This is a genomic window from Alteromonas sp. BL110, from assembly GCF_003443615.1.
Lineage (GTDB): Bacteria > Pseudomonadota > Gammaproteobacteria > Enterobacterales > Alteromonadaceae > Alteromonas.
In genome coordinates this window covers 2,364,260-2,825,632 of the sequence record NZ_CP031967.1, presented here as the reverse complement: position 1 = coordinate 2,825,632, position 461,373 = coordinate 2,364,260, and the positions used below count along the sequence as shown (strand labels likewise).

Genomic DNA, 461,373 nt, shown 5'->3' with positions numbered 1-461,373 from the left:
ATACCATTTTCAAATTTATAATTTGTCGCTATTTCCCACGTAAGTTCGTCCCAGTCATCACTTGAATAAACCGTACCTATTGCTTCTGAGACACTGGCTGATGCATCTTTCTTATCTTCAGTATATCGAAGTCCACCTGATAAACTTAGTTCATCGGTTAGATCTCGACGTACATTTACATACACTGCTTTTGACGTAGTTTCCTGGTCCAGTTCCAATAAATTAGACCATGTATTGTAGCTAGAATCATCGCCCTGTCGGTTGCTACCTTCTTCGTTAAAGTAATAAAGACCAGCTACGAAATCAGTGTACTCATTGATATAGCCGTTAAGCTGAAGTTCTATAGAGGTTTGGTCTGCCTCACCACGCTCAGGATAGTGATCCAGGCCATAAATAGTGCCATCATCATCTAAGCCCGCTTTATATTTTGAAGAACGGGTACTTGCAACTAATTTCAGCGTATAGTCATCGTTCATGTCCCATTCTGTAGTGACAGCAAAGCCGCGAGCTTCGTTAGACACATCGGTAACAGCTTCTTCACCCGTTGCGTTGTCGTAAATGTCGTAACCTTCTGGCGTCACATCGGTATTTCGCAGCGCAACTCCTAGCGGGTTATTCCCGCCGTAATAACGATCGGATTGCAATTCATCAATAAGCACAGTGTACGGACGAAGACCGCCGTCGCCATTGTTAGCATCTGCAGTTAACACCATACGGAAGTCGTTCGAAGGCTCCCACTTAAGTGAAACACGCCCTGAAATATCTTCGGTCTCACCTACATCGTATTCAGCATTTGGCACGTTAATGAATTCGCCAAGACCGTCGCGCTTGTTGAATGCCAAATTCATATTGAACGCAACCGTTTCTGATAAGGCATGATTAACAAAAAGGTCTGCTTTAACGCGACCACGAGTACCAAACTCAGTATTGATCTTAGTTACATCGCCTTGATCAGGCTCTTTAGTGATGATGTTAATCGCACCACCAATAGAGTTACGGCCGTATAGGGTACCTTGAGGACCACGAAGTACCTCGATACGCTCAATGTTGTTCAAGCTCCAGTTCTGACCAACCTGACGACCTAGGTATACGCCATCAACATAAACGCTTACACCTGGATCGGTGGTGATAAGGTGGTCTTGAAGACCGATACCACGAATAAACGGATTAACCGACGATGTGTGACCAGCAGAGAAACCCGTTACGTTTAGGTTTGGTACGAACTTACCAACGTCTGTTAGGTCAGTAATACCTTGGTCAGCTAGCTTATCGCCGTCAAAAGCACTGATAGCAATTGGCACTTCATAGATAACCTGAGGGCGTTTTGTCGCGGTAACGGTAATGGCTTCAAACTGCTGTTCTTCAGTTGCTTCTGCTTCTTGAGCAACGGCAATGTTTGAAAGTGCTGGAACGGTCATCGCTACTGCAAGTGCGACAGGTGAAAGCTTACTGGCGAGTGTCTTAGACACGTCAGTGTTGGTTTTCATGGTGTAACCCCTTTTGCGTGAGTGTTAGGTGTAAATTTTTTGTTATAGGCTGCTTCAAGTTCTTCTTCGGAACTTTGAAAGACTAAATTCACTGACTCAAGAGGCACACATAACCTTGTGCTAATACTGGATTACAGGCAATAAAAAAGTAAGTCGCAATAAAACATTACAAACTTACTTTCAATAAAACTCTGCTTTAAAAGTAGGAATTACTTTTCCAGTCCTCTGAAACTCAGTAAAGGAATTTAGGCTTGAAGACTGGAACGATATGTTACCCTTAGATTGCGATCTTGCAAAGTGAAATATTACACTTTCACTTAAATAAGACTTCAAAATCAGACTAATTGGTTAGATAAAACATCGGAAATCAGGTTCTCTAAATTTCTATAAAAGAAAATAAATATCAGATAGATAGCCAACCCACTCAGACAATGAGGTTCGCAAATAGAATTCATTTAACACCTAGACCAAGTGGACAAACTTTAAACAACCAACTAGCCGTCGATATTGCTTCTGTACGATAACGTTCGACTTGGTAACTCGGTCAATAAGATATCCCGGTATTTTGCTAAGCGCCTATAAAGCTAATCATGCTTTGTTCAAGTGATGGGGTTCATTCAGTGTTTACTCGTTCATACATACCTAGCTCGCTAATGGTCCGTCGAACTAAGCCTTAAATTGCCACTATAAGACCAAAATCTTATCCATGTTGTCGACAATTCAAGGGAGAGGCTGTTGAAAAACATCCTAAACAAGCATATATTGTCGACATTAGTTAAATAAAGACTCATTATTGTGTTAGTAAAAAGCGAACAAGCTATAACCAATGCCGACCGCACTTTCTTTCAGTTAAGGAAGGATATTGTTGAAGGCGTCATTCCCGCAGGCAGTAAGCTGAGCGAAATGGAATTGTCGACAAAGTATGAAGTTAGCCGCGCTGTTATTCGAGAAGCTATAAACCGCCTTGCCACCTGCCACCTGGTGGAACGTAAAGCTAACGTAGGCGCGCGTGTGGTAGCACTGTCACCTGAAGGCCTTATTCAGCTTTATCAAGTGCGCGAAGCGTTAGAAGGCATGGCAGCGCGCTTGGCGGCGCGTTATATGAGCGATGAAGAAATCAGCGACATGCAAGCTTTACTAGACAGTCACTTCGATAAAGTAAAAGACGGCCAAAACTATTATCAAGAAGCTGGCGATGTAGACTTTCACTACAGAATTGTAACTGGCAGTAAGAACGACCATCTTATTAGCGTGCTTATTGACGGGCTTTACCATTTAGTGCGCATGTATCGCGTGCAGTTAGGTATGGCTGGCCCTCGTGTAAGCACTGCGTTTGATGAGCACAGACACATAGTTAACGCCATTGCTAATCGCGACGAAGAATTAGCGGAAATGCTTATGCGTCGCCACATTCTTTATTCAAAAAATAATATTGAGAAGAAGCTTAACCATGACTAACTATCTAAAGTCTTCTTCAACCCTAATTTACCTCTACCCTACCTTCAAATAAGCGAGTGATTATCATGAGTGCAGGAAAGAAATTCAGAACCGCATTAGAAAACAACAAACCGCTACAAATTGTGGGCACCATTAACGCCTATACCGCCATGATGGCCAAGGCCATTGGCCATCAAGCTATTTATTTATCGGGTGGCGGCGTTGCTAATGCATCTTATGGTCTACCCGATTTAGGTATGACCTCGCTTAACGATGTGATTGCAGACGTACAGCGCATAACCAGCGCTTGTGATCTTCCGCTTATGGTAGACATCGACACGGGTTGGGGCGGCGCATTTAATATTGCAAAAACCATTCGCGATATGGAAAAAGCTGGTGCGGCAGCAGTGCATATGGAAGATCAGGTTGCACAAAAACGCTGTGGTCACCGCCCTAACAAAGAAATCGTGAGTACTGAAGAAATGGTCGACCGCATCAAAGCCGCGGTAGATGCCAGAACTGACCCAAATTTTTTTATAATGGCACGCACCGACGCGTTTGCTCAAGAAGGGCTAGAGAAAGCTATTGAGCGTGCAAAAGCCTACGCTGCAGCAGGTGCTGACGGCATATTTGCAGAAGCCATACAAACTGAAGAGCACTATCGTGCATTCTCAGAAGCACTAGACGTTCCGATTCTTGCCAATATCACTGAGTTCGGCAAAACCGAACTGTGGAACAAAGAAGAGCTTGGCGAATGGGGCGCCGACATGGTGCTTTACCCACTAAGTGCCTTCCGCGCGATGAATAAAGCAGCAGAAATGGTGTACAAATCTATACTTGAAAACGGCGATCAAAAAGCCGTTGTCGACAGCATGCAAACACGTATGGAACTGTACGATTATCTTGGCTACCACGAATACGAGCAAAAGCTAGATGCGCTATTCGCAGAAGGTAAGAACTAACACGAATACGAAACAGCAGGAAGCGAGTGAGGTGCGAGGCACCATTGAAGCTGGAACGGTGCCTCGCACCCCACTCGCCTGATGAGTTCAACGTAATTTTTATTTCTAAATTTTTAAAAAAGTACCTTACAAATTATACAAGACCGGAGACAACAAGATGGCTAAACAGTTAAGTGGCGCGGGTTTACGCGGCCAAGTTGCAGGTAAAACAGCATTATCGACCGTAGGTAAATCAGGTTCTGGTTTAACGTATCGTGGTTACGACGTAAAAGACTTAGCGCAAAAATGTCAATTTGAAGAAGTAGCGTACCTTATTCTTAAGGGCAAGCTACCCAATCAATCTGAGCTAGACGCTTATAAAACTAAGCTTCGCGGTATGCGCGGCCTTCCTACCGCACTAAAAGAAGTGCTAGAGCGCATTCCAAAAAATGCTCACCCCATGGACGTACTTCGCACAGGATGCTCGATGCTAGGTAACCTTGAAATGGAAACCAGCTTCGACCAGCAGCAAGACGTGACAGACCGTATGTTGGCATGTTTCCCAAGTATCATTTGTTACTGGTACCGCTTCTCGCACGACGGTGTACGCGTAGATGTTGAAACCGATGACGATTCAATTGGTGGTCACTTCCTACACATGCTTCACGGCGAAAAACCACGGGAACTGCATGAGCAAGTTATGCATGTATCACTCATTCTTTATGCAGAGCATGAATTCAACGCTTCTACCTTTACGGCTCGTGTTTGTGCATCAACCTTATCTGATATGCATTCTTGTGTAACAGGTGCTATTGGCTCACTCCGCGGCCCGCTTCATGGTGGTGCTAACGAAGCAGCCATGGAAATGATTGAGGGCTTTACGTCTGCCGATGATGCTGAAGAAAAAATGATGGGCATGCTTGAGCGCAAAGAGAAAATCATGGGCTTTGGTCATGCAATTTACTCGGACTCTGACCCTCGTAACGAGATTATCAAGCAGTGGTCCGAAAAACTGGCTGCCGATGTAGGCGACGACGTACTTTACCCTGTGTCTGTTCGCTGTGAAGAGGTCATGTGGCGCGAGAAGAAGCTTTTCTGTAATGCAGACTTTTTCCATGCTTCTGCGTACAACTTTATGGGCATACCTACGCCGTTGTTCACGCCAATCTTCGTGATGTCTCGTCTTACAGGTTGGGCTGCACACGTAATGGAACAGCGCGCTGACAATCGCATTATTCGCCCATCGGCAGAATACACAGGCGAAGAACTTCGTCCAGTGCCTGCTATCAGCGAACGCGCTTAAAGCAAAGGTTGAGTTTTATGAATATTGATTACCGTAAACCGCTGCCTAACGCAGGTATCGACTTTTTCGATACCCGTGAAGCGGTAGATGCGATTGAACCAGGTGCCTACGCCAAACTGCCTTATACATCGCGTGTACTGGCGGAAAACTTAGTGCGTAAATGTGCCCCTGACATGCTGACTAATTCACTTAAACAGCTTATTTACCGTAAGCGCGACTTGGATTTTCCGTGGTTTCCTGCTCGCGTGGTCTGTCACGACATTTTGGGACAAACGGCACTTGTAGACTTAGCAGGCCTTCGCGATGCTATCGCAGCGAAAGGCGGCGACCCGGCGAAGGTGAACCCTGTGGTGCCGACGCAGCTAATTGTGGATCACTCACTCGCCGTTGAACACGCTGGTTTTGAAAAGGACGCGTTTGAGAAAAATCGTGCCATTGAAGACAGACGTAATGACGACCGTTTCCACTTTATTAACTGGACTAAAACCGCGTTTAAAAACGTTGATGTTATCCCGCCGGGTAACGGCATTATGCACCAAATTAATTTGGAGCGTATGTCACCAGTTATTCAGGCGCGAGACGGCGTAGCCTTCCCTGATACCCTAGTGGGCACTGACAGCCACACGCCGCACGTTGATGCACTTGGCGTAATTGCGGTAGGCGTTGGCGGACTTGAAGCGGAAAGCGTAATGTTGGGCCGCGCATCTTATATGCGTTTGCCTGACATTGTAGGTGTTGAACTAACTGGCAAACCACAGCCTGGTATTACGGCCACCGACATCGTTTTAGCACTTACTGAGTTCTTGCGTAAAGAGCGCGTGGTTTCTGCTTTCCTTGAATTCTACGGTGAAGGTGCATCACACTTAACCTTGGGCGACCGCGCCACCATTTCGAACATGACACCTGAATACGGCGCCACTGCGGCCATGTTCTATATTGACCAGCAAACCATTGACTATTTACGCCTAACAGGGCGTGAAGAAAAACAAATTGCGCTAGTTGAGCAATACGCTAAGCATACCGGTTTGTGGGCAGATGATTTAGAAACTGCCGAGTACGAACGGGTGCTTACGTTTGACCTTTCTGCTGTTGGCCGAAACATGGCTGGCCCGTCTAATCCTCATGCTCGCCTACCTACCAGCGACTTAGAAAATCGCGGTATTGCGGCGAAGTGGACCGAGGAGGAAGGCAAAATGCCTGATGGCGCGGTTATTATCGCGGCTATCACTAGCTGTACTAATACGTCAAACCCTCGCAATGTTATTGCAGCAGGCCTACTTGCACGCAATGCTAACGAGCGCGGCTTAACCCGCAAACCATGGGTAAAAAGCTCACTGGCACCAGGCTCTAAAGCCGTTAAGTTGTATCTTGAAGAAGCCAACTTAATGAGCGAGCTGGAAGATTTAGGGTTTGGGGTTGTGGCATTTGCGTGCACTACCTGTAACGGTATGAGCGGCGCTCTAGACCCTAAAATTCAGCAAGAGATCATCGACCGCGATCTTTACTCTACAGCAGTATTGTCGGGTAACCGTAACTTTGACGGCCGTATTCACCCTCACGCAAAGCAAGCGTTCTTAGCGTCGCCTCCGCTAGTTGTAGCATATGCTATTGCCGGTACGATTCGCTTTGACATTGAAAAAGACGTACTGGGCACAGACAAAGACGGCAACCCGGTAACGCTTAAAGACATTTGGCCAAGCGATGAAGAGATTGATGCTATTGTGGCCGAATCTGTGAAGCCAGAACACTTCAGAAAAGTGTACGAACCAATGTTTGATTTAAACGTGGACTACGGTAAAGACATTAACCCGCTTTACGACTGGCGAGAAATGAGCACCTATATTCGCCGCCCACCCTATTGGGAAGGTGCGATGGATGCCGAGCGCACCATGAAAGGTATGCGTCCGCTAGCTATTTTGGGAGATAACATCACCACCGATCACCTATCTCCTTCTAATGCTATTCTAGCAAGCAGTGCCGCCGGTGAATATCTTCACAAAATGGGTTTACCCGAAGAAGACTTTAACTCATATGCAACTCACCGAGGCGATCACTTAACCGCGCAGCGCGCTACCCTTGCGAACCCGAAAGTGTTCAACGAAATGGTGACGGAAAACGGTGAAGTCAAGCAAGGTTCACTGGCCCGCATTGAGCCCGAGGGCAAAGTAGTACGCATGTGGGAAGCTATAGAAGCTTACATGAACCGTAAACAGCCGCTGATCATTGTTGCTGGCGCTGATTATGGCCAAGGTTCCTCACGCGACTGGGCAGCTAAAGGCGTACGTCTTGCCGGTGTAGAGGTAATTGTGGCAGAGGGCTTTGAGCGTATTCACCGTACTAACCTGATTGGTATGGGCGTATTACCGCTTGAGTTTAAACCAGGTACAACCCGTAAAACACTAGAGCTAGATGGCACAGAAACTTACGACGTAAGCGGCGAACCTTCACCCGGCGCAACCCTAACACTGGTAGTAACCCGTGAAAACGGTGAGCAACTAGAAGTGCCCGTTACTTGTCGTTTAGATACAGGTGAAGAAGTCTCTATTTACAGCGCAGGCGGCGTATTACAACGCTTCGCCAAAGACTTCTTGGAAGCTGAAGCTAGCTGAGGGGAAAAAACATGACAAAGTATGCGCCACAACTTCGAGTACCGGCTACCTACATGCGTGGCGGTACCAGTAAAGGTGTGTTTTTCAATTTAACCGATTTGCCAGAAGCCGCGCAAAAGCCGGGACCGGCGCGCGATGCCCTGCTTCTTCGTGTTATTGGAAGCCCAGATCCATACGGAAAACAAACCGACGGTATGGGCGGTGCTACCTCGAGTACTAGCAAAACAGTGATCTTAAGCAAGAGTGATCGTGAAGGTTTTGACGTCGACTACCTGTTTGGACAAGTCGCTATCGACAAACCTTTTGTAGACTGGAGCGGAAACTGCGGAAATCTAACTGCAGCGGTTGGCGCGTTTGCTATTAGCAATGGTCTAGTTAATGAAAGTAAGATTCCGGAAAACGGTATTGCCACCGTCAACATTTGGCAGGCGAATATCAATAAAGCCATTATCGCCAAGGTGCCAATGACCAATGGTGAAGTGCAGGAAACTGGCGATTTTGAACTTGATGGCGTCACCTTTCCCGCAGCAGAAGTGGAAGTGACTTTTGTTGACCCAGCCGACGGTGAAGGCGCAATTTTCCCCACAGGGCCGCTTAGTCGACACACTCGAAGTTCCGTGTGTAGGGTCACTTCAAGCGACTATGATCAATGCGGGTATTCCAACTATTTTCATTAATGCGGAAGATATTGGTTACACGGGTACTGAGCTGCAAGACGATATTAACAGTGATGCAGAGGCGCTTTCTAAATTCGAAGCCATTCGCGCATACGGCGCAGTTCAAATGGGGTTGATTAATGATGTAAGTGAAGCTGAAAACAGGCAGCATACACCTAAAGTCGCTTTTGTTGCCCCGCCGAGAGGTTATAAAACGTCAAGCGGCAAAGATGTTTTAGGTTCTGATATAGACGTGCTAGTGCGCGCGCTATCCATGGGGAAACTTCACCATGCGATGATGGGTACGGCAGCAGTAGCTATTGCCGCCGCTGCCGCCATCCCAGGAACATTGGTGAATCTTGCCGCAGGAGGCGAAGACAGAGAATCGGTGACTTTTGGCCACCCATCCGGAACACTTCGAGTAGGCGCTAAAGCCACCTTTGAAAACGACAAGTGGAAAATTGAGCAAGCGGTGATGAGCAGAAGTGCCCGCGTTTTAATGGAAGGAAATGTTCGTGTTCCGCCTGAACAAAGCTAATCAAACACATGGAATATAAGACATACCTTATTTAGACATAAGTCTAAAAAGCCCTCCAACAGAGGGCTTTTTCTTTTACAGTTAGTTATTATCGAGAATCAAGTGCCCAGAGTAGTTCACATGTATAAAGTTCTTGTAGTAGAAGACAGCTTAACTGTCCGTAAGATCGTTAATAAACTTATCGAGGATAATCCTCATTTTACCTGTGACTTATGTGAGGACTTAGCCGAAGCGCAAAGTGCTCTTGATAGTGGCAACGAATACTTAGCCGCCATTGTTGACTTAAACCTCCCTGATGCACCAAACGGAGAAAGTGTAGAACTTGCGCTTTCATACAACGTTCCGACTATTGTCCTAACCGGTAACTTTGATGAGTTCACTCGTGCTCAATTATTAGATCAAGGCGTTCTGGACTACATTACAAAAGAATCTCGTTACTCCTACTTGCAAGTTTCTAAATTAGTCGACCGTTTAAGAAAAAACCTAACCACAAAAGTATTGGTTGTAGAAGATTCAAAAACCAGCCGAAATCATATCTGTTCATTACTTCGCAAATTTCAGTTTCAAGTACACGAAGCCTCTGACGGCTTAGAAGCCCTAGATGTGCTTGAGAATCATCGCGATATCAAAATGGTAATTGCAGATCATAGAATGCCCAATATGGATGGCTATGAGCTTGTCAAAACTATTCGCCACGAAAGACGGATGCAAGATTTAGTCTTTATAGGGCTTTCTGCAACCGGCGACAGCGTGCTCACTTCTAAATTTATTAAAAGCGGCGCTAATGACTTTTTGTCTAAGCCGTTTTATCACGAAGAATTTTACTGCCGCGTAATGCAAAACCTTGAATCCCAAGAAATGATTCAAACCATCCGTGACTCTGCTAATTTAGATGCACTAACAAAGGTTTATAACCGACGTTTTTTGCACGAAAAAGCAGAAGAGTTGTTTGCCAACAAAACGTCTAGGAAAGACGTAATCGTATCTATGATTGACGCCGACAACTTCAAAAGCGTGAATGATACGTACGGTCACAAAACCGGGGATATGTTGTTACAGGAATTCGCTGCGCTACTGAAAGATTACTTCCCTGACGACCTAATTGTGCGCTATGGCGGCGAAGAATTTACGGTGGTATCGGTGAGGCCGCCGAAAGTGTATCTATCGGCGCTTTCTGCCTTTATGGATGCAGTTCGCACTACGCTGTTTACTACTCACAAATTTAACATTACGTGCAGTATCGGCGTAAGTACTGAAGAGCACAAATGTTTAGAGTCGCAGCTGGAAAAAGCCGACTCGCGCTTATATGAAGCTAAACATGCCGGCAAAGATCAGATTATTTTGAGGGATTCAGTTGCGTCAACAGCAGAAGCTTAAATCTCCGTTGCTATTGCAGCCAACCTGGTAACAAATAGCAAAATACCACTAGCAAGCAAAAGTAACTTACTAACAGCACGGCAATGGTCTTGTCTTTAAGTACGTTGCTTTTAAATACATTGCCTTTGTACTCTTGATTAGTGTTAATAGCGTTAACTTCGCTATTAGGAACAAGCTTGGAAAAAATAACCGCAGATAACACTGTTCCTAAAAACCCTGTTACGTTCCACCAAAACCAGAATACATCCTCTACAAAAAATGCGAACGTTAGATTGGTTGCTACACCACACAAAAGGGCAAAGTTAACGTGCTTGCTATCTACTTTTCTCGTTAAAATACCAAGTAAAAAAACTGCCAAAACCGGACCAAAAAAGACAGAGCCCACCTTATTCACAGCTTCTATTACGGTAGGCGCTATGTCACCAGCATTGAGCGAAAGCAACAAAATAATCACGCCCCATATCAAACCCGCGAATTTAGCACTACGAAGATAGCCTTCAGATTTATCTTGTTTTCCCGTCAACTTGAAATAATCTTCAAGTGAAACCGCTGCAAGGGAGTTGATAGCAGAACTTAACGATGACATGGCTGCAGCGAGAATAGCAACAACAAGCAACCCTATGAGACCGTGAGGCAGGTAGTTAAGAATAAACACCGGCATTAACCAGTCTGGATTATCTTTAGGGATTTGAGATAGCAAGTCGGCATCGTTAAACGCCAAGGTTCCAATCACTAAGCCGGCCAAGCAGTAAAGCAGCGTAATCGGAAACCTGAATATTCCGTTGGCCAGCATCATCTTTTTTAAATCGCCTTCAGTCTTAGCTGACAAGGCACGCTGTGCTTCAGATTGATCGCAACCATAGTAAGAGGCATAAAGGATTACGCCTCCTAACACCATAGGGAAAAAACCAAAACCATCGCCATCAAGACCCAGTGATGAGAAATTAATAGTTGATACGCGTTCACCAGGAAGAAGTTGCATAAAGACATCCCAGCCACCCAGTGCATTAAGACCAAACGCAATACAAATTGCTGTGCCCACGACAATAACTACCATTTGCACAGCGTCGCCGTATACGACAGCTTTCATGCCGCCCTGCAAGGAATACAAAACAGTAATAACACCTATCAGCAATATCGCCTGCGTAGCGGAAACTTGCATAGTTCCCTGCAGAATAATAGACAAGGCGTACACCATTATTCCTGTGGCGAATGCTCTACTAAATTGAAATACAATACTGATAAAAATACGCGTAGAGGTGGAGAAGCGTCGTTCAAGATAGTCATATATACTCACTACGCCACTTCGGTACAGGGTGGGTAATACGATGGTAGCGAGTAACAGCATAGCTAAAGGCACGGCAAGTTCATAAGAAAGCCAAATTAAGCCCCCACCTTCGCGAAACCCAACAAAGGCGGGTGCTGAGATAAAACTGACCGCTGAAAGTTGAGTCGCCATAATGGACAGCAACAGCGGCTTCCAACTTAAGCTTCTGCCAGCTAAAAAATAGTCTTTCTTGGACTGCTGTCCTCGAAGGCTAAAGCCAATGGCAAGTAAAGTAATGAGGTAAATCGCGATAACACTGTAATCAAGAATATCCATATAAACTCAAAATTGTGTAACTTAGTCACTACCTTTACACAAACTCGCCCTGTTTGCATAAGAAAACGGCGCATAAAAAACAGCACATGAAAGACTGAGCGTACAACAGCGAACAAAAAATAGCGCTTTAAACTGCCTTTTGTTACATCCAAGACCTTCTGGTTGACTCCACTTCAAACAAAACACTATCTGCTAGTTTATTGACGTATTCCTCTGGTAAAAACGGCACCGTCACCGCGCCTGAAGCCAGCACGAATTTTATCGTGGCAAGCTTATTACGCTTCATAAACACGCTTTGCTTAATAATTACTTGCTGTACTTTATAAGGTTCGAAACACTGATAGTCGACACCTATTCGACCTCGTCTTATGTAAACGTACTTATTATCGTAGGCTATACCCCATCGCCACCATCTGAGTGTAAGTATAAGTGCTATTGCACTGTAGGCAGCAAGTGCACCAAGCATAATATCTAGATGGGACGACACAGCGCCAATGGTGAAAAAGATGGCAAAAGGTATTGCCCATGCCGTAAGTAACCAGAAACTAATAAAGCGTTTGCTGATGATGTGATAAGGCTGACTACGCAAATCGCAACCAGGCATAACCTCTTGGCTAAGTTCAAAGGCTTCATTTTCAGTTACCGATGGCACAATTAGTTTATTCGGCGACATCAATTCTTGCATTTGCTGCCCGGCGGTGGAGTTTTGCTCAAAATACAAATTGACCCGCTTTAGTATTTTATCTAGCCAATCTTGCTTCGCTGTTATCATTTGAATGCGCGATGCACGCATGCTTACTTCCAGCTTGTTCAGTAAGCCGCTTCGACGGATATACCGGTCTCCCGATCTTGAAAGCGTATAGCCATAGAAGGTGAAAAGCGCGCCACCTACGCTAAATAGCGCCACTAACGCCATTAGCATCATTAGTATAACGAAGGCATACAGTCCTAATTGCCACCAGGCGACTGTTTGCTCACCTACTATTTGATTAAGCTGTAAACCTTTGTCAGCCAGCCACTCTGAAACCAGACCAAACACATCATCATAAAAAGGCGCAGCGGCACCCAGTATGATCCAAACGCGATTATTGGTAATACCGTGAATAATAATGTCTTTTACGGAACGACGGTTTAACACTTCTTCACTCGTATTGACGTTATCCGCTGCTTTAGCACTCATACTTTGTGTGCGCGAAGACGAACTTCCGTCGGCTAATCCCCTACCAGAAAGCTCTTCACCAACTAGCCCGTCTAAGTCATCCACATCGTGCTGTGCCTTTTCATACAGCACCTGCTTTTTCAGAGCTTCGGCGTAGGCTTCTGGCACCGCTACTATTTTGGCCTCTTCTTTACCACTTCCTGCCGTATCGAGTACCACTAACGCGTATCCAAAAGGACGATAATAAAAAGGGCGCTCTATCTTAACGTTTTGAATACGCCACAAAGGTAAGTTGGTATAGCGGCGCTGAAACACGCCATGATGAATCTCTACATGCTGGTTATGTACCCGAAACTTATACATTAGGTAGCTTACTAAGCCACTAGTGCTCGTAAACAAAAATAAAATGCCAGCGCCTATTAGTACTTCAGGGGAAAACAAGTTGTCCCAAATGTTAAAGGAAATAGCGAGTGCAGGGACAGCATAGATGAGCCCTTGCGCCATATTCGTGAAATTGCGAATGGTAAAGTACAAAATAGAAATAAGAGAAAGACGTTGCCACTCTGTGCCGGTTTCTACTTCTAGTTGAGGCTCTGTAATACCCTTTTCGTAGATTTGAGACTGCGGCGACACGTCAACGTCTACATTAGCCTCGTAGTCATCTGACCTAGCAACATCAGGCGTTTGATGTGAAAACGATTTGGGCGCGGTCATTAGCGAGCACCAATATCTTTGTGCGCTAGTATAAACTCACGTAACTGCTCAGCCCTCTCAATACTTAAGCCAGGTATCTCGAAGGTATGCATTTCACCGCCCGCCGAAAATACCTGAAGGGAAGCAAGGCCCGCCCATCTGTCTAACGGCCCTCGGTTAACCTCAACGTGCTGAACACGCAATATCGGTTGGCAAGAGAGTTTTCTGAAAATGAGCCCTGACTGTTTGCTAATGTCTTGCTCGCGTATTGCATAGAATATACGGACATCTGCGAAAAAATGGTATAAAGCCCAAACGCTGCCTAAAGCGACGATACCTGCAACCACATATGGGTAAGCTTGCAGCAGTCCTTCAGGCAGTGACCAGAAGCTTTGTAATCGGAGTGCGGTGGCAATGCCTATTAGCACTAAAGCTATCAACCCAATTGAGAAAATATTCAGTGCTCGGTACTTTTTAGAAATAGGAAGTAATGCTAGCGTTTGAAGTGAGGGAATTTCGTCAACACTCCGCTGATTATTTGAAAATACGGTTTCTTGCTCTGCGCTTATTGTCATCACATTAATTCCTTTTACCACTGTATAAATAAGAACTGTCCGGCGTTTTTTAGTATGGTTTGGCTGTTTGGCATCAGCACTTCCAACGTTTACTCTACCGCAGTTTTTATAACAAAAAAGAGGGCAAGCCCTCTTTTTAACATTACAAATTAAAGAGCGCGTTGCGCTGACTAGTCGTCAACCTGCTGTTCGTTTAACCAATCATGCAGCGCCTTCATATCGTGCTGAACCGCCATTTGCAGCTCTTCAACCCAATCGTGCACGTTCTCCCACCAAGTTGGATGATCACCTTGTTGGATTTGATTGGCGATACGCTGTACGCGAGCTAAACCAACAGAGCCCGCGGCGCCTTTAATTTTATGAGCCTGTGAGCATACTTCGGACTTTTCATCGGCACTTAAGCTAAGCTGCAGTATTTCCATGTATTCAGGCATTTTTTCTTGGAACACTTTAACGCTAGCACGCACCATTTCATCCCCTATGGTATCCACTAACATCTGCAACAAGTCCATATCTAAAATGTTACTTAATATTTTGCTGGGCTCAGGGCGTTCTACTTCACCGTCTACTTCCAACGGGGCTGGAGGAGCGTGGAACAGTTCGTTAAACACTTCAATAACCCGAGACTTCTTGATAGGTTTGGCGATTACATCGTCCATACCGTTTTCTAGGTATTCATCGCGCTTTTTAATTACGTTTGCCGTTAGCGCCACAATAGGCGTCTGCATGACCAAGTCTTCTTCAATAATAGTGCTCGCCACATCGAACCCGGTCATATCAGGTAGCTGAATGTCGAGCAAGATAAGGTCGTATTGGTTTTCCCTGACTTTATCTATGGCTTCTTGCCCCGTCATGGCCACATCAACTTTCTGTCCAAGCTTCTCGAGTAAGGCCTTGGCAACCATTACGTTCAGTTCAATATCTTCTACAAGCAAGATATTCAGCCCAGTCACTTGAAGCTGCGCGACTTTCATCGGGCTATTAGAAATTTGAACCGGCAGTACGATTTCAAAGCGGGTGCCTTTACCGACGTTACTAGAAACGTGAATTTCACCGTTCATTAAGTCGACCATTTGCTTACAAATCGCCAAACCGATACCTGTGCCTGTGGCCGACTGGTGATCGGGGTGATCGACCTGATAATACATTGCAAAAATCTTATCGACTTCACTTTCAGGAATACCCACGCCGGTATCTTCAATAATAAAGGTAACGTAAGCTTTATCACCATCAGGCTTAGTTGATGATACTGATAAACTCACGTGCCCCTTTTGTGTAAACTTCACTGCGTTAAACAAGATATTCCACAAAATTTGGCGAAGACGGGTACCGTCAATTTCTACTAAACGAGGTAACGGCTCGTTTATCGTCGTTTTTAGTTCAAGCTGTTTATCTGCCGCTAGTAGTCGAATAATACTGCTCAACTCTTCGGTAAAATCTTTCAGCGAAATAGTTTTAAGGCTTAGCTCTAGTTTATCTCTGTCTAATTTATCGAGATCAATTATATCGTTAAAGATATTACCTAGCGTAATGGCGCTTGCGTAAATCGTACTTACCCAACTAAATTGCTCGTCGCTTAACTCGGTATCACGCAGCATGCGACTTAAGCCAACAATACCGTTTAATGGCGTGCGAAGTTCATGACTGATAGTCGCTATAAAACGTGTCTTATCAGTACTTGCTTTCGCCGCAGCATTTTCCGCTTGTTTACGTTCAGTCATATCACGACCGAATGATAGTAATCCCAAGCGGTTACCTTCTTTATCGAAGAAAGGTACACGCTTCATTTCGAAGTAACGACGACGTCCGTCGGCGAAGCGAAGCCACAGCTCTTCTGTAATACTCGCATTGGTTTCTAATACTTCGTGATCACTCGCTACAATTTGACGAGCTAATTCTTCTTCGTAAACGTCTTTTGGCGTTAGGCCAAGCAACTCTTGCTCGGTTTTGCCAGTCATTAACTCGGCAATGCGGTTACAACCTGCAAACCTACCCTCTTCATTGCGGTAGTAAATAAGATCAGGCGACGCATCAATGATAGAGCGCAATAGCGTGGACAAACGTCGTGCCTGAGCTTCTTGTTCAGATTTATCCTGAATTTCTTTCTCTAGATCTTTGAAAAGCGCTTCACGCTCTTCTTGTGCCTGCTTACGCTGCTCTATTTCATGATTAAGTTGGCGAATATTGCTCTGCAGTTCTCGGTTAAGAAAAACATCTTCTTCACGTAAACTTTCTAATTGGCTAACGACTTCTTTTAAGTTGGTACGCGAATTCTCTAACTGCTTTATTAATTCACTGAAGAAATACAGTACCCAAGGTGCAGATAGCATAGTAAGAATAACAGCGCTTATAAAATCGTCTGGCTGAACTTGACTTCCCATACTAACGCGTATGACGTAGGAACCGCCTAACGTGAACACAAGTGAAAGAACAACAAACAAAATGCTGAGCTTTAGAGTGCCAAAACGTTGAACAAATTGAGCAAAGCGAATTGCCCAAGAATCGTTTGGTGAATCTGAATGCATGTACGTCTAATCTAAACTTATTTTTGCCTGTATCCTATCAGGCTTTATCCACTTCGGGAATGCGGTTTATTGAAGCAAAGGGATGACACCAGGTAACAGTCACGATTTAAACGGCGACTTTTCCGTTACTTCGTGAATAAACGCAGTGTTAACCCAACCAACTTTAGTAAAAGATACTTTCGCCCAATCCCCTTGTTTCTCTAGTACTTTTAATATTTCGCCTTTATTTAACCCATTATCAATAGTGGGAAATGAAGCACCAGGTCCTTTTCTAACATTAAGCGTGCTTGCACTGACATTCGCAATTTTCATTATAGGGCTAGTTAAATCACGCTGGAATTGGTCATGGGCTTCTCGCTGTGTGCTCGTTTCTTTTAATTCGGCTTCCCACCCATTACGCTCGGGATGCGATGCGAGTTCTTTGAACTTCTGTAGGGGAAAGGCAGGACCTGGATCTACCTTACGCGTAGGCGCTATCTCTTCATGCCCAACAATAGTAGAAATCTTATAGTGCTCGCACAGTGCTTTACATAAAGCGAGTGTTCGGGCGACTTGTATATCCGAATACTTGTGCCAATAGCCAATCGCATACTGGTTGTTGTTTCTAACTTCGAATACTTCGCTTTTCTCATACACTTTACCGAACCAACTCTCATAAGTGCCATCACTTCTTTCTTTGAGCTGGCCTGCATTGTCTAACTCAATACCTATCGAATATTGATTTAATCCACTGCGCCCTTCAAAGTGGCTTTCCCCTGCATGCCATGCAATTTGATTAGTTGGTAGCATTTGTACGATATTGCCGTTGCGTCCCACAGCGAAGTGAGCAGACACGCCGCTATCAGGGTGGGTCAATACATTAACCGAAGACGCTAAATTACTGCCTGCAGTAAAATGAATGACGATAGTATCGGGATAGCCCTTCTCAAACATCCCTGAAGAATTAGGAGAAGGCGTAAAACTCACGTCGTCGCCGGTTAACTTATGGTCATTAATATTAAAGGCGTAGCTGGGAGCTGCTTGTAAAGCTGTCATAAAATGATCCTCGCTAGCTTGATAGCATGTGCTTTCAGTGAATTTTTATTCTCTTGCTAACGCTTATGCGCTCGTGAAAATTACACGAATGTCCTATCAAGTATCACAGCCTTAAGCTCTAACCTTACATGCGGATAATTTTTAAACAATATAGCAAACTACTTATATGAGTGGAACCGTAGCTTTACGAATTCATAAAAATACAAATAAACCGCCATTGACAACATAAAACAACACACTTAAAGCATAATTATTCATTAACAAAAGGCAAATGAGAACCAATATCATTTAAAGTTTGAAAACTATTCATTTTTATCAGCTGATAACATTTTTATTACAAACACAAAAGATAAACAGTAAGCCGTTGAATTATATGAATTTAATTAAGTTTATACTAATTCTGTATAAACCTTATATTTTTAGCGTTTGATTTTATTTTTCAATGTGGGTATTTTGTACGGCCCGCACAGCAATAATGCATAAAAATGCGGAAACGACTGGAATCCTCTAATAATAAATAACGACAAGAAAGGCGCATGCCGCGAGCAATACCGCTCGCAGGTTTAAAAGACGTCTAATAATGTTGTGATACGCAAACCTAGGCGCATCTACACGCAACGCATACCTTGCCCAGTCAAAAGGTTGAAGGAGTTAAGAGATGAGTTTATATAATCCCAATGATTCCCGGGACAACTGTGGGTTTGGCTTAATTGCTCACACTCATGGGGAAGCCAGTCACGAATTGGTAACCACTGCTATACACGGTCTTGACCGTATGCAGCATCGTGGCGGTATCGCCGCCGACGGGAAAACCGGTGACGGCTGTGGTTTATTACTGCAGAAACCGGATGCGTTCTTCCATGCAATCGCCGAAGAAAATGGCTGGAAACTCAGCAAAAAATACGGCGTGGGCATGATTTTCTTAAGTCAGGACCCGGTACTTGCGCAAACTGCGCGTGAAGTGCTTAATGAAGAACTTGAAAAGGAAACACTTTCAGTAGTGGGTTGGCGCGAAGTGCCTGTCGACCGCTCAGTACTGGGTGAATTAGCGCTTACGGGCGTTCCACAAATCGAACAGGTTTTTGTGAACGCTCCAGCGGGCTGGAGAAAACGTGACCTAGAGCGTCGCCTATATATGATCCGCCGCCGAGCTGAAAAGCGACTAGAAGCAGATCCAGATTTTTACGTAGCATGTTTATCAGGCTTAGTAACAATTTATAAAGGCTTGGTAATGCCAAAAGATTTACCCGCCTTTTATCACGATCTTGCCGATGAGCGTATGCAAAGCGCAATCTGCGTTTTCCACCAACGCTTTTCAACGAATACTTTACCACGTTGGCCGCTAGCTCAACCCTTCCGCTTCCTTGCGCATAATGGTGAAATTAACACTATTAAAGGTAACCGCGACTGGGCGATGGCACGTGCCGCTAAGTTTTCAACGCCGCTTATCCCCGACCTTAAAGATGCTGCGCCTTTTGTAAATACTGAAGGTTCAGACTCATCGTCACTGGATAATATGCTGGAGCTATTCCTAGCCGGTGGTATGGATTTATTCCGTGCCATGCGCTTGCTTGTTCCACCTGCCTATCAAAATAACAAAACCATGGATGATGACCTGCGTGCATTCTACGAGTTTAACTCGATGCACATGGAACCGTGGGATGGCCCTGCCGGCATCGTATTAACGAATGGCCGTCATGTTGCCTGTAACCTAGATAGAAATGGCCTACGCCCGGCTCGCTATGTCATCACCAAAAACGGGTTTATTACTCTTGCCTCAGAAGTGGGTATTTGGGACTACGAGCAAGCTGACGTTATTGAGAAAGGCCGTGTAGGTCCAGGTGAAATGCTTGCTGTAGATACTTACACGGGCAAAATCTGGCGTTCTACGGAAATTGATGACGACTTAAAAGCGCGTCATCCATACAAAGAATGGCTAGAAAAACACATCCGTCGTTTGACCCCTATCGAGCAGCTCGATGCCTCGCTAATTGGCAAGCGCGTGTTTGACGACGATGCCATGGCGGTATATCACAAGCTACACGCCTACAGTTATGAAGAAATTCAACAAGTTGTAAAAGTACTCGCGAAAGACGGTCAAGAAGCCGTTGGCTCTATGGGTGACGATACGCCAATGGCGGTTATGTCATCGCGTCAGCGTACGGTTTACGATTACTTCCGTCAGCAGTTTGCGCAGGTTACTAACCCGCCTATCGACCCGCTCCGTGAAAACCACGTTATGTCGTTGGCAACCTGTATTGGCCGAGAGCAAAACGTCTTTAGCGAAACGTCTGGTTACGCTGACCGCGTGCTGTTCGACTCGCCAGTGTTGATGTATACCGACCTAAAACAGCTGCGTGAATTTAACCCAGATAACTACTACTCAGAAGTGGTAGAACTTCAATACGCTCCGCAAGAAGGTTTAAAGAAAGCCATTGAACGCGTCTGTAACGAAGTGGAAATGCTGGTTAAGAATAAACGAGCTGCGTTCGTTATTCTGTCTGACAGAAACATTAAACAAAACCGTTTGGTTATCCCAGCGGCCATGGCGGTTGGTGCAGTCCAGCGCCGTCTCGTTGAAAAGTCATTGCGCTGTGACGCGAACGTTGTTGTTGAAACAGCGAGCGCCCGAGACCCGCATCACTTTGCCGTACTTATCGGCTTAGGTGCCACTGCGGTTTACCCATTCCTTGCCTACGAAACTATCGAACAGCTTTGTGAAAAAGGTGAGCTAGATATTTCTCCTATGCAGGCCACGTTGAACTACCGTAAAGGTATCAACAAAGGCTTGTATAAGATCATGTCTAAGATGGGAATTAGCACAGTTGCAAGCTACCGTAGCTCTAAGCTGTTTGAAGCGGTGGGTATCAACAACGAAGTAATGAACCTTTGCTTTAAAGGGGTAACTTCGCGCATTCAGGGTGCGGGCTTTGATGACTTCCATCAAGACCTTGTGAACCTTAACCGAATTGCATGGCTTAAACGCAAGTCTGTAGACCATGGCGGTTTGCTTAAATACGTGCACGGTGGCGAATATCACGCCTACAACCCTGACGTAGTAAGTACGCTTCAAAAGGCGGTTGTGTCAGGTAACTACGACGATTACCAGCAATACGCCAAGCTTGTTAACGAACGTGCGCCTGCGCACATTCGCGACTTGCTAGCTATAAACCCAGATTGCGATCCTATTGATATTAGCGAAGTAGAAGCACCGGAGAACTTATTCCCGCGCTTTGATACTGCGGCTATGTCAATTGGTGCATTGAGCCCAGAAGCGCACGAAGCACTAGCGATTGCAATGAACCGCTTGGGCGGTCAGTCTAACTCAGGGGAAGGTGGCGAGCACCCTTCTCGTTTTGGTACTGAAAAGAACTCTAAAATTAAGCAGGTGGCGTCAGGCCGCTTCGGTGTAACACCTCACTATTTAGTTAACGCAAACGTTATTCAAATTAAAGTGGCACAGGGTGCAAAACCGGGAGAAGGTGGTCAGCTTCCAGGCGATAAGGTCAATAAGTACATCGCACAACTTCGTTTCTCTGTGCCGGGTGTAACCCTTATTTCACCGCCGCCGCACCACGATATCTATTCAATTGAAGATTTGGCTCAACTAATTTTTGATTTGAAGCAGGTTAATCCAACGGCGCTTATATCGGTTAAGCTGGTATCTGAGCCGGGTGTTGGCACCATTGCAACGGGTGTAGCGAAAGCCTATGCCGACCTTATCACCGTTTCAGGTTACGACGGCGGTACAGGTGCAAGCCCACTAACGTCTGTTAAATATGCAGGTAGTCCGTTTGAACTAGGCTTGTCTGAAACACAGCAAGCTCTAATTGAGAACGGTCTACGTCACAAAGTACGCGTTCAAACTGACGGTGGTTTGAAAACAGGCTTGGACGTAGTAAAAGCCGGTATTTTAGGCGCTGAGAGCTTTGGTTTTGGTACAGGCCCAATGGTTGCTTTAGGCTGTAAATATCTGCGTATTTGCCACCTAAACAACTGTGCAACTGGTGTTGCAACGCAGGATCAAAAGCTGCGTGATGATCACTTTATTGGCTTACCTGACATGGTGATGAACTACTTCAAGTTTATCGCTCAGGAAGTACGTGAAATCATGGCGTCTATGGGTGTCGCTAAGTTCGACGACTTAGTTGGTCGTACAGAGCTACTTAAAGTACTCGACGGCATTACTGCTAAACAAAATCGCTTGGACCTGTCGCCACTACTTGCACAGCCTAAAGCAGGTGATCACACTCGCCTATTCTGTTCGCAAACCACTAACGCGCCTATCGATAAAGGCGAGTTAAATGCTCAGATGCTTAAAGATGGTCAGCAAGCTGTGGTAGATGGAGAGTCAATAACTCTTAAATACCCTGTACGCAATACCGACCGTTCTGTAGGCGCTTTGCTATCAGGTGAAATTGCTAAACACCACGGTAACCACGACTTTGAAGATACACCTATCAAGGTTGAACTTACCGGTACAGCAGGTCAGAGCTTCGGCGTGTGGAACGCTGGCGGTCTGCATATGCACCTTGAAGGCGACGCCAACGATTACGTAGGTAAAGGCATGACCGGCGGTAAGCTTGTTATTCACCCACCTCGCGACATCTCGTACGACGCCCACGACAGCGCCATCATGGGTAACACCTGCCTTTACGGCGCAACAGGCGGCAAACTGCTTGCTGCTGGCCGCGCTGGTGAGCGTTTTGGTGTGCGTAACTCTGGTGCTATCGCGGTAGTGGAAGGTATTGGCGATAACGGCTGTGAATACATGACAGGCGGTATTATTGCTGTACTTGGTCCGGTTGGCGTGAACTTCGGCGCAGGTATGACAGGTGGTTTTGCTTATCTAATGGATGACGGCGATGACCTTGATAACCGCGTTAACGCCGAGCTCGTTGATGTGATGCCTATTGAAGACAAAGCGATTCTTGCTGAGCACTTACGCGGCTTAATTAATCAGCATTACGAAGAAACAGGAAGCGAGCACTCGTTGTCACTGCTTACTGATTTCGCCGCAACGCTGAAACGCTTTAAGCTTATTAAGCCAAAAACCAGTGATGTGAAAAACTTGCTTGGTCACATCAGTCGTTCAAGTGCTGAATTACGCATTCAGGCTCAGTAGGAGGATTTAGTTTATGGCAAAGAACGTATATCAATTTGTCGATGTTGAACGTATCGATCCGCCTAAAAAGCCGATCATGGTACGTAAACAAGAGTTCGCGGAAATTTATCAACCGCTAAGCCAATCTCAAACCGAAGGCCAAGCAGACCGCTGCTTGGACTGCGGTAACCCGTATTGCGAATGGAAGTGCCCTGTGCACAACTATATTCCACAATGGCTAAGCTTAGCGAACGAAGGCCGTATTTTAGAAGCTGCTGAACTTTCTCATAAAACCAACAGCTTGCCGGAAGTTTGCGGTCGCGTTTGTCCGCAGGACAGACTATGCGAAGGCGCATGTACACTGAACGACGACTTTGGTGCAGTAACTATTGGTAGTATTGAAAAATATATCACCGATACGGCATTCAAAATGGGCTGGCGCCCAGATATGTCTGACGTGGTATGGACCGACAAAAAAGTGGCAATCGTAGGTGCAGGTCCTGCGGGTCTCGCATGTGCTGATATTCTAGTTCGTAACGGCGTTAAACCTGTTGTTTACGATAAATACGAAGAAATTGGTGGTCTGCTCACGTTTGGTATCCCGTCTTTCAAATTAGAGAAAGATGTTATCAAGCTACGCCGCCAAATCTTTACCGAAATGGGTGTTGAATTTGTCCTTAACACTGAAATTGGTAAAGACATTCAGTTTCAGGATTTAATCGATAAATACGATGCCGTTTTCCTAGGAATGGGTACGTACAAGTCGATGCAAGGTGGCTTTGACAACGAACACGTTGAAGGCGTTTATGATGCCCTTCCTTTCCTTATCGCTAATACCAATCGCGTAATGGGGCTTGAAAAAGACCCCGCTGATTTTGTAGATATGAAAGGCAAGCGTGTTGTAGTGCTAGGTGGTGGTGATACCACCATGGACTGTGTACGCACCTCAATCCGTCAAGAAGCTGCGCAAGTAACTTGTGCGTATCGTCGTGACGAAGAAAGTATGCCGGGCTCGCGCCGTGAAGTGGTTAACGCTAAAGAAGAGGGTGTTGAATTTAAATTTAACCTTCAGCCTCTTGATATAGCCGTTGATGAAAACGGAAAAGCCTGCGGCGTTAAGTTCGTTAAAACCGAAATGGGACCGCCTGATGTCAATGGTCGTCGTCGCCCTGTTGAAATAGAAGGTTCTGAACACGTACTTGAAGCAGATGCTGTTATCATTGCGTTTGGTTTCCAACCTAGTCCTGCGCCATGGTTTGCTGATTTCGGCATTATGCTTGATGAAAAAGGCCGCGTGCGCGCGCCTTCTGCGGGTAAGTTTGCTTTCCAAACTTCACACCCACAAGTATTTGCTGGCGGTGATATGGTGCGTGGTAGTGACCTAGTTGTTACCGCTATCGACGAAGGCCGCAAGGCTGCCGAAGGTATCATGGATTATATTGGCGTTTAACCTTCGCGAATATTCCCTGTTATTAAAAGCTCGATAGCTCTGCTATCGAGCTTTTTTGTTTTATACGTCCTAGAAGATACGAAAAGCACTACTTATATACCTTAATAGACCAAGGTTTAGTTGAAGCGAAAGAGTAACCTTACTAGTATCGTAAAAAACAAATTAAGAACATCGCCCACTGGATAAAGAACTTACCTATGAAGCACGTAAACACTTGGACAATTTTACTTTGTTTAGCATTAGCCTCAGCCGCGGGAAATGCTTGTTTTGCAGAAACCCTTCCAGTAGATTCTTCGTTAAGCGTCCAAGTGAATGAGCAGAAAAATAAAAAGGATTCGGCGCCGTCTCTAAGACGACCTGCTATTGTGTCTTGCCCTGCAAAATTTCAAAAGGTGAAAATTTCTGACGATGCAAGACAATGTCAAGCCTTCGAAAATGACATGTCGGCAGTGATGGTTTATCACTCACCACGCACGCCCAACGAAATGCTCAACGTTTATGAAACAGCCCACCCATCGCTAACCCCCCATCCTCCAGTTAGTGGCCGTACCCTACTCTCGTCTGAAGATAAGACAGTAAAAGTCATAATAAGCCCTGATAACGCGGGCTCTCAAGTCGATATTCTGGTCACCTCACAAGCTAACTAGAGGCGAAGTAAATTTGTAAGCAAGATAGTCTATGTTGGCACCCGCTTTGCAATTTCAGCAATAACTACTTCATGACAGTAACAAGCGTCATTTTTATGACGCCTATGTCGTAAACGAAGCGCATGCTGCTAAGCCATACACTCTAGGCTCGGCTAGCGTTAAGTTTCTTCTGTCATGACTTTTTCTATTGATATTTGCGAGGGTTACGATGGAATTGGCAATTATTTTAATGATGTTACTTATTGTCGTTGCACTAGGTGCCATAAAGTTGTCAGACGGTGGGGTCGCATTTCCATTTAGGCGGAAAGCACAACTGTTTACTCCGGTAGAACATTCCTTTTTGAATCTTATCGAACAGGCTATGGGGCGAGAGTTTAGAATTGTATGCCGTGTACGTCTTAATGATCTGGTATCAGTACGTCAAACAGCCAACAAGAAGACAGCAAGCCAAGCGCTTAGCAGAGCGTCGAGCAGACAGCTAGATTTTGTACTGGTTGATAAACAAGATATGAGCCCTGTAATGGCTATCGATTTAGTTCACAACCAGGGCAAAGAAGGCTATAAAACACAGAAAGATTGGTTTGTAACCGGCGCCTTAGATGCAGCAGGCCTTCCACACGCAAGAATTAAAGTTAAATCTGGCTACACTGTTGACGATATTCGCGAGTGCTTAGAGAACAAACTTATTCCTTATCGCCGTTTGCAAAATAAAATGGCACAACTACCTACGCACAACCCAGAACCACCCAAGCGCCCTACCCGTCCAGTGCGTTCAAGCAGAGCAGCTGCCGCCTGATTCGGTTAATTCAAGCTTCCCCTAGCCTTTGTTACTTTACTGTTTTCTTACTCTCAAATAGCGGTAACAAAGGCATTTTTCTGTCAGTTTCTCAATTTTCCTTATACAATTAACCCGTTAAATTCCCTCAACACCGTCGGTAGAGTTATGAAAAAAATTGGTATTTTAGGTGCAATGGATGAAGAAGTTGCGCTACTTAAAGCATCACTTTGGAATGTAAAAGAAACAAAGTGGAAACACCTTACATTTTATGAAGGCACACTTAATGATATGGAAGTGGTGTTGGTTAAGTGCGGTATTGGTAAAGTGGCAGCTGCTATCGCTACCACGGTATTGATTGAGCAATACGCTCCTGATGCTGTCGTCAATACGGGTTCTGCCGGTGGTTTTGACAAAAACCTGAATATTGGCGACTTAGTGATAGCAAGTCACGTTATACACCACGACGCCGATTTAACCCATTTTGGTTACAAGCTTGGTCAATGTGCAGGTATGCCTGAAGATTTCCGTTGTGATACCGCATTAATGGAAACAGCACGTAGTGCAGCTGCAGAGATTACCTCATTGCAATCTACAACGGGCTTGATTTGCACCGGCGATGCTTTTATCGGGAGCGATGAAGCGGTGGCGGATTTGCGTGAAAACTTCCCTGATATGAAAGCGGTAGAAATGGAAGGCGCAGCTATCGGACAAACCTGTCATATGCTCGAGACCCCGTTTCTTGTGATTCGCTCATTATCAGATATTGCTGGAAAAACTTCGTCAGTAAGCTTTAAAGAATACCTAGACACTGCTGCTAAGCATTCTGCACAGCTAGTAATGGCGATGATTAAGGCTCTCGCAAAGTAATATGACAGAGGTGATTAGCGACCCGCAATATCAGTCGCTATTAGTACTTTGGCTGGCTATCGCCGTAGATGCCTTATGGCGATGGCCCCAAAGTACGCATCCCCTAACACTTATGCGCTACCTCGTTTTGCAAATGGGGCGTAAGGTAGTGCCATCTCGAGACTTCGGTCCATCTCAGCACTACATTTCGGGTTCGTTAGCAGCACTAGTATTACTTGCGCCGTTAGTAGTTTGTATCGCCATTTTAGTATATATGGCTCAGTACCCCGTTTTCTTTGAAGCTATTATTCTTGTCTCGCTGCTCGATTTTGGCTACCAACGTCAGCAGTATAAAAAAGTGCTGGCAAGTGTTGGCAGAAACAAAAAGTCTCTCGCTCGGGAAATGGTTCAGACCATTACCGCACGACAATGTAACTCACTGACAGATATTGGCATTGCTAAAGCCGCGATTGAGTCGCTTTGGCTTAAATTTCTTTACCTGTATTGCGGGGTTATTTTTTACTTTGTGGTTGCAGGGCCAATAGGTGCATTGATCTATCGGTTACTTTTGCTTACATCGTGGCAATGGCACTACCGCACTCCTTCAATGGCATTTTTTGCAAAACCAGTTCGCAAGCTGGTTTATTGGCTTACTCTTCCACCAGCAGCCATTGGCGGCTTGATAACCCTGCTAATTAGCCACCCCGTAAAAGGCATTAGTGCTATAAAACGCGCATCAGTAAAAGATAAAACGTCACTACTTCTGGCACTTATGGGTGGTGTACTAGGTGTAAAATTGGGTGGCCCGGCGATTTACGCCAATAAGAAAATTCGATATGCCCGCGTAGGAGGCGTAAATGAAGTCAAGTATTCTCACATGTTAAAAGCTAAAAGCACGATTACCTTGGCTATGATAGCAACGAGTGCATTTGCATCATTAACCCTATTAGCCATGGCCGTTGCTCTATGAAAACACTACGCGTAATAAGCACTTTTTCTTTTATACTACTTTGGACACCCTCTCTTTTTGCCCATGCAAACATAGTGGCAGAACCTACCGTTGAGCCCAAACTCATTGCCGATGAAAAGCAACTTCCGTCTATCGGTTCAACAACTCATTTAAAGGCGAACACTACCAACTTAAAAATAGTTAGCCTAGCACCACACCTTACAGAGTGGGTATTTAGTTTAGGTTTAGGTTCATACCTTGTAGGTGTAAGCGACTACAGTGACTATCCAGAAGCAGCGAAAAATATCCAACGGGTAGCCGATTTTCAAGGTGCTGACATTGCGGCAATAGTGGCGTTAGAACCAGATTTAATACTTGCTTGGGATGGCGGCAACAAACCTCAGGATATACATAAACTTTCTTCAATGGGGCTTAATGTATTTACCAGCAAGGTTGGAAATATCACAGATATTGCTAGTGAAATAAAAAGGCTAGGAGCACTTACAAACACGCAAAAAAAAGCCACTCAGCTCACCAACGATTTTCTCAGCGGGTTAAAAAACCTAAGGCAAAAATACGATACTGAGCCACGTATACCGGTGTTTTACTATTCATGGACGGCGCCCCTTATGACTATTGGCCCTAACGCATGGGGGAATAAACTGTTAAATGTTTGTGGCGCACAAACGCTATTTCACGATAGCCCGATAGATTACCCTCAAGTAGCTGTTAAAGACGTGCTAGTTCGTCAACCCCATGCACTCATAGCCGCCTCCAAAAGTTCACACGAAGAGTTAGAAGTATTCTGGCGCGCTCATCGCGGGTTTCTTGATGCACCACTTATTGTGGTCGACCCGGATGTTACTAGCCGCTTTTCACTACGATTAATAAATGAACTAAAATCATTATGTGAAGGTATTAAATAAAACGCATAAGCGTTATACTTAAGTCTAAAATATCAGTAAGAAGGTAAGAGCATCTTTTCATGCGGATTGTTGTTGCGGGTTTTCTAGTTGTTGTTAGTGTTGCATTATTTGTTTCGCTTCAGTGCACAGCGAAAGCGACGGCACAAGCTTCTGTTGCCGCTTCTCCTTATCTTATTGAACGAGTCGCTAACAACGACTGGCTGCTTATTGATGTTCGCTCACCTGAAGAATTTGCCGATGGTCACATTCCTGGCGCGGTGAATATGCCCCATGAAAACATTAATGAATATCTTAGCGAGTTAGAAGATCATAAAAACAAGCCTATCATTATTTATTGCCGTTCTGGCAGAAGAGCTAAACTCGCCATGAAAGTGTTGGAAGAACTCGACTTCTCTGAAGTCATGCATTTAGAAGGCGACATGTTAGGCTGGAGCGCTGCAGGCATGACAGTAGATAGGATGTAGTCTAGTTGCTCAGCTCTAAGAACCACACAATGTTTTTATAAACCAACCTCTTAGCCGATAACTGTGTGTAACTTATCCCCTGTGATACACTCTTTGTATTCCACGATTGCATGAAACCCCTATGAAAATAGATATTGCTACTCCGGCTATGTTATTTCCGGCAATTTCTTTATTGCTTCTAGCCTATACCAATCGCTTTTTAACGCTGGCGACTATCATCCGAAACTTTTCAAAAGAAGAAAAAGATGACAATACCCAAGCGCAGATAAAAAACCTTCGATTGCGCATTCAGCTTATAAAACGTATGCAAATAGCGGGTGTGGGCAGTTTTTTTCTTTGTGTGGTATCCATGTTGGCCATTTATCTCACCTATCAACAAGTGGGAAACTGGGTTTTCGCGGCAAGTTTAGTGTCATTGTTGTATTCATTGTGGATGTCGGTAAGAGAAATTCTGATTTCTGTAGAAGCATTAGATGTTCACCTTGACGGTATGAAAAACGCCCCCCATAAAGAAAAAACATGACGCCAACCACTAACATGAACCACTTAGTTCAAAGCAATATAACGTACGAACAGTTAGCGCCTGAGTTTTTTGCAGGCGTGATTTCTCTTGGTAACGATGTACATGGTGACAACTACTTAAGTAACGAATTGCTCGCTGACTACTATGCTAAAAGCTTTGTTGGTGACATTAACGCAAGCTGGGTAGCGCTATACAGAAATAAGGTAGTAGGTTTCAGGCTAACCTTTGCACATACCCAATGGAAAGTAGATGAATGGTGCAGCCCTTCGCTATGGCCGGTCGATTCAAATACGGTGTGCTATTTCAAATGCAATACTGTGGAGCCCGCTATGCAGGGCTATGGAATTGGCAGTACGCTATTAAGCAAGTCTATAGAATGTGCAAGAATCCAAGGTGCTGAAGCGGGTTTAGCGCATATTTGGTTGGCAAGCCCAGGCAATAGTGCATTTAAATACTTCACCAAAAACGGTGGCCAATTGATAAAGAAACACGCCAACAAGTGGCGCTACGCTTCTATTCACGAGGGCTATGATTGTCCCGTTTGCGAGGGCTACTGTGAATGTGAAGGCGCGGAAATGCTACTACAATTTTAATGCCTAACATGACGTAAACGTTCACAGCCATCTTATTCTATGATCTACGACCCTCTTATTTCACCCGGCGTTTCGTCAATGCTGCCCGCGCCAAAAAGCTACTGGCATGCTACGCATAAAATACCAACGCTGCCGCCCTTAAACAAAAAGTTAAATACCGAATATCTCGTAGTCGGCGGAGGCTATACCGGTCTGTCTGCTGCCATCACACTTGCTCAAGCTAAACAGGAGGTTACGCTACTTGATGCAAATTCACTCGGTTTCGGCTGTGCAGGCCGCAATGGCGGTTTTATCCTTTCTGGTAGCGGCAGACTGTCATTAAACGCTATAGAAGATAAGTGGGGTCATACTGTAGCAACGGGTATGCAGGGCGAGTTTGATAGTGCCGTAGATTTGCTTAAAAAGCGTATTGTAGACTTCGATATGCAAGTCGATTTAGTAAAAGGGCCTTATTTAAAATTGGCCCATAATACTAAGCAAGCCAAGCAGCTCTATGCCACTGCTAAGCATCTTGCGTCAAACTTCAATGTACCAAGTGCGACCTTAACCACTGAAGTCCTCTCCGCGCGCTTTGGTATTGAAGGCGCTTACGGCGGCGTTGAGCTTGAAGGCGCATGTTTACACCCTTTAAAACTGGCGAGTGAATATGCAAAAGTAGCTAAAAAACTTGGCGCCACACTTTTTTACGACTCGCCAGCCATTCACATTGAAAAGCAGAAAGCTGGGTTCCTTGTCACCACGCCAAGCGGTTCAGTATCAGCAAAGCATATACTCATTGCTACTAACGCCTATACCCCTAAACACTTTCAGGAGAGCGTAGATAATAAGCAGTTTCCTGTACAGTCGAGTATCTTCGTTACCGCTCCTTTAAACAATGAACAACGCGCTTTGACCGGATTAACCGCACCCATGAGTTTTATGGATACGCGGATAATGAAATACTACTATCGGGTATTGCCAGATGGTCGATTGTTATTTGGCGGTCGCGGGGCAGTAAAAGGCAAAGATGCGGATAACGCTAAAGAGAAGCAGCGACTTTATAACGCTATGGTAAAAAGCTTTCCAGCACTTAAAGGTATCGCCATGGACTATTTCTGGAGCGGTTGGGTGAGCGTGTCGCTAGATAGCATGCCACGTATTTTTGTCGACAATGCACACAGTACTGATTCTGCTATAGGCTATGCCATGGGTTACTGTGGCTCGGGCGTTTCTTTTGCCGCTTTTGCCGGGCAGCGCCTCGCGCAGCGAATAATGGGTACGGGCGACGTAGATTTATCTCTTCCCCTTTATCAATCACCACTCAAAACATACCCATTTTCAAGAGCGAGAAGAATAGCACTGCACGGTTTATATCAGTGGGCTAAAATCGCAGAGCGTTAGTCTTAGTGAATTTTTTCGGTAAATCTGCCGTTTTCACCATTGTACACTGTTCATTATTTGAGCTATGTTAGTATTCTAATCACTGACGGAGCCACCTCATGTCATATATCGATGCCTTTGCAGTAGCCGTTCCCACAGAAAATAAAGCGTTATACATTGAACATGCCAAACTCACCGGCGATATTTTTAAAGAGTATGGCGCCACTAAAATTCTTGAAGCTTGGGGAGACGACGTCCCCGATGGCGAAGTAACGTCTTTTCCCTTGGCTGTAAAAGCTAAAGACAATGAAACCGTGGTCTTTTCCATTGCGTTTTGGCCATCAAAAGAAGTACGTGATACCGCATGGCAAAAAGTGATGGAAGACCCCAGAATGCAGGAAAGCGAAAACCCCATGCCATTTGACGGTAAGCGCCTTATTTATGGGGGCTTCGTTCCTATGTTAGAGCTATAAGACTGAAACCAAAGACTTTGCCTACTTTAAATCGTCTATTTTCGCCAGCGCCGACGGCAAGTCGGCGGCTAGCTTTTTGTATCGACGGAACACAATAAAAACAACGATGCTGTTTATGAGTAACTGTGTACCCCATAGCGCATAGGCGTTGAACTTCAGTACGTTGAAAATAGCGAGTGCCAGCAATCCACACCAGAGTATCGCGCATCCATAAAGACTGACTTTCCAATAGTGTAATTGCTGCTTTAATTGAGTTTGTTTAAAAGACAGCATCGACTGCACATCTAAAGCTTGGGTTCGCCACTGCTTTTGTCTTACCCAATAACCCCATGTTCCAAAAGCACAAGGAATAGGCGTAAGTACTGAAAAAAGCAACAGTTGATACATAGTCAGTGGCTCGAACAAGACCAAGGTTAAACACCACACCGAAACCGCTAGTCCGAGAACCAAGTCGAAAGCGCCTTTGGCTTTAAGTTTAAATCTAGCCTTTTTGGTTTCTTTTATCAGTGCATCTGTATCCACTGACGGCGTTGCGTCTTTATAAGCACTTTGCCACTGTGCAAATTGCTTATCGAATTCATTCATATTTAAATTATTGTTGCTCATGTTTACATTACCTTCGCTCACGGCTGCTGCTCCATTATCAGCGTTAGCTGCTGGCGGGCCCGACTGATGCGTTTAGCGACAGCATTCTCTCTGATACCTAACATATCGGCTATTTCAAGCTGGCTGAAACCTTCAAGAAGCAAAGCCAGTACCTGTCTATACTTTATTTCAAGCTGCCGTAATCCTGTCATAAGATCTATAGCACTCTCTTGTAACGTCGAATCTTGCGATGAGTGAGTATTTAATGGGTTAGAGAGATCATATTCTCCGCTATCGTTAAACTCTTGACGCCGCTGCTCTTTAATAACGTGGTCAACCGCTTTGTTGTGCGCTACTTTTGCCACAAAGGTCTTAATGCTCGCCTCGCCGCGAAAGCCACTATTACGATGACTAGAGACATTTAAATTACCTTCAAAAGCACGCCATACGGCCAGAGACATTTCCTGAATAAGCTCATCTTGAAGTGATTTATTGGCTTCAAACGTTGCAGCAATACGCGCCATAAGCGGCGCGTATTCTTTAAGCAGTTTTTCTATTTGAAAAGTTTCTTTCACTGCATTTCCATTTTTATTATTTTTAATTCCACGCTTTAAGCGAGCAGTTAAGATTAGCTAAATAGACGATTATCGGAACAAACGCTGATAAGCAGCAAAGCAAGCGCATGAAACAATAGGACCAAACACTAAGCCCGATAACGCCAATGTGTAGGGTGCAAGGAATACCGTAAGAAAAATAACGGCGCCAATAACTAGCAAAGGCTTGTAGGCGCTAACTAACGCTGTCGCGCTATTTTTAAGCGCTTCCACTATAGAACTTTGCTTTAAAATAAGCAGCAAGGGTACAAATAAAAACAAAAGGCTTATTGGTGTTACTGAGCCCAACATTAACCCAACTTTCCATGCTGGTACATCTACCATGGTACCATTCACCAATGCAGTCACTGACTCTGACCCCATTAACATAGCGCCAATCTGAAACTGAATCCATGCGATTATCGGCCCAGATAAACTCCATAGCGCAACATTTGCCCACGAACGCATCGTGCCACCAGAAAAGCTTACTTTGCCTTTCACTGCTAAATTAGCAATGGCCAACCACATTAAAGTAGTAAGAAGCGGGCTCATCCATTTAGATACGCCTATTCCAATAGGTGCAGCCAATGCTTGAATAAGGCCAGCAGTAAGTAGCATTAAAAATGAAAGCCCTAAGAGTTTGAAAGGCGCTTTTTTAAATAGCTGCCACCCTTCTTTGAGCCACGTGAAAGCTTCATTTGCCGGAAGAGTTTTATTAGCTTGTTGGTATGTTGCACGAGTTGAAGTTACCGTTGTCATCACATTATCCTTTTTCATTGCGTAAGCGTTATTATTGAGTACCACTGGTGTTCCCCCCAGGCTGCAACGCGTTCACTGCTCATCGTACAGTTGGGTTTATTGTTTATCTTTCCCCTATAGACGATGACAGCGACCAAAAACTGACAATTTTTTTCAAAAAAATATTAAAAACAATAAATTACCAATAAAATCAGCAGCTTAAGATAGTAAAAAACGTAATCCAATTTTCACCTAGTAGGTTATTACTCAATTTTGTATTAGTGGTGGACGATGGCTACGCGACTGAATAGACAACGCGTTCAAGCTTCAACACTGGCTTTTTAGACAAAAAAAAGCCCGCTTAAATAAGCGGGCTTTCAAATACTAGTTTTAGTGATGCATTAAGCTAGCGTGATACGGGCAAACTTGCGTTTACCTACCTGGTACACGTTTTCACCTTTTTCAGTCATCACTAAACGGGTGTCTTCTACTTTATCGCCGTTTATTTTAACAGCGCCTTGTTTGATCATGCGCATGGCATCTGACGTTGAGCCAACAAGTTTCGCTTCTTTTAATAAATTACCGATAGCGATGCCTTCTTCGCCTAGCGCTATTTCAAGCTCTGGCATATCGTCAGGAATAGCGTTTTTCTGGAAGCGTTGAATAAAGTCTTGGTGGGCACCTTCAGCGGCAGCATCGTCGTGGAAACGAGCAATGATTTCTTTCGCCAACATAATTTTAATATCACGTGGGTTTTCGCCACCTTCAACGCGCGCTTTAAGCTCTGCTATCTCTTCTAACGGACGGAAGCTGATAAGATCATAGTAACGCCACATCAAATCGTCAGAAATAGACATTACTTTACCAAACATATCGTTTGGCGCGTCTGTGATACCAATGTAGTTGTTCAAAGACTTCGACATCTTCTGAACGCCGTCTAAGCCTTCAAGTAGTGGAACCATCACAATTGACTGTTGCTTTTGTCCCTGCTCTTTTTGAAGCTCACGGCCCATTAGCAAGTTGAAGCGCTGATCAGTCCCGCCTAATTCAACGTCCGACTCAAGGGCTACAGAGTCCCAACCCTGCACAAGCGGGTATAAGAACTCATGAATTGCGATAGGCTGGTTGTTGTTATAGCGTTTTTTAAAGTCATCACGCTCTAGCATACGAGCTACAGTTTGACTTGCCGCTAGTTTGATCATGCCCGCCGCACCAAGCTCGTCCATCCATTCTGAATTGAAACGTATTTCTGTTTTCTCTTCATCAAGGATCTTGAACACTTGTTCTTGATACGTTTTAGCGTTTTCTAATACCTGATCTTTACTTAAAGGCTTGCGTGTGACATTTTTACCTGTAGGATCGCCAATTAGGCCAGTAAAATCACCAATAAGAAAAACAACTTTGTGGCCTAGTTGCTGGAATGTACGCAACTTGTTGATCAACACAGTGTGACCAAGATGTAGATCAGGCGCAGTTGGATCAAAACCCGCTTTAATGGTTAGGGTTTTGCCGGATTTTAGTTTTTCAATTAAATCCTCTTCGGGAAGTATTTCATCTACACCCCGTTTAATCTCAGCTAGCGCTGTTTGCCAATCTTTCATTTGTTAATCACACTCTACATAACTGTACATTCAATATTGGCGGGCATTTTACGCGTACAACGGAACCATTAAAAGGTTTGCGCGTCAAAAAACGAATTACAAACAGTCATGTTGTTAAACCCAACAGCTTTGAACGCAAAATTAGCGTATTGAATATAGCTGATCTGAATGAGAGGGGGAGGGTTTTCGCAAACACGCGATAAACCCATCGATGGGCGCTCCGCCACCGCTTCCCTGCGGTGGCGGGTTTGCTCCAGCCCTCCCCCTACATTCACTGAGATTTAGATAGCGCATTATGTAATTGCGAGTTTAAGAGCTATTGGGTGTAACAATTTGCGCTAACAAAATAATGAGAAAAGTTGCATTTTTAAGCAACGTATGTGAAATAGTGCTGTGCACATAACATTTCTCAGGTGGGCTGTAGTATGAGAAAGAAATTAGACGCTTCTAAAGCGCTACATTTATATAAAAATTTACCTAAGCAACATAGAACCGGCATTGCTATCGCAAGCTTGTTTCTTGGTGGGCTTATCCTCTTGCCGTCGGAGTCTGTAGAAGCTAGCCGCCATCAAGAGGCACATATTTTAGACGCAGGTGTCCGCTACCCTGTAGATCTTAACATAACACCGTCAACCGACGTTTTTTCGAATGAAGAAGAGTCTACTTGGCAAACGTACAAGGTGCGAAGCGGCGATACCCTGGCAAAGCTATTTAAGCGTGCAGGCTTTACATCGCGCGATGTTTACAACGTAACTCAGGCTGGTGAACTAACAAAAACCCTTGTTACTTTATTACCTGGTGACGAATTATCGTTTAAAGCGAACAAAGACGGTAGCTTTGGTGAGTTGAAGTACAAGTTATCTTCAACGGAAACCCTGTTTGTACGTCCGGACTTAACGACTGAGAGCAACAGTCTTGTCGCTGAATTAGAAAAACGCGATGTAGATATTCGCTACAACTTTGCTCAGGGTGAAATTCACTCCAGCTTTTGGAATGCCGCAAGAGATGCTGGGCTTACCAGCAACCAAATCATGAATTTGGCAGGTATTTTCGGCTGGGACATAGATTTCGCAATGGAAATTCGCTCAGGCGATACGTTCAACGTTGTTTTTGAAGAGCAATACATTGATGGCGAATTCGTTGGCTACGGCAATATCGTAGCAGCAGAGTTTACGAACCAAGGCGAGCAGTTTAGTGCGATCCTTCACGAAGACGGTAGCTACTACACCCCGGAAGGTCGCAGCATGCGCAAGAGCTTTTTGCGTGCGCCAGTTAATTTTAGATACGTCAGCTCTAATTTCACTAAGGCACGCTTTCACCCAGTACAAAAACGCTGGAAAGCACACCGAGGTACCGACTACGTAGCAGCCGTTGGTACACCTATTATGGCAGCAGGTGATGGAAAAGTTATCAAAGCAGGCTATGATAAATATAACGGTCATCATGTATTTATTCAGCACGGCGAAAAGTACACCACTAAATACCTTCACTTCAAAAAGCGTGCGGTTAAAGTGGGTGACATCGTTAAACAGGGTCAAACAGTAGGTTACCTTGGAAGTTCTGGTATGGTGACAGGAGCCCACCTTCACTATGAATTTTTAGTAGACGGTGTGCATAGAAATCCACGCACCGTAGAGCTGCCAAAAGCTTTACCGATAGCAAAGGAAGAGCGAGAAAGGTTTATGGAAATAGCAAAACTTCGTCAACAGCAACTCAATAATAACAAACGTATTATGCTCGCGATGAAATAGTTGCGCTATGGCGAAATATATTGGCTTGATGTCAGGCACTAGCATGGACGGCGTTGACGCCGTCCTATGCGACATCACTGAAACGTCGTGTACAACGCTTTCAGCGCACACCATCCCCTACTCTAGCGAACTACTTCACGCGCTCAATGATTTGTGTTCTGAAGGTCCTGATGAGCTCAATACACTTAGCATTGCAGACAGGCTCGTAGCAGAAACCTTTTCAGAAGTTACCTTAGCATTACTTGATAAAAACAACCTTAAAGCGTCAGATATCACGGCCATTGGCTCTCATGGGCAAACGGTGCGTCACTATCCCAATTCTGATGTGATGTCAGCCCATTTCTCTAGCCCTTCTATCCGGGGCTTCACGTGTCAGATAGGCGATCCTAACACTATCGCTGTGCTCACCGGCATTGATGTTGTCGCCGATTTTAGGCGCAAAGATATTGCGTTGGGCGGTCAAGGTGCGCCATTAGTACCTGCTTTTCACAATGCGGCATTTGCCAGTAAAAATAAATACCGTGCGCTGGTAAATATTGGCGGCATTGCAAACATTTCATTACTTGCGCCAAAGCGAAATAGCACACCGCCGAAAGGATTTGATACCGGGCCAGGTAACACTTTGATGGACCAATGGATAAGCCTTCATTTAAATGAGAGTTTTGATAAAGACGGGGCCTGGGCTGCATCAGGGCAATGCCATTCCGGCTTATTGGGTAGGCTTTTGCTAGATAACTACTTCGCTTTACCCCCGCCTAAAAGCACAGGTAGAGAACATTTTAATATCGATTGGTTAAGCAACGCCCTTGCCGATTACTTTCCCTCTAGTGCAGACCTGCAAAGCGATGAGGAAAACAACAATTTAGCCCCAGAAGATGTTCAAGCTACTTTGCTTACACTTACCGGCAGCACTATCGCTCAAGAAATAAAGAACCACCTACCTAAAGCGAGTGATGCGAAATTACAAAGCGAAGTGATTGTGTGCGGCGGTGGCGCGTTTAATAAAGCGTTAATGGCCTATTTGAACAACGCTTTGAGCGATTATGCCGTAGCTGATAGTTATGCACTTGGTATTCATCCACAGCAGGTAGAAGGCTCTGCGTTTGCATGGTTAGCGCATGCATTTATAAACGATATTCCAAGTAATGTGCCAAAGGTTACGGGTGCATCAAGATCTACAGTACTCGGGGCGCTATTTAAAAAAGCATAAAAAAGGGCCACTGATGTAATCAACGGCCCCTTTTATATCATTTCCTCAGAAATATTACTTGGCGTTTTCCATTTCCATATCTTTTAATGCGCTCGCATCAATATCGTCCTGACGTTTAACACTGCGCTTTTTTGCGCGCATGTCGAAATAACCGTATCCACCCACAAGCAGGAAGCAAATGGCTGGTACAACATAAGATACAACCACCCCTGCGCTATCAATAATTGCAGCCTGGAAAAGTGGCATAATGGCTCCCCCAAGGATAGCCATTACAAGGCCAGCTGCGCCTAGCTTGGTGTCTTCCCCCAACCCTTCTAACGCAATACCATAAATAGTCGGGAACATTAGCGACAAACAAGCAGAAATTGATACCAGTGCGATTACACCTGCTAAATTAGGAGACTGTGTCATGAAGATACATAGTGCCATGGCAGCCAACGACATAACCATTAACAGTCTAGCTGGATAGAGATACTGCATTGCCCACGTCATTACAAAGCGTGAAATTAAGAATACGATCATGCTGTATTGTAATATTTCACCACCACTCACTTCGTTGCCACCCGTCGCTTTCATTGCATATTGGATAGTAAAGGTCCACACACAAGTTTGTGCGCCAACATTGAAGAACTGGGCCAATACACCAAATCGGTAATGCCTGTTGGCAACTAAGCGCTTCAGCGATGCGCCCAATTTCACGTCTTCCACACTAGACTCAACCGATTCTTGAATTGGCGCTTTAATTAAGAAAATAGCGACCCAAACCAAAACTAGTACGCATGCCATACCTACATAAGGAAGCATTACCGCGTCAAGTTCTACCCCTATCACGTTTCTAAGCTCGCTTACCGACATGGCAGCACGCTCTTGCGCAGATGCTTGATTCAAGTTTGGCAATATAAGCGTTGCAGCCAAAAACACACCTAAATTAGTACCAACAGGATTAAATGCTTGAGCCAAATTTAAACGGCGCGTCGCACTCTTTTGATTTCCCATCGCCATGACGTAAGGATTCGCCGACGTTTCAAGAATGGATAAGCCACCTGCTAGTACAAAAAGTGCGGCTAAGAAAAAGCCGTAAGTCATGGTTTGACTGGCTGGGTAAAACAAAAATGCTCCAGCAGCGGCACAACCCAAACCAGTCAATACACCTGTTTTATAAGAGAAGCGCTTGTTAATAAAAGCAGCAGGAATAGCTAAGCAAAAATACGCGCCATAATAGGCAAATTGAACCAATGCCGATTGTAAAGACGACATAGTAAATATCTTACTAAATACCTTTACCAAAGGGTCTGTCATGTTCGCAGCTACACCCCATGCAGCAAAGCAAATCGTTAACAATATAAAGGGAATCAATGTGTCTTTGGAAACCAAAGGGGCGTTGTTTTTCATAAGAACGGCCTTTCGCTTGTAAAAAATTAGTTAACCAATTTAAGCATCACCCTAGAACCCTGTCAATAAATCAATTTAATTTATTTATTTTAACTTGCGTTAAAAATTAGACTTTGTGTGTAAAGAGGCGGAAGCAGAAAAGTATATGCTCATCTTCCAAGTCATGACCATAAATAGATAACCACCTATATTTTCAATAGCATGCAAATATAAAGAAACTCAGCAAAGAGCTCTCTATGTGGCCAAAAATGCTGACGCCGCATGTCACTTTTGTTAATAAAAAATACACAATTTCGCAAAATCAATTAAATAAACAAGGTTGATTTAATTTAAAAGGTTAGTTAGATTTCGTTCAAAACAAACTTATGTTAATGCGTTGTAACGTTAGCTACATGCTGATTTATTCAGTTTCAGCAAGAAGTTAGCAACAAATGCGTAGATGTCATCAGTCACACGCTCGTAACAAGCTGCGGTTGATAAGCATTTTTAATTGAGAGAATAATGATGAAAACACCTACAGTTACCCGTCGCCTTTCTGGATGTAAGACAGGCTTGCAAACAGCGCTCCTCGCGAGCACCGCCATTGTTGCCGCCACTGCGTCGGCATCACAAAGTAAGCTTGAAGACGCGTTTGAATTTCAAGCAAGTTATACGGGTGAGTCAGCTACCAATATTGACGGTGGTGAACGCAGAGGCAGTGCCTATGCTGGTCAGCTCTTTGTAGGTGGCGAATTAGATTTAAATACGTTAGCGAGCTGGGAAGACACTAAAATACATATTGCCATGACAAACCGACACGGCAAAAACTTGGCCGAGCACTACATTGGAAACAGCACGTCGGTACAAGAGATCTTTGGCGGTCAAAATACCCGTCTTGCAAAGTTTACTATTTCTTCCACATTCTTAGATGGCGATTTAGAACTAGAAGGTGGCCGTACAGTAGCGAATATTAGCTTTTTAGGATCTGAACTTTGTCAGTACTTTCAAACCAATGCAGCTTGTGGGAACCCAACCTTTGTATTTAGAACCAGTAACTTTACTTGGTGGCCCGTCTCGAGTTGGGGTGGCCATGCGAAATACTGGCTTTCGCCAAAAACATACTTTCATACTGGCGTTTATGAAGATAACACCAGTCATCAAGACTTAGGCGATCACGGCTTCGATTGGGCGACTAATGAGGCTACTGGTGTTGTTGTCCCCTTCACTCTGGGATATCAAACCACGTGGGACAATGATGAACTACCAAGGCGCTATGAAATTGGCGGTTGGTACGATGGCGCAGACTACACCGACCCTGTCTTTGATGAGGAGGGCAACTATGCGGCGCAATCAGGCAATGACTACGCTGTTAGAAACGGTCGCTCGGGTATATTCGCACGATTTGAACAAACCGTTACTCGTCCTAACCTACTAACGAAAGAAGGGTTAACACTATTTGGTGCAGTGCTAACCGGTACATCGGGCGAGCTGATTGAAGACTACTTTATAAAAGCGGGCTTTGTATTACGAGGCACACTTGCCTCACGTCCTGAAGATACCATTGGCTTCGTATTTACCCGCCAACAGTACAGTGACGAAGCGCTAGAGGATCAGCGTATATTAAGAAGCATAAATGGCGGGGTTGGTACGCCAGCAAGCAGCCAAACCATGTTAGAGCTTAGCTATGGTTATCAACTCAACGATCACATAAGAATTCAGCCGAACGTTCACTACATCATCAACCCCGACCAATTCGCAGAGCGCGACAGAGTTATGGCACTTGATGATGCGATTGTCTTGGGCTTAAGGTTCGACGTAAACCTAGCAGCTTTGATACTTAACTAAAGATTTTCTCTTGTTATACACTTCACAGCGCCTTCGGGCGCTTTTTTTCAAATCGATGTCATTCCCTGCTATTGCGCTTAATTAGTTTCAAGGGCAACTTTCTACCAATCCAACTTCTCATTATTCCTGTACTCACTACTATCTTAAGGCGTTAATGGCGCTAACAAGCGTAACGCTTCATCAACAAACTCTTTTTCGTTGAATAAGGAATACGAATGACAGACTCAGTACTTTTCAGCTCGTTCGAGTGGGCAGGTAATACATTGCAAAATCGCATGGTACTAGCGCCAATGACAAGAGGTCGATCGGGCGCCGATCGCATACCGAATAAAATTATGGGCGATCACTACGTACAGCGTGCCGATGCAGGACTCATTATTACTGAAGCTACCGCCATTTCAGAAGAAGGCATTGGTTGGGTTGATACTCCTGGAATTTATACTGATGACATGGTTGAAGGCTGGCGTTCTATTGTAAACCGCGTTCATGAAGCAGGTGGAAAGATAGTACTTCAACTTTGGCACACTGGGCGCGCATCTCACAGCGACTTTCATAACGGCAATTTACCTCTTTCTGCATCCGCTATTAAAATTGAAGGCGATGAGATTCACACGCCTAAGGGCAAAAAGGCCTATGAAGTACCGAAAGCAATGACGTTTGACGATATTAAGCGCACCGTAGATGACTACAAGAAAGCCGCTATAAACGCTAAGGCGGCAGGGTTTGACGGTGTGGAAGTTCATGCGGCAAATGGCTATCTTATCAACCAATTCTTAGATAGCCGTAGCAACCAGCGTGACGATAATTATGGTGGTAGTGTAGACAACCGTTACCGCTTCTTAAGCGAGGTGATGGACGCTGTATTGAGCGTATGGGAAAAAGAGCATGTCGGTGTGAGGCTATCGCCGAACGGCGCATTTAACGACATGGGTGCAGATGATTTTCGCGAAACCTTTACCTATGTGGCCCAACAGCTAAATAAACTAGAAATTGGCTATTTACATGTAATGGATGGCTTAGCATTTGGCTTTCATGAGCGCGGCGAAGCCATGACACTAGCTGAATTTAGAGCCCTTTTTGACGGTATGTTAATAGGGAACTGTGGCTATTCGAAAGAAGAAGCCGAAAAGCGTTTAGCTGATGGTGATGGAGACATGATTGCTTTTGGAAGGCCTTGGATCACCAATCCTGACCTTCCTACTCGCTTTAAGCACGGTTACCCGTTAGCGTCGTTTGATGATCCGTCTGCATGGTATGGAGGAGGTGAAGAAGGCTATAACGACTTTGACACTTACCGAGAAAAAAGCGGAAAAGACGCGATGACATCGCTCACCTAAATTGGCTGGGCAGAGTGAATTGCTCTGCCCTCGTCTGACGCCCAGTGAGTTCTTATCAAACACTGTGTATCAGACCCTATGCCCCATGTATACGCGTCGCTCTAGGTACTATGCTTAAAATATGCCTAAACTATGCCTAATTTGCAAAAAGCTGGTGAATGCGGAGGTATGGTTAATTAAACGATTTCGTTCTAGCTGCTAAGACGGCAAGCTTTTCCAAACACGACATCCACGCGAAGTTGTGCTGATCACACTCTTGTTTGTTCAAAAAACCCTGTTGAATAAGTACCAGCCTAACATTGTCTTCTTCAGTTTTTTCGAAGTGAATGTCCACCGATGTCATCACCGACTCTTCCATGTCATCTTCCCACGCCCAGGAGAACGATAACTGTTCGTTGGCTAAAATCTTCACGTATTCACCGGTTAATGACATTTCTATGCCACTTGGATCCATCATTATTATGCGATAACGCCCGCCTTCTTTGAAGTCACTCATGATCTGTGTCACTGAACAATCGCCCGGTGCAAACCACTCACTAAGATACTCGGGCTCATGAAATGCTGCAAAAATAAAGGGCAGTGATGCATCTAGCGTTACATCAATTTTTAACTCGTGCATAAAGCCGCCTTAGTCATTTTGTGAAGGTATGGGTCTTAGTGTTTTTTTACTTTAAAACAAAGAAAATCGCTCATCATCGCTAATAAGCTATGCCATAAATAAAAAATCCCGAGCCCGCGTAAGGAAAGGCCCGGGAGAAGGAGAACATCCTCAATATGTTTATCGACAGTTCAAGGCAATTTCTTGAACTAAAAATGCACCTAGGTCCCTTTCATCAATGAATCCATGCTGGCCTTGCTGCCAAAATGCTGAGAGCTTACTCTCTCACTTACTGATAAATACAGCTCATCTATGTCGGCGTTTGCCATAAACTTCTCACAAAAACCCGGCGCATAAGGCTCAATAAAATGTTTGGAGGCCAGCATAAAGTGAGCGATAAGCTGCTTAACGTTGTCTGTCCCCATTGCAATACGCATGGTCGTCAATTCTATTCCGGCTTTTTTCTGTTCATCGCTACTGAGTTCTGAATGAGAGGTCAACGCAGGGCACAAAATTATCGTATTGTTTTGACCAATGCTCACTTGGTGGCTAAACGCAGGCTCTAAAGCATCGAAAAAGCGCACAAATACGTCACGAGGTAAATTCGCGGGTGCCATGTCAACAGTGAATAAAGTGCAAGGCCAGCCGTGTGTATGTTGTTTCTCGCGCAAACCGGCATTACTGTGTTCAGGCAACGCATGGCAGTTAACACGAATTTGAGCGTGAGCATTAAGAAACGAGGTAAAAACTTGAGTATTAATCACCTTGGTCATCATGCGCTGTTCCAAGGTCTTCATACCGTTTAATACATCAAACGCCTTTTCAGAATCTAGGAATGCACCTTTGATGTAGTACACATCCCAGAACATGGTTTCGGACCAATCTACGCCGTTGGCTGCACTGCCTTTTGGCTGGAACATGCGATGCCCCTCGCCTATCACAACGCCCGCTGTGGTTGCGCCACTACCACACAAATCTTTGGTGTAGCTGTGGATGACATAATCGGGTCGTGCGGCTTTGTTTTTATGCTGCAGCGGTTGGTGCAACACAGGCGTAGCAAGCGTGGAATCCAACATCACCAGCGCATTTTGAGCATGAGCTAACTCACAGATCCCAGGTACATCCAAGACATAGCCATGCGGATTACAAGGCGACTCTAGATACACATGCATTTTGGCACCATTGCTTAGGCGCGACGCATGTTCCGCCCTGGTTTGCTGCATAAATGTAGCAAAGCTTTGTGCATCGTAACCATCAAACCACGCAATTTGAATATCCATACGGTTACTGCGGGCGAAATAGTCATGAAGCAACTGGTACACCCCACCATATACGTTTCTAGAAACAATAAGCACATCGCCATGACTCAGTACATTCGATAAACAGGCATCAATGGCCGCCATGCCCGAGTTGAAGTTCCAGGCTAAATATTCGGCAGCATAAGGGCCGGCTTCCATATCCACAATAGCGTTAGCAAGAGAGATATTGGTGGGGTTTAACAATCGAGAATAGATTTGGTGGGTAAACTCTTTTCCCTGAAAAGCATCGTCTACCCATTCAGTACAGGCATACACATAGGTTGCTGTTCTTACGACCACGGGGGTTGCTGAAAAAAGCGCGGTTACATTGTCAAAAAGCGGATAGTGCCCTTGTGAACCATTACCACTGGACAAGCTTTGGTAGGTGGCACGAAACGGGTTTTGCAGCGTATCTAATATTTTGGCAATTTGAAAAGACAAAAACTTTTTAGCATTGAAATAAGCAAGTCTGTCTTCTTTATCAAGTCCTTGCAACGTGCTGCTGGTAATATCCCAAAGCTGCATAACGCTTGCCTGAGCGCCATACAGATGATGAGCCGTATTAGCGAGCGCCTTACCATAGTCGCTTTCGGCACTTATACCGAAGTGCGAAAGCTGCTCTTCAACCAAAGCCTGCGTAGTTTCAGCTTGGGTTGTGTTACGCTTAGGTGATAGCACTTTTGCGTGCGTTACATCAATACCTATTGAATTTAAGGACTTGTTTTGTGACTGCATAGCGATTCCGTTGCAAGTTGACTTCTGGTGCAAATACATAACACCTACACCGTTTACAAAAATGTAAAACTTAAATCACATTTTTAGAACAATATGCTTGACGATAATGCAGTCAGACAAAGGAAAGAAAAGTTTACTCTAGGAGTGTTAGGCCAATGGCGGTAAGAGATTTGAAAGAAATTGAACTTACAATTTTAAGCGATGAAGCCAATGATATTGCACGTGCACTTCGAGCAAAAATAGCTGGCAACGATAGCTTTATAGGGACTGATGGCCGTCCACTTATAACGCTTAACAAAATAACAAGGACGCCAGAAGATGTAGATACCAAAGCCGTTAGGGTGATGCTCGCAGACCCAGACCTCGCTTCTCGTATCATCAACGACTGCGCTGCGCTTACCTGGTGTCAATCAACGTGGGCAGGCAACGCCCCACTCTTAAACGCGAATAAAACAGCCTACACGCTTACTGGCTTAAAAGGTATTTTCGGTAAGTTAATGCGGGAATATGTTTTTGCCTACTTACTCGGGCATGCCAGAAATACAAAAGCATTTGAACAAAACCAGCGAGCCGCTCCGCCTAAGTGGGAAGCATCAAAACGGATACCGTTAAATGACCAAACGCTGGGTATAGTCGGACTTGGCAGTATCGGGCAGGCCCTTATTCCGGTTGCTCACGCGTTAGGTATGCATGTTGTGGGTTTAACGAGAAGCGGAAAAGAGGTGGAAGGTGCTAAAGCAGTTTATACCCCCGACAATATCGAAGGGTTTGCCGGTGCCTGTGACCACGTAGTGAATCTAATGCCAGATACCCCCACAACACAAAACTTACTGTCTCACGGCTTTTTCAATGCACTTAAACCGCATAGTGTGTTTATTAACGCTGGACGAGGTAGTGCCGTTGACGATGATGCTCTTATACAAGCTTTAAACAACGGTGCATTGGCTCATGCGGTTTTAGACGTGTTTCGCAACGAGCCCCTCGACCCCGCTCACCCGTTCTGGCAGCATCCCAATATTTCAGTGACAGCTCACACAGCCGCAGAATCTCAACCAAGCGATGTGGCAGACGTGTTTTTAGACAATGCGCTGCGCTATATCAAGGGCGAACCACTCAAATACCAGTTTGATTTTGATAAGGGCTATTAATTGTTTAACAGCCCTTTATTTGCCGCGTTCTAAAACTGGGTTGACCCTAATCAAAAAGTGTTAATCCTTAGTAGGGCATCATCATCTATCTATGCCAGATATATCTGACTATATTAACTGGCTATATTGACTAACTATATCTAACCACGCGGGTCAGTTGCGGTTACTTCGATTCTGTCATGGTGCTTTTCATGGAACGCTAGCAATTGAGGGTAGTCTTTCATGCTGTGTAATTCGCGGAAAAGCACCCAATCGATCATGCTATACAAACAGATCTCAGGGTAAGTCCATCCACTAAAGCCACCTGCATCAAGTTGTTCTGATAACGCACTCAATACTGCTTCAATACGCTCATTTTGAAGTCGGTAATACATTTTATCTTCGCTGATATCAAAATCTGAACGTTTTAGGAGCATAAGCTGAACGAATGAATCATTAGCTGCGTCAATTAGCGTTAGCTGATTCTCTTCTTCCCAGCTTAAGCCATCATGATCAAGCTTATCGGCAAGATAATTATAGATAATACGAGAATCGAAAATCATTTGCCCATCATCTTCAAGGCAAGGTACTTTTAAGGTTGGGTTGCGAGAAGCAAGCAGTTCGCGATCTTCACCTGAGAAGATTTGAAGATTTAAAAATTCGTGCTCTGTAGACGCTAATACAATGCGAATACGGCGTACATAGGGAGAAGTGGTAGAGCCATATAATTTCATAAACGCGATCCTAAACTATGTTCGTTCGATGAAATCAGTGTAGCCAGAATTTGAAAATAAAAGGAAGTATTGTAAGCAGAACAACCGACAGGCATACAAAATGATGCGATGTATGCCTATCGCTTTAACTGCAGATAGTTATAAATGCAGGCTTTCGCGTTTAAAGAGCACAGCGTTTAGCTTGTCTTTAAACGAAGTTACTTAAACGCTAAAACTTGCGCCACAGCCACAGGTAGTCGTGGCATTTGGGTTTTGAACCAAAAAGCGCGATCCTTCCAGACCATCAACGTAATCAACAATGCCACCCACTAAATATTGCAGGCTCATTGGGTCGACAACCATGGTTACCGTGTCTTTCTCAATAGTCATATCGCCTTCGTTCACCTTCTCATCGAATGTGAAGCCGTATTGAAAGCCCGAACAACCACCACCTGTTACGTATACACGTAATTTCAAATCAGGATTTTCTTCTTCTGAAACAAGGGCTTTCACTTTCGCTGCTGCAGCGTCTGAAAACTCAATTGGCAACGCCGTTTCTACAGACATACCCACCTCTACAATAATCTCGTGCTAACGCACTTTCTGCTTGATCGCAATTATCTAATACTTGCGGATAGTTAGCAATTATTGGGGCAAAACTTAACGAATCAACCTCAGCCATGAGCTAACAATCAAGCCATGAGATAACAACCGAACCATGGGATAGTACTTTAATCACCTAGTAGGCACTGAACTATTAAATAACGACTGTGGCTAGCCAGAGTTAAAGCGTAAATTTACTGATAGTTTTATCCAGCGCTTTCGCCTCATCATCCAGCTCGTTTACCAAGCTATAGCTTCTTTCCATACTGCGAGATGTTTCTTCTGCCGTTTGCGAAATGACAGAGATGTTTTCGCTGATCTCACCGGTAGCCGCAGATTGCTCCCGTGTTGCTGAAGCCACATGGGTATTAGCTTCGGTTAGCTTACTAACCTCTGCCGATATGTTAGACAGAGCCTGTACGCAGGTTGATAAGAACTCAGATGTGGCTTGCGTACTTTCGTTGCCCCGCATGATATCCGCTACAGTGTCTGACGTGCGCTTGTTAAGTTCATCCATAAGCTGGCTAATTTCTGTCGTAGACTCGTTTGTTCTACTCGCAAGATTTCTAACCTCGTCAGCTACTACAGCAAAGCCTCGTCCCTGCTCCCCTGCTCTAGCAGCTTCAATAGCGGCATTTAACGCAAGTAGGTTAGTCTGCTCAGAAATCCCTCTGATTTCATCTAAAATAGACGAGATAGAATTAATACTACTAGAGAGCTCGTTTACTGAATTGACTGACTTTGTCATAACACCGCTAAGCTCACTCATGTTTTGCATAGCCTTGTTTATTGTATTAGCGCTAGCGCTGACGTTTTCCTCGGTAGTATTTGCCACTTCAGATGCGCCTTGCGCACTGTTTGATATTTCACGTACGGTCAAGTCCATTTCTTCTATTGCTGCGGCTACCGAGTTTGTGCTGTCGGTTTGTCTTGAAGAGTAGCTTTGAGAAAGCTCTATTTGTTCATAAACTTGTGCAGCTATGCCCTTTACGTGTTGTGCGCTTTCCGAGACTTGGATGAACATGGCATGAAGCTTTTCTAAAAACAAATCTATTTGAGCAGATAAAGCGCCAATCTCATTATCTTCATTGATATTCAAGCGCGCAGTAAGGTCGCCATCTCGTTCGTTCAACGACGTAACAGCGCCGGTAATAGTATCGATGGGCGCGAATATTTTGTTCGACAGGAATCTCATTCCCACCAGACCTAGCGCTATGATAACAAGTGCAATTAGTATGTTAGTTAAAACGGCCGTATTGATAGCGCCGTAAAGCTCACTGGTTGGAACTTCTGTAACCAAATACCAATCCAGGGAATCCAGCTTCACCGCAAGGCGAGTTACGTCACTACTAGACACTTCTAATTCACGGGGCTTGTCAACAAATGCACTCGCATTCAACTTTTCACCGCGCTTCGACATGTCTGGATGCAAAGCAATATTACCGGCGTCGTCAACTAGATAAACAATGCCACTCTCGGCAACTTTATAAGAGGCAATCAGCTTAGACATAGCCTCTAACGACAATCCCACGCCTGCCAGCGCTACGCGCTCACCTTCAATTTTTATCGCATAATTAATAAACGCCGAAGCTACACCGTTCGATTTGTCGATATCAATAGCTATTTCAAATGGCTGACTACTATTAATAAAGGTTTGAAACCAAGTGTCCCCTTGGGGTGTGATCTGGCGATCTATACCATCATGGGTATAGTAATTATTAGAGTTTCCGGACACAACATAAGCACTAATAGCATTACTTTCTCGCTTTATTTCCGCAAGGTGGCTGGTGAGTACGTCAACGCCTTGTGAAGGCTCACCATTTTGCATCCAACGCTTTATGTACATATTGTTAGCCAATGAACGGCTTGGGAGTATTGTACCCTGCAAATCTAATTCAACAGCATTCTTCACCTCTTCAAGGGCTGTAGGTAGGTCTGATGTCTCTACCTTATTAGTAAGAAAGCTTAAAATAGACGTTGCAAATACCGCCGTGGTAATAACCACAGGTACTATAAGCGCGGAAATTAACGCAATGAAAAGCAGACGCTTTAATTGCATATTTATTTACTCCAAATTAATTAAATAACTATCAACACTAAGTGTGGCTTAAAAACGCCATACTGCCAGCGCTTGAACGACGCTGTCTTCTTCTTGCGTGCCTAGCTTGTTGTTCCAATACTGATACTCTACCCCAAGGAAAAACCTGTCTTTCACATTGAAAAACGCCTGTCCAGCGTCCCATCGCGCTTGGATTTGCGCCAACACCCACGACTCGACTACATCACCAGGTATTTCAGACGTTCTTTCATCGATGTACTCCGCATGTCCTTCTATATAAAATTGCTGCGAAGAAAGACGTAGCGGGTATCGCCAAGCAATATCAACCATCCAGCTGTTGTCTTCTTTAGGCGCTCCACCAGCACTGAGACCCTCGCTATCGTCCAAGTACGCGGTAACAAGTACATTGAGAAACTGGAAGCCTTCAACGTCTAGATGAAGCTGAATGCCTGGCAAATATTTTAAAACGTCTGACTCTGGCGCCATATTTACGCCCATGACAAAACTGATATCGCTCAGAACGCCGCTGTAATTAGCATTAAATAGAGCTTTAGAGCTGAAAGTGGGGTACCACTCTGCGTATAGTTCATCACCGGCAGAAGTGCTTGAATAGTCAGCAAAAAAGAAGTTTCCGCCATACTCCCAACCGCTGGCGTGCTGGAATGTAAAAATGGTTGTAGCGAGTTCAGTACCCGAGGCCTCGGCAAAGGGCTGATTGAGCTTCCCGTGCTGGATATGAAGCTCGTTTTCACTCCAAGTTGCACTACGGGTATAAAAAGAAGAAAGAAAAATTGCCGTCAAAAGAACCAACGAATAAACGTTGAACTGCATAGTTATATCCTGTTAGCGTAATTTGACAGATAAGTGTAGACGCTCTTTTCAATTCTGCATGTGATTTCTTAAAAATTAATATTTCGCGATGAAAATTCTAATATCTATTTGAAATATAGGTTATTTATATGAGTTCTCCCCAACAGAAAACTATAGTTACCTTGTTTAACGATTTTGGTCGTTCTCGATTTAAAGACAAGGAAGAATACAAAGCTCAGTTAAGCGCGTGTCAAGAATCACTTTTTCATGTCCAGCAATCTTACTATCACCAGCAGAAAAGAGCGCTTATCATTTTTGAAGGTTGGGATGCATCGGGCAAAGGTGGAGCCATACGACGTATCACAGAAAAATTAGATCCCCGTTCCGTGAATGTATTTCCGGTAGCTGCACCAACAAAAGAAGAGCGTGAAAAACATTTCCTTTATCGCTTTTGGAAGCAGATACCTTCGCCAGGTAAACTTACCATTTTTGATCGTTCCCACTATGGGCGAGTATTGGTAGAACGTGTTGATGAACTTATTCCAACCGCTCATTGGCAGCGCAGTTATAGCGAGATAAACGAATTTGAAAAAACGCTGAGCGATAATGGCGTTCGTATCATAAAGCTGTTTATGCATATCTCCGCCGATGAACAGCGCGAACGGTTTGAAGAGCGTTTACACAACCCGTTTAAGCGTTGGAAGCTTACCGAAGAAGATTTACACAATCGTCGCATGCGCGAACATTACGTTGAAGCTATCAACGATATGTTCGAGAAGACAAATACGGATTACGCTCCATGGCATATTATAAATGGAGAGTATAAATGGCAGGCGAGAGTTGACGTACTCGCCACTCTCGTCCAAGCATTAAGTGAAGGGGTAGATATTACCCCTCCCCCTTTAGATGAGAAGCTCATTGCTATGGCTTCAAAACAACTAGACGTTAATGAGAAAAAACTAAGAAGCACTGATAAAGAGTAATGTGTCATTATTCTTTATCAGCATCACCAACTAGTTTTCCGGAAGCGTTACGTTTAGCTCCAGTACGCTGCATTCGTCATTATTATCGAGCTGAACTGACACCTGATCATCCGCGATAGAAACATATTTTCTAATCACTTGGATAATTTCTTGCTGCATCATGGGCAAGTAATCAGGTTCGGTACGCTTTTTACGTTCATGTGCAACGATAATTTGTAACCGCTCCTTAGCTACAGCGGCAGTGCTCGGCTTTTGCTTCTTTTTGAGCAGGTCGAAAATTCCCATTACTTCCCTCCTAGAAGACGCTTAAAGAACCCTTTCTTTTCTGCTTCAAGGAAACGATGTGGAACAGTTTCGCCTAGCAGACGTTTAACGGCGTCACCATAAGCTTGTCCCGCATTAGCTTCTTCGTCAAGAATAACCGGCTGCCCTTGGTTTGACGCTTTAAGCACTGATTCTGATTCTGGAATTACCCCCAAAAGTGGGATTGCCAAAATTTCTTCCACATCGGCAACACTCAACATTTCCGCACTTTCTACACGCATTGGGTTGTAGCGAGTAAGAAGCAGATGCTCTTTAACCGGTTCGCCTTTTTCTGCGCGCATCGATTTACTTTGTAAAATACCTAAAATACGATCTGAATCACGTACCGACGATACTTCTGGGTTGGTTACTACAATGGCTTCGTCAGCAAAATACAGCGCCATTTGAGCACCTTGTTCGATACCTGCTGGTGAATCACAAATGATGTACTCAAAGTCTTTCTTAAGCTCGTCTAATACCGCTTGCACACCCTCTACAGTGAGTGCATCCTTGTCGCGGGTTTGAGAAGCGGGAAGAATGAAAAGATTTTCCGTTCTCTTATCTTTAATTAGCGCTTGTTTAAGTGACGCTTCCTTGTTGATCACGTTAACAAAATCGTAAACAACGCGGCGCTCACAGCCCATTATAAGATCAAGGTTTCGCAAGCCAACATCGAAATCTATTACTACCGTTTTATGACCTGCTAACGCAAGCCCCGTACTTATTGCTGCACTCGATGTAGTTTTGCCTACACCACCTTTTCCTGAGGTTACTACGATAATCTTTGCCATCTATTCTTTCCTATTAGTGCGTACAAAGCATTAAGCTAACGGCTCTATACGTAATGTTTCTTCTTCTAAATACACTTGTGCAGGCTTCTTCCAGCACTCACCCTTTACGGTGTCGTGCATAATGAATTGCCCAGCAATTGAAATGAGTTCTGCGTCTAATGACTGACAAAATACACGAGCCCCCGTGTTGCCTTTAACGCCAGCTAACGCGCGTCCGCGCAACGTACCGTAAACATGAATGTTACCATCGGCCAATAGCTCAGCACCTTCACTTACCGACGCGGTTACCACCAAATCACTACCTTCAGCATAAACTTGCTGGCCAGAACGTACAGGTCGATTGATGACTTTAGCTGGCTTAAGTGCCGGGGCTGCTATGGGAGCTGGCTCACTTTTAGGAGGCTCTGCAGCCGCATGCTGCTGTGCCTGAGACGCGCGCTCGTTGCTATGGGCTTTGTTGCTGCCGCTTTCCGTGCCGTTATTAGCGCTTTCTTTTTGTGAACGAAGAGCGCTATCTGTAAATTTACTTTGGCTTACATCAGCTAATCCCAAATCATTAATGGTCGGTTTAAGTTCTGCCACTTCACCTTTCACCGCCATAGGCTGCAATTGCAACCGACGGCAAAGTGCCACTAGCAGTTCAAACTCGGTAGCAGACAAAGGCTTTATCAAATGCAAAATCAGTGAGGAACGGGTAAAGAACTGCGGCGCGCTCGCAACTTTCTTAGATAACTGAGCCTCGAAGTTATCTGGCTCAAAATCTATTACTTCTAACACAATACTGGTGAGCGTAGTGCCCTTCATGCGAAAGCAAGTTTCTGTCATTTTTTCATCCCGAAAAGGCGTTACTTTTTTCCTAGCAATTCGCCATCAAAATAAGCAAAACCTATTAGCGCTAATGTCTATCGCTGTCTTACGCAGCTATACAAATAATTTATTGCATCACTGTACCAAAATTCCTGATCACATACAGCAACTGTATACCGGTTAAAACAGGTTTTACTCAAGTTATTAGCTATGAGCTAGCTAAGAACGTGCCAACCATCGAATAGTTTTTAGGCAAGCAGGTGCTCTGCGATTTTTTTACCGAACTTCCTTACAACTAACTATCACTTCCAGCACAAAAAAAGTGCGATGGTAAGTCGCACTTTTTTCAATACAAGTCTGTTTCTAACACTTGGTTTAGGCCTTTACAGCTAAGTGAGATTTCTAGGATCTAGTAAGGCCTCCAGCTCGTCTCTAGAAATATCTGTCATTGCTTCAGCCACATCAATAACAGGTTTATTCTCTTTATAAGCTGCTTTGGCAATTTCCGCGGCTTTTGCATAGCCAATGACAGGGTTAAGCGCGGTAACGAGGACAGGGTTTCTGTAAAGAGGCGCTTCAATGTTGTCTTGGTTGACCGTGAATCCTTCAATTGCCTGTTCTCCGATAAGCGTTGCACTGTTGGTCATTAGCGACAAGCTTGATAACAAATTACTGGCAATCATGGGCAGCATGACATTGAGCTCAAAGTTTCCAGATTGCCCGCCTACAGTAATTGCCGCGTCGTTGCCTATTACCTGTGCTGACGCCATTGCCACCGCTTCAGGAATAACTGGGTTAACCTTGCCCGGCATTATCGATGAGCCGGGCTGTAATGCTGGCAAAGCTATTTCGCCCAAACCAGCTAGCGGGCCGGAATTCATCCAGCGCAGGTCATTGGCAATTTTCATTAAGGTAACTGCCAAGCTTTTCGTCGCACCTGAAAGCGTTACTGCGGTGTCTTGAGAGCCAATAAGCGCAAAGGAATTATCTGCTGGTTTAAACGCGATATCGGTCAGCTCTCCTAGTGTATCTGAAAATGTTGTTGCAAAGTCAGCATGGGCGTTTACCCCCGTGCCCACTGCCGTTCCTCCCTGAGCAAGGGTTTGGATAGCAGGTTGCACAGCACGAAGATTTTTCAACTGCTGCTTAAGCTGAGATGCCCAAGCAAGTAGGCTTTGGTCCATCCTTACAGGCATCGCATCCATTAAGTGAGTGCGGCCCGTTTTACAATATTGCGCAACCGACTTTGCTTTCGTTTCAATAATGTGAACCAGACCTTCAACAGCAGGCACTAGCTCATTTGACAAGGCAATAGCTGCGCTTACGTGAATGGTTGTTGGTATTACATCATTTGAACTTTGCCCGTAATTTACATGATCGTTCGGGTGAACCTCTTCACTTGAATAACGAGACGCCAAACGCGCTATCACCTCGTTGGCATTCATGTTTGTACTAGTACCTGACCCTGTCTGAAAGACATCTACCGGAAAGTGTTGCATAACATCATCAAGGGCCAACAGTTCATCGCAGGCCTTAACTATCGCCTGACCGCAGTCACTATCCAGCGCTTTCAGCTTCATATTTGATTGAGCTGCGGCTTTTTTCACAGTGAGCAACGCGCGTATAAAAGCTTCAGGCATGCGCTGCCCACTGACCGGAAAGTTTTGAATAGCACGTTGAGTTTGTGCGCCGTAAAGTGCATCTTCAGGCACTTGTAACTCACCCATGCTGTCGCGTTCTGTGCGTGTTGCTGTCATAACTCGTATCCTTGTGTTGATGTAACGGAATTTTTGGCGTGTTTATCACGCTGCCATCAAAGGTCTACTCGGGGTTTTAAGTACAAACTAATAGTAGTTATTAGATATCACCCTCGTTGGCTGCTCATAAAAAATGTGGGACTAGCACATGCATATCTATTTTTAACCTTGCAAGCGTAATTCGATCACTCTCGGTACAAACGTAGCGCTCAGCGTTAAGTAAAGGCTTGTATAAGTGGTCTAAACAGGCATAGCGCCATTGTTTACAAACTAGCGGGTCACAAATGACTTCATACAGCAATTCAACAGCATTTTTATAAATCGCAAACTTGTCGCTTTTTTGCGGTAGTAAATTAGCAATGCAGGTCACACTTTCTAAATAGTTAACCAATACATCTAGTTCAACACCGTTGTGTCCAAAACGAATTTGTTTACGTGTATTTCGTATCGATGACATTAGCTTTTTTCGTTTATCAAGTGTGCATCAAAAAAATAACGCAGTGGATAGGTAAGAACTATTGATAGCAAACCCACCACAAAAACACAAATGATAATTATTAGCATTTAAATTGATCCAGTGTTATGCTTTTTCGTATTGAAAATGGAACCTTCTAATTCCACCGAACGGTGCGATTAATCTATATTTAAAGGATATTATTCATGATCAAGAAACTACTTGGCGGCACAGCCCTTTTCCTTTTAGCTTCAAGCGCGTTTGCTAGCGAATGTGAGGCTACTGTGGAATCAAACGACGCTATGCAGTTCAACACGAAAAACGTAACGATTCCTGCAAGCTGCACCGAATTTACCGTTACGCTTAAGCATACAGGTCAACTACCGAAGCAATCCATGGGTCATAACTGGGTAATGACCACCAAAGAGAACGGGCAGCCGGTAGCAACAGACGGCATGAGCGCTGGACTCGATAATGACTACATTAAGCCTGGTGATGATCGTGTAATTGGCGCTACAGATATAATTGGTGGCGGCGAACAAACCTCTACTACTTTCTCTGTTGAAGGTCTAAGCAAAGACGAAGAGTACATGTTCTTCTGCTCATTTCCCGGTCATATCGGCGTTATGAAAGGCACGGTTACGCTTTCTAGCTAAGCGTATGCAATTTGCCGATAGACAAAAGGTAGGCGCATTTTCAATTTTGCGCCTCCAAATAAGTGTTCAGTAATTTGAGAGTGAAGTTGTAATGAATACAGCGTCCCATACATCGAAAAGTGCAAAAGCGTTGGAACGCGATAAGTATCGACCACGGCTTCTTGGTGGCTCTACTCAAGGTTTCATTCAAAGCACTCTTTACCCGCTGTTGGCTAACAAGCGGCTGCTGATGCCGCTTTTAGTTGTAACCCTACTCGCTTATAGCAGCACCCGCTCTGTGACGCTTTCCGTTTTATCAGACGCATACTTCCAAGTAGCGGCGTTTGTTTATGCATCACTTGCACTTTATTACCTAGCCACATTGCGGGTCTCAGCCGACGCCATTGGCAATTATATGAAAACGCACCCCGTCCACGAAGTAGGCCTTTCGGCAATGCTTGGTGCTCTGCCCGGCTGTGGCGGTGCAATTATTGTAGTGACCCAGTACACGCGAGGTGTTACCAGTTTTGGGGCAGTAGTTGCAGTACTAACTAGCACCATGGGCGATGCAGCCTTTTTGTTGCTAGCTCAGGCACCATTAGATGCGTTAACCGTTATGGCGGTCAGTGTCACTGTAGGCGCCGCGACGGGATTAGTGGTTAATAAATTCCACAATTATCGAGCACCTGAAACTGTTGATTCGAATGAAGAGCCCCAGAACACCGATAAACCGCAAACACTAAGCCATAAAGCCGTATCACTATCCAAAGTATTCTGGATGGTTGTGAGCTTACCGTCGCTAGCAATTGCCTTAGCTCTGGCATTTCAACTCCCCGTTCACAGTTACTTGGCCATTAGTGAGAGTACACTAACACTAATTGGCGCCTCTTTGTGTATAGCAAGTTTGGTGCTTTGGTCACTGTGTGGTTCGGGAAGCGGATACGCCTCAGTCACCAAAGAAGACGTTATCCCGCCCCCTCCTAAGTGGCAGGAAAAAGCCGCGTTAGATACGCAATTTGTATTGGCATGGGTGATACTCGCATTTTTGATTTTCGAGCTTTCTGTTGTCTGGTTTGGGCTAGACATAGCTGGAATGCTTGAAGCTATGGGACCTGGCTTGGTCGGCTTGGCTATTGTTATAGGTTTTTTACCCGGCTGCGGCCCTCAAATATTGGTCACCAGTTTGTATTTAAATGGCGCAGTTCCTTTTTCAGCTCAATTAGGCAACGCGATTAGTAACGATGGCGATGCCTTGTTTCCCGCTATCGCGCTTTCACCAAAGGCAGCCCTTATCGCTACGGTGTACTCTGCCATTCCAGCTTTTCTTGTAGGCTATGGCTACTGGTATTTCTTTGAATGAATCAGCAAAACTATGCCCTAGGTAATAACTGAGGTGCGATATGGTTTAATCATGGACTTAGCTAAACCATGACATTCAGGGGCTTACTCTACGTCCACTGAGAGCGCTTCGCTCCATGGCACGCTAACCTCATAGTTACCTTTGCGGGTTTTATATTCATAAACCCGTGTAGTAAAAACAATAGTCTCCACGTCTATATCTTCTTCGATGTTAAGCGTTACGTTAACCGCTTGGAAAAAACGAAAACGATACTTAACGTCTTCAGCAAGTAAGCTTGAGTTGCCAGATTCTAGCCTAACAGGCTTTCCATCTTTTTTTCCCACAATAGCAATGTCTAAGTTGCCATTTATCACTGCTTTTCTCTGTTTAGATTGTAGTAAAACTAACCTGAGTTGATATGACGCATCGCTTAATTTAAAGACCTCTACCCCTTCAATAGCAAAGCCGTCATCGGTTTTCTCCGGCGCCATAACACGTTCATAAAAGCTTAACAGCTCTTGTTGTGCTTCTAGCTCTTTCTTCTGATCGCTTAACGTTTTCGCGATATTTTCAGACTCAAGTGTGGCAAGTTCCACGGCTACTTCAAGCTGATTTACTTTCGTCGTTAGCGCATTATTCTCTTCAGACAAAATAGCAATAGTTTCTTTTTGAGCCTGCACTTTCTTGCTGTCGCCTTCATCAATAATTCGCGCGAGCTTGTATCCAAACCCAATCATGACGAACATGATGAAGGCCACCATCAAGGTCCATTTATAGTTGCCTAATAATTCTTTTAATTGGTCTGTTGTCATAATTTCTTCATTAAAAAACTACAAAACGCTAACGCGTTCTAAATATTATGAATTTTAAGTGTTTATGGTAAGCTGCTAGCTACGTTAATCTACTGTACCACAACATGCGCTTGCAGGCTTTAAGAGAGGAGTTAGCTCATCCACGCACTACTATTCAGTTGTGCATGCTGGGCATTGTAGGGGGAACCTGCGCGGCGCTTATTATTATACTGTTTCGACTATGTGTTGAATGGCTTCAAGAAACAGGGGTATCGTCGCTAAAGTCAGTTCTTGCTTACGACTGGTTAGTGTGGCTGGTTATGCCGCTTATTAGTGTAGGCTTAATACTGTTCATTGCTTTTCTCACCGGCTTCAAGCATTACCGCTTGGGTATTCCTTTTGTCATTCACCGGGTAAAATACTATTACGGTTATGTGCCTTTCAGAACAACCATAAACCAGTTTTTTGGCGGTATGCTGGCGTTAGCTGGTGGCTTTGTCGTAGGTCGTGAAGGCCCCTCTGTGCATATGGGGGCTTCGGGCAGTAGCTTTCTTGGGCAATGGCTCCGTTTGCCCTACAACAGCATTCGAATTCTTGCCGGCTGTGGCATTGCTGCGGGTATTTCTGCATCGTTTAATACCCCCTTCGCTGCCGTCATCTTTGTAATGGAAGTGGTGCTTCGAGAATACAAAATCCACATATTTGTACCTATCATGCTGGCCGCTGCCTGTGGCTCAGTGCTTACCCGTATCGTATTCGGTGAGGTTAATGAGCTTTCCTTCTTATCGTTTAATGCCTTTAGCCAATGGATGTATTTCTATTTAGTACTGTTAGGCATTTTGTTGGGTATGTTGGCGGTGCTTTTTAATAGCCAACTTATGCGTGTTATGACTTGGTTCCGACCGGTTTCAATGGTGTGGCGCTTGATACTTGCTGCACTGATTACCGGGTCTATTGGCATGTTTATACCAGAAGCGCTTGGGGCAAATTTTATCGACGTGGAGCACTTATTCGATAGTTCCCCTGGCGCTCTATTGTTAGTATCTACCCTTGTGTTTAAGGTTATCTTGGCGGTATTTGCTATCGGTCTTGGTATCCCTGGAGGGATCATAGGGCCGGTTATGGTCATAGGTATGCTTGCTGGCGCCGTGCTTTTATTGCCGTTGTCGTACTTTATCAACGTGCCTGAATTTACTAACAGCTTTGCATTGCTGGGGATTGCGGGTATGTTAACAGCGGTCTTACACGCGCCTCTAGCTGCACTATCTGCGGTTATGGAGCTCTCCTATAGCCCTCAAATAATTTTGCCAGCTATGCTGGTAATAGTGCCTGCATACGTAACGTCTACGCAGTTTTTCGGCAACCGCTCTATCTTTATACGACAGCTCGACTATCAGAACCTTCCATATGCTATTTCGTCTATCAGAGAAGCCCTTGAAAAGACCGGTGTACTAGCGGCAATGAACACAGATTATAAGCTTTTTCACGATGCCCCAGAACAAGCATTAATCAACTATTTGGAAGGGGACCCAACAAAAATTGTCATTCAGAAGTCAAAATTTGAAATAGATGTGCAGTATAAGCTGGTCCAATATAATGTAAGTCTGGAACACGACGCTACAGCGTTAAACTATTATGAAATGGAAGGCATCAGCGCGCAGTCTACGCTGCACGAAGTATACGAACATCTTAAAAACTCGCGCTCTGGCGCAGTTTATATTTACGATCAGGAGCTTAACGATATCATTGGCGTAGTAACCTGGAATATCTTGCAAAGCTTCTTACAAAAGGCACATTATTAATATGTACATTTTATGGTTTAAAGCACTGCACATCTTTTTCATGCTGGCGTGGATGGCAGGACTTTTCTATTTACCGCGACTGTTCGTTTATCATGCCACGACTCAGTCTCAAATAGTTAAAGATGAATTTAAGGTCATGGAACGTCGATTATGGCTCTTCGTTACCCCATTCGCCTTATTAACTCTGGCATTCGGCGTTGCGCTCATTGTCAGCTATGGCGGTACCTGGTTTAAAATGTCAGGATGGCTACATATAAAATTACTGCTACTGCTTGCTATTTACGGCTACCACTTCTATTTGTTTAAATTGATGAAGCAGTTCGCACGAGATGAAAATAGGCACACTCCGCGCTTCTATCGCTTTTTGAATGAAGCCCCGGTGTTAATTATTCTTGCCATCGTATGTCTGGCTGTAGTTAAGCCATTTTAGGTTTAGCTACACGCAGGCATTCATAGGCATTAAGGAAGTCAGTACTTAAGGACCAGTACTACTGTGTGATGTAAGAAGTTTGTAAAACTTAAAGTAGAGCGTGTTGTAGACATCACACATAGCTGCCCGAACTCACCATATATCGGGTTTATTGAATTGTTTTTATCGGAATGTTTACCATGGATGATAGTAATCAACACCTCAAACACTTGCTCAAACAGACAGATATTGCGTTCAAGGCGCTTATGAGAGAGCCAGCCTCAATACTGTTAAACGAGCAATATGAAAAGGCGAAGCTTGAGCTAGATAGCTACACAGCCTCGCTCAAACACACTTTAAATCAACGTCACCAACAGCAAAGGCAACGCTAATCAGATGCGTTGCAGCCAATTAGATAAAGGTCTAAGTAATCTTGTTAAAGGTTTCGAATTGATTAGGTAAAGCTTGCGCCAACTCGCCTGATAAATTCGTGTAATCTGCGAGTACCGATGGCAACTGTTTAACAAGCATGTGTATACTACTTTCAAGCTGGGTCACTTGTTTTTCGTTTCTGTAGGACAAGGCCAACTCGATATTCGCAAGCGTTGAAAAAAGTTTTAAACAGCGGGACAACCTCGCCTCTGCAGGCTCAGCTAGCTTATCTTCGCCGTCTCTCTTATTCTTTCCCGAATGCTTCTCAAGATGGTTCCATGCATTTTGCCAGACTGGCTCTAATTGTTTATGTACTTGTAATAAGCCGTTCAGCCAGCTTTCCAACTCCTTTGAAGGCCTCATCGCTCCTTCCACCTCTATCGCTTCGGTGAGCTCAATGGGTAAGGGCGATTTACTCTGGCGCATAAAGTCTAAATGGGCGCGCAAGCCGCTCATTAAGGTATCTGCCAGCGTATCGACATCTTTGTCTACTAGTTTGCTGTCTCCAGATTGAATAAGCCAAGGCATCCATTGCTCGGGCATGGGGATTTCTGGTGCGGCGGCCACCGCAAAGATCATACCATCAACGTGATAGGCATTCGGAAGTACATTTTTGAAATGGGGATGCGAAACAATATCGCTGATGATGTGTACTGGAAACCCGTCTTTCACCATTACCTTCCTTTTTTAATTTGCGTTCTCTTTCTCGAAACGGTAGTCTGCGCGGCCAATTTGCAAAGGGCATGTTTTCTAGCCTCATACCTCTCCCACATAGTTGGGATTGGACACGAAGAAAAACGAAGTCTTTGCACTGGGTACGCGACAATAGGTTTAAAACCAATCTGTTACTGTATTGGTTTAGCGGTACTGTTGCGTGCTCGCCCACCTATTGTCATGATAGCAAAACTTAACTAAGAGTCGTTGCAATGGCAAAAGATAAATCAGGATATATCATCGCGGCCGCCTTCATTGGCCCTGGAACAGTAACTACAGCAAGCTTGGCGGGTGCAAACTTTGGTTTTCACTTGGTATGGGCGCTACTTTTTTCCATATTTGCAACCATTGTATTGCAAGACATGGCGGCACGTCTTGGTGTAGCAAGTGGCCAAGGCCTAGCTAGCGCAATGAAAAACATGGCATACAAACCGTGGCTTAAGAACGCCTTTATTGTGCTTATAGTAAGCGCTATTGGCATTGGTAACGCTGCCTATGAATCGGGTAACTTAACGGGCGCTGCAATCGGCTTAGACGCTTTTATCGATATAGGTATAGGCCCGTGGGCCAGTATATTAGGTACTATTGCCATTGTGTTGCTATGGTCAGGCAGCTATAAGTGGATAGAGACAGTACTGGTGTACCTTGTCTTCATTATGGCGGGTGTATTTTTAGTGACGCTGCTAGTAGCAAAACCTGATATTACCGCAATGTTTAGCCAACTAATGTCACCGCGGTTAGACGCAGATGCTATTACCACCGTGCTAGCCCTCATCGGCACAACCATAGTGCCCTACAACTTATTCCTTCATGCCAGTCTAGTTGCGAAATCATCACAAGGGCAGGATAAACAAGATGCAGTAGCAGCCTGTCGAAACCAGTCGGCTAAAGCAATCAGTATGGGTGGACTTATTACGCTTATTGTAATGGCAACAGCAATGATGGCGTTCTTCAACCAAGCTGCCACTATGGACGCATCGAACATGGGCGAGCAGCTAAAACCGGTATTAGGTGACAAAGCACAGTGGTTCTTTGCATTAGGGTTGTTCGCAGCCGGTTTAACCAGTGCCATTACCGCGCCTTTAGCCGCCGCTTATGCGGTAACCGGCGCGCTCGGGCTCTCTGACGATATGCAAAGTAAAAGCTTTAAAGCGGTATGGTTTATTATCATTGTGGTTGGTGTAAGTGTTGCAGCACTTGGCTTTAAGCCCCTACCTGCTATTTTGTTTGCCCAGGCAACAAATGCCTTACTGCTACCTATTATCGCAATATTTTTGCTGGTCGTTATGAATAAAAGCACAGCGCTGGGTGAGTTTAGAAACACGTGGAAAAGTAACCTAGCTGGCTTTGTGGTAGTAGGCACAGTGATTGGTTTGGGTCTATATAAGCTAATCGGTGTTTTCAGCTAACACCTTTGAGGTGTGGGGTCAGAGTCCTGACTCTGACCCCACAGTTTTTTTTAGCTGGCGAGGCGTTGCAGAATGTCTTGGAGCATTGCTTTGCTGCAGCCAAAGTTGATTCTGAAATGATCCGCCTTGTGAAAATCAATACCCGGAGATGGGCCAACACCCTTCTCTTCCGCCCATTCCTGTACGTTTTCTACACCCAATCCGCTGGCATCTACCCATGCAAGAAAAGTGGCGTCGGCTTTTAGCATTCTAAGCCCGTCAATACCGTTAATGGTGTTAAACACCATGTCTCTGTTTTCACGTAAGTAGGTAAGCTGTTGCTGATGCCAATCGTCGCATTGAGTAAATGCCGCTTCAGTTGCCGCCAACCCCAGTACGGTTACCCAGGGCACTATACCCGCTGCGGCATTGGTAAATGCCTGACGCAGTTGACGATTAGGGATAATGGCAAAAGACGTACCTAAACCAGCAATATTGAATGTTTTGCTGGCAGCCATAAGCGTTACGCTATTTTCAGCAAGGTTGGACTCGCGGCCTGCCGGAATGTGCTGCTTCCCGTCTTCTAAAATAAGGTCACAGTGAATTTCATCAGAGCAAAGCTTAACATTGTTCGCATTACAGATTTCAGCAATGCGGTCTAGCTCAGCTTTAGAAAGTACCGAGCCTACTGGGTTCATGGGGTTACAAAGAATAAAGAGCTTGCACTTAGGGTCTGCAGCTTCTTTCTCTAATGCGTCAAAATCTAGTGTATAGCGCGCTCCTTCGACATCACTGATACTATCTGACCGTTCACCGTTAGCGCTTTCTACAACCGTACCTATATCTACTCGCTCTAGGCCGTTAAGCTTTGGCGCTGCCAGCAGTGGCGGGTAATTAGGCGTTTGAATAAGCACTTTATCGCCGGGTTCACAATAGGCTTTGCACGCTACGTTGAACGCAGGTACCACACCTGGAGTCCACACTAGCCACTCGGGCTGGATTTCCCAGTTATGCTTATCTTTTAGCCATCTTACCACAGCCTGTATAGCGCCTTCGTGATGGGCAGGCAGTATATACCCCATATTCCCATGTTCAACTTGACCAGAGATGGCGTCTAAGATTGGCTGAGCACAACGAAACTCGGTATCAGCCACCCAAGCTGGGATGATGTCTTTTCCTTTGTACTTTTGCCATTTGAACGAAAACGTATCTTTTCTAGAAGGGGTATTATCGAATAAGGCGCTCACATTACATCCTGTTGCTCAAAAACTTATAGCACCAGTGTAGAATTTTAGCGTTCCATAAACTAGGGGCGTAAGATGAATTAACTCAAATTTGCTATATCGAAATGTACTTTGATAGAGGGAAATTTAAAGCGTTAAGCGAGCAATGGCTAAGTAGCCTTTTGCCATTACTCCCTTTGCAATGATGAAATCACGCTCACTTGCAATGCTAATTGTCGTATTGAGTGAAACTTCGCGGCGTGAGACAGCTTTTGACGTCTAGTTCGCTTGTGTGACGGCTTCTTTCGACTTTTGAACCAGCTCTTCCATATTCAAGGGTTTAGCTAAAAAGCCTGATACTTGGAGCTTACGCGCTTCAATAACGAGCTCTTTGTTAGGGTCGGCAGTAATTAGCAAAAAAGGGACGTTCAAACCAGATGACTGACAAGTTTTTAAAAGGCTAAGCCCGTCATAATCCGGCATTACTTGGTCACTTATAATCAAGCTTATGGTGTCAGAAGTTTGTTGTAGCAAGAAATCTCTCGCAAATTTACTACGCGTAAATGGAAAAACAGTAGCGTCTAACTGCGTCTCTAACGCATCAGTAATAAGGTCTAACGTAATAGGATCATCTTCAACAACGGCTACAGAAAACACTACCCTTCCCCTTTTGTTAGGTCATTAGACGTTGATATTACAACGACTTAGCTTACGAGTTAATGCGTAAACATTTATTTTCTAAAGCATAGAAGCTATAAGCACGTTTGACCACTAACCTTTGGTCGATGTTTAAGCTTTTGGATGTTTAACTAATACCGTTAACTAACTTAATGGGTGAACTCAAAGGGATAACTTTAAGCAAATGTAAAATAGACAAGACTAGCCGCAAATTTCTGCTGAACTAAATTCAATTGCTAAATAAAAAAATGCCAGCAAAAGCTGGCATTTTTGAAATCAATGTAGTCTTAAAGGATATTAAGACTTAGGTGCGCGAGATGCACGCTTACGCTCGTTTTCTGTAAGAAGCTTCTTACGAATACGAATAGACTCCGGCGTTACTTCTACTAGCTCGTCATCATCGATAAACTCAAGCGCTTGCTCAAGTGACATCTTGATTGGTGGAACTAGAGTTTGCGCTTCGTCAGTACCAGAGGCACGAACGTTTGTAAGCTGTTTACCTTTAAGTGCATTTACTGTTAGGTCATTGTCACGGCTGTGAATACCAATAACCATACCTTCGTACACTTCTACACCGTGACCGATAAATAGGCGACCACGCTCTTGCAGGTTAAACAGGGCGTTAGTCAGGGCTTTACCGTTTGCATTGGCGATAAGTACACCATTTTTACGCTTACCGATAATACCGCCCTTGTACGGACCGTAGTGGTCGAACGTGTGGTATAGCAAACCAGAACCTGATGTCATCGTCATAAAGTCTGTTTGGAAACCAATTAGGCCACGACTTGGAATAACGAAATCGATACGTACGCGACCTTTGCCATCTGGAGACATATCGGTCATTTCAGCTTTACGAAGACCAAGCTGCTCCATGATAGAACCCTGGTGCTGCTCTTCACAGTCAATCGTCAGTGTTTCGTAAGGTTCTTGAGTTTCGCCATCAACTTCTTTCAGAATTACTTCTGGACGAGATACAGCAAGCTCGTAACCCTCACGACGCATGTTTTCAATAAGAATACCTAGGTGTAGTTCACCACGACCTGATACGCGGAACTTATCAGGGTCTTGAGTTTCTTCAACGCGAAGCGCCACATTGTGTACTAGTTCGTCGTTAAGGCGCTCTAGAATGTTACGCGATGTAACGTACTTACCTTCTTTACCCGCAAACGGAGACGTGTTTACTTGGAAGGTCATAGTTACAGTAGGCTCATCAACCGTAAGTGGAGGAAGCGCTTCAACCGTATTTTGGTCACAGATAGTGTCAGAGATTTTAAGTTCGCCAAGACCTGTAATAGCAATGATGTCGCCAGCATGCGCAGATTCAACTTCATGACGAGCAAGACCAAGATAACCGTAAACTAAGCCAACTTTACCATTGCGTTTTTCACCATCAGCAGTAACGACAGTAACTTGTTGGTTTGGCTTAACTGAACCGCGCTTAACACGACCTACACCAATTACACCCACATAAGAGTTGTAATCAAGCTGAGAAATTTGCATTTGGAAAGGACCGTCTACGTCTGCATCAGGTGCAGAAACTTGCTCAACGATAGTTTCAAATAGCGCATTCATGTCTTCTTGAGGCTCGTCTGCATCGTGTGATGCCCAGCCATTTAGTGCAGAAGCATAAACAACTTGGAAATCCAACTGCTCGTCAGTTGCGCCTAGGTTGTCGAAAAGGTCGAACACTTGGTCCATAACCCAATCAGGGCGTGCGCCAGGCTTGTCGATTTTATTGATAACAACAATTGGCTTAAGGCCTTGGGCAAATGCTTTTTGCGTTACGAAACGCGTTTGTGGCATTGGGCCTTCCTGTGCATCTACAAGTAGAAGTACAGAGTCAGCCATTGACATTACACGTTCTACTTCACCACCGAAGTCAGCGTGTCCTGGGGTATCTACGATATTGATTCGGTAGTCATTCCAGTTAATCGCTGTGTTTTTAGCTAGGATGGTAATGCCACGTTCTTTCTCGATGTCGTTCGAGTCCATTACGCGTTCTTCTTGCTCGCCTCGAGATTCAAGGGTGCCAGACTGCTGTAACAGTTTGTCTACCAGGGTGGTTTTACCGTGGTCAACGTGGGCGATGATTGCGATGTTACGCAATTTACTAATATCAGTGGTATTCATGCTTATATAGAGCCTGTGTAAATCGATGCCAACTTAATTCGGGAATCGAATAAGTCTGCATTAGATTTGTTGCAAAAAAATGCAGATAGAGAAATTTGCGCGGATTGTACAGAAAAACCACGACGTTTGCGCACCTTTTTTTGATAAGAAGTTACTTTTATTGTAATTACCTCTTCAGTTCAAAAAATAATCAGACCAATTGCACCGAATTGATCATATACGGTGGTGGTGAGGTAGAAAGTGATCTAGGCTAGATGACATAAAAGTAACAATTAAGCACCGCAATGGGGCAACCATGCACATTAATAGTGCACAACAATTCAAATGGAAGTGATATATGCCTGTCCATGCCGCAAAATTCGGCTTGCTTGTAAATGGCATGATAATCGCTTTCACTTTTGCCACTGTTGGAGTGAAGCTGATCATTCCGCATTTTTACATTAAACCTGGAGGACACGATGTCAGTAGATAAGGCATTAGAACTGATTAAAGAAAGTGAAGCGAAGTTTGTAGATTTACGTTTTACCGACACTAAGGGTAAAGAACAACACGTATCAATTCCTGCAAGTGTTGTTGATGAAGAATTCTTCGAAGAAGGTAAAATGTTCGACGGTTCTTCAATTGCTGGTTGGAAAGGCATCAACGAATCAGACATGGTTCTTCTTCCAGACGCAGACAGCTGCGTTGTAGACCCTTTCGCAGAAGAAACACAAGTAAATATCCGTTGTGACATTGTTGAGCCTTCTACAATGGAAGGTTACGAGCGTGACCCACGTTCTGTTGCTCGCCGTGCAGAAGAGTACTTGAAATCTACAGGTATCGGCGACACATGCTTCTTCGGTCCAGAGCCAGAGTTCTTCCTTTTCGACGACGTGCGTTTCCACACAGATATGGCAGGCTCGTTCTACAAGATTGACTCTTCAGAAGCAAAGTGGAACTCAGGTGAAGAATTTGAAGGCGGCAACATGGCTCACCGCCCTGGCGTTAAAGGCGGCTACTTCCCAGTACCTCCGGTAGATTCTGCTCATGACATTCGTGCTGCTATGTGTATGGTTATGGAAGAAATGGGCCTTGTAATTGAAGCTCACCACCACGAAGTAGCGACAGCGGGTCAAAACGAAATCGCTTGTGAATTCAATACGCTAGTTAAGAAAGCGGATGAAATCCAGGTGTATAAGTATGTTGTACATAATGTTGCACATGCATATGGCCAAACTGCTACTTTTATGCCTAAGCCACTTGTGGGTGACAATGGTTCTGGTATGCACTGTCACCAGTCTATCTCTAAAGACGGCGTTAACATCTTCGCAGGTGACAAATACGCAGGTCTTTCTGAAGAAGCACTTTACTACATCGGTGGTATTATTAAGCACGCGCGTGCAATCAACGCCTTCGCTAACGCTTCTACTAACTCTTACAAGCGTTTAGTACCTGGATTCGAAGCGCCGGTAATGCTTGCATACTCTGCGCGTAACCGTTCTGCATCAATTCGTATTCCTCACGTAACTAGCGATAAAGCGCGTCGTATTGAAGTACGTTTCCCTGACCCAACAGCTAACCCTTACCTTGCATTCTCTGCAATGCTAATGGCTGGCCTTGACGGTATCAAAAACAAGATCCACCCTGGCGACTCGATGGATAAAGACTTGTACGATCTACCACCAGAAGAAGCGGCTGAAATTCCTACTGTTGCAAGCTCTCTTGAAATGGCGCTTGAAGCACTTGATAACGACCGTGACTTCCTTAAAGCAGGTGGCGTTATGACTGACGACATGATTGATGCATACATCGACCTTAAGTCTGAAGAAGTAACTACACTTAACATGACAACTCACCCAGTTGAGTTTGACATGTACTACAGCGTGTAATAACACTCTGTATAGCGATAAATACTAAAGCCCGCTTTGCGGGCTTTTTTTATGCTTTCCAATTAACTACTATGTCTTTAGGTCTACGCTAAAAAGCATCACCTAGGATAGCCTATTTAGACCTGTGAGCGAGGGGCTACCCCTTATTTAGGTATCGCTTAAATGATGTAGCAACAGCCCGAAAGTAAAAAAGTACTAGGTTGGCAATTTCAAAATAGATTGATTAGGAAACCATACGTGCAAAACATGATGCGATACATCTGCTTAGCTTCACTACTATTAGGTGGCAGTAATGGAATGTTCCCCCTTCAAGCCGCTTCGCTAATTCAAGATCAAAACAATGGGCAGCATCAAGCACAAGCAACCGAGGAACCACGCGCCCCAGTATCAACTTCCTCGTCTTCTTCGACTAAAACAATCTATAAAGTGGTAGGAAAAGACGGCTCTATTACTTTCACCGATAAGCCACAAAAAAATGCTGAGCCACTAGCATTCGATGATAAAACGCAAAACGTAGTCACAGCAGCCAAAGTACCTCCCCCGCAGCCGCTTAAGCCTGATGCGCCCAAACCTAATTATCGCGTGACTATTAAATATCCAGCACCAGAAGCAACAATCCGAAATAACTTAGGTGAGCTAACCATTTCTGCAGCACAAACTGGTGCACCTAAAGCGCCTACTTACCGATTGATTTTCGACAACGCCCCATTTGCAAGCAATAATTCGGGCGTATTTAAACTCTCAGGTATCCATCGTGGAGCACATACTTTTAAAGTTGAGCTAACTAACAATACGGGCAAGACTCTTGCATCGTCTCCAGAACAAACCCTTTACCTACATCAGGCATCGGCGTTAATTAATAACTAATAGCGTGCAACCATTGTCATACAAGCGCACCAACGAGGTTCAGTAAGCTATGTTTGCTTAGTCTCTATTCGCGCATTGCATCATTGCACGCTACAATGCACAATTATGGTGCAAAGGAGACGAGCTCGGATGCATTCCACCGAGTTAGAAACACAACAGCTTATAAATAGCCTAAACACTGCGTTGGTAATGGTAGATAACAAACTTACCATTGTTTACGCCAACCACGCGGGCGAAGCTTTGTTCGAGACGGGGCTTAAACAACTTATCGGGCACCCGCTTCAAGACTTTTTCTTACCAGGGACAATAGAAACCACACGACTAAAAGCGGCTATTAGGAAAGGTGAAGATTTTACCGAAAACGAAATTAAGTTGGCATTTAGAGATAACCGCTATGTATCTGCCGATTTGACCGTTACCAACTTACACTTTGAAGATGGCCCGCGGCTATTGTTCGAAGTAAAAAAGATTGATCAACAAAAACGTATTTCTCGTGAGAATTTACAAAATGCACAGCATTATGCAGCGCGAGAACTAGTGCGTGGTCTAGCGCATGAGATAAAAAATCCGCTGGGCGGAATTCGTGGCGCGGCGCAGCTTTTAGAAAAAGAGCTGTCGGAAGAACATAAAGAGTTCACGCGCATGATTATTGAGCAATCTGATCGCCTGCGAAACCTTGTGGACCGTTTGTTAGGCCCAAATTCACTGCCTCGGTTCGAAGAGAGCAATGTGCATCAAGCGCTTGAGAAAATACGTAGCTTAATGCGCTTTGATTCAGACAACCCTATAACCATAGTCCGTGACTATGACCCGAGCATACCGCCGCTTTTATTAGACCCAGACATGATTCAGCAAGCGGTACTTAATATAGTTAGAAATAGTATTCAGGCTCTAACCGAGAGCCAAACCCCTAACCCTGAAATTAGGCTAGTGACGAGAATAGAGCGCCAAATGACTATTCAAACGAAACGTCATGCGCTGGTAGCAAAAGTAAAAATTATAGATAACGGCCCAGGCATTCCTGCTGAAGTTAAAGACACCCTTTTCTACCCCATGGTCACAAGTAAACAAAATGGTTCTGGGTTAGGTTTGTCTATTTCACAAACCCTCATTAACCACCACGGCGGCAAAATAGATGTAGACAGCTACCCTGGTCACACTGAGTTCGTAATTTACATACCAATAGATCGTAAGGAGACAGACGATGACGAATGAGTCTGTGTGGATTGTCGATGATGACAGTTCTATTCGTTGGGTGCTGCAAAAGGCCTTACAAGCCGCTGATATCAGCTGTTTGAGTTTTGAAAACCCTGAAGATTTATTGCTTCAACTTCAAAGCGGTCAAGCCCCCGAAGTCATCATTTCAGACATAAGAATGCCACAAATGGACGGCATGACATTACTGAACGAAGTACACGCTTCCCATCCGTTGCTTCCCGTAATTATTATGACGGCGCATTCGGATTTAGACAGTGCGGTAAACGCTTATCAAAAAGGGGCATTTGAATACTTGCCAAAACCTTTTGATATTGACGAAGCGGTAACCTTAACCCAGCGCGCCCTTGCTCACGCAAGAGAGCAGTCGACGGTATCCAAATCACAAGTTGAAGACGTTGTAACCGAGATAATTGGTGAAGCGCCTGCTATGCAGGAAGTTTTCCGTGCTATAGGTCGACTTTCACGCTCTTCAATTAGCGTACTTATCAACGGTCAATCGGGAACAGGTAAAGAACTGGTAGCCCACGCACTCCACAGGCACAGCCCCAGAGCGAGTAAGCCTTTCATTGCGCTTAACATGGCGGCAATCCCGGCTGACTTGGTCGAGTCTGAGCTGTTTGGTCATGAAAAAGGTGCTTTTACCGGTGCACAAGCAGCACGCCAAGGGCGTTTTGAGCAAGCTGACGGCGGCACACTTTTCTTAGATGAAATAGGCGATATGCCGTTAGATGTGCAAACCCGCCTTTTGCGAGTACTCGCGGATGGCCAGTTTTATCGCGTAGGCGGCCATCAGTCGGTAAGCGTTGATGTACGCATTATCGCAGCCACTCACCAAAACTTAGAGCAGCGTGTTGCTGAAGGAAAGTTCAGGGAAGATTTATTTCACCGCCTGAACGTTATTCGTGTGCACCTTCCATCACTCAACGAACGTCGTGAAGATATTCCGTTGTTAACACGCCATTTCCTTCGCCGAGCGGCCAAAGAACTTGATGTGGAAGCGAAAAGCATTTCTAAAGAAGCTGAGCGTGTTATGTCTCAGTTACCATGGCCTGGTAACGTAAGACAGTTAGAAAATGTATGCCGCTGGCTAACGGTGATGGCAAGTGGGCAAGAGGTCTTACCGAGCGATCTGCCGCCAGAAATTCACAGCGATAGCAGCATTGAAAAGCCAAGCGCAGAGTCTGGCGATTGGCCAGATTTACTTGCGAGCTGGACCGACAAACAACTACGCGATGGCCATCATAATATCCTTAACGACGCTATGCTGACTTTCGAGCGCGTTATGCTTGAGCGAGCACTTCAGCACACCCATGGCCACAAGCAAGATGCGGCTAAACGTTTGGGTTGGGGAAGAAACACGCTTACCCGTAAGCTCAAGGAATTAGGTGTGAGTTAAACCTGTTTCGCTTTGTGAGATAGCTGGGAAGCCTTTAGCTGAATTAAGCTCTCAGCCAACAAGTCAATTGGCACCTAATTCAAATAATAGCTAATTTAAAAAACAAACAAAGGGCAGCGTTTACTGCCCTTTAGTTAAAAGCGCTGTCATAGCCTGATTAAACAGTCTCACCCACTTCATACTGAACTGGCCTTTGGCACTGCGATTGATCTCGATCACTGCTTCTTTTTTGGAAAGCACATTGTCTTCGTTGTGCGCCCTTGGGTGTGTCATTGCGTCGTAAGTATCAACAATTGCAAGCAGCTTAGCGCCTTCACAGATATCGTCTTCTTTTATGCCTAGCGGATATCCAGTTCCATCTGTACGTTCGTGATGCTGCATCACTATTTTACGGGCCATATCCCATTGGTCCAGGTGCTCTAACAAACGAGCGCTTTTGTAAACGTGAGACCGCATCAGATTAAACTCAATATCACTTAATTCATCGCCTTTATGCAACAGCTTTAACGGCATGAACGCCATACCAAAATCATGAACGTAACTGGCTACCGCCAGCTGGTCTTCATCAATTGGATTTTCGGCCACATCATTGATATACATGGCCAATTTGGCAATACGGTCACCTCTTCCAACCCAATAGTTAGAACGGCGCTCAATAGTTTGCATAAGATCGCGGAAAAACAAGATATCTTGTTTTTTCTCAGTGCTAATGTCTTTCGGTATACCTGTAGCGGCTAATGTGGGCGGCTTAATTTGCACGTTTTCGGGGTCGTCGCCGTCAGCAACAATGTCTAACGCTGGGTTTAGTAACAACACAGCTTCAGTAAGACGTTTTTCATGTTCAGAAGAATTGTCAGGCGTAACACGACCGATAGCAAGCACTAGCTGGTTGTGAAGGTTGTCATCGTATTCAGCCTTACCATCGGCCATTACCGCCTCTACGAAGGCTTTAACCCTGTCCATGGTAAGAAGCACCAAGTCACTCATAGTACTTGTATATGCCACCTGCCCTTTGCGTAAGTAATCGAGTAAATCTTCAACATGCTGCAAAAGGGGGATCATAGGAGAGAAATTTACTAAACCTAAATCGCCTTTAATGGTGTGGATTGAACGAAACAGAGCCCGTTGCAACTCGTTATCTTCCGGCCGAAGCTCTAATTCAATCAAAGTTTGCTCACTTGATTCATAGAGTTCGTTAATTTCCTCCATAAGGTCAGCAAGAATATCTTCTTCTAGGTCGTCTGGAGTAAATGTCTGCATGTAATGAATACCGAGTTAGATTCTATTGAGCTTTCTATTATTGTAATTCGGTATCGGCAAAATTTCCTCATACTAAAGGTGATAAAGAAGGAACTTTCACAAGAGGTGACCCGATAAGGTTTAAACACTGTAAAAACTCATCGGACAAGTGTACGCTGAAACTTCATCTATACTGCGCGCGTCAATTGTATCTAGGAGTTGTTTTGATCGCTTTATTTCGCATCCCGGCACTTTTTATCGCCTTTTTATTAATCAACATTATTTTGCTGATCATTTGTATTGTGCGCCCTTTTCACAAGGATAACGTGCATGCTGCCGGTAGTTTGTATTCTCTTATGGCTAAAATAGTGGGCCTTAAAATTGTTATACAAAGAGACCCCGCGGTAAAAACGAACGAGCCCTATGTTTTTATCGCTAATCACCAAAACAGCTTTGACGTAATTACAATTTGTAAGGCTGCACTTCCCGGCGTAGTCACAATCGGCAAGAAGAGTTTGAAGTGGATCCCTATTTTTGGCCAAATCTATTGGCTGTCGGGGAATATCATGATCGATAGAAAAAATTCAGGGAAAGCGCGAAACACCTTGGATATCGCTGCAAACCGTATAGCCAAGAAAAAGACCTCCGTATGGCTATTTCCTGAAGGTACCAGAAGTTACGGCAGAGGTATTCTCCCCTTCAAACAAGGTGCGTTTCGTCTAGCCAAGGCCACCAATGAACCTGTTGTTATGGTTACAGCAAGCAACCTGCATAAAAAGGTTAAATGGAACCGCTGGAACAACGGGATTGTGTTGATTGATATCGCTGCGCCTCAACCTCTGACCGAAGAGCGCACAATTAAAGAGTGGATGGTGCACTTTAATGATGAAATGAAGCAAAAGTTTGATGCGCTTAATACACAGGTCGATGAACTGGAAAAAAGCAGGTAAACTTGCGCTTAAATTGCTAACGAGTGTTTATTATGACCCAGTTCGATGAAAGAGAAGAGTGGTACGAGTTCAACCAAGAAACTATTGATGCCCTTCTAGAAGATGGCAGTCAAGCCGATGCCGACTATACCATTGAGCACCATTTCGCCAGTACCGACTTCGATGTATTAGAAAAGGCCGCTGTCGATGCATTTAAAGCTGGTTTTGAAGTGACTGATGCGGAAGAACTTATTCTTGATGACGGCGAAACCATTTTTTGCTTCGACGCCGTGGTAGAAAGAAAGCTTAACATTGAAAAGCTTAATGCAGATTCAGACGCACTGCTTAAGATTGCCGACAAACATGATGTCACCTACGATGGATGGGGCACGTATTTCGAACCACGTGAAGAAGGTGAGTACGAAGAAGAAGATCATCACTTCGACGACTAACGCTTAACTTTCCCTATAAGCTGAAGGGGCATTAAGTTACTCTTCAGCTTTTGTTCATCTTTTTTCGTCAACAATGACCCTGTCATTATCGATTGGAAAAGGATGGACAGATGAAAAACTTAGTATCAGCACTTGCTGCATATTCAGCTATCGCCACGCTACAACTTGCGTTTTTGTCACCTGTACATGCAAATACCGATAGTAGTTCAGAAGAAAAACAGGTTACCTCAACCGAATTCCGTTACGACAAACCATTTTTAGCTGCTGAATCACTACAGCCGAAAACCACGAGTGAACTGGCCAATGACAGTATTGTTGAACAGTCTACCGATAAGGTTAACGCACAACAAACTACACTTAATCTAACCAATAAGCATCAACAATTCCTTGGTGTAAATAAGTCATCAAGCGATATTGTGGTTAGCAGCGTTAATGAATTCTGGATTTATGAAAGCTGGGTAACGCTACATCAAGACATTGACTACGACGGGTATCACTCTGCATTTTCAATTGAGTTTGACGCCGACACGATTTACACGCGAGCGCCTGTATACGCTGTATTATATTTAGGTAAAGACGGTATTTACGACGCTATACACGTTTCTTCGGAGTTCTATATTTATTCAGAAGATTCAACAGATACGTTCACCATTGAAAGCTCATTAATATCGGGTTTCCCTCCTGGCGAATACGACATACTGCTAGAGCTATACGATGCAGATACTGAAGCGTTAGTGGCATTTACCGATGCCTATGACGACAGCGCACTTGCCTACCTTCCACTTGAAAGTGAAAACAATGAGTACGTTGTAGAAGATACGGTGGTAATAGTAGAAGAGCACGGCGGTGCTTGGTCGCTACTACCATTATTCCTACTAGGAGGCATTGTGCTTACAAGACGCTTGCGCAAACTCTCTCACCACTAATTCACCCTTCCACATTTGTTCTCGCTAAAAGCTGTTTAAAATACAGCTTTTGGCTATTTTTTAAACTAAAGTCTAATATATAGATTGAACCCTCTCTTTAATTAACGTTGATTCGGCAATGTACAAAAAAACAGTACATACAGACGCTTTCAAATGGTGTAGTGCAATGAGCTTCAACAATGTTAACTTGTTCAATTTATTAGAAAACACGCAAATTGGTGTGGTCATTCACAACGAAACTGGCGCAGTGGAGTATGCCAACCCCGCCGCGACGTCTTTGCTTAATTTAAGCGTTGAAGAACTTAAAGACAAAAGCACGGATGTAGAGACGTGGACGTTCATCGATCGGCAAAACCGACGAATTCCTTATGACGAATTACCTGTCGCTCGGGTGCTTTCGACGGGCAAACCTGTAGATAATCAAATATTAGGTACTATTGACAAAACCACAGAAAAAACCGCTTGGTTTAGTGTTAATGCCTACCCGGAGAGATATAACGCAGACGGCAGTACCCCTCCCTTCGTTGTGGTTTACTTTTCGAACATCACCGCAAAAATAAGCGACTTTTCTTATAAAGATATTGTGCAAAATTCACAAGACATGATCTTGGTTACAGAAGCGGAAAACATCAATGCCCCGCTTTCGCCTAAGATAATTTATGCTAATGAGGCTCTCTGTAAACATACTGAGTATGCCTTCGAAGAGTTAATAGGCGAAACACCAAGGATTTTTCAGGGAACCCTAACAGATAAAGCATCGACCGATCGCATTCGTCAAGCCCTTATTGAACAGCGTCCATGTACCGAGACACTGTTGAACTATACTAAAACCGGCACACCGTTCTGGGTGCAAATGAATATATTCCCGCTCACCAACGATTTTGGCGAAGTTACGCACTTTGCTGCGGTTCAGCGCAATATAAGCGAGATAAAATTTCAATCTGAACAGCTGGACAATAGAAATTCAGAGCTAAAAAGGATAAAGAAAGATTTAGAAAACTTAGTTCACGAACGTACAAGTGAGCTACGAGATGCAAACTTAAAATTAGAGAAGCTGGCATATTTTGACGCCTTAACCAATATCCCCAACAGACGAGCGTTTATTGATGCGTTCTCTAAGTCTCTAATGTTTGCCAAGCGCAACAACCATGAAGTACTTGTAGGTATTGCAGATGTTGATCACTTTAAATCAATAAACGATAACCTCGGCCATGGATTTGGTGATGAAGTCCTAACTATCGTTGCGCAAACAATGCAGAGATTTTTTCGCGCCGAAGACGCAATAGGCAGAATTGGAGGAGAAGAATTCGCTTTTTGTATTGTACTTCTAAGTCAGGTTTCACCGTACCAAATACTGGATAGACTAAGGCAGAAAGTGAGCAAATTACACCACACCCAGCCACGTTTAAAAGGACATAAAATTACGGTAAGCATTGGCGCTGTGCAAACGAAGGAGTTACAGCACAAAAGTCCTAAACAGCTTCTCACCTATGCCGATAAAGCGCTTTATAAAGCCAAAAACAATGGCCGAAACACGGTGGAATGCATTCAGGAATGTGCGAAACTTTCCAAAGTTTCAGCTTCAGAGCCTTTAGACGATGAATCTCGGCAAGCGCTCTAACCGACACTCAAAAAAGAGCGCCTACCGCGCACTTTGGAAGTTCTCGCGATGCTTAATACGAGGCCTTCTTTATGGCCCTCATAAACCATCATTCTTCGACGGTTGAATTTCTTCAGCTTCCACCACCGCCTTTCAACACGTTTGACCATGCTTTGTTTCACAAGGGCTTGCCTTAGTACATATTCAATTTGCACATTAACGCTGCGTACATCGTCAGCCGCCCACTTATCCATGGCTGCGAGTACATTTCATTTATTCGAAGTGGATATGCTTTTTTCTCTTACATATTGCTCACTTTTGATATCACTTTCATATCTCGATAAGCGAAATAGTGAAACAAAGCTAACGGTGAAATGTTACCGAATATATCGAAAGTGCTTTACGTTCAAATATCTTTCAACATATCTTGGTAACTTCTTGAACTAGGTGCCAGAATGTAACGAGGACATCCCTTTATACGGAATTACACAATGTCTACTAAGCCTTGTAAAAACAAACGCTCTTTTGCCTCACGCCGCACGTTATTAAAAGGCGGGCTAGCGTTTGGATTAACAGCCGGTGTTACTCCCTTTGCTATAGGTAAAGCGAAGCCAACGTTACGGGTTATGGGTACCCATGTTACTTTGCAGGAGGCTATTCGTCAGCGAGCTATTGAAGACTTAGGTATCAATATAGCGTTTGAGCCCGGCGGTAGCGCAACTGTGCTACAAAAAGCTTCTATGAACCCCCATTCCTTTGATTTATACGAACAATGGTCAAATAGCATTAACGTTCTTTGGCGAGCAAAAGCTATCCAACCTATACAGAAAACGCGCCTTCAATTTTGGGATGAAATAAACAATTTAAGTAAAACCGGTAAACTCACAGAAAACGCGCGTATGGGCGCGGGGGATGCGCCCCATAAGATCCTTAATGTGCAAAGCGATGGGTCTTTAGGCGAAAAGCATACCGACGCTATTAGCTTTTTACCCTATGTACACAACGTAGACTCATTTGGTTACAACACCTCAAAGCTCCCCGCAGAACTACAAGCACAAGAAGAAAGTTGGGGATGGCTGCTAGATCGTCACTTTTCTGGAAAAGTGGGCATTGTGAACGACCCCACTATCGGGCTATTCGATTTAGCGTTAGCAGCACAAGCGAAAGGATTCATTACGTTCAAAGATATCGGTGCCATCACTGAATACGAACTGGACGACCTTTTCAACCTGCTTATAGAATTAACCCAGTTAAATCACTTTAGTGGTTTTTGGACATCGGTTCCTGAATCTGTCGAATTTATGAAGAGCGGACGGGTTTCCATAGAAAGTATGTTCTCCCCTGCGGTCTCGGCACTAAATGGCCAAAATATCCCCGTCACATTCGCAGCCCCAAAAGAGGGCTATAGAGGATGGCACGGTGTAATATGCCTTTCTTCAGCTACCCAAGGAAGAATGAAAGATGTAGCTTATGAATATATGAACTGGTGGCTTTCAGGGTGGCCTGGTGCATTTATAGCGAGGCAGGGCTATTACATTTCAAACCCTCAGCGTTCTGCCGATTATTTATCACAAGCTGAGTGGGACTATTGGTATAGGGGGAAAGTTGCCTCCACAGCACTGAAAGGTCCAGATGGCAACGTGAGTGTACAAAAAGGGGCACAGCGAACCGGCGGCAGTTATGAAGAGCGCTTTAGCAACGTTGCAGTTTGGAATACGGTTATGCCAAGCTATGAATATAGCTTACAAAAGTGGTACGAATTTATAACCGCTTAAAACAATGTAATACCACATCTTAAATGGAAAAAGGTTCTTTAGGCTTATATGTTATCGTCAATACGGGTACAGCTTATAACAGTGTTAGTTGCTTTAATTGCACTAATACTTGCTCAAGGTTTTGTAGCGCGAAAAAACCAAGAGGTTTTAAACGAAGGGGTTACGTCTGCTGCGAAAGCCGTCATTGATGTGGGTATAGTTAAAGAGCTTGAACGGGACGTTGTCGACCTTCAGCGTAATGTTTTAATCTTTAAGGAAAATGCAAGCAAGTCGGCCATTACCCGGTTTAGTCGTCTGATGGTTACTATTAACAGTAAACTCGATAAGCTTGCGGTAGTGAACGAAAACGTCGAACAAAAAGATGACAGCAATCAAATTCTCAATAGGATGAGAGAGCATTTGAGCGCTTATCAAGAAAACTTCTCTCAAGTTGTTGAAGCTCGCTCAGAAAGAGACAACCTTATCGATCAAGGCACTATGTCCGACATTACCTTGCTAGAAAGTGAGCTTGATAAGGCATTAGCACAAGGAAAGATTACTGCGGCTTTTGTAGACGATGCCAAGGTCATTCTAATACGCACAGAAAATGCGATGCTAAAATACTTAATGAAACCTGACATGAAATTCATTAAGTATTTTAATGACGCCATAGACGCTTTAAAACGCTTACCACCCACGGCCCCCCCTGAACTGCAACAGCGTATTGAGCGCATTATAGATAGGATTAAAAACGACTTTTTTAAGCTAACGCAGATAACACAGGGCAACCTTTTTCTGGTTAATGTGGTTATGGCAGGCTCTGCTAACGAATTCCTCTATTTAAGTGGAGAACTGGCGAAAAAGGTAAGTACCGATTCTGAAGTTATAACCCAGCGCACCTACCAAATAGCAGAGAGTACACAACGCAATGGCGAGCTCTTTTCTCTGTTTGCCATTTTACTTGCTCTGTCGGCCGCGCTGTTCTCTACTCTTCGTATCCTTGGCCCTATCCGGTCCATCACTGAAGTTTTCAATAAGCTCGCTGAAGGTGTACAAATCTCTAATATTCCTGGCAGCAGCCGAAAAGATGAAATTGGCAAGCTAGCGAAAGCCGCGCTTGTGTTTAGCGATAAAAACCGTGAGACAGAAAAGCTGCTCAATGAAGCGCGAACCATGAACTCTCAGTTGGAAGACTTAAATAAAGTTATCACTGAATCTAAAGTTAAAGCCGAACAAGCTACCGCATCGAAAAGTATGTTTTTGGCCAATATGAGCCACGAAATACGCACCCCTATGAATGGCATTATTGGGTTAATAGAACTGGCGCAGCAGCAAGAGCTTTCTCCCGCTGTTAAAGGCTACTTAGACAAAGCGGCGTACTCTGGACAGATTCTGCTAAGCGTAATTAATGATATTCTCGACTTCTCTAAAATTGAAGCAGGTAAACTTAAAATAGAAGAAGTGAGCTTTTCATTACACTCGCTATTTGACAACTTGATTGCTGTAATTGCGTTACGTGCAAAAGAAAAGAACCTATCGGTTCATTTTACGGTTAACCCCAAGATACCGCCTCAACTAATAGGTGATCCGCTGCGTATAGCTCAAATCATCATGAACATTGGTAATAACGCTGTGAAATTCACCGAGCAAGGGCGCATTGATATTGAGTTTGATGGTAGATTAAATGAAAAAGGCAACCAGCTTAATCTTTCCATGCGAATAACCGATTCTGGCATTGGAATGAGTTCGGCCCAGCTTGATAAAATATTTAAACCGTTTACTCAAGCTGACGGTTCAACGAACAGAAAATACGGCGGAACAGGGTTAGGGCTAGCTATCGTTAGCCAACTTACCGAGCTTATGAATGGACGACTTGATGCAACGTCTACCATGGGTAAAGGCAGCACGTTTGAAGTTGAACTTCCTCTAAGAGCATTTAAAAACCAGCCTGGGGTATTACAAAATTCGCCTCAGCTACCGCGTAATAGCCTTTACATTACTGACTCTCCCTTACTTCCAGACGCTTATTGCACCCAAATTCAGCTTTCGACAACATCATGTATGCCTATAGGTGAAGCTAAAAATGCCCCATCGCTTCCTGAGCACATTGTTGTCGATGTTCATGAGTTTAGCTTTTTTAGACAGAATATTAGCTGGCTGAATAGTTTATTAGAAAGCGGAAAATCTGTTGGTTTGGTCATGGAAAGCGCGGGAAGCGCGCTGCAATCTAAATACGATTCGCTATGGAAAGGCCCGTTAATCATGCACCCCTTTACCCCGGCCCAATTCGAACGCTTTGTTAATCAGATTATCTCGAAAGACGCCGGCTTTGAGGGCCAACATTTTAAAGATGAGTCAGTAATTACTCTGCTTGAAGGGCATGTGCTGCTAGTTGAAGACAATAATATTAATCAACTCGTTACCGGAGAGATGCTTACTAACCTAGGGCTGACATTCGATATAGCAGAAGATGGCAAGCAGGCCGTACAAAAAATAGAAAACTCGCCTCAATACGACCTCGTACTAATGGACGTACAGATGCCGGTAATGGACGGATATGAAGCTACTGCGAAGCTACGTGAGAAAGGATTCACCGCCATACCAATAATTGGTCTTTCTGCCAATGCGATGAAAGAAGACAAGCAAAGCGCTATAGAATCTGGCATGAATGACTATTTAACCAAGCCTATAAAACAAAAATCCTTGATAAGCATGTTAAAGCAATATTTGGGTAAGCAAGACTAGCTTCCATTGCGCGAAATCTGTTGAGGTAAAATGTTTAGCTTAACAAGGTAGGGGTTATGGTAGAAGGCAACAGCGCAAAGCCCTAATATCAGTCAGTATTTATTTAAATTAATTTCTGATGTGAGTTAGCGCTTTAAACAATTGGCACGAATGTAAATTATTACGGTCCCCATTTTATCGCCAATAAAAAAGGGCCACCTTTCGGTAACCCTTCTAATTTGTATCGATAAACCCCGCTTAAGGGGCCGCAATCAAAGCGCTTTTATTGTTTCAAACTGCTCTTTAAGTTTGGCCAGGGCTTTTTCACCTTCTTCCAACTTACCGCGTTCTTTTTCAATTACCGCTTCTGGCGCATTACTTACGAACTTTTCGTTACCTAACTTGCCACGAGTACGAGAAACATCTTTCTCGATTTTATCCATGGCTTTAGTAATACGAGCAAGCTCTGCATCTTTGTCGATAAGCCCTGCCATTGGGATAAGAATTTCCATCTCGCCCACAAGCGCTGTAGCGCTGGCCGGAGCTTCATCACCGTCTTTCAAAATAGTGACAGTTTCAAGCTTAGATAACTTATCAAGGAACGCTTTAGCAGCATCAAGACGGCGAGCGTCTTCATCGCTTACATTTTTAAGTAGCGCATTAAGTGGTTTGTTGGGTGAAATATCCATTTCACCACGGATATTACGAATACCCACGATAAACTTCTTCACCCACTCAATATCAGCAAGCACTTTATCGTCTTGTTTAGCTGCATCTACTTCAGGGAATGCCTGAACCATAATGCTTGCGCCTTCTTCCACCTTAAGTTCACTTAGTGGCACGACGCGCTGCCAGATAGTGTCGGTGATAAATGGCATTAGCGGGTGTAATAAGCGAAGCAGGCTTTCAAGCACATTGATAAGCGTATGACGTGTACCGCGCTTTTCAGCTTCAGTGCTGGCGTCATTACTAAGTACAGGCTTAGTCAGCTCTAGATACCAGTCGCAGAACTGGTTCCAAGTAAACTCGTAAACCGTTTGCGCAGCAATATCAAAACGATAGTCTTCAAGGGCCTTTTCAAACTCAGCCAGGGTTTGTTGGAACTTAGCCCAAATCCAGCGATCGGCCATGCTAAGCACCATTTCGCCGCCTTCACGTCCTGTATCGTGCTCTTCTGTGTTCATCAATACGAAACGCGATGCGTTCCAAATTTTGTTACAGAAGTTGCGGTAGCCTTCAACACGGGCCATATCAAAGTTGATATCGCGGCTGGTTGAAGCCATAGCTGCAAAAGTAAAGCGCAGTGCATCTGTACCGTAAGCCTGAATACCATCAGGGAATTGCTTGCGAGTACGCTTAGCGATCTTTTCAGCCAACTGTGGCTGCATCATGCCCGCGGTACGTTTAGTCACTAGCGACTCAATATCGATACCGTCAATCAAATCAATAGGGTCAAGTACGTTACCCTTTGACTTTGACATTTTATCGCCGTTCTCATCACGGATAAGGCCTGTAATATAGATGTCTTTAAACGGAATTTTACCGGTAAACTTCTTGGTCATCATGATCATTCTGGCAACCCAGAAGAAGATGATGTCAAAGCCAGTTACAAGTACCGAAGACGGTACGAAGGTTTCAAGATCTGGCGTTTCTTCTGGCCAGCCCATTGTCGCGAACGGCCATAGTGCGCTCGAGAACCAGGTATCTAGTACATCGTCGTCTTGTGAAAGCGCTACATCACTGCCAAGGCCGTGCTTTTCGCGTACTTCTTCTTCGGTGCGGCCAACAAAAACCTTACCGTTTTCGTCATACCAGGCCGGAATGCGGTGTCCCCACCACAGCTGACGCGAAATACACCAGTCTTGAATGTTGTGCATCCACTGGTAGTAGGTCTTGTTCCAGTTCTCCGGCACAAAGCGAATTTCGCCGCTTTCAACCGCTTCAATTGCAGGCTTAGCAAGAGACTCAACCGCTACATACCACTGGTCAGTTAGGTATGGCTCGATAACCGCGTTGGTTCTATCGCCACGTGGAACTTTAAGCTTGTGCGGCTCAATCTTAACCAAAGAGCCTTGGGCTTCTAGGTCAGCAACAATTTGCTTACGGGCGTCGAAGCGATCTAAACCACGGTACGCTTCTGGCGCATCATCGTTAATTTTCGCATCGTCGGTAAGAATGTTGATCATAGGTAGGTTGTGACGCTTACCCATGTCGTAGTCGTTAAAGTCGTGAGCAGGCGTAATTTTAACGCAGCCAGTACCAAACTCTTGATCGACATAGTCATCGGCAATAACGGGTATCAAACGACCAGTAATAGGCAGCTTAATCTCTTTGCCGATGAAGTTTTGATAGCGCTCGTCATCTGGATGAACCGCAACCGCGGTATCACCTAGCATGGTTTCAGGACGCGTTGTCGCTACCACTAGCTCCCCGCTACCATCAGCTAACGGATAGCGCATGTGCCACATATGGCCGTCTTCTTCTTCGTTCAGTACTTCTAAGTCTGATACTGCAGTGTGAAGCACTGGGTCCCAGTTAACCAAACGCTTACCACGGTAAATAAGGCCCTCTTCGTGTAGTTTCACGAATACTTCAGTGACGGCTTTAGACAGGTCTTCGTCCATGGTGAATACTTCACGAGACCAGTCAGGAGAAGTACCTAATCGGCGCATTTGGCCAGTAATAGTACCGCCGCTGTGCTCTTTCCACTCCCACACTTTTTTGATGAAGTCTTCGCGACCTAAGTCGTGTCGAGTTTTACCTTCTGCGTTAAGTTGGCGTTCTACCACCATTTGCGTAGCAATACCGGCGTGGTCAGTACCCACTTGCCAAAGGGTGTTGTCGCCCTTCATGCGGTGATAGCGAGTTAGGGCATCCATAATGGTTTGCTGGAAGCCGTGGCCCATATGAAGGCTACCGGTAACGTTCGGCGGCGGAAGCAGAATACAATATGGGTCGCCGCTGCCTGAAGCTTTAAATAAACCCGCTTCTTCCCATGACTTATAGCATTGCTGCTCGATGGACTGCGGTTCGAAGGTTTTATCCATTACACACTCTCAAATTGAAGCTAAACGCGAATGACTTATGCAGACTTAAACTGCATGTTGCATCCAGCTTGCTGATAGTTTTTGTATCTAACCCGCGCGGCCTGTTTGGCATTCTCGTCCACGGGTACAAAATCGATAATTTGACGATGCTGATTGGGTGAAGGCACCATACCGGAACCTACATTCACCACCATTTGTCGTCTGGCTACCTGCTCAGGCTGCCAACAAATTTCCACCGGCGTTCCCGACTGAGGGCCTTCACCATAAAGGTTATGGGGCACAAAGCGGTCAGCCGGTAGCTGCCACAACAGTTCATCAACCTCTTCAGCTTGCGCCTGTGTATCGCACAGCACGCTAATTTTTTGCTTATTAGCAAATGCTGAGGCAATGACCTCGCTGGCGCGGCCAGCCACGCCATTATCACTGCTGGTAAGTTGATAAAAAATCACTTGTGGCATAAATGATTAGTCCTCTAGCTTGATATCAGCGCGGTTCATTAAGAACTGAGACAGCATAGGCACTGGACGGCCTGTTGCACCTTTGTTCTTACCACTGCGCCATGCCGTACCGGCAATATCAAGGTGGGCCCAATTGTACTTCTTAGTGAAGCGTGACAAGAAACAACCCGCCGTGATTGACCCTGCCGGGCGACCACCAAGGTTTGTCATGTCGGCAAACGGGCTTTCAAGCTGCTCTTGATAATCATCCCATAGTGGTAAACGCCATGCGCGATCTGAACTTTGTTCTGACGCATTGAGCAGCTCATGGGCAAGTGGATTGTGCGTACTCATCACTGCCGTAGCGTGGTGACCTAGCGCGATGATAGCCGCACCAGTTAGTGTGGCAACGTCGATAACGAGTTCTGGCTCGTAACGCTCAACGTAAGTTAGAGCGTCGCACAATACCAAACGACCTTCCGCATCAGTATTTAGTACTTCAACAGTTTGGCCCGACATGGTCGTTAGAATGTCACCCGGACGATATGCTTTGCCGTCTGGCATATTTTCACAGCCTGCTAGTATGCCAATTACGTTAATTGGCAGGTTAAGCGCCGCTATAGTATGCATAGTACCGAGAACGCCTGCAGCTCCACCCATGTCGTACTTCATTTCGTCCATGCCTTCGCCTGGCTTAATTGAAATACCGCCTGAGTCGAACGTAAGGCCTTTACCTACAAGCACAATTGGCGCTTGATCAGCAGGACCGCCACGGTGATGCATAATACTCATCATGCTTTCATTCGCAGAACCACGACCAACGGCAAGGTAAGACTGCATGCCCAGCTCTGCCATTTGTGTTTCATCTACCACTTCAGCGGTTACGCTGTCATATTGGCTAGCTAATTCTTGCGCTTGCTGCCATAAGTACGCAGGGTTACAAATGTTTGGCGGCATGTTAGCTACGTCTTTGGTTACTTTTGAACCACGAGCTACGGCTAAACCGTGCTCAACCGCGCGCTCACCAACAGTAAGCTCACGACGAGTAGGTACATTGAATACAATTTTACGCAGCGGACGGCGAGGCTCGCCCTTTTTGGTTTTAAGCTGCATAAAGGTGTACAGCGTATCTTCAGTCGCTTCTACTGCCTGACGCACTTTCCAGTAGGTATCGCGACCTTTAACGTGCAGCTCGGTTAGGAAACAGACCGCTTCCATTGAGCCGGTTTCATTCAAAGTTTGAATGGTTTTGGCAATAATGTTTTTGTACTGACGTTCATCTAGCTCGCGCTCTTTACCACAACCGACAAGAAGCACGCGCTCGCTTAATACGTTTGGCACGTTGTGTAGCAACAACATTTGGCCCGCTTTACCTTCAAGGTCGCCACGGCGCAACAAGTTACTGATATAACCTTCACTGATTTCGTCTAGTTGTTCAGCCACTGCCGTTAGGCGGCGCGGCTCGAAAACACCCACAACAATACATGCGCTGCGTTGTTTTTCAGGGCTGCCACTTTTTACACTAAACTCCACGATATCACCTCGCTTTTCGTCGTTTATGGTTTGCACGATGACTAAAATCACGTAACGTTTCGCGCTGCTTTATGTTTTAATACGCAGCATAACTTTTAAGTTCGCTGCAATTCACGCTTACAGACCTATTGAATATAGGTTAAATTTGCGTCAAAACACCATGCAAACGGTTTATGATTGCAGGCAAAACTTGTAAAAACGGTAAGTTTAAACAAAATTGTGCTTTCTTTCACTAAAATTCCTAATTTTCCGGAAGGGCTGAGATGCTGATATTCCGCTATTTACTTAAGGAAACGCTGAAATCTCAGTTAGCGATTTTCTTTATCCTAATGGCAATTTTTGTCACCTTAAGGTTTGTGCGCGTTTTAGGCGACGCATCAGACGGTGATATCCCCGCTGGGCTAGTGCTTGGCTTCTTAGGTTTATATGCCCCTATTCTCTCATCTTTGGTGCTGCCAATAAGCGCTTATTTGGGCATTATGCTGGCACACGGCAGGCTATACGTAGACAGTGAAATGACCGTAATGAGGGCTTGTGGTATCAGCGAATGGTACGTCACACGAGTGATGCTGTTTTTATCTGTAATCATCATGATTGTTACAGGGGCAATTACCCTTTATTTCGCGCCTCTAGCTGCAGAGAATGAATACCAGCTGCGGGAAAAAGCCCGAAATGAAGCTGGGCTTTCTGCCCTTATGCCAGGTAGATTCCAGCAAACGGGTAACGAAAAAGCAGTTATATTTGTGCACGATGTAGATAGCAACGATAAGCTGCAACGTGTGTTTTTATCCCAGAATCAAACGGATGACAGCGAAGGCGACGTACGCGTTGTATATGCGCAAACCGGTGAAGTCGCGAATAACCCAGATGGCACCCGAAATCTTGTTCTAAAAGAAGGTGTGCAGTACGAAGGCAAGCAATCTGCAAAGGCTTACCGCAAAGTAGAGTTTGACGAATACCAAATTCAGATTGCCGATAAACCCGCCGACGAGACGCGTCGCAAGGTAAGCGTATTGCCCACCAGCGAGCTTTGGGAAGACGACAGTATTGAGGCCAGAGCCGAGCTACAGTGGCGTATTGCCATACCGCTATCGATACCCTTTTTAGTGTTGATCGCAGTACCGCTAAGTGCCGTCGATCCGCGTCAGGGTCGCTTTGGTAAAATGTTTCCGGCCATTCTGCTTTACTTAGGCTACTTCTTGCTACTACTCGCAAGTAGACGCGTACTAGAAGACGGAAAAATGCCGCCACAATTAGGCTTATGGTGGGTACATACCATCATGCTGATCATTGGTGTTATGCTGATTGTACGGGACAGAAAAACCGGCACAGAGCTTCGTGCTTGGATATTGGGGAAAAAGTAGATGTTTAAGATCCTCGATTTATACATTGCTCGTACGCTGCTAGGTACTATCACGGTCACACTAAGTGTACTTATTGGCTTAAGCGCACTCATTAAGTTTGTGGAACAGCTACGTAAAATTGGCGAAGGTGACTATGACATGCTTGTCGCCTTTATCTATGTTTTACTTAGCTTGCCTCGCGACCTAGAACAGTTCTTCCCTATGGCCACACTACTTGGGGGCCTTATTGGTATGGGCGTACTGGCCAGTAATAGCGAACTGGTAGTAATGCAGGCCGCGGGCATGAGCCGTTGGAACATTATAAACTCAGCCATGAAATCCACCCTTGTGATGATTTTATTGGTGATGGCGGTTGGTGAGTGGGTTACCCCATACAGCGAAACCAAGGCCAAACAAATAAGAACCGAAGCCATTTCAGGCGGTAGTTTATTTTCTTCAGATAAGCTGGTGTGGGCTAAAGATGGCGACCGATTTGTGAGTATTGGTCAAGTACTTAGCCAAGACTCGCTTAAAGACGTAAGCATTTTTAGCTTTAACCCTGACCTGTCTCTTGAAAGTATTACCTACGCAAAAAATAGTGCTTTCGATGGCGATGGCTGGTGGCTAAGCGATGTCGAAGTGACTGAGTTTTCAGAAACTAAAGTGTCGGTACAAGAAAGCGAGCGCATGCGATGGAATTCAACACTAACCCCCGATAAGCTGGGCATAGTTGCTGTTAAGCCAGAGGCTTTATCCATCACTGGATTGCTAGATTACGTAAATTATTTAGAAAACAACGGCCAAGATCCCTCGCGCTACGAACTTGCGCTATGGCGAAAAATCTTTCAGCCTATTTCAGTGGGCGTAATGCTATTAATGGCACTGTCGTTTATCTTTGGTCCGCTACGTAGCGTAACGATGGGCGCAAGAGTGATTATGGGCGTACTCACAGGCTTTGGTTTCTTTATTCTTAACGAAGTGTTTGGGCCAGTCAGTTTGGTATATCAGCTGCCGCCGTTCTTAGGCGCTTTGCTACCAAGCTTGCTGTTTGCGGCTATCGCAGGTGTAATGCTTAAACGTTGATAAAACTATAAATGCTCGAATAGTTTCACGGTCAAGTTGTATAAAAAAGAGGCGTTTTGAAGCCTCTTTTTTTGACTTTTTTGGCGCCCTTCAAGGCCTAGAATGCGTCATCACCAACTTTTGTGGTCGTTCGCTTCTTTAGTCAGTTTCAACACTTCTGTTTGTGCCAAGCGGTCCTGTAGCGATTGCTTATTTTTAAAATCAAACAAAACAAGCAAGGTTCCTAAACCTCCCAATGAAGCAACAAGACGAATCAACAAGCGCGGCCATGTCATAGGCTCGTCAACTGTGCTGTAAATACGCAAACGCCATGCACGCATACCAAGTGTTTGTCCGCCTCTACGCCAGAACCATAAGAAAAAGCCCGCTATCCACAAACCTACCCACGTTTGAATAAGCAATTTATAACCAAAAGAAGCCTGAATCAGGTCGGCAGGTTCAGCATAGTCTTGCAGGTCAAGGGCGCCGTTTTTCAGCATAACCACCAAGGTTACTATCATCACCATAGCGGCACACATACCGACAGCGGTAGCCACGAGCGTATCGTAAATCATTGCCAACAAGCGTCTAACGAATCCTGCTCGCTGTAGGGCCAAGCTATCAGATTCTGCGTTATCTGTGCTTAACTCATCCTTGCTATTTGGGCGGTTAGGTGATGAGGATGTCTTCTTAGCTTTTTTATCGTGACGCGCCACAGGTTTCTCTTTGCTTCAATAAATAACAGTGCGTATTTTGACACAAGCCGCAGGTAGCTTAAACAACATAAATGACACTTACTGTCTTTTAATGAAGCTGTAACCTCCCGATTTGCCTTCGATAAAATTTACGGTTTTTTGCATCTAACCGTAATAGTTAACCGTTATTACACTTACAAACGGATGATGGAAGTAAATTACGGTGACAAAAATAACTTTAGTAAAAACACTTATAGCAAGCTCACTTGCATTTACTATTGCACCCGCTTTGGCACTAGATGACCCAGAAAGTGATATTGAGCACATTCGGGTACGTGGTGATTCGACGGTAAAAGACGGAGAGTTTATCTCTGCTTCGCAGGGCTGGGTGTCTGGTGACACATTGATTGAGCGCCCTATGCTTCGCGCCGGTGAAATACTGGAATTTATCCCAGGCATGATGGTGACCCAGCATAGCGGTTCGGGCAAAGCTAATCAGTACTTCCTGCGTGGATTTAACCTTGACCATGGTACTGACTTCACGGTGAGCGTAGATGGGATGCCGGTAAATATGCGAAGCCATGGTCACGGTCAAGGCTACAGTGACCTTAACTTTATTATTCCTGAATTTATCGACAACCTTAGCTATTTTAAAGGTACGTATTACGCCAACATCGGCGATTTTTCTAGCGCTGGTGGCGCGTTCTTTAACTTGCGCGACTCTCTTGAACACAACCAGTTGTTCTTAGGCTTAGGAGAATATGGGTTTAAGCGCGCCGTTGCATTAAACCATTTTGAAGCTGGAGAAAGCCGCGTTATTTCGGCGCTCGAATATCAAACCTATGATGGCCCCTGGACTGACGTTAACGAAGACGTAAAAAAGAAAAACGCACACATCCGTTATATAACACCCTTGCTTGACGGCCAACTCTCTGTAACAGGGATGGCTTACGACAATAGCTGGAATGGCGCTGACCAAGTTCCAGAACGCGCTATCCAAGGCGGCTTAATAGACCGACTTGGCTCTATCGACACCCAAATTGGCGGTGAATCTGCTCGGTATAGTTTATCTGCAAACTACACCAGTGATTCATGGAATGCTTCGCTTTATGCCATAGACACTGAGCTTAGTTTGTTTTCAAATTTCACCTATTTCCTTGATAACCCTGAGCGAGGTGATCGGTTTGAACAAGCTGATGACAGAAAAATCTATGGCGGCGAAATATTCACTACCCTGCCCTTAGCCATTACAAACGGGAGCAGTATTACCCTTGGCGGTCAGTGGCGTTTTGACGATATCGATAATGTAGGCTTATATCGCACCCAAAACTTAACCCGCTTTGGTACTGTCCGAGAAGACGAAATAGACAGCAATAGCTATGCGCTTTTTGCTCAGTCAAACATTGTATTAAGTGACGCATTGAGCCTGTCACTAGGTGGTCGATACGATTATTTAGATATTGATGTAACAAGTGACCTTGAAGCTAATTCAGGTAGTGAAAGCGATGGCTTGTTCACACTCAAGGCAGGCTTGAAATATAGCGTTTCTGACGAACTTACCGCGTTTGCCAATATTGGTCAGGGCTTTCATTCTAACGATGCTCGAGGGGCGACCATTAGTATAGACCCGGTAAGCGGTGACGCTACCGAACCAGCGCCTTTACTGGTAAAAAGTCTTGGCTATGAAGCGGGTGTTAATTATACCGACAACAAAACTTACAACCTATCTGCGGCGCTGTGGCGCTTAGAGCTTGATAGCGAACTGGTATATGTGGGCGACGCCGGTTTTACCGAGGCTAGCCGCCCGTCTGAAAGGCACGGTATCGAAGTAAGTGCCTACTACTGGATAAGCCACCACCTGACGACCGACATTGAAGCTGCTTGGACGAAAGCACGATTTAGTGACAGTGTTGAGGGCGAAGGTCGTCATATAGACGGTACAGTGCCGGGAGTAATCAGTGCAGGGCTAACCTACTATCAAAAAAGTAACAAACTAGGCTTAAGCTATACCTTAAGAGGCCGCTACTTAAGCTCTCGCACGGTAGAAAGCTTCGATGAAATTTCACCGCCATCAACGTTTTTAATCAATGCTCAAGTTGCGTATCGTCAGCCCTCATGGGACGTAACATTAGAAGTGCTCAACGTTTTGGATAGCGACGATCATGACATTGATTATTTTTACACATCTAGGCTGCCCGATGAGCCAGAAGAGGGAATTGAAGATTTGCATTATCACCCTGTCGAGCCAAGAAATGTTCGTCTTACGGTTTCGTTGAAATACTAGAACAGCAAGGTTTTGTTTACTGGCTGCTAAGGAACCGTCGGACCCAACTGAGCAACATTCAGGCAGTTGTGCATAAAGCATGCTACTTTAAAAAGTAGCCACCTAATATTTAAAAGCAACACACAAATGGTCGCGCCATAATGATAATAATAGGAGCATCTATGGAACACGAAACCTTGTTTCCTTTGCTGTGTGAAACAGCAGAGGGAAATAAAGAAGCTTTCGCAAAGCTTTATGAACTAACAAGTGGTCAGCTTTATGCTGTTGCTTTAAGGCTTTTAAAACGGCCCGAACTAGCTGACGAAGCCACACAAGATGCCTACATAAAAATTTGGCATAACGCCGGCAACTATCAACGAGGGAAAGGCACTGTCCTTACTTGGATGATCAGTATTGCTCGCTACCGAGCGCTAGATTTGATTCGCTATCACAATGTGCGAAATGAAGTTGAGCTAAACGATGACGCGCCAGCAGATGTCGAGAGTACACAAACAATAAAACTTGGTGCGGAGCAGGCTAAGCTAGCCTCATGTTTAGATGAGTTGGACGGCCCGCAGCGTCAGGCTATTCATCTTGCCTATGTCAACGGTATGTCGCATCAAGAGGTTGTTACTCATTTGGCATCACCACTTGGAACCATTAAAAGCTGGATAAGACGGGGTTTGCAAAGCTTGCAGAGGTGCCTATCACTATGAATTATTTAAAAGAAGAGCGATTAAACGCCCTCGCCGCAGAGTATGTGGTTGGAACGCTTCGCGGTAAAGCGCGCACCCGCTATCAAAAGTTAATGATGCAGTATCAGGCTGTGAGCGATGCTACGTCGCAGTGGGAGCAATACTTAACGGGGTTTGCAGAAACCTTGCCTCCGGTGACACCGCCCGACGCTGTGTGGGAAAATATCCAAACAAAACTGGGCCATAAAGCGGCAAACGACACAGCGTTTGCGAATAATGTCGCCGATACTACGCCATATAGCGGAAACATTGTTGATTTTGAACATCAGAAGCAGAAACGCTGGAAAAGCTTATCGTTCATATCTACAGCAGCTGCAATGGTATTGGCTGTATTGCTTTTCGTTATGCAACCTGTGCCTGCACCAGACATCTCTCGTATCGCCGTCGTTAACAATGCGGACAATGCCCCTTTGTGGGTAATAGAGGTTTCTGACACAACCATGAGTGTTAAGGTTACCGATGCTTTCGTGGCGTTGGCCGACAAAGACTATGAGCTTTGGATGGTACCCGCTAACGGCGAAGCGCCAATTTCACTTGGCCTGATGCCTGAAGCGAATGGAGATACAAGGGCAACACCAGATATATTGCTAGACCAGAGTATCATGGCATTGGCAGTGAGCTTAGAAGCGCCTGGTGGCTCGGTAACGGGTGCACCGACCGAAGTACTTTACATAGCACCCATTGTGTCTGTGTAATTTTAGGAACTAAACTTTTTATCAAAAGGCCACCATTCGTGGCCTTTTTCTTATCTCTGAGCTCTTCATTAGCTCTTTCTGAGTTTTCTCGGTGATCTCTAAATGCTCCCGCTCCCGCTCCTTCTACTTCTACCACTTTTTCACTATTCGTTTTCCATCTCGCCCCATTTTTAACACTTAGCAAAAACTTTATTTCAATTCTTTAAACATTTTTGCATCCAAGCTGAAACCTCAGTCGTTTGGTCTTTTGAACTCATAAAAACAGAGAGACCCAACATGATCCAATTCAAACGCAAAACTTTATCTGTAGCCGTTGCGCTGACATGCGCCGCCGTCACAGCGGGCGCAATTGCATCAAGTCACCGAGAAGCACCTAATATTACTCGTCACCCAGCGTTAGATAGCACCGACTTTTATGCTTTTAACAGCTATGAACAGGGCCGTGAAGACTATGTGACTTTCATCGCAAACTACATTCCACTGCAGGATGCGTACGGCGGTCCTAATTATTTTGCGATGGATCCGAACGCGCACTACGCCATTCATATCGACAGCGATGGCGACGCGGTTGAAGACTTAAGCTTTGTTTTCCAATTTAACAATATGCTTGCTGCCGATAACGAAGGCATTGCTTTGCCAATTGGCCCTGAAGGCGAGCAAAAAATGGTGAAAGTGCCGCTTAAAAATATAGGCGGAATCAGCGCAGATGATTCAAGCGCAGCAAACTTCTCAGAAATGTATAGTCTCACCATGGTAAGCGGCGACATGCAAACGGGCACGCGCACCGCGCTTACCCCGGCAATGGGCGACATGTTCAAAAAGCCCCTTGATTACATTGGTAATAAAACTTTTACCAGTGAAACTGAATACGCGCGCTATGCTGAAAGCTTCATTTACTCATTCAGCATCCCTGGCTGCGATGATATGGCTAAAGTGTTTGTTGGCCAGCGAAAAGACCCCTTCGTCGTTAACCTAGGCAAAACATTTGACCTAGTAAACTATGTACCTGTTGAAGGCGACAGCGCACCGGGTGCAGGCGATGGCGAAGGCTTCCCTGGCGGCATTACGCAAAGCGCGATGAATGATGATTTAGTTGATAAAAACGTCACAGCGTTATCCATTGAAGTACCAAAGACATGTGTTACCGGAGAAGGCAATGGCGTAATTGGTAGCTGGACCACGGCAAGTTTGCCCCAGGCACGCATTCTTAACCCAGATGCCACTTTCGCGAAACCTGAAACCAACGGCGGTGCAATGACACAAGTGTCTCGATTAGGTAGCCCGCTAGTTAACGAGCTTGTTATTGGTATCGGGGATAAAGATAAATTTTCTAGCTCTCATCCAAGTGCAGACGGTCAATTCGCTGATTATGTAACCCACCCTTCTTTGCCAGAACTACTAAACATTCTGTTTAAAGATGCAGTGAATACTACACTGGGTACTGATATTGAGACACTTGCGCCAACTAACTTCCCGCGTATGGACTTAGTCACAGCCTTCCTTACTGGCTTCCCAGGTGTTAACCAGCAAGCAACGGTTACAGCGTCTGAAATGCTGCGCTTAAACACGGGAATTCCGGCGACACCTGCCGAATCCCAGTCTACATTCGGTGTGGCAGGCGATGACTTAGCGGGCTTCCCGAATGGCCGCCGCCCCGGTGATGACGTGGTTGATATTGCCCTTCGCGTAGTGATGGGCCGCTTGTGCTACCCCATCCCGGTTGCTGGCGAAGACACGGACCTTGGCCTTTGTGCACCAGAGGACGCGAGTGTAGGTAATGTACCATTCACTGATGGCGCGCCTGTAGATGCAAGTATGATTAATACGTCATTTCCATACCTAAAAACACCACTTGCTGGCTCTGAATAAGGAGACCCATCATGTCAACGAAAATTAGGTTATTAAACAAGCAAAGTGATAATACTGCGCCTAACAAGCAAACGTCAGTAAAGCGTCAACAACACCGTATGTGGATTGCTTCAGGATTGGTGTTAGCACTTTCAGGTTGTTTCGACAGTGACGACGACAACGACTATCAAGCTCCTAAAGAAAATGTAGCGCCCGTCGCCGTTGATGAAATGCTGACGACGCAAGCGGATATTGCGTTTGATGGCACTTTGACAGCAACCGATGAAGATGGTGACGCGCTAACTTTTGGCCTTGGCGAAAACGGTAGCTTAGGGAATGCTGAAGTTAATGCAGATGGCAGCTTCACTTACACGCCAAATGCTCAGGTAACAGGAAGCGATAGCTTTACGTTTACTGTTTCTGACGGCGTAAACCCAGAAGTTACCGCTACCGTTAGCGTAACCATAGAAGCTCAGCAGGTATCGTTCTCTAGCTATACCCGTGATGCCTTTAATCAAGCGCCAACGGACGAACCATTACCAATAAATGGACGAGAGTTCACCCAAGATGCTGACGACTCTACATTTGATGACTTATTGATAGACCAATGACACATATCAGATGATAGGAATTTGTTAGCACATAACCAGTGTCAACCGTAAAGCCAGGGACGGCTTTTTTAGGAAGTAAGAATAGAGCTGAAAAATCGCTAACTTTAATTGACACCGCTATAGCAATAAAACAAACAGCCTAACCTGAGTAGAAGAACCTAGTTACTAATGAGAAAAATAGATTCGCCCCCTCTTTTGGACAATCTTTCGGCACTTAACCATAAAAAGCACAAAAAACTGTTGTATAGGCGCGATGCATCGCTATAATGCCAAGCATCAACACCACGTTGATATCTATACACAATGCCAGTGTGATGGAATTGGTAGACATGGCGGATTCAAAATCCGCTGCTAGCGATAGCGTGGCGGTTCAAGTCCGCCCACTGGTACCATCTCTTCTTTTTGAAGCAGATACTGAAACCGACCCTTGAGTCGGTTTTTTTGTGTCTGAAGTTCAGCGAATCGACACGCGAGCGTGTCGGTAGAGTGTCGGTCCATCGCGTGGCGACCAATCGAAGTCCGCCCACTGGTACCAAACATTAAACCAACTTTCCAGTTGGTTTTTCTGTGTCTGCAAAAAAGTTCTTGCTACAGATAGTATTATTGCGCTGTAAGTTGACCAGGCTTTTCTAAACATTTTAATCATTATGCTAGTTTTATAATGGGATTCTGCTTGTTCCCAAGTCAGTTGCTCAAGGGTAATTATTTATAGTGAAAGTTTAACAACAGCTTTGTCCAAACGCGCCGCCAAGACCGTGCTAGTTATTAAAGCCAGTGCTTTTCCAAGTCTGTTTATGTCTTCTGAAAGGTGTGAAGTTTTTATGAGAGCTTGTTTTTTTAAGCAGAACGAAAGTTCTTCATAGAAGTTATGGGGTAAAGCTAAACGGGCAAAACTTCCCGCATTTCTTGCTCTGTAGAAGTCTATAATAAGCGTTGTCGCATTAAATTCACTACTATAATCTGTACTCTTGAAACTTGAAGCGCAATGGCAGAGATCAACGATCTCTTTTACCGTATTTGACGAGAGTTGCTCTACTATGTCTGAAGGCCACTCATCTAAATATCTACCGTTGACCACTTGCTGTAAATGCTGGTCGGTGAAATCCAAATAATTTTCTGACGACAAAATACTGTTGTCCCAAGTGGCTTGCTGACTTCTATGAAGAAAGCCCCACTCCTTTTCGTAAATCGAAAACCATTTTGAAAAATTCTTAACCTCACGAACGATGACTGTTTCTACGAGTGATTTTCCTTCTACATTAACCGTCACTATTGAATAGCCAGGCTGGTAAGCAGCCAAAGATGGCAGCTGAACATTTATTAAACCGTGCTTTGATGATTGGCTTACATCAAAAAGATGCATGTGACCGCCAAGATGCAGTTTCAAACCTGTTGCCGCTAGCACAGCTGTAGTATCTTCACTTGGTTGACGTGAAATTTGCAGTGAATTTTCGCCAAGTAGTTCCGCAATACTTTGTGTTTGTTGGTCTGAGAATTCAGCCATGGGAAAATGGCTATAACTGACTAATTTTTTGTTCTGCTTTTTAGCGCGCACAACAACATCTTTAATCCAATCCAACAGTTTTGGCTTGTACTTTACTAGCGCGTTGTAGCCAGCATTGCTAGACCCATAAAACTGCATGTCCTTCAAACTGCCTTTCGGCCTGTAAACATTGGCATCTATCGCCAAGAGCCAAAGGCCTTCCACTGGCTCTACCAAATAGCTCATATCGGGCATGTCCACACAATATTTTTCTGTATCGCACCATTGCCAGTGGCGCTCATCTAAATCCACTGTATTAAATGGCGTTTCGAACAACTTGTCTGCAGGCGAAGGTAAGAAACCATGTTCAGATAGTGATTGTGCAATCTCTTTATACCCCCACTCTTTAAGTAGTTCTGAGCAAAAATCACTTTTCTCAGACATACACTCTTGATGTAATGGGCTCATAACACTGATTTCTGCACCTTCACGATTTATAAAGTCGCGTTTACCACCTGGTTGCGTGAAAGGCCTGACTGGGTCGTGGTTTCCGTTGATAGCGAAAAACCGTAGTCCGTACTTATGTCGGTATTCGTCTAGTATTTCCTTTAATGCAAGGATATTTACTGGCTGACCGTCGTCTGTAAAATCACCCGGTAGCGCTACTAACTTGATATTTCTTTCTACCACATCATCAAGCGCTTCTTTAAACACCATAATATTTTCATTAAACAGTCGAGTAGAACCCAGTTGAGCCCGCATACTTCTCAGTAATATGGGAGCGTGGCTTACAGGGTCTTTTGGCAAGGCATTTTTAGGAAGCGTTGCTGCTGCGGCTTCAGGTGCGTGAAGATGGATATCTGCTATGAAGGCTATTTTTACCTGCGCAATTTCACTTTGGGCTAAGGCATTAGTAGAGATAAGTGCAAAAAAATAACAAATAACTAGCAACCCGCTAGACATTACATTGAACGCGCTAACGTTGAAAACTGGTATCTCTTTCGTTCTCTTTTCATTTTTACCCATAACGCAGCCCTGTTCAGCAAGTAACTAATAGTAATAACTACGCTTAGCACTTAATGGGGACAGGGGTTCACGAAAAATCACGTTAAAACGCGTTTTTGTATGACACTTTTGTGAAGTTTATAGCTTCGCAAAAATTTACTGTCCCCTTTTTCAAACAACTCCCCTCTACCCTTCAAAATAGTCTTTGAATGTGTATCTATGCGTTATTTCTTACTTTCTTTAACTCTGGTTTTTAGCGCTATATCTTGCGCGAAATCACTGGACCAGTATCAAATTATTGGTTCTCACAATAGCTACAAAAAGGCGCTACCACCAGAGGCAGAGCAGTTCTTAGCAGAAACGTCACCTGAACTTTTAAAGAAGATTTCTTATAGTCATCCTTCTCTTCAAGAACAGTTAAATTTGGGAATTCGTCAAATTGAAATTGATGTAGTTAACGATCTGAATGGACATCAATATGACAAACCAGAAATAGAAACGCTTTCCAATAGCAATTGGTTTACAAAGAGCGAACGTCAAATTTTGGCAGAACCTGGATTTAAGGTTCTACATATTCCGCACGTCGATGTAATGACGCATTGCTCGACCCTGCAGCTTTGCGCAAAACAACTTTTAGAGTGGTCAGAAGCGAACCCTAACCATTTCCCCATTACCGTTCTTTTAAATGCAAAAGAGTCTCAGCCAACGTTTGTTAATAAGGCGGCGCCCGCCATTTTTTCTATTTCAGATTATGAACACTTAGACAATGAAATTGCGCGTTTATTTGGAAGCAAGTTAGTTACGCCAGATCTCGTTCGAGGTCGTTACCACACTTTAAGAGCAGCAATAACAAAGAATGGCTGGCCAAGTATTGATGCACTTCGCGGTAGATTCTTATTTTTATTCGATGCTAATGAAGCTCAAAAAGAGATATATCTCCAACAGAGTTTAACGCTTAAAAATAGAAGCATGTTTATCTCTGCACCGAAAAACTCCGACGCTGCCGCAATATTCATTCGAAATGATCCAGTTAAACATCAGCAAGAAATTCAAATGCTAGTCAAAGATGGTTTCCTAGTGAGAACCCGCGCAGATGCTGATTTATCGGCTACGACAGAAAGTTTGCGAGAGCAAAGAGATGCTGCTTTTGCCAGTGGGGCTCAGTTCATCTCTAGCGACTTCTATAACCAGTCTCCGCAATCCACTAATCGCAGTTATTCAGTTTCTTTCGAGAATAACTGCTTGAAAAGATTTAACGCTGTTACACATCAAAATTTAATCAAATAAAAGGTAAACCCATGCATACTAACTTTAAAAAAACACTCTTAGCTACAGCTGTCCTATCAGCCACCTGCATGACGCAATTTACTGCGCAAGCACAGCAGACAGAAGATGAAATGATAGAGCAGATTGTGGTAAGTGGTTTTCGAGGCTCACTTATAAAGGCTAAAGATTTAAAAAAGGACGCCCTAGGTTCACAAGATTCAATTCTTGCTGAAGATATCGCTGACTTCCCGAGCCTCAATTTAGCGGAATCTATTCAGAGAATACCGGGCGTAACCATAACTCGTGAAGCTGGTGAAGGTAGGCAGATATCTCTGCGAGGCCTAAACGCAGATTTTACTCAAGTGCAATTAAACGGCATGGAAGCACTGGGTACATCCTCATCTGCAATGGACAGTAGAGGTACAACTAACCTATCTCGCTCTTTCGATTTTAACATTTTTGCATCCGAGCTATTTAACCAAATTGACGTTCAAAAGAGCTATTCTGCAGAAATGGATGAAGGCGGCATAGGCGGCACAGTGAAACTCTACACCGCAAAGCCATTTGATTATGATGGCTTCAAAAGTGTAATCAGTGCGCAAGCAGGCGATAATTCGTTAACCGAAGACGTAGCCCCGAGAGTCGCAGCCTTAGTTTCAAACACGTGGGGTGATTTCGGTGCTCTTGTATCACTAGCACTTAGTAAGCGTGATACGGCTGAACAAGGTTATAACACCTATCGTTGGCGACCTCGCAACGCCCAAGGCTCAGACATATCTTCACTATCACCAGCAGATCAAGATGCTGTAAATAGCGGCAACCTGCGTTTCTCAAGAGGTAGTAGATACTCCCAATTTAATAGTGAACAAACTAGGGTTGGCGCTACATTAGCGCTCCAATACAGACCGTCTGATGCATTTTCACTTGGTCTTGATGCGCTATACGGCACACTTGATAACGATCGCGGAGAGTTTCATTTACAAAGTAGAGGTTCTAGTTCTACCGCACTTGGCTGCACAGGTGCAGACTATCAAGGGGCACGCAATTTTTGCTCTGCCTTGACTGAAATAGAATATAACCAAAACAACGAAGTTATATATTCGTCGTGGGAAAATACCGCTCTGCACTCAGAAAGTCGCGACCAAGAAGCAACAACAGACATTTCACAGTTGGTGTTGAACGCACAGTGGCGTGTAACGGATGCATTTACGGTTTCAGGCTTACTCGGGCATATGGAAAGTGAATACGAAAGTAATAGTGCAAAAGTCTACTTAGAATCTTTCGCGGATATGACCATAGACTACAGAGAAGACCGCTTTTATGGTAACAACACCTACATCAACGGATTTGATCCAACAGATATCAATGAGTACCGTTATCACGAGATAGACCTTCAGGAGGATGAAGTAGAAAATAGCTTTGATATCGCTAAGCTTGATGCAGATTACTTGCTATCTGATAACGCTTCTTTGAAATTTGGTGGCTCCTTTAAAAAGTTTGAACACAGCAACAACAGAGAACAAGTCGGCAATGCACTAAGAAGTGAGTGGCAAAGTGGCGAAGTAAGCGATGTGATTAATCCTAATTTTGTTTATGTGAACTCAGTTCACGAGAAACAAGATTGGTTAAGTACTGACGTTGGCGCTGTGCTAAACGAGTTCAATGTTGACCGCGACATTATGTATAGTGATGCGCCTAATGAAGTCACAGAAGAGACCACGGCGCTATACGCGACATATGAATATGACTTGCTATTACCCGATTCTGAGCTGAGAGCTAGTTTTGGTATAAGATATTTTGATACCGATATTCAATCTAGTGGCATAGTAAATGGTAGTGAATACGTCACTGTAGAGAGGGACTATGATGGACTGTTGCCCACGCTAAATGTTGCATGGTATGCCACTGAGAGCCTTGTGCTAAGAGCGAGCGCAGGGAAAAACGTAACGCGACCTACACTGGGAAGCTTATCTGTATCAGGTACGGTAAATACTGACCCATTATTTGGTTCAAGTGGTTTGAGTATCAATGCAGGCAATCCTGGTCTTCAGCCTTTTGAAACAATCAATATGGAGGCAGCTGTTGAGTACTACTTTGATGAAGTCGGTTATGCCTCTATCACTTACTTCCAAAAAGAGATTGATAATTTTATCGCGACTAATGTTTCGCCAATAGCCTATGGTGATACAGGATATCCACTTTCATTAATTGAAGGCATGGTAGACGAAAATGGAAATGCGCAAACACCAGATACACTGTACACATTTTCACAGCCTCAAAATCTAGCAGAAAGCGACTTTTCAGGCTGGGAAATAGCGTTCCAGCGTGATTTCGATTTTCTGCCAGCACCGTTCGATAATCTTGGCGCTATTGTTAACTATACATATTCTGATGGCGAATCTTTACACAACATTTTACTCGACGGTGAAAGCGTGGAGGTTTACCGCCCCTTTTATGGATTGTCTGAAAATATCTACAATGCAACGCTGTATTACGAGACTGATAATTGGGGAATGCGCGTTTCGGCAGCCTATCGTGATGACTACTTAACGCAGGTTGAAACGTCGAGCAGCGATCAAGATGAGGCAGGCTTTCACGGCACCACTTACTGGGACTTCTCAGCATTTTATAATGTAAATGATAACCTCAAGGTGACACTAGAAGGTATCAACCTTTCTGATGAACGCGAAGAGCAATACAGCGATTCGGATGACCGTTTGTACAACACAACGGTAAGTGGAAGAACCTATTACATAGGTCTTACTTACTCAATGTAAATGGATGTGCTCGAAGGGCCTATAAGAATAAGCCCTTCGAGCTTTTAATAACGATAAGAAATGGCAAGGGAATAATTACGACCACTTACTGTAGTATTGTATGGTCGATAAGAAGAATCGGAGTACTGAATTTCTCGCTCATCAGTGAGATTAGTTGCTTCAACCCTTAGCTCTACACTGTCCGATATTTGATAAGCTACTACCGCATCCATGTATAACGTTGATAAAAATCCTGTCTCATTTTCATCAACTAAGGTTCCTCCATCTACTCTTGCAATATACTCATCGCGATAGGTGGCTGAGAGCCTAAGGCTCAAAGCATATCCCTCAAGATAGGCGGTAAGGTTAGCCAATAGCGGAGAAAGATAAGGCGCAGTCTTTTTATCCAGGCGGTCACCAGTATTAGTGTTGTAGTACTGAACATTTCCAAACGTATAACTGGCATTTGCCACTATCCCAAAGTGAAATACGTTAAGGCGCGACATATAGTCACCCAAGGGCCACTCTAATTGCGCACTTCCTTCTACGCCATATAAAAAATAAGTGCCTTGGTTCGTCGGCGTTACAACATCTATGTAGACACTTTCAAAATCACTGGAGAATAATTCAGGATAATCGCTAGCTACGTCACTCAAGAGCAAGCGTTGACTCGTGGAAGCTAAACTGTTTTTTATCCATTTACCAAATACATTAACCGAATATCTATCGGTTTCTCCCGGATAGGTTTCGAAGCTTAGATCGAGATTGTAAGCACTTATAGGCTTAAGCCTGTCATTGGGAAGAATGAATACATTTTCGTCTTCGATAAGCTGAATATTTTGGGTCAATGTATCTAATTCTTGGTGGCCTAACGTTCTGCTAATTCCGACTTTCACTACTTGCTCACCTCTTCGGTAGTTAAATTGTATTGAGGGGAGAAAAGCAATATTGCTTAAGTCATATCGATTTCTAAGACTAGACTGAAACACCGAAATAGAAGACGTATCACGCTCTGCTCGTAGTCCCGCATCAAATGTCCAATCACGTCCTTCGACAGAGTATTGAGTAAAGAAAGACGTTCTTTTTTCTTTTATCAGGTTGTCAATAACTCTATCTGGAGCATAAGACAGTAATAGTGAATCCACCGAAGAAGGTTTGCTGTAAAAAGAAAATACCTGCTCTGGTCTAAGCGCTAACCAATCCAAATGCTGATGACTATCAAAAACATAGGCTGCACTTTGAGGTACTGACTCTTGTGTAGATAACCAGCGTTCTTTTAGGATGTTTTGAACATCCGTGTATTTGGCCGTATTTTCAAACTGCACGAAGTCAAAACCCAGCTCCCAACTACTTCGGTGGCTTGTATTAACCTGTACTTGGCCTTTCACGTAAGTAAAATCAGACGTAGAAATAAACTGCTCAGAGTCGAGTTCGTTCATTTGCCACATATTTGGATGAGTCAATTCAGCGCTATATTTTATGTTAGGGAAGTAATAATCGTCTCTGTAGTCGATAGAAACATCACTTTCTCCTCTCATGTAAGCTCGAATACTCTGAGGCATTCTATAAGTAGCGTTTTGCACGCCTAGCACACCGCCAAATAAAAGATTACTCGACAACCTATGCTCAAAATTTACCACGGTTTGCTGAAACTGCGTTGATACATCCTGATGGCGGCTTTCTGTGCCAACTCGAGCATCTCGATAGTTCGCGTAAACGAGTTCGTTCCTTGAGTTAACCTCAGCATCAATTAATAAAGTTTTTCCCACGATAATTGGCGTAGACTGAAAACCCCGTGGGTAGAGATGATTCTCTTGTCGTTGGCTATCAAGTCGGCCGTAGATCCAGTCGATTGCTAAATGACTTGGTTCAGTTTGATACTCTACAGTCGCCCCAACTCCCAGGCGGTCCATGTCTCCTCTCCACACAGAATAACGATTACCTCTGGGAACCCTAATGTCCTGATTCTGCCAAGCTTTGATTAGTTCAGGCTCTAAAGCAGAGACATTTGCTCCTTCGGGAGCAAGTCGCCTCCATCTAAAGGTATTTGCACCTTGCTCTTGATACGACCTTTGTCCGTAGGCTGCAGAAACCAACATGCCCCAATGCTGATTGGTTGAAGACAAAGTAAATGAAGAACGGTTTGAAAGACCCTCAGCATATTGGTTTGTATCGACTTGATGAGAAACGTTCCATTGAAGACCCGGTGAATCGAAAGGTTTCGCTGTGGTTAGTGCTGCAATACCAGCCACGCCGCCGGTTGGTTGCTCAGCAGAGTAGCTTTTAAAAACTTTAATTTGGCTAAAAAGTTCTGATGTAAACAAGTTGAGGTCAAAAGAACGATCTCTATCTCTTTGTGTCCTGCTATCCATGGGAGAGTCATTGTTTGAAAGTACAGGCATTCCATTAATCGTAACCAAGGTAAAATCGGGGTCTAGACCTCGAAGCACCACCTGCCGTCCCTCACCTGCTTCCCTCGTTATGCTCATTCCTGGAATTCGTTGCATCGATTCTGCAAGATTTCTGTCTGGGTATCTTGAAATGTCCTGAGCGACGATAACATCTGCGACCTGTTTCTCGTTGCGCTTTTCTTGTCTAGACAGGTTTAGAGAGCCCCGAATTCCGTTAACGTTTATTTCTTCTATAACGGTTTCGTCGATTTTACTTTCAGGCTTTCGGATGACAACCCCACTACTCGTAATGCTATAAGTTAATCCTGTTCCATCTAGCACTTTTAGTATCGCGGTTTCAAGCGTATATCTGCCAGAAATAGCAGGCGACATTACTTCTTTAATCAGGGAGGGCGATGCGATATAACCAACACCGAACTTTTCTGCAATTAGCGCTAAGCTTTGACTCAGTGATGTTGAAGTCAGCTTTATACTTTCTAGTCTCTCACGGTCAACGGTAGATGCATAAGTGAAAGAGCTCATGTCACTGACCAATAGTGACAAAACAAATACTACTCTACATCTACACGAGACGTGTTTAAGCATGGTGAGTGGCTACTTTATTTGTCTCACTATGTAATCCGAACTCGTTCGTTCGACCGAGAATTCTTGCATTGAAGATAATAAGTTTAGAGACTCACTAATATCACGTAAACTAAACCGCCCTGAGATAACCACATCTGGATCGCCGATATATCTGAGGGGGCTTGACGAATAACGGTTCAATCTTGCTATCACCTCGTTTATAGGTGTGTCTTCAATACTTAACCACCCCATCCTCCAACTTGGAAGCTGCTGTGGCGTGAACACCGAGCTTGATATAATAACGCCGTTTTCGAGCGTTATTTCTTGACCTCTATTTAAGAGAATTTCGCGGTCGGCGCTAATTCTTACCGTACCGTCGTAAACTTTTACGATAGTCTGACCTTCTAGCCTATCAATGTCGAAAGCAGTCCCTACAACTGTAATTGTTGCTTCATCTAAATCAACAATAAACGGTCTTTGTGGCGCATGCGTCACGTCAAAATATGCCTGACCTTTGGTAAGTTTAACCTCCCTCTTTTCAGCACTAAACGCTACGCTTATTTGACTATCACCACCCTGATAAACAATTGAACCATCATCTAGTACGTTAGACTTTTCTTCTGTTATAGAAGTTGAAATAACGTTAAAAGTACTGGTTTCATAATCAGCAAGGGCAGACAGTCGTTCCTCAGAGTTCGCCGTTAAATCGACATTACCCGAAGTGAAAAACACGACAGCACATGCAATACAGGCCGCCGAAGCAATTGACCAATAAGTAGCTATGCGACTACGTTCCACCTTACCCTCTGCATTTTTATTTTCAGTTAGACCATTTTGAGGTAGTGGCGTGATATTCGTTGTGATTTTTGTTGAGAGAGCGATTGACCGTGCAGCGAGCTCGGGCTGCCCCATTGCGGTAGCTATCTTGCGAAAAGCAGCCTTGTTTTCTTCTATAGCAAGCCAGTTCGCGAAATCACTCTGCTCTTTTTCGCTTAATTCATCAATACGATCAAACCAGTCTGCTGCTTCCTCTAAAACTATTGATGTCATCTTATTACGCCGTTAACCCTGCAGAGTAAAACCAAGAGGTAGAATTTCATATTTAGTTGTCCTCTAGCCATCCAGCTTCTTCAAGTTTCACAGTGATTTCGACCATCGCTCTTGTTAAGTGTTTTTTGACCACTTCAACACTTACACCTAACCTTCTAGCGATGTCATCTCGCGGCAAGCCTTCTACTCTTCGAAGCAGAAAAATTTCTCTTCTGATAGGTGACATGTTCAGGAGTATATTGTCTACCAGCGCCAGTTTCTGTTGATTAAGATAAGTATTACTTGGCGAATAATCGTCAGATTGAATACTTACTTCTTCAATATCGACGTACTGCGGAACACTTTTTTTCTGAAAATCGTATAAGACTGTTTTAGATACCGTGATCATATAGGCAAGTGGAGAGTCTAATTCCGATAGTTGCTTGCTTCTCTTCGTCCTTAACACTGTCTCTTGGAAGATATCTTCAGCTTGGCTTTTATCGACCGTTAAACTTCGGATGAATGCCTTAAGCGACATAAGTAAGTTTTTCACGTCGTTATTTTCTAACTCATCCCAATGTAAATCTGCCGCTGGTTTCATTGTTAGTTAATTTACCGAAATTCCGTGAAATTAGCATATACCTTTTGTGTGACACTAAGATTTCAGAAGCCACGTAACCTCATTTAAAATCTAGCTGTACGCCTCAAATACTAAATGAAGTGAGGTGAGAAAACTCACCTCACTGAAAATTAATAGATATCTAGATAAAACATATCTTTGAGCAACATGTTTTCACCTTTTAAATAAGAAGGGTTTCGGTCACAAGTATTTTCTGTTCCGTCAATTATTCCAGCTAAAACCCTCCCTCCGTCAGTTCTGCACACCGTTCTTTCATGCGGTCTAAGATCCCTGTTAATTGGGTTTGTAGAACCAGGGAAAACACTATTTTGTCCAATACCAGAAAGTTCTTGAACTCCCGGAGCCCATGTTTGACCCGGCCCTCTGGGATCTTTCCAATAGTAGCAGTAGTTTCCCGTTCCAAATGCCCAACTGTCGAAAGATGCCCTACTACGCTGGTCGTGATAATTACCGTGAGAGTACTTTCCTACATAAACCACTGGGTGACTACCATCGGTTTCGATTTCTGATACAGGTTTGGTGTATCTACCATTGTGCTGCCAGTAAGTGACGTGCTTTATAGAGCCATTTACAGTGTGCACCGTTACTGGCTCCCAATCATCTGAGTGACCACTGTCAAAAGTAGTACAACCATTTTGATTACCGTAGTAAGCCCAGTAAGTAATGAGTGAATGACTATTTCCGCCTACTAATTCGGAATAGCTTTCTACATAAACAGAAGGAGGTGATACCTGAAATGAGGATTTGCTATTGCAATTACCAGAGTTGAGCCCTTGAGCAGGTTCAGTTGGCCAGCACTGTAAGTCGTTTCTTAATTTATAAACAGGTTTGAAATCTGTCTCAATCTCGCCGAACGCTAAAAAAGGAACGAAGACTGAAACACCAATAAAGCGAGTAATTTTGTTCATTAAAAGTTTTCCCCAAATTAGCTCTATTTAACAGTTGTCTTACATATATATGAGAGCTAAAAGCGAAAAAAGGGGACAAAATTTTTTAAACTGAAAATAACCGCTATGCTGAAACAAAAATGGAAAGTTATTGATAGTCTAAGCGCTTCAAAAAATGTCGAAATTAACCTTTACCACCCTTTCGCAGTGTTGATGCGCATGGATGCATTTTTCTCTGAATTACATGAGTCTACAGAGCAGCTTAATAAATTTGTTCGTTCAATTAGTTTATTACAGGAGTTGCTTTTGTCTTGCCCAAATTTTCAACCGTTCATTATTGAATTAAATACAAAATAATTAGAGACCATAACAGGAGTTAAAATGGCCCTGACACAAATGCAAATCATTCAGTCACTAGGCGAAGCAATGTCGTGGTTTGAAAGGGAAATCACATGGGGTGTTCCACCTACAGAGTTGCGTCACCTCATAGGAAGAATTGGTGAATTGTACGCGGCTTTAATCACTAATGGACAAATGGCGAGTGAAGTAAATCAACAAGGTTATGATGTTGTTAGCGCAGCTGGTGAGAGGGTATCAGTAAAAACCACAGCTATGATGGGCGCCAGTGGTCACATAGCGTTTAACCCTAACACATTACAATTCGTAGACCGTGTGATTGTGCTAAAGGTTAATACTGAAGAAATGCAAATAGAAACATTGCTAAACGAAGAAACAGATGTAGCAAAAACGTTTATGCGTGAATCTAGCGGAAATAGTGGAAAGTTAATCATATCGCTCTCTAGACTACTTAATACCAATAAAATAAAGAAAGATGTATCTACTGTTAATACAGTATACAAAGCACCTTACACAATTAAAGAGCTTGAAAACGGTACTATCGAAGTCTACAAAGGAGCTGAACACATAACGCCTGCAAAGCCTATCCTTCGGGAAGTGGCAAAGCAGCTCAATCTGAGTATTTTAAATGGCAACGGTAACCCTTTTAATACGAGGCAACTCGGCAGTTTGATTATTAGAACGTTAAAAGCAAAATAGCTGTCAAAAGTAGTGGCTCTCAATGAAACTACACTTTCCTTCCTTAATTTATTGGAAAAGTGCAGCGTCGCCTTTTTTCGTAACACACTAACAATTGAAGTAACCCCGCAAACCAATTAAAGTCGCTCAACACAAACTCTTCCCACTTCCTGAAAGGCTCTAATTCATGAACATTGAACGAATAGAAACCAAGCAGCGCATGAGTCGCATTGTGAAGCACAATGGCGTTATCTACTTATGCGGGCAAGTATGTGCAGATGCTACGCAAGATATCACCCACCAAACTCAAACCATGCTTGATAAAGTGGATAGCTTACTTGTTCAAGCGGGAAGCGATAGAAAGCATATGCTTTCAGCGACCATTTATCTTAAAACCATGGATGATTTTGCGAAGATGAATGAGGTATGGGATAACTGGGTCCCAGAGGGTTACGCCCCAGCGCGAGCTTGCGTTACAGCCGATATGGCACGCGAGGCGCTTCTTGTAGAAATTTCTGTTGTTGCTGCTGAGATTGCAGAATAAGCATAGAAAGCAAAAACGGATTTTAGGCTTTGTGATTACTGGTATTCCCCCACTACATAAAGCCTTTTTATCCTTAATTTCCCCAAAAAATTGGTCACCGTCATATCTTTGAAATAAATATCCTATAGCGTATAAGGTTCTCTGAAAGTGCCGTCAAAAGCATTAATTCAAAATGCACATTGCTCCGATATGAGTTTTCATGAAGAAATTGAAACGCTATCAATACGAACGATATGCCATCCTCTGTCAACTCGCCTACCCCGACGCCGACGCGCAATACAAAAAAATATTAGACCCATTTCATGAACGCCAACTTGTCGACAAATACGGCCGAATGAGCGTAAGGATATTGTGGGTTGAAAACAAAAAAGAAGTCATCATCGTTTTTCGTGGTTCGTTAGGTTTTAAAGATTGGTTCGCCAACTTGTTTTTCATACCCTATAGATTGCGCCAGTTGAACAGAAGCTTTTTTGTTCACTGGGGCTTTGCGAGGCTACTTGCACAACCAATGTATTCAAGTACAAAAACCTCAGAGGACGCCTTACCTCTTAGAGAGTTACTCGTCAAAGTACTAGAGCCTCTTCGTGCCCAAGGTAAACGCTTTTCATTTATCGGTCATTCATCAGGCGGAGCGGTTGCTGTGCTCATGGCCGATTATTTCCAAAGGCGATACCCTAAGTCGGTAAAAAGAGTGGTGACTTTCGGCCAACCGGCGGTGGGCACGCGCTCGTGGTATAAACACTACACGCTACACCACAGGACCTACCGTATTTGTTGCGACTTAGACGTAATCACCTTTATGCCGCCCTTTCCTTTTTACTTTTGGCACGTGGGTAAAATGCTTTGGCTGCACGACGACAAAATATATGAAAACACACCTACGCATAAGCGCTTTTTTATGTCGCTTCAAAGTTGGTTGTTGCGACCTATAACCTACCACTACATGCGAAAATATATCCGCAACAAGTCGTTGTTTGACGAACATTAAAAGCGATCATTCCTGGCCGTTTTTGCGTAGTGAAAAAGGAATTAATACACGTAATACCACCTAAATAGCTTATTTGGCAGGCGAGATAACATATGGCTTCATTAATTAACCAGCGCGCAAGAGCAGCACTTAAAAACGCATTTGTTGGCGATGCACTCGCTATGCCGGTGCACTGGTTTTACAACCCTGCTGATATCTACAAAGCGTTTCCGTTAGGAATAGAGCAGTTTGAGGATGCGCCGTCTTTTCACCCTTCTTCAATAATGTCGCTACACTCTACACAGAAAGGTGGCCGCGCAAACAAAGCATCAGCTAGCCAAAAAGAAATAGTGGGTGAGGTCATTCTTAAAGGGAAAAGACAGTACTGGGGTAAAGATAATGTTCATTACCATCATGGAATGAAAGCGGGTGAAAATACGCTTAATGCCCACTGCGCCCGAATTGTACTGACCTGCGCCCTTAAAGGTTATGACACGATTGAGTTTTTAAACCAATACATTAGCTTTATGCGCGCTGATGAGCCCCAACACCCTGACACTTATGCCGAGTCTTATCACAGAGGTTTTTTCGCGAATCTTGATCAGGGCATTCCAGCAGAAAAATGTGGAGCAGTTACCCATGATACGGCTTCTATAGGGGCTTTTGTGTCAGTAACACCTTTAGCGGTAGTGGAAGCAGCTAAGAACACTGCACTTAACGACATCAAACACCTATGTCGTGAGCACTTGTATTTAACTCATCCCGATGAGTCGTTAGCATCGTTGTGCGATTACTATGTTGAGCTGATTTACAAATTGGTTCAGCGCCAAGATGAATCCCCCAAAAATATTTTAGAAGAAATTGCGAGTAAGTCAGCAGGGCTGAACTTGGCTAAGCTTACGGCAAAGAACAAAAGCGATATTGAAGTTGTTGGGCGTATGTATTCGCCGGCATGTTATATCTCAGACGCCTGGCCCGCCGTATTATATTTTGCATACCGCTATGCAGATAATCCGAAAAGAGCGCTTATAGCAAACACTAATGTGGGCGGTGATAACGTACATCGTGGTTTTGTTTTAGGGGCCATATTAGGTTTAATGCGCGGGGCAGAGATATCCCCATGGTTTAGCGAATTAACTAATGCGAAAAAGCTAAACTCGTTAATCGACTGTCTAGACGTTATATGACTCAAGGGGAAAGCTTCGTATCTTGAAACCTCGTACATTCAAGGCAAAACGAACGCCAAACCTAGCATTACATGAACAACGAATTATTAATGCTTTGCTTTTGCCCCTATTGAGCTTATTGATAAAACCTTACAGCCTAACCGTTTGACCAGTTTTTGCTGCTTCAAATATCGCGTTCACGATTTTGATATCAGCAAGCCCTTCACTACCGGGTACCATTGGCTGTCGCCCAGCTATTATGGCTAAAGCGTCATTATCCATTTGAAGTGTTTGCTGCATACCGTCAATAGGTGACAGTGTTTGCCCATTGGACGTTGTCCCCGTTACACCGTTGTAGCTCTGCATTGGTTTTAGCTGATACCAACCGTCTTCACAATTAGCTTTGAAATGATTAAACCCTTTTACTACGCTAGTGCCGCAATCTGCCACCAGCCCGTCGCCAAAGTCCATGGTGAATAAGGTAGTTTCATCAACTTCAGTAAACTTGTTTGGGAAACGTTGAGGAGGATGGCTACCAGTTACAGACAAAGGCTCTCGCCCCGTTAGAAAGCGCGCGCTGTTTATTGCATAAACGCCCATGTCATAAAGGGCTCCGCCTCCCATATGCTTTTGCATTCGCCAGTTGTCTGCCGCCCTACCCTGCCCGGCATAACCCGCAAAGCTCGATACCGCAGTTATATCTCCATAGGGTTTAGTCTCAAGGTATTGACGAAAAGTGCGTGTGTTGGGTTCGTGCTGCATGCGATATCCAATAGATAACGTGACATTATTTCTATTACAGGCATCAATGATAGCCTGGCACTCATCGCTATCCATAGCCATGGGTTTTTCGCACCACACATGCTTTCCGGTATTTGCAGCTTGCACAGCAAAGTCTTTGTGCGTACCCGTAGGGGTTACGACATAGATAACGTCGATATCGTCGTTATTGGCTATTTCAGCCATAGAGCCGTATGTATATACGTTGGCGTCTTTAATGCCGTACTTTCTTTGCCACTTAGGAATTTTTTCCTCGCTACCCGTGATGATGCCTCGCAACTCGCAATGTTCGGTGTGCTGTAGTGCAGGTGCTAATAAATTGGTGCTGTAGTTGCCCAAACCAAGCAAAGCTACGCCTAGTTTCTTTTTAGCAGGCTGAGCGAGTAAAAAAGGGCTGTGGGCAGCGAGTAAACCCGAACCCGCTATTTGAAGAAAATGACGACGAGTAATACGAGGCATTAGCCCTCTCCATAAGACAATAATCCATGTATGCTTTTAATAGTGCTTTACTTGTCTATACAGATCACACAAAAATTACCGAGAGGGATAAGAAAGCTAAGGATTGCGACTATGGATATTTAAAAGGTAATTAGTTCTTCGCTATTTCCTTAAAACATTATCTGTTGAAGTTTGTTCTTTCGTTTCATAATACTAAGCACTGAACTTTAAATATGAAATTCTCGTAATATTTGTATTCATAATCCATTACGTTTACGAATAATCGCGCATATTTCGCTTCTCACCCAAGGCTAAGACATGGATAACGCTGGCTCTACTATTGAAAAACAAAAAAAGAATTTAACTGGCGCATACCCTAAAATAGCCAAGCAAACTAAGCTGCTGAATACCCTAGTAATATTCGCCTTTATCTACACTATGTATTTGGCAAAATCGTTACTCATCCCGTTGTTCTTTTCAGCCTTTATAGCCTTATTGTTGAGCCCACTTGTGGCCATCGCAAGAAAAGTATTTGTACCGCGGGCTATTTCGGCAGGGGCATTAATTGTTCTACTAATAACCCCTTTCACTTTGCTCACTGTAGAGCTTGCTGAACCCGCCGAGCGTTGGATGCACTCTTTACCCAAAATAGCCGCCGAAATTAATGAAGAAATAGAAGAAATTAGCAGTAGTATTGATGCCTATACTACCCCGCCAGCAACTGACGCTGTGGAAAAGGAGCCATCTATTTTTGACTGGTTTGGCAACGATGATTCCCCAACGCTGCCCGTTGGTCAGCCAGATACCTCAAACTCGGTAACCGACAAGCTCAAGCAGAGCGGTATTGATATGGGGATAACCTTGTTTAGCAACGCACCATTCTTATTGGCACAAGTCATGGCATGCGTTGTGTTGATCTTTTTCTTATTGGTTTTTGGTCCTAATCTGTTTCACGTTTTCATCAGAGATTTTCCAGTTGTTACAGATAAAAGGCGAGCATTGGTATTAGTCGATCAAATTCAACGAGAGCTTTCAGCCTACATAGTTACAATCAGTATCATAAACACATGTTTAGGACTGGCTACAGCGGGTGCGTTCTACTATTTAAATATTGAAGATGCGCTTCTGTGGGGAGCACTCGTTGCCTTGATGAACTTTGTTCCCTACCTGGGTGGTATTGCAAGTAGCATAGTGTTGCTAGTGGTAGGGGTTGTTCAGTTTGGACTTACCAGCAGCGCATTTCTGCCAGCCGGTGTCTTTTTGGTTTTGAATATTATTGAGTCTCAGTTGATTACCCCAGCCGTATTGGGGCGCAGTATGCAGCTTAACCCGCTGATTATTATAATTTGGATAGCCATTACAGGCTGGTTATGGGGCGTAGTGGGCGTTTTACTAGCGGTCCCCATATTGATGTGCGTTAAGATTATTCTGGAAAACCTAAATGTTTTTAACCACTGGATAAGGCTCCTTGAATCTAAATGATATATCGGCCGCTAGTGAAATAACGAAATCGTTAATGTATAACTTTCTTTAGCGAGTGATAGCAACAATAAGGCCTAAAGGCTCACTTTATACTTCATCGTATATAACCCATAGGCCTTTTGTTATTGCCTTCACGTGCTCGCTAAGCGAAAGCCCGTATCCCTTGTGCAATGGTGACTATTTGCCTGTTGTAAGAATTAATCTAAATTACTCCGCTCGGTAAGAATTAGAATACCAAAAGAAGGAAGCTTTATTCTTCCACCGTCCAGATGAATTTCCTGCGTGAGCAATCCGTCTGACCATGCAAATAAACAATGGGGGTCAGCTGGCAACCCTGATACCTGATAATCATCTATGTCTTCGACACCTAAATGAAGGTATACCCACACCGATTCATTTTCGATGCCGTTGAATCGGCGATAGCCTAAGACTTTGTTTTTATCGTCTTGATGGACAACCTCTGTATTGGCGCCTGTTAGCCCAGAGGTTGCCTTGTCCTCGCCTTTGCGTAATTGGATCAACGCCGTCACCGCCTCTAGGTATTCATCAAAACTATCGCTTCGTGACCAATCTAGGTCTTTTACGTCGTCAAACCAACCAGACTCTTTAAATTCTTGCCCTTGAAACAACATAGGGATGCCAGCGCTTGTAAGTACCAGCGTCGCGGCTAAAATCCCCTTTTGACGTGCAAAGTAATCGCCATCTACATTTCTAGGCGCAATTTCTTCAACTAAGCGAGCCTTTCCATTAGCCACTTCATCGTGAGATTCGGTATAAACCACTCTAGCAAAGGGGCTGCCGCTGTACTCTTTGGTCAAAGCGTTAACGAGAACACCAAGATTGACGTTTTCATCATTAGATTGAGTAAGCACTTCACGCACTGGGTGTACAAATGCAGCGTCCCATTGCGCCGTGTAACCACAACCGCCATCGTCCAAGAGGTCAGAAATGTAATCGTGCTGATGTAGGTCTTCAGCAATTGTCATTTTTTCTCGGCACTCTTGTTGAATACGCCTATTAATTCCCTTAATTAATTCATAAGCTTCTGGGATATCATCTTCTCCCGAGTCTGCACCAGAGACGGTACGCATGAAAGGCACCATATCCATTCGCAAGCCATCTGCCTTGAACTCCTGAAGCCACATTAAGGCATTGTCGGTAATATAATCCCGTACTTCTTGACGGCCATAATCAGGACGCGTGTCACCCCATGGGGTAGCGGAACGCTCATCGTTGTAGAAATAAATTCCCCCCTTGTCGTTCTCGCTCCAGCCATCAAATTGCCAAATATCTAAGTCACTAGGGCCAAAATGGTTATACACCACATCCATTATGACGCCCATGCCTTGTTTGTGCGCTGCATCGATAAAGCGTTTTAGGCCATCTGGCCCACCATAAGCTTCTTCAACGGCAAACGGGCATGCTGGGTTATACCCCCAACTTATATCGCCAGCAAATTCGTTTACAGGCATAAGCTCTATCATGTTTACGCCTAGCGAAGCCAAGTAATCAAGCTTCTCTATGGCTGTATCGAATGTACCTTGCTCGCCGTTTTTGCGGTGAAATGTGCCGATATGAAGCTCGTAGATAATCCGTTGATGAATAGGGGCGGGTTTGAAGTCTTCTACCTCCCAACTGAAAGCATCGTCATAAACAACGCTGTTACCTACGCTATTGGTCATCAGTCGTGCCCTGGGGTCGTTTTTTACAACGCAATCACCTTTAGCATTAGTCACTTCATACTTGTATTCATGGTCACATTTAGCATCACTTGTTTCACACCACCACACACCATTATCTTGTCTCTGCATACTGATACCCGGTCGATTCCAATCATTAAAATCTCCGGTAAGTGAGACGCTTTGTGCATTAGGCGCCCATACGGAAAAACGATATCCATCTTGTGTTTTTACTACACCTGGACCTATTGAATTATCAGACATTTTATTAGCGCTCCAACGCGAAGGGTTGAATAAAAAAGAGGGTTGCATCGCGATATTAGCGACGACTCAAATAGAGTCCGTTAGGTGTGCAACTCAAGTGCCAATAGTAAAAGTTGCCAACCCCCTGTAAAGTGAGGGTTATTCTTACTGAGCTTCACATAGCCACCGCTTTCTCCCGTAGTTTTTACACGTGCTTAGTAAAATTGGCGGTTAGCGCGTTGAGATACGCGGATTATCATAGAGAGGGCGTTACCCTGGTTTGCGGGGCAACGCTCGAAATGCCAAACTCGTACGTAGCTGTTTAGCTTAATCCGCTTTGTAAAGCTACGATAAAAAATGGACGGCGAATGAGTCGTGTTTAAGGCGTTTCTAGATAGGGGATGAAACGCCCCAATATAATAACGCACACCCACAGTGCTATGGATAACCAAGCTACTATCGCTGCTTCTGCGCTCGCTGCTTGTGATTCGTGAGCATTATGTAGTTGCGGTTTTACCCTTTTTACAAAGTAAAGTGTGTTAACTCCGGCAAGCCCAATAACTAGCATCTTGAGGCCGAATGCGATGTTAACTAAGTATCGACTGGGGTCGCCAATTACAAATAAAACGCCGGTTATCGCATTGATAGCAAACCCAATAAGGGCAAAGCGAAGAAATGATTCAACATGGTTTAACGGAATTTTTTTAGCAACACCTACAAGCCTTAAATCTACTATGAGCAGAGCCCCAAAAAGTAGGCTTAAACCTAAAAAATGCGCCATTTCTAACACTGGAAATACTACAGCGTTATCCATAACAAAATGGTTTAGCGGGCTCGATTGTAATGTATCGATTACCTTGGATAGAAAAGTATTCATTTTTACGCCCCTAACCCGTGTAGCCAATCAAACGGCCAGCAATAATAGCAGTCACCCAACATAGCAGAGTAATGACAGCCAGTGTTTTATGGCCTTTATCGTATTCGTTTGGTGAGTGCATCGCTTTTTCGACCATCAACTTAGTAAAGGTTAGACCCGAAATGACCATTACAATTTTAATTCGAAAAGCCATATTGAAATAAAGTTCAGAGGCGTTGCCGAAGAACAAAGCTGTTCCAGATAAAAGGTTAACCACGAAGCCTATCAGGCTTATCGACCAATAGGGAGCAAAGAACGAAAGAGGTATGGTTGAAGCAAACCCTATAACGCGAGCACACAACATCAGTGAAACGCCCACCATAATCGCCATACCTATGGCGTGTAGCGACAACACAATGGGATAGCCCCATTGAGTACTAGATATGGTTGTTCCAATCTTTGAATCTTCCAGCGAATACAGAAAACCTTTTGCAGTGTCACTTGATTCAATTTCATTGTTGATGGCTCGCGTTACACCTACCCCACCTAAACTGTCAGACCCCCTTTCAGCAGTAAGATCTTCACATTCATAATCAATGTACTTGTCGTTGGTGAAGGTTACTTTGTCCTGCCCTTCCATTGGTGACACTAAATACAGTGGGTCTGTTATCGTATATTTTCGGGTCAAAACAGTGCCATCTTCACTTAACGTAAAGCGCTCTACAATCGTCATTTGTTTACTGTTTTTAGCTGGAGAAGGTGGGCCTGGTCTTCCCTCTGGCCCTCTTGTCCTTGCTTTAGGCATACCTTGTTCACCGTCTGGGCGAGGTGGTCGCTTTTGTCTCTCTCCTTCTTGCCCGGGCGGTGGGCCGCCTGGATTACTTCCCAGTGGAGCCATGATCCAACCTTCATCAAACCCCGTGGTTTTCACAACTAATTCATCACCTTCCCATTTACCTGTCGAAAAACCTGCACGATTAGGCTGGTAATTAGCGGGCATCGTAGTGCCATCTAGATAAATCGTACGCTTCAAGTTCATGAAGCCGTAAGTCAACGTAATTCGTACATCTGTTTGCTCAATATGATTGACCATCATATCGAACCACCAGTCCATAATAATGTTAGTCGGCTTACACTGGTATCGCGGGTTATCAGCTGACGTCGCGCCTTCAACGGCTTTTTCCCCAGCAGGTGTTAATAAAGCTCTACTTCCACCTCTGCCTGGTGGGCCACCACCCGCACGAACCATAGCCCAGTTTCCGGCAATATTTAGTGAGCCGTCTTCGCGAAGGCGCTCACGCGAGCTCAATTCTACGGTCTGCTCTGGAGAGGTGGTGTCAACATTGTCATCCTCGTCATGATGGCCGTCCTCATCATGATAGCCGTCCTCGTCATGGTGGCCATCCTCGTCATGATGGGTATCTTCTTCATGCTCTTCGGTGTGATAGTCTTTGGAAGACCCGTCTTCTAAAGCACCTTCACTTGATACAAGTACATTCCCTTTTTCATCAAACTCGCTATTTCGCGATGCAACAACGCCATTTTCAAACGTAATTTCTTTCATGTAACAGGTAGTAGGATCGGTTCTGTCTGGTGAGCCTTTAATAGAAATGAAGCTACCCGTTTTAAAAAGCGCTTTTGTCCAGCCTCTTCGTTTCAGCAAAGAGCCAGACTGTAATTCGCATCGTTTATTCGTAACCTCGCCGGTTTCATCAATTGAATCAAAGTAAACGTAAGCATGCGGATTAACAAGCCGAACTCTAGTGATGTTACCGCCAAACTCCACCGTGGCATTGGTATCAAATTGTCCGCTACTTCCATGGTGGGCGAATGCAGATAATGAAGTTAATAACGCAGAAAAAATGCATAAACAAGCAAGGTGCCGCATTACTTTTTCCTTGATAAATCGTTTCGAGAGGTCACTGGTCACCTAGATAAGAAAGGGGGTTACAAGATCAATAATAAGTGTTTAATTTGCAGATAGATCATAGTAAATCAAGCCCTCTCTCACCATAAGAAAAGTGTAAAGGCCGTTTAAATTTTGCGCTTAATAATATAAGTACCTTCGCCAGTAACAGTACGATTTTTTATCTAGTTTTTTAATAACTGCTGTCTGCTAAAGTCACGTTTACATACCCAAAGCCTCGATTTCCGTAAAGCTTTGCAAAGAAGGTAAAGCTTCGTAAACACCCTTGACCATTTTGACAAAAAAATACTCAAATAGATTTACAAATCATTAGCTTACGTAAATTCAAATTTACACTAATGAAATACAAATGAAATATAAAAGACGAACAATTGCGGGCTGTGGAAACGGGGACGCTTAACCACCACTGAATATGTATTAGCTCCTAGCGCATTGTTATCAACAACAAAATACAAAACCTAACTTTCATTAACAAAGAGAAGCACATGATTAAAAAAAATTCGCTTAGTCGCATTGCGATGGCTGTCGCACTGTCTATTGGTGTTACCGCTACAGCGGTCGCAGCCACCGGTCAATCTTCCGCAATGCGCGGTACAATTGTTGGTCCACTAGGTAATCCTGCTGCAGGAACCGCTATTACTATTATCCACCAGCCTTCAGGTACTGTAAAAGAAGTCACGGTTAACGAAGATGGCGCGTTTTCAGCGCGTGGTTTGCGCGTTGGAGGCCCATATATGATTGTTGTTGAGTCAGATAAATTCCAAGGACGCATTATCGAAGATGTCTACTTAGAGTTAAATGACACCTTCGAGCTAGATACAGTACTAGAGTCTGCGTCTAGTATTGAGCGTGTGACGGTTACAGGTAGTCGAGATTTTTTTGCGAATAATGGTTCGAACTCGGTATTCGGAGAGTCCGCTATTTCCAACATGCCTACATTTAATCGTGATATCAAAGACATTGTACGCTCGAACCCGCTGGCTGTAGTAAGCGCTGATGGTGAAGAGTTGAGCATTGCTGGTTCAAACCCTAAATACAATACCTTCACCGTAGATGGTGTAGGTGTTAACGACACTTTTGGTTTGCAATCAAATGGCTACCCCACGTCTCGACCGCCTGTTTCACTAGATGCTATTAGCCAGGTATCTGTCGAGTTTACTCCTTTTACTGCCCGCGCCGGTAAGTTTGGTGGCGGCAATGTGAACGTGGTGACAAAGTCAGGTACAAATGAATTTCATGGCACTGCATTTTATGAAGAAGTCCCTTTCTCAGGTACGGCCGAAGATACAAAGCTTTACAACACAGATTATGATATTGATAACGAAGAATCTTCTTATGGGTTTACGTTAGGCGGACCTTTAATTAAAGATAAACTTTTCTTCTTCGGATCTTACGAGAAATGGGAAGAGGAAATAGATACCGGCTTCAATGCTTCAGCTTATCCGTCTGATTTAGTCACAGCCGCCGAAAGTGTGATTACCGCTCTTAGTGAGACATACGGACTCGAGGACTCTATTGCTGGCGCTCCCGATGCTGATGAAGATGAAAAGTTCTTAGTTAAGCTAGATTGGAACATAAACAATAATCACCGCGCGGATTTTACCTACAGCTACCAAGAAAATACCGCTGCACAAAATTACAATGATGACGCTGATCAGGTGCTGCTCACTTCTAATACTTGGACACTCGCCCAAAAGAATACTTACTACACTACCCATATTTACTCAGATTGGACCGATAATCTTCAAACTGAGATAAGCGTATCTTACAAAGAATTTGAGCAAGCCTCTGTTACCGCTTCAAATTGGGGCGAAATCAATATAGATACTGCAACGGGCACCGATAGCGGCTACTCTGTTATTGCAGGCGTTGATGAAAACCGACACGCAAACGTACTTGCAAATGAAGTTTGGAACTTTGCGGCTCACGCTACATACCTTGCGGGAGATGTTGAATATAAGTTTGGTGGCGAAATTGAAAACACCTGGAATTACAACCTGTACGGTCGTGATTCATTAGGCACTTGGTACTTCGACGATGTAGAAGGTTTAGCTAATCAAGACATTTCTTTCTTCGAATACGCAAATGCTTACACTAACAATGTAGATGACTTGGCATACGACGTAGAGAGTACAGTCTACGCGCTTTACGGTGATGCGACGTTTGAATTGTTTGAAGACTTCATGGTTACTGGTGGTCTTCGGTACGAGTACCTTACTGTAGAAGACTCGCCACAGCTTAACGATAATTTTGCCAATACATACGGCTTTGCCAATACTGAAAACCTAGATGGTTTTGATATTATCTTACCTCGTCTGAGCTTCAACTGGACGTTGAACGACAATCTCACGCTTCGCGGTGGTGTGGGTCGTTTCTACGGCGGCATGCCATTGGTGTGGATATCTAACGCTTATACTTCTGACGGCGTCACAAACGATTCAATCACCTTTTCAAATTTAGACGCTGCCTCCGTCGACTTCACATCAGTTCCAACTGAAGCCCAGAGTGCACTTGTACAAGGTGCTGGTAGTACGAACAGTATCGATCCTGATTTTGAGCTACCTTCAGACTGGCGCTATCAAATAGCGGCAGACTACACCTTCGATATTCCAAACGTGGGCGATAACTTTGCATGGACCACTGAGCTTACCTATGTTGACCGTAAAAATGCGGCCTATTGGGAAGACTTGTCTCGCATAGACAGCGGCAATAGTACGGTTGACGGTCGCATCATTTGGGATAACGTTTACGATGGAACTGAATACGCTGATAACTATGACATTCAGCTTACCAATTCTGATGATGGCGGCCGCAGCATCCTATTTACCACTGCACTGGCTAAGCAATGGGATAACGGCTTCAGCTTAAATGCTTCTTATACTCACCAAGATATTACTGAAGTTAATCCTGGTACAAGCTCTACAGGCGAATCGAACTATCAGTATGAAGTAACCGTAAATCGTAACGACCCGCTGTTAGGCACCGCTTACTATGAAACTAAGCATCGCTTGTTGGTTAACTTAGGCTATACCCATCAATTCTTTGAAGGGTATAACACTAACATTAATTTATTCTTTGAGCGCCGCTCAGGTCAACCATTCTCGTGGGTACTGGGTTCATACCAAGACGGCGGCTTAGGCGATCAAACCGCCTTTGACGATTCAGATATCTATCTACCTTACATTCCATCTGGTGCAAACGACGCAGCGGTGGATTTTGAAAGTGGTCTAAGCTACGACGAAATTATGGCTATTGCAGAACAAGCTGGCGTGGCCGGTTACGCAGGAGGCTATGTAGATAAATACGCAAACACGCAGCCTTGGGTTACCACTATGGACTTAGCAATTTCTCAAGAGATCCCAGGGTTTGTTGAAGGCCATAAAGGTCGCATTTACCTAAACATAGATAATTTTGCGAACTTGCTCAATGACGACTGGGGCAAGGTGTACGAAATGAGCTTCCCTCAGCAAATTTTGTTTGATTACGATGTAAACGACGCAGGCCAATATGTTTACCAAGAAGCGTCTGGAGGCACTGATACTCGAAACTACGATTCTTTCGATGAAGAGCAATCAACCTGGAGAATTAAGGTTGGCGTTAAATATACGTTTTAATGCTGCACTTAAAAGCTTGTGTGAAAACACTATTTAAATGCTTCTAACGCCGACTTAAGGCTTTCCCAAATAATTGAGAATAAAGCATCACCCTGCATAAACCTAGGGTGATGCTTTTTTATTGGGTTGAAGCCGCACCGAAGGCGACAGCTTTGAATTAAGCCGTCAATGAGCCCTATACCGAAACAGAATCTCGTACTACGACTTTGCTCCATAAACCCGAGCACTGCTTAACAAACTGTTTATGAATTGGATGAGATTGGTATTCGTTTTGCGCCTCGATACTTTCAAAAAACATGAGCTCAGACACATCAAAAGAATTATCTATAACATCGCGCTTTAAAGTATTTGCAGGTACGCCAATGTGAAGAGAATGAATTTGTGGAATAGCTTTTAAGGACTCTAAGCCAGCTATCAACTTCGCTCTATCTTCATTAGAGCCGGAATTGTTGAGCCAAAAATAAACCATATGAAGTATGGGGGGAAGCATACTATTTTTCATGCTCGAAGACTTAGCAGAGTCTGAAGGTAAAGAAATTGGAGAGCTGGCACTGGCAGGTAATGCAGCAAAAGAAGCCAGTGCGCTAGCACTCGTTACAAACTGTCTACGTTTTATATCCGTCATCTTTCACACTCCTCGGCTCAGCGTTTTATCGAAGGTCTACCTACCATCGCACTATGACGAAAACGAAGCAACTATAGCCAGCTATTATTTAGAGCAGCCAGCTATCGTCAAAACTACAGCAGCTACGACACCGCTTTGGGTACGTTAAGCGCATTCCGTGCGTCATTAGTCAGTTTCACTAAGGCTTTCCTTACATCCGTTGAAGACACGCATAGCACCTCAAAAGGGATAAACCAGGTCTGTTTTTCTGTACCGCAATGCATACCTTCTGGAAACACGCTGTGCATTATCGGCGCTTCAATGTTTACACCTACTTTGTGCTGCAAGATAAGCTGCATCGCGTCTTGATGGTCTTCATTCATATGGGTAATCATGCCCTCTGGTGCGCTATGCCAATCTTGGGCTTCGACGCGCCAATAGTTTTTATCAACCCAATGGATTTTCCCGAACCCTCCAATAAAACGTGCTCGTTCAATACGAATAACGTAAAAGTTGAAATCATGGGTTTGCTCGTATTTTTTAGCTTGTGGAAATAAACGAAGATACTGCCCTTTCACTTCTTCTTGGTTAGCAAGTTCAGCGCTCCCCATTATCGTCACGCGACCGTTCGCCTGAGAGTCATCTTCACCGGCATCAAAAATGGTTAAGCTTACCTTGTCGTTTGCTTTTATATTGCGCGTATGAAGTGCGATATCGCTAATATAGATAACTGCATCTCCGGCGGGCGTTAAATAATAAGGTACAACCGAACCAAAAGGGTAGCCGGGCATTGAAGTTGAATGCGTGCCCAATACACCGCTATGATGTGTTCGGCTTAGCTGTTTTGCCTGAAATGCAATAGATTGCATGCTCATAGTTAACTCCGTTCTTGTTTTTCTGTTTTCTGTTTTCGCAAAAATTAATGGGTTACGAAAACCTGTTTTTGTTCGTTTTTAATTAGGTTTAGTTGAGTGTGATAGCACCGAGATAGCATATCGGTAGTAAGAACCCCTGCTGGAGCGCCGTCGGCTAAACACTGCTTTTCACCCAGTAAAATTAGTCTGTCGCAATAAGGCGAAATCAAATTAAGGTCGTGACTTACACATACGATACACAGCCCTTTTGCTCGCAGCGCTACTAGTTGCTGCATCACCAGTTTTTGATGTCGTAAATCTAAAGCTGAGGTGGGCTCATCTAATAACAACAGCTTGCCTTCCAGCCTCTCATTCTGATCGCTTGGCAGTATTTGAAGAACGGCCTTAGCCAGAAATATCCTTTGTCTTTCTCCGCCAGACAAGGTTTGAATATTTCGAGCAAGTAAGTGCGTAATGTCGAACTGCTCGGCTACAAGATTAATCAAACGACTCTTGTGTTCTAGCGATTCAATATGCTGATACCGCGCTAAATGAAGTAGCTCGTCGGCGATAAATCCAAATGGCGTTGACGCACTTTGCGCCATCACTGCACGCTGCTTTGCTAACTGGTTTGCGCTTAGCGAACTGATGTCTCGCCCAGCAAGGGTTAGCGTTCCACTAGATGGCGTTTCTACACCACTAAGCATACTTAACAACGTAGATTTACCACATCCGTTTTCACCGGCGATAGCGGTAAACTCACCGGTATGGAAAGACAGCGACAAAGGCTCAATCAAGCGTTTCTCACCTCTTGCTATCACAACATCTTTCAGTGTAAGCAACGCCGTGTTTAACCGTTTGCCATTTTCGCTTTGCGCTAGGCTTTCAATTTTCATTTTAGCTACACCCCACCACTAAATATGCGTCTTTGCTGCCACAGTAAGTAGAGGAAAAATGGCGCCCCTACTGCCGATGTAACAATACCAATAGGTATTTCCATAGGTACAAATAGCGTTCGTGCTAGTGTATCGGCAATTATCAGCAATAGCGCCCCTGTTAGCGCACTGGCAGGTATTAGTACCTTGTGGTTTACGCCAAATATTGCCCTACACATATGAGGCACCACCAAACCAACAAAACCGATAATGCCGCACAGCGCCGTTGCTAATGCCACAGAAAACGCAACCAGCCATAAAACTCTTTGTTTATAACGAGTAACATTCAGTCCCATGTAAGCCGCTTCTGTTTCTCCAAGCGCCAGTAAATTAAGGGCATTGCGGCTTTTCATTAACCCTGTAATAGCAATAAAGCTCGCTAAGGCGATTAAACTACAAAGTGGCCAGCTTGCTCCGGCTAAACTCCCCATAGTCCAGTAACTTATTTGGCGAAGAGCATCATCGCTTGCTACATAACTGATAGCCCCTATTACCGTGCTGGTTAATGCGTTAATGGCAACTCCTGCCAAAATAAGCGCTGCTACTGAAACACCTTGCGGCCCATTTGAAAACCGAAGCACCGTCCAAACAGAAAGTAGCGCACCACCAAAGGCCCACATAGCTACCCATACAGACTCAAGTGCAGGGAGAAGCGGAGGTACAATAGACATACTAAGGGCGGCTGCGGCGGCTGCGCCACCGGCAATACCAATTAAGCCAGGGTCAGCGAGCGGATTGCGCACTAGCCCCTGCATGGCACAGCCAGATACGGCTAGCAGTGCTCCAATCAGCATAGTCATGATCACCCTCGGTAACCTTATTTCAGACAGCACATACCAATGGGTGGTGTTTGTTGCCGTATTTTCTACCGTATTTTTTACCGTATTGCCGCCGCTAATGAAGTAACTAAGTTGCTGTTCAATATCAATTGGTAAGCTGCCGCGGGTTAACCCCACATAAGCGCAGACCAACAGCAATAAGACCAGTATGCCCATGCCAATACGTTTGCGCTGCTCGCGGGCATTAATAAGCTGAAGCACTATAGGCTTAGATGAATAATCGCTTGGGTGATAGCTTGGGTGAACACTTGAATAATCACTTAAGTTATCGCCTAGGTTATCACTGCGCTTAGCTGCGGAAGATAACTGCATTATAGACTCGTTCTACTGTTGGCAGTATTTTGCGTTTGTTTAATTTCAATGGCTTTTTCTGCGTGCTCTGCGACACGCTGAAGCGCTACATGAAAGCGCGGCGATAGGCCTAGGCTTATACTGCTATCCATGGCTTCAACTAGGCAATGAATACCAGCAAAGGTGGCTGCCAACGCATGGTGCGTACAAAGTGCATCCTTCGCGCTTTTCCCATGCAGCATGTGCCCAGCAGCAATCACAATATCAGGGTTTTGCATCAGCACAGACTCAGCGCTCATCACTTTGTAACCTTCTACTAATGCACCTATATTAACGATACCCAGTGTATCGAAAAGCGCTTGAGGCACAGTATTTTTACCTGCTACCGTTATCCCTCTGTCGTTATTCGCCACCACAAAGAGCGCTTTAATTGGCGTATTGAACGCTAAGGTTTTATCGGCGTACCGCGCCTTTTGTTGCTTAACGTTCTTTTCAATATCATGAACAAGTGCAATGGCTTTATCACTTGCCGATAGTTTTTCGCCAATATCCAGTACTAGGCGCTTAAGGCCACTTAAGTTTTTATCTACGTTAAAGGTAGTAACCTCTACGCCAGCATGGGCTATTTGTTCAAGCGCAACACTTGGGCCTGTCGCCTCTGCTCCTAGCAGCATTGTGGGCTGTTGGGCCAATACTCCTTCAGTGCTAAGCTGACGAAAGTACCCAAGCTTAGTTAAACTTGCCGCTTCTTTTGGGTACATACTGGTACTGTCAGTCGCAATTACCCAATCGCCTCGTCCTAAAGCGAAAACAATTTCGGTGATACTGCCACCAGCGGTAACAATTCGAGGTGAGGCAGTTTGCGTTTCATCTAAAGGGGCGCTAAACGCCCCTACGGCAAACAAACTCCACCCTACCATCACCGCAGAAATAGCTTTTGCGGCTATCGAAGAAAGTGAAAGAGCGTGTTGCGACATGGTTTACTCTCCACTTACCGGGTCAGCGCGGAAACTATAGGCACCTGATGTTCCCTCTTCATCGTAATAGCTGGTAATTTGAAGCTTGTAGGTCGTGTCGCCTGCCTGAATTAAATAAACCCCAAACTGTGAGTAAAGTAAGTGGCTGGTGCTGTCGTAGAAATACCAGTTGTTCGTACTCATCGCGTACTCGCTAACTGTCTCTTCGCTAAAGCCATAGAACTGCGCTGCTTCAGTATCAATGCCATCGTAAGTTTCAGCGTCGGTGCGAAGTACGGTAGCGTCCTCAGCAATAGAAAGGGTAAATTCCCCAGCGCCGTCTGCGCACGGAATAGATAAGTCCCAACCGTCAGCTTGTGTAACCACTTGCTGCAAATCGAAATCAACGTAAACGGCGTCGCTACAACCTACCGCATCAACGGTTAGGGCGACTTCTTCAGCAAATGTGCTTTGCCCGTCAAGAACGCTTTGATGCATAACGCCAAGGGTTATTTCGCCAATACCTCGCCCTTCAGTGACAATATCGGTAACGTGAAATTTTGTATAGTTACTGTCAGAAGACACAATGTAATAGGTCTCTTCATTTGGCGTTACTACGTGAGTGGTGAAGTCGTAGTTGTAAAAGGTATCGCCGATCACTTGAGTTTCTGTATCTGTGCTGAACGCGTCAACTTGTGGTATATCGCTTTGAGTAACAGCTAAGTAGTCGTCTAGTTCGCTGTCAGCACTAGCATTAAGGAACATGTCAGATACTGGCGCGCCCGTATCATCGTAAAAGTCGCTGTTATTTCCAGTGAAATAAAGGCTAACGGCTGTTTCTTGGTGCGTATTTAAAAACACACTAGTACGTTTAAAACCAATATCCCAAGTGGTATCTGTCGCTGCTTCTTCGTCGGTGAGCGTAAGCTGCGTTTGAGTATCTAAGTCAAAGTAAACCGCGACAGGCTCAGATGTAGTTCCCGTACTGTAGGGCCCGTAGATAGCCGCTTCTTCGTTTGCGCCGTCACTGCTTCCGCCATCTGACTCCCCACTACCATCGGTTACTTCATCAGGCGTTTCAACTGAGGTGTCATCGCTACTTGAACCACCACAAGCAGTTAGTCCGAAAGTTATGGCAAGCAATAAAGCCAAATAGGTTTTGTTCATGTGTTTTCCTTTTTTAAAATTCGCCGAATTAACCAGCGGGTTTTAGTTGTTGGTTTGGGATCTGCCGTTAGGTGTTCTTTGTTTTGATCTCAAACGCGTTTTCTATGTCGTTGCTATTCGTCTACTGACTATTTCAATACTGGTAACTCACGCCCACATACAATCGCCTTGCAGCAATCGGTCTAGCGTCGAAAGCACCCGCTAGAAGTGAATCGGTTGAGCGATGTTCATCGGTAAGGTTTTCAAGTCCGAGGCGTCCTTGCCATTGAGGTGTGAATTGATGCTGCACGACCGCGTTTAGCGTGGTAAAGCTGTCGTTGGCAATTGAGGTATAGCCACTTGAAGGCGACACGTTTCCCTCATGTACTCCGTAAATCTGCAAGCTGGTGTCGGTTTGACTAAACTGATAGGTCACTGACGCTTTTACTAAGTGAGTAGGGCGTTCGGGCAAGCGCTGAGAACTACCATCTTCGGCAACTAAGTAACTATAATTCAGTTGCCACTGCCAATTGTCATTTTGCGCGTTTGCGCTTAAGTCAGCCCCGTAAAGGGTAGCTTCGTCGAGGTTTTGATAGACTGAAATGTCTAACCCCGCATCTTGCGATGCATCCACGTCTACTGCCGTGGTAATGAAATCGTCAGCTGTAGTGTAATGAAGGTTAATATCAAGGTGATATAACCAATCACTTTTGGTGGGTGTTAATCGAAAGTTAGCGCCTAAGTTGGCATTTAGCGCTGTTTCAGGCGTAAGTGCGTCGTTGCCAAGCACCATGTAGCCCAAGTTACTGTGGTCGAAAATGTAATAGCGTTCCTTAAGGTTGGGCACACGATAACTGCTACCTGCCCCTGCGCGAAGTTGCCACGAAGTATTATCAGCACTAAATGACTGACTTCCGCTTACTTTAAATGCGGTATGCCAACCAAAATCAGAATCGTTTTGAATTCTTGCGCCCGCTAAAAGCTGAGTGTCGTTTTGCTGCCAGTTCCCTTGTAAATAAAGCTCGGCGCTTTCCCGACTTACATCGTCGACTTCAACCGTGCCCGTGCCAAGGTTTAGCTGATCAAGCGTGTCACCGTGTAAAACTAAGCCGCCTACCCATTCAATATCTTTGGTGGAATAAATCTTTTGCGCTTCAAGTTCCGCAAGCTGAATATCGGTTTGACGTAACCCATTGCTGTTACCACTTTCTTCATCATGTGAAAGATAGCGTGTGTTGATATGCCAATCGTATTGCTGCTCAACGCGAACATCATGTTGCCATTGGGTAACGTTAGAAAGGTAGCTAATAATGGTGGCTTGACCAGGTATTGATGACTGAGGTTTGTCTTTTTGTTCATCTAACCACTGCCCTTTGTATTGTACGCTAACGCTATCTATCAAGGTCGATAATGACATTTGCACAAAAGATTTATCTATCGCGCCACCATCTTGTGATGTAGTTTCTCCGTCGTAATCAAAACCGGGGTTGGTAATGTTCTGAGCCGTAATTCCGACCTGCCAATCACTAATTGCTTTCGCAGCATTGACCCTAGACGTATGCCCGAATTCATCCCCTTCAACTGCATCATCGGTAAAATAAGATGCCTCGTAGTCTGCTGAAAACTGCGTTCCTTGTACTTTTTCGGTAATGATGTTGATAACACCGCCCATGGCAGAGCTACCGTAAAGCACAGAAGCTGCGCCTCGTACAATTTCAATTTGCTTAATATTGGCAACACTCATTTGGTCAAGGTCAACCGAAGAGCCTGTGGGTGAAATGATAGGCTGGCCGTTAATTAACACCAACACATGGTCGCCATTGAAGCCATTTAGCTGAACATTGTAGCCGTCTTTTTGACTGCGCCTAACAACAACACCGGGCATCACTTCAAGCACTTGGCGTAAGGTCCCTCTGCTTAATCGAGCAATCTCTTTTTTATCAACTACGTCAACCTTCACCGGTGAAGAAGCCAGCAATTTAGGTGTTCTGGTACCTGTTACCACAACGCGTTCAAGGTTATCTTCCGCTAACGCTGAAAAAGCCAAAGGAAGGCTGGCGGCTACAACAAGTGAGGGAACAAGGTTAACTCGTTTCATTTTTTCTTTTAACGCAAATGATAATGATTTGCATTTGATCTTATTTATTTAGAAAAGTTTTGCAAGAAGAATTCTTAAATACGTCCAAAAAAAGAATGTAATCCCATAATAAATATGATTTTTTAGTTATTTCTAAGAGTTCAAAATGAGAAATGGAGAAATTCGGTAAACTTGGCAAGATAATTGATTTACAAGGTAGGAATTAAAGTATTAACAACGAGATTTTGACACTATGCGCCTACCAACTAAACAGCTTATTGCTAAAATTGAAAATTTATCTAATGGTCTAACGCCAGAGCAGCTAGCAAGCTTTCTCGATATTATTGATGCCATGACGGCACTGGTTGAAGAAGCTGGAGATTTAAAAGTTGATAACGACACCAAAAATAATAGCCCCAGTACAGAGCTCTCCGTATTCCACTAGACTAAGCTTTACAGCGTTCACTACCTTCGAGTAAGAGCGCTATAGCAATACCAAGAACGACGAATATTCGTTTTTGCTCATTTGTAGTTCGTTTATGTTCGTTTTATGATGCGTCCCAATTAAATGTACATAGGAAGCTGCGTCAGAATAAGAACTAAACGGTCTGTTAGTCAAAATGAACAGCTAATGCACTATTGCATCAACATAAAACGGTTTCAGCTTTCATCCTCCCTGACATAACTCCTTCGCTTCTTTTTCTGCTCAATGCGTTGTACTGGTTAAAGATTAAAAGGAATAATTATGTTAACTCTCACAGAACCAACGCTTTTCCGCCAGTGTATTGCTGAATTCATAGGCACTGCAATTCTGATTTTCTTTGGTGTTGGTGCAGTCGCAGCATTGGTATTAACTGGCGCCTCGTTCGGTCAATGGGAAATAAGCATTGTCTGGGGGTTTGGCGTAGCTGTTGCCATTTACTGTACTGCTGGAGTTTCGGGTGCACATATCAATCCTGCGGTAACCATTGCACTTGCGCTTTTTCAAGGCTTTGAAAAGCACAAAGTAGCTCCCTTCATTCTTTCTCAATTTCTGGGGGCATTCGCTGCTGCCGCACTTATCTACGGGTTATATCATCAACTCTTCATAGACTATGAACGGACTCACAACCTTTCACGCCAAAGTGTAGAGGCTCTAGCAACAGCCAGCATTTTCTCTACTTTTCCTCACGAAGCCCTTTCATTCTGGGGGGCCTTTGGCGTTGAATTCGTTATAACTGCAGTGTTGATGTTCGCAATTCTGGCGCTGGGCGATGAAAACAACGGTGCATCACGTGGAGCCATGAATCCGCTACTGATTGGTATTGTCATCGCTGTCATTGGCTCCTCTTTAGGACCTTTGACCGGTTTTGCCATGAACCCTGCTCGAGATTTTGGTCCAAAGCTATTTTCCTATATTGCAGGATGGGAGCATGCGCTCTCTGGGGCGAAAGACATTCCTTACTTTATTGTACCTATTGTCGCGCCTATATGTGGTGCATGCTTTGGCGCTTGGCTGTACCCTATATTGATAGGTCGTTCTCTTTCTCAGGATAGTCGCGCTTGTACTATTCCTAACGATTGCGAAACCTCTGTTGTTACAGAAACTTCTCAAGCGAGTTTCGATAGAGGGTGAACTGACTGTTGATATGCAAGCGGCGATGGCCTATTTTAGCCCGCGGTTGAACTTACAAAGAAGCATAGCGTGTGTTTTATTTAATAGCAGTGACTGTCCTATGGGCATTTTCCTTTTCGCTTATTGGCGAGTTTTTGGCTGGCTCAGTAGACAGTTATTTTGCTGTTTTGACCCGCATTGTGCTCGCCACACTGGTTTTCCTTCCTTTCCTTAGGCCGGCATTATTGAACCTTAAACAAAAGGCGTTCTTGGCGAGTTTAGGTGCCGTGCAGTTAGGGTTAATGTACATTTTTTTCTACCACGCGTTTTTGTATTTAACCGTGCCTGAAGTACTGCTTTTCACCATTTTTACGCCGCTTTATGTCGCCATTTTAAACGACGCCCTGTTTAAGCGGTTTACTCCGTTTTATTTATTGTGCGCACTTATTGCCACCGCAGGTGCAGCCATAATTCGCTTTGATGGCGTTACAGATAACTACTGGTTTGGTTTTGCCGTTGTTCAAGGTGCTAACCTTTCCTTTGCGCTAGGGCAAGTAGGCTATAAAAAGCTGACCTCGACTTTTACAGCCCAAGTACCCTATCACAACGTATTCGCGTGGTTTTATTTAGGCGCGTTAGTTGTAGCCTTACCCGCGTTTTTCCTATTCGGTAACCCAAACCAACTACCACAAAATGCCGAGCAATGGGGAGTGCTGCTGTGGTTGGGTATCGTGGCTTCAGGGCTTGGGTATTACTTTTGGAATCATGGCGCGCTAAAAGTCTCTGGTGGTACGTTAGCTATAATGAATAATGCGCTTATTCCCGCGGGGCTTGTGGTTAATTTACTGCTTTGGCAAAAAGACACTGATTTTACACGTCTGTTTCTTGGCGGTGCCATTATCGCTGTTGCGCTTTGGATGTCTCATCAATACGCCAACAAACAGAAGCAGATCTAAGCCTAAACAAAGCTGACTCTACGCGGGGCTATACTCACTTACCATAGTGTAGTCTTTACGCGGGCCTTTGACTTGCCATGTAGAGCGCCACACAGGCCAGGCAGAGAAATCATAGCGCCCCACGTAATTGTCATCGCCGCATAAGTGCTCGGCGTTTGGGTTACTCGCACTAAATGTATGAAAATAGCGCTTATCGTCAAATAAAACTTCAAATAAACCGGTTTGAGGCTGCTGCCAGAAATACCGACGTTCTGCGGGCATTACGCTTTCGTTAGGCGCAGTTACTTCGCCTTTTTCGTAATACGCCAAGCCGCTTTTTTCTTTTTGTACGCTGCCCTCCAGCCAGCTAAATTCAGCCTCGCCAGAAAAGGTAAATACATCGCCATTTCGCTGGATGATTTTGCGTGTTAGCGTCCATCGTCCAGCAAAATCGTCCAAGGTATTAGGAGAGTTAACTGTCATTGCGCCTCCCTTACCAAAAATAGGTTACAGTGGCAGAATATTGGTCGCCGCGACCCGGCGTACCAGGAATTTCTTCAAAGCGCTCATCCCACAAGTTATCGACTGCCAATACCAGACTTAACCCTTCAACCTGAGCAGGTGAATATGTGAGAGTGACATGTGAGAAAAACGCAGAGTCACCGCCGTTTCTAAGCGCATTGGTTTCTTGTTTCCGCCACTCGTTGTCTACCCGCACTTCGACCGTATCGGTCGCAAACCACACCACCCCAAGGGTGGCGCGATGCGGAGGATAGTTAAGCGCGTAAAAGCTCGCGTCTACCTCATCAATTCGATAGTCTTCAGACTTATCTAAATAGGTATAGCTTGCCACCACATCTGCGCTATCAAAGCGCTTAATTGCAATTACCTCAGCACCTAGGGTTTCGATATCAACCGGGTTTGCACTGCGTGCTGAAGTAGCGTCGAAGCTATACGTCCAATCTGTCAGCTCGTTATCCCAGCGATAGAATACAGCGGTATCAACTTTGAAAGACGTTTTATCAAATGACGCCCCAAACTCTAGGTTTTTGCTAACTTCCCGCTGTAACTGATTGTTACTTCTAAACAGACCGCTTGTGGTGCTGCCGCCTACAGCCGTATAGCCAGCCACCTGCGTTGCCTCTGCATACGAAAGATAGAGTGTACGCGAGGCATTGTTGCCTGTTTGGGTAAGCCAGTTTATATCACCCACAAAAGACAATCGGTCGTCGTCGCGATTCGTATCGTCAAACGCCCCACCTAAACGAACGGTAAGCGATTCATTGCTGTTCAGCTGAGTTCGATACTCGGGTACTACGCTTATTTTGTAGTAGTCGCGAGAGGTGAAATTGTTCTCTAGCGTGGTTGATGTGATATTGTCTGCAGTAAGCTGTGCTGCATAGTTGATACCAAATTCTTGCGATACATTATGAGTACCAGAAAGCGCAAATGACTTCACTTGGGTTTCGTGAAACGCCTGAAACGATTCAGAATTTTCACGTGAGAACACGTAATGGTCGTCATTCTCTCTGTAGTAGGCAGAAAGCTCAAAGGTGTTTTCCATGCCCTTTTCGCCGTAGCGCTGTTTGTGATTTAGCATAACCAAGCGGGTTTGAATGTCTTCCGTTTCGTTTACGTTAAAAGGCGTATACAAGTTAGTCCAACCGAAGAACTTTTGTTGATAACCATAAAACACGTCTGTTTGTGAGTCATCACTTACCAGCTGAATACGCCCTGATGCCCGTTCGAAATTATGATCGCCATTAGCAATAGTGCCATCACTTTCAGAGCGAGAATACTCTCCTTCAACTCCAACAGACCAACCGGGTAGATCATCAAATGCGTGCTTTACTGAGCCGTGTACACGCTGCAGATTAAAGTTATTATTGCCCACACCCACTGACACACTGCCTGCTGTTTGGATGAGACGCCAGCCGTAAGACACCGTACCTACAGAGCTATTTACGCCGTAAAGCGCATTATCGACGCCCGTGAAAATACTCGGTTTCGTCAGCATTTCGGGCGCAATGGGAATTTCAGCGAAATAATGACCCGTTTGCGGATCGATAAGCGTTGCGCTTCCTACGCGAAAGCCCGTGTTTTCGAATATACCGCCGCGAATAGTGACGTCTGCCTGCGCTTCAGCCATGTTCCTTGATTGCAAATCGACACGTGGGTCATACTCTAAATTAGATATAGGTGAATTAAACGTCCCTACCGGCTTATTATTCGCCGTCGCCGCTCCTTCGATCGTAATTTTTTCTACGCCTTTTACTTCATTGTTCGGGCTGCTCTCTTTAGTCGTCAACGGCAAAGTAGAGGGAGCCAGCACCATCGCGTCATATTCATCTGCATTCACATTATTAAGTACAATGAAAAAAGCTACTACGATGTTAAATACACAACCATTCACGGTAATTTTATTGGGCATATGTCTATCTGTAGGTATTCAAATTCAAAAGCGTGGATTGTATATGAGTTTGAGGGAAATGCAGTATTGTCTTTTGACCTTAGACCAGTTTTTGCGCGTGTTTTGCGAATTAAAAAAAGAATTACCTGCCCTCACAAAAGGGCAGGTGGTGTTGATTATTTATTATTTGATAATTAAAACCAATGGTAGGCAAATTGCAGATGTACCATACGCTGCTGATTTAGTGTCTCTGCTGTAATACCCTGGTCCCCCGTTGGCGCGCCTAAAATTGCCCCGATAGGCGCCGCAGGCGGGCTACTAAAATCAGCCGAGCGGGCATTAGTAAGGTTCTGCATCGATAAACGTAAATTCCACATTCCGTCAAAAGGCTCTAATTCGACTGATAAATCGATGGTAGTTAGGCTGTCTGATGCGTACGTTTCGTTAATTTGACTCACCATCTCGTCCCGATAACGGATACTTCCAGAGCTAACCAATAATAAATCTTTGTATCCCAGTTCGGTAATGTAAGAGTACCCGATATTTCCTGTCCATTTTGGTGCTTGAGCTAAGTCTGAACCATCATCACTGTGCACGCTATCGGCGAAAGTAACGGCTGTAGAAAGGCGCCAATCATCGTTCAATTGATAAAGCGCATCAAATTCAATCCCTTTGGAATCAACATCTACATTTTGCGTGAGAAAACCTGCACTTGAATCAGTAACAAGAAAAGATGTTTCTTGAAAGTCATAAATTTTGGTATAAAACGCAGCTACATTGAGGTTTAAACGTTGGTCGAGTAAAACTAATTTACTTCCTGCTTCATAGGTATGCGCCTCTTCTGATTTTACACGCGCACCACCTTCAGATACATCGAGTGAAGGGTCGCCACTGGTAACTTCCGCAGATTCCGCGAAACCGCCAGTTTTACTACCTACACCATAGGATGTATAAAAAGTGGTATACCTATCAAGATTATAGCTTAGCGAAGCATTACCATTTAAAAAATTATCCGAGAACGTTAATTCTGATTCAAATGGTGGGTTAATTACTGTATTCCATAGGGTTTGTAACTCTCCTTGAATACGATCAAACTCGACATCTTTACTTTCATCTGTATACCGTACACCCACTGCTAGCGTGAGGTCGTCTGTCAAATAAATATCTGATTGCGCAAAAATGGATACTGTTTCAGTGTTTTGTTTAAAATCGTTACCGAAAGATCCGTTAAAAGTTTCGCCTGCAATATCACCAGGTGGAAAGTTAGGGGTATTGTAAAACTGCTCTTCTAAAGAATCCCAGTCACTATTAAAGTAAAAAACGCCAGCCATATAATCGAAATCATCTCGCCCTTCAGAGGCCAACCTTAACTCTTGAGAAAATTGTTTATATGTCTCTTCTCTTTTGAAATACGTGCTGTAATAGTCAACCTCTCCTGTTGTCACGTAAGTGAATTCGTCGAACGCGTCTCCAAAGTCGAAATCATCATAAAATAAGATGTCGTAGTTAGCGTTGGAAGTGACTGACGTTAACATTAAATCGCCGATCTCTTTTTCAATAGTCAGGGTAAACGAATCTACTGATGTGTCGTGGTAACTTTCGCCACCTTCGCATTGCTCACAAGAGGCATTTTTCTGACTATCTAGCGATGCTTCACCAATAATGGCTATAACCTCATCAGAGAAATACCCGCCATTATCGACATATTGGTAAGCGTTTCCAATTCGCTCGCTATCAGAATTTTGATAAGCTGCTGTTATAGTTAAAGTATCGGATGGCGTATATACTCCCGTAATACGGAAACCTTTATCTCTATCTTCTGGTACATCTCTTCCCGTGGCGATATTTTCCACCCAACCGTCTTGCTCTGAAGTACGCGCGGCGACTCTGATGCTGAAATCATCCGTAACCGGAAGATTAAGCGTTCCCTCCATGCTCCAACCACCGTTAGCAAGCTCTACCCCTCCTTTAAGCGAAGCCTCAAACTCATCAGTTGGCTTTTTACTTACAATACTTATTGCGCCTAAACTTGTGTTTTTTCCTAATAACGTACTCTGCGTTCCTTTGATAACTTCGATACGTTCAATATCGAAGAATGCTGAGGAGTACATTCTTCCTTTACCAACGAACATTCCATCCTGAAAAAGCGCCACGGACTGGTCGAAGCTTTGCGTACGCGCTGGTGTACCGAGCCCTCGAAGCGTTAGAGCTAACCCGTCGTCAGGGGCCCTGGAAAACACCATTCCCGGAACTAGGTCTGCAATTTCGAACAAGTTATCTACACCGTATCGCTCAATTGCATCTGAGGGCAATGCCGTTATGGTTGCAGGCACTTCTTGTAAAGTCTGCGTGCGCTTTTGAGAAGTAACTTCGATTACCTCCAGTTTCGCATCGCCCGACTGTTTCAACTCGTCTTCTGTATTACTTTGAGACACCGCATTGTGCGAAATCGCCGCAGCAGACCAAAACAAAATTGCCTTGGTAATTGGGTTATGGCTAATACTTTTCACTCTTCACTCTCCATATCAGATGGTTTACACACCGCCCAAAAGACCACGATGTGATACATGTGTACTGAATAATAATCAACCTACTCTTCCTTTGCCCGCCATGTCAACGAAATATATTTATTTTGTTAATTTTTTGTTTCTCACTGCTCCACAGAACTTTATAAATAATCACCATTAACGATTAAGAACATGATTTAATTACAATTACTTACCATTTTCACTCGAACAAATGTTAAAAAAAGGTTGTTGACACTTATCTTTTATGTTGATAGTTTCATTATACGGTTAAAATGTATCACAATGCGGACATTAAAAATGAAGATAAATGACATCAAGCGAGTTCATAAAATTTCGAAAGAAGATATGGACAACATGATTCAAGAAGAAAATTTAAATAACGATACGGGCTTAGAGTTTTATGACTTAAGTCACGAGTGGGGTCTAGGGCAACCCTGTTGGCCTTATTTCGAAGATGTAAAGATTGAACGCCTTCACGGCATGTCGAAGTCAGGAGTATTAACTCAGCGTATAACCACAGTTATGCACTCTGGTACCCATATTGATGCCCCCGCGCATGTAGTTGAAGGCACACCGTTTATGGATCAGATGCCTTTACCACGCTTTTTTGGTAAAGGCGTAGTGGTCTCTATCCCAAAAAAGAAATGGGAAGTTATAACGGCAGAAGATTTAGAAAACGCGACCCCGGCGATACAAGAAGGCGACATTGTCATTATCAATACAGGGTGGCACCACACCTACGCAGACTCATCAGAGTATTACCACTATGGGCCCGGATTGTATAAAGAAGCAGGTGAATGGCTAGCTAAGAAAAAAGTAAAAATGGTAGGCATAGATGTGCAAGCACTTGACCACCCTTTAGGCACAGCTATTGGCCCCCACGGACCAGGTCCTCTCATCCCTCACCTAGAAGATGAATACAAAGCGTTTAGCAATGGACGTGCAATCATTGAAGACTTTCCCGATTGGGAGCCTTGTCATCGAGCTCTTTTGAGCAATGGTATATGCGGGATAGAAAACGTAGGTGGGGAGCTCGATAAAGTTACAGGTAAGCGATGCACGATTGCAGCTTTTCCATGGCGATGGAAAGGAGGTGACGGATGTATTGTTCGCTTGGTCGCCATGATCGACCGTTCAGGTAGTTTTAAAATCGAAAGCGGCGAAGCCGAATAGTTATGAATGGGGGGCAATGAAATATATGTCCCCTCATCTCTTATCAGGATTTCACTATGTTTGAAACAAGTAAAGTCGCAGTTATTGGTGCCGGTTTGATGGGGTGCGGTATAGCTCAGGTATTTGCGTCACACAGTATCTCCGTCTGTTTATACGACCCTATAGAAAAGGCTCGTGATGCAGCCTTATCGAAAATTGCCAGTAACTTGGAAAGCGTAGGACAAAGCGAAGTAGCCATTAACCACATAAAGGTGATGGGTAATTTAGCTAAAGCGGTTGAAAGCGCAGACTTCATCATTGAAGCCATCCCTGAAAAACTAAACCTCAAGCGAGATTTTTTCCAGCAGCTCCCTAGCTTGGTCAAACCGACCGCTATTGTTTGTAGCAACACTTCAGTAATACCTATTCGAGAGATATTCGACGACATTGCGTTAGACGGAAGAGTTGTCGGCACGCATTGGTGGAATCCACCTTACTTAGTTCCTTTAGTTGAAGTCGTGGAAAGTGAAAAAAGTAGTGATGAAGCAGTCCGTAGAATGATTGACTTACTCCATTTTGTTGGGAAGAAGCCTGTACATGTTAAAAAAGATGTTCCTGGTTTTGTTGGAAACCGCATGCAACATGCTTTGTGGCGAGAAGCTATTGCATTAATCAATGATGGCGTCTGCTCAGCCGAAGACATTGACATAGTAGTTAAAAATAGTTTCGGGCTTCGCCTTCCTCAGCTTGGCCCTATAGAAAATGCGGACCTAATCGGCCTAGATCTAACCTTAGATATACACAATGTAATTTTGGAAAGCCTGAACAAAGACTCGCACCCTTCTTCAATTTTGGTTCAAAAAGTCAACAGTAATTCGCTAGGGGCAAAGACTGGAAATGGTTTTTTATCGTGGAATGAGGAAAGCGTTAAGCGCGTTAGGGAAGACCTTAACAATTACTTATTAAAAGTGACAGAAAGTGAGAGTGGAAAATGAAAAAGAACCGTAAAGTTATCATAACTTGCGCCGTAACTGGCGCGATGCACACGCCTACAATGTCTGACGCGTTGCCCATTACGCCTGAAGAAATCGCTGATGAGTCAGTAAAAGCGGCGCAAGCTGGCGCATCAATTATACATTTGCACGCAAGAGATCCCGAAACTGGTCAGCCAACAGGCGACCCCGAAGTGTTTATGAAATTTTTACCCGCAATCAAGGAGAGAACCGATGCGGTCATAAACCTAACTACAGGCGGTAGCCCAACAATGTCGGTTGAAGAACGTCTAGCCTGTGCCATGAAAGTACAACCAGAAATGTGTTCATTGAATATGGGGAGTATTAATTTCGCTATGTTCCCTTTGGCATCCCGATATAAACAATGGAAGCATAGTTGGGAAGAAGAATACGTTCGAAACAGTGATGACTTTATTTTTAGAAATACATTTAGAGACATAGAGAAAATAATGACCATTATGTCTGAGTTTGATACTAAATTTGAGCATGAGTGTTATGACGTTGGGCACCTCTATAACCTTGCTCATTTTGCAGATAGAGGACTTATCAAACCCCCTTTCTTCATCCAAACCATTTTCGGAATCTTGGGTGGCATTGGAGCAGATGAAGAAAACCTGATGTATATGAAGAGTACTGCCGACCGCCTATTTGGTGACGATTATCAGTGGTCAGTATTGGCCGCTGGGAAAAATCAAATGCCTTTTTCTACCCAAAGCGCATTAATGGGCGGAAACGTTCGTGTAGGACTTGAAGATAGCTTGTTTATTAATAAAGGAGAAATGGCAACCAGTAATGCTCAGCAAGTAGAAAAAATTAAACGCGTTCTTTCAGAGTTTTCTTTAGACATTGCTACGCCGGACGAGACCCGCGAAATACTAGGGTTGAAAGGCAAAGATAACGTTAACTTCTAAGGAGCTGTAATGAAAACCGTAAAACTGTCAGACATTAAACCTTATAACCCTCCCGCACATTTCGACATGGTTGCTCTTAAAATACAGGGTAAAGAAGAAACTGGTCTTACTAAATTTTGGCAGGGTTTGAGTTACTTTCTTCCTAATGGCGGTGCCAATATGCAGTATCAATCAGGTACTTTTGGCGCTGAGTTTGAAAAGTCCTACTACGTGATTGATGGCGAACTTTCCATCATAGACGAGAAAAATAAAGTCACAGTACTAAAACAAGGTGATTCTGTAGCCATCTTACCCAATGAAGGTAGGAAGTTACGAAATGACACAAATCGAGTTACGACGGTACTTGTAACGTTTTCAACGTCTTAATTGTTACTTCCCTCTCACTTATTTTTAAGGATCTACAATGGCTATGACCCATTCCTGGAGCGATGAATTCGCTCTCAACCTCTTTAATATGAAAAACAAAGTAGTCGTAATAACTGGCGGCAATGGTACATTAGGAGCAGCTTATGCAAGAACATTCTGTTTACATGGCGCTCACGTAATAATAACAGCGCGTAATAATACTACGTTAGATGAAGTTTGCGCTTCTCTATCTGACACCCCAGGTACTTGTGAAGCATTTTGTAGTGATGTTACTGATAGAACATCAATCGCTAATTTAGTTAAGGAAGTGGATCGCAAATACGGTCATATTGACGTTCTAATAAACAACGCTGGTATGGCGTTTCGCGCTCCAGCTGAAGATATGCCTGAAGAAAAATTTGAACATATTATGTCTGTGAACGTCACTGGCACCTTGATCCCCTGCCAAGAGTTTGGGAAATACTTCATGAAGCAGGGGAAAGGAAAAATTGTTAACACCTCTTCCGTTAGGGGCTTTTGTGGCCACCCCGACGGCTATACTGCGTACGCAGCGTCTAAAGCAGCCATTGACAATTTAACAAAACAAATGAGTACGGAATGGGCCATAAAAGGCGCTAAAGAAGGCTTTACAATTAACATAAATGCAATTGCTCCCACACTAATCAAGTCTCCGTTGACACAAGAAATTTGTGAAGATCCAGAAAGAATTGCTCCATTTTTGGCCCGCCTACCTATGGGAAGAGTCGCTGAAACAAAAGACATGGTGGGGTTAGTGATGATGCTATCGTCGTCAGCTTCCGATTTTATAAATGGGCAAATTGTATACGTAGATGGTGGCTGTACTGCAGGCTAAATAGTCATTACGTTTAATAACATTACGAATAATAAAGAGGTCTCCATGAATTCCATATTAATGTTGGTACTCGCTTATAACATTATTGTAATCGGGGGCATAGGTAAGTATCTAAGTTGGCAAGCTTCTAAGAACCAAACGGTCACTGACATGGCATTAGGAGACAGGAACGCTGGTATCGCCATGTTTTCAGTGACCATAGCTATCACTTATCTAGGTTCAGCCCATGTATATGGATTAATGGAAATGTCTTTTTCATTGGGAGCTGTTGCACTTTGGTTTTGTTTTGCGCATACCATTTTGCTTTGTGTTATTTGCTTGGGTACGGGAAGGTGGATAAGAAGAACTAACACATCTACGATACCCGAATTAATAGGTAAGCTATATGACAAGAAACTTAGAGTTTATACGGCTTGCGTTGCCGCTATGGTTGTATTCGGGCTAGTGACGTTAGAAGCGCAAACACTGGGTATAGGTATTTCAGCCATGTCAGGGTGGCCTTTAGGATGGAGTGCAGTCATTGGTGCAGCTATCGGCACTGCTTATGTCTCAATGGGAGGCATAAAGCAGACGATGTGGGTAAACTTGGTTAATGCTGTAGTCATGTATGTTGCCGTGATTACAGCAGGAGTATACCTTGCGTATGTCCTCCCAGAAGGCTGGGACGGGGTCGTTCAACACTACGAGAGTAATGGTGAGGCCTTTAAACTATCTATATTTAGTAAGCCTGACTTACTCGTTAGTTTTGCGCTTGCTGCGATTTTCTCAGTAGTTTTCTCGCAATCGGTTAATCAGCAAGGGATGCAAGCTGCTATGTCTGCCCGGAATGAAAAGACTATCCAACGCTCTTTATGGATTGCTGCTCCAATAAACGGACTTTTTGGTGTGTTTCCCGTTCTGGTAGGTATTGCTGCTGCAACTATTCCTGAATTCGCTCAGTTGGGTCCGAAACTAGCAGGCGCAGCCCTCATTGTAAATTTATTGCCTACTTGGCTGGTAGTGTTGCTCCAAGCGGGCTTTTTAGGCGCCTTGCTTTCAACGTTTGCTATGTCAGCCTTGGCTCCCGCCACCATCTTCGCAAAAGACATTGTAGGTCTACACGCTAAGAAGCGTATGCCCGCAGAGTTAGAGAAAAAGTTGATACGCTATTCTATTATCTCTATAGGTTTCATCGCCGCACTGATGACATTCTTTTTCCATCCAAATGTGATACTGGCCATAACTTGGCTATTTGCGTGGCTTGTCCCGTTTTTCTTCATCATTGTGTCAGGGTTATTTTGGAAAAGACACGTTGGCGTAGCTAAATCAGTATTACTGATAAGCTGGTCGGTTAATCTAGCTTGGTCATTTACTCCGATAAAATATTTAATAAACCTGCAGGCATTAGAAAACGCACATATTGTGGCTGTTGTAGCGCTAACTGTGACTATCGTGGGTAATAGTTGGGTATCAAAAAGTAAGCCTGCACTTTTCAGTCGCAAGCAGGACGATCTGGCACTATTGCGTTAGGGGGCGTTATGAATTTAGCGGTAGAGTTATTTCTAATATCTTTAATAACCATTGCATCTATCACACTTCTATCTCTTGTGATTCACGCAATGCTAAGCAAATGGGGAGAAAGAAAATGAGTATTGATACAATAACGAAACTTTGGATGGCAGGAATCATTTTATTCGGCGTTGCGCTTTATTTTACAGCGTATATTGTCGCTAACAGAGAACCTTAATAAGCCTTCGAAAAAAGCCGTAGTGTTATAAACGCTGCGGCTTTTTGCGACAATCAACCTGATATTTCACTGCGTCTTTATGCAATTTTTTTATTGTAAGCTAGCTCCCAATGCTTTCTCTATAATAAATTTATATTCAATAAGTTTGTCTGAAATCGCTTTCTTATTTCGGTTAAACCTTACCGATGGAACTGGAATTGATAATGCGATATTTCGACCATAGGGATCTTCGATAGCGATACCGATAGCACATACACCTTCACAATGCTCTTCTCTATCAAACGCAACGCTCTTTTTGCGTATACTTTCAATCTCTTTTTTAAGTGACGATAATTCTGATAACGTATACTGAGTAAGCTTAGTAAAAGGTTTGTCAGAAAGTATTGAACTAATTTCCGCATCAGACTTGCTAGCAAGAATAGCTTTTCCATTTGCACAAGAATGGATAGGGAATGCATCCCCCACTGCAGATACTGCACGTAGCTTTTGTGAGTCAGCAATGACTTGGTCTATAAAAATCATCGAAGCCCCATCTTGAACGGATAAATCTACTGTTTCTTCAATTTCTTGAGACAGTTTTTTCATGTAGGGCAGTATAACTCGGTCAATATCAATTTTAGCTGCAGAGCCCAGTGAAACCAGACTTGGTCCCAAACGGACTCGAGAAGTAGGACTCGCTGATATTAAAAAGCCCTCGGCCGCAAGGGCTCCTACAATCCGCTGAACTGTAGAACGAGGCAAATCAACTTCATTGGCTATTGCACTTAGACTCATACCATCAGGCTTTCCTTCCAATGAACGAAGTACTTTCACGGCTCGTGAAATAACCTGAATACCCTGTCTAGAATTTCCTTGCTGAGCCATTATTTCTCCTACTTATTACGCTGCAAGTTTAAGTGTACTGCATTCCGGGCCAAGTATATTAGAAAAACATCGAAAAAGTACAATATATGGGGGCTTAGGTTTAAACACTTATCTAATTTAGACTGGTCTTCGAACTTTTGCTGGAATCAAACAAAAGCGAGCCGTCAATGCCTTTAAATCGTGCAATATACCAATTGACACCATGCTTTTTAAGTTAAAGATATCAAGGCTTTACCTTTAAAAAAAAGGTCCAGTATGAGGAAAACGTACAAATGAAAACGGCCTATGAAAAGGCCGTTAAACATTGATAGCTTAATCGAGATAAAAACAAAACATAGTTAACCTCGTATCAAGCATGTAGAGTAAAACACCTATCGAATTGAACGAACAACTACAAACTCTCTAAATCAAACGCGCCTTGCTTTGAAAGCTTTTCGTTCAAGGGTTTGACTTCTTCGCCAAACAAGGTTTCTAGCTGCACTTTATATTGCTGCCACGTTGCCTCTAAGTCTTCTAACCGTTTTAGTGCCCCGGCTTGTGCAGGAGCGCCGGTTCTGTCGAAGTTATCCATCAAGAAACGAACTTGTCTGTCGAGCATATTCGGCCAGTTGATGTCGTCTTCAAAGGTTTGATGTTTAGGCTGAATAACTAACGCTTCCCAGTCGTCGATCGCACTAACAATACGCTCGATTGAAGCTGATACGTCACTTGCCAGCATTATGTTATCTTCAGACACACCGTTTAATTTTGCTCGCACATCACGGGCTTTTTGCAGGTGCGCAAACAAATCATTCAGTAAGGTTTCTGTAGCCTGAATGCTCTTTTCAACCACTTGAAGCTGCGCTTTATCTGCTTCTTCTCTTGGATCTGGAAGCACTTTAAACGCGCGGGTTTGTGCCTGTTCACCTACTGTGATTTTCGCTTTGTAGTCGCCAGGCATAACACGGGCGCCGTTCCAACCACCAAACAGTTTTACGTTCTCTATGCAGTTCAAAGGCTTGCGGCGAAGATCCCATACAAATTCGTTGTAACCCGCTTTTGCTGAGGGGTGTTTAAATTTGATAGGGCTGCGAACGTCTTCGTTACCTTTCGCACACTTCTCAAATGCACTGGATGCAGATGACAATGTACGAACCAGCTCGTTGTCTGCATTAAATATATCAATGCGTAGCGTTTGCTCTTCTTCTAACGCGTCTTTCAGGTAATAGCGGAATGTAGCGCCACGTGTCGGGTTTTTCGCTTGAGGCTGGTCGGTCATGCCGCCGCCAGATAGCAAGCGAATACCATCTATGGGTTCAAACTGAAACAGTGCTTCATCAACAAGCGACTCATGCACTTCACGTAGCGGGCTAATGTCATCCAAGATCCAAAAGCCTCGGCCTTGGGTTGCAATGACTAGGTCATCACCTTTTACCTGCATGTCGGTAATCGCCACAGGCGGCAGGTTTAAATCTAGCTCTTGCCAGTGTTCACCGTCGTCAAAGCTAATAAACATGCCGCTTTCAGTACCCGCGAACAGCATACCTTCGCGCTCTGTATCTTCACGCACTACACGAACAAAAGCATCTTTTGGTAGCCCTTCGTCAATACGCTTCCAGCGCTTGCCGTAGTTGTCGGTTTTGTAAATGTATGGCGTATAGTCATTTAGCTTATAACCTGCTACCGCAACGTAAGCTCTACCTTGTGCATGAGGGCTAAGTTCAATAGCATTTACCTGCGCTTCTTTTTTATGAGGAGTAATATCTTTCCAGTTTTTACCTTCATCACGGGTAATATGAAGCTTACCGTCATCGGCTCCCACCCAAAGCTCGCCTTTGTTAACCGCTGATTCTGCAATATAGAAAACCGTATTGTAGTATTCAGCTCCAGCTTGTTCATTGGTAATCGGCCCGCCGTTTAAGCCTTGCTTTTCAGGCTCGTTACGGGTCAAGTCTGGGCTGATTTCTTGCCAGTTAACACCGCGATCTGTGGTTTTTAAGATCATCTGCGTGCCGTAGTAGACTGTGTCAGGATCGTGCTTTGACACTATCACTGGAGCATTCCAGTTGGTGCGATACTTTTGATCACGCGCGTTTCTACCAAACACATATTCAGGGTAAGGCATAATAGGTCGCGTAAGCCCAGTATCGCGGTTATATTCGGTCAATGTTCCGTTAATAGTAGTGGCATAAATGAGAGTGGGATCGTCAGGGTTAAACGCAATATGCGCACTTTCACCGCCGCCCACAGCAAATTGATCTTCAATTCCTATACCGTCACCCCAGGTTTCAGAAGGCGTTGCCATGGTCGAGTTATCTTGCTGCCCGCCATAAACATAGTAAGGGTTTAAGTTGTCAGTAATAACGCGGTAAAACTGCGCCGTTGGCTGGTTGTAAATGCTCGACCAGGATTCACCACCGTCGAAGGTGACGGTTGCGCCACCGTCGTTAGCGTTTATCATGTTCAAGCTGTTTTCCGGGTTTATCCACATTTCGTGGGTATCACCGTGGGGCAAAGATTTGATTTCGAAGGTTTTACCGCCATCAATGGATTTATGCAGCTGCACATTCATCACATACAGGGTATTTTCGTCGTTAGGGTCAACCTTAATATGATTGTAGTACCACGCGCGGGCTTTAAGAATATTGTCGTCGTTCATTAGCGACCACGACTTACCCGCATCGTCACTGCGATATAAGCCGCCTTCATCAGCCTCGATAATGGCATAGAGGCGCTTAGGGTTAGACGCAGCAATATCAACACCCACTTTACCAATAAGCTTAGGTAACCCTTTTTCTAGCTTGTCCCAGCTTTCGCCGCCGTCTGTTGATTTATAAAGGCCACCACCCTCACCGCCTGACTTAATAAACCAAGGCGTTCTGCCGTGATGCCACATGCTAGCATAGAGAATTCTGGGGTTAGTTGGGTCAATAGCCAAATCTGCCGCGCCCGTATCAGCATTAACTTTTAGTACGTGCTGCCATGTTTTACCGCCATCTGTCGTTTTGAAAATGCCGCGCTCTTCATTTGGCCCCCAAATATTACCCTGCACTGCAGCCCAAGCTATATCAGGGTTGGTGGGATGGATACGAATTTTAGGAATTTGACCGCGTTTATCTAAACCCACCAGCTTCCAGGTTTCACCGCCGTCTGTAGATTTATAAACACCTTTTCCGTGACTAGTAGTTACACCTCGAATAGGACCTTCACCAGTGCCTACATAAATGACGTTAGGGTCTGACGGGGCCACCGCGATAGCGCCAATACTGCCTACTTGAAATGTTTTATCGGATATGGCTGTCCACGATAAACCGGCGTTTTCGGTTTTCCAAACACCGCCACCTGCGGTGCCCATAAAATAAAGGTTGGTATTACCTTCAACCCCAGTAACCGCCACCGAGCGCCCACCGCGATAAGGCCCAATAAAGCGATACTCCATTTTATCGAAAAGTTCGGGGTTAACCGTATCTTCAAGTGCGAATGCAGAATGCGAGAAACTAGAAAGCGCGCTCATGCAAATAGCAAGCGCAGCTACCATTTTCCTAGAAACCAGTTTCTGTGAAACCATAGAAAGTGCCTTGTCGTGTTTTTATTTTTAATAAGAAGAACTTCTTATACTGCTTTGTTACAGGCGTTATGGCAAAAGTTTTTGCTGGTTGTCCGGCGTGCCTTTTTCTTACCTCTTTCACTATTTAATTGTCCATCCGTTGCCTCAGCCCTTACAATGAAGACATTCCGTCGTTACAGCGTAAGTATTGGTGGCTCACGCTGTGTAATTCGATAACTAATCACTTAAGAGACTTTTTTATGAGATTTCTACTTTCTGTGGCCTTCGCTATTACTCTTGCAGGCTGTGCAACCCTTTCTCAATTAGCGGTTTACACCGTTTCTAATGCCGAGTTAGAGCAAGTACTTGATAGTCAAATTGATAACCTACAAAAGAAAACATCGCTGGCTGGTATTCCTCTGTATTTAGATGTGGAAGATATGACGGCAACTATAGGCCCAGATGGTAGAGACGTGGTTCAGTTAGGCGCTATTGCCACCGCCCGAGTTAGTGCATTTGGTTTGAATTACCCTGCAAAAGTAAGCCTTTCATTAGAAGGCACGCCTTATTACGACAGTGAGGAAAAAGCGATATTTGTGCGCTCGTTGTCTCTACTTGATAGCACCATTGATGCAGGCGGCTTTAAAGGTAACTTAGCACCTGTTAGCGGCGAATTCATGCAGCTAATCAACGGTTATTTAGCATCGAACCCGGTTTATCGCTTAGACCCTGCAAACAAAGCGGTAAACGTACTTTCAACCGTGCCTCTACAGCTAACCGTTGAGCAAGGGCAGCTTGCACTTCGACCTAAACGATAATTATTGAATCACCGTACCAAATATCGGGTGTCGAGTGTTTTAAAAATACTAAGGTAGATGAAGCTTCGACGTTAAAGAAGAAACTTTCCGCTCTAATGAAATAGGCAGGCATAGTGACAGAACGTATCAAGACGATAGAAGAATTTGCAAAGCACGTTGATTACTCATTGCTAAATACCCTTACTCCAGACCCGCAGTCGACTAGCGATGGCAATGATCATGACCCGCGCCAAGTCTTCTCAGGTCACTATGTGCCGGTTACTCCGACCCCATTAACTGCACCGACGTACATTGCTCATAGCGAAACGCTATTTGCCGAATTGGGCTTAGACGACAGTCTTGCAACATCTAAAGATTTCACCCAGCTGTTTTCAGGCGACATGTCAGCAGTACCTGCACCTATGAAACCTTTCGGTTGGGCAACTGGCTACGCGCTTTCAATTTATGGTACGGAATACACACAACAGTGCCCGTTTAGAACGGGTAACGGCTACGGTGACGGCCGCGCAATCTCTATCATTGAAGCGGTATTTAACGGCAAGCGTTGGGAAATGCAGTTAAAAGGCGCTGGCCGCACGCCTTATTGCCGAGGTGCAGATGGGCGCGCTGTATTGCGCTCTAGCGTGCGCGAATTTTTGGTGCAAGAGCATATGCACGCGCTTGGTATTCCGACCTCACGCTCGCTAAGCTTGTTTATGTCTGAATCAGACACGGTAGACAGGCCTTGGTATCGCGAAGGCTCTCATTCCTATGAGCCTGAAGTGATGGTAGAAAATATAACGGCCATATCCACCCGCGTCGCCCCATCGTTTTTGCGCGTAGGGCAAATAGAGCTTTTTGCTAGGCGCGCACGCTGTAATGAACACAGCAATGCATTAAATGAGCTAGAAGCCATTGTTAAACACCTTATTGAGCGAGAGTACGCTGGTGAAATAGACACAACCGCGCCATTAGACGAGCAAGTGGTAGCTCTGGCTGAGCTATTTAGAAGCAGGTTAACTGGCCTTGTTTCTAATTGGGTTCGCGTAGGTTATTGCCAAGGCAATTTTAATAGCGACAACTGCGCCGCTGGCGGCTTTACGCTGGATTACGGGCCATTCGGTTTTTGTGAATTTTTTGAAGCAGAATATCAACCTTGGACAGGCGGCGGTCGTCACTTCTCGTTTTTAAACCAGCCCATTGCTGCACAGAAAAACTTTGATATGTTCTGTCGCTCACTGATGACGCTACTTGAAGGCAACAGTGAACAGCTCTCTAAGCTTAACGATATTAACGACGGTTTTTCTGGCGTTATGGAAAGCGCAATGGAAAGCATGTGGGCAACAAAGCTCGGCCTTGCGAGCTACGACCACGACTTGCTTATCAAGCTTCTGCAATTAATGCTGCGCACAGGCGCCGACTACAATATGTTTTTCCGAGAGCTATCTTCGATACCTGAAGATATGGCAGGTTTGACGAAGAGTTTTTACTACTCGCCTAAGGCAGAGGTGTTGACAGAATGGGAAGTATGGCTAAAAACTTGGCGTGAGCGTATTGAAAAGGACGCTGAAGCCCAAGACGATCAAACAAACGCTATAACTGCTATAGCAGAGAACATGCGCCAAGCTAACCCTAAATTCACTTGGCGCGAGTGGCTTATTGTGCCTGCTTATAAAGCTGCCGAGAAAGGTGACTTTACCCAAATTCACGAACTACAGAGTGTACTAACCGCGCCTTATGATGAGCAAACAGAAGAGGTAGAGAATAAGTATTACCAAATGCGCCCACTTGAATTTTTCAGTGCTGGCGGTGTTGCGCACTACAGCTGCTCTTCGTAACAAAGAGCAGCTTCAATTCAGTCTAGTTACAGTGAATCGATAGATTCACTGGGCTCAGTAAACCAGACAGGGCCATCTTCGGTCATATAAAAATGATCTTCTAAACGTATGCCAAACTCGTTCGGCACCACTATCATAGGCTCGTTACTGAAACACATGCCAGATGCCAATGGATGGGGATTGTCTTTGACCAAATACGGCCATTCGTGAATATCCATACCAATACCATGCCCCGTTCGATGAGGTAAGCCTGGCAAATTATAGTCAGGCCCTAAGCCATCTTTCGCTAAGCTATCTCGGGCAGCTTTATCCACATCGCCACAGGGTACACCGACTTCTGCAGCGTTAAATGCAGCAAGCTGCGCACGTTTTTCGCTTTCCCACATTGCGCGTTGTTTATCGGTTGGCTCACCAAAACAATAGGTTCTCGTGATATCAGAGAGGTAACCGTGTACCTTACAACCAGTGTCAATCAATACTAAGTCGTTTTTCTTTAATACTTGTGGGTCTTTAACGCCGTGGGGAAACGAGGTCGCTTTTCCGAAAAGCACAATGCAAAAATAGTTACCGCTGGCGCCTACTTTTTTATGCGCCTCGTTAATAAATGCTTCAACTTCTGTCGTAGTTATGCCCTCATAAAGCATACTGGCAGTGGCTTTGTGCACAGTAAGAGTCATATCCATAGCACGCTGAATGAGCGCTAGTTCATTGTTAGATTTATACATGCGACAGTGCGCAGTTACCTCAGCACCATTGATGATTTGCCATGGTTGTTCCAGCAGTTTATTAAAACCATCTACAATAAAAAACTGCGTAGACTCATCAACACCCAGCTTGCTGCTACCCGCTGTATCCAGCTCGCTCAACATAGAGATGGCAAGCGCGTATGGGCTTTCATGTTCTTGCCAACCGATAATCTCGCCTTCTACTAATTTAAGCTCGTTTAACGAGTCGATTTCAAACGTAGGGGCAAGATATACAATGTCACCTTTTGCAGGCAAAAGCGCACCGACTAAACGTTCGCTGGCGTACCACTGCATGCCTGTGAAATACGCTAAATTAGCACCCGCGTTTAGATATAACGCGCCAATATCATGCTGTTGCATGTAACGCTGGGCTTTGGCGATGCGAGCTTTATGTTCTGAAAGTGAAATGGGACTTAGATCGCCTGCCATGTCGCTAAGGCTATCTAGTGCCTGCTGTGGTGTTTTTGTACCTATTCCCGTACCTATTTTTTCGCCTAGCTGTGTTTCTATCGGAGTGCTCATTAGCCCGCCTTAACTATAGATTTATTAAAACGGGCTCACTGTACAACATTCAATAGGAATGTCGAGATTAGCCAAGGTGGCTAGACCTTTTATACAGTGTACATGAAGATAAACACTTGCTTATTATCCGCTATACTTTTACAGAACACTTTTCCACGCGGCTTCTGGAAGTAAGTACAAACCTTTCTCACTTGTCGCACCTTCATTCACAATAAAGCCAATGCCTGCAGCCATAACGGCTAAGGTTACGTCAAACGCATTGATGCTGTCGCCATAGCCCGCGGTTAAGTTAAACATAGAGCCATCAGCGAGTAGATACAGTGTTTTATCGCCCAGTTTATAGGCATTTACATAAGGCATTGGCTCACTGTGGGTAGCGTTATTTTTTAGGTATGGCACATCAATCTCTTGTGCTACGTGACCCACATTCAAAATAAACGCCCCGTCTTTCATACTGTCTAAATGAGTTGAACTGACTACGCCATAGGCGCCAGTAGCAGTGGCAATAACATCGGCTTGGCTAGCAGCCTCATTTAAATCAACCACTGGCCAACCGTCGTATTTCGCCTGGAGCGCTCTTGCTGGGTCCAGTTCTGCTACTTGGACCTGCGCCCCGTAAGCTTTCGCCGACGCAGCAACGCCCTGCCCCACCAAGCCATAACCAATAACAACCACTACTTTTTCGTGCAGGGTTAGATGGGTAGTTTGGAAGAAGGTTTGCCAAGCGCTTAAGCCCACCATATGCCTATTGTGAAGCCCTTCTTTTACTGGCAAATCATCCCAGTTAAAAATGGGGTAGTTTGGCGCCATACCGTTTAGCCGGTTGATGCCAGAGCCCGTTGCTTCCAAGCCCGATACTATGTTTGGTACTGGCTTATTTACTTTTATATTTTCATGTAGTCGAGTGGTGAGATCCGCACCCATTTCGCATAAATGGGTGGGTTGCCAAGCCAACGCTTTATCAAATGATTCAGACCAGTCAGCGTCGCTCATATCGCGCCACGCATGGGCTGTTGCACCTTTATCCACAAGGTAGGACACCACATCATCTTGTACTGTAGTAGGGTTGCATGTGGTCAAAAAGATATTACAGCCACGTGAAAGCAGCCCCTCTACTAAAGGCGCCATTTTCAAATCTAAATGCATGTTGCAGGCAAGCCTAATATTAGACAGATCAGGAAGTGATGCGATAGCCTTACGAGTACGAGGCATATGCAGGCTGGCCCACGCCAACTCTGCTTGAAAATCTTGGTACATGAAAAGGATACTCTGAGAAAACTAGGAACAGCAATACTACGTCAGGTATCCCGCAATTCACAAGTTGTGATTATAAAAGGGCTTTTTAGATAAAAGCCCTTTTATTGGTTTTATTGGCTTTTTTGGTAGCTAACGTTATCAACGTTATATTCTGTGTTGTTAGCCTTAATTTTAGGCGTATTTATGTGTGATACATTTTCAATGACGGTAATGGGTTCACCGTTAGTTAAGTAAAGCGAAATTGGTGCACTGTCGGTAATAGTCGTATCATCGATATGAAGGTTTTGCACGCCGTGGAAATACATAGAAGCGCCAGTCCTATGGGTTTTACCTTTTCCAACGTTTTTCAGCCTGTTACCTTTTACCGTTACCATAGGGCCAAAAGTGCTTTCATCAAAGCCCCCACGGTACACTGTCACCACTTCTTCTTTTACATCGGTGAAGGTGTTGCCTTCTATCGTAAGGTTCTCAACACTGTAAACGCCGAGATCTTCCGTCTCTTTATTAAGCGAAAGAATGGCGCCTGTGATGTTACTCATGTCAGAATTCGCAATAACTATTTCATCAGCAAATGTACCTGGGTAGGCTTTAAAAAAGTAGAAGTAGCCGTTAATGTTGAGGTCTGTCACTTTTACATTATCGACAAGTAACGAATAGTTGATATTCATTGAAGAACGACTGGTTCTGATAATGCTATTGCCTTTGTAGTCAGGCGAAGCGGCGCCATCAAACCAAAGATTATTTAGGTTCAAAGCTCCACCATTGCGAATAACGATAAAGCTTGGCTTCTCAGAACGGATAACAGGTTTAGCGCCCTGCTTTGCCATCACTGTAACTGGGTGGTTGATATTGGCGAAACGGGTTAGCAAATATTCTCCACCATTTTCCAGCACAAGCGTGTCGCCTGGCATGCTATTTTCGAGGGCATTAGCAAGGGTGTCTATACCTGGACTAACCATAATGTCTTTGCCGCTTCCAAATGCAACTCTACTTTCTTTCTTATCGTAATAAGGTGCACCGACTTCATCTTTCGTAACGGGCAGTTTTATTTCCCCAAATTCGATATCGTCAATTAAGCTTTGCTCAGGTGTCATTAAGCCGTATTCGTTCTTTGTTACTTTATAAGGCGCTTTTGTGAAGCCTTTACCAATTGGGTTTTCAGACGTTTGCGTTAACACATTACCTTTAAAGTTTATGCCTGATACATCATCAAATACCGTAATTGGTGTATCGTTGTACTTTCCCAAAATAATGTTGTTTTGCATCTCAGAGCTTTTCGGTGGAGCGGAACGCTCTTCGTCTGCACCCGCACCTAATTGAATATAGTCGCTATCGATAACGATATTGTTGTTCATAACAGATTCAATCACCGGGTCGTATCGATTCGGCGGTGAATTGGGAACACCGTTCATTATCACAAGCGCACCGCGAAAGCGTCTGCCCGTTAGTCCATATAAGTAATTATTCTTTACGGTTTGGTGTTCGTTAATGATGCGAATTCCCCCCGTATTTGGCTTTCTATTTCCAATAAAGTAGTTATTTTCAACTCGTGTGTAATGCCCGTGACGCATTGTTAATGTGCCCTGCGCTTCATAAAACACGTTGCCTAAAAAGGTATTGCCACTTGATTTGTTAGAGATGATTTCATGTTCACCACTGGTGCGATCAAAATAATTGTACTGCACTAGTGTATTGGCATATTCGCGAGAAAAGTGACTGGTGCCTATACGTAAGGTTTCGCCACCATTAGCACCTAGAACCTGTCTAGGGCCGAAGTAGTTGTACTCTATAACGTGGTGATTCTCTCGACTTTCTTTCGAGTTCATTCTCACCGCAACCGTTACCCCACGGTTACGCTTATTAATAAACGAGTTATGGTCGATACGATTGTGTTTGCCATAAATCGCAAGCCATAAATCTGAAAGCTCACGCTCGGGGTGGCTAAAATCGTCAATAACAACATTCGTTAAGCGAGAATAACTCGCCAACTCTGTAGGCGAGGTTTTAAATGCAATTACCTCACCTGTGGGTGTATACCCCCGAGTAAATACCAGCCCATCAACCACTAGATATTTGCCTGAAAGACTTAAGTTAGACTGGCCGGTGATTATCACCTCTCCCGGCGTTTGTGCCTTTAGGGTTATAGGTTTCCTTTCAGTGCCTTCGCCTTTGAATACAAGTTCAACGTTTGCCCACTCACCGTTAGCAAGGGTAATAGTGTCGCCGGGCTTTGCCGTTTCTACCGTCTGATTAAACTCTTCAATATTAGAAACAAGAGTGGCAAATACTGAGTTACTAAAAAACAGCATCAGCGCCACACCCAGAATATTTAGTTTACTTACCAATATATGATTCATTTTTTAACCTTGTTATTAACAACGCTGACAGCCTTAAATGGTTGAGGCGTTAAACATTTCGATTTATAAATTCAATAGCACTATGAACTACTTCATCTACCGGCATTGCTACATCTATATGCTTTCCATAGTAAGGCAACTGAAAAGTATTTAGCTGTGAACGCAGCAATTTGGGATCGAAAAAGTGGTCGTTACGAGAAGAAAGCCTTGAAGCCAACAAAGCTTCACTGCCAGTAAGCACTATCCAATGAATAGGCAAAGTTTTATTCGCGCTTAGTATATTGCGGTAAGCTTCTTTGAGTGCCGAACACGCCAGCACCGCCCCCTCTGCTTTATCATGTTCACTAAGTAAATCGGAAAGCGCTTCTAACCAAGGAATTCGGTCTTCGTCATTAAGCGCTTTTCCCCGCTGCATTTTGTCTATATTCGCTTTAGAGTGAAAATCATCGCCGTCGAAAAACGGAAGTGAGTAATTGTCGGCAAGTGCTTTACCGACAGTAGACTTACCTGTACCTGACACGCCTGCAACTAGAATCAACATACAAAAATCCTATACTTGCTCAAAAAGCGCTACTACACCATTCGCTGAAATGACGACCGCGAAAATAAATGCCATCACTAACAGGGTATTAAGCAACTTACCTGGCGCGTGGTTTTTCATTAATACTTTTTTGTTAGCCAGGATTAAGATCCCCAAAGTCACTAAGGGCAGTACGAACACATTAAATACCTGAGAAAGTATTTGCCCTTTTATCGGGTTAAAACCGAAAACAGGAATAATAAGCGCCACCAAGCACGCAATTCCGGTTATCACTTTGAACTGTGTTGACTTGGTATCTAGCTTTCCTGAGCGATAATCTGCAATAAGAAGGGGAGCTATCAACAAACAAGGGAATACAGAGGAAAGCCCTGCCGCTAGGGTACCGAAAAAGAACACAGTCAGTGCCGTTTTTCCCGCTATAGGCTCCAGAGCATTTACCATGTCTAATACATGAGTAATCTTTTTCCCTTCGTGAAACAGTGCACCATGGGCAACCGCCATGACCGATGCACTAATGATGAACACCAAAATAGCAGCAACAATTGCATCTTTCTTTTGTTGACCCTGATTAGCCATGCCCCACCCTTTTCCTTGAATAAACAAGGGGCGAGATAAAAACGTGGCAGCGGCCATTGTCGTGCCAACGAACGCCGCTACCATCATCTTTCCGCCCGGCACATCGGGTATTGAAGGAACAAACCCAGCAACGACCTCGGCAGGAAGCGGGCGCACCACAATGAGTGAGAATACGAAAGAAAGCCCCATGCACGATACAAACATCACCAGTATTTTTTCAAAAAGAGAATACCTTCCGATAAGCATAATGGCGTACATAATGCCGATGACTGACACAGCTATGCCCAATACCAACTCGTATTTGTATTGATTAAGCGAGGGAGAATAAAGCGCAAGCATCTCAAATATGATATTTGAAGATATGCCGAGGATACCCATTAGTGAGTTCCATTGACCAAATGTCACACCAACTATAATTAAGATAGCGATAATACGCCCAAACTTGAGATGCTTTTTAAACGCGTAAAGTGCTGTTTCGCCAGTGACTATGGCGTAATTACCATAGGCATATATGAGCGCTCCTGAAAACAAACAACTTAGAAACAAAACCCACAATAGCGACATTCCGTAAGTGCTACCTGCCACTATCATAGATGTAACGCTACCAGTTCCTATGGTGTAACCTATTGCAAAGAACGCCGGCCCGAATGCCATTAGCTTTTTGAGAATCGGCAACATTGTATACCTCTTTTTATAATTTATTCGGCACGCATAAAGCTTAGACAGGCTTACGCCATGTATACACCACCGTTAATGTCTAAGGTGGCGCCTGTAATAAACCCATTGTATTCCGATGCCAAAAAGGCCACGGCGCGAGCCACATCTCGCGGATTTCCTGCACGTTTCAAAGGTATTTCACTAATGGTTTTATTCGCTGATTCGTCGGTGGTGTGGGTTGAATGAAAGCGCGTTCCCAATATAAGACCAGGTGTAACCGCATTTACCCGGATACCATCACCCGCAAGTTCAGAGGCCAATGAACGAGTGAACGTGAGTACCGCTCCTTTGGACGTTGAATACGCAAGCGAGCCGCCATGCCCCCCTTTTCTTCCCGCCAGAGATGATAAATTCACTATCGATGCACCATCTTTTGCAGATTTTAAAAGGGGTAAAAGAACACGGCTAACCATCATGGTTGAGGTGACATTTACCGCCATTACTTTTTCCCAGAACGCATTGTCTATATCATCTAGCGTATGGCGCTCTACGAGATCTCCGGTGTTATTTACCAAAATATCTAAAGAAGGCGTTAAACCCAGGATGGTTTTAGCAAACTCATTCACTGTTTCTTCTTTTGTTAAATCGGCTTGAACAGGGATTATTTCTCCAACTCCCGAATCCAACACCTCTTTTTGCAACTCTTTTACCGCGTCTTCGGAACGATAGTAATGCACAATTACTGTTGCCCCCTGGGCTGCTAACTCAGAAGAAATGGCCCCACCAATTCCGCTAGCGCCGCCAGTAACTAATGCTTTCTTACCCGATAAAGAATTCACATTGACTCCTTATTTATCATTGAAAACCTACTTGATAAACCGTTTTAGTATAGATTCAAATTAACACAGCGAAATGCCATGTCAACAAAATGACAACACATAGGCAACACTAAAAAAACATAAAAAAACGGCAGGTGAAAGACGAATATACATAAAATTCATATACTTAAAAATGAAAAAGATTTATGAACAAATAATTAATATTGTTAGACTTTTGGATAAATCCATTAAGTTTGATGCTTTTATAACTGTCAAAAAAATACAAATAAATATTAAAACTAGACATTTAGTAAAGAAAACTAACGTGGAAACGAAAATAAAACGCGCTAAAAACAAAAATAATGTTGACTAAACCCACCTCAAATGTAACTTTATTGTAAATATCCTGCAAAGCGGGATTTTTTAAAAACAAGAACTAAACCGGTTTAGTTAAATAAAACTTCACATGAAATTTTAATTCGGGGTTTGTGAGGTATTAAGCGGACCAGCTTTTCGGAGAAGCGAAATGAACAAGAAATTATCTAAACTCACCCTTGCCATTTTATCTGCCACAAGTGTTGGCTTCACGTCAGCGAGTGTTGCTCAAGAAGCGCAAGAGCCAGAGAAAGCCAGCGATGTAGAGGTTATTGAAGTACGAGGCATTGCCAGCAGTATTGCAGAGTCAGCCCGTCTTAAGCGATACGATTCTCGTATAGTTGACGCTATCGTTGCAGAAGATATTGGTAAACTGCCTGATAACAATATTGCCGAAGCCCTACAGCGTATTACTGGCGTTTCAATAAGCCGTGAATTTGGCGTAGGTGAATCTGTCACTATACGAGGTATCTCGCAAAACCGAGTAGAGTTGAATGGACGCTCTACTTCAGGCAGCGGGCGTGGTGGAATAAGTTTAGCTGATTTCCCTTCAAGCTTTCTAAAAACCGTTGAAGTTGTGAAGTCTCCCACGCCAGAAATGATAGAGGGCGCTCTGGGCGGCACCATTAATATGACAACGGTTAGGGCCGTTAGAGCTTTCTGAGCCCTTAATTGCCTTTACGCTTGACGGCGAATATGCGGATAAAGCAGAGAACTGGGCGCCGGTTTTTTCTGGTGCTGCTGGTACCAACTGGGATTTGGGTGATGCCGGTACTTTTGGGGCTTCGGTGTTCATGTCTTATCAAGATCGAACACTAAGAAGAGATGAATTTTTTAATCTTGTAACGCCTACTGAGTTAGATTTAGATGGTGATGGAACAAGTGATCAAGCCAATACACCTAGTGGAAATTACCTTGTTCGCAGCCAAAACACAGTAGAGCAAAAAACAGAGCAGCGAGAACGAACCGCTTATGGCGTTTCGTTGCAGTGGGCGCCTAAAGATACTGATGCATTTGTTTATCTAGACATTAACACCACCGAACTTGATGGAGGACAAGAGGCTTACTCTGTTCTCAACGACAGCAAAGATTATGGTGACTTAATACTTGATGATGCTTACGACGATGCGCAGGGTCAGCTGGAAAACTTTGGCTCAGGCAGCGTATTTGTTCAGCCGAAAACCTGGGCTGACTTCACAACGAACGAGTCAACATCTAACGCATTAGGCGGTGAATGGTTTATTACCGATAAGCTTAAGATATCCGGAGAAATTGCCTATACTAAGTCTGAGAGCTTGCGTACAAAATCCGAATTTAACCTTCGCCCTATATCCCGCTCTCAATATGAAGAAGATGGAACAATTACCGAACATCTTTTTACCATTACCATGCTTGGTGACGGTGACCAAGTCCCAGGAATCGCTTTTTCCGACCCAGATGCGTTATTAGATCCAAATAACCTCGCAATTAGGCAGTTTACGCACCAACGCTACTATGAAGAAAATGAAGAAACGGCTATTCGCTTCGATGCTGAGTACTTAGAACCCTTTTCAAGCTTAAGTTTTTTAACCAAGGTTAAAGCTGGCGTTCGTACCACAGACCGAGACTATGAACTGGACCGCTTTGATCTTAGGAATAATGGAAGCGAGCTAAAGAACCTGCAAACCAGTGTTTCTTATGATGGCGTTGTTACCCCTACATGGGTCGATGAATTCAATGAAGCGTTTGGTGGATTTAAAGAAATTAACCACAGTAATTCCTTCGACCAAAGCGGGATTGCCGGCAACAATGCACTTACCCACTATTATGTTTATGACGGGGCAGCGCTAGCGTACGATATTGACGGCACCTATGCCCGAGTTCAGCAAATGCTGGAAGGCAGTAACATGGAGCTAACGGGCTCGTTAGCTGACAACATGGTAAGAAACACGGGTTCTTACGCGCAGATTAACGAAGAAACTCAAGCCCTATATGCGCAGTTTCATTTAGACTTTGACGCTCTAACTGCTGTGGTAGGTGCGCGTTATGTTAAAACTGACTTAACCTCTAACACCTTTGACCAAAGCGGCGAGTACGACTATTCAGATTTTCTACCAAGCTTAAACGTCACGTACACGCTCACCGACGATACAATACTGCGATTCGCTGCGGCTAAAGTAATGAGGCGACCTGAGTTTGGAGAATTAAGCCCAGCACTTAGCGTTGATAATTCACTCGTAACCGGCACGCAAGGCTCTTATCAGCTAGACCCGTATCGAGTGACCCAGTACGACTTCTCTGCTGAACACTACTTTGGCGAAGGTGGTATGGTATCAGCTGCTATTTTTTATAAAGACGTAGAATCATTCACCGTCGCGAGCAGCTCTTGTGTAGCAGATCCAGACACAGTAGAGGGGCAGAATGTTACTGAATACGTCAATGTATGCCTACTCGACACGGCTGGTGTTAGCCAAGCTGATGTGAATTATGTCACGGGCGATCAAGACCTTGCCTACGTTGAAGCCCAACGTGATGCAGGACTCACTGGCATTGTTATCGATACTGACGTAAACGGCGGGAGTGGTGAAGTTGCGGGGGTAGAACTTGCCTATCAACAACAGTTCAGCTTTTTACCTGGCATGTGGTCTGGGCTTGGCATAAGCACGAACTATACGTATGCAGACAGTGAACAGCCTGATGGCAACCCCTTATTGGATATTTCTAATCACACTTTCAATGGTCAAATTTATTGGGAACACGGGGGCTTCCAAGTTCGTTTAGCCTATAACTGGCGTGACAAATATCTAGACTCACAGGACGAAAAACGGGTTCGTCCAGTTGGCGCGCTAGCCACAGGTATTTACAATAGAACTAACCCCGATGAGCCGTTCTTTGACCCAACACTTGGCAACAATTATCGCGATGCACGGGGTCAATTTGACTTCTCCGCAAGTTATGACGTGAACGAGAACATCACCTTGGTCGCCAATGCGGTAAACCTTACGGCTGAACCCTACATCCAAGTTTCTGAACTGGATAGCATTTGGCTTTACAGCGAATCTGATCGTCGCTTTACCCTTGGAGTGCGCGGGCGCTGGTAAGAAGCGTACCGCCTCTCTTAATGGCGCTGTAGTGTGCTGCAGCGCTATTTTCTCTACCCCAATCTATAACAAATTCCCTAGGTTAATTCTATGAAAACAAGAACGCCATTGGTTGCGGCTAACATCCTAATTGCCTTCACTATTGTAGGATGCAACGGCAAATCAGAACCTGAAGAAAAAGGCACTTCCATCCAAGTACCCGGTGATAAATTCGATTTGAGTGGGTGGAATATCATGCTTCCTGTTGATGAAGACGGTGATGGAGCAGCAGATCGGGTTAAAAACAACGCACTCAAATACTATCAGCACGAAACGTTCTTTTACTTAGATGCAGACAACAATATGGTATTTGTTGCTCCTAACAAAGGCTTTACATCGCCCACATCAACAAACACGCGTAGTGAACTTAGACAAGTTTATACAAGCGAAAATGGGCAAGTACCTAGTTATGAAAGCCCTCGTAATTACTTCGCGTTATCCTCCACGCCGAATAACGAAAACTTTGCTGCTGTAGGCGGGCGAATGCAGGCCTCACTTAAAGTTAATCACGTGTCGTTAAATGCAAAGTATGCCGACAAACCACCCGCTTATTCCGTGGTAGTGGGTCAGATTCATGCTGCAAAATTAAATGATGAAAAAACGGAAGACGCTGGCTTTGGCTGGGGTAATGAGCCTCTTAAAATTTACTACAAAAAGTACCCTAACCACGAAACGGGAACTGTTTTTTGGAACTACGAAAGAAACCTTCCTGAAAGCCATCCAGAGCGCATCGACATTGCTTACCCGGTATGGGGAGATGGCTGGAACAATAACACCGATCCAGGCAGTGACGGCATAGCCTTAGGTGAATCGTTTAGCTACGAGATTAATGTTTATGGCGATACCATGTACCTTACCTTTTCTGCTGCAAATCACCCCACGGTGAAGCATCAAATAAATCTTGCAGATAATGTAGATGCTTCTGGAAATATTGATGAGCATGACGACCCTATTGGATATAAAAACGACTGGTTGTTTTTCAAGGTTGGTGCGTATAACCAATGCAGCACAAAGGATGCGCCAACGTTTCGCTATCCAGCTTGCCCCGGTACAGGTAATTGGGACGTAGATAAAAAAGCAGGTAACTATACCAGTGTTTCATTTTCTTCTTTACAATTGGGTGACGCGGTAGCACCTAAGTAATGCGGAAAACCATTTGATACGTAAGCAGTTAGAGAACATTAAATGAATAAAACCAAAGTAAGACTTGTAGACGTTGCGACAAAAGCCGGCGTTTCAAAAAGTACCGCATCTCAATTTTTAAATGGACGCTTCGACTTCATGTCGTTAGATACCCGCTTACGATTGCAAAAAGCAGTCGAGGAATTAAATTATGTACCTAACAATATTGCGCGCAGTTTAAAAACCAATAAAACTCGTACATTGGGGGTTATTGTTCGCGATATCGCGAGTTATTACACAAGCCAAGCAATACGAGGCATGGACGATTATTGTAAAAAGCATGGCTACGACCTATTTATTTATAACTCTGACTTCGACCCCGCAACTGAGAAGAGTGCGCTAACTACGCTATGCCAGCTTAATGTAGACGGCGTTATTATTGCCTCGTGTGGCAACAACGCGAAGTTAATCGAAGATATTTCTAAAAATACTGTGCCAGTAGTTCAGTTTCAGCTTGAGCACGACGACTGCGATACGGGTATTGTTGTTGCTGATTACAAACGCGCATCATTTGAAGCCACAGAGTATCTCATCGAATTAGGGCATAAAGATATTTGCTTTGTCACCCAGCAGTTTGAAACGGTAAAGTCACGCCAAGAAAAATATCAAGGATTTGTAGATGCTCATAACAAGCACAACCTGCCGGTTAAGGAAGAACTGATCCTTCATTGGAGCAGAACTGAGGGCTTAGCCGCTTCTCCTGTAGAGCTTCTTAAATCAGATCTGTCGCCCACTGCTTTTTTCACTCAGCAAATTGCTATCACTGTTGATGTGCTAAAGGCGTTAGAGCAAGCAAATATTAATATTCCCGATGACGTTTCGTTGTTAGGTTTTGAAGAAATTCCTATGGCAGAGTTTTTCAGGGTTCCCGTAACAGTAGTAAGACAACAACCTTACGAAATAGGTAGTGAAGCTGCGAGTATGTTGCTGAACAAGATTAAAAGCGGAAAAGCCTTCAACACCCGTACTTTAGTGCCCTGCGAGCTAGTACTCAGGGAATCTTGCTCAACGGCGAAAGGCATAGCAAAGTTTTAAGGAGTGGATGTTTCCACTCCTTCGTTCCATAACACCACCCTGTTTCGTCCGTTCGCTTTTGCTAAATACAAGGCTTGGTCTGATTCTTTAATTAGAACGTTGATATCCTCTTCGCCCGGAGAGGTGCCTGCCACACCAATACTTACTGTCACTCGCAGCAGCTTATTGATATCGTGAGTAAATAGATGCATGCGTAAGTTCTCGGCTATTTGTTTAGCGTACTGAACACGCGTATTAGGTAAAAAGACTAAAAATTCTTCTCCGCCCCAGCGAAAAGTAATGTCAGAGCCTCTGACCTGCCCTTTAATTTCTTCTGCGACTTTTTGCAGCACCTTATCTCCCATGTCATGACCATACTTATCGTTAACTTTTTTAAACCAGTCGATATCAATAAGCATAACTGACATAAATTTATTGCTGCGCTTTCCGAGCTCCCAAATCGGGTACACCAAATCTTCAAAAGCGCGCCTGTTATAAAGAGAGGTTAGTGGGTCGAGCCTTGCGTCGCGCTCAGCATTTTTTCGTGCTTGCTGCACTTGCTTGTAGTTAAACGCCAGTGAAATAGACAGTAGAGACATTTCCAGTACCATGCCAATTTCAATTCCTCTGAATGCCCATTTTGAATAGGGAATAAGCCCCCAGGTGGCTAAACTCGACACCATTGCGCCCCCCGTTCCGCACAAAATAGCGGGGAGGAAAAACTTGGCAAGGGCATCGCCATTACGATAGGCAAATATGCCAATAAACAACATCCAAACCGCAATCGATGTCAGTACCACTAATTGAGACATTACCGCAAAAGAGCGGCTGCCCACCAACACGATTATCACCGCAAGAGCTACTAGTGCGCTATAAATATACTTCCTAATCCGATAAAGCCTAGGTAAGTAAAGTTGGGTATTGAGAAACTCAATGGTGAACCTGACCGCACTGAATAGATACAAAAACATAAACAGTGGCATGAGCCACTGCTGAAGGAATACTGACTCTGACCAAACCCACCAAAAACCGTGGCCTGTGTAGGTAAAATTAAAGACCAGAAACGACAAAAGATATAGTGAATAAAGCAGGTAGCGCCGTTCTCTGAGGTAAAAATATAAAACTAGGTTGTATACCAGTAGAATGACAAGCGCACCGTATAAAGCGCCATAAAAATATGCATTTTCCGTAGACTTGTCTTTTGCCGCGCCGGAAGGTCCGACATAAATGGGAATAGTCATTGGGTCTTGGGAAGCAAACCGAAATATCACTAACGTATCTGGCTGGGTAAACCGATAGAAAAGTGATGGCATACGAGCATCTTCAAAACGAGTACTATGCGCTTGACTGTCACCAAGCTTAACATGATGTTTTCTTTGACCGCTTTCAAAGAAATAGATGTCGATTTCATCTAGCCACGCATTATCTACCTCTATCTTGAGAGGAAGGAATGGAACTGTTACTAGGCTGTGTTCAGTAGCGCGACTAGCAAAACCACTATAATTATTTTGATCAATTTCTAACACGCCCCAGATGGTGTTACTCGTAAACCCATAACTAACCCGCCCGTCAGTATTTTTAACTAAATCATTCTGCTTATATTTGTCAAAAATAGCGTCGGCAGATAACGTACTACCGTCTTCTAAGTACATCCAAAGCTTGTGATTAACCAACTCCATCTTACTTTCTGGCGCAGCTTCTTGCGCGTGAGCGTTAGAAAAACCGCCCCACAGGCTATGTACTATCACTAGGCCAGCGAAGAAAAGAAATGCTCTCATACATCAGTTCTTTCTAATTGGGGTTTAGATACAGGATCGGCTATGGAAAAGGTCAACCCTTGCTAACATTAATATTAACTTACGCTTATCAACAAGGATTGTGAATAAGTTTATTGACTGGAGGACAATGTAACCGCTTTTTCTTTGTAAACTGTATATTTATTTTATGCATAGGAGTAGAAGCTTGGCATACTATGACTCTTTCTGCCTATTTACAAAGCAGCAACCTACTGCTTTTTTCGCAAATATATTCAAAGGCGTTAGTTCTTTTTATGCTTAGCTTTATTACTAGTACTCTTATTCCTGTATTGATCCTTCTTTTGATGGGTTGGCTTTTTTTCCGAATCAAGTGGCTTAATGAAGGGTTTATTGAAGCTGGTTCTAAACTCGTATTTAACGTTGCGCTTCCCGCTCTACTGTTCTTATCAATCGCGCGGGCTGACTTTTCTAAAGCCGCTAATCTATCTCTCATAAGCGTGGGAGTGATGGGGACGCTCTTTGTTTTTGCCGCACTGATGTGTATATCTCATCTAACTGTACACCCTTATAAAGCCAGAGGTGTGGTCGTTCAGGGTGGCTTTAGGGCCAACATGGGTATTATCGGCTTAGCCTATTGCGCTAACACCTATGGGCAAGAGGGTCTAGCGGTAGCATCTGTCTACATGGGGTGCATTACCATTTTATTTAACATTCTGTCGGTCTTTGTTCTTAACTTTTATCAAGGTACGTCGCGATCGCTAATGGGACAAGTTACCGGCATGGCGAAAAACCCGTTAATCTTATCTATCGCTGCCGCTCTGCCCTTCTCATACTTTGAATGGCAGCTCCCGGATACAGTCGTTAAAACAGGAGAATATTTCGCTCAACTTACCCTGCCACTTGCACTTATATGTACCGGCGCCTCACTTCAGTTCCGCTCGTTTTCCAGTGACTGGTTTAATATTGTGCTTAGTACAACTAGCAAATGCGTGGTTTACCCAACTATATTGGTCGCTCTTGCCTATGCTTTCGGTTTTAAAGGAATGGAGCTTGGCATTGTTTTACTTCTCGCAATTTCACCCACGGCGGCGGCAAGCTATGTAATGGTTAGAAACTTAGGTGGTGATTACCGCTTAGCGGCAAGCATTATCGCAGTCAGCACATTAGTGTCTTTACCGATTACCGCCCTGGCCTTTGGAATATTGAGCAAATTACAGCTGGTGTAGTACATACGCTCTATAACTATTTCCTTAGTTCTGTTTTGGCGAAGTGTTTTTCGCAACTTTTAAGGTGAATAGAAACAGAGCGCCTAAATCCCAGTATAAAATGGAAATCTATCTTACCAATTAAATCAATAAATTTACCAAAACATGCAATTGGTCTACCCATTCTCTTTCCACTTCTGTTATTGTGTTTATTACAAATTGTCATTTTTAAATAACAACATTTTTACCCTACATCCGTTGTTGCCTGTTTTCATCAATGGCTATTTGATAACAAGGAAATAAATACAATGAACATTAAGAAATTTAGCCTTACCATGCTAGCTGTTGGTATCAGCTTGTCGTCTTTTGCTAGCGAAGCAAAAGGTCACCCTAACCTTATTCTTACCGAACCTGGCGTAGAAAGAATGAGAGACAACTTGGGTGAAGTTCCTCTGTTTGATAAAAGTTTGGCGACCGTTAAGCAAGAAGTAGACGCCGAAATTGCGATGGGTATTGATACGCCCATCCCAAAGGATTTCTCAGGTGGCTACACCCACCAACGCCATAAACAAAACTTCTTTATTGCGCAAAAAGCGGGCGTACTTTATCAAGTATTAGAAGATGAAAAGTACGCAAAATATATTCGTGACATGCTGTTTCAATATGAAGCCATGTACAAAGATTTACCCCTTCATCCTCAAGAGCGCTCGTACTCTAGGGGTAAATTGTTCTGGCAATGCTTAAACGACAGTAACTGGCTGGTTTACATGAGCCAAGCTTATGATGCCATCTACGACTACTTATCTGCTGATGAGCGCAAAACGCTTGAGGACAATCTATTCCGTCCGTTTGCCGATTTCATTTCATTAGAAAATCCACAATTTTTTAACCGCGTTCACAACCACAGCACCTGGGGCATTGCTGCCGTAGGCATGATTGGCCTTGTTATGAACGATGAAGAGCTTATACAACGTGCGCTTTATGGTATTGAAGACGACGGCTTAGAAGTAGGCGGTAAAGACAACGATGGCGGCACTATTAAAGTAGAAGGTCAGCGTAAGGGCTTTTTTGCTAATTTAGAAGAGCCCTTCTCTCCAGATGGCTACTATACCGAAGGCCCTTACTATCAGCGCTATGCAATGTATCCGTTCCTAATACTTGCGCTGGCGATGGAAAACAATCGTCCAGACTTAAAAGTGCTACAGCATAAAGACAATGTGTTGTTAAAAGGTATCGATGCACTTCTTAACCTTTCTGACGCAGATGGCGAATTCTTCCCGCTTAACGATGCTCAAAAGGGCATGTCTTATAAGAAAGCTTCATTAGTAACCGCAGTAGACCTCGCCTACTTTTACGGAGAGAAAGATCCTCGCTTGTTAAGCGTGGTAGAAAAGCAAGGACAAGTACTTCTTCAAGAATCGGGTCTTGAAGCCGCTATTGATATTCGAGATGGCAAAGCGGTTCCCTTTGTAAAGTCTTCCGTCAATTTAAGTGATGGACCTAACGGTGACCAAGGAGGCGTAGGGATTTTGCGTTATGGCAATGAAGACCTAACGCTTGTGTTTAAGTATGCAGCGCAGGGTTTAAGTCACGGTCACTACGATAAGTTATCCTTCTCTTTGTACGAAAAAGGTGAGGAAGTCTTGCAGGATTATGGCCTAGCTCGCTTTGTGAATATAGGTCAAAAAGGCGGTGGTAACTATTTAAAAGAAAATACCACGTGGGCTAAGACAACTATTGCGCATAATACTCTATCAATAAATGGCAAAAAGCATTTTGATGGTGAGTACGACATTGCTAGTCAGCATCACTCAGAACTTTTTACTTTTGACGCAGAAGATGACAACGTAAAAGTGGTTAGTGCAACGGAAGAAAATGCTTACCCAGGAAACTTAATGCACCGTACCATGGCCGTGATCAAAGACGAGAACTTTGAAAAGCCGTTTGTACTAGATATTTTGCGGGTTGACGCTGATAAGAAAAATCAATACGACCTGCCCTTCTATTACATGGGACAGATTATTGATAAGAACTTCGCCCATGAGTCGCCTACCACATTATCACCATTTGGTAATGAAAATGGCTATCAACATTTATTTGTAGAGGGCAAAGGTAACGCAAATGAAGGCAATACTAAGTTCCAATGGCTTCAGCATGGAAAATACTACACGCTGACTACAGTTACTAAAGCAGACGACCAGATATACTTAACTCGTATTGGCGCAAACGATCCAGAATTCAACCTGCGTCGCGATGCAGCTATTACGCTTAGGCGAAATGATACCCAGGATACGGTGTTTGTTTCTGTAGTAGAACCACATGGTTCTTACAGTCCGGTGAGCGAATCGTCGATAAACTCAAGAAGCAGCGTTGCCGATCTTAGCATTGTACTTGATAACGAAGACTATACTGGCGTGAATATTACCGATGTAAAAGGTAATACTCAGTTGTTTATCATCGCTAATCGTAATAACGATAAGAATGCTGATCACGAAGTTAAAATTGATGGTGAAAACTATCGCTGGGTTGGGCCTTATTTTTATAAGTAACATGCCTGACCAACTACTTGCTAGTTAACGTAAAACGAAAAGCCTCAACTGAGGCTTTTTTTACCACTTTGTTTTTTATTTAATAAATAGGCTATTCAACTTTTTAACTGTAGATAAATACAACAATCCACAGATTAACTAAGGGAAAAAATAAAAAAGAAAGATTCCGTATTTATATACATAGCTTTTAGATACTAGGTGTAGGTTATTGATGAAAATGTACTTCCGTGCGAAAGTAAGAAAATTAAAAATGTGATATACGGAAATTATCCACCTTGCATAAAGGATTTTTTCCGCACACTAAGTTGTTAAGTGCCAAGTGGACAGTTATGAATCCAGTCTCTTTTTTAGAAAAGCTTCGCGAACAATATATTGCTACTGAAGATGACGACTTGCTTTTCACCAACAAAGAATGTGCTCTTGGTAGCACTATTTATCGGTTGAATTGCTGGAAGGATTTTCATGGCAAAGATAGCGTTGTTGTTTTTGAGCTAAAGGAAAAAGGGTGGCTAATCTCTACGAGTACCTGTTTAGGCATTCGATACTCCGAACCACAAGACATCTTGCTTTTAAGTGAACAGCAATTGTGGGACATAGGTATTCCCTAGCATGGCACCTAACAAAAAAATTAAGTTCGCCCCTTATCTAAAAGTTAGGCATTTATAAGGAAATAAATTATGAAAAATGTTGTTTTAGCGTTTATCTTTTTACTCGCTGGTTGCACTACCACAACCTCGCACACTACATCTACATTCTCAGATCCGATGGACATAATAAAGGCCGCTGCAGATTCAGCGCCCAAAGGTGTTCTTGGTCAATACACTCTTCAAATAGTCGCAACTGGTAGCCAAGGGCAATATGTCTATTTAAATACTGAAAAAGACTATCGCGATCAGAGAGCAGTAACCGTCGCTTTACACCCAAAAGTAATTGCACAATTATCAGCTAAATATGGGATGCCGCCGCAGGAATATTTCTTAAATAAAGCAATAGTAGTTAATGGTAAGGCTCAGCGGGTTAAGATTGCATTTTTATCAGACGGCAAACCTACTGGTAAATATTATTACCAAACACATGTAAGGGTAATGGACATATCGCAACTGAAGGTTGTGGACGAACATGCCTAACAAAAAAATCAAGTTCGCCCGCTGCGCGGGCTGGGACGCAAACATGTGGGCTGCTCACTTCGTTCGGATTTTAGCCCACATATCTGCGCCCGTTATTTAAAAGTTATACGCTACTGGAATTATTAATTAATGAGTACTAAACAAGGAATAGTTCTGTTATTAATAGCTGCATCAATAGCTGTATTAACCGCTTTCGCTCACCTATCCTGCATCTTTTTGGGGCCCCAGTGCTTTGAGACTCAAATGGCTCCAGTAAGCGTAATTGAATCGGCTAAAGCAGGAACACTTTTGGCACCGCTGGGTACGATCGTGGTTTCGGCAATATTTATCGTTTTTGGCTGTTACGCTCTGTCGGGCGCTACACTCATTCGTAGGCTTCCGTTACTCAGCTTTGGCATATATGCAATTGCTGCTGCGTGTATTATACGTGGCATTTTGCCAATTCAACTCTGGATGAGGCACCCAAACAAGGTAACTGACACGGTTTTGATTGTGGGTGTTGTATGGCTACTTGTTGGGCTATGCTATCTCTTTGGGTACAAGGCAATTAATGGCAAACGCGTATAACACATATAGAGGCGCTTGTTGTTGCTCTTTTCAATTCCTTTTGACTGGCAACGGCACTAGACATTCATCGGTTAACCTTCCTCTGTCCTATTCAAACCTAAGTGGCTGCATTGACCAGTTAGTATCAGGTTCAGTGAAGGTGTAAGCAAATTCGTAAAAAGGTAGAGATGCGCAACAGTGACATGTCTAATCAAACCAACAGGTTTTGGTATATCGGTATATTTATCGATGCTGCTTTTTTGCAGAGTACTGCGCGATAAAAAAGATACTCACCATTAAACCAGTTAGACGTTTAAGTCATGCCACCGTGCGACTTACCCGTTTAAAAAGCGTTCTTCATCGAATACCTGCTGGTTCTTCAACATAAAACAAGTACATCGCCCGATTTTATGAGCAAGTGCTGATAAAGCCTTCGCCTTGCTCATTCTCTTTTGAAGCTTGGCTAGATACCGTTTCGCGTTGTCATTACCTTTAAAGTACAACACTGCTGCTCACTAAATGCCCATTTTAAATGAGCATTGCCAATCTTATTTCCCTGCGTACCGTGTGTTTTACTGGCCGACTCAGCTTTACATTTTACTAACCGTGAATACGAAGCAAACTTCTGAACTGATGGAAACCGTTTAATATCGCCAATTTCATACAAAATGGTGAGGGCTAGAATTTTCCCGATACCTGGAAACGATTTTAAAATATGTAAATCTGTTGCACAGTGTGTTTGTGCCTGAGTCTTTACATAATGTTCAATCTTGTAGAGCTCACTCACCATGGTTTCGATAATATTTAGGTTTAAATCCATGCTCTTTTGCACTGCTTCGTCTGGAAAAAAGTGGCGCATCTTTTCTCTATCAGGTGAGTTTCTTAAAGCTAACCGCGTTTCTAAAGCGGGTAAGTTGTATTGGCTGACTGTGCTAGCAACATGCGCTTTCAGCTGAGCACTCATTCTCATTATGTGGGTTCTACGGCGAAGTGCATCTCGAATCGAGCGATGCTCCTTTGAATAAGCATGCGCGAGAGGAAAGTTTCCTCCTCGCATTAGCTTCGCTATCTTTAGCGCGTCTATTTTATCGTTTTACCTGCATGAATCGCTTTCATGTTCAGCGCGTGGCCAAGGATGAAATCAATATTGTGTTCTTGACAGAAGTCAGAGACCCTATACCAGCAGTGCATACATTCCACTCCAATAACAATATTGCCCAGATATGGCTTTAGAAGCGCTAACAGTTTATCGGGTGAATCATCTATTTTTTCGTGAACAAAGATGTTGTTTTCATTATCAATAATGCAGACGTAAAGCAGTCTTGTGTGAAGATCGATTCCACAATAGTACGGATGTGTATTAGTATAAAAGTTCATTGAGTTTTCTCCCTTGGTTTGGTCGCCTATTAGGATAAACTCAGTTTATGCTGATAGGGAGGAGGCTCAATGATTATCAAGCCACTCAAGGCTCTCGCTACGTTCGCTGGGACGCAAACTCAGGGCCGCTTCGCGACTATAGCCCCGAGCCTGCGCCCCAAAGCTTAGTGTTAGGCCCCAGATTGACATGGAGGTAATATGGAAAAAGAAGATATCAGGCGTGCTGTAATTAAATTGCTCAGACAAGGCCTGGAATCAAACGTAATTGCGTCAAAATTAAATATTCAGCCTCGGGTCGTTTGGGGTATTAAATCTCACTTCAGTGCAGGCAAGTATGGAGACCCTCCCTCAGAGAAAAAGTCAATAAAGCAATTTTCGGAATGCCCATCTTGGGCTTATCTTATAATTGCAGACGACGGATTGGTCTATCTAGGTGCAACTAACAACCTTAAAAAGAGAATACAAAGCCATAACTCTCCTCTGAACACTGGGTTTACAAAAGGAAGGAAGTGGCATTTATTGGCCGCTAAAAAGTTTAATACACGAAGGGGTGGTTTTAAGTATGAGAGCGAACTAAAGGCCTCACCTTACAAAAAAAGATCATGGAAAATAGACTCAATAGAACGGGCAAAATTAATAGGTCGTAGATTTGGTTACAAGTTCGATCCACTATTATGGCTTCCAGAAGGAGCCCATACAAAGCGCTAAACACGTTCCCTTCGGTCACTGGGACAGTAACGCAGCGGCGCTTCGCGATTATGGCGTCTAATTGACGTTTACCGCCTGATGATTGTTCACTAGGCACTAAACCTAAATACGCCATGAGTTTTCTAGGATGGTCGAAGCGATGTAAATCACCGAGCTCCGTCACTACACCAACGGCAACTAGCAAGCGAACACCGCGCATTGCCTGTATGGCCTTCATCACAGGATAATAACGCCACTGGCTTTTTGAGCTAACCCACGAAAATGCGGAGGCTAGCATTTCTCAGGGAGTCATTGTGTCTATACGCGTCGAAAATTCCATTGGCAAATCGTAACCTGTAAGGTTACAATCAATAAATGATTAAGAGTTTTATACATAAAGGCCTTCAGAAGTTTTACGCTAAAGGAATCACATCAGGAATTCAGAAGAAGCATGAAAATAAGCTTCGTCTGATTCTGTCCAACCTCGATCAAGCTGAAACGCCTGATGACATGGATTTGCCCGGCCTTTATATGCATAAACTCAAAGGTAACAGAAATGATATTTGGTCTGTCAGAGTGAGTGGTAACTGGAGAGTTACATATCGCTTTGTAGGGCGAGATGTTGAAATCGTTAACTACGAGGATTATCACTAATGAATATGCATAACCCAGCGCATCCCGGTGAGATACTCAAAGATCTTGTTATTGATGCTCTAGAGCTCACCATCACTGATGTCGCGCAGCATTTAGATGTTAGCCGTAAAACATTGTCAAAAGTTCTTAATTGCAAAGGAGCCATCACGCCAGAGATGGCACTTCGTCTAGAGTTGGTCTTTGGAAAGCCTTCAGCTGCCCATTGGCTACGTTTGCAAAATGCTTTTGATTTATGGCAAACGCGGCAACATCAAAGTTCTTTACATGTCTCACCTTATAACTTGGCGGCGGTATAAAGGCGCGTATAACAATCACATTAAATCGCTTCGCTTGGACAGTAACACGTGGGCTCTGTCGCTTCGCTTGGTATTGTAGCCTACGTGTTTTTGCCCGTTATGCGGGTGATAGCTGCCAAAATGTGAATCAAGCTTATCTAGAAGTTCTAAACCTTTCTCTTTGTCTCCAGTAGCAGCAATCGCCCTAAATCTTACCTCAGTATCTAATTCAGCTATCGCTTGTTTAGGACAACCCTTCTATTGATTTATTTAAGCTCAGCTTTTTATGCGCAGCCAAAGCCTTCAATCGATTATGCTTATCGTCTGGTAAACGTACAGTTAGAGTAGACATATTAAACTCCTCTCAACTAATCTTCTGGCGCTAACACTTTCAAATCGTCAAATTGTAATTCCGCATTTCGCAGACCTTTTAGGTTATTTGTAATAATGCTCTCGGCATTACCTGCTACTGCAAGTTCAATGAGAAAATTATCGCTTTCGTCTTTTAAATTTGGTCGCCACAAATAATGTATCTGCACCCATTCGCAAACACTAAAAAATGCTGCTAATAACTCGTTCACTTCGTCCTCGGTTAGCGGGCACAACTCTTTGATTTTGTCTCGCTTGCTTACTGCCTCGTATCCCAAAAACAAGGTCATGCTAATCAGCGGCTTTAACCTACCCAACAAGCATTGCCGTATCACTTCTCGGGCTGGCCCTTATTTTTATAAGTATAATGTACTTCAAAATTACAGTGCTATAAGCTGAAGCAAAGCCTCGCAAGAGGCTTTGTTTGTTTTAAATCGTGATGTTCCACTTTTACGTGGTTTTTAGCCATGGATATTAGCCCTATGCCCCTGATAGGTAGCACTCGCTAAAAGAGAATAGCTGATGGCGTTATTTTTTGAAGAAAGCCATTACCTACAAAAGTTGCGTTCCCTTTACTTAAACTGATCATATTATCTTTAATAACCGTTCTATAATACTTTTACTATACTGGCATTAGCTGCTAATAATTGAGCGCACGTATAATCTTTTTGGAAAGTTGTGAATATCGAAAATCACCGATGTTCGCCAAACTACACAGCTTAAATGGATTTAAACGAATTACATGCCGCAACTTTTTCAGACACTACAGGCAAGAGTTATTATTCTTATTTTGCTGATTGCCATACCCGGCTTTATTGGCATTTTTTACAATACATACGTGGAAAGAGAACAGGCAATAAAGGCTGCAGTCAGCCGAGCAGTGAATACCACAAAAACACATTCGAAGATACAAGCCAACCTTATTGAGGAAACGCGACATTTCCTTAAAAATCTAGCGCAATTCGATGCAGTGCAGCAGCCCAGTTCACAACGGTGTAGTCAGTTCCTTTCGAATGTGCTTAAAGTCAACAGTAATTATGTCAATCTAGGTGTACCAAGCGCAGATGGTGAATTGTTATGTAATGCGCGAAACTTAAAGCGCTCGGTAAACGTTTACGACCGCCCTTATATACAACAAGCCGTCGCCACCCGTAAATTCTCAATCAGTGAATTTCAAATAGACCGGGCAATGAATTTAACTAGTATTAACTTTGCCTACCCCGTCATTAATCCGAATCAAGGCAATGTAGTCGGTTTGGTTGTAGCTGTTATATCACTCGAGTGGTGGAGCGAAATACTTTCAGAGTCTTACCTGCCCGATGATACCGTTGCATTTATAACTGATAGTGAAAACAAAATTGTAGCAGCATTCCCTGCTAGACAAGAACTGATAGGCACTCCATTAGAGATAAAGGGAAATAAGAGCGAGTATACAAACACAACATTAGATAATACTGTTTTTCTAAGCGAAGACCCTTATCAACGCGTTTATGTCACACACCCGCTATTTGATGATGGACAGCATATCAACATCACCATTGGTATTCCTCTGAAAAACACGTTCGAAACAATTGATACTAGGTTAATGACAACCACCCTTATATTGGCGTTGATCGTTTTATTTTTCGTCGGTGTTTCAGTATGGCTAATTAGAAAAAACGTTTTAATCCCCATAAAAACTCTTTTGAAGTCGACTACAGCGCTGGCTGAAGGTAAAGAGGTTGATGAGACATCAACTAAGGGAAGTATAGAGCTAAAAAAACTACAACAACGTTTTGCACAGATGGCTAGAACGCGCCTAGATGCAGAAAAGCAGCTTCTTGAGAGTCAAAACTCACTGCAGGCAAGTCGAGATATCTTAGCAAGTCATATTGAAAATACGCCTTTAGGGTGCGTAACTTGGGATACAGACTTTATCTGCACTGATTGGAACAAATCGGCTGAATTGATCTTTGGCTATAGTAAGGAAGAAGCTATAGGTAAACATGCTTCAGAACTTGTGGTTCCAGTTGAACTACGCCATGAAATCAACGACGTATTCGAAATACTAGTTGAAGGCAAGAAAACCGTGCGTAAGGTAAACGATAATCTCACTCGATTGTTCGAAACAATCACTTGCGAATGGTACAGCACGCCTATTTTGGACTTCTCTGGTAAAGTAATTAGCGTCGTTTCATTAGTTCAAGACATAACTGTAAATAAACGCTTAGAAGATAAATTAAAATTATCAGCCAGCGTATTCTCTCACGCCAGAGAGGGCATCTTTATTACTGATAGTGAATCAAATATTATTGATGTAAACAAAACCTTTGAAGATATAACCGGCTACTCTAGAAGCGAAGTATTAGGCAATAAGCCCAGCATGTTTAAATCTGGAAAGCAGTCTCCGGAATTTTACGAGAACCTTTGGAAGTCAATTATCAATGACGGCTATTGGGCGGGAGAGGTATGGAATAAGAGAAAAAACAACGAAATATATGCCCAGTTATTAACGGTTAGTGCTGTAAAAGACGATGACGGCACAATTAAAAACTATATTGCCATTTTTAGCGATATCTCCGAAACAAAAGAACAACAATATCGTCTTGAGCAAATGGCTCATTACGATGTCCTGACTAATTTGCCTAACCGCACTCTGCTCGCTGAACGTCTAGATAGCGCCCTTACGCAATGTAAGACAAATAAAAATTACGCCGCTGTTGTCTTGCTTGATTTAGATGGGTTCAAAAACGTAAACGATACCTTTGGACACAGTGTAGGAGACGAGCTACTTATTACATTGGCTCACCGCTTCAAAAGCACGCTAAACCAGGGAGATACCATTTCCCGTTTTGGTGGAGATGAATTTGTAGCAGTACTTACTAATTTAAAGCAAGCCCAAGACTTTATTCCTATTGTAAAAAACATGCTTAAAGCGGCTTCAACACCGGTTAAGTATGGAGAAAATGAACTTAAAGTTTCAGCAAGTATTGGATTAACCGTCTATCCTAGCGACGATACTGATGCTGAGCAGCTAATTAGACATGCTGATCAAGCCATGTACTTAGCAAAACAAAAAGGTAAAAACTGTTTTCACCTTTTCGATATTCAGTCAGAAGATGCGATTAAAACTCGCCACGGAACTGTTAAAAATATAGGTAGCGCGCTTAAAAACTATGAATTTGAACTTTACTACCAACCTAAAGTAAATATGCGCACGGGAGAGATTGTGGGCGCAGAAGCGTTGATTCGCTGGCAGCATCCAGTTCGCGGGCTTCTTTCTCCGGCAGAATTCTTACCTTTTATCGAGAATCATCCGCTGAGTATTGAAGTTGGGGAGTGGGTTATCGAAGAATCATTGCGGCAGCACCACAAGTGGAAGCAACTGGGCATAGACCTTAAAATCAGCGTAAATATTTCAGCATTGCAGATACAACAAAGAAATTTTCCCACTCGCCTGGCGCATTTACTGTCAAAAGTGCCGGAGACACCACCTAACGCAATACAGTTGGAAGTGCTCGAAACTAGCAAGCTTTCTAATATCAAAAAGGTGTCTGAAATTATGGCAGACTGCGTAGCGCTTGGCGTCACCTTCGCCATTGATGACTTTGGAACAGGTTACTCGTCTTTGACTTACCTAAGGCGACTGCCCGCTGAGGTGATTAAAATAGACCAATCATTCGTTCGCGATATGCTAGAAGACTTGGAAGATAAAACGATTGTTATTGGTGTGATAGCCCTGGCTAATTCATTCAATCGCAGTGTTATTGCTGAAGGTGTAGAAAGTATTGCTCACGGAACATCACTGTTAGCATTGAATTGTGAGCTAGCACAGGGGTTTGGAATTGCCCGCCCCATGCATGCCGACGCACTACCAAGCTGGATGAAGCAGTGGGAAACGAGCGAAGAGTGGAAGTAAGCTGTTGAAACAACGCATTACTTCAATGCATTACCTTCAGACGCTAGGTTAAACGTTAAACAACCTTGGGTAAAGTTCGGGTAGCTCTTTCCAGTGCGCGATCACGGGAACCCCTACAAACATACTAGGCTGCCCCTTTTCTAAATGACTTGCCCCCGTGTATTTCACTACCGACATTCCGGCACTTAATGCACCTTCAATACCTGCATCTGAATCCTCTATCACTAAACACTTTTCAGGCGATATCCCCATTTTCTCCGCTGCCAAAAGAAAGATATCGGGTGCCGGCTTTCCCCTTGACACTTCTGCGCTAGTAGTGACATGGCCATTAAAGATGCTATCTAATGCCGCAGTTTTTAAAGAAAATGTGACTCTCTCGGGGTGGCTACTGGTCGCAATACACTTGCTTACAGTGAGTCGCTGCAAAATAGCCTCTAAACCCGATGTTGGCATTAACTCTTCGGCGAATACGGCCAGTAGCGCAGTCAAATAATCATCCTTAAACGCTACGGAGAGGCTGATATTAAAATCTTCGGCTATTTGCGCTTTTGCAGAATCATAACTCTTACCTAAAAAGTGCCTATCGAAATAATCGCCATCTATTTTTACGCCAAGGTCATGTAGCATAGATATAAGTACGCGCTTGCACAAAATCTCACTGTCAATAAGTACTCCATCACAGTCAAAAATAACCAACTCTATATCGGCATTTGTTACTGTTGGCTTTTTCTGCTCCATTATAATTCCTTACTTGCCCTACCCACTGTTAGCGGGTATACCTTTCATACCTTGCTACGATCACTGACTAAATTGCGTTTTAAAACGTGTTACTTTTGTACTTTCTTTTAGGAGAACGGTAACCGCCTAAATGCAAAGAAGTACACTATTGGTTAATGTTGGCAACTCAATAGTGCACTTTAGATGTACTCGTTAAAGCCTTTACTTTCAACACCCTAAAAAATGCAGCTAAGCGGCCGAAGACGACGCTTTTTCCCCCCACGACAACTCGGGGATTGTTACGCCATCTTTGTCGAAGTGCATAATTTTTTCCTCGGCAGCCGTTAAGTTAATGGTGTCGCCGTAAGCGACTTTACAATCGCCATCAGCTTTCACTGTTAGCGTACCGACACCGTCAACATGAACATGTAAGAAAGTCTCAGAGCCTAAGTGTTCAATAACTCCAACTCTGCCAGTCCACAGTCCTTTCTCTTCGTTAATTCTAAAGTGCTCTGGACGAACACCCAAGCTGCACGTTGGGTCGCCCGCTTTAGCATCTACGCTAATAAAGTTCATTTTTGGTGAGCCGATAAAGCCTGCCACGAATTGGTTTACTGGCTTTTGATAAAGCTCTAAAGGCGTACCTACTTGTTCGATAATACCGCCATTAAATACCGCAATTCGGTCGGCCATGGTCATGGCTTCAACCTGGTCGTGAGTAACATAAATCATAGTGGTATCTAAGCTTTTATGAAGCTCAGATATTTCAAGGCGCATGTTCACGCGAAGTGACGCATCTAGGTTCGACAGTGGCTCATCAAACAAGAACGCTGAAGGCTGGCGTACTATAGCACGTCCGATAGCAACACGCTGGCGCTGTCCGCCCGAAAGCTGACCCGGTTTGCGGTCAAGATAATCAGTCAGGTTTAGCATTTTCGCCGCTTTTTCAATCTTCTGTTCAATGATTGCTGGGGCTACTTTCGCCTGCTTTAGCGGAAATGCAATATTGTTACGCACCGACATATGAGGATAAAGGGCGTAAGACTGAAACACCATTGCTAACCCACGCTGCGCTGGCGGCATGTCTGTCGCGTCCTGGTTATCAATTTCGATAGTACCGCTTGTGGTATCTTCAAGGCCCGCAATCATGCGAAGTAAGGTTGACTTACCGCAACCCGACGGCCCAACAAACACGATGAATTCACCATCTCGAATTTCTAAGTCCAGCGGCTTAATCACGTTAACGTCGCCGAAGCTTTTTGTAACTTGTTTTAAGGTAATACTTCCCATTTTGAAGCTCTCCTATTTAACTGCGCCGAAGCTTAAGCCGCGCACTAACTGTTTCTGACTAAACCAACCAAGAATAAGAATTGGTACCACGGCCATCACGGAGGCAGCCGATAGTTTTGCGTAAAATAACCCCTCAGGGCTTGAGTAACTGGCAATAAATGCGGTTAAAGGCGCTGCGTTAGCCGCGGTAAGAATAAGTGTCCAGAATGCCTCGTTCCACGCCAAGATAACGTTCAACAGTAAAGTTGACGCAATACCCGGCAGCGCTATCGGCAGCAGCACCTGAAAGATCTCTTGTTTTATTCCAGCGCCATCCATACGTGCCGCTTCTAAGATTTCATTAGGGATTTCTCTAAAGTAGGTATAAAGCATCCATACCATGATAGGCAGGTTGATAAGCGTCATTACAATGACCAAACCAATGCGTGTATCTAGTAATCCAAAATCGCGAAATAGCAGATAGATAGGAATTAACACACCCACCGGTGGAAGCATCTTGGTAGAGAGCATCCACATAAGCAGGTTCTTTGTGCGCTTAGTTTGAACGAAGGCCATAGACCAAGCAGCTGGGATTGCAATAAGCAGCCCAAGAAGACTAGCCCCAAGCGAAATCACAACCGAGTTCATAAAATGGTCGAAATAAGGAGAGCGAGAAAGCACCTCTACATAGTTCTCCAGCGTCCAATCGAACATAAACAAACTAGGCGAAGCAGAAATGGCTTCTGACTCCGTTTTAAAGCTTGTAATAATCGTCCAAAGAATAGGGAAGAAAATCATCCCGCTTACTGTCCACGCCGCAAGGGTGTAGATAAGTTTTGATTTATTCGTATCTTTAATCGCCATTACTTATCCCTCTAAGTTCTTGCCAATAAGGCGCATTAGGAAAATAGCGACTATGTTGGCAATGACCACTGCCACAATGCCGCCTGCAGAACCACCGCCTACATCAAACTGAAGAAGCGACTGGGTATAAATAAGGTAAGTAATATTGGTCGATGAATATCCAGGGCCACCGCTGGTCGTTACTAAAATTTCAGCGAAAATCGATAGCAAGAAAATCGTTTCAATTAAAATTACTGCCGTAACCGCGCGAGAAAGGTGAGGTAACACGATATATACAAACTTGCTCCATGGACCGGCACCGTCAAGGTCTGCCGCTTCTAGTTGCTCTCGGTCAAGCGATTGAATAGCAGTAAGTAAAATCAGTGCAGCAAACGGTAGCCACTGCCACGACACAATGATAATTATTGATAGCAAAGGCAGTTCAGCAAAAAAGTCGATAGGGGTTACGCCAATGAACTCAGCGAAGTGAGCAAACAGACCATTTACTGGGTTCATGAACATGTTTTTCCATACCAGCGCCGATACTGTAGGCATAACAAAAAACGGTGCAAGCACCATTATGCGTACATAGTTTCGTCCCCATATTGCCTGGTCTAATAAAACCGCTAAGCCAATTCCGCCACAAATAGTGATAAACAACACACCGCCTACCAGCAGCAGGGTGTTAAAAAATGACTCGATAAACGCGGGGTCAGTTAAAAAGAACTCGTAGTTGAGAAAGCCGATAAATGCGTTATCGCCCGGCATTAGCAAGTTATAGTCTAATACCGAGAAATAAAGGGTCATGCATAGAGGCACGATCATCCATGCTAAAAGCAAAGAGACCGAAGGGAAAAGCATGATTTTGGCTAAAGTACGAGATTGTGTGGTCGCCATGACTAGCCCTCTTATAATTATTAAATGGGAAAATGCGATAGAGCACTTTCCCTATGGTTAACGCTGGTTATTTTGGGTAACGTGCTTTGCGCATAGCGCGTTCAACTAAACGCTGTGAGCTTTGCAGAGCTTGGTCTACCGTCATACGACCTGTTAGTGCTGCGCTAAACTGCTGACCTACCGCAGTGCCAATACCTTGGAACTCAGGAATTGCGACAAACTGAATACCTACGTAGGGTACAGGCTCTACTGTTGGATTTTTCGGATCTGCAGAATTAATTGAATCTAAAGTAATTTGTGCAAACGGCGCAGCTTCTAAATAAGCGTCGTTCTCATATAGTGAGGTACGTGTGCCCGGAGGGACATTCGCCCACCCTTTTTTGTCTGCAACTAAGTTTGAATAGCCCTTTGATGTTGCCCAGCTAATAAACTTCATCGCCGCATCGGTTTTCTTGCTGCTTGACGGGATAGCTAAAGTCCAAGCCCATAGCCAGTTTCCGCGTTTACCCAAACCGTTATCTGGCGCTAGCGCGAAGCCTACTTTGTCGGCAACTTCAGAATCTTTTTCGTTAGTTACAAAGCCTCCCGCTACTGTTGCATCAATCCACATGCCGCATTTGCCAGTTTGAAAGAGCGCTAAGTTTTCGTTAAAACCATTGGCTGATGAACCTGGAGGACCGTATTTTTCCATCACATCTACGTAGTACTCTAAGGTGTCTTTCCACGCTTTAGAATCGAACTGCGGCTTCCAATTTTCGTCGAACCAGCGAGCACCAAAAGAGTTAGACATTGACGTTAATAGCGCAATGTTTTCGCCCCACCCAGCTTTACCGCGAAGACAAATGCCGTATACCCCGGCGTCTTTATCGGTCATTGCTGCAGCAGCTTCTTTGATAAAGCTCCATGTAGGCGCTTTTGGCATTTCCAAGCCTGCTTTTTTCATTAGGTCGGTGCGATACATCACCATTGAACTTTCACCATAAAACGGCGCAGCATAAAGCTTGTCGTTTACTGAAAGACCGCTGCGAATAGCAGGTAATAAATCGTCAATATCGTAATCGTCACCTAGCCCGTTTAGCTCGGTCAGCCAACCTTGCTTGCCCCAAATCGGTACTTCATAGGTGCCTATCGTCATTACATCGTATTGCCCACCGCTAGTAGCAACGTCAGTAGTAACGCGCTGACGAAGAATGTTCTCTTCTAGCGTTACCCATTTAAGGTCAATATCAGGGTGCTGCTTTTCAAACTCGCTGCTAAGCGACTTCATAGTGATCATGTCGCCATTATTTACTGTAGCGATAGTGATAGTTTCTGCCTGCGCTGCCGCATTAATAGTTAGTGCGCTGGCTATAATTAAAGATAGTTTTTTTAACATCGGGTCTCTCCCCTTTGTACTCTTTTTAGATATGACTTTCCCCTCCCCGCCCAAATTGGGTTAACGCGGGGATAAGAAAATCAGAGGTATTAAAGTAAATTAGGTGGTTAGACAGCGAAGCAAATCAATGTCTAACCCTTTGTGCTAAAACTCGGCTTGCAATTAAAACTTAACTGAAATTTCAGATGTTAAACCGTCGAAACCAGCACCAATCTGACCACCAGAATTAACGCCTTCGTCTTGGTCTACGTATTCAACTTTCCAAAGGGTACGGTCGTTGATCCAATATCCCGCTGATACCTGTAGACGAGTAACTTCATTATCTGTTTGCTCAATAAGGTCTGACGTATTTTCAGATTCTGCATAACGTGCAGCAACATAGAGCTTCTCTGGAATAATGTACTGCTGTGCTTCTACCACCCAGTATTCAACTGACGAATCAGCTTCAATTACTTGGTTAGAATCGAACGTAGTACCGGTTGGGTCTAACACGCCTTCATTACCGAAGTAAGTGATACCTGCAACAGCATTACCGTCTACGTCTGCAAAGGTATAATCATCAGTTGCTTTACCTAGCATTAAAATAACGCTGGTTTGGTCGCTTGGCTGATACGCCAAGTTAAGCTGCATAATTGATTGATTAAGTCCAGGTAGTGCGCCTACGTGAGTATCACGTTCACTGGAGGCAGACGCAGAAAAGTTATAGTTTTCACCGTCACCAAAACGATAGTTGGTCGTGGTAACGCCATCTAAGCTGGCTAAACCATTTTCGAATACAAGTTGATCCCCTTGATTAGCATTGAAGAAGTTAAGTCCGGCTTTAAAACCACCCTCAAATTCCAAGGTACCTTGCAAGCGGTAGTTGTAGCCGCGATCTTCTTGGAAAGCTTCACCAAAGCTTGACGTAGTCATGTGACCGGCTACGTTGTATGAACGAAGAATGCCGCTATCAAAGGTTTCGGTGTAGCTTAGCTGAATACCGTTTTCGGCAGTGGCGTAGTCGTTAATGCCGTTACCGATAAGTGCGTTACCTTGGTTGTCCGCACCGTCTTGAAACCCTTTAAACTGGAAAGGAGAGGCACCTATGTTGCCCACGCGTAAAATAAGGTTAGCGTTTTCTTTTTCGTAGCCAGTCAAACCAAACATATCGAACTCAACGCCGGCGAAGTCTTGGTGAAATGAAAAGTCTCTGTCGCCGTTATTACCGAAGTCGTTAGGCTCTTCTGCAATATCAATATCAGCAGTAATGTTTTCGGTAATTTTGAACTTAAACATCAAGTTAACGCGCAGACGACCGAAACCATCAGACTGGGTTTCATCTTCTGGGCGGAACGCACCATCTTTGGCTTGGATAGCTTGATAATTCTGCATAGCTAAGAAGTTAACTTGCACTCTGCCATCAAGAAATTCATTGGGTTCACTAGGTGGTACATACATCGGCTTTTCTTGGCTTAGCTCTTGCGCCATACCTAACGTCGGTGCGGTGGCCGCCATTATAGCGGCAGCGATCAAACTCAAAGATGCTCGTTTCGAATACATCGTTGGATGCGCTACGTCTTTCGTTGTATTTAGTCCCATTGTGAACCCTCTTTTATTCTTTCGTAATTGTGTGGAGTGTAATTTTTGAAGAGTCTTCGTATCTTGGAGAAATCGGGAAAAACATCACTAAAACCCAAATGCTCACACAAAGATCAAATGCTCAACATGTGAGAATATGACCATTGTTTGTTATTCACGTCAACCAAAAATTTAACAAGTTTTTATCAATGCATGACACAAAGACAACAACACACTGATATATAAGAATATTAGTTCGTTAACTTTTATTATGGATTTTTTAAAATTAATAAAAAGTAAAATCACCTTTTACATAGACTTACCTTTAAAGGCTATCAAAATCGTAACATTTGATTATAAATAATGAACAAAAATAGAAGCTGCAATCAAAAGAACACAGTAAGAGCATTTGCACGAGACTAACGTAGGGGGGAAGTATCGCTGAATTTAGTACTGTTGTCGTATCTAGGCGAGGATGAGTGGGTAGATAAAACCGGGTATGCCATACTGAACTCGTTCCGATTTTGATCCGGCTAGAAGGTGATTTATGCTCAAAAATGTAAAGGTATTGCTAATTCATGGCATGCTGTCATTGCTACTCTTTTCACACGTCTCTCTTGCACTGGGAACCGACGCTAATTCGCTAGCTCGGCCCGCATTTGATAAACGCTTAAGCACGGTGGAATATCCATTCGATGTAAGAACATTTAGTTTCTCTTCACAGGGAATTGATCTTGAAATGGCTTATATTTTTTTGCCACCTGAAAAAGACAAGCCGGTTGTAACACTTTTTCACGGCAAAAATTTCAACGGCTCGTATTGGGAAAGTACAGCTCGTCTCCTGCAAAATCAGGGCTACGGCGTTCTTATTCCCGACCAAGTAGGCTTTGGAAAATCGTCTAAACCCACGCAATATCAATACAGTTTTGCCACGCTTGCGAACAATACGCGACAATTGATGCAGTTTTTAAACATCGAAAAAAGTATTATTGTTGGGCACTCCATGGGCGGCATGTTAGCTACGCGATTTGCATTGCTTTCCCCAGAAAGAAGCGAAAAGTTAATTTTGATAAATCCCATTGGTTTAGAGAATTACTTGCTGTATGAAAGTTACACCGACATTGAAACGGTCTACCAAAAAGAGCTTAAAAAAACGCCGGAAATGATCGTCAATTATCAAACGAAGAACTATTATGATGGAGCGTGGAACGACACCTATGCGAGCCATGCTGAGTTTTTGCGAGGGTGGATAAACGGTCCAGACAGGGAAACGCTAGCACGCGTTAATGCGCTGACCTACGATATGATATTTACACAGCCAGTTATTGAAGAGTTTGATGATTTAGCCCTGCCTACCACACTAATATTAGGTACTCGAGATCGCACTGCGCCTGGACGTGCAAACAAACATGACGACGTAAGTAGAGAATTGGGCCGCTACGATAAGTTGGGTAATGAAGTAAAAGCGCGTAATTCAAACATCCATGTTGTCGAATTAGAAGGGCTAGGTCACCTTCCTCATATTGAAGCTTTTGAGCGCTTTAAGGTGCCATTTTTAGACGCATTGCATGACTAATTTCTGCGTAGTCATTACTTTCTAAAAAACCGATGGTAAATTTCTGGGGCGCGTTTAGGTATTTTTCTTTGCCTTTGCGCCCAAATCCAAAGACGGTCATATAGGGTCGACTTGCATAAGTATCGGGCAAATCATCGTCTTCGTGACTGTATAGATAAATCACCCGGTTAAGCTTTTTATCACCAAATGTAATCCACTCAGGCGACGGTAAATCTCCGTCGAAAGGCGTGTTTATAGACTGGCGGGTATTGCTATTGCTGGTGTACCAAAAGTCACTACTATCCATTTCTCCGCCGGGCACTCCCTCGTACTGCACCCAGTAGTGATAGCCATCACTCACGTTTAGCATAGTAAAATCGCAACGGTCAGGATAAAAGTCCCACTGGGCTTTCCACTTTCCGTTTGACGAAATAAAGTGAATTTGTACATGGTCGGGTTTATTCACGATAACTTCACCCCTTGAAGGTGCTGTTGACGCGTTCATCGCGTGGAAAAAACTTCCATCTTGTTTGTGAACGGCATTCGGAAATCCACGGTACTCTCCTTTCCAGCCCGAACCTTTAATGTTGTTAAAACCAATCCAGTCAATGCCATCTTTGTCTAGCATACTGGATAAGCCGCCTCCTTCTCTTTCTAGGTAATAAGTAGCATTGGCTGTCGTAATAATATAAGCAGGTACATTCTCACCAGCGCTATGATCATACCCTTCTGTTAAGACAACAGAAGGCGTAGGCGGTAGCATTGCGCAAGCATTTAGACCACTTATTGAAACGGCTATAAGTACAGTTGAAAACCTTATCTTAATCCAACTCAACTCCAATACCAGCCCGTCAACGCCTAGCTTTCTACGCAGCACCCTATTTAAATATTTAAACATAGCTCATCCTTCACCTTACTGTGCATTTGCCGACGCAATCCGGGGCGTTGCACTTGCTTTCAATAAGTACCCGATAAGTACCATGACGCACGCACACAACAAAAACATAAGTCTTCCCCATAGCGGATTTGGGATCAGCATCATTGCAAGCATCCCTATACTCATCACCATTACCATAACGCCTAACTTGTGACGCTGCTTGCTGTCGTACTCATCTTGTTCAATATCGGAAACAACAGGGGTTTGTAAGTCTTCAAAGAAGTGATTGGTTTCTTCACGATGAGTATCATGTTCTGCCTTGTAGAAAAGCGAAGTTATGCAAAAGAAACCAGCGGTAATTATTAGGTGCGCGGCAATCATCATCATGAGCCCTACATCAATTGATTCCCTTCGCGTAAATGCCCTTTCCAAACCTATTATTTGAGCCAAGACATCCGCTGTAAAAACGTGAGTCATAAACCAAGATACACACAACCCTAACCCTACTGTCGCCCACGGTGCCCATTGCGGAGTTCTTCTAATAAATAACCCAAGAATGAGCGGAATGAGTAGTGGAACTTGTACCATGGTAGATACGTTCATCATTAACTCAAACAAGCTCAGTTCTTTTAAGGATTTAAAGAAAAGCGCTACCAGAATAACCAATATGCCGCTTATAAAACTTACCGTGCGGCTGACTTTGAGTAAGTGCTGGTCACTTACCAAGGTATTGCGTTTTTTCAATAAAGGCTGGTAGACACTTCTCACAAAAATACCCGCGTTCTTATTAAGTGCAGAATCCATGGATGACATAGAAGCGGCAAAAAGCCCAGCAAGCAACAAACCTACCGTTCCAATAGGCATAGCATTGCGGGTGAAAACCAGGTACACAGCATCGGCAGCTTTGTTGCCTAACTCAGCATAAGACGTTGCTGCATCTGGGTATAAAATGGCAGCAGCCCAAGGGGGTATAAACCAAACAATACTACCAATACCCATAAGTACCATTGCAAGTAACGCAGCTTTACGCGCGTTTACTGAATCTTTCGCATTAAGAAAGCGGAATGAATCGTTAAGATTCATTATGGTAATAAGTTGTTTAGCAAGAAAGAAAACAAAAGAGCCAATAAGAATTACGCCGTAGTTCATGTCGGGGCCCATGACGAAATCCACAGGGAAATCATTCACAAGCGCCACCGGACCACCCACTTTGACTAAGGCAACAATGGCGCATGCCACCGAAATAACCGCCACAATCAATGTTTGAACAAAATCAGAGGCAACAACACCCCACGCACCAGAAAGTACAGAAACAAAAAGAACAGTAAGACCCGTAGCAATTATGGTAAGGCTAATATCGGCACTAAAAACTGCACTGGAAAATACACCCAGCGCATTTAGCCAAACCCCCGCATTGATCATGCTAAAGACAATTAATGCCCACGAGAAAAACAGCTCATTTTGGGTACCGAAGCGACGCTTGATTCCTTCTGTGGGCGTATCTACACGCATTTGTCTGAACCGCGCAGAGAAATATAGCCACCCGCAAAAGTAGGCAAACGTGTTGGCAAAAAACACTAGGCTTATGGAAAATCCATCTGAAAACGCCTTTCCCGCGGCCCCAGTAAATGTCCAAGCAGAGAATTGCGCCATAAATGCAGTAGAGCCAACCATCCACCAAAGCATACGACCACCACCGCGAAAATAGTCACTGGTTGAGTTTTTCGCTAACGATTTAAACGCAAAGCCAATACCTAAAATAAGTGCAAAATAACCGGCAATGACAATGTATTCATAGACCATGTCAGCCTCCTAGACTAAGTGCTTCACGTCAACCCAGTTGTCGTTTTGTCTAATCAAATCGATAAGTTGCTGGTATTGAGCACCTTCTTTAAAGGTCTGATAAGTGACATCTTGCGTACCTTCAATGTCGGCAACAAGTTCGCGGATAAGGTATCGCCAATTACGCTCGGTATCCCCTTCACCTTCAGGGTTATTTTCAGCAATGTCGTTAGGCAGTGGCTGCTCGTTCCATTGCTGAGTATTCTGGTCGTAAAGATAAAGCGGTCCGCTGGCATAGTGCCCTTTAATGTAAATAGCGCCTTTGCTTCCGTAGATAACTACGTGATCTTCATTAAATCTAGGATGCAGCCCACCATGCTTGAAAAGTACAGAAACAGGCTTTGTTGCGCGCTCACTCTTTATCTGCGCTAGTACGGTATAACTCCATTCAACATTAGATTCTCCCCACTTAAGTGATGGGTCGTTAATATCTTCAGGAATAAAGTCTCTTCGTTTTTTGAAGTTGTGAACGCCCTCGACAATAGGCGCTTTACCGAGGTCATCTCGCACTTCGCCCATAATAGATAGAATTTCTTCGCCTAAAATAGAGGTTACGATGGATAACTTATGGGTAAAATTGTTATTCAGACGGCCGCCACCATCTTCTTTACGGTGAGACCAGCCAAAGGGAATATTGCGCTCTAAGTTGAAATGAGAAATACATTCGGCTTCTAAAGGTTCACCGATTTTACCTTCAGCCACTAGGCGTTTAGCAAAAAGAACATCCGGCATGTATCTGAAGCTGGCGGCAAAAGCCGTTTTTACCCCTTTCTTTTCTGCTAGTTTGTAAAGGCGAGTAGCTGACTCACCCGTTGTAGAAAGCGGTTTGTCACTAAAGACATGGCACCCCTTTTCGATAGCGCTGATAATCGCGCTTTCGTGCGCGCCGCCTGGTGTTGCTATTGACACTATATCTGGCTTACATACTTCTAACGCGTCATCCCAATCGGTACTGGCGTAAGGAATAGACAAGTTTTCAGCGACTTCTTTTACAACAGACTCTGTTCTTCCAACTATTCCTACAACTTCTGCCCCCGCATACCTAAAAGCTTCAGCGTGCCCCTGACCGGCAAACCCCGTACCTTGAATTAATACTTTTAGTGGCTTATTCATCGTTCGTTCCTCTCTCGCTCAATGTATATAGTTACCAGTTCCACACCGTGCCATCTTCTAATCTGCTAACCGGCAAGTAGGAGCGCTTATACGGATATTCGGCTACTGCTTCTTCGTTGAAATCTACGCCTAACCCCGGCCTGTCGGGGATAAACGCCATGCCGTCTTTAGCGGTAAACTCGTGTGAAAACAGTGTATTTAACGCTTCGTTGTCAAAACCGACAAACTCTTGAATACCGAAGTTTGGAGCATGTAAATTTAAATGCATGTGTGCAGCAAAACATATTGGGGACAAATCGGGCGCACCATGTGGTGCAGTCTTAACATTGTGCACGTTGGCAAAGTCACCAATACGACGCATACCGGTAATGCCCCCAGCATGGGTCGCGGCAGCGCGGATATAGTCAATGCGTTGTTCTTCAATAAGGGTTTTGCAATCCCAAAGCGTATTGTAGGTTTCGCCTATGGCTAGTGGTGTGGTGGTGTGTTGTCGAATGACATCGTAGCTTTTCTGGTTTTCAGCCATGGAAGCATCTTCTAAGAAAAGAAGGTTATAGGGCTCTAGTAATTTTCCGAGCCGTGCCGACTCGATAGGCGTAAGGCGACTATGCACGTCGTGCAACAGGTGAACATCATTGCCAAGTTTCTCACGCCCCTTAGCGAAGAGGGTTTCCACCATATCGAAGTATTTAGCGGTAGACCAAGTTTCTTCCGGGGGTAGAGGTCTGCTTCCTTGAAGTTCAAAGTAGTCTTTCTTATCGCCTAACACTCCATAAGTAACACTTAAACCAGGAATAGCAGATTGCAATCTAATAGCCTTGAAGCCATTGCTTACGAGTTCTTGGGCTTTTTCGAGGGTGCTATCTACATCTTCGCCACTAGCATGGGCATACAAACTCACCCCTTTTCGGCTTTTCCCGCCAAGCAATTGATAAACAGGTAAATTGGCAACCTTGCCCTTAATGTCCCACAACGCCATATCGATAGCCGCAATCGCCGCCATATTTACGGGGCCTCTACGCCAATACACTCCTTTATAAAGATACTGCCAAATATCTTCAATATCGTGGGCATCGCGCCCTATAAGACAAGGCGCGATATGCTCCTCTAGCATAGTGGCGACAGCCATTTCCCTGCCGTTCAATGTAGCGTCACCTACGCCATAAATACCACTTTCAGTAATAATTTTTACTGTGACGAAATTACGCCCAGGGCTACATACGAACACCTTTACCTGTTTAATTTTCACCCTGATCTCCTTATAAACTAATGCGTTTTTCAACCGTGTAGCAAACTCTTAAGCCTACCTATAGCTTCAACCTTACAATGCGTGCGAAGCGTATATCTCACACAAAACACGAAGATAAAACGTTTTAGTAAAACGTTTTAGTGGACGAAATTAGCATATGCAGGCACAATGTCAACATTGCATTAACATTTGGTTTTTGATTTTTTCATGCACAAAGCAAGACTTAAAGACGTTGCTAAACGAGCAAAAGTCTCAAACAGCACTGTGTCTCAATACTTAAACGGAAGATTCGACTATATGTCGAAAGAGACACAAGAACGCATAAAGGCGGCGGTTGAAGATCTTAATTACACCCCAAACCCTACAGCGCGCAATTTGAAGGGCAAACAAACGAAGATGGTTGGTATAGTAGTGCGCGATATTACAGGCTTTGATACCAGCCGGACGATAAGAGGTATCGACGATTACTGTAAAAAGTATGGATATAACGCCATTGTCTATAATACTGACTTTGATGCAGAAGAGGAAAAGCGGGCGCTAGAGAGTCTCAACGATATACGTGTAGATGGAATTATCATCGCGTCCTCAGGCAAAAATGAATCACTGATAAAAAACTACGATAAAAAAGGGCTTCCTATTGTTCACTTTCAGCTAGAGCACGACGGTAGCGAAAAGCGCTTAGTTACCTCTGATCACTGGCAAGCAGCGTATGATGCAACACGTTACCTTATATCTCTCGGGCACAAACAGATATGTTTCGTTACGCAAACTTATAACGACGTACTATCTAGAAAGGCTCGCTTTGATGGCTATAAAGCGGCATTGACAGCAAACAATATTGAATTTAACAGCGACTTAATTTTGTATTGGGATCGCAATAAAGGCTTTGAAACGTCTCCGGTTTCACAATTAGAAAGAGAAAATGCACCTACCGCTTTTTTCTCTCAGCATTTAGCAATCACAACTGAGCTTTTGACAGAATTTAACGAACATAAGGTATCTATACCTGAAGATGTATCACTTATCGGCTTCGATGAAATACCCATGGCAAAATTTTTTAGTGTGCCAGTATCGGTAGTGAAACAAGAGCCTTACCAAGTAGGACAAGAAGCTGCTAAGCTATTGCTAAACAGCCTTAAATCACTGGAAACGGAAAGTAAAAGAGTAAGAGTGAACTGCACGCTAACCAAACGGGCTTCGTGCGCACCGCCGAAATAAAAAACATCTGGTTCTTAATGCATAATATGGACGTTGTAAGGGCGTTAGTTAACGCCCTTAAATACCAGTTTTTGAACACGTCTACCGGTATTTACTTCTGTTGTGTACAGGTTTCCTTCGCTGTCGGTGTCTATGCTATGAAGCCAAATAAATTGACCTGGGTAGCGACCGTTTTTACCTATCGAGCCTAGCTTTTCATGAGATTTTCTGTCGTAAATCCAAATACGCCCATTCATCATGTCGGCAACGTACAAGTATTTTCCATCGGGTGAAAATGCCACGTCAGTTGCTGTGCCTAGACCGCCGGTTTCTGGGCGTACAGCAAAGTTTTTCACGAAGCGGATATCACCGCTTTTTTCCCGTTTAAATATTTGAAGGCGGTTGTTTCGACGGTCACATACATAGATAAACCCGTCGCTGTCTTGATTTATACAATGCACGATATTCCCAAATAAGGGGTTTTCTGGGTCTATACCCTGCTTTTGCGGCTGGGTAGCTTGGGACTGGTCGAAATCGCCTTCTCGAGTGGGCCCCAATGGTTTTTCTCCATAAGCACCGAGTACCTGAGCCGCCTTCTCTTTCTCAACATCGAAGCTAGCAATGCGAGCATTGATATAGCCATCGGCAATCACTAACTCGTCGTGATTACTGTCCATGAACATATCTGCGGGATTACCCAACGTGTGCAGGTCCATGTTGCCCTTGGTCTGCCCTCGCCTACCTATGCCTTTTACAAACTCGCCCTCAAAAGTAAAGCCTACAGACACATGATCATCTTTACCGTTCCCGGCCAGCCAAACGGTGTCATTATCATCGACGAATAGACCGTGTACATTTACCGGCCATTGGTTTACACCGTCTATCGTGGGCGCATTGCTTTCACCACCCCATGCAGTAGCTACCCTACCGTCGGGTGTAAAACGGATAACATGGGGAGCAGGTTCACAACACACCGCAGTGGGGGGCGTTGTAGCAAGGCCTGTATCAGTTTTGCCAAGAGAGTTGGGACGCTGCAATATCCAGATATGGTCGTATTTATCAATAGCGAGACCAGACACCTGCCCGAGCATCCAAGTTTCGGGCAACGATGGCCAGCTCGCATCAACGCTAAATCGAGGCAGAGGCTTGTTATCTATCGGATAGGTAGCTATTGGGATAAGTGGCTTTTTAATTGTTAATAATGCAGCGCTTTTTAATGTATCTGCACCTTCTGTTGAAGACGTAACTTGTTGTGTATTAGCAAAAGTTAAACTGCTAAAAGCGAATGCAGCGATTATTGTTGTGGCATAAATTGAACAGGCAAGTATCTTGATCATTAGGTTTCCAAATAAAGAAGGAATGCCAAACGGTAAACACCATGCTGCTAAGCAACCGAGGTTATTGCAATAAAAAGCGTTAATTTGTATGGTTTTTGCGCTAAAAAAGAAAAATGCCGGGTAACTCGACGTTAACCCGGCGAAAAAGGCGTAACAGACGTCGCCCTAATCTGCTTCTATCTCACCCTCTTCAATGGCCACAACGCGACGTGCTTCAACGTAAGTCTTTATAGCCCAAAGTGTCTCTTGATCTAAGATAGGATCGGTTTGCCCTTCCGGAATGCCTCCAAGTGCAGGCATGCCTTTCGCCGAGCCAAAACGCAGGCGCTCAACGAACCATTCGTCGTCTTCAAAACTTTCAGGGTCGAGTTCACGAAGGTCTGGGTTTATTCCGCCAGACTGCGCGTGTAAGCCGTGACAGCCTGCACAGTTATTCGCATAGGCTGACTCACCAAATTTGATAACTTTCGTTTTGGTTTCTTCATCAAGGCTGCGATAAGGGTTTTCAAATACCCAGCCATTTTCAGACTCATCGCCATCAGTAATTGGTGGCATAGCTGAACTATCTGCTCCTTGAGGGATAACATTTCCGTGTGCAAGCACGGGGGCAGACAAGCCAGTTACCACGAGTGCAGCAAACAACATCGATATTTTTGTTTTCATAATTCATACATCCTCAAAAGACTATGAATTAAGTATACGTACAAGGAAATAAGGGGTAACACTACTTTGGTTTTGAAAGGCTCCTCCTTTGGTAGGAGGCCACAATGATAGCCATCGAAAGCGCTAGCCTTACACTTGGTGCTTCAACGTCAGTGCTAAAGTCAAAGTCGAAATAACGCCCATAAGAATGATGAAGCCTTATCTTGCCAACGGGTGAATGAATATAAGACGAAAAAAAGGCCAGCGCACATAGGCGCTGGCCATGTATTAATCACTATTTATCGCTCAGCTAAGGTTAGTTTTTTGCCACCTGCTGATAGCGCTTGGGCAATTTAAACGTCCACACGGTGCCGCCTTGGTTGAAGTGCTTCACGCGTTTTGCAACTTCACCGCCCCATAATGGTACTGCGCCGCCCCATCCAGATAGTACAGAGATGTACTGCTCACCATCCATTTCCCATGTCACTGGAGAGCCAACAATACCTGAGCCAGTTTGGAACTTGTAGACTATTTCACCGGTTTTGTCGTCAAAGGCCATAAGATAACCTTCAGGATTACCGGTCCAAACCAAACCACCACCTGTGGTTAACACCCCGCCCCATAGTGGAGAGAAGTTATTATAGCGCCAAACGGTTTCACCTGTTTTAGGGTCAATCGCTTTAAGGACGCCGATAAAGTCTTCATTCACTGATTTAATGGTGAAACCGGCCCCTAGGTACGCTGCACCTTTCTTGTAAGAGGTAGGCTCGTTCCAGATATCCATTTCCCATTCGTTTGAAGGCACATAGAAGAGTTCAGTATCCTTTGAATAGGCCATTGGCATCCAGTTTTTACCACCTAAGAAAGCAGGACGCGCAACGACCTGTGCGCCTTGTTTACCATCAGTAGATTGTGCCGGACTTCCTGGCCGATTCGCTTCAACGTAGATAGGTCGGCCTTTTTCATCCAGTCCCTTTGCCCAGTTCAATTTGTCAACAAACGGGAAGCCGCGAATAAAGTCACCGTTTTCGCGGTTAAGGACATAGAAGAAGCCGTTTCTGTCGGCGGTTGCCGCCGCTTTCACGGTTTTACCGCTTTCTTCGTAATCAAACGAGATAAGCTCGTTAACGCCATCGAAGTCCCAGCCATCGTGTGGTGTGGTTTGGAAGTGCCACACAATCTTTCCTGTATTAGGGTCGATTGCTAAGCGCGACGACGAGAAGTAGTTATCGCCAGGACGTAAATGGGAGTTCCACGGTGCAGGGTTACCCGTACCGAAGAATAGCAAGCCTGTATCTGAGTCGTAAGTACCACCTAGCCACGTTGCTGCACCACCGGTTTTCCATAAATCAGCAGGCCATGTTTTACCTGGCGCGCCACCTGAAATACCATTTTCGGTTTTCTTACCGTCTTTCCATAAGTACCCCATGTGCCCTTCAACGGTAGGTCTAACCCATAGCTGTTTGCCAGACTTCGCGTCGTAAGCATACACTTTACCGACGATACCGAATTCACCACCGGAAATCCCTGTAATGACTTTTCCGTCAACTACAATAGGCGCTGCAGTAATGGCGTAGCCCGCTCGATAATCTTCAACTTTTTTCTTCCAAACGGTTTTGCCCGTGTCTTTGTCCAGTGCTACTAACTTGGCGTCCAAGGTGCCAAAAATGACCAGATTATCGTAAAGCGCAACGCCACGGTTTATCACATCACAGCAAGGCATAATACCGTCTGGTAAACGCGCCTCGTATTGCCATAACTCTTCTCCGGTTCGCGCATCTATGGCCCACACCCGAGAATAAGAACCGGTTACATACATAACACCATCTTTTACCATTGGCTGCGATTCTTGCCCCCGCTGCTTTTCACCACCTAAAGAGAATGCCCACACAGGGCGTACTTCCTCTACTGTATCGCGGTTAATCGCGGTTAACGGGCTATAGCGCTGAGCTTTCAAGCCCATACCATACGTCACTACGTCGTCAGTGGTAACGTGGTCATTTTGAATATCTTTGTCAGTGACAACAGCATGGACAGGAGTTAACGCACTTGCACATACCAGCATAGATAGAGCAAGTTTTTTAATTGGCATATTATTATTCATAACGGTTCCTAGTTGCATGTAGGCCATAAATGGTCTGTTTCAGACTATTTGTTAGGATTAGCATAGCTAGGGGGGATGTCGATGCCTATGCAACAGCGGAGTGATTTGACTCCTCCTTTAGGAGGAGGAATGAAGGGCTATTTTCCCTTTTGTTTAACGCCTCTACGCTTTCTCGTTTTTTTGAAGTAATGCGTTACTAATAAATGCGCTAGAGGTAAAAAGGCAGTTGGCCATAGAGCTATTACCTAAAGTGCAATCGATTAACATGCAATTGTTCGAAATGCTGCTATTCGAAAGCTCTGTTAATCAGCGTTCTATTGTTCAAAGTGCTATCTTTCTGAACGTTATTGGTCAGAACGCTCTTATTCTGAACGCTCTTGCCCCGAAAAATAGGGCGGCATCTCATAAATGGTTTTGTATTTCTCAAATAACCGTTGCATATCGCCCTCGACCACCATTCGCGTAATTACATCACCAATTTCATAGCCAAGCGCGCGATAATTAGTATGAACAGCAAGTCCTATATCCCACTTTTGCTTTCCGATAAGCGGAAACGCGTTGCTTGCAAGGCGATATTGCTCATTATCAACAAACTGACTGAGGTAGGATATTTGCGAGCGCAATCCCATTACCGCTTCGACGGTTCCTGCTTTCATTGCGTCAATCGCTTCTGCATTTGAACGATAGTGCGATGTTTTTTCTCGCAATCGGCCGCCAAACGCTGACGTTAAGTAAAAGTGGGGAATGCTGTCTATTTCCGCACCAATCGTGTGATACTGAAACATGCCCATGGTTTCCACTTCGGGCAAGGTGTGCGTGTTGTGAATGATTTGCCAGCTTTCACGCTGATAAGGGGCAAACATATGAACAAGCTCATTAACCAACAAGCCCACGTCGTCACGTTTTTGAGAAAAGCTTGGGTCGTAAGGCGCGCGCATCATCACATCAGCCTTAATGCGATGAATTATATGGCCCTTCCATAGGTAATTCCTGAAATCGTCCTCTGTCGTTTCACCTGGTGTCATCCATATCAGTTCTAGCTCAACACCAAGGGCGCTCGCGATTTCACGGGCGATATCAATATCAATACCTGTGGGGCTGTCGTTTTCAATAAATGAAAATGGAGGATAGTCGGTGTACACCGCAATTCTAATTAAACCGCTGTCTTTAATATCGTCTAACGATCTTGCTTCCCCGAACGCAGAAAACGCAGAACCCGTTATCAGGCAGAGTAAAATGAAAATAACTCGAAAAGGTTTAACTAACTGCACAGCTTACCCACTTATTCAATCGAACTTCTTAAGCATACTAAGGGGTTAGCGTGATTTTACTAATGCTACTTTAGCGCCATAGCATTCCTCCTTTAGGAGGATGTTCTTCGGGAAAATTGCCATATACCCTTATGTCAGACAAACAGATATCAGCAAAAGCATGCAGCTGAGCTCGGGGTGGTATATGGCAAAGGGTGTAAAAAGCACGGTTGAAATACGATTAACCGGTAAGCGCTATCAAAAGTGTGTAGCGTCACTTTTTTGCTGCGTTCTGTTGTCGTTTTTAAACAGCGCGCTCGCATTTAATGAAGCGCAATCTTCTCAGGCCCAACAAGCTGCACCACAGGCCTCTTTTGCCACTATTGTGGTCATTTACATTAAAGTTGCGGGCACATCTCTACCAGGCACACCAGACTATTTAAAGTCCCCCAGCAATGAGGGGACAGCTGGCGCAAGTGTGGCGATAAAGGATGCCAACATCACGGGAAAATTTCTTGGTTATCAGTTTGAGCTAACTGAAATCAGTGTGCCTTCTATCGGCGAACTGCAAGCTTCTTTAGCTAAAACACGCCAGCACTCTGCTTCAAGAGCTAACACAAATCACAAAGTAATAAGCAGCAATCAGCAAGGCAACATTGCACCTGTTGTACTGCTGGACATACGAAGCAGTGATAAGGTAAAGGCTGCCTCAATTGAGCCGTTGATTGCCAATATTCAAAGCACGCTTCCTAATGCCGTATTTTTTAACGTAGCTAATAGCGATGATTTGCTGAGACAAAATTCATGTCGCTTGCCTTTATTTCACACAATCCCCAGTTATCAAATGAAAACCGACGCCCTAGCCCAATGGTTTCGCACTAAACGTATTGACGAGATATTCGCTGTTTATGGAAAAACCGCTGACGATGCTGCATACCTAGCCGCGTTCAAACGCAGCGCTAAAAAATTCAAACTTTCACTTATTGAAGCTAAGCAATGGCAGGACAGTTTTGATTTACGCAGAGCTGCTTTTGCTGAAATTCCTCAATTTACGCGAACAACAGAAACCTATCAGGCTGTTTTTACCGCCGATAGCGCGGCGCAATTCGCGTATAGCCTACCCTTTAACACCTATTATCCTGTACCTGTGGTAGGCGCTGCCGGCCTAAAAGCACTAGGTTGGCACTTTACCCACGAACAATGGGGCGCCCGTCAGCTTCAAAGCCGTTTTAACGACAGGTTTAACAGACACATGAATGAAGTCGACTTCGCCGCGTATCTTGCGGTAACAGCGGTGGCAAATGCTGCGCAGCAAGGAAGCGATTTAACGCAGCAGGGAATACTTAAAACCTTGCTTAGCGACCACTACACGCTGGGTGCCTATAAAGGTCGCCCTCTTTCTATTCGCCCCTACACCCACCAATTTCGTCAGCCTATTGCACTGGCCCACGAAGACGCACTGGTGACTCATGCGCCCCTTGAAGGCTTTTTGCACCAAACCAACGAACTGGACACATTAGGCGCAACACACACTACCTGTAAGGACAAGTTATGAGTTATCGCTTTGCACTCTTGCTTGGCAGTTCAATGGCAGCCTTTGCCTTAGCACTTCCTCAAGCCTTTGCACTTCCTCAAGCGTATGTCACTAACGAAAAAGACAACACGCTATCTGTCATTGATATGACGACATTTGATGTGATTGAAACTATCGAGGTTGGAGAGCGCCCCCGAGGGTTTATTTTAAGTGCAGACCAGTCCCACGCGTATATCTGTGCCTCTGATGCTGATCGAATTCAAATTATGGATTTGTCTACCCATTCCATAGTGGGCGATCTTCCCTCAGGTGCAGATCCTGAAACCATAGCATTACATCCTAACGGCACCACTATTTACACAGCTAATGAAGACGATGCCCTTCTTACTGTTATCGACATTCCAACGGCTCAGGTCATTTCTCAGATAGATGTAGGCGTAGAGCCTGAGGGGCTAGCCGTGAGTCACGACGGCAGCATGATGGTCGTCACATCAGAAACCACTAACATGGTGCACTGGATAGATACCAAAACGCACGAAAATATTGCAAATAGCTTGGTTGACGCAAGACCCAGAGATGCTCACTTTACCAGAGATGACAAGTACCTTTGGGTAAGCTCTGAAATAGGTGGCACCGTTAGTATTTTCGATACTGCTACCAAGCAAAAAGTGAAGACCCTTTCCTTTGCCATTAAAGGCGTTTATCGCGACAAGGTTCAGCCAGTGGGTATTGTGCTTATGAAAAATAAGCCCTACGCCTTCGTGGCGCTTGGTCCAGCAAATCGCATAGCGGTCATCAATACCGATACCTTCGAAGTGGAAGACTACATTTTGGTTGGGCGACGAGTGTGGCAATTAGCGTTTAATCAAGATCAGTCTTTATTGCTGACCACTAACGGTGTGAGCGGTGATGTGTCTGTCATCAATACCCACACGTTAAACGTAGAGCATACGGTAAAAGTGGGGCGTTACCCTTGGGGCGTGGCGGTTAAATGGAAATAGCGGTTCAAGCGGTTTCACATCAGTACGGCGGCCACTACGCGCTAAATGATATAAGCCTTTGCTTAAAACCAGGCTTAACCATGCTACTTGGGCCAAATGGTGCAGGCAAAAGTACCTTATTTTCGCTTATTACAAGCCTTCAAAAGCTCACGCAAGGTAGCATTACCTTTGATGGTGCTAGCCTGTCTCAATCTCGCACAAGTATTATGGCGAAAATGGGCGTGGTATTTCAGCAAAGTACTTTAGATATCGACTTATCTGTAAAACAAAATTTGTCCTACTTTGCTTCGCTCCACGGCATAAGTACCACAAGTGCGCTATCTCATATTCAAGGTCTGCTCGACGAGCTCGACCTTACGACCAAGCTCAACACAAAAATTCGAAACTTAAATGGCGGGCACAGACGTCGGGTCGAGTTAGCTCGCTGCCTTATTCACAAGCCATCCTTGCTGCTATTAGACGAGCCTACCGTTGGCTTAGATATAGAATCCCGTCATCTTATTTTGCGGGTAGTACAAGCGCTCGCTCATTCCCAAAACGTAAGTGTACTGTGGGCCACGCATTTGTTTGAAGAAGTGAAGCACAACAACAATCTGATAGTCTTATCAAAAGGGCGAGTGTTAGCCCACGACCAATGTGAAGCCTTGTTAGCCAAGTATCATCAACAAGATATTGAGCACCTTTGGCAGCATTTGATGCAGGAAGGTTCCTGATGTATTGGCGCTGTTTTGTGGGCGTACTTACCCGAGAGATGCTGAAGTTCTGGCAGCAACGTACACGCCTGTTAAGTGCATTGGTGCGCCCGCTGCTTTGGCTATTTGTTTTTGCCGCAGGGTTTCGTTCGGCCCTCGGTCTTTCAATGACCGAGCCTTACGAGAGTTATATTTTGTACGAAGAGTACATTGTACCTGGGCTTGCCGCCATGATTGTGCTTTTTAATAGTATGCAAAGTTCATTGTCCATGGTGTACGACAGAGAAATGGGCAGCATGAAAGTACTGCTGTTAAGCCCGGTTCCCCGCCCTTTTCTGCTAGGCAGCAAGCTTATAGCCAACACCTTGGTAAGCGCTATTCAGGTGTACATCTTCTTTGCCTTTGCGCTTTTACTAGATGTACGCCTATCTGCGTTGGGATACGTTTATGCGTTGCCTGTTATTGCACTACTGTCATTGTTTTTAGGTTCGTTAGGATTATTACTAGCAAACTATATTAAGCAGCTAGAGAACTTTGCCGGGGTCATGAATTTTGTCATTTTCCCGTTGTTCTTTCTATCAAGCGCCCTATACCCGCTTTGGAAAATGCGTGAGGCCAGCGAATGGTTGTATCAGATTTGTGCCTTTAACCCCTTTAGTAGCGGCGTAGAATTACTGCGATTTGCGCTCTACGAAAAACTCGAACACAACGCGCTTGCCGTTGTACTTTGCCTTACGGCTATCACTTTTATTTTCGCTGTGAGAAGCTTTCGCCCCAAAGCCTCAAAAGGGCGCTTCTCGTGATAAAAGCAAACCTAATCTGGGCTAATGAAAGCAATAAATTTAAAACGTTAGACGACAGTGACTGCTTACTTATTTTAACTACGCCCGAGTTATTGGCGAGCCAACTCTTTCACTTTTCAACACCCGCTAAGACATACATTGAGCAGTTTTTTGACGATGAAGGCTTTGCAGGAAATAAAGGCCAATGTGTATTCGTACAAGGCCTTAAGGCGTTTAAAACAAGTTACATCTCAGACACTGAAAACAGCGGAAAAAACAAAATTAGTCAACAATTAGCTGATGTAAAACGGGTGCTGTTTTATGGTATAGACCTCCCGCTTATTGAAGCATTAAATGCACCCAATGCCTCTAGCCATGCCTCGACTTTATCTAAAACTAATGACCCTTCCATGGTTAACCGCTCAAGCTACGCTAGCGATTCCAATTCTGCGTTTAATTCAAAAAGCAGCAGTGACTTGAGCCAAAATGACGCGCCAGCATTTCGTTACGTAGAACAGCAGTTCGATGCATTGTTTAAAAAGCTTAAAAGCGTGTCGGTAACCTTGGAAAAACTGTCGTTTATGGCGCTTTCTACCGCTGAAACAGCAAGCAATGACCCTGTTAACACCATTGCAAGCCACTCACCATTTCTGAGTGCGCTACTTAGAAGCTATTTCAAGCACGGTTATCACTTTAAAGGCTATAAAACGAATAATTCGTCGATTTCCAATATTCAAACTCGTAATGGCAACGACAACGCAAATAATGTTGAAAAAAACGACGCAAATAATGGAGCAATTAACCAAGCACTTGATATTAGGAGCACGCTGTCTCTTGCATTAGATGCCAAGCATTTTAATACCGCGAAAAAGCGTCGCGTTTCACACACTATGCGATATGAATCAGCCCTTAATGACGCGATGACCTGGGCTAAAGATCTCGCTCACATGCCGGCCAACTTATGCACCCCAGATTATCTGGCCGAACAAGCTCAGAATCTGGCGCAAACCTTTAATACGGTGTCTTGCGATACCCTCAATGAAAGTGCGCTGAAGCGGTTAGGCATGAACGGTTATTTGGCGGTAAATGCAGGTTCACAGTTCGCTGCCACCATGCCTATTCTTCGCTACGCAGCCAAAGGTTTAGAGAATTCACCGCCGGTAGTGTTAATTGGCAAAGGTGTAACATTTGACAGCGGCGGCATAACGTTAAAACGCAGCCCTGATATGCGCCACATGATTTACGACATGGCGGGCGCCGGCTGCGTAATGGGCGTTATTCAGGCTGTTGCCACACTGGGGTTAAATATAAATATTATTGGTATTGTGGCGAGCGCCGATAATGCGATTGATGGCAAAGCCTATCGCCCGGGTGACATCATTACTATGCACTCAGGAAAAACCGTGGAAGTCATGAGTACCGATGCAGAGGGGCGTATGCTTATGGCCGATGCAATCAGCTACGCGAAACAGTTCACCCCCTCGGTTATTATTGATATTGCAACCCTAACCGGCGCGGCCATTAGCGCACTGGGGCACAAAGCCACTGCGCTTTTTAGCAACGCTCCAGCGCTTGAAAGTGCGTTAGTTGAAGCGGGTGAACTGGCTAACGACAGGTGCTGGCCTTTCCCACTTTGGCCAGAATATCAAGACGCCATTACCTCTCAGCACGCGGATATGATGAATACGGGTATAAACTCTCCCGGTGCTATTTCGGCAGGCTGCTTTCTCTCTCGCTTTGCTGACGGCACCCCGTGGGCTCACCTCGATGTGGCAGGAACCGCTTTTACCTACACCAAATCGTTATCGGCAACCGGCCGCCCTATTCCTCTGCTGTTATCTTACTTAAGCAGCTGCGCTATCAAATATAATCAATAAATCATCAAAATTCATGACAGTTCTCCTCCCTTAGGAGGATATCTGTTAACACATATTCAACATATACTCAGTCATGCGTTTAATCATAAAGAAGAGGAACAATTATGTGGACTAAACCCCAATACACAGAAATGCGCCTTGGTTTTGAAGTAACTCTTTACATCAATAACCGCTAGGCAACGCCCTCTGGGATGATGAACAAAAAGGCTGCCGATGCAGCCTTTTTTTACTTGTAGTATGGAGTTGTTATGCACGTATTGATTCTTGGTGCTGCCGCCGGGGGTGGATTTCCGCAATGGAACTGCCACTGCCCCAATTGTAAGGGTTTACGCGAAGGTAAAATAAAGGCGAAAGGCAGAACACAGTCGAGCATTGCTGTCAGTAGCGATGGTAAAAATTGGGTTCTCATTAATGCCTCCCCCGATTTAAGGGAGCAGATAAATAGCCATCCGCAGCTGTGGCCCGACGCCCATGTTTCTCGCGGCACACGCATAAGCGCAATTGTGCTTACCGATAGTCAAATAGACCATACTACAGGCCTGCTAACATTGCGCGAAGGCTTACCCCTTCCCGTTTATTGTACCGATGTTGTGGCCGAAGACCTAACCACCAGCTTCCCGCTTTTTACCGTATTAAAACACTGGCACGGCGGACTAAAACAGCATTCAATTAATACCGATTATCATCAACGCTTTGTACCAAAGGGGGCCGAAGGCCTGACTTTCCAACCCGTGGTATTAGAATCTAATGCGCCCCCTTATTCGACGTATCGCGACAACATTGTGCCGGGCAACAATATCGGCCTGAAGATAACTGACGACACCACCGGCAAGGTGCTTTTTTATGCGCCAGGCTGTATGCAGGCAAACGACACAGTAAAACAAGTAATGCGCGAATCTCACTGCGTGCTATTTGACGGTACGCTGTGGGCCAATGAAGAAATGATAGATCACGGCTTTAGCAACAAGCTGGGCACTGATATGGGACACATGCCGGTTAATGGAAAGGGCGGAGCCATTGCGCTGCTAAATGAATTTAACGTTGAGCGTAAAGTACTTATTCATATCAACAACACAAATCGCGTGCTTGACGAAGACTCCAGTGCTTATCACAGCCTGTGTGAGCAAGGTATTGAATTGGCTTACGACGGTATGGAAATTGAGGTGTAGTAATGACAGAACACGCATGGTCTAGACAAGAATTCGAACAAAAACTGAGAGAAAAAGGCGCTTACTACCATATTCATCACCCCTTTCATAAACGCATGAATGAAGGACACTGCAGCGTTGATGAGATTCAGGGCTGGGTGGCCAACCGACTGTATTATCAAATGGCGATACCGGTTAAAGACGCGGCAATTTTAGCGAATTGCGAAGACCAATCGGTACGCAGAACTTGGATCCAACGAATTATCGATCACGATGGACGAGAAGGCGAGGACGGACTTGGCGGCATAGAAGCCTGGTTGCGGTTAGGCGAAGCGGTAGGATTAAACCGCAGCGAGTTACTCGATGAAACCCACCTGTTGCCAGCGGTTAAGTTTGCAGTGAATGCCTATGTGAATTTTGCCCGACGTGCGTCGTGGGAAGAGGCTGCCTGCTCATCGTTAACTGAAATGTTTGCCCCTGAAATACATCAAAGCCGATTAGATACCTGGCCCAGGCACTACACATGGATTGATAGTGAAGGCTTTACCTACTTTCAAATGCGTTTAAGTCAGGCACGCCGTGATGTGGCGCATGGCCTGCAGATTACCCTAGACCACTTCGTTACTCGCCAACAGCAAGAGCATGCGCTCAATATACTGCAATTCAAAATTGATATTTTATGGAGCATTGCAGATGCCATTTGCTTTGCCTATGAATATAAGAGAAAGCCGTTTGATGGTATTGCCGACCAGCGGGTGTGCCACAAAGGGAGGTTTTAATAATGTCAAAATTACAGTCGCAAACCGAGCACCACTTAGATGCTGATATCGTCGGTGCTGATGACATTGGTTCAAATAACTCGGAAGACAACATTGAAAATAGCAGCAGTCACAACAACGAAGGCAGCCGAACAAGTGACAAAATAGCCTCTTTAAACCCACTTTTTCGCATGCAGTACGAGAAAGCTCAAGGCTGCCATGTTTTGCTGTTCCCCGAAGGAATGATCAAACTTAATCCTTCTGCGGCAGAAATTCTTAAGCGTGTAGATGGCCGTAATACGGAAAATGCTATTTGTGCTGAACTTCGCCAGGCCTTCCCAGATGCACCTGATGATTTAGAAGAAGATGTTCATGCATTTCTGGTTCATGCCGAGCAAAAGAAGTGGATCCGCTATGACGAATAACATAGACGTTGATTTACAAACCGACGTACCAAATAGCATTACGCCCCCGCTATGGCTCTTAGCCGAAATTACTTATCAGTGTCCTTTGCATTGCCCGTATTGCTCAAACCCAGTAAACATGGAAGAAACATTCAATGAGCTCTCTACTGAGCACTGGGAGCGTGTACTGAGTGAAGCGCGGGAAATGGGCGCCGTGCAATTGGGCTTTTCTGGCGGAGAGCCATTACTTCGAAAAGATTTGGAGCACTTAGTCGCTTACGCGCGTGGTTTGGGTTTTTACACCAACTTGATCACCTCTGGCATTGGCATGACTGAAAAGCGCATTGCCAAACTTAAAGAAGCTGGGCTTGATCACATTCAGCTGAGCTTTCAAGCAGCCAATGCTGAAGTCAACGACTTAATAGGCAATAAGCGCCATTCATTTGAACAAAAACTCAAAATTGCGAAGCTGGTAAAACAATACAACTATCCTATGGTGCTTAACTTCTGTATTACGGCGCAGAACATTCACGAAATAGAAGACGTGATGGCGTTAAGCGAGCAGCTCAACGCTGATTTTGTCGAGCTGGCTACCGTACAGTATTACGGTTGGGCCTATGAAAATAGAGACCATTTGTTACCTACGTCACAGCAGCTACAACAAGCTGAGGCCGCAGTGAACCGCTACCGGGCGCAGCAAAACGGTAAAGGACCAACCTTCATATTTGTTTCGCCCGACTACTACGAATCTCGCCCTAAGGCGTGCATGAATGGCTGGGGCACAACGTTTTTAACCGTAACGCCAGATGGCAGTGCCCTTCCGTGTCACAGCGCAAAGATATTGCCTCTTCGCTTCCCTAATGTGAAAGAACGCTCGTTGCACGATATTTGGCACCAAGACTTTAGCTTTAATCATTTCCGTGGCGATAGTTGGATGCCGTCGCCCTGTAGGGACTGCGATGAAAAAGATAAAGACTTTGGCGGCTGCCGATGTCAGGCCTACCTGCTAACAGGTGATATGTATAAGACGGATCCGGTTTGCAGCAAGTCGCCCGATCACCATTTGATGAAAGGCATTACCGATAAAGCAGGTACTGCACCGTCGAAGGCACTACAGTATCGGAAGGTGGAAAAGCCGATTCCCATCCTAGAAGTAAGTGCTACGAGGTAAGTACTAGGAAATAAATGGGCTGCGATAAGTACGAAACAAAAAGAGATACCGTTAAACCGCAATGATAAAAGTGTATGTCTGAATTTCATTTCATTGATGCCGGCTCTGGGTCAAAAGTGCATAGTGTTGTTTTTGCGCTAAAAACCCCTGCAGCAGGCCACACTGGGTTGTCTCATTTAGCTGAGCACATGAGCTTTCGACGCTCTCACCAATACCCAACTGCCCACGAGCTTTTTACGGCCAATACACTTCTGCCTGTTACTATTAACGCTACCACACTCGCCGAGTACACGTTCTTTTTCGCTTCGTCTGAAAAAGCGAACGTGCTGCTTGATGCTGTAAATTACCTGTACTGTGGCCTGCTTAATCGGGATTACGGTAACGATGAGGTTACCTTAGAGCGAGACGGGGTTATTTTTAACGAGCTCGCCATGCTAGAGGCAAACAGCGACTATGCATTAAACGCCGCTATTCGATTAACCGATACCAATAAAAATGCCTATCAACACGCGGGTGGTTTTACACAAACCATAGGCAGCAACAGCATTAAAGCGCTTCAAGACTACAAACGCCAGTGGTATCAGCCCAGCAATATCACCACGCTGGTTTATAGTGATTCAGCCCACTTTTTTAAGCAGTGCAAGGAGGTTGTTACAGCCGTGAGCGCAATGAAAACCCTGAGCTCATTGAAAGCGCAGAGCGTGGAAACAGCCTTGAGCGCTGAAAAAACCTTGAGCGAAAAAACAGCCGTGAGCGCGGAAACAGCCTTGAGCGAGAAAGCAGCTTTGAGCGAAGAATCAACACTGAACAGAAACGCCCTTCTGAGTCAGCACGCATCTCAACGCGAACACTCACATTTAGACAAAGAAGCCTCTCTTGATGCGCAAACGACAAAAGGCGAAAACGAATCAATAAGGCATGTATTAACCTGGTGGTTTCCCCAGTGCTTTCTCGATGGCTTACAACAGCAAGAAGCAACACTTAGCACCGTAGCAGGCCTTGAAAACACCTTATTTATCGACCCAGAAATCAATCGGCATGGCAATTTTGCAATTCGCCTCGTCACAAACGAAGCGATGAAGGAAGTAGCAAGCGAGCTTTCGATAGAAGCACTTCCAAAGCTTTCACAAAATCTGACACACAAGCTCGTGAGCGATGATTATGATAAAAGGCTGCGACAACTAAAACATGTGGTATCCGCGTGTCTTGCATCATTTGATATTAGGCCTTCAAAGCCAATGCCAGACACTGATAAACACGCAGAAGGTGTGGGGGCGGCTATTCGCTATTTTGCGCAACTAACAGATGCGTTGCGTTCTAACGAGTGTGCCGCGAAAAGCGCTTATTTGGCGAGTGCTAATAAGGTATCGCTCTCCTATTTGGGGGCTCTACCTTCACCTGAAAAGTCAATCGCTCTCGAGCGGATTAGAAAGGCACGCAAAGACTTTTCCGCGCAGGCCAGCGCCTCCAATAGCGACCAGTCACCTTTAATGCCGCATCTTACCTCTAAATACCGACATTTTGTTGGGTTAGAGCACTTGCCTGCACTTCCACGTTTATTGCGGCCACTCGCCAACAATACCACCAATTTGAAACGCTTTAACACTGAACACATTGCTTCGCACTTAACGCCGTTTTCCATTCCATCGCCCTCAATAACTCTAGAGTCGGCTTCTCTAAATTCTGCTTCTGGTTATTTGGCCTCGCACTGGGTGTATCGCATCGCGTTCTATCAACAGTCAAGACTACAAGCGGTACTGGCACACCACCTTTTCTGGCAACCAAGGACCTCGGGGGAATGCTACGCACTGGGCGCTGCAACCTATGAAAATAACCTTTTTCTATTTGGTGCCAGCGATACAAATATCAGGCAGCGAGAAAATTGGTGCCAAAAGGTTTTATCGGGTCTCATCTAGGGGGCTTCGGGAAAAAACACTGCTACCAATTTATGATACTTCCTCCCACTTAAGGAGGATATTTTTAGGGAATGGTTAAGGCAATACTGAAAGTATAAATAATAACGAAGCAGTCAAGACCATGCCTACGCGAATTTCTACTAAAAGCTCTAGCCAAAACGTTGCACAATTTCCAACACATCAACTTGCCCGTTCACCATTTGCTCTTGCGATTATTGCAAGCGCTGTAACCTATGCGTTTAGCTCTGCTGCAGAAGCTAACGATGCAATGGACCACTACGAGGTTATAGAGGTGCAGGGAGCGACGCCGCTTAGCGTCAACAGCAATAACTCTGCCGTATTTGGCAATGTTCAGACACTCACTCAAGACGACATTGAAGGGAGCGTCAACCGGTCACTACCAGAGCTACTCAAAACTCAACTGGCAAGCGTGAACCTAAACGATGTTCAAAACAATCCGTTCCAACCCGACCTGCAATACCGTGGGTTTACTGCCTCTCCGCTGCTTGGCCTTCCTCAGGGCATTTCGGTGTACTTGAATGGCGGTCGGGTTAATGAAGCGTTTGGCGATACCGTGCATTGGGATCTAATGCCTCTAGATGCCATAGATACCGTTTCTCTCTACTCGGGTTCAAACCCGCTGTTTGGCCAGAACACGCTAGGCGGCGCCCTTGCGCTTAGAACGAAAACGGGGTTTAGCTTCAACGCCAATGAAATCAATTTGCAGGCAGGACAATTCGGCCAAAAAGCCGCTTCTGTAGAATCGGGTGGTCATAATGATCACTGGGCGTATTACGTGAACCTGAATCACTATGAGGAAGATGGCTGGCGCGACTATTCGCCATCTGAAGTGCAGCAAGTATTTACATCGCTTGCCTATAAAAGTGACAAAATGCATCTCGACATGAACCTGTTTATGGCCGATAACGAGTTACTCGGCAATGGTGCATCACCTATTGAACTGCTGGATATTGAAGGAAGAGAAGCGGTCTACACCCACCCCGATCAGACCAACAACGAACTTACGCACGTTAATATAACCGGTGATTTCGTTTTAACTGACACCTTATCTTTAACCGCCAATATGTTTTATCGCGACACACAAACTCAATCAATCAACGGCGATGACAGTGATTTTGGTGCCTGCCAGTTCGCTGATGGACGCGTAACACTGTGTGAATTTGAAGATGATGACGACGATGATGATGATACTCCGCTTGATAATGATGATGATGGCGACGACGATGATGACGATGATTTGCCTGTTGTAGGAGAAGGCGACGATATAGAAGCGGTTGAATTTATTGGCTTTGATGACGACACCGCGCTTGCCGAAATATCAGATGTGGACGCAGATGAACTTGATGGAACATACAATACGGGCCGCACAGACGCCAAAGCTACTGGGTTATCTTTTCAGCTAGCAAAACAATATGCCTTAAGCGGCTTCAGTTCAGAGTTAATTGTAGGTGCCAGCTATACCAAAGGAGATGTTAACTACGCCGCTGATACTACATTTGGTATTTTGGAAAACGAATCTGCACAAGACTCACGCACCGTTTTACCCATCGATGGGCTCATGGCACAAGAAGCCAGAGTAAGATTAGATGTAGACACCACCGCATGGTCGCTATTTTTCATGAATAGTACTCAGCTCTCTTCAGCCGTATCACTCAATCTTGGTGGACGGTTTAACCGAGACCATATTGTGATGAAAGACCTGATTGATGACGGAGAAGGTTCATTAGACGGCAATCACCGTTTTACCCAGTTTAACCCAGCGGTGGGCGTAGACATTTCCATTGATGAGCAAAGCCAATTGAACCTAGCAATCAGCCAGTCTTCAAGAACGCCAAGCCCAGCAGAGTTAAGCTGTGCAGATGAAGACGACCCGTGCCGCTTACCGAATGGATTTGTGGCCGATCCTCCTCTTGATCAGGTGGTCACCCAAACTATTGAAGCAAACTACACCACACGCATTGATAACATCGACCTGATGCTAAATGTTTTTCATAGTAGGAGTAAGGACGACATTATCTTCCAACAAGCAGGTTCTATTGCCTCTCGCGGATACTTTATTAACGTTGATGAAACCCAGCGTCAGGGCGTTGAATTCAGCGTAGGCTCAACGTGGGAAAAACTAACCTACCGGTTAAACTACAACTATCTTAACGCCACCTATGAATCGACATTCACGTCGTTTAGCCCCTTTAACCCTCAGGGCCCGGATCGGGTCGTAACGCCAGGTGACAAAATTCCAGGCCAGCCAGAGCATCTAGTCAAGCTCTACGCAGATTACGCCTTAACGGATAAAGCGCATTTGGGGGCAGAAGTTATTTCAGCATCTAGTCAGTACTTTAGGGGCGATGAGGCTAACGAAAATGAAAAGATTGACGGATACGTTATTGCAAACATTTATGCATCGTACCGTTTCAACGACACATTTACCGCATCGCTACGTGTGAACAATGTGTTCGACAAAGACTATGAAACCTTTGGCACGTATGGCGAGGCGGATGAAGTGTTAGAAGACATTTATCCCGACGTAGAAGGTGCAGAGTTCGTGGGCCCCGCACAACCGCGAATGGTCAGTGTAAATCTAAAAGCGAGATTCTAATCAGATAGCAGTTGTTACCACACGCGCTTTTATCCACACAAAAGCTGCACAAAAATCAAAAAAACGCGACTTACTTTTTCACAGTAGTCGCGTTTTTTATCATTTATACATTTAATTTTCCCGCTACTAAAGAAGGAGATTAACACGCCTTACGGCCGATGGTTCAAAATTCAATAGAACCTATTATCAATTTACTGGACACCGAAAGCATTAAAACCAGTCAAAAATAAAAATAAAAAGCCACTGTAATTAATCAACACTACCAATATTGGGACAGTAAAATGAAAAAGAATACATTTACAAAAACCTGTTTATCTATTGCCATTTTGAGCACAGTCAGTAGCCATAGTTTTGCCCAAGACGAGCCCTATTCATGGAATATCTCTGGATGGATAAATGAAGGCTTAACCTATTACGACGACGGTGTGGGTAGTGATGTGGCACAACTTTCAGATAACGGTACAACGCTAGGCAGCCGTATTACGCTTTCAGGAAACTATAAACTGGAAGAACAAGGCATGGACGTGGGCTTTGAGGTCATTATTGAACCTCTTTCAGGCGCACCGAACTACGCCGGTGGTGGCCATCAAACCCCGCTTTTGTTTGCCAATCAGGATAACTTAGACACCTTCAACGGCGGCGACATAGGCCTGTTGGGCAGTAGCCTCTACTTTGGTGGCGACTGGGGTAAAATCACCGTTGGTTTACAAAGCCTTCCCACCGATAACATTGCCGTTCTAGCCGATCCGTCTGGCACAATCTGGTCGGGAATTTCTCCATTATTTAGAGCAAATGGCTTCTTTATTCGAGGCGTCGAAGAAGGCTCGACAAACGTAGCGTGGGGGCAATTTGCCCAATGTTTGGCTACGCCTGGCTTGGGTATAGGGCTAGACTGTAACGGTATTTATCGCAACGGCGTACGCTACGACCTACCTCAGATGGGTAACGTTAGTATTGCCGTAGGTTATGCAAACGATGAAATCTTTGATGTTGCGGTGAAATACGCTGCTGAACATGAAGGCTTTAAAACCAATCTTCACGCAGGCTACTCAGTGAACAAAGATGGCGGCAGTAATGTTGGCGGCAACAGTTCAACTACTCTACAAATGCAAGCAGGTGTAATGCACATCGAATCCGGCGTGTTTGGGGTAGCCACTTACCAGACGGAAGAAGCTGACGATGCTATTGTTGGTTCGGGTGATGATACAGATGCCTATTACTTCAAAGCTGGCATTAGAAAACAGTTTAATCGCTTTGGTGATTCAGCATTTTACGCAGAATATGCAAGTTATAACGACCAATACGGCATGGCTCATTTAGATGGCGTTACCGGCTCAGAGCTTAGTCAGTGGGGTATTGCAGCAGAACAATATTTTGGCTCGCGCTTCTTGGTTTACGCGAAATACGAAAACCTAAGTTTAGATATTGATGGTTCAGAATCTGCGCAAGGAATTTATAACAGCGCAGAAGACTTAACCCTAATTCAACTAGGTGGCACTGTGTTCTTTTAATTGAGAATTAAAAATCAGTCATATTTTAACACTGAACTTATATCTAATTATCCTGAATTTTAAAAACTACTCGATTCATTTAATTAATGATAAAAAACTAATCAATTTTAAACTTAAGTCAGAAATTAAAATTAAGCTAAAAGATATGACATAAAAAAGCGAGATTCACTCTCGCTTTTCCTATTGAAAAAGGAAGGATCATGAAAAATACATCTCTATTTTCATTACGTTCAGCTCAACCCATTCTGTTAGCCCTACTCTTCATAACGACAGTACATATCGCAGACGCACAGGTCATATTTCAGGAGGACAAAAACAATTTTATTCGCCTTGTTGAAAAGCAAAACGAAGCAGACAGTGACATGCGTGCCAACCAACACCCCTTTACGCTGCAAGAGCAGGATGTATCCGCCATACTTAGCGCTATTCAGGTGGTTAAGAACAAAAATACGTCAACACCGCTTTTTTCCAACGAACAGGTTGCGTTACTTGCCACCTATCTGCCTGAGGCGCTGCGAACAGCGACTGCTCAGCAAGACGTAATTTTTGCCCTTAGTAAAGAGAAGCGCTATTTGGCAGGCCTTAAAACCCAAACGTATTATGTTGCAGGCAGTATTTTCGTTGCAGACGATCAGCTCAATATTCTTATTGGCGAGTTCGACAAAGTAACCAATAAAGCCTACGAAATGGCTTATGATCCTACTTCTCAGGGCTTGGTAAAATACGACTTTGATTTTGGTAATCGAAAACAAGCAAAGTTTTCATTTGATTCCCCACTCTCTTTTTCCGCACCTGGCATTGCATTAAAAACAAAAAATCGCTTCGATTGGGTTGTTGCACCTACTCAACTAGCGTTAGCAACCACAAAAAGAGAGGAAAAATTTTCCCCACCGAATAGGGAAAACACGCCCACTACCAGAGACAAATCCATTTCAGCCACATTATCCACGGAAGACGAGGTTATAGCTCGTTTTAAACGCTTAGACGCACTAAAAAAGGCACAATTGATTAGTGAAAAAGAATACGCGCAAAAAAGGCAACAGCTACTTGATGAGCTATAGAACAAAAGTCTCTTCCGAACGGGTCGTTCCCGCTATTATATTATAAGCCTTTGGTCTAATAAGCCTGAATAAATGTTATATTAATGTTAACATCATGAGAGAGTTAAGTGACGATTTAGCTTTCAATATTTCAGCCAATTCGGTCACTTAGAAACGTTTTATTCGCACGATAACTTTATCTTACAAAAAATACTTATTGTGTGAGTAAAGCGTCAACCCACACATACCACAAGGCCCGCGGCACATGTCGCTTTTTTAGCTGAGGGGAAGACGATGCACCGTATCCTGATAATTGACGATCACCCTATTTTTCGTCACGCAATGATTACTATTTTAGGGAAAAAGTTTCCCGACTCAGAAACCCTCGAAGCCAATTCAATTTCTGAAGCGTTAACTTTACTTGAGCAAGACGCAAGCTTCGACTTAATCATGCTCGATTTAAATATGCCAGAAACCTGTGGTCTTAACGGGCTTTTAGAAATTCGAAACCAACACCCTAATGTACCCGTGGTCATAATTTCCGCTGAAACGGAAAAACAAAATATTCTGCAAACCATCTCTTATGGTGCTGTTGGCTTTATTTCAAAAAGCAGCAAAATTGAAGAAATTGCCACGTCTATTGAAAGCATTTTTGAAGGGAATGTGTGTTTACCATCAGAGATATTGAGAACACCATCTACTAGAACCCGCATGACCAATGACAATGGTATTTCGCCAGAGCAAATTCGCTCATTAACCCGAAAAGAACTGACCGTGTTGAAGTACTTAACTCAAGGATTAGCTAATAAAGTGATTGCCTACGAACTTAATATTTCTGAAACTACGGTTAAATCTCATGTTTCGTCTATTCTTAAAAAGTTGGGTGCTAGCAATCGAGTGAAAGTAGTGGCCAGTGCCGCGAATATCGACTTCAACCAATACGTTTTTAATTAGGCGGCTTTGCCAGCAATAGACTCGAGGCAGCAAAAGTTAAAGCGCTAGCCTCTTGTCTAAAAGGAAATCTGACGAATTCTATCCACCTGAAGGTTAGAGGCGAATAGAAACACCGCCATCAGCTTTTACTTTCAGCCATTCAGGCTCGACAACAATGCAGCTTTAAGAACAGATGAATTAACAGGTTTGTGCAGCAACTGAATATCGGTGCCTTCAAGTTCATTCGCCAAGGCTTTTGAGTGATTAGCAGTGCAAATCATAATGGGCATGTAAGGCGCGATTTTTCTTACGCGTTTTGCAATATCTAAACCGGTTTCTTCTTCATCCAAGTGGTAATCGACGATAAGCATGTCGCACTCCTCAAAGCTTCCATTGTTTACGGCACTGCATTGTTTAAACCCTGAGAAGGTATCTATTTCCATGTCCCAGTTTGCGAACAACGTTTGCATAGCTATACGCATATTCGCATCGTTATCAATGTGCCATATATGCTTATCTAAAACGTAATTTGGTAACGACGGCTCCAAAGTATAAAGATAGTCTTGCTCTTGACTCGTACGACACACTTCAGTAATAGGAATGGTCACCGTGAAGCACGCACCTACGCCCTCTTTCGAGCGCACTCGAATATCGTGCTCTAACAACTTACTCATTTTATCTACAATGTATAGTCCCAGACCCAAACTGTAAGAGTAATTAAAATCGTTTTCTAATCTGGAAAACTCTTTAAAAATAACTTTCTGATCGTCTTCGCTTATACCCACACCTTGATCATAGATGCTAATTTCCAGATTCTCATTCACCTTTCTTGCAGCCAGTAGCACCTTGCCGTTCGCACCATATTTCATTGCATTTATTAATAAATTTCGCAATATTCGAGAAAGCAAATTCACGTCTGTCACTACGAATGCTTCTGTCAAGCGGTAGCGAAAATCTACGCGGTAGTCTTTACTGATATGTGTAAACTCTTCGGCTAACTGCATAAGTAACGGCAATACATTCTCTTGCTGCTTATCGGGCTGTAACACTCCAGCGTCCAATTTGGATGTTTCAATAAGCGTGCGAATAAGGCCATGTAAATCAGACAGTGAGTTATCGAGTGCCGCAACAATAGAGCTAGATGAACTATCGACCTGATCTTTCAATGTTTCATTGAACAGGATGGCAGCGCTGAGGGGCTGCATAAGATCGTGGCTGATAGCGGCCAAAAATTTGCTCTTTGAATCAATGGCTTCTTGAAGGGCGATGTTGGCGTGGTTGAGCTCACGCGTACGCTTTTCTACATTTGATTCTAATTGATCCTTAGCCGCTTTAAGCTGAAGCTGACTTTTTACCTGTTGCGACACGTCTGTTGCCAAGACAAAGTGCCCGGTAATATCGCCAGACTCATTAAAATGGGGCAAATAGACTTTCTGTAAAAAGCCCACGTCGCCGTGGGCATTTTTTTCCTTACTTTGAAAGCTAACCACTTCGCCTTGGTTAACGCGGCGCAAGTACTGAATAAGATTGGGGTAAACCTCTTTCAGATGGCTTCTATCCATAGGCATATCATTAATGTCTTGCTCACTCACGCCATACCAATCGCGGTAACCTTTATTGGTGTATTGGAACTTTTTATCGGTACCAATATAAGCAATAAGGGCTGGCACATTATCGGTTATCATACGGATCCAGCTTTCGTTTTGCTTCAGCGTTTCCGCGTAGTGATGCTGCGACGTAACATTGGTAAACGTGCACAGCGTATTGCCATCGGGCAGCTTTGTGATATTTCGTTCAACCACTAGGTGGTCGTGGATAATTTGAGTACTTGGTCCCACGGGCTTCAAATTTAAACCACTCCATTGCCGATTATTTTGAAGCGCATAAATATTCTTACTGTTAACTAACACATGCCGCATCACGTTCGATTGAGTTAAAAACGTGTTATTCCAAAACGCAATGCCACCTTCTTTATCAATAAGCAAAATTCCCACATCAATATTATCGATAAGGCTTTGCAGTAGCTTATTTTTCTCTTTAATGACTTGTTCGTAGCGATTCGACTCAAGCAGTTTTACTTCAGTGATATCGTTAAACAGAATAACGTTCCCACCTTCTTGAGTCGGTCGGTTAGTCAGCTGATACCATCGTCGATTCGACAACTGGTAAATTATCCTACCTTCCACATCGGCAGGCAGTGCGCGGCGAATAACCCCTGAATGCTTGGCTGCTTGCGTAATATCATAATAGTTATCACCAACTTTAGGAGTAATGGAAAGGTCGTCCCAGACGGTTTCGAAATGACGATTAAAGAAAATAATCCCGCCAAGCCTATCAAGCAACACCATCGCCTGATTGGTACTTTCAATGGCGTCGTGCAAACGCTGTTTAACCTGATGGGTTTCTTCGTGAGCGCGCACCAATTCAGCGTTTGACTGCTCCAGTTTTTGCAGTACTGACTGTAGCTCCTCTGTTTTCTGACTCACTTTTTCAGAAAGTTGAACCGAGTGTTCAAAGGCGCGGTAACTATGATGATTAAAACCGCCCTCTTCCATGCGATACATTAGCGCAGCATTTATTTTCTCAAGCTTTTCGTTTTCACGCCTTTGCTCGTAAAGGGCCTTTTGGAGCGCCTCCACGTCGGTAAATTGATTATTGGGCTGCAAAATACACCCCCGTAAACGTTTGATTTAGGTGAACCGAGTGGATATGCTCGCCATAGGCATTAAAGCCCGCAACATTGTATCTTTGCTGTAGCCGTCTTATTTCGTGGTCGTTTTTGCCTTGCTGAATTTCGAGCCTTCGCAGGAAGCAATCACAAGCATAAACAAATTCGGGCTCACCAAGCTTCGCGCGCAGCTTGTCTAGCTTACTTTCTAATGCTTCAATGCAATCGCCCAGCTGAACAAACGTAAGAATAATGCCAATATCTACCGCGCAGTAAAAGGTAATGGCGTTGGTGGCTAAATCTACCTTTTGAATAGAGCGAATGAAATATTTGCCACCTACCATCACTGCAAGGGGAAACATGGAGAACACATCAGGCGTTAAGTCTTCAGCTTTCATTCCCAACAAGCTCGCGTAATACTGCGCAGCAGGTTCACCGTTGATCTCATACACGGTTCGCGATTCAGGATCAGCATGGGTTACCACCAGCTTCGATACTGGAGAGTTAATGTGATCAATGGAGAACACGGTGAATGGCTTTCCCGTGCCAACAAGCAGCAATACTGCAGCATCGCGATGAAATACACCTTTGTAAAACACATAAGTGGCTTCGAGTTTTAAGTCATCGCCGGCGCTCCCGCCTAAGTGCGGAATATTGCCAAAGGCAGTCGCAAAGGTTTCTAAAAAATGTTCTTCATGACGGGTAAGCCCATCTAGCACGGAAATAACGAAGTGCTGTTCTGTATCGTAGCGACGTTCTCTCCCCTGTAACGCTCTACGCAAACCGCTAGCGATATCATGGGCTTCATCGAAATTTACCTCGCCCAACTTAGGCACTATCGCAGTGGCGATAGAAAACTCGTTTTTCAAAAACGCGACGGCCATCAGTTTTCCTGTCCCGTAGCCATTTTTATTAAATTCACCCGCGCTGGTACACCCGACAACATTCACCTGGGGAAAACGTGCGGTGATTTCCTTTGCAACAGTGTCTAAGTCAAACAGCGTGCTTGTGTGAAAGAGCAACAGCTCTATTTCATCGCACTTAACGTTCGCTAAAATTTCATTGGCCACATCGCGGCAGGCCTCTTTAGCGCCGTATAAACTCGCTTCGTTGTCATCGTTAACCTTGCTATTAGCAGGTTGACTAAGGGCGGACAGGATTGAGGTTTTTGACACGCGTTGGCACCTTTTTCTTTTTATATTTATCGATTTTGCACAAGTTAGGGTTATCTAACGTAACCACACACTCAAGGCACTGAATACATTCAGCATAGTCAATGCTGCCGTCTTGTTCTATAGCATCAATACCACATTTCTTTTGTTTGCACAGCTGACACGGATTACCGCAGGCATCTTTACGTGTAAGCAATTTAACGAAAGGGAAACGCCCCAGAATGGCAAGCCCTGCTCCCAATGGACATAAATAGCGGCAGTACACTTTATGAATTTTTAAGCTAAGTAGCAGCAATAAAACCGAATACAGCACAAAGGGCCAATATCGAACAAAGTGTAGGGTTATGGATGTTTTAAACGGCTCTATCTCAGCGAGCTTCTCCGCAAGGTTTAGCGAATAGAATGAGCACGCGACTAGTCCTATAAGCAACACATATTTAATTTTTTGCGCCCGCTTGTGGTGCTGAGGCTTAATTCTAATTTGTTTTATCCTGAGCTTTTCAGCCAGTATTCCCATCATTTCTTGCAGAGCCCCGAAGGGGCAAAGCCAGCCACAAAAGAGCCCCCGCCCTACAATAAACAGCGAGGCAAATACAAAGCTCCACAAAATAAAAATAACCGGATCGAGAAGATATACCTCTAACGAAAATCCATCGACAATATCCAGTAGCAGTGTGTATATGTTGACGACAGACAGTTGCCCTTGGGCGTAAAAACCAATAAAAAACAGCACGAACACAAGGGAAAATGCCCGCACTGTATGCACAAACTTCGTGTAAGGCGTTAGCCTTTGCTGGAATGCAAAAAACAACGACAGCGCAACAAGATAAACAACAGTGATGCTTATCGTTAAGTTTCTGTCCCTCCAAATTTTCTGCCACAACGGAATGGGCTTCGCTAACTGAGCCTCTGGATTTTCCATAAATAGTTCACTAGGCAGTGTCACTTTCAAAGGGAAAAGATGCTCATCTTGCTCGAAAAAGCTTGGCTTAAACGGCACACTAATCGCTATTTCCATTTCTTGGTCAAGTGACAGCCCACCTTTCGATTTTACTCGAAGTACTTTGATCTCGTTGTAGTCGGGCAATGCTTGTGAAAATGCGGGGTCATAGAAGCTATAAAAATCGATATCGCGGATAGCTGTGGGAAAGCCGCCTTGAGATACCCGTAAATGCTCAGGAGTGGTTTGGGGAATAAACTCATCGCTGATAAAACTGAACCCTTTCGTATTCAGTACCATCAGTGCCATTTCTCCTGGATTTAGATTTTCCTGTAACCGAGCAAATTCCTCTTCACCTAGCAGGTTTTTCCCCACAATAGGAAGACTTAAAAACGCATAGTAGTGTTCGGCAATGATGTCACCATCAAGAACAAACTCGCTTTGAATATCGTCAACCGCCCGAATCACTTCTCTCGAAAGCCCTTCGGTATTTTGCTGAGTAATCTGGTGCTTTTGAATGTAGCCCTTGTCAACCAATTCGCTAAAAGTAAGAGGTTCGTAAAAGTCTGGATTGATAATATTGTTGCTAGGCGCGACAAAGCCATCAAGCTTAGCTCTGGCAACCGCTAATGCAGATGTCACGATAGTGTCGTTGATAACCAGCACTGATACAGTCGCTTTCGTAACCCCATCAAAGTAAGTAGCGTCTTTGCCTACATTGCTTTTCCCACCAATGATAAAACGCTCTTTGACATTATGACCTTGGTATTGGGCAACGAAATCAAACATAGACTGCTCGCCAAGCCCGTGCAAAAAAATCGGCTCGTTATGCTGCTTAACGAAAAGATCAACAACATTACCTTGTGTATCTAATCCAATCATCACATTAACCGGTTTGCCTGAAAAGCCTATGAAGTCGACAAAGTCATTCGACTCAAAAACATATCCGAGTAGTTGCTGAAGCTGATAGACTGGGGTTACTTTGATGTCAGTGTGCATTTCCCCCACACGTGTAGCGTTGGGAAATATCTTGTAAATGTCGTTTGGAATGTCTGTCGCGTCAGACTGCGCCAACACACTGGTGCTCAGCAACAGCAAGAAAATGATTGAGGAAAATACGATGCGCATAGAGGTAGTGGGCGGCAATAGGCGCCGCCCTCAGGTTAATTAGAAGAAACCAAGTGGGTTGATATCGTAACTTACCAATAGATTTTTTGTCTGCTGGTAGTGATCTAGCATCATCTTGTGGGTTTCGCGGCCAATGCCTGACTTTTTATAGCCACCGAAAGCAGCGTGAGCTGGATACAGATGATAACAATTCGTCCATACACGTCCAGCTTCAATCGCTCGACCTACGCGGAATGCTACATTCGCATCGCGGCTCCATACACCAGCGCCAAGTCCGAAGCTTGTATTATTGGCAATCTCAATCGCCTCTTCTTCGGTTTTAAAGGTTTGGACAGCGATTACCGGACCAAAAATCTCTTCTTGGAACACACGCATGTGGTTTTCACCCTTCAAGATAGTCGGCTGAATGTAGTAGCCTCCATCAAATCCAGGTAGCTGTTCCTTCTCACCACCAGTGACGACTTGAGCACCTTCAGACTTACCAATATCGATGTATTTAAGGATCTTTTCGAACTGCTCGTTAGATGCCTGTGCACCTACCATGGTGTCTGTGTCTAGTGGGTTGCCACGTTTGATCTTCTGAATTTTTTCCAACACTTTTTCCATGAAAGCATCATAGATATCTTCGTGAATTATCGCTCGAGAAGGACACGTACACACTTCACCTTGGTTGAAGTAGCCAAGCACTAAACCTTCGGCACACTTATCAATAAACTCTGGCTCGTGATCCATAATGTCTGCGAAGAATAAGTTTGGCGACTTACCGCCAAGTTCTACAGTTGACGGGATCAGGTTTTCAGCCGCACAGCGAAGGATATGTCCGCCAACTGGGGTAGAACCGGTGAACGCGATTTTTGCAATTCGAGTGCTCGTTGCGAGGGCTTGCCCTGCTTCTGCACCAAATCCATTAACAATATTGAGAACGCCTGGTGGCAGTAAATCTTGGATTAGCTCAGCGAATAACAAGATTGATACTGGCGTTTGTTCTGCAGGCTTAAGCACCACTACGTTACCGGTAACAAGTGCTGGCGCCAGTTTCCATGCCGCCATAAGTAGCGGGAAGTTCCAAGGGATGATTTGCCCAACTACACCGTAAGGTTCATGGAAGTGATACGCCACCGTGTTTTTATCAATTTCGCCGATGGTGCCTTCTTGGCTTCGAATACAGCCTGCGTAATAACGGTAATGGTCTGCGCAAAGCGGGATGTCGGCATTCAGTGTTTCACGAACGGCTTTACCGTTATCCCAAGTTTCTGCAACGGCGAGTAGTTCTAGGTTTTCTTCGATGCGATCGGCTATTTTCAGAAGAATGTTAGAACGCTCAGCTACTGATGTATCTGCCCAACCTTTTTTCGCAGCGTGAGCTGCATCTAACGCAAGCTCAATATCTTCAGACGTTGAGCGAGGGATTTGTGCGATGTCACTGCCATCTACTGGTGATGTTGCGGTGAAGTACTCACCTTTAACCGGTGCAACCCATTCGCCATTGATAAAATTACCGTAGCTTTCTTTGAAGCTTACGACCGAACCTTCACTACCTGGCTTTGCATAAATCATAAGAAGTACCTTTTGATAACTTTGCGCGTACCACGCGCACTAACTTGGTTTGTTGTGTAGTTTGATAATGGTACTTTTACGTTGTACCTACCATGATGCGATAGACCGATTTGACTCCTACTTTAGGAGGGGAAACCTATGGCTACTTCTCACTCTTCTCGACAAAAGACACCGATTGAGACGCTGAAAGCTCTGCATCACCGATGTAACCGTGTTTAGCCGCAATGGCTGAAAACTGGGAGGGCACCGCGTCGAGCTTTCGCTTAATGACGGTAAGTGCGTTAGAGACAGTCTTAGCCGATAGGCCCAACTCATCAGCAATATCGAAGCGGGATTTATTCATTGCTATCGCAATAAATATTTCGAACTCACGTTTTGTTAATTTGGCAGCAATGTCCACATTGGTATCGAGAAGTTGATTGGCTAAATTTACCGCCAAGCCTCGCTCAATATACTTTTGCCCTTTTGCGACGACCTTAATTGCCGAGATCAATATTTCAGGCGAACTACTTTTACTGATGTACCCCATAGCACCGGTTTGCATAGCGCGGTGCAATATGACGCTGTCTTCGAACATACTGAAAAAGATAATTTTTAAATCTGGATGTCGCTTCAAAAAAATCTTGGCTAAAACAAGGCCACTTTCATTTGAAAGGTTTATGTCGAGGATTAAGATCTCAATGTCACTACTGGCTAATAAACGATGGGTTTGTGCACCGTTTTCAGCATCAAAAATACGGCAATCGGGCATCATCGCATTGAGTAAAGCTTTGTATCCTTCACGCACCACAGCGTGGTCGTCGACAATTAGAATATTCATGCGACGCTAGCGCCCATAAGAGGAGGCATTTTTTTGAGGGTAAGGGACAGCGATACAGCAACGCCTCCATCATCTGGTGACGTCACACTGCAATTTGCACCTATACAACGCGCTCGGCTGCGCATTGAAGACATGCCAATATTTTCTACAATGTGGTTCCCTAATCCCCGGCCGTTGTCTTTGACCATCACAGAAACCCGATGAGTATCGCCATAAATTTGAATGCTAACCTTGGTGGCCTTCGCATGCTTAATCACGTTATTAATAGCTTCTTGAGCAAATCGGTAAAGATGAATATCTCGCTCATTATCTTCTTGATAGCGCTTTAGATTAATAGACACGTTCCACTGCGTATCGGGCTGTGCCACTTCTTGTTCGTAAACCAGACGTTCTAGCGACGACTGAAGAGAGACTCTATCCAAAACAAGCGGGTGAAGGTGAGCAGTGAGCTTTCTAATTGCATCGCTTATTTGATGTGACATCACTTGAACTTTCTGTGCTGACAGTTCAACAACAGATCGCTCTTTTGCGTTAACCAAAATATAAGCATGGGCTTTTATCGTGGTCAGCAACTGCCCCACATTATCGTGAAGCTCTCTGGCAAGGTAATTACGCTCTTGCTCTTGGAGAAGAGCTAGCTGCTTATCTATTTTTATGAGCTGCTTTTCTTTTGATTTAAGTGCATTTTGCAGATGCTTAAACTGGTCTAACACCCTATTCATTTCGGTGATATCTGAATGTGGTAGGGGCTGTGATTCCTTGCCTTCTCGAAGCTCAGATAACGCGTCAGCGAGCTGATTTAGCGGCACTAACCTTTGCTTAACCGCCACTTTTAACGTAAACAGCAACAGGACAAAGGTTGCGAAAAACAGTCCCGCCACCAATGCAAAAAAAGTGAGGTTCTGTGTAAGTTCAGTAGCATCGAAAGGCGTAACGACAAGATACTGATTTTCCTGAATTGGGATGATAACTGGTGTGAGTGCAGTGCGTTCAGATGTAGACATTGCTGAGGGCTGCTCTGCCCGAAGACGGCCCGTGAAATAATGGGCAGATAAGTGAGGACTAGGCTCTACAATTGCTTCGATATCAGCGACAGGGATATTGAGGTTTACCATTTCTCGCACTTGATTAAGCGCGCCGGTCATTTCTTCCTCAATATTATCTTGTATGTGGAAGTAGACCAGACAGGTAAAAACCAAAAAGCAGCCAATGAATACGGCCACTACAGCTGTAGATATTTTCGTAAAACCTGACATAAGCGCCCCTGCAAGCCTTTTATTACAGGGTTATGCTATACATCATGCGCTCAAAAGCACATCCTGCAATAGGGGCGAATTCATCCTACCAAGGTAGGATGAACTCACTTTTTCAAGCATAGGTGTTACAAGTGAGGCAATAGGTACGCTTATTGATTACGTTCTACACGTTCATGTCAACGCTACTTATTAATGTTTAATTTACGAGCTGACTGCTAAACTGCCCGACTGCATCCACAACTTCCTTCGCGCCGTTTTGGATTTGCTCAATAACCTCACCCGCTTCGTTGGCGTAATTAAGCCCAGACTGTGCTTTTGCATCACCCTCATTCACAAGGTTTACGGCATCGGTTGCCAACGTTTGGTTGTGCTTAACCACATTAATAATTTCTTCCGTAGCCTCGGTAGTACGCGATGCTAACTGGCGTACTTCGTCTGCCACTACGGCGAAACCTCGTCCCTGATCGCCAGCGCGCGCGGCTTCAATGGCCGCATTTAAAGCTAGTAAGTTAGTTTGCTCGGCGATGGCACTGATACTACCTATGATAGTGGCTATCTGCTGAGACTGGCTATCTAGTGCGTTTATTCCTTCCTTAGCTCTGTCCATTTGATCCGACAGCGAAGACATTTCAGAAAGCAATTCACTTACTACTTCCTTCCCTCGTGATGCAATTTGATCAGTAGTATTAGAAGAACGATAGGCAATATCAGCAGCATTAGAAATTGCATTTTCTCTAGCAACTTGCTCAGTAATATCAGTAGCCAGTTTAACCACTTTATACATGCGACCGTGAGAGTCACAAATAGGGTTATAAGTTGCCTCTAACCAAAAGCTGTTGCCATGCGCATCAAAACGTTCAAAGCGCCCTGCAACGAATTCACCACGGGCTAGGCGATCCCAAAAATTCTTGTATTCCATAGAATTAGCGTATTCAGTATCGCAGAATATTCTATGGTGCTTGCCCTTTATTTCGTTCAAACTGTATTTGACCGTTTTCAAAAAGGCTTCGTTAGCGTCTTGAATTACACCATTGAGATCAAACTCAATCGCCGCATTAGATTTGTGTAAAGCAGCTACTAGGTCTTCGTGTTCTTTCGACTTAGCGATGGTGCGCGTAAGGTCATTAAGGTTTACCGAAAATTTGTGTATCTTGCCATTAATATCGAAAATAGGCTCTACTACACCACGCAGCCACGCCTCATCTCCGTTTTCACGCACAAACTCTATTGCCCCCCAGTAATGAAGACGCTGTTCAAGAGCATCTTTTAACTTTTTAAAATGAGGAGTGTTCCGTGCAATCTCAGGAACAAATTCAAAAAAGCGTTTACCTTTCACTTGAGACAGAGAGTACCCCAGCTCCTCTTCGAACATCCCGTTAACTGCGTCTATTTCACCACGCTCGTTTAGGCGAAGAAAAATCATATCTTCACGTAACCCGTCTCGCACTTGCTTGAGTATGTGTAGCTCCTCGCGAAGCGCTTCGTTTTCTTTTACTAAATGTTTATTGAACATAGGATCTTCCCTGACAGAGAATTTTTGTGATGTGCCTTTTATCGGCAGCCATCAATCCTGCCTTAACGATAATTAGATAAATGTATACAAGGTTCACTAAGCGTAATGCTAACGTTTATCTTTTCGTTAGTATTTTATAACTTAGTATAATCACGCGATATATATAGCCTAGACCACATTCACCACTTGCGGCAAAGTCAGGCTAAATTTTTCGCTTTCACACTGATTTTTCTCACACATTTACAGCAAAAGGCAGTAGAAAAAAGTCTAATTTTTCAATCGAGAAACCTTGGTCTATGTTGCGCAATATTATCTGTAAGCCACTTCGTGAACACTTGAAAACGGGCCTGAGAATGGGTTTCTTTGTGTGTTGCCAACCAAAACGTTCGCTTAATATGGATCTCGTTTTGTAGAAGACGAACTAACTCTGGCTGTTTCTCTGCCATAAATTTAGGCAAAATTCCTACACCTGCGCCATTTACAAGCATCTGATACTGCGCATTGATACTGGTGCTGCGAAGTGCGCTTAATTGGGACAGCGCGGTCTCCTCAATGAACTTCAATTGGGGGGCGTAAACCAAATCGGGGACATAGCTCACTAAATTAAACGCGGTAAGGTCTTTTAATGTTTTTGGTTTGTTGTTGCTGATAAGGGACTGATGGGTATAAAGATAAAGATTATAGTCAGTCAGCTTCTGGGTAACCAGTAAGCCTTTGCTAGGCTTTTCCAGTAAGATAGCCATATCAGCTTCCCGTTTATTGAGGTTTAAAAAACCACTGGTTGCTACTAGCTCAATACTTATCCCTGGATACTGCTTTTTAAAATCGGGGAGTAATGGCGCCAAAAACCAACTGCCGAAGCCTTCAGAAACGCTTACTCTAATCGTGCCCGCTAAGTGGGAACGTTCATCACCTAATTCGTTTTGTGCCTCTAAAAAGTAATGCTCTGCTTTTTCAATATACGTAACCAACTCACTACCATGTGTGGTTAGCACATATCCCTTTTTCGTTAGCTCGAATAACTTACAATTTAATGAGTCTTCCAGTTTTTTTACACGACGAATTAACGTGGTAGGGTCTACTTTCAAGCCTTTAGCTGCAATAGCTACACGACCATTTCTTGCCAATCCAAGAAACAAGCGCATGTCATCCCAATTCACTCAAATACCTGCATTTTTACAGCACCATACTGCAAGTATATGTATTGCCTTTGCAAACACAAGGTTTCAATATTGTTAAAAACCCTAGGAGCTATGTCATGAGAAAGATTGTTCACTTTATTGCAGGTAAAGATTTTGAAGATAGCAGTGAAAATACCGCGTCGGTATTTGCGCCTAACACAGGTGAAGTACAGGCTAAAGTAAGCTTGGCTAACACTTCAACTTTGGCCTATGCAATTGAAACAGCCCAAGCTGCACAGGTTGAGTGGGCAGCAACAAATCCTCAGCGACGCGCTCGTATTATGTTCAAGTTTAAAGAGTTAGTTGAAGCAAACCGCAACCGCTTAGCAGCACTATTATCGAGCGAGCACGGAAAAGTACTGGTTGATGCGCAGGGTGATATTCAGCGCGGCCTTGAAGTTATCGAGTTTGCCTGCGGTATTCCTCACGCCCAAAAAGGCGAGTATACCGAGGGTGCAGGTCCAGGTATTGATGTGTATTCCATGCGCCAAGCACTCGGTGTAGTGGCAGGTATTACGCCATTTAATTTCCCAGCCATGATCCCAATGTGGATGTTCGGTGTGGCAATTGCCTGCGGTAACGCGTTCATTCTAAAGCCATCAGAGCGCGATCCGTCAGTACCTGTTGAACTGGCAAAGCTTATGATTGAAGCTGGCCTTCCTGCAGGTGTACTTAACGTTGTACACGGTAACAAAGAAGTGGTTGATGGTATTTTAGATCATCAAACTATTAAGGCGGTGAGCTTTGTAGGCTCTTCTGATATCGCTAACTACGTGTACGAGCGTGGCGCTCGTGCTGGTAAGCGCGTTCAAGCCATGGGCGGCGCGAAAAACCACGGCATCGTAATGCCTGATGCAGATCTAGATCAGGTGGTAACCGACTTAGTTGGTGCTGCGTACGGCAGTGCCGGTGAACGCTGCATGGCGCTACCGGTTGTCGTTCCGGTGGGCGATGAAACCGCTGAGAAACTGAAAGCCAAGCTTATTCCGGCTATTAAAGACATTATGGTAAGTCATAGTGAAGATCCTAACGCTCATTATGGCCCTGTGGTTACTGCTGCTCACAAAGAGCGCGTTGAAGGCTATATCGACCTTTGCATAGAAGAAGGTGCTGAGCTTGTTTACGACGGCAGAACCAGTCAGATTCCAGACGACAGTCAAGGCTACTTCATCGGCCCTACATTCTTCGACCACGTAACCAAAGATATGCGTTCATACCAAGAAGAGATTTTTGGTCCAGTGCTTCAAATGGTGCGCGCGAAAGATTTCAACGAAGCAGTTAACTTAGCAAGTGACCATCAATACGGTAACGGTGTTGCTATGTACACCCGTAACGGCCATGCGGCGCGCGAATTTGCGCAACGCGTAAACGTCGGCATGGTAGGTATTAACGTGCCAATTCCTGTGCCGGTTGCCTACCATACCTTTGGGGGCTGGAAACGCTCAGCATTTGGCGATACCAATCAACATGGTATGGAAGGAGTGAAGTTCTGGACCAAGGTTAAAACCATTACGCAGCGCTGGCCTGATGGCTCAGATACGAACGACAACGCCTTTGTTATTCCAACCATGGGCTAAGTGAGGAGACGATTATGACCACAGTTGCATTTATTGGCCTAGGTAATATGGGCTCGGGGATGGCAAAGAATCTGGTTAAGAACGATTACAAAGTACTGGCCTTTGACTTAAGCGAAGTGGCGCTGGAAAAAGCCAAAGAAGCTGGCTGCACTATTGCGAAAAGTACCGAGCAAGCCGCCTCTGAGGCCGATATCGTTATCACTATGTTACCAGCGGGCAAGCATGTACAGGATATCTATTCAAATCAGATCCTGGGTGCTGTCCGAGAAGGCACCTTGCTTATTGACTGCTCTACCATTGACGTTGAAACGGCGAAACGTGTATCGGAATTGGCTGAGAAAAAAGGCCTTAAAATGCTGGATGCGCCGGTGTCTGGTGGAGTTGCAGCCGCAGCTGGCGGCACGCTCACTTTTATGGTGGGGGGCGATGCTGACGCATTCGATAAAGCGCAAGGCGTACTTAGCGCAATGGGCAAAAAAATAGTTCATGCGGGCGGCCACGGTGCAGGGCAAGCTGCGAAGATATGCAACAACATGTTGCTGGGGGCAACTATGATTGCGACTTGTGAAAGCTTCCAACTGGCAGAAAAGCTTGGTTTAGACGCGCAAGTATTCTTTGATATCGCGTCTAATGCATCGGGACAAACGTGGTCAATGACCAGCTATTGTCCTGTGAAAGGTGTGGGGCCACAAAGCCCTGCTGATAACGATTTTGCTGGCGGCTTCGCCTCTGCACTCATGCTTAAAGATTTAGGCCTTGCCATGCAGGGCGCAAAGGGCGTAAATGCCCAAGTACCTATGGGTGAACTTGCGGCGAAATGGTTTGAAATGCACTGCGAGGAAGGTAATGCAGGTATGGATTTCTCTTCAATAATTAAGCGATTAGCGTAAAAGAGAACCAACGATTCTCCGACGGCTACTTTCCCTCAAAAGAAGTGGCCTTCTTACTGAGCGAGTAAAGGATTTTACTCGCTCTTTTTTTATTTCAATCAGGATATTACAGCGCTTTCTCATAGCTCGCCGCGCTAAGTCCAGACGATTAGTCTTTTACTTCGTTAAGCATGTCATCATAAGCATCCATTTCCCACGGAAGCTCACCTGGACTAGTATCTAGGAAGTGTAAATAGCTTTCGAACTGGTCCAAGATATCCTTCGCGATACTCTCCTTATCATAGCCATAAATATCGTAGGCTTGACCACCTCGACGAAGGAACACTTCAGCGCGAAAGTACTTTTCCGACTCGTCATCTTCTGAGCGCAGTTCTGCGTAACTAAATCCCGGTACTAAATATTCGGTCATGCGAATATCGTAAATAAAGTCCATGTGTTCGTGCCTTTCTACGCTAAAAGTGGCCCTACCCGTCTCCTCATCAAGATTTACGAACGCTTCCCACTCTCGCGTTTTAAGTGCAGCTTGAACATCTCTCATCGCTGCAATCACGGTTTTATCAATAAACTCATGCACCTCGCTTCGGCTCGGATAATCGACCATTGCAGCGAAACGACCTTTGAGGCTCGTTGTCCGACCATGATTTCTATTCAATGTATTCGCCGTCAAACTGTTATTTCGATAGCCCTCGATGACAAGTGCACGCCACAGACCTGCTGCAGACGCTAACATTATGAAAGCAAAAGGTAAGGCGCTCGCAATCGTCATAGTTTGCAGGGCGTTTAATCCTCCTGCCAACAGCAGTACAGCTGCTACCGTGCCTTCCAGACACGCCCAGAATATACGCTGCCAAACCGGACTTTCTTCTTTGCCACCAGAAGCAAGAGAGTCGATAACCAGCGACCCTGAATCTGATGAGGTCACGAAGAACGTGATGATTAACAATACGGTCAAACCTGACATGACTGACGCACCGGGTAGTAAATCGTAAAGCTTGAACAACGCAACCGCTTCGTTTTCCTGCACATCACTAATAAGTGTAGTAACACCTTGGTTCATAATGGCATTTAACGCAGTGTCGCCAAACACAGAAAACCAAAGGAAGGTGAACATGGTAGGCACAAGCATTACACCAAAAACAAACTGCCTAATAGTTCTGCCTCTACTTATTTTGGCTATAAACATGCCCACAAACGGCGCCCAGGCAATGGTCCAGCCAAATATGAACAGCGTCCAGTTACCAATCCAATCACTACGACTGTATGCTTGAAGGTTAAAAGTGCGTTCGATAATACCGTTAACATAGCTTCCCGTATTTTGCAGGAAGGTCTCTAAAATATGTACAGTTTCGCCCATGGCAAAAACTGTGGCCATCAGCGATACAGCTAAAAGCATGTTTAGAATAGAAAGTCGCTTGATGCCCTTATCCATCCCGGCAATAACCGATATAGTTGCCGCAAAGGTTACAATAGCAATAGTGCCTACCTGCACCATAATATCGATGGGGATATCACCGGAAAGATAGTTAAGCCCAGCATTGATCTGAGTAACGGATAGTCCGAGCGTAGTGGCGATACCAAATAATGTACCGAGAATGGCGAATACATCTACCGCATGACCGACTGGGCCATAGATCTTGTCGCCAATCAGCGGATACAAAGCAGAGCGAATAGATAGGGGAAGACCATGCCGGAATGCAAAATAGGCAAGAACCAAACCGACTAGCCCGTAGATCGCCCAAATGTGAAAACCCCAGTGAAAAAACGCTATTTGCATTGCCTGCTTTGCGGCGTCGACCGTTTCAGCCGCTCCTGCAGGCGGCGAAGAATAGTGTAGAACAGGCTCTGCAACACCAAAGTAGAGCAGCGCTACCCCGTAGCCAGCTGAGAACAACATAGAAAACCATTCGGGAAAGCTATATTGAGGCTCTGCGTGATCGGGCCCCAATTTTATGTTCCCCCAGCTTGATGATGCTACCGATACAATAAATACCAAAAAGATAGCGACCGACAGCATGTAAAACCAACCAAAGGTTTCGGTTATCCACGCTAATGTACTGTCAAAAGCCTCACCGGCAAGTTCGGGGTCACTAATGGTTCCGATAACCAGAAGTAAAATAATGGCAACGGCGGGGAGAAATACAGGAAGAAGAATGGTGGAGTTATTTACTTGTCCTTTCATAGCAAATCCCTTTTCACTTACAGGTAGTTTAAGACCCTGCGAAAATTTAAACGCTATATTTAATTACTAGAACGGACTCGGTTTGGTTCAGGTTGGCCAAATGTGAAACATTGGCGTTGAGCTCAGAATTCACTCAAAAAGCAACCTAAAACAAATTTACTGAAAAGGATAAGGGTTCTACTTGGTTTCAATTTAAGAAACAACAAGTAGAACCTTTTGAGATGCTTTTTATGTCATTAGGCTTTAGTGATGTCCACCACAACAGCCACCTTCATGCTCAGCCCAATTTTTAAGCTTGGTGGTTTTACCTATGCCTGGGTTAAAGCTATTGGTTGGGTCAAGCTCGCGATAGAAGTTCTTAAGTGCGTTTTTGGCAAAGTACTCGTGACCCACGTTGTGTTCTGCAGGATACTCAGCACTTCTCGCATCAAAGGTTTCAAGAATCTTACCTTTTAGCACTTTCGCGTCGGCGCCTTTCTTCAATACATAGTTTTGGTGCATTACGTGGCAAAACAAGTGGCCGTAATACAGTTTGGTATCTATCTGGTCGTCTATTTCCTTGGGCAATACCTCAAACCAATCTGGATCGTTACGGCGAAGTGCGACGTCAATGGTCATCATGGCACCCACTTCTTTGCTGTGCATAACGTGATAGCGACCTATTGCTCCACCTGCAACAAAGCGGTGTAAAATTGCTTTATCTGCTTCTTCCTCGGTACACTCAAAGTAGCTGCCGTCATTGGTTTTAAAGAATTCATCAAGGTAGGCTTTGGCTTCATCTACCCCATCGTTGCTCATTTCCAAAATCCAGTGGTGCTGATATTTGTCCCTAAACTCTTCCATGCGCTTGGGTAAGTGATTAGGAAAAATATAGCTCATGTATTGCATAACGCGATCTGACATTTTGTTGGGTAAAAAGCCTAACTTGTCGGTAAATGCGTCAAATTTGCGTTTAAAAGCAAACAGCTTTGGAATGAACTTAGCTCCGAGCTTGCTAATAACGATAAACATATCTTTGCCGTATTTCTTAGACACGTCATAGCAATCGCGGTGAAGGTATTCGCCCGAGTCAGGCAAATTCTTAAAGGTTGAAAGAATGTCGCGACGCACTTTTGTAAATACAGCGGCGTCGTTAGAGCCGACATAAAATACTTGTTTCTTTTCGGGAATAGGAAACGTGTCTAGTCTTACCGCAAACACAGCAAGTTTTCCAGCGCAGCCAGAGGCCTCGTGAAGTCGCCTGCCGTCATTGTTAAAACGCGACGGCGTGTCAGAGTCAACATCTCGAACACGCTCATCATATTCATTATCTGAAGCGCGAGCGTCAGGGTGCTGCACATCAGTTTCTTTATAACGCTTGTTTTCAAGGTTATTTAAAATCTCTTCTGGCTCGCTACCTAAATTAATACCTAAGTTGTTTACCAAAGATAACTTACCGCTGGCATCAATTTGCGCAAAAAGAGCAAGCTCGGTATAGGCTGGCCCCCGTTTTACTAAGGCGCCGCCTGAGTTGTTGCATATACCGCCCACGATAGATGCGCCAATGCACGATGAACCGATAACCGAATGTGGCTCTCGGCCATACGGCGCAAGCGTCTCTTCCAATCCAAATAGGGTACTGCCGGCTAAACCTACAATTTGTTTACCATTGTCCACCAGCTGAATTTCATCAATTCGCATGGTGCTTATAATAACAAGAGGTCTATCGTAATCTTTACCGTCTGGCGTAGAACCACCCGTTAACCCTGTATTTGCCGCCTGCATAATTACCGCAACATCGGCTTCAACACAAAGCTTCAATACGCGCCAAATTTCCACCAATGTCCCAGGTCTTACTACCGCGAGCGCCTCACCTGCGCCAAAGCGAAACCCTTTGGTATATGGCTGCTTTTTCGCTTTATCAGTTAACAAATAGGCTTGCCCTACTACATCGCGCATAGATGCAATCAAAGACTGAGTGTCAACATTTACGGTCATGGTTCTCTCTGTGTATTGAAATTTTGGAAGGATTAGCTTGGTGATGAACTATACACTAACGTCATTTTTAACAAAGGGGGCAAACGTTTTTTATAGAGATAATTTACTTATATTTAATTCACCGAGCACTTAAAAAACATCTATCCTCAAGCAAAATTAATATAAGTTTTTCACTGTTACATTTTGTTACGCTTTGGCGCCGCAACTAAGACCACTGGAGTATTGTAAAGCTATTGTATAGTTCGTAAGGTTGACGTACACGAAAAGGAGCTTTCATGTCACATCAAGCGTTCGTTTTAACAAGAAGTAGTTTCTCAGAAAATACTAAAAAGGATGGAGCTTACGAACAATTCCTTAGTATTTTGCCATCGTGTGGGTTTAACGTTACGACTGGCACTATCCACCCGCCAAGAAGCGTTCTAAACAACACTTATACCTTTTTCATTGACGCACACTATTGTGACCCTGCCAGCTTATTCAGCTTGCCAGTGGTTAACGATTACCCTGAATTAAATAAGGTAATTTTTAATGTGTCAAAAACTGATATCGATTTTCATTACGCGGCACTTCAGCACGGTATTAACGGGATTTTTCATATCGAAGATAGTTTAGAGTTATTAGTTCGCGGTGTTCAGCAGGTTCAGGCGGGCAACAAATGGTTTAGTCGCGAAATTATGAGTCGCTATATCGATGCTAACCTAGTGCCAAAAACTAAGCCCGTTGCTGCGCTTCAATCGTCAACTACAGTCCTGACTAAACGAGAGTTGGCTATTACGCGCAAAATTGCCGATGGCGCACAGAACCAAGAAATTGCAGATTGCTTGCATATCAGTGTGAATACGGTGAAAACACACGTATACAGCATATTCAGGAAAACAGAATGCAGAAATAGGGTTGAACTTATCAAGTGGTTTGATCATCAGTTTAGTCAGCCCCAACAGGTAACCTACTAAACCGACAATCGATTAAACTAAACTAAAGCGATGTATGGCGCTTACGCTTTGGCGCGCCATACTCCTTTCTCCATTCCTTGTAACACTAATTCCGTCACCGCTTTCTCTATGCTTTGCTTAACGCATTCAAACATAGGTTCATTGGTGGTGTAACCCGTTTCCGCTTCAAGCAAACGTTTAAGTGATACGTATCTGAACAGTCCGGCTCTTACCTCCTGACTTAGCACTTTCTTAGATGTTGAAACGGATACCAAGACTTGACCTGTTCTCACGTCAACGGCGCGCATGTAAATGGAGATTTGGTCTTCTCTAAATAATTCACTTGCTCCGACACCAAAGTACTCAACGCCTGCTCCACCGGTACGAATATTGGTGTCGTAGCTGATTATGCCACCTTCTATTATAATTCTTGCGGTGGTCAGTGGCGGTAAATCGCCCCCGCTTTTCTCGTCGGCCCGGATAATTTTTCGTTCAGTAAGAATGTTTTGTAGCCCTTCTCGCTCTACGGGTAAAAACCAGGATGTTTCGCTTAGGGTTTGAACAAGGATAGACGTTGCACCCTGTGTCACTGCGGTTGAAAAAGAGCTCGCGCCTGTACTCGGTTTATACTGCCCAGTTTGATCCCTAAACGCGTACACGGAAACCGGAATCTGCCCCATGGGTGCCGGTAAACTCTTTACTTCAGAGAGGGTGGCACTATCTTTGATAATATCCGCAGCCGTGGTATCAGGCGGGAGTGTATTTGTGATGGACTGGCAACCAGTTAATGCCAAAGCCAATAATAAATAAACGGTACTTCTCATGTGTGTCCCTACCCAAACCGTGGAATTTCTACAATGGTGACTTCACCTGTCAATAAGTTAGTAATGTTTACGACTATGCTGTCAGGATTACTCGTTATAAGCTCAACCTGAAAGTCACCGCTAACAAAAATACTATCTTGGTTAAAAATACTGTCTATCGGATTGCCGTCTTCGTCATATTCTTGCTCGCCAAATGCGATATCTGTAATTTCACGAACGATGCGATTTATATAGGCACGTTCTAGTGACTCTTGAAGACGCTCATCGTAGGAGCGTTCGCTTAATGATGCAGTGTGCGCATTTTGTGAGTTTGCTTTACTTAATAAAAATGAACCATTGAGCGGGTTGCCACCAAAAGACGGATTTATTGGCTCATAAACTAATTCAGTTGCCTGCGTTATTGCTGGCGCTACAAGCGTCGCCACTGCAAGCGCTGCAATTACAATTTTTTTCTTCATTACCATTCGTCCCCTGCTAAATCTGGGCTTCTACTGTCTATACTCGCATTCGCTACCGCGTCTAATACCAAAAAGATAGCTTGCTGTACTTTTTCATCTATTGGAACTTGCCTACGTCCCATATAAGTTTGATAAACCACTTTATTGTCATAAATTACTGAAAGTAGCGTTCCGGCTTGAGGCACTATGATTTCTTTAACTACTAAGTTTTTACCTGAGCTGTCGGGAACTTCCCGCCAATATTGACTAATTCGCGAAGCAAATTCGTGTCCTTGGCGGCTTATACTGTTATCAAGCAGTAACCCACCTAACCGAATTTCTTCCGCTTGAATCGGAGAAAAGAACACACCTAAAACTAGTGTGAGAAAAGAGAAACGATACAAATACTTCATTTTATTGAATTGAGCCGGGCTAACGCCCGGCTATTCACTTTGTATTTTAGTACAGTTACATTTGAACGACGGTCGCTACGTTGTAATCACCAACTTGCGTAACACTTACCGTGCCGCCATTGCCAGTTATACTACCCGTAACAAGATTGTCGTTACCCATTTGCGTTACTTCAAAGGTATTCATATCACCTGAAATAACGAACTGACCACCTAAATCGTCCGTTACCCAGTTTCCAACGCCTTCTTGCATTACACTAATTACATTGTCATTACCGTTAACGAGCAAATCGAGCAAGTTTAGCTCGCCCGTTTGCGCAACCATAATTTCGTTGTAACTTGAAGTGACATTACTAGCCAACTCAACAGATGCAGTGTTTTCTATGCCCTCTTGTGACATTTCGATGATATTGCCATCCGCATAGTAAGTTGCATCACCAATGCCGGCTTGAGCTAATGCCAAGTTCGCATCGCCATCTTGTTCAATTTCAACGGTGTTTAAAATGCCATCAAAGTTTACTGTGCTGATTTCGTTGGCATCACCCACCTGGGTTAAATCGAACTCATTGAATAAACCAATCACCCCTGCGTAAGCGGTGTTTCCCTCGCCAACTTGGTTAATTTCGAAAGTATTCGCTTGCCCACCGACGGTTTCTACCGTAGCAAGGTTTACATCGCCAATTTGGTCAATGTTGACTTCGTTGCCCGAACCTTCGAACACGCCTGTGGTAATTTCATTGCCGTCGCCGTCTTGTTCAAACTCAAGCACATTACCGTCACCAACCATGGTCCAACCTATAACGTTCTGGTCGCCATCTTGGTCAATTTCAACTTCATTATCTGAGCCAATTACGGTCAAATCTGAAATGTTGTAGTAACCGTCCTGAATAACATCAATTACGTTAGCATCGCCGCTCAGTTCACGAACATATGATTCGTGCCAGTCACCGCTCTGATCTACAAAAATCGTGTTATCGTTACCTGTAATAGCATTGTTAGCCCAATTACCACCATCGCCTTGATACACTGATAGCATGTTGCCGCTACCCACAATACTATTAATTGAGCGATTAAAGATAAAGCCTAAGGGACCGCCGTCACCCAATTGAACAAGAGAGACGGTATTGTCGTCGCCTTCAACTACAAAATCTGCTGTGCTACTTAAGCTGTCTTGCTCTGACTCCAAGAAATTGCCGTTGCCAGTAACACTTGCATAGAAGGTATTGCCTGATTGCATTTGCGATGCAAGCACTTCGTTCGCGTCACCAGTTACCTCTACAACAATCGCGTTTAGGTCACCTTCCTGGCTTAAAACTGACTCATTACCTACTTCATTTCCCTCTGGTGCCGTTTGGGTTAGCGTGATTTCATTACCTTCTGCCGCGGCTACAAAATCCGCTGTGGCGTTAAAGTCGACTGCTTTAGTTACAGGAACTTCCTGAGCTGACGCCCACCCTGACGCTGCTACTAAAAGCAATGCACTCGCTATTTTTGTTTTTTTCATTTTCACGTTTGTCTCCCTATGGCAATCACATCATTCTTGGTATTGCGTGATGTTAATTACCATTTCGTTCCCTATTTGATGAACAGTAAAAGACTGCTCACCTAATTGATTGACATTGGCAACATTGTCGAACCCATCTTGAATTATTTCGAAATAGTTGTTGTTGTTTTGCTGCAGTAAATTCACAACATTACCTTCACCAAGTTGAGTGATGACTGCTTCGTTATTACTACCGTTTTGAACAACATTAGATAGGTTGGCGCCGTTGCCGCTTTGGATAATGTTAGTTATGTTATTCAGCCCAAACTGACTGACAGCAATGAAGACCGTTTCATCATCTATCGTTATAGCTTGAGCATTCAGACTCATTGAAAGAGAAGATTCCACCATGTCGGAGCTTGTTGATAAGTCGGACTGTTGGGCATAGACAGGAGAGTTGATGGTTAGAAGACCACATGCCGTTAAAGCTATAAACGCAGCGGCTTTTATTGCTCCTACGTTTTTAGCGCATTGGTACTTTTTAACCTTTAGTTTCTTGTCCATGAGAACGACGGCTTCCTTGATTAACAACAAAGGTGACCCCTCTATAAAACGCCTTAAAAGCGTGAGAATCCATCACCATTAAGTTGTATTTATTTCATTCGATATAACGTCAATTCGGTTTTAACCAGTAGTCTTGCGGTTAAAGCTCATACCTTAGTGCTAGTTTTGTTCAAAAAATGACACTCAAAAAGACTATTGGTAAGACCTCTCGGCGTTTTCGGAAAACAAGGCCTACTTCGAACACGCAGACTAATAATTAAGTACCACTTCACCTTCCATTTGTATTCGCGCCCTAGTGGTTAAGTTGTATTTTTGTACTTATTTTTGCGTTAAAGGTGGCAGGTTTTCAAAATTGAGTTATAAGTTTTAATCGTTAGTTACATCAGACCGAATGAGAAGGTTTCGTGATTAAAGCATTATTGCTAATTATGGAATCTAATTATGAAAACAACGCCTTTTAAAACAGGCCTTTCAGCACTGTCATTAGCCCTACTTCCGCTAATGGCTTCTAGCCACGCACACGCCGCGAAAGCCGAAATTTTCGATGACAGCGTTATTGTTGTGTACAAAGAAAACGTGAGCAAAGCAGAAAAAATGCGCGCCCGCTCCTCTGTGGGCGCACGAATTAGCGACGCTAACCGCGATGAAGTAGATGACCGTTTTGCTAACCTTTTAAACGGACGTATTGCCAAACTTCAACTTCGTGGCAAATCGGTTAAAGATGCCATTGAAATCTTAAAGACAAATCCCGCGATTAAAATTGCCGAACCAAACTTTTTATATCGCAAAGCGTTAGTCCCTAATGACCCGTCTTACGGTGACTTGTGGGGCTTGAACAATACCGGCCAAGCGGGCGGTACTGATGATGTAGATATCGATGCGCCAGAGGCATGGGATATTACAACAGGTGATAGTGATGTCGTGATCGGCGTTATCGATACTGGCGTGGACTACAACCATGAAGACCTGGCAGATAACGCATGGGTAAATCCAGGTGAAATCGCAGGCAATGGCATTGATGACGATGGCAACGGCTACATTGACGACGTTTACGGTATTGATACTGCAAACGGTGATACCGACCCTATGGACGATGACTCTCATGGTACCCATGTAGCAGGGACGATTGGTGCTGTGGGCGGAAACGGTATAGGTGTAGTGGGCGTAAACCACGACGTATCTATCGCTGCCTGCAAATTCCTCGGTGCAGATGGAACGGGTTCAACGGCTGGGGCTATCGAGTGCATTGATTACTTCACCGATCTAAAAGAAAACCGTGGTGTTAACGTAAAGGCCACCAATAACAGCTGGGGCGGCGGCGGCTACAGCGAAGCGCTGGAAACGGCTATTGAAGTGGCAGGCCAAGCTGGGATTTTGTTTGTTGCTGCGGCGGGTAACTCTGGCTCAGATAACGATAATGTCGACAACTACCCATCTAACTATGTCACTACAACAAACAGCCTACTTGCGGTAGCAAGCCACACTCGAACTGACGGCGATAGCGGTTATTCATACGGTATAGAAACAGTAGATATTGCAGCGCCAGGTACTGCAATTTTATCGACCATACCGGGTGACGGCTACGCCTCATACTCTGGTACATCAATGGCAACGCCACACGTTGCGGGTGCAGCGGCCCTTGTATGGTCATTAAACCCAGAGCTTACGCCATCAGAAATGAAAGAATTGTTAATGACTACTGGCGAAACTAGTCTTTGGGCTGATGGGCGCACTGTTTCAGGCAACCGTCTTAATGTGCTAAATGCGTTAGAAGAAGCCGACCCAACCCCTGGCTTTAAACTGGGCATTACTCCAGGTTCAGCTGAAATTGAAGCGGGTGAAGCTTATACCTTCACTATTGAAGTTGGCTCAATTGCTGGCTACGAAGAAGAAGTACAGCTTTCTCTCGCCGAAGAAAGTGACATTGCTTATTTGAGTGCCAGCACTGCAATGCCTGGCGACACTGTTACGCTTACGGTAGAAACCTCTGAAGATACCCCTTGGGGCGCTTATAGCTTTACGGTGAACGGTGTAAGTGGCGAAATTGAGAAATCTAAATCTGCTAACCTTTACGTTTACCCGCAAGGGCTAAATGAATTCCCTTACGCGTATTCAGGCGATGCTGTACCTACTCTACCTAATGAAGAAGACCCAGATGATGTGGGCGTTGACCTCGTTATTAACGTGCCCGATGACCTGACGGTGTTTGGTATGCAGACGTCGGTAGATATCACGCATACGTATAGCGGAGACTTGGTGCTATCACTTACTTCCCCTCAGGGTACAACTACCGTTCTGCGTCAGAACCAAGGTGGCGGTACAGATGATATCGTTGAAAGCTATAACACTGATGCCTTTAACGGCGAAGTGGCTACTGGCGATTGGACGTTAAATGTGCTCGATACCTTTAACGGAGATAACGGTACTGTAAATACATGGAGCTTGGTAGTTACCGGTATTGGTGAAGTAGGGCCAACACCGCCAAACTCTGCGTTCACTTATGACGCTTCAGGTCTATCAGTGAGCTTTACTAACAATAGTAATGACATTAATGACGATATTGTTAGCTACAGCTGGGACTTTGGCGATGGTGCGACTTCAACGGAAGAAAACCCAACCCATGTATATGCAAGTACAGGTGCCTATGATGTAACCCTTACGGTTACTGACTCGGAAGGTCAAACTGACGTTTCGACAGAGACAGTGTCGGTTTCAGATAGCAATATTGTCGCCGAAATTGACCGCGCCATGCTTTCTCGCTTCGGATCACTACGTGTAGATTTATCTTACAGCGGCTCAATGGCTGATACTGTGATGATTTATCGTAATGGTGAGCTACTTGAAGAAGTTAGCAATACAGGTCGTTATCGCGATAGAAGTCGTGGCGTTCAACCTGGTGAATATACCTATATGGTGTGTGATGAAACGTCTGCATGCTCAGCGCCAGTGACGGTCAACCTTTAATACCGTGTTTGCTATTGCACGCAAAGTGATATTTAGCAATTAAACTGCTGTAAAAACTTAAGTCATTGCCGGCCAGGGACAGGCCGGCTTTTTTATGTAGAAATTAGAGCAAGCAGCTATTCTAAGCCATCGGCTTATTTCCTATAAGCCAATTACAACGTACACTTGATGCATTAAGAAACAGATTAATTTTTCCATGCACATACTCCTCATTGATGACCATGAGATTGTAAGGGACGGCATTAAAACTCTCATAGAACAAGAGTATGGCTGGCACGTCGTTTACGCTGTAAGCTCATTAAGCGCACTCCCCTCTTTCGCATCTTTAGATGACATAGATGTAGCAGTTTTGGACATTTCTTTAGCACAAGAAAGTGGTTTCGACACGCTTATCAAAATTAAGAAAGAGGCCCCCTTTGTGAAGTGCTTGATGCTTAGCATGTACGATCACGTGGGTTATATTAGTAAAGCGCTTGAGCTTGGCGCCGATGGCTACGTTACAAAAAGTGCTGCAACAAAAGAGTTAATGGACGCCCTTGAGTCGCTAGAAAAAGACGAGAATTACCTAAGCTCAGATATCAGTAAAAAATTAGCGTTTGGCGATAAGCGTTTGACTTCCATTCTTACAGAAAGAGAAAAGGAAGTTTTTTTACTACTAGCTAAAGGTTTTCAACCTAAGCAAATTGCCTATTACATAGAGACAGCGCCAAAGACAGTTATGGTTCACAGAACTAACATCTACAAAAAGCTGAATGTTACTTCTCAATTTGGCTTACTACGCATTGCGCTAGAAACGGGATACTTAGATGTTTCTGATGTCATTTATGACGACACTTTAGTCAAAACGGATTGACACAACCAAAGACTACGACATATTAATTAGCAAAATAGATGCTTTGTACCAGGCAATGAAAAAGAGCCTAGGCGGTTTACGACCGCCTGGCATTGACACTCTTCCCATTGAGAACGTGATTCAAGGTTCCGACATCGTGACTACGCTTGACCGAGCGAATATAGACTTTTCGTTTAATATTCTCGGCACACCTATTGAATTTGAACCTGAGCAGAAAATACACATCTATCGAATAGTTCAGGAGGCGGTAACCAATAGCATCAAGCACGCTGACGCGAAGACCCTCTCTATAGATATCTCCTATGAGCCGCAAAATACTACCTTCACTGTAGCGGATGATGGAGAGGGTATACCAGAAGCAACCGTGAATTCAGTTAACTTTAAGCCCACACTCGGCCTGCTTTCTATGAAAGAACGCGCTAAGCTGATAGATGGAACGCTCAACATCAGTCGAGATAACCCACTAGGCACTGTGGTACGCCTTACTATTCCTACTATCAGTATCCGATAACCATTTTTATAAACTGCCGAAAAACACAAATTGGACTTACCAATAAACATAGTATCGTCTACGTTTTCGTCTTTATTCTTGCTCTTACCGGCGCCCTTCTGAGCCCCTTCCAAAAAAATAATAATTTCTTTTATTTTTATAAACTTAACAAAATTAAAAGATAAAAGAAATTACACGACCAGAGAAAAATTATTATAACAATGACAAAAAACACACAAAACAGGTAGACCAATTAATTTTATTAACCTAAGATTGGCTTTACACAATGTAATACAACACAAAGAGTTATTGTTATGACGAAGAAAGTAGCACTGGTAACTGGAGCAACAGGCGGCATCGGATTCGAAGTTGCTAAACGACTTGGCCAAGACGGTTTCATTGTTGTTTTAAATGGCATTGAAGACGATAAAGGCGCAGAGCGCGTAAAAGAGCTTAGCGAATTAGGTATTGAAGCAGAATACTATGGCTTTGACGTTACAAGCGATGAAGCGGTTGATAAAAACGTAAAAGCAATTGGCGACAAATACGGTAAGATCGACGCCGTCATTAATAACGCCGGCGGCCTTGGCGGGCGCAGCCCAATGGAAGAGATGACAACGGAGTTTTACCGCTTTGTTATGGCACTTAACCTTGATAGTGCGTTCTTCGTTTCTCGTGCAGCTATCCCTTACTTAAAGAAATCTGACAGCGGCTCTATTGTAAATTATACATCTAATGCAGGTTGGAACGCTGGCGGCCCTGGCGCTGGCATCTACGGTGTTTCAAAAGGTGCGGTACATACGCTGACCCGCGCTCTTGCCAAAGAACTAGCTCCTGCCGGCATTCGTGTAAATGCCGTTTCTCCAGGTACTATTGATACGCCTTTCCATGCGCAAATTAAAGCGACTAAGCCTGAAGTATTTGCTTCTTGGAAAGACAATATCATGCTTGGTCGCCTAGGGCAGCCTGAAGAAGTCGCATCTGTAGTGTCTTTCTTAGTGAGTGAAGATGCATCATTTATTACTGCAGAAACCGTTCAAATTGGTGGCGGTCAGGCGCTAGGGATTTAATCGTTACGATGTTTCCTGATAAACCACTTACAGAAGACGCCCTGAAAACGCTATCGTCTACCCTGGTTAACGCGCGCAAGCAAGCCAGTGTACTGGAAACTTTTCCAGGCGATGTGCCGACAACACTGGACGCGGCTTACCGCGTTCAAGACATGTCACTTGCACAATGGAACGACGAGATCACCGGCTGGAAAGTAGGAATGGTGATCCCTGAGCTTCGCGAACAGATGGGCGCTGAGCGCTTGATGGGCCCAATTTTCAAAAAGGTTACCCATTTCATTGGTCGTCCTCACGCAGACGATGAATTCGTCGAGCTAGAAGTCTACGCAGGTGGTATGGTTGCTGTTGAAGCCGAATTGGTATTTGAACTGGCAGAAGAGATTACGCCCGGCTCAGTTGATACCAAGGGACCATTAAAGCACCTTATCAAAGCTGTGTATGCTGGTGTGGAGATAGCCAGTAGCCCGGTAATTGATTTAAATAGCTATGGCCCCACTGCCATAATCAGCGACTTTGGCGTAAACCAAGGTATGGTAATTGGCGCGCCTATAGCGTCGTGGGATACAGTGATTGAGAAAATGCAGACATCTGTGTTCATTAATAAAGAACACATCAACACTGCACCATCAAACAATGTATTGCGCGGGCCTATGGCAGCTGTTGCTTATCTAATTGACCAAGCAGCAGCGCGGAATATTACTCTTCCAAAAGGCTGTATGATTTGCTCTGGCGCTATTACAGGCGTACATGACACAGTCTCTGGTGCTACATCTACAGTCACTTTCGAGGGTGTTGGGAATATCAACATGAAGCTGATCCCTGTGTCAGTTTAAACCGACCTGCTAAAGCGGTAGTTTACTACGGTCAATTACCGCTTTTCCCTTTACTTTATATGCTACATTGTTGTTGATTTAACTATTAATTTGACCATTGTATGCAGAACACCATCTTTAAACATCAAGCCCAGTTAATTAAGCAAAGCTTAACCATAGCTACTTTTATAGCCGCATTCTCTATCCTAAATGGCTGTGTCATCACCCAGAATGAAAACCCTTATGCTTACGCCCCTTCTTCGTCACCTTATCAAGACGTGGTTAACGCACAGCAACGAGCGGTGGAGCAAAGCAAACTGCTTTTAGTAGTACTGGGCGCCCAATGGTGTCACGACAGCACAGGCTTAGCTGAGCGCTTTGCAACAAAGGAAATGGACCTTATTTTACGCGCCCATTATGAAACTGTATTTGTTGACGTAGGCACGCTTGAAGACAAAAGAAATATAACTGAACGATTCAACTATCCGATTTACTACGCCACGCCAACGGTGATGGTGGTGGAACCTAACACCAGTGCTTTGTTAAACAGAACGACGATGGATATTTGGGGGCGGGCCGATAGCATCCCTTTATCAGAGTACATAACGTACTTTTCCCGTTTTCCTGCTATGACAGCTTCGCAAAAAGCCCCTTTCATTAATTGGAAAGCCACAGATGAAGAAGCTGCCTATAACAAAGAACAGGCACTTAGGCTTCAAAGCGCGTATGACAAGCTTGGGCCGCTGCTTGCTCAAGATTTACAAGGCGATACTCCACAAGAGCTTAACCAGCTATGGAAAGAAATAAAAGGCTTTCGTACTGAGCTACAACAGACACTCATTAAGCGAGCTGAGCTCACGCTAGACGCTGAGAATAGCAACGGAGTAAACACCACGCCAGCGCTGCGCCACTACAACCCGTTTTCTTGGGAACATAACTAAAACATTAGTTTTTATTTTTTGCCGAGCATTAAAAAGGGCCTTTATAAAAAAGGCCCTTTATAAATAATATAGCTATTTATGCTTTTGCGCTGTTTGCGGCCCTATTATTAGTCGAACCATTGGACGGACTATTTCTACGTTTAGCCGGTCGTCTAGCAGCATTACCTTCGCTTCCTGAATGTCTTTGTCCTGCAGGCTTACCGCCGCCACCGTTGCGTGAGTTTGGCTTGCCCCCGTGAGAGCCACCATTTCCACTACGGTTGCCCTGTCGTTGACCCGCATTCTTATTACCGCCAGTTGATTTGCCTGCGCCGCTATCGCCTTGTGATGCCTTTGGCTTTTTCGGTTTTTTGGGCTTTTTTGGCTTAGAAAGCGTGGTAGCAGGTACGGCCTGCTGTGGCTCAAAACCTTCAAGGGTTTCACGAGGGAGCAGCTTTTGAATAAGCGTTTCAATATCTTTTAGGTTTTGTAACTCTTCGGCACAAGCGAATGACCAAGCTTGACCGCTCGCGCCAGCGCGCCCGGTACGACCAATTCTGTGAACGTAGTCGGCCGCTGTGTTCGGCAAATCTAGGTTTACAACTATCGGCAGTTCGCTGATATCTATACCGCGAGCAGCGATATCGGTAGCAACCAGAACTTTAATCTCGCCATTTTTAAAATCGGTAAGGGCCTTAGTTCTTGCTCCCTGACTTTTATTTCCATGAATAGCTGCACTTGGAATTTTGGAGCGAGTCAGCTTTTCCGCAATTCGGTTAGCGCCATGCTTGGTGCGGCTGAAAACTAATACCTGCTGCCACTTTTGCTGTTTAATCAAACAAATCAGGGCAGTAGTTTTTTTAGACTTATCAATGGTCACTAAGTGCTGCTCAACCGCGTCCACCGTAGTATTGGCAGGGGCAGTCGAAATACTTACAGGATCACGGGTTATCGTTTTCGCAAGCGCCGTAATTTCATCAGAAAACGTAGCTGAAAAAAGCAGGCTCTGACGCTCTTGCGGCAATAGCTTCAATACCTTTTTAATATCGTGGATAAAACCCATATCAAGCATTCTGTCGGCTTCATCCAATACCAACACTTCAAGCTGAGAAAACTTCACAGCGTTTTGTTGATACAAATCGAGTAGTCGACCAGGCGTAGCGATTAATACGTCTACGCCCTTACGAAGCTTCATCATTTGGGGGTTTATGCCTACCCCGCCGAATACTACTGCCGTTTTTAATGGTAAAAACTCACTGAACGCTCGAATACTTTCTTCCACCTGAGCAGCAAGCTCACGAGTAGGTGTTAAAATAAGCGCTCGAATATTATTACCGGATACTGGCTTGCCAGACATTAATCTTTGTAAAATAGGAAGTCCGAATCCCGCGGTTTTCCCCGTTCCCGTTTGCGCAGCCGCCAGCACATCCTTTCCTTGCAATACTTCTGGTATTGCCTTTTCCTGGATCGGTGATGGCGTACTAAATCCTCGTTTTTGAATAGCTTTCAACAAGGGTTCAGCGAGCCCTAATTGGGTAAATGACATTAATAAACTCCTGTCATAGGTATTTATAAAAAATTGCATACCGCAAAGGTATAAGCGTTAGTGCTTTATTGCTAACCGTGGGGGGTTATAGATTACTGGGAAAACCTAAAGAGACACGCCATTGCCAACTTGGCTTATTGGTGTTTGACATCAAGAAAAGAACGTAGGTGTTTACTCTTACAAATTGCGCGTTGAGTCTACCACTAAACCCCTTAAGCCACCAGCGCATTTTTTGTTCAAAAGACATCTAAATAGCATGACACCGCCCCTTCTTTCAATTTCAATCTAATTACTAATTAAGAAATGTAGCAAACCGTCTATACTAAGATGGTTAATAAGTGACGACGCTTTCCCACGTTTTTTCAAAGCCGTTACTGCCGGTCCATTCAACTTAAAAGAGCGTTTTTTGAAAAGTCTCAGGTCAGAAATATCGTTCAATACACTCGCGTCTATATCAATAGTTAGTGCCCTTATTATCGGACTGTCTATTTATGTCTATGAGAAGCTTTATATTGAGTTTGTCTCTGAGGAAGTCGATGCGCTAGGCGTTAACATGGCCGTCGATCTCATTGACTATATCGAAGAGCCGGCCGGCAGTTTTAACCAAACGGAAATTCTGCTTCGCCTAGATGAGTATGAATATGCTGAGGCGGCTTATATTTTCAGTAGTGATGGTTCGCTTTTAAATGTATATGTAGGCCCTGCCGGCTTTAAAGACAGACCTGGTAAGAACCAAACAGTCAGTCACCTGTATCCTGGAGATGCTAACTTTGACAAAAACATAGCAAGTCTACCTCTAGGTTTACATCGCGCCTCAAACAAAGTAATTATGGTAAAAACAATAGGCGAAGACGTTTACCCAATGGGAAGACTTGCACTGCTGTTTAACCTTGAGGAAGCATTAAAAGCAAGCCGGCAAAGATATATAATTTTAGTTACGCCTTCCGTAGCCTTTCTTATCGCAATATCACTAATCATATCTGCTCGTGCGCAACGTAAAGCAATGCGCCCTCTTAATACACTGATTGAAACCATGGATAGCGTGGTAGATCATAAAACTTATGATGCAAAAGTAGAGGAAGGTGATAAGAAAGAGATGCTCGCGTTGTCTCGCGCTTTTAATAATATGATGACAAACATCAAAGCGCAGTCTGAAGCTAATCGGCAAAAAACTGACATGCTACAAAAGCAACAGTCCCAGATGGAGCGACTTGCCAATTTCGATGCCTTAACAGGGCTTCCCAATCGTCAGTGCTTAATGAAGCTTTTATCAAGTGAACTCACCAAAGCGCAAAAAAACAATTGCGAACTTGGTTTGCTGTTCATTGATTTAGATGGTTTTAAATCAATTAACGATTCTTTTGGTCACGATACTGGGGATAGGTTTCTTCTGCATATTAGTTCACTAATGGAAAACGCAATCAGTGAGAGTTGTACTTTGGGACGTTTGGGCGGCGATGAGTTTGTCGTTATCGTTCCCGACCTTGCCTCACCCACATACCTCGAAGATATAGCTAGAAAGATTGTGAATACCGTATCGAAGTCTCACACTGTCAACCATCTAAGGCTAGACTCAAGTGTCAGCATAGGACTAGCGCTAGCCAGTGATTGCAATTATGCCGCGACCAATTTAATTACTAACGCTGATGTTGCAATGTACAAAGCTAAAGACAGTGGTAAAGCAAGATATGTGTGGTTTACTGATGAAATGTTAGCGCATACGCAGCGAAAAGTGCTCATTTCCACCCGAATCACTGATGCACTTGAAAACGATGCTTTTTATCTCAGCTATCAAGCAAAGGTAGATGCAGACAAAAACGTCATTGGGCTTGAAACTCTGCTTCGTTGGCAAGACGAGGTCTTAGGACAGGTGTCCCCCGCTGAGTTTATTCCCATTGCAGAACAAACCGATAAGATTTCACTAATAAGTCTTTGGGTATTAAAGCAACTTAGCCATGAATCCCCCATGCTATTAAAAGCCTTCGGTGGTCATATCACTATATCAGTCAACTTAAGTACTCACGACTTGAATAATCACAATGTCACACAATATATTCTCAATGAGTTAAATACCGGTAGGCTTCCAGCGTCAAACTTAGAGATTGAGATTACTGAATCAGCTTATATGAATAGCTTTAATGTGGCTAATACGTTCTTTGCCTCCCTTAAAAAGCTAGGTTGTAAACTCGCACTCGATGATTTTGGAACAGGGTATTCGTCACTTAGTTATCTAACCCAGTTTGATATAGACACCCTAAAAATAGACCGAAGCTTTGTCAATAACATAGGGGATTCTAAGCAGTCAGAAACGATCACTAAGACCATTATTGAAATGGCTAAGAGTTTAAACTTCTCTGTGTGCGCTGAGGGCGTTGAAACACAGGAACAAGCGAACTTTTTAACCAGTCATGGTTGTAACATGCTTCAAGGCTTTCTTTATAGTAAGCCCCTACCAATGCTAGACGTAATTCAAAATTTTTCGGTGCAGCCTGAACAATCCTGAGTCTTATACCCATTTAAAGACTTCGATAAACAATTCGAACATTCTCAGGTAACACTGTGTCGGCTGGAACATAACCGATAGCACCGTCATTCTCACTAACGTAACTAATCAGTGCATCCAAACTGCTAAACTCGACGGGCGGAGTTTGACGTCCACTGAAGCGCATCTGGGCCCAATAGGATTGAATACGGGACTCAGGTAAAGCGATAATCTTTGCATTGAAAACCGCGCGTATTCTATTCCCAGGGCTCAAAGCGACAGGGTCTAAAACATAGTCCTTGCTTGTTGCACTGCTCATGAAGAGGTTACGAACCTCCGTCTTTGTCAGCGAGAAACCTTGGTCAGTAACATTTGCTACAATCCAAACGTTATCCTGTGCAGAGGCTATTCGAATGCTCAGGAGAAAAAGAAAAAAGAGCGTATATTTTCGCATTAAAATATCCACTCTACCGCCACTTGATACAAGGTCGCGTTTCTATCGAAGTTGTTTTCTTTAACTTCATAAAACGAAGTTCGACCTTCTTTCCCGTTAAGTAAAGATAGCTCTGCCTTGAATGCGATATTCGTTTTAACATCCCACCTAGCGCCCAAGGTCCACGTATCGAGGTCATCTGTCGGAAAAAAGCTATTGAGTTGCTCAACTGCGAAATATAGCTGATCGAGTTCAGGCGACACACCTTCAGGTATCACATTGTCGATGGTATTGAGTGATTGTCTAGATGAAGCAAAAGTTAAGTGTAGTAGAACCTCGTCAAGATAGTAGCCATATGAAACATAGAAACTTTCTAAGTTAGCGAGTACATCAATATCAGACGAGACCTTCATCCACTCACCGCTTACATACCAATTAAGCGTGTCATAGCTGGCGCCTAGTAAAAAAGAGCCTGCGCGATCGTTGATATCAAACTGTTCAGCTATAGAGTCAAATCCGGCAGCTCTAAGTCCTTGTAAAAACGGCGCGATTTCATCAATGGTAGTTTCGACTTTGGGAGCACTAATAGTGGCTGTTCTTAACTGTAAGCCGCCATAGTTAACTTCAATAACACCGCCAAACATATCGTCTATTTCAACGTCTACATTAATACCGCTCGACGCTAGCTCATCTTGATATTTTCCATAATAAGCCTCAAAATCAATAACAACATCGCCAAAAGACCTTCTCAATCTTACATTGGCGCCTTCATATTGAGAAAACAAATAGCTGCTATAGAGTTGCTGCGGTGCATTAATCCACGGGTAGGCAAAGCCAACATCGATAACATCTGAATACTTTAAAAAAGGCGTGCGCAACCGACCAATATTAATTTGAAAGCTTTCACTAGGGGCATAGGTTAGATACAACCACTCAATACCCGATTCTCTATCTTCATCAGTGTGAAGGAGAATTTGAGCTGATGCGGAGAACGATGATGAGACCCTATAATCAGCCTGCACCGCTATTAGAGATTTTTCTGAAAAGCTTATGCTGTCGTCATACCCTTCATAGGTCGCTTTTTTAGTATCAATCTTACCTGCAACTGCTCTTGCAAAACCAGAAAACTTTAGTTCCTCTGCACAACTTTCGGCGACAGATAAAAGTACGACGAATGCCATGGTGAAAGGCAGCACTATCAATTTGATCATAGTCACGTTTTAATTCTAATTGTATAAAGCTAAGCGCTGCTGTGTTCTTCTGCGCGAAGCAACTTTAATGTAATGATAGCTTTTTGAAGCTGTAACACCAATTAATACGCTAGAAAATGAAAAAGCTGACAAATATGTCAGCTTTTTAATGTTTATTGTTAGAACTGTCTTGTGTTAATTAAACCTGTGAACATGCCTCTGTTATCAAGTCCCACTGTTTATCTGCAACCCATTGAGGCTTCGCTACCCAAGTACCACCAGCGGCAAATACATTGCCTAGCGACAGGTAATCATTGAAGTTTTCTGGAGATACGCCACCCGTTGGGCAAAATTTTGTATCTTTGAACAAACCACCTACAGCTTTTAAGAAAGAAGCGCCACCTGACAAGGATGCTGGAAATAGCTTCATTTCTCTAAATCCGTGCTCTCGCGCTAGCACGATATCTGATACGTTAGATACTCCAGGGAGCACGGGTAAACCAGACTCTACCAGCATTGTCAGTAGGCGCTCTGTCACCGCAGGCGTCACGATAAAATCAGCCCCAGCGTTTATTGCTGCATCTAGAGACGCTTTATCGACAACGGTTCCAGCGCTTACTATCATGTCAGGCAACGCTTCTTTTATGGCGGTGATGCACTTTGCTGAATTTTCCGAACGCAATACAACTTCAACGGTGGTAAGACCCGCTGCCGCCATTGCTTTAGCAATGGCTACACCGTCTTCTACATTATCGGCTTGAATGATTGGGAGCAGGGTTTGGCCGCCCATAATGTCTGATATTTTTTTCATGATTTGTCTCTTTGTAATACGAGGGACGGATGCCCTTATAAGTTCGATGTAGTGTTTTATTTAGTATTCGAATACTTCGCTTTTACTTACTTAAGCGATAGATGTCACTAAATCAGCATAGGCCGTTTTATCTACAATGGCGCCAGGGTGTTGAATCACAAAGCCGGCGCATTTGGCTGCTTTATCTACGCAGGCTTCAGGACTATCGCCCGTTAGGTACGCGCCTAGAAAAACACCGTTAAAAGCATCGCCAGCTGATGTAGTGTCAACAACGTTTGTAACAGGTGTTAGCCCAACTTCTGAAACTTCACCCTCTGCATTAACTAACGTCACAGCACTACTGCCATTTTTAATAACGAGTTGTTTGAATGAGAAAGGCGCTAAAAAGTTTATGATTTCTTCCACTGTTTCAAACTCATATAAGAAGTTGAAATCTTCTAATCCAGGTAACGCGACATCTGCAATTTCAAATGCTTTTTCATATAATGCAGTGGCATCATCCCGCCCCTTCCAAAGCGCGGGTCGATGGTTCATGTCAAACACAATTTTGGTACCGCTGTCTTTAAGCGTTTCTAATAAACGCCAAAACTTCGGTAAGTCTTCAGTGTTTAAAATAGCAAGCGAAATACCTGAAAATAGTACTAAGTCTAACGCTGTCATCGACGCTTTATCGCTATCTGTAAGCTGAGACATCAAGCACTTCGCGGCAGAATCATTTCGCCAATACGTAAAAGAACGCTCGCCTTCTGCATCGGTATAAATTTTATAAAGCCCTATATGTTTGTCTGGATGGGTAAACAAAAAGCGTGTGTTAATTGATTCGCTTTGCGCAAATTCGAACATCTCTTTTGACAGCGCATCGCTGCCCACCGCACTGACAAAATAGCTATCTAATTGAGGAAATGTACGCTTAAGATAAACGGCAGAATTGAAAGTATCGCCAGCAAACCCTTCTTCTAATACACCGTTTACTTTTTTAAGCTCGGCCATGCACTCACCAATAAAACCAACTCTCATATCATCCACCCTACGAACTCGTAGTCTTTAATTTTTACTGTAATAACTTTTTCTTTGCATAAGTCGCGCACTAGGTTGAGTATTTTTACCCAGAGCAGCGGCATTCGTCTTTTTCTTTTAAGAAGTCGACAATGTTAATGTCTTTTGTTTCTTTAAATGTATTGCCGCTATGCGATGTTTTCGGCTCGCCAACGGTGTGTTCAATTTTTACTGGCGCGCTTGTGTTAAATTCATTATTTCGAATCTGTGTTTTTTGCACGCCGTGTAGAAATATACTTGCTTTACGCTTATTTCTTTTACCCAAACCTACATTTGCTAATACGTTGTTACTTATCGTGACCTTAGGTCCAAAGGTACTCTCGTCTCTGCCACCTCGATAAACAAGCGCTAGCGCCCCGTTTACATTGTTGAATGTATTGTTTTCTAAATTCAACACCTCAGCGTTATAGATACCTAAATCATCTTTTTCTTTATTTAGTGCCAGTACGTGCCCAGTGATAGTGTCGAATTGACTATTAGTAATAGATAACAAAGTCGCAAAGCTACGAGCGCCCGCAGAAAAGAAGTGGTAGCTATGATTTATGTCTAGGTCTGTCACCGTCACCTTATCCATAGTGAATCGGTAATTAGTCAACATTCCCCACTTTTTAGTGCGAATGAATGTATTTCCAGCTGCGTCTGGCGCATCACTACCTGAAAGCGTTATACCTTCGATTTCCAGTGAACCATTGTCACTTATTTCGAAAAGTGCTGAGCGCTGCGGACGAATGATAACTTCTGAGCCAGCGCTTGCTTTCACAGAAAGCGTTTTAGATATTCTAACGATTTTTTGTTCGCTATAGACACCATCACTGAGTAAAAGAACATCACCATCTTTCGCTTTGGCTACCGCTTCAAAAAGCGTATTCACACCTGGCTCTACAGTAATTTCATCTCCTGAACCAAACGGCGTTTCGTATTCTTTTTTCTTATACCAACTTGGCCCTACGCTTTCTTTTTTAAGTGGTTTTACACTGTTGTCAGCACCCACTTTCATTTCGTCTAGGGAAATACCATTCATCGAAGATGACGGTATATCGCCTCGTTTCGTAAAACCTTTTTCAATTTGACTCTCTACGTTGTAGTTAGCCACATTGTTAGTGAATGTTATACCGCTAATGTCGTCAAAAAAGCTAAATGTTGTAGACACCGTATTAGCGATTACAAGGTTGTTAGAAAAAACGCTGTCTACCGGTGGTGCTGAACGCTCTTCGTCTGCTCCAGCTGCTAACTGAATGTGAGAAACATCAATAAAAGTATTGTGGTGTATATTGGCGTTCTTTACTTGGTGATAGCGATTTTGCGGTGAGTTGGGCACACCATTCATTACAGTAAACCCGCTGCCAAAGCGGTAGCCAGTAAGCCCTTTAAACACATTATTTGACACTTCTTGGTTGGCGTTAATAACGCGAACTCCACCTGTGTTTGGAACACCATTTCCTAAAAACACGTTATTGGTGATTGTATTACCATTTCCATGCCTTAGCGTTAGCGTACCGCGAGATTCAATGAAGGTATTACCGTGAAGAACGTTGCCACCTGATTTAACGCTGATAATTTCAACTTCGCCATTACAACGGTCAAACACATTGTTCTCGACTCGGGTAAAAGAGTTTTCAAGTGAATAATGGCTGGTGCCGATTCTTAAGGTTTCTCCACCATTTGAGCCTAATTCAGGTCGGTAGCCAAAATAGTTGTTGTCTATCTTGTGATAGTTTTCGATGCTATCCTTTGAATCCAACCTAACTGCGACCGTTACACCTCGGTTTCGCTTGCCTGCTAAGTACGAACTATCTAGCCTATTGTGCTTACCATACAGCGCTACCCAATAGTCACTTTCAAATTTGTCTGGCTTAGAATAGTCTTCAATAACGACTTCAGTAACACGAGTATAATTCGCGAGTTCGTCTTTACTTATTCTGTAGCTAATTACTGAACCTGATGGGGAGTAGCCGTCTTTAAACACAAGTCCAGATACGATCAAATGGCTTCCTGCAATGGAAAGATTTGACTGGCCAGAGAGAATAACACCACCTTTGCTTTGTGCTCTCAATGTAATTGGCTCTTCCTCACTCCCTTGCGCTTTAAACTTAATCTCAAAATCATGGTAAGTACCGTTTTTCAATACGATATCGTCACCTGGAGTTACTTTCTCTAACGCGTTTAGGTAGCTTTTCTTAGAGTCAACTAAGTAGTCTTCGGCGTATGCCGTCGTATTAAACGCCAAGAGAGTAATAATCCCTATCGCTGACTTACAGACATTTACTACTTTCATACATTCCCCATTTCGCTGGCAAAATCGACGGTGATATCTACCGCGATAGTGCTACTGACGTTGCTCAAATCGTATAAATCGCACATAAATTGCCAATCTTCTTTTGCAAAAACGCAATTATGCTGTTATTTATTTGTTACTGACTGTTTTAGAATCTAACCAATAAACAGACCAAAAACAACCAATTTATTTTACCAATAACAATAAAATGTATTACCAATTAAAAGGGCTTTTCTGCTCATAAAGCGCTTTAAAGCACAGTACTCGGGACTTTGCGCTTTATGCTAGTTTCGATATACAATGGTCAGATAGAATTAATTTACCAATTGTCTCTTCTTTTTTAGGTAAGCAACAGGCAAACAAGGGCTGTAAATATGAAGACTCGTCGTCTCTTCTGGAGCATAGTTGAAAAACTTGAAGCACTCATCGATCAAGGAATTTATCCTGAAGGTAGTCGCTTACCCGCAGAAAGGGAACTCGCGGAGACGTATAACGTTAGTCGCCCTACTATCCGCGAAGCCATTATCGCTCTGGAAGTACGAGAGCGTGTAGAAGTAAAGACTGGTTCTGGTGTATATGTCTTGCATCAGAAAAAGCAAGGTCAAGTAACTAAACCTATCAGTGCGTTTGAGCTTACCCAGGCGCGAGCGCTTGTGGAAGGCGAAGCTGCCGCGCTTGCTGCCGCCACTATTTCAGATGAGGAATTAGAGGCGCTAAAGCAAACCCTCGTCGAGATGCAGACTCCACAGAAAGCCGATGAGGCAGATCAGCGCTTCCACCAGATCATTTCTCAAGCGACGCGTAATAACGCCATCATGCTTTCGGTTGAAAATTTGTGGGAATTAAGAAGAACCGTCCCTCAGGTCATATCGGCGTATAGCGATGTTTGCTCACAAGGCGAAGAACAGAGACTGAGGGAACATACGCTTATCTATGACGCTATTGCTAGCAAAGATACCGCAGGTGCTAGGCGTGCGATGCATCAGCATTTTAATCGCCTTATCAACGCGCTTTTTGATGCAAGCGAAGCAAAGGCTTTAGAAGAGATAAAGCGTAAAACTGATGAAACGCGTGGACTCTATTCGATTGCCCATCTGAGACAGTAGTTACGATAATTAACTACTACTCACTTTTCTTATTATAAAATAAAACAGGCTTCTTATTTCTAAGAAGCCTGTTTGCTTTGTAGGGTACTCTTGAGAGTAACTGTTTTTATTATTTTTGCTTTAAAGCGCAAAACAAAAACTACGGTTTGCTATTAAGTTTACACTCTGGAACATCCCGATATTCGTATAAGCGCATAGATAAGCTAGTCCACACTCTGCTTAAACAAGCAGCAGAAAACAAATCCATATTACAATTCGGCCTTACCAGATGTCAACCAATTATTATTACCAATATTTACAGGGTTAAATTTTTTATCTAAGCGACAATTTTCTCTTTATAAAAAAAATATCGTTTAGTGATGGCTCCGCTCGCCATGAAAAACAAAAAGCCATCTATATCAAAAGGTTAAACTAGAAACTTGTCAGCTATTATATTTTTAGAAAGGTGTACTGTGTAAAGTCTACCGCTTATCCACTCTAAAATCCGCCAAAAGCTGTATGACCAGTGACGAATAAATAAACGATCTGTATTGATTCGGTGAAAAAAGCTTTACCCTATCTAATATTAGAGATAAAAAGCGCGCAGGGATTCCACGCTCTATTAGCAACACCCGCATTTCCATTGCGCGGTAAAAAGATTAAGTAGAACACATGAATGTTGATAGTTTAACTCGGCACTTAGAAGAGAAGTTAGCCATAGTCAAAGCATCGGTAATGTCTGATAGCTTCATTATTCAGCTTACGACCATTGTTGTGATTTATTGCTGCGCTTTTCTACTTGCTAAACAAGTGAAAAAACCATTTAAACTCATGCGAGAAAAACCAAAGCATGGTGCACATACCATGAGTGGTCTTTTGTACAACCTCGGTGAGGCACTTTTTCCTCTTATAACCATAAGTACGCTGAAAATTACTACCGTATTAGGTGCGCAATTTCAATTTGATGCATGGCTATTAGAAATAGCTGTTGTTGTCGCATTGATGCTATTTGTAAGCTCATTAATTAGAGGTTTTGTCGAAAACAGTACAATAGCCGCTTTCATGCGTTGGGTAGGTCTTCCTATCTTATTCCTACATCTTATTGGCTTGCTGCCGCTAATTACCTCAGCACTGGAATCGATAGCTATATCTGTAGGCAATGTTGAAGTTTCTGCTTACGGCGTCACCAGAGTACTCTTGTTTGGCGCTTTGCTTTTCTGGCTAGGACGAAGCTCTAATGCCATTGGACAAGATATCATTAGAAACCAAAAGTCTCTTGATGTCTCTACGAAGGAAGTGTTCGCAAAGCTATTTGAAGTGGCCCTTTTCTGCATTGTGTTTTTGCTATTGCTCAATGTAATGGGGATCAACCTTACAGCGCTAGCCGTTTTTGGCGGGGCCTTGGGTGTGGGCTTGGGTCTGGGACTTCAATCCATCGCTTCAAACTTTATTTCGGGTATCATTATTCTGTTGGACAAATCGTTGACCGTTGGCGATTACGTTGAACTGGAAGACGGGCGAAAAGGTATCGTTAGAGAATTTAAAATGCGCTATGCCGTTTTGGAAACTTATGACGGTAAGGACATCCTTGTACCAAACGAAAAGTTTATCAGCTCTTTGCTGATAAACTGGACCCATAAAGATCCAAAGCAACGATATCGCATTGATTTTTCGGTTGCCTATAAAACCGATATCCGGGCAATGGTAGAAATTATCAAAGAAGCAGTCTCAGAACACCCGCAGGTGATCAGTGGCGACAATATCCCTTTTGAAGAGCTTCCGGATTGTGAAATAGACAGTTTTGGCGACTCTGGTGTTAACATGTTTGTCGAGTTTTGGATGGAAGGTGTAGACGATGGCAAGAATCGCGTGGGAGGTGATTTGCTGCTTACCGTCTTCGAAACGCTACGTGAGCATGATATTGAGATCCCTTTCCCTCAACGAGAAGTTCGGGTTATCAACGAGCAAGGTATTGGTATCCGAAATACCACGCCGTAGCACTTAAAACGAATAATAAGGCTTACTTATTAAAGCCTTCTCTTCGCGCTGGTTAGAACCTGGCGCGAAGGGTGTCCCACTGCCACTCTTGGGCAATCAGGGCTAACGTGTTTACAAACTTCTTATAGTCTTCTTTCCCCATTGCCGACGCTACCGTTTTCAACTGAGATTTCGCCTTTATAGCTTTAACCTGAAGCAACTCTAAGCGCTTATCCGCACTGGAATCGAAGTTCTCGCTAATGATGGCATTCGCTTTGTCGGTAGCCTCCCATGCGGTAATCACATAACCCACTAGCTTAATGTAAACCCCAACCATTCCCTTTCTTTCGAAAATGGTCTCGAACATAGAGCCAGATAACAATTTATGAAAACTTGCTTCTGTCTCGAAGGCAACGAATGACTCCGCGTTTTTGAGTTCTTCTAAAACATTGCGCAGAAGTTTTATGTGAGCGGCGGAATTAACAGCATTGTCGTTTAATGCATTAATATCCTCACTTAGCATTTCTAAGTTTACCAAGGTTCGTTGAAGACTAGCCATCGCGATATTTGTCTGTTGAGGCAAAAAGTAAAGATTCAGTGTATCGAAATAAAGAAAGGTTTGCGATGCTCACAAAGCCATTTTAGTTACTTTAAACATTAGTAAAGTCACCGTTCGTTCAACACAAAAAGGGCGCCGAAGCGCCCTCAAAAGCTTTTGTATTTATCGCTAGTGATTTTTCGCGATAGCAGATTTGCTTTATCTATTTAGCTAGACTGGCATTTAAATCGTGACGTAAATCAAAGCGGTCTAGCGTCATCACTTTAGTCCATGCATCAACGAAGTCCTCAACAAAACGTTTCTTTGCATTGTCGTAAGCATAGACTTCGGCTACAGCACGTAACTCGCTGTTCGAACCAAAGATGAGGTCTACAGGTGTACCTGTGTACATAACTTCACCTGTGCTTCTGTTCACGCCTTCATATACCGATGGATTATCGGTTTTTCTCCACTTGACGCCCATATCAAGTAGCGTCACGAAGAAATCGTTATTAAGCGTGCCTACTTCGTCAGTAAATACACCGTGTTTAACATCTCCTACGTTAGCTCCTAATGAACGTAACCCACCTAATAATACGGTCATTTCAGGTACAGTCAGGTTCAGTTGGTCAGCTTTATCTACTAACATGTCAGTTGGAGAACGATAGCTAGCTTCAGCGTTGTAGTAGTTTCTGAACGCATCAGCTGTCGGCTCTAGCAAAGAGAAAGAGTTAACGTCAGTCTGCTCCTGAGTTGCGTCTGTACGACCTGGTACTACCGGCACCGTCACTTCAACACCCGCGTCAGCCGCTGCTTTTTCGATAGCGGCAGCACCCCCAATAACAATCAAATCGGCAAGTGAAACTTTCTTCTTAGAGAACATGCGAGAGTTGTAGTCTTCCTGCAACTCCTTGAGTTTAGAAACTACGGCTTTCACTGTTTCTGGCTCGTTAGCTTCCCAGCTCATTTGTGGCTCTAGCGCGATACGTGCGCCATTCGCGCCACCACGCAAATCAGAGGCACGGAAACTTGCTGCCGCTGCCCACGCTGTTTTTACAAGCTGCTGGACCGTTAGACCACTATCTAAGATGTCTGCTTTTAGCTTTTTAACGTCTTTATCCGAGATCGTTTTGTAATCAGCTTTAGGGACAGGATCTTGCCAGATAAAGTTTTCTTCTGGAATGTCGTTACCTAGGTAACGCGCTTTTGGCCCCATATCGCGGTGCGTTAATTTAAACCATGCTTTAGCGAATGCCGTTTGGTACTCTTTAGGGTCAGCCAAAAATCGTTCGGCAATTTTGCGATACTCAGGGTCATATTTAAGCGCTAAGTCAGCAGTAGTCATTACAGGAGGATTTCTCTTACCTTCCACGTGTGCATCTGGCACTGATTTGTGAAGCGATTCATCCGTGGGGACCCACTGGATAGCACCGGCTGGACTACGCGTTTGCTTCCACTCAAAACCAAGTAAGTTTTGAAGGTATAAGCTCGTCCATTTAGTCGGTAGCTGTGTCCACGCCCCCTCTAAGCCACTGGTAACTGTGTCTTCAGCATTGCCTTTACCACAGTTATTTTTCCAGCCTAGTCCCTGCTCTTCTAATCCTGCGCCACCCGGCTCAGCTTCTAAACAATCAGAAGGTTTGTGTGCACCATGCATTTTACCGAATGTATGACCACCAGCAATTAGCGCTACCGTCTCTTCATCGTTCATCGCCATACGACCAAATGCAGTGCGAATGTTTTTCGCTGATCCCATCGGATCTGGCACACCTTTAGGGCCTTCAGGGTTAACGTATATTAAACCCATATGTGTAGCACCCAGGGGACGCTGAAGCTTGCCGTCACGTTCTTCACGGTCGCTGGCTAGCATTTCTACTTCCGGTCCCCAGTACACCATGTCAGGTTCCCAATCGTCGGTACGACCACCCGCAAAGCCATAGGTATCGAAGCCCATGTTTTCCATACCCACAGTACCGGCCAGGATCATTAAGTCGCCCCAAGATAAACTTTCACCGTACTTTTGTTTAATTGGCCAAAGTAGGCGACGGGCTTTATCTAAATTGCCATTGTCAGGCCAGCTGTTTAATGGGTCAAAACGCATTTGACCACCATCACCGCCACCGCGACCGTCAAGCGTACGGTAGGTACCTGCACTGTGCCATGAAAGGCGGATAAAGAAAGGACCATAATTGCCAAAGTCTGCAGGCCACCAATCTTGAGACGTAGTAAGCAGTTCGTTTACGTCTTTTTTCACTTCATCAAGGTCAAGTTTGGCAAAAGCTTCTGCGTAACTAAAATCTTCTCCAAGTGGATTCGAACGGTTGTCGTGATCTCGAAGCGCAGAAAGATCAAGTTGATCAGGCCACCAAAACTGATTCATTTTCGCCTGAAAAGCTTTGGTCATACCTGTGCCTTTAGCACCAGCGGGCTTACTTATTTGATCATTAGCAATGGCCCCTGTAGCGCCTAACGAAAGCGCCACTAGCGCCGATAACGTGGTTTTTTTAAACCTTTTTAAAGTCATGGTCTTTTCCCATCTGAGTTTGTTTTCGCTACCAAAAAGTAGACGTCTTCAGCGCCGCTTTTTGTTAACATTTTGTTTACCTCATAAGCTGTTAAAAGATAGTCATGCTTACACAAAATTTACAGTCGAGAAAATGAATTCATTTGATTGGAAAATTCAATCAAAATAAAGCCGCTAGATTTCAGCTGGTTAAAAATCTCGTTCTCGGTTGGTACTATTAATCACTAAAACATAGCTGACACATTTTTGTGCGTTACTACTTATTTATGAATCTCTTTCAGGCTCCATGAAAATTTTTCTCTGACATATTGATAGCTAAGTTCAACACCAACTAAAAACGTTCAATAAACAAACTATTAGTCACTAACCTATGTAAAATTTGCCCTTGTTTGAAACAAACGTTGAAATTTTTACTATGGCACAGCAGTTGAAACAGGAAGTGTGTAATCAGGACACATTGGCTTCAAATGAGAAGTCGATGAAACATTAAGAAGTAATGAGGATGAACTTATGAAAAACACACTTAAAACACTTACTGGACTTGCTGCTGTTGCCTCTATCAGTGCGATGGCATCGTTCGGCGCACACGCTCAATCAAATCAAATTGAAGCAAAAGACAGTGGTTTTTATGTAGGTGGTAATTACGGTTACCTGCGCGTTGAAGGCGAAGATGATTTTGATGATGATAAAGACGTATGGCAAGGGCTAGTAGGCTACAAATTTAACGAGTGGGTTGCTGTTGAAGGTGGCTATATTGATTTCGGTGACTACGGTAACGACATCGCAGGCGCAGAGACGGATGGCTACACCGCTGCTATTAAAGGTATCCTTCCGCTAACCGAACGCTTCTCTCTTTATGCTAAAGCAGGTCAACTATGGTCTGAAACTGAATACAACTTTGCGGGTGTTTCACGCGACAATGATGACGAAAGTCTTTTCGTGGGTGCAGGACTAAGTTATGCGGTTACTAGCAATTTCCTAGTGAACGCAGAATACACTGTATATGACACTGAGCTAGACGCAGACGAAGCGTTTGATGATATCGACGACACTGACTTTGAAACCGATCTTAAGCAAGCGAGCATCGGTGTAGAGTACCGCTTCTAAAAAGAAAACTTACCTAAAAGTGAATTTTTAAATTTATAAGCAAAGCCTGCACTGTTAGTGCAGGCTTATTTTTATCTAAATAAAGAAGCCCCTTACTTCATAAGAATTTGGTAGCGATCGCTACTACAAACAAATTTTTAATCACTTTTTGCACGCAACGTATAGCAAGATCGCCAATTACACACCTAGTAATAGAAAAATCTAGAGTAAGTATTGAGTCCCTTCAGTGATGAAGATGAAACTTCCTAAATTGTGAAAATCTTACACTTTCATATGCTCTACAAATATCACTTCAAGCCAGAAGAGTAAATATACCCTTACACATCATACACTTGAAAACATTTAAAAGTAATTGCTAGCAGGTATGAATTCTGCAACCCCCTATCTAGATTAATAAAATGAATAACAGGTACAAGAACATGCAATCAGGCAAAAGTATTTTCCAACCAGGTCAAAACTGTTGGGTAGAGAGCAAAGCCCGCTTTTCTACTCCTCTGATAGATTGCGGAAACTATTACAAAGCCTTGCATAGCTCAATTGTTAAAGCCAAGCACAGCATTTTTATTGTTGGCTGGGATATAGACAGTCGAATTCGATTGCTACGTGGTGACGATGAAGCTAAAAGCGAAGCACCTAGTGTGATCAGTGATTTGCTTAAATGGAAAGCAGAGCAAAGCCCTGATATTAAGATTTATCTACTGCGCTGGGATTCTTCTTTAGCCTTTTTCGCTCAACGTGAGATGTGGGCCAAAGAAGTGTGGGAAGAGAAAACGCCCGACAATGTTCAAACGGAGCTAGATGATACCATTCCAATGGGCGGAAGCCAGCACCAAAAAATTGTGGTTATTGACGACGAGCTTGTTTTTTCAGGTGGCATGGACGTATCGACTAACCGATGGGATACGCGAGACCACCCAGTGGTATCCGAAGAAAGAGATGGTCCTGACGGCGAGTATGGTCCTCTACACGATGTCCAAATGGTTTCAAGTGGCCCCGTGGTCGCCGACTTCGCGCAGCTTGTCAGATGGAGATGGCAGCGGGTAGCTGAAGACACTCCTATTAATATTCGTGAAGATGCGCGTATTGATGAAAATTCGCCTTTGCCTGAAACATGGCCTGAGGACTATCCCCCTCTTTTTGAAGATGTAGAGTGTGCCCTTGCGCGAACCATCCCATTTATGGATGAAGCCGAGCCGGCTCAAGAGGTACGGCATATGCTGCTCGACCTTATCGGGGAGGCAGAATCGGTCATATATATCGAAAATCAGTTTACGACTCGTCAAGAAATTGCTGAAGCACTTAATAAGCAACTTAAGTTAAAGCCAGACCTTTCGGTTGTTATCGTTAGCTCTTACGAACCGAAAGGTAAGTTTGAGTGTGAAGCATTTTGGGCCAGCCGCATTGAGTTTAAAGCGATTTTAGAAAAGGGCATAGACCCCAAACGCATAAAACTAACTTACTCTTCGATAGAAGACATGCAGGGTCGAAAAGCCTACAAACGCATTCACTCCAAGGTGATGACAATTGATAACAAATACCTTGTTATTGGGTCTTCTAATTTAAGTAACCGTTCAATGACCTTGGACACAGAGATTGATACCGTTTTATTTGGCAATAGCAAAGACAATCAAGCGTGTATAGAACAAGTGAGAAATGACTTACTTGCCGAGCATACAGGTCGTGATATAGATGCGATGCCAGAGATATTCAACCGCCAATATCCTGTTGAAGCATTGATGCAGGATCAGATAGCGCATGGCTATATACTAACTGAAGTTCGTGATGAGGTGTTCACAGAACACTCGGTAAAAAATGTATTTCGCGCTTTATCAGACCCTGAAGAACCGCTTATTTCAGTTCCTACCTTTGACGGTGACGCACTGCCAGCCCGTAACCCTAAGCGTCGCAGTATAATGATCTTAATTGGTGTTGCTATTATTGCAGTACTGGGCGGGTTAATGTTTTGGGCTAGTCAGTCAATCCCATGGTTAAGCTCAGACAGTATCAACGCCTTTCTAGAAAAAAGCAGAGGTACATACTTCGCGCTTCCTACTGTACTCTTAGTGTATGTAGTGGGCGGCATTTTATTCTTCCCTGTAACCGTGCTCTCGCTTGCTGTAGCTGCTATTTTTGGCCCAATTTGGGGGCCTATCTACGGCATTATGGGAGCGCTAATGAGCTCTGCCATTATGTTTGGTATCGGTAAACTATCAGGTAACGCAGGACTTAAAAAAATAGGCGGCCCAAAGGTGGCGGCAGTTGATGAAAAGTTGAAGCGTAGCGGTGTAGTTGGCGTAGCAGCTATTCGCATGTTGCCTATAGCACCATTTAGTTTGGTGAATTTGGTCGCGGGCATTTCATCTATAGGTATTTTTCAATTTTTGGTGGGAACCTTTTTGGGAATGTTCCCACCTATGATAGCTAAAGGTCTTGTTGGCGATTCTATCGCGCAAATTTGGCAAAACCCTTCTGTCAAAACTATTAGCTATCTTATAGGCGGCATTGTCGTGTGGGGTTTAATGATTTGGGGCTCACAAAAATTTGCACGTTATTATCAAGCCAGGAAAGAGGCTAACAGTGATACGTCAGAAAGTAGTAACGGCAGTAAAGATGAGTCTGAAAAATGTGCCGCATAGTAACCTATAATATTCACAGCGGAGTTGGCAGAGACAAGAAGCATGACTACAAGCGTATTGGGCAGTTTCTTGCAAACAGTGGCGCAGACGTGGTTTTGCTTCAAGAAATGGATACCCGTCCGCCCGAACGCGATACAGCGCAAGATGTAAAGGACATCTGTGCGGGTAACACGTTTAAATTAATTCCCTCTCCAGCAATCAGAGAATCAGATGGTTGGTATGGCAATGCAATTTTGACCCGTTTTGATGTGCTCGAGCACGATACTGTAGATGTAAGTCAAACTGGGCGACAGCCAAGAAATGTTCAAATCGTTGAGTTGAAGACAGAAAAAACCCCATTGACAGTGGTAAACACTCATAAAGGGCTTAAAAAACCAGAGCGTCGTTCGCAGTTTTCTTTGCTTCACGAACATCTGTCGCGACGCTTAAGAGAAAAACAAACCCCGCTATTTCTAGCGGGTGATTTTAATGAGTGGCAGTTTTTTTCAAAGGCATTTAGGGCTTTAAATAATTTGCTATTACAGCAAAAGGTTGGTCCCACGTTTCCAAGCAACTTCCCCGTATTTTCGCTCGATCGCGTCTGGGTAACTGAAGATATTGAAGTAAAGTCATGTAGGAAACTCAAGAATGAGAAAACTAAAGTGTTATCCGATCATCTACCCGTATTAGTAGATATTGTTCTACCTGAAGCGTGAGTTAGCCAACTTTTTCGATTCATTGAAAATACGGTGTGCTCGGTTATGCTGACTTCGCCACAAATGAGGATGCTGCAAATTCTAAGGTACCGCACCAATGTTTGAGCGCATTCTCCTTAGCGACCACTTTTCGAATGATATCAATAATTTGTTCGTATTCGTGCGTCGCTTTTCGCTTTTTGTTAGTAGCTGCCAGCACGGTGCGATGCATGTCAGGCTGGGTAATTTTTAAGGTGGAGACCAGACCCGACTCTTTCAGATGGAAAACAGCCGAAGTTGGCAAAATCATCACTCCCTCCCCTTGCATTACTTGCCTTAGTCCTGTCATTAACTGCCCAGAATAAGCAAGATCGTGCTTTAAGGTCACGCCGGTGGCTTTCTCGTAATCAGCAATAAGCTGACCAAGTGCATCTTTATTTCCCGGCGATAAAAGGGGGAGTTCACTTATTTCCCAAAATTTTATCATCGACTTGTTTTTGAGCTTGGCATATTCGGGATAAGCGGGAGAAGCAGCAAACACGAGGTGCAATTCCTCTTGAATAAGAGGAGTCACACTCATAAATTTAGGCTCTATTGCCTGTTGGTAGGTTAAGGCAACATCTACCTGTTTTGATTCGAGCCAGTCGTTGATGGTGTATGAAGGACCAGTACTTATCTCTACTTTCAACGTTTTATGATTGCTCGTTATTTCAGTTAATAAGGGTAGGGAAAGTACATTACCAATAGATGGGAGCATTCCTATTTTTATTACTTTTTTCTGGTCTCCCTGAAATGCTTGCAACGCTGATTTCACGTTTTCGATCTCACCCATTATTTTCTCTGCGTGTTTGAAAAATACCTCTCCAGCAGGCGTTAAGCTTATACCCGAAAAGCTTCTTTCTAGCAGCGTTGCTTTCACCTCTCGCTCCAAACTTGCAAGTTGCTGGCTAATAGCTGGCTGAGCAATATCTAAGGTTCTAGCCGCTGCAGCAATACTGCCTCGCTGTACTGTGGTTATAAAGTAATGTAGCTGTTTGGAATGCACTTAATCCCCTTTTAGAAGGCAATAGAGAATAGCCTGACGTCATTGCAGGGAAAGTCAGCAAGGTATATGCCATTCCAATAGGTTATATGAAGCTAAAATGTAAACAAAAGCCTTCGCATACGGGTTAAAAAAATCTCACCCTAAACACTACTTAAGTCTAATACTAGGAAAACTGTGAGCTTCCGGAGGGGTCAATATTTTTCTTATACCCCTGAATATTCTTCTTTCTTCCACCAGCGGCAAAGAGTTTTTAGCCTAGTCCCTGTACACGAGTTACACAATAACAATTACAAGATGTGTATGCATCAATGTGGTGCTCGTGCGTGCCTAGAAAGAGTGCAGGTTCAATTAATCCGCATTCATAAATTAAGTAGCAATAAGCACGATTGGGAACACTAATGAAACAAAAGAAACTCCACACTGCAGTACGTTACGCACTTACCGGACTAACCCTTTTCACTACTTCAATGCTTGTACAGGCTCAAGAAACCAGCGAAGAAACCGCAGAAGCGAAAGACTTAGAGCGTATAGCCGTTGTGGGCGCTCGCGGTGCGCCACGCTCAGTCACTAGTTCGCCCGTTCCCGTTGACGTGTTAACCGCAGAAGACGTTGAAGCCGTTGCGTTTACCGATATGAACAACGTTCTGATGACCCTTGTACCTTCCTACTCTGTGGGCAGGCAGCCTATTTCAGACGGCGGCACCTTTATTCGTCCAGCAACACTTCGAGGTATGCCCACAGACAAAACCTTGGTTTTAGTGAACTCGAAACGTCGTCACAGAGCAGCGCTTGTTTCAATCGGAGGCTCTGGTACCCAAGGCCCGGATATCGCAACCATTCCTACAGCAGCAATCCAAAGTGTTGAAGTATTGCGAGACGGTGCAGCAGCTCAGTATGGTTCGGATGCCATCGCGGGGGTAATTAACTTCCAACTTAAAAACAATACCGAAGGCGGCTCTTTCACCATCGATTATGGTAGCTACTATGAAGGCGATGGCGACCAGATTACCGTTACAGGAAATAAAGGTTTCGCACTTGGTGACGATGGCTTCTTCAGTATTTCGGCCGAATACTCAGATAGTGAAGCGACCTATAGAGGCGAACAATACTGTGAGCCTTGGTTCTGTGTAGACGAGCAATCAGCCGAATATATTGCAGATGCGACTGCTATGGCAAACAGTGTTCACGGTTCTGATGTGGTGCAACCTTGGGGGCAGCCCAATACCAGCGGCAAACGCGTTTTTTTCAACGCTGGGTACGCGCTGAGCGCTGAAGCAGAGTTATACGCTTTTGGTAACTATTCTGAAAGTGAAGGCGACGGCTCTTTCTATTATCGTTATCCGGGTAACGGCACTATTGAAGACATTCGGCTTGAAGACGGCTCTATTTGGAATCCAACAGAATTCTTCCCGGGTGGTTTCACGCCACGCTTCTTCGGTGATGTCACTGATTATTCAATGGTAGGCGGCATAAAAGGTATGTCGGGTGATCTTACTTACGATATCAGCGGTCGTTATGGCAACAACGAGATTTCCTACACGCTCGCCAATACCATTAACCCTTCTCTGGGCAATGAATCACCTACGTCATTTGAGCCCGGTGATCTGACTAACGAAGAGGCCCAAATTCAGGCCGACTTCACCTACGACTTGAGTGAGTACGTACTCGCTTTTGGAGCTAGCTATCTAGATGAGTCTTATGAAATTTCTGAAGGAGAGGAAAGCTCATATTTTGCCGGCCCTTACGCTACCTCTGACCCATATGGATTCTGTGACGGAACCACCGCTACTGCCGAAGGGCTAGCCGTTATCGCAAACGGTTCGACATTAAACTGTGCAGATCCCGATGATGCTGTTTATACCGTAGTTGGCGTAGGTTCTAACGGTTTCCCGGGTTACTCACCTGACTATTCAGGTTCATACGAACGTGATTCTTATGCGGTGTACACCGACATTTCAGGAGACATTACTGACGAGCTATTTGCCCAAGCTGCATTGCGCTACGAGGACTATTCAGATTTTGGCTCTGAGGTAGTGTACAAAGTCGCGGCGTTTTATCAATTGAATGACGATGTAGGCTTTAGATCTTCATTTGGTACAGGCTTCAGAGCGCCAACGCCTGGCCAACAGGGTACTACTAACGTATCGACTCGCTTACCTGATGGTTTCCCTGTAGCTACGGGCTTATTCCCTGCGGGCGGCGAAGTTGCGCAGGCACTCGGCGCAGAAGAGCTTTCACCTGAAAAGTCGACCAACTTTACATTAGGAATGACGGCTAACTATGGTGACTTAACTCTTACCGTTGATTACTACAATATCAAATTAGAGGACCGTCTCTACTCTGTATCTACACGTGATGTTTCTACTACTGTGGTCACCGACCCAGATGCTGCAGGCTATGATGCTTACCAGAACTACCTAGCGCTTGCGGGAGCAAACGTTTCTGGCGCTGAATCTATTGGCGGCGTTTTCTTCTTCCAAAACGCATTCGATACAGTGACAGAGGGCTTGGATGTCGTAGCTACATACAAGATGGAATCCAAGTATGGCTCAACTGTTTTAACCGGCTCGGTTAACTACAATAAAACTGAGTTTGACTCTGACCCCAGCGAATATTTAGATGCAGAAGATCAATTCGATTTTGAAAATAGCCGACCTGAAATGCGCGGTGTGTTCTCGGTCACTCACAGCTACGACGTATGGTCTGCGGTGGCTCGCCTAAGCTACTTTGGCGAATACGAAAATGCAGGCAGCGATGATGGCGTCGACCCAACAAGTATTCAAACCTTCGGCGATGAATTTATGTTTGATATCGAAGGCTCTTACCTGATTAGCGAAAACCTTACTCTTTCAGTCGGTGTTAGAAATCTATTTGATAACTACCCAGATTTGAGTACTAACGGCGACGCGTGCTGTGGCGAATTATACGATTCCGGTTCCATAGTCGACTGGCAAGGTGGGTACTACTACACCCGTCTAGCAGCTCGCTTCTAATCGAGTGCAGAAAACACCGGCGCAAGCCGGTGTTTACGTTTTTAAATAACTTTATATAAGTAAAACCTAAAAGGTCATTCAATGTTAAAAGTTGTATTGTGTGGGGTAGAAAACTGATGGAAGTAGAACTACTGTGGTTTGTCGTTACCTTGTGTATAACCGGTGCCATTGCTGGTATTACCGCAGGTCTATTCGGCAATGGTGGAGGCTTTGTTGTTGTTCCGGCACTACTTGCTGTTTTCCCTTTCTTTACCCCCCCTTCTGAATCGTTGGTGAAAGTTGCAATAGGCACCTCATTGGCATCAATTGTCGTATCTAGCGCACGTTCTGTTATGGCGCACCGCGCCAAAGGCGCCGTAGATTTTGACATCCTTAAGTCCTGGAGCATTTGGCTTATTCTTGGTGTTGGAGGTGGTCTACTAATAGCTAATAACTCTAGCGCAAATGGCTTAACCGTAGTATTCGCTGCAGGTGTACTGCTTTACTCCGTATATTTTCTTTTCCCTGAATTTGTTGTGCGCCCCGGTCTTGTATTCGATATGCCTAAAGGAATAGGAAAAGCGGTGCTGGCATTTGTATTAGGCGGCTTTTCTGCGTTACTCGGTATAGGAGGCGGTACGCCCACAGTCATCACAATGGTGATGTGCCAACGCACTATTCAGCAAGCGGTTGCCACCGCTGCAGGTGTTGGCTTCCTGATAGGCCTTCCTGGTGCCATTGGCTTTCTATTTATGAAACATCCCGAGACGGCTTCGCTTCCTGTTGGCACTATCGGATACATCAACATTCCAGCGCTAATCGCTATCAGTATAGGCGCAATTTTTACTGCGCCTATCGGTGCGAAGATGGCGCATAACTTTAGTGAAAAGAAGCTAAAGCGATTGTTTGGCATTTATCTCGTCATTGTTTCAAGCGCAATGTTCTATAAAGCCATTTAAAATAAAAAGGAGAATATCTGTGAGTTATAACCGTTCAAGACGTTTATTTTTAGGTGGCTCGGTAGCAGCATCAGCCGTAGGAGCAACAGGTTTTAGTAACTTGGTTAGCGCTCAATCTGCAAGTGCTGCAGCAACTGAAGCGATATCGGTCATTTATGGACCAAAACCTGGTGTAGCGAAACTAAATGCTAATGAAAACCCTTTTGGACCTAGTCCAAAAGCCTTGGAAGCCATTGCTCAAGCCTCTGCTCAAGGAGGTGCGTATTACGCTTATCCCGCCGCTATGACCCTGTTAGATATGATAGCCGAGCGTCATGGCATTACGCGTAAGAATATTTCTTTAAGTGCCGGTTCCAGCCCAATTCTTTCCTATGCTGCTGTAGCTGCAAGTAAGAATGGTAAAATTCTTGGGCCGGATCTTTTTTGGGATACCACGTCTAAAGCACCAGAAAAGCAGGGCGCACCAGAAATAGTCAGAATAGCCAATACAGCAGATCTCGACATCGACCTTGACGCCATGTATGCCGCAATTGATGACTCCATCGGTATGGTACATATCTGTAACCCTAACAACCCGACAGGTAAAGTGCTAGACCCCGATAAGCTTCGCGAATTTTGTATCAAAGCCTCTAAAAAGACACTTGTTTTGGTTGACGAGGCCTATAACGAACTCATCGATGAGCCACCAAAACACTCAATGATTCCACTTGTTAAAGCAGGCCACAATATCATCGTAGCGAGAACCTTCTCGAAGATTTATGGTTTAGCGGGTATGCGAGTGGGCTATCTTATTGCTTCTGAGGAGAATACCGAGTGGATTAATCGCTACGGTATGGGCGGCTACACATTGAATCAAGCGGGCCTTGCTGCTGCAATAGCAAGCTACAATGACAATGCCTTTTTAACGTTTTCTAAAGAAAAAATTTATGAAGGTAAATCTATGGTTATGGATGCCGTTAAAGCTAACGGTTTGACAGCCCTCCCCTCTAGTACTAACTTTATTTTTGTTAATCTTGGTGATGGCAATGCCGAGTATTTCCGTCAAGCTATGGCTGAAAAAGACGTACTTATCCGAGGCATCTATCGTACGTATAATAATTGGTCTCGTGTAAGCATGGGTAAAATAGCTGACGTTAAACGTTATGTCGATGCAATGCCAGCTGCACTAGAAAAAATGCAGGCAATGCAAAAAGGCTAAAAATGCAAGGGCATGTTTAAACTTAGCTACATGCCCACTTCATCTCTTTAACTCTCTTAACACCTAACTCTATAAACCCCGCTATCAATTCAACTAAAAGTCTAATACGCACAAAAGTCACCTTTGTCATATACTCAAATTAGTTAACAAGCAGGTAGAGCATGACTACAACAATAATTTTTAAAGGTATTGTTGCAGTAACGCAAAAGTTGCACATACTTTACTAAAAAGGCATCACATTGAATGCCGCTCAAGGAGGCTGTAAATGTCACTTTCTGTACTAGTTGCTGATGATTCCAAGCTGTCGAGGCGCAGCGTTATTCGCTCGCTTCCTCAAGATTTGGAGTATGACATAACCGAAGCAACAAACGGGCAAGAAGCGATAAATTCACTTTCCGAAAGCGAGTTTGCACTCATTCTTTTAGATCTTACTATGCCTGAAGTAGACGGCGTTGGCGTGTTAGAGTTTTTACACGCAAGGTCTAACATGCCAAACGTTATTGTAATAAGCGCTGATTTTCAGCCGGAAAAACAAAAAATTGTGATGTCTTTAGGCGCTAAGCGATTTCTTCGTAAGCCCTTAGATAAAGAAGAGTTGGCCATGGCACTGTTTGAGCTGGGGTATCTATGAGCATCGTACTACCGCTGGATGAAGAGCAAAGAGATGCCCTTCAAGAACTGCTGAATATTTCAATGGGACAAGCCGCGAACTCGCTTGCTCAACTTATTGAAACGAAAATAGACATTTCTATACCTAAAATTTCAGCCGTCACGCCCACTCAACTTTACAGTCTTCTATTTGAAACCGAAGATGCCTTTTATACCCGCCAGTCCTTTTTAGGCGATGTGCACGGTGAAGTCATGTCTGTGTTGTCACAAGCGGGTTTAAGTGAAGTCGCTACTTTGATGGATTACGACGAACCATTAAGTAAGGAAGATATTCAAGAAATCATTTTGGAGCTTTGCAATATTTTAGCGGGCGCGTGTTTAGCTGGTCTTTCTGACCAGTTAGAGCTTACCACCAACTTAAATATGCCTACATTGTTTTTACCCGATAAAGCGAACTTTGATGAGCTGCAGTGGCAGCATAGTTTGGTAATGGAAGTACAGTTCGTTATTGCAATTTCCTCGTTTAGCATGCGCGTTGTGTTTTGTTTAGACGATGAATCTCTTGCTCGCATGAAAAACACATTGGATGAGTTACTCGCATAATGTTTGAACAACTGGTAGGTAAGTTACCTGTCGGAATTGGTGTAGTTGATGAAAACTTTAACGTCGTTTATCTAAACGACTTCTTTTTAGATCGTCTCCCCCATAAAATGCGTGACTGTTATCAAGACACGCCCGTGGTGGAATTGTTTCAGGGGCAAGGTAAGTTCCTAAAACGCAGGCTAAAGTCAGTATTCGTGCTACAGCACCCAAGTTTTAGCTATTGGGAGCAACGACCCCATATATTTCCATTTAAAAGCTCTCGGCCTATAACAGGCGAAGAGACGCAGATGTACCAAAATATGGAAATATTGCCTATTAAAGATAAAAAAACCGGGCAGCGTTTAGCCTGTATATTTCTGCAAGATGTCACCGCCCAAGCGAGTTATTTCAGAGCCCAGCAAAAACTTTCCGAAGCACTAAAAAAAGAGCACGAAGCGCAGCGAAAGCTTATTCGTAAACTCGATACTGCCCAAAGCCAGCTTATTCAGGCAGAAAAAATGGCCTCTACCGGGCAACTCGCAGCAGGTATAGCTCATGAAATTAACAATCCGATTGGCTTTGTAAACGCCAACCTCAATACGCTAGGTCAATACGCTTCACACCTTCTTGCGATTTGCGACGGTGTTAAAGGGCAAATGGAGCTCTTTACTGACGAGCTTAAAGAACAAGTTGACGCCTTATTTGAGGCGAATCACTATGACCTACTGAAAGACGATATCACCGAGCTAATTGCAGAGTCTACTGAAGGGCTTACACGGGTAAAGGACATTGTTGAGAACCTTAAAAACTTCTCACTAGAGACTGCTGAAGGAATGCAAACAGTAGATATATGCGCAATATGTAATCAGCTAATCACGCTCATCTCCGCTCAATACAGCGCCCCCCAATATAAAATTGAATGTGAGCAAGAAAAGGTCGAGGTTATGGGGAATCCAGGGCCATTGAAACAGGCGCTGATGAACGTAATGATAAACGCTGCGCAAGCGATAGACGATAAAGGCTTCATCAAACTCACCGTAATTGATGCCGCTCAATTAGTAACGATTAAAATACTGGATTCAGGTTGCGGCGTCCCAGCAAAACACTTAAAACGCGTGTTCGAACCTTTTTTTACCACCAAGCCGGAAGGGCAAGGTCAAGGGCTGGGCCTTTCTGTGGCTTATACCGCCATAGAACAGCATCAAGGAAAAATATCTATTAGCAGTAAAGAGGCCAAAGGAACTGTCGTAGAAATTACTATACCTAAAGCCCCTACAGTGCCCGCCAGTGATTCCTAACTCGCTAGTTTACTCGCTGCGCACACCTTAAATGTATACACACCTTCATCATTGAGTGCTCGCGAGATATCCCCTTCGCTTACTAAGTAATTAAGGTGAGACAAACACTCCGCCACAGCGAATACCATGTTACGGCTTGAAAGCTTGCGCCTAAACATAACCGGCAATAGATCCACTACTGCTTTAGGTTCCTTGCAAGCCTTTAACAACGCTTGAAGGTGCTCGTGATGATGAGCAATGAGCGAGTCTACCCGCTCGTGAAGACCAATAAAAGGAAGTTTGTGTGCGGGTAACACCGTTGTATTTCTCGGCAAGCTTTTAAATTGAGGCAATGTGTTCAGGTAATCGGCTAAGGTATTAGCGTCAGGCTCCGTTGAATAGGCACCAATATTCGGTGTGATGATTGGTAAAATATGATCGCCAGAGATAAGAATATTTTTCTTTGCATTGTAAAGACAGGCGTGCTCGGGAGAATGACCTCGTCCAATCATAACCACCCATTCGTTATCGCCAAGAAATAACGTCATGCCATGTTTTAAACGGGTATAACTTATGGGAAGTGGCGACACCACACTGCTGTAACCGTTTCCCTCGCCAGAGGTGAGCTTTGCTATCATTGGATCATCAAGCCCTGCCCGCTGGTAATACAGTACATCCCTTGTGTTAGTAGCGCCATTTCTGCCTGCTGCGAAGGCTCGTGCAGTGAAATATTCAGTTTGGGTCATATAAAAAGGTACGTTATATGTATCCGCTATCCAACCTGCTAACCCTACATGATCAGGATGTAAGTGCGTAACAATAACACCAACAATTGGTGCATCTAGTTGTTCAAATATACGCATCCAGAGAGATTTGGTGGTGGACGTCCCGATGCCAGTATCAATCACCACCCAGCCGCCTTCACCGCGGATTAAATACAAGTTTATGTGGTCGAGTTCAAAAGGAAGGGGCATAGTTAGCCAAAGTACCCCATCGGCTACTTCTATAAGCTCGCCCGGCTCTACCTGTTTGTCGAATAGATACTCCATATCGTCATCACCTTTTCTAGCCAGCATATTTTACATCTTCACTGAGTCGCGCTCTCCCTAGAGGGGGTAATACAATAGCTTTGGTACGACTGCCTTGTATCGAGAACGCCGTTACTCGATAATGCCGGCGTGTAAACGCAGCATAATCTTATTCGTCTGATACCTTCACTTTCATGCAAGATAATTAGAACACGTTCCGTTCTAACTTGCTCTGCTTACAAAAACAAACATATCTGTCGAATAGAGATCTATAGGAGCCGGTGATAACAAACGCTATACTAAGGTCGTTGATGTTGATAGAACACGTCTTTTGTACCTTTCATGCTCTGTACTGAATTCGCAGGTGGAGGGTTATATAAATTCAATCAACGTCCACGCTCTTAGGGTAGCCCTAAGAAGTTGACACAGTTAAAGAAGCGGTTAGTAAAAACAAATTCATGTCAGCCCCAATAATACAGCAAGGGTTTATACTCAATAAAAATACGTTTACCCGGCAAGGTAAAGTTTATGTTGAGCTATGGGTTAAAACCGCCAGTGGTACCGCTAGATTAATATCTTCACCTCAAAAACCGACTTGCTTTGTGTCCCTAGAACAGAGTGCTTCATTGCGCAACATTGCTGCTCGCATTCCAGCTAATATCATAATTTCAGAAGATGGATTTCACACTTTAGAGCAATCTCCTGTGGCTACGGTAAAGACCGCCACAGAATCACAGATGCATCAGCTTCGTCAGCGCGCCCAAGAGCATAGTATTGTATTGTATGAAGCAGACATTCGCGTTGCCGATCGCTATTTGATGGAGCGTTTTGTATATGGTGCGGTGGAGTTTGTTACCCCTCAATCTCTAGATGACACGTCACAACTTGTTATAGAAAATGCGCAGATCAGACCTTGTCATTTCAGAACTGCTTTCACATCGTTAAGTATAGATATTGAATGTAATGAGCACGAAGAGTTATTCAGCATTGCGCTAGCGGGCGAAGGAAAAAGCGTAGTATTGCTCGTTTGCCCACCAAGTTTTAGTGGACAAACATTACAGGAGCAAGAAGACAGCCCATATACGCTCGTTACAGTAGGGTCGGAAAAAGCACTACTAGAAGCCTTTTTTTCACACCTTACCGCTTACGACCCAGACATAATTTTGGGTTGGAATGTTAAGCAGTTTGATATGGCTGTGCTCGCCCGCCGCGCTAAAGCGAATGCGCTTAAGTTTGCAATTGGCCGCCACGGCCGTGAGGCTTTGGTAAGACAATGGGAAGATCAAACTATCGTTGATGTACCTGGCCGATGCGTGATTGATGGTATTGAAGCACTCAAAACCATGACCTATCAATTTGAGTCATTCTCTCTCGACAATGTTTCCGAAGAACTGCTTAGTGAAAATAAGCTTATACAAGCTACTGACAAGCTTGAAGCGATAAAGCGCCTTTATCACAACGACCCTATTGCACTTGCTAACTACAACTTTAAAGACACGGAACTGGTAAACCGCATTGAGAGCAAAACCCAATTTATTGATTTTCTGGCATTGCGCAGCATTCTTACCGGTTTAGATATGAGCCGCCCGGGAGGCTCGGTGGCGGCGTTTTTAAATGTTTATTTGCCCAAGCTACACCGCAAGTCTTATGTCGCTGGAGTGAGGCCTGAAAATGGCGGTTTAGCGAGTCCTGGCGGTTATGTCATGCGCTCCCAGCCTGGCCTGTACAAAGATGTTCTAGTACTCGATTTTAAGAGCCTATACCCTTCTATTATTCGAACGTTCAAAATCGACCCGTTAGGGCTCGCAGAAGGCCTCAAGTCTCCAGCTACTGCGATAGAAGGCTTCAAAAGTGCAGTATTTAGCCGTGAATTTCATTTTCTGCCTTCAATCATTGAAAACCTTTGGCTTCAGCGTGACGAAGCCAAAAAACAGAAAGACGCACCTCGATCTCAAGCAATTAAGATATTAATGAACTCCTTCTACGGAGTGCTTGGTAGTGGAGGCTGTCCTTTCTACGATCCCCGTCTTGCGAGTTCAATTACCTTGCGAGGGCATGAGATTATGCAAACTACCGCGAGTTGGATTGAGGAACTAGGCTATACAGTTATTTACGGTGATACCGATTCAACTTTTGTGCATGTTGAAGGGAATACTGCATTAGGTTCACCTTGTGAAACAGGTCGCGAGCTCGCCAAAATTATTAATCAGAAGTGGACTGAGTTACTTAAGCGCAAATTCGCCATTGATTGCCATTTGGAAATTGAGTTCGAATCTCACTTTTCTACCTTTTTTATGCCAACAATTCGTGGGTCTTCGGAAGGTAGTAAAAAACGCTACGCAGGGATGAAAAATGGTGAGCTTATCTTTAAAGGCTTAGAGAACGTACGTTCGGATTGGACAGTGCTTGCTAAAATGTTCCAATACGAACTATACAAAAGAGTGTTTGCCAATGAACCTGTTGAGCAATACATCAATAAAACGCTAAACGCAGTAAAATCAGGGAAGATGGATGACGATTTGGTATATAAAAAACGACTCAGAAAACCTCTTTCATCGTACGTTAAATCCCTTCCCCCTCATGTAAAAGCGGCAAGACGGGCCGACAAGCTATTTGAGAAGCAGGGTTTACCACTTCGCTACCAATCTAATACGTCTATAGCCTATGTAATCACAGTACAAGGGCCACAAACAATAGAAACTATTTCTGCCCCGATTGACTATGACCACTATATAGAGAAACAAATAAAACCCATAGCTGATAGCATATTGCCAATGTTATCCCTTAGTTTTGAACGCATAGCTAACACTCAACTATCCCTGTTTTGACACCGTTCATTTGTATGAAGATCTTTCAGGCTTCGTGACAAATTAACAAAAACGTTACACTCTAAATCTATTCCCATTTTTTCTATTACTCATATTTTCAATGACTTATCTCATTGGCACGACAAGTGAATAAGATATTTGTGAGTAGCTAAATAGGTTGATGTGAAGTATTAACTTCAATCAACATGCGTTCAATTTAGTGATTAGGGCAATTGATAGCCCGTGTTCGCAAAGAGAAACAGAAGGAATTTGATTATGAAGATCACAAAGTTAAGTATGATTACTAGTGCTGTTGTTGCAGCTACACTTTCTGCGTCAGCATTCGCAGGCCATCATGAAGAAAAAATTTCAAAGAGCTTTAATGCGCTCGACCAAGACGGTAATGGCTACATAGTAGGTTCAGAATCGTCAGGTTCTATTGACAGCAAATTAGTAGCAAAAATGGATACCGACGGCGACAGTATGGTTAGCCGCGCAGAGTTCAACAAATTTGTTGATGAAAAACCCTCTATGTTCAGTGATGAGGTTATTACACAAGTTCAAGCAGAAGGAACAACAGATGCAGTGCTAACTGAAGAAGGCAATCCAGCGCTGTTTTCTAAAGCTGATAACGAAATGATTTCGGAAAAAAATAAAGAACTGCGTACTGAGATGTCTGCAACAGCTAACTCTAAGTTTACTGAAATCGATATGGACAGCGACGGTAAAATCAGTGAAAAAGAACTAGAAGTAGCTGATGTTGAGGGCGACTTCGACTCAATGGATGAAGATGGTGATTCATACATAACCCGTATGGAATACCGTACCTATTTTGAAGAGATTGAATCAGAATAAATGAACTAAGTAACGCATAGTATTCCCAACTATGTAGCCCCGCGGAAAATGCGGGGCTTTTTATTTTCTCCCAACAAATAAGCTCCGTTAAATCCGCTAGTTGTTCCAATCAGATAATGAGCTGCGACGAAACGTTAATATTTTTCGTTAAACAGCGCCGTATACGACTAACATCTTGTCGACAAAACGCGTTTGCAACCATATTGTTAATAAAGATTAAATATTTTGTTTATTCAATAGCGCACTCTGTAATAAGCGCGAAGATTGTTATTGTGTACTTTTTCCTAAAAATCATGATGGCGATTATCTAAATTAACATTTAAATCATATGCGTATGCACATGGAGGCAAGAAGTAATGGAATCAAAGATACAGCCAGACACTGCACTTCCACTACAAATAAGTGAGTTTAGCGGTCCAAGCAATGCCGAACTCACCACGCTAACAATTGGCCAATACTTTAAAAAGGTTGTCGACAATTATGCCGATAACCCAGCGATCATCGTAAAGCACCAAAGTGTTCACTGGACCTATCAGCAATACTGGCGTGAAGTAGAACGAGTGGCCTGTGGTTTACTTGCTAATGGCGTAGAGCCCGGTGACCGTGTGGGGATATGGTCTCCAAATAACATTGAGTGGTCGCTTGTACAAATGGCAACGGCAAGAATTGGCGCGATTATGGTATGTCTCAATCCCGCTTATCGCCCAGATGAATTAGCCTTTGCTATTAACAATGTCGGGGTAAAGCACTTAGTGATGGCACAGTCTTTTAAACAGTCAAACTACATCGCCATTTTGAAAGAATTAGCCCCGGAACTAGATACCGGGGGCCAGAGTCAGACGGACGCGGCGCTATCGCTCTCGAAGCTCCCCTCTCTTAAGCATGTATATACTATCGGTGAAACCCATGAAGACGGCTTGCAGGCGTTTTCAAAACTCCAAATAGAGCCTACTGATGCTCTACGATCTCAGCTATCAGCCATTGAAACGACATTAAATGCCGATGATAACATCAACATTCAATTTACCTCAGGTACGACTGGTAACCCGAAAGGCGCAACACTCACTCATCGCAATATATTGAATAATGGTTTATTAGTATCAGAAGCAATGAGATTTACGCATAAAGATAAACTTTGCATACCCGTACCGCTTTATCATTGTTTCGGTATGGTATTGGGTAACTTAGTCTGTTTAGCGTCTGGTGCATGTGCGGTATTCCCTGGTGACTCATTCGACCCTGAAACAACCCTTCGCACGGTAGAACAAGAAAAGTGTACAGGCTTACACGGTGTACCTACTATGTTTATTGCCGAGCTAGAGCTCCCGAATTTTAGAAGCTTTGACTTATCTAGCTTGAGAACCGGCGTTATGGCCGGAAGTACATGTCCTGAGGAACTAATGCGTAAGGTCCATAGTGCATTTCACATGACCGAAGTCGTTATAGGTTATGGTCAAACAGAATGCAGCCCTATCAATCATATTACAGATATTGATTCTCCCTTTGAGAAGCAGGTTAAAACGGTAGGCCGAGCTATGCCTCATACAGAGGTTAAAATTATCGACGCACAGGGCAACACTGTTCCAATTGGTGAGCCAGGTGAGATTTGTGCAAGAGGCTATTGTGTAATGAAGGGTTACTGGGGAGATAAAGCTAAAACTAAAGCTACTATAGACAACGAAGGCTGGCTTCATTCTGGCGATCTAGGTGAAATGGATGAGGAAGGCTATGTCACTATTGTAGGCAGAATAAAAGACATGATCATTCGCGGTGGCGAGAATATTTATCCACGAGAAATTGAAGAAGTACTATACCAGCATGACGATGTATCCGATGCCGCTGTATTTGGTATACCCGATGATAAATATGGCGAGCAAGTGTGTCTTTGGATTAAAGCAAAAGAAAATCGACACATAGACGAAGAGCAAATACGTGACTACTTAAAATCAAAGCTAGCCTATTTTAAAGTGCCTAAATACATCAGTGTAGTAAAAGAATACCCCATGACAGTAACAGGGAAGCTGCAAAAGTTTAAAATGCGTGAACACATGATAGAAACGCTAAAAAAGCAAACCCTAGAAACCGAAGCATAGCCCCAACAAATAGAGGGGTCAGAGTCGCGACTCTGACCCCAATTACTTTTTCAGGTGCAGAAAGCAAAAAAACCGCCGTTAGGCGGGTTCTTCTTAATGGGACCTGGCAGTCTGGAGGGCCAGCCCGTCTTACTCTCACATGGGGCTGGGCCGGTCACCGGAACCCCACACTATCCCACTATCCCTGCGCCGGTCACCGGTCGGCGCTAATACGTTTCACTTCTGAGTTCGGGATGTGGTTGGTCGCCACGCGATGGGCCGACATGTCGGTCAGGTGGTACCGTATCGCTATGGCTGCCAGAAAAAAAATGGAAGAATAATGGGGTCAGAGTCGCGACTCTGACCCCATTACTTTTTCTTTGCTGCAGAAAGCAAAAAACCCGCCGTTAGGCGGGTTCTTCTTAATGGGACCTGGCAGTGTCCTACTCTCACATGGGGAAACCCCACACTACCATCGGCGCTAATACGTTTCACTTCTGAGTTCGGAATGGAGTCAGGTGGTACCGTATCGCTATGGCTGCCAGGAAAAACTGGTAACAATCTAGAAAACTGGATATCAATTCAACCAGTGAGTAACTACTTTTCACTCTACTTGCTTTAGCTTGTCTACAACACTCAAAAGCCTAAAGCTTTTTGGGCGTTGTATGGTTAAGCCTCTCGGGCAATTAGTACAGGTTAGCTTAACGCCTTACAACGCTTCCACACCCTGCCTATCAACGTCATCGTCTATAACAACCCTTCCAGAACTTAAAGTTCAGGGATGACTCATCTTTGGGCCGGCTTCCCGCTTAGATGCTTTCAGCGGTTATCCGTTCCGAACATAGCTACCGGGCAATGCCATTGGCATGACAACCCGAACACCAGCGGTTCGTCCACTCCGGTCCTCTCGTACTAGGAGCAGCTCCCATCAATCATCCAACGCCCACACCAGATAGGGACCGAACTGTCTCACGACGTTCTAAACCCAGCTCGCGTACCACTTTAAATGGCGAACAGCCATACCCTTGGGACCGACTTCAGCCCCAGGATGTGATGAGCCGACATCGAGGTGCCAAACACCGCCGTCGATATGAACTCTTGGGCGGTATCAGCCTGTTATCCCCGGAGTACCTTTTATCCGTTGAGCGATGGCCCTTCCATACAGAACCACCGGATCACTATGACCTACTTTCGTACCTGCTCGACGTGTCTGTCTCGCAGTTAAGCTAGCTTATGCCATTGCACTAACCTCACGATGTCCGACCGTGATTAGCTAACCTTCGTGCTCCTCCGTTACTATTTGGGAGGAGACCGCCCCAGTCAAACTACCCACCAGACACTGTCCACAATCCCGATAAGGGACCAATGTTAGAACATCAAACATACAAGGGTGGTATTTCAAGGACGGCTCCACACAATCTAGCGACTGTGCTTCAAAGCCTCCCACCTATCCTACACATGTAGGTTCAATGTTCAGTGCCAAGCTGTAGTAAAGGTTCACGGGGTCTTTCCGTCTAGGTGCGGGTACACAGCATCTTCACTGCGATTTCAATTTCACTGAGTCTCGGGTGGAGACAGCGTGGCCATGGTTACACCATTCGTGCAGGTCGGAACTTACCCGACAAGGAATTTCGCTACCTTAGGACCGTTATAGTTACGGCCGCCGTTTACCGGGGCTTCGATCAAGAGCTTCGTCCGAAAACTAACCCCATCAATTAACCTTCCGGCACCGGGCAGGTGTCACACCCTATACGTCCTCTTACGAGTTTGCAGAGTGCTGTGTTTTTAATAAACAGTCCCAGCCACCTGGTCACTGCGGCCTCCATTTGCTTACCACGTAAAGTGTTCACAAACAGAGGCGTACCTTCTCCCGAAGTTACGGTACAATTTTGCCGAGTTCCTTCACCCGAGTTCTCTCAAGCGCCTTAGTATTCTCTACCTGACCACCTGTGTCGGTTTGGGGTACGGTTCATATAATCATAAGTTTAGAAGCTTTTCCTGGAAGCAGGGCATCAACAACTTCACTCCCTTGGGAGCTCGTCTCGCGTCTCAGCTTTAAGAATCCGGATTTACCTAAATTCTCGGCCTACTCGCTTTCACTTGGACAACCAACGCCAAGCTTGCCTAGCCTTCTCCGTCCCTCCATCACTGATTATATAAGTACGGAAATATTAATCCGTTTCCCATCGACTACGCATTTCTGCCTCGCCTTAGGGGCCGACTTACCCTGCCCTGATTAGCATGGGACAGGAAACCTTGGTCTTCCGGCGTGGGAGTTTTTCACTCCCATTATCGTTACTCATGTCAGCATTCGCACTTGTGATATGTCCAGCAAGCTTTACAACTCACCTTCATCCACTTACACAACGCTCCCCTACCCAGCATAGTAAACTATGCTGCCGCAGCTTCGGTATATTGCTTAGCCCCGTTACATCTTCCGCGCAGGCCGACTCGACTAGTGAGCTATTACGCTTTCTTTAAAGGGTGGCTGCTTCTAAGCCAACCTCCTAGCTGTCTATGCCTTCCCACATCGTTTCCCACTTAGCAATATTTTGGGACCTTAGCTGGCGGTCTGGGTTGTTTCCCTCTCCACGACGGACGTTAGCACCCGCCGTGTGTCTCCCGGATAGTTCTCATTGGTATTCGGAGTTTGCAAAGGGTTGGTAAGTCGGGATGACCCCCTAGCCTTAACAGTGCTCTACCCCCAATGGAATTCGTCCGAGGCTCTACCTAAATAGATTTCGGGGAGAACCAGCTATCTCCCGGTTTGATTGGCCTTTCACCCCCAGCCACAAGTCATCCCCTGACTTTTCAACGTCAGTGGGTTCGGTCCTCCAGTTGATGTTACTCAACCTTCAACCTGCTCATGGCTAGATCACCGGGTTTCGGGTCTATACCTAGCAACTAAACGCGCAGTTAACACTCGCTTTCGCTACGGCTCCGCTATTCGCTTAACCTTGCTACTAAATATAAGTCGCTGACCCATTATACAAAAGGTACGCAGTCACCCCGAAGGGCTCCCACTGCTTGTACGTATACGGTTTCAGGTTCTATTTCACTCCCCTCACAGGGGTTCTTTTCGCCTTTCCCTCACGGTACTGGTTCACTATCGGTCAGTTAGGAGTATTTAGCCTTGGAGGATGGTCCCCCCATATTCAGTCAAGATAACACGTGTCCCGACCTACTCGATTTCACTGTAAAGATTTCTTCGTGTACAGGGCTATCACCTTGTATCGCTCCTCTTCCCAAAGGATTCCACTAAATTCTAAACAGCTTAAGGGCTGTTCCCCGTTCGCTCGCCGCTACTAGGGGAATCTCAATTGATTTCTTTTCCTAAGGGTACTTAGATGTTTCAGTTCCCCTCGTTCGCCTCGTTACACTATGTATTCATGTAACGATACCTGTAAACAGGTGGGTTTCCCCATTCGGACATCTGTGGCTCAAATGCATTTTGTCGGCTCACCACAGCTTTTCGCAGACTTACACGTCCTTCATCGCCTCTAACTGCCAAGGCATCCACCGTATACGCTTCGTCACTTAACCATACAACCCCAAACAGCCTTTTGACTTCTGCTTAAGTTATGTCGCATGAATGACAAGCTAATCGGAAGAATTGCCTTGCTATCTTTTTGCTAATCGGCTTGCCGATTGGCACGCTTTTCAGCGCTTTTAGATAACAAGCAATTCAGTCAAGTAGAGTAAAAAGTACGTCTTTCGACTTCTCAGTTACTCAATTTTGATTGATTACTATTAATATCAGCTTTCCAAATTGTTAAAGAACATTCGCAAAATGACGAGTCATTTCACTTTAGAGTAAAAAACCCTAATCAATGCTTACTGAAACAGTAAATATTCATTAGGATTTATCGTCTATTACGACACTTTCTACCTTTATCGCCTTCCTTTTATAAAGCAAGGAAATGGTAGGCTTGGGCAGACTTGAACTGCCGACCTCACCCTTATCAGGGGTGCGCTCTAACCAGCTGAGCTACAAGCCTTCAGTACTTCGCTTATGCAAGCTCAGTGTCAAGTAGATGGTGGAGCTAAGCAGGATCGAACTGCTGACCTCCTGAATGCAAATCAGGCGCTCTCCCAGCTGAGCTATAGCCCCATAAACTTGTGTCGTTCTTCATTTTTAAACAAGACTATCTGTGTAGGCACTGCATCAAGTGCGTCTTACGACGTAATGGTAAGGAGGTGATCCAACCCCAGGTTCCCCTAGGGTTACCTTGTTACGACTTCACCCCAGTCATGAAACACAAAGTGGTAATCGTCCTCCCGAAGGTTAGACTAACTACTTCTTTTGCATCCCACTCCCATGGTGTGACGGGCGGTGTGTACAAGGCCCGGGAACGTATTCACCGCAGTATTCTGACCTGCGATTACTAGCGATTCCGACTTCATGGAGTCGAGTTGCAGACTCCAATCCGGACTACGACATTCTTTAAGGGGTCCGCTCCACATCACTGTCTCGCTTCCCTCTGTAAATGCCATTGTAGCACGTGTGTAGCCCTACACGTAAGGGCCATGATGACTTGACGTCGTCCCCACCTTCCTCCGGTTTGTCACCGGCAGTCTCCTTAGAGTGCCCAACTTAATGCTGGCAACTAAGGACAAGGGTTGCGCTCGTTGCGGGACTTAACCCAACATCTCACGACACGAGCTGACGACAGCCATGCAGCACCTGTGTCTGAGTTCCCGAAGGCACGAAACTATCTCTAGTAACTTCTCAGCATGTCAAGTGTAGGTAAGGTTCTTCGCGTTGCATCGAATTAAACCACATGCTCCACCGCTTGTGCGGGCCCCCGTCAATTCATTTGAGTTTTAACCTTGCGGCCGTACTCCCCAGGCGGTCTACTTAGCGCGTTAGCTTCGCTACTCACGGCTTAAAGCCACAAACAGCTAGTAGACAGCGTTTACGGTGTGGACTACCAGGGTATCTAATCCTGTTCGCTACCCACACTTTCGCACATGAGCGTCAGTCTTTGGCCAGGGAGTCGCCTTCGCCACTGATGTTCCTCCAGATATCTACGCATTTCACCGCTACACCTGGAATTCCACTCCCCTCTCCAAGACTCTAGTCTGCCAGTTCTAAATGACCATCCCAGGTTGAGCCCGGGGCTTTCACATCTAGCTTAACAAACCGCCTGCGTGCGCTTTACGCCCAGTAATTCCGATTAACGCTCGCACCCTCCGTATTACCGCGGCTGCTGGCACGGAGTTAGCCGGTGCTTCTTCTGTTGTTAACGTCACGGCTAGCAGGTATTAACTACTAACTTTTCCTCACAACTGAAAGTGCTTTACAACCCGAAGGCCTTCTTCACACACGCGGCATGGCTGCATCAGGGTTTCCCCCATTGTGCAATATTCCCCACTGCTGCCTCCCGTAGGAGTCTGGACCGTGTCTCAGTTCCAGTGTGGCTGATCTTCCTCTCAGAACAGCTAGAGATCGTTGCCTTGGTAAGCCTTTACCTTACCAACTAGCTAATCTCACTTGGGCCTCTCTCTGCGCCGGAGCCTAAGCCCCGTTTGGTCCGAAGACATTATGCGGTATTAGCAGTCGTTTCCAACTGTTATCCCCCTCGCAAAGGCAAGTTCCCAAGCATTACTCACCCGTCCGCCACTCGTCAGCGAAGTGCAAGCACTTCCTGTTACCGTTCGACTTGCATGTGTTAGGCCTGCCGCCAGCGTTCAATCTGAGCCATGATCAAACTCTTCAATTAAATATATCGAAATATGAATCGTCGTTGTGACACTCTTAACGAGTGCCCACACAGATTGTCTTGTCTAAATTGTTAAAGAACGTTGCGACTTCGTCGCAATTCACCGGAAGCCGTTGCTTCTTAGTGACTCACCCTGTTCGAGTGAGGTGCGCATTTTACATCGTTTAATTTCGATGTCAACCATGTTTTTAAACTTTTTATTTGCTTGAAAACTTGGTTTCGCACTCGTTGCTGAGCTGGCTTAGTTTTTCTCGAAGCCCCCTCAGAACGTGGAGCGCATTATAGATACCTCTTAAGAAAGATCAATACTTAAATTGGATTTTTTTGGTTTTTACGTCACTTTCAGTGTTAACCGCTCATTTCTGCATCATTTCTATAGGCTCAATGCATCTTTCGACTAGTTTTTTCACATTTTATTGTTCTAATTGTTACAAATGAGTAAACTATATACAGCCTCCAACACCATAATAAACAATAGAAAGGTAGGTATATGAAAGTAGGCTTTATTCAATGCGCCGTAATTAGCGCTATTTTTGCAATTGCAGGGTATTTGTTATTTTCTTCTGCTAGTTTAAACGTCCATGTCCCACTTACCGTATCGGCAGCTCTGTTGATAAGCGGTATCGTTACTCCTTGGCTAGCGTCTCTTATTCAAAGTCCATCTTCCTCAGATGCCAGAGCACACTCCAATAACGGTTCAGTAGAAACTTTATATGTGGGTAATTTGCCTTATAGAGCAAATGAGAACGCGGTAAAGGAGTACTTCAGTAGCTTTATTGAAGTGCAATCGGTTCGTTTAATGAAAGATCGTAAAACTGGAAAAAGGAAAGGTTACGGTTTTATCGAGGTTGTCACAGACGATCTTAGTAGTGTTATTGATAAAACTAACGACTCAATTTTCCAGGAACGAACGCTGAAAGTTCGACCTGCAAAAGACAAAGTTGAACACGCGTAATTCTTATTTCGTAGTTTTTAGTTATGTAAAATAGCCCGGTAAGCTTTCGCTTCCGGGCTTTTTATTGTGATTAGCATTAACTCTCGCTGGTTTCAGCAGATTGAGGAAGGCCCTCTAATAAGGTTTGGTTAAAAGAACGAAATCTATTTATCGCTGATATAAGGTCGGGAACCTGTACATCTTCCATTTCGTTAATAATGCCAGCTATTAACGTATTGTAGTCTTCACTACTTTCTAATGTACTTTCTGCATTAGCAAAGGTATCCATCATCTTCTCAAGATATTGAGAGATGGGACTAACCACATTTCCAAACTTTCCGTTTTCGCTTTTATCGTCGTTAAAGTGCTGAATATTTTCATATGTTTTTAGCACTTCTGTTTGAGTCGTTCTGTTTAGCTGTAGTGCGTAGCCAACCAATTCTTTGTCATCAAAGCCTAGACTGAGTGCTTCTTCGAATGCCTTGTCGATGTCTCCACTGTAGAAAGTGTCGGCAAGATCCTGCACTTGACCAACTAAGTCAGCTATCGAATCCAACTCTTCTTCATCAAGCTCTCCTTTTAATGAAAAGCTTATGCCACTTCTTTCATAATATTGATAAGACGTTTGTTGAGAATAGCTCGCTGAAAAGCCACTTCCACTTTGCTCACCGTTTCCGTCAGATTGGTCTTGAGGTGCCTGAGCCTGAAAATTAATTTGCTGCGAAGCCTGGAAAGAACGCAGGCTTTCAAAACTAAAGCTCACTTCATCACCATCTTTAGTACGGATTACTAAACTACCGCTTTTTTCGTCCGATGCAGCTAAAGCTTCTAAGGATGAAAGCTGAACAGCATTAGGCTGTTGGCGACCGAAGATATCGGTTTCCAGGTCGTCAATACCTGTATCAATAAGATCCCGGCTTTTCGTTATACCTTGCTCAATCTCGTCATTCATAAACCCAGCAAGATCTTTTTCAGCCATCGCGAAGCCGCGACTGACCCCTTCCCTTGCTTGACTAAATAACCCGTTCAGCTTTTCTTCGCTGGCACCTCCATCGGCTGCGCCGCGAATAACGCCGCCAACAAACTTGAGTACATTTCTGGCTACTTTTTCAAAATCGAATAAACCGCTCGACTTCTCTTCAAGGTTTTTCTCTTTCGTTTCTTGTGGCTTCTGGCCATCTATTTCCAACGCTTGGCTAAGATTACTACTTACCACGCGCAAGCCGATACTCGTCTGGCTACTTGAAACAGAAACTGAAGCCGCTTGTTGCTTTGAGAACTCAGCTGCTTGCTGTAATCCATCTTGCTGCAACTGCTTTTTCAACGCCTCGTTCGGGTGAACCGTTGCCTTTTGATCCGCTTTCTGATCAACCTTTTGGTCTCCCATAAAAGCTTTAATTTGACCCACGTTCATAATTTGATCCTCACTATCCTCACTCTTATTATCGGCAAAGAATCAGCATTGTTTAATTTTAATACAGCTTTTTTTCTAAAAGCTATTGAGGGCAATCACGCGTATTAACAATGAAGAAGTCGGTAGCGCTTGTTGCAGTTATTTTTTAAGGGACTACAATTCGCGACCTTAACAATGAATGGAGAATTTTATGACCACTACTGAACAACAACGCTATCAAGATCAGTTAGACGAAAAAGTAAGTCGTCTCTCTGCGTTGCTTTCTCCATTCAATGCTCCAGAGCTTTCTGTATTCCCTTCGCAACCAACACACTATCGTATGCGAGCAGAATTTAGAGTATGGCATGAAGGCGATGATTTATTTCACATCATGTTCAACCAAGAAACGAAAGAAAAATATCGTGTGGATAGCTTTCCCCCGGCATGCAAAGCAATAAACGATGCAATGAGATTATTGCTTGAAGAAGTAAAACCAAACGAAACCTTAAGAAAAAAGTTATTTCAAATTGATTACCTTTCCGCACTATCCGGCGAACTTGTCATTAGTCTTTTATACCATCGCCAATTAGATGAAGAATGGGAAGTGGCTGCAAGAGAGTTAAAAGCTACACTTGAGACTCACTTTCCTAAAGTAAACATTCTTGGCCGCGCTAGAAAACAAAAACTCATTATCGATAACGATTTTGTTATTGAGCGTTTACCTGTAAACGGGAAAGAATTCGTCTTCAAGCATATAGAAAACAGTTTTACTCAACCTAACGCTGAAGTGAACTGTAAAATGATTGAATGGGCATTAGATTGCGTAAAACCGCTCTCTGGAGACTTACTGGAAATGTATTGCGGTGCTGGTAATTTTTCACTTCCACTGGCGCTTCACTTCGACAACGTAGTGGGTACTGAAATCGCTAAGCCTTCTGTACAGGCAGCTCAGTTTAATATTGAGCAAAATGAGCTGAGCAATGTAAAAATTGTTAGGTTAGCCGCCGAAGAATTCACACAGGCTATGAAGGGCGAGCGTACATTTAGTCGCTTGGAAGGCATTGATTTGAGCACTTATAATTTCACCACTGTATTGGTCGATCCACCACGAGCAGGGTTAGATGAAGACTCGCTAAAAATGATTCAGGATTACGATAATATCGTATATATATCGTGTAACCCTGAGACTTTGGCGCAGAACCTTGATGTTTTAAGTGAAACTCACGATATCGCACAGTCTGCGCTTTTCGATCAGTTCCCTTTTACACATCACATTGAAGCGGGTGTTCTGCTTACACGCAAGGGATAGTTTGCGTGTAAGTCATCTTTATTACCTACTCTTTACCTTCCACGATGACATGACTGCTAATTGAGCCGTCAGTTCTTAGCTTTAGCAACGGAAGGTAGTCCTGATCAGACATAAAATCTAGCGCACTTTGCTTTGAAGGCCATTGGATGATAGCCCTAATAGCGGGTTCTTCTCTCTCGCCTTCTAAAGTCTGATGATTTGCACTGTTCGCTAAATATTTGCCGCCATGTCGCGACACTATTTCTGCCGCAAATTGTACATAGTGAGGGATCCACGCTTCATCGGTAGGTGTGACTTCTAAAACTGAATAATACATGTGACTCTCTTATATTGAAGTTTGCTGGCTGTATCCAGCGTTATCGTATTGAGAGCTTAACAGGCTATATTCCCTACAATAAGCAGGTTTATACTAGAATCTGTTTCGTAAAATATTTGATAATACTTCAGTGCTAACCTTTTTGGGTCGCACCTACTTGGACAAAGCGAAGTTGAGCTTTCACTCTTTCACCGATTTCACCTCTTAGTTTTTCATCTGCTTCTAATGCTTCAGCCCCGGCACTGAATACCAATCTCACCATAGCATCGGCTTGTAACTGGGCACAGGCGTATTCCACGCCTTGCTGCTCGATGATGTAGTCAGTAAGTTCATCTATAAAATGTTGAATTTCTCTAAATACAGCTAATCGGTAAGCAGACGACGTGCCGGTATGCTCTCGCAATAATAAGCGAAATACGTTTGTATTAGCCGCGATGAACTCCATGAAGGTTTCAACAGAAGTATGGATGACGCCGCCACCTGAAGCAATGCGTCGTCTAGCCTGACGCATAAGCTGACGAAGCGCTAAACCCGCTTCATCCACTAACGTTAAACCCAACTCGTCCATATCTTTGAAGTGTCGATAAAAAGAAGTAGGAGCAATGCCAGCTTCTCGGGCAACTTCGCGCAAGCTTATCGCCGATAAGCTGCGGTTTTCGTCTAGTAGTGAAAATGCAGCATGGATTATATTTTGGCGAGTTTTTAATTTCTGTTCTTGTCGGCTCACGTTCGTACCTTCTGTTCATTAACTTTTAATGGTCTGATGATTTTTAACTTTAGAGTCTACTCTCAACGTCATCTGAATAACCATTAACGCAATCGAACCTCGTACATCAAAGACTAGCACGCCTAGTTTATCGCAACATGTACTAATGGGGAAAGAGAAACAAAATCATCTCTTTTATAAACAAGGGTTAAGCATAAATTTTCACGTTTTACCTACGTTTTAGCCACCCTCGGCTATAATTAAACTTTACACATGTAAGCAGAACTTATCTGGGTTTTGCTTGCCTGAAGCCTCGTAAAAAGATAAATTAGCGAACAGTTGTAAGCCAAGTTGTATAAAATGAAAAAACCTCCTCTTATCCTAACGAATGTGCTGGTATTTATAATATCAGGCGCAATTGCATTTATAGGTGTGCCGCTTTGGGTGGCATATCAGGGTATCGATTGGGCAGAAATCGGTACCGCCATATTCCTATTCTATTTCACCGGTATGTCGATTACTGCTGGATATCATCGCTTATGGTCACATAAAACCTACGATGCCAACATTGTAGTTCGTGTCGTATTAGCGATTGGTGGGGCGATGGCCCTGCAAAATAGTATTTTGCACTGGTCGTCAGATCACCGCGTTCACCATCGCCATGTAGATGACAACGACAAAGACCCCTACTCTGCAAAGAAAGGCCTTTGGTTTGCGCACATCGGCTGGATGTTACGCGAGTATCAATCTAAGCGTTACGATGATTACAGCAACTGTAAAGATCTACAAAAAGATAGCGTCGTTATGTGGCAGCACAAATACTACTTGCCCATCGTACTCGCTGCTAACTTTGGTATTACTGGTCTGTTGGGTTATCTAAACGGGGACGTTCTGGGCATGATCTTGGTGGCCGGCGTTTTGCGCTTGGTGCTAGTTCACCACGTAACCTTCTTCATCAACTCACTCGCTCACTTCTGGGGTAGTCAGCCTTATACCGATAAGAATACGGCACGTGATAATGGCGTTTTAGCATTCTTTACTTTTGGTGAGGGTTATCACAACTATCACCATATTTTTGAGTACGACTACCGCAATGGCATTCGTTGGTACCAGTTTGATCCTACTAAATGGCTAATCAAAGGGCTGTCTTATGTAGGTTTAACGTCGAACCTTCGCAAGGTACCTGAAGAACGCATCGAAAAGGCTCTGGCGGCCATGCAGCTTCAAAGAGCAAGTGAAAAAGTATCGTTACTACCGAATGCGGAAGAAATGATGCACACTATTCAAGAAGAGTACGACCTGCTAATGCAGCGGATGAGTGAGTACTACGCAACGAAAAAGCGCGTTATGCGCGTTAAGAAGCGTACATTAAAACGCAGCATTGAAGGGTTAGAGCTTGCTTACAAATATAAAGAGATGAAGCACGCCTTTGCAGTGCAGAAAGAGAAATGGGTCCAGCTGCAAAGCCTGTCACTACAAATGGCGTAGCATTACTTATTCTTTCAGCTAATTAGATTAAAACGAAAACCACATAAGTCTCTGCTTATGTGGTTTTTTTTATTCTATAGTTGGATAGGATAGTTATACTAAAACCAGAATCACTTATTTTGTATTGCGGCTCACTATTTTGATATGCCGCGTAATACAAAGATAACAATATGGGAAAGCAAGATGGCAACGAAGCAAAAAACTAAAGCTCCGTCGTATCATTACGACGCGATAGTTATAGGCACTGGCCCTGGTGGAGAAGGTGTTGCAATGCAGCTTGCCAAGGCCGGTAAAAAAGTGGCAGTGGTAGAGCGATACGAAGCAGTTGGCGGTGGCTGTACTCATTGGGGAACCATTCCGTCTAAAGCGCTTCGTCACTCTGTCAGTCGTCTTATTGAATACAATACGTCTCCCCTGTTTGCCGACAACCACTTAAGTAAGAGCCTTACATTTTCAGACATCATGAGCCATGCTAGCGGTGTAGTGAAAAGCCAAACTCGCCTGCGTTCTTCTTTTTATGATAGAAACCGCGTTACCCTGTTTCATGGCGAAGCCAGCTTTGTCGATGCCCACACTTTGGAAATAACTCGAGAAGATGGCTCGAAGGACACGGTCACAGCAGCACAAATAGCAATAGCGACAGGTTCGCGCCCCTATTGCCCGAAAGATATCGATTTTAATCACCCTCGTATCTATAACTCTGACACCATCTTGTCTTTAAATCACGATCCAAAGTCCATCATAATTTATGGTGCTGGTGTAATTGGGTCTGAATATGCAAGTATTTTTAGAGGCCTAGGGGTGAAAGTCGATCTGGTTAATATGCGAGACCGGCTACTGTCATTCTTAGATGACGAGATCTCTGATGCGCTAAGTTACCACTTGTGGAACAACGGCGTACTTATTCGTCACAACGAAACCTACTCATCTGTAGAAGCTACCGATGATTCAGTGATTTTAAACCTAGAGTCTGGCAAGCGCATGCGGGCTGATTGCTTATTGTTTGCTAATGGGCGTACGGGCAACACAGATACCCTTAAACTCGAGAATATTGGTTTAAAAGCTGATGGTAGAGGCCAACTTAAGGTTAATGAAAGTTATCAAACTGACGTAGATAATGTATTTGCTGTTGGCGACGTGATTGGTTACCCAAGTTTAGCATCTGCAGCATATAACCAAGGTCGTTTTGCCGCTGAGGCCATGCTCGGCATAAATACACATTCAGCGTTGGTAGAAGATATTCCGTCAGGTATCTATACCATTCCAGAAATTAGTTCGGTAGGTAAGACAGAACAAGAACTCACCGCAGCTAAAATACCTTATGAGGTAGGAAGAGCCCAGTTCAAACATTTGGCCAGAGCGCAGATTGCATCAACGCAAACAGGTAGCCTCAAGATTCTCTTTCACCGGGAAACGAAAGAAATATTGGGTATTCACTGCTTTGGTGAACGTGCTTCTGAAATTGTTCATATCGGCCAAGCCATTATGCAGCAAAAAGGTGAAGGCAATACCATAGACTACTTCGTTAATACCACATTTAACTATCCGACTATGGCGGAAGCTTACCGTGTAGCTGCCATCAATGGACTAAATAGAATTTTTTAGCAGATACAAAAAAGCCGGCGAAATCGTCGCCGGCTTATATGCGTTAACTAATAATTAGTTACGGTTCGCAGCAAGCGCATTAAGCGAGTCTTTATGTGCTACGATGTCGATATGCATATTTTCTTGATCGAATGTCATTGTTGCAATGGCGTAATCACCCTGACTTTCGCTTGCAATGTCGATCAGCTTTGCTTGTGCATCACGGAAACGAATGTTATTGCCGATTTGATCCGACATACATTGGTTATTCATTTCGAATGTTTTCGCATCCATGCAATCGAAAAGCTGGTTGTCACCAGATTCCGCATGCGCAATACCAAAGGCTGCTGATAGAGCTAATGTTAGTACCACTTTACGCATGTTTCTTCTCCTGTGCTACAGTCTACTACTGTCACTATTAAACATACTGTATATACATTAGATAGTCAAATTGAGATCATACAATTGTGACAAAAGTATTACAAAGAGAAATAATTGGAGGAATTTTTGAAAGGGCACAATGAATTGGTGGCCAAAGCAAAAAGTTGCACGCTGTGTGCGCCCCATCTACCTCACAAACCTAACCCCATTTTTAATACTTCACCATCCACCAAAATTCTTATTGTTGGGCAAGCACCTGGGCTTAAAGCTCACGAAAGAGGCATTGCATTCAATGATCCCAGCGGCGATCGGTTGCGTGAGTGGCTAAGTGTATCTAGAGAAACCTTTTACAACCCACGCTTAATTTCCGTGCTGCCCATGGGGTTTTGCTTTCCAGGGTATAAAAACGGTGCTGATGCCCCTCCAAGAAAAGAGTGCGCACCAACATGGCACGATGAATTTCATACCTATTTAAAGCCTAAAGTCACGCTTTACGTAGGTAGATATTCACAGAAATATTATTTACCGCAGTATCGAACTTTGACTGAAGCAGTGCGCACTCCTACAGACACGCACTTTGTTTTGCCTCACCCCTCTGGCAGAAACAACCGATGGCTTGCTAAAAACCCTTGGTTTAAGCTAGATACAATTCCTAGATTGCAGAAGGCTATTGCGTCAGCTTTATCAAATTAATCGTGTGATTCAAGAAACGCTAGAAGTGCATCAAAAGGCATGGGCTTCGCATACAAATAACCTTGGGCTTCATCACACCCTAGTTTAATCATGTAGCTTGCCTGCTCTCTTTTTTCCACGCCTTCGGCAATGGTGAGCAAGCCTAGCTTGTTCCCCAACGTTACTATAGTTTCAGCAAGCACTGCACTTGCGCCCGGTTTGATGTCTTTAACGAAAGAACGGTCGACTTTCAAACGATCTAATGGCAATTGCTGCAGATAACTCATGGAAGAAAAGCCTGTACCAAAGTCATCAATAGCAATCTGAACACCAAACTCTTTCAACGTGCGCAAAGCATCTATCACAATTTGTGGCTCATCCATTACTACACTTTCAGTTATTTCAAGCTCTAAGAGACTGGGGTCACAGTTGGCTTTAGAAAGTGCTTGTTTCACTTTTTCAACGAATAACCTATCGCGAAACTGAGGAATAGATATATTCACAGCAACTCTGAGGTGTCCATAGCCCTTTTCTTTCAGCGCTTGCAACCGGCGACATGACTCTTCGAGTACCCATTCACCAATATCCACGATAAGCCCAGAGTATTCAGCAAGGGGGACAAAGACAGCTGGAGAGATATACCCTCCCTCACCATCAGGCCAGCGAAGCAGGCCTTCCATACCCACCACTTTTTCATTGAGCAAATCTACTTGCGGCTGAAACCATAGCTCTAGCTTTCTCGCTGCAAAGTCGTTTCTTAGTTGACGGATCATATCCAAACGCCACGTTGTCTGATCCTCAATATCTTTAGCGTAATACTCGAAGTTATCCGTTAGATTTTTCTTAGCGCGGTTTAGCGCAATATTAGTCCGCTTTAAAATCTCGATGCCGATATGGCGTTTGTTCTCTAACTTGCAAAACCCGACGGTAACATTCACAGGTAGCGTGTGGTCACCAACTTTAAATGATGATTGAAAAAGTGCATTTATAGCCTCTGGACAGACAAGCTCATCGGGACCGATAAGACCAAAAACATCAGCACCAATACGTCCTTTTTTGACTTGACCATCAAACGATGTTTGAAAACGAGTGCTGATTGCACGCAATAATTCATTACCAACTTCTTGCCCTAGCCCATCGTTAACGTCGGAAAAATGATTAACGTCGATGAGCGCAACACTAAAATTCTCTCCTGCAAACAAGTGCGGCTTATCTAACATATTAATGAATTCATTGCGGTTTGGTAATCGGGTTAACCAATCTCTAAAAGCTGCATTTCTTAATTCGTGGAAAAGATTGACGTTCTCATAGCCAACCGAAATGCTAGATAAGAAAACTTCTAATAGGTTTTTATCCAATTCACTTATTTCGTGAGTTTGCCTAACGTAAACAGCAGCCTCGAACCCAGCGCGACTTATATAAAGTACAGAACAGGTTGGCTCAAATATATGCTTTTTAAGCCGTAAACAACGGCTTATATTTTCTTCAATTTCAATGTTATTAACGTCAGCGACTGGGTGATTGATAAACTTCGCGTATTCCCCCGCCGCTCCAAGAACATATACTTGTTCGTCGTCTTGGTCTAAAAGAGAGCCGGCACGGGCACATAATAGCCCTTCAGAGTCGAGACCAATAAGAGAACTAATTTGGGTGACAACCCCTTCGCAAAACTCTTTGACCGAATGCTCTTCAAACAAATTAGCCGACGAGGTAATTATCTTTTCTAACCCAGTGCGACTTTGGCTTATAGTTATAATTTGCTGGTAAGAGCGCAGCGAAGAAATAATGGTGGTTAGTAGCTTGGAGCGCGTAAGTTCTGTTTTCGTTTTGTAGTCGTTAATATCGTAAACTTTAATGACTTGCTCTTCAGGTGCATAACCTGGCTGCCCTGTACGCAAGATGATACGAGGCTCGTACAATTTCATGTCTTCGCGAATATATTTAACCACATCAAAGCCTGCATCGTCGGTTTCCATAACAACATCAAGCAAAATGATAGCGATACTGTTACCAAATTCATGAAGCTTTTCTTTAGCTTCCTTTGCAGAATAAGCGTGGATGTAGTTTAATTTGCGATCGTTTACGATGAGGTCAGAGAGCGCCAGACGCGTTACCGTGTGAATCTCTTCGTCATCATCGACGATAAGAATGTTCCAGTCTTTGCCTAATAATACTGGCTCTGTAACCGAATCATCATCATCTAAAAAAATTAACTCGTCGTTATCGTAATCCATTGCCGACATTACCGCTCATTTCCCCGATACATACAAAACAAGAATGCACGACTTACTGTATTAAGAAGACAATCGCATTGATAAATGGGTTACGCAATGCAATAGTGCTCTCATGTTACATGCTAATTTACATTCAATTACTTAAACCAATATGAAGATTACACCTCAGCACTTGCCCCCTGAGATTAAAAAAGTTCAGAACGCGGAAGTCGGTAGCGCTAAAGCGCACAATGACCAACCCGCTGCTGAGAAAATGGCGAGCGCTATCAAATCGGATGCAAGTCGCCAACGCATGCTAACGTGGTTTGCTAGAGTGGGTATTAGCCCTTCCATGATGTCTCCTGATCCTAAAAAGCAAAAACATGCGCTAGAACGAAGGAAACAAATTCTAGAAACTCAAAAAGCGAGCAATCTTCAATCTGTTTTAAATATAGCACTAAATGTTTCAATCAACGAACAAACTAGCGATAATCTTGATGCAGATTGGTTTTTTGCTTTTAGTACCATGGCCGAAGAGATTTACAGCCAACCAATGCAAGAATTGTGGGGCAAGATTTTTGCCGTTGAGGTCGCCCGTCCCGGTAGTTTTTCACTTCGCACGCTACAGTTGCTCAAAACGCTGACGCACAGAGATGCAAAAGTATTTAATAAAGCCGTTAATGTAGCGAGTCGGAAAAGTAATGATACCGTACCGCGCATATTGGTGGGATATCATAAACGTAAAGGCTTGCTTTCGTTTCTTCGAAAACCCATTCCAGAACAGTTAAATCTGGCATCTGTCGGACTTAGTTATCCCGACCTATTATCGCTGCAGGAAATGAAATTAATTTACGCAAGTGAAATCGAGAGTGGGGAATATGTAGAGGGGCAGCAGGTAACATGGCGATGTGTTAATGAGAACATAACGCTAACTTGTAAAACGTCTGGGGTTGCTTTGGTGTATTACAAGTTTACTTCAGTAGGAAGTGAGCTTTACAAACTGGTTACTAAGTCTTCTAACGACACTTATCTACAAGAATTGAAAAAAGTATTGGGTGAGGTATTCAACATAAGTTAAATACCATCACCAAACTCGTGTAATCCGCATTCGCGCTTTAATCCAAAGAAGCGGGTATCTTGCTCACTCATACCTTCTTGCAGCGATTGCGTTGTATGCCAATCCCCAATTGAAACGTAACCTTGTTCCCAAAGCGGGTGATAAGACAAGTCATTGTCTTTAAGGTAATAATGTAGGTCTTTATTGCTCCAATCGATGATTGGGTATAGCTTGAACTGCTGTCCTACTTTTTGTAATACCGGTAGTTTGCCACGGGTATCAGATTGGCTTCTGCGCAATCCGGCGAACCATGTGCCAGCTTCTAGTTCTCCCAATGCACGCTGCATTGGCTCAACTTTGTTCATCTTGTTGTACTTTTCAATGCCTTCGATGCCTTGTTCCCAAAGCCGACCAAATCGCGCCTCCTGCCACGCGGAAGACATTTTGGCGCTGTAAACATGCAAGTTTAAATTAAGCTTCTCAACTAGCTCATCGATAAATTTGTACGTTTCTGGAAACAAATACCCGGTATCAGTAAGCACAACTGGGATATCCGGTTGTGCTTGTGTAAGCATGTGCAGCATAACTGCCGACTGCGCTCCGAAACTCGAAGACACTATATGAGTATCGGGCAAGTTATCCAGCGCCCAAGCAACTCGCTCTTGCGCTGTCATTTTTTCCAACATATCGTTGATATCAGCAAGGTCTTCCTTGCTGATATCAAGCGTAAGTGGTTGCTGCTTTTCTGCTGTATTATTCGTCATAGAAATCCCGTGCGGAGTCTACTACTGGTTTTACAACACCAGCGCGAACAACATAATCACCAAAGGCCTCGCCACTTTCACGCTCTTTAGCCCATTGACCAAGTAGCGTATCTAATTCTGCCATGATTTCTTGTTCGCTAATATTTTCTCGGTACATACGTGGAATACGTGTACCTTCTCGGTTGCCCCCTAGGTGCAAGTTATACTTGCCCGGGCCTTTACCTACCAAACCGACCTCTGACAACATTGCGCGACCACAGCCATTCGGGCAGCCAGTTACGCGAAAGATAACACTGTCTTCTTCTAAACCATGTTTGGCAAGTAAGCCTTCTAGCTCAGTAACAGCATCTGGCAGGTAACGCTCAGCTTCTGCCATCGCCAGAGGGCAAGTTGGCAGTGCAACACAGGCCATCGAATCTAGGCGCTGATTAGAAACACTTGGCGCAATAAGGCCATGCTCACGAGCTAAGGCTTCTACTTTGTCTTTGTCCTGGGGTGGAACACCAGCAATGATCAAGTTCTGGTTTGCAGTTAAACGGAAATCGCCTTTGTGTATTTTGGCAATTTCTGCGCAACCTGTTTTAAGCGTTTTACCTGGGTAATCCAAAATACGTCCATTTTCGATGAACACAGTCAGGTGATATTTGCCGTCAATACCTTCAACCCAGCCAAAACGGTCACCACGGTCGGTAAATTCGTAGGGGCGGCTATCTTGGAAAGTCACGCCTGCGCGTTTTTCAACTTCAGCCTTGAAGTTGTCTACCCCAACACGCTCTAGGGTGTATTTAGTCTTCGCGTTCTTACGATTAACACGATTACCCCAATCACGCTGCGTAGTAACAACCGCAGCGGCGACGTCTAGCGTGTTCTCCAGCGGTATAAAACCAAAGTCAGATGCTTTACGCGGGTACGTGCTCTTGTCGCCGTGAGTCATTGCAAGACCACCACCAACAAGTACGTTAAAGCCAACTAGTTGCCCATTTTCTGCAATCGCAACAAAGTTGAGGTCGTTCGCGTGAACATCAACATCGTTTTGCGGAGGAATAACCACGGTAGTTTTAAACTTACGCGGCAGATAATTATCACCTAAAATAGGCTCAACAGGCTTTTCAGTAGTCTCAACCTTTTCACCGTCCAACCAAATTTCGGCATATGCACGAGTTTTAGGAAGTAAGTGTTCACTTATCTTCTTAGCCCATTCAAAAGCCTGAAGGTGAAGCTCAGATTCAACTGGGTTAGAGGTACATAGCACGTTTCGGTTTACATCACCCGCCGTTGCAATAGAGTCGATGCCAGCTTTATTCAGCATTTGGTGCATAGACTTAATTTTAGGCTTTAACACACCGTGGAACTGGAACGTTTGACGGGTAGTCAGTCGAATGCTGCCATACATGGTGTGGTCAGCTGCAAACTTATCGATAGCTAGCCATTGGTCAGGCGTGATTACGCCGCCTGGTAAACGCGCGCGCAGCATCACATTGTGAAGCGGCTCAAGTTTTTGCTTTGCACGTTCTGCTCGAATGTCACGGTCGTCTTGCTGGTACATACCGTGGAAGCGAATAAGCTGGAAGTTATCAGCGGTGAAACCACCGGTAAGATCATCTTTAAGATCTGTAGTAATGGTACCGCGCAAATTATTACTTTCACGCTTTAAGCGCTCGTTGTCAGCCAGTTTGCCCTCAACGATAAATGGTGATTTTTCGTTACTCATTAATAGACATCCTTCTGATAACGTTTCGCTTTTCTTAACTCTACAATATAGGCTTTTGCATCGGCTTCAGATTTTCCGCCGTGCTCTTGCACAATACTGATTAAGGCGTTTTCTACATCTTTCGCCATGTGCATTGCATCACCACACACATAAAAGTGTGCGCCCTGCTCTAGCCATTCGTACACTTCTTTACCGTTTTCTAACAAACGGTGCTGAACATATACTTTTTCTTCTTGGTCACGAGAGAATGCAAGCGTAATTTTATCTAGCAGACCATCTTTAACGTAACCTTGCCACTCTACTTGATACAAGAAATCTTGCGTGAAATTAGGGTTACCGAAGAACAACCAGTTTTTGCCTTCAGCGCCTAGAGCGTCACGCTCTTGCATAAAGGATCTAAAAGGCGCAATACCCGTGCCTGGGCCAACCATAATAACGGGTGTATTCGGATCTTCCGGCAAACGGAAGTTATCATTATTTTCTACGAAAACTTCTACTTCACCATTTTCTTCCAAGTACTCACACAAGAAGCCAGACGCACCACCTTGATGACGGTGACCAAACGCTTCATAGTCAACGTGAGCTACCGTCAAGTGCACTTCGTCTTCTACCTCAGCTTGAGCTGAAGCAATAGAGTACAAGCGAGGCGTTAGCGGGCGCAAAGCATCTACAAGTTGCTGTTCAGACAGCTTACCTGGATGGTCGCGCACGATATCAATGATTTGGCGTTCAGCCATATAAGTACGAAGCTGCGCTTTATCTTCCATCAAGGCCGCCAATGACTCAGAGCCTGTTGCCGCTTGGTATGACTTAATGAAATTAGGGTAGCTTAAGGTTAATTCAAGCTTTGAAGTTAATGCGTCGGTGAGTGACATGGTCGCGTCAGCCACAGATACTTCGGCGTTGCCATCTAGCGACAACACGCTAATAAGTTCTGATACCAAAGACGCTGCGTTTTTGAACCAAACACCTAGCGCATCACCTGGCTTGTAGGTAATTCCGCTGTCTTCAAGGCTTATTTCAATATGACGAATATCCTTAACTGAATCGCGACCCGTAATCTTCTGCGCGTCAATTAAGGTTGCTTTGAACGGTGCCTTTTTGGTGTATGTCTGTGCTGCTACACCTTGAACCGCTGCACCCGTTTGTGCCGCTACCGCAGCTTGCGGTGCCGCATTAAAATCATCTTTTAATGATTCAATAAGCTTGTTAAGCCATGCTTCGGCTTCAGCTTCATAATCAACATCACAATCCAGACGCTCAACGATAGTCTTACCGCCAAGCTTGCCCAAACGCTCGTCAAAGTCTTTGCCTGTTTGGCAGAAAAACTCGTAACTGCTATCGCCTAAACCCAACACCGCGTATTTGGTACTTGCAAGTTTAGGGGCTTTTTTACCCGCTAAAAATTCGTGCAATTCAATCGCATCATCTGGCGCATCGCCTTCACCATGGGTACTTACAAATACCGCCACGTGAGTTTCAGCCTTTAAGTTGCGAGGCTTATAATCAGCCATGCTAACAAGCTTGCTGTTAAAGCCGGCTTCCTCTGCTTTAGCCTGACACTGCGCAGCCACACCTTTCGCATTACCCGTTTGTGAGCCATACAAAATAGTTAGCGTTGGCACATCCCCCGCTACTGCAGGCCCGTTTTGTAACACAGGGGCAACCGAACCGCCTTGCGCAGCCGCCATGCCCGCAGCATAGCCACTTACCCAAGTAAGTTGATCACGATTTAAGCCTGCAATAGCTTGCGTAATCGCATTCCACTGCTGTTCGTTTAATACCGCGCCTGGCGCTGAGTTCGAATTAGAATCTTGTGACATAGTCTTTTAGCCTTTTATCAATGGCGCTAAGGCTAACGGCTTTCTACAAGAAGAGAAAAGAATAAATGAAACTTTTTTATTACTGAAAGTGCTAATGACTGTGCGAATAGGTAATAACGCGCGTAAACATTATCCTCCGAAAATAAAAAAGGCGTGAACCGCACAAGCAGACACGCCTTTAAAAACAATTAGTTAACGCTTAGAAATGGAGCTCTAAACCTGCGAATACACCGTCAAATTCCATGTCAGCGTAAACATCATCAAGGTCTTCAATATCAACGGTTACGTTTCTGTAACCAACTTGAAGGGTCATATCGACTGCTAAACTTTCAATAAACGAATATTGAACCGCAGCTTGATAATCACTTAGCTCGTGATCGTCAAACGATAAATAACTACCTTCAAAATATGCAGATAGCCCAGTGAACGGCAGCCCTAGCTGAACTTTAGAATAAGCCATGGGTACAATGCCAGAAAATTCAGCTGAGCCACTGGTGTCACTTGCAGTATCGACAACAAACAATGCGCCGTCTATGTACTTAGCATTTACACCAAGGTCAAAGCTAACCAAGTCGTTATCAAATAATTCGTAGTACAAAATGAAATCAGTTGCATCAAGCTCGATATCGGTATTGACCACAGTACTTTCAGTAAACAACTGGTCATCAAAAGTAAAGCTCGTATCAAGCGTGGTAGTGCCCGAATTATCTAACGTGGTGTGATTCACCTTAACATTCGGTAAGAATGGCACTGGATGTTCAAAGGCAATATATAGCGCCGTATTAGTTTCATCGTCAAAGTTGAAATCAGCAGTGTTGTTGCTATCTGCAAAACCGCCTTGCGTATCGGTTTGCCAAACTTGAGCTCCAACGTAAACGCCTGCGATGGTGTCTGCTTGAGATGAAACTGAAAATAATGCGCATCCCAATGCGGCAGCTATAAGACCTTTTTTCATTAATTATCCTTGATTAAGAAGTTCTGATATTTCAATTAAAGCAGCGTTTGCACGAGAAATATAGTTAGCCATAACTAAAGAGTGATTAGCTAACATACCAAAGCCGCTGCCATTTAAAATCATCGGACTGTAAACAGACTGTTGTGTTGCTTCCAGTTCGCGAATGATTTGCTGAAGACTAACTAATGCATTCTTATCTTCAAGCACATCATTGAACTCTATTTCTACAGCTTTAAGAAAGTGTAGAAGAGCCCATGTAGCGCCACGCGCTTCATAAAAATTATCATCCAACTTCCACCAGCTTGTCTGAACAACACGCTGGTTACTGTTAGGCGTAGATTGTTTTGCGTTAGCATCACCAGCTAAATCTGTGTTAATTCTAGCAGATCCTACGCTGGCGCTTAATCTTTGTGAATAGCTACCCAACCGTTTTTCAACCTGTTTCAACCATTCTCGCAAGTTATCTGCACGAGTATAGAACTGACTATCCGAATTGCGCGTGTTCGCCAGCTCGTCTCGATACTTTTTAAGAAGTTCGATACCTTCAGCATAGCTAGATTCAGACGAAGGTAATGCCCAGCTTTTATGGTCCATATTGAATTTAGGGTGGGCTTTTGTCAGGTATGGATTTTCAATTGACTGGGATTGAGAACGGCTGAAATCCTTGCGCATAGAAAGCGCAAGATCTCGCACCATCTCTAATGCTCCAAACTCCCAAGCTGGCATATTATCTAAAAAGACACCGGGTGGGATGACATCATTTGAAAGATAGCCACCAGGCTTATCTAGCAAAGTTTCTGACACATCAATCATGGTGGTAGTTAATGTGTAACCCGCTATATTGGTAGGGTTCTCAACGGGTGAGTTTTGTTCCAAGCGCTTTCTAATATCAAAGGTATCTGGGGATAAACTCCAATACCAACCGATTAACCAGAAAAGTAAAAAGATCACCACAGCGACAATCGCTATTCGTTTTGAGTTAATAGATTGTCTCATATAAACACCAACCTTCCTTTTAAATGACAAATAGCCGACAGTGGTCAGCTATTTGAAACAACTAATATTATGTGAAAAATGCGAAACCTTTATGACGGTTATCGACATAACACCACCATTTACTACGTTAACACAATATAAAATTATTTATGTTAATTATAAAGTATGATGCATGTTTGTATCATTTTGCTGCTTATAAGCAGCAGAGTTACGATTTTTCAGCACATATAGTGCGATACCGATTAGTATAATTGGCCAGAAAGCACTAACGCCCAAAACAAGTAGCGCTAGGAAACCAGCGCCAAGCGCTAAAAGAATTGTTCCCATAACACTAATTGCGACAACAAAGCCAACAACCGCAAGGGCAACTCCAATTAGCGAAAGCACAGCCACGTTTTCCCAGGGGCTAAGTAGTTCGTCAGACATGACAAGATGCATACCTAACCAGCTATCTACAAGGCTACCTAAACAATTAACCAGTACGATGGCGATAACCAGTGCAATTAGAAAGTTTTTCATTACACTAATCTCGGTAGTAGGATAACGGCGGCCACGTAAGCCACTAGCGTGATAGGGGTTGCGATAAATAAACCCGCTACCGCTGCCGCTCTCACCCATACTGCATCGATATCAAAATAACGTGCAACACCTGCACACACACCTGAAATAATGCCAGAATCAAGGTCTCTATAAATTCGCTTCTGTGATGGTACTTTCATCATCTTCTCCAAAAATGTTTCTTTCGATATCTACAATATAAGTTGGCGACTCTTAAGGTCGGCTACGCGACCTTTTTCTTCTTAAGCTCTGCCAGTTCCTTTTCAATTGCTTCGTCTGCTTCCATTGCATCGAACTCAGCTTGTAGTGATGTCGCTTCACTCGACTTCGTTAAGTCATATGCATCCACTTGCGCTTCAAGATGATCTATGCGCTGTTCGTAACTTTCAAAACGCATCATTGCATCGTCAATTTTTCCTTCGTGGTCAGCTTGCTTCACCTTCAAGCGTGTTTGCGCTGAATTTTTGCGTTGAACTAAAGTTTTTTGCTTAGCTTTGGCTTCTGCCAATTTACTGTTCAGCCTTGCAGTATCGCCTTGTATTTTCTCGATGCTTTCTGCCAGTTGCGCTTCTTGCTCTTTAAGAGAGTCAAGTTTCGAAACATACTTCTGCTTCTCTATCAGCGCCGCTTTTGCCAAAGACTCTTTGTCGTTGTTCATTGCGATCTGTGCTTTATGCTGCCAACTATCAACTTGTTTGTTTGCTGCTTCCATATGACGCGCTAGCGTTTTTTGCTGAGCAATAAAGCGCGCCGCGTCGGTGCGAACTTCAACCAGGGTTTCTTCCATTTCTTGAATAATCAAACGAATGATTTTTTCTGGATCTTCAGCTTTATCTAACATCGCGTTGATGTTTGCTTGAACAATATCGTTAATGCGTGAAAACATACCCATGATTCTTTCTCCGTTAAAAGTAGTGTTGTGGCTTCCAGCATTTATTCTCTTGTACACACTGCTAGTTGCCGCTGACTGAGTTCTCCTCAACACTCTTAGTATTACAATGACCATGCCATTTGTTCATGCCATTGATAAATAGGGTTTTATTTAATATTGAGCTCAAAGTATGTTTTTTGCTTTGAGAGTAAATGCGATAAATTAGTGTATTTAACCAACCCTATTGTTAAATTCGCCACTTCCAATTTACTGGCATTTTGCTTCTCCCCCACTCGTTTGCGTAATTATTAAAAGCGCACAAAAAAAGCGCCCATAGGCGCTTTTATCAATGCTGATTTAATGTTAATCAGCGTCTTTATTTGTATCTTGGTTGTCCGCTTCTGTTACGGCTAAGTCGGTAACACTTACTTTACCACTTTGACGTACCTCTTGTGGGCTCAATTCAAAATGGTAGGTAGCATTGGCTACTGCTTGGTACACATCAGACTTTATTTCTTGTGTAGTTGTAGTTACTGCATTTGAAACGACATTCGTCAAAAAGGTTTGAAGCACTGACTCTTCTGCATTTGCTACACCGCTTGCCATGCTTGCTGTCAGTAAAGTTGCTGCGATTAGTGAAGTTTTCATGTTATCCCTCTAAATTTAGTCAGTGCAACAACACGTTGTCGTTGCGATACTTAGAGGATTGCGAGAGGTGTGCCAACTTCTTAAAAAGAACTTAAGTGATTGATTTATATTAATTTATAGAAAAGCTCGCTAAAATGCGAGCCTTGGTAACAATTGAACAAATATTAAACTTTGGTCAAAAGCACTAAGTTGTTAGCCTTTTTGGCTATTGTACTCGGCCACTTCTTTTTGCGCGCTCTCTACGGCATCTAAAGCATTTAGAAGTAAATTAGGATCTGGATTCTTACCTGTACCGTTTTGGCTTAAGTATCTTCGCCAAATGCGTCCACCCGCTTGCCCTTGATAAAGGCCCAGAATGTGGCGAGCTGCATGCCAAGGTTTGAAATACGGGTCATCTTGGCGCTCAATATACCGCTGCATTTGAAGTACTATTTCACGACGTGACAGACTCTGTGCATCGGCATCACCAAATATATCTGTATCGACGGTAGACATAATATAAGGGTTTGCGTAAACCTCGCGGCCCTACCATAACACCGTCAACGCTCTCTAGCTGTTGCTGGGTTTCAGCAAGTGTTTTAATACCACCGTTAATGCTAATTGATAATTCAGGGCGCGCCTGTTTTAGTCTGTGAACCCTCGGGTAATTTAAAGGCGGAATTTCTCGATTTTCTTTTGGGCTTAAACCTTGTAGCCACGCTTTTCTTGCGTGAACAATAAAGGTGTCACAGCCAGCGTCTGCCACTATATCGATAAAACGAGCAAAGTCTTCATCTTCGTCCATGTCGTCAATACCAATACGGCATTTTACAGTTACGGGAATATCTACTGCAGCTTGCATAGCCTTAACGCAACTAGCTACCACTTCAGGTTGCGCCATCAAACAGGCACCGAAGCTGCCGTTTTTAACTCTATCACTGGGGCAACCTACGTTTATGTTGACTTCATCGTAGCCACGCTCTTGCGATAATTCAGCACACTTAGCCATGTCGGCGGGATCGCTACCACCTAGCTGAACAGCAATTGGATGTTCTTCTTGGTTATAACCAAGGTAATCGCCTTTTCCGTAAATAATCGCGCCTGTAGTGACCATCTCAGTGTAAAGCAGCGTGTGCTTAGACATTAATCGTAAAAAGTAGCGACAATGTCTGTCTGTCCAATCCAGCATTGGAGCGACAGAAAATCTTCGGTTAAAGGGGGTGATTAGCACTGCGTTACCTTTTCTTATCTGTAAAACGTGGTCAAAAATGCGCCATAAAATTGGGCGATGCGCATTCTACCTAGCTATGTGCCAAAACAAAAGCAGGCAAGATTATAAACATGACCTTCACCTGACTTATTTATCACGAAGCTCAGAATTAGAGAAAATATTGTAGTAATAAGTTGCCGACCAGGTCAGCATCATAAAACCAACAAGAGAGATTGAATCAATAATAATTGCCAACTCACTGTGCGGTGTGTGGGTCAAACTACCTAAAGTGGTAAAACTACTGGCCGCAATATGAACGTAATCATCTATGGATAAACTTACATCGCCTTGAAATCCATTTACTCCCCATACTTCATAGGCGAAATACACCATCAAGCTATACCAGGCAATTTCGACAAGGTGAATGAGAAAAAGGCACCCTACTACCGATATACTCATCATGAAATGAGAAGAAAAGCGCTTTGAAAAACGAGTAATGGTTCTTAAGCCCCAGTAGTGAAACATTATTATTTCTATGGCACTGAAAAGCATAAAGAGAACGCACGCAAAGAGTAACATTATTCGCCTACCGCTTCTTCGTAAACATCATCTTGGGCGAACTGCTGGGCAATTTGCTTTCCAAAGTTAGCACAAGTTTCCAGACCCGGGATATTGATGTACCAAGGTGTTGCAAAAGCGCTTCCTACATAAATATGAGTAGGCTTGCCGTTTAGTATTAACTCGTGATTTTCAGCAACTGACCATTTGTCGACATCTGTGAGCGATTTTTTTTTGTTATCTGCTCCACTAAAAACTAATAAACCTTTAAGTTTTGCTAGCTTATCTTCACATTCGATTACACCTTTAGCGTCAATTCTTATCGCGTCTGAATTACCATTGTCCGCTGCCGTTTCGCCTTCAGCCTTTTCGAAATTGAGCACGCCGTTGTCATATAATGCGATAATCCGATTTGCACTTTCTAACGGAATCGAGGCAAAACTCGCCGAGAGCTGCGACTTTATATCTTGATGATGAGCAAGAAAATCATTAAGTAACAAGGGGGATTGCTGAATGTGATTTATACCCGCTGCTATAACAGCAGGCCAGTCTGATTGGCGACTCTCATCGGCTAAAGAAAGTAGTTCTGCTTTAAGCTTTAAAATAGGATGAACTTGCCCTGTTCGCTGGTTTAGAAATGTCAGACATTCAGCAAAAGACATCTCTTTTATCTGTTGATAAATTTTCGGCATGCTTTGTTTAAAAAGAGGCAATAACTTGTGACGATAGAAGCTTTCAACATTACTAACATCAATTGCACAGTTAGCATCTAATCTTTTTATGTAATCGGCGACAACATCGCTGTTATACCAAACTTTCGGAAACACACCTGTACGTGAGCGCATTAGTATTTTAAAGTTGTGGTTACTCTGATATTCAAGACCACTCTCGGTATGATTGAACTGCCCTTTAGCCCTAGCAATAGATAAAGCGGCATCAATGGCCGTTAATGACATACCATCAATTATAAATTCACCTTTATCTTCCCGAGTATATTGCCTTGGAGGATAAGCCCAAAGTGCATCATCGAGTTTATCTTTCGAACATAGATCACTGCCCATATTCACCACCACACGGTGGAACCCTGAGTACCTTCCTTTGTCTGTTTCAACGGTAAATTGTTGATTCTCTATAATAACGGATTTAACCCCTGTGCGAATTTGCACAGCGACGTCTGAACCAGCTTCCTTTAGACACTGAACTACTCGTTTAAAACAAAAACTTAGATACTCTCCTAATACTCCTCTTGGAATAACCTGGTTTCTTGAACTGTTAGAATCGTCAGCGTCCGAAATAAAAGCGTTTAGTGTTGATGAAACCTTATCTTTATCATATACATCACGAATCCAGGTGGAAAACGAGATGTTAAGCTTAGGGATCTCACTTTCTTTTAAGTTAGATAGTAAATTAGGGTTAGCATTTTCATTTCTAAATGGCGTCCCCTTTCCTGGCTCAGCATGTTTTTCAAATATCACTATCGACTTCGGAAAAACATTTTTTTCTAGCAATGTGCAAAGAAAATAAAGAGTAGTAGGACCCGCGCCAATTACCGCTATTTTTCTTTGCATTAAATCTTTGTGAAAATGATTTTCCATGACAATCATCCTTTATCCCTTTGTTATTTTTATCTACTCTCAAGTAAATCAGATCATCAACTTAATATTTATAGCTTCTGTAATTATTCCTTGCCTGCTGAAACATTTTCATCCCATAGTTTCCGCATATAGCCATACTCGCAGTTAACCCCGCTTATTTAAAGGCTTATCTCCAACTTATGTAGTAGGCACACCTATTGCTTTAGTCATCCACACTAACGCTATCTATTGCAGCTTTTTACCTTCAAGGTGTAGTTAAAGCATTGACCGTATTTACTACCTTATATGAGAAGGATATTCGCATGGTATTTTTGAGTTCATCGAAAATTAGTTCTGAGTTAACAAAGTCTGAAAAGCTATTGAAGAAGCTGCCTTACTGGAAAATTTCAGAACGTTTGAAATTAGAGTTAAAACTACGTCATTTAAAAGACCAACTTCATAAGTAGGTTGATATGGGACATCAATTAAGCGCTATTTTTGTTACTTATGAAATGATTGAATCTGCCTTACAGAATATTGAAAGGCTGCTTTTATCTGTGCCCACTGCAAATATTATTCTTGTTGATAACTCGCCCCAAGAATATAAAGATAAGGATATATATAAAAATACTTTGGAGCGTATTCCTTCGAAGGTTACTTACTTAGAAAACGATAAGAACTCAAGGTTCACGGCTTATAACTTAGCACTCACAACTGTTTCCAGCGGACGAGTAGTCTTTAGAACTGATGACGATGTTTTCAACGAATCAGTAACCGCAAAAGTAGCGACCGCTTCTTGGCGTGGGTTTGCAGTTACGCCCCACAAATTTGATGGTCAGCTTCAAGTAAAACGGGATCACCAACGTCCTTTAGAGACCTGCGTATTTGACCATACCTTTCTTAAAGAATTATTGCCGTTCGAAGACACAGCCAGCGCCGACTGGAAACTTTTAAAACGCGCATACGACAAACAACGCCCCGAAACATTTGCCGAAGTCATACTCCATAAAATTGGTCATGGCAGAGAAATGAGCGCATGAAAATAGCCATCATCGCACATCCACGCTTTCCCATTAAATCGCCTTTTCCAGGGGGACTTGAAGCATTTATTGCATCTTTAATTCCGCATTATTGTTCGCATGCAGATGTCACCGTTTATGCGCACCCGGGCTCTCAAATACAAGGCACTGCTGAACTTGTAACATTTCCGTTCGATACCAAAGCACACAAGCAATATCCCGAACTAATAGAGAATGATTTCTTGCTTAAGGTTATGAACGATATACTGCTTAAAGGGTTTGACGCTGTTCACAACAATGCTATCAGCCCCATTCCAACTGTTTGGGCATGCAAATACGATATCCCGATGCTTACTACCTTGCATACGCCACCTTATAGCCGGCTCAAAGCATCAGCCGAACTCTCTTCTCTATCTCCTTTTGTTCATTACAATGCCGTTTCCTATAGCGTTGCAGAAGCGTGGCAACCCTACATCAACGACACGATAGACGTCATTTACAATGGCATTGAGCTATCACAATGGGAAGGTAAGAAACAAACAAAGGACCAGCTATTTAGTTTTGGCAGAATTGTTCCTTCTAAAGGTTTCGACCTCGCGATTAAGGCAGCCAACCTTGTAGACATAGAACTCAATATTGCCGGCCCTATCTATGATCAAAAGTATTTCGAGGAAAAGATATCGCCATTCTTAGGCAAAGGAGTGAACTACCTAGGTCATTTGGATCATATGGAGTTACAAAGCCAGTTAAAAAAATCACGGGCGGCGATTTTTGGCGTACGCTGGGACGAACCCTTTGGCCTTTCTACTGTAGAGGCCATGGCAACGGGTACGCCCGTAGCCGCTTTTAACCGAGGGGCATTTCCCGAAGTCGTATCTAAAGAAGGTGGTGTTTTAGCGCGAGGTAACAATGTTGAAAGCCTTGCCGAAGCTATCGGTGCTTCTTTAGATAAACACAGTCAAGATGTCGTCCATCGCGCCCAACGGTTTCCACTCGATACCATGTGTTCCGCTTATTTAGATAAATTGGGGCAGGTCTCATGAAAATTTTAATGGTTACAAGCCCCATAGTATCGCTAAGAGAGCCCTTTAAAGGAGGGACAGAGTCATTTGTCGTAAGCCTGGCAAACGGTATGGCTAATGAGGGACATCAGGTAGATGTTCTATGTAAAGATGCCGACGAAGACAACAGGTTTAATACGCTTCAGCTTCAAGAGTCGGCTTTTCGTATGACTGATGCCATTACTAGCGAAACAGAAGGCCAGAAGCTATATCAGGCTGCTCAATTTGGGCTTTTTAATGCTGATGATTACGACGTCATTCATTTCCATAGCTACTATCACGCCATGTTTGAATTTGCTTACTTTCATCAAAGACGCAACGTTGTAACGCTTCACAGCCCCCTTTCCGACCGACTAGCGCTTACGCATAAATTAAATAGTATGCGAAGTGACGACATTTATGTCGCGGTATCACAACGCTTAGCTAATGAATGGCGTTCAGCTATAGCTACGCCGCTAGAAGTTGTACAAAATGGTATTGACCTCTCACGACTGCCTCCTGCAGCGTCAAATAAAAAGAGTGATTTAGTATGGGTAGGCAGGCTGTGTAAAGAGAAGAATCCCGTAGCCGCCATTCGCGCGGCGAAGCAGCTTAATCTTTCGTTGATACTTTACGGTCCAATTAGCGATGAAACACACTTCAACAACGATATCGCACCATTATTGGATGCCAATATAAAATACGGAGGGCATCTACCACAGCAAGTACTCTATGAAAGGATCTCTGAAGCTCGCGCCCTCTTTATTACTTCGCTTTGGAAGGAACCCTTTGGCTTAGTAACACTGGAGTCACTAGCGATGGGTACGCCAGTTATTGGAACAACCCAAGCGATACCCAGTGAGCTTCGTGTGCCTCCTTTGACCCAAACCATAGATTTTGAGGACGTAGAATCACTACTAAGTGCCTATCGGGAAGCAGCCAGTATATCGCCAAGTCAGTGCCAAAAAGCAGCCCGAAAATTTGATATCTCCAATACTGTTAAGGCATACGAGCGCATTTATGAACAAGCCAAAACTTAAAGTCCTTTTATACATACACCATCATGGCAAAGGTCATTTATCACGGGCGCAGCTGCTGATCCCTATTATTGAAAAGTTTGCTCACGTTACATTAATTATCGCGCAAGATGACTTTTTACCGGCAGTGAGGTGTGCGTTACCAGAACGGAAAATTGTTATTTTGCCGTCGAAATGGTCTTCGTCCGGTCCAGGTAAAAAGCGCACTTTCGATACTGCATTTGAAGGCGTTCCTTTGTCTGCGCAATCTACCCTACGCGCCAGTTTCTTTGTAAATCATCTGCAAAAAGAGGCTTATGATGGTTTTATAAGCGATGTTTCGGCCGAACTGACTATTTACGCTCGCGGTGCAGGTATACCCGTTTTAATGCAGCGACACTCGGGAGATATATCTATCGACCCCACCCAAGTTTTTGCATACCAGTGTGCGAATGCTTTATACGCTCCCTACCCTCGGCAGCTAGAGGCTGATGATTATGCTTTTTTCAACAAAACACGCTTTTTAGGGAGTCTTACCAATAGTAAAAATAACTCTGCGCACCAGCACAACGGCATAAGTATTGTTCACAGCGACCATGAAGTTATTAACGCAATATGCGAGGCTATATTGCCAATGGGGCTGCCCATAACAGTAATTGGAAGTGAACGTCATCATCTTCATCATTTAGACAATATTACTTACCATCAACATGTGAGCGATATTACTTGCACTGCGAACACCGAAACAATTTTTTGCAGCGGGGGAAATAATACCCTTTGTGAACTGCTCGCAGCCGGTAAGAAGCTTATTGTTATTCCAGAGACACGTCCCTATGAAGAACAAACCGCTAAGGCGATAAAATTATCTGAAATTAATGCAGCTGTTCACTTGCCAAAAGCTGAGCTGGCTCACGAAGAAAATATCATCAAGGCGCTAAAAGCCTCGGACGATACAAAGACTGACATTATTAACAATATGTCTGATACAGGCTCTTCATCTCAGTGGGAACAAAGCTTTGAAGATTTAATAAGGGAGCATTTTTTATGAGTTTTTCTGTGGTTACACTCGTAAAGGGTAGAAAAAAACAACTCGAAAACATGCTTGAAAGTATTAAACAGAGCACAATAGTCCCGAGTGAGATCGTAATAGTTTGGATGGAAAAGGAAACACAGAACGCCCGCGTTGAAGACGAAGAACTAAACATCAAACAGCTTTACTTAGAAAAGGGTGAACTTCCCTTAGCTAAGGCTCGAAATTTGGGATTTGAAAGTACGTCATATGAACATGTGGTATTCCTGGATGTTGACTGTATATGTAGTCCTACTCTTCTTGAGGGATTACTAACCGGTCTCAGGGACAAAACGATTACCTCTGCATATGCAAGATACCTCCCTTACATTCCTTTGTCTGGCTTGTACCCCCAAATTGAACAAGACGCTCTTTCTCATCCTAAGCGGGCAAAGCTAGAAGCAAATACGCCCTTGCCTCACAAGAAGTTTTGGTCACTTGTATTCGCACTGCGTAAAGATGATTTTTACGCCATTGGTGGCTTTGACGAAAAATTTACAGGTTATGGAGGTGAAGATACCGACTTTGCAGAGCGATTTAATAAACAGAACTTCGCTTTTATTCTTATAAATGACGAGGTGTTACATCAATATCACTTTAAATATACACCCCCGCTCAATTATTTAGAAGCCATTGTCGAGAACGCTAATCTTTTTTATCAAAAACATGGATACTTTCCGATGTATTCATGGTTAAAGGAGTTTTGCAAAAGAAATTATGTGACTTTCGATGAAACCCAGCATGTGTTTAACGTTTTGCGATTGCCGCATCAGTTAGATATAGAGTTAGCACTTTCTACGAAACCTTATTAGTTAACACCCTTAGCATCTCATCAATTGTAAAAGTCTACGTCACCGGCTTAACCCGCTTCATTAAATGGTACGTTACGTACCATTTAATAAAGCCTACTAATAACAACCTGCTGAAAAAGTTGCGTTTTTTACGTTGGCTTTTATCTGGGTATTTACCACTATTATGCTTTTAGCGTATTTCAAAGTTAGCGATTAGCGGCTATTGTATAAAGTAATAACCGTAATTATTAGCACAAGTAAAAATGTGATCGCAGATTACTCGCAATTAAAAGCATAAGTACTGCACCTTCCGGAGACATTTTATGGCGGACAAGAAGCCGAAGGATCAGCAAGCGCAAAGCGTTAACGAAGCGCAGAACGCTCCTCAACCAGCAGACGAACTTGCTCAACTTAGAGAAATATTATTTGGGCAAACAAACCGTGCTTTCCGCGCAGATCTTTCTGCCCTTGAGTCACGAGTCAATGATAGCTTTGCTAAATTAAACACACATCTTGATAATCAGTTCAACGATATACGTAAACTTATTGATGATCAGATCACGGAGCTCTCCAATCAGTTAGCCAGTGCTAATGACAACAACAGTAACGTACAAGAGCAGCTTCAACACACAACTGACAAACTTCAAAGCGAGTTAGAAATTGCTGAAACATCAGCGAAAAGCGACAACGACGCCTTAGAAGCTCATGTAGTGAAAGAATTGGAGTCGCTCGACAACTTGTTTAGCAAGCGTCATCAAGAGTTGTTAGAAAAGCTTCAGCAGGTAACCAGCGAGCTTTCAGAGAGTAAAACCGACAGAAAAACACTGGCAAATTTACTTTCAACTATGGCAACCAACCTCGCTACCGATCATTAATTAATGAGCGACAAAGTGCCGCCTTCTGAATTGCCGGACAACTCTCTTGAAAAAGTCAGAGAGCTACTTATTGGACGAGATGACAAATTCGTTCAACAGAAGCTTGATCGCGACGCAAAGGGTTTTGTGAGTAATGTTGTTTCTGAAGCGCTGTTTGAAAGGGAAACAAGGGATGGCTCGGTTAACAAAGTTCTTGTTCCTCTTGTCGAAAAGTCTCTGCACCGCTCTATCGAAGCCAATAGCGAAAAGATTGTCGGCACGCTTTATCCGTTAGTCGGTACATTAGTCAGAAAAGCCGTTTCTTCATTTCTTGTTGAGTTTGTCGAACGAACCAATGCGTTAATCGAGAATAGCTTCAGCCCCAAAAGTATTTCTTGGCGCTTTAAAGCATGGCAAGCTGGTGTTAAGTACTCTGAATATGTCGCTTCGCAAATTTACCAGTATCAAGTTCAACAGCTACTCGTTATTCATCGTGAAACTGGCACGTTACTTCACAGTATCTCTTCAGATCCAGATAAAGAAAAGGATGCGGATCTCATTTCGTCTATGCTTGTCGCTATCAATGATTTTGTTGCAGATGCGTTTGGCGTCACCGCGACCGAGTCTGAAAACGAGCTAGGCGAGATAAAAACAGAAGATTTTACCCTGCTGATTAAAATTGGCCCTCAAGCATTACTGGTTGCAGCGGTCACAGGAAGTATTCCTCCAGAGGTTCGGGGAAAGCTTCAGCAGGCTTTAGAAGATTTTCATCAATTTTATCAACAGCCTTTAGTTAATTATGAAGGCGATAATGCCCCTTTTGACGGTTGCGAAACTATCCTTGCGGATTGTTTGGTCAGTGAAAGAAAAGAGGGCGAAGGTAAAAAGTCGAAACGTTTGATAGGCGCAGCAGTGCTTTTAGTCATATTCGCTGCATTAGCGGTACTATCCTTTATGCGACTATCGCTGAGCATTTTAAAAAGCGAGCTACACGAACTTACGCCTCCTCCTGGTGTCATTGTCACCGATACTTATATATCCAATGGCAATGTACATACAAAAATACTGCGCGATCCCGTTTCCACCAGCATAGAACAATGGTTTAGCGATAATGGAATCGATGCAGAAAAGGTCACGGTAATTGAAGAGCCCTTTGTCTCTTTAAAACCAAGTGTGGTAGAGCGTAAACTTGAAACACTCGTTAACCAATACCCACTTAACGAACTTGAAAACATAACTATAAAAAAAGAGGAAAAACGCAGATTTCTGATTTCAGGAGCTGTGTTTAACACAACGGCGATAGACCTTACTCAGCAAATAAATGCAATCCCAGGTATATCGTCGATTTATGTAGACACTACTGCCCTTAACATAAAACCGGCTTATAACGTTGATGATGCTGCGCTTCGAAAAGCAACGTTAAACCGTCTCGTTAATAAAGTTTCTTCACAAAATGTACTTTTTGCTACTAACCAAGAAGCGCTTTCTGAAGTACAGTTAGCAAAATTAGAAGCCCTGGCAAACGACATAAAACAATTATTTATACTTGCAGATGAGACGAATACTGTGGTGAGTATTGTTGTGATGGGTGCCAGTGACAATACAGGCTCAAGCGAACGCAACCGCGCATTGAGTCAAAAACGAGCAGAGAATGTTGTGAATTCATTAATTTCACTTGGTGTAGAAAGTGATATTCTTATACCCGTAAGCTTAGGAGAGCTGCCATTGCAGAAGGCATCAATGGGGCGTTCAGTTATGTTAAATGTTTTAATTTCCAGTGAGCAATAGTAAGGAAGCTTTGCGGTGATACAGAAAAAAGTTTGTATTCTAGGGCCCACTGGTGTTGGCAAAACAAGCCTGGTAAAGCAGTTTGTCGAAGGTATTTTTTCCGAAAAGTACAAGACAACTATTGGCGTAAAAATTGACAAAAAACAAGTCAATAAAGAAGGAAGAGGTGTCCAGCTTCTACTCTGGGATTTAGAGGGTATCGATAGATACTGTGGCTTTAATCCCCGCTACCTTCGCGGTGCCAGTGCTTATATTATTGTGGTTGATCAAACTCGCTCCCAATCTTTACTTGAGGGTATAGAAATTCTCGAGCTTGCCCAAGAGCACTACCCCGACATTCCCGCTTTTTTCGTAGTGAATAAAACTGACCTCCCCACTAGCTGGCATTGGAGTGAGGAAGAGCTGAATAATTACGCACAGAGATTTTCTTCACTTACTAAAACAAGTGCGAAAACCGGTGAAAATGTAGAAAACTTATTCAGTACAATTGCGTTTTGGTAGGAGAGTGCCATGGATATCCATTTATTAAATGCTCTAGGTATAACTAACTGCGCGTTGTTTAAATGTAACTCTGAAGACGATATCACGTGTTTAACACCACAAATTCCATGGTTATCGAATGTTGTCACGCTTGATGAAAACAATAAACTGCAAAAGAAACATATTCCATCTATCTTTTTAGATGATTTCTTTTTCGATGCCGATGAGGTATGGAAAGGAGAAACCTCATTTACCCTATCTTCCGGTTTTTGGACCGAACAAAACGAAAACCAGCTTTTGCGTCTTGAAGCCTTAGCGATAAATAGCGGTTCTGGCTCCCGCTACCTTGTAGTTAAGAACGTTGAAGATCAATTTGATGAAAAACAACAGACGCTTCAAGCAGCCCGTGAGCTACTATTAAGCCACCATGAAATTGTAGGGCAGCACGAATACATTAGGCATAGACTGAACAATGTGCTGCGCAAAAACACTCGACTACAAAAGCTTGTGCCGCCAATACAGCAAGCTATCCATAATTTAGAAACGGGTGTTGTTATTTTAGATAATGAAGGTGCATTAATTTTAGACAACAAAGCGTCACATCGGCTTTTGCTGTGTAATAGCACTACACCAAGCTCTATACGTGTCATGGAGCTAATTAAAGATCTCGACGCGCCGTCTACTTTTCTACCCGCATTAGTGCAACGTAAGGCACCGTGGCAAGGGGAAATATACTGGCAACCAGTAGACGATTATAAGGTTTGGCTTCAGGTCACTATCCACCCTGTATTGCATGGCGATGAACTCACGCATTGGGTTTATTTGTTTACTGACATCACGCACATACATAATAAAGAAGAAAGTGTGCTTACTGCCAGCGGCATGGATTCATTAACAAAAGTAGCCAATCGTAATTTGTTCACGGATACGGTAAGAAGGTTAGTACAGGAAGACATCCCTTTTAAGCTGTTTATTATTGATATCTGCGACTTCAAAAAGATTAATGAGGCGCTGAGCTACCAATCTGGCGATGAAATTTTAAAATCATTCGCTTTGCGACTACAGGCCTTTGTTGGTAACAGCGGGTTTATCGCAAGGATTGGCAGTAACGAATTCGCACTCGTAAAACGAATAGATACATTTAAAGATGTAAGTAGTTCCGAGTACGTCAAACAGCTTGTGAGCAAACTAACCAAGACATACACCGTGCTTAACGGCAGCGAGCCCAATTTAGGTATTAATATTGGTGAAGCGAGTTTTCCCGAAGATTGCTCTTCAGCAGAAACATTACTCCAATGTGCAGATATCGCACTTCAAGCCGCTAAATATCAGGGCAGAAATATCTCGCTAGTTTACAGTGACGAGTTGCATAGCCAGCATATTGCTATTTCCGAACTAGAATCAGAGCTACGGCGAGCGATTGCAAACAATGAGCTAAAGCTATTCCTACAGCCTATTGTTGACCTCTCAACTGGGAAAATTGTTAAGTGCGAAGCGTTAACCCGATGGATAACATCAGAAGGTAAGTTTATTTCGCCGGAAGTTTTTATACCATTAGCAGAGAAAAGTGAGCTCATTTTCCCCTTTGGCGAATGGCTTATTAATGAAGCATGTGGCGCCATTGAGGCACTAAAGGCATCTAACCTAGATATCAGGTTAGCTATCAACATATCCGGCCGACAGGTATCAGATTTAGCGCTGCTAAACCAAATCAAGAACGCGCTGGAAGACCACCAGCTTTTCGGTTCTAACCTGTCGATTGAACTTACAGAGAGCGTATTCATTGAAAGCTTAGAGACAGTATCCATATTACTCAATGAACTTAGAGCTATGGGTATCACTGTATCAATTGATGATTTTGGTACGGGTTTTAGCTCGCTAGTGTATTTGAAAAAGTTGCCTATTGATGAACTTAAGATTGACCGCTCTTTCGTAAGTGAACTCGAGAAGAACACAGACGACCAAGCTATCGTTCAGGCTATTCTAGGGCTTGCGAATAATCTAAATATCAAAATTATTGCTGAAGGCATTGAAACGCCTCAACAGCAGCAGTTTTTACAGAATCACCAATGCGCATACGGCCAAGGGTATTTATATCAGCGACCCGTTGCAATTGATGAATTCATCTCACTTGCAAGAAAGCTTAAGTAATTTACAGCCTTTCATGAAAAATGATACAAAAAGCCGGAACATGTTCCGGCTTTTTAATGCACTTCTTACCTTAAGAGAACACGCTTAAATTAAGCCCATATGCCCTGCATGGAACTCTAAATGTTCTTCGATAAACGATGCAATAAAGAAATAACTATGATCGTAACCTTCATGCATATTAAGTGTAAGTTGAGTATCGGATTGTTGAGCAGCATGAACCAGAGACTGAGGCTTCAACTGTTCGTGCAAGAACTCGTCTTTTGTACCCTGTTCAACCAACAAAGGCACACTATGAGTTTTGCTTGCTAACAGCAAAGATGCGTCGTAGTCCTTCCACGCTGTCTTGTCATCACCTAGATATCCGCCTAGTGCTTTTTCTCCCCATGGGCAATCTGATGGATTCGAGATAGGGCTAAATGCCGATACCGATACAAATTTATTGGGGTTACGCATGCCGATAACAAGCGCCCCGTGCCCGCCCATAGAATGTCCGCTAATCGCCCGCTCTTTAGTTACAGGAAATTCGCTTTCGATAAGCGCTGGCAATTCATCAACGATGTAGCTGTACATGTTGTAGTGTTGGTCCCACGGCGCTTGCGTTGCGTCTACATAGAATCCCGCTCCTAGACCGAAGTCATAAGCCCCTTCTTTATCATCGGGGACACCTTCACCACGTGGCGAAGTATCAGGTGTAACAATGGCCATACCCAATTCTGCTGCAAGCTTCATCGCCCCCGCTTTCTGCATAAAGTTTTGATCGGTACAGGTTAACCCCGATAGCCAATATAATACCGGCACCGGTTTGTCTTTCGAGGCGAATGGGGGAAGGAAAATTGCGAAAGTCATGTCGCATTGTGTGGTTTCAGCTTTGTGGGTATAGCGCAAATGCTGCCCCCCGAATGCTTTATTTTCGCCAATAAGCTCCATTTCAGCTCCTTAAATTCATAAAATTGCACCTTTATTGTGGAATCAGTAAAGGCTCTATCGGATTTTAGATCAAGTTCGTTTACACTAAGCGCCTAATTTTTGAGGTAAGTACAATGGTAAAAGCCCTGTTGCATCATATTGTTGGCACTATTTCGGTCATCTGCTATTTCTTGAATACAGTTCTGTGGTCAACCCCTATATTCATACTCGCGATTTTTAAATTGATACCCATAGCCCCTTGGCGACGCTTCATCTCTTATTTACTCGATGCCTGCGCCACTGCATGGATTGGCGTAAATAACCTTAATCAGCGCATCAGTGGGCGTACCAAGTGGCAAGTAAACGGGCTGGAAAAGCTCACTCGACATGATTGGTATCTCGTTGTTGCTAACCATCAATCTTGGGTCGATATTCTAGTTCTTCAACGTGTATTTAATCGAAAGATTCCTTTTTTGAAGTTTTTCCTCAAGAAAGAACTGATCTATGTGCCAATACTTGGACTTGCTTGGTGGGCGCTCGACTTCCCATTTATGCAGCGGTATACAAAGTCGTTCTTGGCTAAAAATCCACACCTTAAGGGAAAGGACATGGAAACTACACGTAAAGCGTGTGAAAAGTTTCGTAACAAGCCGGTAAGCATCATGAACTTTGTAGAAGGCACCCGCTTTACACAGGGAAAACACGATAGACAGAACTCGCCTTTTCAGCATCTTCTTAAGCCCAAAGCAGGCGGGATTGCCTTTGTTTTATCGGCCATGGGCGACCAGCTACATAAATTGATAGATGTGACAATAGACTACCCTAACGGTGTTCCTTCTTTTTGGGACTTCGTGAGTGGAAAAGTGCGCGACATCCGCGTAAATATAAAGGTTATGCCTATTAAAGACATTATGGAAAATGGCGTATTTAGCGATAGTTACTTTGACGATCCGCAAGTTCGCGCCCGTTTTCAAACATGGCTTAATGAACAATGGCACACCAAAGATCAACTTTTAGATTCACTTAACGCAACTCAGAAACCATTATGATCCGTGTAGTACTTGCGCCTTTTATTTTTGTTTTGCACACCACGCTGCAAATTCTCAACCTCGCGCTATGGGGCGGACTAATTATTCTACTTGGCTTGGTAAAACTGCTGTTACCAAATGGAAGAATTAGAACTGCCTGGAACAAGGTTATGCATGCCCTAATGTTTAGCTTTGGGCGTATTAGTGTGTTGTTGATAAGGCTATTCAATAAGGTTGATATTGAGTGTTCGGTTCACGGTGAGCTTTCAAAAAACAGTTGGTATCTAATTATCGCTAATCATCTGAGTTATTTAGATATTATACTGCTTATTGAATTTGCTACACACCGCATTCCCGCGCCCAAGTTCTTTCTTAAAAAAGAACTCATCTGGTTACCCTTTGTGGGATTAGGCGCTTGGGCGCTAGATATGCCTTTCATGCATAGATACACCCGCGCATATTTAGAAAAAAATCCGGACAAGAAAGGCAAGGACTTAGAAACCACTAAAGCGTATTGTGAAAAGTTTAGAACGGTTCCTACTACCGTTATCAACTTTGTGGAAGGAACGCGTTTTACAACCCAAAAGCACTTGTCTAAGCAAAGCCCTTACGTAAACCTGCTACCACCAAAAGCTGGAGGGGTTTCTTTCACGCTTTCAGCTATGGGCGAGCTATTCACTAACGTGCTAGATATCTCGTTACTTTACCCAGAAAATAAACGTCATCCCATGATGGCAATGCTAAGCGGTCAGATGACAAAAATTGTTATCGACGTAAACGTTACTCCTGTACCAGAGCTACAACAAGAATCAGAACGCACTGAGTCTGAGTTTCGTCTTTATTTCCAAAACTGGTTAAATGGTCTGTGGGAAAATAAAGACAACCGTATAAAGAAACTGTTGGAGTCGTAAATAATGGAAGTCAGTGCTTCAGTACGCGATCATTTCATTCATTTGGTTAAAGACGTTTTTCCTAATTTAACCACTGAAGATCCGCTTTATAATTTGCTTGCTCTAGGCTCTATACTATTTATAGCAGTCCTGATCTATGTGGTTGCACGGCTACTAGTGCGCCCTCAAATTGCCAACTGGGTATATAAGTCGAATAATAAGTGGGATAACGCACTACAAGAACACGGCTTCTTTAGACGCTTAATGCATCTCTTTCCGGCGCTCTTTATTTACGTTACCACCCCCGTTCTCATTGACGAAGAAGCTGTCATACACGGAATGATGATAAAGAGTGCTCAACTGTATATGTTGTATAGTGGGCTATTAGCTTTGTATGCCATGCTAAGTACGGTAGAAGATGTCTACAATGCGTCAGCCTTATCGCGACGCGCCCCTATTACAGGCTTCATTCAGGTAACGAAACTTGCCTTCGCTATTATTACTATACTACTTAGTATTTCGTTAATTGTAGATAGAAGCCCGCTGCTTATCGTGTCTGGCTTAACAGCCATTGCAGCTGTGCTGCTATTAATATTCAGAGACACCATTTTAGGCTTTGTCGCCGGTATTCAAATTGCCGCCAACCGCATGTTTAATACAGGCGACTGGATTGCCATGCCTAAGTATGAAGTAGATGGGGAAATACTTGAGATAGGTCTGACCAACGTTAAAGTCCAAAACTGGGATAAGACTATTTCAACGTTGCCGACCTATAGCCTTACCACTGAAGCGGTTAAAAATTGGCGGGGCATGCAGGAGTCTGGTGGGCGTAGGATTAAGCGCGCAATATATATCGATGTGCACTCTATCAAGCTTTGCGACAACGACATGCTAGAACGCTTCTCGAAAATTCGCTATATCAACGATTATATCGACAAAAAGAAAAATGAACTTCGCGCCTATCATCGCGATTATTCCATTGATGAATCAGACCTGTTAAACAACCGCCGCCTTACCAACATCGGTACCTTTAGAGCCTATTTAGAAGCTTACTTACGTAAACACCCAAACATTAATCAAGAACTGACCCTAATGGTTAGACAGTTACCGCCTAATGAACTTGGATTACCTTTAGAGGTTTACTGCTTTAGTGTTCAAAAAGAGTGGGTTAAATACGAGAAAGTGCAGGCTGATATTTTTGACCATGTTATGGCTATGCTAGACCTGTTCGATTTACGCGCTTATCAGCGTGATGGGCATTTATCCTTGCTTGCACATCGGGAACATAGTGCGTTTAACAACATTGACGAACACAATGTCCGACAGAAGTCTGCTGAACACCGTATTGATGACAAAAGAGATAGTGCGCCTGAAGAAGGTTAGAGCAAAAGCGAGTTCAATCGCCAAAGCAACCGCCAGTGAAACTGATATCAGTATTTTTTTAAAGGCGAAAAAAAACCGGCTGTAATAGCCGGTTTTTTCATAATGCTTAACGCTTAAGCCAGTGCGTAGGCCATCAGCAAGCAAAGTACTAAACCAGTAACGCCAAAAAAACCGTACTCGATTTTTTCCTGCATACCTTCAGCACCTGCTTTAGCAGTCATAAAGCCCATAACGATGCTGCTTAGCCCTAGCGTAAAGGCAATTAGCGCAACACCAAACATAATTGCATTAATCCAATCAGCCATTGTGATAACCCCTTAAAAATATTGGCGGTATTATGCACCAATAAATAAGATTTAACCATGCTTGGATTGGCTTAAATCTATCGCTATTGGTATTAATTGATCTTAGTCAAAACTACTAATTAGTTAGCAATTTCACTAAATAGTGAATCGAAAATCGACCTGAAGAACTGGATGAATAAGCTAACCAACTGAAAAATATAAACTTTAAATTTTGGCAAGACCATTGCTCTATTACTCACATACCAGCGAATAACGCTAGTGTTTATTTGATAGTGACTCTACAACCCATTGCAGCCCCCTGAATAAGGTGAATGCGTCACATGTAAATTAAGGAATGAACAATGTCTAACAAACTATTACTTTCTGTTGCCGTTACCAGTGCTTTGATGAGCGGCCACGCATTTGCGCATAACACCAGCTTTCAGAACAATAGCTGTGACATGGAGCTTGATGGGCACATTCAGTATTACCAAGGCGACCTTACGGTTCAGATGGACAATGGTTCGGTAATGACAATTGATGCTCAGCACAATATGACCATCAACGGTGAGCCAGTTTCGCTAAACAGCGATCAGCAACGTTGGGTAAGTGAATATTACAATAACATTGATATCGCTATTCCTATGACCCTTACTATTGCCAGTGAAGGCTTGCAAATTGCCAACGTAGCAGTAACAGAAGTGTTTACTGAACTGTTAGGCGGCGATCAAATGGGTGATGATTTCAATGAATTGTTCGACTCACTCGAGACTAAATTAAACACCTCATTTTATGATGACGCGGGCAATATCCGCGTAGATTCTACGAAGTTCGACGAGCCAGGTTGGTTTGACGAAAGCTGGGAACAAGAATTCGAGACGCAAATTGAGTCTTTAATCAGTGAATCCATGGGTAGGATTCTTATCGCGGTTGGCACACAAATGCTGTGGGAAGGCGGAGATATGTCTGAATTTGAACAAAAAATGGAGCGCTGGGGCGAAGATTTAGAATACCGTTTAGAAAGCCAAGCGGCTTCGCTGGAAGAAAAAGGCGAAGCTTTGTGTAAAGTACTAAAAAAAGCCGACCATGCCGAAGGTCAAATGCAGGCATCTATTTCAGGGCTTGATGACTTAAACCTGCTGGATATTGACCCCAGCGACAACCATGGTCACAACGAGCACAATGGCGAAATGAAAATGTAGTTGGGTAATTTAGCGAACTAAACCCGCTACAACAAACTACTTACCTTTCTATATCACTTACTTTGAAAACCGACTGAAAAAACAGTCGGTTTTTAGTTTTCATACCGGTCGCTATCTAACTTTTTAATACTTCACCTCACTCAGATTTCTGCTTTTTCAGTTAATGGTAGGCGTATTGACGACATCCGTCCCCCGATTGATGTACTCTTAAGCCCTAAACAAAGGGGAATTTAATCGATGACTCAGAATGTAGTAATTAGTGGCTATGGCTGGTTAGCCGGCTATGTAGGCAAAGCACTGTCAGGTAAAGTCAATATTATTGGCACTACTCGATGCCAACAGAAACGTCGCGCGTTAAAGGAACAAGGTGTCACCGCTATTGAATATGCATTAGGCGATGATACATCAGTACTATGTAGCCATCTACCAAACGCGACGTTATTGTTGAATATTCCCCCTGGTAGAAGAAACACCAACCTCGAATCATTCACTGACAATATGCTGCGACTTATTGATGCTGCACTAAGCGCAGGCGTCGCACACATTGTTTTTATCAGTACCACATCGGTTTATGGCGATGACACGAATAACGTCCTTACGGTACAAAGTGACACGAACCCACAAACTGCGTCGGCCAAAGCCCACGTGACTATTGAAAACCATTTAATGTCTAAGCGAGACCAAACTAATATCAGTATTGTTCGCTTAGCGGGGTTAGTAGGGCCAGATCGTCACCCAGCTCGTTCGTTAAGTGGAAGACAGTTGGATGCAGGAAATAAACGAATTAACCTTGTCCATGTGCACGACATTGTGTCTGCGTTAACCTCGATTATTTGCGGCAAGCCGCTAAATGACGTTATACACCTTTGCTGCTTATCTCACCCTAAGCGCGGTATTTATTATGTAGATGCTGCGAACGCAATGGACATAGACGCCCCCCACTTTTCTAATACAGAAGCTCAGCCTGCCGGCAAGGTTATCGACGCCGCGCAATGTTGGAACAGGCTTAACATTACGCCTATCTATGGTGACCCCTATAGCATGTTTTAAGGCTTATGCTCATTTCGGTCAGCATTAATTTAACGCCGCTAGAGTAGGCTTTGGTAAAGTTACAAAGGTGTGCTAATGAACCAGTCACCAAAGCAATGTAAGTTGATAGACAACAGGTTCCAAGAAACAAAAACGGCAAGCCTGCGCTTGCCGTTTATCCAATTTAGTTTACTGTTATTTTGTTATAAACACAGTGATTATTGTTGATAGGGCTTATTAACCGAAAAAGTTATATCCGAAGTATTTCAACGCCACCGTGTTTACAAAAATCACAAGTAGAATTAGCGGAATAAAGGTTTTCAACGAAACATCCACATACTTTTCAAACCAGCTGCCTTTATAGCCGCTGCTGCCTTCTTCCAAAGAAGCATTAAAATTAGCACTCTTCCAACGATAAATAACGAACAAGCAAATTAGCAAGCCGTTTAACGGCAAAATAGTGTCGTAGAATACATCGTAAATTACGTCAAACAGCGACTTGTCTGCGCCAGCGTAATGCATAAACGATGTTAGCATATCAACTTTACCAAACGACAATGCACTTAGAATTGCCAGCACAATCATAATGCTACCTAGAGAGCCTAGCGCCCATTTACGGCTAACGCCTTTTTCGTCCATTAGTGCCGCTACTGGTACTTCAAAAATAGACACTAGCGACGTAATTGCCGCAAAGAACACGAGTAGGAAAAACAGGCTCGCGACAATCGAAGCGCCCATATAGCCAATGGAGTCTTGGAGCGCTAGGAAGATACTAGGCAGATAAGTAAAAATCATACCTACAGACGATTCACTTAGCTCATCAGGGTTGATATCTGGGTTGAAAGAGAATATGGCAGGAAGAATCATTAAACCTGCGGTAAAAGCTACAGCAGTGTCAGTTAATGCCACTAGCTTCGCAGCGCTCGGTACATCCGCACGTTTGTCGATATAACTACCGTAGGTAATAAGAATCCCCATACCCAACGACAGTGAGAAAAAGGCTTGGGATAGCGCACCATTGACCACTTCCGCCGTGATTTTTGAAAAATCAGGAACAATATAAAATTCTACGCCTGCCATTGCGTTTTCACGGGTTAGTACGAAGATCACAAGCCCGATAAGCATTACGAAAAGTGCTGGCATAAGCAGCTTCGCCGCTTTTTCTATGCCTTCTTTTACACCGCCTTGAAGGATAAGGTAAACCACTCCAACAACAGCAGCCATGTAGACAAAAATAGACTCTGAATTAATAAACACCCCAAAAGTTTCGGGGTCGGCGAGTTTGTCTAAGTTTCCACTTACTGCCTCGAATAAATAGCCAAAAAGCCACACAGTAATAACCATGTAGAAAACGGCAATCATAAACGGCGTGGCAATCGCGAGCCAGCCTGCAAGTTTCCACCTCTTTTCGTTACCACTGATAGCGCTGTATGCACCTAACGGGTCTTTTTTAGCATGGCGACCCACTGACATCTCTGCCAACATCACCGGTAAACAAATGGCAAAAACAAAAATGGCGTACATTAAAAGGAATGCCCCACCACCGTTCTTAGCTGCACCGACTGGGAAACCCACCAAATTACCAATGCCCACTGCAGAGCCTGCAGCAGCCAATATAAAACCTATGCGCGATCCGAACTGTTCTCTGGCCCCGCTCATATCCCTTCCTCTTGTTGAGTTATTGTTATAGCAGTTCGCTTGTTACGCCCTGTGGCATACAAATCAGTTTTGGATAGAACAAACACTTTTTTGCATTCACAATTTGTACTTGTTGTTCGTACTTGGACCTTGTCGGAATCAAGCCGCGCGAACTGGTATTATTTATTATTAGGATGGCGTTTATTGTTATGACTCACGTGTGGCGTCAACGCGTTGTATTGCTACCTCTATGGGCGTATCAATACGCTGCACCATTCCCAAAATAGCATGGTAACAGCAGTGAAATAAAAAGTCTTGATGTTGAACTTGCTGAAATGATGATAGACCGTATCACCAAGTTACCACTTCGCCATTCCAGTCGATAAAATGGCAAGCTTGGTTCCGATCAAGCACTGAAAGATGGTGAATAAGCTGTTTTGCGGTGAACTCAGGCATAAAGAGTTTTTTGGCGGCGACATTCTTTTGAAAAGGCTTCGATAATCCTGTATCAACGGTACCTGGGTGGTAACAAACCAGCATGACATCCTTTAATCTACGTTTGTACTCTACCGACGCTGTTTTGACAAACATATTGAGCGCGGCTTTCGATGCACGGTAGCCATACCATCCGCCAAGCCCGTTGTCTGATATGCTCCCTACTCTCGCGCTTAGACAAACAAGGGTGGCCCCTTCTTTACTCATAACGTTGACTAAATGCTTAAGCCATATGGAGGGAATAATGCTGTTTGTCGCGAAGTACGCAGTCAGGGCTTCCTCGCTGACCTCTTCTAAACGTTTTTCGGGGTGAATACCTTCGCTTTCGTTATGCAAAAAACCGGTTGTTATTACTACCGTATTTAACACAACGTCTTGTTCAGCGAGTTGTTTTACAAAACCGCTGATATGCTTATCATCCTGTTCAGAAATTTGATGATACGAAACATTTTCTAGGTTGTTACTTTCAGTTGCAGCTGCACGACTTACTGCAAACACCTTTGCGCCTGCACTACGATATTGTTCGATAAGCGCAGACGCTATACCGCCAGATGCGCCCACTATAAGTACGTTATTTTCCATTCGGCTCTCCCGGTACACAGCGATCGCACTGGCGTTTTTTTCCCGTTAAAAGGTAAGAAATGGTATATCTATGTTTTGCGAATACATTGTAGAAAGCATCGGCGGCATAACGAATAACGGGCCAGCGAAGCGGAGCATAAATCCAGCCCATACCTACTGCTTTCCACGCTTCATGGGTAACATCAAGCCCAGTAATTAGGGTACCATCTTCGCGAAGCCCATGAATTCTTGCATTAAGTGCATGCCAATTCATGGCCGGGTAACGACTTGCAAAATCAGGTGCCTGAATGTCGACCAAGGTGAGTTTGTTATGCTTGTCTCTTTTGCGTAAATGACGCATTTCGGCTATGCACAAGGGGCAATAACCATCATAAAAAATAATCACTTCTACCTACCTCTGCCACATAAGGCGCTTATCGCTTAAAAGACGATTTCGCCCATGCAAACATGGAAAAATAAAGAATACATCGCGTTTGCCACGCGCTAACCGCGCTCTTGTTGTAATCAGTTTAAGACCGTTTTAAGCCGTCGCACGTTATTCTTATTTAATATTCGTTTATACGATAAAAAAACACGCTTGGATGACTTGTGTTGTGACTTACCCGCACCCACACTACAAGCAAAGATTATGAGAGGTTTTATTATGGCAAATTTACAAGTGGCCACGTTAGCAGGCGGATGCTTTTGGTGTATCGAATCTGCATTTAATACTGTCGAAGGCGTAGAAAAAGCAATTTCTGGCTATGCAGGTGGTGAAAAAGCCGATCCGACCTATGAAGAGGTATGTACAGGAAGCACTGGCCATGCAGAAGTTGTACAAGTAACGTTTGATGCAGACAACATCAGCTACCGTGAAATTCTAGAGATTTTCTTCGCGCTACATAACCCTACTCAGCTAAATAGACAGGGTAACGATGTGGGTACACAGTATCGCAGCGCAATCTTCTATCATGATGATGCACAAAAAGCGGAAGCTGAAAAAATTATTGCACAAATCACAGAGGAAGAAATCTGGCCTGACCCGGTAGTCACTGAAGTAGTCGCTGTGAATAACTACTATGACGCCGAAGACTATCATCAGGATTATTTCAAAAATAATCCGCAGAACCAGTATTGTTCTATGGTGGTTGCACCTAAGCTTGCAAAGTTCAAAAAGACTTTTGCTTCTCGCCTTCGCAGCGATGCATAAGTAAAATAAGCTTTATTAGCGGCGTTTTACAGGTTGGCTAAAAACGAAAGGGTTGCCTAGTAGCAACCCTTTTTCAATTTTAAGAACATCGTAAGTAGATAAACGCTAATCAAACCAAACATCATTGATTTCTATCGAAAACAGCAACGGCGCTAAATCTTCATAACGCGTTTTATGCGCTTCACAAGTCGCGTTTTTCATGTAATTTTTTTCCCACGGATCGTTGATGATCCATAGTGTGTTATCAATAGTGACTAACCCCTCCATTGATGAATTGTCCATTGTGTATTGTTTGCAATTTTGGTCGCCGGCAACGTCAAAAATAATGGTAATCCGCTTCGTCGGCTTGCTACCGCTGGTATCAATGATCCATAGCTCATTGTCATTTCTAGCCGCGCCAAACAAATAAGACTCGCCTGTTGAATGCGTATATAAAGCCAAGCCATTTATGGGGTGATTACCCGAGGTAAACGAAGGAAGCTGAAGGTTCGGTTCGCTCACACTGGCAAAATCGCTCGAAGAGAAAAAGTTTTGATCAATAGACAATGTGAAAATTCTCGGTTGCCCCGCCTTATCTTTTTCTAATGCCAAATACAAAGTACCGTCTTCTGACATAGTCAGGCCTTCAATACCGTCATTTGGAAAATTCCCTACTTCCAAAACAGTAGGAAACTGGAGCGGACGCACATCTGACATTTCAACTGCGCCATTGTCCTTTCGCGTTAGTTTAATCAACAGGGTTGGGTAGTCTGTAGAGCCTGTATCTTCGTACTTGGTTTCACAACGGGGGCTTAAGGCGCCTGTACGGGTTGCATCTTCTGTGACCGTATAAATGACATTAGCATCTCTTGGGTCTACCGCTAACGCTTCTAAATCTGGTTGCTCGCTTAAGTAGTTATAGAAGCAGCTTCGGCGCACATTCCTTGAAAACGAAAAGCGCTCACTAGACGCACTTAGCGTTGCCGTGTCTGGAGAAATACTGTGTAACTTCAACTGCTGAGTAACATCTGCGCTTGCATCTGCAATGGTAACAAGCTCTCCGTCCAACACGACTAGCCCAGAAGTTTGTGGGTCGAACATGACTTTTCCAGAGTCATCAAGAATCCAGTTCCCTACCGTTGTTTCTGTCAAATCGGTAGGTTCTGGACTAATAATGACATCTTTGGGCTCGCTGCATGCAGTGACCAGCATCGCGATTAAGACAGTGGCGGATAAATATTTAAGCATAATATGAAGTCCTCTTCCGACTCACTAGAGCGAGAGCAAAAGCAAAAACTGAAAAAATTGTAAGGGAGTATATCGAGCATACCGTTTACGCACAAAAAAGAGTAAGGTTATAGCGATTATTTACATACCAATGCGTTTGTGGTGTGTAAAAGACAATCAAGATCGTAAAGCGCCTCAATGTAGGGGCAAAAAAAGTTTTAGCTAGTAAATCGAGTATTGAAGGAGAAAGTCATTCCTACGCAGCACTTGCCCCAAGTCATAGCAGGGCCAATAGTTAGAAAAGTGACGCCTACTGAAAGCCATATATGGGTAGTCACCTGTAACGCCGAAGCACCACTATTAAAACTGTCGGTCTGTGACCAGGCAATATCAGGTGAGTGCCGGAGTGAAACTGTACGCGTAGGCTCTTGTGCTTTTATCCATGTCATCTCTTTTTATGCGGCTGAGACTTTTAAAGACAGAGCGCGAATTAGCTATCAACTGTTTTTTGACGATCCATCTGCCCAAGCCAGATGGGAAAAAGAACAGCGCGCAATACTCTACAATGGTCAATCTTCGCCAAGCTTTCACTACACAGAAACACCCGAAACCATTTTGCATGGCTCTTGCCGCAAACCCCACTTTGACAATGATGATGCGCTGGCGCAGGTTGACGTTCTTCATAAAAATGCGTTTGAAAAAAACAAGGGCTTTCCCGATCTTTTATTGATGACGGGAGATCAAATTTACGCAGATGATGTCGCTGGGCCAATGCTTAAAGCTATTCACAGTGTGATAGAGCGTTTAGGCCTTTACCACGAGGGGCTTGAGGGCGCAGTGGTAAGCAACACTAGTGAACTCGCAACCCATGAGTTTGGGTTTTATGAACGTGAACAGCTTCTGCCGCAAATAGCGACCAATACGGTACTGTCTTCAATATTCTTTGGTGCTAAGAAAAAGCCTGTGTTTACGTCGGTAAATGCACAAAACCATTTAATTGGCAGTGCAGAGATCATCGCTATGTATTTGCTGGTGTGGTCCGATACGCTGTGGGCTGATGTCACTATAAATAAAGAGGGTATTCCAGAAAAGTATTCGAACATTTTCGATAAAGAGAATGACGCGCTTGCCGGGTTCGTTAAACAATTACCACAGGTACGCCGAGCACTAGCGCACATTCCTACCTACATGATCTTTGACGATCACGATGTCACCGACGACTGGAACTTAACGCGGGGTTGGGAGCAAGAAGTTTATAGCAATCCCTTATCGAAACGTATGATCGGCAATGCACTTATTGGCTACTTACTATGCCAAGGCTGGGGCAATGCACCTAAAAAGGTCGCGCCACTGATCGCAAAAGTACAAGAATCGATAAGTGACATAGGTTTCACTGAACACGATGAGGTTATAAACAATCTTTTGGATTTTAACAAGTGGCATTACCGCTTAGATACCACGCCTCCTATAGAAGTATTGGACACGCGAACACAACGCTGGCGCAGTGAATCAAATATGAACAAGCCGTCGGGTTTAATGGATTGGGAAGCGCTGTGTGATTTCCAGCATTCTATTATTGGCAAAGAATCTGTCATTGTTGTCTCTGCTGCCCCCATCTATGGGGTTAAAGTTATTGAGGCCATTCAAAAAATATTTACGTTTTTTGGCAAAGCGCTCACCGTTGATGCTGAAAACTGGATGGCACATAAAGGTACTGCCAACGTTATGTTAAACATCTTCAGGCACTACAAAACCCCGCCTGAGTTCATTATTTTGTCGGGCGATGTGCACTATTCCTTTGTATACGATGTACGTCTACGCTTTAGGCGAAACAGCCCCCATATCACTCAGTTCACCTGCAGCGGATTGAAAAACGCGTTCCCAGATGGGCTAATTAAGTGGCTAGATAGATTGAACCGGGTACTGTATCGCTCCAAGTCTCCCTTAAACCTTTTCACAAGACGCCGAAACATGTCGGTAAAAGCGAGAGAACCAAGCTTGGGTTATGGCGAATTATTCAACGGTTGTGCTATCGGTGTATTAAAAATTTCACAGAAAAACGCCGATGTTCAGTGCAAAGCTTTGTTGAGCAACGGTAAAGAGGTAGAATTCCCAGCTTCTAAAGACGATTAGTTCAAAAGAGGTATCTAATGAGTGATAGCGCACTGTCCATCGGATTATTTTACGGCTCAACAACCTGCTATACCGAAATGGCGGCAGAAAAAATCCAAGCGCAGCTCAATAGCCTTTTTGACGAAGACATTGTTGATCTTCACAACATTAAAGATGTAAATCTGACGCGCACAGCCGAATACGACATCATTATATTTGGTATATCTACTTGGGATTTTGGCGAGCTTCAAGAAGATTGGGAGTCTCACTGGGAAGACGTGCACGGCTTAGATTTAGCCGGTAAAACCATTGCGCTATTCGGCCTTGGCGATCAGCTAGGTTACGGCGAATGGTTTCAAGATGCATTGGGCATGCTTCACGATGCAATAATGCCTTCGGGTTGTAATATTGTGGGGTACTGGCCTAACGAAGGCTACGAGTTTACCGCCTCTAAAGCCTTAACCGAAGATAAAACACAGTTTGTCGGCCTTTCTCTTGACGATGAAAATCAATATGACAAAACCGATGCCCGTATTGAATCTTGGTGTGAGCAACTACTGGTCTCGATGGCATAAACACCTAATGCAAGTGGATATAAGCATTGGAAAATAAAGGCCGTTTACATCAGCAGTTCTATCGCAACGGCCCGAGCCACCGGGACGGTGCTGACGTGTCTTTTCAAGATATTCGCAAACTGTTTAATTTCGCTACGATCACGGTTGGCAGATGGGTGACTGCGGAAGAACAACAGATCGCTGCCAATTTATTTTTTGATGCGCTGTACGATCTGGTTGCGATCCTAAATATCAATGAGCAAGTGCTGTCTTTAAACGGCTCTCTGTCCCTTGCTTTTGGCAGCGGCGGGCAAAAGCACAGTAGCGCCCACTACAACAGTGCGAAAAGACAGCTAGCGCTAGCAAAACACGCGGGAGCTGGGGCCCTAGCCCACGAGTGGTTCCACGCCTTTGATCACTACATTGCCCCTCGTATGTTCGACGGCGTTGCCGCCGGAAGTTTCGCCACACAGGCTTGGCTGGATAATGCGCCAATGAACGAGCACCCTTTGAATCAAAAATTGAGCGATTGTTTCTCGTTATTGTTTTTAAATGATCAAAAAAGGCCAAATGAATACTTTGTGCGATCCGTAGAAGCTGATCGCGCGCTAAAAATGTATTATTATGCTATGCCTCAGGAGATGGCCGCCCGCGCATTTGAAGCCTGCATTCAAGATCACGAAATCAAAAATGCGTTCTTAGTGCAAGGCACAAAAAAGTCAACGGAAGCTAGACTTGGCATTTACCCTCATGGTAACTTGCGTACATCACTCAATCAGGCATTGATGTTGTATTTTTACCAATTAGGTGTCGCTATTTCACGCAAACAACCCTAATTTGTTGTTTTACCACCGTGAAATTGAGTATTTTTTCAACAACAAGTGTTAATGAGCACACTGTTTTTATACAAAAGTCTGTATATTTTTGTAACAAGCAGTATACTAAATGGCTCGAACGTAACAGAAGAAAGAAGACGAGATGAAAAGAAAGAAGCATACCTCGGCTGAAGACGAGGCTCAGATTGATATGACCCCCATGTTGGACATCGTGTTCATCATGTTGATTTTCTTCATCGTAACGACCTCGTTCGTGAAAGAGAAAGGTTTAGACGTAAACCGTCCAGAAGATAATCAAGCGAAAAACGACAAGCCTTCTAAAGCGCTTTCTATCCGTATTGATGCTGATGGCACTATCATGATGGGTGGCCGTGAGGTTGATATTCGTCGTGTGGTTGCGAACACGCAAACATACCTAGCAGAAAACAACACTGATTCTGCTGCTATCCAGGCTCACGAAGACAGCGAGCACGGCACAGTAGTTGAAGTAATGAACCAAGTTAAAATTGCTGGTATCGACAAAGTATCTGTTTTGGTTAAAAAGAGCAGCTAAAACGCTTTATTAATCAAAAACAAATTAAGTAAAAGCCACCTTCGGGTGGCTTTTTCGTATCCTCTCTTATACCAAAGTATCTCTTGTGCTATCGCACGAATTTTGTTCAGATCGTACCATTCGGTGTGTCTGGATAAACCATGTTGAAACTCGGTTCCAGACTCTGATGTCACTGGAGCCATTATGCACAAAAAACTTATTTACACTGCTGTAGTTGCAGCGGTAATGTCAGCACCCCAGGTGTCTGCAGCAAAAATTGAATTAAGCGAAGCGTTTAACTACAACGCTTTCATCTTTGAAGATTACGAGGGTGAGCGTTCTGACGTTGAAGGCTCGTTAGCCGTAGGTGGAAACCTAACGGTTGAAGACTTTGATGTAGGTCTTCTACTCCCTACCGATCTTTCCTCTAGTGCGCTCTATGTAGGTGGCGATCTTACTTACACCCGAGGCCATGTTCACGCAGGACAAACCACAGTTTCAGGGATGGTTACCGCTAATAGCGTAATGTTCGATAAAGCGATAAACAGTGGCAATACTACCAACGTAACCTACGGTAGTGTGGAAAACGGCGGTATATTCAGTGAAGGTGACGTGACATTAGAGAAGGCAGGCGTTAATAACGGTGATATCCAGTCTGAGCAAGCCGTTACCATCCGTGAAGCGGGTGTAAATGGCTCCATAACATACGGTACAACGCTTACCGTGGATAATGCTGGCTATACGGGGAGCGCTGTGCAGTCTTCCAGTAATACAGTAAACGTCGACAACCTCGATTTTAATTCCATCGCTACTGAAGTAACGGCGCAGTCTCAAGACTTTGCTTCGATGAGCGTAAATGGAACAACAACACTGACCTGTACCGACGCTTCAGATCCAAATGCGTTAGTTACTTGTAATGACAGTAATATCGATACTCTCGACACCATCGTATTTTCTGGCTCCGACGATGTGAATATCTATTCAATTAGTTCTGACTGGTTCAGTGCTGCCGACAAAGACATTGTTTACGATTTCTCTACCACCAGCTACAACATTATCAATGTGTATGGCGATTCGGTAGAGCTGTTTAATACAGGCTTCTTCAATACTGCATTTACGCAGGAAAACGAATATTTTACAGAAACTGGCCAGTATAGAGACAACGATAACAACATAGGCCAACGTCACGATGGGCTTTACACTAACAATATTTTGTTTAATTTTGTTGATGCTGAAGATTTAACTCTTCACAGTGTTGGCGTAAAAGGCAGCGTCTTGGCGCCATATGCTGAGCTAAGCTTTTATAATGGTCACGTAGATGGCAATGTGATTGCCAATAGTTTGGTCACTCCGCTTGTGGAATTAGTTAATGACCAAGGCGAAACCTACAACGCGCCAACAGGCCAAATTAATAACTACCAGTTTGGCGCTATTAACGTCAGTGAGCCCGCTTCAATCGCCCTTTTATTTGGCGCAGGATGCTTCATGTTGGCTAGGCGTCGACAAGTTAGCAAGGTCTAAATAAGGATAGCTCGGTCTTTGATGAAAGCGGCTTTACAAAGCAAAGCCGCTTAATCTTGGTGAAGACAGCAAAAGCTCATCACTTGTTACACCATTACCCTGCCCTTCTCGCCATCTTATTTGAATACCCGCTTCAAACGCTTGATATTCGACCGCAAACGCTTTTCCAATATACCCAGCCACAATCCAATTGCGGTCAATACGATATTGACCTTCCGCCATAAAATTGCCGCTTAAACCTGTGTCTGTGCTTTCTCCAAGAGAAACGCCTTCTTCTACACTAGAGTGCGCTTGTCCAATCGGAAAGCGCAGATCACCGTCTTGTTTAACACGAGAAAGCGCCAGTGAACTACGCAGTTTAACCTGCCAGTTGAGTGCCTCTAGGGTTAGCAGTTCAGAATAGCCGCCAATACTGACAAACTGACTCGGACTAAAGTAGCCCCCGTTGCCTACTGTAAAACCACTTAAGTTTTTGTCATAGCTCGTATAGCTTAAGAACGGTCCTACACGCCAATAATCGAGGCGTGGAGATACGAGACTCGCTATGTCGTAAGTTACGTCACCACGAAGTGATAGCGCGCTATTATCAGCAACGAGTTCGCCTTCTAATCGGCTTATCTGCGCAGTTCCTGCAACCGACATATTATCAGCAATGGAATGGGCAACTAATCCACGAATACCATTTTCTATCACATAGCCCCAAGGCTGCTCTCGGTTGGCATAAAAAGTTCCGGTCTGACTTAATAGACTGTCTTCTTTCGCTTTTCTAAATAGCGTGGCCGCAACGGTAGTATTTGCTAAGAACTTCGTCGCCGAGATTTGCCCGGTTACTTTAGCATCAATGGGTTGCTCGAACATGGCATATTCCAAATTCGCGTAAAAGTTGAAGTCTGGCGCTTGATAATAGGCTTCAGCCCGAACACCAGTGTCTTCGAAACCGCTTATGCCCAGAGATGTACTTTCCAATTGCCTGTCACCGAACCAATCACCAACCTGAGGAGAACCACTGTAGAACTGCTTATAATCTAATGAAACTTGCCAAAGCCAGTTTTTAAAACCGCTGCCAATGCCGATGTATTGTGACAACACATCAAAGTTACCAAGCCCCTCATCACCACTTCGACTGCGGGTATTAATCCCGTAGACTGCACTTAGGCCATCTTTAGTTTGTGCGGTAACCGCTTGTTGGTCTTCGTTTTGATAAGCTAACCAAAATTGTTTCCTAGGCCACGCATTTCGTATATTACGCGCTTGCAAAATGCTTTTTACTGCGCCGTATTTTAAGGCCAAGCGATTTAATGTAGCCGCATTGCTTTGATTCAATGAAACCAATTCATTCGCAATAATCGTGTCGGTTGGCGTTGTCGATAGCACTTGCTCGAACGCCGCCGTGGCGGTGGAAATGTCTTGTATTTCTTTTGCGGCCCAACCAATCAACGCACGTTCGTCTATGCTTAAAGGCCGCAAGCGTTCAAGAGCTTCGCCAGCGTGAATACTCTCTATGTAATGCCTTGTATCGTAGAACTGGGCCTGTCGGCTAGCCAGGCGATCTGCACAGCGCCTTATGAAAATCTCAGTATCAATACTGCATGCCAAGTCGAAAGCGTTTTGCTTGGCAATATCACTGCTTTGTGCGCTAAGTGTCAGATACCTGCCTTCGTTATCCTCTACTAAACTAAACAGCGCTTCAGCAAAGTCATAGTTCTTTATATCGTATTGTTGCCACGCCGCGCCTTGTATCACCTCTTTCGCGTAGCCACTGGTGTCAGATTTGTATAACTGTGCCAAGGTTGTCGTATCACGCAGTGACAATGCCTGCTGGAGCTTAATACCCGTAACGCTGTTTAGACCTTGCTGTGCGGATTGTTTATCAATATCTCGAACAGCCAACTCCAAGGCTTCAGTGAACTGCTGGCCAGCAAGCTCTAGCATGCCTTTGTCGATAGCAGTCCACCCCATGAGCAAGTAAAAGTCAGTACGCTTTAACTGATTGCTTAATGCAATAAGCGTTTCTACTTTTTGCTTTGATGCATTTGCTCGGGCTTTAGGGGTTAATTGTGCAAACTTTTCTAGCGGAAGCGATTTTGAGGCTGGCTTGATAACCTGCTTTTGGGAGGTCTCGCGCGAATCATTGGGCGTAGGCTCGGCCTCAGGTTTATCTGACTTATCAACTCTCGGTACTGAAACAACCGGCTCAATAGTGTCTTTAACTCGGCCATTAATTCTATCTAACTCAGCTTCGACTTCTTTCGGTACCTTCCAACCAGGGTAACGGGCTTTTAGACGCGAAAATTCTTCGTTAGCTCGCTGAATCTGTCGCTCGTTAATGTGATACCAAAGCCCAGTTAAATCAGGTTGTTCTTGTTGTACTGGAAGTATGCCTAGCTCTTTTTCTTTGTAAGTTGTTTTAGTTTGCCCGTACGCCTGCATCGTCCCAAAGGACGTGAGCAATGTGCCAATGGCTAGACAGAGTGACGTGCGTGTAAACCTTTCTTTCACGATGCGTTATCCAAGATCGCTAACATAGAGAGTAGCGTTAAGCTTGCAGAGTAATAATCCATGTTACGGTCGATTGGAGGCCACTCAGGCTTTTGTGGCGCTTCGGGATTCATCAAGCTGTTTACTGCAATCTGAACCGACTTCATGCCCTTAGACATCTCGTACTCTGCCGTTTCCTCGTTTGATAAGTTGACGGTAGCTGGCGTAGGTGTAATAGCCCACCAAGCATAATATGGCGCTAGTAGCTTTTCGGTTAACTGAGTGTTTTCTCGAAATTTCGGTGACCAGCAAAGCTGCAGTGGAATACGGATCGCATTAAAGCCGAATTCAGGCGATATGACGTTGTCTAGGCTTACTGTGCCAATATCCTTATTGCCTGAGTCAGTATTATTGGGCATAAAACGCACCCAATCACTTGGCAACTTATAAGAAGAGAATTGCATGTTAGACAACAAAGCTAAGCCCGTTTCATAAAGGTTTTCCCATCGTGCAGGTGTAGCCGATATTCTTGCCAAATCAGTGATAGCGGGAAAAATCCAGTAAGACAAATTTAACTGCAAACTGTCTTTGCCTGCTTGTTTGGACGTAAATCCGTATTCACCTGGTAACAATACAACGCTGTTGCCATTGGTTATCAACAACTTCTGTTCGACAGCCCCCACAATTGCTTTAGCGTCTTCCAGATACGTGTTTACGCCCCACTTTTCAGCCGCACGCAGTAACGCCCATGCAATAAGAATTTCGCCATCAGAGGCGTTATTAGGATCATCAATACAAGCCGTTGAATTATCAGCACAAGGGCGATAGCGCCAACTAAACAAACTGTCGTCACGCATTAACGTGCTTTTAGTCCAACGCCACAGTGCGTCAAAGGTGTCTTTATCGTTTGCGGCAACGGCGAAGAGCATGCCGTACCCCTGCCCCTCGCTATGTGATACCTCATCATTTCCGGTATCAACGACCCGCCCACCGTCAATAAACAGTGCTTTGTACGCGATGTACTGAGACTTAAATTCGCTGTCTTCTTCATTGGAGCACGACATTAACAAAAGCGTGATGCCAACTAAAAATGCTACCCTGATAACGCTGTGTATATTTACCATGAATCTTGTACTTGTTTGTTTCTGCGTTTTAATAGTAGATATATAAACAAGCTCACCACAAACACTATAGCTACGAAACCTATTAGCCAATACCATGGGTTGTTAGAAAGCCATAGTCGCAGGTACAGCCAATTGTCATCAGCTGCCCCTACCTCGTATTTATCGCTTACTTGCATAACCAATGAGGGCGATAATGCATTTTTCCACGCAAAGAAATCGCCAGCCATTTGCCCCCACATCGACAAACTAACCAGCTCAGTAACTCTTGTCTGAAGCAACTCAGGACTTTGTGCAGCAATAATGAACATGGTATCCGTTTGAGATGAAGTGGGATGCCCTTGGGCGGTCAACACTGCCTGTTCGCCTAAATCACTTTCTTGTACTGTGTGCCCGTCTACACGCATTGCTTTGAAAGACATGTCGTCAGTAAGCGTACGTATGCGGTTGTACAAATTATTTTGCAATCGATAAGACCAGCGTTTTGTTGCCTCTATCGCAGTGCTAAATTCGGTTTGCTCAATTTGCGAGAGGGTTTCAGGCGTGCCTAAAACAATAGCAGAGCCATCGGTAGAAACGTCATTTGCTTCTCTTATATGCAGGTTTAACAAAGGAACTTGCGCTACTTGAGCAAGTTTAGCCGTTAGCGTGAGCGCAGTGCCTAGGTAGTTATCTGATGGAATGACAATGGTGGAAACAGGTGCCGATTTAAATCGTGCAAACGGGTAGGCAGTTTCAGACAATAACGCCAAATTCGGCTGCACAGCAACGTTTCCTGCATCCGGAAACTCGATGGCAGAAGAATCTGCCAGCTGAAAGACCAAATGCTTACCTGAAACATCGTCACAGGGCACGCCTGCAAGTGGCGCGCGTAAGCTCAAATCAAAGTCTACGTTGTTGATGCCTCCCTTAAAGAAGCGAGCGGGTACCCTAAGTTGATAATCTCTAAACGACTGGCCGTTATCATTATTAAGCGCTAGGGCCGTGAACTAATTCATCATTCACACTCACATTCATTACAGAGCCAGGTCCAAAGCCCGCGCCATACCCAAAATCTAAGAACAAGTTAACACTGGCATTCTCCGGTACGTAAAAGTCAGCGGGTAATCTAAACGATACCCGTTTCTTGAAGGTGCCTTCATCTCTAAATTGCGATGTGGACACACCTAAATCCTGGAGCGTGTAATGATTATCGGGAGCCAATACAAAATTGCGCTGAAGCGTGTCTGCGTTCATTTGGGTTTGGGAAAGTATGGTGACTTGAGAGACTGGATTGATAGCGTCATCCATTACCGCCAATGCTTTTGCAGCTTCTAGCACTTCAATTGGTGTAATACCACTAACAATAAGCCGATAGCTCGCCGGTACAACTACTTCACCATCTTCAACGAATGCAGGTGTTCTCTGCGTTTTTAAAAATGCACCGTCAATATCGTTTATTACTTCATCAGATAAAACGGGAGATAACGCATCTACGGTGCCAATTAGTACGTGAACCGGTTGCTTTTCTTTTCGTTCCAGATACCAAGCTGTACGTTCATAACGCGCAACGTTTTCCTCATTCCAATAACTATTTTCAGTCTCTTCTAGTTGGGGCAACACGTAACCATCATCGAAGGTATCATGCTCTATAATCAAAGGTTGGTATTGATTTCTAAGCGCTAGAGCTTGTGCCACTAAAGGCAAAGTTTGTTGCTTTAGCTCGCTTTCGATTTCACGCGCAGTGTAAAGCTGAACGTCTCGTTGCCCGCCAATCCCCGGATTAAAGAAACCGCTTAGATCTTCTAAGTTAAACGGTTTCTTGTCCGTTGATGTCTTTAATTGTAACGTTGACGTATAGGCATTGATTTCACTCCATAGCTCTGGGGCGCTACCATCTACGCACTGCTCGGCATAGTGCTGACTTACTGCTAACGTCAATGAATTAAAGCCTGCTCGCCAAAGAGACTTGGGTATTTCTATCTCAGATACCAAAGAGGGCCTTTGAGGATCAAAAGCCACCTGACCGATAGTCGCGTTGTTGAACCTAACATAAAGCTGAGAGCGTTTTTTTATTAACGCTTGGGAGCTCAACACTTCTAACCGCAGTCGAGCGCTGTCTACTTTCGTTACTGAACTAAGCGGTATAGGTATGTCTAGCGTTGCGGCTTTGCCTTGAAGTCGCAGGGTTTCGTCGCCGCCGAAAAACTCTGTTAGCCTGTAAGTATCGGTTTGGGCCGCGAGGCTGAATGATACGCACAAACACAACATGAAGATAAAGTATTTTTTAATCATTGTTTGTCCTTTACCGATTTAGGTAGCACACCTAATTTGTCGGCGAATTTGCCTATTAATACAAGCATATGCAATAAAGCTGGCTTTAAGCCAACTTTTAATACATGTTTAGCTCCAAACCAGTAAGAGATAGGCCTGGTTCTTCTACGTTGAAACGATAACCAGCGCAAGCTGTCGCAAAGTGCGAAAGCGATGGCTTCGTTTTCTTGTTCTTCTGTTTCTGGAACAAAACGCACTCTTAGTATTTTAGATTTACTATCGTAGTTCAGTACAACAATAGCGATGTGAACATTCTTATTTAAAGCATGGCTCCATGAAGAAAGTGTTGCCTTTTCCGGAACGAACGCCCCTTTACCTTTCAATCGCAACCTCGCTCCACCTAACGAAAGGTCGACCAAGTCACCTACCCAAGCTTCATCACTTTTAGTTTTAATCACTACACTGTTGGTAGCTGGCAACCGAGCTTGGCTGCGTACCTGTTTTCGCTCTAGTAGAACACTCAACACTGACAGTAACAAAATTAAATTAAAGACATTCCAAAGCAATACGACTACCGTAAGCTCTCGAGTTAGCGGTTCAGTTATTAATTTATAAACGCCGCACCCTAGTGCGAAGGTAATAAGAAGTATCCCCCAGTAAAAAACACTAGAAAGCGGCGATACGAAGGTTTTCTCTAAGCTTTCTCCTTTTGGCGTTACGACAAAAGATGGGGCTCGAGGCTTTAAGAAAACTTTCACTAATGCGTTTAATGTGAATGCGCATTGCAATATTTCGTAAAGCTCGGACACCAAGGGCCATCGGGTTCTCCCAAAGAGCATTGTTGAGATCATATAGGTTGCAACTACGTGGGGTAATGTAAATGCGAATATCTCTAGTATAGAGGCATGGTAAACCTGAAGCCCGAACACAAGATATGCTAAAGGCATGAGTAAAAAGATAATGCGGGCGAAAGGAAACAGCCAAAACATGATTGAACTCATGTAGCCCACCCGCTGGTACCACTTTAGCCCTTCCGCTTTAAAAGGTTTTTTAAGTAGTAAGATTTGCGTCATTCCCTGCGCCCAACGCATACGCTGTTGAATAAACGCATCGAAGGTTTCAGGAGCAAGTCCGCTTACCATTGGCCTATCCACATACACGGATTCATAACCCATCTTATGCAGGTCTAGCGCGGTTTCTGCATCTTCGGTAATAGAGTCGCCAGAAATACCGCCAACCAAGTCCAGGTGCTTTCTACGCATTAATGCGGCTGAGCCGCAAAAAAACGAACTGCCCCAATAATCTAGCCCCTTTTGAATAGTGCCATAAAACATGTCGTTCTCTGAAGGCATGCGCGTAAACGCTGAAAAGTAATTGCGCTCTACTGGGTCTGGGTTAGCCATAAAGTGAGGCGTTTGAACCAAGAACACTTTTTCGTTCTTAAGCATCCAAGGGACAGTTCTGTCGAGAAAATCAGAAGTAGGCACGTGATCGGCATCAAGAATTACAATCAAATCACCCGTTGTATTTTGTATTGCACTATTAACGTTGCCCGCCTTAGCAAACTCATTTTTCGCCCGAGTGTGATAGGTAATACCTAAGCGCGAACAAAGTGATTGTAAGTCTTGTCGACGCTGCCTTGCTGACGCTGCCGAGATAGGGTTATCCGCGTTAATTTTCTGATCTGTACCACCGTCGTCAAGCAAGTGAATATGGAGCTTATCCTTTGGGTAATCCAACATTTTTGCTGCACGAATTGTGACCTCTAATATCTCTTCATCTTCGTTATAGCTTGGGATCATAACGTCCACGCTAGGTAGCGTAGCCTTATCCATACCATCTAATGAGAGCAATGGCCTACTCAACGGGAAAGCATTAACGATAGCGCCCAATACCGAAGTGATACCCGCATATATTTCTGCTGCGAACAGTAGCCATACTGCAATCATCGATAAAATATCTGAATAGGTGAGTGTATAAATACCCCGCCATAACAAATATCGTACGCTAAGTGCTATTGCTAAAACGAGGGCAAAGATACGGAATAAATGTTGGTATTTCTGAGTATGGCGCGCTTCTTTACTACAAAGCGAGATGAAAATTAGGATAGTAATAGAGGCCAATAGTTGGCCAAGAGCGTCCATTGGCGCTAAAAGTAAACCTCCTAATAAACAAGAGGCTACCAAAAGCAACAAAATTAGCTTGGAGGTATAGTGGTGTCTATGAGTTTGCGAATAATCCAAGTTTGCGATCCAATATGTGTATTTGAGTTACACTCGCATAGTTCGCCCTGTTTATTAACTTCATGGTTCCGTCCACTATCTCAACTTCGTGGTTACTTTTATAAAACAAGCTAGAGATATGGTCTCTGCGTTTTTTATTACTTTTCGAAACTAAGAACCATGCCGGGTAGGTCGCCAAACCGAAAGCTGCAACAGTAATTAAACTGTAGAAAACTGCTGGAGACATCGAAGGAGCCACGTACAGGGAAAATAAAAACATAGCTATACTCAGCACCGTAAATATAGCAGTAATTTTACGTAAACGTATAACTTTTATAAGATTATTTTCCGCATCCAATAGCATTTTCAGACGCTTTTTCCAGAGATTCTCTGTTTCAAGACTGGTACTTACTTCTACCAAGTACGGCTTGTTGCCAGCTGGCGCTGTGTTTCTGAAATGCTGTGCTCGTTCAAACACATTTACCGCAGTACCGCTGTTGATAGCGCTTTGAAAAGACTGCTCAAGCAGGTCAGTTTGACCTAAATATTGGTTGTTATCGACTAATTTCACTGCGCACGCTCTCCTGACTACTACACCACAAGTCTACTTCTGCACATCCGGAGGAAAAATTGCTGAAACCATACTTACTGATTAATAATGATACGCTTACATACGCAAAAGAAAATTGGACTTTAGCTCATTAAACTTTGGTATAAGCCTTTAAAAATGAGGCATAGAGCGATTTAAAAGGACAATACTTGACCGTTTGGAGAAGTGCCAAAAGACGTATCCAAGGCTCGAAACAGCTTAAATTTCGAGCTAACTGAAGGCCAAATTAGACTAATTGATTAGATAGGTGCGGTAAAAATAGTATTAAGGCTTTCTAAGCTTACTTAAAATACTCATTAGGTTACTTATATTAAAGATGGTGCCGAAAATACTGCCAACTGATAAAGCGTATAGTAGCCCTAGTGTTTCAGCTGCAAGAAACACCTTTCTGATGGTATGCGTGTTTCGAATAACCAGAGAACCCACAGTGAAAATAAGTGACGATGCATAGGCAATGAAAATTATCCAGCTGTGCTCTAACACAAACCATTCATAAGCCAGAAAACCTAGATTCAACGCCACGAAAAAAAACAAAATAGCATTGCTTCTGTGTTTAATAGCAATAAAGTTACGCACGCTTGCGAGCAGTGTACCAATGCCAGCAGCCATCGCGTCCAACATAAAGAAATGGGCACTTAACGCACTTAAAGCAAACGCTGAAATAAGCAAATATTTGTCTACATTAGTTTGGCGATACCCAATAAAGTTTAAAACAACGGCTATTGCGCCAAAACCTTCTGCAACTATGTTCATTTATATAAGCTCATTAAAATTTAAGGTAAAAAGGCTGACAAAGGGCTTTGTATTCACTTGTGTAATTACCTTCGCGGTCTCTAATAATCAGCTCTGTTTCATTCGTAACTTTTGCACTGGAAAGCTGGCGATCTAAATACTCAGCAAAATCCAACTGCCCGTAGTTAGCATTCTTCATTACTTTGTTAAAGCGAAACGCACAAAGGTATGGGTCTTTACCCGATGTATGCTTTACATAAAGCATCGCTTCCAAAAATAAGCCATGGCCAGCGGCGGTTTTGATAATGTCAGCTTCCATCGACGCAGGGTAAACGCAGTACAATTGTCCATTTTCTATCAATAATGCGCTGCTAGCGTTGAAAAGCTCGTCGGGGCTTAATGTAGATGTTTGTCTTGCTACTGAACGATTGTAGCTTTGCTTACTGTATGCATTAGAAAGTTTCGTTGGCGATTCGAAATACGGCGGGTTGGAAATGATGGTGTCATACAAATAGGCTGGTTCAAACCCCGCCACATCGCAGTTGTGGATATGTAGCTGCCCCGCCCACTTTGAATTTACAAAGTTAATAGCAGCCTGTGCGGCTGCATCCTTATCAATTTCGATGGCATCGATTTTGAAAGCATCGACTCGAGCTGCACTATTGTTATTACTTAACAGCCCTTCCCTTGATGAAACAAAGCTGTTTGTGCTTTCTTGCTCTCTATGCTCTTTCTCAGTGCTGCCCGCACTTGAACTATCTGTACCATGGCAATCTAGCTCAAGACCACTGCAGCTTAGCGGATAAAAGCCTTCAGCTTTTTGCGCCATCATTAGGGCTAAAATGCCACTGCCGGTACCAATATCTAAAATACGTGGAGCATGTCTACTCCCTGCACCAAGCGTAGCCCAACTCCCTAAAATTAGGCTGTCGGTATTTACTTTCATGGCGCATTTATCTTGCTCTACGGTGAATTGTTTACAGCGAAACATAGGAACGTCATATTATCTGGCGCGTTGAAAGGCGCGCATTCTATACCAAGTCGGTTTGCGCTTCACGTTAAGCTGGTGACATATATTGTTTGCGATATTGTCTTTACTTATTGCCAACGCTGCAGCGACATCATATTTCTGGCCACATCCACGGCATGGACGGGACGATATTTCTTTAATGGCCCTTTCATTATGCTTTGCCAAATAGGCGCGGTTTTCTGCGCTATATCTTCCAGCGTCCTTGATTCATCGCGTGCGCCCAGTAGCAACGAAGGGCGCACTGCTGAGGCATGGGGCAACTGTGGCATTCGCATAATCGCGTTTTCTAGTTCGCCTTTCACTCGCAAATAAAAGTTACTGCTTTTAGCATCAGCGCCTACTGAAGATATCCATACAAAGCTGTCTGCTCGTTGCGCACGAGTAAGCTGCGCAGCAACGTGAACATACTCGAAGTCAACACGGCGAAAAGCTTGTTTAGACCCCGCCTTTTTAAGCGTAGTCCCCAGGCAACAGTACACATGGTTTACACTAAAATAACCTTGGTAATCTTGGAGATTGTCAAAGTCGATAACCACGGGCTTTAGCCTATTGTGGGGGTCGTTAAACATGCTGGAGGAAAGTGGCTTTCTAACTAAGCAGGTTACTTCATTGTATCGTCTGTCCTGTAACAGCATATTTACAAGCGTTCGTCCTACTAAACCTGTCGCTCCTAGCACCATTGCGGATTTCATACGTCGCACCTTGTATCATAAATTGATATAACTACAATCAAACCTTCGACAGTCAAATATGCAGATAAAAATGAAAAAAGCCCTTTTAATTGGAGCCGCTATGCTCTCTACTGCTTTAAACGCTGAAACGCTCACTATTGAGCGTATTTTCTCTTCTCCCTCATTAGATGGTAATGCGCCACGTTCATTAAAAGTATCCCCCGACGGCCAACGTGTTACCTTCTTAAAAGGTAAGCAAACTGACTACGAGCGCCTAGATTTATGGGAATACCATATTGAAAGTGGCCAAACTCGCATGCTTTTCGACTCAAACGACTTACAAAGCGGCGAAGAAGTACTGTCTGATGAAGAAAAAGCGCGACGGGAGCGTATGCGCCTATCTGGCAGCGGTATTGTTAGCTACCAGTGGTCAGACGACGGTAAAGCTTTACTTTTCCCATTAGGTGGCGATGTTTTCTATCACAAGCTAGGCGAAAAAGGGGCGAAGCAACTTTTAGATACTGAAGCTTTTGAAACTGATATTAAACTATCACCAAAAGGTAACTATATCTCGTTTATCCGCGACCAGAACCTTTATGTGAAACACATTGAGTCTGGTAAAGAAACCGCGATTACGAAAGAAGGTGGTGGCAACATAAAATTTGGTATGGCCGAGTTTGTAGCCCAAGAAGAAATGGGCCGCATGACTGGATACTGGTGGTCGCCAGATGAAAGTAAAATTGCCTTTACCAAGGTTGATGAGAGCCCGGTAGATGTAATTACTCGCTCTGAAATTTATGCTGACGACATCAAGCTTATCGAACAAAAGTACCCTAAAGCGGGCACACCAAACGTATTGGTAGAGCTTGCTATTCAAGACATCAACTCTGGCGAGCGCACTTGGGTTGATTTAGGTAAAGATAAAGATATTTATTTTGCTCGTGGTAAGTGGATGCCAGGCAGCACCACATTTACCTATCAATGGCAAACGCGGGATCAACAAACCTTAGAGCTTCGCGCGTTCGATCTTAGTAGTAAAAAAGAAAACGTATTGCTTACAGAAACAAGCAACACGTGGGTAAACCTGCATGACGACCTTTACTTCCTGAAAGAAAAAGGCCAATTTGTCTGGGCTTCTGAGCGCGACGGTTTCAAACATCTTTACCTATTCGACAACAGCGGCAAGCTGGTTAAGCAATTAACCAAAGGTGATTGGGTAGTCGACAGCGTTGAAGCTATTGATACAGCTAACAACCGCTTATATTTCTCTGGTCGCAAAGACACACCACTAGAAAGCCATGTTTACAGCGTACCTTTAGATGGCGGTGATATCTCACGCGTAACTGAATTAGGTGCTTATCACAGCGCTGCGTTTAGCAAAGATGCCTCTATTTTTATCGACCGTTTCTCGACTATTAATTCACCCGCACAGGTAAGCTTAAACAGTGCAAGCGGCGAGCGAATTACCTGGCTTGAAGAAAACAAAGTTGAAGAAGGCCACCCGCTACATGCTTATATAGACAGCTGGACGGCACCTGAATTTGGTGACATCACCACCAAGGATGGCGCAACCCTTAAGTATCGCATTTACACGCCTGACAGTGCCAAGCAAAACCCTAAACAGAAGCACCCTGTTATTGTTTACCTTTACGGCGGCCCGCACGCACAAGTGGTAACAAACAGCTGGGCGGGTAACCGTGGTTTGCTTTTCCAACACTGGGTTGACCAAGGTTACGTAGTATTCACGTTAGATAATCGTGGCTCTAACTATCGCGGTAAAGGTTTTGAAGATCCTATTTACAAAAAAATGGGCTTTATCGAAGTAGAGGATCAGGTGGCAGGCGTAGAATTCTTACGTACCCTTCCTTATGTTGACGCCGAGCGCATTGGTGTGCACGGCCACAGCTATGGCGGCTACATGACGCTTATGACTATGTTTAAAGCGGGCGATTATTTTGCAGCGGGAGTGTCAGGTGCACCGGTAACTGACTGGCGTTTGTATGATACTCATTACACCGAGCGCTATATGGGCAACCCAAATACAGATAACGATGCTTACACGGCATCTTCAGTATTCCCTTACGCAAAAGACTTAAAAGGCGACCTTTTGATTTACCACGGCATGGCAGATGACAACGTACTGTTTACGCACTCGACCATGCTATACAAGCACCTTCAAGACTTGGCAATTCCATTTGAAACTATGGATTACCCAGGCAAGAAGCACAGCATCCGTGGCAAGCAAACGGGCATTCACTTATATAAAACGATTACTAACTTCTTTAACCGTAACTTGAAAGACTAATATGTTTAGAGCCTGGGGCCTGTTGATCTTTACTGTACATCTAAGCTCAACAAGCCCTAGAAAGTAGTGAAAAGAAAAAAGCGATGCTTATGAAGGCATCGCTTTTTTTGTTTATCAGTTTAAATAGCGCTTATTTTGTACATATTTGCGTTGTAGCGCTTTCTACACTTGTAGGGTGATTAGACTTTCTTCACTTGCTTTCAAAACGCCAATCAAATATTACAAATGCAGAAACTAGCTAAACATTTGCGTTGCTAAGTTCTGCTGTACCGCCTGAGCAGATGATGCACTTAGTTCAATTTCAACGGGGTCGGCTTTACCCGACAGCCAAATTTTAAGCTCGGCGTCAGTATCAAAATGTCCTGCTGTCTCAACGATAAACTGCGTAATAGATTTGTAAGGTATTGAGTGATAGTTCACTTTGCGCCCGGTAAGGCCTTGCTTATCAATTAGAATTAGGCGCTTGTTAGTAAATACGCTTAAATCGCGCACTAGCTTAAACGCAGAGGTAACGGTCTCGTTAGCAGCGAGTATAGGCGTAAGCTCTTCTTGTACGTCTGAAGCGCTCGTCTCGCTTGCATTACCCATGATGGTATCAAATAAACCCATGACATTTCCTTTTAGGCAGAGGCAAGTTTAACTCGCCATTGAACTCTATGCGCCAGCGGTTTGGGTTTATCTAAAGCAAAGCCTTGTCCGAAATCTACTTTAAGGTTTTTCAGAACATCAGCCGTTGCAATGTCGACTACAAACTCAGCGACGGTCTGCTTCCCCATGCTGTGCGCAATATTATTTATCGCTGTTACTGTAGCATGATCGATAGGATCGTGAACGATATTTCGCACGAAGGAGCCATCAATCTTAACGTAATCAACGTCAAGGTTTTTAAGGTAGGTGAATGATGACATACCTGCGCCGAAGTCATCTAAAGCAAAGCTACACCCTAAATCGCGCAGCGTAGATATAAAATGTTTTGCAGCGCTTAGGTTAGTTACCGCTGTTGTTTCTGTAATCTCAAAACAAATTTTCTCAGCAGGTACAGAAGTACTTTGCATACGCTTAGCAATCTTATGCAGCGCCATTTCATCACCCAATGTAATACCCGATAAATTAATCGCGACTTTACCAACGTTATCAATATGAGCAGGGTTACTTTCAAGGGTTTTAAGAGTGTTATCCACAACCCACATATCCACTTTGTTCATTAAACCGTGGCGTTCTGCCAACGGGATAAAAAGCCCTGGGCTTATAAGTCCGCCCTCTCGCCCGTTAAGTCTCAAAAGAATCTCGTAATGCTGCAGCGGCGTAGCTCTCTCATCGTTCAGCACGTTTAACGGCATAATAGCTTGGCTATACAACTCGAAGCCGTTGTTTTGTAACGCGTGATGTAAAGCATGCAATACCTGGTTTTCACTATCATCAATAGCCATTTGTGTGTCATTATCATGAAACACAAAGTAACGGTTTCGCCCCAAGTGCTTGGCCTTATAACACGCATTGTCAGCGGCTTTGATTAGAGCCTCCGCGCTTTGCGTTGTTTCATTTATTTCAATAACGCCAATGCTTGCGCCTACAAAGAACAATTTGTCGTCATAAACAAATCGATAATTTGAAATCGACAATAAGAGTTTATCTAGACGCTTTGTTACCTTATCCAAACTTTGATTGCGAAATATAATGCAGAACTCGTCACCACCTATCCGGGCGAGCAAGTCTTGCCCGTTTACGTATTGTCGAAATATGGTAGAAATTTCTTTTAGTAGCTTATCACCAGCCGGATGACCACAGCTGTCGTTTACCAATTTAAATCGATCCATGTCGATAAAACACATCACGCTTTTCTGATGGTAAGCACGAGGCATATTGATATTTGACACACTTTTAACGCCAGCTTTGGTTGAACACTTACTACCGCCTTGCTGCTTGCTCTGATTGTGGGTGTCTTCGAGTATCTCCCTTAATTTTTCATCAAACGCATAGCGGTTAAATAATCCTGTCAGCTGGTCATGATTTGCTTGAAAGTACACTTCTTCCTGTAATGCCAGCTCTTTAGTAACGTCCCTGGCTATGCCCTCTACAGCGACTAATAAACCTTGGTCATCGTTTATCGGCGTGTCAGAGAACTCTATAGCTAACGGCTCGCCTGTTCGGCCCTGATACCACACAACATAAGGTTCGGGCTTTTCACCACGAACTATAGTTTGTTGTATATCAAACAGCTCGTCTGGCACTTGACGTACATAGCGAGATTCATTTTTGCAAAAGTCATCCGCCGTAAAGCCAAGGATCTTTTCAATGCCCGCACTTACATAAATAAAGTTATGGTCGACAGTTTTGGTGTACACAAAATGGCGCTGCATACCGTCAACCAAACGGCGGTATTTTTCTTCACTCTGCTTTAGGTCACGCTGAGCGCGAAAACGTTCGGTAACATCTCTTATCGTAATTGCTATGTTTTCGCCCGCTTTGACCACCTGTATTTTAATCCATTCAGGTACAATCTTATCGCTGCCTACCGCGATACGAGCCTCATAAGGTACTCCATTAGCAGCCACATTCTTTGCGCTTTCAAATTGATCTTGCATACCTAAATAACGGGTTTGCTCTGCCAAACTCATAAAGCGCAATGCGTCACAGGCCCCACGGAATAAATATCGGCTGTATGAATTTGCTTCCACAAGCGAAAAGTCATCGTCTGTAGGCTGATAAATAAGTAGAGCGTCAAGCGATGCTTCACTGGCAGTTAAATAGCGCTGATGGCTTATCGATAAGTTAACTGCCCCCTTAAGCTGTTTGTGCAAAACGTAACTCACCAGTGCTGACATCAATAGGCCAATCATTATGATCAGCCAGCCAGTATTGTAGGGACTGAGTTGAGACTGCATTGTAAGAAAAAACTCTCGCTCTAAGAAGGTGAATGGCTCAAGCTTGACTATGGAGCCATCGTTCAATAGCTCACCGCTTTGGAACAATACTTTGTTGTCACCCTGAAGCTGAAAGTTAAACTGCGGCCCTACTAGCTCGCCTAACATCACGCCTAAAATAGTTTGTACATCAAAGCCCGCGACTAGAAACCCATGTTTAGGCTCTTGGGGGCTAATAGCTCTGCCCACCACAATAAAATGATGTTCAGCATTGTCTGAATACAAAAGTGTACTTTGTAAGCCCTCTGAAAACCGGGATATGTTTAAGCCTAATGCTTCCATCGGCTTGCCAATTAAGCTGTTGTCTAGGCGGGTTTTTATACCCTTTGAGGGAGTCGCGACCCACGCTATCTCACTGTTAGCATCAATAAATACCAGTGAAGAAAACCCCTTTTGCATGCCCATTAAAGAGAGGGCTTGCGCATTAAACCAATCGACTTGGTTAGGTTCAAAGGTAGGCCAGTTTTGCATAAGGTTATGCAGTGCTTGAATGCGTTCGCTAGAGAAAACCTCTAGGCTTATTTTTACCTGCTCGGCTACCGACTGGGCCTTGGAAATACGAGCAGTGCGTTCGTCGTTTTGAATAAAAACGCCCGCAGATATAAAGAGTAGCGCAAGGAAGACAAATAAAACTGTAGGTAGCGCATAAATACGACGATTAAGTTTGTTTAACATGTGCCTACCTCTAAAAACGTGCTCAGATAGACTAAAGTAGAATTATGAAATAAATATGAATTACCTTATACACTTGATGGAATAGGCTCTAGCGTAATCGAAGCGTATCTGGCACTGTATAGTTTTTATCTTTAATACATGAAGGTACGAAGCCTTTGCGTGTTAAAAAAACATATTTAAAAGAGCGGTATTTAATGAGCACTCCCCCCAGTTTCGACGATATAAAACACGCTTATGCGCGCATAAAGAGCGATGTTAAAAAAACACCCATTGTTGAATCTTCTCTGTTAAATGAATGGATGGGCAACCGCATTTTGTTTAAAGCAGAATGCTTACAAACCATCGGAGCATTCAAAATTCGCGGCGCAATGAATTTTTTAGCACGTTTGAAAGAGGAAGGTCGCTTACCAAAACATGTTGTTGCCAATAGCTCTGGAAACCACGCTCAAGCTGTAGCTTATGCAGCCGCACATTTCGGTTGTAGCGCTACTATTTATGCAAGTGAAACCATATCGCCCATTAAAGCTGCGGCAACACAAAGCTATGGCGCAGAATTAAAGTTATACCCTACTCGACCAGAGGCCGACGCAGCGGTTGAGCAAGCATCAAAAGCACCAGACACTGTGTGGATACCGCCGTTTAATCATAAAGATATTGTGGCGGGGCAAGGCACAGTGGCATTAGAAGCGTTAAATGAAGTAGGTGATGTGGACGCCGTTTTTGCACCTTGCGGCGGTGGCGGCCTGCTATCTGGTACGTTATTAGCAACCCGTGAATTACAGCCCAATGCGCTAGTTATAGGCGCAGAACCCGCCGAAGCAAACGACGCATCTATGTCGCTACAGGCGGGAGAGATAGTATCTTTGCAACATACGCCTAATACCTTAGCTGACGGCGCAGCCACACCTTCTGTCGGCGACGTTACTTTTCCTATACTACAAGAGCTTGACGATTTTTATGAAGTAGACGAGCTACAAATTGCCTATTGGACCCAATGGTTGCACCATTTACTAAAGCTTCATATTGAGCCAACGTGCGCCATGACCATGGCGGCTGTAGCAGCTTGGGCGGCAAACACACCGAAAGGACAAACCGCATTGGTGATAATAAGTGGCGGCAACATTAGCCAAGCTAATATGGCAAAAATTTGGGAAAGAGACTTTTTATTGCAGCCGCCTATCCTAGACTTTGAAGACGCTGACGAATTAGAAGAACTTAAAGACGCTTAGGCTTAGAACAGTGCTATATCACTGTTATGCTTTAAAGTGAATTTAAGCGAATCGAACGACTTAATACTAAGAATAGAAAAACAAACAGGCAGAAACTCACTATGAACTCTACATTGTCTACGCTGACATTTAAAAAGCATTCGCTTTCAAAATTACTAACAGCGACATTTGCCACAGCGGCAACACTGGCCGCCATGACCACTGCGCTTAAAGTTGAGGCAGCCACCCTGGTTGAGAACGTAAAAGGCTACACTTTAAATGAAAAGGGTGAGCTCACTACTTTTAAAAATCTTCTGTTGGACGAAGGTAAGGTAGTTGCACTAAACGTAGATAAAGGAAAAACCTCTGTTGATGACACCATAGACGGCGAAGGTAAAGTCATGCTCCCCGGTCTTATCGATGCTCACGGTCACCTTCTTGGCCTAGGGGCAAACCTACTAGAAGTAAACTTGCGAGAAAGTACAAGTGCCCAAGACGCAGCTAAAATGGTTGCCGAATACGCCTTTGCAAATGGTCAGCAAACTTGGATTACCGGGCGCGGCTGGAACCAAGAGTTGTGGTCTGATAGAGCCTTCCCGACCGCTGCTGATTTAGACAATGTTGTGTCTGATAAACCGGTAATGCTTACTCGAGTTGACGGTCACGCGGCATGGGTTAATACAAAAGCTATGGAGCTAGCTGGCATTACAAAAGACACCCAGTCACCTGTTGGCGGTGAAATTATTAAAGACGCCGACGGCAACCCTACTGGTGTATTCATCGATAACGCATCACTACTAATTGAAGAGCACTTACCGAAAGCCAGTAACGCGATATACGAGCAGCAATTAAATGCCGCAGGTGAGCACTTACTAGCAAATGGTATTACGTCAATGCACGATGCTGGCGTAGGAAGAGACGTTTACGACTTCTATGTAAAAGAAGCGGTAGAGGGTGACCTGCCTGTACGTATTTATGCAATGGTAAGCGCGACTGATCCTGAACTTTCAACCATGTTAAGTAACGGTACAATTCGGGATGAAGACGACTTTTTGTATATTCGTTCAGTGAAGGCCTATGGCGATGGTGCATTAGGTAGTCGCGGCGCAGCATTGCTTGAGCCTTATTCAGATGCGCCCCATCAACATGGATTGCTTTTAACTCAACCAGAAGATATGACCCAACTTTTCACCACCGTAATAGGTGCGGGTTTCCAGCTTAACTATCACGCTATCGGCGATAAAGCGAATCATGTAGCGCTAAACGAATTTGAAACTACCTTTAAAAATATAGGCGGCAGTGAGTTGCGCAACCGTATAGAACACGCGCAAGTAATTGCCCCTGATGACCTAGCCCGTTTTGCGTCGCTAAAAGTACTTCCTTCTATGCAGCCAACACACGCCACCAGCGATAAAAATATGGCCGAAGACCGTATTGGCAAAGACAGAATGAAAGGCGCCTACGCATGGAAAACCTTACTTGATTCGGGCATAGCTTTGCCCTTAGGTTCAGATTTCCCAGTAGAGCTTGCTAACCCATTTTACGGTCTTCACGCTGCGGTTACGCGCCAAGACAGAAACAATCAACCGGTAAAAGGCTGGTATGCCCACGAAGCCTTAACCGTTGAACAAGCCTTCAAAGGCTTCACGTTAGATGCTGCTTATGCGGGGCATATGGAAGATACTTTAGGCACATTAACACCAGGAAAGTGGGCTGATTTCATTTTGGTAGACCAAGATATTTTCAGTATAGACGCCAAAGACATTTGGAAAACCGAAGTTCACGCCACCTATGTGGCTGGAGAAGAAGTTTTCTCTAAATGAGTAGCGAAAACAAAAGCCTCTTAACCAAAGGGATTGGCGGCATAGGCGCTGCCCTTTTGGTATTAAATGGCCTTATTGGGGCAGGCATTTTTGCACTGCCCGCTAAAATGGCCGCCGCGCTTGGTGCTTTCAGCCCCTACATCTTTTTGATCTTTGGCGCACTTATGCTAGCTATTGTCTGGTGTTTTGGACAGTTAGCCGTGCGCTATCAAGAGACTGGCGGGCCAGTAATTTATGCCCAAAAAGGCTTTGGCAATGCAGCCGCATTTCAAACGGGGTTTGTGTATTATTTGGCTAGAGCTACGGCGATAGCTGCCAACATGCATGTGTTATTGCTGTACGCAGGTTATATGTGGCCCGAACTTAATGCAGGCGCAGGAAAATCGTTTGCGATTATAGGGCTGACAACAGCGTTAATTGTAGTGAACATTGTTGGTCTAAAGGCTGCCATGCGTTCGCTTGATACTATTTCCGTGCTAAAACTCGTGCCTTTTGTGGCGCTTATTGTTACAGGATATTGGCAAGTAGACTTTTCTACCGTCTCTTCCGCTACCACCATCCCTGCCTTCGACACCATATCTGCGGGTGCCTTACTTACGCTTTACGCTTTTATTGGTTTTGAGACGGTAGTGGTGACGAGCGGTGAGACTAATTCACCGAAAAAGACTATTCCTCGGGCGTTGATGCTTACGGTTTCAGGTATCGCCATATTTTACTTTTGTGTGCAGTGGCTTTATTGGCACACCGTAGGGCCTACTAAGCCGGATAGCGCACCGCTTATTGCCCTTGCCAATAAGATATTTGGAGAAACTGGAGCGCTTGTAATGACGTTAACCGCCGTGGTATCGGTAGCCGGGAACTTATTGGCGAACATGATATCTACCTCTCGGCTTACGTTTTCTATGGCACGACAGTCTCTTATTCCCGGAAAGCTTGGCGAGATACTAGGTAAGGTTCATAGCAAGTTTGCTACGCCCTCTTCATCCATACTGGTACTTGGATTATTCGCCGGCGCGATGGCACTTAGCGGCAGTTTTGTATGGCTGGCGATTTCAAGCGTGCTGGCGCGGCTAACAGTATATGCAATGTGTGTAGTGGTGTTAATAAAAGCGCAAAAGGCTTTTTCTCATGGAAGTTCTTCACAGGTGGGCTCTTCGCAAAGCTCGTCGCTATCTAATGAACATGGCCGAAACTCTGACCTTACTACAAGCTCGTCCGCTAACGCTATAAACCCGTTAAAACGTTTGATACCCTTTGTCGCACTAGCGGTTTGCGCATGGTCTATTGCACAATCGTCAACGAACGCATGGCTATTTTTATTAGGGGAATTAGTGGTTGGCGCACTGCTCTATTTTGCGCTTTTTCATTTAGCCCCAAGCAACAAAAAATCAAAAGGTTAAACAGTGGAAATTCAAGTTATACCGGTTACGCCCTTTGCCCAAAACTGCTCGTTAGTTTGGGATCCAACTACTAACAAAGGTGCGTTTGTCGACCCTGGCGGTGATATTGAAAAGCTTATTGATGCAGCGTCAAAGAAGGGCGTGAGTATAGAAAAAATCATACTTACTCACGGTCACCTTGACCACGTTGGCGGCACGGTCGCCATTGCCGAGCACTATGGTGTGCCCATTATTGGTCCGCATATCGGTGATAAATTCTGGCTAGATGCCCTCATGCAGCAAAGCCAGATGTTTGGCTTTCCACCCGCGCAGCCTTTTACTCCTAATGAGTGGTTGAATGACAATGACACCATTTCAGTGGGCAATTTAACCTTAGAAGTATTACATTGCCCCGGCCATACTCCTGGGCACGTAGTGTTGGTAGAGCGTGCGAGCAATCGGGTTATTGTCGGCGATGTGATATTTGCAGGCTCAATTGGCAGAACCGACTTTCCACAGGGAAATCATCAGCAGCTTATCGACTCTATTAAGCAAAAAATTATGGTGCTACCTGATGATATGACGATTTATCCTGGACATGGCCCCACTACAACGGTAGCCACAGAAAAGGTATCCAACCCTTATGTATCCGGTCAATTTGGATAAAATCTCGCGTTTTATCAGCAAGTAAAGAACAAAAAAGGCGAGGTGCGTTAAACAAGATTTTGCTTGTTTCGCCCTCGCCTTTCGCTTATTTAAAGCTTGCTATGCACTTGCTTAACGCAATGCCTAAAAAGCGATATTAACTAACGCTTACTCGTAAGCGCCGCTTGCATAGTGCAACTCATAGCTGTGGCTATAAATTTCAAGAATGTTACCAAACGGGTCTTCCATATAAATCATACGATATGGTTTTTCACCCGGGTAGTAGTAGCGCGGTGCCTTCATACGTTTTTTACCGCCAGCGGCCACAATCTTTTCAGCTAAACCTTCTACGTCTGGGTCTTGAACACAGAAATGGAAGATACCGGTTTTCCAATACTCGAAGTTGTTTTCAGGGTTCTCTTGGTTACTAAACTCGAAAATTTCAACGCCTACGCGATCACCTGTTGAAAGGTGCGCAATACGAAATTTACCCCAACCTGCACCGAATACGTCGGTACACATTTCACCAATGGCCGAATCGTCTTCAACAATTTCGGTTGGCTTCATAATTAAATACCAGCCGAGTACTTCGGTGTAAAACTTCACGGCGGCTTCTAAATCGGGCACAGAAATTCCGATATGAGAAAACGTACGCGGATACGGTGTTTTTACTGCTTCAGTCATCACTTACTCCTTGGTAGTGCAAGTTGTCAAAATGGCTTAAGCGGCTAATTCGGTGTCTATTTCTGTGTTTGGTTAAATAGCGTTTTCGCCTTTAAAAACCACCCATAACTCCAACAAGATAACTAATCGAAAATAGCGCTTAAGTGAACATGGATACATAGTAGCTAGACAACGAACAAACTTAAAATTATGATATTTTCTAAATTTGATAAATCTAAATTATACCCAGATGATTAACCCTATTTGGCTAGACACCTTCGTTACTTTAGTAGAAACAGGAAATTTCACTCGTACCGCTGAGCAGCGATTTATGACGCAGCCCGGGGTAAGTCAGCATCTGAAAAAGTTAGAAGAGGCATGTCAGTGTAAACTCGTTGTTCGCTTAGGCAAGGGTATTCAGCTTACGGAGCAAGGTCAGCGGGTGTATCACTACGCTAAAAATCAGCAGGCTACGGAGCAAAACTTTATTGCCAGCTTAAAGTTTGACGCCCCGTTCGAAGGAGAGTGTGTAGTAGCCTGCTCAGGTGCTATCGCTCAGCGTATTTACCCTGCTCTGTTAGCGTTGCAAAAGCAGCATGACGCGCTGAACATTCATGTCGAAGTCGCTCCCCGACGCACAATCCTATCAGGCATAGCGAACAATACACTTGAGCTTGGCATTGTAACTAACCAGCCAGAGAGTGAAGATATACACAGCGAGTACTTAGGCGAAGAAGCGTTAGGGCTTATTCTACCGCGTAGCCTGCCTGATACGGTTGAAACTAGTGTATTAAAAGATGTCATCAATCGGTTGGGACTTATTAACCATCCTGATGCCATGCACTACTTACAGCGCTACTTTAACGATTGCGGAGAACTTGAATTGGCCAAGGTTAATCCAAATAAGCTGCCTCATGCCGGCTACATTAACCAGCTTTCGCAAATTCTGCTGCCAGTAAGCGAAGGGTTAGGTTACACCGTGCTGCCCACCAGCACGCTAGAATTTGTGTCATTTGCCGACAAGCTTACTGTTTACAAAGCGAAAAACGAGGTAACAGAGCCCTTATACACTGTTCAAACACGCCACAGCGCTCTACCAGCCCGCTACCAAGCAGTAAAACAAACCATCAGCCAAGTATTACGGTAGAAATTGGGGTCAGAGTACATTATTAATGTTAGCTAACACGAGTTTTGGGGTCAGAGTACATTATCGAGCAGGCTTAACAACTAAGCGCAGAGCAATTTGAGGTCGGGCCATAAAAGTTACTCTGACCCCACAATTCGTAATTACTCATGAAGCGACGGATCGGGCGCTACCATCTCGGCTTCTTTTTTGTGTTCGGGTACATCCACTTTACCCGAAGCAATGACTTCCCCTTCTTGCCAAAGCTTCCATTCGCCTCGCTCGTAAATATCCCACTGCTCATCGTTAGTTAGCGGCTCTGTAGCGATAATACTCACCACATCCTTTGGTGTGGTTTCAGCCGCGAAATCTATTTCTACTTCGACATCACTTAAACAAGCCGGGCCAAAAGGCGCTCTACGGGTAATGCTGGCTAGCTTGGTACTGCAAAATGTAAACAGCCAGTCACCGTTACTCAGCAAGCAATTGAATACACCTTGCTGAGCGTACTCCTTCGCAAGTGAAACTAGCGTTTCAGCTAACTGTTCGGGCATGGCGTCGCGTGGCAAATTCTGTCTAACATTGTTCATGATGTCGCAGAAAAGCTCTTCGCTGTCCGTATCCCCTACAGCCTCATAAATACCTGCTCGACGTGAGAAATTAGGAAGCTGCCCGTTATGCGCAAACACCCAATACCTTCCCCACAACTCACGGGTAAAGGGATGGGTGTTGGCTAAGTTGATATTACCTACGTTAGCTTGACGTATGTGGCAAATGGCGTTTTTACTTTTGATAGGAAGTCTAGAAACGAAGTCGGCGATAGGTGACGTGGCGCAAGGCTCAGGGTCGTGAAACATTCGCACGCCTTTCCCTTCATAAAAAGCAACGCCCCATCCGTCTTTATGCGGCCCTGTTTCACCACCGCGGCGAGTTAGCCCGGTAAAACTAAAACATAGATCAGTAGGAGTGTTCGCACTCATGCCTAAAAGTTCACACACAGCGTTTATTACCTTCAGCAGTTAATTCATTAAGTACGTCGAGAATACGCAAGCTCTGTAATCGAATCAATTCGACATAAGGTAGGAGTATCACTTTCTGCCTGAGGTTCCATCTTTGCCTTACGGCTCGACAGAGATTGGGGGTCAGAGTACTTTTTGAGGAAATGTACTCTGACCCTAATATTTTTTGTTGTTTACCAGATAAACGTAGGTATTTTGACATTTACAATTTTTATTCGGCCCTTAGGAACCAAACCTTTTGCAAGCCATCACCGGCAGCGACGTTTGCTGACACCGTTGTAGGCTCATATCTCATGCTGTGCTCTGAAAGGCTAATCGATGACTTCAAGTTCCCTGTGTAGCAACGAAGGGTTATCAACGCTTAAATATAACGTTGATATATTTTCATTTAATAAAGCCATACCAGAATAATATGGTTGGGGTTTATTGAAGGTAAGCTTGACGTTAGCGACGCCCCTTCCAAAGTGAAAATCCTCTTTGGTTAAACTTCTACTCCACTCGCCAACTTCCATGCTTTCTATATTCGCTTTTGGAATTACAACCATTCCCCACCAAGAGTTATTCACTACAACCTTGTCCTGCCAAACAAAGCAACTGTAGTTTTTGCTCACCCGGTAGTTTGCGACAAACATGATCACTAGATAGAACACCAAAGTAGCCACCACGATGGCAATAGTTTCACTAAATTCCGATAGCAATACGTACGATGCATAGGTTGTGATACTTAAAACAATGAGTACGCCCAGTAAATGCCACCACTTACCAGAAAGTAACTTGAGGTGCACTGCGCTTTTCACATGTTTTTTACTGAAGCTAGGTATGGCGTAATACCAACTTGCCGGTTCATGGGCCAACATTAAAGCAAGCTCAAGCTGCTTAGCCTCTTTGCTACCTTTTTTCGGTGCTTCATCTTTTTCATATTTTTCATATTTTTCAAGCATATGAATACGCGGGTCGCCACTTAGTTTACGTGCGCCCCAAAGTGCTTTTACGATAGTGACTAATAGCACTACTTCGATAACCATCAATACAACAATGATGGGGTATTTTAGGTAGCTAATAAACGCAAAATAGTGCGAAAGCTGTTCTGGGTAGTTATAGCGAGCTATCAAACTACTTAGGGAAAATATTAGCAGCACTTTCCAAAGGGCCTGTTCGCCAATACGGATTACCCAGAAGTAATACAACAACGGCAGCACAAGGAAATAAAATAAGGATACCAATACCGTATTGCGCCAGCTTGGCTCTGAAATGATGTTACTTAAGTTAAGCGTAATGTCTGGCAAGGTACTAGGTAAAAACCATGTGCCTACATAAAAACAAACCGCAGCAACGATTAAAAAAGCAATTCTGTATTTGACGGGTTTACGCATATTTCATCCCTGATGCGTTGAAGATAAAAAGCAGCTAAGAAGCTAAACAATTGATACACAATACGAAAAAATGGGGTCAGAGTACATTAATTTGATGGCAGAGGTCGTCTAACGTTGGCGAGTTGTACTCTGCCCCCAAAACTTAGGGGGGTCAGAGTACATTAATTTGCTGGTAGGAGTCGTCTGACTTTGGTGAAATGTACTCTGACCCCGTTACTTTTATGCGGCTTTTACTTTAGTGGTTGTTTCAGGTTGTGAAACGTTAGTTTCTGGTTTAGGTTCGACGCTACTAGGCTCGCTATGAGCTTGGCTATCACGAACGTTCTTTTGAACCGTAATGGCGGCAAATAAGCTTAAAGTAAACGCCATTCCGAAAAAGCCTTTTTCGCTTAATAAGAGTTCGGCGTTCAGCAATCCAATAACTAGCAATACTATGGCTGACCCAGTAGCTACTGCTGAAGCTAAAAAATATGCCTTGGTTGTAGGTACACCTTCCATTTTATCGCGTACCGTTTTTTGCAGGCTTACCACTGAAAATAAGCCAAATAGCATAATGGTGAAGTAATAACCTTTTTCGTTTAAGGCCATAGGCGCATTGTACAAACCTATGAAATACGCACCTACGCCTACAATTAATGCTGCTAGTGACGCGATTCGAAACGCTTTAGTGGGTTTATTAATATTTTGCATAGTAAAACTCCTAAATATTCTCTATTTGACCCGTGCGGGTAAACGTAACGGCCTTGTTTGATAAATCGTACTTTTGCATATAGCGGGCAAGGCTACCGAAAGTGGTGGTTTCTACCTTGCGACCGTGATCTGACAGGGTTACGCCATCGCTGAACATACTCGCTAAGCCAAGTTTAGCGCGGCTCATATTTACTTTTTGCGGCGAAAAATGGGCTTTCGCATTTACCTTCAGCTGCGCAATATCAGTGGTTGAGTAAATTGCCGCATTTAATACATCAAGGGTGTATTCCGTGCAGTTTTGGCGTTCACTATTAAATGGGTTTGCCACCACTGAATATCGAGCATTGTGAAGCAGTTTAGCTTTGTCATCGCGATATAGATTCACTAACGCTTGCTGTACTTCTACTGAAGGAATAATTATTCCTGCCTCAAGGGCGTACGCCCCCCAGAAGAAATCTACAGGATAGTCGGTAATCAAATGACTTCTGCCTTGCTCTTCAGCATCTTGATATAAATTGTGTATGGCATAGCCTTTTACCATATTGCCATCGCTTAACTGAATCGTTGAGTAAATAGCAACGGCGGTATGGGTAAAGCGAATGCCTTTCGGCATATCTTCAATAGGTCTGCCACGTCTTGCAATGATAAACGCCCGGGCCCCTTCACTTGCCGCATACTTTTCTACATCTTTTGAAAATGTCGCAATCGCTTCTGGCGTAAAGGTGGGCTTACCATGCTGCTGGCTTCCCGCGTACACGTCATGGATACCAGACATTAATAATACAATGACTAACCCGATTGAAGTTATGTAGGCTCTCATGTCTAACCTACCGCTTAGTGTTAGTTGTCGTAGTGATCACTTTCGTTTTAGTAGTAACCACTTGGTTCGGGGCTGGGTCGGCAGTAATAATAGTTTCGGTTATCACCAAAGGCTGGTTGTGCGCCACTGAAGATTGATGACTGGCTCGATGAAGGTTGCGAGCACTTTCATTCACGGTACTTTCTACCACCGCGCTTCCGGCAACAACCACGCTCCCGGTCAATACCACAGGTACTGCCACCACCGCACTCGCTACCGAAGCTGTTGTTGCTAAACCTTCAGATGCGGCTAACGCGCTGTGTTTACTGGCTTTGCCGCTATGGTCAAAAGAATCATCTGCCATTGCAGAATGGGTAAGAAGCGCACTACTTAATAGTGCAGTTAACATCAATGTTGAACGTGTATTTTTCATATCACTTGCTCCTAGTTTGTTAAGACAAGATGTGTCTGAACACTTTCTACACTAGAGCCAAGAATAAATTTCGTAAACCAAAATGATTAATGTAGTATTAATTTACACCACCAGTATAAAAAATTAATACCATGAGCCAAATTAGCCTTGTGTACGACACCTTAAAGCAATGCTTACGGGAAAAACGACTTACTTATAAGCAGCTTGCAGGAATGCTCAATGTAAGCGAAGCAAGCGTGAAGCGTAACTTTTCGTTGCAGGCGTTCAGCCTTGATAAGTTAGAGCAGGTTTGCGAATGCTTACATTTGTCTTTAAGCGATTTATTTAGTCTTTCACAAAGACAGCAGGAAAAGATTTCACAGCTGTCTGAACAGCAAGAAATGGAGTTGCTTTCTAACCCAAAGTTATTGCTTGCCGCGGTATGCGTAAGAGACGGTTGGCGCTTTTCAGAACTCATCGAACATTATGATATTGATGAAGTAGAAGGCATTAAGCTAATGACAACCCTTGATAGGCTTAAGCTAATAGAACTGTTGCCGAACAACCATTATAAGCTGCTTATTGCCCAAGACTTTAGGTGGATCCCTGGCGGGCCGCTGGAAAAGTTCATGGAAAGAGAAGTCATGGTGAAGTTCATGGACCCAAAGAAAAACGAACCATGGATGTTTCGCTTTTACTTACGAGGGCGCTATTCACAAACCTCGGTTTCTATTATTCAACGTCGTCTTGAGCAGCTTAGGCAAGAAGCAGCTAAACTTAGTAGCGAAGATAACGACTTACCAATAGAAGAGCGCCAACATGTGGGGTTACTTATGGCGATGCGGCCATGGGAGCCTTCACTTTTTGAAAACATGAAGCGAAAATAACCCTGTAAGAAAAGCTTTGGGGTCAGAGTACATTTCGTAGAAAAGTACTCTGACCCCATTAGTTTACTTCGCAGAAAAGTTTTCTGCCCCCCATTTTTAAGAGGCGCTTTTTGCCTGCATGGTAGCTGGTACTCTGTTGGACAGCGTTAGGTAAACAATACTGGCGATAATTAGCCCCACGAACCACGCATAGGCGTAAAGCGTATCGAAAATGGCGGGTACGCTGTCCACAAACCCTGCGGCGTGCATAAATCCAGGAATGTTAGGCAAGATACCAATGATAAGCGCTGTCACGCCAGCCATGTTCCAACCGTTATTCACACCGTATTCACCTGAGTGTTGAAACAGCGCATCAATGTTTAACGTCGATTTTCTTAAAATGAAATAGTCGGCAATTAAAATACCTGCAATAGGGCCAAGCAGCGCAGAATATCCCGTGAGCCACGTAAACAAATAGCCTCCCGCGGTTTCAAGTAGCTTCCAAGGGAAAATAGCAACACCAATTCCCGCGGTGATATATCCCCCCATTTTGAAGCTAATTTTTGAAGGCGCCATGTTCGAAAAGCCATACGCTGGGGCGACCATATTAGCGGCTAAATTTGTAGTTAAAGTAGCGAGTGCTAATGCCGCGAGAGCAAAGACCACGCCCATGCCACCCATACGCCCAGCAAGCGCCACTGGGTCCCAAATGGCTTCACCGTAAATGGTTACCGTTGCTGAGGTAACCGCTACACCTATGAAAGCAAACAAAGCCATTGGTAAAGGTAAGCCAATAGCTTGCCCTAGCATCTGATCTTTTTGTGATTTAGCGAAGCGAGTGAAATCGGGAATATTCAACGCCATGGTTGCCCAAAAGCCCACCATAGATGTAAGGCCAGCGAAAAACGCAGACCAAAACTGCCCCTCCTTAGCGCCTCCTTCTACAAATTGAGACGGCGTTGATAACATGGCGCCAAATCCACCTGCGTTTATATATGCCCAAGCAAGGAGCGCTAAGCCCATTAAGATCAAAAATGGTGCAGCAAAAGTTTCAAGCCAACGAATAGATTCAGTACCGTGCTTAATAAAAACCAAGTGCATTGCCCAAAAGGCAAAGAAACACAGGGTTTGGGTAATATCGATACCTAAAAATGGCAGCGCCTGCCCCACAAAAGCATCGCCGCTCACGCTATTTAAAATAACGTATATCGCGCTGCCGCCAACCCAGGTATTAATGCCAAACCACCCGCAGGCTACAAGACCGCGGGCCAGAGCGGGAATTTTCGCTCCCTTAGTGCCAAACGCGCTACGTAGCAATACGGGAAAAGGTAAGCCGTATTTAGCCCCGGCGTGACCAATTAACATCATTGGCACTAGCACGATAACGTTACCCAACAGCACGGTGATCACTGCCTGATACCAATTCATGCCTTCAGATACTAGCCCAGCAGATAGCAAATAAGTGGGTACACATACCACCATAGCCACCCATAATGCCGCATAGTCCTTCCATCTCCAGGTTCTTGTTGCCTCACTGGTGGGCGCCAAATCTTGGTTCCATAAATCGCCATCGTAATGGGAAGGTTTTGTCATGGGTTGATTGTTGGTGTTATCCACGCTCTATTTCCTTGTTGTTTTGGTGCTGCACGAGCTTGTCTTATTTATGATAAAAAAAACAGGGCTTTACGAAGCGTTACTGTTCACAAAATACTGAATATTTTGCAGGTTCTTCTGGTGCCATTTTTTGAAAAAATGCAGCATTGTTTTCAATTAGCGAAAACCCACTATTTAACACTAAATCGTTTATAATAGCGGAAGCAAAAATGCTGCCGCTTTGCACTTACCGATAACGCGACACCTAGATACCAATTTTTAAATTTCAGTATCTAGGTTAGCTATATATTTTGCGCTTTCGAGTAAGGGCCTTTTTGAGTAAGGCCGTTTTCGAGTAAAATTTAGGGTTTAAGTCAAGCGCCTGCCACGCCTAACTTACCGAACTAAAAACTTCGTCTTATTGTCACGCCATAAGTCCTAGGCTTGGCATAGGAAATTTGGCTGGTGCCGTAAAAACCTGACACGTCAAAACCTATTAGTTCGTGGTCAGAATCAAACAGATTATCTACGTAAGCGGCTAGGCTCCATTTGTCTTGCCCATCTACCCAAGTTAAGCGTGCATCGGCCGTAGCATAACTATCAATTTCATGAGCGGTAAAATTACGCGCATTGTGGAAAGTTTCAGATTGATAGTTTGCTGATAGCTGTGCAGCCATATTTCCTTCGAACGCATCCCAGTTGTACCTGAGCATGGCTGACGCTTGATATTCAGGAGTAAAGGGCGGCGTGGTATCTGCAAAGTAACCTGAAGCCACTTCTAAGTCCTCAACCACAGCGTCGGTATACGAGAAGTTCACCATTACATCTAAGCTATCAGTGGGCGTTAAGAACACTTCTAATTCCACACCACTAAACGAGGCTTCTTCATTCGTCACTACACCTGCATTGTTTACCCATGAAAACGACTGGTAATCGTTGTAGTCATAGTAGAAGACATTGGCATTAAACACGCCACTTCCCTGCATGAAGCTGTGTTTTAAGCCTGCCTCGTAAGAGGTCAACTCTTCAGGCTCATATAAACTAAAGCCGCCAGACAGCGGAGCATTAAAACTTCCCGCTTTTACGCCTTGGTTAATCCCAGCGTAGTACAAACTATTGCCGACACTGTATTCCAACTGAAGCTTAGCAGACCATAAATTTTGATCGTTACTTTGCACTAGCATTTCTAACGAAGACGTACTGGTGTCAATCTCAATTACTCGGTCATCGGTATTCTCGTTTTGATACACATTACCGATGAAGTCTTTATTCTCTCGGGTGTATCGAAGCCCGCCTACTAGCACTAAGTCATCGGTTAAGCTGTAGTCTACTTGCCCGAATACAGAGTAAGACTCGGTTTCAAGGGCCACCATGGTATTGTTTTCTTCACCGCCCAAATAAAAGGCTGTAGACGGCCCTGCCAAACCTTGACTGTAATCGGTGTCGATAGAAAGGTAATAAAGCCCCCCAACCCACTTTAAGTCTGCAGTTTCGCCTGAAAAACGAAACTCTTGGCTAAACTGCTCAATGGTGCTGTTAGACTGGAAGATAAGTTCAGGGGATGCCGTTTGGTCAGAATCAAGACCAACAGTACGCTTGAACTCTTTATAATCTGACATGGCAAAGAAATCGAAGCTTTCGAAGGCATAGTCTAACGTTGCCGCTAAGCCTTTTGACTTGATTTTGTTTTGATCATCAAAAGCAAAGTCTTTATTTACTTTATTACCCGACCCATCAGGGTCGAAGTTACCATTAAAATCCCCGCCTTGAACAGGGCGGAAAGGGTCGCCATTAAAATTACCATCTACGCACACGCCAGCCTGAATAGTGTCACAGCCAAGCGGGTCGTCGGCAGCGTAAATTACATCTATAACATTACCCTCGGCATCCTTAACCTCTGTGGTATTCACCACCTGATACGGGCCTTCACTTTTGGTGGTATCAGACCAATTACCGCTTACCAATAGTGAGCCTTCGTCCCCAATATCGAACAACAACTGAGCACGAAACGCTTTAGTATCGTCGTTATAGCCGTCTTCCCCACCACCTACTGACCCCAAGCGCGTATCGGGTGCTGCGCCGTCTTCGTAAATATTTTCGAGTATTTCACCTTGCTGGTTGGTAAACCCAGAAAAGCGACCATAAACGCCGTCTGCTATTTCCCCTGATATGGCCCCTTCAAAACGATATTGTTCGAAACTGGCTGCGGTAAACTCTGCATAGCCCTCTGTGTCGGCGGTGGGTTTTGCGGTAATGGTATTTACCAGTCCGCCTGTAGCGTTTCTGCCAAATAAGGTTCCCTGTGGACCTTTTAAAATTTCTATACGGGCTACATCAAATAATCCAAAGGTTTGCGCTTGGGTACTGGCTAAGTAGCCACCGTCTACGTAAACCGCCACCGGCGCTTCTGCCAAATCAGCGTAGTCGTTTTGCACCACGCCTCGAATATTGAAAATAGCGCGCTGCCCACCAATATCACCGGCTAACGACACACCTGGTGTAAACGCGATAAGCTCGGTACTGCTTTCAAGACCTAGTGCTTCAAGTTGCTCGCCTGAAAAGGCGGTGATAGCGATACCCACATCGCTTATATTCTCGTTACGCTTTTGCGCGGTAACTTCAATACTTTCCCAAACATTCTCTGCAGCAAAGGCCGCTGGCGCACTTAACGCCATCCCAACGGTTAACGCCAGCAGACGCTTGTGTGTGTTTAACGTATGCATGTTTTACTCTCGTTTATAGTTCTTTTTAACAAGCCTTGCGGCGGTGTTGTCCCGATATTTTTATAAGAGTAACTGTCGACGTGAACTGCTTATCGATTGCCACTGGGGGTGCAAACCTAAGGCAGGACTGGAGAGGAACTGCCAAAGGTTTGCGGGTTTAAATTGTTATAATTAATGGCGTAGCTTTTTGTACCTACCGCCAGTGAACATTTGCCGTTTTAGCTAAAGGCATCAATAAACTGGCAGCGTGTAATTGTTTATCACAGCGGTTAGTTAACTAGGAAATGAAAAGCTGACTCCTTCTCTAACACCACTTGAGGGCCAACGTTGTGTGATGGTTTTGCGCTTAGTATAAAAACGCACGCCGTCCGGACCGTATGCGTGAAGGTCGCCAAACAGTGAGCGCTTCCAACCACCAAAGCTGTGATAAGAAACAGGTACAGGCAAGGGAACGTTAATGCCCACCATGCCCACCTGAATATTGTCGGAGAAGTAACGCGCCGCTTCGCCGTCGCGGGTGAAAATGCAGGTGCCGTTGCCGTACTCATGCTCGTCAATAAGCTGCATGGCTTGCTCCATAGTTTCAACGCGCATTACCTGTAATACCGGGCCAAAAATTTCGGCCTTGTAACTGGTCATTTCCGGCGTAACTTTATCAATAAGTGTGGCACCTAGGAAAAAGCCAGTTTCGTAGCCCTCGACTGTGGGGCCTCGCCCGTCTACAACTACGTTAGCGCCTTGCTCAGCTGCACTTGTTATGAAGCCTTCTACTTTCTCTTTATGCTGCTGCGTGATCAGGGGGCCAAAATCATTAGATGCATCGTTAAATGCCCCTACTTTTAAGTCTTTCATCGCCGATTGCATTTTATCTACAATCTCATCAGCTATCTTGTCGCCCACGGCAACCACCACAGACAACGCCATACAGCGCTCCCCCGATGAGCCAAAGGCTGCGCCTAAAAGCTGATTAACCGCGTTATCAACGTCCGCATCAGGCATAACAATGGCGTGATTTTTCGCCCCGCCTAAGGCTTGGCATCGCTTGCCGTTTGTATTGGCCTTTGAATAGATATATTCGGCAATGGGCGTTGAACCTACAAAACTCACCGCTTTAATGCGCTCGTCATCAAGTATTTGATCAACTGCTTCTCTATCACCATTGATCACATTGAAGACACCGTCGGGTAACCCTGCTTCTTTCAGTAACTTTGCTAAGAAAATGGCGCAGCTTGGGTCTCGTTCTGAAGGCTTAAGTACAAATGTATTTCCGCATACAATGGCGAGCGGAAACATCCAAAGCGGCACCATAGCCGGAAAGTTAAATGGCGTGATTCCTGCCACCACACCAAGGGGCTGAAACTCGCTCCATGAATCTATACTTGGCCCCACATTTTTACTGTGTTCACCTTTAAGCAACTGCGGCGCGCCACAGGCAAATTCTACGTTCTCGATACCTCGCTGTAGTTCGCCCGCCGCGTCGTGGCTTATTTTTCCGTGCTCGGCGCCAATTAACGCAATAATTTCATCCGCATGCTCTTCAAGTAAGCTTTTGAACTTAAACATAACGCGAGCACGCTTACTTACCGGCGTATTTCGCCATTGTGGAAAAGCTTGTTGTGCGTTAACAATGGCTTCGTTTACCGTAGCTTTCGATGCCAGCAAAACCAGCTTCTCTGCTTCCCCCGTTGCCGGGTTATAAACATCTTGCATCCGCCCTTTGGGCGTACAGGTTTCACCGTTTATAAAATGGCCTACTACTTTCATTGGGTATCTAGTCCTTCAGTTATGCGTCTTTACACGCGCTGTGATATCCGCGCTGGTAATATAAAAGTGCGTCGGCTTCTTGGTCTTGTTTAATGTCTACTACTTGGCAAAAAAGCACATCGTGTGTAGCAACACTTTTTACATCTGTGATAATGCAATCAAAACTGACTGCGGCATCAAGTAGTTGAGGGCAGCCAGTGGCTGATTCGCCCCACTCACCAATTTCAAAGCGTTCACTCATAGGCGCTTTACCACCAAAAGTGTTTGAAATTGACTGGTGCTGCGAGGTTAGCGTGTTGATAACTAAATGCGTGCTGTTCTTAAATACCTGATGCACAGAAGCGCTGCGGTTTAAACACACCAGCAAGGTGGCTGGGCTGTCGCTTACGCTACACACTGCCGTCGCTGTAAAGCCAGCGCGCCCTTCTGGGCCAGTTGTTGTAACGACATTCACCGCTGCCGCTAAGCTAGACATGCCCTGTCGGTATTGCTCAGGCGTAACCGGGGGAAGCACTTCTGTTACTGCGTTTTTTATTGCTGTAATAGTCATACAAATATCCTTTGTGTTGGCGTTACAATATTTGACAAGCTTGCTCGAAGCTTAAGCGAGGCAAACGTTTGTGCACTTTCTTTCCATCGCCATAGCCAATGTTAAGTAAGAAGTTCACCTTCCACGTGCTATCAGAAAAGAATGTCTCGTTGAGTAATTTGGGGTTAAAGCCAGACATAGCACCGGCATCAAGACCTAATGCGCGCGCGGCACTAATTAAATAAGCCCCTTGCATTGAACTGTTTCGCATAGCGGTTTCAAATGCAGCTTCGGGGCTTGAGGTGAACCAGCTCTTAGCATCCGCATAAGGAAATAGCGTAGGTAATTCTTCATAGAATTCTTTATCGTAAGCCACGATAACCGTACAAGGTGCAGTCATGGTTTGCTCTACGTTACCGCTTGAAAGACAAGGCTTAAGTTTTTCTCGCCCCTCATCTGAGGTTATAAAAACAAATCTCGCCGGGCTGCAATTTGCTGATGTCGAGCCTACTTTCACCAAGTCATAAAGCTGCTTTAGCACCGCTTCATCTATCGTTTTATCGAGCCATGTAGTGTGCGTGTGCGCACCACTAAATAGCTGGGCTAGGCCACTTTCGCTAATGGGGCCTTTTGTTTCATATTCAGTTTTATCTGATACCGTCATTTCTATGTCTTTCCAGTTTTCAAATTGCTAGGCAGCGTCTTAGCCGCCTAGGTATTGTCTTGAGCGCATTGTTCTGAGGTGCTTACTTGTGAACAATTAAGCTATGCGCTGTAAGTATCCCAACACCAATTTATTAAATGTCTCAGGCACCGTAATACTCGATGCATGACCGCCATATTCCATTACCGATAGCTCTGCGTTAGGCATGGCATCAGCTAATATTTTTGAGCGCTGCCACGGAACCAGGGTGTCGTCTTTATTTGCCAGCGCTAACGTTGATGTAGAGATAGACGCTAGCTTGTCATCGATATCAAACGCGCTAAGAGCACCGATACGAGCTAGTAAGTTATCTACATCGGGAAAATGATTGATTAAATGTGCCTCTTCATCGTCTAAGTGCTGTGCATTAGCGGCTATCCAATCAGGCGGAAACAGCAGCAGCGCTTGGAGTTGTAGGTACATGTCTTTTCTATCCGCAGCCAGTAAGGCTTTGCGTATATCAAAGCAACGCAGGGTGTGCGGATTGGGGCTACTCCATGCATTTATTAGCACTAGGCTTTGCAGAAGGCTGGGCTGAGTTAACCCGAGTTCTAAGCCCACCAGCCCACCTAGTGCATGGCCAACAAAATGGCACTGCTCTACTTCCAGTTTTTTCAGCAGTGCAGCGAGTTCATTTGCCATATCAGAAATACTGTAGTTCGCTATCAAGTTACCTACACTTTTGTTAGTTCCAAGCTGGTCGTAAGTGATCACTCTGTAGTCTTGGGTAAAGTCAGCCAGTTGGGGGTGCCAAAACTTAGCTGCCCCGCCTAGCCCTGAACTGAAAACAACAGTTGGCGCGTCTGGCGATGTTAATCCGTGAATTTCGTAGTGCATGTCGTGATGCATTCCCTTGTGCGTATCAACTTCGCTTGTCTGCACGTTAGAAGGCATAAAGCTCACCTACATAAAACCAATGGGCACAATTAATGGGAAGTCCAAACATAACCGCTTACCCAATGTGCGCTGTAGAGGCTATTTCAATTAAGGCTTCAGGCTTAACCAGCCCAACCTTAATGCAATAACGTGCGGGCTTTTCACCTGGGAAGTATTCGGCGTAAACTTTGTTTACCGCGGCGTAATCGTCCCAATCGGTAATAAAAATTGAGTTGAAGGTGACGTCATCCATAGTGCCACCCGCTTCTTCAATAACGCTTTTAATGGTCTCTAAAACATGGCGAGTCTGCGCTTCGGCATCACCTACATGCACTACGTTATTGTTTTCGTCAAACGGTAGGGTACCGGACACGTACAAAATATTGTCCGCCATAGAGCCTGGAACAAAAGGGGCGATTGGCGTTGACGTACCCGCTGGAATAATGGCTTTCTTTGGCATAATTACATTCCTCATTCTTTGCGCTATTTACACAGTGCTCTTTGTACTGCTTTAGCTAACTCGTTTTATTAAGGCGTTACTGCTTGCCCTTTATTTTTCTGTTATCGCTTTTTTAAGTGTTCTTTCCCATCTTTGAAGCGCCGCTAAGGGTTTAAGCTATGTGAGTTTTCGCTCTACGCACTGCGAACTCAGGTCCGGACCTTTAAAACTAAGAAGACTTAAACACTTCACAAAATTGCGCCGTGGTAGACACCCAACCAAAAAACGTCTGGATATTAAAAAGAGACGCTTCATGAATCTCTGGCGGACCAGCTTGATAAGCGGCGTCAGCGAGCACCACCCCAAAATATTCCAGATGGAAGCCGTCGCGCAGCGTGGATTCCACACACACATTGGTGGCAATGCCGGTAAACACTATGTTGCGTATGCCGCGGGCCCGCAGCATGCTGTCTAAATTGGTGTTATAAAAACCGCTATAGCGGGTTTTAGGGATAACGATATCGCCGGCTTGAGGCTTTAGTGCGTCTACAAGCGCGTAGTCCCAAGTGCCTTTGGCAAGCAAACTCCCCTTCAACTCGGGCTGTTTGCGCATGGTTTTAAGGGCGTTAGACTTATACCAGTTTGGTGATCCAGGTCCTCCCGCCTCTTTGTAGTCGGCATCCCATCCATTTTGTAAAAACACCACCGGCATGCCTGCAGCGCGTGCAGTTTCCAGTACCTTAACGGTATTCTCAATAACAGGCGCGGTGGTAGATACGTCAAAACCCGCTTTGTCTAAGTAACCGTTTTTACTGGCATACGCGTTTTGCAAATCCACAACTATCACGGCGGTTTCAGCAGGGTTTAAGGTTAAGGGCTCAGGTTTGGCAGGCAGCACTGGCTGTCCTGATTGACGCGCTTGAAAGCACCCTGACACTTCAAATACTTCACCGGCAGACATTAGGCTGCTCCCGATGTTTCAAGTAGATGCTGACGTGATTTCATTAACGGCTGAATTTTAGTGCCGAAATCATCCATACCTTTAAGGAAGTCATCAAAGGTCAGCAATACCCCTTCACAGCCTGGAACCGTCGCGATTTCATCTAGCATAGAAGCGACTGACTCGTAAGAGCCTACTAGCGTACCCATATTTAGGTTTACTGCTGAGGTTGGATTGGTCATATCGCGAATGTTGGTGTCTTTACCTGACTTTTTGTCAGCCGCGCCCTGCGTTGCCATCCAATCTAACGCTGACTGATCTTTACCGTCTTTATAACTTTCCCATTTAGCCATAGCTGCTTCGTCGGTTTCATCAGCAATGACCATGATAAGTACCGCAGAGCCTACGCTGCGACCGTGCTTTTCAGCCGCTTCGGTCAAGCGCGCAGCGGTTGGAGCAAATGCGGTAGGTGTATTCACACCTTTACCAAAACAGAAGTTATAGTCGGCGTGACGGGCCGAGAAATCCATGCCCGCGGCACTTTGCCCAGCACAAATAAGCGGTATTTTACGCTGTGGTTTAGGTAGCATACGGCAGTCATCCATTTGGAAATGCTCGCCTTTAAAATCACTTTTCCCTGTTTCCCACAGCTCTTTTACTACTTTGATGTACTCATCTAAATATTCGTAGCGGTTACCGAAAAATTCATCGCCCGGCCACATGCCCATTTGCGAATATTCAGGGCGTTGCCAGCCAGTAACCAAGTTGACCCCAAAACGACCGTTGGAAATAGAATCGATAGTACTTGCCATACGCGCCATGATCGCTGGTGGCAAGACTAACGTTGCGGCTGTGGCATACAGCTGTATTTTTGAGGTAACAGCGGCAAGACCAGCCATCAACGTAAACGACTCTAAGTTGTAATCCCAAAATTCTGTTTCACCACCAAAGCCGCGCAACTTGATCATAGAGAGCGCGAAGTCCATATCGTACTTTTCTGCCTTCATTACAATCTCTTTGTTGAGATCGAACGATGGTTTGAACTGAGGCGAATTTTTAGAAATTAACCAGCCGTTGTTACCAATCGGAATAAATACACCTATATCCATGTTGTTCCCTCTGCTTGTCTGCGTTTTAAGCGGTTTACCCCGCTTTTTTTAAGGTTGCCGAATTCAAGACATTGAAGTGGCGGTATACATAGTGAACAGCATAAAGCAGGCCAATTTATTTATTTGTTAATTTTCAAAAGCTTACAGGATACGCAATTTGAAATTAGACCCATTGGTTCAATTTGGAACATCCAGTCCAGTGCAACTGAACTTAATTGGTGCATATTTGTGCAAATGGGTTTATTGGTTAGAAAACTGCGCGTAAACTATGCGCCAGATTGCAGAAATCCGGTTAAGAAGAATTGAGTAGTGAGTAAATCTGAAGACCAACTAAGTACAAAAACAGCAAGAGCTTTTAGCCCTACAACCCAAAAGCGGCGAGAAAAAGCACTTTTAGAAAAGCGCACCCGTATTATGGATGCAGCGCTATCACTATTTGCAAAGAACGGCGTAAGCGGTACTACGGTAGAGCAGGTATCGGAATTAGCGAATGTCTCAAAGAGTAACTTACTGTATTACTTTAAAAGTAAAGACGGCCTTTACCTATCGGTTATCACTCACCTATTAGATGTGTGGCTGACGCCACTGCAAAGCTTTTCTGCAGAACAAGAACCCATAGCCACATTAAGTGAATACATAAAAGTAAAACTTGAAATGTCGAGAGACAACCCAGCCGAATCAAAGCTTTTTTGTATGGAAGTGGTACAAGGTGCACCGCTTTTAATAAAGGAATTAGAAACGCCACTGAAAGCCTTGCTGGATGCAAAAAGCGCCGTGATTAATGCGTGGATTGAAGCCGGCAAATTAAAACCTGTCGATCCCATACACTTAATTTTTAGCATTTGGGCTATTACGCAGCACTACGCAGATTTCAGCGTTCAGATTAAAGCGGTCACAGGTAAAGATTTAAGCGATCCCGTCTTCTTCGATAGTACGCTTAGTAACATTCAGCATATTATTTTAGATGGGCTAAAGCCTTAAAGAGGAATGGGGTCAGAGTAATGACTCTGACCCCATTGTTTGTGGTAAACTAAAACATAAAGTAAATGCAAATTAGTGGCACATTATGGACCAACAACCCAACAATCCCCTACACGGCTTAACGCTTGAAAAAATTGTGTCACAGCTTCATGAGCGCTACGGCTGGGACGGGTTGTATTACCGCATAAGAGTGAACTGCTTTAACAACGACCCTTCAATTAAGTCGTCACTTAAGTTTCTTAGAAAGACTCAGTGGGCACGAGATAAAGTAGAGCAGCTATATATTCAAACATTTAGTGAGTAGTCACTGATAAAGCCGCGTTTAACAATGCGCCATATTTTATTGGGGGTCAGAGTCCTGACTCTGACCCCACTGTTATTTTTTGCTAGGCGTCTTTGTAGAGTGTAGCTATCCACTTTTCTTCAGTAATAAAATTCCAGCTCCAGTCGGCCCACTTTTCATCTAGGCCCATCGCTTTTACTTCATCAAGGGTTTTGCCGTCTTGCTTAAGCGACTTAACATAGTTAAAAGTTTCGCTGATCATAGCTAAAAACGCGGAGTATTCTTGCTTGTTACTAATGCCGCCGTGGCCTGGAATGATAACCGTCTCGTCATCTATTTTAGCTAGCAACTGCTCTACCGATTCCATATAGCCTTCTACATTGCCACCTGCACCTTGGTCAATGTAGGGAAAACGACCATTAAAGAACAAGTCGCCCGTGTGCATGACGTTGGGTTGCTCGAACCACACTACGCTATCGCCGTCGGTGTGCCCTACCGCTAAATGCATTACATGTAGGGTTTCGCCATTAAAGTGAATTTTTATTCCATCTTCATAGGTAATGGTTGGCAGGGCTTCCGGCTTTATCTTCTCATCATTTGCTAGGCGAACACGTACATTTTCATGGGCCAGAATGGTCGCGCCTTTGTGACTGTGAAAAAATGCATTTGAGCCTGTGTGGTCGCCGTGATAATGCGTGTTTATTACATATTTAGGCTTGTCGCTGCCTAGTTCACCAAGCTGCGCCGCTATCTTTTCCGCCAGTGGCGCAAATTGATCGTCGATGATAAGAACACCATCTTCCCCAGCAGATACACCAATGTTCCCACCTGCACCTGTAAGCATGTGCACTGAGCCTTTAATCGCTGTAGCTTTAACTTCGACATCGGCAAATCTGTCTTGTGCATTCGCGGGATGAACCGCTGAATAAATTAAAGGGCTCGCAGCTAAGAACGCTGCCATAATAGGTGCGCTAAAACGAGAGGCAGTTTTCATTATTATTTCCTTGTAAGAAGTCTGTTTAAATAAGACCTCTTACACTATGACCTAATTTCACAATTAGATCATTTTTTCGTCATTAGGGATATCTCCCACATAAGCAAAGCGAGGGAGTGTCTCTCCGTCTTTTTCCACTGACTCTAAAAACATATCCAGAGGGCGAACCCATAACGCCTTTTCGCCATAACACGGCCGATATACCACTAGCTTGCTTTCGTCTTCTGAGTGGGTGGCGACTTCGTAAACATCGTATAAATTGCCTTTATAATGCTTGTAACGACCAGGAGTTTTAAGTTGTCTTGAGTCCATAGTGACCTTTAAGATAAGTGTTACGTTAGAGAATAGGGCACTAGTGTTAATTAAATCGGCTCAAAAGGCAAAAGCAGCTGTTGTGTTGATTGGTCGGCGGCGAGGCCTATATGCACGCCGACAAGACGGATGCCACGCCCTGTTGCTCGCTCAAAAGCTTCCTGCATTAATGTATGAAAATAAGCTTCATCTAGCGTGGCACAGCGATGCTCAACAGTGGTTAGCTGAAAGTCGTTAAACTTAAGCTTTACGCCTTGGGTGCGAATACGCACAGGCTTGCCCGTCCGCTTCTTATGGTTTTCCATTCGTTCCTGAAGCTTTTCAAACAAATGGGGCAAAAAGTCGATACATTGCTCGATAGTATGAATATCTTCGCTTAGCGTACGCTCTACGCCTATAGACTTGCGCTCTCGAGATACCGATAGTTCACGCTCATCAATACCGTGAGCTCGCTCCCACAGTACACTACCGAACTTACCCAGTTCTTTTTGAATGCGTTCGAAAGGATACTGGCGAACATCGTTACACGTATTAAGCCCCATGCGCTGAAGCTTTTGCATGGTAACTTTGCCCACGCCTGGAATTTTCTTTAGCGGCATTTCGCGTACAAACTCATCAAGTTTGTCGGGCGTGATCACGCAAATACCGTCAGGCTTGTTTTCATCGCTGGCTACTTTTGCCACGAATTTGCAGGGCGCGACCCCTGCTGAAGCGGTAAGACCTAACTCGCTTTCAATACGAGCACGTATTTCCTCAGCTATTAACGTAGCGCTCCCACCACAAAATTCACTGTTAGTGACATCCAGATAGGCTTCATCTAACGATAGGGGTTCAATAAGGTCGGTATAGTCTGCAAAAATCTTACGTATTTTTTGCGACTCAGCGGCATACACCTCCATACGCCCTTTTACTAGCGTGAGATTTGGACATAACTTTAGGGCATAGGCTGTTGCCATAGCCGAGCGCACACCAAATTTGCGAGCAGGATAATTACAGGTTGAGATAACACCGCGACGGTCGGCACTGCCGCCAATAGCAATGGGAATATTGCGCAAAGCTGGGTTGTCGCGCATTTCAACTGCGGCGTAAAAACAATCCATGTCGACGTGGATAATTTTTCGCATTACCTGCCTTTGCTCTTAACGTGCTCACACGCAACTGTACAAAAAGACAGTATATTATCAATAGCGCTTAATTACACTACCTCGTTTTGATTATTAACGAGATTGATTGGTCCCCACTCTTTTGCTTGAATGGCTCAAGTTGAAACGAGTGTTTTTTTACAGAACGTTGCCAGAATTAAAATACTAAACAAAAAGCGGCGAACACCAACATTGATGTGTCGCCGCTCAATTATGTAAACGCCAAAACAAATATCAAAATTGTCCCAGCAGTTTTACTTAATTCACTCGACCTAACCAGTACATTACTCGAGATGTTGCCATCATCACTTCTAGGCTTCCCTCAGCAGACTTTCTCGCGTGTAGAGAGTAGCTGCGGGCCGGACCAATCAACGCAGGGCTTTTCCAAATACTGATGCCTTCAACCGTCATTTCGCTGAGTTCAGAAGCACCGTAGTGACTCCAATCATCCTCACGCGCCGTTGTCACAAGAAGTGTCTGTTCAGTAGCGGTTACTGGATTAGCTACCATGTCTACAATAACCTTACTCACCGAAACGTCTGATGTCTTAGTCAAACTAGTATCAGTTACATCAAATATAACCAGTGATTGGTTCTGATTGTTATAACAGGCCAGTTCAGCGGCAGCGTCACTATCAGCATTAATAAAGGCAAGGCGCGCGCAAGAAATATCGGCGCTTGCCTGAATAGAGAAACCTGATGTTGTTGGCTTGAGTAATTGCGTTATGTCGTCGCCTTGAGAAAGCGCCACATACACGTTGCCATTCATAGCGACAATATCAAAATCACGGAAATATTGAGGCATGGTGTAAGTGGCCAACATAACTTGATTGTTCACGTCGACCGCTTTTAGTGTGCGACCATCAACATACACTGCATCATCGAAACCATCGTTATTGAAGTCGAATGCCTTGATAACTGAAACGTCGTTCGAATAATCGCCTGTAATCTCGTATTGAATAGAGAAATCATTTAATCGCATTGCGGCGAAGGCGCCATCATAGGTTTCTGCACTAGGTAGGAATAAATCACCAGCACCGTCATTGTTGTAATCGGTAGTTACAGCAATACTAGAATCATCCCAGTTAGAAGAAATCTCTTCACTAGTAATGTAATTCCCTGAGTTCTCCATTAGTAAGACCTTGGAGCCGTCATAGCCGCTTCCCGTGCTTGGCACGAAGAACACAGCGCGTTCGTCACCAGGATACAAATCTGCCCATCCAGCCGCGTTAAAGCTGTCTAGTTGATGTGTGGTTGCCGTCGTTTTTATTGTTGCAGAAGTGGCTGTGACATCTGCCGTTACGAGTAAATCTTCACCAGAAGAAGTGGTGCCAGTGCCCCATAACAGTTCGTTAAGGCCATCATTGTCGGCATCGCCAAGGGTCAGCGAGGTTGAACCGTGATCAACCATATCAACGCTAAATACTGACGTGAGCGTATTATTAGACAGCTTCATGGCGTGGACGTTGCCCCATTGGCAGTCCCCTACAAGCAATACAGGATTACTATCGTCAGTCAGTTTTCCTGCGCTAATGTCGCAAGTATTAAAATTCTCAACACTCGTAATTTGAGACTTGTCTTGTGCTGAGTATACATAGATGTAAGACCAACTGTCAGCTCCTACAATTTCATCAATACCGTCGCCATTTATATCGGCAACGGCAATGTGATGACTACCAAATCCTGAGTTCAAAAACCACTGGTTTTCACCAGTATCAAGGTCATAAACCAAACCAGAGTTGGTAACCAGTTCTAACTGAGCGTCGGAATCTACATTACCCAGAGCAATTTCATAGGTATTTTCAGCGGTAAACGTAAATAAAGGTGATTCTGGCGAATTAAGATCTACCACCACAATATCATTGGCATCGCCGTAATCACGTGATGAATATAGGTAGGCCAATTCATCGTCACCATCATTGTCTATGTCTCCTAGAACAGCACTATGTATGAAATTGTCGGTGGTAAAAAGCGTTGTGGCCGCTTCGTCAATATCGGTAACTATAGATACGCCGTGTTCAGATATCACTAAAATATCGGGGTAATCGTCGTTATCAAAATCGGTACTGAGAACTTGTTTTACTGTTTCACCGTGCTCGATTTTGTAGGGGTACATCCAAGTTTGGTTGTAGCTGCCGTTTTGATAAGACAGTAAAAACACGCGATTTGCAGAATCGGTGGAGAGAACTTCATTGTCGCCGTCGTGGTCGAAATCACCCACTACCATTGAATTGTTCATCTTAGGCACTTCAATACCCGAGCGAGCTAACTCTTGAACCTCATTATTAGTCACTGAGACATCAGTTTTGACTACTTCAGCACCGTCTTCGCCAGTTGAAAAACCAAATTCGTAAAGTTGGGTTTTAAACAACTGATTACTCGGCGCTTGCCATGAAATCAATCCATCTTCGTTAATGGTAGCGCCTGCAGGCGCTGACACTAAAGTAGGAGCACCTTGATTGTCGCCAAGATCAGGGTCAGACACAATTGCTCTGAATTCGATATATTCTCCAGGAGACACTGACTCTGGTAAATTCTCAAAAGCTACTTGTGCTGGTGCATCCGACAGAGTAATTGAAGTGCGATCTGACTCTACAGTGTTAGCGCTATCAGAGACGACCATAGACACTTCTACTACATCGTTAAATACAGCGCGGTAGGCTGGAAAGGTATCTCCAGTAACGTCTTCTACTAAAACACCGTTGAGATACCAGCGATAACTAAAGGATAAATCTTCGTAATCTGTATCGCTATCATTATAATAGCCAGGGCTGACAGTAATGGGGGTCGTCGTGTCCACGTTGTCCCAGGTATAAAAATCAGGTGCATAGACAGTGGGTGGCATGGACATGGCAGCAATAGCGACAAGTGATCTGTCTGCAAGGTTACCACTAATTAAATCATGGGCACCAATTATAAATGTACCTAGGTCGTAGGTACCGTCGTTATCTGTATCTTCTAAATAACGAATAGTGCTTTGTTCGAAAAGTAAGGTTGCAGTTTTATCACCCGCTATCACTACTTCGCCATCGTACATGTATGGCCATAAATACTCAGGGGCCTCTGCTTCGACAGCTAGTTTACCTTTAGAGCCAACATAGAAGTCTAATTCAGCATGGTTAAGGCTTTCATTGGGTGAATCAGATATGTCGTAATCCCCCGTTAATTTATATTGCTCTGCGCCAATAGTGAACGCCACATGTTGGCTGGTATCTACGTGATAGCTACCGTTAGTTTCATTGAAGCCTTCATCAATTGAGACAACGCCAGACAGCGTGTGAGGTACACCTTCGATAGTCCATGTCAGACTGTCGAAATACATACTGTATTTCACAGCGCTATCTGACACGCTTTCAATGGCAATAGCCGTCGACCCAGAAATAGCAACGCCATTGCTATACAACCAACAGTTTTGGTAATTCATGGCGATGGTACCTGTCAAGGTATCGGATACTTTGCCGTCATAAGCAACACTACCGCCTTGATCACAGGTATAGGTTTTCTTAATCGAGCCACCGTTCACATCATTAGAAAAGTCCTGTTCTGCCAGTTCTGGGACTGTCATAACTGAATCATTAAACAATAAATTGAAGGCTTCTTGGACCAGTTCTATATCTACTTCCGCATTAACTGTTTCGCCTTGATATTGGGCATTTGCAATTGCCTTGGCTGCAGTGTTAAGGCGTGATGGGGTGTAGTCTTTCGCGTTTAAGATGATGGATGATGACGAAACCGGAGTGGAACCTCCGTTATCCGACACATCAGAGTCCGAACCTCCGCCGCCACATGCGGCTAGGGATAACGCGATTATACTGATGGTCCCGAGGCGTACACTGCGTGTCATAACTCTTCCTTGATGTTTTATTATTGGTATTGGTATTTTATGAGACGTAAATTTAACCTAAATACAAATGTGGAGCAACGAAATATGGGTTGAGCTATCAAAGTTCTAAAATATAAACGCCTGTTCATGGCTTGTTTGTAAAGATAACGTTCCCTTTAACTGTTTCGCCCATGAAGCATCCCCGACAAGTTACATTAAGTTAGCTGTCCAGATTCGGTGTAAAATGTCCATCTAACAGATACAAAAAAGCGCTGTTGATTAGCATCAAACAGCGCTTTTATAACTTAAGCCAACGAGAGATTAAGCATTACAAAATTTGGTTTTGCTTCCACTCGTTTAACTTTTTCTGGCGGGCTTCTTCTTTTTCCATACGTGACTTTTTACGATCACACGGTTCTGGACAATCACAGGCTTTTTCAATACCTAGTGCACCTAAGCCACCACAGCTTCCAGAGATTGATTTTTTCTGAAATAGGTAACCAACGGCCATAGCCAGCACCATTGTTAGAAAGAAACCAAAAGCAAGAATGAATGTAGACATAGCTACCCCCTAATTATGAACTGTGACCAGTTTATCAAATTCTGGCGACGCATACTCTTCAAATCCGTCATCTGTGCGACGAATGAGGAATACTGCAAGTTGCTCTTGCTCTGCAACCGCTATTGCTTGCTCCCATCCCATCACATTGAACGCCGTAGCCAAGCCATCTGACGTCATAGACGAAGGGTGAACAACGGTAACCGACACCAAATTATGCGTAATAGGTTTGCCGGTAGTCGGGTCTATCAGGTGCGAGTAACGTACGCCACCTTCTTCGTAATAGTTACGGTAGTCACCCGATGTAGCAACCGCGTTTTCACCTATTGAGACAACTTTTTGAACTGCGCGTTCAGTAGTGACCGGCTTTTCAATAGCAATAAGCCATTCACTTCCGTCGCCGCGCTCGCCTTTTACGCGCATTTCCCCACCTATTTCCACAAGGTAGTTTTCAATACCGTGCTTTTCAAGAATCTCAGCCACTTCGTCTACACCAAAACCTTTGGCAATGGTCGATAAGTCGACGTACAGCATGGGGTGACTTTTCTTTAAACCTGTAGGTGTGGTTGATAGCTTCTTATAGCCCACATATTCGCGAATATCGTCAATATCGGCTTGGCTTGGCACTTTTTCAGGGCGCTTCGTTGGGCCAAACCCCCACAAGTTAACCAATGGACCAACAGTAACATCAAGTACGCCGCCACTAAGGTTGGCCAATCGCAATGCCTCGTTTACCACGGTTAAGGTATCTGGTGATACGGAGAAATTATCGGTGTAACGATATTGGTTAAAGCGTGAAAGTTCAGAAGTAGGGTCGTAGGTCGACATCATCTTATTAACGTCAACAAGGCGAGCATCTATTTCAGCCTGTAAGCCTTCTACCGGTGTTTCAGCTACAAGGTATTTCACATTGTAGGTTGTACCCATAGTCTGCCCTTGAAGGTGCACTACAGGCGTTTTTTCGTCGCTACAGCTTGCTAGTACAAGTATACCAATAGCAAAAAAAGCGAGAAAAATTCGAATACCAAAACGAATCACATTGTTGTCCTTACTTACATGTACAAAGCTTTAAAGCTTCTATGTACGTTATTGCGTTAAGCTTAAACAAAAAAGGGGCTTACGCCCCTTTTTGAAATGCTTGTCTGCTTAGTAGCTTAGCCACCGAAGTCATCTAGCATGATGTTTTCGTCCTCAACACCTAAATCTTTAAGCATGTTGATTACGGCCGCGTTCATCATAGGTGGTCCACACATGTAGAACTCACAGTCTTCTGGTGCTGGGTGATCTTTCAAGTAGTTCTCAAGAAGTACTTGGTGAATGAACCCTGTGTAACCTTCCCAGTTGTCCTCTGGCTGAGGATCAGAAAGTGCTACGTGCCACTCAAAGTTATCATTTTCAGCTGCTAGCTCGTCGAAGTCTTCTGTATAGAACATTTCACGAAGTGAACGTGCACCATACCAGAAGCTCATCTTACGCTTAGATTTAAGGCGACGAAGCTGATCGAAGATGTGTGAACGCATTGGGGCCATACCTGCACCACCACCTACGAATACCATTTCGTTTTCAGTTTCTTTCGCGAAGAATTCACCGAACGGGCCAGAGATAGTCGCTTTGTCACCTTCTTTCAGGCTCCAGATGTACGATGACATTTTACCAGCAGGTAGGCTTAGGTTATTAGGTGGCGGCGTAGCGATACGCACGTTCAACATAATAATGCCTTCTTCTTCTGGGTAGTTCGCCATTGAGTACGCACGAATTGTTTCTTCGTCTACTTTAGACTCGATGTCGAAGAAGCCAAAACGCTCCCAGTCACCGCGGTATTCATCAGGAATTTCGAACTCTTTGTACTTAACGTGGTGAGCTGGCGCTTCAATCTGAATATAACCACCTGCACGGAAAGGTACGCTTTCACCGTTAGGAATTTTAAGCTTAAGTTCTTTGATGAAGGTTGCTTTATTATCGTTAGAGATAACTTCACAATCCCACTTCTTAACACCAAATACTGACTCTTCCAATTCGATTTCCATGTCTTGCTTAATAGCAACCTGACATGAAAGACGACAGCCTTCACGGGCTTCACCTTTGGTGATGTGATCAAGTTCAGTTGGAAGGATTTCACCACCACCTGAGTGTACGTCTACACGACACTGACCACATGAGCCACCGCCACCACATGCAGAAGATACAAAGTATCCTGCATCAGCTAGAGCACCAAGTAGCTTACCACCTGGCTCTGTTTTGATTGCTTTGTCTGGGTCACCATTGATAGTGATAGTAACATCACCGCTTGGTACCAATTTAGACTTGGCAAACATGATAATAAATACCAGCGCTAGAACGATGGCAATGAACATGCCTACGCCTAGATATATTTCTACATTATTCATTTATATGCTCCCGAGCTTTCTTACAGCTGAATACCAGTGAATGACTGGAAGCCTAGTGCCATTAGACCCGCGATCATAAACACAGAACCTAGACCACGAACACCATCAGGCATATCAGCATACTTAAGCTTTTCACGTACTGCCGCAAGCAACACAATCGCAATTGCCCAGCCAATACCACTTCCTACGCCGTAAACAACACTTTCGGTCAGGTTATATTCACGCTGTACCGCAAACGCTACACCACCGAAGATTGCACAGTTAACGGTAATCAGCGGAAGGAAGATACCTAGTGCGTTGTATAGCGCAGGGAAGAACTTATCTAAGCTCATCTCTAGGATCTGTACCAATGCCGCAATAACACCGATAAAGGTTAGGAAGTTAAGGAAGCTTAAGTCAGCTTCTGGGAAACCTGCCCATGCTAATGCGCCCGGAGCAAGAATGTTTACATAAATAATTTGGTTAACCGGAACCGAGATACCTAGTACCACGATTACCGCTACACCAAGACCCATAGCAGTTTTAACTTTCTTAGATACCGCAAGGAAGGTACACATACCTAAGAAAAGTGATAACGCCATGTTCTCAACGAAAATTGAGCGAACAAATAACGACAAATAATGTTCCATGACTTACTCCTTAGGCTCTACTTGCTCTGGACGGATAGTACGGATAACCCAAATCATACCGCCGATTAAGAAGAATGAGCTGAATGGTAGAATTAACAAACCATTACCCTGATACCAGCCACCGTTTTGAACCAGTGGGAGGATTTCGAAACCTAAAATAGTACCGAAACCAAATAGCTCTTTAATTGTACCAATAACAACTAGAATGAAAGAGTAGCCCAAGCCGTTACCAATACCATCGAGGAAGCTCATCAAAGGTGGGCTCTTCATGGCGTAAGCTTCAGCACGACCCATTACGATACAGTTAGTAATAATAAGACCTACGAATACCGACAGCTGCTTCGATATTTCGTACGAATACGCTTTCAGAATTTGGTCAACAACGATTACCAACGACGCAATAATGGTCATCTGGATAATAATTCGAACGCTAGATGGAATCTGGTTACGAATAAGTGAAATAAACAAGTTTGAGAACGCTACAACGCTTGTAAGCGCTAGCGACATTACCAATGCTGTTTCCAGCTTAGTGGTAATTGCCAGTGCTGAACAGATACCCAATACCTGTAGGGCGATCGGGTTGTTGTCCAGGATTGGCCCAAAGAGGGCCTTTTTCATTTCTTTAGTATCTGCCATGAGACTTCCCTTATGAACGCCATGCTTGGTTCTTCAGGAACTGGCCGAAGCCTTGCTCGCCTACCCAGTAACGAATTGTGTTTTCAACACCGTTGCTGGTTAGGGTTGCACCTGAAAGCGCATCGATAGTGTGAGGATTGCTAGGGTTAGCATTTTTCACTACGCGAATAGCAACTTCGCCATTCTCGTAAAGCTCTTTGCCATCCCATTTGTCCTGCCATGCAGGGTTTTGCACTTCACCACCTAGTCCTGGCGTTTCTTTTTGCTGATAGTAGATAAGCTCGCGAACCGTTTGGCCGTCTGCATCTATCGCTAAGAATCCGTACATAAGATCCCATAGACCGCTACCGTGTACAGGTAAGATAATACGAGATACATCACCTGCTTCGTCGCGCACTAAGTAAACACTCGCCACGTTAGGGCGACGTTGGAAACCAACATTGCTGTTAGTTACCTTTGTGCTGTACTCAGTCTGCTTAGCAGCTTTATACATATCGTAATCTGGAGCAGGCGCCTCAACAAATGTGCCTTCTTCAAGATTCACATAACGCTGCTCTACTCGTTCGCTGTACGTGCTTTCGATAGCATTATTGCTCATGCCCATTTCGTAAAGGCCTGCAGCATTAAGAATGTTGCTCTTTTTATCAAGAGCCGCGTTTGTTTGCTGCAAAGAGCGAAGGCCAACAGCCGCGCCAGAAACAACAATTGAACAAACCAAACATACGGCAACTACTACACCGATAGTTTTGCCTAAAGATTCTTTCTTAGCCGACACGTGCTACCCTCCGCTTGATGTTGCTTTGTGCGACGAAATAGTCGAACAGTGGCGCCCACAAGTTAGCAAATAGAATTGCTAGCATTACACCTTCAGGGAAGGCTGGGTTAAGGACGCGGATTAGTACCGTCATAAAACCAATGAAGATACCGTAAGCCCACTTACCTTGGTTTGTAAACGACGCAGAAACCGGGTCTGTCGCCATAAAGAACATACCAAAAGCAAGACCACCAACAACAAAGTGCCAATGTGCAGGCATTGCAAACATAGGGTTAGTATCGCTGCCAATTAGGTTTAGCAAGGTAGCGAAGAAAGCTACACCAATCGCTACACCAGCAACAATGCGCCAGCTTGCTATACGCATGTACATGATGAACAAGCCACCAAGAATAATAGCAAGAGTTGATACTTCACCCGCAGAGCCCGCGATGGTACCGATAAAGCTATCCATCCACTGAGTCATATCAGCGTAGTCAAGGTTACCCCAAGCTGCTTGGCTAAGAGACGTTGCACCCGAATAACCATCTGCTGCTACCCATACTTGGTCACCTGAGATTTGTGCAGGATACGCAAAGTAAAGGAACGCACGACCAGACAGAGCTGGGTTAAGGAAGTTACGACCTGTACCACCGAATACTTCTTTAGCGATAACAACACCGAAGGTAATACCTAGTGCTACTTGCCATAGAGGGATAGTTGCCGGAAGTGTAAGTGCAAACAGTACTGATGTTACGAAGAAGCCTTCGTTAACTTCGTGCTTACGCACAGAAGCGAAAAGTACTTCCCAGAAACCACCAACAGCAAACGTTACTGCATAAATAGGTAGCCAGAAACATGCACCGTAGAAAAATAGACCTAAAATGCCAGCATTTGTCAGATCACCACCCAACGCAGTGAAAAGACCCGCCTGCCATGTGTCAGGCAGTGTTCCTGCACCAGCGGCAATAGCTTCTTGTGCTTGGAAACCAATGTTGTACATACCAAAGAACATAGCTGGAAATGTTGCCATCCATACCATGATCATGATGCGCTTAAGGTCAATGCTGTCACGCACGTGCGTGTTAGCTTTGTTTACTTTACCTGGCGTATAAAAGATGGTCGCTGCAGCTTCGTAAAGCGCGTACCATTTTTCATGCTTACCACCCGGCTCGAAATCCGGCTCAATTTTTTCTAAATACGCTTTTAAACCCATGACTTAACCCTCTTTCTCTATCGTGGTCAAACAGTCGCGTAAGATAGGAGCGTAGTTGTATTTGCCAGGGCATACATAAGTACACAATGCCAAATCTTCTTCGTCCAACTCTAAGCAACCCAACGTCTGAGCACCGTCAGTATCACCAGAAATCAGGTCCCTAAGCAGAAGCGTAGGAATGATATCTAGGGGCATAACGCGTTCGTAATTACCAATTGGAACCATAGAACGTTCTGAACCATTGGTAGTTGTTGTCATATCAAATTTCTTGCTACCACTTAGGTGACCTAAGTAAGCGCGTGTCACTGAGTGTTGGTTTGAACCAGGTAGGATCCAACCGAACAATTTCTTCTCGTGACCTTCTTTTAATAGTGAAACTTGGGTGTGGAAACGACCTAAGAAACCGTGTACGCCCATTGCAGTGGTACCGTTAAGTACAGAACCAGAAACAACACGTACTTCACCGTCTACCTGCTCATTAGCAGTTAGCTCGGTCACGTCTGCGCCAATTACTGTGCGCACTAGACGTGGGTTTGTTGCAGCAGGGCCTGCAATTGAGATAACACGACGGTTATCTAATTCACCCGTAGTTAGCAATGCACCAATAGCCATAACGTCTTGGTAATTAATATGCCAAACCGTTTTGTTCATACCGGCTGAATCAAGGAAGTGAATATGAGTTCCCGGTAGGGCCCGCAGGGTGAGGACCGCCAAACTCTTCAACATCAACTGCCGCATCGCCAGTAGCAACAGAAGCACCTGCCGCTTTACAAACGTAAGTCTTGCCACCACTCAATTGCGTTAGCGCTTTAAGACCATTTACGAAATCATCTTGGCGCTCAGCAATAATTACAGCAGGATCTGCTGCAAGTGGATTAGTATCCATTGCTGTAACGAAAATTGAGTTTGGTACAGAGTCTAGCTGAGGCGATTTGCTGAATGGACGTGTGCGAAACGCTGTCCACATGCCTGACTCTACAAGGATTGACTGAAGCTGCTCACGTGTTGCACTCGCGATCTGGTCAGCTGCAATTTTATCAAATGAAACAGCATCGCTGCCGTTCATTTTGATAACTACAGACTGAAGAACACGTTTTGCACCACGGTTAACCTCTACCACTTCACCCGCAGCTGGAGCAGTGAATTTAACGCCAGGATTCTTTTTGTCTTCAAAAAGAACCTGACCTTTCTTCACTACATCGCCAACTTGGACGTGCATGGTAGGGCGCATACCCACATATTCTTCTCCCAGAATGGCAACGCGCGTTGCAGAAGATGCATCAGCAATCTCCTGCTTTGGCGCTCCCTCAATTGGGAGGTCGAGACCTTTCTTGATTTTTATCATATGTAATTGCACTACTCTAATAGAAATACCCTTTTGCATGACCGCAGAAAACCTGCCTGTCAGCATGCAAAAACGCACTATTAACAGGTGTTAGACACCTTTTTTGTTGAATGATGGAACTTGCTGCAATTGCTACGGTCAGCCTGTTATGAAGCCGTAACGCATAATTCCTTTAGCGGACGCTTTGTTCGCCCTTTCTATATAGACCACCAGCAGAAATTTACACTTATTATTATTGTTGTGTAGCTGCAATCGCCACTGCTGTTTTGGTAGAGGCAGAAAAGACCCCTACTTAATTTCGGGATTTTAGCATTAACCCATACGTTTGTGCCACGCTATTTCAAGATAAAGGCAAATTTTTCTACAATTTAATGTAAACCTTTGGTCTTATTCATTTACATTTTTTGCTCTTACCCCCTATATCGGCTTGTAATTAGGCACAAAAAAGCCGTCAAATCAGACGGCTTTTGCACAAATAGCATTAAGTTAATTAATGGTAAGTTTAGGTTTTACCACTTAACCAATGGGTCAACTTCACTGTCGTAATCAACGTTGTCAATGTCAAAACCAAACAACTTTAAGAATTCATGGTGATAACCTTTGTAGTCGCTTAAGTCATGAAAGTTCTCTTGTGTCACCTGGTCCCATAGCGCTTTAATTTTCGCTTGGGTTGCATCGTTGGTTTCTTTTCCATCCATGCGATAGCGATTTGCTTCATCCAGCGTTGGAGTATTGCCAAACAGGCATTGTGTGAATAAACCATAAATTTGCTCAATACAGCCTTCGTGAGTGCCCTCTTCTTTCATTACTTTGTAAATAAGTGAAATATAAAGCGGCATGACGGGAATGGCAGAACTTGCTTGAGTCACCAGTGCTTTTAGTGAACTTACGTTTGCTTGTACAAGCAAGTCACTGTTTTTACCAATAATAGCTGCAGCGGCGCGATCGAGATCTTCTTTTGCTTTACCGATAGTCGCCTGACCGTAGATAGGCCATGTCAGCTCTTTACCTATGTAAGTGTAGGCGGTGGTTTTACAGCCTTGTGCTAGCACATCTGCATCGCGTAAAAAGTCCATCCAACGTTCCCAGTCTTCGCCGCCCATTACTTTAATGGTGTGAAGGATCTCTTCGTTATTGGCAGGCTCAAGTGCTACTTCGTGCACTTTATCTTTATCTGTATCGTAGGTTTTCGTGGTGTATGCCTCACCTACTGGCTTAAGCGTTGACTTGTAAGTCACACCAGTTTCTGGGTCGGTTCTGCGCGGAGACGCAAGACTGTAAATAACCAAGTCAACCTTACCCATTTCAGCTTTGATTTTTTCGATAGTTTCGTTTTTGATCTCATCAGAAAAGGCATCGCCGTTAATCGTATTTGCATACAAGCCTTTCGCTTTGGCTTTTTCGTGAAACGCTGCAGTGTTGTACCAACCTGCAGTGCCTGTTTTACGTTCCGTTGGTGCTTTTTCAAAGCACACACCTAGTGTCTTTGCACCATAACCAAAGGCAGATGTGATGCGTGACGCTAAGCCATAGCCTGTTGAGCTACCGATAACCAGTACATTTTTTGGGCCTTCGCCTAAGTCACCTTTTGCTTCTACATAAGCAATTTGTTCATCAACCGCTTTAGCACAGCCTACTGGGTGCGCGTTTGTACAAATGAAGCCTCTCACTTTAGGCTTGATAACCATAATAATTTTCCTTATTTGAGCGTGGGGCTATTGTAATGCCGAAGCCACTGATAACAACTCGGAGCAGATGGAACCCTGCTGACCTTTCATACGCTTTTGTCAGCATATCGCATACATACATTCTCACCAACAAAACATAGTAGCATCACATAGTTAGATTTGAAAAAGTGACAAGCAAACTCAGCCGAGTTATTAGTCCGCTGTTCGCTAACAAACAAAGACTAAAAAAGTACAGGGAAAGACTAGGAGATAGAAAAAGGAATAATAGATGAAATATAAGAGAATAGTGGTATTCACAGGAGCACCACTGAGCGCTCCTGTGAAGAAATCATTAACCTAGAACGTCAAGAAGTTCTACATCAAAGATTAGCGTGCTGTAAGGTGCGATAGCTGCGCCTGCGCCTTGTTCACCGTAAGCGAGGTCATGTGGTACGTATAGACGATACTTTGAACCCACTTTCATAAGTTGAAGTGCTTCAGTCCAACCTTTGATTACGCCGCCTACTGGGAACTCAGCTGGCTGACCACGCTCGTAAGAGCTGTCAAACGTCGTACCGTTAATAAGCGTGCCGTGGTAATGAACACGTACTGTGCTCGAAGCATCTGGTGTATCGCCGTCACCTTCGGTAACAACTTCGTATTGAAGACCCGATTCAGTTACGGTTACTTCGTCACGCTTCGCGTTTTCTTCAAGGTACTTTGTGCCTTCTTCAATAACCGCTTTGCTCGCTTCTTCTTTCGCCGCTTGCATACGCTTGTGAATTTCGCCGAACGCATCACGTAGCGTGTCGTTATCAACCTGAGGTGCTTGACCTGCGAAGGCGTCTTTTAGGCCAGCTACAACAGCGTCAATTGCTAGTCCGTCGAACGGATTTGATTGTAGTTGTTGACCCATTTGAAAACCAATGCCGTAGCTTGCTTGGGTTTCTACTGTATTGAATGTATCAGTCACAAAAACTCCTGAAATTAAATTACAAATGCAGTACAAATTTCAAACAAAACGCATGACGCGAGAATGTTTCTGCATTTTCCGGTGCAAGAGTGTATCACACCACAAAATATCTTGCTTTGAGCAATGTTAACTAGGGTGCAAAAGTATCAAAATGTTGTAAATTATAACCGAAAGTGGTTAGACAAGACGTAAAGGACACAGTATGGTTAGGCCCATATATTTAGGAGGATAGCATGCAAACACACTACGATGCTGAACTGAAAGATACCGTTCGATACCTTGGCAAAACCCTTGGTGAAACAATCAAAAATCAATTAGGTCAAGAATGGCTAGACCGTATTGAAAAGATTCGTAAAGGCGGCCGAGCTTCTTATCAGGGAGATGCTACATGTAGCGAAGAACTGAAAGAAACTTTCAAAACAATGTCTGACAGCGATTTGCTTACTGTTGGTCGTGCCTTCGCACAATTCTTGAATCTAGGTAATATTGCCGAGCAAGAATACAACGCAGCAATGAATGTCGATGCATCGATTGATGCTCTGTTTAAACACCTAGATAAAGCGGAACTGACTGCTGACAAAGTACAGGACGCCGTTGCAAAGCTAAACATCGACCTTGTATTAACTGCTCACCCGACTGAGGTTACGCGCCGTACTCTAATTCACAAACATAAAGAGCTAGCGGACTGCCTTCAGGCTGTACATCAAGCCTCACTAACCGATGTCGATCGTAAAAAGATAGAAACCCGCATTGCCGATCTTATTGCTCAAGCTTGGCACACCGAAGAAATTCGCTCTGTACGCCCGACGCCTGTTGATGAAGCGCGTTGGGGTTTCTCGGTCATTGAAAACTCATTGTGGGAAGCGGTACCTGACTTCATGCGCGAGCTTGATGGTCGCTTGAATGAAGACTACGACGTATCACTACCGCTAGACTCGTCGCCAGTACAATTTAGCTCTTGGATGGGTGGCGACAGAGACGGTAACCCATTTGTTACTTCAAAAGTAACCGAGCAAGTATTGCTGCTGGCAAGAAAGCGCGCGGCCAAACTTTTCGCTATCGACCTTGATCGTTTGCAAGTAGAACTTTCAATGTACGACTGCAACGAAGAATTACGTGAAAAAGTAGGCGATGCAAACGAACCGTACCGCGCCCTACTTCGCCCGTTGGTAAATAAGTTTATTGCTACTCGCGACGGCATTGCCGACTACCTAGCGGGTAAAAACCCGGACACGTCTAACTGGATAGAAAGCGACGATGAGCTTATCGAGCCGTTGATGCTTTGCTATCAGTCACTATTAGACTGCGGTATGCAGGTTGTTGCTAATGGCCTACTACTAGACACCATTCGTCGTGCTCGCGTATTTGGTATTCACCTTCTACGCCTTGACGTGCGCCAAGATTCAGAGCGCCACGCCGACGTATTTAGCGAACTCACTCGCTACCTAGGTTTAGGCGACTACGCACAGTGGAGCGAAGCCGACAAACAAGCATTCTTATTACGCGAGCTTGGTTCAAAACGTCCGCTATTCCCAGCACAATGGGATGCATCTGATGACGTAAAAGAAGTGCTTGATACCTGTAAAGTAATTGCGAAACACAGCAAGCATGGCTTTGGTATTTATATTATCTCTATGGCGAGTGAGCCATCGGATGTTATGGCGGTCCAGCTGCTTCTTCAAGAAAGCGGTGTAGACTGGCCAATGCCGGTAGCACCACTATTTGAAACGCTTGACGATTTGAACAACTCACCAGATGTGATGCGCAAACTCCTGTCTATCGACTGGTATCGCGGTTATGTGAAAGGCCGTCAGTTTGTCATGATTGGTTACTCTGACTCAGCAAAAGATGCAGGCGCATTGGCTGCGGGTTGGGCACAGTATCAATCGCAAGAAGCTTTGGTTGCCATTGCAGAAGAATTTGACGTAAGCCTAACCCTATTCCACGGACGTGGCGGTACAATTGGTCGTGGTGGATTGCCAGCACATGCTGCTATTTACTCACAGCCTCCTGGCTCATTAGAAGGTGGTTTCCGCGTGACAGAACAAGGCGAAACTATTCGCTATAAGTTCGGTATGCCTAAACTGGCTAAACGCAGCCTAGGTATTTACGCCAGCGCTATTATTGAAGCCATGTTGTTTCCACCTCCGGCACCAAAAGAAGAGTGGCGTGAGCTTATTACTGCAATGGCAGCGCAAGGTCGTGATAACTACCGTGCAACTGTACGTCACGATGAAGAGTTTGTACCTTACTTCCGCGTGGCTACACCAGAGCAAGAGTTAGGCAAACTACCTCTTGGCAGCCGCCCTGCTAAGCGTAAGCCACAAGGCGGAATTGAGAGCCTACGTGCGATACCATGGATCTTCGCTTGGGCACAGACACGTTTAGTACTGCCAAGCTGGTTAGGCGTTATGCGCGCTATTGATAGCGTGAAGACCCCTGAGAACGAGAAAGTAGTTAACGAAATGTTCAGCGAATGGCCGTTCTATCGCTCGCGTCTTTCTATGCTAGACATGGTGTTTCACAAAGCTGACCCACGCATTAGCGAAGCTTATGATGAACGCCTTGTACCAAAAGAGCTTAAGCACTTTGGTGAAGCCCTGCGTAGCGAGCTTAAAGAAAGCATCTCGTCACTGTTGGCTATCACAGGCGATGACGACATTATGAAGAACGACCCGCAAGGTAAAGAGTCGATGGAGATCCGTGCAGCGTATCTTCAACCGCTTCATTACCTGCAAATTGAACTTCTAGATCGTATCCGTAAAGCCGGTGACGATGCACAAAACACCAGCTTAGAGCGCGCTATGATGGTAACTATCGCCGGTATCGCTATCGGAATGCGCAACACAGGATAACAACCTGACAAGCGAGGCTTCTGTATTACAATGCATAACCTTATTACTTGGTCTACAAAAGCCTCGCTTAGCTGACAATCACAAAAAAGCCCGCTTCATGATGATGAAGCGGGCTTTTTATTGCTTAAGTGTTTTTAATTACACCACGATAAGTACTAACAAGTAAGATCGAAGCGATCTGCGTTCATCACCTTTGTCCACGCTGCAACAAAATCTTTAACAAACTTCTCTTTGCTATCATCTTGCGCGTATAGCTCAGCATACGCTCGCAATACTGAGTTTGAACCGAACACTAAATCAAAACGCGTAGCGGTAAACACTTCGTCACCTGAAGCTCTATCTACAATGGCGTAGCTGTTTTTCCCAGTCGGCTTCCACGTGTATTTCATGTCAGTAAGATTTACGAAGAAGTCTGTGCTCAGCGTGCCCACGTTGTCGGTGAATACACCATGCTTACTTGTGCCATAGTTAGTGCCAAGCATACGCATACCACCTACTAGCACCGTCATTTCTTTTGCTGTTAAGCCTAGTAACTGGGTTTTGTCTAACATTAGCTCTTCAGGCTTAACTGCAAAGTCTTTTTGGAGGTAGTTTCTGTAACCATCTGCAATTGGCTCTAGTGGATCAAACGATTCAGCATCGGTCATGTCGTCAGTAGCATCCCCGCGTCCTGGTGAAAAAGGAACAGGTACATCAAAGCCTGCCGCCTCAATACCTTTTTCTATGCCCACGTTACCTGCTAAAACAATAGTATCTGCAAGGCTTGCGCCTGCTGCGTCAGCAAGAGGAGCAAGCACTTCTAACACCTTAGTAAGACGCTCAGGTTCATTGCCTTCCCAATCTTTCTGAGGGGCTAAACGAATACGTGCTCCATTAGCACCACCGCGTAAATCTGAACTTCTGAACGTACGTGCGCTATCCCACGCCGTTGCCACCATATCGCCAACCGATAGGCCTGACTCCGCAATTTTACTCTTTAAAGCGTCAACGTCATAAGACGTACTGCCTTCTGGAACCGGATCTTGCCAAATTAACGTTTCTTCCGGCACATCAGGCCCTATATAACGAACTTTTGGTCCTAGGTCGCGGTGAGTAAGCTTAAACCATGCGCGGGCGAATACTTCGCTGAAATATTCATGGTCGTTATAAAATTTTTCAGAAATTTTTCTGTATTCTGGGTCCAACTTCATCGCCATATCGGCGTCGGTCATAATTGGGTTATAGCGTTTCGATGGGTCTTCAACATCAACAGGCTTGTCTTCTTCTTTGATATTAATTGGCTCCCACTGCTCAGCACCCGCTGGAGACTTTTTCAGTTCCCAATCGTAATTAAGCAATAAGTGGAAATATCCGTTATCCCATTGCGTAGGGTTCGTCGTCCACGCGCCCTCAATGCCACTAGATACGGTATCGCGACCAATACTGCGGCTTTCATGGTTCATCCAGCCAAGGCCAGCTTCTTCAATACCAGCGGCTTCGGGGTCTGGTCCTAGCGCTTCTGCACTGCCGTTACCGTGACATTTACCCACCGTGTGACCACCGGCTGCTAATGCAACGGTTTCTTCGTCGTTCATTGCCATACGCGCAAAGGTTTCACGGACATGAGCTGCCGTTTTAAGTGGGTCTGGCTTACCGTTAACGCCTTCAGGGTTTACGTAAATAAGGCCCATTTGCACAGCAGCCAAAGGGTTTTCCATAGTTTCAGGGCTATCAACATCGTCATAGCGTTCATCACTAGGCGCTAACCATTCTTTTTCTGCTCCCCAATAGACATCTTTCTCAGGGTGCCAAATATCTTCCCTGCCAAAGGCAAACCCATAGGTTTTAAGACCCATGCTGTCATACGCAATGGTTCCGGCAAGAACAAACAAATCAGCCCAGCTTAACTTGTTGCCATACTTCTTTTTAATTGGCCAAAGCAGGCGGCGAGCTTTATCTAAGTTAACGTTATCAGGCCAGGAGTTAAGCGGTGCAAAACGTTGGTTGCCTGTTGAGGCGCCACCGCGGCCGTCAGCAATTCGGTAGGAGCCTGCAGCATGCCACGACATACGGATCATTAGGCCGCCATAGTGTCCCCAATCTGCTGGCCACCACGGCTGAGAATCTGTCATTAAATCAGTCAAATCTTTTTTGAGGGCTTGAAAGTCTAGTTTTTTAACCTCTTCACGGTAATCAAAGTCCTCTCCCATTGGATTTGTCTTCGTATCGTGCTGATGAAGAATGTCTAAGTTTAAGGCTTCAGGCCACCAGTCCATTACTGTTGTCCCCGTGGCTGTTAAACCACCATGCATGACCGGACATTTTTTTGCCGAATCATTCACATCACCTAACTTTGCATTGCTCATATTACATCCTCTTTGCCTGTTCGTTTGCGTTATACAACTCACATGTCAATTAAGTTGTAGGATTAACCTATGGAGTTACGCTGCGACATCACCTTCGACATCAAAAAAGCGTGATTCAAGCATAGTCAAAGTTATACGCTTTTCCATAATAGAAAGCATTAGTTTGCAACACGAGCACTTGCCCATAAAAGACCAGTGCTTACAGCGACTACCTTAAGTGCGTATTGGTGGTAACCATCGCAGGTATCGCTACTGAAATAGGTAACAACAGTTAAATAGCTAGCTTTATGAGGACATGAAAGCCCGTTTCGTGCGGCCTAGCAAGCTGGCGCACGCCCGAATGTAGGGCGGCGATATAAAGATATTGGAGAATTAGCTAAATACGCATATTATCGGACACGCGGCTTTTCTCATATTTTAAAGGATTAAAAATGCGTATATCCCTACTATTATTCTTTGTTGCGCTGTTCTCGCTCAATAGCCACTCCATCGCCAGTACATTGGAACTACCTACTGGATTATGGGAAGGCATAAGTGAAGATGGCCTTACGTTTCGATTGCTTCAAATAAATGAAAGTGGCGAGCACAGTTTTTTTGAAGTAGCCATTCTAGGTGGTTTAAAGAAAGCGCGTCGCACACCTTTCACTAATGACGACATTGTTTGTATAGAAAATAGATGTACTATCAAAACAATAATTGAGAGCGATGTTACGCGTACGATTACGTTATCTCCTTATCTAGATACCGATTTAAAAGTACTTGAGTCGAGTTTTAAAGGTAAAGAGAGTTATATGTCTCGTACGTATCAGTTGATAAAACAAGAAGCAAAATCGACGCCTAGAAAGTTCCTTGAAAAACGTGGGCAGCTAATTGCTAATGCTGAACAAAATACGACCGAACACCCTTTCGGCACTTGGATTGGCGTAATGCAGTATTTAGACAGACCAGAATTAGCATTACTACAGCTAAATGAAGACGAGCAAGGTTCATTACGGGTTTATAGAAAGGGTTCTAAAACCTTCAATGAAGTGCAATCAAGCTTTTCTGCTAACAATATAAGTATTGATGGCAAAGTGATTGAAATTGAAGCGTCACACACAACTTTTGCATCAAACATTATCCTGTTTGTGCAAGCAGACAACATAATTTCTGGCTACACCTACGCAATTCATAAGGGCTATCCAGCAGCCATGGGCGCAATAAAGCTGTACCGCATAGAGCCAGCCCAAGCACAGTAATTTTCTTAGATAGTAAATTAATGAAAAGCTGCTGGGTAATGCTCTAAATAAGCTTCGCTTTACATGGCTCTCCTATTCTAAATGTGCAGTGGCGAGGCCTACGAGCACGCAACAAAAAAGGCTGGATACGTAAGGTCGTAACAGACTGTCTGCAGCAGGGATGCTGCAGCTAAGCCTCCATAGATGGAAGCTCGGCGTGTCTGTGTAGGCCTTACGTATCCAGCCTTTTCTATAGCGGATGCTAATGCATCCGCTTTAAGCGCTATTAGCCGTTTACGAAGTCAACGCCTAGCTTGATGTCGCCACGTAGGCCTTCAAGCATGTCGTTTTTCGCTTTTTCTTCAAACGCGCTTAGCTCGCCGTATGGCAAGATTTCTTCAACACCGTTTGCGCCAAGGCGTACTGGGTGTGCGAAGAATGCCGCGTCGTCGCTGTCGTCAGTTTGTACGTAAGTATACTCAACAACGTTCTCACCTTGCATTGCTGCAACTAGAGACAGACAGAAACGTGCTGCTGCTTGACCCATTGAAAGGGTTGCAGAGCCGCCGCCAGCTTTCGCTTCAACAACTTCAGTACCCGCATTTTGGATACGAGTAGTTAGGCTAGATACTTCTTCGTCTGTAAACTCTACGCCTTCAACTTGTGAAAGAAGAGGAAGGATAGTTGTACCAGAGTGACCACCGATTACTGGTACATGCACAGAAGATACGTCTACGTCTTTAAGTTCAGCAACGAAAGTTTCAGCACGGATAACGTCAAGTGTCGTTACACCGAAAAGCTTGTTCTTGTCGTAAACGCCTTTAGCTTTAAGCGTTTCAGCTGCAATAGCAACAGTAGTGTTAACTGGGTTAGTGATGATACCAACACACGCGTTCGGGCAGTTATCAGCTACACCTTCAATTAGGTTTTTAACAATGCCGGCGTTGATGTTGAACAGATCAGAACGATCCATACCTGGCTTACGAGGCATACCCGCTGGAATAAGAACTACGTCTGCTCCAGTAAGTGCATCAGCTAGGTCATCTTTACCGTGACCGGTTACTTTTACCGCTGTGGGGATGTGGCTCAAATCAACGGCAACACCGGGAACAACTGGCGCAACGTCGTAAAGCGCTAAATCTGAACCTGCTGGCAATTGTGTTTTCAACAACAAAGACAGCGCCTGACCAATACCACCGGCAGCACCTAACACGGCTACTTTCATACCATTTCTCCTATGGGATTACTTCACGTATTTAAACGGAACGTCACACTAATGCAACGCGGGGGAAAACTCAATCACCGGATCGTCTTATTAACGTTATTTATGGCGATTTTTATACGATATTCATTATCATGAATGATTATGCAAAGAAATTGCGCAAAGTCTACCTGTACGGCACAATATGCGCATACTAAATACAATTCCTAACGATAACACTCAAAGAAGAAAAGAGCGCTAATGGCAAACGCAAAACAAGAGCAACTCATCAAAGCTTTTAAAGAAATTCTAAAAGCGGAAAATTATGGTTCGCAGGGCGAGATTGTTGACGCTTTGAAAGCACAAGGTTTTGACAACATCAGCCAATCCAAAATTTCTAGAATGCTAAGTAAGTTTGGCGCGGTACGAACCCGAAATGCCAGAGGAGACATGGTTTACTGTCTGCCTCCTGAATTAGGTATGCCTACCGCAAAAAGCCCGCTCAAACAGTTGGTGTTAGATATTGTTCACAACAATGTCATGGTTATCATTAGAACAAGTCCAGGTGCAGCACAGCTTATTGCACGTCTACTTGATTCATTAAGTAAAAAAGATGGCGTATTAGGGACAATTGCAGGTGACGACACAATTTTTATTGCCCCTGCTGACGTGACAAAAATTGAAGAATTAAGACAGCGAGTTGAAGATTTATTTGAAAATGTGTAACTAATTCAAATTAACTATTGCGCAATAAAAAAGCCGCTAATAAATATTAGCGGCAAGGGAATTTGTACCAGGGAGATACAAATAAACACACCTCATTAAAGTAACAAACCTTCCGTACTTTTTGTGCAAAGCAAAGTAAATCAAACGTAAATTATAACTTACAAAAACATACAGTTAAAAACCAAATCGAACTTAGGCGTTTTTCTTTCGAACCAAGTTCAAGTTCTCAAATTGCGTTTACGTATAGCAGTGTAAATATTATTTCTAGCAATGTAAGCACAAAGTAAATACTGTCAATAATAAACAAATGATCATTGGCTAAAATTGATTATCCCCCCGACAAAAGGCTTAATTCTTTCGACAAATTACATCTGTCAAAAATTTATAATAATCACCTTTCACTTTTCGTTTTTACGTCAAGTGATGGAACGGGGAATTTAAGATGTTTAAGAATAAAAGACTTAGTTTAGCGGTAAAGCAAAGCTTGTTAATAACCAGTGTTATGGGAGTTACAACATCGCTTTCTGCTTACGCTCAAACGACTGAAGAGAATACTGAAGCTCCCATTGAGAAAATCCAGGTTACAGGATCTCACATTAAGCGCGTTGATTTAGAATCAGTTTCACCAGTGACGGTGATTACAGCGGAATCAATTAAGCTATCGGGAGACACTACTGTTGCAGACGTTTTACGCAACTCGTCAATAAACACGTTTGGCTCTTTTAGAGGGCAATCAGGCTATGGTGGCGGTGCTGCGGCTTCAAGTGAGGTAAACCTGCGCGGCTTAGGCGCAGGCGCTACATTGGTACTGATGGATGGTCGCAGGTTACCTGGCTTAGGTTACGACGGTGGCTCGTCATCTGATATGTCTATGATCCCCATGTCTATTGTTGAACGCATAGAAATATTACGAGATGGCGCCTCTGCAATTTATGGTTCTGACGCTGTTGCGGGTGTAATCAATATCATTACTAAGAAAGAATTTGATGGTGTTGAATTTGGCTATAACTTTGAAGATCCAGGTGTAGATGGTGGCAATAGCAGTCAATATAACTTTGCTGCAGGCCTAACCAGCGACAAAGGCAGCATAGTCTTTATTGCAGAACACGCCAATACCCAAGAAGTTGCCGATGTTGCGGTAAACGGCGACTTCGCCGACGGCAGCTATTCACTCTACAGTCCAGTAGCTAACTTCTTAGGTGACAGTGCTGATAGCTACACATACAACACCGAGCTATGTGGTGACGTTACCGATACATCCATTGAATCTGATCGTTGCGGATACTATTACGGTAACTCTACATGGTTGTATGGTGCATCTGAAAAGAACTCTATCCTGACCAAGGTTGCTTATGAGCTTACCGACTCAATTACATTTAACAGTCGTTTCTCTGCGCAACAAACATCAACCGACACTCGCTATGCCGCTACTCCTGTATCTACGTCTTCTGTAACTATAGATTCAGACAACGCAATGAACCCGTATGGCGAAGACGGCAATATTTACTTCAGAACGGCCAGTCTTGGCACCCGTGACACCACCACAGAAAAAACCACGTTTGAGTTAGTTACCGGGCTAGAAGGCTATTCAAGCTTTGCAGGAAACGATTGGGATTGGCAGATAAACTATCAGCGCACAAATGCCAAAGAAGAAGTTTTTAACTATAACTTAGTGAATGACACCGTTGTGCAAGACCTTATTGATACAGAGCAGTTAGATCTTTTTAACGTTCAAGGCTTGAGCACAGAAGACTGGTCTAGCTACAACGCAGAACTTTTAGACCTAGCACGGCATACGGGTACTTATCAGTCTACACAAAAACGTGACATTATTGATGCAAGCATCTCAGGCGAAGTATTCGCAAACGATTTTATGCGAGTTAGTGCAGTTGTTGGTGCCGAATATTCACACTTAGATTTTGAACAAATATCTGACCCTGAATCAGGTTTGGGTTTCATTTCAGGTGGCTCGGGCGGCGATGATGTCTATGCAACGCGTAAGCGCCAGTCATATTTTACTGAAGTGGCAGTTGAGCTTCCGCACGATGTAGAGATCTCAGGTGCTCTTCGCTATGACGGTTACGAGCTTGAGGGGGATACCGGCGCTGAGATTAGCACAGCAGACTTCTCTGATACTGTACCTAAACTAGGCATTAGCTGGCGACCGTCGGACTCATTATTGCTTCGCGCCAGTTGGGGTGAAGCTTTCAGAACGCCAACAATGAGCGAAATGTTTGCGTCAATTTCCTATAGCTTCCCATCAGCTTACGATACGTATTACTGTGATACTCAAGGTAATGCCGCTTCTGATACTAGTTACTGCTCTACCACACAACAGCACCTAACCTACTACGGTGGTAACCCTAACTTAAAGCCTGAAAATTCAGAGTCTTTGACCTTAGGTCTTGTGTATGACGTAACCGACGACTTCTCTGTTGAGCTGTCATACTATCAGTACGACTATGAAAACAAGATTGAAGATATTGACGTTGATGATTTAATTGCGGCAGACCTTGATGGTACATCAAGTAATATCGTACGCGGCAGCAATGGACAAATATTATCTATTACCTCTGGCTACACAAACTACGCTGAGGTAAAAACGAGCGGGCTAGACTTAACGGCTGATTATCGCGTCCCCACCTCAATTGGTGAATTCGGCGTGAACCTAGAGCTTTCACATGTAATAAGCTATGAAGAGCAAGGCATTGAATGGTCGGGGGAACTGTTCTACCCAGATAATAGAGGGAACGTAACGCTAGATTGGAACGATGGCGATCAATGGACTGCATCTTGGAGAACACTATTTATAGGCTCTCATGGTGATACGTATTATGATTCTTACCAGTATGCAGATAACTATTTTAAACATAACGTAACGGTTTCATATCAAGTCAACGAACATCTATTAATGTCGGCGGGTATCAACAACGTTACAGACGAATTGATTGAATACGATCCAGGTGTATGGCGCGGTTACGATGACGCATTGTACGATCCACTTGGTCGAACAGTGAACTTAAGACTTCAGGCTAGTTTTTAACTATTATATGAAAACGCCCCTTATTTGAAGGGGCGTTTGCAATAAATAGCACTAAATCTAATCATTAAGAAATTAGTTTAATTAGTGCATCTGCTGCCGGACGTGAAGACGGTGGGTTTTGGCCTGTTACCAATAAACCATCGGTACACACTTTTACGGCGAAATCATCCGCACTTTCGTATTTACCGCCCTTTTTAACTAGCTCATCTTCAACCAGATAAGGCACTACATCGGTAAGGTCCATTGCAGCCTCTTCACTGTTTGAGAACCCCGTTACTTGTTTGCCGTCAACTAAGTAATTACCATTTGGAGTTTTAACGTCCTTAAGCACGATTGGAGCGTGGCACACTGCACCAACAGGTTTATTCGCCGCAATGGTATCTTCAATTAATTTAATTGAATGGGCGTTGTCAGACAGGTCCCACAAGGGACCATGACCACCTGGATAAAATACGGCGTCGAACTCATCGGCTCGCACGTCTTCTAGCGGTATAGTCGATGCGATAGCACTGCGCGCTAGCTCATCTTTTGTATATCGTATCGCGTCGTCTGTCATCGCGTCATCGGCAAGGCTATTGGGGTCAATAGGCACCTGCCCGCCCATCGGCGATGCTAGTGTAATTGTATAGCCTTGGTCTTTAAATGCGTAATATGGCGCTGCGAACTCTTCTAACCACATGCCAGTTTTTTTACCCGTATCACCCATAATTTCGTGAGACGTCATTACCATTAGCATACGTTTTGTCATAAGCCCTCCTTGCGAGCATTTAAAAGTTTTCTCGTCAGTTAGTTCTTGTTTTGGAGGGGCTTAGATCAAAAGCGAACACGTCAATCGATTAGTAGCTTGTATGTGAGATAAATCGCAGGCATAAAAAAGTGCCACTTCCTGTTAAGGAAAGTGGCACCTAACACTACAGATTATAGTTAGCGTTTACTACTTCTTAGAAGCGGTAGTTAACACCTACGCGGATTTCCCAAAGAGAAGGACCGCGAGAAACACTTTGTTCAGGCGTTGAGAACGCACTGTACTCGTATTGACCAGCATCGTTGAAGCTAGCATCTAATACTTCATCACCTACAAATGAACCCTCGCGGAAAACACCCCATTGGTCATTGATAAGGTTGGTTACGTTTTCAATAATGAAGAATGCACTTGCAGAATGACCTTCATAGAAACCAGGAAGCTCTTGAGAAATACGCACGTCAGCTTTAAACCACCAATCAGCAGATTCACTGTTACGCTCTAGGATTTCACCGCGCTCAAAACCATTGTTGTCAACCCAACGATTAAACAGTCTTTCTGCTTCTTCTGCTGTCTGTAGTACGTCACCATCACTATTAGTCTGGTCGACAAATACTACATTCGCATCGTTTAGCTCCGGAATATAAATAAGCTGGCGAGCAAACGCACCATCCCATGGGAATGCTGAGTTATTGCTGTAAACGTACGAGAAAGGCTTACCTTCGTTAGCTGTTGCGAACAAGTTGAAACGCGTTGCATAACCGTCAAAGAACTCAGCAGTATAGCCTAGTGAGAAGTTAAAACGGTTGCCAACAGCGTAGTCAGATGTTGCTGCAGATGGACTATTAGGATCGATTGTTGCGAAGTTCGTGTAGTTAGAGTAAGCAACCGCGCTAGTCATCGGGTTAGCATCTTCAGCGTCAACATACGCGTATGATGCAGCCATGTCTAGGCCATTATCCCACTCTTTGCTTACGCCAACTGAAAGTACAAGTGAGCTACCGTCATCGCTTGAATCTACATTACCTAGAACGAAATCCGATGTTTCGTTACGGCCCGCGTCTACAAAGCCGTAAACTGGACGGCCGTCAAAGCGGTTCTCACCGTTGTAAACGATGTTCGCATCTCTAACAATTGCTGAATCTTGACGATCGGTATAGATCACGTCAGCGTTAATTAGATAATCGTTTTCAGTTACATAAGTGAAGCCTAACGCATATTTCCACTCTGATGGGATTTCAAAGTCAGGATCTGTTGCGTTAGTGTTACCGTCGCCGTCTGTAAGGCTAGTATTTGCTACTTCGTCAAACAACTCTTGCGGTACGTCAAAGATTGGACGACCTTCGCCAGTAAGCGCTAAATCAAATAACGAAGTTGTTCCACTTTCGAAGCCGTCGATTTGGAATTCACGGGTACCGATGTTAGTCACACCATCATTAGAGTACGCGTTTGAAATCCAAACGTTCGGGTTGCCGCCTGAGTACAGACCAATACCACCGCGAAGCTCAAGTGCGTCACTCATTGTATAAGTAAAACCAAAACGTGGTTGTAGAAGGTCAATACCGTCTACGTTTGCTGTGTTAGCAAAACCGTAACGCTCTGTGAAGTTTTCGTTTAAACGAGGAGTATCATCAGAACCATATGTATCGTAACGAAGACCCGCCATAATTTTAAGGTCATCCGTTAGGAAGAACTCGTCTTGAATGTAGAAAGTCGTTACGTCGAACGCAAATGATGCGCCGGCATCCGCTGGATTGTTAGTACCCGCTGAGTTATTGTAGTAAATACGGTCAACTAGGCCAGCTTCGAAGTTTTCGATACTAGTAAAGCGGTATTCACCTACAGTGTGCTGCATAAACAAGTTAAATACGTCAGTTTCTTCGTATTCAACACCAGCTGTAATTTCGTGTTCACCCCAGAAATAAGTACCAGCAAGCTTGAAGTTAAAAACTTCATAGTTAAGGTCGTTAGATTGACGTGAGTCATCTGGACCGATGTAAATGCGACCGCCACTATCTGTTTCAATTTGCGCTTCAGCGAAACCAGATGATGCATCAAGAGATTGCTGACGGTTATCTAGGTCAGTGTGACCAATACGAAGCTCTGTCGAGAAGTCGTCAGTCCAATTTGAATATAGTGAACCAACGATTGTTGTAAGCTCAGAACCACGCTCGTAAAAGTGATTGCTAAGAGATAGGTTAGTTGAACTACCATCAGACTGGCTTACACTGAAACCATCGTTCCAGTTATAAACTAATGAAGCGCGATGGTCAGCATTAATGTTCCAGTCAAGTTTAATGAGAATTTTTTCATCTTCAACTGGCTGTGAACCCGGCGTACCGCCAGCGTCATAACCGTATACACGCTGTGAAATTTCAGTTACGCGATCAATTTCATCTTGAGTTACACGATTGCCCAAGGCGTTGTAATCATAAAGCTGAACACCTTCAAGCTTTTCATACGCTGCAAAAAGGAAAAGGCTATCTTTAATTAAAGGAAGTCCAACATTGAAGCCGTAGCGTTTTTCAGTGTAGTTACCGTTGTCACGTTCTTCGCTATCAACTTCATCACCACGGTATGAATCAGACGTGAAATCGTAGAAAACACCACCGTGAACTTCATTAGTACCAGACTTTGTTACCGCATTGATATTACAGGCAGTAAAACCACCATACTCAACGTCGAAAGGTGCAAGTTCAACTGCTACCTGCTGAATAGCGTCGTAAGAGAAAGGCATACGTTCAGTCGGGAAGCCGTTACTGTTTAGACCGAAGTTGTCATTCATGCGAATACCATCTAGGGTCAAACTGTTGTTACGCGGGCTACCACCACCGCAGCTAATCGAGTCGTTTGAGCTTTCGTCAACGAAAACACGAGGGTCAACACGTACGATATCACCAATGCTACGGTTAATAGCAGGTGTATTTTCTAACGTTTCTAAGTTGAATACCGTTTGTGGGCCTGTGGCGCCAAACGCTGATGCAGTAAGTGCACTGCCGCTTACCGAAATAACCTCGATATCGCTTGCGTCTTCTAGTGTAAGGTTAACGCCAAATGGGTTACCTAGCTCTAAGAACACGCTGTCGATAGTGGTATCTTGGTACTCGTCTGAGTCGATAACGATTCTATAAGGACCGCCAACGCGAAGGCCGCGAAGGTTGAAAGCGCCATTTTCGCCTACTATCACTTCACGTGCAGAACCAGTAGGTTCGTGAATAACAGTAACAGATGTTCCCGCAGCAGGTGCACCTGTAGGGGTAAGGATGCGGCCTTCCATTGCAGATGACGTTTCTTGCGCCATAGCAGTGGTCGACAAACCGATTGACAGCGCAACCGCAGCCGCAATGCGACTGAATTTAGCTGATGAGCTCATGTGTGTGTTTCCCTTTTTGTTTAAAATTCTTTTTTTACACGGTCTAGTGTAGTGCAAAAATAGCACATCTTTCCCGCGCTTAAACCTGAACATGACAAATTGTCGTAAACATTCGTGTCAGTTTTATTACAGTTTTACATTTTTGTTTAATAGCAATCGCCCGAGGCTACTGAGTTTTCAAGTTATTTCTTGACCATATGGTCAAGTTAATTTATTTATTATTATTTTTGATTACTCATTTCGATTAGCTGACTCTATTCTTGACAGATATACATCTAATAAACAGAGTTTAACAAAAATCAGGTTTACCTATAAAAATAACATAAAAATTAAACACATAGACTTTTAAAATAAATTTACCTATTGCAATAAATAACCTTAACTGATGAAATTACACTATAAATCGTTAATTCATTTGGTCGTTTTTTTGACGAATTTCAGAATTGTAACCTCCGGAAAATGGATAGTTTTTGTTATTGCCTCGATTATTTGCGGCACGGTAAACTATATCCGACATTCGGTCTCATACGCTGATATAGCTCCTCAAACTGGACAAAATATGAGCTGCAAGACAGATCTTGCAGGGAATTCTGATGTTTTCTCTGTTTATGTGACGGACGGTAGAATTGCGGAGATGGCAAAAGAAAAGCTATGTAATGACCAAACTATCAAACGCCAATACGGTGAAGTTAAGATAACTATTGGTCAAAGTGATTACGACACTTTTCGTTATATAAATCATGGCGTTGTTGATTTAGCATTAGTGAAAAGCAATGTAGTTGATGCATTTGGAGCGGATCAGATTTATGGCTTAACTAAAATTGCGTCGCATCCTAATTATTCGGCATTTTTCATTGCCTTAAGAGAGAGACCAGACCTTTCAAAAGAATACCTTTTAGGAAAACGCATCGGCCTTTTAGATTATCCTAGCAGTCGCTCGGGACATATTGTTCCGAAGACTGTAATGCAAAACTTAGGTCTAAGTGACAATAATGTTGATATTGTTTATTTCAGCTCTCATCAAGAGTTGAGACGCGCTTTGCTCGCCGGTGATGTAGACATTATATCTTCTTACTGGGCTGAAGAAGATAAGGAAAGGTTTTCGCGAAATTACGCCACACCATTATTAGAGAGCGTAAGCGGGATGCAGTGGTTTTTGAAAATGCAAACGCAAAATACTGACCTATTTTGTGCTATGCAATCGGTTGTACATGATATAGCAATGTCACATCCCAGACCTTATTACAAAACTATAACATTAGAAAAGGGGTGTAACTAATGAGTAATAAAAAGGTTCTCTTTAAGTCCCCTCCTCTGGTTGCTCTGCATGCTCTAACATTAATATTAGCGTTACAATGCGTAGCGTTAACCGCACAATATTTTTCCTATCAGTCTTCTATCCATCGAGCGCTTGATAACGTTCAAAGACGAATTAGTTTGGATAGCGCCTTTCTAGACGTTGGAAATAAAACACTTAACACGCCGGTTAACCAACTCGCTATTTACCGATACATGCAAAGGTTAAACAGCACACTAAAACAAAAAGACTTCCCTATTCTTGTGAAAAGTATTCAAGGTGTAGAAACGAATTCAGAAGATTTCACCCAATACACCAGTGAAATATCTTCGCGCTTCATAAATGCTGAGCAAGACATTATTGTGAAACTGCGAAGTCGGACACCGTTAAGTGTCTTAACTTTTAGTTGGACCGCTTTATTCGCGTCCTTGGTTATTGCTCCTCTGTTTGTTATTTCGACTAAAACGAGAAAGGCTCGTAGAGAGTTTGAAGAAGTAACTCCCCCAACTCCCAGGCTTATTATTAATTTAAAAGACAAAACCATTTCTAACGGTATAGACGATAAAGTAGTTACGCTTCAAAACAAGCCATTATGCTTTTACACTGCTTTAGTCAGATATTGTATCGATTTTCCAGATAACCCACTTCCCCCGCACAAGGATGTACCTTCTGAATTGCTTATATTGGCAAATAAAAGTTTTGGGCGTCTTATTGAGTTAGGTCATACGAAAAGAAAGCGACCCGACTTCAACGCAAACCTAGACAAGACGTTAAGTGAAATAAGAGCCGCCCTTGATGAGTTATTCTTGTCTTACAATGAAGAAAAAGAGAAGTATTACCCACCTCGAGCTCAGGGAGAGGGTTCACGTTCAAAGCAACACTCTTATGCATTACCACCGATAAAAGAAGAGGATATCGAAATTATTGGTAACTAATTAAAAACTGACCAGTTGGAGAACTTTTTTGTATCCTATATGAGTTTAAAAAACCGCCCGCAATACCTTGAAAATACAATAAAGTTCTAGCAAAGACCGCGCCCAAAAGTGAGAACTTGTGAATATAACATTGATTCGCGAGGCCTAAACGCGTATCTTTGCACCAACAAAACCAGCTTTATAGTACTATGCAATCGCCACTAATTATTGCCATTTCTGGGGCTTCTGGCTCTGGGAAGTCTCTTTTTACAAAAAATTTGTTTAACGGCTTCAGTGCTCAAGGCCGCCCTGTTCAAGTGCTGCGCGAAGATCACTACTACCGCGCACAAGATCACCTTCCCATGGAACAGCGTGAGAAGAACAACTACGATCATCCAAACGCATTTGAACACGAGCTATTGAAAGCACACTTGCAAGCATTGCGTGATGGTCAACCTATTGACTATCCGCATTATTGCTATAAAACGCACACACGTTTACCTGAAACTGAGCGCTTGAACCCCGCACCGGTAATTATACTTGAAGGTATTATGTTGCTTGCGCGTACCGATTTACTTCCCCTGTACGATGTAAAAATCTTTATCGATACCCCTCTTGATATTTGTTTGATGCGCCGAATGATGCGCGACCTGAAAGAACGTGGTCGTAGTATTGAGTCGGTGGCAAAACAGTACGAAGAAACTGTTAAGCCTATGTATCATCAATTTATCGAACCTAGCCGCTTCACTGCCGACGTAGTAGTGACGCAAGGTGGCAAAAACCAAATTGCATTAGATGTGATCAAATCACACATTCAGCAAGCGCTTCTTTAAGGGAACATTACTATGGTAAGTTTACTGGGCATTGCAGTCCTTCTGGGTATTGCCTTCGCATTATCATCGGCGAAACGCAATATAAATTGGCGCACCGTCGGTGGCGCATTTGCTATTCAAGCATCAGTTGGCGCGTTTGTCCTGTATTCTGAACCAGGTAAAGAAGTATTGTTAAGTGCAACTAAGTTCGTTGCTAACATTATTGCTTATAGCCAAGAAGGTATTAACTTCCTGTTTGGCCCTATTGGCGACAAATCGATTGCATTCATTTTTGCTTTTAACGTACTTCCTGTTATTGTCTTTTTCTCAGCCCTTATCGCAGTGCTCTATCACCTTAAAGTGATGGGAGTTATCATTAAGGTTATCGGTGGCTTCTTACAAAAGGCGCTGGGTACCAGTCGCCCTGAATCTATGTCTTCAGCCGCTAACATCTTTGTTGGTCAAACAGAAGCGCCTCTAGTAGTTCGCCCTTTCATTCCACACATGACGCGCTCTGAGTTGTTTGCCATTATGGTAGGCGGCCTGGCATCAATAGCAGGCTCTGTGATGGCTGGGTATGCAGGCATGGGCGTTGATCTTAAATACTTGTTAGCAGCAAGCTTTATGGCTGCGCCAGGTGGATTGTTGATGGCAAAAATCATCTTGCCGGAAACCACTAAACCAAATGAAGATTTACATGACGTAGATGCGGAAGATACCGGCTACGCCAATGTTTTTGATGCTGCAGCCAGTGGCGCAGCATCAGGCATGCAGCTTGCGTTAAATGTAGGCGCCATGCTACTCGCTTTCATAGCGTTGATTGCTATGTTCAACGGCCTTATTGGCTGGACGGCAGCGCTATTTGGCTATGAAAACGTTACGTTTGAAGGGATCCTGGGTTATGTACTTCAACCTCTCGCATGGGCAATCGGCGTACCATGGGAGGAAGCACAACTTGCAGGTAGCTTCATTGGTCAGAAGATGGTGGTCAACGAGTTTGTTGCCTATCTTAACTTCTTAGAAAACCAATCACAGCTATCTGAAGCATCTCAGGCCATTATCACCTTTGCACTTTGTGGTTTTGCAAACTTCTCTTCTATCGCTATTTTGATGGGTGGAATTGGTGCTATGGCACCAACACGCAGAAAAGAAATTGCGCGACTGGGGTTAAAAGCTGTTATTGCTGCAACGTTATCTAACTTGATGAGTGCCGCGCTAGCGGGCTTTTACCTCTCTCTTGGTTAAATTTCATTAATTTAGACCAGTTGGTCAAGATTTTACTAGACTAACTGGTCAGGTTTCTGTAAATTACGCGCAAATTCCTCGCGGGGTTGATATATGTCAATTTCTGCGACTTTTTTCTGTAGCCCGTCTACCTTTATAATGCCGCAGTCAAAATATACGGGATAAAGTTATGCAATTAGTTGCTGTTGATTACCAAGCGGAAAACGCACAAGAAGAATTCGTGAAGTCACTTCGCGAGACAGGGTTCGGTGTATTAAAAAATCACCCTATCCAACAGTCATTAGTTCAAGGTATTTACGACAATTGGCAGGGCTTCTTCGACAGTGAAGAGAAGAACGATTACCTGTACAACAAAGGTAAACAAGACGGATTTTTCCCTCAGAGTGTTTCTGAGGTAGCCAAGGGCTTTACGAAAAAAGATATTAAAGAGTATTACCACTTCTATCCGTGGGGGCAGTGCCCAGAAGCGCTACATCCACAAATTTCTCAGTATTATGGGGAAGCAAACACATTAGCGAAAGAGCTATTGGGTTGGATAAAAAAGCATTCTCCTTCAGAGGTGAGCGATAAGTACAGTCAACCGCTAGGTGACATGATCAAAGATTCTGATCAGACCTTGCTACGTATACTGCACTATCCACCACTAAAAGGTGATGAAGAAGTAGACGCGATCCGCGCTGCTGCTCACGAAGATATTAACTTGATTACTATCTTACCAGCAGCCAACGAGCCAGGATTGCAAGTACAAGCTAAAGACGGTAGTTGGATTGATGTTCCTTGTGATTTCGGGAACTTGATTGTGAATATTGGCGATATGCTTCAAGAAGCATCAGGCGGATATTTCCCATCAACTACGCATAGGGTTGTAAACCCAGATGGCGCTGACATGACGAAATCTCGTATTTCATTGCCACTATTCTTACACCCTAGACCAGATGTTGTTCTTTCAGAACGTCATACCGCAGGGTCATACCTGCAAGAGCGCCTTCGTGAGCTGGGCGTTATATAAATTAAGTTCCTTTTGTAGTGTTATTCTTTTGCCGCAGCTAGTCTGCGGCTTTTTTTTAGTTGCTTGCCAGGGTAGCTAATTTAGAAGAATAACGCTGTTTTTCTTGTTGGTTTGGAGAATGCTTCACGGCCCTTTCTAAGAAGCGTTGCGCTTCGCTAACATCCCCTAACTCGTGATACGCTTTGGCCATGCCGAATAAAATCTCGTGACGCGCGTTATCAAGCTTTAGTCCTTTTCTATAATGCACTATTGCAGCCATCATATCGCCGGCATCAAACGCTTGCTCTCCCAATATGTAGTGATAAAAAGGGTTATTCTTACGCTTTGCATCAACCATTTGCGTAATCTGCATTGCTTCTTCATTTCTATCTTGATGTGTATAAAGAATAGATAAGTTTTCCCATGCAGTGAGGTTTTCATCATCAAGAGAGAGCGCGTGCTTGTAAGTCATCTCAGCCTGCTCATAAGCGTCCACCATTCTGTATAAAACGCCTAAGTTAACCCAGCTTTGCTGTAATTCAGGAGTGAGTGTAGCAGCGGCACGAAAGTAGCTATAAGCCCTTGTGTAGCTATTTGCAACCAGTGCGTCTGCCCCTTTGTTGTTGTAGTACATAGACACAATTTTGTTTTTCGATACTGGCTTTCTTGGAAAGTAGTTGCGTAACATTTGCGGGTCGAAGTCTACGTCTGCCCATGAACCTCCAATCGATGTTACGTGATTGGATTCAGGTATTGAGACTCGCATATTAATATGCCCATTGAGCAGACTATATCCCTCTCTTCGTGTCCAATACTCTGGAATATCTACTTCATAAAAGGTTGCGGCTAAACCGACATGTTCGGCAAGCGCATAGGTCATAATTGATAGGGATAGACAGTTTGCTGCCCGATTGTTAAAGGTAGTGTCTGCTGTCGTGTTCGCACTGTTACGATAAAGCATGCCGTAATCAGAATGGTCAAAAATAGCTTTCACTAAACCTTTAACGTTTTTCTGCAAAATGCTTTTGTTATGTACCGCTTTTTCAGCAAAAAACTGAGCGTCTTCACCTAAGTAAAAAATTTCGTCGATGGTCTCTACGGGAAACAAATGGTATGACGGGAATAGGCTATCGTTTAATAAAGTAGGCGGGGAAGCTAAGTTTTGCTCGTCAGTAGACTGGCAAGCGCTCAGAAAACAACATAGTAGCCAAATCAAAACTAGTCGAGCATTCATATCAGGCACCTATTTTAGTTACTCGATAGTTTAAAACTATAGCAGATAAATATATTTTTTACATTTTATTTACAACTGACATGATAGTACTTCGTCGCAGGAAAACATTATGGCCTTGCGCTAACTCACTGATGTATCACTCCCCACCTCTTAATACTAAACGGCCCTTTATAGGCATTACACAAAGTTAATCATCAAATTATTAGACAACGCCGTAACAACTTTAGATTCAGTACCTTTTAGTGGCTATCATGAAAGCCTGTTGACTTTTCTTTTACATCAAAGCCCAGCAAGCTCTAGGTAGTAGGCAGTACGAAGGATGGTGAATTTCATTCAAAGCCCGTTTTTATATTAAAGGAAAGATTATGAAGAAATTAATGAGTGCGCTGTTTTTCGTTGTTTTGAGTACGAACGTTTTCGCTGGCCATCACGCTGAAGGTGAGCAAAAAGATATTGTCGATACTGCCGCGAGCAATGATATGTTTTCAACATTAGTTGCCGCTGTTAAGTCAGCCGACCTAGTGAGTACGTTAAAGGGAGAAGGTCCATTTACCGTATTTGCTCCAACTGATGATGCCTTTGCGGCTTTACCAGATGGAACGATTGAAATGCTGCTTAAGCCAGAAAACAAACAGACACTCACGAAAATTCTTACCTATCACGTGGTGGCGGGTAAAGTAACAGCAAAAGACGTATCGGCACTAACGAATGCCACTACGGTGGAAGGCAGTGAAGTAATGGTGTCTACCAGTATGAACAAAGTCATGATAAACGACGCGCAAGTGATAAAAGCTGATGTGATGACTAGCAACGGTGTCATTCATGTTATTGATACGGTATTACTTCCAAACGATGTGAAAGCATCTCTATAAGATGTTTTAGTAACAAGAAAAGTAAAGGTCGCCTTAAGTAGATCTTTGCTTTTCTTTATAAAACCCATCGATCTCTTCAAATAACTTCTCCGTAAGTAAAATCATATAAAACGCAATTTTCATTGTTCTAGTACTAGCAAGCGCACTAGTTGAACAAATAAATCAGTATCGATGTCATTAGAGCTTCAAATATTTGACGTTGCTTTTTGGACTAGAAAAGGAGTTCATATGTTTACGGTATACACATACAGTATTGCTGGTCTATTAGTCATCAGCTTTACGGTTTTCGTTCAAAATATTGTAGCCGCTGTTGCGCATAGAAAGCAGTCTCGCTACATTCCCGGTAAAGTCAGCGAAGAATTGAGCCATGATAGTTTTGTGTTCAGAAGCCACAGAACATTTCATAACTCGCTTGAGAATATTCACCAATTTACGCTGCCCGCCCTGCTTTGCATATTTCTTGGCGCCCCTACGGACATACTCGCTATTGTGATTTGGGTGTTCGCACTAAGTCGTATTCTTCATATGGCCCTATACTATGCCGTTGCCACTGAAAAGAACCCTAGTCCAAGAAGCTATTTTTATGTGGTAGGCGCTCTTTGCACACTTGGCGTTTATGGGCTTGCGTTTATTAATCTGTTTACCTAAAAGTTGACGATCGCACTTATACATTGATAAAACTGAATTGCAGCATTTTTTTCTAGAAAACGCTGTAGGAAATTAAAGGTTTCTAAGAGAAGGCAGATAACATTAAAGTTAAACCCAGCGCCTAAAATATTACACTTTTGATTAATGTTCTTTTCAAGATTCAGGCGTATTCTTACTATTCAAACACGAATATGTGTGTTTAGGAGCTCCCGTGTACATTGACCAAGTCGGCGATCGGACTTTAACTGATTGCAGCGTACTGATTGTCGACGATCAAGCTAGCAGTAGACTTATTTTAGAAACGCTACTCGACGAAACAGTGGCGTGTTTTTCTGTGAGCTCAGGAAGGGAAGCTATTGAGTACTGCAAGCATAACAAGCCAGACTTAATCCTTATGGATGTCTCTATGCCGGAAATGGATGGGCACGAAACCACAGCGCTGCTTAGACAAAAGCCATCCTGTGAACACATACCTATTATTTTCGTCACCTCTTCATCAACAGAAGAGGAAGAATCTCGATGTTGGGATTCTGGTTGTGTAGACTTTGTAGTAAAGCCAGTAAATGCTTGTACGCTACGCAATCGCGTAAAGTCGCATCTTCAACACAAGCTCAGAAGTGATTTCTTAGAAACACTCATCTATATTGACAAGTTAACCGGCGCCTACAACAGACACTATTTAGATGACTATCTCCCCCGACTAGTCAAAGACAGCGAACGCAATGCTACCCCATTGTCTTTAGTTATATTTGATGTTGATCATTTTAAGCTATTCAACGATATGTATGGGCATTTAGATGGTGATAGCTGCTTATGGAAGGTCAGTAAAACAATAAACGACGCTCTCCTTCGCCCTATGGACAAATTAGTTAGAATTGGTGGTGAAGAGTTCTTAGTGATTTTACCAAACACTGATGTGGAAGGGGCAGTAGCTGTTGCCGAACGCCTATTGCAAACCGTTTACAACCTCAATATTCTTCATAATTCGTCTGAGTACGGGCGTATAACATTGAGTGCTGGCTTAGCGATAAAAACCGCCAACGATGATAAAACGATTGATTATGTAATGCTGGAAGCGGATAAAAACTTGTATGCAGCTAAAACTTCCGGGCGGAACCGGTTAATATCTCCTCCACTTACGCCTACTAAAAAAGCAAAGATCCCTAGCCCATCACATACGATAAAAAGTTTCTAGTTCCCGCCTAGCTGGATGTACCCAACTGCTTTGGTGTGAAGCAAGCAATCCAGCGTAGCCTCTTTCTTTATACCTAGTTCCGTCAACTGGGCTAAAAAAAGCTGAAGTGTAGCTAACGCATCATCTAACGCGTTATGTTCATTGAAAGCCGGAAGGTCTAAGCGCTGGCGGCACACACTTAATGTAGCACTATTACTTGGCAAAACCTGATGCTGCTTGTTTAACTGATATAGCGCAAGCTGCAGGGTATCAATATAAATCACCTCTAGTTTTGGTACAGCGCACTGCTCAAAAGCGCTGTTTAACGCCATTAAGTCCAACCTAGCGTTATGAAAAACAAGTATGTTTTGTTGGAATAACGGCTTGAGTGCATGAAGTGCCCCCGCTAAATTTTCACCTTTTTGCAGAATATCAAAGGTTAACCCGTGGATTACAGGGCTTTGTCCTAGGTCTGCGTCTGTGTTGATCACATGATAACCGGCCGTCGACAAATCAATACGGCCGCCCGCGCCACTTACATAACCCAGGGAAGTAATTTGCGATGTTGCAGGGTTTAGCGACGTAAGTTCCAAATCCACTGCAGTAAACGATGTATTGTAAACATCGAGTTCACGAAGGCGCTGTTTCAGCTTTGCTTTACTCGTGAACGTCTGTGCGCACACCTTTAGCAATCTCTTGATCATATCAATTAACTTACGCCACCTGAAAACTTCATCACCATTACTTGATTCGTTCTTTCTATGGCTTTGAAGGCAGCTTTAAGCTGGTGCTTTTCAATGGATGACAGGCTTGATATGGACACGCGATTATCGGTAACTTTATTTTCCAGTTGATGACGCCATCGCAAGCGATTAAGGAATAGCCAAATATCGCTAAGATTCGCTGCATCGCGTTTTGACAGTTGAGAACGGGCAGATAACGCTTCTAAACGCGCGAGTGTGTTGGGCAAGGTTACGCCATCGGCGAGAGCATAAATTCTTGCGATGTTATTGATCAATGCAACAGCTCGGGTCTTTAAATCAATAACGTCTTTCTCTTTTCTCCCCTTTTCATAAACAAACTTCTGGAACATAGAAAGCGGCACCGATATTTCGTTACTATGTCTGGTAAGGGCTGCTAAAAACATGTTTTGTTGCATTAAAGGAGCACGTTGTTTTTGAAGCTGCTTAAATAAACTTACATCCCCCGCGGCACACCGTACATCCAGAAAGATATTAAAATGCATAATTGCATCTTTAGTGGGTGCTTTTACCCACTGTTTAGCTTCTTCGAGCGCCTCATCAAGGGATAACCTCAGCTTAGGGTTACTGGCCATAATATTGCCATCACAAAGCTTAATGCCGCACTTCGCCAACCCGTTGCATACGTACTGGGCCATATTCGAAAAGTATTCAGCTTGTACTTCGTTAGGTCGCTTTGCAAGAAGTAACCCGTTGTCTTGATCTGAGCCCATGGTTTGGTCTTCTCGGGCTTGTGAACCATACACCAACCACGCAAACATCATGGGGGCTTTACCGTTAGCTTGTTGGAAAAAGCCAATTAGCTTTCTGGTCATGATATCGGTTGCTTGTGACAATATTTTCCCAGCAATGTCGTAATCACCTGCTTTTTTTGCATGGGCCGAAAAGTAATGAGGCAGTTGCCACGACAAACGCGTAAGCTCATAAAGATTATCAGCTTTGCTCAACTCACCGATAATGAAAAGTACGTTTCCTCTCTGATGACGAATGATATCGCTAGCGGTTACCATGCCAAGGGGCACTAGCGTTTGATTATCAATAACAGGTAAGTGATGAATGTTTTTTTCCGTCATCAGTGCTAACGCATCAAATAAAGTCCTATTTCCCATAATTTGAGCTGGGCTAGCTGTCATTATTTGGCTCACTGGGAGATGAGTGTCTAACGAAGCTGCCACCACTCTCGACCTTAAATCGCGGTCAGTAATAATACCAATTAGCTTATCTTGGTCTGTTACTAACAAAGAGGAAACTTTTTGCGATGTCATTAACTGAGCTGCAGCCGTAATTGAGGTTTGGACATCGACGGAAACCGGTGCTTTTTCGATAACGTCTAAAAGCCCCTTGTAAAGCCACATTGAATTACTATCTGAAATGGCATGATTTTGCAGAGCGTTATTACTAAGGCCATCAAAAAAATGCCGTATTGTAGGTATCTCTAATAAAGGTTCTACAGCTGGTGCATCAAAACAATAGACCAGCCCCGGGCTGTCTACTGTTATGCTTAGTGGAAAATTTCGCTTTTCTAGTATGTTTGCGTAGCCAAAGTAATCCCCTTCACTTAAATGGCGCAAAGGCGCATCTGAGTCTTTTACAGAAAACTGCCCGGTTTGGATAAGGAAAAGTGACGCTTTACCCTTTTGCAGTTCCTCCACATTATCCGCAGTTAAATATACCAGTTCAGTATGTTTCACTAGCTTAAGCTTTTGCTCGCTATCTAGCGAATCAAAAGGCGCGGATGTATCGAGAAAGTCTTCAACTTGTTTAGCCATTGCAGTCATAGAGGTTGTCCAGTTCACAAAAAGAAAAAACCAACCTACTCACTTTCGCCAGTAGATTGGTTTTATTTTGCTAAAGCCTATCTTAAGGCAATACTAACTTAGTGCGCTGATGCTTCACCCGCCCCCTTAGGATAACGAATGCTCTCAACCAGCTCTTGAATTTCTTCAGGCGCTTCATCTGTTGCCTTGAACACCAAGAAAGCCACAATGAAGTTCACCATCATACCCAAAGTACCAATACCTTCAGGAGAAATACCAAACCACCAGTTTTCAGGCGTATTAGCAGCCGGATTTACGAACTTGAAGTAAATAATGTAAGCCGCAGTAAACGCAATGCCTGAAATCATTCCTGCAATAGCACCTTTGTCGTTCATACGCTTGCTAAAGATACCCATTATAATGGCTGGGAAGAAACTCGACGCCGCTAAGCCGAAAGCAAAGGCGACCACCTGCGCCACAAATCCGGGCGGATTGATACCAAAGTAACCTGCAATGACAATAGCTACCGCTGCTGCCAATCTGGCGTACATCAGCTCGGCTTTATCGGTAATATTCGGCATAAAGTTCCGCTTCAGTAAGTCGTGGGATACTGATGTTGAAATTACCAGCAGTAAGCCCGCCGAGGTAGAGAGAGCCGCAGCTACACCACCCGCTGCGACAAGCGCAATCACCCATGCTGGTAAGTTCGCAATTTCAGGGTTAGCCAATACCATGATGTCGCGGTCAACTTTCATTTCGTTGCGCTCATCACCCGAATAGAACATCTTGCCATCGCCATTTTTATCTTCAAACGCGATAAGGCCAGTCTGTTCCCAATTTTTAATCCACGACGGTGCTTCTGCATAGCTAGTGCCCGTCATTTCTGGACCGTTAATGGTTTCAATCATATTCACACGAGCGAATGCTGCTAACGAAGGTGCTGTAGTATAAAGAATGGCGATAAATGCTAAGGCATAACCTGCTGATTTACGCGCATCGTGAACTTTAGGCACAGTGAAGAAGCGAACAATTACGTGCGGAAGGCCCGCAGTACCCACCATCAACGCAAAAGTAATAAAGAATACATCAATGGTACTTTTTGTCCCTGAGGTATATTCATTGAACCCGAGTTCGACGGATAAGTTGTCGAGCTTTTGCAGCATATGCACCCCCGAACCGTCCGCGAGAGTAGCACCGAAGCCGGTTTGCGGCAGGATATGCCCTGTTACCATCATAGAGATAAACACAGCAGGCACTATGTAAGCGAATATCATTACACAATACTGCGCCACCTGTGTGTAGGTAATACCTTTCATGCCGCCAAGTACCGTGTAGAAGAACACAATGACCATGCCGATAACCACGCCAGACACAATATCCACCTCTAAGAAGCGGCTGAATACTACACCTACGCCACGCATTTGACCTGCAACGTATGTGAAGCAAACAAAGATGGCACAAAATACCGCAACAGTACGTGCAGTTTGAGAGTAGTAACGATCGCCAATGAAGTCAGGGACCGTAAACTTACCGAACTTACGTAGGTAAGGGGCTAAACAAAGAGCAAGTAGAACATAGCCGCCGGTCCAGCCCATAAGGTATACCGCACCGTCGTACCCCATAAATGAGATAAGACCCGCCATTGAAATAAACGATGCTGCCGACATCCAGTCTGCCGCTGTAGCCATACCGTTCATAACAGGCGGTACGCCGCCACCCGCTACATAAAAGTCATTCGTCGACCCAGCGCGGGCCCAAATTGCAATTGCGATATACAGCGCAAACGACGCGCCAACGATAATAAATGTTAAAGTTTGAACGTCCATGATTTACTCCTCATCTACGCCGTAGCGTTTGTCCATGGCGTTCATCTTCGCCATATAGACAAAGATCAATGCAACAAATACGTAAATTGAGCCCTGTTGTGCAAACCAGAAGCCTAATTTAAAGCCAAAGAACTGAATTTCATTTAAGATATCGACAAACAGTATGCCGGCACCAAATGATACGACGAACCAAACGACTAAAAGCTTAGCTAGGAGCGCTAGGTTTTCACTCCAGTAGGCTTTTTTGTCCTCTTCGTTTCTAAATGCCATTGTTTCACCCTCATGTCAGGTTAACTAGTTGTTATGATTTTACAATTCCCTAACGCTCGGCTTTGTTAACGTTATTGCTGCGTTTGAAACTTTTGTATACGACAGAAACAAAGCAGCAAAAGTCAAGCATCTAGGAGGTCGGCTATTACTCTAGACCTGAGGTTTGAAATTCAAAATGAGACCATGGTCGTAGGTAGACCATGGTCGAAATGATTATAATATCAGCACACTTGTTAAAACTACGTTAAAGGAAGATTATGGTTTTTGGTTGGGTAACGCTTGCAGTCTTGTACCTTTTTTTGCTGTTTTCATTAGCAAGTTGGGGAGAAAAGAACTCACCTACCGCAAGAGCGCTGACCTCCCACCCCGCCATTTATTCCTTAGCCCTGGCAATCTATTGTACCGCTTGGACCTTCTTTGGCATGGTGGGGCAAGCAAGCAGGGACACGTGGATTTATCTTCCGATTATGCTCGGGCCCATCTTAGTCTATGCACTGGGATACAAGTTTATTTATAAACTGACATTGGTCAGTAAAAAACAACATATCACAACTATTTCAGACTTTATTGCGTCACGCTATGGCAAACGTCAAACCGTCGCGTTAGTCGTTACGCTTATTGCTCTGCTCGCAACCATTCCCTATATTGCGCTTCAGTTAAAAGCGGTAGGCGCCACCTTTCAACTGTTAACTCAGCAACCTAACAGCAATGGAATTATCATTGCCGCCACGGGCTTTATTGCTGCCTTTGCAATTTATTTCGGTACGCGCCAAACTGACGTAACAGAATATAGACGTGGTCTGATGCTGGCCATAGCCTTTGAGTCCACCATTAAGCTACTTGCTTTAGTGCTGGTTGCTATTGTGGGCTACAGCGCGTGGAAGCGCACCCAATCTGGCGCATTTTTCGAAAGTTTTACTAACGAGATTGCACTTGCACAGTTCGGTTCTTTTAGCTTCATTGCACAAACTATAATGGCTGCGGCAGCCATTGTTTGCTTACCTCGTCAGTTTCACGTCGCTATCATCGATAACTTGAGCCTAGGGCACATTCGCACGGCGCGTTGGCTATTCCCGCTTTACTTAACCATCATTTCCGCGGTCATCCCTATTATTGCTATTGCGGGTAAAGCCATTTTTGCTAATCAAGGCATTGAACCTGACTCTTATGTTTTGTCTCTTGCGATGTTTTCTGAGTCAGCACTTCTTCAGGTCATTGTCTTTGTAGGAGGTTTATCTGCGGCTACTGCTATGATCATAGTCGCCACGCTGACCCTGAGTACTATGCTTACCAATGACGTGATATTGCCACGTATATTAGCGTTTACAGGCAACACCGATGACAAAAAGGACGTGTCTAGAAAAATCCGTCTAATTAGACGGATTGTTATTGCGTTTATTTTGTTGATGGCTTTTCTATACCATCAGCAAATGACCAGCAGTCGTTCTCTTCACTCTATTGGCCTTATTGCGTTTTCACTGGTTATTCAGCTGATGCCCGCCATTGTTGGCGGTCTTTATTGGAAACGCGCTCATGCCCACGGCGTTTATGCAGGGCTTATGGTCGGGCTTGTTATCTGGGTACTTTGGTTAGTGCTTCCTATTGTAAGTGAGCAAGTTTCTCAAATGGAGCAAAACGAACTTATCAGCCAGGGCGCTATGATTAGCTTGGCCGCAAACAGCCTAGTGTACATACTGTTTTCTCATTTTGCTCCCCAGCGCCTTATCGACAGAATACAGGCAGAAGCGTTCGTTTCTCCGGCCATTTCTAGTAACAACACGGTTAAAGCCCAAGCCACAAACGTCACTGTGTCTGACCTTATCACTCTGCTTTCTACCTTTATGGGCACAGGTCGTTGCGACCAGCTGCTTGCGCAATATCAAAAGCTAAATGACTGCCAGTTAAGCCATACGGACACACCTAATGAATCGTTTTTATCATTCTGTGAACGCGCCCTTGGCGGGGTTATTGGCGCCTCTAGTGCGAAAGTGCTTTTAGACAGTGCGCTGCGTGGTAAGAAAATGGATTTCACTGAGGTAATTAACTTTTTCGACGATACCACACAGGCGATGCAGTTTAATATGACGGCGCTATTAACCTCGCTTGAAAACATGGACCAGGGTATTAGCGTGGTAGATAAGCACTTGAATTTGGTGGCTTGGAATAAACGCTACGCTAACCTATACCCTTATCCTGACAACTTACTTGCTGTTGGTACTCCCATTGAAAAGCTCATTCGTTACAACGCGTCTCAAGGCGAGTTTGGTACTCACAATGTCGACGCTGAAGTAGAAAAGCGCTTGGCACATTTGCGCTCCGGCATGCCCCATCGATTTACTCGCCAACGTAAAGATGGTCGGGTCATTGAAATGGTGGGTAACCCACTACCTGGCGGCGGCTTTGTAACTAGCTTCAATGACATCACAGGGCATGTGGAAATTCAGCAAGCGCTTGAAGAATCGAACATTGATCTTGAAGCGCGTATCAAGAAGCGTACAGAAGAAGTGCACTCCATTAACGCTGAGCTTCGCTTAGAAATAGAACGCCGCTCCGAGGCAGAAAAAGAACTAATAAGGGCAAGAAAAGCTGCTGAAGATGCCAATGCCAGTAAAACCCGTTTCTTAGCCCTTGCCAGTCATGATGTACTTCAGCCGCTTAATGCAGCTAAGCTTTATGTAAGTGCATTAGAAGAGCAAGAGCTGTCTGAACAGGCCCAGACTATTATTCAGAAACTTGGCCACAGCGTCAGTTCAAGTGAAACACTCATAGGCACGTTGCTTGATATTGCAAGGTTAGATCAAGGGGAAATGAAACCCGATATTGAATCAATCGATGTACGCGTTCTACTCTCTCCGCTCGTTGATGAAATGGCTATGCGCGCCCGTGAAAAGGGGCTAGGTTTTAAAGCTATGATCCGCCCTTGTTGGGTACGAGGAGACAAAACCTATTTATATCGAATTACCCAAAACTTGTTATCAAATGCAGTGAAATACACCGAAAAAGGACGCGTTCTTTTCACTGTCAAACCTGTTAAAGGATCCGTTTACTTCAAGATTCTCGATACGGGTATTGGTATATCAAATGACAAAAAAGACAGTATATTTGGCGACTTCTTTCGGGCCAACGAAAGTAAAGAGCATGGGTTAGGTCTAGGTTTAGGTGTGGTACGTCGCTTAAGTCTACAGTTAAACAGTGATATTAGTGTTAACTCGAAGGTCGGCAAAGGGAGCTGCTTTGCGTTTTCCCTTGTTAAAGCCGAACCTAAACGGGTTTCTAATATTACTGCCAAGCCGCGTAGCACTACATTTACTGGAATGAATGTGCTTTGCGTGGACGACCAAAGAGAAAACTTAGATGCTATGCAAACCCTTTTACAAAAATGGGGAGTGAACGTTTTCTTAGCGAATAACTGGGATGACGCTCTGAAGGTTTGTGAAGTTATTCAGCCTCAAATTTTACTAATGGATTACCAGCTTAGCTTTGAGAGTGAAAAAAATGGGCTTGCGCTCATAGAAGAAATACGACACCGACTAAATATTGTAGTGCCAGCTGCGCTTATAACTGCAACACCCGATGAGAACCTAGTAACTCAGTGTAAGGCTCAAGGTGTCAACTTTTTAGCGAAGCCCTTAAAACCTGCAAAACTTCGCGCGCTACTTCAAAGTATGACGCGCTATATTAGGGAAGCCAAGAACGTTTAATGAGTGGGTGTGTAGCTTTACGAACATTTTTGCACTGTTTGGGTAAAAAGCGCCTAAAGTAACTCTTCGTGTGGTTTAGCGTCTTCCAACTTAACCACCGGCGTTTCTACGCTAGACTTAGCCACAATTTTACCCATTGCGCCCCACTTTTCCTTAGGGTTAAGCAAAACTGGACGAGTTAAAATCAAGTTGTTCGGGTACATCATAGTTTCGCGGTCTGCAGTAAGCAAACGCGTACTAAACGGTCCAATATCTGCTATAACGCCTTCTATGTAGTTATCCCCATCGAGAATACGTACATGATTGCCGCGCCGATAAGCCACATTGGTTAACAAAATAAAGTATGCTGTGATATTGCTAATAAGTGACCAGCTTGCAAAAAGCGCTACTCCAGTCACCGTGATAATTGACGTTGAAAGAACCAAAAGCCCTGAGAAGTCGATACCCCAAGCAAGTAATAGTAAGGCAAGCGATACTGTAGCGACAATAACACGCGCCGCGAAAAGTCCTTTTAAAGCACTATTAGATTTAAGCTTCGACTTTTCAATATTGGTTTCTAGTTTTGGCAGCAACTTCCGCGACATAGCCAAATAAAACAGTAAAACCAAACCACTGAACACGACGTTTGACTGGTACTGAGTTAACCATGCCAAAAAACCATGCCACCACTCATTCATTTACTCTTTCCTTACTGTTTTTGTCACGCATACTGGCCCCTTTAACTGTTTTTCCTTTTAAAAAAGCCAAGGCGCTCTAATGCTAACGTGATTAACAGACAAGTTCATGCATTAATAGCAATCGACACAACAAGAATTATTCGTAAGACACCCCCTACCACTTCAATTAGTATGCGCGCAAAAATGACTTGTCTAATTTTAATACCAGTCCGCATAGAAATTAACCTATTGAGTGGGCGATTATCTATGCAGATTGGTATACTCGCGTTCTAACGTAGTAATTAACAAGTCGATTCACCGAGAAAATATTCACAAACTACAGGCTTTTTTATAATGCGCATTGCTATTCTTTCAAGAAATCCACGCCTTTACTCCACTTCACGCTTAGTGGAAGCTGGGCAGGCTCGCGGGCACGAGGTCGACGTTATCGACACTATGCACTGCTACATGGATATTACGAGTGCGCGTCCCTCTGTCCGCTACAACGGTGAGAAACTTCCTTATTACGACGCCGTAATTCCACGTATTGGTGCGTCTGTGAGTTTTTACGGTACGTCCGTAGTTAGGCAGTTTGAAATGATGGGCACTTATAGCCTCAATGAGTCAGTGGCTATTAGCCGTTCTCGAGATAAACTACGCTCTCTACAGCTTTTATCCCGCAAAGGCATTGGCATGCCTAGAACTGGCTTTGCTCATCACCCGGATAAGATTGACGATGTAATTAAAACCGTGGGCGGCGCACCAGTGGTGATTAAGCTACTCGAAGGTACCCAAGGTATAGGTGTAGTATTAGCTGACACCCAAAAAGCGGCAGAATCGATAATTGAAGCCTTTATGGGGCTTAACGCCAGTATATTAGTGCAGGAGTTTATCAAAGAAGCGGGCGGCGCGGATATTCGCTGCTTCGTGGTGGGTGGAAAAGTGGTTGCGGCCATGAAACGACAGGCAGCTCCTGGTGAGTTTCGTTCTAACCTACATCGCGGTGGTCAGGCGAGCTTGGTTCGCTTAAGCCCTGCCGAGCGCAAAACGGCGGTAGATGCGGCAAAAACTATGGGGCTTAACTGCTGTGGTGTAGACATTCTTCGCTCGAACAACGGCCCTGTAGTGATGGAAGTTAACTCTTCACCAGGCTTAGAAGGTATCGAAAAAGCGACCAACAAAGACGTTGCCAGCATGATTATTGAATTTATTGAAAAAAGCGCAGGCCCGCACAAAACAAAAACCCGTGGCAAAGGCTAACCCTTTTAACCTACGCAGTAACGTAAACATAGGAAAACGTTAGTGGTAAACGATGTTTTAAAAATTGGGGGTGAAAGCATTGCTCCTGGTGAAACTAAAAAGATAGAGCTAGAGATGCCGCCGCTTTACACAGCTACTAGCATGAGCATTCCGGTTTATGTAAAACGTGGAAAACGGCCAGGCCCTGTTATGTTTGTAAGCGCCGCTATACATGGTGACGAACTAAATGGTATTGAGATAGTCGGCCGTCTAATCCGCTCAAAAGCGATTGAACGAATTAGAGGCACTTTAATAGCGGTCCCCATGGTTAACGTCTACGGCGTATTAAACCAATCTCGATATTTACCCGACAGACGTGATTTGAACCGCAGCTTTCCCGGCAGTAAAAAAGGCTCCTTGGCCGGCCGCTTGGCGAACTTGTTTTTCAAAGAAGTCGTCAGTAAATGTGACGTGGGCATTGATCTTCATACGGGCGCTATTCACCGTAGTAACTTGCCACAGATTCGCGCGGACCTTGATGACCCTGAAGTGCTAGAAATGGCTAAAGCGTTTGGTGTGCCGGTATTATTAAATGCGGAATTACGGGACGGTTCGTTACGCGAAGCGGCCAGTGAAAATGGCGTTAAGATACTGCTTTATGAAGCAGGACAAGCACTGCGCTATGACGAATTTTCTATTCGCGCAGGTGTAAAAGGTATTATCAATACCATGCGCCATTTAGGCATGCTCAACAAAAGCCGCAGCAAAGGGCATAGCATTGAGCGTTTCATTGCCAGACAAAGTGGCTGGGTACGCGCCCCTGAAAGTGGATTTGTTAATCATCTAGCCCAACTAGGCGATCATGTTGAAAAAGGCGACAAACTGGCCACTATTGCAGACCCGTTTGGCAATTATTTGGACAGCCTTGAAAGCCCTGCTGAAGGGGTTGTCATTGGTAAACAAAATATTCCTCTGACGCAAGAGGGTGAAGCCGTTTACCACATTGCATACTTTTCAGAGCCTGATACTGTTGCCGAACACGTAGAACTATTACAAGACAATTTATTGCCACCAGAGCAAAGCCCTGTTTTATAAATTGGTAGAAAACGGATGAACAATAAAAAAATTGTTGGAGCAGTAGAACTGTGCGACTTGCCCAAACTTGCTATCTCCGACTTAACCGTACGTGTTGATACAGGGGCGGCAACGTCGTCACTGCATGTAGACAACATCGAAGAGTTTGATCACAACGATGAACTCTGGATAAAGTTTGATATCCACCCAGATATTCATAATGTTGAGCGTGTAGTTCGCAGGGAAGCACGAGTTGAAGGCAAAAAACGCGTAAAAAGCTCTACGGCTACACGTGAGAAACGCTATGTTATCATTACACCTATTGTTATGGACGGATTCCAGTGGGATATCCAGTTAACGCTTACAGACCGCTCTGAAATGACTTATTTAATGCTACTTGGCAGAGAGGCAATGAGTGGACAGTTTATTGTAGACCCCGAACACGACTTTTTACTTACAGGAAAAGACTAGCGGCTAAAAAAGAGGTTATACTTTAGGCTGTTTGTAGCAAGGCTCGCATCACGTAAATGAGTTAAAAAAATATGGATATCAAAGCTAAATCACTAAGCCGTATCATTCTGTTGATGAGTTTACTTACACACTTCGTTGTTCACGGGCAACAGCCGCCTTCTGATGAGGTAAGCGCAGACTTACCTCATACCGTTTTACGGTTACCCAACGTCCACCCAGGGAGGGATAGCGTTTACTCTTACGCGAAAACTCTGCTAACAGAAGCTTTGCGTATTACACAGTCGCAATACGGTACCTTTGAACTAATTGTGAGCGACCAAGAAACAGCCCAAGAACGCCAGTTACGAAGTCTCGAACACAATATGCTAGATGTTACGTGGAGCGTAACGTCAACGGAGCGCGAGCGTCAGTTTATCCCTATTCGCATTCCTATCATGGCTGGGCTATTTGGTAAGCGTGCCTTGTTTGTTAAAGAAGGCGATGTGCGACTAAAAGAGGTAAAAAACCTCGTAACTCTCCAGCAGTTTCGCGCGGTTTTAGGGTATGACTGGCCTGATACAAAGATTTTTCGGGCTAATGATATTCCTGTTTTGGAAACCACGTATCGCGCTTCATTTCGCATTGTTTCGGAAGGGTTCGCCGACATGTTTCCAAGAAGCGTGATGGAAATTAACGAAGAGTTTGCCGACAAAAACTTATCGAAAGGCTTAACTATCGATGACAACCTTATCATCTCATACCCAAGCCCTATCTTTTTCTTTGTTGGCAGTGATAATCAGGCATTAGCAGGTCGCATCGCTGAAGGCCTACTGATGCTGTTTGAAACCGGTAAATTTCAAGAATTACTGCTCGCTCATAAAAACTTCAAAGAAGGGATGACCCTAACTGAAGGACGCACGATTATTGAAATCGACAACCCGCTATTGAGTGAGCAAAGCCGCTTGGCGTTAGAGAAGTTTTTACCTGAATTTGCTATGTCTGAAGCCGTGCTTAAGTACGATGCTACTGAACCGGCGGCTCCAGCTCAAGCTGCGAAGCAATAAGTACCGCCTGGGTGCGGTTATTAATGCCCAACTTTTTAAAGATAGCGGTAACATGCGCTTTAACTGTGGCCTCTGCAATATCTAAATTAAAACCAATTTGTTTATTTAATAGCCCATCGCGCATGTAGCAAAGCACTTTATACTGGGAAGGCGTAAGCGACGCAACTTTGTCAGCAAGTTCAGAAAACGCTTCATCCACTTCATCAACATCTTCGCTTAAGTTTTCAGGCAGCCATACGTCGCCATCTAAAATAGCCTCAACTGCATTAGCAATATCTTGTGCACTGGCTGTTTTGGGAATAAAACCGAGTGCCCCAACACTAATGATCTTTGAAATAAGCGTGGTGTCTTCCGTACCAGAAACCACGGCAACAGGAAGTTCAGGGAAGAGTTTTCGGATGTGAAGCAAGCCAAACAAATCATTGCTGCCTGGCATATGCAAATCAAGAAGCAACAGGTCGATATCCTCATTATTGAGAATATCGACAGTGGTGTTTAGATCTCCGGCCTCTTTAAGGGTAAGAGCAGGAAGTGACAACGACAATGCGCCTCGTAGTGCATCGCGATACAGCGGATGATCATCAGCGATTAGAAGGGTTATCATTGTCTATTTCCTTAATTCTACTTATTCAGACGTTCCTCTATTAGTGTATCAACAACCGATGGATCCGCCAATGTAGATGTGTCACCTAATTGCTCGTGTTCATTGGCCGCAATTTTACGAAGGATGCGGCGCATAATCTTACCAGAACGAGTCTTAGGTAATCCATGTGACCACTGAATCATATCCGGTGTGGCAATAGGGCTTAATTCTTGTCGTACCCATGCTTTAAGCTCTTTAGTCAGCGCTTCGTCTGCTTCAACACCTTCATTAGGTGTAACGTAAACATATATCCCCTGCCCTTTAATATCGTGAGGGAAACCGACCACCGCAGCTTCAGCCACTTTAGAATGGGCAACAAGCGCACTTTCTATTTCAGCCGTGCCTAAACGGTGACCAGATACATTTAGTACGTCGTCTACGCGGCCGGTGATCCAGTAAAAGCCATCTTCGTCACAACGTGCGCCATCACCTGTGAAGTACACCCCTTTATATGCGCTGAAGTAGGTATTAATGAAGCGCTGGTGATCGCCGTATACCGTTCTAGCCTGACTAGGCCAGCTATCTTTAATCACCAGATTACCTTCTGCCGCGCCTTCAAGTTCATTGCCGTCAGCATCAAATAGCGCCGGCTGTATGCCAAAGAATGGGCGGGTTGCCGAGCCTGGTTTCAATTCTGTGGCGCCAGGCAGAGGCAAAATCATATGCCCGCCTGTTTCAGTCTGCCACCATGTATCGATAATAGGACAACGGCCCTCACCAATAACCCGGTGATACCATTCCCACGCCTCTGGGTTAATTGGCTCACCCACGGTGCCGAGCAGACGAAGTGACGATACGTCACAACCTTCAGCAGGCACGTCACCGTGAGCCATTAACGCGCGGATAGCCGTTGGCGCAGTATATAGACTGTTTACTTTATATTTTTCTACTACCTGAGCTATGCGTTTTACGTCTGGATAAGTCGGTACACCTTCGAAGAACACTTGTGATGCAGCATTTACCATAGGGCCGTAAACCATATAGCTGTGACCTGTGATCCAGCCTACATCAGCAGTACACCAATAAACGTCATCGTCTTTGTAATCGAAAGCGTATTTAAAGGTCATAGCGGAATAAAGTAGATAACCGCCTGTTGTATGTACCACACCTTTTGGCGTTCCAGTAGAACCTGATGTATAAAGAATAAACAATGGGTCTTCCGCATTCATTACTTCAGGTTCACACTGGGCAGACATACCGTCCACAGCTTCATGCCACCACACATCGTGTTTCTCGTTCCAGTCTACGTCGCCACCCGTTAATTTATGCACCAAAACATGTGTAATAGATGGGCAGGCATCATTCGCAAGTGCTTTGTCTACATTGGCTTTAAGCGGAATACTTCTTCCTGCGCGGCGCCCTTCATCGGCAGTAATAACGACCTTTGCACTACTGTCATTAATACGATCGGCAATAGCATTGGGTGAGAACCCACCAAAAATCACCGAGTGAACCGCACCAATACGTGCACACGCAAGCATCGCGTAGGCAGCTTCAGGCACCATAGGCATATAAATAGCCACACGATCGCCTTTCGTTACCCCCATCTCTTTAAGTGCATTGGCTAACTTACATACTTCATAATGCACCTGTTGATATGTCACATCTTGGCTGTCTTCCGGTGAGTCGCCTTCCCAATGAAAGGCAACTTTCGTGGCATTGTTTGCCAAGTGACGGTCAATACAGTTGTAGCTAGCGTTTAGCTCACCGTCTTCGAACCATTTAATAGACACATCATTTTCACCAAACATGGTGTTTTTAATTTTGGTTGGCTTTTGGTACCACTCAAGCATAGACGCGTGCTCAGCCCAGAACGCTTCGGGTTGCTCCACTGACTGCTTATACATCTGGTCATACTGCGATGCAGTCAAATGAGTAGATTGAAGAATGTTCTCAGGCACAGGATAAGTTTTGCTGGCGGTCATAAAGATTGCCTCCAATATCAATAATGTAAAATTCTTGTTGTATGGTGAAACACTCTAGCTATTCACCCACAAAGCAAAATGAGACTTTGGTCTTAGCAGCATAAAACTAAGGTACTAGTAAAAAAGTTAAACTAAAAGTAGTAAGACTATAGTCTTATGCGACCATCGGCTTATTTAAATTTGAGATAATAAGTACACAATCAGCAATGTTAACGTTGAATTTACATTTATTTAACCACTTTTTTGGAACAGACACGATGAAAGCTAAAATAAAAAATACCGCTACTGCAGTAGCGCTGTGCCTGGCGGCGGGCGGCACAGCACAAGCAGCAACGATCGGCGACACTAGTGTGAAATTCACGGGCTATATTAAAGTTGACGCTATGGTAAGCGACTATTCAGATGGCACCATTGCCTCGGGTAGCGTAGGCAGAGATTTTTATATACCTTCACTAACTCCCGTTGGTGGCGTTGACGAAGATCCGCAATTCGATGCACACATCAGAACATCTCGTTTCCGCTTTGCCACGTCAACACCTACTGCCGAAGGTGACACCATTAACGGTGTGTTTGAACTTGATTTTGTTGTAACTAGTGGCGGTGATGAACGTATCAGCAACTCCTATACTCCGCGAGTACGCCACGCTTATTTAACTTATAAAAACTGGTTGGTAGGCCAAACTTGGACCACTTTCATGGACGTAGGCTCTCTGCCAGAATCGCTTGATTTCATCGGTACCACTGACGGTATCACCTTTGGCCGTCAAGTTATGGTGAGATATACCAACGGCGGATTTCAGGTTGCACTAGAAAACCCAGAATCTACGATTACACCGTTTGGTGGTGGTAGCAGGATCACCAGTGATGACAGCAGTGTTCCAGATTTAGTTGCAGCCTACACCACAAAGCAAGACTGGGGTTATGTAAAAGTAGCGGGCCTAGTTAGACAACTTTCTTATGACAACGCCGCTGGCATTGATGCTGATGAAACCAGCTTTGGCGTATCGTTAACAGGTAAATATAATTTATCAAATGGCGATGATATTCGATTCACTTTCAATACCGGTAAAGGTTTAGGCCGATACTCTGCGCTTAACGCGGTAAATGGCGCCGTCCTTACAGAAAGTGGCGACCTTGAAGCCATTGACTCAACAGGTTACGGCATTGCGTATCGACACAAATGGAGCGAAAAAGCGCGCAGCAGCATCATGTTCTCGGCGTTTGAAGCTGACAACGACGTAACGCTTACTGGCTTAAATACGACTGAAAGTACGTACAGCACACGTGTGAACTACTTGTACTCGCCAACGAAAGCGCTAACTGTTGGAGCTGAATATGCGTTCGCAAAACGTGAAATTGAAGCAGGCCTTGAAGGCGACATGAATCGCTTCCAAGTTTCAGCTAAATACGCATTTTAATTAAATACTAATACCTAATAACGAAACGGCGCATCAGCGCCGTTTTTTTTGTTCTTGAGCAAGCGCTTTTGCCTTAGTAAGCATTTACATGGTAGAAAAAATGATGCCCAAGGGCATAATGAAAAATAACCCTCCTACATATGCTGCGCCATACATTTTTCGTTCTGCAGCAACAACCGATAATTGGTAAGACAAATTAAGTGGAATATTGCGCAATAAGGGTAGCCCGTAAATTAGCGTAACACCCAGAACGTTGTAAATGAGATGGACCAGCGCAATTTGCAGTGCAAAGCCACTATTTACGCCCACTACACCTAGCGCAGCAATTAATGCCGTTATACAGGTACCTATATTCGCGCCCAGAGTAAACGGGTAAATTTCCTTAGCTTTTAAAATGCCACTCCCCACCAGAGGAACCATGAGCGACGTTGTGGTTGATGATGACTGCACCAGCACAGTCATTACCGCACCTGAGGCAATGCCAGAAAGCGGACCTTTACCAATACTGGTATGTAGGAGTGCCTTCGCCTTACCTACCATAAGCGACTTCATAATCTTACCCATGTAAGTAATAGAAAGCATAATTAGGCCTATGCCAAGAATGATTTTGGCTACCCCCGGATAAATGGAAGGTAAAAGTGAAAAGGCTTGTGTTACAAGGTCGGTAATAGGTTGGGTGGTCGCTTTAATAGGGTTAAAGCCCCCTACTCCCATAGCTTCCCCTGTGTGAAAGAGTGCCACTAACTGGCCGCTCAAAAATTCTAGAATACCGAACGCCATTTCCAGCGGCAAAAATATCAATACAGATAGCACATTGAAGAAGTCATGGATCGTTGCAGCATTGAAAGCCCGTTGAAATTCATCTTTTCTTGCAACATGCCCTAGACTTACCAAGGTGTTAGTTATGCTGGTTCCAATATTCGCCCCCATCATCATGGGTATAGCAATGGTTATTGGTAAACCACCCGCCACCATTCCAACAATAATTGAAGTAACCGTGCTTGAAGACTGAATAAGCGCAGTACAAACCATACCGATAATCAACCCCATCACAGGGTTAGAGGCAAAGCTGAAAAGGGTTTTAGCGTGATCGCCTGCAGCAAATTTAAAGCCGCTGCCAATCATACTGACGGCAAGCAACATGATATACACTAACAAGACTAAAAGAAGCCATTTACGCACATTGCGCGTGTTTCCCACCACATTATTTTGATCAGCTTGGGTTTGAGCAGCTTGGGGGTCAATCATTGACATAATACGCACAGATTCATACTTGAAAAATTTATAGTATGACGTGCGTATTACACAAAAATGACGATAAATACTCTGGGCTAGTTGATGTTTAATATACACCAAATATCAACTAACCCTAGTAAAGCACGCCATTTTAAGCTGGAAGAAATTGCGTTTAGAAGCCTAACGGATATTGTCTAAATACCTTGTGAACTTCCTCCAACGTCGCGCTTGAGAGCGTCATATCAAACGCATCGATATTTTCCTTTAACTGAGGCATAGTGGTCGCCCCAATAATAGTAGAGGTAACACCCGGTACTTGTTTACACCATGCTAACGCTAATTGTGATGGTGTTATTCCTGCTTTTTCAGCAATCTTCACATATTCTGCTGTGGCAGCCTGGGCAGGCGCTTTGTCTCTAAACAGCCCCATGCGCTGGGCTAGTGTCCACCTACTGCCCTCTGGTCTTGCCCCATTATGGTATTTGCCGCTTAACATACCCGTCGCTAGCGGTGACCAAGGTAGGTAAGCGATATTTTCAAGCTCACACATTTCGATTAAATACGGCCAGTCTTTTGCGTGCAGTAAGCTGAACTCGTTTTGGATAGACACAGGGAGGGGCATATCAAGCTCTTTGCAAAGAGTAAGAAAGATGTGAATGCCCCAAGGCGTATCGTCCGATAGCCCCCAATGTCTTATTTTACCTTCGTCTAATGCGCGCTTAATTCCCATAAGGATATCGCGCATACCATCTATTTCTTTTTCGCGATTCGTTTTCGTGGGATCCGCGCCATCAGGCCAATGTTTTCCGAAGTGTGGCGTTACTCTGTTCGGCCAATGTAGCTGGTAAACATCAATATAATCAGTATTTAAACGCTCTAGCGAATCAGTAAGCGCATTGCTAACCGCATCAGACGTAATAGGACCGGCATTACGGATATACTTCAAACCGCTGCCGGCAACTTTGCTCATCAATATAATATCTGAGCGCTTCGCTTCATTACGCGAGATCCAATTACCTATAATTCGCTCTGTATCGCCATAAGTTTCGGCATTAGGAGGAACGGGATACATTTCCGCGGTATCTAAAAAATTTACACCTTTATCAAGAGCGTAAGCTATTTGTTCATCTGCATCTTGCTGAGTATTTTGAATACCCCATGTCATTGTTCCTAGACAGATGTCTGACACCTGTAAGTCGCTATTTCCTAAACGGTTAAACTTCATCTTTGCTTCTACCTTGGCTTATACCTTGTTAATGCAATAGTGAGTCGGCCGCTTTTAAAAATCTACCTACATCTAGCTTTTAAATGAAAGCTATGAGGTTTTCTTATTGGCCAACTCAGCTTCTACGCTGGCGAGCCGCGCCTCAATATCTCTTTTCGACTCGACCATTTCATTCGCCAGTTCTGCGAGTGACTTTAACTCTGCAAACCCTAACTTTCTGGTATCAATCATTTGATACTGACGCTTGCAGCGATAAAAGAAAGTAAGAAAGTTAACAAATGCGCGATGAAATGTCGCAAAACTCTTGATCAGCACCAGAATTAACACGACAGACGTAAGCGCGGCAATACTTAAGCTATAAATACGCACTTGCGCTTCTCGTTGCTCGATCATGGGTTGCAGCGCAGCATCAACGCCTTTTAACTGAGTTTCAACATTATGAGCGCTTTGTCTAAATTCTCCACGAAGCCCTTCATTGTGGGTCACGCCATAGATAGTGAATGCATCAACTAACTGTAAAAGCGCTTCTCTATATTGAACCAAAGTGCCGTTCAGTAAAGCGGTACTGCGATTTTCAGACGCTAAACGCTCACTCAACGTCATCATTTGCCTAGCGTAAACGCCTTCTTGGCTTATTTGATAGTTACGAGTAGCCAGCTGGATATTAGTTAACAGTTCACTTGCTTGCGGGCTTTGAGCAAGCAGCCCTTCGTTAAGGGTATTTTCTAGCTCGGTAATACGCGCTCTTAAACCATCGTTTGGCGTTAATCCAATCCGCTCTTGAAGCGATACTACCTGTCGAAATGTGCCGCTATAGGCTTCCATTGAAGATGACAGACTTTCCACGTCAGCTACAGGCAATCTATATTCAGCGAACAAAGGAACAAGGGACGTTAGCCGACCTTTAAATTCATAGCTCCGCTCGAGAAACTTGTCGTAATATCCTGTCTCGTGGCGAAGAAGAAAGTCTTTTTCATGTCGTCGCATTTGCAGCAGGTCTTGCCCCATCCTTAGCAGCACTTCACGCTGCTGGTGTAACCCAATAAGTTGTTGCGTAAAGTAATGCTGGCTGACGACAAGTACCGCCATACCGATAACGCATACTAGGGTCATTAAAACTAGGCGAGATTTAATAGAATCGAACTTCATGACAAGCTCCTCTTGGGAGAACGGCGAGTGCTAGCTACATAAATAAAAGCTAATAAACGCTGAAAACACATCAACATACGTCACCAATATAGATGTTTAATGCGCGTTTTATTATTAAACCTTTGTAGCATTTTTGAACGTTTTGCTATTTAAAAAAATCTCATAATTAGGGTGAAACCCCTATGTTCTGCCCCTGCTCAAAAAGTCACTATTAAGACGTACCTTGCTGCGATGACGTAACCCAATACCCGAGCGAACCGCAGCCCTTAGAATTTGGAGAAGAATATGAAGAAGTTCGCCCTATCGACCTTAGCTGCTGCAATGCTGGCAAGCCCTTCGGCTCACACGCTGGCCGACGCTTACATTGGCTCTCAAATGGCCGATAAACTAGTGTCGCTATCCCCTACAGAATCATTAATGGCGGTTGTTACGTACGATCAGATGTCGCCCCTTGCTGAATCGCAAATTACCCAACTATTAAACTTGGGGATTACAGAAGGCGTTCAATTTAAAAACCTGCCAATTATTGGTGTAGTAGCCACCAAGGCTCAAATTGAAGCTATTGCACAGTTTGACGGGGTACGCTCAGTATTTGCCAACCGTGAGATGAGCTTATACAACGCAGATGCGCGTGAAATAACGGGTGTTGCCGATATTCAGGGCGAAGCGTTTGCATCGCGAAACAATGTCGAATTTACGGGTAAAGGCTCCACAGTATTAGTCATTGACTCTGGTATTGATGCTTCTCACCAAGACCACTTTTTTGGTGATACCGTGGTTGATAATGTGCAAGCGATCTTGAACCCTGGCGCATTGTCTATTGTTGGCATAACGGGCCCAACACTATCTAACCAAGTAAATACAGACTTAAACTCAGGCCACGGTACTCACGTAACAGGCACTATCGCAGGTACTGGCGCTATGTCTGACGGTAAGCACCGCGGCGCAGCGCCAGATGCGGATATTATTGGTTATGGTTCAGGTGCAGCAGTGCTGCTACTTGATACCATCGGCGGTTTTGATTATGCGATAAGTAAGCAGTACACCTTCGACAATCCTATCAAAGTTATTAGCAACTCATGGGGCTCAAGCGGCAAATATGAGCCACTTGGCCCTGTATCATTGGCCAGCTATAAAGCGCACACAATGGGTATGATTAGTGTCTTCGCGGCAGGCAATAGTGGACCTGGAGAAGATTCACACAACCCATATGCGCAAATTCCGTGGGGCATTTCTGTCGGTGCGGGCGATAAGTTTGGCAAACTTGCAGATTTTTCATCTCGTGGCCTTAAAGGTGAGTCCGGTGACTTCACTATGCCCGACGGCACAGATTGGACGTATACTAACGATGTAACCGTTGTTGCTCCTGGTGTAGATATTATCTCTACTCGCGCTGTTTTAAATGCGGCAGCTAATGGCGGTGATGGGGATATCGGCGCGATAGAGCCACAAAACCTACCTTTCTATACCATGATTTCTGGCACCTCGATGGCCACACCGCATGTTTCAGGCATTATTGCGCTAATGTTAGAAGCGAACCCGAACCTTGATAACCTAACCATAAAGCGCTTACTTCAAGAAACTGCTACTAATATGCCTGGGTACGAGCGCTGGGAAGTGGGTGCGGGTTATGTTAACGCACGCTCTGCGGTTGCCGCTGCGCTTCTTGAAGACATGGATCATAAAGTTACGGTTAACAATCTAGATAGCAAAAGCTTCAAAGCAAACGCGCTAGTCACCACCAGCGACCGTGTAGAAAATTTCGATGTTTTTTACTCTCCAGTAGGTGCTCCTGAAGTCATAGAGTTTGAAGTAGGAACAGAAGAAGTACTGGTTAAAGCGTCTGCCGATAGTTTCGCAAACTTAACCAAGCTTGTTCTTGTTGCGCCAGACGGCACTGAATATCGCGGTAATCTCACAACACCAGTGCTTACGACAACCATGCGTGTCGCAGCGCCTGCAATGCCAGGAACCTGGGGCGTATATGTTTATGGCTTGACGTCATTATCTGGTATTGAGGCTGACCCCTTAGGTTTAACCAACGGACCGGGTCTACCTGAAACATTCAACGTTACTGTATCGTTTGAAAATAGTGGCGGCTTTGAAGGTATGGATGATGTGGAAGGTCACCCTCAGCAAAATGCCATTGAATTCGCTGTTAGCGAACGCCTAATGGATGCTATTAACAGCCGTGGTTTCTCACCGGATGCGCGTCTTAAACGTAAAGACTTTGCTCGCTATGCAGTAATGGGCGGTGCAGTAAGACAATACCGTGACCTGCTAAATGAGGACCGCCTTAACATCGGCTCAGTACCTGGATTTGATAAAGCGTTTGTAGAATCGGTAATGGTTAAAGGTGGTGCACTTAAAGATAAGCTTCGTACACAAGCACCTGTTTTAAGAAGCGTAGACGGTAGCGCAGACCCCTTTGCCAGCGTAACCAAGTTAGACATTGCTTATTCACTTGTGCAACTGCTAGGTCTTGAAGAAGCGGCACTTAGCTTCGATCCAAGTGCCGATATCGTAATTGACTATAACGGTGAGCAAATCGTGCTAGACGATCAAGACAGTATTCCAGCTAATATGAAGGGCTACGTGCAGTTAGCACTTATGTTATCACTCATTAACGCTGAGTTTGGTGTAGAGCAAAGCCCATTTAGCATTACGCCAACTATCACTGCGAGCTTCGCGCCAGAGACGGTGATAACTAGGGCGCATTATGCTGTGCTTGCTTCGCGCTTTTTCACCCAATATTTTGAATAAAATCGCAAACCACTGAAAACGGTGCCATTATACAAATTGATAATGGCACCATTTTAGGTTAAATTTTAACCAACACTGAAAGAGGTCATCCTATGATGTTTACTGCGATGAAATTCAGACAACTTACTACTGTTGTTGCCACCACTGTATTACTTCTGTTTTCAACCGCGCAAGCCCAGGTAGTTACTCCTGCAACCCTAACTGTCGATGACAATAAGATTCAGGCGAAACTTACGCTTACCAGCTTAATCGAAGTTGATTTGACCGTTGAGTTTGAAAACAGTATTGGTCTTAATGCTAACACCATTGATATTACTGCAGAGTTGCTAGACCCTGCAGACTTAACTATTACAGACCGTCTGCCTTCAGCATTAACAAGTGCCGTTACTGGCTTCCCTGTTCTTGTTTCTATCTCGCCGAAAACAGATGCAGGATTTGGCTTTGAAGGTTTGGCGACGGTTGAGCTTTACACTAAAGCCATTCACTACACCCCAACCATTCCATGGCGTTTGTTTACTTCCCATGACGGCGGGCAATTTGAAGACATAACGACGCTTACTTCATCGGGTAGCTTTCGCGCGCGCGGTAGCACAGGACAGTTTTCTGATTTCATTATCTTGCTCGACAATCGTCCTTCAACTGCCGTCATTAACGACAAAGTTGCCTCTATAAATACGACAGTTAATGGTAATCGCGACAAAATTGCACCGCTGCTAGAAGCAGCCATTGATAGCGGACTAAATGACATTCAGTCAGCGCTGGCGATAAACGATGACGATGCAGCATTAACTGCGGTTGATAGCCTTATCACGCTTATTGATAACGCATCTGGAAGCCAGATTGCAGACGTATGGCGTTCAAGTGGCGACGTGGTCAATGTAAAAGGATTACTCCTTACTCAGCTGCAAACATTACGTTTTAGCTTGAGAACACTGTAAATAGCCCAGTTGCTCTTAAATCCAAACTGATTTTCGAACACCTAAACGGTTTTATGGTCAACTTTGCTTCCTGCCTATTCAGGCATGGTGGTAGGTTGCAAAAAAGATAGACATTCAGCGATAGTGACATAACGAGGGTGATGCTATGCCATTACAGTTTGCCTTTACAGAAAGCAATAGCAGCGTAAGTGAACACTTGCTATTTGAAGGGCGTGAATATCAAATCGGGCGCGCCGACAGCGCCGATATTGTTATTCCTCACCCTCAAATATCACGCTCTCATATCGTTTTACGCGCTGCAAAACATGCTGACAACGATCATATCTGGCATTTGAGCGACACCAGTTCGACAGGGTGCTTCAGTAACGCAGGCATTCCGGTTAAGCACCTTACGTTAGACAAGCCTCACGTTTTGCAACTTGGTCCAATTCCTTGTGAGTTCACGCCTGTTGCATTTAACAATGTCGTTAAACTTGATAGCGTGCGTGAATGGCGTAAGCAACAGCTAAAACAATATCAAAACCAACTACAGCACTGTAACAACAGTACTGCACTTATTAACCTTGCCAGAGAGTGTTTAACTCAGTCGCTTGGGTGTGAACGCGCTTCGCTCATATTGCTCGATAAAACAAATAACTATCAGCTTGGTGTAGGGTATGAAGACTGGATGCAGGGCAATGACTTTACAGGCAGCCGCACTATCATCAATCAATGTATGCAGACAAACGTCGTTCGCGCTATCGGCAATATTGTTTGCGACAACACCCTCAATAAGCAGCACAGTATAATTAACCATGGTATTCAGGCCGCTATTTGTGTACCCGTGTGTTTAGATGAAAAACCCGTTGGTGTTTTATATGCTGACTCTGTTCTAGGGCGACGCTACTTCACGCAAACGGACATAGAATTTGCCACCTCCTTAGCAAATATGATTTCCATGCGTTTGTTATTCCACACAATAGAGCATAAACTTTCACTTATAAGCTAGAATAAAAGCAATAACGTTTAAGGCAGTTAACCATTTGTTATACCTATGGTAAACAGGCCTGCGTGGCGTAAACCGTATTTGAGTTGCTTCGTCGCGTTAATTAGTGAAGTGTGGAGAAGGCTTTGAACAGGCCAGATGTATTCTCGTCGCAAAATAATTCCCTTAAAACTGAAGCTTTAGCTTTAGGGCCAACTATTGCGCCAAATTCACGTTTAGCTAACCGTTTTCGCATTGTAGAACAGTTAGGCTCTGGCGCTCAGGCTAATGTCTATAGTGCTATTGACGAGCTACTTGATGTGAAAGTGGCGCTTAAAGTGATAGAAGGTGGTGCTAGCGACCCAGTTAAAATGCAAACTATCCGCAATGAAGTCAATATTGCCAGACAGCTTCAACACCCCAATATCATTCGTGTACATGATATTTTCTCTGATGGCGATACTGCCTTCTTTACCATGGCTTTCATTGAAGGAGAGCCCCTTTACACGCGCCTTGAAAAGCCTATCAGCAAGACCGACTTCGATAAGTGGCAACAACAACTCATTGTGTCCCTGCTTGCGTGTAAATCCATAGGTATTAAGCACGGCGATATAAAGCCAGACAACATCCTAATTGACGATAATGAAGATATTAAGCTTATCGACTTTGGCATCGGTCAAAGCGCGACTGCGTGTGTCCAAACCAGCGGGCATCAACGCTACACAGCGCCTGAAGTTATTCAAACCGGAAAAGCAAGTGAGCATTCTGACACCTATAGCCTAGGTAAAGTGCTAGAAGACATGTTGGGGTGTGTTGAAAAAGAAGGAGTTGGCATCTCCCATTACTTGTGGTTAAAAAAGCGCAAAACCTGCATTACTCAATTAACCCATCACTTACCGGCTAAGAGACTTTCGCTGGAAGAAGCCTTTAGCTTTGATGGACGAGCCCTTAGCGTTAATGGCAGCACTAACGTAACAAACAAAACCCTTGTTGTGTTTTCTATAATTGCTTTATTGGTATTAGTGCTGAGTGCCAGTATTTTTTCCTTCACTTGGTATCAAAAAAGCCCTCCTAAATTAGCGGCAGATAGCCCAATTCAACTTTTGGTATTGAACGACCCCCAGTACCCGCTTTTAGAAACCATTAACACGTTACTTCGCTACCCTTTGTCTACCCACCCCAATATAGTGTTAGACAACAAAGAACAGACCCAAGCATTGGTAAGCAATTTAGCGTTATCCCCCTTTACAAGTGAAAATGATCGCACTGATTTGGCCGCTACACTTGCAGCTAATAGCGCATTGCTTCTTGATGCTACGCCTACCAGTAATAGTGCGTACTTGCTTCACGCTAGCGTACTCAGCATGCCTGCCAATACGCCCATTTTTACAGTGTCACACAATGTAAATGCAAACTCCCTTTCAAAGGATTTAGAGGAGTTTTCCAACAAGTTAATTCAGCAACTATTTGATGCGGTTGAATCTCAATCACCCCAACCACAACCTGATTTACGTTATCTGGATGTGTTAGATAGCACATGGCAAAAGGGTGAAACATTAAATAGTGCAGATGCTATTGAAGCCATTATAGCAACAACCCCCGATTACCCCGGCGGATGGGTAGCTGATGCCCGCAATAGGATGAATATTGGCGACTATGATAGAGCCAGACAGGCACTGGAAACTTTAACCAGCATTCCTAACCTGGCACCGTATTGGAGACTGCAAAGCGAACTGCTAAGAGCTGAACTCAATGAAGATTTAGCCCTTGCTCAACAATCGATAAATGCATTGGTTTCTCAATTCCCTAACCGACCAGAACTGCTATCAATGCGAGCCGATATATATCAGTGGGCGGGCGAAGACACTAAAGCGATGGCTGACTACAAAGCCGCAATAGCCCTTCGACCTAATAACGGACAACTGTGGTTTGAGCTGGCTCGTTTACAGATTATTAACGGAGATATAGACACTGCCACCAGCGACTCGTTAACACGCGCACTTGTCGCATTTCGACAAGCCAAGGATACCCGAGGTGAAAGCTTAGTGCTGAATGCCTTTGGCATTGCCTACCTGCGAACGGCCGACAATATAGCAGCCGCACGTTATTTTAAAGATGCGCTGGCGCTGCGCGATGCAAAAACTCAGCCTTCGCAACGGGCCAAAACCTTAGCAAACTATGCTATTGCTACCTCGCTTACAGGTGACTACGCCACTGCTGAAGCGTCGCTAGAAGAAGCAGTAAAGCTACTTCACGATTTAGGCGACTTGGCACAAGAGGCGCACGTAAACGATACCCTAGGTTTTATGTTTGAAGAGCGAGGACAGTTTGCAAGAGCGTTAGATTACTACAAACGTGGCCTTGATATTCGCGTTCAAACCGATGACAAGGTACTACAGCCCCAAAGCATGAGCAACGTGGCCTATATGCACTTTTTAATTGGTGACATCTCGCTTGCAGAAATTTACTGGCAGCAGGCTAAGATGCTATTTGAAAGAAATGGTGATGAATCCCACCTGCTTCGAACCCATCAGAATCTTGCGCAATTAAGTTTAGTAAAGGGTGATAAGAACATTGCTAGCAATTACTTAACGACAGTAGAGGAGCGACTAAGTACACAGCATAATCAGGAAAAGCTCTATAATCACCTTTTGTTCAGCTATTTAAACTTTGCAAACGGAAATTTAGAGAAAGCCACACAACATGCTGCACAGGCAAAACGCTTAGCTCAGGAGTCTGAAGACAGTCGCGCAAAAACAGAAGTTTTGCTCTGGGAGGGTGAAATATGTTTACTGACTGCAAACTGGTCATGCTTAGAGAAGCGTCTTGAGTCCGTATTGCCCACCATCAGCGAAGAACGTCACGAGCAGTTCGCCGTTTATCAATGGTTAACTTTAGGGTTGAAGCATTATCAAGGTAACCTCAACGGTGAAAGTGACGGCATCTACAAAACGCTTCTAAATAACGACAATGTACCCGCAATCACCGAAACAAAGATTTTACTCGATATGCAGCAGCGTCTGTCTTTAGGCGCTTCGAGCAGTATCATGGAAAAGCTTAGCTCTCTTATTAAACCCACTTATTACCAACAATACTTACAGTGGCTGTATATAAAAGCCTCGTTTGGTGATGTAGCTTCAGTTGAAAAGCTTAAGCAAAAGCTCGCGCTATACCCGTCATACTGGCGTAACCACCTATATTATCGTGCGGTTCCCGGCAAAGAAGGCACCGCCGATAAGCTAACTACGCGGTGGCTGTCTCAACTATCTGAAAAACAAGCTGGTGACTACAGGAACGCCTATTTTGAGTGATTTAGCCAAAGAAATAGAGAGTATTAAGGTACTACAGGCAAAGCTTCAGGCTCGGTTAGACGCCGATCAGGAAATACTTCAACAGCTTGCAAAGCGCCTATGGGCTCAGCAGGAGTCTGAAAAGGCTAAGCTTTCTAGAGAGCTACACGACGGTATTGGGCAGTTACTTACCGGGCTTACAAGACGACTGCAGGCCCTTTCATCTGCGTCGCCTGAAATAGAGGCCCTACACGGCATCGCTGAAATGGCGCTAAATGACGTAAGGCAGCTATCGCGACTTATGAGCCCCACCATTCTCGACGACCTGGGTCTAAAGCCTGCGCTAAACTGGTTGTGTCGTAATCTGCTTAGTGACGAAGATATTGAGTATCACATTGAAATAAATTTACCAAAGGACCTTTCGAAAGACATCAGCACCTTATTATTTAGAATTGCGCAAGAAACCCTGGTTAATGCTATAAAACACAGTGACGCAAGCAGCCTTACTCTGACAGTTTCTTATCACCACAATGTTATTCGTTTAGATATTATTGATAATGGTGTAGGGTTTGATAGTAAAACAATAGAGCCTGGCATTGGTCTTTCGAGTATTCGCGATAGAGCCGAAGCGTTCAACGCGACGCTAGAAATAGATTCTGCTGTAGGGCAAGGCACAAGAACAACAGTAACGGTACCTGTATGACAATTCGAGTAGTGCTAGCCGACGATCATGTACTCATGCGTCAAGGCGTATCTCAAATGCTAAATGCAAACCCAGATATTGATGTAGTCGGAGAATGCGATGACGGTGTTGAGCTTATTGCAGCGGTGCTAAAACTCTCCCCCGACGTTATTCTGATGGATATTTCTATGCCGCGCATGAGCGGGCTCGTTGCCATTGATAAAATATTGTCACAGCGCAGTGATGCAAAGATACTAGTGCTGTCTATGCACAACGAAGTGGAATATATAGAGGCTATGCGCGACGCGGGCGCAAAGGGGTATATTTTAAAAGAGTCGTCGGGTGACAGCTTAGTCGATGCGATAAAAAAAGTGGCAGCGAACAAGACCTCTTTTCCCGATGAAGTAACCCACTCATCCAATGAGCAGTGCCAAAAGCATGTATCGCCCCTAAGCGTTTTAACTCGACGCGAGCGAGAAGTTTTTTTCTTAGTCGCCGCAGGCAACACCAGTAAGAAGATTGCTGAACTGCTGGATATGAGCCTTAAAACCGCTGAAAACCACCGCAGCAACATTTATAAAAAACTCAACTTAAGCAGTTCTGCAGAACTCATCAGAATGGCCGGGAAAGCAGGCTTGCTAGAATAGCTGTATCCGTTCTTAAGTTAAAATGCTGTTTCCCTCCCCTGCAAACTACACAAGATCTGGTTGTGACATTCAAAGCCTTCAGCAGCAGGGTACGGCTGCAGAACGCCCATGGATAAATCCTAATATTGAGCGATAGACTTTCGGCGAAACCTAACCAAAAAGAGAGGCATTGCTTCATCTGCCTCCCCCCCTCTCTAACAATTACGCGAAGGCCGATTATAACATTCAAAACCTTAGCAGCAGGGATGCTGCTGTGGAGCGCCCATGGACGGGTTTACCGCGTGTTTTGAATGTTACAACCGGCCCTCAACCCTAAGGACTAAAGTTCTGCGTATTGCGTTAAGATAAACGCCGCTTCGCCTCGTGATACGCCATCTTGAGGATTAAAGAAGGCTTTAAGTGTAGGCTGTAGGTCAAATGGACCTTGCTCTACTTTAACTTCCACCTGCATTATTCCTGCAGCTAAAGCTTGTTGAACATGGCCGCGATACTCAGGTGCAATTGCGTCTGTGTCTTCAACTTCAATCGCTTCACCAAGCACGATAGCGATAACCTTTTCAGAGTCAAAGCTGTTCGCGGCATCTTCAAGGCCTAATGCTTGAACCATTGAGTACGCCATTTCTTCTTTGCTTACCTGCATGTTGCTATCAAAGAAGTCGCCGTCAAATTGCATTACCGGTTGCGTATTCATCTCTAAATCACCTAACACTGCGCCAGTCGCTGTTGCTGAATTTACTGCGGCAGCATTTTCTGCACTTACATCGCTGAAGTTCACTGTATTACCGTCATTGGTTTGTCGAAGATTAGCGCTAAGCGCTAGCGTATCAGCAAGCTCTACACGCGTTAGAGGGGCGTCGGGTGCAAAACCGCTTTCCTTCGCGTCCATAAGTTCATTTGCTACTACATATTCAATGAATGGTTTAGCTGGGTGGCCTTCTGTATCATCAATACCGGTATAACCTGAAGTGACTAATAAGCGAATGTTCACATCGTTAGTGCCAGGAATACCCACACCATTTGTAACACCTAGTGGGTCAACCGATACACCACTAATGCTGCCAATACCGCGGCTATATAGTTTCCATGTACCTGGCATACCTGGCGCAGCCGTACCTACTGAAGAGCCCAAAACAGGTAAACCGATGCCGGAACCATAGGTATTTCCTGCCGGGTCTTCTAGTACAAAGGCTGTTGCTGTTTCGATTGATGCGCTTGCCACCACCATAGATACGTCAGGCGTTACCTCAAACTCTTCTACTGGTGACTCACCAACAGGAAGATAAGTTGTAGGTAGCGTAAAGCTATCGCCTTCAGCAACGTTAGCAAATGCGTTAAATTCGCGATTTTTCTTCACGGTATCGCCGAATACTTCTTCACCCTCAAGCACTGCAGTTACCGCAGCATAGGCGTTAACATAACCTGCACCCACTTCCCACTCGTCCATACCAGCCATTGGTGTTGCGGTTTCCTGAAGAATGCGTTTTACATCTTCCCATTGAAGATTTGGATTCGCTTCAAGCATAAGTGCGACAATACCTGACACGTGGGGGGCTGCCATTGAAGTACCGCTAGATACGGTATAAAACGGTAAGTGTTGAGGCTCAATCATTTCAGCGTCATCAGCCGCGCTCAAGCCGCCTAAGCTAGACAGTGATGCGCGTGCAGATATAACGTCTACCCCTGGTGCCGTTACGGTAGGACGGTCTTCCCATGTGAACACCTCGCCATCTACAACTGCCTGCCCGCCTTTTCCGTCTACACCCCGTGAACTAAAGTCAGCCAGTTCGCCCTGCTTGTTACCCGCAGCAACAGTAATTACCCAAGGTGCCTTTTTAAAGTTACCGGTGATTGTCGACTCGCCAGGGCCTGAGTTACCTGCTGAAAACACAGTAATAATACCGTTATCAGCCAAAGCCTTAGTTACAACATTGGTTGGATCATCTGGGTTGAAGTCTGTGCCTACATCACCTGTGTTACCAAAGGAGTTAGAGATTACGCGAATGTTATAGTCGAACTGGTGGGTTAACGCGTAGTCGAAGCCGCCGATAGTATCCAAGATAAATAGACCGGCACCCGAGCCATAACCAATTATATCTGCACCTGGTGCTACACCTGCATGTAAGCCACCACTCTTGGCGCCGTTACCGCCTACTGTGCCTGCCACATGTGTTCCGTGACCGCCTAAAATATCAGTGTTAGATACGTTTTCTTGGTAAGTGATAGGCAAGATTCCGCTATAGCTGTTCAAGTTCACCTGCGCCAATACGTTTTGAACAACGTGATCAGGAAACGCTAAATCGCCGTGGGTACCGTCAACACCCGAGTCGTTTACCACAACACCTATACCTTTGCCTGATACAGGCATGCCGTTAATGCGAATATCGCGATCAGCTTGAAGTGCTTGAACCCCCGTAATTTGAGTAGACTCATGATTTTCTAGTTCTAGTGGGTCATTGTTCCAAACTGAAACTACGTCATCACGTTGATAAAGCGCTTCAACTTGCTGTTTATTAGCTAACACCCCAACAATAGGCACATTGCGTAGGCTAACACCACCTGTAATGCCTAACGATTCAAGTGCTGTAATTTGTTCTGTTGTGGCAGGTCCCTTACCTTCAAATGTAACGATTACTTGTTGTAGTTCTAGTGGCGATGCAGCAAGTGCATCGGCTAATGTTTTATCGAAAGTTTTTGCATTCACCATGCTCGCTGGTAGGGCACAAGCAATAGCAACTGATAATACTGTTTTATTATTAAGGAACTTCATAATACACCTCTCTTTGAGTACCCCTTGAGTATTTAACAACCCAAGATGCAAAACTATGGGGAGTTCCCCCTATTCGAAGTGATTTATAAAGCATATTAAAAACATAAAGTTAGAACGAAAAAAGCCCTCACAAAAGGAGGGCTAAAAACACCAACTATCGAGAAACATTGATAGTTTGGAGGGAACGAACGCGGTACGAAAATAAAATACTTAGCCAAAGAAAACTTAGTGTCTACGCTTTCTCAGTGAAGTGAACGCAAACAAAACTAGCATTGCTGTAGCAAAGGAAGCAGGTTCACTCACTTGTGTTGAGCCATTGTTAGAGCCATCATTAGCCTCGACAGTTTTAACCAATTGAAACAAGCTCCCCGCACAGCGGTCGCCACTTTCAAAGAAAACACAAGTATCCGTTTCTCCCAGACCGGCTAAACCTGTACTAATAGCAAACTCATAAGGAACGCTAGCGTCCTCAATAAAAAACTGAAAACCCTCGCCGTTTTCATCACCAAATACTTCGTCATCTAAATCAACGATTGCAAAGTCGGCAATATCATCTTCCAATATGTTGTAAATGGTGCCATCAAACTCAAGCTGAAAGAAAAACGATAGCCATGTGTTCATATTGAACTGGGTTTCGTTTTCATCAAAGGAGATTTGCCCTATCAAACTGGTTTCGTCAGCTTCGTCACCTAACACTATTCGGGTGAAGTCATAGGTGACTACACCGGCGAAAGAGGATGATGCAAAAAAGATAAAAAATGCAGCAAGTAACGTTTTCATAGTAAAGCCAAATTTAAATTCTTATGGGCTTAGTATTGAACTTAGTGCATTGAATACAAATAGGGAGTTCCCCCTAGTTATATTCAATGCTATCTAATATGACGTGATTTAATTAGCGTTTTGTTCGCGTAATACTTTCGCTAGCTCGTAATTACCTTGCGAAAGAGCGATATCTGCTACGGAATTACCTGCTTTATCCATGTGAGCTGGGTTAGCCCCTTTGTCTATAAGCGTATTGATAATTTCCTGCCTGTCGAAAAGGCTCGCGAACATCAATGCAGTCTGACCCTGAGCGTTCTCTTCATCTATATCGCAATCGGCAAATACAAGCTGTTTCGCTACACTCACATGCCCTTTGAAGATGGCCCCCATTAGCGCCGTGTTGCCTCGACTGTCTTCTTGGCAGGGGTTGGCATTAGCTTCACTAATTAGGTAATTCACAGTTTCGGTGTGGCCGTGATAGGCAGCAAGAATAAGCGCCGTATAGCCTTTCTCATCGGCGACGTTAACATCCAGACCTGCTTGGTAGAATGCACCTAGCATGGTGCTATTTCCTTCTCGCGCTGCGTCGAAATAGCGCGCTTTTAAGGTCTCTATGTCAGGCATTGTCGCTCGTTGTGGTGCATCAGCTTTGCTCGTAGCACTAAAAACTGGGTCCACGGCCGCGCTAGTATAAAAACTGCTAAAGGTGACAACAACGAACAGTGCTGCCGTAAGTGTTTGCTTTAAAAAAGACATTGTGCCCCCTTACTGGTAAATCTGAATTTAAGTATTGAATAACGCTTTAGCGTTTTGCTGTTCTAAAAAAGTGGGAGTTAATTAACGCGGTTAAATAACTCCCTCATTTCTATCTAGACATTTAGTGCAACATTGCTATTTAGCTTATTGCATAAGTGCCGTTAGGCTTTCTGCAACTTGCTTTGCTTTTGCAGCGCGTGCTGCCTGTTGCTCCATCAAGTCTTTTGCAGTTTGGCGAACTTTCGACATTGGTGCTTTAGCTAGTTTGGCTACGCCCTTACCATAGTCTTTATCTGCGTTATACATATAAGCACTGATAATTACGCGAATTTCTTCTTCAGGCACCGACGCTAGCGCACCACCTAAGTTACTAATAAGGTGCTTTTGACCTTCTTTAGTCAGGTTTCGGAAAAACTCACCCGCTTGCTTGAAATTCTGTTCTTTATAGAAAGGAATTTGTTGTGTCATACCTGCAAGCGGCTTGCTTGAATAACGAAACGCTGGGTCTTCGTTTAGGTCTAGGCGACGGCTTGGCTGATAGTTCACATCGCGATTAGAGCTAGTTGTGCGAAGCTGACCGTGTTGCTCGTGGTTATTGATAACCGCGTTTTTCGGCGCATTAATCGGAATGCGGTACGCATTAACACCTAAACGGTAGCGCTGCGTATCAGCATACGAGAACAAACGACCTTGAAGCATTCTGTCTTCTGACGGCTCAATACCTGGAATTAAGTTGCTTGGTGCAAATGCCGCTTGCTCAGTTTCTTCAAAGAAGTTGTCTGGCACACGGTTAAGCACTAAACGACCAATTTTCTTAGCAGGAACCAAAGATTCAGGCCAAATTTTAGTAGTATCAAGTGGGTTAAACTCGAAATCATCTAACTGTTCTGGCTCTAACTCTTGAAGATACAGATCCCAAGATGCTGTTTCACCTTTTTCACCGATACGGGTATAAACATCCGTGGTGTGCGGCTGGAAGTCCATACCTTGAACTTTCATTGCTTCTTCAGCAGAGAAGTTCTTAATAGGTTGGTTCGCTTTCCAAGTAAACTTCACGTACTTGTAATTACCTTCGTCATCAACAAATTTAAATGCGTGAACGCCTGAGCCGTCCATATTCAAATAGCTTGCCGGTGTACCATAATCAGAGAAAAGCATGGTTAATGTATGCGTTGACTCTGGCACGTGCGAGAAGAAATCAAAAATGCGTTTCGCATCTTGCTTGTTCGTCACAGGTGATGGTTTAAATGCATGAACCATATCTGGGAATTTTATCGCATCACGGATAAAGAATACCGGGAAGTTGTTACCTACGAGATCCCAGTTACCTTGTTCGGTGTAAAACTTCACCGCAAAACCACGTGGGTCACGTAGTGTTTCTGGTGATAAATGTCCGTGAACTACAGATGAAAAACGAACAAATACTTCTGTCTTTTTGCCTTCACCTTGAAAAGGTGCGGCAACTGTCTCGTCAGATAAGTCGACATAGTTTTCATAGTAGCCGTGGATACCAACACCACGGGCGTGAACAACGCGCTCTGGAATACGTTCGCGGTCGAATGATGCAAGCTTTTCAATAAGGTGAGAGTCTTGCAGTAATACTGGACCCCATGGACCCGCGGTTTGCGAGTTCTGGTTATCACCTACTGGTGCGCCATTTTGACGAGTTAGTGTATCTGCGCTTACGCCTAAAGCAAGCATACTGGCAGCGACGCCGCCTAATACAAATTTAGTTAAGGTTGATTTCATTGTGGTTCTCACAGCTGTACTCCTACATGAAGGTTGGTACGAGGTTTAGGGGCTTTTACTTCTACACAAACTTGGTCGCCGTAATAGTTATCAGCGTAATTACATTGCGTTCGAATTGGTTGATTTATGGTGGAGGGAACACGTTGGCTATTTGCCATTGTTAGTTTTTGTAATAGTGCGCTCATTTCGCTCTCCTTTTTAAGTTGGGAGCATTATGATTAATTGAGTAAAACTATTAAAACGAGATAATTTGATTCTATCGATTAAATAAAGCGATTGTAAATACCCTGGCTAATCGCTCCACTTTATGAATGAGAGTAATAGGTATTGTTACAGTAAGGATGAAATTATGTGGGTTAGGGGCGCTAACTGTTCAAAGGAGGGAGTTAAGAAGCAGCATCTAGTTAATACACTGCTTCAAAAATGATTCTAAAAAACTTAAGTATTTAGCCATGGGCCGGTAATGGCCAAGGTTTTTGCGGGTGAGTAAATGTTGACGAAGAGCGTATTGCCATCAGGCGAGAAACACGCACCTGCAAGTTCAGTTTGCGCATGTAGTTTAGCAAAGTTGTAAACTTCTCCGCTTGGCGTAACACCGCGCAAATGGTTATCCACAATGTCCGTGTATTGGTCTTCACACACTAACAAATGCCCGTTTGGACATACCGTAAGATTATCGCCAAAGTTATACAGGTTCATGTCTTCACTTTCTAAAAACAGCTGAAGTTTGTCTTTTTTACCATCTATAGAGGGAACAAGCTTCATCACCTGACCTAGCTGCTTTTGCCCGCCATTAGTACAGCAAAAATATAGCTCATTTTCACCCCAGTGTATGCCTTCACCGCGTGCGAAAAGCGCAGCACCTTTATCATACCCTTGTACTCGTAAATCATCATTAGGGCTTTCTGGGTTTTCTAACGCGACCCACTCAACGTTGAACCACGTTGCCACAGGCATAGCATTGCCATTCCAGTTACGTGTATCGAACTGAGGCTTCTCTTTTACCACCAAAGCTTCTAATTGACCGCCAGCAGTCAAATTACCGTACTCTTTGGGTACAAAGCGATAAAGCAAACTATCGCCTCTGTCTTCAGTTAGATAAACAATACCGGTTTTGGGATCGACACACGCAGCTTCGTGGTTAAAACGCCCCATTGCCTTTAATGGCTTAGCTTCTATTAATGAAGTAGCATTTGCGGGCACTTCAAATATATAGCCGTGATCTTTGTTTACTACATCGCCGTTGGGGCCGTGAGGACGGTCTACCGATTCTTCACACGTTAACCATGTGCCCCATGGCGTAATGCCGCCAGAGCAATTTCTTACGGTGCCAGCTAGGCTAACAAACTCTTTTTCAACCTTTTGAGTGCTAAGGTTGTACACCATGTTTGTGGTACCGCCAGGTAATGCAATGCCGTTAGCGTAACTGTCATAAGCTAAGTCGCTGGTATGCGCTTGAATAGACTTAGGCTGAGCACTTAAATGTTTGGGGTGTAGCTCATGATTACGTACGAGCGCCACTTTATTGCTACTACCATCTATAGGTAGACACCCCATTCCATCCGCTCTATCAGGTACATGCATACCATCTGACATCGCATTACCAAGACTTGAGATAACTTTATAGCTAAAGCCTTTAGGTAAATCGAGGAGCTTTTGAGGGTCAGCTACAAGCGCCCCATAGCCTTCGCTAATTGGCATAGACGCCAAGTTCATTTTCTTACCAAAAGCACTGGTCGCTAGACCACCAAATGCCAAAGAGCCTACTAAAAACTGGCGTCGTGTAATCATGAAAATCTCGTTAAACAATAAAGCCGGGCATGATAGCCATTAATTGTTACAGTATAACAACACCATAAGAAATTATTGGCAAGTGACATTCGCATTTTATAGGCAAACAGCTTGGGGAAAGCGGATAATGGGGAGAATGCGGGTTGATCTCGAAGCTCTTACATAAAAGCTGGGATGGGTTTACGGCGTATAGCTCCCCTCCTCTTCAAACTTTTTGCTATGCCGATCAAGGAGGGAGTGAAGCCCCATTAAAAACTCTCAGCAGCAGGGGCGCTGCTGCGAAGCCGCCATGGATGGCTTTACGGCGTGTTACTCCTCTCCTCCTCAAGCTTTTTGCTATGCCAAGCAAGGAGGGAGTGAAGCCCCATCAAAAACTCTCAGCAGCAGGGACGCTGCTGCGAAGCCGCCATGGATGGCTTCACGGCGTGTTTTTGATGGGGCTTCACTCCCGACCTAAAAATCGCAGGCATAAAAAAAGCGCACCTAAGTGCGCTTTTTTTGGCTTGTGTTGCTAAGTCTAGATTAGTCTAGGATCTTAGATACAACACCAGCACCTACTGTACGACCACCTTCACGGATTGCGAAACGAAGACCTTCTTCCATCGCAATCGGAGCAATTAGCTCAACTTTAAATTTAAGGTTGTCACCAGGCATTACCATTTCTACGCCTTCCGGAAGCTCTACAGCACCAGTTACGTCAGTTGTACGGAAGTAGAACTGTGGACGGTAGCCTTTGAAGAATGGAGTATGACGGCCACCTTCATCTTTAGACAGTACGTATACTTCTGCTTCGAAGTTAACGTGTGGAGTGATTGAACCAGGCTTAGCTAGTACTTGACCACGTTCAACTTCATCACGCTTAGTACCACGTAGAAGAACACCAACGTTCTCACCGGCGCGGCCTTCGTCAAGAAGCTTACGGAACATCTCAACACCAGTACAAGTAGTCTTAGTAGTGTCTTTGATACCTACGATTTCTACTTCTTCACCAACTTTAACGATACCTTGCTCAACACGACCAGTTACAACCGTACCACGGCCTGAGATTGAGAATACGTCTTCGATTGGAAGGATGAACGGCTTGTCGATTGCACGCTCTGGCTCTGGGATGTATGAATCAAGCGCTTCACCAAGCTCGATGATTTTCTTTTCCCACTCTGCGTCGCCTTCAAGCGCTTTAAGAGCTGAACCTTGGATAACTGGTAGGTCATCACCTGGGAATTCGTATTCGTTAAGAAGTTCACGAACTTCCATTTCTACTAGCTCTAGAAGCTCTTCATCATCAACCATGTCACACTTGTTCATGAATACGATGATGTAAGGAATACCAACCTGACGACCAAGTAGGATGTGCTCACGAGTCTGAGGCATAGGGCCGTCAGTCGCAGCTACTACTAGGATACCACCGTCCATCTGAGCAGCACCGGTGATCATGTTTTTAACGTAATCAGCGTGTCCTGGGCAGTCTACGTGTGCGTAGTGACGAGTAGGAGTGTCATATTCTACGTGTGAAGTAGAAATGGTGATACCACGAGCTTTCTCTTCAGGCGCGTTATCGATTTGATCGAAAGCCTGAGCAGAACCGCCGTAAGTTTTAGAAAGAACTGTAGTGATAGCTGCAGTTAGGGTAGTTTTACCGTGGTCAACGTGGCCGATTGTACCCACGTTTACGTGGGGTTTCGTACGTTCAAA

359 protein-coding genes, 3 tRNA genes, 3 rRNA genes and 7 pseudogenes (2 of these 372 only partly in view) are annotated in these 461,373 nt (G+C 44.1%); 179 read left to right on the top strand and 193 right to left on the bottom strand.

Annotated features, from left to right (window positions below; all coding sequences use genetic code 11):
* Positions 1-1,487, bottom strand: partial view of a TonB-dependent receptor gene (locus D1814_RS12165; protein ID WP_118492614.1) — the 5' portion only. It extends 721 nt beyond the left edge of the window; only the first 1,487 of its 2,208 coding nucleotides appear in the window; its start codon is at positions 1,485-1,487; the stop codon falls past the left edge of the window.
* A 795-nt stretch (positions 1,488-2,282) separates the two neighbouring features.
* Between D1814_RS12165 and D1814_RS12160 the strand changes: the two genes are divergently transcribed.
* From D1814_RS12160 to D1814_RS12135, 6 genes and pseudogenes are all read left to right on the top strand, one after another.
* A complete protein-coding gene (locus tag D1814_RS12160) occupies positions 2,283-2,945 on the top strand; it encodes a GntR family transcriptional regulator (RefSeq protein WP_118492612.1) in 663 nt (220 codons plus the stop codon).
* A gap of 65 nt (positions 2,946-3,010) precedes the next feature.
* On the top strand, positions 3,011-3,886 hold the full coding sequence (gene prpB / locus D1814_RS12155) for a methylisocitrate lyase (RefSeq protein WP_118492610.1): 876 nt from the start codon (positions 3,011-3,013) through the stop codon (positions 3,884-3,886).
* A 157-nt stretch (positions 3,887-4,043) separates the two neighbouring features.
* On the top strand, positions 4,044-5,168 hold the full coding sequence (gene prpC, locus D1814_RS12150; RefSeq protein ID WP_118492608.1) for a bifunctional 2-methylcitrate synthase/citrate synthase: 1,125 nt from the start codon (positions 4,044-4,046) through the stop codon (positions 5,166-5,168).
* A gap of 17 nt (positions 5,169-5,185) precedes the next feature.
* Complete coding sequence (acnD, locus tag D1814_RS12145; RefSeq protein WP_118492606.1) at positions 5,186-7,777, top strand: Fe/S-dependent 2-methylisocitrate dehydratase AcnD; 2,592 nt, start codon at positions 5,186-5,188, stop codon at positions 7,775-7,777.
* Between the two features lie 11 nt (positions 7,778-7,788).
* A pseudogene (gene prpF / locus D1814_RS12140) lies at positions 7,789-8,971 on the top strand (2-methylaconitate cis-trans isomerase PrpF).
* A 120-nt stretch (positions 8,972-9,091) separates the two neighbouring features.
* Positions 9,092-10,348 carry a diguanylate cyclase gene (locus tag D1814_RS12135; RefSeq protein ID WP_118492604.1) on the top strand — a complete coding sequence of 419 codons (1,257 nt, stop codon included), beginning with the start codon at positions 9,092-9,094 and terminating at the stop codon, positions 10,346-10,348.
* Between the two features lie 10 nt (positions 10,349-10,358).
* On the opposite strand, the gene D1814_RS12130 is transcribed toward D1814_RS12135, so the two are convergent.
* The 5 genes from D1814_RS12130 to D1814_RS12110 all read right to left on the bottom strand — a co-directional run bounded on the left by D1814_RS12130 (position 10,359) and on the right by D1814_RS12110 (position 17,938).
* The gene (locus tag D1814_RS12130; RefSeq protein WP_118492602.1) at positions 10,359-11,951 is read right to left on the bottom strand and encodes a sodium:solute symporter family transporter; all 1,593 of its coding nucleotides are present in this window, start codon (positions 11,949-11,951) and stop codon (positions 10,359-10,361) included.
* A 142-nt stretch (positions 11,952-12,093) separates the two neighbouring features.
* Entirely contained in the window at positions 12,094-13,824 is a 1,731-nt protein-coding gene (locus tag D1814_RS12125) for a PH domain-containing protein (RefSeq protein ID WP_118492600.1), read from the bottom strand.
* Positions 13,824-14,378, bottom strand: a complete 555-nt coding sequence (locus D1814_RS12120) for a PH domain-containing protein (protein WP_118492598.1) — start codon at positions 14,376-14,378, stop codon at positions 13,824-13,826. The genes D1814_RS12125 and D1814_RS12120 overlap by 1 nt, the downstream gene beginning before the upstream one ends.
* A 170-nt stretch (positions 14,379-14,548) precedes the next feature.
* Entirely contained in the window at positions 14,549-16,903 is a 2,355-nt protein-coding gene (gene arcB, locus D1814_RS12115; RefSeq protein WP_118492596.1) for an aerobic respiration two-component sensor histidine kinase ArcB, read from the bottom strand.
* A gap of 99 nt (positions 16,904-17,002) precedes the next feature.
* Positions 17,003-17,938 carry an N-acetylmuramoyl-L-alanine amidase gene (locus tag D1814_RS12110; protein WP_118492593.1) on the bottom strand — a complete coding sequence of 312 codons (936 nt, stop codon included), beginning with the start codon at positions 17,936-17,938 and terminating at the stop codon, positions 17,003-17,005.
* A gap of 658 nt (positions 17,939-18,596) precedes the next feature.
* Here D1814_RS12110 and gltB point away from each other — a divergent pair.
* The 12 genes from gltB (at position 18,597) to D1814_RS12050 (ending at position 32,050) form a co-directional block, all read left to right on the top strand.
* Entirely contained in the window at positions 18,597-23,063 is a 4,467-nt protein-coding gene (gene gltB / locus D1814_RS12105) for a glutamate synthase large subunit (protein WP_118492591.1), read from the top strand.
* 13 nt (positions 23,064-23,076) lie between these two features.
* Positions 23,077-24,492: an FAD-dependent oxidoreductase gene (locus tag D1814_RS12100; protein WP_118492589.1), complete on the top strand. Its 1,416-nt coding sequence runs from the start codon at positions 23,077-23,079 to the stop codon at positions 24,490-24,492.
* A gap of 197 nt (positions 24,493-24,689) precedes the next feature.
* Positions 24,690-25,139, top strand: a complete 450-nt coding sequence (locus tag D1814_RS12095; protein WP_118492587.1) for a hypothetical protein — start codon at positions 24,690-24,692, stop codon at positions 25,137-25,139.
* Between the two features lie 208 nt (positions 25,140-25,347).
* Positions 25,348-25,935: a DUF2726 domain-containing protein gene (locus D1814_RS12090; RefSeq protein ID WP_118492585.1), complete on the top strand. Its 588-nt coding sequence runs from the start codon at positions 25,348-25,350 to the stop codon at positions 25,933-25,935.
* 147 nt (positions 25,936-26,082) lie between these two features.
* Complete coding sequence (locus tag D1814_RS12085) at positions 26,083-26,784, top strand: 5'-methylthioadenosine/adenosylhomocysteine nucleosidase (protein ID WP_118492583.1); 702 nt, start codon at positions 26,083-26,085, stop codon at positions 26,782-26,784.
* A gap of 1 nt (position 26,785) precedes the next feature.
* The gene (locus D1814_RS12080; RefSeq protein ID WP_118492581.1) at positions 26,786-27,733 is read left to right on the top strand and encodes a cobalamin biosynthesis protein; all 948 of its coding nucleotides are present in this window, start codon (positions 26,786-26,788) and stop codon (positions 27,731-27,733) included.
* A 74-nt stretch (positions 27,734-27,807) separates the two neighbouring features.
* Complete coding sequence (locus D1814_RS12075; protein WP_232368872.1) at positions 27,808-28,638, top strand: cobalamin-binding protein; 831 nt, start codon at positions 27,808-27,810, stop codon at positions 28,636-28,638.
* A gap of 59 nt (positions 28,639-28,697) precedes the next feature.
* Positions 28,698-29,102, top strand: coding sequence for a rhodanese-like domain-containing protein (locus D1814_RS12070; RefSeq protein WP_118492576.1), 405 nt, complete (start codon positions 28,698-28,700; stop codon positions 29,100-29,102).
* A gap of 121 nt (positions 29,103-29,223) precedes the next feature.
* Positions 29,224-29,625: a DUF2721 domain-containing protein gene (locus D1814_RS12065; RefSeq protein WP_071952535.1), complete on the top strand. Its 402-nt coding sequence runs from the start codon at positions 29,224-29,226 to the stop codon at positions 29,623-29,625.
* Positions 29,622-30,218, top strand: a complete 597-nt coding sequence (locus D1814_RS12060) for a GNAT family N-acetyltransferase (RefSeq protein WP_118492574.1) — start codon at positions 29,622-29,624, stop codon at positions 30,216-30,218. Before D1814_RS12065 ends, D1814_RS12060 begins: the two co-directional genes overlap by 4 nt.
* A gap of 39 nt (positions 30,219-30,257) precedes the next feature.
* Entirely contained in the window at positions 30,258-31,598 is a 1,341-nt protein-coding gene (locus D1814_RS12055; protein ID WP_118492572.1) for an FAD-dependent oxidoreductase, read from the top strand.
* A 98-nt stretch (positions 31,599-31,696) separates the two neighbouring features.
* Positions 31,697-32,050, top strand: a complete 354-nt coding sequence (locus D1814_RS12050) for a DUF1428 domain-containing protein (protein WP_118492570.1) — start codon at positions 31,697-31,699, stop codon at positions 32,048-32,050.
* 21 nt (positions 32,051-32,071) lie between these two features.
* Here D1814_RS12050 and D1814_RS12045 read toward each other — a convergent pair whose 3' ends face one another.
* The 4 genes from D1814_RS12045 to tyrS form a co-directional block, all read right to left on the bottom strand.
* Positions 32,072-32,656, bottom strand: a complete 585-nt coding sequence (locus D1814_RS12045; RefSeq protein ID WP_118495379.1) for a hypothetical protein — start codon at positions 32,654-32,656, stop codon at positions 32,072-32,074.
* A 17-nt stretch (positions 32,657-32,673) separates the two neighbouring features.
* Complete coding sequence (locus tag D1814_RS12040) at positions 32,674-33,210, bottom strand: RNA polymerase sigma factor (RefSeq protein ID WP_118492568.1); 537 nt, start codon at positions 33,208-33,210, stop codon at positions 32,674-32,676.
* A gap of 69 nt (positions 33,211-33,279) precedes the next feature.
* Complete coding sequence (locus D1814_RS12035; protein WP_118492566.1) at positions 33,280-33,987, bottom strand: hypothetical protein; 708 nt, start codon at positions 33,985-33,987, stop codon at positions 33,280-33,282.
* A 380-nt stretch (positions 33,988-34,367) separates the two neighbouring features.
* Positions 34,368-35,567 carry a tyrosine--tRNA ligase gene (tyrS, locus tag D1814_RS12030; RefSeq protein ID WP_118492563.1) on the bottom strand — a complete coding sequence of 400 codons (1,200 nt, stop codon included), beginning with the start codon at positions 35,565-35,567 and terminating at the stop codon, positions 34,368-34,370.
* A gap of 425 nt (positions 35,568-35,992) precedes the next feature.
* Here tyrS and D1814_RS12025 point away from each other — a divergent pair, with 425 nt between their 5' ends.
* On the top strand, positions 35,993-37,318 hold the full coding sequence (locus tag D1814_RS12025) for an OapA family protein (RefSeq protein WP_118492561.1): 1,326 nt from the start codon (positions 35,993-35,995) through the stop codon (positions 37,316-37,318).
* Positions 37,319-37,325: 7 nt separating this feature from the next.
* Positions 37,326-38,528, top strand: a complete 1,203-nt coding sequence (locus D1814_RS12020) for an anhydro-N-acetylmuramic acid kinase (protein WP_118492558.1) — start codon at positions 37,326-37,328, stop codon at positions 38,526-38,528.
* A 54-nt stretch (positions 38,529-38,582) separates the two neighbouring features.
* On the opposite strand, the gene fucP is transcribed toward D1814_RS12020, so the two are convergent.
* Complete coding sequence (fucP, locus tag D1814_RS12015) at positions 38,583-39,920, bottom strand: L-fucose:H+ symporter permease (RefSeq protein ID WP_118492556.1); 1,338 nt, start codon at positions 39,918-39,920, stop codon at positions 38,583-38,585.
* A 501-nt stretch (positions 39,921-40,421) separates the two neighbouring features.
* On the opposite strand from fucP, the gene D1814_RS12010 reads away from it, so the two are divergent.
* Positions 40,422-41,744 carry a carbohydrate porin gene (locus D1814_RS12010; protein WP_118492554.1) on the top strand — a complete coding sequence of 441 codons (1,323 nt, stop codon included), beginning with the start codon at positions 40,422-40,424 and terminating at the stop codon, positions 41,742-41,744.
* Positions 41,745-41,959: 215 nt separating this feature from the next.
* Positions 41,960-43,081 (top strand): alkene reductase, encoded by a 1,122-nt coding sequence (locus D1814_RS12005; protein WP_118492552.1) that lies wholly within the window; start codon positions 41,960-41,962, stop codon positions 43,079-43,081.
* A 172-nt stretch (positions 43,082-43,253) separates the two neighbouring features.
* On the opposite strand, the gene D1814_RS12000 is transcribed toward D1814_RS12005, so the two are convergent.
* Positions 43,254-43,700 (bottom strand): SRPBCC family protein, encoded by a 447-nt coding sequence (locus D1814_RS12000; RefSeq protein WP_118492550.1) that lies wholly within the window; start codon positions 43,698-43,700, stop codon positions 43,254-43,256.
* A 200-nt stretch (positions 43,701-43,900) separates the two neighbouring features.
* Positions 43,901-45,712: a trans-sulfuration enzyme family protein gene (locus tag D1814_RS11995; RefSeq protein WP_118492548.1), complete on the bottom strand. Its 1,812-nt coding sequence runs from the start codon at positions 45,710-45,712 to the stop codon at positions 43,901-43,903.
* A gap of 155 nt (positions 45,713-45,867) precedes the next feature.
* Between D1814_RS11995 and D1814_RS11990 the strand changes: the two genes are divergently transcribed.
* Complete coding sequence (locus D1814_RS11990; RefSeq protein WP_118492546.1) at positions 45,868-46,860, top strand: D-2-hydroxyacid dehydrogenase; 993 nt, start codon at positions 45,868-45,870, stop codon at positions 46,858-46,860.
* 140 nt (positions 46,861-47,000) lie between these two features.
* On the opposite strand, the gene D1814_RS11985 is transcribed toward D1814_RS11990, so the two are convergent.
* The 4 genes from D1814_RS11985 to D1814_RS11970 form a co-directional block, all read right to left on the bottom strand.
* Entirely contained in the window at positions 47,001-47,573 is a 573-nt protein-coding gene (locus D1814_RS11985) for a glutathione S-transferase family protein (protein WP_118492544.1), read from the bottom strand.
* Between the two features lie 201 nt (positions 47,574-47,774).
* On the bottom strand, positions 47,775-48,119 hold the full coding sequence (erpA, locus tag D1814_RS11980) for an iron-sulfur cluster insertion protein ErpA (RefSeq protein ID WP_025256292.1): 345 nt from the start codon (positions 48,117-48,119) through the stop codon (positions 47,775-47,777).
* Positions 48,120-48,336: 217 nt separating this feature from the next.
* The gene (locus D1814_RS11975) at positions 48,337-50,214 is read right to left on the bottom strand and encodes a methyl-accepting chemotaxis protein (protein WP_118492542.1); all 1,878 of its coding nucleotides are present in this window, start codon (positions 50,212-50,214) and stop codon (positions 48,337-48,339) included.
* 48 nt (positions 50,215-50,262) lie between these two features.
* On the bottom strand, positions 50,263-51,045 hold the full coding sequence (locus tag D1814_RS11970) for a hypothetical protein (RefSeq protein WP_118492540.1): 783 nt from the start codon (positions 51,043-51,045) through the stop codon (positions 50,263-50,265).
* Positions 51,046-51,173: 128 nt separating this feature from the next.
* On the opposite strand from D1814_RS11970, the gene D1814_RS11965 reads away from it, so the two are divergent.
* Positions 51,174-52,007 carry a polyphosphate kinase 2 family protein gene (locus D1814_RS11965; protein ID WP_118492538.1) on the top strand — a complete coding sequence of 278 codons (834 nt, stop codon included), beginning with the start codon at positions 51,174-51,176 and terminating at the stop codon, positions 52,005-52,007.
* 30 nt (positions 52,008-52,037) lie between these two features.
* Here D1814_RS11965 and minE read toward each other — a convergent pair whose 3' ends face one another.
* The 5 genes from minE to D1814_RS11940 all read right to left on the bottom strand — a co-directional run bounded on the left by minE (position 52,038) and on the right by D1814_RS11940 (position 56,122).
* A complete protein-coding gene (minE, locus tag D1814_RS11960; protein ID WP_118492536.1) occupies positions 52,038-52,292 on the bottom strand; it encodes a cell division topological specificity factor MinE in 255 nt (84 codons plus the stop codon).
* Positions 52,292-53,101: a septum site-determining protein MinD gene (minD, locus tag D1814_RS11955; RefSeq protein WP_118492534.1), complete on the bottom strand. Its 810-nt coding sequence runs from the start codon at positions 53,099-53,101 to the stop codon at positions 52,292-52,294. Before minD ends, minE begins: the two co-directional genes overlap by 1 nt.
* A 30-nt stretch (positions 53,102-53,131) precedes the next feature.
* Positions 53,132-53,926: a septum site-determining protein MinC gene (gene minC, locus D1814_RS11950; protein ID WP_118492532.1), complete on the bottom strand. Its 795-nt coding sequence runs from the start codon at positions 53,924-53,926 to the stop codon at positions 53,132-53,134.
* Between the two features lie 371 nt (positions 53,927-54,297).
* Positions 54,298-55,665, bottom strand: coding sequence for a class II fumarate hydratase (locus tag D1814_RS11945; protein WP_118492530.1), 1,368 nt, complete (start codon positions 55,663-55,665; stop codon positions 54,298-54,300).
* Between the two features lie 124 nt (positions 55,666-55,789).
* Complete coding sequence (locus D1814_RS11940; RefSeq protein ID WP_118492528.1) at positions 55,790-56,122, bottom strand: hypothetical protein; 333 nt, start codon at positions 56,120-56,122, stop codon at positions 55,790-55,792.
* A 203-nt stretch (positions 56,123-56,325) separates the two neighbouring features.
* Between D1814_RS11940 and azu the strand changes: the two genes are divergently transcribed.
* Positions 56,326-56,775 (top strand): azurin, encoded by a 450-nt coding sequence (azu, locus tag D1814_RS11935; protein ID WP_118492526.1) that lies wholly within the window; start codon positions 56,326-56,328, stop codon positions 56,773-56,775.
* 91 nt (positions 56,776-56,866) lie between these two features.
* Positions 56,867-58,114: a putative manganese transporter gene (locus D1814_RS11930; protein ID WP_118492523.1), complete on the top strand. Its 1,248-nt coding sequence runs from the start codon at positions 56,867-56,869 to the stop codon at positions 58,112-58,114.
* Between the two features lie 83 nt (positions 58,115-58,197).
* Here D1814_RS11930 and D1814_RS11925 read toward each other — a convergent pair whose 3' ends face one another.
* Positions 58,198-58,905: a DUF6776 family protein gene (locus D1814_RS11925; RefSeq protein ID WP_118492521.1), complete on the bottom strand. Its 708-nt coding sequence runs from the start codon at positions 58,903-58,905 to the stop codon at positions 58,198-58,200.
* Between the two features lie 104 nt (positions 58,906-59,009).
* On the opposite strand from D1814_RS11925, the gene D1814_RS11920 reads away from it, so the two are divergent.
* The 3 genes from D1814_RS11920 (at position 59,010) to D1814_RS11910 (ending at position 61,487) form a co-directional block, all read left to right on the top strand.
* A complete protein-coding gene (locus tag D1814_RS11920; RefSeq protein ID WP_118492519.1) occupies positions 59,010-60,686 on the top strand; it encodes a chloride channel protein in 1,677 nt (558 codons plus the stop codon).
* A 1-nt stretch (position 60,687) separates the two neighbouring features.
* Positions 60,688-61,116: a CopD family protein gene (locus D1814_RS11915; protein WP_118492517.1), complete on the top strand. Its 429-nt coding sequence runs from the start codon at positions 60,688-60,690 to the stop codon at positions 61,114-61,116.
* Between the two features lie 179 nt (positions 61,117-61,295).
* On the top strand, positions 61,296-61,487 hold the full coding sequence (locus D1814_RS11910; RefSeq protein WP_118492515.1) for a hypothetical protein: 192 nt from the start codon (positions 61,296-61,298) through the stop codon (positions 61,485-61,487).
* Positions 61,488-61,518: 31 nt separating this feature from the next.
* Here the strand turns inward: D1814_RS11910 and D1814_RS11905 are convergent, their stop codons facing one another.
* Positions 61,519-62,202 carry a UPF0149 family protein gene (locus tag D1814_RS11905; RefSeq protein ID WP_118492513.1) on the bottom strand — a complete coding sequence of 228 codons (684 nt, stop codon included), beginning with the start codon at positions 62,200-62,202 and terminating at the stop codon, positions 61,519-61,521.
* 251 nt (positions 62,203-62,453) lie between these two features.
* On the opposite strand from D1814_RS11905, the gene D1814_RS11900 reads away from it, so the two are divergent.
* Positions 62,454-63,650, top strand: coding sequence for an Nramp family divalent metal transporter (locus D1814_RS11900; protein ID WP_118492511.1), 1,197 nt, complete (start codon positions 62,454-62,456; stop codon positions 63,648-63,650).
* Between the two features lie 50 nt (positions 63,651-63,700).
* On the opposite strand, the gene D1814_RS11895 is transcribed toward D1814_RS11900, so the two are convergent.
* The 3 genes from D1814_RS11895 to typA all read right to left on the bottom strand — a co-directional run bounded on the left by D1814_RS11895 (position 63,701) and on the right by typA (position 67,660).
* Entirely contained in the window at positions 63,701-64,876 is a 1,176-nt protein-coding gene (locus D1814_RS11895; RefSeq protein WP_118492509.1) for a MalY/PatB family protein, read from the bottom strand.
* 255 nt (positions 64,877-65,131) lie between these two features.
* Entirely contained in the window at positions 65,132-65,509 is a 378-nt protein-coding gene (locus tag D1814_RS11890; RefSeq protein ID WP_118492507.1) for a response regulator, read from the bottom strand.
* A 318-nt stretch (positions 65,510-65,827) separates the two neighbouring features.
* Positions 65,828-67,660 carry a translational GTPase TypA gene (typA, locus tag D1814_RS11885; RefSeq protein ID WP_118492505.1) on the bottom strand — a complete coding sequence of 611 codons (1,833 nt, stop codon included), beginning with the start codon at positions 67,658-67,660 and terminating at the stop codon, positions 65,828-65,830.
* 458 nt (positions 67,661-68,118) lie between these two features.
* Here typA and glnA point away from each other — a divergent pair, with 458 nt between their 5' ends.
* From glnA to glnG, 4 genes are all read left to right on the top strand, one after another.
* Positions 68,119-69,528: a glutamate--ammonia ligase gene (gene glnA / locus D1814_RS11880; RefSeq protein ID WP_118492503.1), complete on the top strand. Its 1,410-nt coding sequence runs from the start codon at positions 68,119-68,121 to the stop codon at positions 69,526-69,528.
* 237 nt (positions 69,529-69,765) lie between these two features.
* A complete protein-coding gene (locus D1814_RS11875; protein ID WP_118492501.1) occupies positions 69,766-70,395 on the top strand; it encodes a DUF4124 domain-containing protein in 630 nt (209 codons plus the stop codon).
* 129 nt (positions 70,396-70,524) lie between these two features.
* Complete coding sequence (glnL, locus tag D1814_RS11870; RefSeq protein ID WP_118492499.1) at positions 70,525-71,610, top strand: nitrogen regulation protein NR(II); 1,086 nt, start codon at positions 70,525-70,527, stop codon at positions 71,608-71,610.
* Positions 71,600-73,009: a nitrogen regulation protein NR(I) gene (gene glnG / locus D1814_RS11865; RefSeq protein WP_118492497.1), complete on the top strand. Its 1,410-nt coding sequence runs from the start codon at positions 71,600-71,602 to the stop codon at positions 73,007-73,009. The genes glnL and glnG overlap by 11 nt, the downstream gene beginning before the upstream one ends.
* 120 nt (positions 73,010-73,129) lie before the next feature.
* On the opposite strand, the gene D1814_RS11860 is transcribed toward glnG, so the two are convergent.
* Complete coding sequence (locus D1814_RS11860) at positions 73,130-74,269, bottom strand: HD-GYP domain-containing protein (RefSeq protein ID WP_118492495.1); 1,140 nt, start codon at positions 74,267-74,269, stop codon at positions 73,130-73,132.
* Between the two features lie 203 nt (positions 74,270-74,472).
* Between D1814_RS11860 and D1814_RS11855 the strand changes: the two genes are divergently transcribed.
* The 6 genes from D1814_RS11855 (at position 74,473) to D1814_RS11825 (ending at position 82,654) form a co-directional block, all read left to right on the top strand.
* Positions 74,473-75,198, top strand: coding sequence for a 1-acylglycerol-3-phosphate O-acyltransferase (locus D1814_RS11855; protein WP_118492493.1), 726 nt, complete (start codon positions 74,473-74,475; stop codon positions 75,196-75,198).
* A 32-nt stretch (positions 75,199-75,230) separates the two neighbouring features.
* Positions 75,231-75,629, top strand: coding sequence for a ribonuclease E inhibitor RraB (gene rraB / locus D1814_RS11850; protein ID WP_118492491.1), 399 nt, complete (start codon positions 75,231-75,233; stop codon positions 75,627-75,629).
* A gap of 110 nt (positions 75,630-75,739) precedes the next feature.
* Positions 75,740-76,555, top strand: coding sequence for a choice-of-anchor H family protein (locus D1814_RS11845; protein WP_118492489.1), 816 nt, complete (start codon positions 75,740-75,742; stop codon positions 76,553-76,555).
* Positions 76,556-76,721: 166 nt separating this feature from the next.
* On the top strand, positions 76,722-78,176 hold the full coding sequence (locus tag D1814_RS11840) for a sensor domain-containing diguanylate cyclase (RefSeq protein WP_118492486.1): 1,455 nt from the start codon (positions 76,722-76,724) through the stop codon (positions 78,174-78,176).
* Positions 78,177-78,646: 470 nt separating this feature from the next.
* Complete coding sequence (locus tag D1814_RS11830) at positions 78,647-79,930, top strand: ABC transporter substrate-binding protein (protein WP_118492484.1); 1,284 nt, start codon at positions 78,647-78,649, stop codon at positions 79,928-79,930.
* A 48-nt stretch (positions 79,931-79,978) separates the two neighbouring features.
* Entirely contained in the window at positions 79,979-82,654 is a 2,676-nt protein-coding gene (locus D1814_RS11825) for a hybrid sensor histidine kinase/response regulator (protein WP_118492482.1), read from the top strand.
* Between the two features lie 251 nt (positions 82,655-82,905).
* Here the strand turns inward: D1814_RS11825 and D1814_RS11820 are convergent, their stop codons facing one another.
* The 3 genes from D1814_RS11820 to pepA are packed head-to-tail and all read right to left on the bottom strand — an operon-like array spanning position 82,906 to position 87,650.
* Positions 82,906-85,680 carry a valine--tRNA ligase gene (locus D1814_RS11820; protein ID WP_118492480.1) on the bottom strand — a complete coding sequence of 925 codons (2,775 nt, stop codon included), beginning with the start codon at positions 85,678-85,680 and terminating at the stop codon, positions 82,906-82,908.
* A 35-nt stretch (positions 85,681-85,715) separates the two neighbouring features.
* Positions 85,716-86,138, bottom strand: coding sequence for a DNA polymerase III subunit chi (locus D1814_RS11815; RefSeq protein WP_118492478.1), 423 nt, complete (start codon positions 86,136-86,138; stop codon positions 85,716-85,718).
* Positions 86,139-86,144: 6 nt separating this feature from the next.
* Positions 86,145-87,650 carry a leucyl aminopeptidase gene (pepA, locus tag D1814_RS11810; RefSeq protein WP_118495378.1) on the bottom strand — a complete coding sequence of 502 codons (1,506 nt, stop codon included), beginning with the start codon at positions 87,648-87,650 and terminating at the stop codon, positions 86,145-86,147.
* Between the two features lie 263 nt (positions 87,651-87,913).
* On the opposite strand from pepA, the gene lptF reads away from it, so the two are divergent.
* Complete coding sequence (lptF, locus tag D1814_RS11805; protein ID WP_118492476.1) at positions 87,914-89,014, top strand: LPS export ABC transporter permease LptF; 1,101 nt, start codon at positions 87,914-87,916, stop codon at positions 89,012-89,014.
* The gene (lptG, locus tag D1814_RS11800) at positions 89,015-90,076 is read left to right on the top strand and encodes an LPS export ABC transporter permease LptG (protein ID WP_118492474.1); all 1,062 of its coding nucleotides are present in this window, start codon (positions 89,015-89,017) and stop codon (positions 90,074-90,076) included.
* Between the two features lie 110 nt (positions 90,077-90,186).
* On the opposite strand, the gene D1814_RS11795 is transcribed toward lptG, so the two are convergent.
* Entirely contained in the window at positions 90,187-90,771 is a 585-nt protein-coding gene (locus tag D1814_RS11795) for an RDD family protein (protein ID WP_118492472.1), read from the bottom strand.
* A 202-nt stretch (positions 90,772-90,973) separates the two neighbouring features.
* Between D1814_RS11795 and D1814_RS11790 the strand changes: the two genes are divergently transcribed.
* The 6 genes from D1814_RS11790 to D1814_RS11765 all read left to right on the top strand — a co-directional run bounded on the left by D1814_RS11790 (position 90,974) and on the right by D1814_RS11765 (position 97,314).
* Positions 90,974-93,034 (top strand): TonB-dependent receptor, encoded by a 2,061-nt coding sequence (locus D1814_RS11790; RefSeq protein ID WP_118492470.1) that lies wholly within the window; start codon positions 90,974-90,976, stop codon positions 93,032-93,034.
* 161 nt (positions 93,035-93,195) lie between these two features.
* The gene (locus D1814_RS11785) at positions 93,196-93,729 is read left to right on the top strand and encodes a sigma-70 family RNA polymerase sigma factor (RefSeq protein ID WP_118492468.1); all 534 of its coding nucleotides are present in this window, start codon (positions 93,196-93,198) and stop codon (positions 93,727-93,729) included.
* Positions 93,726-94,463, top strand: coding sequence for an anti-sigma factor (locus D1814_RS11780; protein ID WP_118492466.1), 738 nt, complete (start codon positions 93,726-93,728; stop codon positions 94,461-94,463). The genes D1814_RS11785 and D1814_RS11780 overlap by 4 nt, the downstream gene beginning before the upstream one ends.
* Before the next feature lie 276 nt (positions 94,464-94,739).
* Positions 94,740-96,332 carry a DUF4331 domain-containing protein gene (locus D1814_RS11775; RefSeq protein WP_118492464.1) on the top strand — a complete coding sequence of 531 codons (1,593 nt, stop codon included), beginning with the start codon at positions 94,740-94,742 and terminating at the stop codon, positions 96,330-96,332.
* Positions 96,333-96,343: 11 nt separating this feature from the next.
* Positions 96,344-96,922, top strand: a complete 579-nt coding sequence (locus D1814_RS11770; RefSeq protein ID WP_118492462.1) for an Ig-like domain-containing protein — start codon at positions 96,344-96,346, stop codon at positions 96,920-96,922.
* A gap of 305 nt (positions 96,923-97,227) precedes the next feature.
* A tRNA-Leu gene (locus tag D1814_RS11765) sits at positions 97,228-97,314 on the top strand.
* Positions 97,315-97,628: 314 nt separating this feature from the next.
* Here the strand turns inward: D1814_RS11765 and D1814_RS11760 are convergent.
* A complete protein-coding gene (locus D1814_RS11760; RefSeq protein ID WP_118492460.1) occupies positions 97,629-99,431 on the bottom strand; it encodes a metallophosphoesterase in 1,803 nt (600 codons plus the stop codon).
* Positions 99,432-99,629: 198 nt separating this feature from the next.
* On the opposite strand from D1814_RS11760, the gene D1814_RS11755 reads away from it, so the two are divergent.
* On the top strand, positions 99,630-100,697 hold the full coding sequence (locus D1814_RS11755; RefSeq protein WP_118492458.1) for a Ca2+-dependent phosphoinositide-specific phospholipase C: 1,068 nt from the start codon (positions 99,630-99,632) through the stop codon (positions 100,695-100,697).
* Positions 100,698-100,708: 11 nt separating this feature from the next.
* Positions 100,709-103,453 carry a TonB-dependent receptor gene (locus D1814_RS11750; protein WP_118492456.1) on the top strand — a complete coding sequence of 915 codons (2,745 nt, stop codon included), beginning with the start codon at positions 100,709-100,711 and terminating at the stop codon, positions 103,451-103,453.
* A gap of 44 nt (positions 103,454-103,497) precedes the next feature.
* On the opposite strand, the gene D1814_RS11745 is transcribed toward D1814_RS11750, so the two are convergent.
* The 4 genes from D1814_RS11745 to D1814_RS11730 form a co-directional block, all read right to left on the bottom strand.
* The gene (locus D1814_RS11745; RefSeq protein WP_162889832.1) at positions 103,498-106,365 is read right to left on the bottom strand and encodes a TonB-dependent receptor; all 2,868 of its coding nucleotides are present in this window, start codon (positions 106,363-106,365) and stop codon (positions 103,498-103,500) included.
* 72 nt (positions 106,366-106,437) lie between these two features.
* The gene (locus D1814_RS11740; protein WP_118492452.1) at positions 106,438-107,457 is read right to left on the bottom strand and encodes a FecR family protein; all 1,020 of its coding nucleotides are present in this window, start codon (positions 107,455-107,457) and stop codon (positions 106,438-106,440) included.
* A gap of 52 nt (positions 107,458-107,509) precedes the next feature.
* Entirely contained in the window at positions 107,510-108,037 is a 528-nt protein-coding gene (locus D1814_RS11735) for an RNA polymerase sigma factor (protein WP_118492450.1), read from the bottom strand.
* 149 nt (positions 108,038-108,186) lie between these two features.
* Entirely contained in the window at positions 108,187-108,984 is a 798-nt protein-coding gene (locus D1814_RS11730) for a hypothetical protein (protein WP_118492448.1), read from the bottom strand.
* Positions 108,985-109,344: 360 nt separating this feature from the next.
* Here D1814_RS11730 and D1814_RS11720 point away from each other — a divergent pair, with 360 nt between their 5' ends.
* The 4 genes from D1814_RS11720 to D1814_RS11705 all read left to right on the top strand — a co-directional run bounded on the left by D1814_RS11720 (position 109,345) and on the right by D1814_RS11705 (position 112,696).
* Positions 109,345-110,019, top strand: a complete 675-nt coding sequence (locus tag D1814_RS11720) for a DUF6998 domain-containing protein (protein ID WP_118492444.1) — start codon at positions 109,345-109,347, stop codon at positions 110,017-110,019.
* A 166-nt stretch (positions 110,020-110,185) separates the two neighbouring features.
* Entirely contained in the window at positions 110,186-110,542 is a 357-nt protein-coding gene (locus D1814_RS11715; protein WP_118492442.1) for a RidA family protein, read from the top strand.
* A 199-nt stretch (positions 110,543-110,741) separates the two neighbouring features.
* Complete coding sequence (locus tag D1814_RS11710; RefSeq protein ID WP_118492440.1) at positions 110,742-111,530, top strand: lipase family protein; 789 nt, start codon at positions 110,742-110,744, stop codon at positions 111,528-111,530.
* A 92-nt stretch (positions 111,531-111,622) separates the two neighbouring features.
* Entirely contained in the window at positions 111,623-112,696 is a 1,074-nt protein-coding gene (locus D1814_RS11705) for an ADP-ribosylglycohydrolase family protein (RefSeq protein ID WP_118492438.1), read from the top strand.
* Between the two features lie 129 nt (positions 112,697-112,825).
* Here D1814_RS11705 and D1814_RS11700 read toward each other — a convergent pair whose 3' ends face one another.
* Positions 112,826-113,914 carry a Gfo/Idh/MocA family protein gene (locus tag D1814_RS11700; RefSeq protein WP_118492436.1) on the bottom strand — a complete coding sequence of 363 codons (1,089 nt, stop codon included), beginning with the start codon at positions 113,912-113,914 and terminating at the stop codon, positions 112,826-112,828.
* Positions 113,915-114,211: 297 nt separating this feature from the next.
* Here D1814_RS11700 and D1814_RS11695 point away from each other — a divergent pair, with 297 nt between their 5' ends.
* Complete coding sequence (locus D1814_RS11695) at positions 114,212-115,375, top strand: AI-2E family transporter (protein WP_118492434.1); 1,164 nt, start codon at positions 114,212-114,214, stop codon at positions 115,373-115,375.
* A gap of 197 nt (positions 115,376-115,572) precedes the next feature.
* On the opposite strand, the gene D1814_RS11690 is transcribed toward D1814_RS11695, so the two are convergent.
* The 3 genes from D1814_RS11690 to D1814_RS11680 all read right to left on the bottom strand — a co-directional run bounded on the left by D1814_RS11690 (position 115,573) and on the right by D1814_RS11680 (position 120,041).
* Positions 115,573-117,318, bottom strand: coding sequence for an alpha-amylase family glycosyl hydrolase (locus tag D1814_RS11690; protein ID WP_118492431.1), 1,746 nt, complete (start codon positions 117,316-117,318; stop codon positions 115,573-115,575).
* Positions 117,319-117,676: 358 nt separating this feature from the next.
* A complete protein-coding gene (locus D1814_RS11685; protein ID WP_118492429.1) occupies positions 117,677-118,174 on the bottom strand; it encodes a DUF6644 family protein in 498 nt (165 codons plus the stop codon).
* A gap of 10 nt (positions 118,175-118,184) precedes the next feature.
* Positions 118,185-120,041, bottom strand: coding sequence for a DUF6152 family protein (locus D1814_RS11680; protein WP_183037598.1), 1,857 nt, complete (start codon positions 120,039-120,041; stop codon positions 118,185-118,187).
* A 524-nt stretch (positions 120,042-120,565) separates the two neighbouring features.
* Between D1814_RS11680 and D1814_RS11675 the strand changes: the two genes are divergently transcribed.
* Entirely contained in the window at positions 120,566-123,694 is a 3,129-nt protein-coding gene (locus D1814_RS11675) for a TonB-dependent receptor (RefSeq protein WP_118492427.1), read from the top strand.
* 175 nt (positions 123,695-123,869) lie between these two features.
* Here the strand turns inward: D1814_RS11675 and D1814_RS11670 are convergent, their stop codons facing one another.
* Positions 123,870-124,232 (bottom strand): Dabb family protein, encoded by a 363-nt coding sequence (locus D1814_RS11670; protein ID WP_232369030.1) that lies wholly within the window; start codon positions 124,230-124,232, stop codon positions 123,870-123,872.
* Here D1814_RS11670 and D1814_RS19610 point away from each other — a divergent pair.
* Entirely contained in the window at positions 124,195-124,467 is a 273-nt protein-coding gene (locus D1814_RS19610) for a hypothetical protein (protein WP_232369040.1), read from the top strand. The two genes, D1814_RS11670 and D1814_RS19610, sit on opposite strands and share 38 nt — an antisense overlap.
* On the opposite strand, the gene D1814_RS11665 is transcribed toward D1814_RS19610, so the two are convergent.
* From D1814_RS11665 to D1814_RS11640, 6 genes are all read right to left on the bottom strand, one after another.
* Positions 124,442-125,173, bottom strand: a complete 732-nt coding sequence (locus D1814_RS11665) for a HugZ family pyridoxamine 5'-phosphate oxidase (RefSeq protein ID WP_118492423.1) — start codon at positions 125,171-125,173, stop codon at positions 124,442-124,444. The genes D1814_RS19610 and D1814_RS11665 overlap by 26 nt on opposite strands.
* A gap of 44 nt (positions 125,174-125,217) precedes the next feature.
* Positions 125,218-126,048: an ABC transporter ATP-binding protein gene (locus D1814_RS11660; protein WP_118492420.1), complete on the bottom strand. Its 831-nt coding sequence runs from the start codon at positions 126,046-126,048 to the stop codon at positions 125,218-125,220.
* A gap of 5 nt (positions 126,049-126,053) precedes the next feature.
* Complete coding sequence (locus D1814_RS11655) at positions 126,054-127,238, bottom strand: FecCD family ABC transporter permease (protein WP_118492418.1); 1,185 nt, start codon at positions 127,236-127,238, stop codon at positions 126,054-126,056.
* Positions 127,238-128,194, bottom strand: a complete 957-nt coding sequence (locus D1814_RS11650) for a heme/hemin ABC transporter substrate-binding protein (protein ID WP_118492416.1) — start codon at positions 128,192-128,194, stop codon at positions 127,238-127,240. Before D1814_RS11650 ends, D1814_RS11655 begins: the two co-directional genes overlap by 1 nt.
* Positions 128,195-128,197: 3 nt before the next feature.
* Positions 128,198-129,340, bottom strand: coding sequence for an HmuY family protein (locus tag D1814_RS11645; RefSeq protein ID WP_118492414.1), 1,143 nt, complete (start codon positions 129,338-129,340; stop codon positions 128,198-128,200).
* Positions 129,341-129,473: 133 nt separating this feature from the next.
* Positions 129,474-131,417 (bottom strand): TonB-dependent receptor plug domain-containing protein, encoded by a 1,944-nt coding sequence (locus tag D1814_RS11640; protein ID WP_118492412.1) that lies wholly within the window; start codon positions 131,415-131,417, stop codon positions 129,474-129,476.
* A gap of 232 nt (positions 131,418-131,649) precedes the next feature.
* Here D1814_RS11640 and D1814_RS11635 point away from each other — a divergent pair, with 232 nt between their 5' ends.
* From D1814_RS11635 to D1814_RS11625, 3 genes are all read left to right on the top strand, one after another.
* Positions 131,650-131,841 (top strand): hypothetical protein, encoded by a 192-nt coding sequence (locus tag D1814_RS11635; RefSeq protein ID WP_118492410.1) that lies wholly within the window; start codon positions 131,650-131,652, stop codon positions 131,839-131,841.
* Positions 131,842-132,141: 300 nt separating this feature from the next.
* Positions 132,142-133,011, top strand: coding sequence for an MIP/aquaporin family protein (locus D1814_RS11630; RefSeq protein WP_118492408.1), 870 nt, complete (start codon positions 132,142-132,144; stop codon positions 133,009-133,011).
* A gap of 71 nt (positions 133,012-133,082) precedes the next feature.
* A complete protein-coding gene (locus D1814_RS11625; protein ID WP_118492406.1) occupies positions 133,083-133,946 on the top strand; it encodes a DMT family transporter in 864 nt (287 codons plus the stop codon).
* A gap of 18 nt (positions 133,947-133,964) precedes the next feature.
* Here D1814_RS11625 and D1814_RS11620 read toward each other — a convergent pair whose 3' ends face one another.
* The 3 genes from D1814_RS11620 to D1814_RS11610 form a co-directional block, all read right to left on the bottom strand.
* Positions 133,965-134,408 (bottom strand): DUF6314 family protein, encoded by a 444-nt coding sequence (locus D1814_RS11620; protein WP_118492404.1) that lies wholly within the window; start codon positions 134,406-134,408, stop codon positions 133,965-133,967.
* 10 nt (positions 134,409-134,418) lie between these two features.
* Positions 134,419-136,260: a TonB-dependent receptor plug domain-containing protein gene (locus D1814_RS11615; RefSeq protein WP_232369029.1), complete on the bottom strand. Its 1,842-nt coding sequence runs from the start codon at positions 136,258-136,260 to the stop codon at positions 134,419-134,421.
* Positions 136,261-136,529: 269 nt separating this feature from the next.
* Positions 136,530-138,845: a TonB-dependent receptor gene (locus tag D1814_RS11610; RefSeq protein ID WP_118492402.1), complete on the bottom strand. Its 2,316-nt coding sequence runs from the start codon at positions 138,843-138,845 to the stop codon at positions 136,530-136,532.
* Positions 138,846-139,160: 315 nt separating this feature from the next.
* Between D1814_RS11610 and D1814_RS11605 the strand changes: the two genes are divergently transcribed.
* Genes D1814_RS11605 through D1814_RS11580 form a run of 6 tightly spaced genes read left to right on the top strand, consistent with a single transcriptional unit; the run spans position 139,161 to position 144,667 of the window.
* Positions 139,161-140,036, top strand: coding sequence for a cyclase family protein (locus tag D1814_RS11605; RefSeq protein ID WP_118492400.1), 876 nt, complete (start codon positions 139,161-139,163; stop codon positions 140,034-140,036).
* A 56-nt stretch (positions 140,037-140,092) separates the two neighbouring features.
* Positions 140,093-141,010, top strand: coding sequence for a 3-hydroxyacyl-CoA dehydrogenase family protein (locus tag D1814_RS11600; protein ID WP_118492398.1), 918 nt, complete (start codon positions 140,093-140,095; stop codon positions 141,008-141,010).
* Positions 141,007-141,939, top strand: a complete 933-nt coding sequence (locus D1814_RS11595) for a 3-keto-5-aminohexanoate cleavage protein (protein ID WP_118492396.1) — start codon at positions 141,007-141,009, stop codon at positions 141,937-141,939. Before D1814_RS11600 ends, D1814_RS11595 begins: the two co-directional genes overlap by 4 nt.
* Before the next feature lie 9 nt (positions 141,940-141,948).
* Positions 141,949-142,305: a cupin domain-containing protein gene (locus tag D1814_RS11590; protein WP_118492394.1), complete on the top strand. Its 357-nt coding sequence runs from the start codon at positions 141,949-141,951 to the stop codon at positions 142,303-142,305.
* Positions 142,306-142,342: 37 nt separating this feature from the next.
* Positions 142,343-143,158 carry an SDR family NAD(P)-dependent oxidoreductase gene (locus D1814_RS11585; RefSeq protein WP_118492392.1) on the top strand — a complete coding sequence of 272 codons (816 nt, stop codon included), beginning with the start codon at positions 142,343-142,345 and terminating at the stop codon, positions 143,156-143,158.
* A gap of 45 nt (positions 143,159-143,203) precedes the next feature.
* Positions 143,204-144,667 carry a sodium:solute symporter family protein gene (locus tag D1814_RS11580; RefSeq protein ID WP_118492390.1) on the top strand — a complete coding sequence of 488 codons (1,464 nt, stop codon included), beginning with the start codon at positions 143,204-143,206 and terminating at the stop codon, positions 144,665-144,667.
* Between the two features lie 307 nt (positions 144,668-144,974).
* Here D1814_RS11580 and D1814_RS11575 read toward each other — a convergent pair whose 3' ends face one another.
* Positions 144,975-145,748 carry an IclR family transcriptional regulator gene (locus D1814_RS11575; RefSeq protein WP_118492388.1) on the bottom strand — a complete coding sequence of 258 codons (774 nt, stop codon included), beginning with the start codon at positions 145,746-145,748 and terminating at the stop codon, positions 144,975-144,977.
* A 391-nt stretch (positions 145,749-146,139) separates the two neighbouring features.
* Positions 146,140-149,295 (bottom strand): WD40/YVTN/BNR-like repeat-containing protein, encoded by a 3,156-nt coding sequence (locus tag D1814_RS11570; protein WP_118492386.1) that lies wholly within the window; start codon positions 149,293-149,295, stop codon positions 146,140-146,142.
* Positions 149,296-149,534: 239 nt separating this feature from the next.
* Between D1814_RS11570 and D1814_RS11565 the strand changes: the two genes are divergently transcribed.
* Both D1814_RS11565 and D1814_RS11560 read left to right on the top strand, forming a co-directional pair.
* The gene (locus D1814_RS11565) at positions 149,535-150,092 is read left to right on the top strand and encodes a DUF1439 domain-containing protein (RefSeq protein WP_118492384.1); all 558 of its coding nucleotides are present in this window, start codon (positions 149,535-149,537) and stop codon (positions 150,090-150,092) included.
* 113 nt (positions 150,093-150,205) lie between these two features.
* Positions 150,206-151,909 carry a protein adenylyltransferase SelO family protein gene (locus D1814_RS11560; protein WP_118492382.1) on the top strand — a complete coding sequence of 568 codons (1,704 nt, stop codon included), beginning with the start codon at positions 150,206-150,208 and terminating at the stop codon, positions 151,907-151,909.
* Between the two features lie 26 nt (positions 151,910-151,935).
* On the opposite strand, the gene D1814_RS11555 is transcribed toward D1814_RS11560, so the two are convergent.
* The 6 genes from D1814_RS11555 to D1814_RS11530 form a co-directional block, all read right to left on the bottom strand.
* Positions 151,936-153,177 carry a M24 family metallopeptidase gene (locus D1814_RS11555; RefSeq protein WP_118492380.1) on the bottom strand — a complete coding sequence of 414 codons (1,242 nt, stop codon included), beginning with the start codon at positions 153,175-153,177 and terminating at the stop codon, positions 151,936-151,938.
* A 138-nt stretch (positions 153,178-153,315) separates the two neighbouring features.
* Positions 153,316-154,434 (bottom strand): adenosylhomocysteinase, encoded by a 1,119-nt coding sequence (locus D1814_RS11550; protein WP_025254178.1) that lies wholly within the window; start codon positions 154,432-154,434, stop codon positions 153,316-153,318.
* Positions 154,435-154,544: 110 nt separating this feature from the next.
* The gene (locus D1814_RS11545) at positions 154,545-156,791 is read right to left on the bottom strand and encodes a polysaccharide lyase 6 family protein (RefSeq protein WP_118492378.1); all 2,247 of its coding nucleotides are present in this window, start codon (positions 156,789-156,791) and stop codon (positions 154,545-154,547) included.
* A gap of 49 nt (positions 156,792-156,840) precedes the next feature.
* Positions 156,841-157,332, bottom strand: a complete 492-nt coding sequence (locus D1814_RS11540) for a gluconokinase (RefSeq protein WP_118492376.1) — start codon at positions 157,330-157,332, stop codon at positions 156,841-156,843.
* A gap of 9 nt (positions 157,333-157,341) precedes the next feature.
* On the bottom strand, positions 157,342-158,586 hold the full coding sequence (locus tag D1814_RS11535; protein WP_118492374.1) for an Nramp family divalent metal transporter: 1,245 nt from the start codon (positions 158,584-158,586) through the stop codon (positions 157,342-157,344).
* Positions 158,587-158,636: 50 nt separating this feature from the next.
* The gene (locus D1814_RS11530; RefSeq protein ID WP_118492372.1) at positions 158,637-159,404 is read right to left on the bottom strand and encodes an SDR family NAD(P)-dependent oxidoreductase; all 768 of its coding nucleotides are present in this window, start codon (positions 159,402-159,404) and stop codon (positions 158,637-158,639) included.
* A gap of 505 nt (positions 159,405-159,909) precedes the next feature.
* Between D1814_RS11530 and D1814_RS11520 the strand changes: the two are divergent.
* The 3 genes and pseudogenes from D1814_RS11520 (at position 159,910) to D1814_RS11510 (ending at position 165,094) form a co-directional block, all read left to right on the top strand.
* Positions 159,910-162,838, top strand: a pseudogene (locus D1814_RS11520) (TonB-dependent receptor).
* Between the two features lie 90 nt (positions 162,839-162,928).
* Positions 162,929-164,020 carry a polysaccharide lyase family 7 protein gene (locus tag D1814_RS11515; RefSeq protein ID WP_118492368.1) on the top strand — a complete coding sequence of 364 codons (1,092 nt, stop codon included), beginning with the start codon at positions 162,929-162,931 and terminating at the stop codon, positions 164,018-164,020.
* A gap of 42 nt (positions 164,021-164,062) precedes the next feature.
* A complete protein-coding gene (locus tag D1814_RS11510) occupies positions 164,063-165,094 on the top strand; it encodes a substrate-binding domain-containing protein (protein ID WP_025254170.1) in 1,032 nt (343 codons plus the stop codon).
* On the opposite strand, the gene D1814_RS11505 is transcribed toward D1814_RS11510, so the two are convergent.
* Entirely contained in the window at positions 165,091-166,851 is a 1,761-nt protein-coding gene (locus tag D1814_RS11505) for a sensor domain-containing diguanylate cyclase (protein ID WP_118492367.1), read from the bottom strand. The genes D1814_RS11510 and D1814_RS11505 overlap by 4 nt on opposite strands.
* A gap of 272 nt (positions 166,852-167,123) precedes the next feature.
* Between D1814_RS11505 and D1814_RS11500 the strand changes: the two genes are divergently transcribed.
* From D1814_RS11500 to D1814_RS11485, 4 genes are all read left to right on the top strand, one after another.
* Entirely contained in the window at positions 167,124-168,056 is a 933-nt protein-coding gene (locus tag D1814_RS11500; protein ID WP_118495376.1) for an AEC family transporter, read from the top strand.
* Positions 168,057-168,343: 287 nt separating this feature from the next.
* Positions 168,344-170,584 carry an alginate lyase family protein gene (locus D1814_RS11495; protein WP_183037599.1) on the top strand — a complete coding sequence of 747 codons (2,241 nt, stop codon included), beginning with the start codon at positions 168,344-168,346 and terminating at the stop codon, positions 170,582-170,584.
* A gap of 329 nt (positions 170,585-170,913) precedes the next feature.
* Positions 170,914-171,192 (top strand): hypothetical protein, encoded by a 279-nt coding sequence (locus tag D1814_RS11490; RefSeq protein WP_118492363.1) that lies wholly within the window; start codon positions 170,914-170,916, stop codon positions 171,190-171,192.
* 69 nt (positions 171,193-171,261) lie between these two features.
* On the top strand, positions 171,262-171,711 hold the full coding sequence (locus tag D1814_RS11485) for a hypothetical protein (protein WP_118492361.1): 450 nt from the start codon (positions 171,262-171,264) through the stop codon (positions 171,709-171,711).
* Positions 171,712-172,592: 881 nt separating this feature from the next.
* On the opposite strand, the pseudogene D1814_RS11475 reads toward D1814_RS11485, so the two are convergent.
* Positions 172,593-173,634 (bottom strand): annotated as a pseudogene (locus D1814_RS11475) (IS110 family transposase).
* A gap of 198 nt (positions 173,635-173,832) precedes the next feature.
* On the opposite strand from D1814_RS11475, the gene D1814_RS11470 reads away from it, so the two are divergent.
* Positions 173,833-174,342 (top strand): GIY-YIG nuclease family protein, encoded by a 510-nt coding sequence (locus tag D1814_RS11470; RefSeq protein ID WP_118492357.1) that lies wholly within the window; start codon positions 173,833-173,835, stop codon positions 174,340-174,342.
* A gap of 49 nt (positions 174,343-174,391) precedes the next feature.
* Here D1814_RS11470 and D1814_RS11465 read toward each other — a convergent pair.
* Positions 174,392-174,577 (bottom strand): annotated as a pseudogene (locus tag D1814_RS11465) (transposase); the annotation flags it as partial.
* Between the two features lie 119 nt (positions 174,578-174,696).
* Here D1814_RS11465 and D1814_RS11460 point away from each other — a divergent pair.
* The gene (locus tag D1814_RS11460) at positions 174,697-174,975 is read left to right on the top strand and encodes a type II toxin-antitoxin system RelE/ParE family toxin (protein ID WP_118492355.1); all 279 of its coding nucleotides are present in this window, start codon (positions 174,697-174,699) and stop codon (positions 174,973-174,975) included.
* Positions 174,975-175,271, top strand: coding sequence for a HigA family addiction module antitoxin (locus D1814_RS11455; protein WP_118492353.1), 297 nt, complete (start codon positions 174,975-174,977; stop codon positions 175,269-175,271). Before D1814_RS11460 ends, D1814_RS11455 begins: the two co-directional genes overlap by 1 nt.
* Before the next feature lie 223 nt (positions 175,272-175,494).
* Here D1814_RS11455 and D1814_RS19600 read toward each other — a convergent pair whose 3' ends face one another.
* The gene (locus D1814_RS19600) at positions 175,495-175,602 is read right to left on the bottom strand and encodes a toxin-antitoxin system HicB family antitoxin (protein ID WP_232368869.1); all 108 of its coding nucleotides are present in this window, start codon (positions 175,600-175,602) and stop codon (positions 175,495-175,497) included.
* A 16-nt stretch (positions 175,603-175,618) separates the two neighbouring features.
* Positions 175,619-175,909 carry a putative toxin-antitoxin system toxin component, PIN family gene (locus D1814_RS11445; RefSeq protein WP_232368868.1) on the bottom strand — a complete coding sequence of 97 codons (291 nt, stop codon included), beginning with the start codon at positions 175,907-175,909 and terminating at the stop codon, positions 175,619-175,621.
* Between the two features lie 452 nt (positions 175,910-176,361).
* Between D1814_RS11445 and D1814_RS11440 the strand changes: the two genes are divergently transcribed.
* A complete protein-coding gene (locus D1814_RS11440; protein WP_118492351.1) occupies positions 176,362-179,517 on the top strand; it encodes a bifunctional diguanylate cyclase/phosphodiesterase in 3,156 nt (1,051 codons plus the stop codon).
* 48 nt (positions 179,518-179,565) lie between these two features.
* On the opposite strand, the gene D1814_RS11435 is transcribed toward D1814_RS11440, so the two are convergent.
* From D1814_RS11435 to D1814_RS11410, 6 genes are all read right to left on the bottom strand, one after another.
* Positions 179,566-180,255 (bottom strand): HAD family hydrolase, encoded by a 690-nt coding sequence (locus D1814_RS11435; RefSeq protein WP_118492349.1) that lies wholly within the window; start codon positions 180,253-180,255, stop codon positions 179,566-179,568.
* A gap of 228 nt (positions 180,256-180,483) precedes the next feature.
* Positions 180,484-181,524 (bottom strand): ABC transporter ATP-binding protein, encoded by a 1,041-nt coding sequence (locus D1814_RS11430; RefSeq protein WP_118492347.1) that lies wholly within the window; start codon positions 181,522-181,524, stop codon positions 180,484-180,486.
* A 12-nt stretch (positions 181,525-181,536) separates the two neighbouring features.
* Positions 181,537-182,367, bottom strand: a complete 831-nt coding sequence (locus D1814_RS11425) for a carbohydrate ABC transporter permease (protein ID WP_118492345.1) — start codon at positions 182,365-182,367, stop codon at positions 181,537-181,539.
* A gap of 3 nt (positions 182,368-182,370) precedes the next feature.
* The gene (locus D1814_RS11420) at positions 182,371-183,243 is read right to left on the bottom strand and encodes a carbohydrate ABC transporter permease (RefSeq protein WP_118492343.1); all 873 of its coding nucleotides are present in this window, start codon (positions 183,241-183,243) and stop codon (positions 182,371-182,373) included.
* A gap of 67 nt (positions 183,244-183,310) precedes the next feature.
* On the bottom strand, positions 183,311-184,618 hold the full coding sequence (locus D1814_RS11415; RefSeq protein WP_118492341.1) for an ABC transporter substrate-binding protein: 1,308 nt from the start codon (positions 184,616-184,618) through the stop codon (positions 183,311-183,313).
* Between the two features lie 162 nt (positions 184,619-184,780).
* On the bottom strand, positions 184,781-186,055 hold the full coding sequence (locus D1814_RS11410) for a hypothetical protein (protein WP_118495374.1): 1,275 nt from the start codon (positions 186,053-186,055) through the stop codon (positions 184,781-184,783).
* A gap of 667 nt (positions 186,056-186,722) precedes the next feature.
* On the opposite strand from D1814_RS11410, the gene D1814_RS11405 reads away from it, so the two are divergent.
* On the top strand, positions 186,723-187,751 hold the full coding sequence (locus D1814_RS11405; protein WP_118492339.1) for an alpha/beta fold hydrolase: 1,029 nt from the start codon (positions 186,723-186,725) through the stop codon (positions 187,749-187,751).
* Here the strand turns inward: D1814_RS11405 and D1814_RS11400 are convergent.
* The 4 genes from D1814_RS11400 to manD are packed head-to-tail and all read right to left on the bottom strand — an operon-like array spanning position 187,717 to position 192,811.
* A complete protein-coding gene (locus tag D1814_RS11400) occupies positions 187,717-188,628 on the bottom strand; it encodes a hypothetical protein (RefSeq protein ID WP_232368867.1) in 912 nt (303 codons plus the stop codon). The genes D1814_RS11405 and D1814_RS11400 overlap by 35 nt on opposite strands.
* 15 nt (positions 188,629-188,643) lie before the next feature.
* Positions 188,644-190,410 carry a sodium:solute symporter family transporter gene (locus D1814_RS11395; RefSeq protein WP_118492337.1) on the bottom strand — a complete coding sequence of 589 codons (1,767 nt, stop codon included), beginning with the start codon at positions 190,408-190,410 and terminating at the stop codon, positions 188,644-188,646.
* A gap of 9 nt (positions 190,411-190,419) precedes the next feature.
* Positions 190,420-191,562, bottom strand: coding sequence for a Gfo/Idh/MocA family protein (locus tag D1814_RS11390; protein WP_118492335.1), 1,143 nt, complete (start codon positions 191,560-191,562; stop codon positions 190,420-190,422).
* A gap of 31 nt (positions 191,563-191,593) precedes the next feature.
* Positions 191,594-192,811, bottom strand: a complete 1,218-nt coding sequence (gene manD, locus D1814_RS11385; RefSeq protein WP_118492333.1) for a D-mannonate dehydratase ManD — start codon at positions 192,809-192,811, stop codon at positions 191,594-191,596.
* 207 nt (positions 192,812-193,018) lie between these two features.
* Here manD and D1814_RS11380 point away from each other — a divergent pair, with 207 nt between their 5' ends.
* Positions 193,019-194,029 carry a LacI family DNA-binding transcriptional regulator gene (locus D1814_RS11380; protein WP_118495372.1) on the top strand — a complete coding sequence of 337 codons (1,011 nt, stop codon included), beginning with the start codon at positions 193,019-193,021 and terminating at the stop codon, positions 194,027-194,029.
* A gap of 44 nt (positions 194,030-194,073) precedes the next feature.
* On the opposite strand, the gene D1814_RS11375 is transcribed toward D1814_RS11380, so the two are convergent.
* From D1814_RS11375 to D1814_RS11360, 4 genes are all read right to left on the bottom strand, one after another.
* Positions 194,074-195,345 (bottom strand): beta-propeller fold lactonase family protein, encoded by a 1,272-nt coding sequence (locus D1814_RS11375; protein ID WP_118492331.1) that lies wholly within the window; start codon positions 195,343-195,345, stop codon positions 194,074-194,076.
* A 165-nt stretch (positions 195,346-195,510) separates the two neighbouring features.
* Complete coding sequence (pedF, locus tag D1814_RS11370; RefSeq protein ID WP_118492328.1) at positions 195,511-196,008, bottom strand: cytochrome c-550 PedF; 498 nt, start codon at positions 196,006-196,008, stop codon at positions 195,511-195,513.
* Positions 196,009-196,303: 295 nt separating this feature from the next.
* Positions 196,304-198,091 carry a PQQ-dependent methanol/ethanol family dehydrogenase gene (locus tag D1814_RS11365; protein WP_183037600.1) on the bottom strand — a complete coding sequence of 596 codons (1,788 nt, stop codon included), beginning with the start codon at positions 198,089-198,091 and terminating at the stop codon, positions 196,304-196,306.
* Between the two features lie 362 nt (positions 198,092-198,453).
* Positions 198,454-199,362: a substrate-binding periplasmic protein gene (locus tag D1814_RS11360; RefSeq protein ID WP_118492326.1), complete on the bottom strand. Its 909-nt coding sequence runs from the start codon at positions 199,360-199,362 to the stop codon at positions 198,454-198,456.
* A 184-nt stretch (positions 199,363-199,546) separates the two neighbouring features.
* Here D1814_RS11360 and D1814_RS11355 point away from each other — a divergent pair, with 184 nt between their 5' ends.
* The 15 genes from D1814_RS11355 to D1814_RS11285 all read left to right on the top strand — a co-directional run bounded on the left by D1814_RS11355 (position 199,547) and on the right by D1814_RS11285 (position 216,746).
* Positions 199,547-200,896 (top strand): ABC transporter substrate-binding protein, encoded by a 1,350-nt coding sequence (locus D1814_RS11355; RefSeq protein ID WP_232368866.1) that lies wholly within the window; start codon positions 199,547-199,549, stop codon positions 200,894-200,896.
* A complete protein-coding gene (locus D1814_RS11350) occupies positions 200,893-201,876 on the top strand; it encodes a PQQ-dependent catabolism-associated beta-propeller protein (RefSeq protein WP_118492321.1) in 984 nt (327 codons plus the stop codon). The genes D1814_RS11355 and D1814_RS11350 overlap by 4 nt, the downstream gene beginning before the upstream one ends.
* The gene (locus D1814_RS11345) at positions 201,867-202,589 is read left to right on the top strand and encodes an ATP-binding cassette domain-containing protein (protein WP_118492318.1); all 723 of its coding nucleotides are present in this window, start codon (positions 201,867-201,869) and stop codon (positions 202,587-202,589) included. The genes D1814_RS11350 and D1814_RS11345 overlap by 10 nt, the downstream gene beginning before the upstream one ends.
* Entirely contained in the window at positions 202,589-203,371 is a 783-nt protein-coding gene (locus tag D1814_RS11340) for an ABC transporter permease (protein ID WP_015068005.1), read from the top strand. The genes D1814_RS11345 and D1814_RS11340 overlap by 1 nt, the downstream gene beginning before the upstream one ends.
* Entirely contained in the window at positions 203,368-205,227 is a 1,860-nt protein-coding gene (locus tag D1814_RS11335; protein WP_118492316.1) for a leucyl aminopeptidase, read from the top strand. Before D1814_RS11340 ends, D1814_RS11335 begins: the two co-directional genes overlap by 4 nt.
* Positions 205,228-205,331: 104 nt before the next feature.
* Positions 205,332-205,403: a pyrroloquinoline quinone precursor peptide PqqA gene (gene pqqA, locus D1814_RS19810; RefSeq protein ID WP_071953288.1), complete on the top strand. Its 72-nt coding sequence runs from the start codon at positions 205,332-205,334 to the stop codon at positions 205,401-205,403.
* Positions 205,404-205,475: 72 nt separating this feature from the next.
* Positions 205,476-206,396 (top strand): pyrroloquinoline quinone biosynthesis protein PqqB, encoded by a 921-nt coding sequence (gene pqqB, locus D1814_RS11325; protein WP_118492314.1) that lies wholly within the window; start codon positions 205,476-205,478, stop codon positions 206,394-206,396.
* A 2-nt stretch (positions 206,397-206,398) separates the two neighbouring features.
* Entirely contained in the window at positions 206,399-207,154 is a 756-nt protein-coding gene (gene pqqC, locus D1814_RS11320) for a pyrroloquinoline-quinone synthase PqqC (RefSeq protein WP_025254144.1), read from the top strand.
* Positions 207,155-207,156: 2 nt separating this feature from the next.
* Positions 207,157-207,558 carry a pyrroloquinoline quinone biosynthesis peptide chaperone PqqD gene (gene pqqD, locus D1814_RS11315; protein ID WP_232368865.1) on the top strand — a complete coding sequence of 134 codons (402 nt, stop codon included), beginning with the start codon at positions 207,157-207,159 and terminating at the stop codon, positions 207,556-207,558.
* A complete protein-coding gene (gene pqqE / locus D1814_RS11310) occupies positions 207,548-208,708 on the top strand; it encodes a pyrroloquinoline quinone biosynthesis protein PqqE (protein ID WP_118492312.1) in 1,161 nt (386 codons plus the stop codon). Before pqqD ends, pqqE begins: the two co-directional genes overlap by 11 nt.
* 74 nt (positions 208,709-208,782) lie before the next feature.
* Positions 208,783-210,624, top strand: coding sequence for an insulinase family protein (locus D1814_RS11305; RefSeq protein WP_118492310.1), 1,842 nt, complete (start codon positions 208,783-208,785; stop codon positions 210,622-210,624).
* Positions 210,625-210,745: 121 nt separating this feature from the next.
* Complete coding sequence (locus tag D1814_RS11300; protein ID WP_118492308.1) at positions 210,746-213,241, top strand: TonB-dependent receptor; 2,496 nt, start codon at positions 210,746-210,748, stop codon at positions 213,239-213,241.
* Positions 213,242-213,522: 281 nt separating this feature from the next.
* Positions 213,523-214,752, top strand: a complete 1,230-nt coding sequence (locus tag D1814_RS11295; RefSeq protein WP_118492306.1) for a porin — start codon at positions 213,523-213,525, stop codon at positions 214,750-214,752.
* 200 nt (positions 214,753-214,952) lie between these two features.
* The gene (locus tag D1814_RS11290; RefSeq protein WP_118492304.1) at positions 214,953-215,813 is read left to right on the top strand and encodes a hypothetical protein; all 861 of its coding nucleotides are present in this window, start codon (positions 214,953-214,955) and stop codon (positions 215,811-215,813) included.
* A gap of 273 nt (positions 215,814-216,086) precedes the next feature.
* The gene (locus tag D1814_RS11285) at positions 216,087-216,746 is read left to right on the top strand and encodes a response regulator (RefSeq protein WP_025254137.1); all 660 of its coding nucleotides are present in this window, start codon (positions 216,087-216,089) and stop codon (positions 216,744-216,746) included.
* Positions 216,747-216,877: 131 nt separating this feature from the next.
* On the opposite strand, the gene D1814_RS11280 is transcribed toward D1814_RS11285, so the two are convergent.
* From D1814_RS11280 to D1814_RS11245, 8 genes are all read right to left on the bottom strand, one after another.
* Positions 216,878-219,391: an ATP-binding protein gene (locus D1814_RS11280; RefSeq protein WP_118492302.1), complete on the bottom strand. Its 2,514-nt coding sequence runs from the start codon at positions 219,389-219,391 to the stop codon at positions 216,878-216,880.
* A complete protein-coding gene (nosP, locus tag D1814_RS11275) occupies positions 219,378-220,568 on the bottom strand; it encodes a nitric oxide-sensing protein NosP (protein ID WP_118492300.1) in 1,191 nt (396 codons plus the stop codon). The genes D1814_RS11280 and nosP overlap by 14 nt, the downstream gene beginning before the upstream one ends.
* On the bottom strand, positions 220,537-222,633 hold the full coding sequence (locus D1814_RS11270; protein WP_118492298.1) for a 4Fe-4S binding protein: 2,097 nt from the start codon (positions 222,631-222,633) through the stop codon (positions 220,537-220,539). The genes nosP and D1814_RS11270 overlap by 32 nt, the downstream gene beginning before the upstream one ends.
* A 39-nt stretch (positions 222,634-222,672) precedes the next feature.
* Positions 222,673-224,190, bottom strand: coding sequence for an acetaldehyde dehydrogenase ExaC (gene exaC, locus D1814_RS11265; protein ID WP_118492296.1), 1,518 nt, complete (start codon positions 224,188-224,190; stop codon positions 222,673-222,675).
* Positions 224,191-224,332: 142 nt separating this feature from the next.
* Positions 224,333-225,010, bottom strand: a complete 678-nt coding sequence (locus D1814_RS11260; RefSeq protein WP_014950685.1) for a response regulator transcription factor — start codon at positions 225,008-225,010, stop codon at positions 224,333-224,335.
* Positions 225,007-226,266: a sensor histidine kinase gene (locus D1814_RS11255; protein WP_118492294.1), complete on the bottom strand. Its 1,260-nt coding sequence runs from the start codon at positions 226,264-226,266 to the stop codon at positions 225,007-225,009. Before D1814_RS11255 ends, D1814_RS11260 begins: the two co-directional genes overlap by 4 nt.
* Positions 226,267-226,462: 196 nt before the next feature.
* The gene (locus D1814_RS11250) at positions 226,463-227,779 is read right to left on the bottom strand and encodes a methyl-accepting chemotaxis protein (RefSeq protein ID WP_118492292.1); all 1,317 of its coding nucleotides are present in this window, start codon (positions 227,777-227,779) and stop codon (positions 226,463-226,465) included.
* A gap of 275 nt (positions 227,780-228,054) precedes the next feature.
* Entirely contained in the window at positions 228,055-228,939 is an 885-nt protein-coding gene (locus D1814_RS11245) for a LysR family transcriptional regulator (protein WP_118492290.1), read from the bottom strand.
* A 98-nt stretch (positions 228,940-229,037) separates the two neighbouring features.
* Between D1814_RS11245 and D1814_RS11240 the strand changes: the two genes are divergently transcribed.
* Together D1814_RS11240 and mmsB are read left to right on the top strand one after the other, a co-directional pair.
* Positions 229,038-230,537, top strand: a complete 1,500-nt coding sequence (locus D1814_RS11240; RefSeq protein WP_118492288.1) for a CoA-acylating methylmalonate-semialdehyde dehydrogenase — start codon at positions 229,038-229,040, stop codon at positions 230,535-230,537.
* 14 nt (positions 230,538-230,551) lie between these two features.
* Positions 230,552-231,427, top strand: a complete 876-nt coding sequence (gene mmsB / locus D1814_RS11235; RefSeq protein ID WP_232368864.1) for a 3-hydroxyisobutyrate dehydrogenase — start codon at positions 230,552-230,554, stop codon at positions 231,425-231,427.
* 148 nt (positions 231,428-231,575) lie between these two features.
* On the opposite strand, the gene D1814_RS11230 is transcribed toward mmsB, so the two are convergent.
* Together D1814_RS11230 and dld are read right to left on the bottom strand one after the other, a co-directional pair.
* A complete protein-coding gene (locus D1814_RS11230; RefSeq protein ID WP_118492282.1) occupies positions 231,576-233,606 on the bottom strand; it encodes a BCCT family transporter in 2,031 nt (676 codons plus the stop codon).
* Between the two features lie 243 nt (positions 233,607-233,849).
* Positions 233,850-235,583, bottom strand: a complete 1,734-nt coding sequence (gene dld / locus D1814_RS11225; RefSeq protein WP_118492280.1) for a D-lactate dehydrogenase — start codon at positions 235,581-235,583, stop codon at positions 233,850-233,852.
* 275 nt (positions 235,584-235,858) lie between these two features.
* Here dld and D1814_RS11220 point away from each other — a divergent pair, with 275 nt between their 5' ends.
* On the top strand, positions 235,859-236,536 hold the full coding sequence (locus tag D1814_RS11220) for a helix-turn-helix transcriptional regulator (protein ID WP_118492278.1): 678 nt from the start codon (positions 235,859-235,861) through the stop codon (positions 236,534-236,536).
* 41 nt (positions 236,537-236,577) lie between these two features.
* On the opposite strand, the gene D1814_RS11215 is transcribed toward D1814_RS11220, so the two are convergent.
* The 5 genes from D1814_RS11215 to D1814_RS11195 are packed head-to-tail and all read right to left on the bottom strand — an operon-like array spanning position 236,578 to position 240,233.
* Positions 236,578-237,339 carry a CsgG/HfaB family protein gene (locus D1814_RS11215; protein WP_118492275.1) on the bottom strand — a complete coding sequence of 254 codons (762 nt, stop codon included), beginning with the start codon at positions 237,337-237,339 and terminating at the stop codon, positions 236,578-236,580.
* Between the two features lie 8 nt (positions 237,340-237,347).
* Positions 237,348-237,797, bottom strand: coding sequence for a curli assembly protein CsgF (locus D1814_RS11210; RefSeq protein WP_183037601.1), 450 nt, complete (start codon positions 237,795-237,797; stop codon positions 237,348-237,350).
* Positions 237,797-238,189, bottom strand: a complete 393-nt coding sequence (locus tag D1814_RS11205; protein ID WP_118492271.1) for a CsgE family curli-type amyloid fiber assembly protein — start codon at positions 238,187-238,189, stop codon at positions 237,797-237,799. The genes D1814_RS11210 and D1814_RS11205 overlap by 1 nt, the downstream gene beginning before the upstream one ends.
* A gap of 55 nt (positions 238,190-238,244) precedes the next feature.
* Complete coding sequence (locus tag D1814_RS11200) at positions 238,245-239,690, bottom strand: curlin (protein WP_118495370.1); 1,446 nt, start codon at positions 239,688-239,690, stop codon at positions 238,245-238,247.
* Positions 239,691-239,720: 30 nt separating this feature from the next.
* Entirely contained in the window at positions 239,721-240,233 is a 513-nt protein-coding gene (locus tag D1814_RS11195; protein WP_118492269.1) for a curlin subunit CsgB, read from the bottom strand.
* 441 nt (positions 240,234-240,674) lie between these two features.
* Between D1814_RS11195 and D1814_RS11190 the strand changes: the two genes are divergently transcribed.
* The 6 genes from D1814_RS11190 (at position 240,675) to D1814_RS11165 (ending at position 247,363) form a co-directional block, all read left to right on the top strand.
* Entirely contained in the window at positions 240,675-243,197 is a 2,523-nt protein-coding gene (locus D1814_RS11190) for a S8 family serine peptidase (protein ID WP_118492267.1), read from the top strand.
* Between the two features lie 196 nt (positions 243,198-243,393).
* Positions 243,394-244,050, top strand: coding sequence for a response regulator transcription factor (locus D1814_RS11185; RefSeq protein WP_118492265.1), 657 nt, complete (start codon positions 243,394-243,396; stop codon positions 244,048-244,050).
* A 55-nt stretch (positions 244,051-244,105) separates the two neighbouring features.
* A complete protein-coding gene (locus D1814_RS11180; protein WP_118492263.1) occupies positions 244,106-244,561 on the top strand; it encodes a sensor histidine kinase in 456 nt (151 codons plus the stop codon).
* Positions 244,562-244,854: 293 nt separating this feature from the next.
* Positions 244,855-245,610 (top strand): SDR family NAD(P)-dependent oxidoreductase, encoded by a 756-nt coding sequence (locus D1814_RS11175; protein WP_118492260.1) that lies wholly within the window; start codon positions 244,855-244,857, stop codon positions 245,608-245,610.
* Between the two features lie 8 nt (positions 245,611-245,618).
* Positions 245,619-246,443 carry a 2-keto-4-pentenoate hydratase gene (locus tag D1814_RS11170; RefSeq protein ID WP_232368863.1) on the top strand — a complete coding sequence of 275 codons (825 nt, stop codon included), beginning with the start codon at positions 245,619-245,621 and terminating at the stop codon, positions 246,441-246,443.
* Positions 246,444-246,544: 101 nt separating this feature from the next.
* A complete protein-coding gene (locus D1814_RS11165; RefSeq protein WP_118492258.1) occupies positions 246,545-247,363 on the top strand; it encodes a thioredoxin family protein in 819 nt (272 codons plus the stop codon).
* Between the two features lie 76 nt (positions 247,364-247,439).
* Here D1814_RS11165 and D1814_RS11160 read toward each other — a convergent pair whose 3' ends face one another.
* A complete protein-coding gene (locus tag D1814_RS11160; RefSeq protein WP_118492256.1) occupies positions 247,440-248,888 on the bottom strand; it encodes a DEAD/DEAH box helicase in 1,449 nt (482 codons plus the stop codon).
* A gap of 406 nt (positions 248,889-249,294) precedes the next feature.
* Here D1814_RS11160 and D1814_RS11155 point away from each other — a divergent pair, with 406 nt between their 5' ends.
* The gene (locus tag D1814_RS11155) at positions 249,295-251,391 is read left to right on the top strand and encodes an EAL domain-containing protein (protein ID WP_118492254.1); all 2,097 of its coding nucleotides are present in this window, start codon (positions 249,295-249,297) and stop codon (positions 251,389-251,391) included.
* A 13-nt stretch (positions 251,392-251,404) separates the two neighbouring features.
* On the opposite strand, the gene D1814_RS11150 is transcribed toward D1814_RS11155, so the two are convergent.
* The 5 genes from D1814_RS11150 to D1814_RS11130 all read right to left on the bottom strand — a co-directional run bounded on the left by D1814_RS11150 (position 251,405) and on the right by D1814_RS11130 (position 257,135).
* On the bottom strand, positions 251,405-251,689 hold the full coding sequence (locus D1814_RS11150; RefSeq protein WP_232368862.1) for a hypothetical protein: 285 nt from the start codon (positions 251,687-251,689) through the stop codon (positions 251,405-251,407).
* 134 nt (positions 251,690-251,823) lie between these two features.
* Positions 251,824-253,014 (bottom strand): hypothetical protein, encoded by a 1,191-nt coding sequence (locus D1814_RS11145; protein WP_118492250.1) that lies wholly within the window; start codon positions 253,012-253,014, stop codon positions 251,824-251,826.
* A 178-nt stretch (positions 253,015-253,192) separates the two neighbouring features.
* Positions 253,193-253,804, bottom strand: coding sequence for a bifunctional 4-hydroxy-2-oxoglutarate aldolase/2-dehydro-3-deoxy-phosphogluconate aldolase (gene eda / locus D1814_RS11140; protein WP_118492248.1), 612 nt, complete (start codon positions 253,802-253,804; stop codon positions 253,193-253,195).
* A gap of 90 nt (positions 253,805-253,894) precedes the next feature.
* The gene (locus D1814_RS11135; RefSeq protein WP_118492246.1) at positions 253,895-254,821 is read right to left on the bottom strand and encodes a sugar kinase; all 927 of its coding nucleotides are present in this window, start codon (positions 254,819-254,821) and stop codon (positions 253,895-253,897) included.
* An 85-nt stretch (positions 254,822-254,906) separates the two neighbouring features.
* On the bottom strand, positions 254,907-257,135 hold the full coding sequence (locus tag D1814_RS11130) for a polysaccharide lyase 6 family protein (RefSeq protein WP_118492244.1): 2,229 nt from the start codon (positions 257,133-257,135) through the stop codon (positions 254,907-254,909).
* 374 nt (positions 257,136-257,509) lie between these two features.
* On the opposite strand from D1814_RS11130, the gene D1814_RS11125 reads away from it, so the two are divergent.
* Complete coding sequence (locus tag D1814_RS11125) at positions 257,510-258,241, top strand: FadR/GntR family transcriptional regulator (RefSeq protein WP_118492242.1); 732 nt, start codon at positions 257,510-257,512, stop codon at positions 258,239-258,241.
* Between the two features lie 651 nt (positions 258,242-258,892).
* On the top strand, positions 258,893-260,218 hold the full coding sequence (locus D1814_RS11120; RefSeq protein ID WP_118492240.1) for a mechanosensitive ion channel family protein: 1,326 nt from the start codon (positions 258,893-258,895) through the stop codon (positions 260,216-260,218).
* A gap of 52 nt (positions 260,219-260,270) precedes the next feature.
* On the opposite strand, the gene D1814_RS11115 is transcribed toward D1814_RS11120, so the two are convergent.
* Both D1814_RS11115 and katG (D1814_RS11110) read right to left on the bottom strand, forming a co-directional pair.
* Positions 260,271-260,756, bottom strand: coding sequence for a hypothetical protein (locus D1814_RS11115; protein WP_118492238.1), 486 nt, complete (start codon positions 260,754-260,756; stop codon positions 260,271-260,273).
* Between the two features lie 202 nt (positions 260,757-260,958).
* Complete coding sequence (gene katG / locus D1814_RS11110) at positions 260,959-263,259, bottom strand: catalase/peroxidase HPI (protein WP_118492235.1); 2,301 nt, start codon at positions 263,257-263,259, stop codon at positions 260,959-260,961.
* A 510-nt stretch (positions 263,260-263,769) separates the two neighbouring features.
* Here katG (D1814_RS11110) and D1814_RS11105 point away from each other — a divergent pair.
* The 3 genes from D1814_RS11105 (at position 263,770) to D1814_RS11095 (ending at position 267,697) form a co-directional block, all read left to right on the top strand.
* On the top strand, positions 263,770-264,366 hold the full coding sequence (locus D1814_RS11105; RefSeq protein ID WP_118492231.1) for a porin family protein: 597 nt from the start codon (positions 263,770-263,772) through the stop codon (positions 264,364-264,366).
* A 419-nt stretch (positions 264,367-264,785) separates the two neighbouring features.
* Positions 264,786-267,002, top strand: coding sequence for a VTT domain-containing protein (locus D1814_RS11100; protein WP_118492229.1), 2,217 nt, complete (start codon positions 264,786-264,788; stop codon positions 267,000-267,002).
* Complete coding sequence (locus tag D1814_RS11095; protein ID WP_118492227.1) at positions 266,990-267,697, top strand: endonuclease/exonuclease/phosphatase family protein; 708 nt, start codon at positions 266,990-266,992, stop codon at positions 267,695-267,697. The genes D1814_RS11100 and D1814_RS11095 overlap by 13 nt, the downstream gene beginning before the upstream one ends.
* Before the next feature lie 43 nt (positions 267,698-267,740).
* On the opposite strand, the gene D1814_RS11090 is transcribed toward D1814_RS11095, so the two are convergent.
* Positions 267,741-268,721 carry a LysR family transcriptional regulator gene (locus D1814_RS11090; protein ID WP_118492225.1) on the bottom strand — a complete coding sequence of 327 codons (981 nt, stop codon included), beginning with the start codon at positions 268,719-268,721 and terminating at the stop codon, positions 267,741-267,743.
* Positions 268,722-269,119: 398 nt separating this feature from the next.
* Between D1814_RS11090 and D1814_RS11085 the strand changes: the two genes are divergently transcribed.
* The 6 genes from D1814_RS11085 to D1814_RS11060 all read left to right on the top strand — a co-directional run bounded on the left by D1814_RS11085 (position 269,120) and on the right by D1814_RS11060 (position 276,339).
* Positions 269,120-271,714, top strand: a complete 2,595-nt coding sequence (locus D1814_RS11085) for a TonB-dependent receptor plug domain-containing protein (protein ID WP_118492223.1) — start codon at positions 269,120-269,122, stop codon at positions 271,712-271,714.
* 116 nt (positions 271,715-271,830) lie between these two features.
* A complete protein-coding gene (locus D1814_RS11080) occupies positions 271,831-272,652 on the top strand; it encodes a sulfite exporter TauE/SafE family protein (RefSeq protein WP_118492219.1) in 822 nt (273 codons plus the stop codon).
* 19 nt (positions 272,653-272,671) lie between these two features.
* The gene (locus D1814_RS11075) at positions 272,672-273,850 is read left to right on the top strand and encodes a pyridoxal phosphate-dependent aminotransferase (protein ID WP_118492217.1); all 1,179 of its coding nucleotides are present in this window, start codon (positions 272,672-272,674) and stop codon (positions 273,848-273,850) included.
* Between the two features lie 265 nt (positions 273,851-274,115).
* Entirely contained in the window at positions 274,116-274,481 is a 366-nt protein-coding gene (locus tag D1814_RS11070) for a response regulator (protein ID WP_118492215.1), read from the top strand.
* Entirely contained in the window at positions 274,478-275,062 is a 585-nt protein-coding gene (locus D1814_RS11065) for a chemotaxis protein CheX (protein WP_118492212.1), read from the top strand. Before D1814_RS11070 ends, D1814_RS11065 begins: the two co-directional genes overlap by 4 nt.
* The gene (locus D1814_RS11060) at positions 275,062-276,339 is read left to right on the top strand and encodes a sensor histidine kinase (protein ID WP_118492210.1); all 1,278 of its coding nucleotides are present in this window, start codon (positions 275,062-275,064) and stop codon (positions 276,337-276,339) included. The genes D1814_RS11065 and D1814_RS11060 overlap by 1 nt, the downstream gene beginning before the upstream one ends.
* Here D1814_RS11060 and D1814_RS11055 read toward each other — a convergent pair.
* A complete protein-coding gene (locus D1814_RS11055; RefSeq protein WP_118495369.1) occupies positions 276,336-277,367 on the bottom strand; it encodes an MBL fold metallo-hydrolase in 1,032 nt (343 codons plus the stop codon). The two genes, D1814_RS11060 and D1814_RS11055, sit on opposite strands and share 4 nt — an antisense overlap.
* A gap of 437 nt (positions 277,368-277,804) precedes the next feature.
* Between D1814_RS11055 and D1814_RS11050 the strand changes: the two genes are divergently transcribed.
* From D1814_RS11050 to D1814_RS11040, 3 genes are all read left to right on the top strand, one after another.
* Positions 277,805-280,174: a DNA polymerase II gene (locus tag D1814_RS11050; RefSeq protein ID WP_118492208.1), complete on the top strand. Its 2,370-nt coding sequence runs from the start codon at positions 277,805-277,807 to the stop codon at positions 280,172-280,174.
* A gap of 255 nt (positions 280,175-280,429) precedes the next feature.
* Positions 280,430-281,008 (top strand): EF-hand domain-containing protein, encoded by a 579-nt coding sequence (locus D1814_RS11045; protein ID WP_118492206.1) that lies wholly within the window; start codon positions 280,430-280,432, stop codon positions 281,006-281,008.
* Between the two features lie 356 nt (positions 281,009-281,364).
* The gene (locus tag D1814_RS11040) at positions 281,365-283,101 is read left to right on the top strand and encodes an AMP-binding protein (RefSeq protein ID WP_118492204.1); all 1,737 of its coding nucleotides are present in this window, start codon (positions 281,365-281,367) and stop codon (positions 283,099-283,101) included.
* 409 nt (positions 283,102-283,510) lie between these two features.
* Here the strand turns inward: D1814_RS11040 and rrf are convergent.
* The 5 genes from rrf to D1814_RS11015 all read right to left on the bottom strand — a co-directional run bounded on the left by rrf (position 283,511) and on the right by D1814_RS11015 (position 288,803).
* Positions 283,511-283,626, bottom strand: a 5S ribosomal RNA gene (gene rrf / locus D1814_RS11035).
* Between the two features lie 119 nt (positions 283,627-283,745).
* Positions 283,746-286,623: ribosomal RNA gene (locus tag D1814_RS11030) — 23S ribosomal RNA — on the bottom strand.
* Between the two features lie 378 nt (positions 286,624-287,001).
* A tRNA-Ile gene (locus tag D1814_RS11025) sits at positions 287,002-287,078 on the bottom strand.
* Between the two features lie 37 nt (positions 287,079-287,115).
* Positions 287,116-287,191, bottom strand: a tRNA-Ala gene (locus D1814_RS11020).
* Between the two features lie 79 nt (positions 287,192-287,270).
* Positions 287,271-288,803: ribosomal RNA gene (locus D1814_RS11015) — 16S ribosomal RNA — on the bottom strand.
* Together the 16S, 23S and 5S rRNA genes with 2 tRNA genes alongside form the textbook arrangement of a ribosomal RNA operon.
* A 490-nt stretch (positions 288,804-289,293) precedes the next feature.
* Between D1814_RS11015 and D1814_RS11010 the strand changes: the two genes are divergently transcribed.
* Positions 289,294-289,758 (top strand): RNA recognition motif domain-containing protein, encoded by a 465-nt coding sequence (locus D1814_RS11010; RefSeq protein WP_118492202.1) that lies wholly within the window; start codon positions 289,294-289,296, stop codon positions 289,756-289,758.
* A 76-nt stretch (positions 289,759-289,834) separates the two neighbouring features.
* Here D1814_RS11010 and D1814_RS11005 read toward each other — a convergent pair whose 3' ends face one another.
* Entirely contained in the window at positions 289,835-291,151 is a 1,317-nt protein-coding gene (locus D1814_RS11005) for a DUF5610 domain-containing protein (protein ID WP_118492200.1), read from the bottom strand.
* A gap of 190 nt (positions 291,152-291,341) precedes the next feature.
* Between D1814_RS11005 and trmA the strand changes: the two genes are divergently transcribed.
* Positions 291,342-292,439: a tRNA (uridine(54)-C5)-methyltransferase TrmA gene (gene trmA, locus D1814_RS11000; protein ID WP_118492198.1), complete on the top strand. Its 1,098-nt coding sequence runs from the start codon at positions 291,342-291,344 to the stop codon at positions 292,437-292,439.
* A gap of 25 nt (positions 292,440-292,464) precedes the next feature.
* Here trmA and D1814_RS10995 read toward each other — a convergent pair whose 3' ends face one another.
* Together D1814_RS10995 and fabR are read right to left on the bottom strand one after the other, a co-directional pair.
* Entirely contained in the window at positions 292,465-292,755 is a 291-nt protein-coding gene (locus D1814_RS10995) for a DUF1330 domain-containing protein (RefSeq protein ID WP_118492196.1), read from the bottom strand.
* Between the two features lie 133 nt (positions 292,756-292,888).
* Positions 292,889-293,482, bottom strand: a complete 594-nt coding sequence (fabR, locus tag D1814_RS10990) for an HTH-type transcriptional repressor FabR (RefSeq protein WP_118492194.1) — start codon at positions 293,480-293,482, stop codon at positions 292,889-292,891.
* A 339-nt stretch (positions 293,483-293,821) separates the two neighbouring features.
* Between fabR and D1814_RS10985 the strand changes: the two genes are divergently transcribed.
* Both D1814_RS10985 and sthA read left to right on the top strand, forming a co-directional pair.
* On the top strand, positions 293,822-294,949 hold the full coding sequence (locus D1814_RS10985; protein WP_118492191.1) for an acyl-CoA desaturase: 1,128 nt from the start codon (positions 293,822-293,824) through the stop codon (positions 294,947-294,949).
* A gap of 183 nt (positions 294,950-295,132) precedes the next feature.
* Positions 295,133-296,554 (top strand): Si-specific NAD(P)(+) transhydrogenase, encoded by a 1,422-nt coding sequence (gene sthA / locus D1814_RS10980; protein WP_118492189.1) that lies wholly within the window; start codon positions 295,133-295,135, stop codon positions 296,552-296,554.
* 54 nt (positions 296,555-296,608) lie between these two features.
* Here sthA and D1814_RS10975 read toward each other — a convergent pair whose 3' ends face one another.
* Positions 296,609-296,914 carry a pyridine nucleotide transhydrogenase gene (locus D1814_RS10975; protein WP_105930319.1) on the bottom strand — a complete coding sequence of 102 codons (306 nt, stop codon included), beginning with the start codon at positions 296,912-296,914 and terminating at the stop codon, positions 296,609-296,611.
* Positions 296,915-297,028: 114 nt separating this feature from the next.
* Between D1814_RS10975 and D1814_RS10970 the strand changes: the two genes are divergently transcribed.
* On the top strand, positions 297,029-297,607 hold the full coding sequence (locus D1814_RS10970; RefSeq protein ID WP_118492187.1) for a uracil-DNA glycosylase family protein: 579 nt from the start codon (positions 297,029-297,031) through the stop codon (positions 297,605-297,607).
* Here the strand turns inward: D1814_RS10970 and D1814_RS10965 are convergent.
* Positions 297,604-299,829, bottom strand: a complete 2,226-nt coding sequence (locus D1814_RS10965; protein WP_118492186.1) for a bifunctional diguanylate cyclase/phosphodiesterase — start codon at positions 299,827-299,829, stop codon at positions 297,604-297,606. The genes D1814_RS10970 and D1814_RS10965 overlap by 4 nt on opposite strands.
* A gap of 142 nt (positions 299,830-299,971) precedes the next feature.
* Between D1814_RS10965 and D1814_RS10960 the strand changes: the two genes are divergently transcribed.
* Positions 299,972-300,877: a TIGR03899 family protein gene (locus tag D1814_RS10960; protein WP_118492184.1), complete on the top strand. Its 906-nt coding sequence runs from the start codon at positions 299,972-299,974 to the stop codon at positions 300,875-300,877.
* On the opposite strand, the gene D1814_RS10955 is transcribed toward D1814_RS10960, so the two are convergent.
* The 12 genes and pseudogenes from D1814_RS10955 to D1814_RS10900 form a co-directional block, all read right to left on the bottom strand.
* Positions 300,874-301,620: a phosphoadenylyl-sulfate reductase gene (locus D1814_RS10955; protein WP_118492181.1), complete on the bottom strand. Its 747-nt coding sequence runs from the start codon at positions 301,618-301,620 to the stop codon at positions 300,874-300,876. The genes D1814_RS10960 and D1814_RS10955 overlap by 4 nt on opposite strands.
* Complete coding sequence (gene cysI / locus D1814_RS10950) at positions 301,610-303,331, bottom strand: assimilatory sulfite reductase (NADPH) hemoprotein subunit (protein WP_118492179.1); 1,722 nt, start codon at positions 303,329-303,331, stop codon at positions 301,610-301,612. Before cysI ends, D1814_RS10955 begins: the two co-directional genes overlap by 11 nt.
* Positions 303,331-305,154: an assimilatory sulfite reductase (NADPH) flavoprotein subunit gene (locus tag D1814_RS10945; protein ID WP_118492177.1), complete on the bottom strand. Its 1,824-nt coding sequence runs from the start codon at positions 305,152-305,154 to the stop codon at positions 303,331-303,333. Before D1814_RS10945 ends, cysI begins: the two co-directional genes overlap by 1 nt.
* 199 nt (positions 305,155-305,353) lie before the next feature.
* A complete protein-coding gene (locus D1814_RS10940; RefSeq protein WP_118492175.1) occupies positions 305,354-306,109 on the bottom strand; it encodes a TIGR04219 family outer membrane beta-barrel protein in 756 nt (251 codons plus the stop codon).
* A gap of 3 nt (positions 306,110-306,112) precedes the next feature.
* Complete coding sequence (locus D1814_RS10935) at positions 306,113-307,105, bottom strand: DUF2333 family protein (RefSeq protein ID WP_118492173.1); 993 nt, start codon at positions 307,103-307,105, stop codon at positions 306,113-306,115.
* Positions 307,106-307,261: 156 nt separating this feature from the next.
* Positions 307,262-307,624, bottom strand: a complete 363-nt coding sequence (locus tag D1814_RS10930; protein WP_118492171.1) for a hypothetical protein — start codon at positions 307,622-307,624, stop codon at positions 307,262-307,264.
* Complete coding sequence (locus tag D1814_RS10925; RefSeq protein ID WP_025254029.1) at positions 307,624-307,824, bottom strand: PspC domain-containing protein; 201 nt, start codon at positions 307,822-307,824, stop codon at positions 307,624-307,626. The genes D1814_RS10930 and D1814_RS10925 overlap by 1 nt, the downstream gene beginning before the upstream one ends.
* A gap of 62 nt (positions 307,825-307,886) precedes the next feature.
* Positions 307,887-308,555, bottom strand: a complete 669-nt coding sequence (gene pspA / locus D1814_RS10920) for a phage shock protein PspA (RefSeq protein ID WP_118492169.1) — start codon at positions 308,553-308,555, stop codon at positions 307,887-307,889.
* A 342-nt stretch (positions 308,556-308,897) separates the two neighbouring features.
* A complete protein-coding gene (locus D1814_RS10915; RefSeq protein WP_118492167.1) occupies positions 308,898-309,182 on the bottom strand; it encodes a hypothetical protein in 285 nt (94 codons plus the stop codon).
* Between the two features lie 192 nt (positions 309,183-309,374).
* Positions 309,375-310,350 (bottom strand): annotated as a pseudogene (dusA, locus tag D1814_RS10910) (tRNA dihydrouridine(20/20a) synthase DusA).
* A gap of 168 nt (positions 310,351-310,518) precedes the next feature.
* On the bottom strand, positions 310,519-310,896 hold the full coding sequence (locus tag D1814_RS10905) for a hypothetical protein (protein WP_232368861.1): 378 nt from the start codon (positions 310,894-310,896) through the stop codon (positions 310,519-310,521).
* A 53-nt stretch (positions 310,897-310,949) separates the two neighbouring features.
* On the bottom strand, positions 310,950-312,524 hold the full coding sequence (locus D1814_RS10900) for an FAD/NAD(P)-binding protein (RefSeq protein WP_162889831.1): 1,575 nt from the start codon (positions 312,522-312,524) through the stop codon (positions 310,950-310,952).
* A 452-nt stretch (positions 312,525-312,976) separates the two neighbouring features.
* Here D1814_RS10900 and D1814_RS10895 point away from each other — a divergent pair, with 452 nt between their 5' ends.
* From D1814_RS10895 to D1814_RS10855, 9 genes are all read left to right on the top strand, one after another.
* Positions 312,977-313,543 (top strand): hypothetical protein, encoded by a 567-nt coding sequence (locus D1814_RS10895; RefSeq protein WP_118492162.1) that lies wholly within the window; start codon positions 312,977-312,979, stop codon positions 313,541-313,543.
* The gene (locus D1814_RS10890) at positions 313,540-314,565 is read left to right on the top strand and encodes a glycosyltransferase (protein WP_118492160.1); all 1,026 of its coding nucleotides are present in this window, start codon (positions 313,540-313,542) and stop codon (positions 314,563-314,565) included. Before D1814_RS10895 ends, D1814_RS10890 begins: the two co-directional genes overlap by 4 nt.
* Complete coding sequence (locus tag D1814_RS10885) at positions 314,562-315,602, top strand: glycosyltransferase (RefSeq protein WP_118492158.1); 1,041 nt, start codon at positions 314,562-314,564, stop codon at positions 315,600-315,602. Before D1814_RS10890 ends, D1814_RS10885 begins: the two co-directional genes overlap by 4 nt.
* Positions 315,583-316,626, top strand: a complete 1,044-nt coding sequence (locus tag D1814_RS10880; protein WP_118492156.1) for a glycosyltransferase — start codon at positions 315,583-315,585, stop codon at positions 316,624-316,626. Before D1814_RS10885 ends, D1814_RS10880 begins: the two co-directional genes overlap by 20 nt.
* Positions 316,623-317,459 carry a glycosyltransferase family 2 protein gene (locus D1814_RS10875; RefSeq protein WP_118492154.1) on the top strand — a complete coding sequence of 279 codons (837 nt, stop codon included), beginning with the start codon at positions 316,623-316,625 and terminating at the stop codon, positions 317,457-317,459. Before D1814_RS10880 ends, D1814_RS10875 begins: the two co-directional genes overlap by 4 nt.
* A gap of 302 nt (positions 317,460-317,761) precedes the next feature.
* Entirely contained in the window at positions 317,762-318,313 is a 552-nt protein-coding gene (locus D1814_RS10870; RefSeq protein ID WP_118492152.1) for a hypothetical protein, read from the top strand.
* Between the two features lie 3 nt (positions 318,314-318,316).
* Positions 318,317-320,080, top strand: coding sequence for an OmpA family protein (locus D1814_RS10865; protein WP_118492150.1), 1,764 nt, complete (start codon positions 318,317-318,319; stop codon positions 320,078-320,080).
* 15 nt (positions 320,081-320,095) lie between these two features.
* The gene (locus D1814_RS10860; RefSeq protein WP_118492148.1) at positions 320,096-320,581 is read left to right on the top strand and encodes a Rab family GTPase; all 486 of its coding nucleotides are present in this window, start codon (positions 320,096-320,098) and stop codon (positions 320,579-320,581) included.
* Between the two features lie 9 nt (positions 320,582-320,590).
* Positions 320,591-322,711, top strand: a complete 2,121-nt coding sequence (locus tag D1814_RS10855) for a putative bifunctional diguanylate cyclase/phosphodiesterase (RefSeq protein WP_118492145.1) — start codon at positions 320,591-320,593, stop codon at positions 322,709-322,711.
* Between the two features lie 84 nt (positions 322,712-322,795).
* Here the strand turns inward: D1814_RS10855 and fghA are convergent, their stop codons facing one another.
* Entirely contained in the window at positions 322,796-323,638 is an 843-nt protein-coding gene (gene fghA, locus D1814_RS10850) for an S-formylglutathione hydrolase (RefSeq protein WP_118492143.1), read from the bottom strand.
* Positions 323,639-323,751: 113 nt separating this feature from the next.
* On the opposite strand from fghA, the gene D1814_RS10845 reads away from it, so the two are divergent.
* Genes D1814_RS10845 through D1814_RS10835 form a run of 3 tightly spaced genes read left to right on the top strand, consistent with a single transcriptional unit; the run spans position 323,752 to position 326,918 of the window.
* A complete protein-coding gene (locus D1814_RS10845; RefSeq protein ID WP_118492141.1) occupies positions 323,752-324,666 on the top strand; it encodes an acyltransferase in 915 nt (304 codons plus the stop codon).
* On the top strand, positions 324,663-325,556 hold the full coding sequence (locus tag D1814_RS10840) for an acyltransferase (RefSeq protein ID WP_118492139.1): 894 nt from the start codon (positions 324,663-324,665) through the stop codon (positions 325,554-325,556). The genes D1814_RS10845 and D1814_RS10840 overlap by 4 nt, the downstream gene beginning before the upstream one ends.
* A 3-nt stretch (positions 325,557-325,559) precedes the next feature.
* Entirely contained in the window at positions 325,560-326,918 is a 1,359-nt protein-coding gene (locus D1814_RS10835) for a mechanosensitive ion channel family protein (protein WP_118492137.1), read from the top strand.
* A 113-nt stretch (positions 326,919-327,031) separates the two neighbouring features.
* Here D1814_RS10835 and D1814_RS10830 read toward each other — a convergent pair whose 3' ends face one another.
* Positions 327,032-327,223: a hypothetical protein gene (locus D1814_RS10830; protein WP_014950735.1), complete on the bottom strand. Its 192-nt coding sequence runs from the start codon at positions 327,221-327,223 to the stop codon at positions 327,032-327,034.
* 341 nt (positions 327,224-327,564) lie between these two features.
* Here D1814_RS10830 and D1814_RS10825 point away from each other — a divergent pair, with 341 nt between their 5' ends.
* Together D1814_RS10825 and D1814_RS10820 are read left to right on the top strand one after the other, a co-directional pair.
* Positions 327,565-328,404, top strand: a complete 840-nt coding sequence (locus D1814_RS10825) for a DUF2884 family protein (protein WP_118492135.1) — start codon at positions 327,565-327,567, stop codon at positions 328,402-328,404.
* A gap of 237 nt (positions 328,405-328,641) precedes the next feature.
* Complete coding sequence (locus D1814_RS10820; protein WP_118492133.1) at positions 328,642-329,454, top strand: NAD-dependent epimerase/dehydratase family protein; 813 nt, start codon at positions 328,642-328,644, stop codon at positions 329,452-329,454.
* 216 nt (positions 329,455-329,670) lie between these two features.
* Here the strand turns inward: D1814_RS10820 and D1814_RS10815 are convergent, their stop codons facing one another.
* The 3 genes from D1814_RS10815 to D1814_RS10805 all read right to left on the bottom strand — a co-directional run bounded on the left by D1814_RS10815 (position 329,671) and on the right by D1814_RS10805 (position 332,533).
* On the bottom strand, positions 329,671-331,092 hold the full coding sequence (locus tag D1814_RS10815) for a sodium-dependent transporter (protein ID WP_118492131.1): 1,422 nt from the start codon (positions 331,090-331,092) through the stop codon (positions 329,671-329,673).
* A 330-nt stretch (positions 331,093-331,422) separates the two neighbouring features.
* Positions 331,423-332,148 (bottom strand): SDR family NAD(P)-dependent oxidoreductase, encoded by a 726-nt coding sequence (locus D1814_RS10810; protein ID WP_118492129.1) that lies wholly within the window; start codon positions 332,146-332,148, stop codon positions 331,423-331,425.
* Positions 332,138-332,533, bottom strand: coding sequence for a thiol-disulfide oxidoreductase DCC family protein (locus tag D1814_RS10805; protein ID WP_118492127.1), 396 nt, complete (start codon positions 332,531-332,533; stop codon positions 332,138-332,140). The genes D1814_RS10810 and D1814_RS10805 overlap by 11 nt, the downstream gene beginning before the upstream one ends.
* 258 nt (positions 332,534-332,791) lie before the next feature.
* On the opposite strand from D1814_RS10805, the gene msrA reads away from it, so the two are divergent.
* Positions 332,792-333,337 carry a peptide-methionine (S)-S-oxide reductase MsrA gene (gene msrA, locus D1814_RS10800; protein ID WP_118495367.1) on the top strand — a complete coding sequence of 182 codons (546 nt, stop codon included), beginning with the start codon at positions 332,792-332,794 and terminating at the stop codon, positions 333,335-333,337.
* Positions 333,338-333,442: 105 nt separating this feature from the next.
* Here the strand turns inward: msrA and D1814_RS10795 are convergent, their stop codons facing one another.
* A complete protein-coding gene (locus D1814_RS10795; protein WP_118492125.1) occupies positions 333,443-334,564 on the bottom strand; it encodes a hypothetical protein in 1,122 nt (373 codons plus the stop codon).
* A gap of 246 nt (positions 334,565-334,810) precedes the next feature.
* On the opposite strand from D1814_RS10795, the gene D1814_RS10790 reads away from it, so the two are divergent.
* The 5 genes from D1814_RS10790 (at position 334,811) to D1814_RS10765 (ending at position 340,098) form a co-directional block, all read left to right on the top strand.
* Entirely contained in the window at positions 334,811-336,676 is a 1,866-nt protein-coding gene (locus tag D1814_RS10790) for an alkaline phosphatase family protein (protein ID WP_118492123.1), read from the top strand.
* 17 nt (positions 336,677-336,693) lie between these two features.
* On the top strand, positions 336,694-337,230 hold the full coding sequence (gene fldB / locus D1814_RS10785) for a flavodoxin FldB (protein WP_118492121.1): 537 nt from the start codon (positions 336,694-336,696) through the stop codon (positions 337,228-337,230).
* Positions 337,231-337,256: 26 nt separating this feature from the next.
* Complete coding sequence (locus D1814_RS10780) at positions 337,257-338,045, top strand: CLCA_X family protein (protein ID WP_118492119.1); 789 nt, start codon at positions 337,257-337,259, stop codon at positions 338,043-338,045.
* Positions 338,046-338,187: 142 nt separating this feature from the next.
* Positions 338,188-338,598, top strand: coding sequence for an ExbD/TolR family protein (locus tag D1814_RS10775; RefSeq protein ID WP_014950746.1), 411 nt, complete (start codon positions 338,188-338,190; stop codon positions 338,596-338,598).
* Between the two features lie 183 nt (positions 338,599-338,781).
* Positions 338,782-340,098, top strand: a complete 1,317-nt coding sequence (locus D1814_RS10765; RefSeq protein WP_118492115.1) for a choice-of-anchor A family protein — start codon at positions 338,782-338,784, stop codon at positions 340,096-340,098.
* A gap of 33 nt (positions 340,099-340,131) precedes the next feature.
* Here D1814_RS10765 and D1814_RS10760 read toward each other — a convergent pair whose 3' ends face one another.
* The 9 genes and pseudogenes from D1814_RS10760 to D1814_RS10725 form a co-directional block, all read right to left on the bottom strand.
* Positions 340,132-342,597, bottom strand: coding sequence for a cellulose synthase subunit BcsC-related outer membrane protein (locus tag D1814_RS10760; RefSeq protein ID WP_118492113.1), 2,466 nt, complete (start codon positions 342,595-342,597; stop codon positions 340,132-340,134).
* Positions 342,594-343,700: a glycosyl hydrolase family 8 gene (locus tag D1814_RS10755; protein WP_118492111.1), complete on the bottom strand. Its 1,107-nt coding sequence runs from the start codon at positions 343,698-343,700 to the stop codon at positions 342,594-342,596. The genes D1814_RS10760 and D1814_RS10755 overlap by 4 nt, the downstream gene beginning before the upstream one ends.
* Positions 343,694-344,611 (bottom strand): annotated as a pseudogene (locus tag D1814_RS19710) (cellulose biosynthesis cyclic di-GMP-binding regulatory protein BcsB); the annotation flags it as partial. The pseudogene D1814_RS19710 and the gene D1814_RS10755, both read right to left, overlap by 7 nt.
* 55 nt (positions 344,612-344,666) lie before the next feature.
* Positions 344,667-345,971 carry a cellulose biosynthesis cyclic di-GMP-binding regulatory protein BcsB gene (locus D1814_RS19705; protein WP_269747663.1) on the bottom strand — a complete coding sequence of 435 codons (1,305 nt, stop codon included), beginning with the start codon at positions 345,969-345,971 and terminating at the stop codon, positions 344,667-344,669.
* Positions 345,968-348,094 carry a UDP-forming cellulose synthase catalytic subunit gene (gene bcsA / locus D1814_RS10745; protein ID WP_232368860.1) on the bottom strand — a complete coding sequence of 709 codons (2,127 nt, stop codon included), beginning with the start codon at positions 348,092-348,094 and terminating at the stop codon, positions 345,968-345,970. Before bcsA ends, D1814_RS19705 begins: the two co-directional genes overlap by 4 nt.
* Positions 348,095-348,170: 76 nt before the next feature.
* Positions 348,171-348,743, bottom strand: a complete 573-nt coding sequence (locus D1814_RS10740; RefSeq protein ID WP_118492107.1) for a hypothetical protein — start codon at positions 348,741-348,743, stop codon at positions 348,171-348,173.
* 303 nt (positions 348,744-349,046) lie between these two features.
* Positions 349,047-349,535 (bottom strand): YgjV family protein, encoded by a 489-nt coding sequence (locus D1814_RS10735; RefSeq protein WP_118492105.1) that lies wholly within the window; start codon positions 349,533-349,535, stop codon positions 349,047-349,049.
* A gap of 13 nt (positions 349,536-349,548) precedes the next feature.
* Positions 349,549-350,505: a tRNA1(Val) (adenine(37)-N6)-methyltransferase gene (locus D1814_RS10730; RefSeq protein WP_269747662.1), complete on the bottom strand. Its 957-nt coding sequence runs from the start codon at positions 350,503-350,505 to the stop codon at positions 349,549-349,551.
* 107 nt (positions 350,506-350,612) lie between these two features.
* Complete coding sequence (locus D1814_RS10725; protein ID WP_118492103.1) at positions 350,613-351,236, bottom strand: NAD(P)H-binding protein; 624 nt, start codon at positions 351,234-351,236, stop codon at positions 350,613-350,615.
* A gap of 70 nt (positions 351,237-351,306) precedes the next feature.
* Here D1814_RS10725 and D1814_RS10720 point away from each other — a divergent pair, with 70 nt between their 5' ends.
* Positions 351,307-353,520, top strand: a complete 2,214-nt coding sequence (locus D1814_RS10720; RefSeq protein ID WP_118492101.1) for a S9 family peptidase — start codon at positions 351,307-351,309, stop codon at positions 353,518-353,520.
* A 234-nt stretch (positions 353,521-353,754) separates the two neighbouring features.
* Here D1814_RS10720 and D1814_RS10715 read toward each other — a convergent pair whose 3' ends face one another.
* Together D1814_RS10715 and D1814_RS10710 are read right to left on the bottom strand one after the other, a co-directional pair.
* Positions 353,755-354,129: a PH domain-containing protein gene (locus tag D1814_RS10715; protein ID WP_118492099.1), complete on the bottom strand. Its 375-nt coding sequence runs from the start codon at positions 354,127-354,129 to the stop codon at positions 353,755-353,757.
* Between the two features lie 11 nt (positions 354,130-354,140).
* Positions 354,141-357,119: a bifunctional diguanylate cyclase/phosphodiesterase gene (locus D1814_RS10710; RefSeq protein ID WP_118492097.1), complete on the bottom strand. Its 2,979-nt coding sequence runs from the start codon at positions 357,117-357,119 to the stop codon at positions 354,141-354,143.
* Between the two features lie 194 nt (positions 357,120-357,313).
* On the opposite strand from D1814_RS10710, the gene D1814_RS10705 reads away from it, so the two are divergent.
* The 4 genes from D1814_RS10705 (at position 357,314) to D1814_RS10690 (ending at position 362,195) form a co-directional block, all read left to right on the top strand.
* Positions 357,314-358,348: a serine/threonine dehydratase gene (locus D1814_RS10705; protein ID WP_118492095.1), complete on the top strand. Its 1,035-nt coding sequence runs from the start codon at positions 357,314-357,316 to the stop codon at positions 358,346-358,348.
* Between the two features lie 101 nt (positions 358,349-358,449).
* Positions 358,450-360,150 carry an amidohydrolase gene (locus tag D1814_RS10700; protein WP_118492093.1) on the top strand — a complete coding sequence of 567 codons (1,701 nt, stop codon included), beginning with the start codon at positions 358,450-358,452 and terminating at the stop codon, positions 360,148-360,150.
* A complete protein-coding gene (locus tag D1814_RS10695) occupies positions 360,147-361,550 on the top strand; it encodes an APC family permease (protein ID WP_118492091.1) in 1,404 nt (467 codons plus the stop codon). The genes D1814_RS10700 and D1814_RS10695 overlap by 4 nt, the downstream gene beginning before the upstream one ends.
* A 3-nt stretch (positions 361,551-361,553) precedes the next feature.
* On the top strand, positions 361,554-362,195 hold the full coding sequence (locus D1814_RS10690) for an MBL fold metallo-hydrolase (RefSeq protein ID WP_118492088.1): 642 nt from the start codon (positions 361,554-361,556) through the stop codon (positions 362,193-362,195).
* 147 nt (positions 362,196-362,342) lie between these two features.
* Here the strand turns inward: D1814_RS10690 and D1814_RS10685 are convergent, their stop codons facing one another.
* On the bottom strand, positions 362,343-362,858 hold the full coding sequence (locus D1814_RS10685) for a lactoylglutathione lyase family protein (RefSeq protein WP_015068113.1): 516 nt from the start codon (positions 362,856-362,858) through the stop codon (positions 362,343-362,345).
* A 229-nt stretch (positions 362,859-363,087) separates the two neighbouring features.
* Here D1814_RS10685 and D1814_RS10680 point away from each other — a divergent pair, with 229 nt between their 5' ends.
* The gene (locus tag D1814_RS10680; RefSeq protein ID WP_118492085.1) at positions 363,088-363,984 is read left to right on the top strand and encodes a LysR family transcriptional regulator; all 897 of its coding nucleotides are present in this window, start codon (positions 363,088-363,090) and stop codon (positions 363,982-363,984) included.
* 140 nt (positions 363,985-364,124) lie between these two features.
* Here the strand turns inward: D1814_RS10680 and D1814_RS10675 are convergent, their stop codons facing one another.
* From D1814_RS10675 to D1814_RS10655, 5 genes are all read right to left on the bottom strand, one after another.
* Positions 364,125-364,958: a class II glutamine amidotransferase gene (locus D1814_RS10675; protein WP_118492083.1), complete on the bottom strand. Its 834-nt coding sequence runs from the start codon at positions 364,956-364,958 to the stop codon at positions 364,125-364,127.
* Positions 364,959-365,290: 332 nt separating this feature from the next.
* The gene (locus D1814_RS10670; RefSeq protein ID WP_118492081.1) at positions 365,291-366,352 is read right to left on the bottom strand and encodes a hypothetical protein; all 1,062 of its coding nucleotides are present in this window, start codon (positions 366,350-366,352) and stop codon (positions 365,291-365,293) included.
* Between the two features lie 219 nt (positions 366,353-366,571).
* The gene (gene yiaA, locus D1814_RS10665; RefSeq protein WP_118492079.1) at positions 366,572-367,042 is read right to left on the bottom strand and encodes an inner membrane protein YiaA; all 471 of its coding nucleotides are present in this window, start codon (positions 367,040-367,042) and stop codon (positions 366,572-366,574) included.
* 10 nt (positions 367,043-367,052) lie between these two features.
* The gene (locus D1814_RS10660) at positions 367,053-367,817 is read right to left on the bottom strand and encodes a DUF2145 domain-containing protein (protein ID WP_409049181.1); all 765 of its coding nucleotides are present in this window, start codon (positions 367,815-367,817) and stop codon (positions 367,053-367,055) included.
* A 52-nt stretch (positions 367,818-367,869) separates the two neighbouring features.
* Positions 367,870-368,274 carry a hypothetical protein gene (locus D1814_RS10655; RefSeq protein ID WP_118492075.1) on the bottom strand — a complete coding sequence of 135 codons (405 nt, stop codon included), beginning with the start codon at positions 368,272-368,274 and terminating at the stop codon, positions 367,870-367,872.
* A gap of 131 nt (positions 368,275-368,405) precedes the next feature.
* Between D1814_RS10655 and D1814_RS10650 the strand changes: the two genes are divergently transcribed.
* Positions 368,406-369,140 carry a helix-turn-helix domain-containing protein gene (locus D1814_RS10650; protein WP_118492073.1) on the top strand — a complete coding sequence of 245 codons (735 nt, stop codon included), beginning with the start codon at positions 368,406-368,408 and terminating at the stop codon, positions 369,138-369,140.
* Positions 369,141-369,236: 96 nt separating this feature from the next.
* Here D1814_RS10650 and D1814_RS10645 read toward each other — a convergent pair whose 3' ends face one another.
* From D1814_RS10645 to rutA, 9 genes are all read right to left on the bottom strand, one after another.
* Positions 369,237-370,736 carry an NCS1 family nucleobase:cation symporter-1 gene (locus tag D1814_RS10645; protein ID WP_118492071.1) on the bottom strand — a complete coding sequence of 500 codons (1,500 nt, stop codon included), beginning with the start codon at positions 370,734-370,736 and terminating at the stop codon, positions 369,237-369,239.
* A gap of 380 nt (positions 370,737-371,116) precedes the next feature.
* Positions 371,117-373,435, bottom strand: coding sequence for a TonB-dependent receptor (locus D1814_RS10640; protein WP_025253982.1), 2,319 nt, complete (start codon positions 373,433-373,435; stop codon positions 371,117-371,119).
* A gap of 273 nt (positions 373,436-373,708) precedes the next feature.
* A complete protein-coding gene (locus D1814_RS10635; protein ID WP_118492069.1) occupies positions 373,709-375,199 on the bottom strand; it encodes a CoA-acylating methylmalonate-semialdehyde dehydrogenase in 1,491 nt (496 codons plus the stop codon).
* A 19-nt stretch (positions 375,200-375,218) separates the two neighbouring features.
* Positions 375,219-375,749 carry a flavin reductase gene (locus tag D1814_RS10630; RefSeq protein WP_025253980.1) on the bottom strand — a complete coding sequence of 177 codons (531 nt, stop codon included), beginning with the start codon at positions 375,747-375,749 and terminating at the stop codon, positions 375,219-375,221.
* A gap of 22 nt (positions 375,750-375,771) precedes the next feature.
* Positions 375,772-376,392 carry a malonic semialdehyde reductase gene (locus tag D1814_RS10625; RefSeq protein ID WP_118492066.1) on the bottom strand — a complete coding sequence of 207 codons (621 nt, stop codon included), beginning with the start codon at positions 376,390-376,392 and terminating at the stop codon, positions 375,772-375,774.
* A 96-nt stretch (positions 376,393-376,488) separates the two neighbouring features.
* Positions 376,489-377,325 (bottom strand): pyrimidine utilization protein D, encoded by an 837-nt coding sequence (gene rutD / locus D1814_RS10620; RefSeq protein WP_205422061.1) that lies wholly within the window; start codon positions 377,323-377,325, stop codon positions 376,489-376,491.
* A gap of 58 nt (positions 377,326-377,383) precedes the next feature.
* A complete protein-coding gene (gene rutC / locus D1814_RS10615; RefSeq protein WP_118492064.1) occupies positions 377,384-377,767 on the bottom strand; it encodes a pyrimidine utilization protein C in 384 nt (127 codons plus the stop codon).
* Between the two features lie 208 nt (positions 377,768-377,975).
* A complete protein-coding gene (rutB, locus tag D1814_RS10610) occupies positions 377,976-378,707 on the bottom strand; it encodes a pyrimidine utilization protein B (RefSeq protein ID WP_025253976.1) in 732 nt (243 codons plus the stop codon).
* Entirely contained in the window at positions 378,707-379,795 is a 1,089-nt protein-coding gene (gene rutA, locus D1814_RS10605) for a pyrimidine utilization protein A (RefSeq protein WP_118492062.1), read from the bottom strand. The genes rutB and rutA overlap by 1 nt, the downstream gene beginning before the upstream one ends.
* Before the next feature lie 309 nt (positions 379,796-380,104).
* Between rutA and rutR the strand changes: the two genes are divergently transcribed.
* Together rutR and D1814_RS10595 are read left to right on the top strand one after the other, a co-directional pair.
* Positions 380,105-380,776, top strand: a complete 672-nt coding sequence (gene rutR / locus D1814_RS10600; RefSeq protein WP_118492060.1) for an HTH-type transcriptional regulator RutR — start codon at positions 380,105-380,107, stop codon at positions 380,774-380,776.
* An 85-nt stretch (positions 380,777-380,861) separates the two neighbouring features.
* Complete coding sequence (locus D1814_RS10595; protein WP_118492058.1) at positions 380,862-381,080, top strand: VF530 family DNA-binding protein; 219 nt, start codon at positions 380,862-380,864, stop codon at positions 381,078-381,080.
* Positions 381,081-381,162: 82 nt separating this feature from the next.
* Here the strand turns inward: D1814_RS10595 and D1814_RS10590 are convergent, their stop codons facing one another.
* The 14 genes and pseudogenes from D1814_RS10590 to D1814_RS10525 form a co-directional block, all read right to left on the bottom strand.
* A complete protein-coding gene (locus D1814_RS10590) occupies positions 381,163-382,053 on the bottom strand; it encodes an MBL fold metallo-hydrolase (protein ID WP_118492056.1) in 891 nt (296 codons plus the stop codon).
* Positions 382,054-382,116: 63 nt separating this feature from the next.
* The gene (locus D1814_RS10585) at positions 382,117-382,365 is read right to left on the bottom strand and encodes a DUF1653 domain-containing protein (protein ID WP_118492054.1); all 249 of its coding nucleotides are present in this window, start codon (positions 382,363-382,365) and stop codon (positions 382,117-382,119) included.
* A gap of 50 nt (positions 382,366-382,415) precedes the next feature.
* Positions 382,416-383,489, bottom strand: a complete 1,074-nt coding sequence (dinB, locus tag D1814_RS10580; RefSeq protein ID WP_118492052.1) for a DNA polymerase IV — start codon at positions 383,487-383,489, stop codon at positions 382,416-382,418.
* A gap of 276 nt (positions 383,490-383,765) precedes the next feature.
* A complete protein-coding gene (locus tag D1814_RS10575; RefSeq protein WP_118492050.1) occupies positions 383,766-387,350 on the bottom strand; it encodes an FG-GAP repeat domain-containing protein in 3,585 nt (1,194 codons plus the stop codon).
* Positions 387,351-387,657: 307 nt separating this feature from the next.
* Positions 387,658-387,891 (bottom strand): (Na+)-NQR maturation NqrM, encoded by a 234-nt coding sequence (gene nqrM, locus D1814_RS10570; protein ID WP_014950791.1) that lies wholly within the window; start codon positions 387,889-387,891, stop codon positions 387,658-387,660.
* Between the two features lie 9 nt (positions 387,892-387,900).
* Positions 387,901-388,926, bottom strand: coding sequence for an FAD:protein FMN transferase (locus D1814_RS10565; RefSeq protein ID WP_118492048.1), 1,026 nt, complete (start codon positions 388,924-388,926; stop codon positions 387,901-387,903).
* Positions 388,927-389,042: 116 nt separating this feature from the next.
* Complete coding sequence (gene nqrF, locus D1814_RS10560) at positions 389,043-390,275, bottom strand: NADH:ubiquinone reductase (Na(+)-transporting) subunit F (protein WP_118492039.1); 1,233 nt, start codon at positions 390,273-390,275, stop codon at positions 389,043-389,045.
* Positions 390,276-390,295: 20 nt separating this feature from the next.
* Complete coding sequence (gene nqrE / locus D1814_RS10555; protein ID WP_015068138.1) at positions 390,296-390,904, bottom strand: NADH:ubiquinone reductase (Na(+)-transporting) subunit E; 609 nt, start codon at positions 390,902-390,904, stop codon at positions 390,296-390,298.
* Positions 390,905-390,907: 3 nt separating this feature from the next.
* Positions 390,908-391,540, bottom strand: a complete 633-nt coding sequence (locus D1814_RS10550; RefSeq protein WP_118492037.1) for an NADH:ubiquinone reductase (Na(+)-transporting) subunit D — start codon at positions 391,538-391,540, stop codon at positions 390,908-390,910.
* A 10-nt stretch (positions 391,541-391,550) separates the two neighbouring features.
* On the bottom strand, positions 391,551-392,315 hold the full coding sequence (locus tag D1814_RS10545; protein ID WP_118492034.1) for a Na(+)-translocating NADH-quinone reductase subunit C: 765 nt from the start codon (positions 392,313-392,315) through the stop codon (positions 391,551-391,553).
* Complete coding sequence (locus D1814_RS10540) at positions 392,305-393,507, bottom strand: NADH:ubiquinone reductase (Na(+)-transporting) subunit B (RefSeq protein WP_015068141.1); 1,203 nt, start codon at positions 393,505-393,507, stop codon at positions 392,305-392,307. Before D1814_RS10540 ends, D1814_RS10545 begins: the two co-directional genes overlap by 11 nt.
* A gap of 3 nt (positions 393,508-393,510) precedes the next feature.
* Positions 393,511-394,852, bottom strand: a pseudogene (locus tag D1814_RS10535) (Na(+)-translocating NADH-quinone reductase subunit A).
* Positions 394,853-395,361: 509 nt separating this feature from the next.
* Positions 395,362-396,540: an enoyl-ACP reductase FabV gene (gene fabV / locus D1814_RS10530; protein WP_118492032.1), complete on the bottom strand. Its 1,179-nt coding sequence runs from the start codon at positions 396,538-396,540 to the stop codon at positions 395,362-395,364.
* Positions 396,541-396,871: 331 nt separating this feature from the next.
* Complete coding sequence (locus D1814_RS10525; protein ID WP_118492030.1) at positions 396,872-397,492, bottom strand: FKBP-type peptidyl-prolyl cis-trans isomerase; 621 nt, start codon at positions 397,490-397,492, stop codon at positions 396,872-396,874.
* Positions 397,493-397,725: 233 nt separating this feature from the next.
* Here D1814_RS10525 and ppc point away from each other — a divergent pair, with 233 nt between their 5' ends.
* On the top strand, positions 397,726-400,347 hold the full coding sequence (ppc, locus tag D1814_RS10520) for a phosphoenolpyruvate carboxylase (RefSeq protein WP_118492028.1): 2,622 nt from the start codon (positions 397,726-397,728) through the stop codon (positions 400,345-400,347).
* Positions 400,348-400,502: 155 nt separating this feature from the next.
* Here the strand turns inward: ppc and katG (D1814_RS10515) are convergent, their stop codons facing one another.
* Positions 400,503-402,692, bottom strand: coding sequence for a catalase/peroxidase HPI (katG, locus tag D1814_RS10515; RefSeq protein WP_118492027.1), 2,190 nt, complete (start codon positions 402,690-402,692; stop codon positions 400,503-400,505).
* Between the two features lie 431 nt (positions 402,693-403,123).
* On the opposite strand from katG (D1814_RS10515), the gene D1814_RS10510 reads away from it, so the two are divergent.
* Positions 403,124-403,930 carry a hypothetical protein gene (locus D1814_RS10510; protein ID WP_118492024.1) on the top strand — a complete coding sequence of 269 codons (807 nt, stop codon included), beginning with the start codon at positions 403,124-403,126 and terminating at the stop codon, positions 403,928-403,930.
* Between the two features lie 265 nt (positions 403,931-404,195).
* Here D1814_RS10510 and mdh read toward each other — a convergent pair whose 3' ends face one another.
* Positions 404,196-405,134, bottom strand: coding sequence for a malate dehydrogenase (mdh, locus tag D1814_RS10505; RefSeq protein ID WP_015068149.1), 939 nt, complete (start codon positions 405,132-405,134; stop codon positions 404,196-404,198).
* A gap of 237 nt (positions 405,135-405,371) precedes the next feature.
* Here mdh and argR point away from each other — a divergent pair, with 237 nt between their 5' ends.
* Together argR and D1814_RS10495 are read left to right on the top strand one after the other, a co-directional pair.
* Positions 405,372-405,836 carry a transcriptional regulator ArgR gene (argR, locus tag D1814_RS10500; protein ID WP_118492021.1) on the top strand — a complete coding sequence of 155 codons (465 nt, stop codon included), beginning with the start codon at positions 405,372-405,374 and terminating at the stop codon, positions 405,834-405,836.
* A gap of 442 nt (positions 405,837-406,278) precedes the next feature.
* Positions 406,279-408,879, top strand: coding sequence for a TonB-dependent receptor (locus D1814_RS10495; protein WP_118492020.1), 2,601 nt, complete (start codon positions 406,279-406,281; stop codon positions 408,877-408,879).
* A 64-nt stretch (positions 408,880-408,943) separates the two neighbouring features.
* On the opposite strand, the gene D1814_RS10490 is transcribed toward D1814_RS10495, so the two are convergent.
* Both D1814_RS10490 and D1814_RS10485 read right to left on the bottom strand, forming a co-directional pair.
* Positions 408,944-409,627: a type 1 glutamine amidotransferase domain-containing protein gene (locus D1814_RS10490; RefSeq protein ID WP_118492018.1), complete on the bottom strand. Its 684-nt coding sequence runs from the start codon at positions 409,625-409,627 to the stop codon at positions 408,944-408,946.
* 193 nt (positions 409,628-409,820) lie between these two features.
* Positions 409,821-412,994 (bottom strand): TonB-dependent receptor, encoded by a 3,174-nt coding sequence (locus tag D1814_RS10485; protein WP_118492016.1) that lies wholly within the window; start codon positions 412,992-412,994, stop codon positions 409,821-409,823.
* Positions 412,995-413,379: 385 nt separating this feature from the next.
* On the opposite strand from D1814_RS10485, the gene D1814_RS10480 reads away from it, so the two are divergent.
* From D1814_RS10480 to D1814_RS10460, 5 genes are all read left to right on the top strand, one after another.
* On the top strand, positions 413,380-414,273 hold the full coding sequence (locus tag D1814_RS10480) for a PhnD/SsuA/transferrin family substrate-binding protein (RefSeq protein WP_118492014.1): 894 nt from the start codon (positions 413,380-413,382) through the stop codon (positions 414,271-414,273).
* Entirely contained in the window at positions 414,273-415,226 is a 954-nt protein-coding gene (locus D1814_RS10475; RefSeq protein ID WP_118492012.1) for a hypothetical protein, read from the top strand. The genes D1814_RS10480 and D1814_RS10475 overlap by 1 nt, the downstream gene beginning before the upstream one ends.
* 188 nt (positions 415,227-415,414) lie before the next feature.
* Positions 415,415-416,038, top strand: a complete 624-nt coding sequence (gene udk / locus D1814_RS10470; protein WP_014950808.1) for a uridine kinase — start codon at positions 415,415-415,417, stop codon at positions 416,036-416,038.
* A 12-nt stretch (positions 416,039-416,050) separates the two neighbouring features.
* A complete protein-coding gene (locus D1814_RS10465; RefSeq protein ID WP_118492010.1) occupies positions 416,051-417,262 on the top strand; it encodes a NupC/NupG family nucleoside CNT transporter in 1,212 nt (403 codons plus the stop codon).
* Positions 417,263-417,431: 169 nt separating this feature from the next.
* Positions 417,432-418,271: an isopenicillin N synthase family dioxygenase gene (locus tag D1814_RS10460; protein WP_118492008.1), complete on the top strand. Its 840-nt coding sequence runs from the start codon at positions 417,432-417,434 to the stop codon at positions 418,269-418,271.
* Between the two features lie 55 nt (positions 418,272-418,326).
* Here D1814_RS10460 and D1814_RS10455 read toward each other — a convergent pair whose 3' ends face one another.
* Positions 418,327-419,484 (bottom strand): tetratricopeptide repeat protein, encoded by a 1,158-nt coding sequence (locus D1814_RS10455; RefSeq protein ID WP_118492006.1) that lies wholly within the window; start codon positions 419,482-419,484, stop codon positions 418,327-418,329.
* A 365-nt stretch (positions 419,485-419,849) separates the two neighbouring features.
* Here D1814_RS10455 and D1814_RS10450 point away from each other — a divergent pair, with 365 nt between their 5' ends.
* The 3 genes from D1814_RS10450 (at position 419,850) to D1814_RS10440 (ending at position 422,199) form a co-directional block, all read left to right on the top strand.
* The gene (locus D1814_RS10450) at positions 419,850-420,356 is read left to right on the top strand and encodes a fasciclin domain-containing protein (RefSeq protein ID WP_118492004.1); all 507 of its coding nucleotides are present in this window, start codon (positions 419,850-419,852) and stop codon (positions 420,354-420,356) included.
* A gap of 228 nt (positions 420,357-420,584) precedes the next feature.
* Positions 420,585-421,004 carry an MAPEG family protein gene (locus D1814_RS10445; protein WP_118492002.1) on the top strand — a complete coding sequence of 140 codons (420 nt, stop codon included), beginning with the start codon at positions 420,585-420,587 and terminating at the stop codon, positions 421,002-421,004.
* Positions 421,005-421,215: 211 nt separating this feature from the next.
* The gene (locus tag D1814_RS10440; RefSeq protein ID WP_118492000.1) at positions 421,216-422,199 is read left to right on the top strand and encodes a GGDEF domain-containing response regulator; all 984 of its coding nucleotides are present in this window, start codon (positions 421,216-421,218) and stop codon (positions 422,197-422,199) included.
* Here the strand turns inward: D1814_RS10440 and D1814_RS10435 are convergent.
* From D1814_RS10435 to D1814_RS10420, 4 genes are all read right to left on the bottom strand, one after another.
* Complete coding sequence (locus D1814_RS10435) at positions 422,196-422,882, bottom strand: 3'-5' exonuclease (protein ID WP_118491997.1); 687 nt, start codon at positions 422,880-422,882, stop codon at positions 422,196-422,198. The genes D1814_RS10440 and D1814_RS10435 overlap by 4 nt on opposite strands.
* A 5-nt stretch (positions 422,883-422,887) precedes the next feature.
* Positions 422,888-424,717 carry a putative nucleotidyltransferase substrate binding domain-containing protein gene (locus D1814_RS10430; RefSeq protein WP_118491995.1) on the bottom strand — a complete coding sequence of 610 codons (1,830 nt, stop codon included), beginning with the start codon at positions 424,715-424,717 and terminating at the stop codon, positions 422,888-422,890.
* A 98-nt stretch (positions 424,718-424,815) separates the two neighbouring features.
* Positions 424,816-426,522, bottom strand: coding sequence for a sodium:solute symporter family protein (locus D1814_RS10425; RefSeq protein WP_118491993.1), 1,707 nt, complete (start codon positions 426,520-426,522; stop codon positions 424,816-424,818).
* Positions 426,523-426,525: 3 nt separating this feature from the next.
* Positions 426,526-426,792 (bottom strand): DUF4212 domain-containing protein, encoded by a 267-nt coding sequence (locus D1814_RS10420; RefSeq protein ID WP_118491991.1) that lies wholly within the window; start codon positions 426,790-426,792, stop codon positions 426,526-426,528.
* A 257-nt stretch (positions 426,793-427,049) separates the two neighbouring features.
* On the opposite strand from D1814_RS10420, the gene D1814_RS10415 reads away from it, so the two are divergent.
* The gene (locus D1814_RS10415; protein ID WP_118491989.1) at positions 427,050-430,493 is read left to right on the top strand and encodes a PAS domain-containing hybrid sensor histidine kinase/response regulator; all 3,444 of its coding nucleotides are present in this window, start codon (positions 427,050-427,052) and stop codon (positions 430,491-430,493) included.
* A 53-nt stretch (positions 430,494-430,546) separates the two neighbouring features.
* On the opposite strand, the gene D1814_RS10410 is transcribed toward D1814_RS10415, so the two are convergent.
* Positions 430,547-431,170, bottom strand: coding sequence for a mechanosensitive ion channel family protein (locus D1814_RS10410; protein WP_118491987.1), 624 nt, complete (start codon positions 431,168-431,170; stop codon positions 430,547-430,549).
* A 333-nt stretch (positions 431,171-431,503) separates the two neighbouring features.
* Here D1814_RS10410 and rimK point away from each other — a divergent pair, with 333 nt between their 5' ends.
* The 4 genes from rimK to D1814_RS10390 all read left to right on the top strand — a co-directional run bounded on the left by rimK (position 431,504) and on the right by D1814_RS10390 (position 434,976).
* Positions 431,504-432,409 carry a 30S ribosomal protein S6--L-glutamate ligase gene (gene rimK, locus D1814_RS10405; protein ID WP_118491985.1) on the top strand — a complete coding sequence of 302 codons (906 nt, stop codon included), beginning with the start codon at positions 431,504-431,506 and terminating at the stop codon, positions 432,407-432,409.
* Positions 432,410-432,451: 42 nt separating this feature from the next.
* A complete protein-coding gene (locus D1814_RS10400; protein WP_118491983.1) occupies positions 432,452-433,483 on the top strand; it encodes a succinylglutamate desuccinylase/aspartoacylase family protein in 1,032 nt (343 codons plus the stop codon).
* A 15-nt stretch (positions 433,484-433,498) separates the two neighbouring features.
* Positions 433,499-433,933, top strand: a complete 435-nt coding sequence (locus tag D1814_RS10395; RefSeq protein ID WP_118491981.1) for an ATP-dependent zinc protease family protein — start codon at positions 433,499-433,501, stop codon at positions 433,931-433,933.
* A 71-nt stretch (positions 433,934-434,004) separates the two neighbouring features.
* Positions 434,005-434,976 (top strand): amino acid ABC transporter substrate-binding protein, encoded by a 972-nt coding sequence (locus D1814_RS10390; protein WP_118491979.1) that lies wholly within the window; start codon positions 434,005-434,007, stop codon positions 434,974-434,976.
* Here the strand turns inward: D1814_RS10390 and D1814_RS10385 are convergent.
* Positions 434,936-435,580, bottom strand: a complete 645-nt coding sequence (locus tag D1814_RS10385) for a response regulator transcription factor (RefSeq protein WP_118491977.1) — start codon at positions 435,578-435,580, stop codon at positions 434,936-434,938. The genes D1814_RS10390 and D1814_RS10385 overlap by 41 nt on opposite strands.
* Positions 435,581-435,597: 17 nt before the next feature.
* Complete coding sequence (acs, locus tag D1814_RS10380; RefSeq protein ID WP_118491974.1) at positions 435,598-437,544, bottom strand: acetate--CoA ligase; 1,947 nt, start codon at positions 437,542-437,544, stop codon at positions 435,598-435,600.
* 257 nt (positions 437,545-437,801) lie between these two features.
* Between acs and D1814_RS10375 the strand changes: the two genes are divergently transcribed.
* Positions 437,802-438,962 (top strand): DcaP family trimeric outer membrane transporter, encoded by a 1,161-nt coding sequence (locus tag D1814_RS10375; protein ID WP_118491972.1) that lies wholly within the window; start codon positions 437,802-437,804, stop codon positions 438,960-438,962.
* Positions 438,963-439,046: 84 nt separating this feature from the next.
* Here the strand turns inward: D1814_RS10375 and D1814_RS10370 are convergent, their stop codons facing one another.
* The 3 genes from D1814_RS10370 to D1814_RS10360 all read right to left on the bottom strand — a co-directional run bounded on the left by D1814_RS10370 (position 439,047) and on the right by D1814_RS10360 (position 442,572).
* A complete protein-coding gene (locus D1814_RS10370) occupies positions 439,047-440,216 on the bottom strand; it encodes a Na/Pi symporter (RefSeq protein ID WP_118495364.1) in 1,170 nt (389 codons plus the stop codon).
* A gap of 154 nt (positions 440,217-440,370) precedes the next feature.
* Positions 440,371-441,423, bottom strand: coding sequence for an aldo/keto reductase (locus D1814_RS10365; RefSeq protein ID WP_118491970.1), 1,053 nt, complete (start codon positions 441,421-441,423; stop codon positions 440,371-440,373).
* A 90-nt stretch (positions 441,424-441,513) separates the two neighbouring features.
* The gene (locus D1814_RS10360; RefSeq protein ID WP_118491968.1) at positions 441,514-442,572 is read right to left on the bottom strand and encodes a chemotaxis protein; all 1,059 of its coding nucleotides are present in this window, start codon (positions 442,570-442,572) and stop codon (positions 441,514-441,516) included.
* A 285-nt stretch (positions 442,573-442,857) separates the two neighbouring features.
* Here D1814_RS10360 and D1814_RS10355 point away from each other — a divergent pair, with 285 nt between their 5' ends.
* The 6 genes from D1814_RS10355 (at position 442,858) to D1814_RS10330 (ending at position 451,856) form a co-directional block, all read left to right on the top strand.
* Entirely contained in the window at positions 442,858-445,335 is a 2,478-nt protein-coding gene (locus D1814_RS10355) for a S8 family peptidase (RefSeq protein WP_118491966.1), read from the top strand.
* A gap of 92 nt (positions 445,336-445,427) precedes the next feature.
* The gene (locus D1814_RS10350) at positions 445,428-446,273 is read left to right on the top strand and encodes a DUF6689 family protein (RefSeq protein WP_118491964.1); all 846 of its coding nucleotides are present in this window, start codon (positions 445,428-445,430) and stop codon (positions 446,271-446,273) included.
* A 145-nt stretch (positions 446,274-446,418) separates the two neighbouring features.
* The gene (locus tag D1814_RS10345) at positions 446,419-447,261 is read left to right on the top strand and encodes a GAF domain-containing protein (protein ID WP_118491962.1); all 843 of its coding nucleotides are present in this window, start codon (positions 446,419-446,421) and stop codon (positions 447,259-447,261) included.
* Between the two features lie 122 nt (positions 447,262-447,383).
* Positions 447,384-450,548: a serine/threonine-protein kinase gene (locus D1814_RS10340; RefSeq protein WP_118491960.1), complete on the top strand. Its 3,165-nt coding sequence runs from the start codon at positions 447,384-447,386 to the stop codon at positions 450,546-450,548.
* Entirely contained in the window at positions 450,541-451,230 is a 690-nt protein-coding gene (locus tag D1814_RS10335) for a sensor histidine kinase (RefSeq protein WP_118491958.1), read from the top strand. The genes D1814_RS10340 and D1814_RS10335 overlap by 8 nt, the downstream gene beginning before the upstream one ends.
* On the top strand, positions 451,227-451,856 hold the full coding sequence (locus D1814_RS10330) for a response regulator (protein WP_118491956.1): 630 nt from the start codon (positions 451,227-451,229) through the stop codon (positions 451,854-451,856). The genes D1814_RS10335 and D1814_RS10330 overlap by 4 nt, the downstream gene beginning before the upstream one ends.
* A 319-nt stretch (positions 451,857-452,175) precedes the next feature.
* On the opposite strand, the gene D1814_RS10325 is transcribed toward D1814_RS10330, so the two are convergent.
* The 7 genes from D1814_RS10325 to tuf form a co-directional block, all read right to left on the bottom strand.
* Complete coding sequence (locus D1814_RS10325) at positions 452,176-454,623, bottom strand: S8 family serine peptidase (RefSeq protein ID WP_118491954.1); 2,448 nt, start codon at positions 454,621-454,623, stop codon at positions 452,176-452,178.
* A gap of 225 nt (positions 454,624-454,848) precedes the next feature.
* Positions 454,849-455,403, bottom strand: coding sequence for a hypothetical protein (locus tag D1814_RS10320; protein WP_118491952.1), 555 nt, complete (start codon positions 455,401-455,403; stop codon positions 454,849-454,851).
* Between the two features lie 108 nt (positions 455,404-455,511).
* Complete coding sequence (locus D1814_RS10315) at positions 455,512-456,141, bottom strand: ankyrin repeat domain-containing protein (protein WP_118491950.1); 630 nt, start codon at positions 456,139-456,141, stop codon at positions 455,512-455,514.
* A gap of 144 nt (positions 456,142-456,285) precedes the next feature.
* Positions 456,286-457,902, bottom strand: coding sequence for a catalase (locus D1814_RS10310; RefSeq protein WP_269747661.1), 1,617 nt, complete (start codon positions 457,900-457,902; stop codon positions 456,286-456,288).
* Complete coding sequence (locus D1814_RS19430) at positions 457,899-458,075, bottom strand: hypothetical protein (protein ID WP_162889830.1); 177 nt, start codon at positions 458,073-458,075, stop codon at positions 457,899-457,901. The genes D1814_RS10310 and D1814_RS19430 overlap by 4 nt, the downstream gene beginning before the upstream one ends.
* A 253-nt stretch (positions 458,076-458,328) precedes the next feature.
* A complete protein-coding gene (locus D1814_RS10305) occupies positions 458,329-459,681 on the bottom strand; it encodes an alkaline phosphatase PhoX (protein ID WP_118491948.1) in 1,353 nt (450 codons plus the stop codon).
* A 522-nt stretch (positions 459,682-460,203) separates the two neighbouring features.
* On the bottom strand, positions 460,204-461,373 hold the 3' portion of the coding sequence (gene tuf, locus D1814_RS10300; protein WP_014980400.1) for an elongation factor Tu. Its footprint extends 15 nt past the window's final position; 1,170 of the gene's 1,185 nt are visible here — the last part of the coding sequence; the start codon falls outside the window, past its right edge — the gene reads right to left on this strand; its stop codon occupies positions 460,204-460,206.

Excerpts from the sequence above, each read along its gene's own strand:
- D1814_RS10680 (WP_118492085.1), top strand. The coding sequence starts at position 363,088 with ATGATTAACCCTATTTGGCTAGACACCTTCGTTACTTTAGTAGAAACA.
- D1814_RS19430 (WP_162889830.1), bottom strand. The coding sequence starts at position 458,075 with ATGAGCGCACTATTACAAAAACTAACAATGGCAAATAGCCAACGTGTT.
- D1814_RS11715 (WP_118492442.1), top strand. The coding sequence starts at position 110,186 with ATGAACATTGAACGAATAGAAACCAAGCAGCGCATGAGTCGCATTGTG.
- D1814_RS10350 (WP_118491964.1), top strand. The coding sequence starts at position 445,428 with ATGATGTTTACTGCGATGAAATTCAGACAACTTACTACTGTTGTTGCC.
- D1814_RS11210 (WP_183037601.1), bottom strand. The coding sequence starts at position 237,797 with ATGAAGAAAAAAATTGTAATTGCAGCGCTTGCAGTGGCGACGCTTGTA.
- D1814_RS11700 (WP_118492436.1), bottom strand. The coding sequence starts at position 113,914 with ATGCCTCGTATTACTCGTCGTCATTTTCTTCAAATAGCGGGTTCGGGT.
- D1814_RS12120 (WP_118492598.1), bottom strand. The coding sequence starts at position 14,378 with ATGACAATAAGCGCAGAGCAAGAAACCGTATTTTCAAATAATCAGCGG.
- D1814_RS11915 (WP_118492517.1), top strand. The coding sequence starts at position 60,688 with ATGTACATTTTATGGTTTAAAGCACTGCACATCTTTTTCATGCTGGCG.
- D1814_RS11250 (WP_118492292.1), bottom strand. The coding sequence starts at position 227,779 with ATGTTCAATAAACATTTAGTAAAAGAAAACGAAGCGCTTCGCGAGGAG.
- D1814_RS11150 (WP_232368862.1), bottom strand. The coding sequence starts at position 251,689 with ATGAGCAGTGCAACAAGCAAGGACTATGTTTTAGACCCTGTCGCTTTG.
- D1814_RS11345 (WP_118492318.1), top strand. The coding sequence starts at position 201,867 with ATGGAAATAGCGGTTCAAGCGGTTTCACATCAGTACGGCGGCCACTAC.
- pqqD (WP_232368865.1), top strand. The coding sequence starts at position 207,157 with ATGTCAAAATTACAGTCGCAAACCGAGCACCACTTAGATGCTGATATC.
- D1814_RS11180 (WP_118492263.1), top strand. The coding sequence starts at position 244,106 with ATGAAAAAGAGCCTAGGCGGTTTACGACCGCCTGGCATTGACACTCTT.
- fldB (WP_118492121.1), top strand. The coding sequence starts at position 336,694 with ATGAGTGATAGCGCACTGTCCATCGGATTATTTTACGGCTCAACAACC.
- D1814_RS10435 (WP_118491997.1), bottom strand. The coding sequence starts at position 422,882 with ATGATCAAGAGATTGCTAAAGGTGTGCGCACAGACGTTCACGAGTAAA.
- D1814_RS11660 (WP_118492420.1), bottom strand. The coding sequence starts at position 126,048 with ATGAAAATTGAAAGCCTAGCGCAAAGCGAAAATGGCAAACGGTTAAAC.
- D1814_RS10485 (WP_118492016.1), bottom strand. The coding sequence starts at position 412,994 with ATGAGCTCATCAGCTAAATTCAGTCGCATTGCGGCTGCGGTTGCGCTG.
- D1814_RS10510 (WP_118492024.1), top strand. The coding sequence starts at position 403,124 with ATGCGTATATCCCTACTATTATTCTTTGTTGCGCTGTTCTCGCTCAAT.
- D1814_RS10875 (WP_118492154.1), top strand. The coding sequence starts at position 316,623 with ATGAGTTTTTCTGTGGTTACACTCGTAAAGGGTAGAAAAAAACAACTC.
- erpA (WP_025256292.1), bottom strand. The coding sequence starts at position 48,119 with ATGTCTGTAGAAACGGCGTTGCCAATTGAGTTTTCAGACGCTGCAGCA.
- D1814_RS11940 (WP_118492528.1), bottom strand. The coding sequence starts at position 56,122 with ATGTCATCGATACGAAATACACGTAAACAAATTCGTTTTGGACACAAC.
- D1814_RS12130 (WP_118492602.1), bottom strand. The coding sequence starts at position 11,951 with ATGGATATTCTTGATTACAGTGTTATCGCGATTTACCTCATTACTTTA.
- minD (WP_118492534.1), bottom strand. The coding sequence starts at position 53,101 with ATGGCAAAGATTATCGTAGTAACCTCAGGAAAAGGTGGTGTAGGCAAA.
- D1814_RS10630 (WP_025253980.1), bottom strand. The coding sequence starts at position 375,749 with ATGACTATTACAGCAATAAAAAACGCAGTAACAGAAGTGCTTCCCCCG.
- D1814_RS11365 (WP_183037600.1), bottom strand. The coding sequence starts at position 198,091 with ATGAATAATAATATGCCAATTAAAAAACTTGCTCTATCTATGCTGGTA.
- acnD (WP_118492606.1), top strand. The coding sequence starts at position 5,186 with ATGAATATTGATTACCGTAAACCGCTGCCTAACGCAGGTATCGACTTT.
- D1814_RS10735 (WP_118492105.1), bottom strand. The coding sequence starts at position 349,535 with ATGAACATAGTTGCAGAAGGTTTTGGCGCAATAGCCGTTGTTTTAAAC.
- rraB (WP_118492491.1), top strand. The coding sequence starts at position 75,231 with ATGACCCAGTTCGATGAAAGAGAAGAGTGGTACGAGTTCAACCAAGAA.
- D1814_RS11650 (WP_118492416.1), bottom strand. The coding sequence starts at position 128,194 with ATGTCGCAACACGCTCTTTCACTTTCTTCGATAGCCGCAAAAGCTATT.
- D1814_RS11630 (WP_118492408.1), top strand. The coding sequence starts at position 132,142 with ATGTTAACTCTCACAGAACCAACGCTTTTCCGCCAGTGTATTGCTGAA.
- D1814_RS10490 (WP_118492018.1), bottom strand. The coding sequence starts at position 409,627 with ATGACAAAACGTATGCTAATGGTAATGACGTCTCACGAAATTATGGGT.
- D1814_RS10895 (WP_118492162.1), top strand. The coding sequence starts at position 312,977 with ATGGGACATCAATTAAGCGCTATTTTTGTTACTTATGAAATGATTGAA.
- D1814_RS11170 (WP_232368863.1), top strand. The coding sequence starts at position 245,619 with ATGTTTCCTGATAAACCACTTACAGAAGACGCCCTGAAAACGCTATCG.
- D1814_RS11190 (WP_118492267.1), top strand. The coding sequence starts at position 240,675 with ATGAAAACAACGCCTTTTAAAACAGGCCTTTCAGCACTGTCATTAGCC.
- dld (WP_118492280.1), bottom strand. The coding sequence starts at position 235,583 with ATGACCGTAAATGTTGACACTCAGTCTTTGATTGCATCTATGCGCGAT.
- D1814_RS10305 (WP_118491948.1), bottom strand. The coding sequence starts at position 459,681 with ATGATTACACGACGCCAGTTTTTAGTAGGCTCTTTGGCATTTGGTGGT.
- D1814_RS11550 (WP_025254178.1), bottom strand. The coding sequence starts at position 154,434 with ATGTACCAAGATTTTCAAGCAGAGTTGGCGTGGGCCAGCCTGCATATG.
- D1814_RS10975 (WP_105930319.1), bottom strand. The coding sequence starts at position 296,914 with ATGCGTAAAGTGGTACTAACATTAGCTCTATCAGCAGCCTTTGGTATT.
- mmsB (WP_232368864.1), top strand. The coding sequence starts at position 230,552 with ATGACCACAGTTGCATTTATTGGCCTAGGTAATATGGGCTCGGGGATG.
- D1814_RS11645 (WP_118492414.1), bottom strand. The coding sequence starts at position 129,340 with ATGAACAAAACCTATTTGGCTTTATTGCTTGCCATAACTTTCGGACTA.
- udk (WP_014950808.1), top strand. The coding sequence starts at position 415,415 with ATGCAATCGCCACTAATTATTGCCATTTCTGGGGCTTCTGGCTCTGGG.
- D1814_RS11200 (WP_118495370.1), bottom strand. The coding sequence starts at position 239,690 with ATGAAAAAAACAAAAATAGCGAGTGCATTGCTTTTAGTAGCAGCGTCA.
- pqqC (WP_025254144.1), top strand. The coding sequence starts at position 206,399 with ATGACAGAACACGCATGGTCTAGACAAGAATTCGAACAAAAACTGAGA.
- D1814_RS10985 (WP_118492191.1), top strand. The coding sequence starts at position 293,822 with ATGAAAAAACCTCCTCTTATCCTAACGAATGTGCTGGTATTTATAATA.
- D1814_RS11295 (WP_118492306.1), top strand. The coding sequence starts at position 213,523 with ATGAAAAAGAATACATTTACAAAAACCTGTTTATCTATTGCCATTTTG.
- D1814_RS10450 (WP_118492004.1), top strand. The coding sequence starts at position 419,850 with ATGAAGAAATTAATGAGTGCGCTGTTTTTCGTTGTTTTGAGTACGAAC.
- D1814_RS10550 (WP_118492037.1), bottom strand. The coding sequence starts at position 391,540 with ATGGCAGATACTAAAGAAATGAAAAAGGCCCTCTTTGGGCCAATCCTG.
- bcsA (WP_232368860.1), bottom strand. The coding sequence starts at position 348,094 with ATGGACGCTCTTGGCCAACTATTGGCCTCTATTACTATCCTAATTTTC.
- D1814_RS10710 (WP_118492097.1), bottom strand. The coding sequence starts at position 357,119 with ATGTTAAACAAACTTAATCGTCGTATTTATGCGCTACCTACAGTTTTA.
- D1814_RS11380 (WP_118495372.1), top strand. The coding sequence starts at position 193,019 with ATGCACAAAGCAAGACTTAAAGACGTTGCTAAACGAGCAAAAGTCTCA.
- D1814_RS12010 (WP_118492554.1), top strand. The coding sequence starts at position 40,422 with ATGATGAAAACACCTACAGTTACCCGTCGCCTTTCTGGATGTAAGACA.
- D1814_RS11910 (WP_118492515.1), top strand. The coding sequence starts at position 61,296 with ATGGATGATAGTAATCAACACCTCAAACACTTGCTCAAACAGACAGAT.
- D1814_RS11710 (WP_118492440.1), top strand. The coding sequence starts at position 110,742 with ATGAAGAAATTGAAACGCTATCAATACGAACGATATGCCATCCTCTGT.
- D1814_RS11705 (WP_118492438.1), top strand. The coding sequence starts at position 111,623 with ATGGCTTCATTAATTAACCAGCGCGCAAGAGCAGCACTTAAAAACGCA.
- D1814_RS10585 (WP_118492054.1), bottom strand. The coding sequence starts at position 382,365 with ATGGACTCAAGACAACTTAAAACTCCTGGTCGTTACAAGCATTATAAA.
- D1814_RS11845 (WP_118492489.1), top strand. The coding sequence starts at position 75,740 with ATGAAAAACTTAGTATCAGCACTTGCTGCATATTCAGCTATCGCCACG.
- D1814_RS11435 (WP_118492349.1), bottom strand. The coding sequence starts at position 180,255 with ATGGAGCAGAAAAAGCCAACAGTAACAAATGCCGATATAGAGTTGGTT.
- D1814_RS12085 (WP_118492583.1), top strand. The coding sequence starts at position 26,083 with ATGAAAAAAATTGGTATTTTAGGTGCAATGGATGAAGAAGTTGCGCTA.
- D1814_RS10670 (WP_118492081.1), bottom strand. The coding sequence starts at position 366,352 with ATGCGTAAACCCGTCAAATACAGAATTGCTTTTTTAATCGTTGCTGCG.
- D1814_RS10655 (WP_118492075.1), bottom strand. The coding sequence starts at position 368,274 with ATGAAAAATACACGTTCAACATTGATGTTAACTGCACTATTAAGTAGT.
- fabV (WP_118492032.1), bottom strand. The coding sequence starts at position 396,540 with ATGGTTATCAAGCCTAAAGTGAGAGGCTTCATTTGTACAAACGCGCAC.
- D1814_RS11900 (WP_118492511.1), top strand. The coding sequence starts at position 62,454 with ATGGCAAAAGATAAATCAGGATATATCATCGCGGCCGCCTTCATTGGC.
- D1814_RS10415 (WP_118491989.1), top strand. The coding sequence starts at position 427,050 with ATGGTTTTTGGTTGGGTAACGCTTGCAGTCTTGTACCTTTTTTTGCTG.
- D1814_RS11690 (WP_118492431.1), bottom strand. The coding sequence starts at position 117,318 with ATGTCTGATAATTCAATAGGTCCAGGTGTAGTAAAAACACAAGATGGA.
- D1814_RS11415 (WP_118492341.1), bottom strand. The coding sequence starts at position 184,618 with ATGTTAAAAAAACTATCTTTAATTATAGCCAGCGCACTAACTATTAAT.
- rutD (WP_205422061.1), bottom strand. The coding sequence starts at position 377,325 with ATGCCTTCTAACGTGCAGACAAGCGAAGTTGATACGCACAAGGGAATG.
- eda (WP_118492248.1), bottom strand. The coding sequence starts at position 253,804 with ATGAAAAAAATATCAGACATTATGGGCGGCCAAACCCTGCTCCCAATC.
- D1814_RS11820 (WP_118492480.1), bottom strand. The coding sequence starts at position 85,680 with ATGGATAAAACCTTCGAACCGCAGTCCATCGAGCAGCAATGCTATAAG.
- D1814_RS11860 (WP_118492495.1), bottom strand. The coding sequence starts at position 74,269 with ATGCAGACATTTACTCCAGACGACCTAGAAGAAGATATTCTTGCTGAC.
- D1814_RS10475 (WP_118492012.1), top strand. The coding sequence starts at position 414,273 with ATGAGTAATAAAAAGGTTCTCTTTAAGTCCCCTCCTCTGGTTGCTCTG.
- arcB (WP_118492596.1), bottom strand. The coding sequence starts at position 16,903 with ATGCATTCAGATTCACCAAACGATTCTTGGGCAATTCGCTTTGCTCAA.
- D1814_RS11470 (WP_118492357.1), top strand. The coding sequence starts at position 173,833 with ATGGAAAAAGAAGATATCAGGCGTGCTGTAATTAAATTGCTCAGACAA.
- D1814_RS11340 (WP_015068005.1), top strand. The coding sequence starts at position 202,589 with ATGTATTGGCGCTGTTTTGTGGGCGTACTTACCCGAGAGATGCTGAAG.
- nqrF (WP_118492039.1), bottom strand. The coding sequence starts at position 390,275 with ATGAATAATGTAGAAATATATCTAGGCGTAGGCATGTTCATTGCCATC.
- D1814_RS11160 (WP_118492256.1), bottom strand. The coding sequence starts at position 248,888 with ATGTCATTTACCCAATTAGGGCTCGCTGAACCCTTGTTGAAAGCTATT.
- D1814_RS10660 (WP_409049181.1), bottom strand. The coding sequence starts at position 367,817 with ATGTCTGGTATCCATGACGTGTACGCGGGAAGCCAGCAGCATGGTAAG.
- D1814_RS10320 (WP_118491952.1), bottom strand. The coding sequence starts at position 455,403 with ATGAAAACGTTACTTGCTGCATTTTTTATCTTTTTTGCATCATCCTCT.
- D1814_RS10495 (WP_118492020.1), top strand. The coding sequence starts at position 406,279 with ATGTTTAAGAATAAAAGACTTAGTTTAGCGGTAAAGCAAAGCTTGTTA.
- D1814_RS11350 (WP_118492321.1), top strand. The coding sequence starts at position 200,893 with ATGAGTTATCGCTTTGCACTCTTGCTTGGCAGTTCAATGGCAGCCTTT.
- D1814_RS11780 (WP_118492466.1), top strand. The coding sequence starts at position 93,726 with ATGAATTATTTAAAAGAAGAGCGATTAAACGCCCTCGCCGCAGAGTAT.
- D1814_RS10960 (WP_118492184.1), top strand. The coding sequence starts at position 299,972 with ATGAAGATTACACCTCAGCACTTGCCCCCTGAGATTAAAAAAGTTCAG.
- minE (WP_118492536.1), bottom strand. The coding sequence starts at position 52,292 with ATGGGAATTTTCGACCTGCTCAAAAAGAAGCAAAAGCCGAGCACTGCC.
- D1814_RS10595 (WP_118492058.1), top strand. The coding sequence starts at position 380,862 with ATGGACCAACAACCCAACAATCCCCTACACGGCTTAACGCTTGAAAAA.
- D1814_RS11695 (WP_118492434.1), top strand. The coding sequence starts at position 114,212 with ATGGATAACGCTGGCTCTACTATTGAAAAACAAAAAAAGAATTTAACT.
- gltB (WP_118492591.1), top strand. The coding sequence starts at position 18,597 with ATGAGTTTATATAATCCCAATGATTCCCGGGACAACTGTGGGTTTGGC.
- D1814_RS11095 (WP_118492227.1), top strand. The coding sequence starts at position 266,990 with ATGTGCCGCATAGTAACCTATAATATTCACAGCGGAGTTGGCAGAGAC.
- D1814_RS12005 (WP_118492552.1), top strand. The coding sequence starts at position 41,960 with ATGACAGACTCAGTACTTTTCAGCTCGTTCGAGTGGGCAGGTAATACA.
- D1814_RS11105 (WP_118492231.1), top strand. The coding sequence starts at position 263,770 with ATGAAAAACACACTTAAAACACTTACTGGACTTGCTGCTGTTGCCTCT.
- sthA (WP_118492189.1), top strand. The coding sequence starts at position 295,133 with ATGGCAACGAAGCAAAAAACTAAAGCTCCGTCGTATCATTACGACGCG.
- D1814_RS11825 (WP_118492482.1), top strand. The coding sequence starts at position 79,979 with ATGTTATCGTCAATACGGGTACAGCTTATAACAGTGTTAGTTGCTTTA.
- D1814_RS11045 (WP_118492206.1), top strand. The coding sequence starts at position 280,430 with ATGAAGATCACAAAGTTAAGTATGATTACTAGTGCTGTTGTTGCAGCT.
- D1814_RS10825 (WP_118492135.1), top strand. The coding sequence starts at position 327,565 with ATGTCTAACAAACTATTACTTTCTGTTGCCGTTACCAGTGCTTTGATG.
- D1814_RS11575 (WP_118492388.1), bottom strand. The coding sequence starts at position 145,748 with ATGGCTCAGCAAGGAAATTCTAGACAGGGTATTCAGGTTATTTCACGA.
- D1814_RS10575 (WP_118492050.1), bottom strand. The coding sequence starts at position 387,350 with ATGACACGCAGTGTACGCCTCGGGACCATCAGTATAATCGCGTTATCC.
- lptG (WP_118492474.1), top strand. The coding sequence starts at position 89,015 with ATGTTTAAGATCCTCGATTTATACATTGCTCGTACGCTGCTAGGTACT.
- D1814_RS11400 (WP_232368867.1), bottom strand. The coding sequence starts at position 188,628 with ATGTTTAAATATTTAAATAGGGTGCTGCGTAGAAAGCTAGGCGTTGAC.
- exaC (WP_118492296.1), bottom strand. The coding sequence starts at position 224,190 with ATGATTTATGCAAAGCCAGGTAGTGAAGGTTCGGTCGTAAGCTTCAAA.
- D1814_RS10925 (WP_025254029.1), bottom strand. The coding sequence starts at position 307,824 with ATGAAAGTACCATCACAGAAGCGAATTTATAGAGACCTTGATTCTGGC.
- D1814_RS10935 (WP_118492173.1), bottom strand. The coding sequence starts at position 307,105 with ATGAGACAATCTATTAACTCAAAACGAATAGCGATTGTCGCTGTGGTG.
- D1814_RS10455 (WP_118492006.1), bottom strand. The coding sequence starts at position 419,484 with ATGAATGCTCGACTAGTTTTGATTTGGCTACTATGTTGTTTTCTGAGC.
- D1814_RS11770 (WP_118492462.1), top strand. The coding sequence starts at position 96,344 with ATGTCAACGAAAATTAGGTTATTAAACAAGCAAAGTGATAATACTGCG.
- D1814_RS10410 (WP_118491987.1), bottom strand. The coding sequence starts at position 431,170 with ATGAATGAGTGGTGGCATGGTTTTTTGGCATGGTTAACTCAGTACCAG.
- D1814_RS11570 (WP_118492386.1), bottom strand. The coding sequence starts at position 149,295 with ATGGTTTCACAGAAACTGGTTTCTAGGAAAATGGTAGCTGCGCTTGCT.
- D1814_RS11585 (WP_118492392.1), top strand. The coding sequence starts at position 142,343 with ATGGCTATGACCCATTCCTGGAGCGATGAATTCGCTCTCAACCTCTTT.
- D1814_RS12065 (WP_071952535.1), top strand. The coding sequence starts at position 29,224 with ATGAAAATAGATATTGCTACTCCGGCTATGTTATTTCCGGCAATTTCT.
- D1814_RS12050 (WP_118492570.1), top strand. The coding sequence starts at position 31,697 with ATGTCATATATCGATGCCTTTGCAGTAGCCGTTCCCACAGAAAATAAA.
- D1814_RS11145 (WP_118492250.1), bottom strand. The coding sequence starts at position 253,014 with ATGATCAAATTGATAGTGCTGCCTTTCACCATGGCATTCGTCGTACTT.
- D1814_RS10905 (WP_232368861.1), bottom strand. The coding sequence starts at position 310,896 with ATGTTTCACTACTGGGGCTTAAGAACCATTACTCGTTTTTCAAAGCGC.
- D1814_RS12035 (WP_118492566.1), bottom strand. The coding sequence starts at position 33,987 with ATGACAACGGTAACTTCAACTCGTGCAACATACCAACAAGCTAATAAA.
- D1814_RS10420 (WP_118491991.1), bottom strand. The coding sequence starts at position 426,792 with ATGGCATTTAGAAACGAAGAGGACAAAAAAGCCTACTGGAGTGAAAAC.
- D1814_RS10830 (WP_014950735.1), bottom strand. The coding sequence starts at position 327,223 with ATGGCTGATTGGATTAATGCAATTATGTTTGGTGTTGCGCTAATTGCC.
- D1814_RS11760 (WP_118492460.1), bottom strand. The coding sequence starts at position 99,431 with ATGGGTAAAAATGAAAAGAGAACGAAAGAGATACCAGTTTTCAACGTT.
- D1814_RS11165 (WP_118492258.1), top strand. The coding sequence starts at position 246,545 with ATGCAGAACACCATCTTTAAACATCAAGCCCAGTTAATTAAGCAAAGC.
- D1814_RS11945 (WP_118492530.1), bottom strand. The coding sequence starts at position 55,665 with ATGACAGCAACACGCACAGAACGCGACAGCATGGGTGAGTTACAAGTG.
- D1814_RS11080 (WP_118492219.1), top strand. The coding sequence starts at position 271,831 with ATGGAAGTAGAACTACTGTGGTTTGTCGTTACCTTGTGTATAACCGGT.
- D1814_RS10845 (WP_118492141.1), top strand. The coding sequence starts at position 323,752 with ATGGTAAAAGCCCTGTTGCATCATATTGTTGGCACTATTTCGGTCATC.
- D1814_RS11185 (WP_118492265.1), top strand. The coding sequence starts at position 243,394 with ATGCACATACTCCTCATTGATGACCATGAGATTGTAAGGGACGGCATT.
- D1814_RS12025 (WP_118492561.1), top strand. The coding sequence starts at position 35,993 with ATGAGAAAGAAATTAGACGCTTCTAAAGCGCTACATTTATATAAAAAT.
- D1814_RS11135 (WP_118492246.1), bottom strand. The coding sequence starts at position 254,821 with ATGAGAGTTGGTTTTATTGGTGAGTGCATGGCCGAGCTTAAAAAAGTA.
- D1814_RS10815 (WP_118492131.1), bottom strand. The coding sequence starts at position 331,092 with ATGAGCGGGGCCAGAGAACAGTTCGGATCGCGCATAGGTTTTATATTG.
- D1814_RS11840 (WP_118492486.1), top strand. The coding sequence starts at position 76,722 with ATGAGCTTCAACAATGTTAACTTGTTCAATTTATTAGAAAACACGCAA.
- prpB (WP_118492610.1), top strand. The coding sequence starts at position 3,011 with ATGAGTGCAGGAAAGAAATTCAGAACCGCATTAGAAAACAACAAACCG.
- D1814_RS11410 (WP_118495374.1), bottom strand. The coding sequence starts at position 186,055 with ATGTATGTACCACCTAGTGAACCCAATGAATTTCTTGATGGCAGAGTG.
- D1814_RS11920 (WP_118492519.1), top strand. The coding sequence starts at position 59,010 with ATGCGCTTGCAGGCTTTAAGAGAGGAGTTAGCTCATCCACGCACTACT.
- ppc (WP_118492028.1), top strand. The coding sequence starts at position 397,726 with ATGCAAACACACTACGATGCTGAACTGAAAGATACCGTTCGATACCTT.
- D1814_RS10640 (WP_025253982.1), bottom strand. The coding sequence starts at position 373,435 with ATGCATACGTTAAACACACACAAGCGTCTGCTGGCGTTAACCGTTGGG.
- D1814_RS11995 (WP_118492548.1), bottom strand. The coding sequence starts at position 45,712 with ATGCAGTCACAAAACAAGTCCTTAAATTCAATAGGTATTGATGTAACG.
- D1814_RS11215 (WP_118492275.1), bottom strand. The coding sequence starts at position 237,339 with ATGAGAAGTACCGTTTATTTATTATTGGCTTTGGCATTAACTGGTTGC.
- D1814_RS10755 (WP_118492111.1), bottom strand. The coding sequence starts at position 343,700 with ATGGTAAATATACACAGCGTTATCAGGGTAGCATTTTTAGTTGGCATC.
- glnL (WP_118492499.1), top strand. The coding sequence starts at position 70,525 with ATGCATTCCACCGAGTTAGAAACACAACAGCTTATAAATAGCCTAAAC.
- D1814_RS11005 (WP_118492200.1), bottom strand. The coding sequence starts at position 291,151 with ATGAACGTGGGTCAAATTAAAGCTTTTATGGGAGACCAAAAGGTTGAT.
- D1814_RS10365 (WP_118491970.1), bottom strand. The coding sequence starts at position 441,423 with ATGAAGTTTAACCGTTTAGGAAATAGCGACTTACAGGTGTCAGACATC.
- D1814_RS11545 (WP_118492378.1), bottom strand. The coding sequence starts at position 156,791 with ATGAATCATATATTGGTAAGTAAACTAAATATTCTGGGTGTGGCGCTG.
- D1814_RS10890 (WP_118492160.1), top strand. The coding sequence starts at position 313,540 with ATGAAAATAGCCATCATCGCACATCCACGCTTTCCCATTAAATCGCCT.
- D1814_RS12090 (WP_118492585.1), top strand. The coding sequence starts at position 25,348 with ATGGAATTGGCAATTATTTTAATGATGTTACTTATTGTCGTTGCACTA.
- mdh (WP_015068149.1), bottom strand. The coding sequence starts at position 405,134 with ATGAAAGTAGCCGTGTTAGGTGCTGCCGGTGGTATTGGTCAGGCGCTG.
- D1814_RS11615 (WP_232369029.1), bottom strand. The coding sequence starts at position 136,260 with ATGGTGCTGGCTCCCTCTACTTTGCCGTTGACGACTAAAGAGAGCAGC.
- D1814_RS11445 (WP_232368868.1), bottom strand. The coding sequence starts at position 175,909 with ATGACCTTGTTTTTGGGATACGAGGCAGTAAGCAAGCGAGACAAAATC.
- D1814_RS11040 (WP_118492204.1), top strand. The coding sequence starts at position 281,365 with ATGGAATCAAAGATACAGCCAGACACTGCACTTCCACTACAAATAAGT.
- rimK (WP_118491985.1), top strand. The coding sequence starts at position 431,504 with ATGCGCATTGCTATTCTTTCAAGAAATCCACGCCTTTACTCCACTTCA.
- D1814_RS10635 (WP_118492069.1), bottom strand. The coding sequence starts at position 375,199 with ATGAAAGTAGTAGGCCATTTTATAAACGGTGAAACCTGTACGCCCAAA.
- D1814_RS10870 (WP_118492152.1), top strand. The coding sequence starts at position 317,762 with ATGGCGGACAAGAAGCCGAAGGATCAGCAAGCGCAAAGCGTTAACGAA.
- nqrM (WP_014950791.1), bottom strand. The coding sequence starts at position 387,891 with ATGTCTACATTCATTCTTGCTTTTGGTTTCTTTCTAACAATGGTGCTG.
- D1814_RS11505 (WP_118492367.1), bottom strand. The coding sequence starts at position 166,851 with ATGAGAGCATTTCTTTTCTTCGCTGGCCTAGTGATAGTACATAGCCTG.
- D1814_RS10705 (WP_118492095.1), top strand. The coding sequence starts at position 357,314 with ATGAGCACTCCCCCCAGTTTCGACGATATAAAACACGCTTATGCGCGC.
- D1814_RS10775 (WP_014950746.1), top strand. The coding sequence starts at position 338,188 with ATGAAAAGAAAGAAGCATACCTCGGCTGAAGACGAGGCTCAGATTGAT.
- D1814_RS10915 (WP_118492167.1), bottom strand. The coding sequence starts at position 309,182 with ATGAAAACTTCACTAATCGCAGCAACTTTACTGACAGCAAGCATGGCA.
- D1814_RS19600 (WP_232368869.1), bottom strand. The coding sequence starts at position 175,602 with ATGTCTACTCTAACTGTACGTTTACCAGACGATAAGCATAATCGATTG.
- D1814_RS11735 (WP_118492450.1), bottom strand. The coding sequence starts at position 108,037 with ATGAAACCAGCGGCAGATTTACATTGGGATGAGTTAGAAAATAACGAC.
- D1814_RS10810 (WP_118492129.1), bottom strand. The coding sequence starts at position 332,148 with ATGGAAAATAACGTACTTATAGTGGGCGCATCTGGCGGTATAGCGTCT.
- D1814_RS10835 (WP_118492137.1), top strand. The coding sequence starts at position 325,560 with ATGGAAGTCAGTGCTTCAGTACGCGATCATTTCATTCATTTGGTTAAA.
- D1814_RS11595 (WP_118492396.1), top strand. The coding sequence starts at position 141,007 with ATGAAAAAGAACCGTAAAGTTATCATAACTTGCGCCGTAACTGGCGCG.
- D1814_RS10880 (WP_118492156.1), top strand. The coding sequence starts at position 315,583 with ATGAACAAGCCAAAACTTAAAGTCCTTTTATACATACACCATCATGGC.
- D1814_RS11750 (WP_118492456.1), top strand. The coding sequence starts at position 100,709 with ATGCATACTAACTTTAAAAAAACACTCTTAGCTACAGCTGTCCTATCA.
- D1814_RS10855 (WP_118492145.1), top strand. The coding sequence starts at position 320,591 with ATGGATATCCATTTATTAAATGCTCTAGGTATAACTAACTGCGCGTTG.
- D1814_RS11605 (WP_118492400.1), top strand. The coding sequence starts at position 139,161 with ATGAAGATAAATGACATCAAGCGAGTTCATAAAATTTCGAAAGAAGAT.
- D1814_RS11050 (WP_118492208.1), top strand. The coding sequence starts at position 277,805 with ATGTCAGCCCCAATAATACAGCAAGGGTTTATACTCAATAAAAATACG.
- katG (WP_118492235.1), bottom strand. The coding sequence starts at position 263,259 with ATGACTTTAAAAAGGTTTAAAAAAACCACGTTATCGGCGCTAGTGGCG.
- D1814_RS11390 (WP_118492335.1), bottom strand. The coding sequence starts at position 191,562 with ATGAATAAGCCACTAAAAGTATTAATTCAAGGTACGGGGTTTGCCGGT.
- D1814_RS12000 (WP_118492550.1), bottom strand. The coding sequence starts at position 43,700 with ATGCACGAGTTAAAAATTGATGTAACGCTAGATGCATCACTGCCCTTT.
- glnA (WP_118492503.1), top strand. The coding sequence starts at position 68,119 with ATGTCAGTAGATAAGGCATTAGAACTGATTAAAGAAAGTGAAGCGAAG.
- D1814_RS11640 (WP_118492412.1), bottom strand. The coding sequence starts at position 131,417 with ATGAAACGAGTTAACCTTGTTCCCTCACTTGTTGTAGCCGCCAGCCTT.
- D1814_RS11590 (WP_118492394.1), top strand. The coding sequence starts at position 141,949 with ATGAAAACCGTAAAACTGTCAGACATTAAACCTTATAACCCTCCCGCA.
- D1814_RS10480 (WP_118492014.1), top strand. The coding sequence starts at position 413,380 with ATGAAATTACACTATAAATCGTTAATTCATTTGGTCGTTTTTTTGACG.
- yiaA (WP_118492079.1), bottom strand. The coding sequence starts at position 367,042 with ATGCAAAATATTAATAAACCCACTAAAGCGTTTCGAATCGCGTCACTA.
- rutA (WP_118492062.1), bottom strand. The coding sequence starts at position 379,795 with ATGGATATAGGTGTATTTATTCCGATTGGTAACAACGGCTGGTTAATT.
- D1814_RS11355 (WP_232368866.1), top strand. The coding sequence starts at position 199,547 with ATGGCAAAGGGTGTAAAAAGCACGGTTGAAATACGATTAACCGGTAAG.
- D1814_RS10885 (WP_118492158.1), top strand. The coding sequence starts at position 314,562 with ATGAAAATTTTAATGGTTACAAGCCCCATAGTATCGCTAAGAGAGCCC.
- D1814_RS10930 (WP_118492171.1), bottom strand. The coding sequence starts at position 307,624 with ATGAAAAACTTTCTAATTGCACTGGTTATCGCCATCGTACTGGTTAAT.
- pedF (WP_118492328.1), bottom strand. The coding sequence starts at position 196,008 with ATGAAAACAAAAATATCGATGTTGTTTGCTGCACTCGTGGTAACTGGC.
- D1814_RS10700 (WP_118492093.1), top strand. The coding sequence starts at position 358,450 with ATGAACTCTACATTGTCTACGCTGACATTTAAAAAGCATTCGCTTTCA.
- D1814_RS11975 (WP_118492542.1), bottom strand. The coding sequence starts at position 50,214 with ATGCAATTAAAGCGTCTGCTTTTCATTGCGTTAATTTCCGCGCTTATA.
- D1814_RS10390 (WP_118491979.1), top strand. The coding sequence starts at position 434,005 with ATGGATATCAAAGCTAAATCACTAAGCCGTATCATTCTGTTGATGAGT.
- msrA (WP_118495367.1), top strand. The coding sequence starts at position 332,792 with ATGGCAAATTTACAAGTGGCCACGTTAGCAGGCGGATGCTTTTGGTGT.
- D1814_RS12070 (WP_118492576.1), top strand. The coding sequence starts at position 28,698 with ATGCGGATTGTTGTTGCGGGTTTTCTAGTTGTTGTTAGTGTTGCATTA.
- D1814_RS12095 (WP_118492587.1), top strand. The coding sequence starts at position 24,690 with ATGAAGCACGTAAACACTTGGACAATTTTACTTTGTTTAGCATTAGCC.
- D1814_RS12080 (WP_118492581.1), top strand. The coding sequence starts at position 26,786 with ATGACAGAGGTGATTAGCGACCCGCAATATCAGTCGCTATTAGTACTT.
- D1814_RS11255 (WP_118492294.1), bottom strand. The coding sequence starts at position 226,266 with ATGTCAGGTTTTACGAAAATATCTACAGCTGTAGTGGCCGTATTCATT.
- D1814_RS10945 (WP_118492177.1), bottom strand. The coding sequence starts at position 305,154 with ATGTCACAAGATTCTAATTCGAACTCAGCGCCAGGCGCGGTATTAAAC.
- D1814_RS11540 (WP_118492376.1), bottom strand. The coding sequence starts at position 157,332 with ATGTTGATTCTAGTTGCAGGCGTGTCAGGTACAGGTAAGTCTACTGTC.
- D1814_RS11240 (WP_118492288.1), top strand. The coding sequence starts at position 229,038 with ATGAGAAAGATTGTTCACTTTATTGCAGGTAAAGATTTTGAAGATAGC.
- nqrE (WP_015068138.1), bottom strand. The coding sequence starts at position 390,904 with ATGGAACATTATTTGTCGTTATTTGTTCGCTCAATTTTCGTTGAGAAC.
- D1814_RS11985 (WP_118492544.1), bottom strand. The coding sequence starts at position 47,573 with ATGAAATTATATGGCTCTACCACTTCTCCCTATGTACGCCGTATTCGC.
- D1814_RS12110 (WP_118492593.1), bottom strand. The coding sequence starts at position 17,938 with ATGACAGCTTTACAAGCAGCTCCCAGCTACGCCTTTAATATTAATGAC.
- D1814_RS11425 (WP_118492345.1), bottom strand. The coding sequence starts at position 182,367 with ATGGCGATTAAAGATACGAATAAATCAAAACTTATCTACACCCTTGCG.
- D1814_RS10900 (WP_162889831.1), bottom strand. The coding sequence starts at position 312,524 with ATGGAAAATCATTTTCACAAAGATTTAATGCAAAGAAAAATAGCGGTA.
- D1814_RS11930 (WP_118492523.1), top strand. The coding sequence starts at position 56,867 with ATGAATACAGCGTCCCATACATCGAAAAGTGCAAAAGCGTTGGAACGC.
- D1814_RS11055 (WP_118495369.1), bottom strand. The coding sequence starts at position 277,367 with ATGGAGTATCTATTCGACAAACAGGTAGAGCCGGGCGAGCTTATAGAA.
- D1814_RS11270 (WP_118492298.1), bottom strand. The coding sequence starts at position 222,633 with ATGCGCATCGTATTTTCCTCAATCATTTTCTTGCTGTTGCTGAGCACC.
- D1814_RS11720 (WP_118492444.1), top strand. The coding sequence starts at position 109,345 with ATGGCCCTGACACAAATGCAAATCATTCAGTCACTAGGCGAAGCAATG.
- D1814_RS11730 (WP_118492448.1), bottom strand. The coding sequence starts at position 108,984 with ATGAACAAAATTACTCGCTTTATTGGTGTTTCAGTCTTCGTTCCTTTT.
- D1814_RS11990 (WP_118492546.1), top strand. The coding sequence starts at position 45,868 with ATGGCGGTAAGAGATTTGAAAGAAATTGAACTTACAATTTTAAGCGAT.
- D1814_RS11675 (WP_118492427.1), top strand. The coding sequence starts at position 120,566 with ATGATTAAAAAAAATTCGCTTAGTCGCATTGCGATGGCTGTCGCACTG.
- D1814_RS10375 (WP_118491972.1), top strand. The coding sequence starts at position 437,802 with ATGAAAGCTAAAATAAAAAATACCGCTACTGCAGTAGCGCTGTGCCTG.
- D1814_RS10725 (WP_118492103.1), bottom strand. The coding sequence starts at position 351,236 with ATGAAATCCGCAATGGTGCTAGGAGCGACAGGTTTAGTAGGACGAACG.
- D1814_RS10940 (WP_118492175.1), bottom strand. The coding sequence starts at position 306,109 with ATGAAAAAAGGTCTTATAGCTGCCGCATTGGGATGCGCATTATTTTCA.
- D1814_RS11285 (WP_025254137.1), top strand. The coding sequence starts at position 216,087 with ATGCACCGTATCCTGATAATTGACGATCACCCTATTTTTCGTCACGCA.
- D1814_RS11600 (WP_118492398.1), top strand. The coding sequence starts at position 140,093 with ATGTTTGAAACAAGTAAAGTCGCAGTTATTGGTGCCGGTTTGATGGGG.
- tyrS (WP_118492563.1), bottom strand. The coding sequence starts at position 35,567 with ATGAAAGATTGGCAAACAGCGCTAGCTGAGATTAAACGGGGTGTAGAT.
- D1814_RS10650 (WP_118492073.1), top strand. The coding sequence starts at position 368,406 with ATGAGCCAAATTAGCCTTGTGTACGACACCTTAAAGCAATGCTTACGG.
- D1814_RS11230 (WP_118492282.1), bottom strand. The coding sequence starts at position 233,606 with ATGAAAGGACAAGTAAATAACTCCACCATTCTTCTTCCTGTATTTCTC.
- D1814_RS11495 (WP_183037599.1), top strand. The coding sequence starts at position 168,344 with ATGAACATTAAGAAATTTAGCCTTACCATGCTAGCTGTTGGTATCAGC.
- D1814_RS11460 (WP_118492355.1), top strand. The coding sequence starts at position 174,697 with ATGATTAAGAGTTTTATACATAAAGGCCTTCAGAAGTTTTACGCTAAA.
- D1814_RS10355 (WP_118491966.1), top strand. The coding sequence starts at position 442,858 with ATGAAGAAGTTCGCCCTATCGACCTTAGCTGCTGCAATGCTGGCAAGC.
- D1814_RS11740 (WP_118492452.1), bottom strand. The coding sequence starts at position 107,457 with ATGACATCAATAGTTTTAGAGGAAGCAGCAGACTGGTTTGATCGTATT.
- D1814_RS10360 (WP_118491968.1), bottom strand. The coding sequence starts at position 442,572 with ATGAAGTTCGATTCTATTAAATCTCGCCTAGTTTTAATGACCCTAGTA.
- D1814_RS11745 (WP_162889832.1), bottom strand. The coding sequence starts at position 106,365 with ATGAGCTCTTTCACTTATGCATCTACCGTTGACCGTGAGAGACTAGAA.
- D1814_RS11175 (WP_118492260.1), top strand. The coding sequence starts at position 244,855 with ATGACGAAGAAAGTAGCACTGGTAACTGGAGCAACAGGCGGCATCGGA.
- D1814_RS11490 (WP_118492363.1), top strand. The coding sequence starts at position 170,914 with ATGAATCCAGTCTCTTTTTTAGAAAAGCTTCGCGAACAATATATTGCT.
- D1814_RS10865 (WP_118492150.1), top strand. The coding sequence starts at position 318,317 with ATGAGCGACAAAGTGCCGCCTTCTGAATTGCCGGACAACTCTCTTGAA.
- D1814_RS11205 (WP_118492271.1), bottom strand. The coding sequence starts at position 238,189 with ATGAAGTATTTGTATCGTTTCTCTTTTCTCACACTAGTTTTAGGTGTG.
- D1814_RS11260 (WP_014950685.1), bottom strand. The coding sequence starts at position 225,010 with ATGAATATTCTAATTGTCGACGACCACGCTGTGGTGCGTGAAGGATAC.
- D1814_RS10965 (WP_118492186.1), bottom strand. The coding sequence starts at position 299,829 with ATGTCGGCAATGGATTACGATAACGACGAGTTAATTTTTTTAGATGAT.
- D1814_RS10715 (WP_118492099.1), bottom strand. The coding sequence starts at position 354,129 with ATGGGTTTATTTGATACCATCATGGGTAATGCAAGCGAGACGAGCGCT.
- D1814_RS11485 (WP_118492361.1), top strand. The coding sequence starts at position 171,262 with ATGAAAAATGTTGTTTTAGCGTTTATCTTTTTACTCGCTGGTTGCACT.
- D1814_RS11300 (WP_118492308.1), top strand. The coding sequence starts at position 210,746 with ATGCCTACGCGAATTTCTACTAAAAGCTCTAGCCAAAACGTTGCACAA.
- D1814_RS10695 (WP_118492091.1), top strand. The coding sequence starts at position 360,147 with ATGAGTAGCGAAAACAAAAGCCTCTTAACCAAAGGGATTGGCGGCATA.
- D1814_RS11130 (WP_118492244.1), bottom strand. The coding sequence starts at position 257,135 with ATGAAAGTAGTAAATGTCTGTAAGTCAGCGATAGGGATTATTACTCTC.
- D1814_RS11070 (WP_118492215.1), top strand. The coding sequence starts at position 274,116 with ATGTCACTTTCTGTACTAGTTGCTGATGATTCCAAGCTGTCGAGGCGC.
- D1814_RS10345 (WP_118491962.1), top strand. The coding sequence starts at position 446,419 with ATGCCATTACAGTTTGCCTTTACAGAAAGCAATAGCAGCGTAAGTGAA.
- D1814_RS11970 (WP_118492540.1), bottom strand. The coding sequence starts at position 51,045 with ATGCAGTTCAACGTTTATTCGTTGGTTCTTTTGACGGCAATTTTTCTT.
- D1814_RS11220 (WP_118492278.1), top strand. The coding sequence starts at position 235,859 with ATGTCACATCAAGCGTTCGTTTTAACAAGAAGTAGTTTCTCAGAAAAT.
- cysI (WP_118492179.1), bottom strand. The coding sequence starts at position 303,331 with ATGAGTAACGAAAAATCACCATTTATCGTTGAGGGCAAACTGGCTGAC.
- D1814_RS11665 (WP_118492423.1), bottom strand. The coding sequence starts at position 125,173 with ATGAGCATGCAATCTATTGCATTTCAGGCAAAACAGCTAAGCCGAACA.
- D1814_RS10315 (WP_118491950.1), bottom strand. The coding sequence starts at position 456,141 with ATGTCTTTTTTAAAGCAAACACTTACGGCAGCACTGTTCGTTGTTGTC.
- D1814_RS11620 (WP_118492404.1), bottom strand. The coding sequence starts at position 134,408 with ATGACAGTTAACTCTCCTAATACCTTGGACGATTTTGCTGGACGATGG.
- D1814_RS11535 (WP_118492374.1), bottom strand. The coding sequence starts at position 158,586 with ATGTTGCCGATTCTCAAAAAGCTAATGGCATTCGGGCCGGCGTTCTTT.
- D1814_RS11010 (WP_118492202.1), top strand. The coding sequence starts at position 289,294 with ATGAAAGTAGGCTTTATTCAATGCGCCGTAATTAGCGCTATTTTTGCA.
- D1814_RS10325 (WP_118491954.1), bottom strand. The coding sequence starts at position 454,623 with ATGAAGTTCCTTAATAATAAAACAGTATTATCAGTTGCTATTGCTTGT.
- D1814_RS12020 (WP_118492558.1), top strand. The coding sequence starts at position 37,326 with ATGGCGAAATATATTGGCTTGATGTCAGGCACTAGCATGGACGGCGTT.
- D1814_RS10465 (WP_118492010.1), top strand. The coding sequence starts at position 416,051 with ATGGTAAGTTTACTGGGCATTGCAGTCCTTCTGGGTATTGCCTTCGCA.
- D1814_RS12125 (WP_118492600.1), bottom strand. The coding sequence starts at position 13,824 with ATGACCGCGCCCAAATCGTTTTCACATCAAACGCCTGATGTTGCTAGG.
- D1814_RS11785 (WP_118492468.1), top strand. The coding sequence starts at position 93,196 with ATGGAACACGAAACCTTGTTTCCTTTGCTGTGTGAAACAGCAGAGGGA.
- D1814_RS11100 (WP_118492229.1), top strand. The coding sequence starts at position 264,786 with ATGCAATCAGGCAAAAGTATTTTCCAACCAGGTCAAAACTGTTGGGTA.
- D1814_RS10425 (WP_118491993.1), bottom strand. The coding sequence starts at position 426,522 with ATGGACGTTCAAACTTTAACATTTATTATCGTTGGCGCGTCGTTTGCG.
- D1814_RS10445 (WP_118492002.1), top strand. The coding sequence starts at position 420,585 with ATGTTTACGGTATACACATACAGTATTGCTGGTCTATTAGTCATCAGC.
- pqqB (WP_118492314.1), top strand. The coding sequence starts at position 205,476 with ATGCACGTATTGATTCTTGGTGCTGCCGCCGGGGGTGGATTTCCGCAA.
- D1814_RS10540 (WP_015068141.1), bottom strand. The coding sequence starts at position 393,507 with ATGGGTTTAAAAGCGTATTTAGAAAAAATTGAGCCGGATTTCGAGCCG.
- fucP (WP_118492556.1), bottom strand. The coding sequence starts at position 39,920 with ATGAAAAACAACGCCCCTTTGGTTTCCAAAGACACATTGATTCCCTTT.
- D1814_RS11430 (WP_118492347.1), bottom strand. The coding sequence starts at position 181,524 with ATGGGAAGTATTACCTTAAAACAAGTTACAAAAAGCTTCGGCGACGTT.
- D1814_RS11085 (WP_118492223.1), top strand. The coding sequence starts at position 269,120 with ATGAAACAAAAGAAACTCCACACTGCAGTACGTTACGCACTTACCGGA.
- D1814_RS12055 (WP_118492572.1), top strand. The coding sequence starts at position 30,258 with ATGATCTACGACCCTCTTATTTCACCCGGCGTTTCGTCAATGCTGCCC.
- lptF (WP_118492476.1), top strand. The coding sequence starts at position 87,914 with ATGCTGATATTCCGCTATTTACTTAAGGAAACGCTGAAATCTCAGTTA.
- D1814_RS11455 (WP_118492353.1), top strand. The coding sequence starts at position 174,975 with ATGAATATGCATAACCCAGCGCATCCCGGTGAGATACTCAAAGATCTT.
- pqqE (WP_118492312.1), top strand. The coding sequence starts at position 207,548 with ATGACGAATAACATAGACGTTGATTTACAAACCGACGTACCAAATAGC.
- D1814_RS10765 (WP_118492115.1), top strand. The coding sequence starts at position 338,782 with ATGCACAAAAAACTTATTTACACTGCTGTAGTTGCAGCGGTAATGTCA.
- D1814_RS11755 (WP_118492458.1), top strand. The coding sequence starts at position 99,630 with ATGCGTTATTTCTTACTTTCTTTAACTCTGGTTTTTAGCGCTATATCT.
- D1814_RS11775 (WP_118492464.1), top strand. The coding sequence starts at position 94,740 with ATGATCCAATTCAAACGCAAAACTTTATCTGTAGCCGTTGCGCTGACA.
- D1814_RS11060 (WP_118492210.1), top strand. The coding sequence starts at position 275,062 with ATGTTTGAACAACTGGTAGGTAAGTTACCTGTCGGAATTGGTGTAGTT.
- D1814_RS11120 (WP_118492240.1), top strand. The coding sequence starts at position 258,893 with ATGAATGTTGATAGTTTAACTCGGCACTTAGAAGAGAAGTTAGCCATA.
- D1814_RS11065 (WP_118492212.1), top strand. The coding sequence starts at position 274,478 with ATGAGCATCGTACTACCGCTGGATGAAGAGCAAAGAGATGCCCTTCAA.
- D1814_RS11405 (WP_118492339.1), top strand. The coding sequence starts at position 186,723 with ATGCTCAAAAATGTAAAGGTATTGCTAATTCATGGCATGCTGTCATTG.
- D1814_RS11515 (WP_118492368.1), top strand. The coding sequence starts at position 162,929 with ATGAAAACAAGAACGCCATTGGTTGCGGCTAACATCCTAATTGCCTTC.
- D1814_RS11905 (WP_118492513.1), bottom strand. The coding sequence starts at position 62,202 with ATGGTGAAAGACGGGTTTCCAGTACACATCATCAGCGATATTGTTTCG.
- D1814_RS11580 (WP_118492390.1), top strand. The coding sequence starts at position 143,204 with ATGAATTCCATATTAATGTTGGTACTCGCTTATAACATTATTGTAATC.
- D1814_RS11420 (WP_118492343.1), bottom strand. The coding sequence starts at position 183,243 with ATGGCGACCACACAATCTCGTACTTTAGCCAAAATCATGCTTTTCCCT.
- D1814_RS11395 (WP_118492337.1), bottom strand. The coding sequence starts at position 190,410 with ATGGTCTATGAATACATTGTCATTGCCGGTTATTTTGCACTTATTTTA.
- D1814_RS11195 (WP_118492269.1), bottom strand. The coding sequence starts at position 240,233 with ATGGACAAGAAACTAAAGGTTAAAAAGTACCAATGCGCTAAAAACGTA.
- D1814_RS11375 (WP_118492331.1), bottom strand. The coding sequence starts at position 195,345 with ATGATCAAGATACTTGCCTGTTCAATTTATGCCACAACAATAATCGCT.
- D1814_RS10995 (WP_118492196.1), bottom strand. The coding sequence starts at position 292,755 with ATGTATTATTCAGTTTTAGAAGTCACACCTACCGATGAAGCGTGGATC.
- dinB (WP_118492052.1), bottom strand. The coding sequence starts at position 383,489 with ATGCGAAAAATTATCCACGTCGACATGGATTGTTTTTACGCCGCAGTT.
- D1814_RS11655 (WP_118492418.1), bottom strand. The coding sequence starts at position 127,238 with ATGCAGTTATCTTCCGCAGCTAAGCGCAGTGATAACCTAGGCGATAAC.
- D1814_RS19610 (WP_232369040.1), top strand. The coding sequence starts at position 124,195 with ATGCTCGAAGACTTAGCAGAGTCTGAAGGTAAAGAAATTGGAGAGCTG.
- trmA (WP_118492198.1), top strand. The coding sequence starts at position 291,342 with ATGACCACTACTGAACAACAACGCTATCAAGATCAGTTAGACGAAAAA.
- fghA (WP_118492143.1), bottom strand. The coding sequence starts at position 323,638 with ATGGAGCTTATTGGCGAAAATAAAGCATTCGGGGGGCAGCATTTGCGC.
- D1814_RS10460 (WP_118492008.1), top strand. The coding sequence starts at position 417,432 with ATGCAATTAGTTGCTGTTGATTACCAAGCGGAAAACGCACAAGAAGAA.
- pspA (WP_118492169.1), bottom strand. The coding sequence starts at position 308,555 with ATGGGTATGTTTTCACGCATTAACGATATTGTTCAAGCAAACATCAAC.
- D1814_RS11290 (WP_118492304.1), top strand. The coding sequence starts at position 214,953 with ATGAAAAATACATCTCTATTTTCATTACGTTCAGCTCAACCCATTCTG.
- prpC (WP_118492608.1), top strand. The coding sequence starts at position 4,044 with ATGGCTAAACAGTTAAGTGGCGCGGGTTTACGCGGCCAAGTTGCAGGT.
- azu (WP_118492526.1), top strand. The coding sequence starts at position 56,326 with ATGATCAAGAAACTACTTGGCGGCACAGCCCTTTTCCTTTTAGCTTCA.
- rutC (WP_118492064.1), bottom strand. The coding sequence starts at position 377,767 with ATGCCAAAGAAAGCCATTATTCCAGCGGGTACGTCAACGCCAATCGCC.
- minC (WP_118492532.1), bottom strand. The coding sequence starts at position 53,926 with ATGACAGAAACTTGCTTTCGCATGAAGGGCACTACGCTCACCAGTATT.
- D1814_RS12045 (WP_118495379.1), bottom strand. The coding sequence starts at position 32,656 with ATGAGCAACAATAATTTAAATATGAATGAATTCGATAAGCAATTTGCA.
- D1814_RS19705 (WP_269747663.1), bottom strand. The coding sequence starts at position 345,971 with ATGATTAAAAAATACTTTATCTTCATGTTGTGTTTGTGCGTATCATTC.
- typA (WP_118492505.1), bottom strand. The coding sequence starts at position 67,660 with ATGAATACCACTGATATTAGTAAATTGCGTAACATCGCAATCATCGCC.
- D1814_RS11125 (WP_118492242.1), top strand. The coding sequence starts at position 257,510 with ATGAAGACTCGTCGTCTCTTCTGGAGCATAGTTGAAAAACTTGAAGCA.
- D1814_RS10820 (WP_118492133.1), top strand. The coding sequence starts at position 328,642 with ATGACTCAGAATGTAGTAATTAGTGGCTATGGCTGGTTAGCCGGCTAT.
- D1814_RS11815 (WP_118492478.1), bottom strand. The coding sequence starts at position 86,138 with ATGCCACAAGTGATTTTTTATCAACTTACCAGCAGTGATAATGGCGTG.
- D1814_RS11685 (WP_118492429.1), bottom strand. The coding sequence starts at position 118,174 with ATGAATACTTTTCTATCCAAGGTAATCGATACATTACAATCGAGCCCG.
- D1814_RS10625 (WP_118492066.1), bottom strand. The coding sequence starts at position 376,392 with ATGACGGTATCAGATAAAACTGAATATGAAACAAAAGGCCCCATTAGC.
- D1814_RS11680 (WP_183037598.1), bottom strand. The coding sequence starts at position 120,041 with ATGCGGCACCTTGCTTGTTTATGCATTTTTTCTGCGTTATTAACTTCA.
- acs (WP_118491974.1), bottom strand. The coding sequence starts at position 437,544 with ATGACCGCCAGCAAAACTTATCCTGTGCCTGAGAACATTCTTCAATCT.
- D1814_RS11555 (WP_118492380.1), bottom strand. The coding sequence starts at position 153,177 with ATGAGCACTCCGATAGAAACACAGCTAGGCGAAAAAATAGGTACGGGA.
- D1814_RS11500 (WP_118495376.1), top strand. The coding sequence starts at position 167,124 with ATGCTTAGCTTTATTACTAGTACTCTTATTCCTGTATTGATCCTTCTT.
- D1814_RS10330 (WP_118491956.1), top strand. The coding sequence starts at position 451,227 with ATGACAATTCGAGTAGTGCTAGCCGACGATCATGTACTCATGCGTCAA.
- D1814_RS12100 (WP_118492589.1), top strand. The coding sequence starts at position 23,077 with ATGGCAAAGAACGTATATCAATTTGTCGATGTTGAACGTATCGATCCG.
- D1814_RS11305 (WP_118492310.1), top strand. The coding sequence starts at position 208,783 with ATGTCTGAATTTCATTTCATTGATGCCGGCTCTGGGTCAAAAGTGCAT.
- D1814_RS11440 (WP_118492351.1), top strand. The coding sequence starts at position 176,362 with ATGCCGCAACTTTTTCAGACACTACAGGCAAGAGTTATTATTCTTATT.
- D1814_RS12135 (WP_118492604.1), top strand. The coding sequence starts at position 9,092 with ATGTATAAAGTTCTTGTAGTAGAAGACAGCTTAACTGTCCGTAAGATC.
- D1814_RS11830 (WP_118492484.1), top strand. The coding sequence starts at position 78,647 with ATGTCTACTAAGCCTTGTAAAAACAAACGCTCTTTTGCCTCACGCCGC.
- D1814_RS10795 (WP_118492125.1), bottom strand. The coding sequence starts at position 334,564 with ATGCTTAAATATTTATCCGCCACTGTCTTAATCGCGATGCTGGTCACT.
- D1814_RS11925 (WP_118492521.1), bottom strand. The coding sequence starts at position 58,905 with ATGACAACAGACCAATTAAAAGAATTATTAGGCAACTATAAATGGACC.
- D1814_RS10395 (WP_118491981.1), top strand. The coding sequence starts at position 433,499 with ATGAACAATAAAAAAATTGTTGGAGCAGTAGAACTGTGCGACTTGCCC.
- D1814_RS11115 (WP_118492238.1), bottom strand. The coding sequence starts at position 260,756 with ATGGCTAGTCTTCAACGAACCTTGGTAAACTTAGAAATGCTAAGTGAG.
- D1814_RS10955 (WP_118492181.1), bottom strand. The coding sequence starts at position 301,620 with ATGACGAATAATACAGCAGAAAAGCAGCAACCACTTACGCTTGATATC.
- D1814_RS10370 (WP_118495364.1), bottom strand. The coding sequence starts at position 440,216 with ATGTCAATGATTGACCCCCAAGCTGCTCAAACCCAAGCTGATCAAAAT.
- D1814_RS12060 (WP_118492574.1), top strand. The coding sequence starts at position 29,622 with ATGACGCCAACCACTAACATGAACCACTTAGTTCAAAGCAATATAACG.
- D1814_RS10430 (WP_118491995.1), bottom strand. The coding sequence starts at position 424,717 with ATGACTGCAATGGCTAAACAAGTTGAAGACTTTCTCGATACATCCGCG.
- argR (WP_118492021.1), top strand. The coding sequence starts at position 405,372 with ATGGCAAACGCAAAACAAGAGCAACTCATCAAAGCTTTTAAAGAAATT.
- D1814_RS10590 (WP_118492056.1), bottom strand. The coding sequence starts at position 382,053 with ATGAAAACTGCCTCTCGTTTTAGCGCACCTATTATGGCAGCGTTCTTA.
- D1814_RS10385 (WP_118491977.1), bottom strand. The coding sequence starts at position 435,580 with ATGATAACCCTTCTAATCGCTGATGATCATCCGCTGTATCGCGATGCA.
- D1814_RS11635 (WP_118492410.1), top strand. The coding sequence starts at position 131,650 with ATGCGCCTACCAACTAAACAGCTTATTGCTAAAATTGAAAATTTATCT.
- D1814_RS10840 (WP_118492139.1), top strand. The coding sequence starts at position 324,663 with ATGATCCGTGTAGTACTTGCGCCTTTTATTTTTGTTTTGCACACCACG.
- D1814_RS11565 (WP_118492384.1), top strand. The coding sequence starts at position 149,535 with ATGAGATTTCTACTTTCTGTGGCCTTCGCTATTACTCTTGCAGGCTGT.
- D1814_RS11965 (WP_118492538.1), top strand. The coding sequence starts at position 51,174 with ATGAGTTCTCCCCAACAGAAAACTATAGTTACCTTGTTTAACGATTTT.
- D1814_RS10685 (WP_015068113.1), bottom strand. The coding sequence starts at position 362,858 with ATGACTGAAGCAGTAAAAACACCGTATCCGCGTACGTTTTCTCATATC.
- D1814_RS10720 (WP_118492101.1), top strand. The coding sequence starts at position 351,307 with ATGAAAAAAGCCCTTTTAATTGGAGCCGCTATGCTCTCTACTGCTTTA.
- katG (WP_118492027.1), bottom strand. The coding sequence starts at position 402,692 with ATGAGCAATGCAAAGTTAGGTGATGTGAATGATTCGGCAAAAAAATGT.
- rutB (WP_025253976.1), bottom strand. The coding sequence starts at position 378,707 with ATGTCTGCCGGTGAAGTATTTGAAGTGTCAGGGTGCTTTCAAGCGCGT.
- glnG (WP_118492497.1), top strand. The coding sequence starts at position 71,600 with ATGACGAATGAGTCTGTGTGGATTGTCGATGATGACAGTTCTATTCGT.
- D1814_RS10730 (WP_269747662.1), bottom strand. The coding sequence starts at position 350,505 with ATGTTTCGCTGTAAACAATTCACCGTAGAGCAAGATAAATGCGCCATG.
- D1814_RS11510 (WP_025254170.1), top strand. The coding sequence starts at position 164,063 with ATGAATAAAACCAAAGTAAGACTTGTAGACGTTGCGACAAAAGCCGGC.